At 54.1% G+C, this 349,373-nt stretch carries 280 protein-coding genes, 14 tRNA genes, 1 rRNA gene and 3 pseudogenes; 133 read left to right on the forward strand and 165 right to left on the reverse strand.

The genetic code is table 11. The annotated features are described in order from the left end of the window. Positions 1-523: 523 nt before the first annotated feature. The gene (gene punC, locus KJI95_RS13030; RefSeq protein WP_250885829.1) at positions 524-1,882 is read right to left on the reverse strand and encodes a purine nucleoside transporter PunC; all 1,359 of its coding nucleotides are present in this window, start codon (positions 1,880-1,882) and stop codon (positions 524-526) included. Between the two features lie 136 nt (positions 1,883-2,018). Here punC and punR point away from each other — a divergent pair, with 136 nt between their 5' ends. From punR to KJI95_RS13060, 6 genes are all read left to right on the forward strand, one after another. Beyond that, positions 2,019-2,921 carry a DNA-binding transcriptional activator PunR gene (punR, locus tag KJI95_RS13035; RefSeq protein ID WP_214507651.1) on the forward strand — a complete coding sequence of 301 codons (903 nt, stop codon included), beginning with the start codon at positions 2,019-2,021 and terminating at the stop codon, positions 2,919-2,921. A gap of 101 nt (positions 2,922-3,022) precedes the next feature. Beyond that, on the forward strand, positions 3,023-3,679 hold the full coding sequence (locus tag KJI95_RS13040; protein WP_214507652.1) for a Bax inhibitor-1/YccA family protein: 657 nt from the start codon (positions 3,023-3,025) through the stop codon (positions 3,677-3,679). Between the two features lie 54 nt (positions 3,680-3,733). After that, positions 3,734-4,123: a sulfurtransferase complex subunit TusD gene (gene tusD / locus KJI95_RS13045; protein ID WP_214507653.1), complete on the forward strand. Its 390-nt coding sequence runs from the start codon at positions 3,734-3,736 to the stop codon at positions 4,121-4,123. Between the two features lie 9 nt (positions 4,124-4,132). Then, positions 4,133-4,489, forward strand: coding sequence for a sulfurtransferase complex subunit TusC (gene tusC / locus KJI95_RS13050; protein WP_214507654.1), 357 nt, complete (start codon positions 4,133-4,135; stop codon positions 4,487-4,489). After that, positions 4,489-4,779: a sulfurtransferase complex subunit TusB gene (gene tusB / locus KJI95_RS13055; RefSeq protein WP_214507655.1), complete on the forward strand. Its 291-nt coding sequence runs from the start codon at positions 4,489-4,491 to the stop codon at positions 4,777-4,779. Before tusC ends, tusB begins: the two co-directional genes overlap by 1 nt. Beyond that, positions 4,773-5,111 (forward strand): TusE/DsrC/DsvC family sulfur relay protein, encoded by a 339-nt coding sequence (locus tag KJI95_RS13060; protein ID WP_214507656.1) that lies wholly within the window; start codon positions 4,773-4,775, stop codon positions 5,109-5,111. The genes tusB and KJI95_RS13060 overlap by 7 nt, the downstream gene beginning before the upstream one ends. A gap of 264 nt (positions 5,112-5,375) precedes the next feature. On the opposite strand, the gene serS is transcribed toward KJI95_RS13060, so the two are convergent. The 6 genes from serS to lrp all read right to left on the reverse strand — a co-directional run bounded on the left by serS (position 5,376) and on the right by lrp (position 12,615). Then, on the reverse strand, positions 5,376-6,662 hold the full coding sequence (serS, locus tag KJI95_RS13065; protein ID WP_214507657.1) for a serine--tRNA ligase: 1,287 nt from the start codon (positions 6,660-6,662) through the stop codon (positions 5,376-5,378). Positions 6,663-6,679: 17 nt separating this feature from the next. Beyond that, a complete protein-coding gene (crcB, locus tag KJI95_RS13070; protein WP_214507658.1) occupies positions 6,680-7,054 on the reverse strand; it encodes a fluoride efflux transporter CrcB in 375 nt (124 codons plus the stop codon). Further along, entirely contained in the window at positions 7,047-8,324 is a 1,278-nt protein-coding gene (locus KJI95_RS13075) for a replication-associated recombination protein A (protein WP_214507906.1), read from the reverse strand. Before KJI95_RS13075 ends, crcB begins: the two co-directional genes overlap by 8 nt. A gap of 107 nt (positions 8,325-8,431) precedes the next feature. Beyond that, a complete protein-coding gene (gene lolA, locus KJI95_RS13080) occupies positions 8,432-9,046 on the reverse strand; it encodes an outer membrane lipoprotein periplasmic chaperone LolA (RefSeq protein ID WP_214507659.1) in 615 nt (204 codons plus the stop codon). Positions 9,047-9,067: 21 nt separating this feature from the next. Beyond that, the gene (locus tag KJI95_RS13085) at positions 9,068-11,923 is read right to left on the reverse strand and encodes a DNA translocase FtsK (RefSeq protein ID WP_214507660.1); all 2,856 of its coding nucleotides are present in this window, start codon (positions 11,921-11,923) and stop codon (positions 9,068-9,070) included. A gap of 191 nt (positions 11,924-12,114) precedes the next feature. Further along, on the reverse strand, positions 12,115-12,615 hold the full coding sequence (lrp, locus tag KJI95_RS13090) for a leucine-responsive transcriptional regulator Lrp (protein ID WP_214507661.1): 501 nt from the start codon (positions 12,613-12,615) through the stop codon (positions 12,115-12,117). Positions 12,616-12,794: 179 nt separating this feature from the next. On the opposite strand from lrp, the gene ald reads away from it, so the two are divergent. Next, positions 12,795-13,907 carry an alanine dehydrogenase gene (ald, locus tag KJI95_RS13095; protein WP_214507662.1) on the forward strand — a complete coding sequence of 371 codons (1,113 nt, stop codon included), beginning with the start codon at positions 12,795-12,797 and terminating at the stop codon, positions 13,905-13,907. A gap of 346 nt (positions 13,908-14,253) precedes the next feature. Continuing rightward, a complete protein-coding gene (gene trxB, locus KJI95_RS13100; RefSeq protein ID WP_214507663.1) occupies positions 14,254-15,207 on the forward strand; it encodes a thioredoxin-disulfide reductase in 954 nt (317 codons plus the stop codon). 123 nt (positions 15,208-15,330) lie between these two features. On the opposite strand, the gene rplT is transcribed toward trxB, so the two are convergent. The 4 genes from rplT to thrS form a co-directional block, all read right to left on the reverse strand. Continuing rightward, complete coding sequence (gene rplT, locus KJI95_RS13105; protein WP_214507664.1) at positions 15,331-15,690, reverse strand: 50S ribosomal protein L20; 360 nt, start codon at positions 15,688-15,690, stop codon at positions 15,331-15,333. A gap of 16 nt (positions 15,691-15,706) precedes the next feature. After that, entirely contained in the window at positions 15,707-15,901 is a 195-nt protein-coding gene (gene rpmI, locus KJI95_RS13110; RefSeq protein WP_214507907.1) for a 50S ribosomal protein L35, read from the reverse strand. Positions 15,902-15,988: 87 nt separating this feature from the next. Continuing rightward, positions 15,989-16,528: a translation initiation factor IF-3 gene (gene infC, locus KJI95_RS13115; protein WP_214507908.1), complete on the reverse strand. Its 540-nt coding sequence runs from the start codon at positions 16,526-16,528 to the stop codon at positions 15,989-15,991. Positions 16,529-16,531: 3 nt separating this feature from the next. After that, positions 16,532-18,460, reverse strand: coding sequence for a threonine--tRNA ligase (gene thrS / locus KJI95_RS13120; RefSeq protein ID WP_214507665.1), 1,929 nt, complete (start codon positions 18,458-18,460; stop codon positions 16,532-16,534). 257 nt (positions 18,461-18,717) lie between these two features. Here thrS and KJI95_RS13125 point away from each other — a divergent pair, with 257 nt between their 5' ends. Together KJI95_RS13125 and KJI95_RS13130 are read left to right on the forward strand one after the other, a co-directional pair. Then, entirely contained in the window at positions 18,718-19,521 is an 804-nt protein-coding gene (locus KJI95_RS13125; protein WP_214507666.1) for an SDR family oxidoreductase, read from the forward strand. Between the two features lie 26 nt (positions 19,522-19,547). Next, positions 19,548-19,748: a CPXCG motif-containing cysteine-rich protein gene (locus KJI95_RS13130; protein WP_214507667.1), complete on the forward strand. Its 201-nt coding sequence runs from the start codon at positions 19,548-19,550 to the stop codon at positions 19,746-19,748. 19 nt (positions 19,749-19,767) lie between these two features. On the opposite strand, the gene KJI95_RS13135 is transcribed toward KJI95_RS13130, so the two are convergent. Continuing rightward, the gene (locus KJI95_RS13135) at positions 19,768-20,385 is read right to left on the reverse strand and encodes a riboflavin synthase subunit alpha (protein ID WP_214507668.1); all 618 of its coding nucleotides are present in this window, start codon (positions 20,383-20,385) and stop codon (positions 19,768-19,770) included. 34 nt (positions 20,386-20,419) lie between these two features. On the opposite strand from KJI95_RS13135, the gene KJI95_RS13140 reads away from it, so the two are divergent. The 4 genes from KJI95_RS13140 to KJI95_RS13155 all read left to right on the forward strand — a co-directional run bounded on the left by KJI95_RS13140 (position 20,420) and on the right by KJI95_RS13155 (position 24,966). After that, positions 20,420-21,781, forward strand: coding sequence for an MATE family efflux transporter (locus KJI95_RS13140; protein ID WP_214507669.1), 1,362 nt, complete (start codon positions 20,420-20,422; stop codon positions 21,779-21,781). A 149-nt stretch (positions 21,782-21,930) separates the two neighbouring features. After that, positions 21,931-22,007 (forward strand) — tRNA-Val (locus KJI95_RS13145). A gap of 4 nt (positions 22,008-22,011) precedes the next feature. Beyond that, positions 22,012-22,088, forward strand: a tRNA-Val gene (locus tag KJI95_RS13150). 145 nt (positions 22,089-22,233) lie between these two features. Next, the gene (locus tag KJI95_RS13155; protein ID WP_214507670.1) at positions 22,234-24,966 is read left to right on the forward strand and encodes an acetate--CoA ligase family protein; all 2,733 of its coding nucleotides are present in this window, start codon (positions 22,234-22,236) and stop codon (positions 24,964-24,966) included. Positions 24,967-25,157: 191 nt separating this feature from the next. Here the strand turns inward: KJI95_RS13155 and KJI95_RS13160 are convergent, their stop codons facing one another. From KJI95_RS13160 to KJI95_RS13180, 5 genes are all read right to left on the reverse strand, one after another. Further along, the gene (locus KJI95_RS13160; protein WP_432653801.1) at positions 25,158-26,189 is read right to left on the reverse strand and encodes a GGDEF domain-containing protein; all 1,032 of its coding nucleotides are present in this window, start codon (positions 26,187-26,189) and stop codon (positions 25,158-25,160) included. A gap of 201 nt (positions 26,190-26,390) precedes the next feature. Continuing rightward, positions 26,391-27,989 (reverse strand): phosphoethanolamine transferase, encoded by a 1,599-nt coding sequence (locus KJI95_RS13165; RefSeq protein WP_214507672.1) that lies wholly within the window; start codon positions 27,987-27,989, stop codon positions 26,391-26,393. A gap of 159 nt (positions 27,990-28,148) precedes the next feature. Next, on the reverse strand, positions 28,149-30,242 hold the full coding sequence (locus KJI95_RS13170; RefSeq protein WP_214507673.1) for a prolyl oligopeptidase family serine peptidase: 2,094 nt from the start codon (positions 30,240-30,242) through the stop codon (positions 28,149-28,151). Positions 30,243-30,355: 113 nt separating this feature from the next. Continuing rightward, the gene (locus KJI95_RS13175; RefSeq protein ID WP_250885831.1) at positions 30,356-30,919 is read right to left on the reverse strand and encodes a MarR family winged helix-turn-helix transcriptional regulator; all 564 of its coding nucleotides are present in this window, start codon (positions 30,917-30,919) and stop codon (positions 30,356-30,358) included. Further along, positions 30,912-32,210 (reverse strand): cation diffusion facilitator family transporter, encoded by a 1,299-nt coding sequence (locus KJI95_RS13180; RefSeq protein ID WP_214507674.1) that lies wholly within the window; start codon positions 32,208-32,210, stop codon positions 30,912-30,914. Before KJI95_RS13180 ends, KJI95_RS13175 begins: the two co-directional genes overlap by 8 nt. A gap of 259 nt (positions 32,211-32,469) precedes the next feature. On the opposite strand from KJI95_RS13180, the gene eco reads away from it, so the two are divergent. Further along, positions 32,470-33,000: a serine protease inhibitor ecotin gene (eco, locus tag KJI95_RS13185; RefSeq protein ID WP_214507910.1), complete on the forward strand. Its 531-nt coding sequence runs from the start codon at positions 32,470-32,472 to the stop codon at positions 32,998-33,000. Between the two features lie 110 nt (positions 33,001-33,110). Here eco and KJI95_RS13190 read toward each other — a convergent pair whose 3' ends face one another. Next, a complete protein-coding gene (locus tag KJI95_RS13190) occupies positions 33,111-33,635 on the reverse strand; it encodes an LPXTG cell wall anchor domain-containing protein (protein ID WP_214507675.1) in 525 nt (174 codons plus the stop codon). Positions 33,636-33,770: 135 nt separating this feature from the next. Then, a complete protein-coding gene (locus KJI95_RS13195) occupies positions 33,771-34,490 on the reverse strand; it encodes a class D sortase (protein WP_214507676.1) in 720 nt (239 codons plus the stop codon). Between the two features lie 192 nt (positions 34,491-34,682). Between KJI95_RS13195 and KJI95_RS13200 the strand changes: the two genes are divergently transcribed. From KJI95_RS13200 to KJI95_RS13210, 3 genes are all read left to right on the forward strand, one after another. Further along, positions 34,683-35,378 carry a tRNA/rRNA methyltransferase gene (locus KJI95_RS13200; RefSeq protein ID WP_250885832.1) on the forward strand — a complete coding sequence of 232 codons (696 nt, stop codon included), beginning with the start codon at positions 34,683-34,685 and terminating at the stop codon, positions 35,376-35,378. A gap of 35 nt (positions 35,379-35,413) precedes the next feature. Then, positions 35,414-37,030: a S41 family peptidase gene (locus KJI95_RS13205; RefSeq protein ID WP_214507677.1), complete on the forward strand. Its 1,617-nt coding sequence runs from the start codon at positions 35,414-35,416 to the stop codon at positions 37,028-37,030. 334 nt (positions 37,031-37,364) lie between these two features. Next, positions 37,365-38,564, forward strand: coding sequence for a DUF3080 family protein (locus KJI95_RS13210; RefSeq protein ID WP_214507678.1), 1,200 nt, complete (start codon positions 37,365-37,367; stop codon positions 38,562-38,564). A gap of 201 nt (positions 38,565-38,765) precedes the next feature. Here KJI95_RS13210 and KJI95_RS13215 read toward each other — a convergent pair. Next, a pseudogene (locus KJI95_RS13215) lies at positions 38,766-40,307 on the reverse strand (S8 family peptidase); the annotation flags it as partial. Between the two features lie 572 nt (positions 40,308-40,879). On the opposite strand from KJI95_RS13215, the gene KJI95_RS13220 reads away from it, so the two are divergent. Then, positions 40,880-41,551 carry a chitosanase gene (locus tag KJI95_RS13220; RefSeq protein WP_214507680.1) on the forward strand — a complete coding sequence of 224 codons (672 nt, stop codon included), beginning with the start codon at positions 40,880-40,882 and terminating at the stop codon, positions 41,549-41,551. Between the two features lie 359 nt (positions 41,552-41,910). On the opposite strand, the gene KJI95_RS13225 is transcribed toward KJI95_RS13220, so the two are convergent. Beyond that, the gene (locus tag KJI95_RS13225; protein ID WP_214507681.1) at positions 41,911-42,246 is read right to left on the reverse strand and encodes a hypothetical protein; all 336 of its coding nucleotides are present in this window, start codon (positions 42,244-42,246) and stop codon (positions 41,911-41,913) included. Positions 42,247-42,606: 360 nt separating this feature from the next. Between KJI95_RS13225 and KJI95_RS13230 the strand changes: the two genes are divergently transcribed. Further along, positions 42,607-44,664 carry a PhoX family protein gene (locus tag KJI95_RS13230; protein ID WP_214507682.1) on the forward strand — a complete coding sequence of 686 codons (2,058 nt, stop codon included), beginning with the start codon at positions 42,607-42,609 and terminating at the stop codon, positions 44,662-44,664. Positions 44,665-44,804: 140 nt separating this feature from the next. Continuing rightward, a tRNA-Pro gene (locus tag KJI95_RS13235) sits at positions 44,805-44,881 on the forward strand. Positions 44,882-45,101: 220 nt separating this feature from the next. Here KJI95_RS13235 and KJI95_RS13240 read toward each other — a convergent pair. The 3 genes from KJI95_RS13240 to KJI95_RS13250 form a co-directional block, all read right to left on the reverse strand. Beyond that, the gene (locus KJI95_RS13240) at positions 45,102-45,863 is read right to left on the reverse strand and encodes a tRNA-uridine aminocarboxypropyltransferase (protein ID WP_214507683.1); all 762 of its coding nucleotides are present in this window, start codon (positions 45,861-45,863) and stop codon (positions 45,102-45,104) included. Between the two features lie 328 nt (positions 45,864-46,191). Then, positions 46,192-47,505: a CDP-diacylglycerol--serine O-phosphatidyltransferase gene (gene pssA, locus KJI95_RS13245; RefSeq protein ID WP_214507684.1), complete on the reverse strand. Its 1,314-nt coding sequence runs from the start codon at positions 47,503-47,505 to the stop codon at positions 46,192-46,194. 11 nt (positions 47,506-47,516) lie between these two features. Continuing rightward, positions 47,517-47,843, reverse strand: a complete 327-nt coding sequence (locus tag KJI95_RS13250; RefSeq protein ID WP_214507685.1) for a DUF1904 domain-containing protein — start codon at positions 47,841-47,843, stop codon at positions 47,517-47,519. 321 nt (positions 47,844-48,164) lie between these two features. On the opposite strand from KJI95_RS13250, the gene KJI95_RS13255 reads away from it, so the two are divergent. Together KJI95_RS13255 and dacB are read left to right on the forward strand one after the other, a co-directional pair. Next, positions 48,165-48,350, forward strand: coding sequence for a hypothetical protein (locus KJI95_RS13255; protein WP_214507686.1), 186 nt, complete (start codon positions 48,165-48,167; stop codon positions 48,348-48,350). 9 nt (positions 48,351-48,359) lie between these two features. Next, the gene (gene dacB / locus KJI95_RS13260) at positions 48,360-49,967 is read left to right on the forward strand and encodes a D-alanyl-D-alanine carboxypeptidase/D-alanyl-D-alanine endopeptidase (protein ID WP_214507687.1); all 1,608 of its coding nucleotides are present in this window, start codon (positions 48,360-48,362) and stop codon (positions 49,965-49,967) included. A gap of 191 nt (positions 49,968-50,158) precedes the next feature. Here dacB and KJI95_RS13265 read toward each other — a convergent pair whose 3' ends face one another. From KJI95_RS13265 to aroA, 10 genes are all read right to left on the reverse strand, one after another. Next, complete coding sequence (locus KJI95_RS13265; RefSeq protein ID WP_214507688.1) at positions 50,159-51,895, reverse strand: acyl-CoA dehydrogenase; 1,737 nt, start codon at positions 51,893-51,895, stop codon at positions 50,159-50,161. A gap of 163 nt (positions 51,896-52,058) precedes the next feature. Beyond that, entirely contained in the window at positions 52,059-52,604 is a 546-nt protein-coding gene (locus tag KJI95_RS13270) for a DUF2058 domain-containing protein (RefSeq protein WP_214507689.1), read from the reverse strand. A gap of 77 nt (positions 52,605-52,681) precedes the next feature. After that, entirely contained in the window at positions 52,682-53,494 is an 813-nt protein-coding gene (locus KJI95_RS13275; RefSeq protein WP_432653804.1) for an SDR family oxidoreductase, read from the reverse strand. A 114-nt stretch (positions 53,495-53,608) separates the two neighbouring features. Further along, positions 53,609-54,310 carry an orotidine-5'-phosphate decarboxylase gene (gene pyrF, locus KJI95_RS13280; protein WP_214507691.1) on the reverse strand — a complete coding sequence of 234 codons (702 nt, stop codon included), beginning with the start codon at positions 54,308-54,310 and terminating at the stop codon, positions 53,609-53,611. A gap of 27 nt (positions 54,311-54,337) precedes the next feature. Continuing rightward, positions 54,338-55,498 (reverse strand): lipopolysaccharide assembly protein LapB, encoded by a 1,161-nt coding sequence (gene lapB / locus KJI95_RS13285; RefSeq protein WP_214507692.1) that lies wholly within the window; start codon positions 55,496-55,498, stop codon positions 54,338-54,340. Position 55,499: 1 nt separating this feature from the next. Next, entirely contained in the window at positions 55,500-55,820 is a 321-nt protein-coding gene (locus KJI95_RS13290; protein WP_214507693.1) for a LapA family protein, read from the reverse strand. A gap of 121 nt (positions 55,821-55,941) precedes the next feature. Then, positions 55,942-56,232, reverse strand: a complete 291-nt coding sequence (ihfB, locus tag KJI95_RS13295; RefSeq protein ID WP_214507694.1) for an integration host factor subunit beta — start codon at positions 56,230-56,232, stop codon at positions 55,942-55,944. A gap of 76 nt (positions 56,233-56,308) precedes the next feature. Then, positions 56,309-57,976, reverse strand: coding sequence for a 30S ribosomal protein S1 (gene rpsA / locus KJI95_RS13300; protein WP_214507695.1), 1,668 nt, complete (start codon positions 57,974-57,976; stop codon positions 56,309-56,311). Between the two features lie 103 nt (positions 57,977-58,079). Next, positions 58,080-58,775: a (d)CMP kinase gene (cmk, locus tag KJI95_RS13305; RefSeq protein ID WP_214507696.1), complete on the reverse strand. Its 696-nt coding sequence runs from the start codon at positions 58,773-58,775 to the stop codon at positions 58,080-58,082. Between the two features lie 152 nt (positions 58,776-58,927). Further along, on the reverse strand, positions 58,928-60,214 hold the full coding sequence (aroA, locus tag KJI95_RS13310; RefSeq protein WP_214507697.1) for a 3-phosphoshikimate 1-carboxyvinyltransferase: 1,287 nt from the start codon (positions 60,212-60,214) through the stop codon (positions 58,928-58,930). 416 nt (positions 60,215-60,630) lie between these two features. Here aroA and KJI95_RS13315 point away from each other — a divergent pair, with 416 nt between their 5' ends. Continuing rightward, positions 60,631-61,821 (forward strand): amino acid aminotransferase, encoded by a 1,191-nt coding sequence (locus KJI95_RS13315; RefSeq protein WP_214507698.1) that lies wholly within the window; start codon positions 60,631-60,633, stop codon positions 61,819-61,821. A 113-nt stretch (positions 61,822-61,934) separates the two neighbouring features. Here KJI95_RS13315 and serC read toward each other — a convergent pair whose 3' ends face one another. Further along, positions 61,935-63,029, reverse strand: coding sequence for a 3-phosphoserine/phosphohydroxythreonine transaminase (gene serC, locus KJI95_RS13320; RefSeq protein ID WP_214507699.1), 1,095 nt, complete (start codon positions 63,027-63,029; stop codon positions 61,935-61,937). Between the two features lie 105 nt (positions 63,030-63,134). Continuing rightward, on the reverse strand, positions 63,135-65,828 hold the full coding sequence (gene gyrA / locus KJI95_RS13325; protein ID WP_214507912.1) for a DNA topoisomerase (ATP-hydrolyzing) subunit A: 2,694 nt from the start codon (positions 65,826-65,828) through the stop codon (positions 63,135-63,137). Between the two features lie 464 nt (positions 65,829-66,292). On the opposite strand from gyrA, the gene ubiG reads away from it, so the two are divergent. The 5 genes from ubiG to yfaE all read left to right on the forward strand — a co-directional run bounded on the left by ubiG (position 66,293) and on the right by yfaE (position 72,163). After that, positions 66,293-67,006 carry a bifunctional 2-polyprenyl-6-hydroxyphenol methylase/3-demethylubiquinol 3-O-methyltransferase UbiG gene (ubiG, locus tag KJI95_RS13330; RefSeq protein ID WP_214507700.1) on the forward strand — a complete coding sequence of 238 codons (714 nt, stop codon included), beginning with the start codon at positions 66,293-66,295 and terminating at the stop codon, positions 67,004-67,006. Continuing rightward, positions 66,999-67,703 (forward strand): HAD family hydrolase, encoded by a 705-nt coding sequence (locus KJI95_RS13335; RefSeq protein WP_349356738.1) that lies wholly within the window; start codon positions 66,999-67,001, stop codon positions 67,701-67,703. The genes ubiG and KJI95_RS13335 overlap by 8 nt, the downstream gene beginning before the upstream one ends. Before the next feature lie 642 nt (positions 67,704-68,345). Next, a complete protein-coding gene (nrdA, locus tag KJI95_RS13340) occupies positions 68,346-70,634 on the forward strand; it encodes a class 1a ribonucleoside-diphosphate reductase subunit alpha (RefSeq protein ID WP_214507701.1) in 2,289 nt (762 codons plus the stop codon). Between the two features lie 70 nt (positions 70,635-70,704). Then, positions 70,705-71,835 carry a class Ia ribonucleoside-diphosphate reductase subunit beta gene (gene nrdB / locus KJI95_RS13345; RefSeq protein WP_214507702.1) on the forward strand — a complete coding sequence of 377 codons (1,131 nt, stop codon included), beginning with the start codon at positions 70,705-70,707 and terminating at the stop codon, positions 71,833-71,835. Continuing rightward, entirely contained in the window at positions 71,804-72,163 is a 360-nt protein-coding gene (yfaE, locus tag KJI95_RS13350) for a class I ribonucleotide reductase maintenance protein YfaE (protein ID WP_214507703.1), read from the forward strand. The genes nrdB and yfaE overlap by 32 nt, the downstream gene beginning before the upstream one ends. Before the next feature lie 333 nt (positions 72,164-72,496). Here the strand turns inward: yfaE and KJI95_RS13355 are convergent, their stop codons facing one another. After that, entirely contained in the window at positions 72,497-74,512 is a 2,016-nt protein-coding gene (locus KJI95_RS13355) for an oxidoreductase (protein WP_214507704.1), read from the reverse strand. 162 nt (positions 74,513-74,674) lie between these two features. Here KJI95_RS13355 and sppA point away from each other — a divergent pair, with 162 nt between their 5' ends. Together sppA and ansA are read left to right on the forward strand one after the other, a co-directional pair. Then, on the forward strand, positions 74,675-76,564 hold the full coding sequence (gene sppA / locus KJI95_RS13360; protein WP_214507705.1) for a signal peptide peptidase SppA: 1,890 nt from the start codon (positions 74,675-74,677) through the stop codon (positions 76,562-76,564). A gap of 119 nt (positions 76,565-76,683) precedes the next feature. Next, positions 76,684-77,697: an asparaginase gene (gene ansA, locus KJI95_RS13365; protein ID WP_214507706.1), complete on the forward strand. Its 1,014-nt coding sequence runs from the start codon at positions 76,684-76,686 to the stop codon at positions 77,695-77,697. 300 nt (positions 77,698-77,997) lie between these two features. Here ansA and KJI95_RS13370 read toward each other — a convergent pair whose 3' ends face one another. The 5 genes from KJI95_RS13370 to KJI95_RS13390 all read right to left on the reverse strand — a co-directional run bounded on the left by KJI95_RS13370 (position 77,998) and on the right by KJI95_RS13390 (position 82,550). Continuing rightward, a complete protein-coding gene (locus KJI95_RS13370) occupies positions 77,998-78,291 on the reverse strand; it encodes a YeaC family protein (RefSeq protein WP_214507707.1) in 294 nt (97 codons plus the stop codon). After that, positions 78,288-78,602 carry a zinc ribbon domain-containing protein gene (locus KJI95_RS13375; RefSeq protein ID WP_214507708.1) on the reverse strand — a complete coding sequence of 105 codons (315 nt, stop codon included), beginning with the start codon at positions 78,600-78,602 and terminating at the stop codon, positions 78,288-78,290. Before KJI95_RS13375 ends, KJI95_RS13370 begins: the two co-directional genes overlap by 4 nt. 4 nt (positions 78,603-78,606) lie before the next feature. Beyond that, entirely contained in the window at positions 78,607-79,734 is a 1,128-nt protein-coding gene (locus tag KJI95_RS13380; RefSeq protein WP_214507709.1) for a M14 family metallopeptidase, read from the reverse strand. A 117-nt stretch (positions 79,735-79,851) separates the two neighbouring features. Then, on the reverse strand, positions 79,852-80,514 hold the full coding sequence (locus tag KJI95_RS13385) for a response regulator transcription factor (RefSeq protein ID WP_214507710.1): 663 nt from the start codon (positions 80,512-80,514) through the stop codon (positions 79,852-79,854). Between the two features lie 227 nt (positions 80,515-80,741). Then, a complete protein-coding gene (locus tag KJI95_RS13390) occupies positions 80,742-82,550 on the reverse strand; it encodes a DUF885 domain-containing protein (protein ID WP_214507711.1) in 1,809 nt (602 codons plus the stop codon). Positions 82,551-83,030: 480 nt separating this feature from the next. Between KJI95_RS13390 and KJI95_RS13395 the strand changes: the two genes are divergently transcribed. Together KJI95_RS13395 and KJI95_RS13400 are read left to right on the forward strand one after the other, a co-directional pair. Next, positions 83,031-83,636 (forward strand): hypothetical protein, encoded by a 606-nt coding sequence (locus tag KJI95_RS13395; protein WP_214507712.1) that lies wholly within the window; start codon positions 83,031-83,033, stop codon positions 83,634-83,636. Beyond that, on the forward strand, positions 83,636-86,089 hold the full coding sequence (locus tag KJI95_RS13400; protein WP_214507713.1) for a zinc metalloprotease: 2,454 nt from the start codon (positions 83,636-83,638) through the stop codon (positions 86,087-86,089). The genes KJI95_RS13395 and KJI95_RS13400 overlap by 1 nt, the downstream gene beginning before the upstream one ends. Before the next feature lie 268 nt (positions 86,090-86,357). Here KJI95_RS13400 and KJI95_RS13405 read toward each other — a convergent pair. The 7 genes from KJI95_RS13405 to astE all read right to left on the reverse strand — a co-directional run bounded on the left by KJI95_RS13405 (position 86,358) and on the right by astE (position 95,406). Further along, positions 86,358-86,445: transfer RNA gene (locus tag KJI95_RS13405), tRNA-Ser, on the reverse strand. Positions 86,446-86,828: 383 nt separating this feature from the next. Then, positions 86,829-88,838, reverse strand: coding sequence for a methyl-accepting chemotaxis protein (locus tag KJI95_RS13410; RefSeq protein WP_214507714.1), 2,010 nt, complete (start codon positions 88,836-88,838; stop codon positions 86,829-86,831). A gap of 166 nt (positions 88,839-89,004) precedes the next feature. Next, the gene (nadA, locus tag KJI95_RS13415; protein ID WP_214507715.1) at positions 89,005-90,072 is read right to left on the reverse strand and encodes a quinolinate synthase NadA; all 1,068 of its coding nucleotides are present in this window, start codon (positions 90,070-90,072) and stop codon (positions 89,005-89,007) included. Positions 90,073-90,295: 223 nt separating this feature from the next. Next, positions 90,296-91,981, reverse strand: coding sequence for a dihydrolipoyllysine-residue acetyltransferase (locus tag KJI95_RS13420; protein ID WP_214507716.1), 1,686 nt, complete (start codon positions 91,979-91,981; stop codon positions 90,296-90,298). 8 nt (positions 91,982-91,989) lie between these two features. Further along, positions 91,990-92,967: an alpha-ketoacid dehydrogenase subunit beta gene (locus tag KJI95_RS13425; RefSeq protein WP_214507717.1), complete on the reverse strand. Its 978-nt coding sequence runs from the start codon at positions 92,965-92,967 to the stop codon at positions 91,990-91,992. Between the two features lie 3 nt (positions 92,968-92,970). Further along, positions 92,971-94,149 carry a thiamine pyrophosphate-dependent dehydrogenase E1 component subunit alpha gene (locus tag KJI95_RS13430; RefSeq protein WP_214507718.1) on the reverse strand — a complete coding sequence of 393 codons (1,179 nt, stop codon included), beginning with the start codon at positions 94,147-94,149 and terminating at the stop codon, positions 92,971-92,973. Between the two features lie 150 nt (positions 94,150-94,299). Continuing rightward, positions 94,300-95,406 carry a succinylglutamate desuccinylase gene (astE, locus tag KJI95_RS13435; RefSeq protein WP_432653805.1) on the reverse strand — a complete coding sequence of 369 codons (1,107 nt, stop codon included), beginning with the start codon at positions 95,404-95,406 and terminating at the stop codon, positions 94,300-94,302. A 362-nt stretch (positions 95,407-95,768) separates the two neighbouring features. On the opposite strand from astE, the gene msrA reads away from it, so the two are divergent. Further along, complete coding sequence (msrA, locus tag KJI95_RS13440) at positions 95,769-96,263, forward strand: peptide-methionine (S)-S-oxide reductase MsrA (protein ID WP_214507719.1); 495 nt, start codon at positions 95,769-95,771, stop codon at positions 96,261-96,263. Between the two features lie 234 nt (positions 96,264-96,497). On the opposite strand, the gene KJI95_RS13445 is transcribed toward msrA, so the two are convergent. Then, positions 96,498-97,880 carry a Na+/H+ antiporter NhaC family protein gene (locus tag KJI95_RS13445; RefSeq protein ID WP_214507720.1) on the reverse strand — a complete coding sequence of 461 codons (1,383 nt, stop codon included), beginning with the start codon at positions 97,878-97,880 and terminating at the stop codon, positions 96,498-96,500. Between the two features lie 632 nt (positions 97,881-98,512). On the opposite strand from KJI95_RS13445, the gene KJI95_RS13450 reads away from it, so the two are divergent. The 3 genes from KJI95_RS13450 to KJI95_RS13460 all read left to right on the forward strand — a co-directional run bounded on the left by KJI95_RS13450 (position 98,513) and on the right by KJI95_RS13460 (position 101,901). Next, positions 98,513-99,727 (forward strand): pyridoxal phosphate-dependent aminotransferase, encoded by a 1,215-nt coding sequence (locus tag KJI95_RS13450; protein ID WP_214507721.1) that lies wholly within the window; start codon positions 98,513-98,515, stop codon positions 99,725-99,727. A gap of 248 nt (positions 99,728-99,975) precedes the next feature. Beyond that, complete coding sequence (gene yfbR / locus KJI95_RS13455) at positions 99,976-100,563, forward strand: 5'-deoxynucleotidase (RefSeq protein ID WP_214507722.1); 588 nt, start codon at positions 99,976-99,978, stop codon at positions 100,561-100,563. A gap of 6 nt (positions 100,564-100,569) precedes the next feature. Then, the gene (locus KJI95_RS13460; RefSeq protein WP_214507723.1) at positions 100,570-101,901 is read left to right on the forward strand and encodes an anti-phage deoxyguanosine triphosphatase; all 1,332 of its coding nucleotides are present in this window, start codon (positions 100,570-100,572) and stop codon (positions 101,899-101,901) included. Between the two features lie 175 nt (positions 101,902-102,076). Here the strand turns inward: KJI95_RS13460 and KJI95_RS13465 are convergent, their stop codons facing one another. Further along, positions 102,077-102,709, reverse strand: coding sequence for a YchE family NAAT transporter (locus tag KJI95_RS13465; RefSeq protein ID WP_214507724.1), 633 nt, complete (start codon positions 102,707-102,709; stop codon positions 102,077-102,079). A 334-nt stretch (positions 102,710-103,043) separates the two neighbouring features. Between KJI95_RS13465 and adhE the strand changes: the two genes are divergently transcribed. Further along, positions 103,044-105,650: a bifunctional acetaldehyde-CoA/alcohol dehydrogenase gene (gene adhE / locus KJI95_RS13470; RefSeq protein ID WP_214507725.1), complete on the forward strand. Its 2,607-nt coding sequence runs from the start codon at positions 103,044-103,046 to the stop codon at positions 105,648-105,650. A 369-nt stretch (positions 105,651-106,019) separates the two neighbouring features. Here the strand turns inward: adhE and mdoH are convergent, their stop codons facing one another. The 5 genes from mdoH to KJI95_RS13495 form a co-directional block, all read right to left on the reverse strand. Further along, the gene (mdoH, locus tag KJI95_RS13475; protein ID WP_214507726.1) at positions 106,020-108,203 is read right to left on the reverse strand and encodes a glucans biosynthesis glucosyltransferase MdoH; all 2,184 of its coding nucleotides are present in this window, start codon (positions 108,201-108,203) and stop codon (positions 106,020-106,022) included. Beyond that, a complete protein-coding gene (locus tag KJI95_RS13480) occupies positions 108,203-109,843 on the reverse strand; it encodes a glucan biosynthesis protein G (protein ID WP_432653802.1) in 1,641 nt (546 codons plus the stop codon). Before KJI95_RS13480 ends, mdoH begins: the two co-directional genes overlap by 1 nt. 313 nt (positions 109,844-110,156) lie before the next feature. Further along, entirely contained in the window at positions 110,157-110,807 is a 651-nt protein-coding gene (locus KJI95_RS13485; protein WP_214507727.1) for a hypothetical protein, read from the reverse strand. A 184-nt stretch (positions 110,808-110,991) separates the two neighbouring features. Beyond that, the gene (locus KJI95_RS13490) at positions 110,992-113,043 is read right to left on the reverse strand and encodes a dipeptidyl-peptidase 5 (RefSeq protein WP_214507728.1); all 2,052 of its coding nucleotides are present in this window, start codon (positions 113,041-113,043) and stop codon (positions 110,992-110,994) included. A 227-nt stretch (positions 113,044-113,270) separates the two neighbouring features. After that, positions 113,271-114,806: a fumarate hydratase gene (locus KJI95_RS13495; RefSeq protein ID WP_349356739.1), complete on the reverse strand. Its 1,536-nt coding sequence runs from the start codon at positions 114,804-114,806 to the stop codon at positions 113,271-113,273. Between the two features lie 154 nt (positions 114,807-114,960). Between KJI95_RS13495 and pabB the strand changes: the two genes are divergently transcribed. Both pabB and KJI95_RS13505 read left to right on the forward strand, forming a co-directional pair. Continuing rightward, entirely contained in the window at positions 114,961-116,532 is a 1,572-nt protein-coding gene (pabB, locus tag KJI95_RS13500; RefSeq protein ID WP_214507729.1) for an aminodeoxychorismate synthase component I, read from the forward strand. 44 nt (positions 116,533-116,576) lie between these two features. Then, positions 116,577-117,182, forward strand: coding sequence for an NUDIX hydrolase (locus tag KJI95_RS13505; protein WP_214507917.1), 606 nt, complete (start codon positions 116,577-116,579; stop codon positions 117,180-117,182). A gap of 15 nt (positions 117,183-117,197) precedes the next feature. Here KJI95_RS13505 and KJI95_RS13510 read toward each other — a convergent pair whose 3' ends face one another. Further along, the gene (locus KJI95_RS13510; RefSeq protein ID WP_214507730.1) at positions 117,198-117,533 is read right to left on the reverse strand and encodes a hypothetical protein; all 336 of its coding nucleotides are present in this window, start codon (positions 117,531-117,533) and stop codon (positions 117,198-117,200) included. A 148-nt stretch (positions 117,534-117,681) separates the two neighbouring features. On the opposite strand from KJI95_RS13510, the gene asnS reads away from it, so the two are divergent. Beyond that, positions 117,682-119,082 carry an asparagine--tRNA ligase gene (gene asnS, locus KJI95_RS13515; RefSeq protein WP_214507731.1) on the forward strand — a complete coding sequence of 467 codons (1,401 nt, stop codon included), beginning with the start codon at positions 117,682-117,684 and terminating at the stop codon, positions 119,080-119,082. 88 nt (positions 119,083-119,170) lie between these two features. Here asnS and KJI95_RS13520 read toward each other — a convergent pair whose 3' ends face one another. From KJI95_RS13520 to KJI95_RS13530, 3 genes are read right to left on the reverse strand one after another with little or no spacing between them, the layout of a single operon-like run. Continuing rightward, positions 119,171-119,728 carry a BsuPI-related putative proteinase inhibitor gene (locus KJI95_RS13520; protein ID WP_214507732.1) on the reverse strand — a complete coding sequence of 186 codons (558 nt, stop codon included), beginning with the start codon at positions 119,726-119,728 and terminating at the stop codon, positions 119,171-119,173. Next, positions 119,728-121,554 carry an AsmA family protein gene (locus KJI95_RS13525; protein ID WP_214507733.1) on the reverse strand — a complete coding sequence of 609 codons (1,827 nt, stop codon included), beginning with the start codon at positions 121,552-121,554 and terminating at the stop codon, positions 119,728-119,730. The genes KJI95_RS13520 and KJI95_RS13525 overlap by 1 nt, the downstream gene beginning before the upstream one ends. Before the next feature lie 59 nt (positions 121,555-121,613). After that, complete coding sequence (locus KJI95_RS13530; RefSeq protein WP_214507734.1) at positions 121,614-122,102, reverse strand: putative 4-hydroxy-4-methyl-2-oxoglutarate aldolase; 489 nt, start codon at positions 122,100-122,102, stop codon at positions 121,614-121,616. 193 nt (positions 122,103-122,295) lie between these two features. Here KJI95_RS13530 and KJI95_RS13535 point away from each other — a divergent pair, with 193 nt between their 5' ends. Continuing rightward, positions 122,296-122,619, forward strand: a complete 324-nt coding sequence (locus KJI95_RS13535) for a hypothetical protein (RefSeq protein WP_214507735.1) — start codon at positions 122,296-122,298, stop codon at positions 122,617-122,619. Between the two features lie 40 nt (positions 122,620-122,659). On the opposite strand, the gene KJI95_RS13540 is transcribed toward KJI95_RS13535, so the two are convergent. Then, on the reverse strand, positions 122,660-124,300 hold the full coding sequence (locus KJI95_RS13540; RefSeq protein WP_214507736.1) for a methyl-accepting chemotaxis protein: 1,641 nt from the start codon (positions 124,298-124,300) through the stop codon (positions 122,660-122,662). A 104-nt stretch (positions 124,301-124,404) separates the two neighbouring features. Between KJI95_RS13540 and KJI95_RS13545 the strand changes: the two genes are divergently transcribed. Together KJI95_RS13545 and KJI95_RS13550 are read left to right on the forward strand one after the other, a co-directional pair. Further along, positions 124,405-125,409 (forward strand): ABC transporter substrate-binding protein, encoded by a 1,005-nt coding sequence (locus KJI95_RS13545; RefSeq protein WP_214507737.1) that lies wholly within the window; start codon positions 124,405-124,407, stop codon positions 125,407-125,409. Then, the gene (locus tag KJI95_RS13550; RefSeq protein WP_214507738.1) at positions 125,406-126,692 is read left to right on the forward strand and encodes a GGDEF domain-containing protein; all 1,287 of its coding nucleotides are present in this window, start codon (positions 125,406-125,408) and stop codon (positions 126,690-126,692) included. The genes KJI95_RS13545 and KJI95_RS13550 overlap by 4 nt, the downstream gene beginning before the upstream one ends. Before the next feature lie 103 nt (positions 126,693-126,795). On the opposite strand, the gene msrQ is transcribed toward KJI95_RS13550, so the two are convergent. Both msrQ and msrP read right to left on the reverse strand, forming a co-directional pair. After that, positions 126,796-127,488 (reverse strand): protein-methionine-sulfoxide reductase heme-binding subunit MsrQ, encoded by a 693-nt coding sequence (gene msrQ / locus KJI95_RS13555; protein ID WP_214507739.1) that lies wholly within the window; start codon positions 127,486-127,488, stop codon positions 126,796-126,798. Then, positions 127,488-128,537 (reverse strand): protein-methionine-sulfoxide reductase catalytic subunit MsrP, encoded by a 1,050-nt coding sequence (msrP, locus tag KJI95_RS13560; protein ID WP_214507740.1) that lies wholly within the window; start codon positions 128,535-128,537, stop codon positions 127,488-127,490. Before msrP ends, msrQ begins: the two co-directional genes overlap by 1 nt. A 174-nt stretch (positions 128,538-128,711) precedes the next feature. Here msrP and rmuC point away from each other — a divergent pair, with 174 nt between their 5' ends. The 10 genes from rmuC to KJI95_RS13610 all read left to right on the forward strand — a co-directional run bounded on the left by rmuC (position 128,712) and on the right by KJI95_RS13610 (position 148,469). Beyond that, a complete protein-coding gene (gene rmuC / locus KJI95_RS13565; RefSeq protein WP_214507741.1) occupies positions 128,712-130,316 on the forward strand; it encodes a DNA recombination protein RmuC in 1,605 nt (534 codons plus the stop codon). Next, complete coding sequence (locus KJI95_RS13570) at positions 130,309-132,213, forward strand: transglycosylase SLT domain-containing protein (protein WP_214507742.1); 1,905 nt, start codon at positions 130,309-130,311, stop codon at positions 132,211-132,213. Before rmuC ends, KJI95_RS13570 begins: the two co-directional genes overlap by 8 nt. 300 nt (positions 132,214-132,513) lie before the next feature. Continuing rightward, positions 132,514-133,239 carry an EAL domain-containing protein gene (locus KJI95_RS13575; RefSeq protein WP_214507743.1) on the forward strand — a complete coding sequence of 242 codons (726 nt, stop codon included), beginning with the start codon at positions 132,514-132,516 and terminating at the stop codon, positions 133,237-133,239. Between the two features lie 268 nt (positions 133,240-133,507). Continuing rightward, a complete protein-coding gene (locus tag KJI95_RS13580) occupies positions 133,508-134,491 on the forward strand; it encodes an AAA family ATPase (protein WP_214507744.1) in 984 nt (327 codons plus the stop codon). 22 nt (positions 134,492-134,513) lie between these two features. Then, positions 134,514-135,491: a DUF58 domain-containing protein gene (locus KJI95_RS13585; RefSeq protein WP_214507745.1), complete on the forward strand. Its 978-nt coding sequence runs from the start codon at positions 134,514-134,516 to the stop codon at positions 135,489-135,491. 14 nt (positions 135,492-135,505) lie between these two features. Further along, entirely contained in the window at positions 135,506-137,572 is a 2,067-nt protein-coding gene (locus KJI95_RS13590) for a transglutaminase TgpA family protein (RefSeq protein ID WP_214507746.1), read from the forward strand. 207 nt (positions 137,573-137,779) lie between these two features. After that, complete coding sequence (recC, locus tag KJI95_RS13595; RefSeq protein WP_214507747.1) at positions 137,780-141,442, forward strand: exodeoxyribonuclease V subunit gamma; 3,663 nt, start codon at positions 137,780-137,782, stop codon at positions 141,440-141,442. 1 nt (position 141,443) lies between these two features. Continuing rightward, positions 141,444-145,280: a UvrD-helicase domain-containing protein gene (locus tag KJI95_RS13600; RefSeq protein ID WP_214507748.1), complete on the forward strand. Its 3,837-nt coding sequence runs from the start codon at positions 141,444-141,446 to the stop codon at positions 145,278-145,280. Then, positions 145,277-147,352 (forward strand): exodeoxyribonuclease V subunit alpha, encoded by a 2,076-nt coding sequence (gene recD / locus KJI95_RS13605; protein ID WP_214507749.1) that lies wholly within the window; start codon positions 145,277-145,279, stop codon positions 147,350-147,352. The genes KJI95_RS13600 and recD overlap by 4 nt, the downstream gene beginning before the upstream one ends. A 112-nt stretch (positions 147,353-147,464) precedes the next feature. Beyond that, entirely contained in the window at positions 147,465-148,469 is a 1,005-nt protein-coding gene (locus tag KJI95_RS13610) for a D-alanine--D-alanine ligase (RefSeq protein ID WP_214507750.1), read from the forward strand. A gap of 189 nt (positions 148,470-148,658) precedes the next feature. Here the strand turns inward: KJI95_RS13610 and KJI95_RS13615 are convergent, their stop codons facing one another. From KJI95_RS13615 to dapA, 4 genes are all read right to left on the reverse strand, one after another. Next, positions 148,659-151,760, reverse strand: coding sequence for an efflux RND transporter permease subunit (locus KJI95_RS13615; protein WP_214507751.1), 3,102 nt, complete (start codon positions 151,758-151,760; stop codon positions 148,659-148,661). Continuing rightward, complete coding sequence (locus KJI95_RS13620) at positions 151,757-152,842, reverse strand: efflux RND transporter periplasmic adaptor subunit (RefSeq protein WP_214507752.1); 1,086 nt, start codon at positions 152,840-152,842, stop codon at positions 151,757-151,759. Before KJI95_RS13620 ends, KJI95_RS13615 begins: the two co-directional genes overlap by 4 nt. A gap of 370 nt (positions 152,843-153,212) precedes the next feature. Next, positions 153,213-154,310 carry an NlpB/DapX family lipoprotein gene (gene bamC, locus KJI95_RS13625; RefSeq protein ID WP_214507753.1) on the reverse strand — a complete coding sequence of 366 codons (1,098 nt, stop codon included), beginning with the start codon at positions 154,308-154,310 and terminating at the stop codon, positions 153,213-153,215. A 6-nt stretch (positions 154,311-154,316) separates the two neighbouring features. After that, positions 154,317-155,198: a 4-hydroxy-tetrahydrodipicolinate synthase gene (gene dapA / locus KJI95_RS13630; RefSeq protein WP_214507754.1), complete on the reverse strand. Its 882-nt coding sequence runs from the start codon at positions 155,196-155,198 to the stop codon at positions 154,317-154,319. 172 nt (positions 155,199-155,370) lie between these two features. On the opposite strand from dapA, the gene KJI95_RS13635 reads away from it, so the two are divergent. The 3 genes and pseudogenes from KJI95_RS13635 to KJI95_RS19695 form a co-directional block, all read left to right on the forward strand. Continuing rightward, positions 155,371-155,898 carry a glycine cleavage system transcriptional repressor gene (locus tag KJI95_RS13635; RefSeq protein WP_214507755.1) on the forward strand — a complete coding sequence of 176 codons (528 nt, stop codon included), beginning with the start codon at positions 155,371-155,373 and terminating at the stop codon, positions 155,896-155,898. Between the two features lie 140 nt (positions 155,899-156,038). Beyond that, a complete protein-coding gene (gene bcp / locus KJI95_RS13640; protein ID WP_214507756.1) occupies positions 156,039-156,500 on the forward strand; it encodes a thioredoxin-dependent thiol peroxidase in 462 nt (153 codons plus the stop codon). Positions 156,501-156,657: 157 nt separating this feature from the next. After that, positions 156,658-156,774, forward strand: a pseudogene (locus tag KJI95_RS19695) (hypothetical protein); the annotation flags it as partial. Between the two features lie 35 nt (positions 156,775-156,809). Here the strand turns inward: KJI95_RS19695 and KJI95_RS13650 are convergent. Both KJI95_RS13650 and KJI95_RS13655 read right to left on the reverse strand, forming a co-directional pair. Continuing rightward, positions 156,810-157,919: an AI-2E family transporter gene (locus KJI95_RS13650; RefSeq protein WP_214507757.1), complete on the reverse strand. Its 1,110-nt coding sequence runs from the start codon at positions 157,917-157,919 to the stop codon at positions 156,810-156,812. Positions 157,920-157,987: 68 nt separating this feature from the next. Further along, complete coding sequence (locus KJI95_RS13655) at positions 157,988-158,203, reverse strand: sulfurtransferase TusA family protein (RefSeq protein ID WP_214507758.1); 216 nt, start codon at positions 158,201-158,203, stop codon at positions 157,988-157,990. 112 nt (positions 158,204-158,315) lie between these two features. Between KJI95_RS13655 and bepA the strand changes: the two genes are divergently transcribed. The 3 genes from bepA (at position 158,316) to KJI95_RS13670 (ending at position 160,633) form a co-directional block, all read left to right on the forward strand. Further along, positions 158,316-159,776 (forward strand): beta-barrel assembly-enhancing protease, encoded by a 1,461-nt coding sequence (gene bepA, locus KJI95_RS13660; protein WP_214507918.1) that lies wholly within the window; start codon positions 158,316-158,318, stop codon positions 159,774-159,776. A 105-nt stretch (positions 159,777-159,881) separates the two neighbouring features. Beyond that, positions 159,882-160,232 carry an arsenate reductase (glutaredoxin) gene (gene arsC, locus KJI95_RS13665; protein ID WP_214507759.1) on the forward strand — a complete coding sequence of 117 codons (351 nt, stop codon included), beginning with the start codon at positions 159,882-159,884 and terminating at the stop codon, positions 160,230-160,232. 8 nt (positions 160,233-160,240) lie between these two features. After that, positions 160,241-160,633: a DUF2069 domain-containing protein gene (locus KJI95_RS13670; protein WP_214507760.1), complete on the forward strand. Its 393-nt coding sequence runs from the start codon at positions 160,241-160,243 to the stop codon at positions 160,631-160,633. Positions 160,634-160,805: 172 nt separating this feature from the next. On the opposite strand, the gene hda is transcribed toward KJI95_RS13670, so the two are convergent. Together hda and KJI95_RS13680 are read right to left on the reverse strand one after the other, a co-directional pair. After that, positions 160,806-161,516 (reverse strand): DnaA inactivator Hda, encoded by a 711-nt coding sequence (gene hda, locus KJI95_RS13675; RefSeq protein WP_214507761.1) that lies wholly within the window; start codon positions 161,514-161,516, stop codon positions 160,806-160,808. 87 nt (positions 161,517-161,603) lie between these two features. After that, positions 161,604-162,911 (reverse strand): DUF2066 domain-containing protein, encoded by a 1,308-nt coding sequence (locus tag KJI95_RS13680; protein WP_214507762.1) that lies wholly within the window; start codon positions 162,909-162,911, stop codon positions 161,604-161,606. A 227-nt stretch (positions 162,912-163,138) separates the two neighbouring features. On the opposite strand from KJI95_RS13680, the gene KJI95_RS13685 reads away from it, so the two are divergent. Further along, on the forward strand, positions 163,139-164,368 hold the full coding sequence (locus KJI95_RS13685) for a uracil-xanthine permease family protein (protein WP_214507763.1): 1,230 nt from the start codon (positions 163,139-163,141) through the stop codon (positions 164,366-164,368). Between the two features lie 138 nt (positions 164,369-164,506). On the opposite strand, the gene grxD is transcribed toward KJI95_RS13685, so the two are convergent. Continuing rightward, positions 164,507-164,839 carry a Grx4 family monothiol glutaredoxin gene (grxD, locus tag KJI95_RS13690; protein ID WP_214507764.1) on the reverse strand — a complete coding sequence of 111 codons (333 nt, stop codon included), beginning with the start codon at positions 164,837-164,839 and terminating at the stop codon, positions 164,507-164,509. Between the two features lie 241 nt (positions 164,840-165,080). Between grxD and sodB the strand changes: the two genes are divergently transcribed. The 4 genes from sodB to KJI95_RS13710 all read left to right on the forward strand — a co-directional run bounded on the left by sodB (position 165,081) and on the right by KJI95_RS13710 (position 170,687). Further along, the gene (gene sodB / locus KJI95_RS13695) at positions 165,081-165,665 is read left to right on the forward strand and encodes a superoxide dismutase [Fe] (protein ID WP_214507765.1); all 585 of its coding nucleotides are present in this window, start codon (positions 165,081-165,083) and stop codon (positions 165,663-165,665) included. Between the two features lie 250 nt (positions 165,666-165,915). Continuing rightward, positions 165,916-167,850 (forward strand): PrkA family serine protein kinase, encoded by a 1,935-nt coding sequence (locus KJI95_RS13700; RefSeq protein ID WP_214507766.1) that lies wholly within the window; start codon positions 165,916-165,918, stop codon positions 167,848-167,850. A 50-nt stretch (positions 167,851-167,900) separates the two neighbouring features. After that, positions 167,901-169,172: a YeaH/YhbH family protein gene (locus tag KJI95_RS13705; RefSeq protein ID WP_214507767.1), complete on the forward strand. Its 1,272-nt coding sequence runs from the start codon at positions 167,901-167,903 to the stop codon at positions 169,170-169,172. A gap of 9 nt (positions 169,173-169,181) precedes the next feature. Further along, positions 169,182-170,687 (forward strand): SpoVR family protein, encoded by a 1,506-nt coding sequence (locus KJI95_RS13710; RefSeq protein ID WP_214507768.1) that lies wholly within the window; start codon positions 169,182-169,184, stop codon positions 170,685-170,687. Positions 170,688-170,765: 78 nt separating this feature from the next. On the opposite strand, the gene fadR is transcribed toward KJI95_RS13710, so the two are convergent. After that, positions 170,766-171,488: a fatty acid metabolism transcriptional regulator FadR gene (gene fadR / locus KJI95_RS13715; RefSeq protein ID WP_214507769.1), complete on the reverse strand. Its 723-nt coding sequence runs from the start codon at positions 171,486-171,488 to the stop codon at positions 170,766-170,768. Positions 171,489-171,798: 310 nt separating this feature from the next. On the opposite strand from fadR, the gene nhaB reads away from it, so the two are divergent. Further along, positions 171,799-173,382, forward strand: coding sequence for a sodium/proton antiporter NhaB (gene nhaB, locus KJI95_RS13720; RefSeq protein ID WP_214507770.1), 1,584 nt, complete (start codon positions 171,799-171,801; stop codon positions 173,380-173,382). Positions 173,383-173,491: 109 nt separating this feature from the next. Then, positions 173,492-174,010, forward strand: a complete 519-nt coding sequence (gene dsbB, locus KJI95_RS13725) for a disulfide bond formation protein DsbB (RefSeq protein WP_432653803.1) — start codon at positions 173,492-173,494, stop codon at positions 174,008-174,010. A gap of 153 nt (positions 174,011-174,163) precedes the next feature. On the opposite strand, the gene KJI95_RS13730 is transcribed toward dsbB, so the two are convergent. Genes KJI95_RS13730 through KJI95_RS13740 form a run of 3 tightly spaced genes read right to left on the reverse strand, consistent with a single transcriptional unit; the run spans position 174,164 to position 175,984 of the window. Continuing rightward, positions 174,164-174,607, reverse strand: a complete 444-nt coding sequence (locus KJI95_RS13730; RefSeq protein ID WP_349356740.1) for a YcgN family cysteine cluster protein — start codon at positions 174,605-174,607, stop codon at positions 174,164-174,166. A gap of 47 nt (positions 174,608-174,654) precedes the next feature. Continuing rightward, on the reverse strand, positions 174,655-175,674 hold the full coding sequence (locus tag KJI95_RS13735) for a lytic murein transglycosylase (RefSeq protein ID WP_349356741.1): 1,020 nt from the start codon (positions 175,672-175,674) through the stop codon (positions 174,655-174,657). 31 nt (positions 175,675-175,705) lie between these two features. Continuing rightward, positions 175,706-175,984 (reverse strand): YcgL domain-containing protein, encoded by a 279-nt coding sequence (locus KJI95_RS13740; protein WP_214507921.1) that lies wholly within the window; start codon positions 175,982-175,984, stop codon positions 175,706-175,708. Between the two features lie 122 nt (positions 175,985-176,106). Here KJI95_RS13740 and minC point away from each other — a divergent pair, with 122 nt between their 5' ends. Genes minC through minE form a run of 3 tightly spaced genes read left to right on the forward strand, consistent with a single transcriptional unit; the run spans position 176,107 to position 177,893 of the window. Beyond that, on the forward strand, positions 176,107-176,790 hold the full coding sequence (gene minC / locus KJI95_RS13745; RefSeq protein ID WP_214507772.1) for a septum site-determining protein MinC: 684 nt from the start codon (positions 176,107-176,109) through the stop codon (positions 176,788-176,790). 30 nt (positions 176,791-176,820) lie between these two features. Beyond that, positions 176,821-177,630: a septum site-determining protein MinD gene (minD, locus tag KJI95_RS13750; protein ID WP_214507773.1), complete on the forward strand. Its 810-nt coding sequence runs from the start codon at positions 176,821-176,823 to the stop codon at positions 177,628-177,630. A 2-nt stretch (positions 177,631-177,632) separates the two neighbouring features. Next, entirely contained in the window at positions 177,633-177,893 is a 261-nt protein-coding gene (gene minE / locus KJI95_RS13755; RefSeq protein WP_214507774.1) for a cell division topological specificity factor MinE, read from the forward strand. Positions 177,894-177,990: 97 nt separating this feature from the next. Here the strand turns inward: minE and rnd are convergent, their stop codons facing one another. The 8 genes from rnd to yoaA form a co-directional block, all read right to left on the reverse strand. After that, entirely contained in the window at positions 177,991-179,103 is a 1,113-nt protein-coding gene (gene rnd, locus KJI95_RS13760; RefSeq protein ID WP_214507775.1) for a ribonuclease D, read from the reverse strand. A gap of 61 nt (positions 179,104-179,164) precedes the next feature. Then, the gene (fadD, locus tag KJI95_RS13765; protein WP_214507776.1) at positions 179,165-180,841 is read right to left on the reverse strand and encodes a long-chain-fatty-acid--CoA ligase FadD; all 1,677 of its coding nucleotides are present in this window, start codon (positions 180,839-180,841) and stop codon (positions 179,165-179,167) included. Positions 180,842-181,001: 160 nt separating this feature from the next. Then, complete coding sequence (locus KJI95_RS13770; RefSeq protein ID WP_214507777.1) at positions 181,002-181,877, reverse strand: alpha/beta fold hydrolase; 876 nt, start codon at positions 181,875-181,877, stop codon at positions 181,002-181,004. A 311-nt stretch (positions 181,878-182,188) separates the two neighbouring features. After that, positions 182,189-183,001 (reverse strand): class I SAM-dependent methyltransferase, encoded by an 813-nt coding sequence (locus KJI95_RS13775; protein ID WP_214507778.1) that lies wholly within the window; start codon positions 182,999-183,001, stop codon positions 182,189-182,191. 218 nt (positions 183,002-183,219) lie between these two features. Then, entirely contained in the window at positions 183,220-183,840 is a 621-nt protein-coding gene (locus KJI95_RS13780; RefSeq protein WP_432653806.1) for a M50 family metallopeptidase, read from the reverse strand. 181 nt (positions 183,841-184,021) lie between these two features. Beyond that, entirely contained in the window at positions 184,022-184,510 is a 489-nt protein-coding gene (locus KJI95_RS13785) for a hypothetical protein (protein WP_214507780.1), read from the reverse strand. A 59-nt stretch (positions 184,511-184,569) separates the two neighbouring features. Further along, positions 184,570-185,334 (reverse strand): tRNA (adenosine(37)-N6)-threonylcarbamoyltransferase complex dimerization subunit type 1 TsaB, encoded by a 765-nt coding sequence (tsaB, locus tag KJI95_RS13790; protein ID WP_214507781.1) that lies wholly within the window; start codon positions 185,332-185,334, stop codon positions 184,570-184,572. A 155-nt stretch (positions 185,335-185,489) separates the two neighbouring features. After that, a complete protein-coding gene (gene yoaA / locus KJI95_RS13795; protein ID WP_214507782.1) occupies positions 185,490-187,445 on the reverse strand; it encodes a DNA repair helicase YoaA in 1,956 nt (651 codons plus the stop codon). Positions 187,446-188,212: 767 nt separating this feature from the next. Between yoaA and hisG the strand changes: the two genes are divergently transcribed. From hisG to hisIE, 8 genes are read left to right on the forward strand one after another with little or no spacing between them, the layout of a single operon-like run. Further along, positions 188,213-189,106, forward strand: a complete 894-nt coding sequence (gene hisG, locus KJI95_RS13800) for an ATP phosphoribosyltransferase (RefSeq protein WP_214507783.1) — start codon at positions 188,213-188,215, stop codon at positions 189,104-189,106. Positions 189,107-189,109: 3 nt separating this feature from the next. Beyond that, positions 189,110-190,450 (forward strand): histidinol dehydrogenase, encoded by a 1,341-nt coding sequence (gene hisD, locus KJI95_RS13805; RefSeq protein WP_214507784.1) that lies wholly within the window; start codon positions 189,110-189,112, stop codon positions 190,448-190,450. Beyond that, complete coding sequence (gene hisC, locus KJI95_RS13810; RefSeq protein ID WP_214507785.1) at positions 190,447-191,592, forward strand: histidinol-phosphate transaminase; 1,146 nt, start codon at positions 190,447-190,449, stop codon at positions 191,590-191,592. Before hisD ends, hisC begins: the two co-directional genes overlap by 4 nt. 20 nt (positions 191,593-191,612) lie before the next feature. Beyond that, positions 191,613-192,680 (forward strand): bifunctional histidinol-phosphatase/imidazoleglycerol-phosphate dehydratase HisB, encoded by a 1,068-nt coding sequence (gene hisB / locus KJI95_RS13815; RefSeq protein ID WP_214507786.1) that lies wholly within the window; start codon positions 191,613-191,615, stop codon positions 192,678-192,680. After that, a complete protein-coding gene (gene hisH, locus KJI95_RS13820) occupies positions 192,680-193,357 on the forward strand; it encodes an imidazole glycerol phosphate synthase subunit HisH (protein ID WP_214507787.1) in 678 nt (225 codons plus the stop codon). The genes hisB and hisH overlap by 1 nt, the downstream gene beginning before the upstream one ends. Next, on the forward strand, positions 193,354-194,091 hold the full coding sequence (hisA, locus tag KJI95_RS13825) for a 1-(5-phosphoribosyl)-5-[(5-phosphoribosylamino)methylideneamino]imidazole-4-carboxamide isomerase (protein WP_214507788.1): 738 nt from the start codon (positions 193,354-193,356) through the stop codon (positions 194,089-194,091). The genes hisH and hisA overlap by 4 nt, the downstream gene beginning before the upstream one ends. After that, a complete protein-coding gene (gene hisF, locus KJI95_RS13830) occupies positions 194,073-194,852 on the forward strand; it encodes an imidazole glycerol phosphate synthase subunit HisF (protein WP_214507789.1) in 780 nt (259 codons plus the stop codon). The genes hisA and hisF overlap by 19 nt, the downstream gene beginning before the upstream one ends. A 6-nt stretch (positions 194,853-194,858) precedes the next feature. Then, on the forward strand, positions 194,859-195,485 hold the full coding sequence (hisIE, locus tag KJI95_RS13835; RefSeq protein WP_214507790.1) for a bifunctional phosphoribosyl-AMP cyclohydrolase/phosphoribosyl-ATP diphosphatase HisIE: 627 nt from the start codon (positions 194,859-194,861) through the stop codon (positions 195,483-195,485). 84 nt (positions 195,486-195,569) lie between these two features. Here the strand turns inward: hisIE and KJI95_RS13840 are convergent, their stop codons facing one another. From KJI95_RS13840 to pheS, 5 genes are all read right to left on the reverse strand, one after another. Next, the gene (locus KJI95_RS13840) at positions 195,570-196,553 is read right to left on the reverse strand and encodes a GGDEF domain-containing protein (protein ID WP_214507791.1); all 984 of its coding nucleotides are present in this window, start codon (positions 196,551-196,553) and stop codon (positions 195,570-195,572) included. Positions 196,554-196,612: 59 nt separating this feature from the next. Continuing rightward, positions 196,613-197,539 (reverse strand): lauroyl-Kdo(2)-lipid IV(A) myristoyltransferase, encoded by a 927-nt coding sequence (gene lpxM, locus KJI95_RS13845; protein WP_214507792.1) that lies wholly within the window; start codon positions 197,537-197,539, stop codon positions 196,613-196,615. A gap of 84 nt (positions 197,540-197,623) precedes the next feature. Then, entirely contained in the window at positions 197,624-197,920 is a 297-nt protein-coding gene (gene ihfA / locus KJI95_RS13850) for an integration host factor subunit alpha (protein ID WP_126167093.1), read from the reverse strand. 3 nt (positions 197,921-197,923) lie between these two features. After that, entirely contained in the window at positions 197,924-200,311 is a 2,388-nt protein-coding gene (gene pheT / locus KJI95_RS13855) for a phenylalanine--tRNA ligase subunit beta (RefSeq protein ID WP_214507793.1), read from the reverse strand. A gap of 15 nt (positions 200,312-200,326) precedes the next feature. Then, the gene (gene pheS, locus KJI95_RS13860; RefSeq protein ID WP_214507794.1) at positions 200,327-201,310 is read right to left on the reverse strand and encodes a phenylalanine--tRNA ligase subunit alpha; all 984 of its coding nucleotides are present in this window, start codon (positions 201,308-201,310) and stop codon (positions 200,327-200,329) included. Between the two features lie 419 nt (positions 201,311-201,729). Here pheS and KJI95_RS13865 point away from each other — a divergent pair, with 419 nt between their 5' ends. Beyond that, positions 201,730-203,238 carry a methyl-accepting chemotaxis protein gene (locus KJI95_RS13865; RefSeq protein ID WP_214507795.1) on the forward strand — a complete coding sequence of 503 codons (1,509 nt, stop codon included), beginning with the start codon at positions 201,730-201,732 and terminating at the stop codon, positions 203,236-203,238. A 140-nt stretch (positions 203,239-203,378) separates the two neighbouring features. Next, positions 203,379-205,952, forward strand: coding sequence for a PAS domain-containing protein (locus KJI95_RS13870; RefSeq protein ID WP_214507796.1), 2,574 nt, complete (start codon positions 203,379-203,381; stop codon positions 205,950-205,952). On the opposite strand, the gene KJI95_RS13875 is transcribed toward KJI95_RS13870, so the two are convergent. The 8 genes from KJI95_RS13875 to speE all read right to left on the reverse strand — a co-directional run bounded on the left by KJI95_RS13875 (position 205,928) and on the right by speE (position 213,252). Further along, on the reverse strand, positions 205,928-206,800 hold the full coding sequence (locus KJI95_RS13875; RefSeq protein ID WP_214507797.1) for a putative ATP-dependent zinc protease: 873 nt from the start codon (positions 206,798-206,800) through the stop codon (positions 205,928-205,930). The genes KJI95_RS13870 and KJI95_RS13875 overlap by 25 nt on opposite strands. A 130-nt stretch (positions 206,801-206,930) precedes the next feature. After that, positions 206,931-207,299, reverse strand: coding sequence for a SpoIIAA family protein (locus KJI95_RS13880; RefSeq protein ID WP_214507798.1), 369 nt, complete (start codon positions 207,297-207,299; stop codon positions 206,931-206,933). Positions 207,300-207,336: 37 nt separating this feature from the next. Then, complete coding sequence (locus KJI95_RS13885; RefSeq protein ID WP_214507799.1) at positions 207,337-207,687, reverse strand: DUF3802 family protein; 351 nt, start codon at positions 207,685-207,687, stop codon at positions 207,337-207,339. A 96-nt stretch (positions 207,688-207,783) separates the two neighbouring features. Further along, complete coding sequence (locus KJI95_RS13890) at positions 207,784-208,359, reverse strand: YceI family protein (protein ID WP_214507800.1); 576 nt, start codon at positions 208,357-208,359, stop codon at positions 207,784-207,786. Between the two features lie 122 nt (positions 208,360-208,481). Next, on the reverse strand, positions 208,482-209,126 hold the full coding sequence (gene pdxH / locus KJI95_RS13895; protein WP_214507801.1) for a pyridoxamine 5'-phosphate oxidase: 645 nt from the start codon (positions 209,124-209,126) through the stop codon (positions 208,482-208,484). A 219-nt stretch (positions 209,127-209,345) separates the two neighbouring features. Next, positions 209,346-210,356 (reverse strand): adenosylmethionine decarboxylase, encoded by a 1,011-nt coding sequence (locus KJI95_RS13900; RefSeq protein ID WP_214507802.1) that lies wholly within the window; start codon positions 210,354-210,356, stop codon positions 209,346-209,348. 81 nt (positions 210,357-210,437) lie between these two features. Further along, positions 210,438-212,348, reverse strand: a complete 1,911-nt coding sequence (speA, locus tag KJI95_RS13905) for a biosynthetic arginine decarboxylase (protein WP_214507803.1) — start codon at positions 212,346-212,348, stop codon at positions 210,438-210,440. A 28-nt stretch (positions 212,349-212,376) separates the two neighbouring features. After that, positions 212,377-213,252: a polyamine aminopropyltransferase gene (speE, locus tag KJI95_RS13910; protein WP_214507804.1), complete on the reverse strand. Its 876-nt coding sequence runs from the start codon at positions 213,250-213,252 to the stop codon at positions 212,377-212,379. Between the two features lie 685 nt (positions 213,253-213,937). Between speE and KJI95_RS13915 the strand changes: the two genes are divergently transcribed. From KJI95_RS13915 to KJI95_RS13930, 4 genes are all read left to right on the forward strand, one after another. Continuing rightward, positions 213,938-214,768: a CvfB family protein gene (locus tag KJI95_RS13915; RefSeq protein WP_214507805.1), complete on the forward strand. Its 831-nt coding sequence runs from the start codon at positions 213,938-213,940 to the stop codon at positions 214,766-214,768. A 148-nt stretch (positions 214,769-214,916) separates the two neighbouring features. After that, the gene (locus KJI95_RS13920; protein WP_214507806.1) at positions 214,917-215,612 is read left to right on the forward strand and encodes a YceH family protein; all 696 of its coding nucleotides are present in this window, start codon (positions 214,917-214,919) and stop codon (positions 215,610-215,612) included. A gap of 21 nt (positions 215,613-215,633) precedes the next feature. After that, positions 215,634-216,479, forward strand: coding sequence for an ABC transporter permease subunit (locus KJI95_RS13925; protein ID WP_214507807.1), 846 nt, complete (start codon positions 215,634-215,636; stop codon positions 216,477-216,479). Further along, positions 216,476-217,405: an ABC transporter ATP-binding protein gene (locus KJI95_RS13930; protein WP_214507808.1), complete on the forward strand. Its 930-nt coding sequence runs from the start codon at positions 216,476-216,478 to the stop codon at positions 217,403-217,405. The genes KJI95_RS13925 and KJI95_RS13930 overlap by 4 nt, the downstream gene beginning before the upstream one ends. A 467-nt stretch (positions 217,406-217,872) precedes the next feature. Here the strand turns inward: KJI95_RS13930 and KJI95_RS13935 are convergent, their stop codons facing one another. From KJI95_RS13935 to KJI95_RS13945, 3 genes are all read right to left on the reverse strand, one after another. Further along, complete coding sequence (locus tag KJI95_RS13935) at positions 217,873-218,082, reverse strand: cold-shock protein (protein ID WP_011760083.1); 210 nt, start codon at positions 218,080-218,082, stop codon at positions 217,873-217,875. A gap of 357 nt (positions 218,083-218,439) precedes the next feature. Beyond that, complete coding sequence (locus tag KJI95_RS13940) at positions 218,440-219,378, reverse strand: 23S rRNA (guanine(745)-N(1))-methyltransferase (protein ID WP_214507809.1); 939 nt, start codon at positions 219,376-219,378, stop codon at positions 218,440-218,442. After that, entirely contained in the window at positions 219,378-220,346 is a 969-nt protein-coding gene (locus KJI95_RS13945; RefSeq protein WP_214507810.1) for a hypothetical protein, read from the reverse strand. Before KJI95_RS13945 ends, KJI95_RS13940 begins: the two co-directional genes overlap by 1 nt. A gap of 200 nt (positions 220,347-220,546) precedes the next feature. Between KJI95_RS13945 and sbcB the strand changes: the two genes are divergently transcribed. Next, entirely contained in the window at positions 220,547-221,959 is a 1,413-nt protein-coding gene (gene sbcB, locus KJI95_RS13950; protein ID WP_214507811.1) for an exodeoxyribonuclease I, read from the forward strand. A 154-nt stretch (positions 221,960-222,113) separates the two neighbouring features. Then, complete coding sequence (cdd, locus tag KJI95_RS13955; RefSeq protein ID WP_214507812.1) at positions 222,114-223,004, forward strand: cytidine deaminase; 891 nt, start codon at positions 222,114-222,116, stop codon at positions 223,002-223,004. A 143-nt stretch (positions 223,005-223,147) separates the two neighbouring features. Here the strand turns inward: cdd and KJI95_RS13960 are convergent, their stop codons facing one another. Beyond that, the gene (locus KJI95_RS13960; protein ID WP_214507813.1) at positions 223,148-223,783 is read right to left on the reverse strand and encodes a TetR/AcrR family transcriptional regulator; all 636 of its coding nucleotides are present in this window, start codon (positions 223,781-223,783) and stop codon (positions 223,148-223,150) included. Positions 223,784-224,004: 221 nt separating this feature from the next. On the opposite strand from KJI95_RS13960, the gene KJI95_RS13965 reads away from it, so the two are divergent. Both KJI95_RS13965 and KJI95_RS13970 read left to right on the forward strand, forming a co-directional pair. Next, on the forward strand, positions 224,005-226,080 hold the full coding sequence (locus KJI95_RS13965; protein ID WP_214507814.1) for an amidohydrolase: 2,076 nt from the start codon (positions 224,005-224,007) through the stop codon (positions 226,078-226,080). Beyond that, a complete protein-coding gene (locus KJI95_RS13970; RefSeq protein WP_214507815.1) occupies positions 226,077-226,277 on the forward strand; it encodes a hypothetical protein in 201 nt (66 codons plus the stop codon). The genes KJI95_RS13965 and KJI95_RS13970 overlap by 4 nt, the downstream gene beginning before the upstream one ends. Before the next feature lie 101 nt (positions 226,278-226,378). On the opposite strand, the gene KJI95_RS13975 is transcribed toward KJI95_RS13970, so the two are convergent. From KJI95_RS13975 to yceD, 11 genes are all read right to left on the reverse strand, one after another. Beyond that, positions 226,379-227,254 carry an NAD(P)-dependent oxidoreductase gene (locus KJI95_RS13975; RefSeq protein ID WP_214507816.1) on the reverse strand — a complete coding sequence of 292 codons (876 nt, stop codon included), beginning with the start codon at positions 227,252-227,254 and terminating at the stop codon, positions 226,379-226,381. Positions 227,255-227,263: 9 nt separating this feature from the next. After that, positions 227,264-228,826 (reverse strand): FGGY-family carbohydrate kinase, encoded by a 1,563-nt coding sequence (locus tag KJI95_RS13980; protein ID WP_214507817.1) that lies wholly within the window; start codon positions 228,824-228,826, stop codon positions 227,264-227,266. 33 nt (positions 228,827-228,859) lie between these two features. Beyond that, positions 228,860-229,339: an acyl-CoA thioesterase gene (locus KJI95_RS13985; protein ID WP_214507818.1), complete on the reverse strand. Its 480-nt coding sequence runs from the start codon at positions 229,337-229,339 to the stop codon at positions 228,860-228,862. Positions 229,340-229,479: 140 nt separating this feature from the next. Next, entirely contained in the window at positions 229,480-230,718 is a 1,239-nt protein-coding gene (fabF, locus tag KJI95_RS13990; protein ID WP_214507819.1) for a beta-ketoacyl-ACP synthase II, read from the reverse strand. Between the two features lie 175 nt (positions 230,719-230,893). Beyond that, positions 230,894-231,127 (reverse strand): acyl carrier protein, encoded by a 234-nt coding sequence (acpP, locus tag KJI95_RS13995; protein WP_011760092.1) that lies wholly within the window; start codon positions 231,125-231,127, stop codon positions 230,894-230,896. Positions 231,128-231,289: 162 nt separating this feature from the next. After that, positions 231,290-232,036, reverse strand: coding sequence for a 3-oxoacyl-ACP reductase FabG (gene fabG / locus KJI95_RS14000; protein WP_214507820.1), 747 nt, complete (start codon positions 232,034-232,036; stop codon positions 231,290-231,292). Between the two features lie 10 nt (positions 232,037-232,046). Next, positions 232,047-232,973, reverse strand: a complete 927-nt coding sequence (gene fabD, locus KJI95_RS14005) for an ACP S-malonyltransferase (protein WP_214507821.1) — start codon at positions 232,971-232,973, stop codon at positions 232,047-232,049. Positions 232,974-233,092: 119 nt separating this feature from the next. After that, on the reverse strand, positions 233,093-234,052 hold the full coding sequence (locus tag KJI95_RS14010; protein ID WP_214507822.1) for a beta-ketoacyl-ACP synthase III: 960 nt from the start codon (positions 234,050-234,052) through the stop codon (positions 233,093-233,095). 13 nt (positions 234,053-234,065) lie between these two features. Continuing rightward, on the reverse strand, positions 234,066-235,094 hold the full coding sequence (gene plsX, locus KJI95_RS14015) for a phosphate acyltransferase PlsX (RefSeq protein ID WP_214507823.1): 1,029 nt from the start codon (positions 235,092-235,094) through the stop codon (positions 234,066-234,068). A 14-nt stretch (positions 235,095-235,108) separates the two neighbouring features. After that, complete coding sequence (rpmF, locus tag KJI95_RS14020) at positions 235,109-235,279, reverse strand: 50S ribosomal protein L32 (RefSeq protein ID WP_011760097.1); 171 nt, start codon at positions 235,277-235,279, stop codon at positions 235,109-235,111. 15 nt (positions 235,280-235,294) lie between these two features. Continuing rightward, positions 235,295-235,819 (reverse strand): 23S rRNA accumulation protein YceD, encoded by a 525-nt coding sequence (yceD, locus tag KJI95_RS14025; RefSeq protein WP_214507824.1) that lies wholly within the window; start codon positions 235,817-235,819, stop codon positions 235,295-235,297. A 294-nt stretch (positions 235,820-236,113) separates the two neighbouring features. On the opposite strand from yceD, the gene KJI95_RS14030 reads away from it, so the two are divergent. Then, positions 236,114-236,752 carry a Maf family protein gene (locus KJI95_RS14030; RefSeq protein WP_214507825.1) on the forward strand — a complete coding sequence of 213 codons (639 nt, stop codon included), beginning with the start codon at positions 236,114-236,116 and terminating at the stop codon, positions 236,750-236,752. A gap of 149 nt (positions 236,753-236,901) precedes the next feature. Next, a complete protein-coding gene (locus KJI95_RS14035; RefSeq protein WP_214507826.1) occupies positions 236,902-238,263 on the forward strand; it encodes a sensor domain-containing diguanylate cyclase in 1,362 nt (453 codons plus the stop codon). 47 nt (positions 238,264-238,310) lie between these two features. Here KJI95_RS14035 and KJI95_RS14040 read toward each other — a convergent pair whose 3' ends face one another. Continuing rightward, positions 238,311-238,955: an HAD-IA family hydrolase gene (locus tag KJI95_RS14040; RefSeq protein WP_214507827.1), complete on the reverse strand. Its 645-nt coding sequence runs from the start codon at positions 238,953-238,955 to the stop codon at positions 238,311-238,313. Then, positions 238,952-239,959, reverse strand: a complete 1,008-nt coding sequence (rluC, locus tag KJI95_RS14045) for a 23S rRNA pseudouridine(955/2504/2580) synthase RluC (protein ID WP_214507828.1) — start codon at positions 239,957-239,959, stop codon at positions 238,952-238,954. Before rluC ends, KJI95_RS14040 begins: the two co-directional genes overlap by 4 nt. A 593-nt stretch (positions 239,960-240,552) precedes the next feature. Between rluC and rne the strand changes: the two genes are divergently transcribed. After that, on the forward strand, positions 240,553-243,909 hold the full coding sequence (gene rne / locus KJI95_RS14050) for a ribonuclease E (RefSeq protein WP_214507829.1): 3,357 nt from the start codon (positions 240,553-240,555) through the stop codon (positions 243,907-243,909). Between the two features lie 298 nt (positions 243,910-244,207). After that, on the forward strand, positions 244,208-245,764 hold the full coding sequence (locus KJI95_RS14055) for a SulP family inorganic anion transporter (RefSeq protein ID WP_214507830.1): 1,557 nt from the start codon (positions 244,208-244,210) through the stop codon (positions 245,762-245,764). Between the two features lie 129 nt (positions 245,765-245,893). On the opposite strand, the gene KJI95_RS14060 is transcribed toward KJI95_RS14055, so the two are convergent. Next, the gene (locus KJI95_RS14060; RefSeq protein WP_214507831.1) at positions 245,894-246,802 is read right to left on the reverse strand and encodes a bifunctional methionine sulfoxide reductase B/A protein; all 909 of its coding nucleotides are present in this window, start codon (positions 246,800-246,802) and stop codon (positions 245,894-245,896) included. 525 nt (positions 246,803-247,327) lie between these two features. On the opposite strand from KJI95_RS14060, the gene KJI95_RS14065 reads away from it, so the two are divergent. Together KJI95_RS14065 and ylqF are read left to right on the forward strand one after the other, a co-directional pair. Then, positions 247,328-248,167, forward strand: coding sequence for an isopenicillin N synthase family dioxygenase (locus KJI95_RS14065; protein WP_214507832.1), 840 nt, complete (start codon positions 247,328-247,330; stop codon positions 248,165-248,167). Positions 248,168-248,273: 106 nt separating this feature from the next. Then, entirely contained in the window at positions 248,274-249,218 is a 945-nt protein-coding gene (ylqF, locus tag KJI95_RS14070; protein WP_214507833.1) for a ribosome biogenesis GTPase YlqF, read from the forward strand. Between the two features lie 369 nt (positions 249,219-249,587). Here ylqF and KJI95_RS14075 read toward each other — a convergent pair. From KJI95_RS14075 to KJI95_RS14110, 8 genes are all read right to left on the reverse strand, one after another. Beyond that, positions 249,588-249,674, reverse strand: a tRNA-Leu gene (locus KJI95_RS14075). Between the two features lie 34 nt (positions 249,675-249,708). Continuing rightward, positions 249,709-249,782 (reverse strand) — tRNA-Cys (locus tag KJI95_RS14080). A gap of 30 nt (positions 249,783-249,812) precedes the next feature. Further along, positions 249,813-249,888, reverse strand: a tRNA-Gly gene (locus KJI95_RS14085). Between the two features lie 259 nt (positions 249,889-250,147). After that, positions 250,148-250,696, reverse strand: coding sequence for a CDP-diacylglycerol--glycerol-3-phosphate 3-phosphatidyltransferase (pgsA, locus tag KJI95_RS14090; protein ID WP_214507834.1), 549 nt, complete (start codon positions 250,694-250,696; stop codon positions 250,148-250,150). Between the two features lie 47 nt (positions 250,697-250,743). Further along, a complete protein-coding gene (gene uvrC / locus KJI95_RS14095) occupies positions 250,744-252,564 on the reverse strand; it encodes an excinuclease ABC subunit UvrC (RefSeq protein WP_214507835.1) in 1,821 nt (606 codons plus the stop codon). A gap of 2 nt (positions 252,565-252,566) precedes the next feature. Further along, positions 252,567-253,211: a UvrY/SirA/GacA family response regulator transcription factor gene (uvrY, locus tag KJI95_RS14100; protein WP_214507836.1), complete on the reverse strand. Its 645-nt coding sequence runs from the start codon at positions 253,209-253,211 to the stop codon at positions 252,567-252,569. 338 nt (positions 253,212-253,549) lie between these two features. Next, positions 253,550-253,640 (reverse strand) — tRNA-Ser (locus KJI95_RS14105). Between the two features lie 356 nt (positions 253,641-253,996). After that, positions 253,997-254,087: transfer RNA gene (locus tag KJI95_RS14110), tRNA-Ser, on the reverse strand. 201 nt (positions 254,088-254,288) lie between these two features. Here KJI95_RS14110 and KJI95_RS14115 point away from each other — a divergent pair. Together KJI95_RS14115 and fabA are read left to right on the forward strand one after the other, a co-directional pair. Continuing rightward, positions 254,289-256,019: a S16 family serine protease gene (locus tag KJI95_RS14115; RefSeq protein ID WP_214507837.1), complete on the forward strand. Its 1,731-nt coding sequence runs from the start codon at positions 254,289-254,291 to the stop codon at positions 256,017-256,019. A 78-nt stretch (positions 256,020-256,097) separates the two neighbouring features. Continuing rightward, the gene (gene fabA / locus KJI95_RS14120; RefSeq protein ID WP_214507838.1) at positions 256,098-256,613 is read left to right on the forward strand and encodes a bifunctional 3-hydroxydecanoyl-ACP dehydratase/trans-2-decenoyl-ACP isomerase; all 516 of its coding nucleotides are present in this window, start codon (positions 256,098-256,100) and stop codon (positions 256,611-256,613) included. A 208-nt stretch (positions 256,614-256,821) separates the two neighbouring features. Here fabA and rmf read toward each other — a convergent pair whose 3' ends face one another. From rmf to rlmKL, 5 genes are all read right to left on the reverse strand, one after another. Further along, positions 256,822-256,998, reverse strand: a complete 177-nt coding sequence (rmf, locus tag KJI95_RS14125) for a ribosome modulation factor (RefSeq protein ID WP_214507839.1) — start codon at positions 256,996-256,998, stop codon at positions 256,822-256,824. Between the two features lie 189 nt (positions 256,999-257,187). Further along, a complete protein-coding gene (locus KJI95_RS14130; RefSeq protein ID WP_214507840.1) occupies positions 257,188-259,065 on the reverse strand; it encodes a DUF3466 family protein in 1,878 nt (625 codons plus the stop codon). A 27-nt stretch (positions 259,066-259,092) separates the two neighbouring features. After that, entirely contained in the window at positions 259,093-261,009 is a 1,917-nt protein-coding gene (locus KJI95_RS14135; RefSeq protein WP_214507841.1) for an ABC transporter ATP-binding protein, read from the reverse strand. A 1-nt stretch (position 261,010) separates the two neighbouring features. Continuing rightward, complete coding sequence (locus KJI95_RS14140; protein WP_214507842.1) at positions 261,011-261,238, reverse strand: glutaredoxin family protein; 228 nt, start codon at positions 261,236-261,238, stop codon at positions 261,011-261,013. Next, entirely contained in the window at positions 261,231-263,357 is a 2,127-nt protein-coding gene (gene rlmKL / locus KJI95_RS14145) for a bifunctional 23S rRNA (guanine(2069)-N(7))-methyltransferase RlmK/23S rRNA (guanine(2445)-N(2))-methyltransferase RlmL (protein ID WP_214507843.1), read from the reverse strand. The genes KJI95_RS14140 and rlmKL overlap by 8 nt, the downstream gene beginning before the upstream one ends. Positions 263,358-263,703: 346 nt before the next feature. Between rlmKL and KJI95_RS14150 the strand changes: the two genes are divergently transcribed. The 4 genes from KJI95_RS14150 to KJI95_RS14165 all read left to right on the forward strand — a co-directional run bounded on the left by KJI95_RS14150 (position 263,704) and on the right by KJI95_RS14165 (position 264,267). Beyond that, positions 263,704-263,780, forward strand: a tRNA-Met gene (locus KJI95_RS14150). 41 nt (positions 263,781-263,821) lie between these two features. Further along, positions 263,822-263,898, forward strand: a tRNA-Met gene (locus KJI95_RS14155). A 41-nt stretch (positions 263,899-263,939) separates the two neighbouring features. Beyond that, positions 263,940-264,016: transfer RNA gene (locus tag KJI95_RS14160), tRNA-Met, on the forward strand. A 174-nt stretch (positions 264,017-264,190) separates the two neighbouring features. Continuing rightward, positions 264,191-264,267: transfer RNA gene (locus tag KJI95_RS14165), tRNA-Met, on the forward strand. A 505-nt stretch (positions 264,268-264,772) separates the two neighbouring features. On the opposite strand, the gene KJI95_RS14170 is transcribed toward KJI95_RS14165, so the two are convergent. The 17 genes and pseudogenes from KJI95_RS14170 to KJI95_RS14250 form a co-directional block, all read right to left on the reverse strand. After that, on the reverse strand, positions 264,773-265,342 hold the full coding sequence (locus KJI95_RS14170; protein WP_250885836.1) for a DsrE family protein: 570 nt from the start codon (positions 265,340-265,342) through the stop codon (positions 264,773-264,775). A gap of 566 nt (positions 265,343-265,908) precedes the next feature. Beyond that, positions 265,909-266,664: pseudogene (locus KJI95_RS14175) on the reverse strand (CLCA_X family protein); the annotation flags it as partial. Between the two features lie 150 nt (positions 266,665-266,814). Further along, a complete protein-coding gene (locus KJI95_RS14180) occupies positions 266,815-267,045 on the reverse strand; it encodes a hypothetical protein (RefSeq protein WP_214507844.1) in 231 nt (76 codons plus the stop codon). Between the two features lie 225 nt (positions 267,046-267,270). Further along, a complete protein-coding gene (gene bdpA / locus KJI95_RS14185) occupies positions 267,271-268,764 on the reverse strand; it encodes a BAR domain-like protein A BdpA (RefSeq protein WP_214507845.1) in 1,494 nt (497 codons plus the stop codon). A 171-nt stretch (positions 268,765-268,935) separates the two neighbouring features. Continuing rightward, a complete protein-coding gene (locus KJI95_RS14190) occupies positions 268,936-269,469 on the reverse strand; it encodes a cell division protein ZapC (protein WP_214507846.1) in 534 nt (177 codons plus the stop codon). A gap of 193 nt (positions 269,470-269,662) precedes the next feature. Continuing rightward, positions 269,663-270,682: a quinone-dependent dihydroorotate dehydrogenase gene (gene pyrD / locus KJI95_RS14195; RefSeq protein WP_214507847.1), complete on the reverse strand. Its 1,020-nt coding sequence runs from the start codon at positions 270,680-270,682 to the stop codon at positions 269,663-269,665. 139 nt (positions 270,683-270,821) lie between these two features. Next, a complete protein-coding gene (locus KJI95_RS14200; protein WP_214507848.1) occupies positions 270,822-275,663 on the reverse strand; it encodes an NAD-glutamate dehydrogenase in 4,842 nt (1,613 codons plus the stop codon). Positions 275,664-275,940: 277 nt separating this feature from the next. Beyond that, positions 275,941-278,247, reverse strand: coding sequence for an efflux RND transporter permease subunit (locus KJI95_RS14205; RefSeq protein ID WP_214507849.1), 2,307 nt, complete (start codon positions 278,245-278,247; stop codon positions 275,941-275,943). Between the two features lie 36 nt (positions 278,248-278,283). Then, positions 278,284-279,297: a WD40/YVTN/BNR-like repeat-containing protein gene (locus tag KJI95_RS14210; protein ID WP_214507850.1), complete on the reverse strand. Its 1,014-nt coding sequence runs from the start codon at positions 279,295-279,297 to the stop codon at positions 278,284-278,286. Between the two features lie 65 nt (positions 279,298-279,362). Beyond that, complete coding sequence (locus KJI95_RS14215; protein WP_214507851.1) at positions 279,363-280,727, reverse strand: DUF1329 domain-containing protein; 1,365 nt, start codon at positions 280,725-280,727, stop codon at positions 279,363-279,365. 13 nt (positions 280,728-280,740) lie between these two features. After that, positions 280,741-282,813 (reverse strand): DUF1302 domain-containing protein, encoded by a 2,073-nt coding sequence (locus KJI95_RS14220; protein ID WP_214507852.1) that lies wholly within the window; start codon positions 282,811-282,813, stop codon positions 280,741-280,743. A gap of 308 nt (positions 282,814-283,121) precedes the next feature. Then, a complete protein-coding gene (locus tag KJI95_RS14225; protein WP_214507924.1) occupies positions 283,122-283,340 on the reverse strand; it encodes a DUF2835 domain-containing protein in 219 nt (72 codons plus the stop codon). A 337-nt stretch (positions 283,341-283,677) separates the two neighbouring features. Beyond that, positions 283,678-286,236 carry an aminopeptidase N gene (gene pepN / locus KJI95_RS14230; RefSeq protein WP_214507853.1) on the reverse strand — a complete coding sequence of 853 codons (2,559 nt, stop codon included), beginning with the start codon at positions 286,234-286,236 and terminating at the stop codon, positions 283,678-283,680. 71 nt (positions 286,237-286,307) lie between these two features. Then, on the reverse strand, positions 286,308-288,353 hold the full coding sequence (prc, locus tag KJI95_RS14235; protein ID WP_214507854.1) for a carboxy terminal-processing peptidase: 2,046 nt from the start codon (positions 288,351-288,353) through the stop codon (positions 286,308-286,310). Positions 288,354-288,382: 29 nt separating this feature from the next. Next, positions 288,383-289,084, reverse strand: a complete 702-nt coding sequence (gene proQ, locus KJI95_RS14240) for an RNA chaperone ProQ (RefSeq protein WP_214507855.1) — start codon at positions 289,082-289,084, stop codon at positions 288,383-288,385. A 252-nt stretch (positions 289,085-289,336) separates the two neighbouring features. Beyond that, positions 289,337-289,798: a GAF domain-containing protein gene (locus KJI95_RS14245; protein ID WP_214507856.1), complete on the reverse strand. Its 462-nt coding sequence runs from the start codon at positions 289,796-289,798 to the stop codon at positions 289,337-289,339. 41 nt (positions 289,799-289,839) lie between these two features. Then, complete coding sequence (locus tag KJI95_RS14250) at positions 289,840-290,124, reverse strand: YebG family protein (protein ID WP_214507857.1); 285 nt, start codon at positions 290,122-290,124, stop codon at positions 289,840-289,842. Positions 290,125-290,288: 164 nt separating this feature from the next. On the opposite strand from KJI95_RS14250, the gene KJI95_RS14255 reads away from it, so the two are divergent. From KJI95_RS14255 to KJI95_RS14270, 4 genes are all read left to right on the forward strand, one after another. Further along, on the forward strand, positions 290,289-290,915 hold the full coding sequence (locus KJI95_RS14255; protein WP_214507858.1) for a paraquat-inducible protein A: 627 nt from the start codon (positions 290,289-290,291) through the stop codon (positions 290,913-290,915). Beyond that, positions 290,908-291,537, forward strand: coding sequence for a paraquat-inducible protein A (locus tag KJI95_RS14260; protein ID WP_214507859.1), 630 nt, complete (start codon positions 290,908-290,910; stop codon positions 291,535-291,537). Before KJI95_RS14255 ends, KJI95_RS14260 begins: the two co-directional genes overlap by 8 nt. After that, entirely contained in the window at positions 291,524-294,139 is a 2,616-nt protein-coding gene (locus KJI95_RS14265) for a PqiB family protein (protein ID WP_214507860.1), read from the forward strand. The genes KJI95_RS14260 and KJI95_RS14265 overlap by 14 nt, the downstream gene beginning before the upstream one ends. Before the next feature lie 513 nt (positions 294,140-294,652). Beyond that, positions 294,653-294,826, forward strand: coding sequence for a hypothetical protein (locus tag KJI95_RS14270; RefSeq protein ID WP_214507861.1), 174 nt, complete (start codon positions 294,653-294,655; stop codon positions 294,824-294,826). A 168-nt stretch (positions 294,827-294,994) separates the two neighbouring features. On the opposite strand, the gene KJI95_RS14275 is transcribed toward KJI95_RS14270, so the two are convergent. Next, a complete protein-coding gene (locus KJI95_RS14275; RefSeq protein WP_214507862.1) occupies positions 294,995-296,146 on the reverse strand; it encodes a pyridoxal-phosphate dependent enzyme in 1,152 nt (383 codons plus the stop codon). A 255-nt stretch (positions 296,147-296,401) separates the two neighbouring features. Here KJI95_RS14275 and KJI95_RS14280 point away from each other — a divergent pair, with 255 nt between their 5' ends. After that, positions 296,402-296,809: a YccF domain-containing protein gene (locus tag KJI95_RS14280; RefSeq protein WP_214507863.1), complete on the forward strand. Its 408-nt coding sequence runs from the start codon at positions 296,402-296,404 to the stop codon at positions 296,807-296,809. A 51-nt stretch (positions 296,810-296,860) separates the two neighbouring features. On the opposite strand, the gene KJI95_RS14285 is transcribed toward KJI95_RS14280, so the two are convergent. Together KJI95_RS14285 and KJI95_RS14290 are read right to left on the reverse strand one after the other, a co-directional pair. Further along, positions 296,861-297,616 carry a substrate-binding periplasmic protein gene (locus tag KJI95_RS14285; protein ID WP_214507864.1) on the reverse strand — a complete coding sequence of 252 codons (756 nt, stop codon included), beginning with the start codon at positions 297,614-297,616 and terminating at the stop codon, positions 296,861-296,863. Between the two features lie 251 nt (positions 297,617-297,867). Beyond that, complete coding sequence (locus tag KJI95_RS14290; RefSeq protein ID WP_214507865.1) at positions 297,868-298,242, reverse strand: DUF6508 domain-containing protein; 375 nt, start codon at positions 298,240-298,242, stop codon at positions 297,868-297,870. A gap of 170 nt (positions 298,243-298,412) precedes the next feature. Here KJI95_RS14290 and KJI95_RS14295 point away from each other — a divergent pair, with 170 nt between their 5' ends. Both KJI95_RS14295 and KJI95_RS14300 read left to right on the forward strand, forming a co-directional pair. Continuing rightward, a complete protein-coding gene (locus KJI95_RS14295; protein ID WP_214507866.1) occupies positions 298,413-298,883 on the forward strand; it encodes an EVE domain-containing protein in 471 nt (156 codons plus the stop codon). Continuing rightward, positions 298,880-299,260, forward strand: a complete 381-nt coding sequence (locus KJI95_RS14300) for a hypothetical protein (protein ID WP_214507867.1) — start codon at positions 298,880-298,882, stop codon at positions 299,258-299,260. The genes KJI95_RS14295 and KJI95_RS14300 overlap by 4 nt, the downstream gene beginning before the upstream one ends. A gap of 169 nt (positions 299,261-299,429) precedes the next feature. Here KJI95_RS14300 and KJI95_RS14305 read toward each other — a convergent pair whose 3' ends face one another. Both KJI95_RS14305 and KJI95_RS14310 read right to left on the reverse strand, forming a co-directional pair. Then, the gene (locus KJI95_RS14305) at positions 299,430-300,224 is read right to left on the reverse strand and encodes a TIGR00266 family protein (RefSeq protein WP_214507925.1); all 795 of its coding nucleotides are present in this window, start codon (positions 300,222-300,224) and stop codon (positions 299,430-299,432) included. A gap of 105 nt (positions 300,225-300,329) precedes the next feature. Then, a complete protein-coding gene (locus tag KJI95_RS14310; RefSeq protein WP_214507868.1) occupies positions 300,330-301,244 on the reverse strand; it encodes a LysR family transcriptional regulator in 915 nt (304 codons plus the stop codon). A 188-nt stretch (positions 301,245-301,432) separates the two neighbouring features. On the opposite strand from KJI95_RS14310, the gene KJI95_RS14315 reads away from it, so the two are divergent. The 4 genes from KJI95_RS14315 to ggt all read left to right on the forward strand — a co-directional run bounded on the left by KJI95_RS14315 (position 301,433) and on the right by ggt (position 306,604). Continuing rightward, positions 301,433-302,593, forward strand: a complete 1,161-nt coding sequence (locus KJI95_RS14315) for a homogentisate 1,2-dioxygenase (RefSeq protein WP_214507869.1) — start codon at positions 301,433-301,435, stop codon at positions 302,591-302,593. A gap of 44 nt (positions 302,594-302,637) precedes the next feature. After that, complete coding sequence (gene hppD, locus KJI95_RS14320) at positions 302,638-303,675, forward strand: 4-hydroxyphenylpyruvate dioxygenase (RefSeq protein ID WP_214507870.1); 1,038 nt, start codon at positions 302,638-302,640, stop codon at positions 303,673-303,675. Between the two features lie 276 nt (positions 303,676-303,951). Further along, complete coding sequence (locus tag KJI95_RS14325; RefSeq protein WP_214507871.1) at positions 303,952-304,572, forward strand: LysE family translocator; 621 nt, start codon at positions 303,952-303,954, stop codon at positions 304,570-304,572. A gap of 277 nt (positions 304,573-304,849) precedes the next feature. Further along, positions 304,850-306,604: a gamma-glutamyltransferase gene (gene ggt / locus KJI95_RS14330; protein ID WP_214507872.1), complete on the forward strand. Its 1,755-nt coding sequence runs from the start codon at positions 304,850-304,852 to the stop codon at positions 306,602-306,604. Between the two features lie 198 nt (positions 306,605-306,802). On the opposite strand, the gene KJI95_RS14335 is transcribed toward ggt, so the two are convergent. After that, positions 306,803-308,404: a dipeptidase gene (locus KJI95_RS14335; RefSeq protein WP_250885838.1), complete on the reverse strand. Its 1,602-nt coding sequence runs from the start codon at positions 308,402-308,404 to the stop codon at positions 306,803-306,805. Positions 308,405-308,705: 301 nt separating this feature from the next. Between KJI95_RS14335 and KJI95_RS14340 the strand changes: the two genes are divergently transcribed. The 9 genes from KJI95_RS14340 (at position 308,706) to gloA2 (ending at position 319,695) form a co-directional block, all read left to right on the forward strand. Beyond that, positions 308,706-310,919, forward strand: coding sequence for a M3 family metallopeptidase (locus tag KJI95_RS14340; protein ID WP_214507873.1), 2,214 nt, complete (start codon positions 308,706-308,708; stop codon positions 310,917-310,919). A gap of 307 nt (positions 310,920-311,226) precedes the next feature. Further along, entirely contained in the window at positions 311,227-313,281 is a 2,055-nt protein-coding gene (locus tag KJI95_RS14345; RefSeq protein WP_214507874.1) for a bifunctional 2',3'-cyclic-nucleotide 2'-phosphodiesterase/3'-nucleotidase, read from the forward strand. Between the two features lie 805 nt (positions 313,282-314,086). Further along, on the forward strand, positions 314,087-314,389 hold the full coding sequence (locus tag KJI95_RS14350; protein WP_214507875.1) for a hypothetical protein: 303 nt from the start codon (positions 314,087-314,089) through the stop codon (positions 314,387-314,389). 103 nt (positions 314,390-314,492) lie between these two features. Next, the gene (locus tag KJI95_RS14355) at positions 314,493-315,074 is read left to right on the forward strand and encodes a hypothetical protein (protein WP_214507876.1); all 582 of its coding nucleotides are present in this window, start codon (positions 314,493-314,495) and stop codon (positions 315,072-315,074) included. A 251-nt stretch (positions 315,075-315,325) separates the two neighbouring features. Further along, on the forward strand, positions 315,326-316,315 hold the full coding sequence (locus KJI95_RS14360; protein WP_214507877.1) for a transposase: 990 nt from the start codon (positions 315,326-315,328) through the stop codon (positions 316,313-316,315). Between the two features lie 805 nt (positions 316,316-317,120). Next, entirely contained in the window at positions 317,121-317,453 is a 333-nt protein-coding gene (locus tag KJI95_RS14365) for a YggL 50S ribosome-binding family protein (protein ID WP_214507878.1), read from the forward strand. A gap of 135 nt (positions 317,454-317,588) precedes the next feature. Then, on the forward strand, positions 317,589-318,722 hold the full coding sequence (locus tag KJI95_RS14370) for an alpha/beta hydrolase (protein WP_214507879.1): 1,134 nt from the start codon (positions 317,589-317,591) through the stop codon (positions 318,720-318,722). 128 nt (positions 318,723-318,850) lie between these two features. Next, positions 318,851-319,270, forward strand: a complete 420-nt coding sequence (locus KJI95_RS14375; protein ID WP_214507880.1) for a VOC family protein — start codon at positions 318,851-318,853, stop codon at positions 319,268-319,270. Between the two features lie 41 nt (positions 319,271-319,311). Beyond that, a complete protein-coding gene (gene gloA2 / locus KJI95_RS14380; protein ID WP_214507881.1) occupies positions 319,312-319,695 on the forward strand; it encodes an SMU1112c/YaeR family gloxylase I-like metalloprotein in 384 nt (127 codons plus the stop codon). Positions 319,696-319,918: 223 nt separating this feature from the next. Here the strand turns inward: gloA2 and KJI95_RS14385 are convergent, their stop codons facing one another. Together KJI95_RS14385 and KJI95_RS14390 are read right to left on the reverse strand one after the other, a co-directional pair. Next, positions 319,919-320,764, reverse strand: coding sequence for a M23 family metallopeptidase (locus KJI95_RS14385; RefSeq protein ID WP_214507882.1), 846 nt, complete (start codon positions 320,762-320,764; stop codon positions 319,919-319,921). 141 nt (positions 320,765-320,905) lie between these two features. Continuing rightward, the gene (locus KJI95_RS14390) at positions 320,906-321,790 is read right to left on the reverse strand and encodes a 6-pyruvoyl trahydropterin synthase family protein (RefSeq protein ID WP_214507883.1); all 885 of its coding nucleotides are present in this window, start codon (positions 321,788-321,790) and stop codon (positions 320,906-320,908) included. A 323-nt stretch (positions 321,791-322,113) separates the two neighbouring features. Between KJI95_RS14390 and KJI95_RS14395 the strand changes: the two genes are divergently transcribed. Continuing rightward, complete coding sequence (locus KJI95_RS14395; protein WP_214507884.1) at positions 322,114-322,836, forward strand: DUF4336 domain-containing protein; 723 nt, start codon at positions 322,114-322,116, stop codon at positions 322,834-322,836. 281 nt (positions 322,837-323,117) lie between these two features. On the opposite strand, the gene yejK is transcribed toward KJI95_RS14395, so the two are convergent. Continuing rightward, positions 323,118-324,146: a nucleoid-associated protein YejK gene (gene yejK, locus KJI95_RS14400; RefSeq protein WP_214507885.1), complete on the reverse strand. Its 1,029-nt coding sequence runs from the start codon at positions 324,144-324,146 to the stop codon at positions 323,118-323,120. Between the two features lie 77 nt (positions 324,147-324,223). Between yejK and KJI95_RS14405 the strand changes: the two genes are divergently transcribed. From KJI95_RS14405 to KJI95_RS14420, 4 genes are all read left to right on the forward strand, one after another. Then, positions 324,224-324,442, forward strand: coding sequence for a YejL family protein (locus tag KJI95_RS14405; protein ID WP_214507927.1), 219 nt, complete (start codon positions 324,224-324,226; stop codon positions 324,440-324,442). A gap of 75 nt (positions 324,443-324,517) precedes the next feature. Then, positions 324,518-326,353 carry a DUF3413 domain-containing protein gene (locus KJI95_RS14410; protein WP_214507886.1) on the forward strand — a complete coding sequence of 612 codons (1,836 nt, stop codon included), beginning with the start codon at positions 324,518-324,520 and terminating at the stop codon, positions 326,351-326,353. A gap of 235 nt (positions 326,354-326,588) precedes the next feature. Further along, positions 326,589-326,665: transfer RNA gene (locus KJI95_RS14415), tRNA-Pro, on the forward strand. Positions 326,666-327,446: 781 nt separating this feature from the next. Beyond that, a complete protein-coding gene (locus tag KJI95_RS14420; RefSeq protein ID WP_214507887.1) occupies positions 327,447-329,630 on the forward strand; it encodes a sensor domain-containing diguanylate cyclase in 2,184 nt (727 codons plus the stop codon). Between the two features lie 125 nt (positions 329,631-329,755). Here the strand turns inward: KJI95_RS14420 and KJI95_RS14425 are convergent, their stop codons facing one another. Both KJI95_RS14425 and nadE read right to left on the reverse strand, forming a co-directional pair. After that, the gene (locus tag KJI95_RS14425; RefSeq protein ID WP_214507888.1) at positions 329,756-331,276 is read right to left on the reverse strand and encodes an alpha/beta hydrolase; all 1,521 of its coding nucleotides are present in this window, start codon (positions 331,274-331,276) and stop codon (positions 329,756-329,758) included. 59 nt (positions 331,277-331,335) lie between these two features. Continuing rightward, complete coding sequence (gene nadE, locus KJI95_RS14430) at positions 331,336-332,166, reverse strand: NAD(+) synthase (RefSeq protein WP_214507889.1); 831 nt, start codon at positions 332,164-332,166, stop codon at positions 331,336-331,338. Positions 332,167-332,277: 111 nt separating this feature from the next. Here nadE and KJI95_RS14435 point away from each other — a divergent pair, with 111 nt between their 5' ends. Together KJI95_RS14435 and KJI95_RS14440 are read left to right on the forward strand one after the other, a co-directional pair. Further along, positions 332,278-333,156 carry a helix-turn-helix transcriptional regulator gene (locus tag KJI95_RS14435; RefSeq protein ID WP_214507890.1) on the forward strand — a complete coding sequence of 293 codons (879 nt, stop codon included), beginning with the start codon at positions 332,278-332,280 and terminating at the stop codon, positions 333,154-333,156. Then, positions 333,156-333,881, forward strand: coding sequence for a LysE family translocator (locus tag KJI95_RS14440; RefSeq protein WP_214507891.1), 726 nt, complete (start codon positions 333,156-333,158; stop codon positions 333,879-333,881). Before KJI95_RS14435 ends, KJI95_RS14440 begins: the two co-directional genes overlap by 1 nt. Before the next feature lie 68 nt (positions 333,882-333,949). Here KJI95_RS14440 and KJI95_RS14445 read toward each other — a convergent pair whose 3' ends face one another. Together KJI95_RS14445 and KJI95_RS14450 are read right to left on the reverse strand one after the other, a co-directional pair. After that, positions 333,950-335,284 carry a sigma-54-dependent transcriptional regulator gene (locus KJI95_RS14445; RefSeq protein WP_214507892.1) on the reverse strand — a complete coding sequence of 445 codons (1,335 nt, stop codon included), beginning with the start codon at positions 335,282-335,284 and terminating at the stop codon, positions 333,950-333,952. Further along, the gene (locus KJI95_RS14450) at positions 335,281-337,269 is read right to left on the reverse strand and encodes a sensor histidine kinase (RefSeq protein WP_214507893.1); all 1,989 of its coding nucleotides are present in this window, start codon (positions 337,267-337,269) and stop codon (positions 335,281-335,283) included. The genes KJI95_RS14445 and KJI95_RS14450 overlap by 4 nt, the downstream gene beginning before the upstream one ends. A gap of 406 nt (positions 337,270-337,675) precedes the next feature. On the opposite strand from KJI95_RS14450, the gene KJI95_RS14455 reads away from it, so the two are divergent. Both KJI95_RS14455 and KJI95_RS14460 read left to right on the forward strand, forming a co-directional pair. Then, positions 337,676-338,596, forward strand: coding sequence for a hypothetical protein (locus tag KJI95_RS14455; RefSeq protein WP_214507894.1), 921 nt, complete (start codon positions 337,676-337,678; stop codon positions 338,594-338,596). Between the two features lie 158 nt (positions 338,597-338,754). Further along, positions 338,755-339,093 (forward strand): hypothetical protein, encoded by a 339-nt coding sequence (locus KJI95_RS14460; protein WP_214507895.1) that lies wholly within the window; start codon positions 338,755-338,757, stop codon positions 339,091-339,093. Positions 339,094-339,231: 138 nt separating this feature from the next. On the opposite strand, the gene KJI95_RS14465 is transcribed toward KJI95_RS14460, so the two are convergent. From KJI95_RS14465 to KJI95_RS14475, 3 genes are read right to left on the reverse strand one after another with little or no spacing between them, the layout of a single operon-like run. Beyond that, positions 339,232-340,734, reverse strand: a complete 1,503-nt coding sequence (locus tag KJI95_RS14465; RefSeq protein WP_214507896.1) for a PhnE/PtxC family ABC transporter permease — start codon at positions 340,732-340,734, stop codon at positions 339,232-339,234. After that, entirely contained in the window at positions 340,731-341,459 is a 729-nt protein-coding gene (locus tag KJI95_RS14470; RefSeq protein ID WP_349356744.1) for an ATP-binding cassette domain-containing protein, read from the reverse strand. Before KJI95_RS14470 ends, KJI95_RS14465 begins: the two co-directional genes overlap by 4 nt. Before the next feature lie 7 nt (positions 341,460-341,466). Continuing rightward, positions 341,467-342,321, reverse strand: coding sequence for a putative selenate ABC transporter substrate-binding protein (locus KJI95_RS14475; RefSeq protein ID WP_214507897.1), 855 nt, complete (start codon positions 342,319-342,321; stop codon positions 341,467-341,469). Between the two features lie 178 nt (positions 342,322-342,499). Here KJI95_RS14475 and KJI95_RS14480 point away from each other — a divergent pair, with 178 nt between their 5' ends. Further along, positions 342,500-343,174, forward strand: a complete 675-nt coding sequence (locus KJI95_RS14480) for a response regulator (protein WP_214507898.1) — start codon at positions 342,500-342,502, stop codon at positions 343,172-343,174. Positions 343,175-343,176: 2 nt separating this feature from the next. After that, a complete protein-coding gene (locus tag KJI95_RS14485) occupies positions 343,177-344,526 on the forward strand; it encodes an ATP-binding protein (RefSeq protein ID WP_214507899.1) in 1,350 nt (449 codons plus the stop codon). Positions 344,527-344,699: 173 nt separating this feature from the next. On the opposite strand, the gene KJI95_RS14490 is transcribed toward KJI95_RS14485, so the two are convergent. Continuing rightward, positions 344,700-345,395: a 2OG-Fe(II) oxygenase gene (locus KJI95_RS14490; RefSeq protein ID WP_214507900.1), complete on the reverse strand. Its 696-nt coding sequence runs from the start codon at positions 345,393-345,395 to the stop codon at positions 344,700-344,702. A gap of 112 nt (positions 345,396-345,507) precedes the next feature. On the opposite strand from KJI95_RS14490, the gene KJI95_RS14495 reads away from it, so the two are divergent. Together KJI95_RS14495 and KJI95_RS14500 are read left to right on the forward strand one after the other, a co-directional pair. Beyond that, on the forward strand, positions 345,508-346,767 hold the full coding sequence (locus KJI95_RS14495; protein ID WP_214507901.1) for a cyclic di-GMP phosphodiesterase: 1,260 nt from the start codon (positions 345,508-345,510) through the stop codon (positions 346,765-346,767). 124 nt (positions 346,768-346,891) lie between these two features. Further along, positions 346,892-347,197 carry a DUF3135 domain-containing protein gene (locus KJI95_RS14500; RefSeq protein WP_214507902.1) on the forward strand — a complete coding sequence of 102 codons (306 nt, stop codon included), beginning with the start codon at positions 346,892-346,894 and terminating at the stop codon, positions 347,195-347,197. Position 347,198: 1 nt separating this feature from the next. On the opposite strand, the gene corA is transcribed toward KJI95_RS14500, so the two are convergent. The 3 genes from corA to rrf all read right to left on the reverse strand — a co-directional run bounded on the left by corA (position 347,199) and on the right by rrf (position 349,104). Next, positions 347,199-348,146, reverse strand: coding sequence for a magnesium/cobalt transporter CorA (corA, locus tag KJI95_RS14505; RefSeq protein WP_214507903.1), 948 nt, complete (start codon positions 348,144-348,146; stop codon positions 347,199-347,201). A gap of 100 nt (positions 348,147-348,246) precedes the next feature. Next, positions 348,247-348,600: a hypothetical protein gene (locus KJI95_RS14510; protein WP_214507904.1), complete on the reverse strand. Its 354-nt coding sequence runs from the start codon at positions 348,598-348,600 to the stop codon at positions 348,247-348,249. A gap of 388 nt (positions 348,601-348,988) precedes the next feature. Beyond that, positions 348,989-349,104 (reverse strand): 5S ribosomal RNA (rrf, locus tag KJI95_RS14515). Between the last annotated feature and the right edge of the window lie 269 nt (positions 349,105-349,373).

Raw genomic sequence — 349,373 nt, forward strand, 5'->3', positions numbered from 1 at the left:
GTCGCACACCGATGGCTACATTAATTGATGGAAAACGGGTTTGGGCTGAAAAGAATTTAGCCCAAATCTAATCTGACAACGGCACCCCAAAATCGGGTAACTGTCAGATCAGGTCTGAGCTATTACACCTTTTATCTGCAAACTATGCATCTCGCGTCGCTTTGACCTTTTAAAGCGCTACCTTCAAACGCTATCTTAAGTTGCACTCATCGTGCCGGCCATTTGTTGAAATTGAACCGGCCTTAACTCTCTTCAACAGTTTCAACATCTTCAATAGCCTCAATAGCTTCAACAATAGCCACTCAATTCGAGTGCTTATGCGTCCGTAGCTTTCGTGGAGTACTCTCGGTGCTCTCTATCATTCCAACATGCGCCGGTAACTGTGCCGAATCGTTTCATTTTGCACAGTTACCGCCGCAGGCTTTTCAAGCTTAAGCTCTTACTATGAACTCTTACTATGAGCTCTGAATTATTAGATTAGCTCTGGATCCATGGTTGAATGCAATGAGTCTATGCTGGATTATCACGCTTTATCGTCACGGTTTCCGGCGTCGGACTTAATCAGCTTATTTTGTAGCAGTGCTTCTGTGCTCTGGCCTGCCTCACGCTTACAGGTGTCGCCAACTGTGGCTGTCTTTTCACACATTACAACTTTAAGCGCAATCCGCGCCGGATCCGGCGCGCACCATTCATGCTTCCATTGTGCCCAGTTCATCCACACCCAGGCGCTTAGGGCTATCAGGGCGCAGATAATGATACCGCTGCCAATGGCCTGCTCAACATACGCTGCGTTCAGCGCCACCAGATAGGAGCCGGCGAAGGCCATCGCGAGCTGAATAAAGTTCTGCCAGCCGGCTGCTTTAGCGGCGTTATTGGCAAAGGGCGACAGCGCATCGGTCACCAGCAGGGGGTAAATGGCGCCGTTAATCGCGGCAAGGAGTGCAAAGACCCACAAAATCGCCATCAGCCCTGCCCCCATCATAGACAGTAAAAACAGCACCAGCGACAACACGATAAACCCGACCATCAGGGTGTTTTTTATCCGCTGGGCGCTCATGGTTTTGAGCATCCGACGGCAGATAAACCCGCCAAGCATAAAGGCGATGGTTTGCGGCACAAAACTAAGCCCGATTGAGGCGGCGTCATAACCGTGATGCTGCATCACCGCAGGCCACAGTGTCAGATAACAAAAGAATGCCGCCGAGCAGGCACCAAAGATTATCACGTTACTGATAAAGGTTTTGTTGCCAAGGATGTTGGCAACCTTCATCCGAGACTGTGCATTTTCGGTGCTTGTCGATGAACGCTTGGCTGCCGGGGTGAGATACGGCGTCATCACCGCAAGACAAAGCCCAAGCAGTGCCAGAATGGCAAAAATATGCTGCCAGCTTGCCACTTCAACAATCCATGAGCCCAGCAGTGGCGCCAGCGCCGGTGACAAGGCAACCAGCGGCATGATTGAGGCAAAGAGTTTACGGGCAGCTGCTTCATCAAAGCTTTCGATAACAATGGATTGCCAGATCACGGCAGCGGCGCAGGCGCCAAAGGCCTGTACGACTCTGAGCAATAAAAAGCTCTCGATATTGTCCACCATGGCAAGTAGCACGCTGCTCAGGGTGAAGATAATCAGCCCCACATTCAAGGTGGCACGTTTGCCAAAGCGTTCACACAGGCCGCCGTACACCAACTGCCCAACGGCCAGGCCACCCAAAAAGAGCGTCAGTGACAACGCCACGCTTTCGGCGTCAATGTTCAAAGATGATTCAATTTGATTGAATGCAGGCAAATACATGTCGGTCGCCAGAAAACCAAGCATGCTAAGAATGGCCAAATAGGGAAATAATAAGATAGCTCTGGGCTTTGAGAGCGTAATTGTGGTCAAAACAATCTCCTTTTAACGCTGTTTCATAATCCGGCGGCAGTGTACGGACTTGAATAACGGCTGTGAAACGGTTAATTTTGCACACTGCAAACAAATAATTTGAAGCCAGAAATCGACCAGTGCCAGGAGTTAGCCCATGCTCTCTGAACAATCCCTCGAATTAGTGGACATAGTTGCCCAGGTTGGCAGCTTTACCGCTGCCGCTGCCAAATTGCATAAAGTGCCGTCGGCGGTAAGTTACGCGGTAAAGCAAATTGAAGACGAACTTGGCGTCGTGCTCTTTACCCGCCATCACCGCAGCGTAAGCCTTACTGTGGCGGGCGAGCATTTTGTGCGGGAAGCGCGCGCCATGCTCTCACAAATGAGTGAGCTTAAACGCGGCACCCAGCGTATCGCCAATGGCTGGCAACCGACGCTTTCTATTGCGCTCGACAACATAGTCCGCGCCGACAGGATAAGTGTGTTGATTGCCGATTTTTATCGGCACTTTCAGGATGTTGAGCTCATTATCCGCATCGAGGTGTTTAACGGTGTATGGGAAGCGCTGTCGACCGGCCGCAGCCATATCGCCATCGGCGCGACCACCGCCATTCCGGTGGGCGGCGTGTTTCAGTACCGCGACATGGGCGTTATCGACTGGGCGTTTCTGGTGTCAAAAAACCACCCGCTCGCGGCGGTCGAAGGGCCACTTGAGGATGATATGCTGCGCCCCTATCCCTCTATTTGTCTTGAAGATACGTCGCGGGAAATTCCCAAGCGCACCACCTGGCTTTTGGACAATCAGCGCCGCCTGGTGGTGCCGGACTGGATCCGCGCCATCAACTGTTTTACCAATGGCCTCGGGATTGGCTATATGCCGCGCCATCTGGCGGCGCCGTTTTTAGGTGCCGGGCTGCTGGTCGAGAAAACACTCGCCAGGCCCAAGGTGCCAAGCCCCTGCTGCCTTGCCTGGAACGGTGACGCGCCCTCGCCTGCACTCAATTGGGTGCTCGAGTACCTTGGCGACAGTGACAAACTGCATCGGGAATGGCTGGCTTGATATAAATGCTGACGCGGCTTTCGGCCAGCGGCGCAAACGCTGGCATCAGAGCACAATTCCGGTATGATACGGCTATTGCACTCAGTTAAGGAGACATTGAAATGTCACAGGAAATTCTCGTTTCCAACCGTTCGACATTGGAAGTGAACAAGCTCATTAAAAACACATACATGCTGCTGTCGATGACGTTGGCATTTTCGGCCCTGTGCGCCTGGGTTGCCACCGCTATCGGTATTTCGCCCTGGATGTCCATCGGCCTGTCGCTGGGCAGCCTGGTGCTGCTGTTTTTCACCCTGAAAAAAGCCGACACTGCCGCCGGTATTTTCTGGGTGTTCGCCTTTACCGGTATGCAGGGTGCGTCGCTTGGTTATATCCTCAACCATTACGCCGGCATGGCCAATGGTCCTGAGCTCATCATGCAGGCCTTCGGTCTGACAGCGGCGATTTTTGTGGGTCTGTCCATGTATGCGCTGACCACCAAAAAAGACTTCTCTTTCATGCGCGGTTTTTTGTTTGCCGGTTTGATTATCATCATCGTCGGAGGCCTGATTAATATGTTCGTGGGCAACGGCGTGGCCTACATGCTGCTGTCCTGGGCGACTGCGCTGGTGTTTGCCGGTCTTATCCTTTACGACACAAGCAACATAGTCAACGGCGGTGAAACCAACTACATCCGCGCCACAGTGTCACTGTATCTGGATTTCCTGAACCTGTTCCTCGCCATTTTGCGCATTCTGGGCATGAACAACGACGATTGATCCTACTACGCGTTTTTGAGGTAAAATGGCCCGACTTCAGGGCCATTTTTTATTATGAGCACATTCATTATTCAAGTTTCAGGCGCCGCCTATGGCAGCGCAGCACCCGTGCATGCACTGGCCTTTGCCAAAGCGGCCATTGCCGGCGGACATCAGATCCTGCGGGTCTTTTTCTATCAGGACGGGGTGTTCAACACCTCAAGCCTTGGCACGCCCGCATCCGATGAGTTCAATGTCTATCAGGCATGGCGTGAGTTTTCCCGCGAATACTCGGTGCCTTTGGTTAACTGCATTTCGGCGGCGCTGCGCCGCGGCATGCTGTCCAAAGAAGAAGCCGACATCCACGGTCTGCCCCACTGGAACGTTGATGACATCATAGATAACGGTGGCCTCGGTGAACTCATCACCGGCATCGCCAAGGCCGATCGGCTGATGTGTTTTTAAGGTGATACGATGAAAAAGCTCTGCATCCTTTTTTCCAAAGCACCACACGGCAGCGCATCCGGCCGCGAAGCACTGGATCTTGCCATGCTGTCGGCCAGTTTTGATTTTGAAACCACACTGCTGTTTACCGACGAAGGAGTACTGCATCTGCTTGGCGGTCAGCAGCCCGAACTTATCGGTTGCCGCGATTACATCGCCACCTTCAAGGCGCTCGAATTTTACGACATAGAGCGGCTGTTGGTATGCGAAACGTCCCTTGTCGAGCGCGGCCTTGAGGGGCACCCATTCCCGCTCGAGCTTGAAATCCTGTCACCCGCCCAGATAGCAAATCACCTTAACGAGGTGGATGAGGTCATGGTGTTCTGATGATTTTACATCATATTCAAACAACTCCTTCGCAAAGTGCGGCTCTTACCCTCTCACTGCGATACTTTACGCCGGGTGACGGACTGCTGCTGAGTGGCGATGCAGTGGCATCTGTACTCGATACCCGCCTGCAGCCGAAGCTCACGATGAAGGTGTTGTTGCTCGAGTCAGACGTTATCGCCCGCGGCCTTACGCCGCTTATCTGTGCCCTGCCCGTCAATATCGAGCTTATCGACTATCCGCGCTGGGTTGAACTCTCATTGCATTACAAAAAGGTGATCACGTGGTAGAGGTTATCGCGTTTGCCGGAAATGAAATCCCGGTCGATAAAAATGGTTATCTTCTGTCTGTGGATGACTGGAGCCCTGAGCTTGCACTGGTACTTGCCAGGGGCGAAAACATTGAACTGACCGATGCCCATTGGGAAGTGGTCAACTTTGTGCGCGACTTTTATCTTGAGTACAAAACCAGCCCCGCCATCAGGGCTTTGGTTAAAGCCATGGGACAAAAGCTCGGTGACGAAAAAGGTAACTCCAAATACCTTTACACCCTGTTTCCCATCGGCCCGGCCAAGCAGGCGACCAAGATTGCGGGATTGCCAAAGCCTGCCAAGTGTATCTAGTCTGCTAAACGTCGGCTCGGATCGGCACTACTGCCTAAAAGACGACAATTCAAAACGATAAACAAAAAGCCCCGCGATGCGGGGCTTTTTTTAGTTTACTTTTTTAATGGTACTTGAGGTTTTCAAGGATAACCCAAAAGGCTTTTCCCAGTGTGGCAAACATGATCAGCACAAACACTGTTATCACTGCCATATAGGAGAGCCAACGGAAATTGCGTTGACCTTTATCCATAGTCCTTTGTAATTATTATTAAAATTCTTAAATTAGCCCAGTTTTTCCAAACCGCCCATGTAAGGACGCAATGCTTCAGGCACCGTCACAGTGCCATCGGCGTTCTGGTAGTTTTCGAGAATAGCCACCAGGGTGCGGCCAACCGCGAGACCAGAGCCGTTCAGCGTATGCACCAGCGCCGGCTTATTGTCAGCCTTGTTGCGGTAACGTGCCTGCATACGACGGGCCTGGAAATCCTTCACGTTGGAGCAGGAAGAAATTTCACGGTAGGTGTTCTGCGCTGGCAGCCACACTTCGATGTCGTAGGTTTTGGCAGCGCCAAAGCCCATGTCACCGGTACACAGCACTATGGTGCGGTGCGGCAGGCCGAGCTTTTGCAGTACTTTTTCGGCATGGCCAACCATTTCTTCCAGCGCGTCCATGGAGGTTTCGGGCTTCACAATCTGCACCATCTCCACTTTGTCGAACTGGTGCTGACGGATAAGACCACGGGTGTCTTTACCGTAAGAGCCGGCTTCAGAGCGGAAGCAAGGGGTATGAGCAGTCACCTTGATTGGCAGCTCGTCTTCTTCAACTATGGTATCGCGCACCAGGTTGGTTACCGGTACTTCGGCAGTTGGAATAAGGCTCAGCCCCTGACCTTCTTCGGTGGCAGGCTTGGTGTGGAACAGATCTTCACCAAACTTAGGCAGCTGACCGGTACCCAGCAAGCTTTCAGCGTTAACCAAATAAGGGACATAGGCTTCGGTATAGCCGTGCTCTGTGGTGTGCAAATCGAGCATAAACTGCGCCAGCGCGCGGTGCATGCGGGCGACCTGACCTTTCATCACGATAAAGCGTGAGCCGGTAATTTTTACCGCGCTCTTAAAATCCAGACCATTCAGACCTTCACCCAGGTCGACGTGATCTTTTACGTCAAAATCGAAGCTGCGCGGGGTGCCCCAGCGGCGGATTTCCACGTTGTCGGTTTCATCTTTACCCACAGGCACAGACTCATCCGGCAGGTTAGGCACCGACTGGGCAATGGCGTTGATTTCGTCAAGCAGCGCGGCAAGCTCAACCTTTTTGGCTTCAAGCTCGGCGCCAAGGTTACCCACCTGAGCCATGATAGGCGCCACATCTTCGCCGCGGGACTTGGCCTGGCCGATGGATTTGGAGATGGCGTTGCGACTCGCCTGCAGCTCTTCAGTGGCAACCTGAAGCGACTTGCGCTTTTCTTCCAGCGCTTTGAGTTTATCGACATCCAGCGCAAAGCCACGGGTGGCCAGACGCTCCTTGGTGTAATCCAGTTCACTACGAAGATATTTGGTGTCTAACATACTTGTTTTCTTTTAAGTTATCCGCGGGAATAAATCAGTTGCTGCCCAAGATAAACCATGACAAGGCACAGTACCAGATTGAGCAACACATTCAGGCTCGCCTTCAGCCAGTCGCCCTGCTCCATCAGCAGCAAGGTTTCGTTGGAGAAGGTGGAAAAAGTCGTCAGCGCGCCAAGAAGACCAACGCCAATCAATGCTTTCCATTGAGGGCCAATATGGCTGAGTTCTGCCAGAGCATACACGCATCCCATCAAAAAGGATCCCGCCACATTGACGATGAGTGTACCAAAAGGAAAACCCGCGCCAAAGAGCTGCAATGCCAGAATTGAGATGGAATAGCGTAAAACAGCGCCAACCGCACCGCCAAGCGCCACAAACAGCACATTATTCATAGCGTTTGCTCCGGCTCTGCTGATTGATTATCTCAAGTTGGCTGAGTTTTTCATGGATGCGCTTCTCAAATCCACGTTCGGTCGGCTGATAAAGCCGTGTGTTTGAGAGTGCCTCAGGAAAATAGTTTTCACCGGCGGCAAAGGCGCCCGGCTCATCATGGGCATAACGATAACCATCGCCCACGCCTTGCTGTTTCATTAAGGTGGTGGGCGCATTGCGTAAATGATTGGGCACAGGCTCATGGCCGCTTTCACGGGCAAGCAGCCGGGCCGCTTTAAAAGCAGTGTAAACAGCATTGCTTTTGGGGGCGCTGGCAAGATACAGCACCGCCTGAGCAATAGCGCGCTCGCCTTCTGCCGGCCCCACCCGATGAAAGCAGTCCCAGGCATTGAGGGCGACCGTCATGGCATTGGGATCGGCGTTGCCAATGTCTTCAGAAGCAATCGCGAGCAAGCGGCGGGCAACGTATAAAGGGTCACCGCCGCCTTCCAGAATGCGGCAAAACCAGTAAAGTGCCGCATCCGGCGCCGAGCCGCGCACTGATTTATGCACAGCGCTGATTAAATCGTAAAACTGATCGCCGTTTTTATCGTACAGCGCCGCCTGATGACCCGCGACATCGGTAAGAAGCGATTCGGTGAAGGTGCCGCCGTCCGGCAGTAAATCCGCCATTAGCTCGAGCAGGTTCAGTGCCCGTCTGGCATCGCCATCGCTGATGGCGGCCATGGCACACTTGACCTCAGGCGGCAAATTAAGTCGTCGATGGCCAAGGCCGCGCTCAGGCTCATTCAGCGCGCTGTCGATAATGGCGCCAATTGCCGCCTCATCGAGCTTTTTAATCAAATACACCCGGCAGCGGGACAGCAGCGCATTATTGATTTCAAACGAGGGGTTTTCGGTGGTGGCGCCAATAAAAATCACAGTGCCATCTTCAATAAACGGCAGAAAGGCATCCTGCTGACTTTTATTGAAGCGATGCACCTCATCCACAAACAGCAGGGTACGCTGACCGCGCGATTCTGCCACTTCTTTGGCATGCTCAATGGCAAGACGTATATCTTTAACGCCGGAGGTCACCGCCGAAATGCGCTCCACATGGGCATTGGCGTAGCGGGCAACGAGCTCCGCCAGAGTCGTTTTGCCGGTACCAGGAGGCCCCCACAGCAGCATCGAATGGATTTTGCCACCCAAAAGCGCCTGGCGCAGCGGCTTATCGGCACCTAAGAGATGCTCCTGCCCTATGTATTCATCCACGCTGCGCGGCCGCATCCTGGCGGCCAGTGGGCTAAAATCGGGACTGAAATCAAAACGCAGCGACACGGGGAGACCTTCTACTTATGGCGATTTATGACGATATACGCGAAAACCGGGCGGGCTTATCTGGCCGCGCGCTGATCGTCAACACTGACGCCTTCAGGCACAGTAAACTCAAACAGTTTATCGTCGGCGCCCGTGAGGCTCTTTTGTCCGGACAAGCGGAAGTGGCTTACACTTTTTTGCGCGTCGGTGAGACGGATATCAAGCAGGGTGTCACCCTTAAAGCACACAGAGACAAGTTCAACGGCGGTATCTGTACCGGGGCGGGGGCTGATGTTATAGCAGCCGGCTTGCGCTTTAATATCGTACTTTGACCAGCTGTCGGCATCGCGGTGAACCAGGAGCGCCATCGGCGAGGCTTTCAGGATATCGTCCATGCCGAGGATGGTGACCTCTTCAGCAAACGGGTTGTAAACCCAGACGCTGCTCTTTTGCGCCACAATCAGCGACTCATCGGGCGCTGTCAGGTGCCAGTAAAAACGGTTTGGCTGAGCGAGCGCAAGCTGGCCACTGCCTTCCTGCACCAGCTTGCCATTTTGGTCGGTAACCTTTTGGGTAAAGTCGGCCTTAAGGCCCGCCATTTTATCAAGACGAGCGGCAAGCGCGGCGGAATCGTCGGCCACTGCCGCACTCATAACACCAAAAGACATGAGCACTGTGAGTAACTTCTTCACAATAACACCTCTGAAAAACAATTAATTTCGGGGCGGTGGCGGCGCCAGCACTTCACGGTTGCCGTTATGGCCCTGGGCACTGACCACACCGGCCATTTCCATTTGCTCAATAATACGCGCCGCACGGTTATAACCAATTTTGAACTTACGCTGTACGCTGGAAATCGAGCCGCGGCGTGATTCAGTCACAAAGGCAACGGCTTCATCATACAGGGGATCGTAATCTTCATCCCCTTCTTCCGGTGTTTCACCCGGCAGCAATACCTGCTCGCCATCGCTGGAACCATTGAGAATTTCATCAATATACTGGGGCTTGCCACGGGCATGCCAGTCGGCCACGACGCGGTGTACCTCATGGTCGTCGATAAAGGCGCCGTGCACCCGAATGGGCACGCCGGTACCAGGCGGCAGATAAAGCATGTCACCCATGCCCAGCAGGGTTTCGGCGCCCTGCTGATCGAGAATGGTTCGGGAATCGATACGTGAAGACACCTGGAACGCCATTCGGGTTGGAATGTTGGCCTTAATCAGACCGGTGATCACATCCACAGATGGGCGCTGGGTCGCCAGAATAAGGTGAATACCGGCAGCACGGGCCTTCTGTGCGATACGGGCGATAAGCTCTTCAACCTTTTTACCCACAATCATCATCATGTCGGCAAACTCGTCAACCACCACCACGATAGATGGCAGCTTGTCGAGCATCGGCTGGGTTTCATCAAAGCTTTCGCTTGGGTTCCACATCGGATCAGGAATTGGCTGTCCGGCCAGTTTGGCCTCGGCGATTTTCGCGTTGTAGCCCTTAAGATTACGCACGCCCAGCGCGGACATCAGCTTGTAGCGGCGCTCCATCTCACCCACACACCAACGCAGCGCGTTGGAGGCTTCTTTCATGTCGGTGACCACTTCACACAAAAGGTGCGGAATACCTTCGTAAACCGACAGCTCGAGCATCTTGGGGTCAATCATGATAAAGCGCACATCATCGGGGCCGGATTTGTACAGGAGGCTTGTGATCATCACGTTAACGCCAACAGACTTACCCGAGCCCGTGGTACCGGCAACCAGCAGATGCGGCATCTTGGCAAGGTCAACCACCACGGGCTCGCCGGCGATATCCTGACCGAGCACCATGGCAAGGGTGCTGCCATTGTTTTTAAACTTGTCACAATCGAGTACATCACGCATGTACACGGTTTCGCGGAATTTATTTGGCAGTTCAAGGCCTACATAGGCCTTGCCCGGTATAACCTCAACCACCCTCACCCGCTCGGCAAGCAGTGAACGGGCAAGGTCACTTGCCAGGTTACTGATTTTGGATGCCTTCACGCCGGGCGCAAGCTCAAGCTCAAAGCGGGTGATCACAGGGCCGGGATACACACCGACCACGTTGGCGGTAATGTTGAAATCGGCAAGCTTTGCCTCAACCAAACGCGCCACCTGATCAAGCTCCTCAGGGGTAATGGGGTTTAGCTTACGGTTAGGCACATTTAGCAAATCAATGCTTGGCAACGGATTAATCGGCTTGGGTGGCACCACAGGCTTATCGCCAAGCACCACGATACCGTCAACTATCTTGGCTGCAGATTTTGCAGATTGACCGGCGGGCTGCGCACCTGATGCCTGAGTCAGCTGAGCGCCATTGCTGGCATGAGCTGAATGCGCGCTTGCCACGGCTTGCGACGTTGCAGACGCGGCGGCATGCGCAGCATGAGCGGCGTGGCCATTGGCCTGCTGCAGCTTATGCACTGATGTGCCTGAGGACATTTCAGTATCAAACTTGATGTCATCCCACGGTGGGGTTTCATCATGTGCCTTGATGGCATGGGCTTTAATGGCTGGAGCCGGTTCATCGTCAAGGGCGATGGCTGGGTTAATACCGCCAAAACCGGGCTCTACCCGCTGACGGCCATTGGCAGGCAATGCGGGCTCTTCAAGCTCACTGATTACCGGCTCTGCGTCATCTTCATCGATTGCTGAGAGCCCAGTTGATGCCGGCGTTACACTCGGCTCTTCTCGGCTCTTGCTGAAACGGGATAAAAAGCTTCGTCGGCTTTTCTCTTCTTTTACAGCAGAAACGTCTGTTTGAATTGGCTCGACAAGGGCATCAGGAGCCGAAAAAACCTTAGCAGACGATTCAACTGCTTTTGCTGCACTTTGCGGTTTTTCATCCTGCGCCAGCTCTGGCTCGTTTCGGGCACGCTTGAACTTGGACGCAAGGTCCATAAAACCGCGGGTATCTTCAGTGTCACGGCGCTCGCCGAGGGATGAGAGTTTAGCCGGCAGGTTACCAAGCCCCTTAATCAGCCCGATTATGCCGTTGCCGGTCATTTCGATAAGGGCGATGAGGCTAATCCCGGTCAGCAGGGTAAAGCCAGTCGCTACACTGCACAGCAGCAGCAGCGCGGTTCCTATTTGATTGAAATAAGGCAGCATGGCGCCGGCAATCACATCACCTGTGACGCCGCCTGCGGAAAACTCATAGATATCAGCAGCATTCATGCTGGTCAGCGTCGATACGCCAAGCAGCGTCAACACAAAACCTAACAGGCGCATGGAGACAGAGAAAAAGTCCACCTCAAGCAGGCGGTGGCTTTGCTTGAACAGCAGCCAGCCGGTGCCGGCAATCACAAAGGGCACCAGGTAAGCGGTATAGCCGAAGAAATAAAACAGCACGTCGGCAGTCCACGCACCAACGGCGCCGCCGAGATTTTTAATATCGCCCTGAAACTGACTTTGGCTCCAGCCCGGGTCCTGAGGACTGAAACTGGTGAGAGCCAAAAGCACAAAAAGAGCCAACATGGAGCATACGATGAGGCCACCCTCAAGCAGCCGCTGCAGCCCGCTTAGTGAATGAACGCGATTTCCCTGAGACAAACGAGAGTATCCATAGCAACATTAAAAACAAGTGAAATTAAGATACCAGAATCCTTCGGAAAGTGGAGCGAAATTGCGGATTTTCCCAGCAGTTGGGATGCTTGATGATCAAAATTTAACTCTTTGAGGTACGCCAGACGCAAAAAAGGGAGCTAAGCTCCCTTTTTACTTGATGGACAGTGACTTAAATATCAGTCACAGATGTGATTTACAGACACTTTATTGGTCTGTTTCACTTCTTCCATCACCACATAAGTGCGGGTGTCAGACACTGAAGGCAACTTCAGCAGCGTTTCACCGAGCAACTTACGGTAGGCAGACATGTCGGATACGCGTGTCTTGAGCAGATAGTCAAAATCACCTGAAACCAGATGACATTCCTGAATATCGTCCAGCAGTTGCACCGCTCTGTTAAAGCGGTCAAACACCTCTGGAGTGTCCCGGTTGAGCGTGATTTCCACGAACACCAGGAGTGATGCGCCCAAGTAGTGCGGATTCACCAATGCGGTATAACCATTGATATAACCCTGCTTCTCGAGTCGTTTTACCCTTTCCAAACAGGGAGTTGGGCTAAGCCCTACTCGCTTGGACAGCTCAACATTTGAAATGCGACCATCAATTTGCAGCTCGTTAAGGATATTACGATCGATGCGATCCAAGTCTTTAACTGGATTCTTTTTATTATATGCCATATTTTTGACCTTGTTTTATTGCTAAAACAACATTTAATTTTACGTATGTCGAAAGTTCAGCAGCATAAACTGCCGCGCCAATACTATACTAGATATCCCTGAAATAAGCACGTTCAGGGTGTAACAAAATAACAAATATGCCTGCAAAAAGCGGGTAATTATGCAATTGAGGCTCGAAGATGATAATTGGTGTTCCTAAGGAAATCAAAAACCACGAATATCGCGTTGGCATGGTACCCTCCAGCGTGCGCGAACTGACCCTGCGTGGGCATCAGGTATATGTTGAAACTGCTGCCGGCGGTGGCATTGGCTTTACTGACAAAGATTACTCCGACGCTGGCGCCACCATTCTGGCCACTGCCGCCGAAGTGTTTGCCAAGTCAGACATGATTGTAAAAGTGAAGGAGCCTCAAGCGGTTGAGCGCGCAATGCTGCGCCACGACCAGATCCTGTTCACTTACCTGCACCTGGCTCCGGATCTGCCTCAGACCGAAGAGCTGGTTGCTTCAGGCGCTGTGTGTATCGCCTACGAAACCGTAACCGATGACCGTGGTGGTCTGCCTCTGCTGGCCCCGATGTCTGAAGTTGCCGGTCGTATGTCTATCCAGGCCGGTGCCATGGCACTGGAAAAGTCTGCCGGCGGCCGTGGTATGCTGCTGGGCGGCGTGCCTGGTGTTGAGCCAGCCAAAGTGGTTATCATCGGCGGCGGCATGGTTGGTACCAACGCCGCGCAGATGGCTGTGGGCATGGGCGCCGACGTTGTGGTTCTGGACCGCTCTATCGACGCGCTGCGTCGTCTGAACGTTCAGTTCGGCTCTTCAGTTAAAGCGGTATACTCCACTGCTGATGCGATTGAGCGTCATGTACTGGAAGCCGATCTGGTGATTGGTGGTGTTCTCATCCCAGGCGCGGCTGCACCTAAGCTGGTGACTGCCGATATGGTTAAGCGCATGAAGCCTGGCTCTGCCATCGTTGACGTTGCCATCGACCAGGGCGGCTGTGTGGAAACTTCCCACGCCACTACCCACCAGGACCCAACCTACATAGTTGATGACGTAGTACATTACTGCGTAGCCAACATGCCAGGCGCTGTGGCCCGTACTTCAACCTTCGCGCTGAACAACGCCACCCTGCCCTACATCATCAAGCTTGCCAGCAAAGGCTACAAAGAGGCACTGCTCTCTGATAAGCACCTGCTGAACGGTCTGAACGTGATGCACGGCAAAGTGACCATCAAAGAAGTGGCTGAAGCCCACAACCTGGCCTACGTGCCAGCCACCGAACTGCTGTAAGCACTCGGTTGACCGATTTAAGGGGGAGCTCAATGCTCCCCCTTTTTACTTTAACGGACATTGACTTTAACGGACATTTGCTTTGACTGAATTTGGCTGAATGTTGTTTTAAGGTATTGCTGCATTAGCGCAGCGCTTATTTATCGCAAAAAGTGGTGTACTAAAACAACAGTCAACGGATTAACTGAAGCACAAAACGCCGACATCCGCCTGACGGCAGCGCCGTACTGGAAAGTCTGATAGACAAACTCGATTAAGTTCATCGACACTGTCTATGCATTGTCACTTTACCCAAATCGGCAAATTTCCTACAATCCCAACAATTTGCCAAGGCACGGAGAATAAAATGAGCCAAGCCAAACACAGCCAGCTTTTGATTTTGGGTTCTGGCCCCGCTGGTTATACTGCTGCTGTTTACGCCGCACGCGCCAACCTTAAGCCTGTGATGATCACCGGTATGCAGCAAGGCGGTCAGCTGACCACCACCACCGAAGTGGAAAACTGGCCGGGCGATCCTGAAGGCCTGACAGGTCCGGGTCTGATGGCTCGCATGCAGGAGCACGCAGAAAAGTTTCATACCGAAATTATCTTCGACCATATCCACGAAGTGACCCTGACCGAGCGCCCGTTTCGCCTGAAGGGCGACAATGGCGAGTACACCTGTGATGCGCTCATCATCGCCACCGGCGCCTCCGCCAAGTACCTCGGTCTGCCTTCAGAAGATGCATTCAAAGGCCGCGGCGTGTCTGCCTGTGCGACCTGTGATGGTTTCTTCTATCGCAATCAGAAAGTTGCTGTAATTGGCGGCGGTAACACTGCCGTTGAAGAAGCGCTGTATCTGTCTAACATTGCCTCAGAAGTACACCTTATTCACCGCCGTGACAGCTTCCGCTCCGAGAAGATCCTGATTGACCGTCTGATGGACAAGGTTGCCAACGGCAACATCATCCTGCATCTGGACAAGACGCTCGATGAAGTGGTTGGCGACAACATGGGCGTGACCGGCGTTAAGCTTAAGTCCACCAAGGATGACAGCAGCGAGTCGCTGGATGTGGCCGGCGTGTTTGTGGCCATCGGTCACAGCCCCAACACCGGCATTTTTGAAGGTCAGCTTGAAATGAACAACGGCTACCTCAAGGTGCAGAGCGGTTTGAACGGCAACGCCACCCAAACCAGCATCGAAGGCGTGTTCGCCGCCGGTGACGTAATGGATCAGCACTATCGTCAGGCCATCACCTCTGCCGGTACCGGCTGTATGGCGGCGCTGGATGCCGAGCGTTACCTCGACGCCAAGCACTGATAGTCTGTCTATCTGAAAAAGCCGGCCATGTGCCGGTTTTTTTGTACCCGAAGTTTGGCGATTCACGCGAATTTAAGACACAAAAAAAGGGACCAGATGGTCCCTTTCATTTGCTCAAACCAATTACTTGGCCAGAGCTTCTTTAGCCTTTTCAACCAGAGTTGAGAAAACAACTTTGTCGAATACAGCGATGTCGGCCAGGATCTTACGGTCGATCTCGATAGAAGCCTTCTTCAGACCGTTGATAAAACGGCTGTAAGACAGGCCGTTCTGACGAGAAGCGGCGTTGATACGAGCAATCCACAGTTGACGGAATTGACGTTTTTTCTGGCGACGGTCACGGTAAGCATACTGACCTGCTTTGATCACGGCCTGTACCGCTACGCGGTAAGTACGTGAACGGGCACCGTAGTAACCTTTGGCGAGTTTCAGAATCTTCTTGTGACGAGCACGGGCAGTCACACCACGCTTAACTCTTGGCATCTTTCAATCTCCTCAATTAAGCGTATGGCAGTTGACGCACGATTGCTGGAACGTCGACCTTGGCAACCAGACATTTAGCGCGCAGATGACGCTTACGCTTGGTGCTTTTCTTGGTCAGGATGTGACGCAGGTGGGCTTGCTTGCGCTTGAAACCATTGGCGGTTTTCTTAAAACGCTTCGCAACGCCACGGTCAGTTTTCATTTTTGGCATTACTTCTAACTCCGCATTGGATGTCATTAAAAACGTAAGGCGAACGGCCGCTCTTTGCAGGGCGGCCGTTACTTTCATAGAGCCCTACTATTTCTTTTTGGGTGCCAGCACCATGATGGCTTGACGGCCTTCCATTTTCGGGAAGGACTCGACAACCGCATACTCTTCCAAATCCTCTTTGATACGGTTCATCAGATCCATACCGAGGTTTTGGTGTGCCAGTTCACGACCACGGAAACGCAGCGTCACTTTCGCTTTGTCACCGTCTTCAAGAAAACGTATCAGGTTGCGTAGTTTTACCTGATAGTCGTTTTCATCAGTTCCAGGACGGAATTTGATTTCCTTAACCTGAACCTGTTTTTGCTTCTTCTTCTGTTCTTTTTGCGCTTTGGACTTATCGAACAGGAACTTGCCGTAGTCCATTATACGACATACGGGAGGCTCGGCATTGGGGCTGATCTCTACGAGATCGACTCCGGCTTCATCGGCCAACTCCTGCGCTTCGCGGATACTGACAATACCGATGGCTTCGCCATCAAGGCCAGTCAAACGTACCTGTGAAACACCGGTAATTTCATCATTGATTCTGTTCGGGGCCGATTGACGCCCTGCTTTTTTGATCTTTATGACCTATTCCTCCAACAGTCTTAGACTACGGTGCGAAATTTGCTCTTTTACGCTGGCCACGAAGGCATCGATGGACATCTTGCCCAAATCCTTGCCGTCGCGGGTACGCACCGCGATTTCCCTATTTTCCATCTCCTGGTCACCAACGACCAATAGATAAGGGACACGCCTTAAGGTGTGCTCGCGTATTTTAAAGCCTATTTTCTCATTCCTCAAGTCTTTAGAGGCTCGGATCCCTTGTTCTTTGAATAATTTGACCACTTCTTCAACATAATCAGCCTGTTTGTCGGTGATGTTCATCACAACAGCCTGCACTGGGGCCAGCCATGTTGGGAAGCGACCTGCATACTCTTCGATAAGAATACCGATAAAACGCTCCAAAGAGCCCAAAATCGCACGGTGGATCATCACCGGGGTCTGACGGGCGTTGTCTTCGGCCACATAAGTGGCACCCAGACGTCCGGGCAACGCGTAGTCGAGCTGCACGGTACCACACTGCCAGGCGCGGTCGAGGCAGTCGTGGAGAGTGAATTCAATTTTCGGGCCGTAGAAGGCGCCTTCACCCGGCAGAATTTCAAAGGCAATGCCGTTGGCGTTCAGGGCTTCAATCAGCGCTGACTCAGCGCGATCCCACATGGCATCGTCACCGATACGCTTTTCAGGACGGGTCGACAGCTTCACTACGATGTTTTCGAAACCGAAGGTGGCGTAAGTGTCGTAGACCATCTTGATACAGGCACTAACCTCTTCCTGCACCTGCTCTTCGGTACAGAAAATGTGGGCGTCGTCTTGGGTAAAGCCGCGAACGCGCATCAGGCCGTGCAAAGAGCCCGATGGCTCGTTACGGTGACAGCAGCCGAACTCGGCCATACGCAGTGGCAGATCGCGGTAGGACTTGAGGCCCTGGTTGAAAATCTGCACGTGACCGGGGCAGTTCATCGGCTTGATGGCGTACTCGCGGTTTTCACTGGCGGTGGTGAACATGGCGTCTGAGTACTTGTCCCAGTGACCGGAGCGTTCCCACAGCACGCGGTCCATCATGAACGGACCTTTTACTTCCTGATAGCCATACTGGCCCAGCTTGTGGCGAATAAAGCTCTCAAGCTCGCGGAAAATGCTCCAGCCGTCGTTGTGCCAGAACACCATGCCTGGGGCTTCTTCCTGCATGTGGTACAGGTCAAGTTGCTTACCGATTTTACGGTGATCACGCTTGGCGGCTTCTTCAAGGCGCGCGAGGTGAGTCGCGAGGGCTTTCTTGTCGGCCCAGGCAGTACCGTAAATACGCTGCAGCATCTTGTTGTTGGAGTCGCCGCGCCAGTAGGCACCGGCCACGTTCATCAGTTTGAAATGATGGCAGAAACGCATGTTGGGCACGTGTGGGCCACGGCACATGTCGGTGTATTCTTCGTGATGATACAGCGCAGGAGTCGCATCCTTGCTGATGTTTTCATCCAGAATCGCTATCTTGTAGCTTTCGCCGCGACTGTCAAAGGCGTCACGGGCTTCCTGCCAGCTCACCACGCGTTTCACCACGTCGTAATCTTTCTTGGCAAGCTCTAGCATGCGCGCTTCAAGCGCAGCGATGTCTTCAGCTGTCAGTTTGTGGTCCAGATCCACGTCGTAGTAGAAACCGTTGTCAATCACAGGGCCGATGGCCATGCGGGTCTCTGGCCACAATTGCTTGATGGCATGACCGAGCAAGTGGGCGCAGGAGTGACGCAGGATCTCGAGGCCTTCTTCATCACGGCTGGTGATGATAGACAGGGTCGCATCGTCATGGATAAGGTCGCAGGCGTCTTTAAGCTCGCCATTAACACGACCAGCGATACAGGCCTTGGCAAGACCCGGACCGATGTCGGCGGCGACATCCATAGTGGAAACGGGATTGGCAAACACACGTTGGCTGCCATCAGGAAGCGTAATTACAGGCATGAAATGTCCTTAATCCAGTGGTGACCCACACCAAGGGCCACATGGGCAATGAAAAAGTAACGCGCGGAGGGTAAGACAGTACAGGAGCCTTGTGCCTCATCCGGCGCGGCCAAATAGTGTAAGCCATTGAGAATATCGACACAAGGACGCGGCCCGGATAAGGGGCTTTCCGTCATAGGGCTGGCGCGCTACCCTAAGCGGATAACCGCATGAGCAGAGCACTATGCGGGTAACCACCAAGGAGTTTAGTGCCAACAATGGACCATCACCCCCAAGAAATCTTTCACCTTACCACGACTCCCCCTGCCCGCTGGGCACTGGTGACGGGCGCAGGTAAGCGCATCGGCCGCGCTATCTGTGAGCGGCTGCATCAGGACGGCTGGAACCTGCTTATCCATTGTCATCAATCAAAGGATGATGCCAACGCGCTAGCGCTTAAGCTTAATGCCGCCCGCGCCAATTCGGCCACGGTGATTTGTCTGGATCTCAGTCAAGCAGATGCCGCGCAATCACTCAGGCTAAAGGTGACGGAGCAGCTAACTCTATTCCCTGACACCTTGGGCGCCCTCATCAATAATGCCTCGGTGTTTTTACCCGACGGTGAGGCGCTGGATTTGGACAAGGCCAGCAGCATCATGACGATAAACTGCCTGCAACCCTATCTTATCGCCAAAGCGCTGAGCCCTTTGATGACAAACGGCGGCGCGGTGGTGAACCTATGTGATATTCACGCCAAGCGGCCACTTAAAGGCCATGGGTTATACTCTATGTCTAAGGCAGCGCTTGACATGGCGACGCTGTCACTGGCTCAGGAGCTTGCACCGCGCATTCGCGTCAATGGCGTATCGCCGGGAGCCATTTTGTGGCCCGAGCATCTTGGTACAAATGATGGCGGCAAGATTGACGAGGTGCTGGCACAAATCCCGCTCGGCCGCGCCGGCAATCCGCAGGACATCGCCCAGGCGGTGGCGTTTTTGCTGCAAGCGCCCTATGTCAGCGGGCAAATAATCGCGATTGACGGTGGTCGCAGCGCCTGCGGTTTTCTGGGGGCGGCAGACTAGCGACAACGCATTCACAGGAGGCTGTGATGAAACTTAAGAGCCAAACCATCTGTTGCCCGCACTGCGGGCATCATCAGCGGGTCGAACTCGATGCCAGTGGTGGCGATCAGGACTATTACGACGATTGCCGCATTTGCTGTAACCCCATCCACCTTCGTATTCACGTGGATGAGGGCCGCAAGACCATCACCCTGTATGTGGATGGCGACGACGAGCAGCTTTACTAAGCCGCTCGTTGCCGTTTGTTTACACCTCAAGTCCGCGCGCGGCCAGCACTCGCTCGACCGTGTCGACTATGGTCTGGGTTTGACTGTCGATTTCGATATTAAGCTTTGTTCCGGCGCTGGCGTCCTTTAAATTGGTGAGACGCAGGGTCTCCGGAATAAGGTGCAGCATAAAGCCATCGTCAAACACCTCACCGACCGTCAGGCTACAGCCATTCACCGCCACAAAGCCTTTATAGAGGATGTACTTCATCCACTGGGGCTCAACGCAAAGGCGCAAATCCCACTGCTCACCAACCTTGGCAACACTCACCACCTTCGCCTGGGTGTGAATATGGCCGGACAACAAATGTCCGCCAATTTCCTTACCAAAGGTCAGTGAGCGTTCGATATTGATTTGGCTCCCGATTTCGACGCTGCCCAAGTTGGTCAGCCGCAGGGTTTCTTCCATTACATCAAAAAACACCCTATCATCGGCGATACGGGTCACCGTCAGGCAAACGCCATTATTGGCGACACTGGCGCCCGTGATGAGCCCTTCAGTTAAGTATTCAGGCAGGCTCACGGTCAGGGTATGCATGCCCTGCCGTTTCTCAATGGCCACCAGTTCACAGGTGGCTTGCACGATACCGGTAAACATTCTTTTTCTGCATTCCTCTATAAGGCGTTGTTTTATGCTTAATGCCGGCTTTCAGGCCAAAAAACTCATTCAGCTGGCGGCCCCGGTGCTGATAGCTCAGGTCACCCAAACCATGATGGGCTTTATCGACACCGTTATGGCTGGTCGGGTCAGCGCGGTGGATATGGCCGCCGTTGCCGTGGGCACCAGTTTGTGGTTGCCGGCACTGTTATTTGTGCAGGGGCTTTTGATGGCCTTTACCCCGGTGTTTTCGCAGCTGCACGGCGGCGGCGATGAATCGGCTATCCGGCCGCTCGTGTATCAAGCTGCCTATATTGCCATAATTGGCTCGGTGGCGGTGATGATCTTCCTCGGACTTACGCCGCATATTCTGGACATGATGCAGCTAGAGAGCGACTTAAAGCGCATTTCTGAGCAATACCTGCTCGCCTTTTTGTGGGGCGTACCGGCCTTTATGCTTTATCAGGTGCTGCGTGGCATGAGTGAGGGCATATCCTACACCCTGCCTACCATGGTGATTGGTTTTGTCGGCCTTGCGGTCAACATTCCCGCCAACTACATCTTTATTTACGGGCATTTTGGTATGCCAGCCATGGGCGGCGCTGGTTGCGGCCTTGCCACGGCGCTGGTGTTCTGGGCCATGTTGATTGCGATGCTGATTTATGTGGCGCTGCATAAAAAGTTTGCGGCCATGTCGCCCTTTGGCAAGTTTTTCGCGCCCAAAATCAGCACCATGTGGGAGATGAGTAAGCTTGGTTTTCCCATCGCAATGGCGCTGTTTTTTGAAGTGAGTCTGTTTGCCATTATTGCGCTGCTGCTGGCGCCCCTGGGTGCCAATGTGGTGGCCGGACATCAAATTGCGCTCAATTTTTCATCCATTGTGTTTATGCTGCCGCTGTCTATCGGCATTGCGGTGTCTATCCGCATTGGCTATTACCTTGGTCGCGATCAGCATGATGTCGCCGCTCAGGTCGCCAAAGTGGGGTTGATCATGGCCCTGGGGATTGCCTCGGTCACGGCGGTGCTGACAGTGGTATTTCGCGAGCAGATTGCGCTTTTATACAACTCAAGCCCGGCGGTGGTGACCCTTGCCTCCAGTTTGATGCTGATGGCGGCGCTGTATCAGTTATCGGATTCGGTGCAGGTTGTAGCTGCAGGCGCCCTTCGCGGCTACAAAGACACCCGCAGCGCCTTTTATATTTCGCTGGTGTCGTACTGGGCTATAGGCATGACCCTTGGCTATACCCTCGCCTACACTGACGTTCTGGTGCCGGCCATGGGTGCCCACGGGTTCTGGACCGGGCTTATTGCCGGACTTACAGTCGCTGCGGCACTGTTCGCCATTCGTCTCAAGTACATTCAAAAGCACGGCGCCGGCTTTGAGATGATCCACTGATGGCTAGTTTTCGCCTTCAATGCCAGTCAGTTGCGCAGCAATTCACCATTTGAGGCGAAAACGGCATTTTTTTACTTGCATGGCAGCGTATCGGGCACTTAATATAGCGCTCGTTCGCTGCCTGACCTGTTCAGCAAGCTAACATCAGTGCACCCGTAGCTCAGTTGGTTAGAGCACTACCTTGACATGGTAGGGGTCGGTGGTTCGAGTCCACTCGGGTGTACCAAAATGCGCTCTTAGCTCAGTTGGTTAGAGCACCACCTTGACATGGTGGGGGTCGGTGGTTCGAGTCCACTAGAGCGCACCATTCAAACCTGCATCAAGCAGGTTTTTTTGTACCTGAATTTTGCTCACCAATCTGTATTAAGTTCATCATTTCATGATATTTCGCAAGTGAAGCTCGCCGCCGCTTAGGCTAGACTGTGGTCATTGTTTCAAAGGATGAACCAGTCATGAGCCAGCGTACCCTCCACACCCTGTTCAAACCGAGCTCGATTGCCATTATAGGCGCATCCAATGGTGCCAAACGCGCGGGCAACGTGGTGATGAAAAACCTGCTCTCCGGTGGTTTTGCCGGCCCCATTATGCCGGTAACCCCCAAGTATCAGGCCGTGATGGGTGTGCTTGCCTACCCAAGCATTGAAGCGCTGCCAATCAAACCGGATCTGGCCATTATCTGCACCCGCGCCGCCCGGGTGCCAGGCATAGTTGAAACCCTGGCCCAGTTTGGCTGCAAGGTCGCCATTATCATTTCATCCGGCATGGCCCACGAACTCGACAGTGACGGGCGCAATCTGCTTGAACTGACTCTTGCCAACGCCAAACGTTATGGCATGCGCATTCTTGGCCCCAACAGCTTAGGCATGATGCTGCCCAATATCGGCCTGAACGCAAGCCTTGCCCACACCCAGGCACAGGGCGGCAAGATTGCCTTTGTCAGCCAGTCGGCAGCGGTATGCACCACGGTACTCGACTGGGCCAACAACAAAGGCATTGGCTTTTCCTCGTTTATTTCCCTTGGGGATTCGGGTGATATCGACTTTGACGAGCTGCTCGACTTTCTTGGCCGCGACGGGCGCACCAGCGCCATTATGCTGTACATGGACTCTATCCATGAGAAACGCCACTTCCTCTCGGCAGCAAGGGCGGCATCCCGTAATAAGCCCATTCTGGTGATCAAATCCGGTCGCAGCCGTGAAGGCGCGGGCGCCGCGAGGCTGCACACCGGCGGCGTCAGTGGCAGCGATGCCGTGTACGAGGCGGCCTTTCGGCGCGCAGGTATGCTGAGGGTTAATGATTTGATTGAGCTTTTTGCCGCGCTTGAGAGCCTCAATCATGGCAACGAACTGAAGGGCGAGCGCCTTGGCATTATCAGTAATGGCGGCGGCCCGGCGGTGCTCGCTGTCGATGAACTCATAACCCGCGGCGGCAAATTGGCTGAGCTTTCTCCCGATACAGTCGATAAACTCAATCGGGTATTGCCGCCGACCTGGTCCGGGCAAAACCCTATCGACATCATTGGCGATGCGGGCCCTAAGCGTTACGTCGATGCGCTCAATATTTTGATGGACAGCGGCGATGTGGATGCGATTTTGGTGCTGCACTCGCCATCTGCCCTTGGCGAAAGCGAAGACATCGCCGATGCGCTGAGCGAAGCCATTAAAAAGCATCCGCACCAGAGTAAGCTTAATATTCTCACCAACTGGAGCGGTGAAGACTCGGCATACCGCGCCCGCAAACGTTTTACCAAGGCCGGGGTCTCTACCTACCGCACCCCAGAAGGCGCCGTAGGAGCCTTTATGCACATGGTTGAGTACCGGCGCAACCAAAAACTGCTGCAGGAAGTGCCTCAGTCGGTCACCGATAAGGTGCCGCAGGATGCGGTGCGCGCAAGGCTTGCCATTCAAAGTGCACTCGCCAAAGGCAAAACCGTGCTCGAAACCCACGAAGCCAGTGCCATTTTAAGCGCCTACGGGCTTAATTCCATCGACACCTGGTTTGCCAAAGATGCCGATGATGCGATTACCATTGCGCATAATGTGGGCTTTCCGGTTGCCCTTAAAATTCAGTCACCGGATATTTTGCATAAATCCGACGTGCACGGGGTGATGCTTAACCTCGCCAGTGACGATGAAATCCGCCACGCCGCCCAGGCCATGATGCAGCGGGTGCATCAGTCCAACCCCGAAGCGCGCATCGAAGGCTTGATAGTGCAGCGGATGGCCTTAACAGCCGGCGCGCAGGAGCTCAGGGTCGCAGTAATAAGCGACCCGGTATTTGGCCCTGCTATTTGTTTGGGTGAAGGCGGCTCTGAGTGGAACCCGACCCGGGACGCCGCCGTTGCCCTGCCGCCACTTAACATGGCGCTGGCGCGCTATATGGTCATTCAGGCGCTTAAAACCGGCAAGCTTCGCGACCGCCATCTGCCGGCTGGGCTTGATATGCAGGCGCTATGCTCCATGCTGACCCAGCTGTCGCACCTTGTTATCGACTGCCCACAAATTCAGGCGCTGGATTTGAACCCCGTGCTTGCTGCCGGTGAAAAAATCACTGTGCTTGATATCAACCTGCGCCTGGATCCAGCCAGCACCGACAACAGCAATCGCCTTGCCATCATGCCCTACCCCAAGGAGCTTGAAGAAACCGCGACGCTTCGCAATGGTCTGGAAGTCAAATTAAGGCCCATACTGCCGGAGGACGAGCCCAAGCATCTGGCGTTTGATAACTCACTCTCCGATGAAGACAGGTACAAGCGCTACTTTGGCGCCCGTCAGCGCATGACCCACGAAGAAATGGCCGTATTGACCCAGATTGACTACGCCCGCGAGATGGCTTTTATCGGCACAGCGCTCGATGACAAAGGCGAAGAATATACCCTCGGCGCCGTGCGGGCCTCGATTGACCCGGATAACACCGAGGCCGAGTTTGCCATGGCAGTCAGGAGCGATCATCAGGGGCTGGGGCTGGGTAAACTGCTGCTTGAAAAGCTAATCCGTTACTACCTTGGCAACGAAACCCCGGTGCTCACCGGCTTTACCATGATTGAAAACCGCAACATGGCCAATCTGGCGCGAAGCCTTGGGTTTACTGTTACCTTCGACATGGAAGAGCATCTCATCAAAATGCACATGGATTTGAATGGGATCAGAGAGTCAGGATTGCCGTTTGCGCCGCCAGAAAATTGATGGAGGCCGGTTTAACATCTGGCTGAAAGGACTGGCTGAAACGACTGGCTCCGGCTGTTATCATATTGGGCCGCATCGCATCAGGCTTTGACTTTAACTCTTTGATTTAAGAGCTGTGATTTTAAAGCTCTGATTTCAAAGCTGTGATTTCAAAACTGTGATTTCAAAGCTGTGATTACACAAGGCTTTGCTCAAACGACGCTGCGCACCTGATTGCGGCCGGCGTGCTTGGCGTCATAGAGCGCCCTGTCGGCGCGATCAAACAGCGCTTCTGGGTCTTCCTGCGGCCGGGACTGGGCAACACCAATCGATACTGTGACCGAGCCCACCTCCTGCTGCTCTTTGCCGAGGGTCAGCTTTTTATTGGCAATGCGGCTTCGCAGCGATTCGGCCACCAGCATGGCGTTTTCCAGCAGGGTGTTTTTTAAGATCACCACAAACTCTTCCCCGCCGAAACGGGCGATAAAATCATCGCCCTTGACGCCCATTTTGAGCTGGTGGGCCACGTAAACCAGCACCTTATCACCGGTGCTGTGGCCCCAGCGGTCGTTAAACTGTTTGAAATGGTCGATATCAACCATCAGCAGCGAGCAGCCATAGGTCTCAAGGGATTGTACCTTGGTCAGATTGTCTTCAAAGGCACGGCGGTTATAAAGCCCGGTCAGCTTGTCGGTAATGGACACCACAGATAATTCGTTGATTTCGCTTCGAAGACTGTCGAGCTCATCGTTCATGCTTTTAAGGGAGTCGTTGATGGTGGCGTTCTCGGCAATCACCTTGTCGACTTCCACCAGCACCCCTTCCACCAGCCGGTGCAGGGTGTCAGTATCCTGGGTGATGTGGATTTGATGACCAAATTCTTCCATGCTGTGCTGAAAGTGTGCTGAACCCTTGGACAACTGACTGATTTTATTCAAAAGTCCATTAATCAGCAGCCGGGTTTCCAGCTGTACATTTTCCAGCACTTCCGGCGCGTTGTTTTGAATGAAATTGTTGTAAAGCCCGAGGCACACATCGGCACTGAAGGCCACGCCATTGGCTATCAGCGCATCGATGGCGTTAACAAGGGCTCTGTCGTCCGCCCTGAAATACCCATACCAAACGGCGTAGTTTTGCGGTGTCACCGGTATACCCAGCGCCGTCATCTGAGGCACGGCCTTACGTAAAATGCGTGCCGATTCTTCCATGTATTTGCCCGTCTGTGCTGCCACTGTCGTTGTCACGCTGAAATCTCCCCGGCTCCCCCAAAATTGTTGACGCACGGCGCTCAAAAATCCAGACATCAGCGTAAAAACAACCCATTCTGACTCAACTCCGCAATGACGGCTGCCAATGGCGTTGCCCTCAGCCGAGTTAGGCATCCGAGTTAGGCAGTCGGGTTACGCAGTCGAGTTAGGCCGTCGAATAAGTAAGGTGGCATTTTGTTAACGACGACAGGCGGCAAAAATGTCCTGGGCCTCGCGGTACACTTCTGTCTTTACCTGCATCAGCCCAAGCAAACTGTCGAACAGATTATCGTGGGACAAAGGGCCATTGATGTTTTGTAAACAGTCACTGTTTATGCGGTTTTCATCGGCAAAACTTGCCGACAGCCACACAAGCCAGGGCACACTGATTTGCTCTTTGGGCGCCAGCGCATAAGGCGCGCCGTGCAGGTACAAGCCCTTTTCACCCAGTGACTCGCCGTGATCTGAGATATACATCATGGCCGTGTCGGCTTTGTCATTGATGGCACTCAGTTTTTCAATCACGCTCGCCATAATGTAATCGGTGTAGCGGATGGTGTTGTCATAGGTGTTGACCAGCGCCTCGTTGCTGCAGTTTTGAATATCGCTGCGGGGGCAATCCGGTACATAGGCCTTGTGGGCCTCGGGGTAACGCTCGAAATAGGTCGGGCCATGGCTGCCCATCACGTGCAGCACTATCAGGGTATTTTTCCTGATGGGTTTGGAGAGTATTTCATCGAGACGCGCAAGCAGGATTTCATCAAAGCAGGACGTACCGCTGCAAAGCGCCGGATCGGCATTAAGGTTAATTGTTTCATTGGGGATCCGGTCACAAACCCCTTTACAGCCGCTGTCGTTATCAAGCCAAAGCAGCTCAACACCGGCGTGGGAGAGCACATCCATCACCGAGTCCTGGGCATAGGCGCGGGCCGAGTCGTAATTATCGCGATCCATTCGGGAAAACATGCACGGCAGCGACTGCGCGGTAGCTGTGCCGCAGCTTTCAACGTCTTTTAGCACAATGGGCTGGTAGCCTTTACTGTGGGCATTGGTGTCGCGGCCATAGCCATAATATTCATAATTCATCGAGCGGGCAGTTTCGCCGACGATAAGCACGGTGAAGGTTGGCTTTTGATTGGTGTCGGTAAGCGCCTGTGTAGCATCGAGGCCAAGTTGCTGATATTCAAGCGGGGTTTCAAGGTAGCGCTGATTGACGTACTTGGCCGCGGCGCCGATATAGTAAGTCGGCACTATCAGCTGTTTCATGTCGTCGTTGTTGCGGCCAAAGGACACCAGATCCTGATAATACACCGCCATAATGGCGCCGGCGCCAAGCAGCATCGCCAGCATAAACCCGAGCTTATGCCCAAGCTCCCGCCAAATGCTGCGGTATTCAATATCGGCTTTGTAAATTAACACCGCCGGCAGCCCCCCAAGCAGTGCAAGCCCGATAACCGACTCAAGGTTGAAGTACATCGACGCTTCGGCGCTGTTGGTTTCAAAGATGTTTTCCATCATGGCGCGGTCGAACACTATGCCGTACCTGTACATGGCAAACACCACCGCCGCCGAGATTAACGTCAGCAGCATAAAGAAGGGTTTGACCACATATTTAACTGAAAACAGCGAAAAGATAAGTGCCAGTAAGCACACCAGCAGCACAGGCAAGGCAGCCACAAACAGCCAGTTGATATCACTCAGGGCATCAAAGCCCTGTTTTGCCCTTAAATAGAGTGGAAAGTTGAGCACGAGTCCAAAATAAAGCGCGACAAAAAAAGTAAATTTGTTCAGTGACATGGATTTCAAATCATTTCCCCTGCTGATTAACCATGTAATGGCTGGGCTTATTGTAGTTATGAGATTCGCAAGTCCAACAAAAGTTTCAGCGGCGTAACAAAAAAGCCACCGTACTTCACAATAAAGTGCGGTGGCTTGGCAGGCAATAGCCTGAATGAATTAGGGTTTAAGCTGTTTCAGCAGATATGCATAAGCCAGACTGTTGAGCTCTGCGGTTTGCTTGTTATCCGCAGCGCCCGCATGACCGCCTTCCATATTTTCGAAATACAGCACTTCAATGCCCATGTCTTCCATTTTCGCTACCATCTTACGGGCGTGGCCCGGGTGGACGCGATCGTCACGGGTAGAGGTGGTGAAAAACACCTTGGGATACCGGGTGTCCTTTTTCAGGTTATGGTATGGCGAGAAGGTTTTGATGTATTCCCACTCAGCAGGCACGTCCGGATTACCGTATTCACCCATCCAGCTTGCGCCGGCAAGGAGCTTGTTAAAACGCTTCATGTCCAGCAATGGCACCTGACAGATAACGGCATTGTAGAGATCCGGTCTGCGGGTAAAGGCAGCGCCCATCAGAAGGCCACCGTTACTGCCGCCCTGAATACCGAGATGCTTGGGCGAGGTGATCTTACGCTTAATCAGATCTTCAGCAATGGCCTCAAAGTCCTCATAGGCCTTGTGACGATTTTGCTTCAGTGCCGCCTGGTGCCAGCGCGGGCCATACTCACCGCCGCCGCGGATATTGGCCAGCACGTAAACGCCGCCCTGTTCCAGCCAGTTTTTACCTGTGGTGGCTGAATAGGTTGGGCGCAGTGACACTTCAAAGCCGCCGTAGCCGTACAGCAGAGTCGGGTTTTTGCCATCAAGTTTGATGTCTTTGGCCATCACCGCAAAGTAAGGCACCTGAGTGCCATCTTTGCTGGTGGCAAAGAATTGCTTGGCTTCAAAGCGTGAGGCATCAAACTGCTCTGGCATGGCTTTGAGCTTGTCGCGCTTAAGGGAGCCCGCATCCACCCGGTACAGGGTCGATGGCTCAAGGAAGCTGGTGTAGGTCACGAACAAATCGTCACGGTCGCGGGCGCTGTCAACCACGCTGATGCTGCCGTTGCTCGGGAAATCAATGTTCTGCGCCGTCCAGTTGCCGTTTGCATCTTTTTGATAGCGTACCAGCTTGCTCTTGACGTCTTCGAGCCAGTTCACCAATACCGCCTGACGGGTAAAGGCAACCTGACTGATGGATGAGCGCTCATCGCCTTTGACAAACAAGCGGAAGTCCGGCTTGCCTGCCACCAGGGCATCGGCCTTGGTGGCCACAATCGCACCCTGCGGGAAGGTGGTTTCGCCTACTTTAAGCTCGCTTTTGAGCTCAATGAATACCTCGCCCTGGAAGTAGCCTTTGATTTCGGCATCTTTTGGCAGTGGCAGATCGATAAGTTTGCCATCAACCCAGGCGCGGTAGCTTGCTTCGTAGAAGGTTTCAGCTTCGCTCACCAGCGCCAGCGGGGTTTTATCATCCCACATCACAAAACCGGAGGCGGCCACCGAGGCCTTGTTGCCTTCGTACACAGGCTTGGCTTTGGCAAGCGGCGTGCCGCGCTGCCATACCTTGACTACCCTTGGGTAACCTGAATCGGTCCAGCTGCTGCCTTCGGCAAACTCGGTGCCGACAAACACGGTGTTTTCGTCTATCCAGCTGACGCTGGACTTGGCTTCAGCGAGGAAAAAGCCCTGCTCGCTTGCCGGGATAAATTTAAGGGTGGAGAGATCGAATTCACGCACTTCCACCGCATCGGCGCCGCCGCGGGACAGTGACACCAGGCAGCGCACGTTCTTCGGATACTGGCAATCCATGCCCTTGAATACCCAGTTCACGCCTTCAGCTTTACCGAGCGCGTCGATATCCAGCACAGTTTCCCACTTAGGGCTGTCTTTAAGGTATTCAGCTTCGGTGGTACGGCGGTAAATACCGCGCGGATTGGCTTCGTCTTTCCAGAAGTTGTACAGGTGATCGCCAACGCGGGACGCATAAGGAATGCGCGCCTTGTCGTTTAAGATATCCAGCGCGTTATCAACCAGGGCATTGTAGCCGGGAACGGCCTTAAGCTCCTTCAGCGAGCGCTCGTTCTGCTGGTTTACCCAGGCAAGCGCCTTCTCGCCTTCAACATCTTCGAGCCATAAAAAGGGATCGTCGCTTTCTGCTGCAACGTTAAAGGCCAGCAAAGAGGCTGCGCCAAGGGTGAGTATCCGTTTATTCATTTTGAGTCCTTGTGGTATTGCGGTCTTGCAAGGACTCTAAAGTATCTCAATTGCGGCGCTTGGCAACCACGCCGCCGGATGAAATGTAAAGGTTTGTTTCAAATCAGAACTTGTCAGTCCAGTTGTTCAAACTTTTGATTGATTTGATTGAGGATTTTAATCAGTACGCTGCGCTCTTCCAGGCTCAAAGTTGCCGTCAGGCAGCCGGTAAGCTTAAGGTGCGCGCTGTCGTGTGCTTCAAATAATTGCCGCCCCGCTTCGGTGAGGCTGATAAGGAGTGAGCGGCGATCGTCCGGGTTTGCCACCCGCTCAACCAGCCCATCGCGGCAGAGCTTATCTATCCGCACGGTCAGCGTGCCGGTACTGATGCAAAGCTTTGTCGCCAAGTCCGTCATCCGCTGCGGCCCATACAAGCCCAAAAGCTCCAGGGTGTGCATCATCGGCAGCGCCAGACCACTGCCTTCCACCACATGATGCTCCCAGGCCGAGAAGCGCTCGTAAAACTCGACCAGTGTTTGGTTAAGCTGTTGATTCAGCGCCTGCTCGATGTTCATGCCCTGCTCCTCGATGTTCTTGCCCTGCGCAAGGAGTTCGGCATTCTCAGTCGCCTTTAGCTGCGGCGAGGCAACGAGCGGCAGCTTGGAGTTGAGCGACGGCTTGGCATCTTTTTCAGTCATGACTATGCCCCGACCTGCCCTGATGCTCGTCATCTTGCTGATGCTTGTGATGTTGCTGGTGCTCGTGATCTTCCAGATGCTCAGCGCAATGCCCATGCTCATCATGCTGATGCAGCTGATGTTGCTGTTCATGTCGGTGATGATGGCTGTGAGCATGACTTTTCTCATCGGAATGCTCATGGCTTTCAAGATGAGCATGCTCAGCGGCTATGGCGCACTCACAGCAATGCACCTCAACCGTGACATGGCCAAAACCGAGCTCGTTTTTAAGCCGCGCACTGAAGTACTCAGCGCTTTTGGGAGTATGGCTCACCACCCCCAGGATACAGGCATAATGCTCGGGGCTCAGTTGCCAGATGTGTAAATCGCTTACGCCGTGGTCGGGTACCGTGGATACCAGCGCTTTTACTGCATCGCGACGTTTTTTACTGCTGCCGGCATCGAGCAGCATAGGCGCTGTGTCCCGCACCAGTCCCATGGCCCAGCGGCCGATAATGATGGCGCCAAGAATACCAATCAGCGGGTCGAGCCAATTGAGCCCAAGGAACTTACCCGCAAGCAAGGCGGCAATGGCAAGCACTGAGGTGAGCGCATCGGCGATAACATGCAGATAAGCGGCGCGCAGATTATGATCGTGCCCGTGGCCGTGATCATCGCTGTGCTTATGTTGATGCTGGTGTTGATGCTTATGTTGATGATCGTGCTGATGCTCGTGATCATCCTGGTGTTCATGTTCATGTTCATGTTCATGCGCGTGGCAACTGTGATGCCCGTGCTGATGGTCATGCTCTTCGTCATCATCATGATGGTCGTGGTGATGATGGTGATGATGGTCTTTGAGTAAAAACGCACTCAGCAGGTTAACCGACAGGCCAATCAGCGCCACCAGTATCGCCTCATCAAAGGCAATGGCGTGGGGCGAAATCAGCCGCACCGCCGACTCGATAACCATAATCAGCGCCACCAATCCGAGGGCGATGGCGCTGGCAAAGCCACCGAGCACGCCAACCTTGCCGGTGCCGAAGGTAAACGCCGGATTGTCTTTATGCTTGAGCGCATAACGATAGGCGAACAGGGTTATCAAAAACGCCGCCGCGTGGGTGCCCATATGCCAGCCGTCGGCGAGCAGTGCCATCGAGCCATAAATGGTCCCGGCCACAATCTCGGCCACCATGGTGACCAGCGTAAGCACCAGCACAATTTTGGTGCTGCGCTCACCGGCATGGTTGTGACGGAAGAATTCGTGACTGTGCTGCCAATCGGCGACTGAGTGAAATGGATGTTCTTTCATGGTTTTTATGTTTGTTGTCGGTTATGCCCAAAAAGGTTAGCGTCATTTTAGGGCGAGTTGGATTAGTTTGAATATCAAACTATTTGAACTGTGAACTATATCGCTCTTTTCTATCCTGCGAAAATTTTTTATTGGGATTTAACCCTTTTTCAGATTAGCGTCGTTTACAGGAGTACCGGGCAATCAATATCCCGGCCGATTTGGGGGATTACCCCGCCACAAGGAGTTTTATATGACCAAGCAGATTTCCTTCAAAGCCCTGATGTTGACCGGCCTGTTTTCGTTGGCAACCCTGCCGTTGGCCCATGCCACTTCCCCAGCCCATCCAGAAGGACTGAATCAGAATATGGTAACTGCAACCCACTACACTGCCGCCAACTATCAGCCACAGGAAGCGAGCAAAATGTTCCCCGCTCCGACCGCCGGCATGGTGCAGCATATCCTTACCCTGCCCGCGCTCGATAACGAAGAGAACTACATGATTGAAGTGCAGGTAGGCCAGACCAAGATGGTCGATTGCAACAAGCATGGCCTCAGAGGCGAGCTCAAGGCCGTTAATCTTGAAGGCTGGGGTTATACCTATTACGAGGTGAGCGAGATTGCCGAAGGCCACAGCACCATGATGGCCTGCTTTGATAAAGCCAAGCAGGAAGCCTTCGTGACCATTGGCGGCGATCATAAGCTGCGTTACAACTCCAAGCTGCCGCTGGTGTTTTATATCCCTGAAGGCGCCGAGCTTAAGTATCGCGTCTGGCGCGCTGAGTCGGTGTTCAATACGTCCGGCAAATAAACCGCGAAAGGATTGAGTCTGCAAAAAAGCCGCCCAAGGGCGGCTTTTCCGTATCTAAATTCCTTAGCTAATTTCCTTAGCTAATTTCCTTTGATAATCGGTGCTTGAGCTTATTGCTTGCGGCGGCGACCAAAAAGCTGACCGGCGCCAAGCAGCACCAGACCGAGCAGACCGAGGGCTGGCAGCCAGGACGCGGTTTTTGGCAGTGCAGCAGGCTCTGCTTCAGGTGCCGGCGCGGGCGCTGGCGTGGCCGAAATCACTTCGTCCACTTCAAATCTGTCTTCCGGCACATAAAACTCAAGGTCATAACCGCGCGGCAGCGCATCCCAGCCGACCTGATTGCCGCCGGCATTGATGGTGGCACCCGGTTTTACCGATACTGTCTGGGACACCTTGTTGCCATCCTGTTCAAGCACTTCCAGCTGGATTTTGTGGGGCTCACGGTAGCGAACAAACTCGGCCTTGAGTTTGACGTATTTCTTGCCTTCTTTTTCAATCACTTCCTGACAGGCATTAGCAACACTTGGGTATTGGGCCAGTACGTCCTGATGCCAGGTTACGTCGCTGCAATCGGCTGCCATGGCTGGCGCTGCAAACACAGAAACGAGTAAAGAGGCTGCAAGGGTCTTTTTCATTCGAATTTCCTTATTGTGGTTGAGTTGTAGCGGTATTTGTCCGTTAAACTGAAAGTGGAACTGATTGTTTCTACTGTTTTAATTGCTTAAGCGGTTTTAACTGCATTTACGGGTTTAACTGCATCGCGACCCCATTTACAGCCGTTTGGCACGGACTATGTAGCGCTTCGGCGCGCTGCCAACGAAGTAAAAGGGATAACAGGTAATAAGGGTCAGCACCGGGTCACTCACCTCGGCCATTACCCAGGTATCCGCTGGGGTGACAATCCAGTGCTGGGTCATCTGATAGCGATATTCCCGCCCATCGGCGCCGACGATGCGAATTTCGTCCCCCGCCTTGAGGCTGCCAAGCTTTCTGAAAAAGGAGTCACGGTGGCCGGCAATCACCAGATTGCCATCGCCGCCCAAGGTGCCTGTGCCGTCGACCCGCGCCACACCTTTATTGAGATGAAGCTCCGAGTCGCCATTAAACAGCGCAGCTTCGACATCAAGCGCATCGATGGTGAGTTTGCCAAGCAGCACAGATGGCGCGCCCTCTTCGCGCCAGGCACGTTTGCGCGCATCTGACCAGTCAGACATATCCGGTGAGCTCCGGCTTATAGCCGGCCTGCCAGCAGCTGTATCAGCAGACGTTGCCGCTGAAAAAGCTGCCGCTGGCGCGTCACGCTCGTCTTTGGTTGCTAAGTTGCTATCTGAAGCCTTCAGGTTGTCGCTCGCCCGGGCCGCCAGCTCAGCATCAAGCGCCATCAGCGCCTGCTCGCCCGCTACCACCTGATGCAGCTTCGCCAGTGCAAATACACTTAAACAGGCTATGCCCGCGCATTTGAGCACAAAGGGGAATGAGGGCGACTGCATACAGACTCCGGAGAATGGATAATCACATCCGTTTGATATTTGTTATAAAATTCCACAATTTGCTCACCAATTCCCTCGCATGAAAGGTTGAATTCGCGAAGCCAGATCACAACTTTTTTCTGTCATACGCCACGGCAGTGGGATAAATTTGATGCTGATGGGGCTATACTCGGCGCCATTAACCGGCGAGTTTTGGAGTTTTTTGCTGATATGTTGTCGATAGTGCTGGTCGAGCCTTCACGGGCTGCCAATGTAGGAGCGGCTGCCCGCGCCATGAAAACCATGGGTTTCAACCGCTTGATTGTGGTTGGCAGTGAGGTTCACCGTGAAGAAGAAGCGCGCTGGGTTGCCCATGGCGCCACCGATATTCTGGATGAGGCGCGCACTGTTGCCTCGTTTGATGCGCTGCGGGACGAGTTTGATTTGCTTATCGCCACCACCGCCCGTGAGCGCGGCAGCCCGCGCACGTTTTTAACGCCACCGGCGCTTAAATCAAGCCTTGAGCACAGCGGCGCATCGAGCGCAGCGCTGGTGTTTGGCCGCGAATCGAGCGGTCTTAGCAATCAGGAACTTGAGCTGTGCGACCTTTACAGCTATGTACCGCTGGCCGGTGACTATCCGTCGCTTAATCTGGGTCAGGCGGTGATGGTGTACACCTATGCCCTGTCCGGCCTTGAGACCCAGATTGGGCTTAGGCACGAGCAGGCGGATGAGCGCCAGTTACAGGCCCTTAAACACAAAGTGGCGCAACTGGCCGATTTGCTTGAGCTCAGTGAGCAGGACAAGCTTCGCCCCTGGCTTGCCGACAGCGTTGGCCGCCTGAGCGATAGGGATTGCAAGCTCGCACACCAGCTGATAAAAGATATTGTAACTAAAATAACTAGCTGATTTATATCGGCAATCGAACGAAAAGGAGTTTTCAGATGCCCTACTTTCCCAAACACGCCATCGCCCTGGCGTTAGCCGCATCCCTCACCGCCTGCTCCGGTGGCGGCGGCTCTTCCACCGAGACCAACAGCGGCAGCACAGGCTCGGGCGGTGGCAGTGGTACCAGCGACATCACCTGGGTAAAGGGTCAATTTGCCAGTGAAGGCATTTACAAGGATTTCTGCGCCAATCCGCGCGTCCAGTCCAACGACAAAAAAGGCACCGCGCTTTACGAAAAGATGTGGCTGCGCTCCTGGACCAACAACACCTATCTTTGGTACAGCGAAGTGCCGGATAACGATCCCAATAGTTTTGCAACCGTGTCCGACTACTTTAAGCAGTTAAAGACCACGCAAACCACCGCCAGCGGCGCGCAAAAAGACCGCTTCCACGGCTCAATGTCGAGCGCAGAGTGGGAAGCACTGTCAGGCTCAGGCGAATCCCTTGGCTACGGCATGGAAGTGCAAATTCTTAAAGGCGATGTGCCGCGTAAAGTGGTGGTTGCCTACACTGAGCCCGGCAGCGAAGCCGCGACCAAAGGGATGCTGCGCGGCTCTGAAATCATTGAAATCAACGGCGTAGATGTGGTGAATGCCACAGGCCAAAGCGCGGTGGATGCGCTCAATGCCGGTCTGTTCCCGTCCCAGAAAGGCGCAGTCTCAAGCTTTAAAGTCAAAGCGCCGGACAGCTCTGAGCGCAGTTACAGCTTTACTGCTGCCACCGTGGTGCAGCAGCCGGTACAAAACGTCAAAACCCTCGATACCGCCAGTGGCAAAGTGGGTTATATGCTGTTTAACAGCCACATTGCGACATCAGAAAAGGCGCTGGTGGATGCGGTCAATCAGCTAAAGGCCGCTGGCGTTAACGATTTGGTGCTCGACCTTAGATACAACGGCGGCGGCTTGCTCGCTATCGCAAGTCAGCTTGGCTACATGATTGCCGGCCCAAGCCGCACCACCAACAAGGTGTTTGAGCAAACAAGCTTTAACGACAAGCACACCAGCATTAACCCGGTCACAGGTCAAACCCTGCTGCCGCTGCCGTTTTTAACCACAGGCGTCGGTTTCTCTTATTCAGAAGGCGCGGCGCTGCCAACCTTGAACCTTGGCCGGGTGTTTGTGTTGACCACCTCAGGTACCTGCTCTGCGTCCGAGGCTATCATCAACGGCCTGCGCGGCATCGATTTTGACGTAGTGCAAATCGGTAATCGCACCTGTGGCAAGCCCTATGGCTTTTATCCCACGGATAACTGCGGCACCACCTATTTCACCATTCAGTTCCGCGGTGAAAACAACAAGGGCTTTGGTGACTACGCCGATGGCTTTGAGCCAAGCAATTCGCCGGTACTTGCCGGTGAATCGGTGAAGGGCTGCTACCTGGGTGATGATTTCAGTCATCCCCTTGGCGATACCAACGAAGCCATGCTCTCAGCCGCACTGAGTTACCGTGAAACCGGCAGCTGCCCGGCGCTTGCCTCGGCATCATTTGATATTCCAAGGGTACGCGCCAGGGATATTGAGCAGGCTGATAGCGATACCCTCGCCGATCCGCGGGCCGATGAGGTGTTTCGCAATAACCGCATCCTCACCGAGCTTGACGGACTGCAGCGCTGATAGCCGGTTTCAGCAATACGGCGCTTATCTGAATGCCAGCTAAGCTGGCGTTCAGTTAGTGTTTGCGGAAAGAGATGGGCTTCAGACAAGCGCCACAAAAGATAACAGCGACGAAAACCAAGAGACGAAAAACAAGAAACGAAAAACAAGAAAGGCAGGCTCCCTGCCTTTTTTGTTTTGTGATACAGACGGTTTATCATTCGTTTATGTTTACCCCTGATGAAACGCTGCGAATTATTGGTGATCGCATCGGAAGGCCGAAGCGTAACACTCCCAAGCCGCCTTACACGCCATGCAATCAAAACTGAACAGGTAAATCCAGGCAAGTGAACCCATGATTAAGCGCCGCATCACCGCTTTTTGGATCACACCGCTGCTGGCAAGCCTTATTCTAGGCGGCTGCGGCGATAAAAATGCTGCCCACGCTTTGTGGCAGGACTATGAGCAGCGGCTCGAGCGGGTGCTCGATGCCAAGCTTGATGACGAAGCCAGCGATACTCAAGCCAGCGATACTGAAGTCAGCGAAACTCAAGCCGGCGATACTGAAGCCAGCGAAGAGCCTGTCAAGGAGCGTGGTTTACCCACCAATTTACTCACGAAAACTGATGAATTTCGTTTGACGGAAAAATTTCGTTTGCCGGAAAAGGTATCGCCAACACTCAGGCTTGAGGATGGCTCCGGCAATATCGGTATTCTTGAGCTCAATGCAATTCGCAGCTGCCGCCTTGGCGAGCTGATTGCGGCCCATAACAGCAGCCTGGGTAAGGTGGCGCAGCCTTCGGTGTGGCTTAACTATCAGCTTGATTTTATTCACTCAGCCCCCCAATGCATCGCATCCCTGACTGACGGCGAGCTTAAGGAGAAACTGAGCCTCACCCTGTCAAACAAAAAGGCGCAGGCGCGAGCGTACTTTATCGAATTTCTGAATACTGAACCCGTTATTCGAAAGGCACTGTTTGCCGGGCAGCAAAGCCTTGATGCAGATACGCCGCTTGCGGGTCTCAGCGAGCTAACACTCGCCCTAGAGACGCTGCTTTTTATCAGGCGCACCATAGAGGCAGGCGAGTTTGAGGCGCTGACGCCGGATAAGCTTACCCGCCTTGATGAGGCGCTGCGCACCCTCAGCCGAAACCCCATGCTCGGGCGCTATATTCAGGGGATGAATACCCATCTTACCGCCCTTTCCGATCTCAATGGCTTTCTTGCTAAACAAGATGGGATGCACTGTAAGCCCGGGCATAATCCGGCGCGGCAGGAAATCCTGCTCAACATATTGATGAAATATTTTATCGGCAAAATTCAGCCTTATATTGGCGCTTACAGCGAAACACAGTTCAAAATCGGGCGAGTAGTGATTGAATTATTTGATGGAACAGCATATGAGTCACAGCTTGAGTTTTACTTTGGCGATGACAACGCCATGGCAAAACTTAAACAGCAACTTAAGGAGCATGTCGCCATCTGGCAAACACTGCAGCAAAGCTGCGCCCTTGAAATCAAACCCGGCAGCGCAGGACGCGCGCGAAGCCAGTAGTTAACCGATGAAAGAAGCCAGAAGCTAACCAGAAGAGACCCACCCCACACTGTCAGCGCGGGCGCATCCACAAACTCATCAAGAACCAAAAGAAAAAGCCCGACATGGACGACATACCGGGCTCGTTGTTTTTACCAGGAGCCTAAAAATCAGCGCCTAAGCATTGAAATATGCTTACAACCACGCTTAGAAGTTTGCCTGTAAAGTTACACCCGAGTAACTGGTGTAGCCTCTTAGCATCACATAGTAAAAGCCCGACTGATTGACGCTCAGGCTGCAGCTTTCACTGTTGCCGTTTCGGTAGGGGCGGCAGTCATAGCTTGAGGTGGTTGGCTGCGAGCCTGCCTTCACATAGAGGTCAGCATCGCCGCTGCCACCGCCTATGCTGACATTCAGCACAGTGCCGGCCTGGGCATAAAGTTTGAACTGAGCACTAGAGCCGGACGCCCCCGAAAGCCCGGTCACCGGCACGCCGCTGCTCAGACAGTTGGCATCGGTGCAGCTGCCGCCCGGCGGCGTTGTGGTGGTATCAGCGAGCGAATACAACAGCTTATTGGGCGAACCGGTTTTGGCGTCGGTCACCTTGCTGCTGGTCGCGCGGCTTGCCAGTCGGCTGGTAATTTGCGACGGACTCAGACCGGGGGTTTCAGCCAGATACAGCGCCGCCACACCGGCGACGTGAGGAGATGCCATCGAGGTGCCGCTGATGGTATTCGTCGCTGAATTGGAGGTGTACCAGGCCGACTTAATGCTTGAACCCGGCGCGTATATATCAAGGCACGAGCCGTAGTTCGAGAAGCTCGAGCGCGCATCACTTGACGTGGTTGAACCCACGGTGATGGCGTTTGCCGCCCGCGCCGGTGAATAGTTACAGGCGTTGGCATTATCGTTACCGGCGGCCACCACAAAGGTAATGCCCGCAGCCACCGCACTGTTAACCGCATCGTCAGTGGCCTGCGAGGCGCCGCCGCCCAGACTCATGTTTGCCACGGACGGGCCGAAGGCATTGTTTTTCACCCAGTTGATACCGTTAATCACCCCTGAGTTCGAGCCGGTCCCGGCGCAGCCAAGTACCCTCACCCCTACCAGGTTTACGTTTTTTGCCACCCCGTAGCTGCCGCCGCCGATGGTGCCGGCCACATGGGTGCCGTGGCCATTACAGTCGGTCGCATCGGCATCGTTATCGACAAAGTCCCAGCCGTGGCTGGCGCGGCCGCCAAACTCGTTGTGACTGGTGAGCACGCCGGTATCTATCACATAGGCGGTTACGCCCGAGCCGTCGTAGTCATAGTGATAATTGCCGTTAAGTGGCAGATTGCGCTGATCAATCCTGTCCAGCCCCCAGGTTGCACCGCCCTGATCGCCGCTGGCCGCGACCTGCGGCGACACCGACATCAACTGATCCTGCTCTATGTACTTCACTGAAGGGTCGCGCAGCATCTGTTTGATTTGCGCAGGCGTTGCTGTCACCAACACCCCGTTAAGTGCGCTGCCAAAATGGCTTTTCACTGCGATACCGTAGTTGTTTTCAAGCCCGTGCCCCTGCGCGGTGGCAAAGGATTCAAGCGCATTGCCATCCTGCAGATTAAGCACAGACGGCGTGTTGAACACCACTATGTAGTTATCTTTAATCGCGCGCTCTGCCGGCACCTTGACAAGGTTTGCCTGATACTCGTTAGCTACCGCCCATTGGCTGGTAAAACAGCCTGCGACCAGTACTGCAATTGCATGTTTTTTATAGATTGCCTTATTCATTTAATGTTCTCCTTATGATGTTTGCCTCAGGGGCAAGCATCAAGTTAGAACATTTTTTCACCACAACAAGCGCCTGAGGGTGTTCAAAAAATAAGCTGGCACAACAAGTGTAACAGTTTGATTACACTTTTGAGTGTACCGTGCGGTTTAGTGTTACGGATGGATACTGTGTGCAAAATACAGGCAATTTATCTGTTTCTATGGCGCCATGAATTAGCGATGGCTAATCAAGGATTTATTTTATTGAACGCCTTCACATAAAAAAGCCACTTCGCAAAAACTTGTTTTATCACTCACACTTAGGATGGATTTGCACCGTGGCGTGTTATGCTTCTGCACTAAATTGGCAAAATCGGTGCAAAATTGCCGCGACTGCTCTTAAAAACTTCGCTGAAAACATCGCTGAAAACCACATCTAAGCTGTGCTAAAAGCGCTGGCAAAGGCGAACCAGAGGTAAGGCGCGGCGGTTCCCAACCGGACGCCTTGGGAATAAACGCAGTGACTGTATCGTTCATGTTTTATTGTTCGTGTCTGTGGCAAGGCCACTGAGGGTTTCAGGATGGATATCCCAAAAGACTTCATTATTCGCATTATCAACCAGTTCGAAACCGGCAGCCCCGAGGGCGCCTACGATAAATTGGTGATCCAGGACGACGGGATCAACGGCACCTATCAAATTACCTATGGCCGCAGCCAAACCACAGAGCAAGGCAATCTGCGCTATCTGCTGGAAATGTACGTGGAAGCCCAGGGCGCCTACAGCACAGATCTGTTGCCCTTCCTTGACCGCATTGGTCAGGAGTCGTTGGTGGCTGAAAACGAATTCCACGAGCTGCTGGTGCGCGCCGCTAAGGACGATCCGGTGATGCGCCAGGTGCAGGACAAATTCTTCGATGCCTTCTATTGGGAGCCCGCCATCGAATGGTGCGAAGAATACGGCCTGAAAACCGCCCTCGCCGGGCTGGTAGTGTACGACTCGCAGGTGCATTCCGGCGGCGTGCCGCTGTTTTTACGCAAGCGCTTTTCCGAGCGCCCGCCATCAAAAGGCGGTGATGAAAAACGTTGGCTCGCGGCCTATGTAGACGCGCGCCACCAGTGGCTCAGGTACCACAAGCGCACCCAGCTGCGTGAGTGCGTAAGCCGCACCGAGTGTTTTCGTCAGGAAATGGAGCGCGGCAACTGGGATCTGCAGCTAAGACCGGTCATGGTGAAAGGCGTCGCGATAGAATAGTTAAGCCGGCAGCCCAGACGGACTGACGAATGCGGTGCTGACCAGAGCTTTTCTGACCACAATTTCCCTGAAAAACCTTTTCCTGTAAAAGATCCTCTGAAAAAAAGAGCGCCGAGATTAACACCCCGGCGCTCTTTTCGTTTTGTATCTGTATAGCTGGTTTTTATACACTTTTTATCAGAAACTTACAGGCAATCATCGATAAATGCTGACGTTTATCCGCTCTTCATTAAACAGTGCGGCATCAATCCTGATACAGCGCAATCATTTTACAAAGTCAGTCACAAAGTCCGTTACAACGCCACTCTCAGCGTCTTTCGCAACGCCATTCACCGCCGCCCTTAACATCACAACCGCCCTCAGCGCTTTCTGGCAAGATACATATTGATAAGCTGAGTCAGTTTGCCGTGAAAGCGCTCTTCAAACGCATCAATTTCTTCAGAAAACATTTCAAGGTAGCGGTCAGTCTGCTCCTTGGAGAGCTGCTTGCTGCCTAAAAAATAACTCATTTCAGGCAATGACTTATCAAAGCGTGGCTGCAATTGCCACTGGCAGATGTCGGCAGCGTGGGAGCGCAGCGCTTTCTGGGCAAGCTCACAAAACTGCTCGATATGAAGAGCGCCATCGGGGCCCAAACAGCCCGGCTCCAATCGATGAAGCACAATCAATAGCGGCTCTGTTGTTTCAGTTGTCATGGAGAAACTCCCCGGTGAAGTGAGGTTTACGAGACTGCCCTGCACTTCTTGCTGATGAACACTTGTTGGTGAACTTTTGTTTCTGACCTCTTGCTGTGAACTACGCTTAATGCTGCACCTAAGCGGGCACTTCTTTGAGTATATGCGCTGTCACTGAAGCATCAATCATTTGCCCGCGATGAAATGCCGCCCATGGGCAATTCGTTAACTGGCTAATTCGTTAACTGGGCAATTCGGTAACTGGATAATTGCCAATAGACCCGCCAGTCATTGAACTGTCACAGCAATTACATCCCAGCGTCATCTTAAGACTTTAGCTTACGCACACACCAACGCATAAATCCCGAAATTGGAGTGATGATGAGCAAGGCAACCTTTGACCCGAACTGCTACAACAAGAGTGATAACACCCCCTTTGCCACAGTGCTGGAAAAACATCTTTCTCGCCGCAGCTTTGTAAAAAGCGGCCTCGGCCTTGGCGCCATGACCGCCTTCGCCGGTGTTGGTCTTGTCGGCTGTGGCAGTGACAGCGCCGAAGTGGTCACCCCAACTGTACCGCCCACCCCAACGCCGCCGACCAAGGCCAGTGTTAAGCTTGGCTTTGATTCCATCAAGGGCTCCTTAACTGACTCGGTGGTGGTGCCGAATGGCTATCGCGCGCAGGTACTCGCCCCCTGGGGTACGCCGCTGAATGATAAAGCCGCACCATGGCGCGATGATGGCAGCAACAGCGCCGACGATCAGGCCAATGCCGTGGGCCAGAACCATGATGGTATGCATCTGTTTCCACTCAATGAAGCCGGTGACGATGCGCTGCTTTGCATCAACCATGAATACATTGAGCCCGATGCGCTGCACCCGAGCGGCCCAACCTATGACGAAACCACAGGTCTGCGTACCCTGATTGATGAAGTGCGTAAAGAAATCAACGCCCATGGCGTGACCGTGGTACGCATCAAGCGGGTGAGCGGCGAGTGGCAGGTGGTTCACAATGACGAGCACAACCGCCGCTTTACCGGCGCGACCGTGTTCGATATGGCAGGCCCGGTTGCCTACAGCGACTATCTGGTTACCGCCTTCTCTGCGGATGGCAGCCAGGCGCGCGGCACCCTGAATAACTGCGGCAACGGCTACACGCCGTGGGGAACCTATCTTACCTGCGAAGAAAACTGGCCAGATTATTTTATGAATAACGGCGCCCTCAGCGCCGCCGATGCGCGTATCGGTGTGCCAGCCAAAGCCACCCGCTATGACTGGGATCATATGGCCGGCAACAGCGAAGAGCGCGCCGATGAGTTCCGCCGTTTCGATGTCACCCCCGGCGCACTTGGCGCTTTGTACGACTATCGCAACGAGGCCAACGGCCACGGTTATATCGTTGAAATCGACCCCTACAATCCCCGTACCCGTGGCGTAAAACGCACCGCTCTGGGGCGCTTTCGCCACGAAGGCTGCACCTTCGGCAAACTCGAAGCCGGCAAGCCGCTGGTGTTTTACTCAGGCCACGACTCCCGCTTTGAGTACCTGTACAAGTTTGTCTCAAACGCTGTGTGGGATGAAGCCGATGCCAAGAGCAGCAACCGCATTGCCACCGGCGATAAGTACATGAACGAAGGCACCCTGTACGTGGCCCGCTTTGATGAAGGCGGCAAAGGCGAGTGGCTGCCACTGACGGAGGATGCGGTTGCCAAAGACGGCAAGACCCTGGGCGAGCACCTGGGTTCGCTTGCGGCCATCATAGTCAATACCGCTGGCGCCGCCGATCTGATGGGTGCAACCCCGATGGACCGCCCTGAATGGTGCGCGGTTGACCCCTTTACCGGCAGCGTCTATCTCACCCTGACCAACAACTCCAAGCGTACCGAAGCCAATCCAGCCAACCCAAGGCTTAAAAACAACTTCGGCCACATCATTCGCTGGGATGAAGGCGATAAGCCAACCGAGTTCAGCTGGGATATCTTTGTATTTGGCTCACCGGCAAACGGCAACGCCGAAACCAACCTCTCAGGCCTTGCCGAGCTCAATCAGTTTGCCAGCCCCGATGGTCTGTCGTTCGACAAGCGCGGCATACTGTGGGTACAAACCGATAATGGCGCCAAGGAAGTGACCTCCTACACCAACGATCAGATGCTGGCGGTGGTGCCATCGACCCTGCTCGATGCCAATGGCAAACAGTTACCGCTGCGCGAAGGCAATCAGATGGAGCTGCGCCGTTTCTTCGTTGGCCCCAACGGCTGTGAAGTCACAGGTTTTGCCATCAGCGAGGATTACACCTCAGTGTTTGCCAATATCCAGCATCCGGACAACTGGCCCTACAGTGCAGATGCCAGCGCCGAAACCCCAAGCGGAACCAAGCTGCGCCCACGCGCTGCGACCGTGGTGATTTCCCGCATCGACGGCAAAGAAGTGGGCGTATAAGCTGCGCCTTGATTTACATGGCAGCCAGCCTCAGTGTGCGCAGCTGGTAAAACTGCAGTTTTGACAACAAAAACACCGGCAAATGCCGGTGTTTTTTTCTTGTAAGCGTGAAATTTAATTTGTATGTTTTTATCAGGTTACGGAGTGTAGCTCAGTCCGGTAGAGCACTGCCTTCGGGAGGCAGGGGTCGCAAGTTCGAATCTTGTCACTCCGACCAACCTTTCCCACAAATAAACATTTTACTGCCGCGCCGAGTTGCCGAGTCGGCCATTTCCGCCTGCGTAAGCGTATGCGTGTATAGGCACAGGTATAGTTTTAACCTGTGGCGCTTTTACCAGACTCTACTTATCTAGAACTTACGCAGACCCCTGTCAAAACTTGAGGCAGAACATGAGGCAGCACTTGAGGCAGAACCTGAGGCAGAACATGGGTTCAGCTCAGGCGCCGTTGTCGCCAGCCTGCTGTGCCTGAAACAAGGCTATCAGTCGCTCACGCTCTGCAAGGGTAGTATTGGGCCGTCGGTTACGTCCAAGCAGGGAGGATTCAATAAACAAATCAAACCAGGTGGCAAGGCTTGCGCCGTTGTCAGCCTCGCCCATAGCACCAAGCACCATGCTCGCCACTTCGGCAGTGCCAAACTGAAAATCGCGGGTGCCTTTTCTGAGCGCGTAACGGGCCAGAGTGCCGGCATCAAACGACAGCAGCGGCAGATTGGCAAGGTACGGGCTTTTACGAAACATCTTTATCGCTTCACGCCAGCGGCCATCCAGCATCACAAATAATGGCCGCTTGGAGCCCAGCATCTCGGCGGTAACTTCAGAGCACACAGTTTGATGGGGCTCGGCGTATTCACCCGGAAACACCACAAAGGGCATAAACTGCGGGTCGGCAAGCAGCGCCAGCACCTCATCGTTCACCTCGGTGCGTGACCAAAGGTAGGCCCAGGTGTCCGGCACCAAGTCGGCTATCAGCCGGCCACTGTTGGTGGGTTTCAGCACCTCATCGTCGTACATCAGCAGCAAAAACGCCGAGTTGGTATTTAACTGTGAACGAAATTCACAGGTACAATACTGCTGGCCCAGTAGGCACAGCTCACAGCGCTTAAGGTTTTTACCTCTGGCACCAAATTCTTTGGTCGAAAGAGATTTGCGATATTGGTAAAGCCGGTGCACGGCATGGGGCGAAAGCTTGCTTCCCATCACATCCTCAACAGGCTGACGAACGGCGGCCGCCCGACGTCGGGCAGCGTGCCACTAAAAAGGTGCGCTATCTTACAAGAGCAGAGCGTCGATGCCGAGCAGAATTATCGCAGGCATCGCTTTTAGCATCGCATCGCTTTTAATACCGCAGTACTTTTAACACCGAAGCGCTTTTAACACCGAAGCGCTTGGCGCTGAATAACTCGCCCGAATCACCCGCCTGGATCACGCACGAATGAATAACAAGGACGATTTAGCAAAATGCGCTATGCGTTAACAAACAAAAACGCCGGACAAGTCCGGCGTTAGGCTCAGCTGTTACACTTGGCTAGAGAATGCGTTTGAGCAGAATATCGGCCTTGAGGCGATTTATCCGGCCCATGATTTTTTTCACCGGCGCCGGGTAATGATGCAGGGTATCGACCTGACTGTAGTGATACAGCCGCTGGGTATGGGCCATGATGTGCGTCTGCTCGGCCAAAAACGATTCGCCCCAGACGCCTGTCTCATCCTGCACCAACAGGCCGTTTTCCAGATCCAGCGCCCAGGCGCGGGGATTAAGGTTGGAGCCTGTGATAAGGTGCAGGCGGTTGTCGGCGCTTATGCCTTTAAGGTGAAAACTGTTGTCTTCATCTTTCCACAGGTGAATATTCAAAAGCCCGGCTTCAATCGCCCACTGCTGACGCTTGGCAAACTTACGCAGCGACTGCTCGTACAGATACGGCAAAGCGCCAATGGTGTTGAAATCGCGCTCTGGCGGGATGTAAAAATCGTTGGCGGTTTTATCGCCCACGACTATGTCGATTTTCACGCCCTGACGCAGCTTTTCAACCAGTGCTCGCACCAGCACCCGAGGCGGATTAAAGTAAGGGGTGCAGATAAAGAGCGAGGTTTTGGCGCTCTCAACTGTACCAATCACGGCTTTATTGAGTGCATTGTGCTTGCGGCCAAGGCCAACCAATGGGGTAACCCGGTTACCTTCACGCACTCCGTCAAACTCGTATCTGGCTTCGCCAAGACGCTGCTTGAAGGTACGCACTTCAATTTTTTCGGGCAGAACTTCCTGCGCCGGTGGCTGTGTGAGCAGGCTAACCGCCGGATCGGCAATCAGATGGGTATCAATCATGTCGCGCATGCTCTTGGCGAGCGCTGCGTTATCAATCAGATGATAGCGGTCAAACCGATAACGGGCGTTGTATTGCAGGTAGACATTATTGAGACTCGCGCCGCTGTATATCACCGCATCATCGATGATAAAGCCTTTTAAATGCAGCACCCCGAGAAACTCACGCGCCTTAACCGGCACGCCGTAAATACCAAAGGCGTTGGGATTGTTTTCCATCACCTTTCGGTACATCAGGTAATTGCCGCTGTCGCCTTTATGGCCAATCAAGCCACGGCGGGCGCGGTGAAAATCAACCAGCACCTTTATGTCAAGGGTTGGGTTTTCCGCCTTGGCAGCAAGCAGTGCATCCATGACTTCCCTGCCCGCCTCGTCGTCTTCAAGATACAGGGCGGCCAGATAGATGCTGTGTTTTGCCGTCGCAATACGCTCAAGCAGACATTGCCTGAAGTTGGCTGGCGTCAAAAGCCATTGCAATTCCTCAGGTTTAAGGGCAATGCCTTGCAGCTGTTCAACCAAGGGGATCCTCCTTAGAAGTGCCGGCCATCACGGTAATATCCCCGTTTGTCCAGCGCCAGGAAAACGACCGCAATGCCATTATCGGTTTCGGCGGTCAGATGAGTTCTGATACAGGCTGCCAGCGCATCCTGTGTTGTTTCATTCCGTTGAAACCAAAGTACCTCCACCATTACCAATGGCGTGGCCACTTCTCCCTGTTGGAAAAATTGACTGGGGATCCACTCCAGGGTGTAGCTTGCTTCATCTGACTGGGTAATGGCGGCAAGTTCTGGGATCAGCTGCTTACTGAGGCGCGCGACCGCGTCCATGGCAAGCCCGCGAACACGAAGATGAGGCATAATCCGGTGGATCCGTTATCAATCAAGGGCTAGAAATTACCGATTACCGCGCGCTTCGGCAAGTAGTTTTGAACCGAACTGCGGTCAATTCGGGATGTTACGGCCGCTTTTTCATCAATCTGCGGCCAATTGGTGATCCCGCCGGCAAACAGGGCATAAAGCAGCGTAAATCGCAGACGCATGGCTGAAGCGCTGGTAAGGCTTTGATATAGTCGACTCTCCTGTTATTAAAATCCATGCTGGCGGGCCGGTATTTACCTTCTCTTACCGCAGCCTTTGCTGCCAAAAATTGCCTTAGGCATTGCGCCTCAAAGGATCGTGATGAACACCAACCTTACCCTCATTCTCACTGTGCTGCTGGCCCTTGGCGGCGCCTTTGCACTGTTTCACTTCAAATCTGCCCTTGGGCTGCTGGTATTGCCGCTCTTTATCCTGTTGGTACTCTTTGTTACGCTGCGCCTTTACCGTCTGATGGAAAAAGACGACCCACAGGATCCAAAGGGATAATTGTCATTCATGGGATTGAACGCACTTAACCTCGCCGCCGCCTTTACCAAGGCTTCCAGCGCGTTATCTTTGAGGTTTTCAAAGGCTATACCAAGCAAACCTGAGCGGCGCCAAAGCGCCATGCGCCCGGCATTACTGCTGCTTGCGATTGGCGCAGCGCCGGCGCTGGCAAACACTACCCAGGCTGCGATTGATTCAGCGGTAAACCGTGCCCAGGCAGGCCCTGCTAATCTTGGGAATGCAAGTCAGGGCATCGCGCTCTTTGGCAAGCCGCTTAATGATTTGCTGCCTGACTGGTATCTTGCCGCCCGGCCAAACACCAGCCAAACCGGCGTGATAGTGATGGACATGGGCACAGGGCGGCTGCTGGTTGCCGACAACAGCGAGCGCACCATGCTGCCAGCCAGCGTGCAAAAGCTGTTTTTGGCGACAGCTGCGACTCAGTCACTTGGCAACGACTTCAGGTTCAATACCCGCCTTTACAGCAAAGGCGCGCGCAAGAGCCATCTTGATACCCTGTATCTTGAGATGGAAGGCTCACCACTGCTCTCGAGCCAGGATTTGCAGGCACTGTTTCGCTCAGTAAAAGCCCTCGGTGTCACGAAAGTCGATGAACTTGTGCTTATCAGCGACGATAACGAAGCGCCCCAGGCCCGTGGCTGGGTGTGGGACGACCTTGGCTTTTGTTACGCCGCGCCGGTATCAAACCTGACGCTGGATAAAAACTGTGTCAGCGGCAGCCTTGCCCCCACCAAGGATGGCAAAGCGGTAAAACTAATCCTCAGTAACGATGCCGGGATAAAGGTGGATAACCGGATAGTGTATCGGCCAGAACTTGCCTACAAAGATTGCAAGCCAGAGCTCACGGCCCTTGGCGGCAATGAGTTCCGGCTTTGGGGCTGTTACAGCGGTAAAGATCCGCTGCCGCTCGCGTTTGCCATCAGCGACACCCACGAATGGATGAGCATCAAGGCCCCGCGCCTTGGTAAAGCAGCCGGAATTGATGTGGGCAAGGTGCGGGTGAAACCGTCGCTGCCAAAGGATGTGTCGCTGCTGGCAAGCCACAGCTCAGCGCCCCTGCCTGTGCTGGTAAAAGAGCTTTTAAAAGAGTCTGATAACCTGATTGCCGACAGTCTGCTCAAGCGCCTTGGGCAAAAACACTACGGCAAGGCCGATTTTTATCATGGTGCCAAAGCCATGAAGGACATACTTGGTGCCGAGGGCATAGACTTATCCCGCGCTGTGCTCCTTGATGGCTCGGGCCTTAGCCGTTACAACCTTATCAATCCCCGTCAGCTGATGAACCTGCTGCTGTACATTCACAACACTCCATCGCTGCACGGCCTGATTGAGTCCATGCCGGTTTCGGGTCTTGATGGCACCCTTGCCTATCGGCGATTCTTTAACCGTGAGCCGCTCAAGGGCAAAGTGGTGGCTAAAACCGGCAGCATGGGCGGCGTCGCCAACCTTGCCGGTTTTATCAATGGCAGCAAAACCACCTATGGCTTTGTCATTCTCGAAAATGGTCTGGTGGACAGCCGCGATGAAAACGGCCGCAAAAATGGCCCGGTTTTCAGCGCCGAAGTGTTAAAAGCGCTGCTGCAGGCTCATCCCTGAGGCCTTCTTGTTGACAAAGCGAGTTGGCAAAACGACTAGTCACTTTAACAAAGGCCGCTTAAGCAAAAGCCACATACACAAAAGCCACCGTTCGGTGGCTTTTCATTTAAGACTAACTACTTATAACCGCCTAAGCACGAATTTGCATTCTCAGTTAACCTTACGCGCAGGGATGATGAACGGCGCCGCCGTTAAAGCAGCGACTCATCTATGCCCATCACCACCTCATCCCCGGCCTGAACCTGCGTCAGCAGCGCATCAGCGCGTGGCAACACCTTGGCAAAGTAGAAGTCGCAGAACTGCGCCTTGGCGCTGGCAAGCTCAGGGGCTGCACGCCCGGCAACCTGCGCCATGGTCAGATGGTAAAGGCCATACAGCAAGTATCCAAAGGCATCGAGCATCTCCACCGCCGAGGCATTGATAAGCGACGGATTGGCAAGCTTACGCTCATTAATCCAGCTGGCGACCTCGATAAAACGACTAAAACCGGCTTCGAGTGCGCGCTTTTTACTGCTCTCGCCCTCGAGGGTGGTAAGCTTTTCGGCTACAAAGGCCTTAAGGGTAGCGAGATTATCGCCGCACACCTTGCGGCCGAGGAAGTCGATGGCCTGAATACCGTTGGTGCCTTCGTAAATCTGCGCAATACGGGTATCGCGCACCAGCTGCTCGATGCCGGTTTCACGGATATAGCCATGACCACCGAATACCTGCTGCGCCATGATGGTGATATCCAGGCCGCGGTCGGTCAAAAAGGCCTTGGCAACCGGCGTCAGCAGGCCAACATAACGGCTTGCCTTTTCAATCACGGCCGCATCATCGGAAAACTTGGCCAAATCCAGTTGCTTGCCGGTATCGAGCGCCAGTACCCTGCCCGCATCGGTCAGGGTGCGGATAGTGAGTAGCATCCGGCGCACATCGCCATGGACGATAATGGCATCGCTTGGATTGGCAGAGCCCGGCGCCGTGCCCTGCAAACGCTCTTTGGCGTATTCAGTCGCCATTTGCACCGCCGCCTGAGCACTGCCAAGGCCCTGAATACCAATTGCAAGCCGCTCGTAGTTCATCATAGTGAACATACAAGCAAGGCCCTTGTTTTCGCGGCCAATCAGCCAGCCACGGGCGCTGTCAAAATTCATCACACAGGTGGCAGAGCCCTTAAGGCCCATCTTGTGCTCTATGCTGCCAACCGATACGCCGTTCGACTCGCCTGCATTGCCATCAGTATCCGGCAGGCGCTTTGGCACCAAAAACAGTGACAGACTACTGGCACCGCTGATTTTGGCGAGTACCAGATGCACCACGTTATCTGTCATGTCCTGATCGCCGCCGGTGATAAAAATTTTACTGCCGCTAATCAGATAGCTGCCGTCATCCTGCGGCTCGGCGCGGGTGCGGATATTACGAAGATCGGAGCCTGCCTGCGGCTCGGTCATGTCCATGGCGCCGGCCCACTCGCCGCTGTAAAGCTTGGGCAAATACTGGGCTTTTAGCTCATCGGTGCCATGGGCATTAATGGCAAGGGCAGCGCCGGCAGTCAGCGACGAATAAAGATTAAAGGCGTTACAGGCGCTGTAAGCGATTTCATCAACCAGCACGCCCAGCATCTTGGGCATACCCATACCGCCATATTCAGGATCGCCACAAAGCCCGACCCAGCCGCCTTCCACAAAGGCGTTATAGGCCTCTTTATAGCCGCTTGGCGTCAACACAGCGCCATCTTCAAAGCGCACGCCTTCTTCATCGCCGCTGCGGTTTAATGGATGGACCAGCTCGGCATTAATCCGTGCAGCTTCGTCGAGAATGGCAGTGGCAGTGTCCAAATCAGCAACACCTGCCAGCGCTGGCATCGACTGCCAGGTCGCATCGGCATCGAACACGTGCTCGAGCAGGAATCGCATTTCATTGAGTGGCGCTTGGATAGGGTTCATGGCAGCTCTCAAACAATTAATTAAAACAGTTGTTTCAATCTAGCGAATAACAGTCACAAACTCAATCGCTCAATCAAGAATAGCCATAAAAAAGCCCCGGACTGTTGGCCGGGGCTAAGTATAGAGAAAACAGATAAGCTGTTTGTGGAGCGAGATCAGGCTGTTACCACATGAGATCGTCAGGGATCACATAATCGGCGTACGGATCGTCCTCTTCGCTGGCCGCAGGTGCAGCATCCGTGGCCTGCCAAAGGTAGCCGCACCAGTCCGGCACCAGCAGTGCCACCCGCTCAGCCAGTTTATGGGGCACCAGGAGGCTAGTGTCTTCGTAGCGCACAATACCGAGCAAACCGCCAAGAAGCTGAGTCTGCAGCTTCTCGTTGATATACACCGAATGGATTTTACTGCCGATGGTGTAGTTGAACTTTATCTCGGCGCGCTCAGGCAAGCTGATAGCAAGACGCTTGATTTCAGTGATAAGGCTGCGCACCTGTCCTTTGGCGAGCGCCTCCTGGAAACGCTGCTCGTTAAGGGCTTTATCTTCAGCAGCCTGCCGCGCTTTTTGCTCGGCAATACTCTCTTTGAGCGCCGCTGAGCCATCGTCGATATTGGACTTACGGTCACGGCGCTTTTTGGTGTTTACGTCTTTGAGCTTTTGTTTACTGGCAAGCCCGGCCTTGAGCAGCTGCTGTTGTAATGCGTTTGCCATCGCTATTCCTGTCGATAAATCTATAAAGGTTCAAATTAAAATCTGCGCTGCAGCGGTCCATCCAAACGGCATAAGGCTTATGCCTTTAACTGCCTCGCGGCAATGGCGCCGAGCTCTGTCATGGCGATACTGGCGCCGCCAAGGGACCAGCCACCATCTACCGGCAGTACCACGCCATTGATGTAACTTGCCAGGGGCGATGCCAAAAACAGCGCCGCCGCAGCGATATCATCTACGCTGCCGTTTCGGCCAACAGGCACACTCTGGGCAACGCGCTTTTTAAGCTCTGCACTCGGGGCCAGCCTGTCAAAGCCTTCTGTGTCTTCGATGGGTCCGGGGACGATGGAATTTATCCGGATCCCCTCTTTTGACCACTCAAGCGGCAAGGTACGGGTCAGCATATCCACGCCGGCTTTGGCGGCGCACACGTGCGCCTGCATTGGCATAGGCACAAATGCCTGAGGCGCCGATATTTGCAAAATAACGCCGGGGCGCGCCAGATACGGATAACTTGCCTTAAGCACCTGAAAACTTCCGAGCAAATCGATATCCATTACCGATTTAAAGCCATTGGCACTCATGCCGCTGGCACTGGCAGGAAAATTACCGGCAGCGCCGCTGACCAGCACATCAAGCGTTCCAAAGGCCTCGGCCACCTGAGCAATACCGGAGAGCACGGCGTCATTGTCGCGCACATCAAAGGTCACACCAAAAGGCTGTACTGCGCCATTATCGAGCGTCAGCAGTTTAACGGCCGCATCGACCTTGTCCTGCTTACGGCTCGCCACCGCCACACGGCCGCCGGCGCGGGCAAAGGCGCGGGCAATACCTAAGTTAATGCCGCTGGTACCGCCAACCACCAGAATGTTTTTTCCGTTAAAATCGAACATCTTGCTGATTGCATCGCGCATGGCGCCTCCGGTATATGAGCCTTTAGCTTAAAGCGGTGTTCACCGTCCGTTATTTACAGCCGCGTATTCGTGAGCCGTATTAACAGAAAAAAGTCACAGCCCCTGAATAGAGCGATGGATCTCGGTCAGTGCAGCAAGTGGATCGGCAGCCTTGGTAATGGGACGACCAATCACCAAATAATCTGAGCCGGCTTCGAGAGCCCGCGCTGGCGTCATGATGCGGTGCTGATCGCCAACCTCACTGCCCTCAGGGCGAATGCCCGGGGTGATGAGTTTAAAGTGCTGGCCACACAGGTCTTTGAGCATAGCCGCTTCCTGAGCCGAGCACACCACACCATCAAGACCGGCATCGCGGGTGAGTTTGGCGAGGCGTTTTACGTGCTCAGCCGCCCCCACTTCAATGCCAAGCAGTTTAAGGTCATCATCACTCATGGAGGTGAGAACAGTGACAGCTATCAGCAGCGGCGCGTTATCGCCATAGGGTAAAAGCGCTTTGCGGGCCGCTTCCATCATGGCAAAACCGCCGGAGGCATGCACGTTCACCATCCACACGCCAAGCTCGGCAGCAGCGGCAACGGCTTTAGCCACGGTATTGGGAATGTCATGGAACTTCAGGTCCAAAAACACATCAAAACCACGGTGTTGAATGTCTTTTACCAGTTCAGGCCCAAACAGGGTGAACATTTCCTTGCCGACTTTCAGGCGGCACATGGCCGGATCGAGTTTATCTACCAACTGCAGCGCCGAATGTTTGTTGTCAAAATCAAGGGCAACCAGAATGGGCTTGTCTCTCATGGGATCTCCGATGCAGTGGGATAAAGGTTATTCGCCGTCCAATCCGCGCACCCGCCCTATGCTGCCCCAGGATTTACACGAGGGGCAATGCCAGTAAAGCGAATGAGCGGGAAAGCCGCAGGACTTGCAGCGATAGGCGGGGCGGAATTTTATTTGTTGTTCGACCAATTGTTCAAGCAAAGAAAGACTTTCTTTGGCCTGACCTGCTTCGGCCTGGCGGATATGCAGCTTCATCAGCTCCGAAAAGCCTTTCATGGTGGGCTGGCGATACAGGGTATCGAGCAGGGTCTTTTCAGCAAGTTTAAGCTCGCCCTGCTCTATCATGTCTTCGGCAAGGGCCACCACCACTGAGGCGCCGCCGCCATCGGCAAGGGCTTTGACCAAAAGCTCACGGTACGCCTCGCCTTTACCGAGCTGATGATAAACCTCACGCGCAATTTTGATGCCATCGGCAAACAGCAGCACATCGACATGGCACAGGGTTTCGAGGGCGCTTGCCGCATCCGGCAATTGATTAAGGCTTAAATAGAGTTTTGCCTGGGTCAGCAAGGCACGGCCGCACTGGCTGTCGTGCTTCAGCGCCTGAGCAAGCAGTTTAAGCTTGGCCTGGGGCTCGGCGTTTTCATCGGCAAGCTGGCAGTAAAAGTGTGCGATACAGGTTTTGAGTGCCGCCTGACGTTTACGGGGCAGGCCGCGGGCAATATCAATCGCTTTTTGCCATTCCTTGATGGTTTGATAAATGGCAATCAGCTGATTTTCCGCTTCTTCGCTGTGAAACTCTTCTTTCACCAGCGCAAGGAAAATCTCTTCGGCACGATCGTAAAAACCGGCGGCCATGTAATCTTTACCCAACTCCATCATGGCGGCATCGCGCTGCTCTGTGGTGAGGCTTGGGCGGGCTATCAGGTTTTGATGAATGCGAATGGAGCGGTCTACCTCACCGCGCTTTCGAAACAGCGCGCCAAGGGACATATGGGTGTCGATGGTTTCGTCGTCCACATCGAGCAGGCTGATAAATAAATCAACCGCCTTGTCGGACTCGTTGGAAAGCAGATAGTTAAGGCCGGTGAAATAATCGCGGCTCAGTTTACTTCGATGTTGATGCTGGTTTTGGCGTAAACTGCGCCGACCCATATACCAACCGTAACCGGCGGCGATGGGCAGCAGCAGAAACAGGATTTCCAGCATATCAGGACTTCACTTCACCTGTCTGGGACTCGGTCACCGCCACAGACGTGGTGTCGGTGCGGGGCTTGGCGCCGGATTCCAGCTTTTGCAATCGGCGCTGGGCACGTGACAGGGAATATTTAAGCTTGCCAACGTGGTAGATGGCAAAACACCAACACAGCACAAAGCCGGCAAAAAACACGCTGGCGAGCACCACTGGCAACCTGAACTCACCCTGGGCAACAAAATAATTAATGGTAACCAGCTGCTCATTACGTGAGCCAAGCAGCAAGGCAAGCACAAACAGCAAAGCGATGACCAAGGCGACAACAAATCCTTTCACGTCTCACTCCTTATATCGGTTCAATAAGCTGATTATCCGGGAAATTCCCTTGTCTGACCAGCGTCTTGAGGCGCGATAAACAAAAAAGCCCCCTTTCGGAGGCTTTTTTAATCAGCGTTTATCAGTCAACGTTGACTGCATCAACGCGCTCGCGCAGCTCTTTGCCGGGCTTAAAGTGAGGCACGTATTTGCCATCCAGCTCAACTGAGGTACCAGTTTTTGGATTGCGGCCAACACGCGGCGCACGATAATGCAGAGAGAAGCTGCCAAAGCCGCGGATCTCGATACGTTCACCGCTTTCCAGCGTTGTCGCCATCTGCTCCAGCATCTCCTTGACCGCACTCTCGACGTCCTTCGCCGACAGTTGCGACTGCCTTGTGGCGAGTTTTTCGATCAGTTCGGATTTGGTCATCCTAGCTACCCCTATTATCAAGCCAAACACAGCCGCGATGAGGGAGTGACATTGCCGACTCCCTCATATTTGGCAATTACTTACGAGCGGCCTTGAACGCTTCGGCCATAGCATTACTAATAACAGCGTCTTCAGACTTGTTCAAGTTTGCCATAACTTCTTTTTCGTCAGCTTCGTCTTTCGCACGGATAGACAGGCTCACGTTGCGGTTCTTGCGATCTACGCCCATGAACTTGGCTTCAACGGCATCGCCTACTGCGAACACGGTAGAAGCATCTTCTACGCGCTCACGGCTGATGTCAGCTACACGGATGTAACCTTCAACGCCTTCAGCCAGCTCAACAGTTACACCTTTGGCGTCAACAGCAGTTACGGTGCCGTTAACGATGGCGCCTTTCTTCTTGTCGCCAACATAACCGTTGAATGGATCGTCTTCAGTCTGCTTCACGCCCAGGCTGATGCGCTCGCGCTCTGGGTCAACTGACAGTACAACGGCTTCGATTTCGTCGCCTTTCTTGTACTCGCTAACAGCTTCTTCGCCGTTGGCATTCCAAGAGATGTCAGACAGGTGAACCAGACCGTCGATACCGCCGTCCAGACCGATGAAGATACCGAAGTCAGTGATAGACTTGATCTTACCGGAAACCTTGTCGCCTTTGTTGTAACGGTTAGCGAAGTCTTCCCATGGGTTGGTCTTGCACTGCTTGAGACCCAGAGAAATACGACGACGCTCTTCGTCGATGTCCAGAACCAGAACTTCAACTTCGTCACCCAGGTTAACAACCTTGGATGGGTGGATGTTCTTGTTGGTCCAGTCCATTTCAGACACGTGTACCAGACCTTCAACGCCTTCTTCGATTTCAACGAAGCAGCCGTAGTCAGTCAGGTTGGTTACGCGACCGGTCAGACGAGTGTTTTCTGGGTAGCGCTTGCTGATTTCCAGCCATGGGTCTTCACCCAGTTGCTTCAGACCCAGAGAAACGCGAGTACGCTCACGATCGTACTTCAGAACTTTAACATTGATTTCATCACCAACGTTCACGATCTCAGATGGGTGCTTAACGCGCTTCCAAGCCATGTCAGTGATGTGCAGCAGGCCGTCTACGCCGCCCAGGTCAACGAATGCACCGTAGTCAGTGAGGTTCTTAACGATACCTTTAACGGCTTGACCTTCTTGCAGGTTTTCCAGCAGAGCATCGCGCTCGGCGCTGCTTTCAGACTCGATAACTGCACGACGGGAAACAACAACGTTGTTGCGCTTCTGGTCCAGCTTGATAACTTTGAATTCCAGCTCTTTGTTTTCCAGGTGAGCAGTGTCGCGTACTGGGCGAACGTCAACCAGAGAGCCTGGCAGGAATGCACGGATACCGTTCAGTTCAACGGTGAAGCCGCCTTTAACCTTGCCATTGATGATACCGATAACGGTCTCAGCATCTTCGTAAGCTTTTTCCAGAACGATCCAGGCTTCGTGACGCTTGGCCTTTTCGCGAGACAGTTGAGTCTCACCGAAACCGTCTTCAACAGAGTCCAGAGCTACGTCAACCTGATCGCCAACAGCGATTTCCAGAACGCCTTGGGCATTCTTGAACTGCTCAGCTGGGATTGGGCTTTCGGATTTCAGACCGGCGTCAACCAGTACCAGGCCGTTTTCGATGGCAACTACAGTACCACGAACGATAGAACCTGGACGGAATTCCAGTTGTTGAAGGGATTGTTCAAACAGATCAGCAAAAGATTCAGTCATGTTTAGTTACTTTAAGTAAATTAAACCAGCAACCGTCCTGGTCGTTGGAGTCAGTCGTCATATCCGCCTCATCCGTGAAGCGAATTCCTATACGCTGCCGGCGTTAAAAACCCGCAGCGGATAATCTGTCGTCGATGTGATTGATGCAGCGCGCCAACACATCGTCAATACCAATGCCTGTAGTATCAATGACCAAGGCATCATCAGCCGGTACCAACGGGGCCACGGCGCGGTTCATATCGCGCTCATCCCGCTCTTGGATTTCGGCCAAAAGGCGATCGATGTTAACATCGAAGCCCTTGTCCTGCAACTGATTATAGCGTCTTTGCGCCCGCTCTTCGGCGGAAGCCGTGAGATACAGTTTGGCCGGTGCGGTTTGAAAAACCACAGTGCCCATATCACGACCGTCGGCAATCAGGCCGGGGGCCTTACAGAAGGCGCGCTGGCGGCGCAGCAGTGCTTCACGCACTCTTGGAAAGGCTGCAACCTTGGAGGCGGCGTTGGAACATTCCTGGGTGCGGATAGCCCCGGTCACGTCCTCGCCCTCGAGTACCACCTTAATGGCGTCTTTGTCACTACCGGTCAGAAACTGCACGTCCAGATGTGCAGCCAATAAGGTAATGGCTTCTTCATTATCCAGCTCAACATTGTGATGCAGCGCAGCGAGTGCGAGCACGCGGTAGATGGCGCCGCTGTCGAGCAATTGCCATCCGTAATGCTTCGCGAGCAGGTGGGCAATGGTGCCCTTACCGGCGCCGCTTGGGCCGTCAATAGTGACTACAGGAGCCCTTTCAGACATAAAATCCTCCACAATAGACATTTCATCTTCCATGAATGCTTGGGGTTCACCGAAAATGAGCGGGCGGCATTATACCCCAATGCAGAGTAAAGATCCGTGGAATTTTTAGGCAAAAGAATGGGCTGTACCATGACAGCCCATTTTTACAGCACTCAGTTCTGCGAGGCTAAATTCGCGAAGCGCTTGAAATAATCCGGAAATGTTTTTGATGTACAGCCGGGATCGTTAATGGTCACACCGCAGTCGGCAAATGCCAGCAGCGAGAAACACATGGCCATGCGGTGATCGTTATAGGTGTCAATCTCGGCATGATTGGGCGCTGCAGGCGGCGTGATATGAATGTAATCGTGCCCCTCCTCCACAATGGCGCCGACTTTACGAAGCTCGGTGGCCATGGCCGCAAGACGATCGGTTTCCTTGATGCGCCAGTTATAAATGTTGCTCATCCGGGTTGGCCCCGTGGCAAACAGCGCCGCGGTGGCGATGGTCATGGCCGCATCGGGAATGTGGTTCATGTCCATGTCGATACCGTGAAGCTTGCTGCCGCGAGCGATAATGTAATCATCACTCCACTCGATGTCGGCGCCCATGGCGGCCAGCGCATCGGCGAACTTTACATCACCCTGCACCGCCAGACGCCCTACTCCTGTCACCTTGACTTCGCCGCCGCCAATGGCGCCTGCAGCAAGGAAGTAAGATGCAGACGAGGCATCGCCCTCAACCAGTACTTTACCCGGCGATACATAGCGCTGACCGGCCGCAATCTCAAAGCGCTGATACTTGTCGTTGCTGACCTTAACGCCGAATTTCGCCATCAGATCCAGCGTAATATCGATATAGGGCTTGGAAACCAGCTCGCCTTTTACGGCAATAGTCACTGAGTCCTTGGCGAGGGGTGCCACCATTAACAGCGCCGTCAGGAACTGACTGGACAGGCTGCCATCAATCTCTACCACACCGCCGGCAAGACCGGTGGCCTTGATAGTAAGTGGCGGAAAGCCATCATTTTTAAGATAACGAATGTCGGCGCCAAGCTGGCGCAGCGCGTCGACCAAATCGCCAATGGGGCGCTCTTCCATGCGCGGCTCGCCGGTTAAGGTAAACTCGCCAACGCCAAGGGTGAGCGCCGCGCACAGCGGCCGCATTGCGGTGCCGGCGTTGCCCAGAAAGAGTTCAAATGCCTTGTCTGCGACAATCGGTCCGCCAAGGCCCTGAAGTGTGCACACGGTTTTGTCGTCCGACAAACTGAATTGCACCCCAAGGGCTTTAAGCGACGCCAGCATATGGCGGATATCGTCTGAATCGAGCAGATTAACCAGGGTGGTTTCGCCGCTTGCCAGGGTTGCCAGCAGCAAGGCGCGGTTGGAGATACTTTTGGAGCCGGGGATATTCACTTCCCCGTTGACCCGGGATACGGGCTCAAGACGTAATTTTTCCATTAACTGAACTTCTCGTAATGCGAGTGGAGGCCATAAGCGGCAATTGGCAAGGCAGCAATACAGTGCTGTACGCCCTGCGTTACGTTTGAGGAAAAAACGATCCCTTTTGAGTCTTCGTGGTAATTAAATTACCGAACCCGCGGCCTGATTCAACCGTTTTTTCGAAAAAATCGCTGCAATCACGCTGAAATTTGCTCATTGGCTGCAAAATCTGCAAAAAAACGCCGGTTAAGGTGTCATTTTTGCGCCACATATCTTGTCGGCAGACAGGCAAGCAGCCCAAGGTGGCCCTGCGATTGTCGCAGGGTACTTTCGATTTGCCGCCGTTTCAGGCTATTCTAGGTCAACCTGGGCCCTATGCCTGCCAGAAATACATCTAAAAGCGACAATCAATAAGCGACAAGGTAGAAGGAATTATGTTAGAGCGTCTTACGGCCATGCCTGCCGATCCCATTCTTGGGCTGCTGACCAAATACCGCCAGGATCCCCGCAGCGAAAAGGTCGACCTCGGCGTGGGTGTGTATAAAGATCCCGCCGGTAACACCCCTATTCTGGACTGCGTCAAAGCCGCCGAAAAGCAGCGTACTGCCGACGAAACCACCAAGGTGTACATCGGTCCTACCGGCTCGGCTGCGTTTAACAGCCTCACCAATGAACTGGCCTTTGGCCCTGCCCATCCGGCGCTGCTGGCCAATCGTATCCGTACCATTTCCACCCCGGGCGGCACAGGCGCGCTGCGGGTGGCGGCTGAATTTATCGCCAAATGCAAAGCCGGCACCACCATTTGGGTAAGCGACCCAACCTGGGCCAACCACACAGGCTTGTTTCAGGCCGCCGGTTTAACGGTGAAAACCTACCCCTACTACGACTATGACAACAAGTGCCTGAAATTTGATGAGATGCTCGCCACACTCAAGCAAATTGGCCGCGATGATGTGGTATTGCTGCATGCCTGCTGCCATAACCCGTCCGGTCAGGACTTAAACACAGCCCAGTGGGATGCTGTGGTTGAGGTCGCGAAAACCAACGGCTTCCTGCCCTTTATCGACATGGCCTATCAGGGCTTTGGTGATGGCGTCGATGAAGACGCATACGGCGTGCGTGCCATGGCGGCGGCCGTGGATAACATGGTGCTGGCCTCTTCCTGCTCGAAAAACTTTGGTCTGTACCGCGAGCGGATCGGCGGCTGCTCCATCATCGCCAAAGACAGCGCCCAAGCCGATGTGGCCCAGTCGGTGCTGCTGTATGTGGTGCGCTGCATCTATTCCATGCCGCCAGCCCACGGCGCCGCGATTGTCGAAACTATTCTGGGCTCTGCCGAGCTTAAGGCCCAGTGGCTGGATGAGCTTAAAGTGATGCGCGATCGCATCAACGGCAACCGCGCCATGCTGGTTGAAAGCCTCAAGGCTGCCGGTGTCGAGCAAGACTTTTCCTTTATCGCCCGCCAGAAAGGCATGTTCTCGTTTCTTGGCATCAATGAAGCCCAGGTCAACACCCTGATGAATGACTACGGCATTTACATGGTTGGCTCAAGCCGGATCAGCATCGCGGGAATAAGCGAAGATAACGTTGGTTATCTTGCCAAATCCATCGCCGCGATCCTTTAAGCAACAGCGACAAGGTAAGCCGTTAAAAAGGTAAGCCGTTAACTAAGTTAAGCCGTTAAACAAAAAAGGACTGCAGCAAGCAGTCCTTTTCTTTTAGCGCAGAGGCTGTTGGCTTAACGGCCGTGTTTGGCGGCAAAGCTATTCATAAAGCTTACCAGCGCATCTATGCCTTCAAGCGGCATGGCATTGTAGATACTGGCGCGCATACCACCCACAATACGGTGGCCCTTGAGTGCAACCAGCCCCGCCGCTTCGGCTTCCTGCAAAAAGGCCTTATCGAGCGACTCATCGGCAAGTTGGAAGGTCACGTTCATCTGCGAGCGGTTGGCCTTCACCACGCCGTTTTTGTAAAAACCTGAGTCATCGATACAGGCGTACAAACGGCGCGCCTTTTCGGCGTTGATGGCCGCAATGGCTTTGACACCGCCAATGGATTTCAGCCAATCAAACACCTGCGCTGCGAGATACCAGGCAAAGGTTGGCGGGGTGTTGTACATGGAGTCGTTTTCGGCGGTCAGGCGATAATCCATGATGGAGGATTGAGTGAGCTGAGGCAGCGAAAGCAGATCCTTACGCACAATCACAATCGCAAGCCCCGACGGACCAATGTTTTTCTGCGCGCCGGCATAGATAAGACCAAAGCGGCTGACATCGATTTCACGGGACATGATGTTGGACGACATATCGGCAATAACCGGCCACGGGCAGTCGATATCATCAAAAATTTCGATTCCATCAACCGTCTCATTCGGGCAGTAATGCAGATAGCGATACTGCTCGGCACTGCCGCTGAATACCGGCAGCTCTACCGCGTTCAACCCATTGTCTTTTTTAACGATATTCAGCACATCAATCTGAGCTTCACCTGCAAGCTTCTGCGCTTCTTCCGCCGCCGCTTTTGACCACTGACCACTGACGAGATAGAGCGCACGGCCGTTGTTGCCCAGAAAATTATTCACAACCGCTGAAAACTGACCGCGACCGCCGCCATGCATAAACAGCACATGGTAGTTGTCAGGAATGTTCATGAGTTCACGCAGACAGGCTTCGGAGGACTTCGCCATCTCGATAAAAGGTGCGCCGCGGTGACTCACCTCCATCACAGACACGCCCTGGCCATTCCAATCAAGCAGTTCTTCTTGTGCCTTCTTCATTACGGGTGCAGGCAGCATGGCCGGACCGGCACAGAAATTAAACACGGCGCTCACTCATATTCTCCTTGGTACTTAGATGCTTTTATTAATTGCGGGTACGTAAACAAAAATACTGTGTTCGAAATAAAACGAGCGTCCATAAGACGCCCGTTTTTGTCATTACTCTTCGGTGTTGTCGGCGCCGTCTGCGTCCACAACCTCGTCGTGCACGCCGTCCGGCTCAGCCTCATCCGGATACTCGATGCCATCGTCCTGAATTTCGTCGATGCGCTGCAGGCCAACCACGGTTTCATCGTCGGCTGTACGGATAATGGTCACACCCTGGGTGTTACGGCCGATGATGGATACACCAACGGCTGGGGTACGTACCAGAGTGCCTTTATCGCTGATGAGCATGATTTCATCGTTCTCACCCACCTGCACTGCGCCCACCACAGGACCGTTACGCTCGGTCACCTTGATGGACACCACGCCCTTGGTGGCGCGGCTCTTGGCTGGGTATTCGGCAAGTTCAGTCCGCTTACCAAAGCCGTTGGCAGTAACAGTCAGAATGGCGCTGTCATCTTTTGGCACAATCAGCGACACCACTTTCTGGCCGTCTTCCAGGGCAATACCACGTACACCGGTGGCACCACGGCCCATCGGACGCACGCCTTTGAAGTTGATTTGTGGCTTGCCTTCTTCATCGAGAACCGGGTTGCCGTTTTCATCAACCACAGCCACTTCTTCGCCTTCTTTGAAGCGCACCACTTTACCGGCGTCAGAGAACAGCATGATTTCGCTGTTGCCATCGGTGATATCCACACCAATCAGCTGGTCGCCGTCTTTGAGGTTCACGGCAATGATACCGTTGGAGCGTGGGCGGCTGTACTCGGTCAGTGCGGTCTTCTTCACGGTGCCGTGGGAAGTCGCCATAAGGATGTACTTGCCTTCTTCGTATTCACGCACCGGCAGAATGGCGGTAATGCGCTCACCTTCCTGCAATGGCAGCAGGTTGATGATAGGACGGCCACGGGCCTGACGGCTTGCCAGCGGCAGCTGGTACACCTTGAGCCAGTAGAGCTTACCAAAGTCAGAGAAGCACAAAATGGTGTCGTGGGTGTTGGCAACCAACAGTTTTTCAACGAAATCTTCGTCTTTCACCTTGGTCGCCGCTTTACCCTTACCACCACGGCGCTGGGCCTGGTAGTCGGTCAGTGGCTGATACTTGGCGTAGCCTAAGTGCGACAGAGTCACTACCACGTCTTCTTCGGTTATCAGATCTTCAAGGCTGATATCCACGGCAGACGCGTTGATTTCAGTACGGCGGTTATCGCCAAACTGCTCAAGAATGAGCTCAAGCTCTTCTTTAATCACTTCCATCAAACGCTCTGGGCTTCTGAGGATGTAAAGCAGCGCAGCGATGATGTCCAGCAGCTCTTCGTATTCCTGCAGGATTTTTTCATGCTCAAGACCAGTCAGTTTGTGCAGACGCAGGTCAAGAATCGCCTGAGCCTGTGGCTCAGTCATGAAATAAAGGCCGTCACGGATCCCGTATTCAGGCTCAAGCCACTCTGGACGGGCGGCATCGTCACCGGCCTTTTCCAGCATGGCTTTTACTGTGCCAAGATCCCAGCCTTTGGCAATCAGACCGGCCTTGGCGTCTGCCGGGCTTGCTGATGCCTTGATAAGGGCAATAATGGGGTCGATGTTGGCAAGGGCAACCGCCAGCGCTTCCAGAATGTGGGCACGGTCGCGGGCTTTACGCAGCTCGAAAACGGTACGGCGGGTAACCACTTCGCGGCGGTGCAGAATAAAGGCTTCCAGCATCTCTTTAAGGTTAAAGAGCTTGGGCTGGCCGTTTTGCAGCGCCACCATGTTGATGCCGAAGGAAGACTGCATCTGGGTTTGGGCGTAGAGGTTATTGAGCACCACTTCGCCGGCTTCACCGCGCTTGATTTCAATGACGATGCGCATGCCGTCTTTGTCAGACTCGTCACGCAGACCGCTGATGCCTTCTATCTTCTTGTCTTTAACCAGCTCGGCGATTTTTTCAATCAGACGGGCTTTGTTGACCTGATAGGGGATCTCAGAAACGATAATGCGCTCACGGCCGTTGTCTTCGGTTTCAACTTCGGCGCGGGCACGCATGATGGCCTTGCCACGACCGGTGCGATAGGCTTCTTCAATGCCTTTACGGCCGTTGATGATAGCGGCAGTCGGGAAGTCGGGGCCGGGAATGTATTCCATCAGCTGCTCGATAGAGAGCTCAGGCTCTGCAATCAGCGCCAGACAACCTTTCACCACTTCGGTGAGGTTGTGCGGTGGAATATTGGTGGCCATACCCACGGCGATACCGGACGAACCGTTCACCAGCAGGTTAGGAATTTTGGTCGGCAATACGGCCGGAATTTGTTCGGTGCCGTCGTAGTTGGGCACAAAATCCACGGTTTCTTTTTCCAAATCCGCCAGCAGCTCGTGAGCCAGCTTTTCCATGCGGATTTCGGTGTAACGCATTGCTGCTGCGGCGTCGCCGTCGATAGAACCGAAGTTACCCTGACCGTCAACCAAGGTGTAGCGCAGCGAAAACGGCTGGGCCATACGCACTATGGTGTCATATACGGCGATGTCACCGTGGGGGTGGTACTTACCGATCACGTCGCCCACTACACGGGCAGACTTTTTATACGGCTTGTTCCAGTCGTTCTTGAGTTCACTCATGGCGAACAGCACGCGGCGGTGAACGGGTTTGAGGCCGTCACGCACATCCGGCAGTGCCCGACCTACGATCACGCTCATGGCGTAATCCAGGTACGAATTCTTGAGTTCGTCTTCGATATTAATTGGCGAAATTGATGAAGCCAAATCAGTCATAAACTGCTCGATCCCCTGAAAATTAGCTGACAAGTCGTTTTCCGTGTCATTGTCGAGCCTTCAAACGTGATTTGGCATTCTAACACAGTAATTTAATGTCGAAACCCCCTTAACCGGATCCGCTTAACGGCCATGTGCTGACTGTCAACACTCAGCACAAAGCCATAAGCTATCCTATTGATAAAAAACGACGTTAATCACTACCGGCGAACAGGTTTGTGGTAAAAATAGCGCAACTTTTTTATCCCACGGATTTTGCGGCCGCCTTTTTTGTTGAATTTTTGTACCATTCGCATAAAAAACCGACCAAACCCAAAAAATTCCAGAGGCTTAGCACAAGAGTTACGGCTTTTGGCTTCGCTAAGACTGCGCAAGCGGCTATAATGGCGCCACTTTTGCCTTTTATACCGGTTAACGGGCGCTACCGCCCTGCTGTAACCGGCCAGCGCTTTATGGGGCCCACTATGTCTGAAGCCATGAATGTCGATACCAAGGAAATAGCCAAGTTTGAGAGGATGGCCGCCAGTTGGTGGGATCCGGACGGCGAATTCAAACCCCTGCATCAGCTTAATCCACTTAGATTGAATTACATCGACTCAAGCTGCGGTGGTCTCTTTGGCAAAACCGTACTGGACGTTGGCTGCGGCGGCGGCATCCTGTCTGAAAGCATGGCAAGAATCGGCGCTAAGGTGACCGGCCTTGATATGGGCGCGGAGCCTTTGGATGTGGCGCGCCTGCACGCCCTCGAGGCCGGCGTCAGCATTGACTATATCCAGTGCACCGCCGAGGAGCACAGCGCCAGTCGCCGCGAGCATTATGATGTGGTGACCTGCATGGAAATGCTTGAGCACGTGCCGGACCCGCTCTCAGTCATCAAGGCTTGCTGTGACATGGTAAAGCCGGGCGGCATGGTGTATTTCTCCACCATCAACCGCAATATCCGCTCCTACGTCGAAACCATCCTCGGCGCCGAATATCTTTTGAAGATGCTGCCTGTCGGCACCCACGAGCACAGCAAATTCATCAAACCCTCTGAACTGATTGCCATGGTCGATGAAACCGAGCTTTTCTGTAAGGATGCTGTCGGCGTAACCTACAACCCGCTCACCGGCATTTTCCGCTACACCTCAAGCCTTGAGGTGAACTACATGATTGCCACGGAAAAAGCCCGTGACTGACGCAGCAGCCCACGGCGTACTGTCCGGCGTATTGTTTGATCTTGACGGCACGCTGGTTGATACAGCGCCGGATCTGGTCGCGGCGCTTAATTTATCCCTCCATGAGCACGGTTTTGCCAAGGTGAGCCTCGCGCAGATGCGCCACGTTGCCTCCCATGGCAGTATGGCGCTGGTGCGCGCCGGTGCCCCTGGCATCACTGACGCCGAGGCGCTGATGCTGCAGCAGGCGCTGCTTCGTCACTACCATCAGGTTAACGGCAACCACGCCACGCTGTTTGACGGGGTTGCAGCGCTGCTTGATGGGCTTGCTGCAAAAGGGATCCCCTGGGGCATAGTGACCAATAAAGCCGCCCGCTACGCCCGGCCTTTAATCAATAAGCTTGGGCTTACAAGCGCGCGCACCGTTTCACGCGCTAATAAAGGCAACTATTTCTGCCAAAGCCTTATCAGTGGTGACAGCGTGACCCGGGGTAAACCCGACGCCGCACCGCTGCTGCTGGCTGCAAGCCAGATTGGCTGTATGCCATCACGGATTTTTTATCTTGGGGATGCGCGCCGTGATATGGAATCGGCCCGCGCTGCCGGCATGGTTTCTGTGCTTGCCAGCTGGGGTTATCTTGACGGCGATGAGGTGACCAACTGGCCAGTGGATTTGCGCCTCGAGCGCGCCGATGAGTTGCTGTCACACCTCGCCTGAGACTTAGACTGAGCCTGAGACTGGGACTGACTCTGATTCTGGAGCTGGTGCAGTGCTGGTGCAGCTCCGCCAGCTTTACCGCATTTGAGCAATCAATTGGCACTTTAGCGCTATTTTTACGGGCGCTTGAGCAGCGTTTTGAGTCTTACCTTTGACCAGCGTGTGAGCCACAGTTTTGGTGCCTAACTTTGGGACCCATTTTCGACCGCTTTTTCCGCCCGTCTGCAACCCCGAAATGGGGTATTAGTAACAGTCGAACGGCTTGTCAATCGATCGTCTATCGATCGCTTGCAAGATAAGCGATCGATTCAGGTCCAAGCAGCGTACAAAAAAGCACCTGCGCCCAAGCGGCCTAGTGCAGATTTGAGCTTCAACGTTAGTCATCACTAACGTGGGATTTTTTCCAAAAGATATCCACAAGATCTTAAGAGACTTCCTACTTGCAAATGCGTCCTCACCTCACTATCTTGTATCTTAAATCTTAATAAGCACCATATCTTGTGTATTGGTAGCAATCAGACACACTAGAAACGTCCCTTCCCCACGGGTGGCATCAGACCCCCGACTGTCGTTGGGGAAATAGCGGAACGATTGTTTACATGGATATGTAGCTCAATACCAATCAATAAAGGCCTATCTTCAATGAATAGCAACATGACAGTCACTAAGCGCAGTGGCGAGCGCGAGAACATCGATCTCGACAAAATCCACCGCGTGGTTACCTGGGCAGCCAAAGGCTTAAAGAATGTTTCCGTTTCTGAAGTAGAACTGCGATCGCATCTGCAGTTTTTTGATGGTATCCCCACCGAAGCTATCCATGAGACCATCATCAAGGCAGCGGCGGATCTGATCTCCCCAGAGTCACCGGACTATCAGTTTCTGGCAGCGCGCCTGGCCGTATTCCACCTGCGTAAAAAAGCCTTTGGTCAGTTTGAGCCGCCGAAGCTGTATGACCATGTGGTGAAACTGGTCGAGATGGGCAAATACGACAAGCACATCCTCGAAGACTACACCTGCGAAGAGCTGGACGTGCTCGACAGCTACATCGACCACTGGCGTGACATGAACTTCTCTTATGCTGCCGTTAAGCAGCTTGAGGGTAAGTACCTGGTGCAAAACCGCGTGACCCACGAGGTGTATGAGAGCGCCCAGTTCCTCTACATCCTGGTTGCTGCCTGTCTGTTTGCCAACTATCCGAAAGAGACCCGTCTTAAGTACGTCAAAGACTTCTATGACGCCGTGTCTACTTTCAAAATTTCGCTGCCCACGCCGATTATGTCCGGTGTGCGTACCCCTACCCGTCAGTTCAGCTCCTGCGTACTGATTGAGTGTGGTGACAGCCTGGATTCCATCAACGCTACCGCCTCTTCCATCGTGAAGTACGTGAGTCAGCGTGCCGGCATTGGCGTAAACGCCGGTCGTATCCGTGCCCTTGGCAGCCCAATCCGTGGCGGCGAAGCGTTCCACACCGGCTGTCTGCCGTTTTACAAGTACTTCCAGACCGCGGTGAAGTCCTGCTCTCAGGGCGGCGTTCGCGGCGGTGCTGCTACCCTGTTCTACCCAATCTGGCACCTGGAAGTCGAATCCCTGCTGGTACTGAAGAACAACCGCGGCGTGGAAGATAACCGTATCCGTCACCTGGACTACGGCGTACAGCTTAACAAGCTGATGTATCAGCGCCTCATCAAGGGCGAAAACATCACCCTGTTCAGCCCATCCGATGTACCGGGTCTGTACGACGCCTTCTTTGAAAATCAGGATGAGTTCGAGCGCCTGTACAACCAGTACGAGCAAGACAGCAGCATCCGCAAGAAGACCCTTAAGGCAGTTGAACTCTTTTCACTGATGATGCAGGAGCGCGCCTCTACCGGCCGTATCTACGTGCAGAACGTGGATCACTGCAACACCCACAGTCCGTTCGACCCAAGTGTGGCGCCAATCCGTCAGTCCAACCTGTGTCTGGAAATTGCACTGCCAACCAAGCCTTTGGAGAGCGTGGATGACACCAGCGGCGAAATCGCCCTGTGTACCCTGTCGGCGCTCAACCTGGGTGCGATTGCCAACCTGGAAGAACTCGAAGGTCTGTCAGATCTGGCCGTACGTGCCCTCGACAGCCTGCTGGACTATCAGGACTACCCTATCAAGGCGGCCAAACAGGGCTCCATGAACCGCCGCACTCTGGGTATTGGTGTGATTAACTTCGCCAACTATCTGGCTAAGAACGGTAAGCGCTACTCTGACGGCAGCGCCAACAACCTGACCCACAAAACCTTTGAAGCCATTCAGTTCAACCTGCTGAAAGCCTCAATGAATCTGGCGAAGGAAAAAGGTGCCTGCCCTGCGTTCCACGAGACCACTTATTCTCAGGGTATTTTGCCAATCGACACCTATAAGCGCGATCTGGACAAGATTTGCTCCGAGCCTCTGCACCTTGACTGGGAAGGCCTGCGTGAAGACATCAAGCGTCACGGTCTGCGTAACTCTACCCTGTCAGCGCTGATGCCATCTGAGACCTCATCGCAGATCTCCAACGCCACCAACGGCATTGAGCCACCACGTGGCCTGATTTCCGTCAAGGCGAGTAAAGACGGTCAGCTCAAGCAGGTAGTACCGGATTTTGATGAGCTCAAGTACGCTTACGAGCTGCTGTGGCAGATGCCATCCAACGATGGTTACCTGCAACTTGTTGGTATTATGCAGAAATTCGTCGACCAGGCGATTTCAGCCAACACCAACTACGATCCAGCCCGTTTCGAAGGTCGTAAGGTTCCAATGCAGATCCTGCTTAAAGATCTGCTGACCGCCTATAAACTGGGCCTCAAGACCCTCTACTACCATAACACCCGTGACGGTGCGACCGATCAGCATGATGACATTGCTGTGGTCGAAAAAGAGGATGACGGCTGTGCCGGCGGCGCCTGTAAGATTTAACGCAGGCTACTACAGGGACATTTAGTGTTAACGGGGGGCTTGGCCCCCTTTATACCGGAATAGAGAAATCATGGCTTACAGTACTTTTTGTCAAACACCCAACGATGCCACCCGCGAGCCGATGTTTTTTGGTCAGTCGGTTAACGTTGCCCGTTACGATCAGCAGCGTTATGAAGTATTCGAAAAGCTGATTGAAAAACAGCTGTCGTTCTTCTGGCGCCCGGAAGAAGTCGATGTAAGCCGTGACAAAATCGATTTCGGTAAACTGCCGGATCACGAAAAACACATCTTTATCTCCAACCTCAAGTATCAGACCCTGCTGGACTCGATTCAGGGTCGCAGCCCCAACGTGGCATTTTTGCCGCTGGTGTCACTGCCTGAGCTGGAAACCTGGATTGAAACCTGGTCGTTCTCCGAGACCATTCACTCCCGCTCGTATACCCATATCATCCGTAACATCGTCAACGACCCGTCTGTGGTGTTCGACGATATCGTGGTGAACGAGGAAATCCTCAAGCGCGCCGGCGACATCTCGGCCTACTACGACAAGCTCATCAAGCTGACCCAGATTTATCATCTCCATGGTCAGGGCACCCACACAGTGGACGGCCATCTGGTGGAAGTGACAGTACGTGAGCTTAAAAAAGCGCTCTACCTGTGCATGATGTCGGTGAACGCACTCGAAGCCATCCGCTTTTACGTCAGTTTCGCCTGCTCGTTTGCCTTTGCCGAGCGCAAACTGATGGAAGGCAACGCCAAAATCATCCGCCTTATTGCCCGCGATGAAGCGCTGCACCTGAACTCTACCCAGCACATCATCAACATCATGCAGGGTGGCAAGGACGATGCCGAAATGGCCGAAATCGCCAAAGAGTGCGAGCAGGAAGCCTACGATTTGTTCGTGCGCGCCGCCGAGCAGGAAAAAGCCTGGGCCAAGTATCTGTTTAAAGACGGCTCCATGATTGGCCTGAACGAACAAATTCTGTGTCAGTACGTGGAGTTCATCACCAACCAGCGCATGAAGTCAGTGGGCCTCGCTCAGCCTTATGCCGAGCTCACCAACCCGCTGCCCTGGATGAAAAACTGGCTTGAAAGTGACGCGGTACAGGTGGCTCCTCAGGAAGTGGAAGTCTCGTCCTATCTGGTTGGCCAAATCGACGCCTCTGTCGATGAAAACGAGTTCTCCGACTTTGATCTTTAAAAAGGCACCCATTGTCAGCCTTCACGGCGAGCCAACGCTGCTGTTCAACGGACAGCAGCCGTCGCTGCTCGAAGCACTGGAAATCAAAAAAGTCCGCATCTTCTCCGAATGTCGAAGCGGCTTTTGTGGTGCCTGTAAAACCAAGGTGCTCAGTGGCAAGGTGCGTTACTTTACCGAGCCGCTGGCAGCCCTTGAAGCCGATGAATGCCTGCCCTGCTGCTGCGTGCCAGATTCGGATCTGAACCTCGATTTATCCGCCAAGGGTGCCGACACCCCGGCCCGCGCAGCCCCGCCGACTGTGTTTTCCAAACAGGCTCTGGTCGACTGACTTTTTTGTCCTCGTTTTCCGGCACCTGCCCGCATCCACGCCTTAAATTCAATACATTTCACAGCTGAAGCTTTGCTATTTTTTCCACCAATTCAATAAACTGCACTGACGCATTCAAAAACCAAACGTCATATCTGGCAAATTGAATCTTTTATTTTGATATCAAATCAGCCCTCAATCGGCGCATACGCAGCCATCGGTTCTATTACTGTGGCACTACGGCATCATCAAAGCCGAAAAACTCTATGGGATTAAGAACAGGGGTTTATAAGAAAAAAGCGGCATAAAAAAGCCCGCAGTTGCGGGCTAATTCATACAGGCTGAAATGGATGCTTAAATCCGCATCGCAAGCTCTGCACCCTGGCGAATGGCGCGCTTGGCATCAAGTTCAGCTGCCACATCCACGCCGCCAATGAGATGCACCGGCTTGCCTGTACCTTCCATTTCAGACAGCAGCACGCGGTTGGACTCCTGTCCGGCGCACAGCACCACGGTATCCACATCCAGCACCTGCGCGTCATCACCAACGCGAATATGCAGCCCCTTTTCATCAAAGCGCTCATAACTCACGCCGGTCATCTGCACCACGCCATGCATTTTGGCCACAGCACGGTGGATCCAGCCGGTGGTTTTTCCAAGCCCCTTGCCCATGGGCGTGGTTTTACGCTGCAATAGATAGATGGTGCGCTCGGTAGCCTCTTTCACCGGCGTGGCAAGGCCGCCGCGATTGGCGTAACTCTCGTCTATGCCCCACTGCGCACGCCAGCGCTTGGGATCAAGGGTGGTGGATTGTTTCTCGCCGAGGAAATGCGCCATATCAAAGCCGATACCGCCGGCACCAATCAGCGCCACCTTGTCACCCACTTCGACCTCACCATTGAGTACCTGTTGATAGGTCACAACCTTTGGCGAATCAAAGCCCGGCAAATCCAGAGCGCGGGGCACTACACCCGAGGCGATAACGACTTCATCAAAGTGCTCAGCGCAGAGCACCGAGGCATCCAAGCGGGTATTGAGTCTGAGCTCCACGCCGGTCTGCTGCATTTGCTCATTGAAATAACGGATGGTTTCGTTGAACTCTTCCTTACCCGGGATTTTGCGGGCAAGGTTAAACTGGCCGCCGACTTCGGTTTTGGCTTCAAACAGCACCACCTTGTGGCCACGGCCTGCCGCGTAAACAGAAAACGCCATACCGGCGGGGCCTGCGCCCATCACCGCTATGCGTTTTGGCGATTGCGTCGGGTGGAAGGTGATTTCGGTTTCGTAGCAGGCACGCGGGTTAACAAGACAGGTAGCGCGCTGCATTTTAAAGGTGTGATCAAGGCAAGCCTGATTACAGCCAATGCAGGTGTTAATCAGTGCACTCTGGTTGGCGGCGGCCTTATTGACGAACTCAGGATCGGCCAGAAACGGTCTTGCCATCGACACCATATCGGCCTGACCACTGGAAAGCACCTGCTCTGCAATTTCCGGGGTGTTAATCCGATTGGTGGCAACCAGCGGCACCGACACCTCTTTTTTAAGCCGCTCTGTCACCCAGGCAAAGCCCGCCCGCGGCACACTGGTGGCGATGGTCGGAACCCTGGCCTCATGCCAGCCAATACCGGTATTGATGATGCTGACACCGGCCGTTTCGAGCGCTTTGGCAAGGGCAACCACTTCCTCCCAGCTTGAACCGTCTTCGACCAAATCAATCATGGATAAGCGGAAGATGATAATAAAGTCGCTGCCGACCTCGGCGCGGATGGCGCGCACTATCTCAAGCGGAAAACGGATACGTTTTTCAAAACTGCCGCCCCAGTCGTCGGTGCGCTTGTTGGTGCGCTCGCAGATAAACTGGTTAATCAGATAGCCTTCAGATCCCATGACTTCAACGCCATCGTAACCGGCCTTTTTGGCAAGCTTTGCCGAGCTTGCATAATCCTTGATGGTGCCGCGCACCTGACGGTTGGACATGGCGCCCGGTTTAAACGGCGTAATAGGCGATTTAATCGCGCTGGGAGCCAGTGAAAACGGATGATAACCATAGCGGCCGGCATGGAGAATTTGCATGCAAATCTTACCGCCCGCCTCATGCACGGCGTCAGTCACGATGCGGTGGCGGCCAACCTGCCATGGAAAACTTAACTGGGTTGCATTTGGCGCCAGGCGGCCACGTAAATTCGGTGAAATACCGCCGGTGACAATCAGGCCAACACCGCCGGCAGCGCGCTCGCGATAAAAGGCTGCCAGCTTCTCAAATCCGCCCTTTTCTTCTTCAAGTCCGGTGTGCATCGAGCCCATGAGAACGCGGTTTTTCAGTGTGGTAAAACCCAGATCCAGCGGGGCCAGCAGATGGGGAAACGACATTCAAACATCCTTTTAAAACAGGTGATTCAAGTGAGCATATCCTGTGTTGAGTATAAGCTCAACATGAGCCTGCGCGGATTGTTAAAATCCTTTACAATTGGCTTTCACCGTGGGCTTGCTTTTGCGGTAGGATATGCAAAGAAATTCTGAATGGAGTGCCGAATGGCCAAAAAATCTTCGACAGCCAAAAACATCATGTTGTTTATCTGGAATCTGCTCAACTTTTTCCGCAAATTGGTGCTCAACCTGATATTTTTCCCGCTGCTGTTAGTAGTAATTATTGCGGCCGTGGTGGCCATGGGCAGCGAAGAAGAGCTGAAAATCGACAAGGGCTCGGCATTGGTACTCGATTTGTCCGGCACCTTGGTCGATCAGGCCCGCCGCGTTGATCCGTTTGAGCGCCTGATGCGCCAGGGCGACAATGCCGAAGACGCTGAAATCCTGCTCTCCGACGTTTTGTACGTTATCGAGAATGCCACCGAAGATGAGCGGGTCAGCATGATAGTGCTTGAGCTTTCCGGCATGCAGGCCGGAATAAGCAAACTCTCGGCGGTTGGCGATGCGCTGAAAACCTTCCGTGATGCCGGTAAAAAAGTGGTTGCCGTCGGCGACTGGTATGGCCGCAACGAATATTTCCTCGCAAGCTTTGCCGATGAGATTTATTTAAGCCCCCAGGGCGAGCTTTTTATCGATGGCTACGCCTCCTATAACCTCTATTTCAAGTCGGCGCTCGAAAAGCTTAAGGTGAAAACCCACGTGTTCAGGGTCGGAACTTACAAGTCAGCGGTTGAGCCCTACATACTGGATGGCATGTCAGACGCTGCCCGCGAAGCCAGTCAGGCGCTTATCAACGACCTGTGGGGCAGTTACAGCAGCACTGTTGCCGAAAACCGTGGCATAGCAGTAAACGAGCTGGTGCTTGATGCCGACACTTACATCACCCGCCTGGACGCGCAGGATGGCGATGGCGCCAAGCTTGCACTCGCCCAGCGCTGGGTCGATAAGCTCGCCACGCCGGAGCAATTCCGCGAAACCATGGTTGAGCTTGTTGGCAAATCCAGTGAAGAAGACTCCCACAGCTTCAAGCAGGTCGGTTTTCACGACTACCTGAGCCTGGTCGCGCCGGCGCCGCAGCTGATACCGGTTGACAGCGTCGGGATCATAGTCGCCAAAGGTACTATTCTGAACGGCAGCCAGCCACCCGGCGACATCGGTGGCAAGAGCACCGCCGAGCTTTTCCGCGAGGCGCGCTTTGATGACAAGATTAAAGCGGTTGTGCTCAGGGTCGACAGCCCTGGCGGCAGTGCCTTTGCCTCAGAAGAAATTCGTCAGGAGCTGATTGCCCTTAAATCCGCAGGCAAACCTGTGGTGGTGAGCATGGGCAGCATGGCCGCGTCCGGCGGCTACTGGATCTCCGCCAGCGCCGACCATATCTTCGCAACTCCGACTACCCTCACCGGTTCCATCGGTATTTTTGGCCTGATGACCACCTTTGAAGAGTCGCTCGATGCCATCGGCGTTCATGCCGACGGCGTAGCCACCAGCGAATGGTCGGCCCACTCCCCGTTCAAAAGCCTGTCACCCAAACTGGAAATGGCAATTCAGCGCGGCGTTGAGCGCGGCTACCGTGAGTTTATTGGTCTGGTCGCCAAAGAGCGCAGCATGACCCTCGAGCAGGTAGATGCCATTGCCCAGGGCCGTGTCTGGAGCGGTAAAAAGGCGCTGGAGCTGGGGCTCGTGGACGAGCTTGGTGATATGCCCGAAGCGATTGCCAAAGCAGCCGAGCTTGCCGGAATGGAAACCTTTGATACCCGCGTAATTGAGCAGCCGATGTCGGCCGAAGAAGTGTTTATGCAGGAGCTTTTTGCCACTGTGGGCCAGCTGCTTCCGCTTGAGAGCATCAGCAGCGCGCCGCACAGCACGGCTAACAGCGCGGTTAACAGCACTCTTAAAGTCCTGCTTGGCGCCTGGGATAAAACGCTTAAACAGCTGACAAGCTTTGACGACCCCCGCGCGCTCTATCTTTACTGCGAGTACTGTGAAATTCAGTGATGCAACTTTACGCTGACAAAAAAGCCCGGCAATTGCCGGGCTTTTTCATGGCCCACGGTTTCGCTTGGGCGCCACAATCCTTATAATTCCCTCAAAATCAAAGTTAAAAAGTGGTACCCATGAAAAAGCCTTCCATCTATGTCGCCTACACCGGCGGTACCATAGGCATGCAGAAAACCGACCATGGCTTTGCGCCCGTCGCCGGCTTCCTGACCCAGTGCGTTAAAGCCATGCCCGAGTTCTACCATGAAGAAATGCCGGACTTCGTCATCCACGAATATTCGCCGCTGATTGACTCCTCCAACATGACGCCGGCCCATTGGCAGATGATTGCTGATGATATCCGCGATAATTACGATGTCTATGATGGCTTTGTCATTCTGCACGGCACCGACACCATGGCCTACACCGCCTCGGCGCTGTCATTTATGCTGCAGGGGCTGGGTAAGCCCGTTATCGTCACCGGCTCGCAAATCCCGTTGGCGCAGCTGCGCTCCGACGGCCAGACCAATCTGCTGAATGCGCTTTATATTGCCGCCCGTTATCCGGTGGCCGAAGTATGCCTGTTTTTCAACAACAAGCTGTTTCGTGGCAATCGCACCACCAAGGCCCATGCCGATGGTTTTGATGCCTTTGCTTCGCCCAACTTTCCGCTCTTGATGGAAGCCGGCATCACCATTAATCTCAAGGCCGGCACTATTGCCTCGGGCAAGATTGAGCCGCTGGATGTGATCAGGATTTCACCGCAGCCGGTGGGCGTGGTCACCCTGTACCCCGGTATTTCCACCGACATCTTTATTAACGTGCTGCAGCAGCCGGTGAAGGCGCTTATTCTGCTCACCTTCGGTGTCGGCAATGCGCCGCAGGACCCTGCGCTGCTAAAAACCCTGCGTGACGCTGACGAGCGCGGCATAGTGCTGGTGAATTTGACCCAATGCTTCCAGGGCAAGGTCAATATGGGCGGCTACGCCACAGGTAACGCGCTGGCGCGGGCCGGTGTTATCAGCGGCGCCGATATGACCATTGAGGCCTGCCTAGCCAAACTGCACTACCTGCTTTCCAAAAACCTGACCAGCGATGAGATAAAAGCCGCGATGCAGGCCAATCTGGTGGGCGAGCTGACACCTAACTAAGCTGATATAACTAAGCTGTTAATTGAAAGGCAAAGCCGTTTATTTACTAACGAAAGACTTAAGCTGCGAGCTTGAATCAAGTAAATGCCAAGTAATTGATTTAAATATTTAAGTACATTACAGATGTAAAAAAGCCGGTCAGAAGACCGGCTTTTTGTTTTATCCCGCGATGGCGTTAATTAAAGCGGTCGCTGCTGTCGCGCTTAACTGCAGATGACATCTTGCCCATAACAGCAGATCTTGCGCTTAAGAGCAGATGTCATCTCGCCATTAACAGCAGATAACGGGGACAGCTTCAGATCACAGCTCGTCGTTAGCAAAGGTGGCGATGGTGTCACCGCCAAAATCCTTGGCCATGCGTCGTTTAAGCTCGCTCTTTGACAGCTCGTTGATGGCGCCGCCGCGGCCGATGGTGAAATGCTCGTCCTGATCGAGGCGTCTTGCCTGATACAGCATCACCACCTGCAGCGCATATTCACGCTGCGCCTCGGTCAAGACCGTGCCATCATCCCATTTGCCAAGCTCAGCCGCCGACAGCATCCGCAGATAAGCCTCTTGGGGCAGTTCATCAATCAGCTTTGTAATATCGGTCATACACTCTTTCGCTTATGCAAAACTATCTGAACACGGGTAATGAGATAACCCACAAAACCCAGGGTAAGCAGCACAGCGCCGGCGTTCAGGCGCATGCCTTCAGGCTCTTCGCCGCCCCAGAACATTACCACTACCCCGGCAATAAACAGTGTCATCGCCAGAAAGCTTTGGTTCATAAGCCGCTGTGAGCGCTTAAGATGACCAATGCGAAGCGAAGAGCCGTTATCGTCATTGGCGCTGTTGCAGTGCGGACACTTGCCAGCCTTGCTGGAAATGCGCTTGTTACAAACCGGACATTGCACCAGGGCCATGGACTTACCTCAATCCGTCAACGACCGCCAGCATGGCGATGAGTGAGGCTTCGCCAAGCTGCTGACTGCGCTCAGGGGACCAGCCAACAAAGGGGTCTTGCAGATTGGCGTTGTCTTTAAACGGCATTTCCAAGGTGTTGGATAAGCAGCCAAAGGTTTCGGCCACCCAATTTGACGCTATGGTCAGATTGGCCTTACCCGGCTCATCCTTGGCATAGCCAAATTCGGTCTGAAAATCGGCACTGGCAAGGCACAAAGCCTCGGTAAAGCGCTTTTGCAGCCCCGCCATCCGCTCATCCCAGCGCGGTACGCCTTCGCAGCCGGCGAGGAATACATAGGGCAGACCTTCATCGCCATGGACATCGTAAAACAGATCCACGCCGGTTTCTTTCATCTTGTTGACCACATGGAACACTTCCGGGCTTTTCTCAAGTGATGGCGTCTGCCATTCACGGTTGAGGTTAACGCCCTTGGCGTTGGTGCGCAGATGGCCGCGCACGCTGCCGTCCGGGTTCATGTTGGGCACCACGTAGAAATTGGCCTTGTCGAGCAGCGCTTTGGCGGTGGCGTTTTCACGGTCCAGCAGACGATTAAGCAAGCCTTCCACCAGCCATTCGGCCATGGTTTCGCCGGGATGCTGACGGGCGGTGATCCAGATGTTCTTTTTCGCTTCATCGCCATCACCCACTTTAACCAGTGTGAGATCGCGGCCATCGAGGGTCAGCCCCAGGTGCTCAAGGTCAACCAGCGGGTGCATCTGCACCGCTGAGAGCAAATCCAGATGACGCTCGTAGCTGTAAGGCGCGAAATAGGCAATTTGAATGCTGGAGCAATCGAGGGTGACATCGATAACGAGCTTGCCATCAACAAATTCGGTTGGCAGCCGGAACCAGTTTTGTCTGTCATAGCTGGCAACGGCCTGATAGTCGCTCCAGCCCTTTACGTAGGAAGCTGTGCCGGCGTTGATGATGTTCAAACGGTAATGGTTGCCGACATCGCCTTCCATGCGGAAGTTAAACCATTGATAAAACTCGCCGCCCTCGTCGGGACGGATGGCCAGTTGAATATTGTCGTTATCGTCCTGGCTGACAACCTGAATGTTGCCGCCGTCAAAATTGGCACTGATCCGCATCAAAAATTCCTGCTGTAGGTCTGTGATCCGGGCCCGGCCACCAGCCAGGCCCGCAAGTTGCCATAGAATAAACCAAAAGCGCGGCTACTTGAATGCAAGGCGCCGGATTTCTTGGGATCAGACGGCGAAGCTGTAACCCTGTCCGCGTACGGTATTGATAAGGCTCTTGGGCAGACGGGTCTGGGCCAGTTTGCGGCGGGTATTGCTGATATGCATATCAAGGTTTCGGTCAAAACGCCCAAGCTCTTTATGCAGCACACTGCGCTGCAGCTCGGCCTTGGTGACCACCTGCCCTTTACGCTCAAACAGATAGCGGAATAATTTGAATTCGGTTTGGGTGAGCACCACCTGGCTGTCACCAAACTGCACCGCATAACGGGCTTCATCGAAACAGACATCGGTGCCGGCTTTGCTGTCGGCAGCTGGCTGCAGGCGGCGCGCAAGCACCTGAATACGCACCAAAAGCTCCTTGATGCTGAATGGCTTGGTCAGAAAATCGTCGGCACCGAGCTCATAGCCCTTGATGCGCTCTTCTTCACTGTCGAGTGCAGAAATCACTATCACCGGGGTTCGGTCACTGCGACGGGTGAGCAAATCAAAGCCGTCCATGCCGGGCATCATCAAATCCAGCAAAATGACATCCGGGGTAAACTGCTCAAGCCGCGACAGTGCATCCCTGCCGTTGACGGCACATTGAACCTGAAATCCTTCTCTTTGCAGGGCTTCAGCGAGTAATTCACGAAAGCCGCAGTCATCCTCAACCAACAAAATCGTGTTCATGGCGCCTGTTTACTGACTCACTTGGTAATGCGAACGGTTGTCATTTACGTTATCACACCAAGGCGACGGCTCAAAATGTTTTTGCACAGAGTTGAACAAGAATCACTGCTTCGGCGGCTATTTTTCAGCAAAAGCGACCACAAACCGGACATTGACCGATAAAAAAGGCCGCTTAGCGGCCTTTTTGTCGTATTGCAGCCGGTAATGACTGCTTAATAATGAAAGTGTTACTTGAGCATCAGCTCACGGATGTATTTCACCGGTGCACTGCCAAAACTCAGGAAGCGCTCATGGAAGGCACGCAAATCAAACTGCGCCGGATCCTTGGCCTTAAGCTCTTCGCGGAAATCATAAATCTCACGATAACCGGCATAGTAGCTTGTCAGCTGCACCTGGCTTAAGGTCGCGCGGCGCCACTTGCCCTGTGCTTCGGCCTCCTGCTGGAACGCCTCTTCTGTCATCAGCTTCATCGCCTCGGCTTCGTTCATGCCCTTCACCTGAATGCTGTAATCAAGCATGGTGTTGGCAATCACCCGCAGGTTCCACTTGTAGTACATGAGCCACATTTCCGGCTCAAAGTTACCGTAGCCCTCTTCGAGCATCATGCGCTCGGTGTAAACAGCCCAGCCTTCCACCATGGCGCCGTTACCAAACAGGCTCTTCACCAGGCTTGGGGATTCATTGGAGTAAACGAGCTGGGTGTAATGCCCCGGGATAGCTTCGTGAATATTGAGCACCTGCAAAATCCAGTGGTTGTATTCGCGAAGATAAGACTCGGCTGACTCGTCACTCATGCCATCGAGCGGCGTGACGTTGTAGTAGGTGTTGCCGCCCTTGTCGTAGGGACCGGGGGCGCTGATGGACGCGCCAGCGTAGCCGCGCATGTATTCAGGGGTTTCACGCACGACCAAAGGCTTGGCCGGATCGAGGGTGATAAGTTTTTTCTCGTTAACAAACTTCACCAGCTCAGGGATCTGCGCCCTTACCTCGTCGACAAATTTGTCCCGCGCCACGTGTTTGCTGGACAATTTATCAATCAGCATTCGGGTCGCGAGTTTTTTATCTTCCGGCATAGGCTCTTCAAAATACTTGCCCCACAGCTCGGTGGTGATGCGCGCCATTTCGCCGTGTACCCGCGCCATGTCGGCGCTGGCCTTTTCGTACAGCGCCTTGGCGGTCATGCCGGACTGAATATCGAGGGCAAACTTTTCTTCATACAGGGCTTCGCCAATACGAAAATCCCGCGCACCGTCTTTCTTGAGGGTGGCAACCTGCGCCTCAAGCCAGGTGATATGTTCAGTCACGGCCGCTTTTGCTGCCTCAAAACGGCTGCTGAACAGTGCTTTTTCGGCATCAGTCAGGCCAGAGGCGGCTACTTTGGCGGCAAGCTCATCGTTGAATACTGAAAACGCCCCCTGATTTTGCAGCAGTGCCAGCTCAGTATGTTCAAGCGTCGGATTGGCGATATTGGCGCGAGCCGCCACGTAATAGGCAGGCACCGACTCAAGCCGGGCAATCACAGAGCGCAAGCGCTCATCCAGCGGCGCAAATTCTTCATTGATGATTTGCGCAAAGCCGCCGGAAACGTTGTAGCCGGACGGATCCCACTGCCACGACTTGAAGCGGGTGATCTCCCACTCAAAGTTATTGAGCAGGTTTTCAATCAGGCGGTAATCAATCTGCTCACTGGTGGGCAGGCTCTTTACATCAAAAGCCGTGAGGTTAGCACGCTGCCTGGCAACAAAATCCAGGGTCTTTTGACGGTTGGCGTCGTCCGGCACCTCAAGAATGCCATCGTATTTGTGATAGCCGCTGTACAGTGCCCAGGTCGGGGCGACCTGCCACAGAGACTCGATAAAAGCGGCGCTGAAATCAGCAAATTGGCCGGCCTTCGCCTCGTTAGTGGCTGACGCCGAAGCCTCAGTCGCGGCTGTGGCTTTTGCTGCCGAGTTTGCCTGTGATGCTTCCTTGTCGTTACAACCGCTCAAAAACAGTCCGGCGACGGACAGTGCGAGCGCAATAGCTGACTTTTTCATATTTGTTCCTGCTCTTGTTGGCGCTTGAAGCGACTCCCGCAACATCAGCGCAATACCTGGTGATGAATAAGCATAAGACGCTGAAATTAGCTCGGCGGGAGACGCCGTGATTTTTTGTCGCCCAAGTAAAACATTAAACAGCGCATAAATTAAGTGACTACATCTTTTGTTACTAATTTAAAACCGGCCGCAAGTGCCCGCAGTCGCTGACAAACCGCGTTTAACCTACTCCGCGCCGCCCCCTCATCTGTATCAGTAAAGTACAAAATGCTACGACTTTTAGCGTGCCAAACCCGCCCCGGCTGTGGTGATGTAATTCACGCTGTTAACGCAATGTTTCACCCTGGTTACAGGCAGGCGGGCTAGCTCAATTCTTATGGATAAGGGCCGGCTCAGCAGGCCAAGGTTTGCGAAGGCAGTAAAAAATAAAAGAGTTCAACGGGATTACAACACTAACAACACCCTATTGGAGGGATTCGTATGAAACATGCAAACGTGCTGAGAACCATGGTGCTTTGCGCGGCCATGACCGGCGCCTTGGCACTGGCGCCGGCGGCAATGGCGCAAAAACACCTGAAGCAGAATCTGCAGGCCATGGTGGCAAGCTCTGCCAACATCATCGCCGGCGAAGTGATTTCGGTCACCGACGGCTTTGACGATAAAAACCGCCCCTACACCGAAGTACAAATCAAAGTCGGTCAGGACATTAAAGGCAAATTCGCCGAGGGCAGCACTTACAGCTTCCGCCAGTTTGGCCTGCTGAAACCCAAGTCAATGGGTAATGGCAAGGTGTATCTGGGCGTATCGCCTGAAGGTTTTGCCAAGTGGCACACAGGCGAGCAGGTCATCGCCTTTATGAATCCATCGCTTGGCGGCGGTTTGAACTCCACCGTTGGCCTCGAGCAAGGCAAGTTTGTGGTGCAAAACGGCAAGGTACAAAACCAGCTTGGTAACCTTGGTCTGTTTGAAGACATGAACACCCAGGGCCTTAGCAGCGAAGAACTGAACATGCTCACAGGCTCAGGCGCTGTGGATGCAGCCACCTTTGTGGAATTAGTCGGTAAACTGGCCGGAGGACAACAATAATGAAAGCAGCCAAGATTGCCAGCGCCATTTCACTGGCACTGATTGCCGGCAACGCCCTCGCCGGTGGCCCATTGTACATTCACGAAAAAACCATGCAGCCTTACAAGTGGGATACCAGCAAGGGCGCCATTCCAGTTTACACAGACGGTGGCCCGGTTGTGCCCACCAAAGACGGCGGCACTGCCCAGGCCTTTACCGTGGATTACGACGGCACCGCCTTTTTAACCATTGAGCAGGCCAACAAGGTGACTGCCGATGCAGTTGCCGAGTGGAGCAATGTGCCTACATCGACCTTCTCGATGACAGTTCAGGGCACCATTGAAGAAAAAACCGGCATCGCCGACGTTAACCAGCACAACGTTGAGCAAATCTACAACGCCGAAAACGGTTACGGTTTCTGGGTAAACTACGACACCGACGGCCAGATCCTTGAGCAATACTTCGGTATTCCACGCAATCAGGTGCTGGGTATCGCCTTTCCGGAGTGGGCCAATGAGGAAACGGGTGAAATCACCGAAGCCACCGCGCTGATGAACGGCTGGTTTGTGGATGTGAGCGACACCCAGGGCAAACAGGTGGGCGGCGTATTCACCCACGAATTTGGTCATGCCATCAACATGTCACACTCCCAGGCAAACGGCCATCTCACCTATATGTCTGCCAGCAACAGCCCACAATACGACGGCGTGCCAGGCTGCGCCGGGGTGAACCGCTACACCAGCGCCTCGCAGATCTCCCCTGCCACCATCGAGACCATGTTCCCCTTCATCAACGTGCGCGGTGCCCAGGGCGCCAACCAGCACACGGTCAACGTGCGTGATGACATAGTAAACATCTCCGATCTGTACCCCACCGCCGATTACAAGAGCAGCTATGGCTCCATCAGCGGTACCCTGTACACCAAGGAAGGCATTGAATATTCGGGCGTTAACATGGTTGCCCGTAACCTTGATAACCCGCTGTATGACGTTATCACCCAGCAGTCCGGTAACCTGACTCAGGGCAAAGTGGGCCCCGATGGCAAATTTGTTATCAACGGCCTGACCCCAGGCGGCCGCTACGTGCTGTACACCGAATCCATTAAGGCCGGTGGTTACCCCACCAGACAAACCGCCATCGTTTCAGAAGCCGAATATTGGAACGAAGGTGAAAGCGCCAATCCGGCACTGGATGACGCCTGCGCAGTGACCCCAATCGTGGTTGCCGGCGGCGAAACCAAGGAAGTGAGCCTGTATTTCAACGGTTATACCGATGGTATTCAGTACACCCCGCTGGTGCAGGCGTTTGTGATGGATCATGCCAAAAACGGTAAGCAGGCCATGGGGATCACAGGCTCAGTGCCTTTCCTGTACGACAGCACCAAGAAAGCGGTGTTCCAGCTGCATCCGGCAGGCCCTGCGGTTAAGGGCGGTACTGCCGCCATGAACAAGAACGCCACCAAAGCCACTGTGATGGCCGATTTCAACGGTAACGGCATTGGCGAAGCCGCCATTTGGGATCTCAGCAGCAACAAGCTGACCCCGATTGGAGATCTTAACGGCAATACCTGCGGCGGCGGCGGTACTGCAGGCACCAACGCCTCCTACCCATGGGATATGGACGATTTGGGTAACACAGTCGTTGGCACCGCGTACCGCGACATGGATGGCAACGGTAACTGCCAAACATCAGGCAAGCACGAAGTCGTGCCATTCAAGTGGACCAAAAAGCAAGGTATGGTCCAACTGCCTTACGAACTGCCTGGCTCAGTGCAATGGGTACGTGCTGACCGCGTTTCCGGTAACGGCGAAACCATTACCGGCACCAACTCAGGCTACAAGCAAGTGGCATGGGTGAACGGCCAGTTTGTTGATACCTACAGCCGCTTCGGCGCCCGCGACATCTCTGTTATGTCAGCTGATGGCAAGCGCATCGCCTTTGGCAGCGCCCAGGGCCTGAAGGTTTGGGACACCACCACCGACACAGTGACCGAACTTGGCACACTGCGCTGGTGTGAACAGGTGCCATTCAACCACTTCTTCCTCGGTAACCTCTGTGCCCAGGGCTACACCCACGAGACACTGGTGCCGATGGTAGGCCTGCCACCTATGATTGCGCTGGATGCCACTGAAGATCTGTCAATGATCTCAGTACGCGCCGGCGGCCTCTTCAGCGGTATCGTTGGCGGCCTCTACATCGATGGCATGGGTTGGATTAACCTTAAGCAGTTCTTCGGCAAACAAGGCGTGGTCGAAGCCTCACAAAGCACCATGGACAACCCGTTTGGTCTCAGTGCCAACGGCTCCGAAATGATGGGCGGCCTTGCCGGTGCCACCATCAGCTTTGCGGTGGATCAGAACAAAGCCTTCGTGTGTGACAATGGTCAGGATGTGGAGCTGTCGTTCCCCAAACAGGTCGTTGCCGCAGTGAAAAACGGCGCCGAATTTGGCCGCTGTGCTCACCTGAACGATTAATCGAAGTCATATGCACTATCAGCCCGGCTAACCCCGGGCTTTTTTCATTGTATTTTTTCGGTTAAGCCTTTTGTTTAACCATCTTCGATGAAGCCAGAGCCGATGAAGCGCGCGTAAGTAAAGAAAGAGGCAAAACAAGCAACAGACGCTTGAAGGCTTGAAGGCTTGAAGGCTTGAAGGCTTGAAGGCTTGAACAAAAAGTTAACCGGCGCGAAAAATCCGGAAAGCAAAACGGGGAACTGCTTTCACAGTTCCCCGCTTCTGAATGTGGCGGTGAGGGAGGGAGTCGAACCCTCGATACGTTTCCGTATACACACTTTCCAGGCGTGCTCCTTCGGCCACTCGGACACCTCACCATATTGTATTGTCGCTGGTTACTTGCTTTGCTTTCCCCTGCCGACGGAGCGGTACTTTACGCAAATGCCCTGTCAGGGTCAAGCGCTATGCCGAATTATTTTGTCTGTTTGCATACTTGCTGACCAAGCCGCTGCATTTACAGTCACTTGCGCCCTGCTTTGGCGTTTTTACCGGGGCTTTTAACTCCATCTTGGGCAAGTGCGTCTCTGGGTAAACAACTGCTGGCCCAAACTGCTGCTATAGATTGCTTTACACTTGGGCAACTGCCCCTAAGCGCGTTGTAAAACAAAGAACAACTCACCAAAACAAAGGCCATCGGATGATGGCCCTCAATTGATTATTTGTAATGCGCCTCGGACGGTAATTCTCAGCGCGGCTTACCTCATCTCCTGCCGGAGTCGCTCAAACTGAATTTGGAGACCTGATTGCTCATGGCGTTCACAGCGTCCAGCAGGTCATCATTGACCTTGGCAAGTTCATCGGCCACCTGATGGGTGCTTTGGTAGATTTCGCTTATGCGCAGGGCATTGCGATTCACTTCTTCGGCAACGGCGCTCTGCTCGTGGGTGGCGGTGGCGATTTGCTCGTTCATGCTGTCAATTACCCCCACATAATCAACGATGCGCCTTAACTCTTCACCGGCGCGCTCCACTTCGGTCACACTCGCCTGCGCCTGTACCTGCCCCCGAGCCATGGCATCCACCGCCACCTTGGCACCGGACTTAAGCCGCTCGGTCATATTGCGAATATCGGTGGTCGATGCCTGGGCGCGCTGGGCGAGCGACCGTACTTCGTCGGCGACCACCGCAAAGCCGCGGCCCATTTCACCGGCACGGGCGGCCTCAATCGCGGCATTGAGCGCCAAAAGGTTGGTTTGCTCGGCAATGCTGCTTATCACCTCAAGCACGCTGACAATGCCCTTGATGTCATCATCAAGGCGCATCAAAGCCGAGGCCGCATCGTCGATTTCGCGGGCAAGGTGGGTAATAGTGCTGGTGGTATGCCCTACTTCGTCGTTGCCTGTTTTCGCCTCAAGATTGGCTTTGGTTGAGGCACTTGCGGCTTCTACTGCGTTACTCGCGATTTGACTGACAGTGGCACTCATTTCGGTCATGGCGGAGGCAACCTGCTCGGCCTCCGAGTGGCCTTTTGCGACATCCTGGCGCATTTGCGTTGAATAGCTTTCCATGCGTCTGACCGCTTCGGTGACCGTGTGGCTGTTACGTCGCACCTGCTCGATAACGGCTTCAAAGTCGCCCATCATGCCGTTGAAGGCACGGCCAAGGCGGCCAAACTCATCGTGGCTGTCAAGTTTGATACGGGTTGAGAGGTCAAAGTCTTCTTTGGCGCGGCGCATCTTGGACTCGATGTGGCCAATGGTACGGTAGAGATAGCCCATCACCGAGAGCCCTGTGAACGACACCAGCGCCATAATGGCTATCACTGCCGTAAGCACCATGAAAAACATCGATTGGGCGCGCTCAAGGCGTAAATCGGTGATGGCGTTAAGCTCGCGGCCAAGCGACTTTTCAAAGTCATACAGCAGGTTAATCCGCTCGGTTGAGGCTTTAAACCAGGCCTCGGCCGAGGTTGCGGCAATGGCGCTGTTATCCTGCGACAGCGCAATCTGGCGATAGCGCTCTACCTCGGCGATTTCAGGGCGCTGTTTAAGTGCGGCCCACGACTGCTGCTGTGAAGCCGAGGCAAGCGCGCCGAAACGCTCGGCGTAGCTTTCCTGCTCCGACATGAGTTTCACCGCGCGGTTAAAAACGCCGGGTTTAAAACCTTCATTGCCAAAAGTGGACGATAAGACCGCCCGCTCTATTCCCGCCCGCTCTTTCATCTGCAGGTAGGCGGCAAAAGAGGCCGACGCGACTGAAATCTCTTTATCGGTACCCACCTGCACAATTTCATCAACAATCGCAATCAGCTCGCCAATCATGCCGGTGTAATAGCCAACCGCCTCGGCAACCGGCACACTCAGGCCATCGATATTGCTGCGCATGGCGCTGAGTCGGTTTAAGTCATCTTTGGCGCGGGATACTTTGCCGTTCACGGCATCGGCAAACTCACGGCTGCCTAAATAGCCATTGAGGTCTTTGAGGCGCTCATCGCTCTGGCTGCGCTGCCCCGGCAATTGGCCAGCGAAGTTCTTGCCGCCAGAGCCTAAAAATCCGGCGCTCATACCGCGCTCTTTTTGCAATTCATGCACCAGGGCGCTGGCATTGACCGCAAGTTCGCTGAGTTCTTCCACTTCATTTAAAGAATCCAGCTCTTCCATTTTTTCGGTCAAAAGCACGCCACCAAACGCCAAAAAGCCCAGCAGCGGCGGGATGAACACCAGCAAGAGTTTGGTTTTTAACTTAAGATCGGCAATCCATTTCATATTCATGGCATGTCCCTTAAGAGTTAAGCTCAGTTGCGCTTATGAGTTATCTCATCATAAAAACTTAAGTGTAGACGGCATATACCTATTTGGTCTGTGCCCATGGGGCAATTGTGAAAACAAAAAACCCGCCGAAGCGGGTTTTGTGACACAAATCATTCGCGGATACGGCTCAGGCGTTGCCTTTCACCTGCATATTGAGGGTTTTGGCGAAGTCGAGCATGCGGTCCAGCGGCAGCTTGGCACGCTCGCGCAGGGCTTCATCGACAAAAATTTCATGGGGCGTGGTGTCAGCTGCAGACAGCGCCGCGTCAATGGCTTTAAGGCCATTCATCGCCATCCAGGGACAATGGGCACAGCTTTTACAGGTGGCACCGTTACCGCCGGTGGGCGCTTCAATCAGGGTTTTGCCGGGGGCCGCCTGCTGCATCTTGTAGAAAATGCCCTTGTCGGTGGCCACGATAAAGGTATCGTTCGCCATGGTTTGCGCCGCCTTGATGAGCTGACTGGTCGAGCCTACCGCATCGGCCATTTCCACCACGCTTGCCGGCGACTCCGGATGCACCAGCACCGCAGCATTGGGGTACTGCGCTTTAAGTTCACGCAGCGCCTTGGCCTTGAACTCGTCATGCACAATACACTCGCCCTGCCACAGAAGCATTTCTGCGCCGGTTTGTTTGGCAATGTAGCTGCCAAGGTGTCTGTCCGGTCCCCAGATGATTTTTTTGCCTTCGCTGTCGAGATGCTCAACGATTTCAAGCGCAATGCTGGAGGTCACCACCCAGTCGGCACGGGCCTTGACCGCTGCTGAGGTGTTGGCATACACCACCACGGTATGATCCGGATGGGCGTCACAAAAGGCACTGAAGCTCTCAATCGGGCAACCCAAATCCAGCGAGCAGGTCGCTTCGAGGGTTGGCATCAGCACGGTTTTTTCCGGACTCAGGATTTTGGCGGTTTCACCCATAAACTTCACCCCGGCGACGATAAGCGTCTTGGCGGGATGATCGCGGCCGAACCGGGCCATCTCGAGTGAGTCAGACACACAGCCGCCGGTTTCTTCCGCCAGCGCCTGAATTTCAGGATCTGTGTAATAGTGGGCAACCAGCACCGCGTCACGCGCTTTCAAAAGCGCTTTGATTTTCTCACGGTATTCCAGCTTTTCCATGTCAGAAAGCGGAATGGGCTTGGCAGGGAAAGGATACTGAATAGGTTCCAGAATGGGGGCTTGTTGGCTCATAATTATTCCGACAACACACGACGTTGGCGCATTATACGAAATGACGGGCAAAAGATTAAGGTGTTTCGCCGCCTGCCACCGCGCATCCTGCTTTCGGACCATGGGGCCGTTAAGTGAAAACTGGCGAGCGGCCAGACGGCAAGTTATCCGTTAACAATGCCTGAATGCAAAAAGGCACCCCGAAAGGTGCCTTTGCGTTTGTGTTTTGGCTATTTGCTCAAGCTCAGCGCATCGAGAGCAACATTTCTTCCGGCTGCTCCAGATACTGCTTCCAAAGGTTACAGAAGCGGGCAATGGTGCCACCGTCAATCACGCGGTGATCGCCGCTCCAGCTTACCTGCATGATTTTGCGGGCCTGCACGCTGCCGTCTTCGGCAAAGCGTGGCAGGGTTTGCAGTTTGCCAAGCGCCACAATCGCCACTTCGGGCTTATTGATAATGGGCGTTGCCACAGTGCCGCCAAGGGCGCCAATGTTGGAGATGGAGATAGTGCCACCCTTGAGATCGGCCGGGCTGACGCGGCCGCTGCGGGCAGCATCGGTCAGGCGGGTGATTTCACGGGCGATGTCAAGAATCGACTTGTTTTGCACGTCCTTCACGTTTGGCACCAGCAGACCCACTTTCGAGTCAACCGCCATTCCGATGTTGTGGCTCGCCTTGTAGGTGAGCTCAGTACAATCGGCGTTTACCTGGCTGTTAAGCACCGGGAACTTTTCAATGGCAAGCGACAGTGACTTCATGAAAAATGGCATCATGGTCAGCTTAAGCTCGTCGCTGCTGTAGCGGGTTTTAAGCCGCTCGCGCAGCGCCACCAAATCAGTCAGGTCAATCTCTTCACAATAGGTAAAGTGCGGAATGCTGGACACTGAGTCCATCATCTGGCGTGCCATGGCCGCTTTAACGCCGCGGATTGGCTCGACTGTGTCGGCGCGGGAGCTTGCAGCCGTTACAGAGGACGCCAGCGATGCGGACGAGGCAAGCGATGCAGACGAGGCAACTTGCACTGGCGATGCATTCACTGCAGCTGATGAAGCTTGGGCAGACTGCGCCGCAGAAGACGCGACTGCCTGAACGCCTGCGCCAGCTTTGCCGCCCTTGAGATACAGGTCAATATCTTCTTTGTAAACGCGGCCATGTTTGCCACTGCCTGGCACCAGCGATAAGTCCACATCCAGGCTTCGTGCCATGCGGCGCACCGCAGGGCTTGCCAGCGCCTTACCATTGCCGACCTGAGCTACAGCAGTGTGAGCGGAAGGGACAGTACCGGACACCCCAGATACTGCCGATACAGACTGAGCGGATGGCGCAGCTGACTGCTCGGCCTCGACTTCAATGGCGTACAAAGGCGCATGCACCTTGGCAAGCTGACCCTTGCGGTAATGCAGTGCCACAATTTTACCGGCCTTGAGCGCCGGAATTTGTACCAGTGCCTTGTCGGTCATCACGTCGGCGATGGGCTGATCTTCAACCACAGTATCGCCTTCATTTACCAGCCACTCGACCAGCTCACACTCGACAATACCTTCGCCAATGTCCGGCAGTAAAAACTCTTCCACCTGACGGCCTGCAGCTACAGGCGCTGTGGCGGCGGCAGTAGCTGACTGAGTCTGAGCCTGGATCTGAGCCTGAGCCTGAGCCTGAGCAGCTACACCGCCAACAGGGGCATCTTCGCCATCAATTTTTACTGCGTACAGGGGCGCGTGCACCTTGGCAATTTCACCCTTGGCGTAATAAAGCTTGGTGACTACGCCGGCAAAGGGCGCCGGAATTTGCACCAGCGCCTTGTCGGTCATGACATCGCATATGGGCTGATCTTCAGCGACTGTGTCGCCTTCATTCACCAGCCACTCAACCAGCTCACATTCGACCACGCCTTCACCGATGTCCGGCAAAATAAAATCCTTAATCATACCGGCTCCTAGAAGTTGACACTGGCCTTGATGGCTTCAAAGGTCTTGAGCGCATCGGGCATGTATTCTTTTTCGTGAATGAGCGGATACGGGGTATCAAGACCACAGACACGGGCGATGGGCGATTCAAGGTACAGGAAGCACTCTTCCTGAATGGTGGCGGCGATTTCACCGGCAAAGCCGCCGGTGAGCGGCGCTTCGTGGTTTACCAGCAGGCGACCTGTCTTTTTCACCGACTCGGCAACCGTGCCCACATCCCAGGGGGCCAGAGTGCGAAGGTCGATGATTTCACAGGAAATACCCTCTTTTTCAGCCATGTCGGCCGCTTTTTCGATGATTTCCATCTGCGCACCCCAGGCCACCAAGGTGATGTGCTTACCTTCACGCACCACTTCGGCCTTGCCAAGTGGCAGCTCGTAGTCGCCTTCGGGTACTTCGCCAACGCTGGCGCGGTAAAGGCGCTTGGGCTCAAAAAATACCACCGGGTTTTTATCACGGATAGCGGCCAGCAGCAGGCCCTTGGCCTGATAGGCATTGCGGGGTACCACAACCTTAAGGCCCGGCGTCTGGGTGAAGTAAGCCTCAGGCGACTGAGAGTGATAATGGCCGCCGTTGATGCCGCCGCCATAGGGCGTACGGTACACCAGACCGCCGACATCGAACTCGTTACCGGAGCGATAGCGGAACTTGGCGCTCTCGTTCACTATCTGATCGAACGCCGGAAAAATGTAATCGGCAAACTGAATTTCGGCCACGGCGGTGGTGCCGTTGGACGCGAGACCATTGGCAAAACCGGCAATGCCCTGCTCGGTCAGCGGGGTGTTGAAACAGCGGCCCTTGCCAAAGGTGTCCTGCAGACCAGAGGTGGCGCGAAACACGCCGCCAAAGTGGCCCACATCTTCACCAAACACCAGCATGCTGGGGTCTTTTTCCATCGCAATGCGCAGGGCACTGTTGATGGCTTGCAACATATTCATTTCAGCCACGGCTTACAGTCTCCCTGAGGTCTTTGGATAGGCTTGCGGATATTTGGCCACGTGGGCCTTGAGCGACTCGAGCTGCTTTTTCAGCGCGTCAGTCGGCACGTCGTACACATCCTCAATAATTTCATCCAAACGGGGAGCCGGGACTTTTTCAGCCACTTTCACTGCCGCCAGTACTTCTTCACGGTAGCGCTCGGTCAGGGCGTCATCGTCGGCGACATTGAGCCAGCCTTTATTGATAAGCCACAGTTTGAAGCGTTTGACCGGGTCGTGCTCGCGCCACTTGGCCTCTTCATCCTTGGAGCGATAGCCAGACGGATCGTCAGAGGTTGAGTGAGCGCCAAGGCGGTAGGTCATGGCTTCAATCAGTACCGGTGCATTGTGCTCAAGCGCATAGGCGCGGGCCTGCTGGGTTGCCGCCAGCACCGCCAGCATGTCGTTGCCATCCACCCGGATGGTGTGCATGCCATAGCCCACGCCGCGGCTTGCGATGCCGTTACCGGCAAACTGCTCGGCAGTGGGGGTGGAGATGGCGTAGCCGTTGTTACGGCAGAAGAAAATCACCGGGGCTTTGAGCACAGCCGCCATGTTAAGACCGGCGTGGAAATCGCCTTCGGACGCGGCGCCTTCACCGAAATAACAAATGGCTACGTTACGCTCGCCCTTCATTTTCAGGCTGTAGCCAACACCGGTGGCCTGGGGAATCTGGGTGCCGAGCGGCGATGAAATGGTTTGATAATGCAGCGCAGCCGTGCCGTAGTGAATGGGCATCTGGCGGCCTTTACCGAGATCTTTCTCGTTACTGAACATCTGGTTCATAAACTGCTCAGTGGTAAAGCCGCGATAACGCAGCGCCGCATGCTCACGGTACTGGGCAAGAATAACGTCTTTGTCATCGAGCGCCGCAACGCTGCCGACAATGGCGGCTTCTTCGCCGGTACAGGTCATATAAAAGCTGATCCGGCCCTGGCGCTGGGCGCCGAGCATGCGCTCATCGAGCACCCGGGTAAACACGCAGGTGTCGTAAATGCGCTTGGCGAGGGCTTCGTCGATATGCGGCAGCACCGCCCCTTCATGGGGAGTACCATCCGCCTGGAGAATACGTAAAATCGGGATGTGCAAAGAGTCCTTATTCAGGAAGGAGACCTTATGCACAGTCTCTTGGTTTGTTGATGCGTTGCTCATATTCTGCTCTTGTTATCATTGAGCCGGCTGCAGGCCGGTCTGTATGTAAAACGCGGGATGAACATTACGTTAACGTAAACTACCTGACAACGATTTCCCCCTGTCACCTGCCAAGTTTCACCCGCCGGCATGTATCAATTGCTTTACAGCCTATCGCACATCCGGATCCCGCGCCGGTACCAGCATGATCACGGTGCGCTGACCGATAGGCACCTTGGCGTTGGGAAACACCACTGCTTCGCTGTCGGCTTCAATCAGTATGTCCCTGCCGGCTTCCCGCGCTATCACATGGCCCTTTTCGAAGGCGGTGAAATTGGGCACGTCGCTGCTGAAGGTAAACTCAAAATCGTCGGCCTGTTTGTTAATCACACGGCGCACCTGATAGAGATTGACCTTGGTTTCATCAAATGGGGCAAGGCCAAGCGGCTCGGCGCAGATCAGGCGTTTTAGCATCTCGCGGGTATCGGCAAACTTGCTCATGTCGTTTTGCCCCATGGGGAACACCTTACCCAGCTCAATGGTGAAGGCGTCGGCACGAAAATGCTCAGACGAGAAATAGCTGAAGGTCGTGGTCGGCTCGTGGTGAAACAGCACAGTATCCACACCGGCTGCGGCAAGGAACATAATTTGCTCGCCGCTGAAGGCCCGTCCGGCACGGTAGGGATAAATGGCAAATTTTTCGTGCTTTGAGCCACGGATAGCAGTGTGCAAATCGTAATGAATGCGGTGGCGCCCATCGCTTTTATCGCCGCCCTCGCCGCCTTCATTGAAAAAGCGCGTGACATAGGCTTCCAGTTTTTTAGCGCGAACGCGCTCAGGGTGACAAAGCCCCGGACCACGGCTGTGCTCACCGCTAAAAAGCCGGTTCATGTTTTCATCGACTATGCGGGTGCCATTATTAATAGCGGGCGGATTGCCAATCAAAAAAAGTACCCGCTCGCCTGCGCACAGTGCGCCGCCAAGCAGGTCCTGAATAAGCGAGTTACACATCTCAATCGGCGCAGTTTCGTTACCATGAACGCCGCTGGAAATAACGATGTCTTTGCTGCTGCCAGAAAGTGGTTCAAACACCAGCACGCCTGTATCCCACAGACTCACGCGGGTATGACCACCAAGCTCAAACGGGGCAACAGGGTCAAGCTCAATGGGATGAGTCAGGGTAAGCTCGAGAAAGTCGCGGCAGCCCTGCAGCAGGGATAATACCGGCTCGCTAAACGCAGCCGCATGTTGGCTTGATGCTTGGGATCTTGCTGATATCAGCGATGATGCTGGCGCTTGTGGTGATGCTGGTGATGATTGTGGTGGTGTAGGCACTTGAGGTCTCCTTTAATGCATCTTCGTTAGCCGGGCACTATGGTGAGGACTTGACGCGCTGTGAGTCGTATTGGGGCAATCCTTTGAAACACGCCAGGCAAAGTCCATAACACCTTGTGCAGGTTACGAATGTTTTGCCAATCTTAACACAGCTATTTAAGCCCAAGCGCAATCATTTACGCAAAGGTCAACTACGCAAAGGCAATCCGCGCGGTTGCACTGCGTCCATCCAAAGTGGCAAGCTCTTGCAATTGCGCGGCAAATCTTACAAAATTCGGCCATCCAGACATCTAAACGAGGTTGTTATGTCCACATCTGCTTCTGCCCTTGCCACCTTTGGTGCCGGTTGTTTTTGGGGCGTTGAGTACTTTTTCCGCCAGATCCCAGGCGTACTCAATGCCACCTGCGGTTACATGGGTGGCAACGACAAATATTCCCGCTATGAAGACGTAAAAAAAGGTATCACCGGCCATGCCGAAGTGGTTCAGGTTGAGTTTGACCCAAGCATAGTGAGCTTCAACGATCTTCTCGATGTGTTTTGGAAAAACCATAATCCTACCTCCCTTAACCAGCAAGGCGGCGACATTGGCACCCAGTACCGCAGCACCATTTTTTACCACGACAAGCAGCAAAAAGCCGAAGCCGAAGCCTCGAAACTGGCCTTTGCCCGCTCCGGCAGATGGGGTACCCGCCAATTGGTGACCGAGATAGTGCCTCTGCAGACCTTCCATGTGGCTGAGGAATACCATCAGAATTACCTCGACAAAAACAACCTGCCAAGCTGCCATATCGAGTATTGATGGTCTTTTGGGTCTTGGGCATGAAGGCGGCGGGCTTTCGGACGACCAGTTCAAAGCAGCATTGAGCGCCGCCAGACGGCTCGCAAACAAAGCGGCTTAGAAAAAGATTCTGAAACGTAGACGCTGAAACGACGATTCGGAAACAAAGACGCTGAACACAACTCAGCAATAGGATTCAGAAACAAAAACACCCGCTCAGGCGGGTGTTTTTTATTGGCGAGGATTTTTCCACTATCAGGCGATAATGATAAAACCAACGAAGGCCAGTGCCGCCGCAATCAAGGCGTAAGGCAGCTGAGTTACCGCGTGGCTTACCAGGTTACAACCTGAGCCCTGGGCCGCAAGTACCGTCGAGTCTGAGTAGAAGCACGCCTGGCTGCCAAAGGATGAAGCAGACAGCAGCGCACCAATCACCAGCGCGGTATCGGCGCCAACGGCGTTGGCAAGTGGCATCACAATCGGGATGGTCACCGCAAAAATACCCCAGCTTGAACCGGTGGCAAAGGCCAGCACCGCCATGGCGAGGAACACCACTGCAGGCAACATCTGCGCCGTCATGTACGGGCTTAAGGTGTTAATTACATACTGAGGCAGCAGCAGCTGATCGCACACGTCCTTAAAGATGAACGCCGCGATAACAGTACCGATGGCCGGCAGCATGCTCTTAAAGCCGTCAATCATCTGATCCATCATTTCAGACAATGGCATCAGGCGCTGAACAGCATAATAAGGCAGTGTCACCACCAGAGTCGCCAGCAGGCCTTTCCACACGTCGATGTCGAAGTACACGGTAAAGGCAACCAGCAGACCGAGCGGTACCAGGAAGTTATGCAGTTTGCCCTGCTTGTCGGCGTGCTCAAACTCATCTTCGATGGCTTTAACCGCGTATTCGTCAGAGGTTTGCACGTTGTCCCAGTTCACCTGCTCTTTGGCAGGCTCGCCCTGCGCAGCCGCAAGCTCGGCTTTTTTCATCGGGCCGATGGCAGGTACTATGCCCAAAACAACCAGCAGCACCATAATAACGGCAAGCCAGGCATAGAGCATGTAAGGGATGGCAGACATATACACGCTGATCCCCTGACCTTCTGCGGCCACCCCGTTATCAACCAGCAGGCCGCCAAAGAACACAGCCCAGGTAGACAGCGGCACCAGCACGCACACAGGCGCAGCGGTGGAGTCAACCACATAGGCGAGCATCTCACGGGATACCTTGAACTTATCTGTTACCCGCTTCATGGTTTCACCCACGGTCAGCGCGTTCAGATAGTCGTCGATAAAGATAACCAGACCGAGCACAAAGGTCATAAACAGCGAGGACTTGCGTCCTTTCGCCAGCGTGATGGCCTTATGACCAAACGCCAGCGCACCGCCGGTACGAACCAGAAGCGCAATCAGGGCACCAAAGCTGCCGCACACCAAAATCAACCAACCAATGGTCTCGTCCTGCATCACTTTAAGCGATGCATCGGCAAAGTTCCCCAGCACAGCACTGGGATCCAATAACAACAGACCGGAAATAGCACCCAAAATCAGTGCAAGAATGGGACGGCGCAGCCAAATGGCAAGCGCGAGAACCACCACAGGTGGGATCAGACTTATCGCTGTCGGTTCAGACATGCAATCAGGTCCTCCGTCAGGGCCCAAAATGGGCTAAAGGAAAGTGAATTCGGCAACGCAAATTTCAGGAAAACCTGGCACCGAGATTGCTGCTTTATTATCGGCAAACCGCCAGTCGGTCAGGTTACTGCTGCCGCCGTTGTTTGTGCCTGGCAAAAAACATCGGGCAGAAAATAATGTGCATCGACAGACCAGTCAACCAGAAATTTCATTCAACAGCGATTTTTTTTAACGAATTGGAAAACTATACCTTTTCACCCTTTAACATCAGTTAGTTATCCCCAAGCGAGTAAAAGCTCCACCCCAGTCACAGTGCGAATAACCATGCGCCGGCGCTAAGGCGGAACATCTGAGTAAAAACGCCCTTAAACCGCAACATTCAGCCCTGCCAAACCGGGCGTTTGTTTCCGATTCATCTGCTTAACAGACCGTGACTTTTGGTGCACACAGCCTACAAAGGTACGCCACATAGCATTAACTACTGTTTACGCTATTAACATGGCCGCGTATATAGAATTTTTTACTGAATTATTTTTGAATTTTTTGAATTTGTGCTCTTTTGCGCGTAAGCAAATTTCAGTATTGTGAAGCCTTCGCTTTTGATACAAACAGCCAGGGTCTTGAGGTAAAGGATGCGTCCCATCATTAAATCGAACAAATTAGATACCGTTTGCTACGACATTCGTGGGCCGGTACACAAAGAAGCACGTCGTCTTGAGGACGAAGGGCACCGCATACTCAAGCTCAACATAGGAAACCCCGCCCCCTTTGGTTTTGAGGCGCCGGAAGAAATCGTTCGCGACGTCATACTCAATCTGCCGAGTGCCCAGGGTTACTGCGAGTCCAAGGGCCTCTTTTCAGCCCGTAAGGCGATAGTGCAGCATTATCAGTCCCAGGGCATTTTCGGGGTCGATATTGAAGATGTGTACATCGGCAACGGCGTGTCTGAGCTGATTGTGATGGCAATGCAGGGGCTTTTGAACAGCGACGATGAAATCCTTATCCCCTCGCCCGATTATCCGCTGTGGACGGCGGCGGCAAACCTTGCCGGCGGCAAAGCGGTGCATTATCGCTGCGATGAATCTGCCGACTGGTTTCCCGATCTTAGCGACATCAAGTCCAAAATTTCGCCCCGCACCCGCGGCATTGTGATAATCAATCCCAACAATCCCACCGGCGCCGTCTATTCCCGCGAGCTGCTGCTGGAAATCGTTGAGCTTTGCCGCCAGCACTCACTGATTTTGTTTGCCGATGAGATTTACGACAAAATTCTCTATGACGATGCCAAGCACATCCCTGCTGCCGGTTTGTCGGATGATATTCTCACCGTCACCTTCAACGGCCTGTCGAAAGCCTACCGCGCCGCCGGTTTTCGTGTCGGCTGGATGATGCTCTCAGGTAATCTCAAGGCCGCCAAAAGTTACATCGAAGGCCTGGATATGCTCGCCTCGATGCGCCTTTGCGCCAACGTGCCTAACCAGCACGCGGTGCAAACCGCCCTTGGCGGCTATCAGAGCATCAATGAGCTTATTCTGCCAAGCGGCCGCCTGACGGTGCAGCGCGACACCTGTTATGAGTACCTGAACTCTATCCCCGGTGTCAGCGTGACCAAGCCCAAGGGCGCGCTGTATGCCTTCCCGAAACTCGATGCCAAAAAGTTCAACCTGCGCGACGATGAGCGCCTGGTGCTTGATTTGCTGCGGGATAAAAAAATCCTGTTGGTTCAGGGCAGCGCCTTTAACTGGCCGGAGCCGGATCATCTGCGGGTAGTGTTTTTGCCCCATAAGCAGGATTTGGAAAAAGCCCTGCTGGCCTTTGGCGAGTTTTTGGAAAACTACCGTCAGTAACCGCGCCGTCAGTAGCCAGGCCCCAGTTACCAAATTAGCGCTACCAAATTAGAGTAAATAAACCGCCTTCGGGCGGTTTTTTTACATCCTCCCCGCCAAACTCAATGCCTTTATCAATGAAGATGCTTAAGGGTAAGTTAGCAGGTGCGCAGACAGCTTAAGTTGCTATAAAGTGGCTGTATCTGAAATAAAGAATTGAAAGACGGATTTGGCAGGACAACTTCGCGCCATTGCCAAAGGGAGATCCCATGAGTCATCTGTTTGCCCACCTCGCCCGCCTTAAACTCATACAGCGCTGGCCGCTGATGTATAACGTTCGCAGCGAAAATGTGCAGGAACACTCGCTGCAGGTCGCCATGGTTGCCCACGGGCTTGCGGTCATTGCCAATCGACAGTTTGGCCGCTCGGTCGATGCCAATAAAGTGGTGACCCTTGCGATATTCCATGATGCCTCTGAGGTGCTCACCGGCGATTTACCAACGCCGGTTAAATACTTCAATAAAGACATCGAGGCTGAATACAAAAAAATTGAAGCCATCGCAGAGGCAAGGCTGCTGGAGATGGTGCCGGAAGCCTTTCGCGAAGATTACCGTGAGTTTCTTATCGCCGATGAGGCAGATGCTGAGCTTAAGCAGCTGGTCAAATCCGCCGATACCCTGTGCGCTTACTTAAAGTGCCTTGAAGAAATCAAAGCCGGCAACCGCGAGTTCAACACAGCCAAAGGGCGGCTTGAAGCCATGCTTGATGCCAATCCTCATCCGGCGGTGCGCTACTTCCTCGACTGTTATGTGCCAAGCTTTACCCTGGACCTGGATCAGATTAATCAGATGCTGTGAGAAACATTGATGGACACACCCTGGCAGGAACGCCGACACGGCGAAGATAAACACAGACGAAACGATCACCGCAGCGCGTTTCAGCGCGACCGCGCCCGCATTCTGCACAGCGCCGCCTTTCGACGCCTGCAGGCCAAGACCCAGGTACTTGGCGTCGGCATGAACGACTTTTACCGCACTCGCCTCACCCACTCGCTGGAAGTGTCGCAAATCGGCACCGGCATCGCAGCGCAGCTTAAACGCAAGCATCCGGATAAAGAAGCGCTGATGGATTCGATGAGCCTGATTGAATCCCTCTGCCTTGCCCACGACATAGGGCACCCGCCTTTCGGTCATGGCGGCGAGGTGGCGCTTAACTATATGATGCGCGATCACGGCGGCTTTGAAGGCAACGGCCAGACCTTTCGTATTCTCACCAAGCTTGAGCCCTATACCCCGGGCTTTGGCATGAACCTGTGCCGCCGCACTTTACTGGGAATTTTGAAATACCCGCAGCTTGCCTCCGCACTGCATCAGCTTGCGCCGCGCCCGGCAGTTCCCCACTACCGCCAGCTGCGCCCCGGCGACTGGACCCCGGTCAAAGCGGTGTTTGATGACGACCGTGAGATGCTCGACTGGGTACTTGCGCCGCTCACCAACCCAGACAGAGACAGATTCACCCAGTTCAGCGCACCAAACGAGCGCCATGGCAAGACCCGCTTCAAGTCCCTCGATGCGACCATCATGGAGCTTGCCGACGATATCGCCTATGCCGTGCACGACCTTGAAGATGCGATTGTGATGGGCATTGTCAGCCGTGAGCAGTGGCTTGCCGATGTGGCGCCGGTACTTAATCAAAGCAAGGACAGCTGGATTCAGGCCGAACTTGGAGCAATAGACAACCGGCTTTTTGCCAAAGAGCATCACCTGAGAAAAGATGCCATCGGCACTTTGGTCAATGGCTTTGTAACGGCAATTAATCTAATTGAAGATGAGTCCTTTTCTGAGCCACTTCTTCGCCATAACGCCGTGCTGCAAGCGGACTTTGCCGAGGCTCTGGTGGCACTTAAAGGCTTTGTGTATCGCCATGTCATTCGAAAACCCGAAGTACAGATGCTTGAATACAAAGGGCAGCAGATGGTGATGCAGCTGTTTGAAGCCTTCGCATCGGATCCTGAGCGCCTCTTGCCACTCAATACCCGCACCCGCTGGCAAGAAGCAGCTGAGCTTGGGCAAAATCCGATGCGGATTATCGCCGACTATATTTCCGGCATGACGGACGAATTTGCGGTGCGGATGCATCATCAGCTGTTCAGCCCACGCCTGGGCGGCCTTGGGGATTTGGGCCAGGATTTTTAATTCGCGCTTTTTAACCAGTGCCTTTGCGTTAAGCACATATGAAAAAGCGCCGCTTTGGCGGCGCTTTATGCTTTTACTTCTTGGCACTTACTTCTTGGCTTTTACTTCTTGGTTTTTACGTCTTGGCTTTCATCGTTACTGGTCCTGCCAAGCCTCGTGTTATGCGCGCTCAAGCCTAGCCAAGCAAGTTTGGAAACAGCCCCTTAAGCCCCGCCGCCATCACTTCAATGCCGATAGAAAGCATCAAGAGGCCCATCAAACGGGTAATCACGTTAATGCCGGTTTTACCCAGCACCCGATAAATCACCGATGCCATGCGAAAAAGGCCAAAGCTCAGCAGACCAAAAATCAACACAGTCGAAAACATACCAACCAGATCGAGCATGGTGTTGTGCTCGGCCGCAAACACTATCACCGAGCTGATGGCACCCGGGCCTGCCATCAAGGGCAGTGCCAGCGGCACCACGGCGACCGACTCCATGGCGGACGACTCGCGGTCTTCCTCCTGGTTACGTTTTACTTCACCGAGTTTACCCTGCAGCATCGACAGCGCAATGATGGCAATCAGGGTGCCGCCGGCAATTCGAAACGCCGACAGCGAAATTGAGAACATATTCAGAATGTGCTGACCGGCGACTATGGTCACCAGCAGAATAACCACCACCGCGATGTTGGCGACCTTACCGGTGTGATTGCGCTCAGCCTCGGTTTGGTGACTGGTGAGACTGACAAACACCGGCAGCAGACCAATGGGATTGATGATAGCCACCAATCCAAGAAAAAATTTAATGTAAACCGTAATATCCACTCACGCTCTCCAGTCGGAACTGCTGCCTTTTGCAACGCGAAACCAAGTCCTTGCAACAGCGAATAATCTACCTGATGGCTGACACGCCGAGAAATGAGATTTTCTGTGTCCGGTCACAGTTTTCAGATAAATATGGCTCATGTATGGCGCAACAGCTGTGTCCGGCTACTTTGTCATCAAAGTGTAGCGCTTTCTGTAGTTTTATTTCAGTTGTAGCGGGCTTTGTGCGGACTGTCACAGATAAACACCCCCTGGAGGTGTAATTTTTCAGTCATAGAAAAGAATGTTTAGCTAAATTCAATTTTGCCAAACATTTTTTGACGGGAACTTCATCATGACAGTCACCAATACCCAGGAACTCAACGCCCTCGTTGACCGTGTCGCCAAGGCTCAGGCCCAGTTTGCCAGCTTCTCGCAGGAGCAGGTTGACCGCATTTTTCGCGCTGCCGCCCTCGCCGCCGCCGATGCGCGGATCAAACTTGCCAAAATGGCAGCAGAAGAAACCCGCATGGGGGTGGTCGAAGACAAGGTGATTAAAAACCACTTTGCCTCCGAGTACATTTACAACAAGTACAAGGACGAAAAAACCTGCGGCATCCTTGCCGAGGACACCACCTTTGGCACCATCACCATCGCCGAGCCGGTTGGGATCATCTGCGGCATAGTGCCCACCACCAACCCAACCTCAACCGCGATTTTTAAAGCGCTTATCAGCCTTAAAACCCGTAACGGCATTATCTTTTCGCCTCACCCAAGGGCGAAAAAATCCACCACTACCGCCGCGCGGATTGTGCTGGATGCGGCCATTGCCGCCGGCGCGCCAAGTGACATCATCGGCTGGATAGACGAGCCCTCTGTGGCGCTTTCAAACCAACTGATGACCCACGAGAAGATTAACCTTATTCTTGCCACCGGCGGCCCGGGTATGGTGAAAGCCGCCTACTCCTCCGGCAAACCTGCCATCGGTGTCGGCGCCGGCAACACCCCAATCGTGATTGACGAAACCGCCGACATCAAACGGGCGGTGAGCTCAATCTTAATGTCCAAAACCTTCGATAACGGCGTGGTCTGCGCCTCGGAGCAGGCGGTTGTGGTGGTCGATGCGATTTACGATGCGGTTAAGGAGCGCTTCGCGAGCCACGGCGGTTATCTTTTGAATAAAAAAGAAAATGCCGCACTGCAAAAAGTGATTTTAAAAGACGGTGCCCTCAATGCCGACATCGTTGGCCAAAGCGCGGTTGCCATTGCTGCCATGGCCAATATCAAGGTGCCCGGCCACACCAAGGTGCTGATTGGTGAAGTGAGCGCCATCGACGATAACGAAGCCTTTGCCCACGAAAAGCTTTCGCCACTGCTTGGCATGTACCGCGCCGCCAATTTTGAAGAGGCGCTCGATAAGGCCGAAGCATTGGTAGCCCTTGGCGGCATCGGCCACACCTCAGGTTTGTATACCGATCAGGATACCCAGGATGCACGAGTTCGCGCCTTTGGCTATCGGATGAAGACAGCGCGCATTCTCATCAACACACCCGCCTCCCAAGGCGGCATAGGCGACCTGTACAACTTCAAACTGGCGCCGTCATTAACCCTGGGCTGCGGTTCATGGGGCGGTAACTCGATTTCTGAAAACGTCGGCCCAAGCCACCTTATCAACAAAAAAACCGTCGCCAAGAGGGCCGAGAACATGCTGTGGCACAAGCTTCCATCGTCCATCTACTTTCGCCGCGGCAGTTTGCCAATTGCCCTCGAGGAGCTGTCAGACAAGAAGCGTGCGCTTATTGTTACCGACAAGTTTTTGTTCAATAACGGTTATTGCGACGAAACTATCCGCATTCTGAAATCCCAGGGGCTTGAAACCGAGGTGTTTTACGAGGTAGAAGCCGACCCGACCTTAGCCGTGGTGCGTGCCGGTGCCAGAGTTGCACAAAGCTTCCAGCCCGACGTGATTATCGCCCTCGGCGGCGGCTCGCCAATGGATGCGGCCAAAATCATCTGGGTGATGTACGAGCATCCTGATGTGGACTTTGCTGATCTGGCGCTGCGCTTTATGGATATCCGCAAGCGCATTTACAAGTTCCCCAAACTTGGCCGTAAAGCCAGCATGGTGGCGATTCCGACCACATCCGGCACCGGCTCAGAAGTGACCCCTTTTGCCGTGGTAACCGACGAAGTGACCGGCGCAAAATACCCGATTGCCGACTACGAGCTCACGCCCAATATGGCGATTGTGGACCCCAATCTGGTGATGGACATGCCAAAATCACTGACCGCGTTTGGCGGTATCGATGCCATCACCCACGCGCTTGAAGCTTATGTCAGCGTGATGGCGAACGAGTACAGCGATGGTCAGGCGTTGCAGGCACTGGAGTTACTGTTCAAGTATCTGCCTGAAAGCTACGCCAAAGGCGCACAGGCCCCGCTTGCCCGCGAAAAAGTGCACAATGGCGCCACGATTGCCGGTATCGCCTTTGCCAACGCCTTCCTTGGGATTTGCCACTCCATGGCACACAAGCTTGGCGCCGAGTTCCACCTGCCCCATGGGCTTGCCAACGCGCTGCTTATCAGCAACGTTATTCGCTTTAACGCCACCGACTTGCCCACCAAGCAGGCGGCCTTCAGCCAATACGACAGACCAAAAGCGCTATGCCGTTACGCCGCTATTGCCCGCCACCTTGGCCTTAACGGCAAAACCGATGAAGTCTGTGTCGAGCTGCTGATTAAGAAGATTGACGAGCTTAAACAAACGCTTGGGATCCCCTCGTCCATTAAAGAAGCCGGCGTGAACGAAGCCGACTTTATGGCGAAACTCGATGAGCTTGCCGAAGATGCCTTTGACGATCAGTGCACCGGCGCTAACCCACGCTACCCTCTGATTAAGGAGCTTAAAGAGCTGCTGCTGGCAAGCTTCCACGGCCGCGCCTATGAGGACGAGCGCAGCTAAGCTTCTGCCCAACTAAGTTTTATCGCGACTAAGTTTCAGCGCGACTAAGTTTCAGCCCAGCTAAGTTTCATCGCTGTAATCCAAGCCCGGCATCGCCGGGCTTTGTTTTAAGAAGCCTGCACCGCCTTGCGCGGCACGCACAAATTCCACACTCTCATTTCTGATTATTCCTGATGCACTATTTGCCCTGAGCTGTTTGCCCTGAGTTTTTTAGCCTGAGGTGTTTAGCGAAAGCTTTGCTCCACATCCCCTTAGCGAACGACAGCGCTGCCCTTTGTGACCCAATTCAGGAGCAAAAAAAGCCCGACCATCAAGGCCGGGCTTACATAAGGGCTTTCCATAAAGGCTTTAAATAAAGGCTTTACGCTATCAGCAGATGCTTACCAGATCGTCATCAGCATAAGCTTCAGGCAGATGCTGCATATGTTTCAAAAGCAGCGGATTGCCAAGCACATATGACAGCTCCTGCTTGGACAACAGCGCCAAAAGACTGGTCTGGCACAGCGCTTCCTGCACTTTGACACGGGCAATGGCTTCGAGTGGCTCGATGGGGCTGCCCGGTGCGTGGGTTGGCAGCTTATCCATAATGCTCATATGCAGCGCCATCATCTCAGGGCGATCGAGCAGGAGTTTCATATTCCAGCTCTCTTCAAGCTCAACCACATACTCATCGCGGCGCTGTGATGCAGCGGTCACAATAGCAGGCTCGTTCACCTCTTCCGGTGTGGCGAGGATTTTTCTGTCCTTAAACCACTGGCCGATAGGGCTTGAAGATGTCATCGCCGACAAGGGCACGGCAAACCACAGGCCAATCAGCGCAGGTGACATCCACGCCAGCAGCGTGAGTGAATCAAGCACCGCCGCATAACCAAGCAAGAGACCGGCAATCATGTGCCAGCGATGGCGGTAGATAAGGTCTTTCCACGGCAAACTGCCATCGTCACGGCGCTGGGGCGACCAGCCACTGTCACGACCAAACAGGATTGACATCACCGCGCCGCAGTGGATGAACATCATGATGGGCGCAATCAGCGCCGACAGAATGATTTCCACTATGGTACTGCCGATGACCCGCAGCCGGCCGCCGAGGGCCTTACAGGTTTTGCTGTCAAAAAACAGCAGCAGCAAGCCAAAAATCTTCGGCCCGAACAAGATGCCCATGGTGATATAGAAGAGGCGCAATGCCCTGTCTGAGTCCATCACAGGCCAGGTCGGAAACAGCGAAAACTGATCGGTGAAGTACTCAGGACGGATATAGTGTGCCTGCAACGCGAGCAGCAAACCCGAAAGGATAAGCAGCAGCCAGAATGGCGATGACAAATACGCCATAATGCCGGTCACCAGGTGCATACGGCTAACCCAGTGCAGGCCTTTGGCCGGCAGCACCCGGGTGTGCTGCAGGTTACCCTGACACCAGCGACGGTCACGCACCGCCATGTCGATAATCGACGGCGGACACTCTTCATAGGAGCCGTACAGATCGGCGGCAATCTTCACGCTCCAGCCGGCACGGCGAATAAGCGCCGCTTCGACAAAGTCGTGACTCATGATATGCCCACCAAACGGCGGCTTACCCGAAAGATGTGGCAGACCGGCGGCCTTCATAAAGGCTTCGGTGCGGATAATGGCGTTGTGTCCCCAGAAGTTACCTTCTTTTTGCACCCACCATGACAAACCGGTACCGATTACAGGGCCATAGAAGCGCGCCGCAAACTGCTGCACCCGCGCCATCAGGGTAGTTCCCTTGATAAGTGCAGGAATAGTCTGGATAAGACCTGAGTCAGGGTCGGCTTCCATGCGCCGCGCCAGCGACACTATGGTATGGGTTTCCATCACGCTGTCGGCATCAAGCACCAGCAGGTGATCGTAACTGCTGCCCCAGCGGCGACAAAAGTCCGCCACGTTACCGGCCTTACGGGCAATGTTTTTGCGACGGCGACGGTAATAGATACGCGCCTTGCCAGCAGTGGCTTCACGCAAAATCCAGAACGCATGCTCTTCAGCGAGGGCAATTTGCGGATCTGTGGTGTCACTTAAGATAAACCAGTCAAACGCATCGGCATCACTGGTTTTCGACAGTTCAAGCGCCATGGTTTCTACCGCAGCGAACACCCGATCAGGTGACTCGTTGTAGGTCGGCATCAAAATCGCCGTGCGGGTGGTCAGCGCCTCCACTTCCGGATCGATTTGTTTGCCGCGCTTACGCACGATAGAAATAAGGCCCGCAATACCGGCGCAAAATGCCAGTGCAATCCAGCAGAAGTTCACCACAAACAGCGCCAGTACGGCGTACTCGAGCGGGGTGAGACCACCAACCAGAAACACAGCGCGCATTTCGTGAATGGCAAAACCGGACAACAGCAGCGCCGGGCCAATCACGCTTAAGCGCTTCAGTTTGTTGGATTTTACGCCGCCACGATTGACTTCGGCGCGGGGAAATCCCTCACTGAGGGATTTGAGCGATTGGGTAGGCATGTCCGCCGGACGTTCCGGCGGCATGGCGCTGTCCCCGGCAAGCACCGGGGACGCACGTTCAAGCAAAGGCCCTGTCATCAGAGGGTCCAGCGATACAGCCAGGTTTCGGCAGCAGCCGGCTCGTCAAACTTGAGCTCGGCGCGGAATTCGGCCAGGTTCACTTCACCTGGATCAAATTCGAACGACAGGCGATAACCGTTAGACTTTGGATTGTCACGGATAACGATGTTGCTCACCACACCGGCAGAAGTTTCTACCTTGGCAACCGGCATGTTGGCCGGACGCTTGCCCTTCACTTCGTAGTCAACCACGAACAGACGCTTAGGCGTTGGCTTGGCGATGTCGGCACGGCCGCTGCTGGTACGGGAAACAACAATGCTGTTCTCGACCGGTGCAGGTGATGCGCCCCATGACAGGTGATAGGCAAAACGGAATTCACCACCGGCAGCCAGTGGCTGACGCGGCTTCCAGAAGGCAACGATGTTGTCGTGGATTTCAGACTGAGTCGGGATCTCGGTCAGCACTACCGCGCCCTGACCCCAGTTACCCACTGGCTCAACCCACAGGCTTGGACGACGCTCGTAGTTGGCTTCCAGATCCTGATAGTTGACGTAATCACGCTCGCGCTGCATCAGACCAAAACCCTGTGGAGAGTTGTCCACAAAGGCACTGACCTGCAGATCGCGTGGGTTGGCCAGCGGACGCCACAAACGCTCACCGCGGCCGTTGATCATCAGCAGACCGTCAGAATCGTGTACCGCCGGACGGAAATCGTCAGTGGTGTGACGGCCGTTTGGCGAGTGCATATACATACTGGTGCTTGGCGCGAGACCTACTTTAGAAAGTTCCACACGTGGGAACAGCACGGCTTCCACGTCCATACGGGTGTTTTCGCCCGGACGGATAGAGAAGCGGTAGGCACCGGCAACGCTTGGGCTGTCAAGCAGCGCATGCACCACAATCAGGTTGGTATCAGAAGTTGGCTTTTCGACCCAGAAGGCGCGGAAAATCGGGAACTCTTCACCGGCGGGATCGGCAGTTTTAATCGCAAGACCACGGGCAGACAAGCCGTAGGCATTGCCTTTACCCAGCGCACGGAAATAGCTGGCACCCTGGAATACAAACAGCTCGTCAAAGTATTCAGTGCTGTTCAATGGATAGTGAATGCGCAGACCGCTGTAACCGATATCTTCGGTCGGCAGCTTTTGCTTGAGCACTTCACCGGCGCTGAACAGATCCGGGTCGTAGCTCAGGTGGCGCGACTTATTGCCTTCCACGATCGCGATTTCAATCAGATCCTGGAAGTAAAAACCACGGTGGAACAGCTGCATCTGATACGGCAGGCTCTCTGCCTTCCAAATCGCAGATTCAGGCTGGAAGCGAATATCACGGTATTCGTCGTAGCTGATTTTGGCGAGGCTGGCAGGCAGCGGGTCATTCAGCGCCACGTACGGCTTTTTCGCCAGATTACGGGCGATGCGAACCACGGTATCACTGTCGAAGTTACCTGTTTTGGCAAAACGGATCACCGCTTTGGGATCTTCGGCACGCAGGGGTTTTGCCGCAACCTGAGCAGGCGGCTCGGCTGGGACATCACTGCCCTTCACATCCGAGGCCCATACAGAATTGGCGGAAAATAACGTCAGACCAGCCATCAAAGGGGCAACAGACAAACTTTTCAAAGAACGGGAACGAGCAGAGCTCAAGAAGCGATCCATAACGGAAGTAACTCCAACAGAGTTAGATACAAAAGTGGTTTGGGGTTGTGTGCCAGGACCTTGTTTACCGGACGGTGTGACAGGAAATCCCAGCGCTCGCACAGCGCGAAAGATAGCAGAATGGCAGAAAAAAGCACAACTTAAGTTGCTGTTGCCCTTACTAAAACGAGATTTTGTAATCATATGTATATATCCTTTTGGAATATATGCAGCGGCCCTCTAATCTCTTTCCGTGAGCAAGAGTGTAAGTATTTGACTTGAAAAGTATAAGGATTTATCACTTTATGTTCAAGGCTACATTTTGTCACACTTCTCAACAGTCCCAATCTTTGGGGTCGCGGGTGTTAAAACGGCTGATGCTCTTTTCGCCGTCGCCCTTCAAAAGATAGTATTCAGCGCCATAAATTGCCCAGCGGCATAAATCTATGTGTGTCACCTCAGCGCAGTTAACTGTGCCGGACAATCCGGCCGCTTCAAACCCCGCCGCCACCAATTCAGAGCAGAAGAATTTTGCTGCATCGTCACGGTTGTAACCCGGCCCTTTTAGCTCATCAAACAGGTCAAAGGCCGACTGCAGCGCCTGTGGAATGTCGAAAGTTTTTTTCAGTTTTGCCTGATTAAACAAAAAATCGAAGAAGGCTCGCGGATCAAAATGCCGAGCCCGTAAGCCCGCATTCAGCGGCAGCCACCAGATTTCGCCATCATAATTCAGCCGGTCGCTGAAGCGGTTGATTTGTACGCCGGTAAAGCCATTGAGCTCAGTTGATTCGATGATCTGGTTAAAAAACTGCCCGGAGGTTTCATCCAGCAGCTGCGTTTGCAAAATCACACCAACGTGGGACACGTGGGACTGAGTAACCAACTTGGTCAGTAGCGAGAACGGCGCCCTGCCGCCAAAGGCGATGACATCGCCGGGTTTCATCAGCGCGCGGGCATCGGCATAAGAGAGTGTGCGCATGGTCATGGGTGGCCTCCTTGTTCACCATTTTGTATGACATTGCGGCGATTGTTGCATTTTTTCAGCAGTTTAAAAAAGCCTTGCCAGGGAAATAACAATCAACTCAGGAACCAAATAAAAACGCCGGACCTCAGGGCCCGGCGTTTTCGGCAGAATTGCTGTACTGCTTAGTTAGCAAGCGCGGCTTGCGTTACTTCGCAGTCCACTTGTCCATCCAGCCCAGCACCTTGGCGTACCACTGCTCCAGGTTGTCGGGGTTCAGGATCCAGTGATTTTCATCAGGGAAAATTAACAGCTCAGACGGAATGTTATTGCGCTGCATATAGCTGAAGGCCGCAAGTCCCTGATCGTATGGCACGCGGAAGTCTTTTTCGCCGTGGATAACCAACATAGGCGTCTTCCAGTTCTGCACATAGTTCACCGGGTTGAACTTCTCGTACAGATCGCGGTTTTTCTGATAGCTGCCACCGAACTCATATTCAGGGAACCACAGCTCTTCGGTTACATGGTACATGGAGCGCATGTCAAAAAGACCAGCGTGGTTAACCAGGCACTTGAAGCCGTCGTTCCAGTTACCCTGGATCCAGTTCATCATGTAGCCGCCGTATGAACCACCCAGAGCACAGGCGTTGTTCACGTCAAGCCATTTTTGCTGCTCACCCACGGCCGCCAGACCTTTTTGCAGATCTTCCAGTGGCTTACCGCCCCAATCGGTAGAGATTGAATCGGTAAAGGCCTGACCGTAGCCAGTGGAGCCGTGGAAATCGACCATCACCACACCGTAGCCGGCACCGGCCCACAGCTGGGCGTTCCAGCGGTGGCTGAAGGCGTTACCAAATGAGCCCTGCGGGCCGCCGTGTACCAGATAAGCTACGGGGTACTGTTTGCCTTCCTGATAGTTGGCAGGCTTGATCCAGTAGCCATACACAGTTTCGTTGTTCCAGCCTTTAAAGGAAAACTGCTGGAATTCACCGAATTTGATGTCGGCGAGTTTGGCCTTGTTCACCTCGGTCAGGCGGGTCAGACGGTCACCATCTTTACCCACAGTGTAGATATCACCGGGCTCAACCAGAGTTCGGCGGGTAAACACCAGTTTATCGCCGCTGCTGCCAATCAGGCTATTGGTGCCATCGTTGTAGATAGAGCGCACATCACCAAACTGGGTGTTAACTTCAAATACTGACACCTGACCCAGATCCTGGGCGGTGACATACAGAGTGCGGCTGTCGTCGCCAAACTGGATGGAGGATGGGCTTCTGTCCCACAGCGGCGCCACTTCTTTTTCTTCACCTGAGCGAAGGTCACGCAGCATGATGCCGTAACGATCAGCTTCGAAGCCCGGCTTCTTCATGGCGAGATACGCCATATAGCTGCCATCGGCGCTGAATACCGGCTGGGCATCCCAGGCGATGTTTTTCGAGGTCAGGTTTTCGGCCGCGCCGCCCTTCACGCTTACCTTCCACAGATCGTAGTTGGTGGTCCAGGCCTGATCTTTGCTCGGCGCCTTGGCGCTGTAGACCACATACTGGCTGTCGGCGGTAAAGGCGACTTCTTCCATGCCGGAGAATGGCTTGGGCGGCACTTCGGTATCTAGGCCCTTGGTGATGTTGACAGGCTCGCCGAGGCTGTTGCCATTAAGGCTTGCCACAAACAAATGGTTACGGGCATGGTCATGCCAGGTATCCCAGTGGCGCACCATCAGCTGGCTGTACTCACGGCCGGTGCTCTTGCGCTTACTTTCGGTTTCAAACTTGTCTTTGGAGCACTTGAGCGTGTCGCACTCAGGGTACACCCGCATGGTCATCACCAGACTCTTGCCATCGGGAGACAACTTGATGCCGTTGATATCGAGTGGCAAATCAGAGATTTTTACCGCTTCGCCGCCGCCAAGGGGCAGGCGGTAGATTTGGCTTGAGCCGTCGCGGCTGGCCAGGAACAAAATCGACTGGCCGTCTTTGGCAAACACCACATCGTGCTCAGTGCCCTTGGCGCTGGTGAGTTTAACCGGCGCGGCCTTGGGGTTGGTCAAATCCAGCATAAACAGGTTGGACTCGCTGCTGCCATCGTCAGCAACTTCTTTTACGCCGTACACCAGCTTGTTGCCGTCCGGTGACAGGGTCTCGGAGTGAAGTTTGTTCAGCTTGAGCAGCTGCTGCACTGAAAAAGGTTTGGCTTCGGCAAGGGCTCCGGCCGAAAAGCCTGCCAGTGCCAGCGAAAGGGCTACTGCGTTAAATGTGTTCATAGTGGTTGTCCGCAATGCTATTTGTTATTGGCGTTTCAATTCGCTCAAAATTCGATCTCAATTCGAGTTCAGGCGAAAAGCCGCTTTTTATTGGAAATTCACAGGTCATCGCCTCAGGCCATCCCGGCACACAGTCGGCGAAGATGACACCTTAATCAATGACAAAGGCCCAGACAAGTCTGTCCGGGCCTTTTTGTCAGTGCGTCAGGCTCAAGGCGCTGCCGCCCTTATGCCTTGGCGTTCTGGATGTTGACTTTCCAGATTGCCGGGCCGGTTTCGTGGGCGTTAACACCCTCAGAATCCACCGCCACAGTCACAGGCATGTCCTGTACGTCAAACTCGTAAATGGCTTCCATACCCAGATCTTCGAAGGCCACAACGCGGGACTTCTTGATGGCTTTGGATACGAGATACGCCGCGCCGCCAACGGCCATGAGGTACACGGCCTTGTGTTTGCGGATGGATTCAACAGTGGCAGGACCACGCTCGGCCTTACCAATCATGCCCATCAGGCCGGTTTTATCGAGCATCAGATCGGTGAATTTATCCATACGGGTGGCAGTAGTAGGACCGGCTGGGCCCACCACTTCATCACGCACTGGGTCAACCGGACCGACGTAGTAAATAAACTTGCCGGTAAAGTCCACGCCTTCTGGCAGACCTTCGCCGGATTCAATCAGGGTCTGAATGCGCTTGTGGGCCGCATCACGGCCGGTCAGCATCTTGCCGGACAGCAGCAGAGTGTCGCCGCTCTTCCAGGTTTCGATGTCGGCCTGAGTCACGGTATCCAGGTTTACGCGGCGCACGCTCTCGCCCACTTCCCAGGTGATGTTTGGCCAGTCGGCAAGACTTGGCGGCGCAAGATCAGCAGGACCCGTGCCATCGAGGTGGAAATGTACGTGGCGGGTCGCGGCGCAGTTGGGGATCATCACCACCGGCTTTGACGCAGCGTGGGTCGGCGCGGTTTTGATTTTCACATCCAGCACAGTGGTGAGACCACCCAGGCCCTGGGCGCCAATACCTAAATTGTTGGCACGGTTGAAAATATCAAGACGCAGCTTTTCTTCGCCGGTTTCGGCGCCCTTGGCCATCAGCTCATGGATATCGATGCTTTCCATCAGCGCTTCTTTGGCCATCACCGCCGCTTTTTCAGCGGTGCCGCCAATACCAATGCCCAGCATGCCAGGTGGGCACCAGCCAGCGCCCATAGTTGGCAGTGTCTTTTCAACCCAGGCAGCGATATCGTCGGATGGGTTCAGCATCGCCATCTTGGACTTGTTTTCGCTGCCGCCGCCCTTGGCGGCAATGGCCACTTCCACATGGTTACCGGGCACCATGTCGATGTGAACCACTGAAGGGGTGTTGTCTTTGGTGTTTTTGCGGCTGCCGGCAGGATCGGCAACAATCGAGGCACGCAGCGGGTTATCCGGATTGTTGTAGGCGCGGCGTACGCCCTCATCCACCATCTGCTGCACTGTCATGTCAGTTTTGTCCCACTGCACACCCATGCCCACTTTAACAAAGCAGGTCACGATGCCTGTGTCCTGACACAGAGGGCGCTTGCCTTCGGCCGACATGCGGCTATTGATCAGAATTTGGGCGATGGCGTCTTTGGCGGCCTGGCTTTGCTCACGCTCGTAAGCCTCAGCCATGGCATCGATAAAATCTTTAGGGTGGTAGTAGGAGATGTATTGCAGGGCATCTGCAACACTTTCAATAAAATCGGCCTGCTTGATCACGACCGGCGAGTGATTCTCTGACACTTTCTGCTCCGACTCTTTCAGCTCAATTTGTGAAAAACGTCATCAGCGCCAAGGCGCTGTAACGTTGCGTTTGTTTTGGTTAATCCTTTTTCGGCCAATATGATACTCTGTTGCAAAATTTTGGGCTACATCACAAGTTGAATAAGGTTAATCGATGTTTCCACCCCTGCCCAAGCGCGATTGTGCCGCGCCGCTTGCCACCCGGCAGCTTGACTGGTCGCTGACGACAGAAACCCTCTTCGCCGCCTTTGCCGGCAAACCCTGGTCGCTGCTGCTTGACTCGGCGGCGGCGCCCCACGTCGATGCCGCCCGCGACCTGATTTTTGCAAGCCCCATCGCTACGCTCAAAGTCTATGAAGACCATTCGCTGGTGACCATATGCGGCAGCGAGCCTGCACAAGTTTCAATAACCGAACACCACTGCCCTTTCGCACTGGCAAAAACGCTGCAGCAAAGTCTTTATCCTCACATAAAACAGAGCGCACTGCCCTTTAGCGGCGGCGCTGCAGGCGCCTTTAATTACGACCTTGGCCGCAACATCGAAACCCTGCCCGCCATTGCCAGCGACGACATTGGCCTGCCGTTGGCATCCCTTGGTTTTTATGATTGGGCGCTTATCAAAGAGTATCAAAGCGGCCAATGGACGCTGGTACATTACTTAGGCGAGGCTGCGCTCAATGACACCCTCACCATGCTGCAAAAGCTTATCGATGAATTCAGCGCTAACGGAGTGAGTGATGAAAACGGCACAAATGCCCAGAGCTGCGCTGGTAATCAGTGCGGCGCAGATGAGGCAACCAAAGCTTTGCAAAATAGCGAATTCAGCCTCAAAGCTCCGTTCACGCCGCAGATTGACCGCGCCGCCTACAACGATAAATTTGCGCGGGTGCAGCAGTATTTGCTGAGCGGCGACTGCTATCAGATAAACCTGACCCAGCGGTTCTCGGCGCCATTCAGTGGCGAACCGTGGCACGCCTACCGCACGCTTCGCGCAAGCAACAAAGCGCCCTTCTCTGCCTTTATGCGGCTTGATGAAGGCGCGATTGTATCGATTTCGCCGGAGCGGTTTTTAAAGCTGTCCGGCCGCCACATTGAAACCAAACCCATCAAGGGCACACTGCCGCGCTCAGCGGATCCGCTCACCGATGCCGCCAACGCTGAAGCGCTTAAGCGCTCGCCTAAAGATCAGGCCGAAAACCTGATGATTGTTGATTTGCTTCGCAACGACATAGGAAGGGTCGCAAGCCCGGGTAGCGTGAGCGTACCCAAACTGTTTGATATTGAAAGCTTTCCAGCGGTGCATCATTTAGTGAGTACTGTGACAGGCACACTTGCCGACGGTCTCGATGGCTTTGATTTACTCAAAGCGGCGTTTCCCGGCGGCTCCATCACAGGCGCACCCAAAATTCGCGCCATGGAAATCATCGAAGAGCTTGAACCTTCACGGCGCAGCATTTACTGCGGCTCGATTGGCTACCTAAGCCAGCACGGCGAAATGGATACCAGCATTGCCATTCGAACCCTCGTTGCCAAAGACGGCGTTATTCACTGCTGGGCGGGGGGCGGCGTGGTGGCCGACTCAAATGCCGATGCGGAATATCAGGAAACCTTCGATAAAGTCAGCCGCATTCTGCCGGTGCTGGAGCAGTCTCTGTCTCCGTCTCTGCCACTTACACAGGCACCGGCACTGGCACCTGCACTGCGAAATCAGGGCGAAGAAGCATGAGCCACTTCTTACCGCAGGATGAACTGACTATTAATGAGCTAACGCTGGACCAATTGAGGCTACGCTTTTCGCTGCAGCCCCTTCGCCATCAGCTGGTTTCAGCGCCGCTGCAAACGTCTTTGCGCCGCGCTGCGGTGTTAATCGCGCTCGAAACCTGGCAGGACGAAGTGCATCTGCTGCTCACCACCCGCCCGGCGCATCTTAAAGCCCATCCGGGGCAAATCAGTTTCCCGGGCGGAAAAATTGAGCCGGATGACCTCTCCCCAATCCACACGGCGATGCGTGAAGCTGAGGAAGAAATCGGCCTTGAGCGCAGTAATCTTAAGCTTTGGGGCAAGTTTCCCAACCATAAAACCTTCACCGGATTTGAAATCACCCCGGTCATCGCTGAGGTCAAATCGCCTTTTGCGCTTAAACTCGACCCCGGCGAAGTGGCCGACTGTTTTCGGGTGCCGCTGCGGTTTTTAATGGAAGACAGGCACAGGCATGTGCGCCGTTTTCACCGTCAGGGAGCAGAATACGAGGTGGTGTTTATTCCCTGGCAAGGGCGGCTTATCTGGGGCGCAACTGCGGCGATGATAGACTTGCTCTGCCGCCATCTGCGAGACGGCGGCGCGGTGAATAGCAGCCCCAAAAATTCGAGCCAATGATAAAGGCGATGGCGGTCAGATAAAGAAACTGATGTAAAGCCCGGCAGTCAGGGATGAGAGCAGAAGAAGCGGAATATTAAACCAGTATCCCATGCGGCTGTGATTGGCCACATAGATGTTAAACAGCAGGCTTACCAGACTTATGCCGCACACCCACCAAATCACCTGTTCAAGGCGCAGAGTCAGCGCCGGGTCCCAAAAAAGCCTAACCGCAGCCCCTTTGGAGAGAAAGTAGCCTACGGCCACATCGGGCCTGGCTTTATCAAAAATGACCAGCGCCCACACTGCGAGCGTCCAGCCCAGAATAGATAATCCTGCCAATAACAACTGAAATATTCGCAGCTTGCTCACGGCACACCTCCAAATTTGTTGGCTGGCGTAACAGGAATGTGAATATATTCCACAGCATACCTTTTTCAGCTTGAGAAAAGCCACCGGAAAGGTAATATAATCCTCCTTTTCCATTTTTTGTTACATGTCGTTGGAGATTAGAGCAGCAATGAGCATTGCATCTATCGCATCAGTATTTAAGGGTGAATTCGCCCCGGGCACCGAAATCACGGTGCGTGGCTGGGTTCGTACCCGTCGGGATTCCAAAGCCGGGATCTCCTTCCTCGCCGTTTATGACGGCTCCTGTTTCGATGCCATTCAGGGCGTTGTGCCCAATGCTCTGTCAAATTACAACGACGAAGTACTGAAGCTCACCGCAGGTTGCTCTGTGGTGATGACAGGTAATCTGGTGGAGTCTCCAGGCTCTGGTCAGGCGTTCGAGATGCAGGTAACCGCCGTTGAAGTCACCGGTTGGGTTGAAGATCCGGACACCTACCCGATGGCGGCCAAGCGTCACTCTATCGAACACCTGCGCGACGTGGCTCACCTGCGCCCACGCACTAACATCATCGGTGCCGTTGCCCGCGTGCGTAACTGCCTGTCTCAGGCGATTCACCGCTTCTATCACGAAAACGGTTTTATCTGGGTTTCCACCCCGATTATCACCGCGTCTGACTGTGAAGGCGCCGGTGAGATGTTCCGGGTCTCTACCCTGGATATGGAAAACCTGCCGCGTACCGACGCCGGCAAGGTAGATTACGACCAGGATTTCTTCGGTAAAGAAGCCTTCCTGACCGTATCAGGCCAGCTCAACGGCGAAACCTACGCCTGTGCTCTGTCAAAAATCTACACCTTTGGCCCGACCTTCCGCGCCGAAAACTCCAACACCAGCCGTCACCTGGCGGAATTCTGGATGGTTGAGCCCGAAGTGGCCTTCGCCAACCTGAACGATATCGCCGGTTTGGCCGAAGCCATGCTCAAGTACTGTTTCAAAGCCGTACTGGATGAGCGCATGGACGACATGAAGTTTTTCGCCGAGCGCGTTGAAAGCAGCGTGATTGAGCGCCTGGAAAATTTCGTCAGCAGCGATTTTGCTCAGGTTGATTACACCGACGCGGTGGAAATCCTCAAGACCTGCGGTAAAACCTTCGAGTATCCGGTTGAGTGGGGCGTGGATCTGCAGTCTGAGCACGAGCGTTATCTGGCCGAAGAACACTTCAAGGCGCCTGTGGTTGTGAAGAACTATCCAAAAGATATCAAGGCCTTCTACATGCGTCTTAACGAAGACGGCAAGACAGTTGCCGCGATGGACGTACTGGCTCCGGGCATTGGTGAAATCATCGGTGGCTCACAGCGTGAAGAGCGTCTGGATGTGCTCGATGCGCGTCTGGAAGAAATGAACCTGTCGAAAGAAGACTACTGGTGGTACCGTGACCTTCGCCGTTACGGCACTGTGCCGCACGCCGGTTTTGGTCTTGGTTTCGAGCGTCTGGTGTCTTACGTGACCGGTGTGGGTAACATCCGTGATGTAATTCCATTCCCACGTGCGCCGCGCAGCGCCAGTTTCTAAGCGCTTATCAAACCCGCGCTAAGACAACCAGCGCTAAGAAAACCAGCGTAAACACAAAGCCGCCCTAGGGCGGCTTTGTTATTTGGCGTTATTTAAGCGCCAGTCGCAGCTCAGGCAACAGTGGCGCAGCACTGCTGGATGTGCCCATAAAGCGCGCCATCAAGCTGCAAGGCGTCTTACAGTTAAGCACAGCTTGCTCTGGTACCACAAAATGGTAGTCCTCGGTACTTTTCGCTTCCAGCATCTGATTTCGAAGCGCCTGAGTAAACATCATCTCCTGCGACCAGGCCCACACGCTCTTGCCCGCTGCATCCAGCAAATGCAGATCAGCCCCCATGCCCGAGGTAAAATGCATCACCTGGGGGCCATCTGACACGTTGATAACTTGCAGCAGTACCTGCAAACTGCCATCGCTATTAACCTGATTCACGCTAAGATGCGCCTCAAGGCGCCCTTCTGTCACCTGACTACTCTCGCCCATACCGCTCTCACCGATAGTAAGCTCACCGATAGTAAGCTCACCGATAGTATTCACCCCAGTCACCGGGGCGCTTGCCCCGGCTGGTGCAGCCAACGCTGGCATGGCACAAAGCTCAAGGCCTGCGGCCATGGCAACATAAACAATATGAGAAGCCTTAAGTGCCATCAGTTACCTCCAAGCTTATTAAACAGTGAATCTTTGAGTTTATCTTTAAGCTTGTCGGTTTCCTGCTTAAGCTGGCCCTTCATCAAGGCTTCGGTGTCGAGCGCAAACTTGGGCTCGGTGAAACCGCCGTTAATGATCAGCGGAATTTCGACGCCTGAGAGCGCCGAGCTGCCGCCCTGACCTTCGAGGGAGCCCACCACCTTGGTGGCAAGGCGATAATCCAGGGTTTCATCCAGCAAATACGCATCGCCGCGACCGGAAATACGCAGCAGCGGCGAGAGCATCAACAAGTCGGGGTTATGCACTTTGCCGCCACCAATGACCAGGGTGCCGGTGAGCGCCGAGAAATCGGTCTTTTGCTCCTGGGGCGCTGCGCTGCTCATATCGCCTTTAAGCTTGGCCTGGGCCGAGCGGATCATCTGCGCCACGTTTACGCCATGCAGCGCGCCGTCGGTGATTTCAAATCTGCCGTTGCCGCTGAGCTCCTTTTTAAGCCGCTCAGGCAGCAGCCCCACGCCCTTACCCTGCACACTGAAGGTGGCAAGCCCCTCGAGCATGTCAACTTCGGCAAGTGCCATCAAAAGCGGCCGGATCTGCACGCCCAAAAGCTGTTTATTGAAACTGTAATGAACCGGGCGCTGACGGCCATCAAGGCTTGCACTGGCATCGAGCTTGCCGCCATAAAGGCTTGCGGCAAGTTTACTTACTTTAAGCACACCGCCATTAAGGTCAGCGGCAACTTGCCAGTCGGTGGTGGTCAGGCCCGCCACTTTGACCGACTCGATACTGAGGTCAAGCTTGGCATCCACGGCTTTGAGTGCACTAAGATCGGGCTCCTTAGCAGAAGCCGCGCCTTCGCTGCCTGCGTTGGCGTTGGCTTTGGCTTTAGCGTTGGCATCGGCCGGTTCACTTTCACCGAGCAGCGCAGCCACATCAGTGGCACCCAGCGCGAGCTTGGCGTCAATAAAGGGCACTTTTCTGCCGTAATCGACCGACAACTCACCTTTGGCACCAAGCTCAGCAAGGTTTAGTTTTTCAAGCACCAATTGGGCGGTTTTAGACTCAAGCGCCACCTTGGCAGAGCCTGCCAACGCAAGCGCAAGCTCGCCCTTTGGCAAAGCTTCACCCTTGGCGGTTACATCAAGCGAAAGCCCATCAAGAGATACGGCATCGAGCGCTGAGCTTACCAGCAGCTGAGTATCCCCTTTCCCTGAAAGGCTCATGTCAGCGGACTGCGCCCGAAAAGCAAACTCAAGTTCACTGGCTTTGCCCGGGGTAAAGGCATCCAGAGTCAGTGATTCAAGCACCAGGCTTTGCTTGCTGCCCTTGCCTTCATCGATAAGGTTTATGGCGGTATCGCGGATAATAATGCCGCCGATGGAAAAGCCGCTGAGCGCAGGCGCACCGCCGGATTCCTGACCTGCTTCCTTACCGTTGCCGGTCAAGCCATCAAAACTTGATTTACCCTGTTTAGTGGTCACAAGATTCAGGCTCGCGCCTTCAAGGCGCAGCTCATCAATTTGAATATCACGGCTTAGCAGCGGCATCAGCTTCACTTCGGCGACCGCCACCTTAACCGATGCCATGGTCTTTTCAGTGAAGCCGTCAGGGTTTGACAGACTGACGCCGCCAAGCTTGATGCCGACAGACGGAAAAAACTGCCACGCGAGCGGCTCACTTATCACAAGCTCACGTCCGGTTTGCGTTTTTACCTTTTCCACCAGCAGCGGTTTTAAGTCATCGGCGCTGAAAAACAAGGTCAGATACAGTGCCGGCACCGCCACCAACAGTAAAATGGCAATCACCAGCCATTTGATAAGCTTCATATTGCTCTCCTTAAACAACAGTCCATAAACATCTGCCTTTAAACATCAGTCCTTAAATGTCAGTCCTTTAGTGGCAGCCGAGTGCGGGAAATGGCTACCCCGTTATCGTCGGCATACAGCCAGTTACCGGGGAAAACGTCAACGCCGGCAAGGGTCAAAGGCAGCTCTTTATCACCAACACCGCGCCTTTCAGTTTTAATGGGTACATGGCCAAGGGCCTGCACCCCCAGCGCCAACGTATTAAGCGTAGCAACATCACGCACGGCGCCATAAATAATCACACCGGACCAAGCGTTTTTGACCGCACTGGTCGCAATCAAGTCGCCGAGCAGGGCTTTTTCCAGCGAGCCGCCGCCATCCACCAGCAGCACCCGCCCGTGACCTGGCTCTGCCAACAACTCCTTTACCCGCGAGTTATCTTCAAAACACTTAACCGTGACAACCTCACCACAAAATACCCGCTTTGCTCCATACTGACGCCAGGGCGCGGCCAATAACGTCAGCTCATCAGCGAATTCATCAAACAGATCGGGTAACAAGTCGAGCATCGAAGATCCCTCTTTTTGAGTAATAAATTAATTAAAGTCTCAGTATTTCATTTGGTTTAGACCACTTTAACCCGCTGAATATTCTTGCTCAAGCTAAAGACTGCGGCTTTCACTCCAGAGCGCAATTCTTTATAATGCGACTCCACCGCGGTACTCTTACCCGCGCTATTTCCACAGTGAAAGTGAAACCTTGATGACCAGCGATATTGAATTACAACGGGCAATGGCTGCGCTTGATGAGTATGGCTACGATAAAAAGCTGTCGTCCGATCTCGAGCAAGCCCGAAATAAACAACAAATGCGTAAATACCTCGACGGGCTTGATTACAGCATTCGGCGCATGGAATTGCTGCAGGAAACCGTAAATGAATGGGTTGCAGAGAAAAAAGCTGCGCACGCCCAGCAAGAAAGCATTCAGACCTATAAATCCAAGATTATTAATCTGTCCCGTGAATTAAACATTTCCTACAACGAAGTGTTGGAAATCATGGCCCAGCTTGACAGTAAAAAGCGCTGACACCCCGGGCAGCCAAATGGCTGCCGGGTGTCGTAGTGCGTTAAATTCTGAATACCGAAATTAACGCATTCATCTGTTTTGCATCCGCTTCAATACTGTCGCTGCTTTTGGCAACCGCATCGGTTTTGTGCTGATTGTCGCGGGAAATGTCGTTTATCCGATTGATATTCATATTCAGCTCGCCAATTACCGCATGTTGATCGTCGGTGGCGTGCGCAATATGGTTATTCATTTCATTGATTTGGCTGATGGCGGATTTAATCTGTGCCAGCGCATCCACCACCTCGGCCGCCTCATTGACCGTCTCTTCCGACTGATTTTTTGCCCGGCCAATCGAGGCATTGACCCGCTCAACAGACGAGCGGATGGCCTCAATTATACTATTGATTTGGCGGGTCGAATCTTGCGTGCGGCTCGCGAGTGTCCGCACTTCATCGGCGACCACGGCAAAGCCGCGCCCGGCCTCGCCGGCACGCGCCGCTTCAATGGCAGCATTAAGCGCAAGTAAATTGGTTTGCTCGGCTATACCTACAATCACATCGAGAATTTGGCCAATCTGACCGGAGCTTACCTGCAGCTCACGGGCAACCTCGGCCGTCACCTCAAGCTCACCGGACAATTTTTTAATGTGCGTCATGGCGGTGCCGACCACCTGCTGGGTGCTGTCGGTTTGCTTCTGTGCAAGCACAGCGCCATCGGCGGCGACCTTGGCGTTGGAGGCTACATCGGCGGCGGTGACCGCCATCTGATTGATGGCAGTCGCCACGCTTTCTGTTTCGGATTGCATGTTGCGGGTGATGACGCCCGCCTCATGGGCAATACCAGACAAGCCGCTGGCAAGGCTGCGGCTATGGGCGGCCGAGTCACTGACCGAGCGCACCAGGGTCTGAATTTTTGCGATAAAGAGGTTAAAGAACACCGCAACCTGCGACAGTTCATCACGCCCCTGTTCGCTGAGTCTTAAGGTCAAATCGCCCTCACCCTGGGCAATATTGCGAAATGCATCCATGGTTTGTTTAAGCGGCTCACTGATACTGCGGCCAATCACCAACAAAAGCGCAAGCACAGGTCCCCACACAAGCACAAATACCAGCAGGTATTGCCAGGCAAAGTCTCGCTTCTGTGCAGCGATATCATCGATATAGATGCCAGAGCCAATCACCCAGCCCCAGGGCTCGAAGCGCTTTACGACACTCATTTTCGGGCTTGGGGTGACTGCGTCCGGGCGGTTCCACTGGTAATTGACCAGCGCCGTGTCAGCGCTCTGGGTCAGGCGCAGCATTTCGGCAAAGAGCCTGACGCCATTTGGGTCGCTCATGTTACTGACATTGGTGCCCACCAGCTTTTTGGCAAAAGGATGCTGGATCATCATCCCTTGTCTATCGATGGTGAAGTAATATTCATTGCCGGAATAACGCAGGTTATCGAGCGCCCTGAGCGCCTGTTGCCGGGCGTCGTCGTCACTGAGCTCATTGCGAAGCGCTCTGGCATGGTAATCGGCAACCATGTTCACCGACACGTCCATCAGCGCCCTTAATCTTGCTTCCTTTTCTTTCAGCAGCACATCATCAAGGCTTTTGAGCGCAAACAAAAACATGGCCACAGTGGCGATGATACAAAGTAAAATCATCACCCACATCCGCCGCGAAATCTGATAATTCCTCAGTACATTTCCGAGCATGGTTCCCCCTCCCGGTTGTTATGTAATTCTTTGATATCCATATTAATGCGTCTATCAATTAAACAAACTACACTTTAGTAGGGTTGAAAAAACATCGGTGAGTGATGAACAAACCAGCTCTGTCATTCCTGTCGCTGCTGCTTTTGTCTGCTGCCCTGTGGTTTGCAGGCACCCTGTTGCTGCCCAAATCACCCATCCAACACCCCAGGCTCAGTATTGCCATTTCGGCTACTCCCCTGTCCAGTCCTTTTATTCTGGCAAGCCAGCTTGGCTATTTCAAACAGCATGGTCTCGAGGTTGAAATTAAGACCCTGCTTGGCGGCGTTCGCTGCTTTGAGGCGCTGGTTAATGAGGAAGTGGACCTTGCGACCAGTTCCGAATCCGTGGTGATGTACAACGCCTTTACCCGGGATGATTTCTCGATTATCGCCACCTTTGTTACCTCGGATAATGACGTCAAGCTCATTACCCGCCGCGGTAATGGCATTAAAAACTTTGACGATATTCGCCAGCGCCGGGCCGGTGTGGTGCAGAAAAGTGCCAGTGAGTATTTTCTCGAAACCGCCATGGTGCTGCATGGCATAGAGCGCAATGCCTATAAGATTGATTACCTGCAGCCCGAAACCATCGGTGATGCGCTCAAGTCTGGACGGGTTGACCTGATTTCAGTGTGGGAGCCCTTTGCACACCAGATAAGGCGCCAGCTTGGCGAAGACGCCATCGTTCTGCCAACAAGAGGCCTGTACCGCCTGTCATTCAATTTGCTTGCCAGACGTGACGAGCTGCCAATCAAGCGTGATTTGCACATTAAGCTGTTAAAGGCCCTCGATGATGCGGTGGATTTTGCCATCAGGGAGCCGGAGCGGGCCAAAGCCATCGTTGCCGATGCGCTGCATGTGCCCCGGGATGAAATCGATGCCTTCTGGCCGGACTATCATTTTCATTTAACCCTCGATAAAACCCTGCAGCTCGATTTGTTGACCCAGGCCAAATGGGCCATAGGCTCAGGCTACGTCAATCAGCCAGAGCCTCCTGATTTTGAGAGTTTTATTGATGAAACTGCGCTTAATAGAGCTGACCGCGAAATCAATGCGGAGGAAAAGCCATGACCCTGGCAGGACGCCTTAAGTTATCGGTCAGTTTGTCAGTCATGGTGCTCGGTGTTCTTGGGGTGCTTATCGGTTATCTGTACGAATTAGTGGTGCGCGGATACGAGCAGAGCGATGCCTATCAGCGCATTCAAATCACCCTGTCACAAATGGCCGGCGAGCTTTGGCAAGTGCAGCAACTTAAGTTGCTCGATGCGCGGGAAAACGCGCTGCAACTGTCAAACGAGCTCAATATGCAGCTTAGGGAGCTAAATGCCGTTGGGGTGAATGCGGGCTACCTCGATCATCTTTCGCGCTCCAATGAAAGCCTGCGCCTGTTACTCAATCTCTACCCGGACGAGCTCAAAACGGCCAGCAGCGAGCGGTTAGAACTCCTCAACGCCCGCCTCAACAGCCTGCAGCTGTCGATGCAGGAAGAAGCGACCGAGCTGCGCCACCGGATGGCGCAAACCCGCTACGGATCAATTCAGTCGCTTATCATCTCGGTCAGTGCGCTGGTGCTGCTGACCATGGTGTCAGCCATCATGTTCCACCTGCATACCCTGCAACTTTTCAAAGCGGGGATGGCATCGCTTAAAACCGGGATTATTCGCGCCGCAAGTGGCGACCTTGATTCGCGCATCCTCGAAAAGTCGCCTATTCCCGAGTTTGAAGAGTTAAACCACCAGTTCAATTTAATGAAGCAGGAGCTGCAGGTTCTCACCATCAGCCGCGACGAGCTGCAGCGGGTGGTGGATTCAAAAACTCAGCTACTCAAACAGCAAACCGAAGAGCTGAAATACGAAGCCGAGCATGATGCCCTGACAGGGGTTTACAGCCGCTATGCCTTTAACAGCCTGCTTGAGCAAACCCTGCTGCGGCTTGAGCGCACCGGTGGCACCGGCGCCATGCTGTTTATTGACATAGATAAATTCAAACCCATCAATGACAACTATGGTCACGCCATCGGCGACCATGTGCTCATTACTATCGCCCAGCGGATCTCCCACACCATTCGCAAGTCAGACATGGTCGCCCGCATAGGCGGCGATGAATTTTTGGTGTGGCTCGAGCCGATAGAAGATGCGCTGCAGCTAAATATCGTCATAAGCAAACTGCTGACTCAGCTACATCAGGATATTCTATTTCAAAACATTCATTTGCTGATTGATGTCAGCATTGGCGTCAGCTTTTACCCCAAAGATGGCACCAAAATAGAAGAATTGATGGAGATTGCGGATAAGAATATGTACGCCTGCAAGCGCGGCGAAACCCAAAGCAGCAGCCTTTTGCCGAAGGCTTAAGAAATAGACTTAGTACCTTACGCCAGGTCACTGCCCCCGAGTTTTAAGCCCAGCACTTTCGTTAGCAGCCCGTAAAACCCATGGTCAGCTCACCTCTTACAACCTATACAGCTCTACGAGCCGAAGTCACGATAGCGACCAGCTTGGCACGCCGAATCCAAAGCAGCACCGCCACCGCTGCGCCATAGAGCATAGGTTCAATCAATCCGGACTTCACAGACCATGCATAGTGCAGCACAATCACAGGCGCTGCCAAATAAATGAGATTATGAAGCAGCTGCCAGCCTTTGCCCATGCGCCGGCGAAGCCGGTTAAAAGATGTAACGGCAAGCAGTAAAAGTACGATAAAGGCGAGCATACCCACCACCAGATAGGGCCGTTTTATCACTTCCGAGAAGAGTAAATTAAAGGCAAACAGCAGATCCAGACTGATAAAAATTGCCAGATGCAAGCCTGCGTAAGCAAAACTCCAAAGCCCAATCAGGCGGCGACACTCGAGTAAAAATCCCGCTTGCAGGGCCTTGGCAAGCGGTGACACCAACAAAGTGACAAGCAGGATATTGAGCGCCCCTTTACCGGTAAAATGGATAAGGTATTGCACCGGATCGCCGCCAAGCAGCCCCTGATTAACGCCGTAAATCAGCCACAGCAGCGGCAGCGAAAACACAAGATGCAAGGCGCCCTTAAACCACAGCAGTGCGCGGCGTGAAAGCCGACGCGGCTGGCGCCTTGGTGTTGACCTTGATGCTGGCGTGATTGATGGGCTTGCCGCCACCTTTTCTGGGGCAGCAGACATTAATAAAACCTCTTTAAATCCAGACCTTTGTATAAATGCGCCACTTCGGCCTCATAACCGTTAAAGAGCCTAGTGGGAATGCGACTCGCGCTGAATAGCCCGCCCGGGCCAATACGCCGCTCAGACGCCTGCGACCAGCGCGGGTGATCAACCGCTGGATTAACATTGGCGTAAAAACCGTATTCATCAGGTGCAAGCTTATTCCAGCTGGTTGGCGGCTCTTTATTCACCAAACTTATCCGCACCACTGACTTAATGCTTTTGAAGCCGTACTTCCAGGGCACCACCAGCCGAATTGGCGCGCCGTTTTGTGGCGGCAGGGTTTTACCGTAAAGCCCGACACTTAACAGCGACAGCTCATTCATGGCTTCGGCTACCGTGAGCCCCTCAACATAGGGATAATCCACCCCGCCACCAATAAAGCGATTCTTTTGCCCGGGCATTTGATTGGGGTCGTACAGGGTCTCGAAGGCAACGTGCGTGGCGCTGGATTTCACCCCGGCCTTGGCGAGCAATGCCGCAAGGGGAAAACCAACCCAGGGAATGACCATAGACCAGGCTTCGACGCAGCGCAGGCGGTAAATTCGCTCTTCGAGGGCAAACATTTTAAGCAAATCATCGTGATCCAGCGTCAGCGGCGTATCCACCAGGCCGTCAACCTTAAGCATCCAGGGATTGGTGATAAGGCCCTGGGCATTTTCTGCCGGTGAGGTTTTATCTGTGCCGAACTCATAAAAGTTATTGTGGGTTGTGACTTTATCTTCGCCGGTGAGCGGCTCGGACAGGTCCTGAAACCGCTCAGGGCGGCCAAATTGCAGCGCCTGTGGTATAAACGCCGGCGGCTTTTTCTCGCTGAAGGCATCAAAAAGCCCGGCCTGCGCTGTGCCCGAAAATCCTGCGCCCGTAAGCCCTGCTCCCAGCGCGCCAAGACCCAGCGCTTTGACGATGGCGCGCCGCTCCCTGAACACCGCCTCCGGCGTCACTTCCGCTTCACTGATGGCCCAGCTTGGCTTGGTCACACGCCGGGTAACAAAATCAGACCTTTTCATGGCAGGCACTCCAAAAACTGAGGGGTATAGTGACTATAGACAGGCACCAGGTCGGACTTCTTTCATCCCAACGTCAAAATTATGTCTGTCTGCGCATTTATCGCACGTCAGGCTCTTGATGGGCAAATGGCGCCATGCCAAGCTTAGCGCCAATAACCGGACTCAGGGATAGTCATGTCACCGCTTACGCTTTTTTCCGTTCCTCAGTGGATTGCCATCGCCGCCGTGGCCTTGTTGTTTTTGATGATTGGCGCCTTAATCAACCAAATTCTCACCCGCAGACGCTGGGAAAGTCTGGATGAGATGCGCATCCGGGAGCATCAGCAGCTTGTGGCCAATCTTGAGCAACAGCTCGAAGAAGCCAGACTGCAAATTGATGATCGGGAAGATAAACTCACCTTCCTGCAAACCCGCCTTGAAGATGTCAGCCAGAAATACGGCGAAGCCCGCAGTGAAGCGGCGCGGATCCCAGCCCTTGAGCAATCGGTTAGCGACAATCACCGCGCGCTGATGGAAGCAAAGCTCGACACCGCCAAGGCACTGGCGATGCACCAAAGCCAGCAGGCCCGCTTTGAGGCGGAGCGCACCGCATTTGAAGAAAAACTTAAACTGCTTGAAACCGCCGAGCAGCGCCTGAATCAACAGTTTGAAAATCTTGCCAACAAAATTTTTGAACAAAAGGCCGAGCAGCTAAAAGGCTCTAATTTACTACAGCTTGATTCCGTCATCGGCCCACTCAAGCAGCAAATCGACGGCTTTAGAAAGCAAGTCAGTGAATCCTACTCACTTGAGCAGGCCGAGCGCAGCAGCCTTAAGCATCAGCTCGAGCAACTGGCCGCAGTCAACCTTAAGATGAGCCAGGATGCCATTAACCTGACCAACGCGCTTAAGGGCGATAACAAGGCACAGGGCAACTGGGGCGAAGTGATTCTTGAGCGGGTATTAACTGAAAGCGGCCTGCGCGAAGGCCATGAATACCATACCCAGCAGGAGCTTAAATCCGAGTCAGGCCAAAAGTTCAAGCCCGATGTGGTTGTGCATCTGCCAGGCGACAAGGACGTGGTTATCGATGCCAAAATGTCCCTTACCGCCTATGAGCGTTATTTCAATGCCGACAACGATGCCGATAAGGCCATTGCCCTCAAAGAGCACGTGCAGTCGCTCAGAAGCCATATCAAGCTGTTGTCACAAAAAGACTATCACCGCCTCTATGGCTTAAAGAGCCTGGATTATGTGCTGATGTTTGTGCCGGTGGAGCCTGCATTTTTGCTGGCGCTGGAGCAGGACCCGACACTGGTAAACTATGCCCTTGAGCACAACATCATGCTGGCAAGCCCGACCAACCTGTTGGTGGCGCTGCGTACCATTCACAATATCTGGCGTTATGAGTATCAGGATCAGAACGCAAGACGCATCGCCACCGCCGCCGGGCGGATTTATGACAAGCTGTGCGGCTTTGTTGAAGACATGGACAAGCTTGGCCGTACCCTCGATGGCGCGCAGAAGAGCTTTCAAACGGCCATGGGCAAGTTGTCCACCGGCAAGGGCAACCTAATTCGACAGGCGCATCAGATGCACCAGCTCGGTGTCGATGCAAGCAAACAGCTCGACCGGCAGCTGCTGGATATGGCCATGGATGACAGCCATGACGAAGCAACATCAGAGCCAGAAGCAACCGCATTGCCAAAACCAGCGTCCATTTCATCGCACAGTTCAGGTGCTCATTCCCTTGGTCAGGCCAACGGCTCATCGGGTCGTTCGGAGGATTTACATGCTTAAGAAGTTGTACAGTGGCTGCTTGCTGTCGGCACTGATTTTTTGCTCCCCTGCCCAGGCAGACATCAATAAAGACAGGGATCGTTTTTTAAAAGCCGAAGCCGCCCTTAAAGCCGGCAAGATGGACGAATATCAGCGCCTTAGAAAATCGCTGTCAGACTACCCATTGAGCCTTTACCTTGATTTCAATGCCAGTATCGATGACATACTGCATCAGGATGCGCCATCGGCGCTCGGCTCTATCAAGGCCTTTAAAGACTCGCCGCTTGAGCTCTCGGCCCGCCACCGCTACTTACTCAACGCCGGTAAAAAAGAGCGCTGGAATGATTTTCTCTACCTCACTCCGGAGCTGCCAAAAGATACTGTGCTGCAGTGTTACTACTATCTGGCCAAACTCAAACAGGGTGATAAAAAGCTGGGTCTCGAAGGCGCACGCCGCCTGTGGGTACATGGCAGCTCACGGCCGGAAGAATGCGATCCGCTGTTTGCCGCCTGGATTAAAAGCGGCGGCCGCACCCAGGAGGTGATCTGGAGCCGGATGTTTTTGGCCTATGAAGCAGGCGAAGAGCAGCTCTTGAGTTTCCTTGCCCAAAAGGTGACCAGCCACCCCAAAGAAGCGCAGAAATTCATGACGCTTTACAAAGACCCACGCACAGTACGCCACACCGAGCGCTTTAAAGCCAAGGCACCTGTGGTGGGTGACATGGTGGCGATTGCCCTTAAGGCGCTGGCCCGCAAAGATCTGCTCGAAGCGGTTAAGCTGATGGAAAAGTACGAAAAGGCCGGACGCTTTACCAAGTCGCAGGCATCTTCGTTACATGCATTTATGATCCGTCGAATCCTGTCACGTCAGGAAGAAACCCTGCAAAGCTACGCTGACAAACATCTCGCGTCACTTAAATCAGACGATTTGACCGAGCTTAGACTGCGCTGGGCCATTCGCGATGGCGACAGCGCAAGCTTCGAGCGCTATTTGCCGCTGCTTAGCGCTGAAACCGCAGCCAAGGAGCGCTGGCAATACTGGCAGGCGCGCATCGCCAAAGATAAAGCGAGCGCAGCTGCCATTAATAAAACCCTCGCCGCCGACCGCAACTTTTACGCTTTCCATCTCTCTGATGAGCTTGGGATTAAACCCACACTGAAAGACATTCGCCTTGCTGACAGCTTTGATGAAAAGCAGCTTGCCAAAGACGATGGCTTTAACCGCTTTAAAGAATTACTCGCGCTCGATAGGCCCAATCAGGCCCGCATCGAATGGTTCAACCTGCTGTCGCGTCACGAGCCTGCTGTGCAAACCGCCTATGGCCGCTGGGTCGAAAGCAAAAACATGTATCTCTATGCGGTCGATACCTCCATTCAGGCCAAATTCTGGGACGATTTGTCCATGCGCTTCCCCTTCGCGGAAGAAAAGGGATTCACCAAGGCCGCCCAGAGTCATCAGCTGAATAAAGAAGAGCTGCGCTCCATCGCCCGCCGTGAAAGCGCCTTTAATCCCAAGGTTAAATCACCCGTGGGCGCCCTGGGCTTAATGCAGGTCATGCCCGCCACAGCCAAGCAGACCGCCAAAAACCTTGGCCTTAAATACACAAGTGAAGATGCCCTGCTCGACCCCGCCTTTAATATCCGCATCGGCAGCGCCTATTACGCCGGGCTTCTTAAGCGCTACAACAATAACCGGGTGCTCGCCACCGCCGCATACAACGCCGGTCCATCGCGGGTTAATGCCTGGCTTGCCCGCAGCGGCGGCAAACTGGATGTAATGGCCTTTATCGAGTCCATTCCCTTTAAAGAGACCCGTGAATATGTGCAGGCGGTGCTGAGCTACCGGGTGATTTACGAGCAGCGTCAGGGCATCAACAAGCCGCTGTTTTCAGACGCCGAACGTCACTTCAAATACTGACATTGGCGACAACGGCTGGCCGTAAGATCAGTTAGGTGGCAAGGTCACTTAGGTCGCAACGTCGCTTAAGTGGTAAATTACCTGGGCTATAGCGGCAGCCGGCCTTGTTAATCAGGCAGCATTGACTGAACACCGCCAGACATGAAGCCGTAGTAGCAAAATAACAGGGGGCCAAAAGGCCCCCTGCTCAGTTTTGAACCAGTCAGCACCTTTTACCCCGCCGCCGTTCAAACAAAGGTTGCAGCCGCACAAAAGATGATAATAATTATCAATTCAAAACACCCATACCACTGGTAACCCATGTCCTCCCTGAGCGCGGTGAGTTTAAGCTGCGAATACCAACCCATAGTGTGTCTGCAAACCGGTGCTATTAAGGCCTATGAGGCGCTGGCCCGCTTTTATGACCACGAGCAGCAAGCCATTGCCCCCAATCTGGTGTTTGAAGCGCTGCACCAATGCCCGCACGCCCTGTCGCAAACCGAATACGCCGCCAAGTGCCTGCAGCTTGCCGCCGCGCCGCCCGGGTTTGGGCTTTTCGTCAATCTTGACCCCCACAGCCTTGATAAACCCATGCTGAGCGCGTTACTGCCAAAGCTTGAAGCGCACCCAGCGTTGGTGGTTGAGCTGATTGAGAACACCTGTATCAGCGATGCCATTATGGCCTCAAAGCTTGCCCGCGAGCTTAAGACGCGCCGCATTGCCGTGGCCCTTGATGATTTGGGCGCGCCCCATGCGATGCTGTCGCTTGAGTTACTCGCCGCCGTTGACTGGATTAAATTCGACAGGCATTGGCTAAGCGAGCTTCACGAGCCACATTGCTGCGCACTCCTGCAAGCCCTTATTCAGTTTGCCCGCGCAAGTGGCAAGCCCACGGTGATTGAAGGCATAGAGACCGAGGCGCAGCGCCAGAGTGCGCGGGAGCTTGGTATCGACATGGCGCAGGGATTTTTGTTCAGACCGGCATTTATACACGCAAGCGAGCGCCATGCATTAAGCGCGCGCTCAATTGAGATCCTGAGTAGCTGAAAACTGACCAACTGAGGCCTGAGCAACTGAAGCCCTCGCAACAAGAGCCTTAATGGCTCAAACCCTTTGTTGTAGCGCGCACAGGTGCAGCTTTACGCCGGCCGCTGATGGGTACAAAGTCTCATCACAAGGCCGTACACGTATCACAAGTCCGTACAAGTCCCCGCCGCGCTGGCATAAAGCGGTAAAATTTCGCATAGTAAGCAGAGCCTTAAAATAACAATCACAGGCATGCTTCAACGTGCCGTACCCTGAAAGGAAATCAAGGATGCAGGACAGCTTGATTAAAAACAGCTCGGTTAACAGCAGCGGCGTTTCCGGCAGTTCGGTTAGCGGCAGCGCCCCGGCCAGCAACGACATTGCCAACCTGACCGCCCAGCTTGAGCGGGTACTGCTTGGCAAACCGCAGCAAATCCGCCTCGCCCTCGCCTGTGTGCTCGCCCGCGGCCATTTACTGATTGAAGATCTGCCCGGCATGGGCAAAACCAGCATCAGTCAGGCCATGGCCAAAAGCCTCGGGCTGTCGTACCAACGCATTCAATTTACCAGCGACATGCTGCCCGCCGACATCATAGGCGTTTCCATTTACGATAAATCGCTGAATCAGTTTGTATTTCATCCGGGGCCCTTGTATCACCAAACCATTTTGGCCGATGAAATCAACCGCGCCAGCCCCAAAACCCAAAGCGCGCTGCTGGAAGCCATGGCCGAGGGGCAAATCACAGTTGATGGCCAAACTCACCCGCTGCCACGGCCCTTTTTCGTGATTGCCACCCAAAACCCCACAGAGCAGTCCGGCACCTTCCCGCTGCCCGAATCCCAGCTTGACCGCTTTATGATGCGGATTTCTCTGGGTTATCCCTCCCGCGAGGCGGAGTTGATGATGCTGCAGGGCAAGGGTGACAGCCCAGCCGCCCCACTGCCCCAGTGTATCAGCCCGTCTGAGCTTGCCAGGCTTCAGGCCGAGATAGACAACGTCAGCGCCTCCGATGCGGTGCTTGGCTACCTGCTGGCGCTGGTAGAAGAAACCCGGCTGCTCGGTGAAGGTTACGGCCTGTCGCCGCGTGCATCCAAGGCGCTGCTTGCCGCCGCCCGCGCCTGGGCGTATCTCAGCGGGCGCCGCTTTGTGGTACCGGAAGACATTCAGGCGGTATTTGTCAGCGTGGCGCAGCACAGGTTGCCGGGCAGCAGCCGTCAGCAGGGACAAAGCCTTGCCGAGCGGGTGCTCTCGACCGTCAATCCCATTCGCTGATAACGCCGCTGAGGGCAACGACGTGAGCCGATTCGGCATCAAGCTTGAACCTTTCCTTGCCAAGCGCTTGCCGCCTGCGCGTGAGCAAACCCTTAGCCACAAAGGTATTTTCATCCTGCCCAGCACCTTTGGGTTAGTGTGGTTATTGCTGGTGGCGCTGCTGTTTTTGCTCGCCACCAATTACCAGAACAACCTCATTCTTGGCATAGCGCTGCTGATGAGCAGCCTGTTTGTCACCTGCATTCTGTACAGCTATCGAAACCTCGAGGGCCTGAGTTTGCAGCGCCTGACATTGCCGACTGTGTATGCCGGCAGCACACTGCCGGTGCCGGTGCGTCTGTCGGCCAAACGGGATGTCCACCAGCTGAGCCTTGAATTTGCCGCCATGCCGCCCTGCTCGGCGGCGGTCACGCCCGGACCAACCGATGTATTGATTCCCGTTACCGCGCCCAAGCGGGGCCTCTTTAACCCAGGCAGGCTTAAAGTACAGTCATCCTATCCCCTTGGGCTAATGCGCACCTGGACCTGGGTTGATTTGGATATTTGCCATCCGGTATTTGCAAGCCCCATAGAGGCGCCGCTGCCACTGGTGCGTCTGGATGAGGATAAAGCGCAGCATGACCTGGGAGCCTGGATCCCGGGCGTGGATGAATATCAGGGGCTTAAGAGCTACATTCCCGGCGAGTCACTCAAGCAGGTCGCCTGGAAGCAATTGGCCCAGGGGCGCGGCATGCTGTCAAAAGACTTTGCCGAGCCTCAGGGCGCGCCGCGCTGGCTAAGCCTGCCATCTGACAGTGTAAGTGAAAGAGAGCACGGGCTGTCGGTGCTCTCTTTTTGGGTGGACGAGCTGTCGGCGCGTCAGCAAATCTTTGGCCTGTCGCTGCCGGGGCTAAAGATTGCGCCATCCCTTGGCGAAGCGCACCGCATCGAGTGCCAGATTGCCATCGCCTGCGTTGGCGCCCCACCTGAACTTATCCAGCGCTTCAGCGCGCGCCGCTGACGGGGACTGTAATCATGGCCTTGCTGCAACGACTGAAATGCCTCGTCGGCCCCGCTATCACAGATGAAATCATCAGCCGTCAGACGCTGCTGTGGCTGCTGCTGGTCCACCTTGCGCTGGTGGTGCCGCTTGCCGAAAAAACCACGCCATGGGCGCTTGGGATCAGCGCCATTTGTCTGGTGTGGCGCGCCGGTATTTTCTTTGGCAAGGTGGCGAGGCCGCCAAGGCTTTTGGTGACCGCGCTCGGGCTTGCCTCTGCCATCACCCTGATGCTGGTTGGCCGCGAGATGGGCGTACTCAATGCGCTTATCAATTTGCTTATTCTCGGCTATTCGCTCAAAACCATCGAAATGCTCGGTAAAAGGGATGTGCGGGCGGTGATCCTTGCCGGCTACTTTTTGCTGTCGCTCAATCTGCTCGACAATCAGGGCATAGGCGCCATGGCCTATGCCATCGGCGTGTTTGGCCTCAATACTCTGGCGCTGCTGTCACTCTATCGCCAAAAGGCTGCAGGCTCGGCCATGTTTGCCATTAAGTTGGTGGCGCAAAGCCTGCCGCTGGCGCTGCTGCTGTTTTTGGTGCTGCCAAGGCTTCCGCCTTTGTGGGTGGTGCCTCATCTTAAATCGTCCACCACGGGCCTTAGTGACGAGGTCGGTTTTGGCGATGTGGAAAAGCTCACCCGCTCCGATGCGCTCGCCTTTCGAGCCCGCTTCGATGGCGCTGTGCCTGCCAACGCCAATCTTTATTGGCGCGCGCTGGTGCTGGAAGATTACGACGGCGCCATCTGGCGCCAGAGCGAGTTTATCCGCGAGTATGAAAAGCAGGCCTTCAGCCTTGGCAGTAGCCGCCGCCCATCAGGCGAGCCAACCGACAGCTACGAGGTGATTGCCGAGCCAAGTGGCCAGCGCTGGCTGTTTGGGCTGGATGTGGCCTACTCAGACGCCAAAAGTGTTGTTAACCTGCCGGATCAGCGCCTGCTGGCGTTAAGGCCGCTCGATGGCCGGATGCAATACCGGCTTGGCCGCTACGACGCGCCTATGGATCTGAATTTACCGGCGCTGAGCCGCCGGGTGAATCTCACTCTTCCAGAGGACTCAAACCCGCGTACGCTCGCACTCGCCAAGGAGCTCAAGCAGCAAAACCCGGGCGCCGAGGCCTATCTTGGCGCGCTGATGGCACGCTTTAATCAGGACGCTTACTTCTACACCCTGACACCGCCGCCGGTCGGCAGGCACCAGATTGATGATTTTCTGCTGGATAACAAACGCGGCTTTTGTGTGCACTATGCCTCGGCGCTCACCTTTATGGCCCGCGCAGGTGGCATTCCGGCGCGCATGGTTACAGGTTATCAGGGTGGTGAGTACAACCGCGACGCAGGGTACCTCAGCGTTTATCAGTATATGGCCCACGCCTGGACCGAGGTGTGGCTTGAAGGCAAAGGCTGGGTTCGGCTGGACCCCACCGCGCAAATTGCGCCATCCCGCATTCTCGATGGCTTTGATGCCACCTTTGATGCCAGCGAAGCTTACCTTGATGGCAACTATCTGAGCGCCCATCGGCTAAAGGGCATTCCCTGGCTGAATGAGCTTCGGATGCGCCTTGCCAGTATCGATTATTACTGGAGTCTGTGGGTGCTTGGCTTTGATGATAACCGTCAGGAGCAGCTACTCAAGCGCCTGCTTGGCAGCGTCGGCGATACGCGCTTTATTGTGACTGTGCTTATAGCCGGCTTTGCTTTACTGCTTCTGATTGCCTGGCAGGCGGGCCTTCTAAAGCTTCCGACGCCTTTGCCGCTGCCTATCCGCGCCTTCAACCGGGTCGAGAAAGCCCTTGGCAAGCGCGGTATAGCGCGCGCCATCAGCGAAGGCCCGAGGGATTACCTTAGCCGCGCGGCGAGAAGCCTTCCGGCAATTTCGGCGATGCTGCTTGATTTTGCCGATGCCTTTGAAGCGGCCCGTTATCGGGGCGCAGGCCCTGAGCCTGCCGACCTTATGCGCCAAAGCCGCCGACTTGTTCGCATTATCGGCAATCAGGCCAAAGTCACAGAGCCTGAACCCACAGCAAGCGCCAGTCACGGTTGAATGAGCCAAATCAGTAACATAGAATGACTTTTTTGCCGATCGATTGCCGCTAGATTGCCGCTCGGCCCGGACCTTATCATTGCAAAGACGTGATCATTGCGAAAATCTTATGCGTGCCATGGACCGCGCATGATTTATCACGCTTGGCCTGGCAACGCAGTGGTAAATCAGCGCACCAGCGTCAGCAGTTAACACCCAAGGGATGCCATGTTCACACTCGTTCAGTCCAACCAGATGGAGCGCCTCGCCCGCCGCCTTGCCGCCGAGCTTGCACAAGGGAGCCGCTTTGCCCTCGCCCGTGAACATGTGCTGGTGCAAAGCCCGGGGATGGCAAGCTGGCTTAAGCTTGAAATTGCCCGTCATAACGGCATTGCCGCCGCGCTCGAATTTCCGCTGCCGTCGAACTTTATCTGGTCCCTGTGTTACGCGCTTATTCCGGGCGTCCCCAAGGAAAACGCCTTCACCAAAGAAGCCATGACCTGGAAGCTTTTGGCGCTGCTGCCCGAGGTGATTAACGGCGAGGCCTTTGGACCGCTGAGAGACTACCTCAGCACCGACTCAGCCCTGAAACGCTTCCAGCTTGCCGGCCGCATCGCCGACATTTTTGACCAGTATCTGGTGTACCGCCCCGACTGGATCCTCGCCTGGGAGCAAGGCGAAGACATAGCAGCGCAGCAGCCCTATTTGCCTGAGCTGCCATTCAATGCCACGCCTGTGGATGACAACTGCCGCTGGCAACCCATACTCTGGCGCGCTCTGGTCAGCTATAACCGCGACCGGCTCGGCCTAAGCCACTGGCACCGCGCCAATTTACACCAGGCGCTGATAACTGCACTTAACGACCCGAATACCTCGCTTACGGCCATTCCGTCACGCCTGTTTGTGTTTGGGATTTCGTCACTGCCGCCGCAAACCCTGGATGTGCTGCATGCCCTTGGCGGGCGCATTGAAGTGACCATGTTAAGTCTGAGCCCCTGCCGCCAGTATTGGGGCGATATTCTCGACCCGCGCCAGCGCGCCAAGCTTGCGCTGCGCTACACCCAGGACAAAATGCTACCCGCCCACTGGGAAGAAACCCTCGAGGTAGGTAATCCGCTGCTTGCTGCCAACGGCAAAATGGGCCGCGAGCTGTTGGACTTGGTGCTGACACTGCCGGAACAGCATCTGGACATTGACGACTCAGAATATGCAAGCGTTGCCGCTGATACCCTGCTTGGCACGCTGCAGGCCGATATCCTCGATATGCAGGTGGCAGGCACGCCCCTTTGCGCCACCTTGAGCCGCTATCAGCAGCAGGAAGGCAAATTGCTGCTTCGTGATGATGACCAGAGCCTGGTCATTCACAGCTGCCACAGCGCGCTTAGGGAAGTCGAAACCCTGCACGACCATCTGCTGGCGATGCTGACAGAAAGCGAAGGCGCGCTCTCGCCCCGGGATATCGTAGTGATGCTGCCGGATGTCGCCGCCTACGCGCCCTTTATCGATGCGGTGTTTGCCTCCAAGCGCGGCGAGCATTATATCCCTTATGCCATTGCCGACCGGGGCGCCGCCGACGAATCGCCATTGGTGCATGCCTTTTTGACACTGCTGGACATTGACGACAGCCGCTTTGGTCTGACCGAAATTTTAAGCCTGCTGGAAGTCCCGGCGGTGCTGACACGCTTTAAGCTGACCGAGGAGGAACTTTCGCGCCTCACGGTCTGGCTTGAGCAGTCCGGCGTGCGCTGGGGCCGCGACGCAGACAGCCGTGAGGCCATGGGCCTGCCTGCCTTTGACAAGCACTCCTGGGCATTTGGCATTCGCCGTATTTTACTGGGCTACGCGCTTGGCGATGATGCGGATTTTTATCAGCACACACTGCCGCTTTCCGGTGTTGAAGGCGCGCAGGCGCAGTGCGTCGGCAAGCTGCTTGATTTTATTGAGGTGCTTGATAATTTCAGCCGCAATTTCCGTGAAGCCGAAACCCCGGCTGACAAGTTTGAGCGCCTGTTTGCCCTGCTCGATACCCTGTTTGTCGCCGGTGACGACAGCCTCGATGACCTCACCCATATCCGAGAGCTTCTTACCCAAACCCGCGAGATGTTAAGTACAGCAGGCAGCCTTGATAATCTGCCGCTTGCGGTATTCAAGTCCCATTTAAGTGCCAAACTGACTGAGTCGCGGGTGGGACAGCGCTTCCTTGCCGGCTCAGTTAACTTCTGTACCCTGATGCCGATGCGCTCTATTCCGTTCAGGCTGGTGTGCCTGCTTGGGATGAACGATGGCGTCTATCCGAGGGTGCAGCATCCGGTGGGTTTTGACTTGATGGCGCGCACCGGCGCCCGGCGCGGCGACCGCTCACGGCGACTCGATGACCGCTACCTGTTTTTGGAAGCGCTGCTGTCGGCAAGGCAGCAGCTTTACATCAGCTTTATTGGCCGCAGCGAGCGTGACGACAGCGAGCGGCCTCCCTCTATTCTGGTAAGCGAACTGCTGGATTGCTGCGAACTCAGCGCCTGCTTGCCTGGGCTTGATGAGACAGTCGCTGCCGGAACCGAATCCGAGCGTAATGAAGCCAAACAGAATAAAGCCCAGCAAGGCGAACGCACGCTGCAAAGCAGGCTTATCCGCCAGCAGCCGCTGCAGCCATTTGACCCGAGGCTTTTCAGCCCAAGCGATTCAATCGGGCAAAGCTTTGCCGCCCAGTGGTGTCCGGCTAAGTCTGAGCCAGCGCGTCCCTTTGTCGATGGCGAGCTTGAACCCGTCGAGACCGCCAGCGCCATGGCAGTAAACATGGCCACCGCAAACACAGGCAACAACATAGAAGAGCTTGAGCTTGGCACCCTTATTCGCTTTTTCCGCGAGCCGGCGCGATTTTTCTGCCAGCGGCGATTGCTGCTTGATCTGTCGCTGCGCCTCGATGCCCTCGACGATGCCGAGCCCTTTGAGCTTGACGCACTCGAGCGTTATCAAGTGCAGCTTGAGATGATGAACCGCGCCCTTGGCGCCGATGAAAAGGCTGAGCCCATGGTGCTTGATGCCCTCGGTGAGCGCCTTGGCGGCGAAGGCATATTGCCGATGGCGCCTTTCGATGCACTCACCTACAAGGGCTATTGCCGCGATTTGGCGCCGGTGCTTGAGCGCAGCCGCTTTTTGATGGCAGGACATGAGCCAAAAACCTTAAGGCTTTCCATCCCCCTGCCTGGCGGCGCTGTGATAGTGGGTAAACTTGATAATATTTTCCCCAAAGGGCTGCTGGTTACCCGCCCCGGCACCGCCAAGGCCAAGGACATACTGGCGCTTTATCTTCGCCACCTGTGCCTTTGCGCCTCGGGGCACGGCAGTTACAGCTTCCTTCTGGATGTGGGCCACTTCCATGCCATGGCGCCTGTGCCTGAGCCGACCGCTGTTGCGCTCCTTGCGCATCTTACCGGTATTTACCACCGCGCGCTGAGTCGCCCATCAAGGCTTATTCCGGCCATGGCACTTGGCGTAGCAGAAGCCTATATCGGCGGCGATGCCCATTTGGATGCAGATGGCAGTGTCGCCCCAAATGCCAGTGTCGACCCAAATGCCAGTTTCGACGCAAATGCCAGTCTCGACGCAGATGCAAGCAGCCTCAGCGTGGCAATGAAAGAGGCGCTGTTGCCGCGCCTCGCCGAGCTTTGGGAGGATGGTCAGGGCTTTGGTGAAAGCAACGAACCCCATAACAGCCGACTGTTTGAGTTTCCGGCAGACTTTTTAAACGCAGGCTTTGTCGCCGAGGCCTGCGGGCTATGGCTGCCGCTGCTTGCAATCTGCCACAGTGAAAAACTCGGCAAGCTTGGCGAGTTTATTGAGTCGCCCGCATCCGTCCCGGCACGCTTCCAGACGCCCGGCCATGGAGAATAATATGTCCCTTACTTCATCATCCGCCGCGGCCAATACCCAAAATGCGCCGGTGCCGAGCAGCCCGCTGGATGCGTTTACCCTGCCGATGCACGGCGCGCGCCTGATTGAGGCCAGCGCCGGTACCGGCAAAACCTACACCATTGCCAACCTTTATCTGCGCCTGCTGCTTGGTATTGGCGAGTCCCGTCCTTTCGGCGCCGATGAAATTCTGGTGGTAACCTTTACCAACGCCGCCACCAGTGAGCTCAGGGACAGGATCCGTCGCCGGGTACAGGACGCCTTCAAGGCCGTGCTTGGCGAGCCAAGCAGCGACCCGTTTATGCGATCGCTCCTTGGCGCCATCGACAATACACCGCTGGCGCTGCGCCAACTCGATTTGGCCCTTAAAACCCTCGATGAAGCATCCATCTACACTATCCACGGCTTTTGTCAGCGGATTTTATCGGATCTCGCCTTTGAATCGGCGCTGCTGTTTGAAAGCGAGTTTACCCTCGATGACAGTGAGTATCTGACCCTCGCCGCCGCCGACTTCTGGCGCGCCCACTGCTATGGGCTCAGTAACGAAGTGGCGGCCATCATCCATGCACACTATCCATCGCCCAAGGCGCTTGAGAGTGAGCTTCGCTCACTGATTGGCGCGCGTATGGCAACGCCAAAGCAAAACCCCGGCAATTTCACTGTGCTGGAAAGTGAGCACAGCCAGCGCTTGTCGCGCCTGCGCCTTGCCTGGAAGCAAAGCAGCGGCGAGGTGATTGAAACGCTTAAAGCACTGCCGCTTAACGGCACCAGTTACGGCAAGGCCGCCGACGGTTTTCCCAAACTCATGGCACATTTCGAAGAGATGGATGCCTGGGCCGCCCGAGGCCACGGCGAGCCGCCGCTAAAGGCGCTCACCGCGCTTGCCTACGACAATATCAAGCTCAATAAAGGCGGGGTGCTGCCACAGGCCGACAAACTCGCGCTGCTGGTGCAAATCGGTGAATTTATTACCGCCCACGGGGCGCTTATTCCGGCGTTTTTACTTAAGGCGCGGGATGATATCCGAAGCCGCTTTGCCGCCCTGAAAGCCGAGCGCAATCTGCTGGCGCCTGATGACCTTTTGCTGACCCTCGCCAAAGCGCTGGGCTATGAGCATGGCGCTCATAATGAAAGCAGCCCTGATAGTGAAAACCGCTCTCAAAGTGAAAACAGCGCAGATGCTCATAATAGCCTGGCAGAGCGCCTTGCCGCCGAAGTCGCCAGCCGCTACCCGATTGCGCTCATCGATGAGTTTCAGGACACAGATCCGCTGCAGTTTGCCATTTTCAGCGCCATTTACCGTCAGGCTGGCAAGGCGCGCGGCCTTTTGATGATTGGCGACCCCAAGCAGGCAATTTATGCCTTTCGCGGCGGCGACATTCACACCTACCTCAGTGCCAGAAATGAGGCCTCGGCCCACTATAATCTTGGCACCAATTACCGCTCGTCACGGGCGATGGTCGATGCAGTCAATCGGCTGTTTCAGGCCCGCGAACGGGTCTTTATGAATGACGACATTCCCTTTGAGCCTGTGAATGCTGCCGACAAGGGCCAAAAAGCGCTGCTGATTGATGGCAGGGCGGCAACAGCGCTCGAGTTTGCGTTTTTAGCCGAATCTGATGGCGGCCTTAACAAGCAAACCGCCCGCACCGCCATGGCAAGCGACACGGCGGAGCATATTGCACGCTTACTTAACCTTGCCGGCGAAGGCCGCGCCATCCTGTCTGACAAACAAAGGCCGCTTAAGGCCAAAGACATCGCTGTGTTGGTGCGTGACCGCAACGAAGCCGCCTTCATCAAGGCGGCGCTGGCTGAGCGCAGCATAGGCGCGGTGTTCTTATCCCGTGACAATGTGCTGGCAACCCCTGAGGCGCGGGAGCTGATGCACCTTTTGTATGCCATCGCCCACCCAAGGGATGAGCGGCGGCTTCGCGCCGCCATGGCGACACGGCTTTTGGGTTACACCCAAAGCGACATCGCCCGCATGAATCAGGATGAAGACGTGCGCGCCGCCGCGCTCGAGCGTTTTGAGGGCTGGCATCAACGCTGGCAAAAGCAAGGGGTGATGCCAGCGCTGATGGCGCTTGCCGATGACACTGGGCTGCTGTCACGCCTGCAGGGCGAGAGCGATGCCGAGCGGCGCCTGACGGATTTTCGCCACCTCTGTGAGCTGCTTGAGCATGCCGCGGCAGGGCTTGATGGCATAAGCGCCCTGCTTGGCTGGTACGAGCAGGCGCTCGCCAATCCCTCCGCCGACGAAACCCAGCAAATGCGCCTCGAGAGTGAGCAGAATCTGGTGCAAATTGTCACCATCCACAAATCCAAGGGGCTGGAATATGGCCTGTGTTATATCCCCTTTTTAAGCCTGGCGCGGGACAGCCGCGGCAAACCCTCGCCCATGCTTTACCACAGCGACAACCAACTGGTGTGGGATATAGAGCAAACCGATGAAGGCAACGAGCGCTTTGACGAAGAGCGCCTTGCTGAAGATCTGCGTCTTTTGTATGTGGCGCTCACCCGCCCTGTGTATGCCTGTCGGCTCGGGCTTGCCAATCACAGCCGGATGCTCAAAGGCGGGATAAGCAGTGAAGTGTTCAAAACCGCCCTTGGCTATCTGCTTGGCATCATGGATAAAAACTGTGATGGCGGCATGTTAAAAGCCGCCGCCATGCGGCTTTGCTCCGTTGCCGCCGATGATGTCGCTAACGGTGACGTGGAAACCATCGCCGTTGTGGATGCAATAACCGATAGCCTGACCAGGGTGACAGATGGCGACATCAGCGCCAGTTCGCACCTGAGCCCCCGCCAGCCAAACCGGCACAAAGAAGTGCCCTGGCGGGTTGGCAGCTACTCGGCGCTGGTGGCGGACAGCCATGGCAAGGACGCACACAGCGCGCCAGCTTTGCACGTCGGCGCTCAGCAATCAACAAATGTTCAAAACGCAATTGCTCAAAAAGCGCTTGACCATAAGTTAAGTGATCACCAAATGCCTGAAGGAATAGTGCCAGAGGACCGCGGGCTTAGGAGCGCCTTACCAGGCGCAGGCGATGAATCCTTTTCCGCCCTCGAAATTCTGATGCAGGCACCGGAATCCGACGGTTTAAGCCGCTTCAGTTTTCCCCGCGGCGCCAACGCGGGCAGCTTTATGCACCTGGTGCTTGAGCTCATCCGCTTCGATGCACCGCAGGCAACCTTACCCGCCGCACTTGAGCAGGCAATGGCGCAATTTGGCATTGAGCCCAAGTGGCAGCCTCTTTTGATGGACTGGTATCAGGACATACTGGCAGCCCCCCTTAACGATGGGCAAAGCCAGTTTGCATTAAGTAGCCTCAATGTGGACATGTTGCTGGTGGAGATGGAATTTTTCCTGCCGGTCACCCGGCTTAAAGCCCATGCGCTTGGGGATCTGCTGGCGCTATTTCACTATCGCAGCGACATCGGTTTTGACACCTTAAATGGCATGCTCAAAGGCTTTATCGACCTGATTTTTTGCCACGATGGCCGCTATTACGTCGCCGATTACAAGTCAAATCACCTTGGTGACGAGCTTGGCAGCTACCATCAGCAGGCAATGCAGGAGGCCATTGGCGAGCATCATTACGATTTGCAGTACCTGCTTTACACCCTGGCGCTGCACCGGCTCCTCAGAAGCCGCCTTGCCGACTACGACTATGACCGTCATATCGGCGGCTGCTTTTATCTGTTTTTACGCGGCATGTCGGCAAGCTCGCCGGGCAGCGGGGTGTTTTTTGATAAGCCGCCGAAGCTACTTATCAACGCGCTCGATGCACTCTTTGAAGGAAATGAGGTCAGGATATGATTGAGAGCATGGGCAAAACCTTAAGCAGTGACGAGGTCAAACTGCTGCTCTCGCAATTGGTGCAGCAGGGTGAACTTGGCTCACTCGACCGCCACTTTGCACTGGAAATGGCAAGGCTGCATCAGGACGATTCGCCGCTGATGCTGATTATCTGCGCCCTGGTGTCGCGTCAGTTATCGGCGCAGCACCCCTGCCTTGACCTCGATTCTCTGGTGCTTGCCAATCCCTTTGGCAGCAGCAGAGGCCGCTGCCGCATAAGCCTTGAACGGGACGCCTTATTGGCCGCCATTGCCGCCCTCGATGCGGTTGGGATGCCCGAGCCAGCGCTTACCGATGAGCAAGCGTCAGCGGCGTCTGCTCCTCAGTCCGCTCATCAAATAAGCAGTGCGCCCAATAAGCCGCTGATTCTCGATGGCAAACGCCTGTATCTGCGCCGCTACTATGGTTTTGAAACCGCGGTGGCACGCAGGCTCAGTGCACTTGCGGCCGAGGACATTGCCGGTGCGGACATTGCCGGTGCGGGCATTGCTGATACGGATAGCGCTGATACGGATAGCGCTGTGGCTGGAACGATAAACACAGTGGCGCTCCTCGATGAACTCTTTCCCGCTGGCAATGGCGACATCGACTGGCAAAAAATCGCGGTGGCGCTCGCCTCCGGCAAGCGGCTTGCGGTCATCACAGGCGGCCCGGGCACAGGCAAAACCACCACGGTCACCAAGCTGTTATTGCTCCTGATGAAACAAACGCCGCTGAAAATACGTATGGTGGCGCCCACCGGCAAGGCAGCTGCCAGGCTCAGCGAATCCATCAAGGCAAGTAAGCAGCGCCTTAAAGCCACGCTGGAAACGGGGCTTATCCCCCCCGCCGATGTCGATGCACTGCCGGAGGAGGCATCCACCCTGCACCGGCTGCTTGGGGTCATTCCCGGCAGTAACCGCTTCCGTCATCATAAAGACAACCCACTTGAGCTCGACTTATTGCTGGTGGATGAAGCCTCCATGGTGGATTTGCCCATGATGCACCGCCTGCTCGATGCGCTGCCAAAGGACTGTCGCCTCATTCTGCTTGGGGATCAGGATCAGCTTGCATCAGTCGAAGCCGGTGCAGTGCTCGCCGACATTTGTGAAGGCGCCCGCCAAGGCTACCGCTACAGTGCAAAGCAATGCCAGCGGCTTTATGCACTCACCGGCACGGTGCTTCAAAGCACAGAGGCCGCTGGGCTTGGCGATAACCTTTGCACCCTCACCCACAGCCACCGCTTTCGCGCCGATGCCGGTATTGGCCAGTTGGCGCTGGCGGTTAACGCCGGTGACAAGGCGCGGGTTGGCGAAGTATGGCGCCACGGTTACAGTGAGCTGACCTGGCTCAGTCACGGTGCAGCTAACGCTGGCCAAGGCGACACTCAAAGCAACACTCAAAGCGGAAAAGGTGAAGGCCTCAATGCCCTGATTTCACTCGCCTGCGATGCCTACGGCGATTATCTGCAGGCCATGGCCTCATTCGCCCCGCCGGAAGATATTCTTGAGCGCTACAACCGCTTTCGGGTGCTGTGCGCCACCCGCAGCGGCGAATATGGCGTTGAAGGAATAAACCTTGCCATTATCGCTGCGCTGTCGCGCCGTGGCCTTATTCAGCCAAAGCAGGAGTTTTTTGCCGGTCGCCCCATCATCATTCAAAGCAATGATTATGGCTTGGGGCTCTTTAACGGGGATATCGGCATAGTGCTGCCACGCAGCGCCGAAGACCCGCGCCTGATGGCGCACTTTATCCAAAGTGACGGCAGTATGCTTAAAATCCTGCCGGCGCGCCTGCCAAGCCACGACACCTGCTTTGCCATGACAGTGCACAAGAGTCAGGGCAGTGAATTTTCCAGAGTCGCGCTGTCGCTGCCAGTCAATCCATCGCCGGCGCAGCAAAGTTTGCTTGGGCGGGAATTGATTTACACCGCCATTACCCGCGCCAAGGACAAGTTTATCTGCCTTGGCAACGAAGCCCTGTTTGAAGCAGCAATCGACAGGCGTACCGAGCGCGCCTCGGGCCTTGCCAAGCGGCTATGGCAGGGCAATTAAATCTCGGCCTACTGCCTTGCGCCGCCCGCCGAGGCTCATTACACTGCTGTGCTTAACTTGCTTGCGCCGCCCGGGACAATTCCTTCCGCCGGGCCCGCCTTTTGGAGTGACGATGAAAAAATACAATCTGGTGCTGCTGTGCGGTGGTGGTGGCAGCGAGCACGACATTTCGCTGCTGTCTGCCAAATATTTTGAAGCCTGCCTTAAAGACCATCCAAGGTTCGATACCCTGTGGCTGGAGCTGACCGGCGAAGGCCTGTACCGCACCAAAAGCGGCGAGATTGTGGAGCTGACCAATAGCCGCGAAATCCGCTTTGGCGACGACAAAGCCAGTTGGCCTGTGGATTATGTTATCCCCTGTATCCATGGTTATCCCGGCGAAACCGGCGATATTCAGTCCTGGTTCAACCTTATCCGCCTGCCCTATTTTGGCTGTACCTCGGAAGCCTCAAGCAACTGCTTCAACAAAATCACCGCCAAGATGTGGTTCAGCGCCCTTGGGATCCCAAACACCCCGTATCTGTTCCTGGATGAAGCGTCAGATGACGCCATTCGCTCAGTCGAAGCGGCCTTTGACAACTGGGGCAGCGTGTTTATCAAGGCCGCGAGCCAGGGCTCATCCGTTGGCTGCTTCCCGGCCCATAAGCGGGAAGACATACCTGCACTGGTGAAAAAGGCTTTCGAGTACGCCCCTTACGTGGTGGTCGAAAAAACCATCAAGGCGCGGGAGCTTGAAGTGGCGGTATATCAGTACGATGGCGACATAGTAGCTACCCGTCCGGGCGAAATTGTCTGCGCCGCCAACACCTTCTACAGCTTTGAAGAAAAGTACGATACCAAGAGTAAGGCCATCACCCATGTCGAAGCGCCCAATGTGGACGAAGCGACTGTGGAAGCCATCCGCGCCTATGCCATCAAGGCATTCAAGGGCATGAAGCTTAGACACCTGTCGCGGATTGACTTCTTCCTTACCGAAGACAACGAAATTCTGCTGAATGAAATCAATACCTTCCCAGGTTTAACCCAGATTTCCATGTTCCCGAAAATGCTGGCAAACCACGGCCACGATTTCACCACCTATCTGGAAAAGGCGATTTTGGCAGAGCTCGAAGGCTAAGCTCTAAAGCTAAGGTCTAAAGCTAAGATCTTTCGCTCACACAAAACGTCTTTCGCTAAATAAAAAAGCCCAGCAATTGCCGGGCTTTTTTTTACCTTTTTATACCTTTAATTATAGCTTTAACCTTTGCCTGTAAATCAGTCGGCCAAACTCGCGTTGGCCGACTAACACAGGCTGCGGCGGCGCAGATCAGTGCTTTCTGCCGTTAAGCTGCTTCTCAAGCTCATGGGCCACCGCATCCGGCGAGCCGGAATGACGGGCAAAGAGCGCATAGGCGGTCGGAATAACCGTCAGGGTAAACACAGTTGCCAGCACAATACCGCCAAGCACCACTACACCAATCACGAAGCGGGTTTCGGCGCCTGCACCCTGAGCAATCACCAGCGGCACCGCACCTGCGGCTGTGGTAATACCCGTCATCAAAATAGGCCGTAACCGCTGGGTCGATGCCGTCAGCAGCGCGTCGGTGAACTCAAGCCCGCGATCACGCAGCTGGTTGGCAAATTCCACAATCAAAATGCCGTTTTTGGCGGCAAGACCAATCAGCATGATGATACCAATCTGACTGTAGATGTTGAGCGTCTGACCGGTAAACCACAGCCCAAGCAAGGCGCCGAGAGTCGCAAGCGGCACGGTCAGCATGATAACCATGGGGTGAACATAGCTTTCAAACTGCGCCGCCAGCACCAGGAATACCACCCCGAGGGCCAGCACAAACACAAAGTACATCGAGCTGCCGGACTCCTGATAGTCGAGGGACTGGCCTTTGTAACTTATCACGGCCTCGGCGGGCAGATCGGCCTTCACGATACCGTTCAGGTACTCGAGCGCCTCACTCAAACTGTAACCGTCAGCAAGGTTCGCCTCGATGGTAATGGCCCGCATCCGGTTGTAACGGTTAAGGCTCGTTGCATCGGCAAACTCTTCCACATGCACCAGGTTTGACAGTGGAATAAGCTCGCGGCTCCTGTCGGACCGTACATAGATGTTTTCCATGTCCTGGGCAGTATTTTGCTGGGCGCGATCGCCTTCGATAATGACGTCGTACTCCTCACCGTCACGCATGTAGGTGGTGACCAGACGAGAGCCAAGCATGGACTCAAGGGTACGGCCAATATGGGAAATGGATACCCCCAGATCGGCGGCGCGGTCGCGGTCAATCACAATCCTGAACTGCGGCTTGGTTTCCTTGTAGTCATGGTCGATGGCCAGCAGCTTGGGGTTTTCCGACGCCTTGGCGATAAGAATATCGCGCCAGCGCGCCAGCTCCTCGTAGCTTGGGCCACCAAGCACAAACTGCACCGGCTTGCCCACGCCGCGGCCAAAGCCCTGACGCATCACAGGAAACGCCTGCACGCCGGCAAGATCTGCAAGTCTGGCGCGGATATCATTCATAATTACAAAGGCGCTGCGACGTTGGCCCCAATCTTCCAGCACAATAATCGCCATGCCGTTGGAGAAATCCGCCGAGCGGCCAAATCCACGCGGAGCACGAATAAGCAAACGTTTGATATCGCCGCTGTCTACCAGGGGCATCAGGCGGTTTTCGATTTCATTCATGTACTTTTCGATGTACTCGTAGCTTGCGCCCTGCGGACCGTTGACCATCAGGAACATAGAACCACGATCTTCGGTCGGTGCGTATTCGCGCGGCACCTTGCCGGCCATCCACACGCTGACGCCAAGGGCTATCACCACCACAGCGCTCATGAGTGCAGGTCTGGCAATAGTGCGCTCAAGCAAACGGCGATAACCGTGCTCCAGCCGCTCCATACCCGCATCCACTTTTTTCACCAGCCACGAGCTTTCGCTGGTCGGCTTAAGCAGCTTAGAGCACATCATCGGGCTTAAAGTAAGTGCCACCACGCTTGAGAACATCACCGCCGCGCTCATGGTCACGGCAAACTCTTTAAAGAGCTTACCCAGATCCCCTTCAAGGAAAGTGATCGGCATAAACACCGCCACCAGCACCAAAGTCGTGGCAATAACCGCAAAGGCCACTTCGCGGGCACCAAGGAAAGCGGCGACCAGCGGGGTTTCGCCTTCTTCGATACGGCGGTGGATGTTTTCAAGCATCACAATCGCATCGTCCACCACCATACCGATGGCAAGGATCATCGCAAGCAGCGTCAAAAGGTTGATACTGTAGCCAAGCATGTAAAGCACGATAAAGGTGCCAAGCAGCGACACCGGCACTGTCAGCGCCGGAACCAACATGGCATGCACGCTGCCAAGGAACAGGTAAATCACCAAAATTACCAAAATCATGGCGATAAACAGGGTTTGGTACACCTCGTTAATGGAGGCTTCGATAAACACTGAGCTGTCGTAACTGCGCTTGATTTCCATGCCGGCCGGCAGGGTTGGGTTAAGCTTATCCACCAGCGCATTGACCGCGCGGGCCACTTCCAATGTGTTGGCGGTGGACTGCTTGGTAACGCCAAGACCGATCATCACTTCGCGGTTACCGCGGAACATGATGCGCTCTTCTTCCGATCCAATTTCGACTCGCGCCACATCGCCAAGTTTTACCAGATAGCCATCGTCACCTTCGGTCAGCACCAGATTGGAAAAATCTTCGGCGGTGCGAAAGCTTCGCTCAAGGCGCACGGTAAAGTGGCGGTCCTGCGACTCGATGGAGCCTGCAGGCAGCTCAACGTTTTCGGAGCGAAGTTTGGACTCGACATCCGCCACCGTAAGGCCACGTGCCGCCAGTGCCTGACGGTCAATCCAGACCCTTAGCGCATACACCTTGCCACCACCAAGGCGCAGCATGGCAACCCCGTCCATCGCGGAGAAGCGGTCAACCAAATAGCGGTTGGCGTAATCGGTCAGCTCCAGGGTGTTCATGCTGCTGGACACCAGGTTCAGCCACATGATCACATCATCGCCGCCGCTGGCTTTACGGATCTCCGGCGGATCGGCCTCTTCCGGCAGGTTATTGAGCATGCCGGAAATGCGGTCACGGATATCGTTGGCCGCCGCTTCGATGTCGCGGTTGATGTTAAATTCCAGCGTCACCGACGAGCGGCCGTCACTGGACGATGAGCTGATGTGGCGAATGCCTTCAACACCGCTGACGCGGTCTTCCACCAGCTGGGTAATGCGGCTTTCAACCACAGAGGCACTGGCGCCGCGATAGGTGGTATCAATCGACACCACAGGCGCATCGATGTGCGGGTATTCACGCAGCGGCAATTTATCAAAGGCCACCAGACCGAATGCTATCAGCAGCAAACTCACTACTGAGGCAAAGACCGGCCTTTTAACGGAAAGGTCAGTCAAAATCATGCGGCGCTCTCCCCTTCAGTCGCCACCGCTGCACTGAAACGCTCGTTCATTTCAGGTTTGACTTCATCGCCCGGGCGCACCTTGAGAATACCGTGCACCATGATGGCTTCGCCTTCGCTCAGGCCTTCAACCACTTCGGCCCAGCCGCGCTTACGAAGTCCTATCACCACTTCACGGCGTTCGACCTTATTGTCGCTGCCAACCAGATACACATAATGGCGGTTTTGCAGTGGAATAACCGCCGCTTCCGGGATCATCAAGGCCTCACGGCTGGTTTTGATCAGGCGGATTTTCATCAACATGCCGGGCAGCAGCTTGGCATCTTTGTTGGGAATTTCAGCCCGGACCATCACGGCGCGGGTGGCCGGATTTACGCGGCTGTCGATGGAAATAACTTTGCCCTTAAACACCTGGCCCTGATAGGCCACGGCTTCGGCTTCCACCATCTTGCCGGGGTTAAGCTGGGGGATAAAACGCTCAGGTACTGCAAAATCAAGTTTTACCACCGAGATATCATCCAGGGTGGTGATGGGGGTGCTTGGGGTAACCAGCGCCCCCGGGCTTACCTGACGCAGGCCCAGACGGCCGGCAAAAGGCGCCACCAGTGTGCGGTCGGCAAGCGCAGCCTGCGCCTGCTCAAGTTCAGCGCGGCTGGTGTCGATTTGCGTTTGCAGCCGGTCACGCTCGAGGGCGGCAACGGTTTTATTGGTTACCAGGGTGCGAATACGCTCAAGCTCACGCTCGGCGTCGCCGACTTTGACCTTGGCCACCTGCACCTTAGCACGATGCTCGCTGTCCTGCAGCTGCACCAGCACGGCACCTTTGGCGACCACATCGCCGTCGTCAAAATTCATTTTGGTGACAAGCTCCGTCACCTTGGCTGTGATGGTCAGTGACTCATTGGCGCGGGTAGTGCCAAGGGCCTCGACCTCATCACGTATGGTCTGCACGCCCGCTTTGGTCACGACCACATTGGGAATGGGCTTGACTCTTGGCCCAACAGCTGCGGATTTATCCAGCGAATACCAATACAAGACGCCTGCACCCCCTAAAAGGGCGAGGACTAGAACGATTTTTTTCATGTGACATCCGAACTTCAGGCTGTTTTATCGTTATCATCCGCCAACAGACGGACGCCGGGGGATCCGGTTACTGGCTAGTTTACCGACGCCCCCCACGGCTTCAACACGTTTTACTTTTCCTTACAAAATACGTTTTTACGACACATTTGGATCATTTGTACACCATACGGACTGCATGTGCGCATTTAGCGTATTTCACCGAATAACGTCCCATAACAGCGACAATACACTGCTAAAGTGACAAACCAAGGTCAGCACCCGCTTATGCTGAAAAGCACAATGCCGAAACGCCGGAAACAAAAAAGAGGCCCAAAGGCCTCTTTTAATTTGTGTCTATTGCTGACTCTATTTCTGATCTAGAAGCTTGCTATCAGCGAACCTTGCGGTCTTCTTTCATCAGATCCGACAGGGCGCGGTAAATGGCAGCAACCTGCTCATCTTCCAGCGGCAGATCTTCTTTATCGAGGATCTTAAGTTCGCTGGTGCCATTGCCGCCATCTGTGACCTTGAGCTTGTAGGTGCCCTTGTCCAAATCGAGCTTGGCATCGCCCCACAGGGAGCTCCAGAAACCTGAATCATCGTTGTAGTTCAGGAAGTAAAGGCCCTTGCTGCTGTCCATGTCGGCAATTTCAAAGCCCATTTCCGGCAGCACAATCCGCAGACGGTTCCACACCTGATTAAAGTCACCACGGGCAAGGAAGAAGGCATCTTTTTCGGCTTCGCCATCCACCAGCTCAACACCAATACCCAGGCTTTCACGCAGACGCTTGGCCTTGATAGCCTGCTCGCGTTTCACCGCCATGTAGGCGATTGAGCTGTTCAGCATATCGATGGTGTAGCGGCGCTTGTCTTCGTTGGTCAGCTGACGGTTCAAATCATCGCCGTCATAGTTTTCCTGATGCTCAAGCAGATTGATAATCACAGCACCGGTACGGCCGTGCGGACGCACTTCAACCTGAAACTGATAACGCTGCTTGAGGGTCAGCACCTTGTCAGCGCCCCACAGGCTTGTATCGAGCACTTCTTCGGTTTCAATCCAACCGGTTTCTATGCTGCCCTGGGCGTAATCTTCACGCAGGATCTCGACATTGCGACCGGCCAGGTATTCTTTCAGCAAGCCGTAAATTTCTTGCTTGAGATCCAGACTGTTGTCGAACGACTCTACAATCACCTTGATGTTGTCAGAGCCTTCTTCAACCCGGGTGCCTTCAGCCATTGGCAGCACCTGCAGCGGCGGGCGAATATCCAGCTCCTTGCCCACCATAGCCGAATTGGCCTTGGTGCCGATTGGCGGAATATCGTACTCACGATTGTAGTTAGGTGCCTTGAGCCCGGCGGGGATTTTCAGCTCGGCCTGGGATTCGGCATTCACGTATTCGTCTGAACCGCTTGCCTGACGACGTTCCATCGGCGAGCTGCAACCAGCCGCCAGTGCAACCAGTACAATCGGGGTAATTTGCTTTAACATCAAACCTTAGACCTCCAGTCCGGCTTTATTCATGGCTTCCAGCAGTAGACCATGGCAGGACTCGGAAAGTTCAGTCAATGGCAAACGAATGTAGCCTTCTTTAATGAGTCCCATGCGATGGGCAGCCCACTTCACAGGGATAGGGTTGGCTTCGCAAAAGAGCGTGCTGTAAAGGCCACGCATCGGCTCATCGGCCGCAAGGGAACCCTGCAGATCGCCGCCAAGCGCCAGTGCGCACATTTTCTTGAATTGTGCCGGAACTATGTTGTTGGCAACGGAAATGACCCCGTTACCACCGGCGAGCAGAAATTCCCGCGCAGTGGCGTCATCGCCGCTGTAGAGCAGAAAATCATTTCCGCACAGCTCACGCAGACGCGCTACCCGGCTGACATCGCCTGTGGCTTCCTTGATACCGATGATGTTGGCCACATCACACAGCTCAGCCACGGTTTCAGGCTTCATGTCGACCGCAGTGCGGCCCGGCACGTTGTACAGAATTTGCGGCACCTCGGTAGCAGCAGCCACCGCTTTATAGTGAGCAATCAAACCTTTGGGAGTAGGTTTGTTGTAGTAAGGCGTTACGCCCAGCATAGCGGCTACGCCGGTGCGGGACAGGGCTTCAGTCAGCTCAATCGCTTCGGAAGTGGCATTGGCACCATTACCGCCGATAATCGGAATACGCCCTTTGGCGAACTCCACCGTTGCCGCCACCACACTGATATGTTCTTTCATTGGCAGAGTGGCCGACTCGCCTGTGGTCCCCACGGCCACAATGGCATCGGTGCCATTGGCGATATGAAATTCGACCAAACTCTCAAGACTTGCAAAATCCACTGAGCCATCACTGTTCATGGGCGTGATTAAGGCTACGATGCTTCCGTTTATCATCTGACTTCCCCGAGGTTGCAGGATTCGCTATGGTACTGAGGCCTATGGCGATTGACAAGCCATTTACAGGGGTCTCAAAAGGATTTGTTTGTGGTAGCATTGGCGCGCGTCAAAACCGCTGCCGATGTGGTTAAAAAGACGCCATGACAACGACACAAAAAGAGGAACCTACATGACCAATTACCTGGTCGTCACCGCCATGGGATCCGATCGTCCCGGTATCGTCAGCAAAGTAGCCAGACTTGCCAGCGATTGCGATTGCGACATAGTTGACAGCCGCATGGCATTATTCGGCAATGAATTTACCCTGATCATGATGTTGTCCGGCTCCTGGGCCGCCATTACCAAACTCGAGAGCGCCCTGCCGCCGTTATCGGTGGAGATGGAGCTGCTGACCGTGATGAAGCGCACCTCGCGCCACACCCCGCAAAATTATGTCTCGCGCATCGAAGTCGACTTCCACGGCAAAGATCAGCGCGGCACCATGAAACGCATCACCCAGTTTCTGGCCGACCGCTCGCTGGATTTGGCCGCGGTGCGCTCCAATGCCGAAGAGAAAGATGGCGGCGAGCCTATCCAGCATGTGTATCTAGCTATCAATATTCCGGAAAAAGTTGATCTGGATAAGCTTGAGCAGAGTATCCGTGAACTGTCCGGCGAAATGTCTCTGGAATGCCATATCAAGCGCATGCAAAGCTGACACGCGCGTACAGCCGCAGACGGCAAGATGTTCAGGCTTGTTAGGCTGATTCAATCTGCAGGCTCGGTATATAGACATGGCCGTCTGACTTCGCCCAGTCAAACCGCAACAGTGCTCCGTTAAGGATGGAAGGAACAGTAATGAATACCTTGAAAGTTGGCGATAGCGCCCCACTCTTTACCCTCCCCAATCAACAGGGTGAGCAGGTTTCCCTCGCCGATGCGCTCAAATCCGGCCCCGTGCTGGTGTACTTTTATCCCAAGGCGCTGACTCCGGGCTGTACCGATCAGGCCTGTGGCCTTCGCGACAGCAAAGCTGCGCTCGATGCCAAGGGTGTGACAGTGTTTGGGATCAGCCCCGACCCTGTGGCCAAGCTTAAAAAGTTTGAAGAAAAGCACGGGCTTAATTTCCAGCTGCTGTCGGATGAAGACCATGCCGTTGCCGACGCCTTTGGTGTGTGGGGCGAAAAGAAGTTTATGGGTAAGGTGTATGACGGCATACATCGCCTGAGCTTTATCATAGGCACAGATGGCAAGGTGGCCGAGGTACTGACCAAGTTCAAGACCAAGACCCACCATGAAACTGTGCTTGAGCTGCTGTAACCCTGCTTGCGCTGCGGCTTGAACTTCAGTTGAACTCAAACTGAACTCAAACTGAGCTCAAACAAAAGAAGAAAAGGCCCGAACGGGCCTTTTTTATTACTGGGTTTAATGCTGGGTTTATTACTGCATCAGAAGCAGTGCATCTGAGACACTGCATCTGAGACGAGAGCGCAGCAGCGTTACTTATCGCGCAAAGCTCAGCTATCGCTTAACCCAGTCTCCGTTAACAAGAGCCCAGTTAACAAGAGCCCAGTTAACAAGAGCTCAGTTCACAGGAGCTCAGTTAATCAGCTTTCAGTTAACAAGAGCTCAGTTAATGGCGCCATCACTTAACGCTTTTTGCTCTGCGCCGCCCGGTGTTTCAGCGACCTCATTGCCTGGCCAGGCATTAATCACCGCCTTAACCAGGGATGCCAGCGGAATGGCAAAGAACACGCCCCAAAAACCCCACAGACCGCCAAACACCAGCACAGCCGCGATGATAATCACCGGATGCAAATCCACTGCGTCGGAGAACAAAATTGGCACCAGCACGTTGCCATCAAGCGCCTGAATGATGCCATAGCCAAGCATCAGGTAACCAAACTCTGCCGAAAAGCCCCATTGGAAGAAACCGACCAGTGCAATCGGCAAGGTGACCAGGGTCGCGCCAACATAGGGAATAAGCACCGAAAAGCCGGTCAATACCCCAAGCAGCGCTGAGTATCTCAGCCCCATAAAGGCAAAGAACACGTAACTCACGGCGCCGACAATCACAATTTCAATCACCTTGCCGCGAATGTAGTTAAAGATCTGCTGGTTCATCTCGCCCCACACTTTACGCGCCAACTGGCGATTGGTGGGGAAAAAGCGTTTGCTGCCGCGAATAAGCTCGTCTTTATCTTTCAAAAAGAAAAACACCAGCAGCGGCACCAGAATGGCGTACACCATCAGCACCAACAAAGAAGCCGAAAAGCCTAAAATCTGTTTGCCGATATCAAGAAGATGCTGAGTATCGAGCAGGCGCTTAAGCTCGGCTTCCATCGCCTTGACCTGATCGACACTGACAAACTGCGGGTATTGGCGGGTCAAATCTTCAAGGTACACCAGCCCTTTGTCGAGCATGGTCGGCAGCTCAGTCAGCAGCGCAACCGCCTGTTTCCAGATACTCGGGAGCAGGCCAAATATCATTAACAGCATCAGCCCGGCAAACAACACCAGCATCAGCGACGCGCCCGTGGTGCGGTTAATGCCGATGCGGCACATCTGCGCCACCGGCCATTCAAGCAAAAACGCCAGCACCAGCGCCACCAGCAGCGGAGCAAGCAAACCGCCACCAAAATAGATAAGTGCCCAGAGACTGGCGAGAATGAGCAGCAGGGTTACCGCTTGGGGATCGCTGAACTTTTCTTTGTACCAGCGGCTAACGACTTCGAGCATGGCCTCTCCCTGATGGAAAACACGAACATGAATGGCACAGATACCGGCTGAGCGGGAGCTATGCCCCTTCAGCGGCTGATCCTGAGCCTGAGAACCTTGGGCTCATCCTGAACTTTTTGAACCTGATATCCCTGTTTTTCAACAAAGGCGTGAACATCCCGCCGTGATGCGCTGTCTAACAAGGCAACTTCGAGGGTTTCGCCCACAGGCAATTTTTTGAGTGCCAGCTTAACCTGAACCAGGGGAACAGGACAGCGAAACGCCGTTAAATCGATAAAAATCATAATGAACTTGCCTAAGCCAAACCGGGGCTATTATCCTTGCTTGCACGCCAAAGCTCAAGCGACGCCCAAGCGGCATGGCATTAACACAGGAACTGATATCCTTTTGCGTAACATGACTCTTTCACGCCTGACCAAAACCCTTAAAGCAGCAGGACTTTCCATTCTTTTTACCCTGCCTGCCGCCCACAGTTTTGCCAATAATGACCTGCCAGATCTGGGCACAGCTGCGGTCAACACCTTCAGTCTCGAGAAGGAAATGATTTACGGCGATGCCTATATGCGGGTCATCCGCTCTTCGGCGCCGCTGTTAAACGACCCTGTACTCAGCCAGTATGTGACCGAGCTTGGCAATAAACTGGTGGCCAACGCCACCGGCGTTAAGACTCCGTTTTACTTCTTTTTGCTGCGTAACGATGAAATCAACGCCTTTGCGTTTTTCGGCGGCCACGTCGGGGTGCACACCGGGCTCTTTTTAAACGCCGATACCGAAAGTGAAATAGCCTCGGTGCTGGCGCACGAAGTGACCCACGTGACCCAGCGTCACCTCGCCCGCTCACTCGAAGCGCAGCAAAAGTCCGGCCCCGCCACCATGGCAGGCCTGCTTGGCGCAATTTTGCTGACCATCGCCGCGCCCCAGGCCGGTATGGCGGCGCTTGCGACCACCCAGGCGCTGGCAACTCAGTCCAAAATCAACTACACCCGCCAGCATGAAAAAGAAGCGGACCGCATCGGCATGCAAATTCTGGTGGACGCAGGCTTTGATCCCAATGGCGCGGCGGATTTCTTTGGCAAGATTGCCGGCCGTTACCGCTTTACTTCCAAGCCGCCGCAAATGCTCCTGACTCACCCGCTGCCGGAGTCGCGGATCAGCGAAGCGCGTAACCGCGCCGCCCAATACCCGCACAAATACATTGCCGACAGCCTGAACTTCCATCTTGCCAAGGCGCGTATCCAGGTCCGTTTTTCAAGCTACAGCGAAGAAGCGGCACTAGGGCTTTTTGACAAGCAGCTCGCCCGCCATGCTTACGCCTTTGAAAGCGCGGCACTTTACGGCAAAGCGCTGGCGCTGTTTCGCTTGAAGCGCTTCGATGAGGCAGAGTCCATCATCGACAAGCTGCTGACGCGGGATGATAACAACCTGTTTTACCTCGACACCAAGACCGACTTGCTTGCCGAGCGCAGAGATTACGACAGCGCAATAACGCTTTTGGAAGCCAAACGCAAACTCAAGCCTACCTCGCAGGTGATAAACGCAAACCTGGCCCACATCTATATCGAGGCCGGCAAGTCAGACAAAGCTATTCCGCTGCTTGAAGACATGATTTTCCTTGATAAGCAAAATCCACTGCCCTACCAGCTGATGACTGAGGCGTATCGCAAACAGGGCAACAAGGCGCTTGAGCACTTCGCCACCGCCGAAAGCATGGCCCTTGGTGCCGATTACAAGGGCGCTGTGGATCAGCTTAACTTTGCCTACCGCTTTACCAAGGATGATGCACTGCAACTGGCACGGATCGAGGCCCGCATCCGCCAGTTCAAAGATGCCGACAAGGCGCTGGAAGAGCTCAAGTAATCCGCCGCCGCAATGCCTATAAACTGAAATAGGCCCCGCACTGACGGGGCCGTTTTTTTTTGCTATCATCGGCGGCAAATTTTGACCCCAGTCACAGGTTACCCCATGACCCAAGCTGTCATTCTGCATAATCCCCGCTGCTCAAAGAGCCGCGAAACCCTCGCGCTGCTGACCGATAAAGGCGTTGATGTTAACGTGGTTGAATACCTTAAAGACACGCCGGACACAGCTGAAATCAAGCGCATTCTGTCGCTCCTTGGCATCAGCGCCCGTGAGCTGATGCGCACCAAGGAAGAGGAATACAAGGCCCTTGGCCTTGATAATCCATCGCTTGACGAAGATGCGCTCATCGCAGCCATGGTTGCGACCCCTAAGCTGATTGAGCGCCCGATAGTGCTTGCCAATGGCAAAGCCGCCATCGGTCGTCCACCGGTTAACGTACTTGAGATCCTCTGAGGTAGATTGTGCTTTCCAATACCGCGTTACTGCTTCAAATTAACCGCGCCGGTTACCTCGCGCTGCTGTTTGTGATGGGCTACTGGTTCCTGTTTGGACCAAACAGCCAGGAATACAGCCTGGTGTTTAACCTTTTGTGGCTGGTGCCGTTAATGCTGCCGCTGCCGGGGCTACTCAAGGGCAATCCTTACACCCACGCCTGGGCAAGCTTTGTGCTGTGTTTGTATCTGCTGCACGCACTGACGCTGGTGTATATTGCCGGCGACTGGCTCTGGTTTGCGCTGCTGGAGCTTGGGCTGCTAGCACTGCTTTCGGTCACCTTCCCGTTTTATGCCCGCCACCGCGGCCGTGAACTCGGCCTTGGACTTAAGAAAAAGTCCAAGGAGAAAGACGGCGAATAAGCCGTTTTGGGGTATAAAAAAGCGCGGCCAGGAGCCGCGCTTTTTTGTGAGCTAAATTCATCGAAATATCGCTTTAACTACTGAAAACAGAATTAACTCATTTTATTCAGTAACTTATATATCTATAATTTTCATTCGCTCGCGACAGCTACAACCTCAATTACAGGCGCAACTACAGCCGCAGCATCTCTTTCACAAACGGTATTGTCAACTTACGCTGATGCACCATGGAGGCCTTGTCGAGCCGGTCAAGTACATCGAACAGGGTTCGCAGATCCCGCGCCATCCGGTTTAGCAAAAACCGGCCTACGTCTTCAGGAAGCTGCAAACCGCGCATCGCTGCGCGGCGCTGCAAGGCCGCAAGCTTTTCTTCGTCCATCATCGGCTGCAGCTGATAGGTCAGCCCCCAGTGCATACGGGACACCAGATCAGGCAGCGCAAAGCCTGCATCCATAGGTGAAGCGCTGGCGCTCACCACCAAACTGCCACGCTTATGCTCAACCACCCGGTTGTACAAATCGAAAATGGCCTCTTCCCACAGAGGATGTCCCGCAACCGCATCCACATCGTCGATACAGATAAGGTCGAACTGCTCGAGCCCTTCAAGCAGCGCCGTGGAAATACTGGCGTGAATACCCAGCGGAATATAAAAGCTTCGACGCTCAACTTCGTTGGCGTGGGCACAGGCAGCGTGCATCAGGTGGGTGCGGCCGGACTTGATGGGTCCCCACAGGTAAATGGCATGACTGCCCTCGCCGCCTGCAGCCGCTTTGAGCGAGCCAATCAGCTCGTCGTTGCCCGCTGCCGGATAATAACTGGCGAATGTTTCATCGTCCGGTAAATGTACCGGCAATGACAATTGCAAAGGGGGATGTTGTGTCACTCGGTTACTTCTCAATCAGACTTGTGGCACATAAAACGAAAACGGCGCCAGTGTAACACGGGCGCCGTTAAATGCCGAGGCCGACGCTTACTGTCCGCGCCAGCGATAGCGATTACCGGCAACCGGCGCAGTGGTGCCTGCAGACACATCACCGGGGTTGATGGCATTTGCGAAAGGATCGGCCAGCTGCTCTGACGACGCTGCGCTGCCGTCGGTGGCTATACCAGAGCCTGAATCTGCAATTGCCCCTGAACCAGAGACTGCGCCAACTGTGTCCGGTGCAAGCCGTGGGTCGAGCGCCAAGGTGCGGCGCAGATCCTCTTCACTGCCAAAGAGTTGCACAGCAAAGCGCACCGCATCGCCCTGCATGTTAATCAAGCGGGCAGTTTTAATCATCGACAGTTGACCTAAGTAGGTTTCAATGTCGGCGACGGCTTTAAGTTTGTTGATGCCGGTAAACACAAGTTCTGTGTCGGTAGCAGGACCGGTGGCGGTCACCGCGTACTGGGACACATAAAAGCTGCTCATTGCCGACAATATGCTGTCGATGGCGGCTTTGGCATCAGGCGCGTTGCCGGATACATCATTCAGTGCCTGCAACTGCGCGGCGTCGGTGCCATCAGCGGTTCGCGGGTACAGCGCGACACGGTAATCAAAACCACTGGCGGCCGCATCCAGAGTCACCAGCGCGAAAAAGTCTGACTGGTAGCGTCCGGAGACACCGGCAAGCTCGGCAGGAAAGAATCCGCGCACCGAGTTGACGTTAGCCTGCATCAAATCATCCAGATCCAGCAGCGGGAACAGCAGCGGTACACCGGCCTGATTGCTGGCATCGTTAAAAAGTGCACGCAGCGGCAGATCGGACTCGTCGCCAAGCAGCACTTTTTCGCCGCTTACGCTGGCAGCTGTGCTATTTGCGTCGGTGCCGCTCGACGCCGAAGCATTTGCAACGACGCCATTTGAGACAATAGCACTGCCATCGGCAGCCGCGCCGGACGGGCCATCAGTCGCAAGCCACATCAGCGTCAGCGGCCGCTGTTTACCCCACACCGGCAGCTGGGCGCTTCGCAGCGTAGAGATAACCTTGCCGCTGTCAAAACTTGCGCGCACATAGAGCTGGCCGTCATTTTCAACGTATCCGAACTGACTCAGGATAGATTTGGCATTGGCAATCATCGCCTTCACCGACGGTGATTGCAGTGCATCCTGACTGCCGCTGTTTTTCACGAATACCTTGCCAAGCGCATCCTTGATGGCCTGATCAAGCTCGCCGCTCGCTCGTGACGTGACCGGTACATCGGCCTCGTTGAGGCGGGTCACTTCAACGGCATCCGCCATGACGCTGCACAGCAGCAGGCTGCCAAGCAGCGTCGCTTTGATAAAAGAATTCAACATGGAATGGGGTCTGTCCCTGAAATGGTGAATGCGAGCGAGTGTATCACAACTGCGTGGGGGCAACACAGTCCGACAAAAGATGGTAAACCGGCGTAACACTGGATAAATTGTCCTTTTGCGCCAAGTGCTTCACAAATTCAAAAGCAATCCCCAAGCCCGACGAGGGGATTGCTGGTATGGTCGCAAACTATAACCAGACCCATAACAAAGAGGTAAGGAACTACCCTATGAACAAACTGTTACTTCCGCTGCAGGGCGCACAGATGTTGTTTGTCGCCTTCGGAGCGCTGGTGCTGATGCCGCTGATGACAGGGCTCGACACCAGTGTAGCCCTCTTCACCGCCGGTATCGGCACCTTGCTGTTCCAGCTTTTAACCCGAGGCCAGGTGCCCATCTTCCTCGCCTCCTCCTTTGCCTTTATCGCGCCCATCATGTACTCGGTCAAAACCTGGGGCTTGCCCGCCACCATGGGTGCACTGATGGCCGCAGGCGCTGTGTATCTTATGCTGTCGCTGTTGGTGAAATGGCGCGGCGTCGGCTTTATCCATCGTCTGCTGCCACCTGTGGTGGTGGCGCCGGTGATTATTATCATTGGCCTTGGGCTTGCGCCGGTGGCGGTCAACATGGCGCTGGGTAAATCAGGCGATGGCAGTCAGGTGTTGGTTGAGCAGGATATCGCGCTGGTGATTTCACTTTTGGCGCTTTTTACCACCATTCTGGTTGCAGTATTTGCCAAAGGTTTGCTGAAACTGATGCCTATCCTTGCGGGTATTCTGGTTGGCTACGGGGTGAGCCTGCTGTTTGGGGTGGTGAGCTTCAAGGCCGTTGGCGACGCTCCCTGGTTTGCCCTTCCCGAATTTACCGCTCCGGCATTTCACTGGCAGGCCATTTTATTCATGATCCCGGTCGCGATTGCCCCGGCAGTTGAACACATCGGCGATATCCTCGCGATTTCCAACGTCACCCGCAAAGATTTTATGAAGGAGCCCGGGCTGCATCGCACCCTCGCCGGTGACGGTGTTGCAACCATGGCGGCAGCGGCCTTTGGCGGGCCGCCAAACACCACCTATTCAGAAGTGACAGGTGCCGTGACCCTGACCCGAAATTTTAATCCACGAATAATGACCTGGGCCGCGATAGTCGCGATTTTACTCGCCTTCGTCGGCAAACTCGGCGCGCTGATGCAAACCATTCCTGTGCCTGTGATGGGCGGCATTATGTGTTTGCTGTTTGGCTCGATTGCGGCGGTGGGCCTCAATACCCTTATTCGGAATCAGGTGGATCTGGCCTGCCCGAGAAACCTCGCCATCGTCGGCGTTACCCTGGTATTTGGCATTGGCGGCATGGCCTTTGGTGTCGGCAACTTCAGCCTCACCGGCATCAGCCTGTGCGGCATAGTCGCGATTTTGATGAATGCCTTGCTGCCGGCAACCCGCAGCGAGCCGGAAAGCCCCTGAGTCACTCAGAATCACTCAGAATCACTCAGACTCAATCAGAATCACGCAGAACCACTGAGAGCCAGGCTCGCTGTAAAAAACGTCCAACAAGTCCAACAAAAAGCCCCGCATTGCGGGGCTTTTTCATCACACAGCGGATTATTCTGCAGTCTTATACTTGGCAGCCACTTCTTTGATAAGCGGCTGCAGCTCGCCTTTCTGGAACATTTCGGTGAGGATGTCACAGCCACCAATCAGCTCGCCTTCTACCCACAGCTGTGGGAAAGTTGGCCAGTTGGCATACTTTGGCAACTCAGCACGAATGTCGGGGTGCTGAAGAATGTCGACATAGGCAAACTGCTCGCCGATGTTGATCATCATTTCGGCAACACGGGCAGAGAAACCACAGCTTGGCAGCTTTGGAGAACCCTTCATGTAAACGATGATTGGGTTTTCAGCGATTTGCTGCTTGATTCTTTCTACTGTATCCATTTTGATTCCTGAGTTGGCTCCCTGGGGAGCATTTTTCGTCACACTGGTGGCAACTATTGTACGCCAGCTCAGAGCGGAACAAAATCCCACAAGTTGTAAGGTTATGTCACGATTTGATTTTTCGATTGCTGCTATCATCGCCAAAGGCCAAAGAATGATTCACATCACAGATTTTCCGAGTACAATACTGGCCAGTGAGCAAAACGCGAAACACGTATAATTGTCCATGGAGAGATACTAAATGGCTTTCGAATTACCACCACTGCCTTACGCGAAGAACGCCCTGGAACCCCATGTTTCTCAGGAAACCATCGAATACCATCACGGCAAGCACCACAACACCTACGTGGTTAAGCTGAACGGTCTGATCCCAGGTACCGAGTTCGAAGGCAAGAGCCTGGAAGAAATCGTAAAAACTTCTACCGGCGGTATCTTCAACAACGCAGCCCAGGTTTGGAACCACACCTTCTACTGGCACTGCCTGTCACCAAACGGTGGCGGTGAGCCAACTGGCGCTGTGGCTGATGCCATCAACGCCGCTTTCGGTTCTTTCGAAGAGTTCAAAACCAAGTTCAACGACGCTGCGGTGAACAACTTCGCCAGCTCTTGGACCTGGTTGGTGAAAAAGGCTGACGGCTCAGTCGCCATCGTTAACACCAGCAACGCCGCTACCCCGCTGACCGACGATTCAGTGACGCCAATCCTGACCGTTGACCTGTGGGAACACGCCTACTACATCGACTACCGCAACGTACGTCCTGACTATCTGGCCCACTTCTGGCAGCTGGTTAACTGGGACTTCGTGAACCAGAACTACGCTGGCTAATCGCCTCGCAGTACTGCAAAAGGAGCCTTGATGGCTCCTTTTTTATTGCCGTTTTTCGCCAATATCTTCCTGCCACTGCCAAGTTTTCTTGAAATCAACGCACTTGCAACTGTTGCGTTTGCAACTATTTGTTATTGTTTTTTCAAGATTTTTTTGACACAGCGCAAAAATTTATGTCTAAGATTACAGGTAGGGAGCCGAAATCAGTCGCGCTCCTTGCATCCTACCAGTGGCGTTTCAGGGGGTTATCATGGGCATCTTTGAACATTACCAACAGCGCTATGAAAAGAAACTCGAAGAAGAATACACACTCCAGGAGTTTCTTGAGATTTGTAAGCAGGACAAAAGCGCTTATGCAACCGCGGCCGAACGTCTGCTGATGGCCATCGGCGAGCCGGAAGTGGTCGACACCGCAAAAAATCCGGTGCTGAGCCGCATCTTCTCCAACCGGCTTATTTCCCGCTATCCGGCCTTCCGTGACTTTTTTGGCATGGAAGAATCGATTCAGCAAATCGTCGCCTACCTTAAACACTCGGCCCAGGGGCTCGAGGAAGCCAAGCAAATCCTGTATTTGCTGGGGCCAGTGGGCGGCGGTAAGTCATCCCTTGCCGAAAAATTAAAAGCGCTGATGCAAAAGGTGCCCATTTATGTGCTGAGCGCCGATGGTGTCAGAAGTCCGGTGAACGATCATCCCTTCTGCCTGTTTGACGCCGAAGAAGACGGCAAACTGCTGCAGGAAGAGTACAGCATTCCCTCCCGCTACCTGCGCTCGATTATGTCGCCCTGGGCGGTCAAACGGCTGCACGATTTTGGCGGCGACATCAGCCGTTTCAGGGTTGTGAAAGTCTTCCCGTCGGTACTGGATCAGATTGCCGTTGCCAAAACCGAACCCGGCGATGAAAACAACCAGGACATTTCATCCCTCGTCGGTAAAGTCGACATTCGTCAGCTTGAGCATTTTGCCCAAAACGATGCCGATGCCTATTCCTATTCAGGTGCCCTTTGCCGCGCCAACCAGGGCTTGATGGAATTTGTGGAGATGTTCAAGGCCCCCATCAAGGTACTGCACCCCTTACTGACCGCAACCCAGGAAGGTAACTACAACGGCACCGAGGGCCTCTCAGCCCTGCCCTTTGGCGGGATTATTCTGGCGCACTCCAACGAATCGGAATGGTCAACCTTCCGCAACAACAAAAACAACGAGGCATTCCTTGACCGGGTGTATATCGTCAAGGTGCCTTATTGTCTGCGGGTTTCGGAAGAAATTCAGATTTATAAAAAGCTTATTCAGAACTCTGAGCTGTCGGATGCGCCCTGCGCCCCCGGCACGTTGGAAACCCTGGCTCAGTTCAGTGTGCTTTCGCGCCTGAAAGTACCCGAGAACTCAGCCATTTACTCCAAGATGCGCGTCTATGACGGTGAAAGCCTCAAAGACACGGATCCCAAGGCCAAGTCTTATCAGGAATATCGCGACTATGCCGGGGTGGATGAAGGCATGAACGGGCTCTCTACCCGCTTTGCGTTCAAAATCCTCTCAAGGGTGTTTAACTTCGATCACTCCGAAATCGCCGCCAATCCGGTACACCTCTTCTATGTGCTTGAAAAACAAATCGAGGCCGAGCAGTTCCCCGGCGAAACCGCCGAGCGCTACCTTGAGTTTTTAAAAGGCTACCTCATCCCTAAATATGTGGAGTTTATTGGCAAAGAAATTCAGACGGCTTATCTGGAGTCCTACTCTGAGTACGGTCAGAATATTTTCGACCGATATGTTACCTATGCCGACTTCTGGATCCAGGATCAGGAATACCGCGATCCTGAAACCGGCCAGCTGTTTGACCGCGCCGCCCTCAACGCCGAGCTGGAGAAAATTGAAAAGCCGGCCGGGATCTCCAACCCCAAAGATTTCCGCAATGAAATCGTTAACTTCGTCCTTCGCGCCAGGGCCAACAACGAGGGCAAAAACCCCACCTGGACCAGTTACGAAAAACTCAGAACCGTCATCGAGAAGAAGATGTTCTCCAACACAGAAGATCTGCTGCCGGTGATTTCATTCAACGCCAAAACCTCCACCGACGATCAGCGCAAGCACGATGATTTTGTCAATCGCATGATGGAAAAAGGTTACACCAAGAAGCAGGTGCGCCTGCTGTCCGAGTGGTATCTGCGGGTACGTAAATCGTCTTGATACTGTCCGGCCCCGCCTTCGGGCGGGGTGGCGGAACTTTGGGGGTGCGTATGGCGAATTTTATCGACCGGCGGCTTAACGCCAAGGGCAAGAGCACGGTAAACCGGCAACGGTTTATCAATCGCTATAAAAAACAAATTAAAAAGGCGGTCAGCGACGCCGTAACCCGTCGCAGTGTTACCGATGTGGATAAAGGCGAGCAAATCAGCATTCCGACCCGGGACATTACCGAGCCGATGTTCCATCAGGGACGCGGCGGACAGCGTGAGCGGGTGCATCCCGGCAACGATCAGTTTACCCGAGGCGACAAAATCGACCGTCCGCCGTCAGGCGGCGCAGGCCAGGGCAGCGGCAAGGGTGACGCGTCTGACTCCGGCGATGGCAGCGATGACTTTGTGTTTCAAATCTCCAAAGATGAATACCTTGAACTGCTGTTTGAGGATTTGGAGCTGCCAAACCTTCAGCGAAACCGGCTGAATAAACTCGTTGAATATCAAATCCACCGCGCGGGTTTTACCAACGATGGCGTGCCGGCCAATATCAATATTGTCCGCTCACTGCGCTCATCACTGGCGCGGCGCACCGCCATGACGGCGGCGAAAAAGAAAGCCCTGCGGGCGCTGGAAGCCGAGCTAAGCGAGCTTGAAAACACCCCGGGCGCCAATGCCGAGCGCATTATCGCGCTTCGCGCAGAAATTGAGGCGCTGAAACGTAAAATAGATGCAGTGCCTTTTATCGACACCTTCGATTTGCGCTACAACAACTACGTCAAACGGGAAGTACCCTCCAGCCAGGCGGTGATGTTTTGCCTGATGGACGTGTCAGGGTCGATGGATCAGGCCACCAAAGACATGGCCAAACGCTTTTATATACTCCTGTATCTGTTTTTAACCCGCACCTATAAAAACCTTGAAGTAGTGTATATCCGCCACCACACCCAGGCCAAAGAAGTGGACGAACACGAGTTCTTCTACTCCCAGGAAACCGGCGGCACCATAGTGTCATCGGCGCTTAAGTTAATGGTGGAAATTCAGCGCGAACGTTATCCCGCCGAAGAATGGAATATCTATGCCGCCCAGGCCTCCGATGGCGATAACTGGGCCGATGACTCCCCCACCTGCCGGCAGCTGCTTGAGACCCAGATCTTGCCGCTGGTTCGCTACTTCAGCTACATCGAAATCACCAACCGCGCCCATCAAACCCTGTGGCGCGAATATGAATCCCTAAAGCAAGTGTTTGATAATATGGCCGTTCAACACATACGTCAGGCCGAAGACATTTATCCGGTGTTCCGGGAACTCTTTAAAAAGCAGGCGGTGTAAGGGGGTTTTATGGGGAAACGCACACCACTCAGTGACGGTCCGGACTGGACCTTCGAGCTGCTAGACGCCTACCAAATGGAAATTGAGCGCGTCGCAGCCCACTACCGGCTCAGCACCTATCCCAATCAGATAGAAGTTATCACCGCTGAGCAAATGATGGACGCCTACGCCGGCATAGGTATGCCAATCGGCTATACCCACTGGTCCTTTGGCAAACGCTTTATTCAAACCGAGCAAAGCTACAAGCGCGGCCAAATGGGGCTGGCCTACGAAATTGTGATTAACTCAAGCCCTTGTATCGCTTACCTGATGGAAGAAAACACCATCACCATGCAGGCGCTGGTGATGGCCCATGCCTGCTACGGCCATAACAGCTTTTTCAAAGGCAATTACCTGTTTAAAACCTGGACCGATGCGAGCTCCATCATCGACTATCTGGTCTTTGCCAAAAACTACATCGCCGATTGTGAAGAGCGTTACGGCGTTGACGCGGTAGAAAGTGTGCTCGACTCCTGCCATGCGCTACAAAATTACGGTGTCGATCGCTATAAGCGGCCGTCAGAAATTTCATTTCGCGAAGAAAAAGCGCGCCAGAAGGAGCGTGAAGAGTACCTGCAAAGCCAGGTAAATGATCTGTGGCGCACAATCCCCAGCACAAAAGAGGAAAAAGAAAAGCAGCACAAAAAACGTTTTCCGGCAGAGCCTCAGGAAAACATTTTATATTTCATTGAAAAACATGCGCCGCTGCTGGAGCCATGGCAGCGTGAAGTGGTGCGGATTGTCCGCAAAATGGGCCAGTACTTTTATCCGCAAAAGCAAACTCAGGTGATGAATGAAGGCTGGGCCACGTTCTGGCACTACACCATCCTCAATCACCTTTACGATGACGGCCTGGTGACCGACCGCTTTATGCTGGAGTTTTTGCAAAGCCACACTGCTGTGGTGGCACAGCCGCCCTACAACAGCCGCTACTACTCAGGCATCAACCCCTATGCGCTCGGGTTTGCGATGTTTACCGACATCCGCCGCATGTGCGAAAACCCAACCGAAGAAGACCACACCTGGTTTCCTGAAATTGCCGGCAGCAACTGGCTCGATACGCTGCATTTCGCCATGGAGAATTTCAAGGACGAAAGCTTTATCAGCCAGTACCTGTCACCGGCTATCATCCGCCAGTTCAAGCTGTTTGGCATAGTGGATGATGAGCGCAAAAACTACCTGTCTATTTCGGCCATCCACGATGAGCAGGGTTATCGCGATATCCGCCACAGTTTATCGCAGCAATATAACCTGTCGAATCTGGAGCCCAATATTCAGGTACACAGGGTCGAGGTGATGGGCGACCGCTCGCTAACGCTGCGTTATATTCCCCACAACAATATTCCGCTCGCCGGCGACTTTGGCGAGGTGCTGAAACACATGCACAGGCTGTGGGGCTTTACCGTTATCCTTGAACAGGAAGAGTCTGACGGTACGCTGAAAGAGCTCGGCCGCTGCCCACCGCGTGACGAATAACGGCATAGCGGCATTTAAGCCATAAAAAAACGCAGCTCAGGCTGCGTTTTTATTTCTATTACGGCGACAGTTATCAACTCAGCCCTGAGGGTCCTGATTGATATCCGCAGGCATGGCATCTTTGAGCTTTTGCCACATCTTGCCGCTGTTAATACCGTAGGTGCGCATCAGCGGCGGCACTTCGCCATAGGCGCGGCGCTTGGCCAGTGACTCAAGCTCAAGGTAAAAGTCGCGGGCAAGTTTGCGCGCTTCCTGGCTGGTAAAGTAGTAACGGCCGATGCGGCTGTACAGGCCTTTAAAGCCATTCAGAATAAGCACATACAGCGGATTGCCGGAAGAAAACGCCAACGTGTGGTGCAGCTCGTAATCGAAATCTGCATAGGCTTCAGGGCAATCTTCCATCTGATGGATTTTGCCCAGCACTTCAACGGCGGTTTCAGGGTTATATCTTAACGCGCCGCGAAAATAGATGGCGCTGACATTGGTTCTGGCCGACAGCAGCTGGTCAACCAGCAACGGAAAACCTTCGGGATTGAGATCCGCAATGGTTTCCAGAATATTCAGACCTGAGGTTTCCCAGAAATTGTTAACCCGGGTCGGCTTACCGTGCTGAATGGTCAGCCAGCCGTCGCGGGCCAGACGCTGCAATACTTCACGCAGCGTGGTACGGGTCACACCGATGAGCTCAGACAATTCACGCTCAGCAGGGAGAATGGAACCCGGTGGGAATTTATTTTCCCAAATTGAACGTACTATGTATTTCTCTGCGAAACTCGCAGGACCTTTGGCATTGATAATCATCAGCCACAAATTCCGGTTGTTAAACCCCTGTGTTGGGCACTCATCATACCAGAGCGGGAAAAAATGAAAACTCCTCCTTCAGCCCGAGCCAGGCCTGAAACCGACAGAATTCACATTTGTGTTTAAAAAGACACCGAACAACACCCAGTTAGCGGCAATTTTGCAAGCAGGATCGTTTTTTTGAAACGCGGCACTGCCGGTCTTTGATTACTTTGAGTTAAGGTTTAGGCTAAACTGAACTAAGTGCGTTCAGCGGCTTTCAAAAAATAAAAAAACAGCTTAGATAATCAAGCATATGGGAGAGGGGAACATGACATCGACGCTCGGACAGTCGTTATTTGCCAACTTTCTGGGAAATTCGCCCAGATGGTACAAGCTTGCGATTCTGTCATTTCTTGCCATTAACCCAATACTGTTCTATTTCAACCCCTTTATAGCCGGTTGGGTATTGGTCATTCAGTTTATTTTTACCCTGGCAATGGCGCTTAAATGCTACCCGCTGCAGCCGGGTGGTTTGCTTGCCATTGAAGCAGTTGTCATTGGGATGACGACCCCAAGTCAGGTGCTGCACGAAATCGAGGCAAACCTTGAAGTCTTGCTGCTGCTGGTGTTCATGGTGGCGGGCATCTACTTTATGAAGCAGCTGCTGCTGTACGCCTTTACCAAGATGCTGACCAAGGTTCGCTCCAAAACCGCTGTTTCGTTAATGTTTTGTATCGCATCGGCGTTTTTGTCGGCCTTCTTGGATGCGTTGACGGTTATCGCGGTGATCATCACTGTCGCAGTCGGTTTTTATTCGATTTACCACAAGGTGGCATCGGGTAAGGACTTCAGCTCAGATCACGACCATACCTCTGAGGGCGCCGAGCAGCTTAACCACGATGAGCTTGAGTCCTTCCGCGGCTTTTTGCGAAACCTTTTGATGCACGCCGGTGTCGGTACCGCTCTTGGTGGTGTGTGCACTATGGTGGGCGAGCCGCAAAACCTGATTATCGCCGCCCAGGCAAACTGGCAGTTCGGTGAGTTTGCCCTGCGGATGTCGCCGGTAACTGTGCCGGTGTTTTTTGCAGGGATAATAACCTGCTTCCTGGTCGAGAAATTTCGCATATTCGGTTACGGCGCCAAGCTGCCTGAAGCGGTGCACAAAATTTTATCTGACTATGATGCCCATGAAGATGCCCGCCGTACCCCGCGGGATAAAGTCAAACTCCTGGTGCAGGCGCTGATTGGTGTGTGGCTGATCGTCGGGCTTGCATTCCACCTGGCATCGGTTGGTCTGATTGGCCTGTCGGTCATCATTCTTAACACCGCCTTTAACGGCATTACCGATGAACATGCGCTCGGCAAGGCCTTTGAAGAAGCCCTGCCCTTTACTGCGCTGCTGGCGGTGTTTTTTGCCGTGGTGGGTGTGATTATCGATCAGCAATTGTTTGCGCCGGTGATCCAGTGGGCTTTGAGTTACGAAGGCAACGTGCAGCTGGTAATTTTCTACATCGCCAACGGCTTGCTGTCGATGGTCAGTGACAACGTGTTTGTGGGCACTGTGTACATCAACGAGGTGAAAGCCGCACTGCTCAATGGCCAAATCACCCGCGATCAGTTTGATTTGCTGGCCGTTGCCATCAACACAGGTACCAACCTGCCGTCGGTAGCCACACCAAATGGTCAGGCCGCCTTCCTGTTCCTGTTGACCTCGGCACTGGCGCCGCTTATCCGCCTGTCGTATGGCCGCATGGTGCTGATGGCGCTGCCTTACACCATAGTGCTGTCTGTGGTCGGTATTCTTGCTATCGAATCCGGTCTGCTTGAGAGCATGACCCAGTACTACTACGATGCGCAGCTGATTAATCATCACAGCGCTGCTGAAGCCGCAGGTAAAGCGGCCGGTCATTAATCTGGCGGATTAATACCATGGATTGACTGAACTTATTTGCTTAAGTAAAGTCAGAAATAGCCCGCACCCCAGTGTGCGGGCTTTTTTATGGAACGCAGTCCAAGGAGAAATGACGTTGTCTGCCCTGATATCTTTTGCCCACAGCCGCCTGTCCTGGGCAATTCTGGCCGTAAGCGCCCTCGCCCTCGAATTGGCTGCGCTGTATTTTCAATACGGGATGAAACTCGATCCCTGTGTAATGTGTATTTATCAGCGCCTTGCGGTGTTTGGCCTGCTTGGCGCCGGACTGCTTGGCCTTACGGCGCCGGCAAATAGGCTGGTGCGTGTGGCAGCCGGTACCCTGTGGGGCATCAGCAGCATTTGGGGCCTTAAGCTTGCGCTGGAACTGGTGGATATGCAGAACAACCCGAGCCCCTTCTCGACCTGCTCATTCCTGCCGGAATTTCCAAGCTGGCTTGCACTTCATGAATGGCTGCCACAGGTATTTATGCCCACCGGCATGTGCACCGATGTGCCCTGGCAGTTTGCCGGCGTCACCATGGGCGAATGGATGGTGGTGGCCTTTGCAACCTACCTCGCTGCGCTTGTGGTGTTTTTGATACCGATTTTGAAGTCTTCCCGCGCCTGACTTATCGATTAGGCATTGAACGGCGATTTTAAGCCATCAATAGGATTGGAAAACACCCAATAAAAAACGCCCCGATGGGGCGTTTTTTATTGGGTTTCATTATTTGGGCTTTATGAGTTTGGCGTCTTAAAAGCGGCTTTTATTCAAGAGCCTTCAATCCGCGTCCTTAAGTGGCCACAGCACTATGTGGTCTTCAAGGTAGCGTACCTTGGTTTCGCACACCGCTTTGCCGCGCACCGACATACCGGCGGCGTGCATCGCTTCTTTGGAGCCGGTCAGCAGCGGATGCCAGGAGGGCAAATCGCGGCCCTGAAACAGACGGATATAGGCGCAGCTGTCCGGCAGCCAGGTCAGGCTGGCAATATTGTCCATATTGATGGCGGTGCAGCCTGGTACAAAGGTAAAACGCTCGCTGTAGTGGCGGCAATGGCAGGCATCGCGGTCCAGCAACTTACAGGCCGCATTGGTGTAATACAGCTCGTCTGTATCATCGTCAATCAGCTTGTTTAAACAACATTTTCCGCAGCCATCACAGAGAGACTCCCATTCACGGGCATCCATCTCATCAAGGCGCTTGGTTTTCCAAAACTCTGTCACAACGCTTTCCAACTGTTACTGGGCTCAAAGCTTGGCGACAAACCGCCTCACTGGCCAAGCTTAAATTTAATTCTATCGGACAGATGCACCATGGCGAGGGCAAAATAATCATCATCGCGCCAGCGTTTAATGGCGGCGTAATTATCGTACACCAGATACACCCGCCCTTTGGGGCCGTCGGGCATGACCATGGCAACGTCCATATCGGCGCGTGACGGTAAATCAGCGCCATCAAACCGGCGTACCCCCAGCGCCTGCCACTCGGCAAAGTTCTTGCGGATAGCGCCGCCGGCAAGACTTACATCAAACCCAGCAGGGATCTTTACCTGCCGGCCCCAGGTGGAATCATCCTGCCAGCCAGACTCTTTCAAAAATGAGGCAATAGAGGCAAAGACGTCAGCCGGATTGGAGCCGATATCAATTTTGCCATCGCCGTCGCCATCTTTGGCGTAGGCCAAAAAGCCCGCCGGCAACAACTTTGGCTGACCAAGACGGCCGTCGCTGTCAGAGCGCAAACTCTCAATCGGGACGCCGCTGTCGATAATCTTCAATGCGGCAAAAAACTGCTCACGAAAGAAGGCTTCATCTTCGCCTTTAAAGGCCTTGGATGCCGTGACCGACAGCACGGGAAAATTGCCGGCGTTGCGGCCATAACGCGACTCAAGCCCCCAGAGCGCGATGATAAAGCGCGGCTGAACACCATATTTATCACCAATACGGGTCAGCACCTCGGTATGGCCCTGATATTGGAACTTGGCCTCATCAACCAGTTCATCCGTTAAGGTTGCCGGTAAGTAAGCATCAAGGCTTTTGGCGTCTGCCTTAAGCTCTTTGACGCCACCCGCCGAGCGAAACTCCTTGATGGTGGGAAACACCTTATCGAGGGTTTCGGCGCTGATGTCGTGCTTTTGCTCCGCGTCCTGACGCAGCGCTTTAACATAGTCCGCAAAACTGCCCGCTGGCGCCTGTGCATACACACCGGCAGACATCAGCGCCAGGGCAAGTGTCAGTGGTTTTCGCAGTGGCTTTAACAGTGTCTCAAGGGAAGTACACATAAAAGACGTCACGATTACCCGGCCTCCGACCACATTTCATCCGTTATTCAGTAATACCCAGCGATTTTTTATGTTCGTTGAGTAAATTTTCCTTGGGTGGGGGTAACTGCAGGTAATACCCTTTTTCATCCATCTCGGCGCGCACCCTGGAAATATCGGCCAAGGCCAATTTGTCTTTCTTTTCCAAGGGTAGCAACATAACCAGCTTAGGCGTACCAAACATTTGCATCAAGGGCTCGGGCACCTTGCTGAAATCATCCCGTTTTGGCAGATACAGATAGGTTTCTTCTTTACGACTGCTCTTGTAAACCGCACAGATCATACGCGTGTCAACTTCCGAAAATATCAAACTTGCCAGTAAATGGGGCACACTATAACATGGGTGCTTTAGAAAATAATGTAGATCAGCACGAGACTGATTAATTTCTGGAGTATTACACGGGGATGCCAAAAGCGAGCCTTGAATTAAAAGGATCTTCATTCACGCTTTCTGTTTTGCACATCAATACGTCCAACCTGGACAGCATTGCAAAAGAACTCGATTTGAAGCTGGCACAGGCACCGCAATTTTTTATCGGTGCGCCACTGGTGCTTAATCTTTCCGCACTTGGTGATGGGCCACTGGACCTGTCAGCGCTGCAATCTTTGCTGGTGAGCCGGCAACTAGTGATTGTGGGTGTGACAGCCACCTCGGCAACCTTGTCGGAGCAGGCAAAAGCCATCGGCCTAGCCACAGTAAAGGCCGGTAAAAGTGCGCCAACGCCTGCGCCTCCCCAAGCAGAACCTACCCCCAAGACCACCCGCATCCTGCGCCAGAACGTGCGTTCAGGGCAGCAAATCTACGTCAAAAATGGCGATCTGATTATCATAGGTGCGGTGGGCAATGGCGCTGAAGTCATTGCCGATGGCAGCATTCATATTTACGGCGCCCTGCGGGGTAAAGCCATGGCCGGTGCCAATGGCGACAACGAGGCGGTGATCATTTCCACCTGCCTTGAGCCGGAACTGATTTCTATCGCCGGCCATTACTGGCTGACCGAGAATTTACAAAAACATGGTGTGGCTGCCAAAAGCGGCTGCGTCCGCCTTGAAGGCGATTCATTAACAGTAGAATCACTGCCGATCTGATGGGGCAGAATAAAAAGGATTGAAGCAAACATGGCACAAATTATTGTTGTCACTTCCGGTAAAGGCGGCGTAGGCAAAACCACTTCAAGTGCCGCAATTGCAACGGGGCTGGCCATTCGCGGCCACAAAACCGTGGTAATTGACTTTGATATCGGCCTTCGGAATCTTGACCTTATCATGGGCTGCGAGCGCCGTGTGGTTTACGATTTTGTAAACGTTATCAATGGTGAATCCAATCTCAATCAGGCGCTCATCAAAGACAAGCGCAGCGAAAACCTCTATGTACTGCCAGCGTCGCAAACCCGCGACAAAGACGCCCTCACCCGTGAAGGCGTGGGCAAGGTGCTGGATGAGCTGTCAAAAGACTTCGAATACATCGTCTGCGACTCACCTGCCGGTATCGAAACCGGTGCCCTGATGGCACTCTACTTTGCCGACGTGGCCATTGTGACCACCAACCCGGAAGTGAGCTCGGTTCGCGACTCTGACCGCATTCTTGGCATACTGCAAAGCAAGTCACGCCGCGCCGAGCAAAACCTTGAGCCGATTAAAGAATACCTGCTGCTGACCCGTTACTCCCCTACCCGGGTGAAAAACGGCGAAATGCTGAGCGTCGCTGACGTAGAAGAAATTCTGGCCATCAAACTGCTGGGCGTGATCCCTGAATCTCAAGCGGTACTGCGCGCATCCAACTCTGGCGTTCCTGTGATCATGGATCAGGAAAGCGATGCCGGTCAGGCATACGGCGACACGGTCTCCCGCCTGCTGGGAGAGGAAATTCCCCTTCGCTTCGTTACCGAAGAGAAGAAGGGCCTGTTAAAAAGGATCTTTGGTAGCTGATTATGTCCATACTTGATTACTTCAGAAGCAGCAAAAAAGCCAACACGGCCACGGTAGCGAAAGAGCGACTGCAGATCATCGTCGCTCACCAACGGGGAGAGCGCGGTGCGCCGGATTATTTCCCGCTCATGAAGCAGGAAATCATCGCGGTTATCCGCAAGTATGTGCATATCTCCGAAGAGCAGGTTTCGGTGCAGCTTGAGCAAAACGACGACAACCTGTCGGTGCTTGAACTTAACGTGACCCTGCCCGAGCGCAACTGACGCGCCCACAAAAAAAGCCACCTTCGGGTGGCTTTTTACTTCTTCACGGTTTCTGAAAACGCCAGACTTGGCGAATTTGAAAAACTGTAAGCTAACCTTATTCAAGCTCGAGCACGGCGAGGCGCTCTGCCGCCAGCGCGCCGCGCCAGCCCTGCATCAGGAGTGGCAGCTCGCCGCTGTTACCCTGCCAGCGATATTCCAAGAATTCGTGAATATGGCGCTTGGAGCAAAAGAGCTCAGCCGGAATAGCCAGGTTATCGCAAATCTCAGTCAGCTCAGTTTTCACCGCCTTAAATGCCTGCTTGTAACCGCTTCTCAGGGCAATCACATCCAGCGGCTCAGGCAGATTTTGCAAATCGGCCTTTTGCAGCACCTTGAGAATGTCTTTGCCGTGAATGCGCTTTTCATGCTCAGACAGTTCGGTGATTTTCAGTAGATCACTCATGGACTTGGGCGGCTTCTTCGCAAGCGCAATAAGCGCATGATCTTTGATGACAAAACCAAGGGCCAGATCCCGGTCGAGTGCCCGCTCAAGACGCCATGCCGCCAGCACTTTAAGATAGGCAAGCTGCTTTTGGGTCAGCTGAAACGCGTTTTTCACTTTAAGATACGCCGTGTCAGCACAGGGGCTGTCAAGCCGGCCTTCAGTCAGGCGTACGCCCTCTTCCAGTACCCAGGCCATACGGCCCTGATTGGTCAGTTTTTCAACCAATTGCGGATACAAACGGTAGAGGTAAAACACATCATTGGCGGCGTATTGCAGCTGCGCATCGGTGAGCGGCCGCTTTATCCAGTCGGTGCGCGACTCGCCCTTATCGAGCTGCTCGCCAAGGCACTCTTCCACCAGTTTGGCGTATCCCAAACCATGGCCCATGCCGGCAAGGGCTGCGGCTATCTGGCTGTCAAACAGCGGCGCAGGCTGCACCTTGCCATAGCGGGCAAATACTTCCAGATCTTCCGAGCAGGAATGCACCAGCTTTAAAATCGCCGGATTGGTCAGCAAGGCCCAAAAGGGAGATAAGTCATTAATTTCAAGCGGGTCAATCAGGGCCAGCGTCTTGCCGTCGTAGGCCTGGATGAGGCCAAGCCGTGCGTAATAAGTGCGGGTACGGACAAACTCGGTGTCCAGCACCAGCATGGCACTTTGTTGGTACTGCGCCACCAGCGCCTGCAGCGCTGCATCATCCTTTACGTATTGAAACTCCAACAAACCTGCTCCCCCAGATACAATCCCATGGCATTAAAAAACCGGCTTACGCCGGTTTTTTGTATCACGCCTTGTTGAGCTCTTCGTTTCTAAGCTCACGGCGCAATATTTTACCCACGTTGGTTTTCGGTAATTCATCTCTGAATTCTACCAGCTTGGGAACCTTATAGCCCGTTAAATGCTGCTTGCAATGCTTGATCACGTCTTCTTCGGTCAAAGTTTTATCTTTGGCGACGACAAAGACTTTCACCAGTTCACCGCTGGCGTCATTGGGCACACCGATGGCCGCCACTTCGAGCACCTTGGCATGCATGGCGACCACGTCTTCCACTTCGTTGGGGAATACGTTGAAGCCGGACACCAGGATCATGTCCTTTTTGCGATCAACCAGATAGAAGAAGCCCTGCTCGTCCATATAACCGACGTCACCGGTGGCAAGCCAGCCCTCGGCGTCAATGACCTTGGCGGTCTCTTCCGGACGCTGCCAATAGCCTTTCATCACCTGCGGGCCGCGGGCATAGAGCTCGCCGGTTTCGCCCTGGGGCAACACGCTGCCATCGTCGGCGCGCACCTGAATGTCAGTTGAAGGCGCCGGGAACCCGATAGATCCGTTGTAGCCATTCAGGTTATAGGGGCAGCAGGTCACCAGCGGTGACGCTTCGGTCAGGCCATAACCCTCAAGCAAACGGGTTTTGGTGATAGATTGCCATTTGTCGGCTACAGCGCGCTGCACCGCCATACCGCCGCCAATGGAGAGTTTAAGCCGTGAAAAATCAAGCTGAGAAAACTCGGCGTTATTCACCAGCGCGTTAAACAGGGTGTTTACCCCGGTCAGCGCGGTAAAGGGGTATTTGCGCAAATCGGCCACAAATGCCGGAATATCACGGGGATTGGTGATAAGCAGGTTGTTGGCGCCTTTGTGCAAAAACAGCAGGCAGTTCACCGTGAGCGCAAAAATGTGATACAGCGGCAAGGCGGTAACCACAAACTCTTTGCCATCGGCAAGCGCCGGTGCATAGGCACCATTGGCCTGCAGCACGTTGGCGGTGACGTTGCCGTGGGTCAGCATAGCGCCCTTGGACACACCTGTGGTGCCGCCGGTGTATTGCAAAAACGCCAGATCGTCCGAGGTTAGCTCAGGCTTGACATACTGCAGACGGCGGCCCTTTTGCAGCGCACTTCTGAACGAAATCGCGTGGGGCAAATTGTATTTTGGCACCAGCTTTTTTATGTACTTCACCACGAAGTTCACCAGCGTGCGCTTGGGCGCGCTCAGTAAGTCGCCAAGGCCGGTGATAATCACGCTTTCTACCGGCGTATCATCCACCACTTCTTCGAGGGTGCGGGCAAAGTTGGATACCACGACGATAGTCTTGGCACCCGAGTCAATCAGTTGGTGCTTGAGCTCACGGGGGGTATAGAGGGGGTTAACGTTGACGACCACCAGGCCCGCACGCAGCACACCAAAGAGTGCAATCGGGTACTGCAACAGGTTTGGCATCATCAGCGCGACCCGATCGCCCTTTTTCAGGCCAAGATCGTTTTGCAGATAAGCGGCAAAGGCGCGGCTGCGCTCTTCAAGCTTACGGTAGGTCAGCACTGCGCCCATGTTAATGAAGGCGCTTTGATCAGCATAATTTCTGACCGCATCTTCAAACATGGCAACCAGGCTTGAGTAGCGACCCGCGTCAATCTCGGCGGGTACATCGTGTGGCAAATGATTAATCCAAGGCTTGTCCACAAAAAGTCTCCTGAAACCCCGGGTATCTCTGACCGTAATGTCAATTTTCGGTCATCATACCTTTGTTTTAGCTTGTTATTATTTAGTCCCGCTGAAAATCATACAGGCGTTTAATTTTTGACAATCATCACACAAATATTGGCAAAAGCCCAGCGCCATTTTACGGCGTGGCAACACGCGCCAAAAATGCCCTAATAGCAGCGGCGGCGTCGCTGGCGTGGGTCATGTGCAGGTGATGACAACCGCGCATCGATACCACCTCAAGCTGCCCAAAGAGCGCTTTGGCAGGCTCCGCCGCCTGTTTGAGTTTGTCAAAGCCAGCGTCACCAATCAGCAGCAAACTTGGCAGCGCCAAATCGCGCACAAAGGCTTCGCCATGGCTTGGCGTAAGGCGAAGCGGTGAATCAAGTTTTAGTCTCGGGTCGGTGCGGGCAGTAACCCCGCCTTCAACCTCGATAAAGTTGCGCGCAATAATCTGCATTGCCGCGCCTTTTTCAAGCCCGGTCAAACGATGTCGGGCTTCTACGACTGTGTCAAAGTCGCGGTAAATTTTAGGCTCAGTTGCGGCAAGGGCCAGATGATCGGCAAAACTTTTTACCAGCCGCTCCTTTGCCCGCCCCGGCCGCTCCGTAAGCGGGCCAAGCGCTTCTATCAGCACCAGCGCATCACAGGCATCCGGATGCGACGCAAGATAGGACGATGCCACTATGCCACCAAGTGAGTGCGCAACTATTGCAAACGGCTTATCGCCCCTCGCGATAAGTGTGGTGACCACCCCATGCAAATCATACAGATAATCAATCCAGTGCAGCGGATAACTGCCGTCTCTGCGGTCAGACAGGCCATGCCCCGGCCAGTCGATGGCAAGCAGCCGATAGTCATCAAGCGCATCCGAAAGCGGCGCAAAACTGTTGGCATTATCGAGCCAGCCATGCAGCGCCAGCAGCAAGGGTTTATCGTCTTGGCCGCTTATCCAGCCGCCAAGGCGAATATGGGGCAACTGCAGCGTGATCTCCCGGCGCACAGCTTGCGTCATTGCGTCTGTCCTTTTATTGAAGTTCCTTGCATTGAAGGTCCCTTACTAACGAGGTACTGGGACGAGTTACAAGGTTAGGCCAATTGGGCTTATTCCCTGTTTAAACGAAGCAAAAACCCGGAACGCGAGCAAGAAAAAGCCTGGCAAAGGAAAACCGTTGGCGAGTTAACACCTTATTGAGGGAACGCCAAGGCCCGAAACATTCTCTCACCCACAGTACAACGTCCAAAAAACCAAATGCCGGCACAGCAGCCGGCATTATCCCACGCATTCGCTGACTTTTCCTGAAAAAAGTCAGCGACTTTGTATCATCACTGCTTGGTTGCTGGTTTTACAAACTTCAGCGTCATACGGTCACTCTCACCGATGGCAAGATACTTGTCTTTGTCGGTATCGCCAAGGCGCAGTGACGGCGGCAAGGTCCATACGCCTTCGGCATAGTCCTTGGTGTCCTTGGGGTTGGCGTTAATTTCGCTTTTCTTCTCAAGCTTGAAGCCAGCCGCTTCAGCAAGCTTGATAACGGCACCCTCTTCCATATAGCCAAGCTTCATGTCCATGCCGGGGTTGGCGCGGTGCTCCACCACCCCAAGCACGCCGCCGGGCTTAAGGACATCGAAGGCGGCACTGAACATGGCCTCGGCCTGATTGTTCCAGGCCCAGTTGTGTATGTTGCGAAAGGTCAGCACCACATCGGCGGTGCCAGTTTCACCCAGTTTGGTCTTGGCGGGCGGATCGAAGGTCACAATGGTTGCCTTGCCCACTTTGGCGGCGTTGACACTGAGCCAATCTTCAAAGGCCTTACCAAGCTTGGCACGGTATTGATTGCCCTTGGTGTCTTCTTTCGGGCTGGTTTCAAAATTGGCTGCCACGTATTGGCCATTTCTTGCAAGGTACGGCGCCAGAATTTCCGCATACCAACCACTGCCGGGCCACAGCTCAATAACAGTCATTGAATCTTTCACGCCAAAAAACGCAAGGGTTTCAGCCGGATGGCGATATTTATCCCTTTCATGACTCACGGGCTGGCGCAGGTCATTGCTAAGCGCCTCCTGCAGCGTCATTGCAGAGGCAACGCCGGTGGTGCCAAGAAATGCCACAACGGCGGCGGCAATCAGCTTTTTCATCCTGTTCTCCTTGTTATTGATGGCAATACAGATTTAAGCAAAAGGCTTAAGTGCCAACGAAGCTAGCAAGCCCAGGGGCAAATGCCAAGCCGGGATCATATTTTGTTGCAATTACACCTAAGGCTAAGGGCAAAGTTAAGGCGAGAAGTTAAGAACAAGTGCGAAGTAAAGAATAAGTAAGAAGTTAAGGCCAGTGCGAGGTTAAGGCCAGCGCGAAGTTAAGAATAAGTGCGAAGCGATATGCGCCAGCAGCACCACAGGCAGGCCGATGCTATGGCGAGCCAAAGCCCAATCCACACAAAGGCCGGCACCCAGATTAAGCCGGACAGAAGCTCCGCATCCCCTTGTCCATCGAGGCCCCAGAGGTAGGTAGGGCTTTTGATGGCATTTAACAGCACTATCATGGCCATAAAACGCAGCAGCGCTGTCAGCCAGGGCGCAGCGGCAAGTTTCAGCGGCAGAAAGAAAAGCCCGCCAAGCACCAGAAGAATGGCAATGGTGAGCATGTCTCTGGCAAAAAACAGCAGCGCCAGCATCACCAGTACGCCAAGCAAGGCAAAAGACAGCCTGATCCCCTTTGCCGATGAGGCCATCATGTACAGCAAAAGCCCCCAAAGCGCCGCGCCGCTGTAACCGGCAAATCCAATCAATACCGGACTGCCGCCTGCGGAATAACACAGGCCGGCGCCATTTGGAAAAAGCGCAATATGGCTGACCACGCCGCCACTGATGAGGGTGGCAAGCGCATGGGAAAGTTCATGAAAAAAGCTCTCAAGCCATTTGAACGGCACGCCAAGATACGGAATATAAGTGACGACGGCCGCAAGCACGAACGAGATTAAAAACGCCGCGGGGCCATTCGCTGGGCCCTTAGCTGAGCCACTAGCTAAGGCATTAGTTGAGCCATGAGCAGAACCATTAACTGAACCACGACGTGCTAAAAACGATTGATGGGCTGGGCCTTGGCCATCGTTTGCCCCATGGGTTTTAGCAGTATGCTGCAGGTCGCGATGTGGCCGCTCAGGCATAGAGATCCACACCCACCATGGCGCGGATTTCGTCCCGCCGCTGGGCATGTTGATTTAAAAGATATTCACTGATGGCGGCACGGCTTTGCGTTGGCTTATCGTAATCAACGCTATTTTTCTCACCTTGCTGCTTTGAAAGATATTCACTGAAAAGTGATGATGCCGAGACGCCGCGGGCGCTTGGCAGTTTTGCTGCAAGCTCAGTCGAGGAAAGCTGTGGCGAAAGCCCCGAGCTGTACGCCGCAGCACTGATGCCGTTGCTGCTGGCGGATGAGCCAGGGCCAGCCGCGGTAAGGGCTGCCTGCGCCTCTGCACTTGCCGAAGCCTGAGCTACTGAAGCCTGCGCTGCAGACCCGTTGGCTAAAGGTTCATTCGCTGAGGAAAAAATACCGGGCGCTGGAGAAGACGCAGAAAAAGCAGCCGCTGGAGAAAGGTTTCCCCTCGTCTGCCAAATACTCTGCTGCGCCGGATGCAGTTGCACCTTGGTGTCTCCTCAGTCAGCGATGGTTTTTAAACACACATCGCTTAAATCCTATCCGGTCATTCGCGTCCGGGCAATTTTTTCCAGGCAACTGTGTCACGCAGATACACAGGCGCAAGCTCGTCCACCGAGGTGTGCAGCCCCTGCGCTATACCTGCGCGGGCAAGGGTGAGCATAGCGCGGGCCGAAGGAAACTTGACCTTGTCACTTAATCTTAAGCCGCTATGCTCTTGCGCTTGGCCCTGTTCTTTCTGGCCCTGTTCCTTCTGGCCCAGAGCAAGGAGCTCAGGATACGCATCAAAACCGGTCCCGCAGGCAAGGCTTACGCCATCAGAGACTGTCACTGCGCCAGGCGCCATCACGGCCTCAACACCCACCAAGGTCGCAATGCCGTCCTTAAGCTGATATTCACCCACATAAACCTCGGCCATGCGCGCATCAATGGCGCACAGCACCCGTGACTCGCCGCTTTGCTCCATCGCCTCCTGCGCCATCGCCGCCAGAGTCGAAATGCCAATCACTGGCAGCTCGCGGCCAAGGGCAAGTCCCTGGGTCATGCTGGTACAGATACGAATACCGGTAAAGCTGCCGGGGCCACGGCCGTAGGCGATAATATCCACATCGGCAAAGGTCAGACTTGCCTGCGCAAGCAACTCATCCACCATGGGCAGCAGTCTCTGGCTGTGCTCACGGGGCGCATCCAGCATTTGACTGAAGGTCTTGCCATGGGCAAAGAGCGCTGCGGAGCAAGCTTCGGTGCAGGTATCGAGGGCAAGGATCACCGGCTCTGGCGGCAATGACGGGGCAGTTTTTGACTCTGACATGGGACTATGCATTCCACTTACGGGGCAGCTTGGCAAGCCGCCTTCAATCACGAATTGCTGCAAAGTGTACCCGATAACCGATGCCGCTCAAAACCACATCCTCGTTAGCTGCAGCATATTCCACCACGGGCGGCCAATTTCACCTGTAAGCGCCGTCAATCAATGGCTTCCAGAAACTCGCACGCAGCTTCAAGGCTGCGGGTGCGGCGCATCGGCGGCAAGGATTGTAAAAACGCCTGCCCGTAGGGGCGGTTTACCAGTCGGTTATCGCAAATCACCAACACGCCACGGTCGGTTTCATCGCGAATAAGCCGGCCGGCGCCCTGTTTAAGGGCAATCACCGCCTGGGGCAGCGAGATCTGCAAAAATGGATCGCCGCCACGCGCCTGCACAGCGCTGGCCCGGGCACGGTAGAGACTGTCATCGGGCGAGGCAAAGGGCAGTTTATCTATGATGACGCAGGAGAGCAGCTTGCCGCGCACGTCCACCCCTTCCCAAAAACTGCCGGTGCCAAGCAGCACAGCCTCGCCAAGCTGACGAAATTTGGATAACAGCTGCTGCTTGCTGCCCTGCCCCTGTACCAGCAGCGGATAGTGGCAGCGGGAGACCAGCGCGCGGGCAACGGCTTCCATCATTCTGTGACTGGTAAAAAGGATAAAAGTGCGGCCCTTGGCGGCCCTGATAAGCTTAAGGCACACCTCGGTAAGGCGCTGCACCATGGCTTCCTGATTGGTCACGCTGCCAAGACGGCGCGGCACACACAAAAGCGACTGATTGGGATAATCAAAGGGGCTGTCGAGCAGCACTTCGCGGCTGCTCTCAATGCCCAATTCCCGGGTAAAAAAGCCAAGACTGCGCTCAACCTGCAGGGTTGCCGAAGTAAACACCCAGGCGGTATCGGGACCAAACAGCGCGGCGCAGGCTTTGGCGATATCTATGGGTGAAATTCGAAGCAAAAAATGACGCTCGCCCATATCCATGCCATAGGCCGAGCCCGGATCGTCACAGGCAAAAAACCGGCTGAGTTTCTGGCGGGTTTCGGCAAGTTTTACGGCAATATCGTCAAGGGTTTCGTCGCGGCCAAGATGGGCAAATACCAAGGCTTCAAGGGCTGCAAGCTCTCGCATAAGCTCACCGGCCGCCACTGCGGCACTTTTAACCTTTAACAGCTCACGAAAATCGCTGCTGCCGATGCGGCGCACCTCCTGCTGCCAGTTTTCCAAACTTAACCCCACGCGGGCAGGCAAGAGTTTCAGCCCTTCGGTGTCGCCAAGCTCGCCCTTGGCAAGGCGGCTTATGTTATCAAGCAGCTTTTGCAGCGACCTTGTTGAGAGCTGGCTGCCAAAATAGCCAATGGCGATATCGGGCAAAAGATGCGCCTCATCAAATATCACCGCGTCGACATCGGGCAAAAGCTCAGCAAAACCTGTGTCTTTAAGCACCCGATCAGCAAAAAACAAATGGTGATTCACCACGATAAGCCGCGCGTTCATCGCCCGCTGCCGCGCTTTACGGGTAAAGCAGGCTTCATAAAAGGCGCAGCGCTGACCGGTGCAACTGTCCTGACTGCTGGCGACCATGGCAATGGCGGGAGAGTCTTCGGCAACGCCGGTAAGGTTGCCCAAATCACCATCTTCGGTGAGCGACGCAAACTGGTTAAGCTTAAGCAGATCATCCAGCAAGCGCTCATCCCGGCTGAAGGCCGCCTCCATCTGGGATTGCATCAACAGCTGACAGAGATAGTTACTGCGACCTTTAAGAATGCTGACAGGTACATCGAGACGCAGCATCTCCAAAAGGAGTGGCAAGTCTTTGTAAAACAGCTGCTCCTGCAAATTTTTACTGCCGGTGCTCACTATCACCTGCTTACCGCTTAACAGCGCAGGCACCAGATAGGCAAAGGTTTTACCCACACCGGTACCGGCTTCCAGCACCAGTTTTCCCTTGCTGCTTAGGGTGTCAGCCACATGGCCTGCCATTTCCTGCTGCACTGCACGCTGGCGGTAACCGCGCACATAGCGCGATAGCAGTCCGTCTTTGGCAAACACAGTAGCCACCTTGTCGGCGAGCCTGGACACAGCGCGGTTTGATGACACCAAGGACTCCAGCATTAAAAATCAGATAATTAGCGGCGGCTTGGCACAAAACACGCCGCCGATAGCGTGGTTAACCCAAAGTAAAAAAAACAAGGGGCAGATAACCTAACGCAAGCAGCATTATCGCCATCTGGACAAGGTTAACAAGTGCGCCGGCGTCAGCAACTGCCCTGGTAGCAGCTAAGGCACCAGCCCATGCAACAGTTCAGTTCAGGTCAGGTCAGGCAACTGCCCAGACAGCTACCAATACAGCAACCAAGACAATCACACAAACGATTGCCCCCGATTGATAATCGTGATGACAGCGTACAGGCCAGCATGAATATTCATGCAAATGTGAACTTTTTTAATATTGGCCAAAAACCCGCTTGCAAAGCACACTGAAAGCCATTAGTGTAAAAAGCGTCCGGTAAAAAGCCGATGACGATTTGAAACAGATAAACCAGTAAAAATATGCCTGAAGCGCTGATGCTTCAAAAAATTCAACGCAGTGTGGCAAGTTTAATAAGCCTGAGAAAGCACTTGAGATTGTACCTGAGATACGACTCAAAGCGCCGCACCGCAAAAGATAACAGGATTAACGACATGTTCCAGCTTTCGACTGCCAAGCACCACCATCACCATCATAAGCGGTAGCCTTCGGAAGCTCACTGCCGAAGGTCTATTCCTTCTGGCGGTCGGGATCTAAAGTTCGAAGATAACCCCCGGAAGGAATTCCGGGGGTTTTTCTTTGCAGTAAATTTTTGAATTTAATACAACTTTAGATAACAGGATATTTCGCCATGACCGCCAGACTCAGAATTGCCATTCAAAAATCAGGACGCCTGTCCACCGAATCCCAGCAACTGTTAAAGAGCTGCGGCGTTAAATTCAATGTGAACGAGCAACGCCTTATCGCCCACGCCGATAATATGCCCATCGATCTGTTGCGGGTGCGCGATGACGATATCCCAGGTCTGGTGATGGATGGCGTAGTGGATTTGGGCATAGTCGGCGAAAACGTGCTCGAAGAAGAGCAGCTCGAGCGCGAGTGCCTGGGTAAGACCGCCGAGGTGCTCAAGCTGCGTCAGCTCGATTTTGGATCCTGCAGGCTGTCGCTCGCCGTGCCGACTGAATTTATTTACGGCGATGCCAGCTCCCTCGAAGGGCTTCGTATCGCCACGTCTTACCCAAATCTTCTTCGCCGTTTTATGCAAAATAAAGGCATATCCTATCAGGATTGCCAACTTAAGGGCTCGGTGGAAGTTGCGCCGCGCGCAGGTCTTGCCGATGGGATCTGCGATCTGGTGTCCACCGGCGCTACCCTTGAAGCCAACGGCCTGTACGAAACCGAAGTGATTTTCCGCTCCATGGCCTGCGTTATTCAGTCCACTACGGCACAAAGCGATGCCAAACAGGCGCTTATCAACAAAATCATGTCCCGGGTCAATGGCGTTATCCGTGCCCGTGAAAGCAAGTACATTTTGCTGCACGCCCCCACCGAAACGCTGGAGCAGATCGTTGCCCTGCTGCCCGGCGCCGAGAACCCCACTGTGCTGCCGCTTAACGATGAGACCAACCGCGTCGCCATCCACGCGGTCAGCACCGAGGATCTGTTCTGGGACACCATGGAAGAGCTTACCGCCCTCGGCGCCAGCTCGATTCTGGTGATGCCAATCGAAAAGATGATGGGGTAAGCCATGGATACAGTGCTTTGGTCCGCGTTATCCGCCGATGAGCAGCGCGCCGTGCTGAAACGCTCGCCCATGGTTGGCGACGTGAGTCTCGGTGAGACGGTAAAAGATATTCTCGATAAAGTCAGAAGCCGCGGCGATGTGGCGCTGCTGGACTTTTCGGCCCGCTTTGACAAGGTAGAAGTCTCGTCACTGCGTCTTGATGACGCCGAGATCCGCGCCGCCTGCGCCCGGGTGGATGAAAGCCTTAAAGCCGCCATCAGGGATGCCCGCGCCAATATCGCGACGTTTCACTCCGCGCAAAAAATGGCCGATATCAGCCTTGAAACCCTGCCCGGGGTGCGCTGCGAGCTTAAGAGTGAAGCCATCGACAAGGTTGGTTTATATATTCCCGGTGGCAGCGCGCCGCTTATCAGCACTGTGCTGATGCTGGCCGTGCCTGCCGAGCTTGCCGGTTGCAACCAGCGGGTGCTGGTAAGCCCACCGCCCATAGATGATGCGATTGTTTACGCAGCAAGCCTTTGCGGCATCAGTGAGATTTTTCAGGTTGGCGGCGCGCAGGCCATTGCGGCCCTCGCCTACGGCACCGACAGCATTCCGGCGGTCGATAAAATTTTTGGTCCCGGCAACCGCTTTGTAACCGAGGCCAAGGCACAGGTTGCCCGCGACAGCCGTGCTGCCGTCACCATCGACATGCCGGCTGGCCCGTCGGAAGTGCTTATTATTGCCGATGAATTTGCCAACCCTGAGTTTGTCGCCGCCGATCTGCTCTCACAAGCTGAGCACGGCAGCGATTCGCAGGTGATCCTGGTCACAGACTCAAGTGAGCTTGCAGCAGGGGTTAGCGCCGCCCTTTCGCGCCAACTGAGCGCCCTGCCGCGAAAAGAGACCGCCGAAACAGCGCTGTCATCAAGCCGCATCATCATTACCGACAATCTGACCGACGCTGCGGGGGTGTCCAATCGCTACGCCCCGGAGCACCTGATAATCCAAACCCAAGCGCCTAGGGAGCTTCTTAAGTACATTCGCGCCGCAGGCTCAGTGTTTCTTGGCGCTTATACGCCGGAATCCGTGGGCGACTATGCCTCAGGCACCAACCACGTTTTACCGACCTATGGTTACAGCAAGTCGGTCTCAAGCCTGTCGCTTGCCGATTTCAGCCGCCGCTTTACCGTGCAGGAGCTCACCGCCGAAGGATTGTCGCGCCTTGGCAATACCGTGATGCCCCTTGCTGGCGCTGAGTCGCTGGATGCGCACAAAAATGCCGTCAAAATTCGGCTGGATGCATTAAACGCCGCGAATGAACTGAATAGCAGTAAGTCCTTGGATGCAGGAGATAAGCAATGAACCAAGCGCCGTTTGAATTAAACCCAAACTGCCTTGCAGCACGACTTGCGCGCCCAGAGCTGTTAACTCTCGTGCCGTACCAGAGCGCACGGCGCATTGGCGGCAGCGGTGAGATTTGGGTCAATGCCAATGAGTCACCCTTTAACCGCAGCGGCATCGAAGGCGCAAACCGCTACCCTGAATGCCAGCCACCCGGCCTAATTACCGCCTACGCCGCTTACGCCGGTGTCGATGTCAACGAGCTGGTGTGCGGCCGCGGAGCAGATGAAGCAATTGAGCTGCTTATCCGCACCTTTTGTGTGCCGGGCAAAGACAGCATCGGCATATTCAACCCCACCTACGGCATGTATGCCATCAGCGCCGCCACCTTTAATGTGGCAGTGAAAAGCTTGCCTCTGGGTGACGATTTCACCCTGCCGCTCAAAGAGGAATCTGACGGTAATTCCGATGGTAAATCCGATAACAGTGACGATTTAAGTGCCTTCGATGGCTGCAAGTTGGTGTTTGTCTGTAACCCGAATAACCCCACCGGCACTGTGCTGCCCCTTGGTGATATTGCCACTCTCGCCCGCCGCTTCCCGAATGCGCTGCTTGTGGTAGATGAAGCCTATATTGAATTTGCCCGCACCGAGGATGGCAAGCCGCTCGTAAGTGCCACCAGTCTGATGCAGGAATTTTCAAATCTGGTGGTACTTCGCACCCTCTCCAAGGCCTTTGGTCTTGCCGGCGCACGCTGCGGCTTTTTGCTGGCAAACCGCGAGGTGTGTGAACTCGTCATGCGGGTCATTGCCCCCTATCCGGTGCCGGTACCTGTATCACGCCTGGGTGAAGCGGCGTTATCCGAGCAAGGCATAGCGCAGATGCGCGCCGATGTGAACGAGCTTATCGAACAGGGAAAACGGATAATTGCAGCGCTCAATGCGAGCGGTCTGACTACCGCGCCAAGTGGCGGCAACTATGTACTTGCCTTCAGCGATAAGGTCGATGCGCTCGCCAAGGCCCTTGCCAGCGCAGGCATAGTGGCGCGCCGTTACGCCCACCCGCGCCTGGCACAGGCGATACGGATAAGTTTTTCAGATAAGCGCGACACAGATGCCATCATCGCCGCCATTAAAGCTTTTGGCGCCCAAGGCGCAAAATAAATAATAAGGACATCACTTCCATGCCCCAAAAAATTCTTTTTATCGACCGCGACGGCACCCTGATTGAAGAGCCTGCCATCGACAAACAGGTCGACAGTGTCAGTAAGCTCGTGTTCGAGCCTGAGTGTATTCCGGCGTTGCTTAAGCTGATGAAAGCCGGGTTTCGGCTGCTGATGGTCAGCAACCAGGACGGCCTCGGTACGCCATCGTTTCCAAAAGATACCTTCGATGCGCCCCACAACCTGATGATGCAGGTGTTCGAGAGTCAGGGCGTAAAGTTTGATGATGTGCTGATCTGCCCGCATTTTAACGATGAAAACTGCAGTTGCCGTAAACCCAAACTCGGGCTGGTGAAGTCGTATCTGACCGAAGGACGGGTGGACTTTACGGCCTCGGCTGTGATTGGCGATCGCGACACCGACGTTGAGCTTGGCAATGCCATGGGCATTAAAAGCTTTAAATATCAGCGTCAAAGCCTCGGCTGGGCAGCCATTGCCGATGCGCTGTTATCCAAAGGCCGCGTGGCCACTGTGGTGCGCACCACCCGCGAAACTGACATTAAGGTCACGGTGGATTTGGATAAACCGGGCAGCAATCAAATCCACACCGGCATCGGCTTTTTTGACCACATGCTCGACCAAATCGCGACCCACGGCAATTTCAGCCTGTGCCTCAAGGTTGACGGCGACCTTGAAATCGACGATCACCACAGCGTCGAAGACACGGCACTCGCCCTTGGCGATGCCATACGTCAGGCCCTGGGCGATAAACGCGGTATTGGCCGTTTCGGATTTGCCCTGCCGATGGATGAAGCCTCGGGCCAGTGTCTGATGGACATCTCCGGCCGCCCCTTTATCAAGTTTGATGCCAGCTTCAGCCGCGATAAAGTAGGCGAAATGGCCACTGAAATGGTGCCGCACTTCTTCCGCTCCTTCGCCGACGGACTGCGCTGCACCCTGCACATTGGCTGCGAGGGCGATAATGACCACCACAAGGTCGAAGCGCTGTTCAAGGTGCTTGGCCGCACGCTACGGCAGGCCATCGCCATCGAAGGCGACGCACTGCCCTCATCCAAAGGGGTGCTTTAATGGCAGATGAGATACAAACGCCGGCCGATGTGGTCATCATAGACACGGGCTGCGCCAATTTAAGCTCAGTGCGCTTTGCCTTTGAGCGCCTTGGCGCCAGGGTTGAGATTAGCCTTGATGAAGCAACGCTTCGCGCCGCGCCACGGCTGGTCCTGCCCGGCGTCGGCACCGCGGCTGCGGCGATGGCTTCGTTAAAGGCGCGCGGCCTTGATAAGCTGATCCCGACCTTTACCCAGCCAGTGCTTGGGGTGTGCCTTGGCATGCAGCTGCTGATGACAAGCTCGAAAGAGCGCGGCGCTGAAAACACCGATATCCCCTGTCTTGGCATCATCCCAGGTGAAATCCGCGAGTTACGCTCAAACGGCTTACCCTTGCCGCACATGGGCTGGAACCGCCTTAACACGTCAGCCCACCCGCTTTTTAATGGCCTGAGCACCGCCGATTGGGTCTACTTTGTGCACTCGTTTTGTGCGCCCGAATCAAGCTACACCATCGCCAGCTGCGAGTATGGTGAAGCCTTCAGCGCAGCAGTGGCGCGGGGCAACTTTATGGGGGTGCAGTTTCACCCGGAAAAAAGCGCCGCTGCTGGCGCAAAAATCCTTAAAAATTTCCTTGGGTTAACCCTTGCAGATCTGCCAAAGTGCGCGTTGCAACAAGGGAGCGTGGAGCCAGTATGATAATTCCAGCAATCGATCTTATCGACGGTCAGGTAGTGCGCCTGTTTCAGGGCGACTATGGCCAGAAAACGGCGTTTGATCTCGACCCGCTCACCCAGCTCCTGGGTTACGAGGCCGATGGCGCGGCGCTCCTGCATCTGGTTGATTTAAGCGGCGCGAAAGATCCAAGCAAGCGTCAGACGGCCCTTATCGAGCGGATAGCCGCAAATCTTACCACCCCGCTGCAGGTGGGCGGCGGCATCAGAAGCAGCGCGGATGTGGATGCGCTCCTTGGCGCCGGCGTTAAACGTGTGGTGATTGGCTCGCTCGCGGTGAAATCGCCGGAGTTGGTACTTGAACTTTTTGATAAATATGGCGGCGATGCCATTTGCCTTGCGCTGGATGTCAATATCGACGAGCAAGGCAACAAAATGGTGGCAGTACACGGCTGGCAGCAAGGCGGCGGCAAGTCGCTGGAATCTCTGGTGGATACCTTTTTACCCGCCGGTCTTAAACACGCGCTGGTTACCGACATCAGCCGCGATGGCACCCTCGCAGGCGCCAATACCGCCCTTTACACCGAGCTTGCCGCGAGGTTTGACAGCATCCGCTGGCAGGCAAGCGGCGGCGTGGCAAGTCTTGACGATGTAAAAGCGGTTAAGGCATCCGGCGCCAGCGGCATAATCATCGGCAAAGCCCTGCTGACCGGGCTTTTCAGTGCCAGGGAGGCAATCCAATGCTGGCCAAACGCATAGTGCCCTGTCTTGATGTAAAAGACGGTAAAGTCGTGAAAGGCGTACAGTTTCGCAATCACGAAATTGTCGGCGACATAGTGCCGCTCGCGGCGCGCTACGCCGAAGAAGGTGCCGATGAACTGGTGTTTTACGATATCAGCGCCAGCGCCCGCGATGCGGTGGTGGACAAATCCTGGGTTAGCCGGATTGCCGAGCGCATCGATATCCCCTTTTGTGTCGCCGGCGGCATCAAAACGGCGGCGCAGGCGCGGGAAATTCTTGCCTTCGGCGCCGATAAGATTTCAATCAACTCACCGGCATTGACTGATCCCAGTCTTATTCGCCGCCTGCACGACGAATTTGGCCGTCAGTGCGTGGTGGTGGGGATAGACAGTTTTTTTGATGCCCAAAGCGGCGACTACACAGTCAAGCAGTTTACCGGCGATGAGGCGGCAACCCGCAGCACCCGCTGGCACACCCTTGACTGGGTTGAAGAGGTGCAGCGCCAGGGCTGCGGCGAAATCGTGCTCAATGTGATGAATCAGGACGGCGTGCGTCAGGGCTACGACCTTACCCAGCTGTCCAAAGTGCGCGCTGTCTGTGATGTACCGCTGATAGCCTCCGGCGGCGCCGGCACCATGGCGCATTTTGCTGAGGTATTCAGTGAGGCGCGGGTCGATGCTGCCCTCGCAGCCAGTGTGTTTCACAAGGGCATTATCAACATTGGTGAGCTTAAACAGTTTCTCGCATCCCAGGGGATTGCAGTCAGGTTAACGGAGTAAATGCAAATGGCTGAAACATCATTGTTATCGAGCCTTGATTGGGACAAACAGGCGGGCTTAATTCCGGCGATTGTGCAGGATCACCTGAGTGGTAAGGTGCTGATGCAGGGTTATATGAATGAAGCCGCGCTCAAGCAAACCCTTGAGACTGGCAAAGTCACCTTTTTCAGCCGCAGTAAGGCGCGGCTGTGGACCAAGGGCGAAAGTTCGGGCAACTTCCTTGAACTTGTCGCGATAAGCAGCGACTGCGACAACGACAGCCTGCTTATCCAGGCGCTGCCCAAGGGCCCAACCTGTCATCGTGGCACAGAATCCTGCTGGGATGATGGCGGCCACAGCTTTTTACACGGCCTAGAGAGCCTGATTGCCGAGCGTAAACAGGCCTGTCGCCAAGGCGAAGGCGGCAACAGTTACACTGCGAGTCTGTTTGAGCGCGGCACCAAGCGCATCGCCCAGAAAGTCGGCGAAGAAGGACTGGAAACCGCATTGGCGGCGGCCACAAACGATAAAAAAGAGTTGGTGGATGAAGCCTCTGATCTGCTGTTTCACCTGATGGTGCTCCTTGAAGATCAGGAACTTAAACTGAGCGACGTGGTGGAAAATCTGTACCAGCGTCACCAGAAGCGGCGCTGACTTCACAATATCCAGCCTTTAAAATAAAAGAGGCGTCTGTATTAACAGGCGCCTCTTTTTTGCCGATATTGATCTCAATTGCCTTTACCCGGAGTTTCCCGGCGCCGCCTGGCGGCGGGCATTTTTATCGCGAAACATATGGGCATCGGCTTCTTTTAACAGCTCATCAAGGGTCTGCGGCTGCTCTGGATTAAAGCGCGCCGTGCCTGTGCTGTAGGCCAACTGATAACCAACCGGATTAAGGTTTTCGCGCCCAAGGCTCAGGTGCAGGCGGCCTAAAATACCCACCGCAGGGCTTTGATTGTGTTCATGGCTCACCAATGCGGCAAACTCATCGCCGCCAATCCGCGCCACCACATCGTATTCACGAAACGCTTCTTTGAGCACAGTGGCAAAACGCCGCAGCGCCTCATTGCCCTCGGGATGCCCGAAGCGGTCATTGATGTCCTTGAAATGATCCAAATCGAAAAAAAACAGGGTGGCGTCACGGGATTCCCGCACGCATTTGGCAAGGGTTTGCCGTGCAAGCATCTCAAAGCCGCGAAGGTTAGAAAGCCCCGTTAACACATCGAGGGTGGCGGTCTGCACTGATTCAAGCTCACTGACCACAAGCTTACCGAGATCTTCAAGGTCTTTGAGGTCATCTGCGCTTAACTGCCGCGGCCTGCGGTCAATCACACACAAGGTGCCAACGCGATAACCACTGCTTAAGGTCAAAGGGTAGCCGGCATAAAAACGGATATTGGGATCACCAACCACCAGCGGATTATCGCAAAAGCGCTCATCGGCGAGCGCATCTTCAACCACGAAAATCTCAGGCTGCATAATGGCATGGCCACAAAAGGAGATGTCCCTGCGGGTCTCGCTGGCAGACAGGCCAAGGCATGACTTGAACCACTGGCGCTCTGCATCAACCAAACTGACCAGACAGATAGGCACATCCAGAAGCCGTCGCGCCAGACGGGTGATCCGGTCAAAGCGCTCTTCAGCTTCTGTGTCGAGGATATTCAGCCCCCGAAGTGCATCCAGCCGTGCCAGTTCATCGACAGGTATGGGTGCAGGAAACATAAACTCTCCCAAATTACAGTTGAAGGAATGCACAGGCATCCCTTCAATCTACTGCAGATTTAATCGTAAATCGACGGCTCTCCGGGCGGACGGGTTTTAAGCAGCTTCAAAAACCACATGTACTGCTCGGGGTAGGCGCTTATCACCTGCTCTACCGCCTTGTTAAGCGCCAGCGCCTCGTTTTCTTTACCCACCATGCTGGCCTCATCCAAAGCTGGCAATACCGTCAAACTGAAGGTGTGGCTCTTATCATCATAGCCTATGGTAACCGGCACGACCCGCGCATTACCGGCGTTGGCAAGCCGGCCGACCACAGGCAAGGTGGCCTTGGTGGTGGCAAACAGCGGCGCAAACACACTTTGCTCGGGCCCTAAATCTTCATCGGGCAGATAGAAGAAGCTGTTGCCCTGGCGCATCTCGCTGATAAGCACCCTAAGGCCCGCCTCGCGCATGTACACATGGCCGCCAAGGCGGCTGCGAATGCGGTTGGAAAACCAGTTAAAGAGCTCGTTGCGGTGAGCCTTGGCCATGGTGACCATCGGCAAATCCAGATTCAGCCTGAGCCCCGCGTAATCTATGCCCCACACGTGCGGCATAACAAAAATCACCGGCTGACCGGCATCCCGCGCGGCCTGCACATGCTCAAAGCCCTGAAGCTTAACCCGGCGGCGCAGGTGTTCGTGGCTGCCAAACAACAGCTCCGCCTGGCCAATCAGGATCATCACAAATTGCGCCACGTTCTCGCGCACAAGTGCCTCAACCTCGGCATCGGTTTTAGCCGGAAAGCAGGCGCGGATATTGGCCTTTGCCACTGCAATTGGTTTTTTGGCTACTATCATCACCAGCGCCGATAAAGCGCGGGCGAACGGATCGCGAACCCAGGCGGGCAAAGCCCCCAGTAGCAGTAAAAAGCCAATGGCAATCCAGGTGCCCCACAGCTTCGGGTGCAACAAGCCCCAATAGAAGCGTCTGTCAAAATAACGCATGAGTGTGCTTAAAACCTCTTTTAACTCACAGCACAAACACAAAAGCCACTCGGATGAGTGGCTTTCGCGGGGTGTATTCCGGTGTTACTTCTCTGAATTGGCCGTTTCTACGCGGCTTTTCAGTTTCTGACCGGGGCGGAATGTCACCACACGACGGGCAGAAATCGGGATGTCTTCACCGGTTTTTGGATTGCGGCCCGGTCTTTGGTTTTTGTCCCGCAGGTCAAAATTACCAAAACCAGACAGCTTGACCTGCTCACCACTTTCGAGGGCGGTTCGTATCTCTTCGAAAAACGCCTCTACCATCTCTTTCGCGACCCGCTTGTTAATGCCAAGCGTTTCAAAAAGATGCTCTGCCATTTCGGCTTTGGTAAGTGCCATACTTTAATCCCTCAACGATGCGTTGAACTCGGACTTGAGGGCTGAAACCACAGTGTCTACCACTTCTGCAATCTCTTTCTCTTCAAGTGTGCGAGTGTTGTCTTGTAACGTCAGTGCAATTGCCAGGCTCTTTTTACCGGGCTCAACACCTTTACCCTGGTATACATCGAACAAGTTTACGCCAACCAACTGATTTCCGCCAACTTTTCTTATAATTTTTATTAATTCGGCTGACGCCACAGCGTCATCAACCACTACAGCGATATCGCGTCGGTTAGCCGGGAACCTAGAGATGGCCTGAGCTTGCGGCAATTTTGCATGCAGAAGCGCATCCAGTTCCAGTTCAAAGACTATGGTTTTACCATTGAGCCCAAAAGGCTTCTCAAGGGTTGGATGAACGGCACCAATATAGCCAATGACTCGATCATTTCTCAGAATTTCAGCACATTGCCCTGGGTGAAGCGCACTGTGGCTGGCTCTTCTAAAGCTAAATTCTGAAGTGGAAACTGTCAAGCCAATAATGGCCTCCAAATCGCCCTTAAGATCGAAGAAATCAACGGTTTTGCTATCCATCGACCAATGTTCGTCGAATTGAGGGCCGGCAATCACGGCGCCGAGCATGGCTTGCTGCCTTACGCCGGATTCTGCATTGGCATCAGGCACAAAGCGCAAACCAGTCTCAAACAGGCGTACACGGCCCTGTTGACGGGCCTGGTTATAGCCAACTGCGTTCAGCAAACCGGTAAACATCGACAAACGCATGGCTGACATTTCGCTGGAAATCGGGTTTGGCAGGACCATGGCTTCCTGACCCGGATGCACCAGCTGCTGCAGCTTGGGATCAACGAAGCTGTAGGTCACCGCTTCCTGAAAACCACGTGCAACCAAGAGGCTACGCACTTTTTTCAGGCTGATGGCGGCTTCATGGTGATCGGACATCTTAAGCGCAGCAATCGGCGCTTTATTGGGAATGTTGTTGTAACCGTAGATGCGGGCGATTTCTTCAATCAGATCTTCTTCGATCGCCATGTCAAAACGGTAAGTTGCCGTGGTCACCTGCCACTCGCCGGCGCTGCCTTCAACGGCAAAACCAAGGCGGGTCAGGATTTCAACTACATCGGCATCGGGAATCACATGCCCGAGGATCTTATCCAGCTTGCTGCGACGCAGTTTGATGACCTTGGCCTTTGGCAGGTGGGCATCGGACTTGGCTTCGCACACAGGGCCGGCGTCGCCGCCGCAGATGTCGAGCACCAGACGGGTGGCTCTGTCCATCACCTTGTGCTGCAGCTCTGGGTCAACGCCACGCTCAAAGCGGTGTGACGAATCAGTATGCAGGCCAAGACGACGGGCTTTGCCCATAATCGCCAGCGGCGCAAAGAAGGCACATTCCAGCAGAATGTCGCGGGTGTCGGCACTCACGCCGGAATACTCGCCGCCAAACACACCGGCAAGCGCCAGCGGCTGTTTGCTGTCGGCAATCACCAGAGTGTCGGCAGGCACTGTGATTTCGCTGCCATCAAGGAGAATCAGCTTCTCATCGCCCTTGCCAAGACGCACCTGAATGTCGCCATCGATTTTTGCCAAATCAAAGGCGTGCATTGGCTGACCAAATTCCACCAGCACAAAGTTGGTGATATCGACAATCGGGTCGATTGAGCGAATGCCGCTGCGGCGCAGCTTTTCTTTCATCCACTCAGGGGTTTGCGCGGCCACATTCACGTTACGGACCACACGGCCAAGGTAGCGTGGGCACGCATCAGCGGCATCAAGCTTGATATTAATGCTGTCGCTGATGCTCGGGCTTACCGCATCCCAGCGTGGCTCAGACACTTCGGCGCGGTTAAGCACGCCCACTTCGCGGGCAAGACCGGCCATGCCGAGACAGTCGGCGCGGTTTGAAGTCAAATCCACGTCGATGACGGCATCGTTCAAATCCAGATATTCACGGATATCGGTGCCGATTGGCGCGTCGGCAGGCAGCTCGATGATGCCGTCGCTTTCAATATCGATACCAAGCTCGCTGAATGAACACAGCATGCCTTCAGAAGGCTGGCCGCGCAGCTTCGCTTTTTTGATTTTAAAGTCGCCGGGCAGCACGGCGCCCACAGTGGCCACAGCCACTTTAAGGCCGAGGCGGCAGTTGGCAGCACCGCAGACGATGTCAAGCAGCGCTTCGCCGCCCACATTGACTTTGGTTACCCGCAGTTTGTCGGCGTCTGGATGCTGAGCGCACTCAACGACTTCGCCAACCACCACACCATTGAACTCGGCGGCAACAGCGTCGATGCCGTCCACTTCCAAACCGGCCATGGTGATCTGATGGCTTAACTGGTCACGGCTGATGGCTGGGTTTACCCATTCACGAAGCCAGGATTCACTGAATTTCATTACGTATTTGCTCCGTTATTTGAATTGCTTGAGGAAACGCAGGTCGTTTTCGAAGAATGCCCGCAGGTCATTCACGCCGTAGCGCAGCATGGTCAGACGCTCAACGCCCATGCCGAAAGCAAAACCGGAGTATTTTTCAGGGTCGATACCGACGCTGCGAAGCACGTTGGGGTGCACCATGCCGCAGCCCAGTACTTCAAGCCATTTGCCGTTCTTACCCATCACATCCACCTCAGCCGACGGCTCAGTGAAGGGGAAGTAAGACGGACGGAAACGCACCTGCAGATCTTCTTCAAAGAAGTTACGCAGGAAGTCATGCAGAATGCCTTTAAGCTCGGCAAAGTTCACATGCTCGTCCACCAGCAGGCCTTCCACCTGATGGAACATCGGCGTGTGAGTCATGTCGTAGTCGTTACGGTACACACGGCCCGGAGAGATGATCCGCAGCGGCGGCTTTTCAGTCTCCATGGTGCGAATTTGCACGCCGGAGGTCTGGGTGCGCAGCATCACCTTGGGATTGAAATAAAAGGTGTCGTGATCGGCACGGGCTGGATGGTGCTCAGAGATGTTCAGCGCATCAAAGTTGTGGAAATCATCTTCGATTTCAGGGCCATGCTTAACGGTAAAGCCAAGTTCACCGAAAAAGGACTCGATCCGCTCAATGGTGCGGGTCACAGGATGCAGACCACCGTTTTCCAGGGTACGCCCCGGCAGGGTCACGTCGATTTGCTCGGCTGCGAGCTTGGATTCCAATTCACGGGCCTTGAACAGTTCCATCTGATCGCCAAGCTTGCTCTGGACCGCTTGTTTGGCATCGTTCACCGCCTGGCCAAACTTTGGCTTTTCTTCGGCGCTCAGGGTGCCCATAAGCTTCATCATGTCGGTGATCCGGCCTTTTTTGCCCAGATAATCGACCCGGATATCATCCAGAACCTTGAGGTCGGTCGCCTGTTCAATGGCGGCCAGAGCCTGTTCCACAATCTCTGTTAATTGCTGCATTTTCTCTTCCAGTGCATTTTTTACCCCCGTTAACCAACCCCGGGGAAGTCACGACATTTAGACCCACTGCCGCGTTAACATGCCAAAACAAATAAAAGGAGCAAATTTTACGGCAGTCGCAGAAATTTGACTAGGCATAATTCGACGCTGGTGTAGAAAATTCCCATATTTTTCGATGGCTTTTATTTCACCACTGCCGTTAATTAGACCATCTGATCGCATTTCCCCTGCCCCGACTGGCGATGATTGTAGCGCGGATGTAAACTTCAGCCAGAGTGTCACCCTGCCGGATTGGCGCTTTACAACACGTTGATTAAAAAGCAATCAAACACAAGCAACGCCCGGCTGCGACAATAAAGTTCGGTCATTCAAGGCCGATAGTTTCAGGGTCAAGCGCAGCCTGCCCGTAGAGGTAATCAATGAAAGAAGTTAAGTTTCGCTGGATAGATCAATATCTTATCCACATGACGCTAAAAACAAAGTTTGCCATTCTCGCCATAGTACCGGTGCTGCTGTTGATAGCCCTGGCCTGGGTGCTGAATATGAGAGCCCAGGAAACCTTACAAAGCAGCCAGCTTGCGCTGCTAAGCCAGCAGGTGCAGCAGGTTAACCAAATGGCGACCTCAGCGCTTGCGGTTATCCCTGAAGCGCAGCAGAGCCAGTTTATTCAAAGTACCAGCTCAGATTACCGGATTATGCCGGCAAGCCAGCTTGATGGTAACGCCTCCCGCCTCGCCCGCAGTGGCGGCGGTATCCACGAACAGAATGGCCGCTTTACCGTGGTAAGCGCCGTTGGTCAGGGCGATTGGGTGACCGTTACCGAAACCTCACAGCAGACCCTTGCCAAATCCGAGCGGGACGACTCCTGGTTTGTCATCGGCGCGGTGGCGCTGGTGCTTGGTGTGATTTTTCTTTTCAGCTACTACATCTCGACCTTCGTTGGCGGCGCCCTGTACACCACAGTGATGGCGCTCAAACGCGCCGCCGATGGCGATTTGACCGGAAGACTTAACTTCTTTCAGGTCAAGGACGAGTTCAGTATTCTTGCCATCAGCATCGACTCTTTGGTCGAGCGCCAGCACAATCTGGTGAAGAACATCAGTGCCGCCACCAGCCAAATCCGCACTGTGGTGGAGTCATTCAGAAGCAACGCCCGCAGCGGCCAGTCGCTTGCAGCTACACAGCGCGCTCATCTCGACTCCCTCGCGACCGCCATGGAAGAAATGACCGCTGCCGTGAGAGAAGTCGCCGGCAACGCCGAGCGTTCATCACAGGAAACTCAGGAAGCCAATCAACAGGTTGCAGCGGGCTCCGCCGATATCGCCGCCACAGTGACCGCCATAGGTACCCTGTCCAATGAGATTGCCCGCGCCTCTGACGCCGTGTCGGTTCTCAATGAAAACGCAAGCCGCATCGATGAGGTGGTGACAACCATCAACGCCATCTCTGAGCAAACCAACCTGCTGGCACTGAACGCCGCCATTGAAGCGGCCCGCGCCGGTGAACAGGGCCGCGGCTTTGCGGTGGTGGCAGATGAAGTGCGTACCCTGGCAGGTCGTACCCAGGCCGCCACGGTTGAAATCAAATCCATGATTGAATCGCTGCAGGCCGGCACCCGTAACCTGACTCAGGTGATGGCGCGAACTGTGGATCAAGCCGATGAAGGCAAACGCCATGTGATTAAAACCGGTGAAGATCTCGACAGCATCGCCCACCACAGCGCCAGAGTGTTCGATATGAGCGTGCTCATCGCAACCTCCGCCGAAGAGCAGTCGGCGGTTGCCAACGAAATTGCCGGCAACCTGATGGAGATCCGTAACCAATCCCACGATGTCGAACAATCGGCAAACCAGTCGGTGTCAGGCTGTGATGAATTGCACGCCACCGCCGAGCAGCTCGACAAACTGTTGGTCGGCCTCAGGATCTGACAGGCAGTTTCTGAGCAATCAGCGCAAACATGAAAAAGCACCTTCGGGTGCTTTTTTATTTAAGCTAATGGCAAATAAGGTATTATCCGGTAAACTGAACAATCTTACCGCCGACTTTCGATTCAGGGTACGCTCAGTCCATGGCTCAATCCGCAGGCAGCATCAGCAAGCAATCCCAGTCAAAATGGCGCCGCAGTCTGCCTTTTCGCGTCGGGCTTTTGCAGGCGCTGGTCGCGGCTGTGCTGCTGTTGGTGTCGCTGTGGATCATTTTCGGGGTTCAGGAGCAGGAGCGGCGTGAGCAGGAGCTAAGCCTTAATCTGTCGCAAGGTCAATTGATGCTGGCCAAGTTGCAGCATATGACGGCACAGCTTAATACCCTCGCCATCGCCATCGCCGACGTTGCCGCCAATCCGCACCATACAGTGGATATTATTGAGCATACTCTGCCAAGCCTCCTGTCTCTACCGCCGCAGCAGGATTTGATTGCCAGCGGCGGCGTCTGGCCCGAGCCCGGGTTTCCCCTTGGCCGTGACGGTAAAGCCCACAGCCTGTTCTGGGTTCGCGACATGCTGGGCGAGCTTAATATCAACGATGGTTATAACGACGAGCGCGGCTATCTTGAAGAGGACTGGTACAAACCTGTGCGGCTGTTTCCCGCCGGGCGGGTGTACTGGTCACCCTCTTATACCGATCCGCACACCCGTGAGTCCATGGTGTCGGCGGCGGCGCCGATTTGGAAAGACCATCAATATCAGGGCACAGCGACTCTCGATGTGAGCCTCACCTCCCTCAATAAATTTACCGTGAATGCCGGTAAAGAGCTGCACGGCTACGCCATGATATTCGATCAGTTCAACCGAATTCTGGCAGCGCCCGCCATATCGCTCACAAGTGACCCAGGCGCCGACGCAGCCGTGGGGCCGGTGGACATAGACACGCTGGTGCAGCAGCACAGTCCGTTTGAAGCCTTAAGCACCCTCCTTAAAAAGGCCGATAATGCATTTATCCTCCACGCACGGGAAAATCCGGTCATCACCCAGGAGCAGTTACTTGCCACCACAGGCGAGGTCTATCCTGCCCATAAAGCCATGTATCAGGCGCTGGTGAACAACAGCGTCCGTGGCGCGCCGCAATCGGCGCAGCTGCTTGGCACAGTGGAGATGACGAGGGATCCTGTGCTTGGTGAAAGCACCCTCGTATCGGTTTATCTGATGCCGGAAACCTTTTGGAAGGTTGTGACTGTTACACCCAAGTTGTCACTCAAGCGTGAAGCGCTGCTGCTTGCCGAGCGCGCCGGGCTTTATTTGTTGCTGGCGCAGAGCCTCGCGCTGCTGCTGATGTACCTTATCCAGAAAGACCAGTTTATCCGCCCCATTGCCCGTATGGTGCGGGCCCTTAAATCCAATAATGCCGCCTATCTTGAACTCGACGCCGCCGGGCGCGAAGATGAAATCGGCATTCTTGCCAAAGCCTTTGTGGCGCGCACCCAGCAGCTGGAAGTCGCTAAGGCAAGTCTTGATGCCTCAAATCTGGCGCTGGAGCAACAATTGGCGGTGCAGGCCGAAGCGCAGCAGGATTTACAAAGCCATCGTGAACATCTGCTGGCGCTGCTCAAGTCCTCCCCCAACCTGATTTACATTAAGGACACCAATGGCCGTTACATTCTGGTGAATGACAAATTCTGCGAAACCATCGGCCTTGACCGACACCGGGTGCTAGGCGCCACCGATCAGCAGCTGTTTTCCTCCGATCTGGCACTCAGCTACAGCGACAGCGACCGGCGGGTGTTGGCACAGGATTCGCCGCTGCAGGTTGAAGACACCCTGCCCACCCGCATGGGCGAGCAGCGTTTTCAATTCACCAAGTTCACCATCCGCGATGAAGATGACAATCTTAAGGGCCTTGGCGCCATTGCCTTCGATATTCAAAACCGTAAACGCCACGATGAGGCGCAGCAGGCCAAACTTCAGTCACTTGAAAACTCGCTTTCAGAGCTGACACAGCTAAAGGTGCGACAGGAGCTGCGGCTGCAGCAGCTTGAGCAGCAATTGGCTGAGCAAAGTGCCAGAGTCACCCTTGATGATGCCAAAGACAGGGCCTGGCAAACCGAGCGGCGCTTACTGCGAAGCTGGCAACGCAGCTGGCTTGATTCCCTGATGCACGAACATGACCGGCTGCTGGCGCTTGCCTGTCAGCGCGGTGAAGATGAGCTTGAGTCTATTCGCGCTGAGCTCATGCAAAGCAGTCACAGGCTTCGCCTTGCGGACAATCTCATCAGTAAACATCGCAGTAATCAGGTTGCACAGCCGCTGTCGCTCCTGCAGGAACTGAAATCCATGCTGGAGCCCGAGCTTTTGCGTCAGGGGATAACTGTTAGTATTGACGGAGATCCAAGGTGCGCAGCCGCGCCGGAGGTGTGGCAACTCACCTTGCTGTTTTTCCAGCTGCTGCGCCAGATTGCAAGCCTTGAGGCCTTTGATACCTCAGCGGCCCATATTGATATTCACGTGGAGAAAACCGACAGCGCCTGCGTGGTGCGCTTTGACAGGCAAGGCGTAAGCACCACCCTGATTGACGATGATATTGGGCCGCTTAATCAATGGCTTAGTGAGCAATGCGGCGCGTCGCTTACCAAGCGGCCAAGCCTTGGCAGTGCGCTTATCCTTGAGTGCACCCTGCCGCTTGCGTCTCAGCGGCTTACATCCACCACATAATTGCCTTTAAGCCAGTTACGGCCAATCAGCAGTTTCTGGCTCATACCGGTTCTATCTTTCAGATTAACCCGGGTTTTGTATTCTTTGCCGCGCTCGCCAATGGTCAAATCCACCAGATAGCGCCCTTCCATGCCCTGAGCCGAGCGCACCAGGCTCACATCCACAATCCGTGCGCTCAGGCGCTGCTTTTTGCCCTTTTCGTTGGCGGTGGTAAAGCTCAGCATTTTGCCGATGTTGGCGCTCATATTGGTGGCATCGCCGCCTTCAACTTCAAGCTCAATCGCATGCAGGCTGCTTTCATCGGCGCCGGTATCGATGCGGGTATCAAACAGCAGTCCCGTTTCCACCACATGAATGGCGGCGCGCTCGCCAATCACCTGCTTTTCGGCCACATCCACCAGATAACGGCCACTGAGCCAGTTACGGCCGAGCAATAACTTGTATTCCATATCGCTGCGGTCGCGCAGGTTAAGCCTTACGGTGCGCGCATCCTTGCCATAATTCAGCGCAAGTTCCACCGTGTAGCGGCTTTCGGCGCCCAAGGCGTTGGAAACCGTGCCGACTTTTACTATCCGGGCTTCGAGGCGCTTACGTTCACCAAGGCGATTTTCAGTGGTAAAGCGCACTTTTTTGCCCACATCATCCTGAATATTTTTGGCCGCGCCGCCTATGACCTCAATATCCAGCGCATGGATGGAGCTGATGGTTGCGCCGCTGTCGATGCGCGCTTTCATGCTAAACCCAGCCGCCGGCAGTTTGATGTCGAGGGTTTCACCCACCACTTCTTTCTGGGCCAGCGTCGGCAGGGACAAACACAAGAGCAACAGCACAATCACAGCACGCAACATGAGGCAAATCCTGAAATCAAAACGTTCAGCGCAGGGCTTAAAAACCAGGCGCAGGGTCAAAACCAGGCCGCGGCTGCGGCTGGCTGCAACACCTTAACGGATTTTACCGATGAATGCCACGCAGGAAGGCTCAGCGCCCGTCTGAGAGCCAGGCCCTTGCGTTTGCATCATCCTTGGAGGAAAAAACACGCACAGGACAAGGCATCAGCAGCGCAATAAAATCGCCAATGCGGGAGAAGTGACTCTTGTCAGTAATGATAGCGACCCGCTGAAAGTCGCTGAGATGAAAAAGACCAATCAAAAAATCCTGCCACAGGGCGGACAGGCGCATACCACGGCACTCGGGATCTATCTCGTACCACAGCCGTACCGAGGCGTGATCTTTAAGCCGAAGCTCGAGCTCAGGCAGCAACACGTCGGAAAAATCTTCTGGCACAATCAGCCCTGACGCCTTCACGGCCAGGGTGTCATGCTCAAACCCGGTCTGTACACTTATCATGGCCCCTCCGATAAATAAGAGGCCACGGGGCAAGCCATCAGGCGATATGCTTGACGATTTCCTGATCAAACAAGTTTTTGATTAATCCCGAAAAGTCAGCAATAAAATGGGTTTGCTCCGGCGTGGCCTTTTTCTTGCCCACATGGGCGAGGATTTCTTCCAAGTCGTAAACGATGGCATCGACTTCGCGGATGATCATGTTGCGCTGCGCAAAACTTAGTTCGGGATTCTGGCCACAGACCATGATTATCTGAGCAGACAACTGCTCTTCAAAAAGCTCCATCACTGTCTCATCAGACAGGCCTCTACCTTCGGGAGCTTCAAATATCCCAAGGTTTTCAGTCAGGTACTGTATGAGATGTGTGTAACCGTCTTTATCTGTGACCATGTCAAATCCCGTAATGCATGTCTTTGCGGGCAACACACCCGACAAAAAGAGTATGGAACAAAAACCGGGCTTCGTCCTTAAAGCAAACAGATCCTTTTACTTTTCAAGCACCAAATTGAACGACACCGGCACCGCTTTGCTGATGGCAGACAAACCGGCCACTTCGCGCAGTTTTTCAATGCCATCGGTCAGGCCAAAACTGGAGGCATTGATGATAACCATGCCCACACTGCTCACCATCAGGCGGTTATCGGCAAGGCGGGCGACGGCCACGTCTATATTAACCTTGTCGGTTTTGCCATGCAGAGTGATTTCTGCCTGGGTTTCAAGCTGCATCACACTCCCGACGGCAAGCGCACTGACTTTGGCGGCATCAACCTGAGCACTGAGAGCCAAAGACGGAAACTGCTCGACGTTGAACAGCATGGTCTTCATCCGCTCGTCACGGATTTCGATGCCACTGTCGATGGAGGCAAGCGGAATAGTCAGGTAAAATTTGCCGTCATCGGCAAAGCTGCCTGACACCTGCTTAAAGCGGTGCACCTCGGCAACATCCCCCTTTTTTACTGAAACAAAACTGACGTTGGAATTGTCGCTGTTAACGCTCCAGTTCGCGGCAGCGCAAAAGGACAGAGAAAGTAAAGCGGCAGTAATCAATGAAGTTTTAATCATCACTGTATTCCTTGTGTTGGTCGGCGGTCAAAGCGCCTATCTTGGGCCTCAAATGCCAATATTAGCAAGACTTTATCTAATGCCAAGCTGATATTGGCCAATCCTTGAGCATAGCGTACGGATTAAGGTGCCAGCCGGTCAATTTCCCAGCCGCCGGAGTCATCGCTGCGGGTATAAATAAACCTGTCATGGAGGCGATGCTCACCACCCTGCCAGAACTCAATACTGGAAGGCTTTACCAGATAGCCGCCCCAAAATGACGGCAGTGGTACTTCGCCATTGGCAAACTTTTGCTTCATTTCCATAAATTTGGCTTCAAGCACCTGGCGCGCGCTCAACTTGGACGACTGGGCCGATACCCAGGCCGCAATTTGGCTGTCTTTGGGGCGGGTCGCAAAATACTTGATAACATCGGCGGTGGAAAGCGGCTCGGCGATGCCGGTTACCGCAACCTGCCGCTCGAGGGGATGCCAGGGAAACAACAAACTGATGTGGGCATTGTGCTTAAGCTGCGTCGCCTTACGGCTGCCAAGGTTGGTAAAAAACACAAAACCCTGCTCATCAAAACGCTTAAGAAGCACAATCCGTTGATAAGGCTGGCCGGTTTCATCCACAGTCGCCACGCACATGGCGGTCGGATCGGAAAGCTGCGCCTCTTTCGCCTGCTCCATCCAGCGCTCAAACAAGGCCATTGGAGACTCTGGCAAGTCGTGTCGACGTAAACCGCCCTTGGTGTATTCGCGGCGGATATCACTGAGATCTGTCATGGTTCATCCTGTTACTGCGTGTTCCTTGATTGACGCATTCTAGCCGCTCATCCGTCAACAAAAAAGCCAGCATTCAGGCAGACTTGAGTAATTTACCGGTACTGATGAAATAAGAAGCGCCACGCCGCATTTGACCCAGCAGCAGAAGGCATTGCGCAGCCGATAACCGCCGCTGACATCAAAGCTCTTTCTTACAGTAAAAAGTGCGCCGCACGCGCCTTACATGGGCTCAGGCATAAGCTCTTCATGGCAAAGCTGCTGATAGTGACAGAAGGACACCCGATAGCCCGGTGTGAGGTTAAGCTCACAGCTGCCAAGGCACAGGTGCGCCGGGTAATGCTCGGTGTGGGACGCTGAATTAAAGCCAATTTCATCCCAACTGCCCGGGTTTAGAATCGAGAGTAACTTTGAAAACAGCAGCCGATGCTCGCCCCGTGCAGGCAGGTTGGTTTCAAAGCTTACGTAGGAGCTATTTTCCTGCGGCGTGATATGGATAGTCATGTAGTAATCATCGCAAAGCCCGTTTATCGAGTAACCAAAAGGGCTAAAGAGATGATCGTCAAACTCAAAACCCGGCAGCAGTGTATCGAGCCTGAGCAGCGCACGAACTGTCGCCGCGCTTTGCGTGGATGAGCGCAGATACTCAGCCGCATCACCGCGGATGTGGTACATCAGCAGCTCACGGGTTTCATCCATTGGCGACGCTAAAAACGGCTTGCTGCTGGTGTAAAGGTAATGATGGTGCGAATCAAGATGGCCAATCCGGAATGCATCGCCTGCCAGCCTTTCGCGAATGGCCTTCAGATCCTCAGCAAAGGTGCTTTGCTGCAGGTGGGACAGGTATTCGTTTTTGCGCTGATAACTGACAAAAGCGATGTTTTGCTCGCCAAACGCGTCGATAAGATAACAGGCCGCGTCGGCAAGCCTTGTGTTGCCGCAGGTCAGCATCAGGGCGCGGTTGTTCCACACAAACAGACTGGATTCACTCAGGAGGTAGGCGTCGCAATAGCCATTACTGAGAGTAGAGAGGATGTCGGCATTGGCCCGCCGGACCACAGTTTGCCAAAATTCACGCCCCAGCTGTCGCAGTGAGCCTTTTTCGCCGTTCTTGCCCTTTTTGGCATTGTCGCCGGACTGGCCAAACTGGGCTGACTCTGCAAACTGGCCGGACTGTAAAAACCGGGGCGTGACTATCAGTTCTAACTTTTTTTCTGAACCTTCAAAAAACATCTTTTGCCTGAGGGCCGGGAGAGGAAAATCCCCGACTCCCGGCCGCTGTGCTCCTTGCTGGCGCGCATGAAGCGCTACAGGTTAAAAGTCTTCGAGGTAGGTGTAACCCTTAAGACCGGCCTGCAGCTCTTCAAGCAGCATGGCGCGTTCATCTTCTGCGATGTGGCTGTTTACCAGTTCCTCGTAGGTACGCATAAAGTCAACCGCATCGAGGTTTACATAGCGCAGCACGTCGGCCACAGTGTCACCGGCCAGCACAGACTCGATGTTGGTCTCGCCGTTGTCATCGATACGCACCACAGCTGAGTTGGTGTCACCGAAAAGGTTATGCAGGTCACCGAGGATTTCCTGATAGGCGCCCACCAGGAAGAAGCCAATCAGGTATGGATCGGCAGCAGACCAGGCCGGTACCGGCAGTGTGGTTTCGATGCCCTGCCCGTCCACGTACTGATCGACAATACCGTCAGAGTCACAGGTGATATCGAGCATCACGGCGCGGCGCTCCGGCACCTTATCCAGGCCAGACAGCGGCAACACAGGGAATACCTGATCGATACCCCAGGCATCCGGCAGCGACTGGAACAGTGAGAAGTTGACAAAGAACTTGTCGGCCAGCTTCTCGTTCAGTTCATCGATGATCGGGCGCTGATAACGGTTACGGGCATTCATCAGCCCCTGCAGCTCGTGACATACGGCGAGGTTACACTGCTCGGCCCAGGCACGGTCTTCAAGGCTTAACTGACCCAGCGCGAACAGCGACTGAGCTTCGGCCAAATCCGACTGAGTGTCGTGGAAAATTTCAATCAGGGCGCGCTGATCCAGACGCGAGCTGATTTCGTTCCAGCTTTGCCACATGTTGTGCAACAGCTGCGGCGATTCTTCGGTCGGTGCCGGAATGTCTTCCGGACTGTAGGCCTCAGTGCCAATCACGTCGGTGATAAGCACAGCGTGGTGGGCAGTGAGGTAACGGCCAGACTCGGAGATGATCCGCGGCATTGGCTGCTCGTTCTGGTTACACACGTCGGTCAGCACAGACACGATGTTGTTGGCGTATTCCGCCAGCGCATAGTTCATCGAGTTGTTTGACTGGCTGCGGGTACCGTCATAGTCAACCGCCAGACCGCCGCCCACGTCGAAGTTATCGACCTTGGCACCGAGCTTACGCAGTTCACAGTAGAAGCGCGCAGCTTCACCCACGCCGTGGCGGATGTCACGGATGTTGGCGATTTGCGAGCCCAGGTGGAAGTGCAAAAGCTGCAGCGAATCGAGCATGTTTTCCTGTTTCAGGTGGTCAACCACCTTCAGGATTTGCGCAGCTGACAGACCGAACTTGGACTTCTCGCCGCCGCTTGCCTGCCACTTGCCCTTGCCCTGGAACGCCAGACGCGCACGCAGACCCAGACGTGGCTTAACGCCAAGCTTACGGGACTCTTCAAGCACCATCTGCAGCTCAGACATTTTCTCGAGCACAATGTACACGCTGTGGCCGAGCTTCTCACCGATGAGCGCGAGACGAATATATTCTTTGTCCTTGTAACCGTTACACACGATCACTGAACTGGCCTTTTGCGCCATGGCGAGTACCGCCATCAGCTCAGGCTTACTGCCGGCCTCAAGGCCAAGCTGAGGCACGGTTTTGCTGACCTGGCTTGCGAGGATTTCCTCAACCACAGTCTGCTGCTGGTTCACCTTAATGGGGTAAACCAACAGGTAATCCGCTTCGTAGCTGTACTTCTGAATGGCCTGGTTGAACATCTGGCACAGGTGATCTACGCGGTAGTGCAGGATCTGCGGAAAACGCACCAGCACCGGCAGATTGACCCCGGCTTTGACCATGTCTTTGGCCAAGGTATTCAAACCAATCTTGTAAGATGGGTTACGGGGATCGGGACATACGGTCACTTCACCTTCGTCACTGATGCCATAAAAGCCCTGGCTCCAGTGGGCTACGTTGTACCCGGCGCGGGCGTCGTCAATTGACCATTCATTCATCTCAATTGTGCCTATAAAAAGAGAGATATTAAGCGCTCTCGGTCATGGCAGACCGGATCGCCTGTTCGACGTAGTGTGGCAAGGCAAAGCTTGCCTGATGCAAAGCCGGCGTGTAGTAACGGGTACTGATCCCAGCCTCGTTGAAACGCGCCTCGAGGGTTGCAAGTGACAGCCTGCGCACCTCGATGTCATCGGTGGCCCACGCAAACGCCATGCTGCCGCCGATGTAAGTGGGAACGGCTGCGGTAAAAAACCAGCATTCCCGGGTGTAACTGCTCATGCGCCGTACCGTGTCCTGCAGCGATTCAAGCTGCATAAAAGGTACGCCATTCTGAGCAACAAAAATGCCATCCTGTGTCAGGCAACGTTTGCAGCCAGCGTAAAAATCCGAGCTGAACAGCACTTCGCCAGGCCCGACCGGATCGGTACAGTCTGAAATAATCACATCAAACTGCTCGCTGCAATTTGCGATAAACGCCATGCCATCGGCAATCACCAGCTCAACTCGCGGGTCATCAAAGGCGCCGGCGCTGTGATTGGGAAACCAGGTTTGGCACAGCGATACCACCTGCGGGTCGATTTCCACCATCACAATACGCTCAAGGGCGCGATGTTTAACCACTTCGCGCAGCATAGCGCCATCACCGCCACCGATGATCAGCACCTTTTTGGCGCTTGCATGGGCAAGCAGCGGCACATGGGTCAGCATTTCGTGATAGACAAACTCATCCCGCTCTGTGGTTTGAATGGCGCCATTCAGTGCCATCACCCGCCCAAAGCGGCGATTTTCAAAAATCGACAGCGTCCAGCTGTCGGTTTGCTGCTCATAGAGCATCTTGTCTATCTCGAAATATTGACCGTAGCCTGGGTGCAATGTTTCAAAATATAGCGTTTTATCCTGCATTTATCCGGGTTCCGCTCAGGTCGGTGTCAAATGTGGGGAAAGCTGTCTGCCAGCGCCGAGGGCACAGGACAAACATTACCGAAGCGCTGCAAAAGCATGGGCGCAAAATCAGATGAGCAGCGGACTGTTGGCCTCTTCACGGCCGGAATTGATGCGAATGAGGGTGAGGTGTTTTACGCCAGAGTCAACATTGACCAGGGACTGGGCCAGGCAGGATGCCAGTTTAAGGCAGTGTGCTGTAAGCAAATGAGAATACATTAGCCAAACCCTCTTAACCAAACGACCGGTATGCACCCGGACTTCCGAGGTTACATACAGACAAGTCGCCGTTAACGACCCATGAAAACACCTTCATAACGACATGACCTGAAAACAGGCGAAAATGCTTTCGGTACCAGCCCGAAAACGGCGCAATTAAACCTTGCTAACCACAAGAATGCAAGCAGGAATTTTCATTTTTCCGCCCCTTCAAGAATATGCTACAAACACCTGTAAGCTGCGGGTTGTAAAAGCAATTTTTCTTATTATTTTTTAATACCTTGATTGTTAGCGGCGCGTGAGGGTGTTCAATATTTTTTAATACTTGTAACCATCGATTTGCGGAAACAAAAACAGTTCAAGACCTGCTTGGGTGCATGGGATATAATTGTCGGCGTTTACAGTCTTTTTATTGTTTGGGTAATCCATGATCCAGTTAGGAAAAACCTGCCGCCTTGCGGTGGTCAAGCAAGTCAGTTTTGGTGTCTATCTCAATGCCGGCGATTACGGTCAGGTGCTGCTGCCCAATAAATTCGTGCCGGCGGGCACCGAGGTTGGCCAGGAGCTCACGGTGTTTTTGTATCTGGACTCGGAAGATACCCCTATCGCAACCACCCAGAAACCCCTTGCCGAAGTGGGCGAATTCGCAAGCCTTAAAGTCGTGTCGATCAGCGGCGTTGGCGCCTTCCTCGACTGGGGCCTCGACAAAGATTTGCTGCTGCCCTTTGCCGAGCAAAAACGCCCGGCCGAAGAAGGCAAATATCAGCTGGTGTATGTGCACATCAACCGCGCCGATGAGCGCATTGTCGCATCCGGTAAGCTTGACAAGTTTTTGGATAAAACCCCCGCGCGCTACCGTCAGGGCGATGAAGTGTCACTGGTCATAGGTGGCCGCACCGAGCTTGGCTACAAGGCAATCGTCAACAACAGCCATTGGGGCCTTATTCACCACAGCGACGTGTTTAAACCGCTGCGTACCGGCCTAAAACTTAAGGGCTTTATCAAGCAGTTGCGCCACGATGGCAAAATTGACCTGGTACTGAATAAAGGCACCAAGGATGAACTCGATGCCCATGCCATTCACATCCTCAAAAAGCTGAATGCCGCAGGCGGTTTTTTGCCCCTGTGTGACAAAACCGATGCGGACGTGATTTACGCTGAGCTTGGCATGAGTAAAAAAGCCTTTAAAAAGAGCATCGGCGGCCTGTTCAAGCAGGGCAAACTGCGCATTGAAGACGATGGCCTCTATTTAAGCTGAGGTTTAACTCATCCCGACATCAAGCGGTGGCTCTGCCACCGCTTTTTTTACGTCCTTTTACAATCCATCAGCACAGAGCCGTGATGGCGCTATAGGCTTATCCGGCACTCTTTGATATAAGAGATTATGGATTTTAAAGGAGTTTTTCATGCAGCTTACCGCTATAGAAGCCAGGATCATCGGCTGTCTTCTGGAAAAAGAAGTCACCACCCCGGATCAATACCCTCTGTCACTCAACGCCCTCACCCTCGCCTGCAACCAAAAAACCAGCCGTGAGCCGGTGATGGAGCTATCGGAAACCGAGGTGCAGGCAGGCATAGATGATTTGGCCAAAAAGCGCCTTATCTCCGATCAATCCGGCTTTGGCAGCCGGGTGGTTAAATATCGCCATCGCTTCTGCAACACCGAGTTTTCGGATTTTCAGTTTTCCAAAGCCGAGGTTGCCATCGTCAGCCTGCTGCTGCTTCGCGGTCCACAAACCGCAGGCGAGCTAAGAAGCCGCGCCGGACGGCAATACGAGTTCAGCGACATCAGCGAAGTGGAAAAATGCTTAGCCAAGCTGGCCGAGCGTGATAAACCTCTGGTAACCCAGCTTGCCCGCGAACCCGGCAAGCGCGAAAGCCGCTTTGCGCTGCTGATTGTGGATGGCGCAGCGCAGCTTCAATCGGGCAATTCAGGTGCCCATGCTTCAGGCAGCAACGCAGATTTCAATGCTGACAATGGCTCAGATAACAGCAAAATCGCCGAACTTGAGCACAGAATCGCCGAACTTGAGCAAAAGCTTGCCAGATTCCAACTGCGCTTCGACGATGCCTTTGGTCCGCAGCTTGACGCTGAGCAGTAATAGCCACCAAGGGAGCTGTCGATGAACAGTCAAACAATCACACAAGGCGCGCCGCAGGCACTGCATCACACCTGGCTTATCGCCCGTCAGGAAGTGATCAAGGGCTTTTTTAACCGCCGCGGTATTATCGCCCTGCTCGCCTTTGTGCTGGTGTGGGGGCTTATTCTGTTTTACCCGATTAAGCAGGCGGCAAGTTACCTTGCCGATCCGGCTATTCGCGAGGGCCTTGCCAGTCTCTCGGCGGTGGCTAGCCCGCGCAAACTGCTCAGCTGGGAAATTCCGGAGCTGGCACTTTTCTGGGTGATTAGCCTTTACTGGTTTCCACTGTTTGCAATTTTAAGCAGCGCCGATCAGTTTGCCACAGACAAAAGCCGCAAGACGTTTCGTTTTTTGGTTCAGCGCACCGGACGCGAGCCGCTGTTTTTCGGACGAGTGCTCGGCCAGATGCTGCTGCAATCGAGCTACATTCTGGTGGCCGGCGCGGCGACCTTGTTGCTTATTTTGTTTCGGGACCCGGCTTTGATCCCGGCGGCTCTGCGGGACTGCGTGTTGGTGCTTCTGAATCTCTTTATCGTCATCACGCCTTATATCGCGCTGATGGCGGTGCTGTCGCTTTACGCCAGCAGCGCACGCCAGGCAACTATGCTTGCTGTGCTTGTCTGGTGTGTTATCAGCATAGTGTCGGCCCTGCTTGGCTACTATCAACCCACGCTGCCATCGCTCGATTGGTTACTGCCGGGCAGTCAGATTGACCTTCTGGTCGATAACACCCCCAGCGGCGCCCTGATCCATGCCCCGCTGCCGGTGGTGCAATCAGCGGTGTTGCTGCTGGCAGGCTTGTTTTATATGAAGAGGATAGCGCTGTGAATCTGATTGAAACAGACAAGCTGACCAAGCGTTACGGCAGTAAACTCGCGCTCGATGGGGTGTCTCTTGAGCTTAAACCCGGCCGCCCCGTGGCCCTTGTAGGCCCGAACGGTGCCGGTAAAACCACCCTGATGAGCCTGCTGTGCGGTTATATCCGCCAAGACTCCGGGGAAATGCGCATTCTTGGCCATACGCCCGGGCATGCAGCGCTCCTTGGCAAGGTCTCCGCCCTGCCCCAGGATGCGCTGCTTGACCCCAACTTTACTGTAATTGAGCAGCTTGGCTTTTTTGCCCGCCTGCAGGGATTTGGCCCGAAAGATGCGCAGCATGAAGCACTCAGGGTACTTGAGCTGGTCGACTTAAAAGACAGTGCCAAATCCAAACCCGGCGCCCTGAGTCACGGTATGGCCAAACGGGTTGCCATTGCCCAGTCCCTTATCGGCACACCAAAACTGGTGCTGCTTGATGAGCCAACAGCGGGGCTCGACCCGGCAAACGCCCGCGCAATACGCGACCTCATTGCCAGCACGAGTGGTGACACCACCTTTATGATCTCCTCCCATAACCTGGAGGAGCTCGAGCGGCTATGCGACACAGTGCTGTACCTGGATAAGGGCAAACTCAGTCAGTCACTGTCGTTAAGCAGTCTTGATGCCAAACGCAGTGTCGCAGAAGCCCACCTTACCTTGAGCCTGCACAGCGAAGCCCGGGCAGACTTGCAGCCACGGCTGTCGTCATTGCCGGGCGTCACCCACGTAAAAGCTCAGGCCAGCGGGCGGGAATTTATTCTCTCCTACGCGCCAAAGCCCACGGGCCATGACACCTATGAGCTGGAGCTTGCGCTTTTTCGACTCCTGGCGCAGGAAGGGATCAGCTACCGTCAGGTTCTTAACGGTAAGAGCCTTGAAGATAAGCTCTTCTCCTGAAACCCCCATCAAAGCACCCTTCTGGGTGCTTTTTTATTGGCGTGCGGCGCTATCAATTCGTTTTTTTATGGAATATTTATGACCTAGCTAGCTGGCGACTGAAAAGATAGCCTGCCAGTGAAAAGATTGGCCTTAGCGTTGCCGCAGCTTTTGCCTCAGTAGACAAAATGGCACAGAAGCAGGGATAAATAGGTATCATCGACTGGATGAGGGAGGGTTACCACAAAGGAATGAAAGGCTTCAGCGCCGACCCCTAATAGCGCGATAGAGGAATGATACAGTGGAAGTTAAGTCGATGAACATCCGCGCCGCCGCGTCAGCCGCCACATCCGCCCCATCCGCCCCATCACATCAACAGAAAGGCTTAAAGCAATACAGCTTTAAGCAAAACAGCGTTAAGCAACACAAAGAACACAAACAAAAAAGCCGCGGCAAATGCCACGGCTTTATTACATCTCTTTGGAGAATTAACCGATTACGGTTACGTTCTCAGCCTGAGGACCTTTCTGACCCTGGGTCACGGTGAAAGACACCTTCTGACCTTCGTCCAGAGTCTTGAAACCGTCAGTGTTGATGGCGCGGAAGTGAACAAACACATCTGGGCCAGCTTCCTGAGCGATAAAACCAAAGCCTTTATCAGCGTTGAACCACTTTACTACACCAGTCACTTGAGACATATGCAAATCCTGTAACATTAAATATTTAACAATTGCCATTATTTGGCGATGGAGCGGGAAAAGCCGGTATTACTTAATGTTTACAGGACAAAACTGGTCGTGCGGAACACAAAATAAATCCAACCTTCAAGCCTGATCGACTATAACCTATTCAGGGTATAAGTCAACAAGCCTTTGCATCAGTCTTTCGCATTTTTTTACTTACATTTCCTAAATTTGAGTGTTGTCATGTTCGTCATCGTTCAGAGTTTGGCACTTTTATACCGGCAAGCTGTTCTATTTACAGCAGGTTTTAAATTATTGCCGCACAAAAAATCGCCTAACGAGCGCGTTTTTTAACCGATGCTGCAACTGCAATCAGCCAAGTCGGCGCTGCAGATTTATCCGAAAATCGAGCTCACAACTGAGCGGCTCAAGTGATAGCTCCTGCCTGGCTTCCTCGGAAAACTTCCACGCGTAGGGCGTCATTTCCAAAAAAGCGAGAATATGCTGCGGCTCGCTGAGCTTAAGTTGCCATTGCAACCGCTCTGTGTGCACCGGCTCAAACCCGTCAAGCCACTCGTCTTTGTCTTCGTGGAGTCTGGGCGTGTCGTAAATGCGCTGCTTGATGGCAAAATGATGCATTGGGCCTGCCGATACCGTCAGCAAATAACCACCCGCGGTAATGACTCTGGCAAGCTCTGCGGCTTTTGACGGCGCGTAAATGCGAAGCAGCAAATCAAAAAATCCATCGGCAAAGGGCGTATCAAAGCTGCTCGCAACACAAAAGCGGATATTTTTGTACCGTTTGGCTGCGTACTTGAGCGCCGCCTTGGAAATATCCAATCCATATACATCGCATGGCGAGGCCAGAACATTACGTGGCGAAGCATGCAAATTGTTTGGCGAAGGATCCGCATCCCCCGACGCGAAGTTACCGCTGTCACTGGTGCGAGCAGCATTGAGCGCGTCGGCAAGCCTTGCGGTGTAATAACCTTCGCCGCAGCCAAGGTCGAGCATACGCGCAGGCCTGATAGAAAATTGCCGGATAATCTCACTTAACCTGTCAGACAAGGGCTGGTAAAAGCCAGCCTCAAGAAACAGCCTGCGGGCCTGCATCATCTCTTTGTTATCGCCGGGATCCAGCGAGCGTTTTTTCTGCACCGGCAACAGGTTGGTGTACCCTTCTTTGGCGGTATCAAATCTGTGTCCGCCCGGACACACCACACCATTAACTGCTGTGGACAGGGGCTGGCGGCACAGCGGGCAAACAAATCCGCTCAGCAGTCCTTGATGAAAAACTCCCAGGCTCGACATCAGTTTTCCTCGGCGATGGAGTGCACCATGGCGTTGATATCCGGCGGGCACAAGAGCTCATAACATTTGATGAGCCGCTGCAGCTGCTCGGTGTCGGTCAGGCGTTCATTGGCGCTGTAACTTAGCTGCACACGCTCCTGACTTTGGGCATATTGGCGCAAAAGCCACTGCCGGCGCTGGGCAAGCATTGGCTCAAGCCTTAGCGCCTCTGAGGCAAGCCCCGGGTGCTTATCGGCGCCGCTCAGGTACTCGTGTAATTCGCGTCTTGCCTGTTCAAGCTCAGTGATAAGCAGCGCGAGCGCTGCGGCAGACGCATCGTATTCGGGCGCGCGTGACAGCACAGATTTCGCGTTTTGCAGCACGGCTGGGTCTTCAGACAGGCGCAAGTCCGCTTCGAGGGCGACCAGTTCAAATCCGCCTGCGCCTGCATGACCTGCGCCCGCATGACCTGTGCCCTCAAGATTAAGCACAAGCGGCCCGCTCTTGGCAAAACTCACTGAAAAACGCAATCCGCGGCGCAAGGTTTCAATCAGTTTGGTTGGCTTATGTCCACCGGCTGCATACAAACGCGCGCCCTGACCAAGGGTACGAGTAAGACCCGAGCCGCTTCTGTCTGCCTTATTGCTGTAAGCGTTCTCTGCAGTACTTTCGGCGCTGCTCTCGTCAATATTCGAAAATGAATCTGGCGCAGCCGGCTTGCAGTCAAACATCGAAAGCTGAAACCCCGCCTGCAAGCGCACCAGCAGCTCACAACTTGCCTGGCAAGCCGAGTGCGATTTGGCCGGGGCTTTTGGCTCCGCATTGGATGCGACGTTTGGCATCATTTTCGCTACCACAAGCTCCAAAAGCGGCGCGCGCAGAGCCTGCATCAGCGTATAGTCGCTGACATCTTCACTCAGACTGATGGTGAATTGAGCATCCTGGGTCACTTCCACGAGCTCGGGGAGGCGATAATACTGATTGAACATGAACAAATCCTTTCGCTGATTGGGTATTTTACCCCCGAACCTTCGATATGGTCATCCGTATTTTGTACTTCGTGCGCCAAAACCGGCTCTGTGGCGTATATTTACCCACAAAGCAGCCCGCGATATTGGCAAGGGATGCATCATCCGGCGCAAGTGTTAAGATAGGCTCCCGCAATCAGCTACGGACAGAGAACCTCCCGATGGAGCACTACATCCAGCCCTCGATTTTTTTTCACGACTATGAAACCTTCGGCGCAAGTCCGGCGAAGGACAGACCGGCCCAGTTTGCCGGGATCAGAACCGACATGGATCTGAATATCATCGAGGAGCCCATCAGCTTCTACTGCCGTCAAAGCCCCGATTACCTGCCCTCGCCCGAGGCAATTCTGATCACCGGCATCACGCCGCAGCTTGCCAATCTCAAAGGCATGCCCGAGACCGAGTTTATGGGGCGGATAAACGCCATTTTCAGTCACCCCAATACCTGTGTTGCCGGTTATAACTCGTTGAGATTTGACGATGAAGTCAGCCGCTATGGCTTTTATCGTAACTTTATCGACCCCTATGCACGTGAATGGCAACAGGGCAACAGCCGCTGGGACATTATCGATTTGGTGCGCGCCTGCTATGCATTACGCCCGGACGGCATAGAGTGGCCAACCAAGGAAGACGGCTCACCGAGTTTCAAGCTTGAGCATCTCACCGTTGCCAACGGCATTGGCCACGACAAGGCCCACGATGCGCTCTCCGATGTGTACGCCACCATAGCCCTGGCCCGGCTTATCAAGGAAAAGCAGCCCAAGCTGTTCGAATATTACTTCCGTTTACGCCGCAAACAGGCGGTGGCCGAACATATCGACGTGCTGGCCATGCAGCCTTTGGTGCATATCAGCTCTAAAATCCCGGCGACTCAGGGCTGCGCCACGCTGATTGCGCCGGTCGCGCACCATATGCGCAACAAAAATGCGGTGATTTGCGTTAACCTAGCGATGGACATTCGCCCCCTGATTGAATTGGATGTCGAGGCGATAAGAGCGCGGCTTTACACCCGCCGTGAGGACTTGGCCCCCGACGAACTGCCAATTGGCGTGAAGCAAATTCATCTCAACAAATGCCCATTTATCGCTAATGCCAAGACACTTGATGACGCCAACGCCGAGCGTCTTGGCATAGATAAAGCCTTTGCCCGTGAACAATATCGATTGCTGAAAGAAAACCCGCAGATCCGTGAAAAGCTCACGGCACTGTTTGAGGATGAACCTCAGGGCACGGCGACTGATCCCGATGTCATGCTTTACAGCGGCGGCTTTTTCAGCCCGGCCGACCGGGCAAAAATGGAAATCATCCGCGCCACTGCCCCGGAAAATCTCGCGGCGCTTGAACTGCAATTTGACGACCCACGCCTGCCGGAGATGCTGTTCCGTTACCGCGCCCGCAACTATCCTTTAACCTTGTCCCACGATGAAAGTCTGCGCTGGCGCAATTTCTGTCAGGGACGGCTTGCCGATCAGGATTACGTTATCCGCCTTGAAAACCTGATAGAGCAAACGGCAACGGATGAGAAAAAGCAAAAGCTGCTCGGCGCACTTTGCCAGTACCTGCAGTCACTTTAAGTGGCTTACTAATACGGCAACTCAGGCGCGGTAACACGGGCCGCGGCAACACAGAACGCGCGACACAGGCTGAAACTGGGAGTCCACTCCCATTTTCAGTGTAAGGGAATGACTAAACTGTCAGTCAATAACGTTAACAATCAAGGAATCGGCCATGCAAGACAGATTTGTCCGCCGGATTAATGAACTGCCAAAAGCCCTGGCAGATGCGCTTATCCCCATGCTCGGAGAGCAGTTTTCCGGCCATCTCGACGCCCAGCAAGTCGCCCAGCTCAGTAAAGCCAGCGGCCTTGAGTCCCATTCGCTTGGGCTTGCGCTGCTGCCAATCGCAGCCGCCCTCGCGAGGCCCCCGGTCAGTGAGTTTTACGTTGGCGCCATCGCCATCGGCAGTGGCGGCGATTTTTACATGGGTGCCAACCTCGAGCTTGAGGGTGAGGCGCTGTTTCACTCGGTCCATGCCGAGCAAAGTGCCATCAGCCACGCCTGGCTCTCGGGTGAAACCCAGATAGGCGACATCATAGTCAACGCCAGCCCCTGCGGCCATTGCCGCCAGTTTATGAACGAGCTGGTCGACGGTCAGGCTATTCGTATTCATCTGCCGTCCCAGCCGACTGCCCCCCTGGCACACTACCTGCCCTACGCATTCGGCCCGTCCGATCTCAATGTCAGTACACCACTACTTTCAAAGCAGCAGATTGAACTTGAGCTTGAAAGCGACGACCCGCTCTTGATTGAAGCGCTCGACCACGCTGGCCTTTCATACGCCCCCTACAGCCAGTGTCATGCCGCTGTAGTGCTCGAAACCTTTGATGGCCAGAGTTTCTGCGGCCGCTACGCCGAAAACGCCGCCTTCAACCCGTCGATGTTGCCGATGCAGATGGCACTCTCAAGCCTGGTACGCCACAATCGCCAGTTCAGTGATATCAAGCGCGCCGTGCTGCTTGAATCATCCAAAGGCAAGATTTCCCTGGTCGGCGCCGCCATGGACGCGCTGCACGCCGTCGCTGCGGTGGAGCTTGAGCACATAGTGGTTGACCCGGTGTGATGTATTAACGGTGATTCCCGCTAAGGTCTGGTGCCTTAGAAACTGAAAAAACGGCCCTTAACGGGCCGTTTTTATCACTTTAAGAAACGTCGAGTTAACTAAACTCTATCGGGATTAACGATTTACCGTTAATAGTCTCTGCCTTACTCAGGCAAGATCTGCTGTAAATGAAAACACAGCGTATCGTACTGCAGCGCCCAAAGTGACTTGTGCTGCGCCGCCGAAAGCCCAGCCAGATTGGCGCCAATCCCATCTTCAAGGGCCAATAAAAACGTACAGATTGCTTTTTGCCTCGCCAGCGGTGCTTTGCAGCCAAAGCGTTTAAAGTGGCGCAAATAAAACTTCATCAGGAACTGCTGATGGAACTCATCAAGCCTTGAAAACGGCGGCAGCAAGTCCCAAAGCCCATGCAACGAGATAAAGTTGTCTGCATAGGATGACTCGGTAATCACTGACTGATGTACGTGCAAAAAGAATTCCCGCCACGGTTTATCCAAATGCTCTGGCTCATCAAAGGACTGACACTTTCGCCGGAGCGCCAGCAACCACTGATCTGCCAGCCGATACAGGATGGCCTCTTTATTCGGAAAAAACTCGTACAGGGACTTCACGTCTATCCCTGCTTTCTGAGCAATGCTGTTGGTGTTAACGGACTGATAGCCCTGCTCGCGCACCAGCGTAGCGGTGCAGACAAGGATCTGCTCCAGCAGCGCATGGGTGCGTTTTTGCTTTGGCTCTTTACGCAGCTGCAGGTTATCGGGTACAGGCAATTCAATCACGGCGAAACTCCTCCCGCAGCGATAGTAACATGCATTCACGTTCCCAGCTAAATATAAATTAATGCTTATATACATAGACTTACAGTAAGAACACATCATAAACAACATATCTCTCGCCATCAAATACCAGTTAATACTGAAATTTAGTTTGCAAACATTGCAGCTGTCGATATAAGTTATTTCAGTAATAACTGAAAATAATCATCCAAAAAAGGACACCTATGAAAAGGACAGCGCTTATTTTGGCGATGCTTTGCACACTGCCTGGCTGCAAAAACGACAATGATACCCCCGAAGCCGAGCTCATTTTTGTAAACGGCTACGTCTATACCTCAGACAAACAGAAATCCATTGCCAGCTCAGTGGCTATTAAGGATGGCGAAATCCTCTATGTCGGCAGCGATGATGAAGCCAGGCGATACAGCGGTGACACGACCCGCGTAGTCGACCTTGCCGGTAAGATGATGCTGCCCGGGCTGCACGACGTTCACATTCATCCCACCGGCATTGTGGATGTGGACATGTGCGATTTGGGCATGGAACCAAGGGATTTGGACGCGCTGGTCGCCGCACTGGAACAGTGCAAACAAACCTATCAATACGACGATGAGGAGCTCATATTGGCATTGAGCTGGAACTCATACGAAGGTAATGATGCCACCGACACTTACCCAAGCCTGGTTGCAGCGCTTGATGCCGTCTCTGACAAACAACCGGTTTACCTTCAGGGACCGGATGGCCACAGCGGCGCCGCCAACAGTTACGCCCTTGCCCGGGTGAAAAACGCTGCCGGAGAGGTGGTGGGGATCAACAAGACGACGCTCGCGGGGGAATTCAAAGCCTACGCGCCCTTTGTCGGAGTCGATGCCGATGGCAACCCCAATGGCAACTTAACCGAATCGGCGTTACATCTTGCAGGTGTTCCGGACTTCCTCTATCCGCTTCGCACCAATCCGCAGGAGTTGCCTAAAATTGCCGAGAAGCTTAATAAATATGGCATCACCTCGGTTCAGGATGCCTGGAGCGGTAAGGAGCAGCTGGCGCTTTATAAAACCCTTGCCGACAACGGCGATATGACGTTCCGACTTACTACGGCGCAGGCCTTTGATATCACGGACTTTGCCCATAATAACCGCATTGATTACTCTGGCTTGATTGCCAACCTGAAAGCCACTGAGGCAAGTTTGGATGCATACCCCTACATCAAGGCCGACAGCGTTAAAATCATGGTTGATGGGGTTCAGGAAGGAAATCTGTTTGAAAATCCGCCGACATTACCAACCTCAGTGATGCTAACCCCCTTTAAGCAGCCATTGCTTGACTGGGACCAACTGGAACAAGGAGAGCTAAATCTCAAAGGCTATGTGAACACCGCTTCAGAAGAGTGTGTCGCGGTGCGCGCCAATCCCAATAACTTCAGCAGTGATGAAGCCAAAGCAAGCTTCCATTCACAACATGGCTTCTACCCATTGCAATGCGCCGAGGAGCGGGGCGAGCTTTTGGGAGCCGACCGCAACAGTTTTAGCATTAAGGCGCAGGGCGTCAGCACCGGCGATTTTCTGGTTCGGTTTGTGACTGAACTTGATAAAGCAGGGCTGACTGTTCACATGCATGCCGTCGGCGATGGTGCTACCCACGCCGCAATCGATGCGATTGAAACAGCCAAAGTAGCCAATCCAGCAAGCACCCTTCCCCACGCCATCGCCCATATGCAACTTGTGCATCCAGACGACCAGCAGCGCCTCGGCAAGCTTGGGATTTATCTTGCTTTTACCTATGGCTGGGCCATTCCGGGTTACGACTACGATTTAAGCGTGATCCCGTTCGTGGATAAACTCGATTCACTCGCCGCTGAGTCACTTTACCAGCCGGACAATTATTACATGCAGGCCGTTTATCCGACCAAATCCGCCAAGGATGCCGGTGCGGTGCTGGTTGCAGGCAGCGATGCCCCAGTGGATACACGTGAACCAGTGCCCTTCGTCCATATGGCAACCGGGATCAGCCGCAGTGATTTTGTTGGCGATGAGCTGATTACCCTCAATGCTGATCAGCAGTTGACCATTCACGACATGCTAGCCGCCTACACCATTAACGGCGCGAGGGCGCTCAATCAGGACGCACTGGTTGGCTCGATTGAAGTCGGAAAACGGGCTGATTTGATAGTAATTGACAGAAACGTGGTCAAACTTGCCGAAAGTGACGACCCGATGGCTGTGTATGACATTGCTGAAACCCAGGTACTCACAACCCTGTTCGACGGCAAGGTTGTGTACAACGCAGCAAAAGCGCAATGAAGCGGCTTGGAATTGCGGCCATGGTGACAGTCACTTTAGGTCTGCTTCTAAACACGGCAGCAGAGAAATCAGCCGCAACACAACCAATGCAGCTGCATGAACTTGAAAAAGATATCGTCAGGGCGCCGGTGCCAATAAGCGGTAAAGTAACAGGATTACAACCGCCCAAGCTTGGCGAGCACTCGCATCATCACTAAGACTTGTAAGCTTTCGCCAGTGCGAAAACATACGCCAGTCATATTGTCCTGACTGGCGTATTCATTGGTAGGTGCTGGTTGCAGCGGGCAAAACGGCAGCTTTACTTACGGCTTTTTTCGAGGCGGGCGAGCAGGCTTGAGGTGTCCCAGCGGTTGCCGCCCATGGACTGCACTTCGGAGTAGAACTGATCCACCAGCGCCGTCAGCGGAAGATGCGAGCCATTGCGGCGCGCTTCGTCGAGTGCGATACCAAGATCTTTACGCATCCAATCGATGGCAAAACCAAAGTCATACTTACCGGCCCACATGCTCTTGTAGCGGTTTTCCATCTGCCAGCTTTGGGCGGCGCCCTTGCTGATGACTTCAACGACTTTTTCGCCATCAAGCCCGGCGCTGCGGGCAAAGTGCAGCGCTTCGGCAAGGCCCTGTACCACACCGGCGATACAAATCTGGTTAACCATCTTGGTGAGCTGACCTGAGCCCACGTCACCCAAAAGCTCGGCGCAGCGGGCGTAGCTCATGATGACCTCTTTAACCTGGTTAAATACGGTTTCATCGCCACCGGCCATTACGGTCAGCACACCATTTTCGGCGCCCGCCTGACCGCCGGACACAGGCGCATCGATAAAGCCAAAACCGCGTGCACTCAGTTCCGCGGCGATTTCGCGGGCGATATCGGCCGAGGCAGTAGTGTGATCAACCAGAACAGCGCCCGCTTTAAGACCGTGAATTACGCCATCGTCACCGAGCACCACCTGATGCAAATCCTGATCGTTACCCACGCAGGTAAAGACTATGTCCTGATCCTTGGCTGCAAGCTTGGGAGTCAGCGCCATCTTACCGCCAAACTGCGTTACCCAGGCTTCGGCCTTGGCGGTGGTACGGTTATATACAGTGACCTCGTGCCCTGCCTTTACCAGGTGTCCTGCCATGGGATAACCCATAACACCCAATCCTAAAAATGCCACTTTAGCCATTGTATTTCCTCAGTTTGATGGTCGCATCACGCGATCTTTGAATAGTGTTTTCAGCGCCGGGTACAGCTTTGCATGCCGCCTTGACAGCGCGCGGTAATATTGCGCCTGCTCGGGCTGCGGCTCAAAACGGCGTCCGGATTTTGCCATATTCTGCCGTGCCTGCGGAAGGCTTTCGTACTCGCCCATCGCCACAGCGGCGCACATGGCAGCGCCAAGGCTCGAGGCTTCACGCTCAGAAAGCCGCTCAGCGGGCAGATTAAAAATATCCGCGGCCAGTTGCATGACCACATCCGACTCGCTGCCGCCGCCGCTGACTCTGAGCACCTTGATTTGGCCTGACGTTTTACCCGCCTTTTTGATAAGCGCCGCCGCGCCTCTGGCGAGGGTCAGTAAAATCCCTTCCACCAACGCCCTGTACAGATGCGCGCGGCTATGCTCGGGGCTGAAGCCGGCAATTATCCCACGCGCCTCAGGCCCGGGGTAAATCACCCCCTGCGCCCAGTAGGGGCACAGCATCAAACCGTCAGCACCCGGCGGCACTTTGGTAATACTTTGCATGACATAGGCTTCAGGGCTTATCCCAAGCTGTTTTGCCGCTTCGACATCGGCGGTGCCAAATTGCTCGAGCGCCCAGCTAAGCAGCCAAAAGCCGCGCTCAAGCTGGATTTCGGCAAGATATTGGCCCTGTTGCAGTGACGGAAACGCCGGCAGATAGCGAAAAACTTCAAGGTAATCGGCCAAGCCAAGGCTCACGGTGGCCGCGCTGCCAAGGCTTAGACTGAGCACTCCATCGTCCCCGGCGCCGCTGGCAAAGGCTTCACAGGCTTTATCGGCGCCGCCTGCTACCAGAGGCAAACCTGTCGCGAGCCCGGTAAGGGCCGCAAACCCCGGGCTAAGCTCACCGCAAATATCGGTAGCCTTGCAAAGGCTTACCATTTGCGATGGCCTGCAGCCAAGGGCCTGCCAGCGCCAGCTGCGCGCATTTGCAAATTCAAGACGGCGATAATCAAAAGGAAGATACGCAACCTGGGAGGCTACGCTGTCGATAAGGCGGCCGCCGAGCCTCGCGTTAAGGTAACCACTTAACAGCCCAATCTTTGGCGCCTTATCCACCGCGCCCGGCATCAGCTCGCGGATAAGATTGATGTTGGCCGCGCGGCGCAGGTAAGCAATTCGCTCGCCCATGCCAATCAGCGAAAATCCAAGCCTATACCACCAGTCCATTGGCTCAAGCGCCTTTGCAAGCCGCCGCTCGGACCAAAAGAAAATATCCGACAGCGCCTTGCCGGACTCATCCATCAGCACAGTGCTGGCGCGTTGGGTGGTGAGGGTGACGGCGCAGATTTGCGCAGCCAACAGCGGATGCTCAGCAAAGAGCTTTTGGCAGGCGAATACCAGCTGATTAAAGCAGTAATCGCCGCTTTGCACACTGGCGCCCTCGCCTTCACCCTCGCGGCAATGGCGATTGGGGATAGCAGCGCGCGCAATCAGGCTTCCCGCGCAGTCAAACACCAGCGCGCGGGTACTTTGGGTACCGTAATCAAGGGCAAGAAAATAAGCGGCTTTGGACATAAATAAAACGCCCCGAAACCGGGGCGCCAATAATCAGGGAGTGACGTGGGCGGCCATCTCGGCGCCAATCTTTTTGCGCATCTCCATCAAGCGGATTGCAGAGTCACGCAGCGCCTTATCGGCGTCGGTTTGCGGCACCCACTCAGGCACGGGCGTTGGGTTGCCGGCGTCATCCACCGCCACCATGATAACGATGCAGTGGGTGGTGAGCTGGCGCTCAGACACTTTCGGATCGCCCGCACGCACGTCAATACCGATGTGCATCGAGCTGTTGCCGGTGTAAATCACCTTGGCGCTGACTTCAACTATGCTGCCCACCTGAATCGGCTTTACAAAGCGAATACCGCCCGCATAGGCCGTAATACAGTATTTGCCGCTCCAACCGGCGGCGCAGGCGTAAGCCGCGAGGTCAATCCACTTCATCACAGCGCCGCCGTGTACCTTGCCACCGAAATTCACATCGGCAGGCTCTGCAAGAAAACGCAGGGTCAGGTGTCTGTCTTGTCCGGCCATGATAAATCCTTAATCTATTGAAGTTTAATAAGCTTACGCCAAAACCCGGGCGGCGGGAATCTGCCGTGCTGCGCGTTTTGTCACGCCTCAAACAAAAAGGCGCCATTGGCGCCTTTTGATAGCATAAGCTGCCTTGAAAATTACACTTTTTTCAGCAGCAGTGAACCGTTGGTACCACCAAAGCCAAACGAGTTACACAGGGCATACTCAAAGCTGGTCTGACGCGCCTCATGGGGCACAAAGTCAAGATCGCAGCCTTCGTCCGGATTATCCAGGTTGATGGTAGGCGGCACAGCGCCATCTTTCAGCGCCAGAATGGTGAAAATGGCTTCGACCGCGCCAGCTGCACCAAGCAAGTGGCCGGTCATTGACTTGGTTGAGCTCACCATCAGCTTGTAGGCGTGATCGCCAAACACTGACTTCACCGCAGCCGCTTCGGCTTTATCACCGGCTGGGGTCGAGGTGCCGTGGGCGTTGATGTAACCGATAGACTCAAGGGCAAGACCGCTGTCTTTGAGGGCATTGGTCATCGCCAGCGCCGCACCGGCGCCGTCTTCCGGCGGTGAGGTCATATGGAAGGCATCACCACTCATACCAAAGCCAACCAGCTCGGCGTAAATCTTGGCGCCGCGCGCCTTGGCATGCTCGTACTCTTCCATCACCAGCACACCGGCGCCGTCGCCGATAACAAAACCGTCACGGTCGCGATCCCAGGGGCGGCTCGCGGCCTGTGGATTGTCGTTACGGGTGGAGAGTGCCTTGGCGGCGTTAAAGCCACCTACGCCCAGCGGGCAGGTCACATCTTCGGCGCCACCGGCAATCATCACATCCGCATCGCCGTATGCGATGGTACGCGCGGCAAAACCGATATTGTGCACGCCTGTGGTACAGGCGGTGGTCACGGCGAAGTTAGGGCCGCGCATGCCGTACATGATAGACAGATGGCCGGCAATCATGTTGATGATGGTGCTTGGCACAAAAAATGGTGAAATCTTACGTGGGCCGCCAGCCATCAGCGCCGAGTGACCGGCTTCAATCAGCGGCATGCCGCCCATACCGGCGCCAATGGCGGTACCGACACGGGTAGGATCTTCCTTGTCCATCTCAAGGCCTGAATCACGGATAGCCTGAATACCGGCTGCCATGCCGTACTGGATAAACAAATCCATTTTACGGGCGTCCTTTTTGGACAGGTATTGTTCAACGTCAAAGTCTTTGACCGATGCGCTGAACCGGGTGGCAAATTCACTGGCATCAAATTTGGTGATGGGCGCAACGCCACTCTGACCGGCCAGCAGCGCCTTCCAGGTGGAATCGACATCATTACCCACAGGGGTTACCAGTCCAAGACCGGTTATCACTACGCGACGTTTGGTCACTATGTCACCTCAGTGTTTGAAGTTGCGGATTGCTCATGGCCGCAAGGGCCTGCTTCGCGCCAAAAATCACCAAAAGAAGGGGCTGATACAGCTTTCTGGTACAACCAGCGGAAATTTTCGGCGCACAAACAAAAACAGGCGGCCTTTTCAGCCGCCTGTTTTCTGGAATTCAGTATTACTGATTCTTGGAAACGTAATCGATCGCTGCCTGAACGGTAGTGATCTTTTCAGCTTCTTCATCAGGGATCTCGGTGTCAAACTCTTCTTCCAGAGCCATTACCAACTCAACCGTGTCCAGAGAATCGGCACCCAGATCGTCTACGAAAGAGGCAGATGGCTTAACGTCTTCTTCTTTAACGCCCAGTTGCTCAACGATGATTTTCTTTACACGTTCTTCGATGTTGCTCATTAGTTTTCTTTCCTATTCAAATTACGCACTTGCGTAAGATTGCGAGTAGTTTATTCGATCTGGCCGACATTGCAAGCCCAGAAATTGTGGTCTAACCACGATTTAGACAACTGCATGCAGCCAGTTACTACCCAAAACTCGACAGTTCCCTGCCATTCGCCCTTAAACCATGTACATCCCGCCGTTTACATGCAGGGTTTCACCCGTAATGTAAGCGGCAGCGTCCGATGACAAGAACAGGACAGCGTTGGCAATTTCTTGCGCCTGACCCAATCTTTCCATCGGAACCTGAGACATGATGCCTTGCTGCTGCTCAGGCGTCAGCTCGTCGGTCATGTCAGTCTGGATAAATCCAGGAGCAATAGCATTAACCGTAATTTGACGAGATGCAACCTCTCTGGCGAGAGATTTTGTAAATCCGATCAAACCGGCCTTGGCGGCTGAGTAGTTAACCTGACCTGCGTTACCCATGGTACCGACCACAGAGCCGATGTTGATGATGCGGCCGAAGCGCTTTTTCATCATGGTACGCATAACTGGTTTTGACAGGCGGAACAGCGACGTGAGGTTGGTGTCGATGATTTCTTCCCACTCGTCGTCTTTCATGCGCATCAGCAGGTTGTCACGGGTGATCCCGGCATTGTTGACCAGAATATCAACATCACCGGCTTTTTCTTTGATCGCGGTAAACATTTCAGCAACTGAGTCGTTGCAGGTAACGTTAAGCACCAGACCAAAACCCTTGGCACCCAGATAATCAGAAATGGCAGCAGCGCCCTTTTCACTGGTGGCAGTACCCACAACGGTGGCGCCGGCTTCGGCCAGTGTCAGTGCAATCGCTTTACCAATGCCGCGGCTTGCGCCGGTAACCAGCGCAACTTTGCCGGTCAAATCCAAAGTAACAGCCATGAAAAACTCCTTATTCGGTCAGCGCGGCAAAGCTTGCCACGTCGTTAACGGCCTGGGCAGAAACGGCCTTATTGATGCGTTTTGCCAAACCAGTCAATACCTTACCTGGGCCACATTCAACCAGATGAGTAATACCGTCGGCCGCCATGGCTTCAACTGTCTCGGTCCAGCGCACCGGGCAGTAAAGCTGACGTACCAGCGCATCGCGAATAGCAGCCACATCGCTTGGTGCTGCAACGTCGACGTTATTGATAACCGGAATGGCCGGAGTGCTGAACTCGATGGCAGCAAGTGCCTCTGCGAGTTTATCCGCAGCACCTTTCATCAAACTGCAGTGGGAAGGCACGCTTACCGGCAGCGCCACCGCCATTTTGGCGCCGGCGGCTTTACAGGCAGCGGCGGCACGCTCAACAGCGTCTTTCTGACCGGCAATCACTACCTGGCCTGGGCTGTTGAAGTTAACCGGACTGACTACTTCACCCTCGGCAGCTTCAGCGCAGGCAGCGGCGATGGCATCGTTATCCAGACCAATGATGGCGTACATGGCACCAGAGCCTTCCGGCACGGCGGCCTGCATCAGCTGGCCACGCAGCTCAACCAGTTTCACCGCATCGGCAAATTTAATCACACCGGCACACACCAGCGCCGAGTATTCGCCCAGGCTGTGACCGGCGAGTACTGAAGGCTGTGGCTTGCCGCTCGCCTGATAGGCGCGCCAGATGGCGACGCTGGCAGTAAGCAGCGCTGGCTGGGTCTTTTCGGTCTGGTTCAGACGCTCGGCAGGACCATCCTGCACCAGTGACCAGAGATCGTAGCCAAGGGCTTCGCTCGCTTCAGCGAAAGTCGTGGCAATAACCGGATGCTCTGTGGCCAGGTCGGCCAGCATGCCCACGGCCTGTGAGCCCTGCCCCGGAAATACAAAGGCAAATTTATCCATTATTATTAAACCTTTATTATTGAAACTTGTTGATTTGACTCTTTATTACACTGGGTAATCTAGCCGGAAATGTTTCGGTTCGTTTAAAAGCGTATCTTTAATTAAATACGTTTCTTTAATTAGAAACGCACCAAGGCACTGCCCCAGGCGAAACCGGCACCAAAGGCCTCAAGCAGCAGCAGTTGTCCACGCTTGATGCGGCCATCGCGTACGGCTTCATCCAGTGCGATCGGCACAGAAGCGGCGGAGGTGTTACCGTGCTTGGCCAGGGTCAACACCACTTTATCCAGGCTCATATCAAGCTTTTTGGCGGTGGCGTTGATGATACGGAAATTGGCCTGATGGGGAACCAGCCAGTCAATCTCTGACTTGTCGACATTGTTCAGGCGCAGGGTTTCTTCTACCACGTGGCTAAGCTGAGTCACTGCAACCTTAAACACATCGTTGCCCTTCATCTGCATAAAGCCTACGGCTTCGGAGGATTCTCCCAAACGTGGCGGGAACGCACACTTGAGCAGGTCGCCCTGACGGCCATCGGCATAAATATGGGTGTTGATGATGCCGGGCTCTTCGCTGGCACCAACAACCGCGGCGCCGGCGCCATCACCAAAGAGAATAATGGTGGTGCGGTCTTCAGGCTCACACAGACGCGAGAGCACATCAGCGCCAATCACCAGCACCTTTTTGGCAGCGCCGGTTTTGACGAACTGATCGGCTACCGACAAGGCATACACGAAGCCCGAGCAAGCGGCGGCAACATCGAACGCCGGAATGTTCGGTACGCCGAGCAGCGCCTGAATTTCACAGGCCGCCGCAGGAAACGCATTTGCCGCACTGGTGGTGCCGCAGATGATCATGTCCAGCTCTTCGGCATGAATACCCGCCATTTCAATGGCTTTTAACGCTGCCTGATGACCCATGGTGGATACTGTCTCGTCCATGGCAGCAATGCGACGCTCTGAAATACCCGTGCGTTCAACAATCCACTGGTCACTGGTTTCCACCATTTTTTCCAGATCTTGATTGCTACGCACCTGAGCCGGCAGGTAGCTGCCGGTTCCAAGAATTTTTGTATGCATAGTTAAGGAGAAATCAGCTATTGATATCTAAAAGAATCGACGCGAGACGATCGTTTATCATCTCGGGCAGTCGACGTTTGGCCTCGGTGTAGGCAAGACTGATTGCCTGTACATAGGCCTGTTCATCTGCATTGCCGTGGCTCTTTACCACTATCCCGCGCAATCCTAACAGACTTGCACCGTTATAGTGGTCGGGGTTCATCTGACTGAGTACATTCTGGATACGCGGGGCCAGCATCCGGGCCAGTAAACGCACCATAAAGCCTTGAGTCAGCCCTTGTTTTAATTGATGAACCAGCAGTCTGGCAATGCCTTCTGAGGTTTTGAGTGTGATATTACCCACAAAGCCGTCGCAAACGATAACATCCACCTTTCCGGTGTAGATTTCATCGCCTTCAACAAAGCCGGTGTAATTGATTTGAGGAGTGTGCATCAGCAGCTGCGCAGCCTGCTGCACATCGCTGTTGCCTTTGAATTCTTCAATGCCGACGTTAAGCAGCGCCACCTTGGGGCGGGATTTCTTTTCCACCGCTTCGCAAAGCACTGTGCCCATCACGGCAAACTGAAACAAGGTGTCGTAATCGCACTGAACGTTGGCACCAAGGTCCAATAAATACACAGGTTTACCTGTGACGGCGGGCAGACAACTGACTAAAGCGGGCCGGTCAACCCCGGGTAGGGTTTTAAGGATAACCTTGGCCATCGCCATCAGGGCGCCGGTATTGCCGGCACTGACGCAGGCGTCAGCCTTGCTGTCCCGCACCAGTTCAATGGCAAGTCGCATGGAGCTGTTCTTGGCTTTACGCAGTGCTGTAACCGGTTTGTCATCCATGCGCACCACTTCGGTGGTATGAATAACCGACAGCCTTGACTGAAATTCAGCAGGTAAATTAGCCAGATAAGGAGAGATTTGCGACTCGTCACCGACGAGAATGAGGTCTAGCAGAGGGTGTAGTCGAAGTGCCTGCACAGCCGCAGGCACCGTGACTTGGGGGCCGTAATCGCCCCCCATCGCATCTAACGCAAGCGTCAGATTCGTCATAGGAAGGTCAACAATTACTTGTTGATAACCTTCTTACCACGGTAGTAGCCATCGGCAGTCACGTTGTGACGCAGATGCAGTTCGCCGCTGGTAGCGTCTACAGACAGCTGAGCAGTGCTCAGAGCGTCATGTGAACGGCGCATGCCACGCTTGGAACGAGATTTTTTATTCTGTTGTACAGCCATTGTCTGTCTCCTGGATTACTTGCTCTTCAGTTTTTCTAACACTGCAAACGGATTTGGACGCTCCTCTTGAGCGGCTTCAATCTCGCCTACGACTATGTCCTGGGTACCCAGATTGCAATCATTATTCTGATGCGCCGGGATCAGGGGCATTGCCAAAATCAACTCGTCTTCGACCAGTTGATGCAGACGTATTTCGCCAATTTCATCGCACTCAATAGGGTCATACGCATCCGGGAGCTCATCGATTTCTGCCTCGGTCCTGCAAGGACTGAAACAAAAGTCGACCGTAACCTCAGTGGTAAAAAGTGCCATGCAACGCTGACATAACAGAGTGAGCTCCGTCACAGCCTTCCCTTTCAGGTAGACTATCCCCTGTAAATCAACACCACATTCCAACGACACAGCCACATCGGAACAGTCGCCGGCTGTCAATTCTCTCAATCGTTTTAACACCTTGCCGGGCACAATCCCCTGAAAAGTCAGGCGATTTGTCGCGGATCGGATCGGATCGATAGAAACCGGTATCTTTACTGTTTGCATAAGGCGCGCATATTATAGCTTCAACACGCCGGAGTCAAAGGAATTTTTGGCAAAGCTCCGCTGTGGGACCCTGCGCTGATTCCTGAACCGGCTATGAAATTGACCGAGGCAAAATTCTACCCAAGGCCCCGCGGCTGTACAAGCACCGGTCGCATAAAATAGAAGCGTTTGCAGCCTGTCATCGTCGGCTTTGCGTAAATCGCGCCATCAGAGGCGCTTAAGGATTGCATGCAAAGGCGCGGCTGACGACAATGACCACTCCATTGTAGACCCTCAAGCGACATAACCAGCAACATGACAGCAAATCGCCCGCTTATTCTTGCCTCCTCCTCCCCTTTTCGTCAGGCACTGCTCGCCAAATTCGGTCTGCCGTTTGAAGCCTGCTCGCCCGACGTGGATGAATCGCCGCTGCCCGGCGAAACGGCCATCGCACTGACCGAGCGCCTTGCCATCGCCAAAGCCAAAGCATTGGCAGGCAGTGCAGCGCCAGATGCGCTGATTATCGGCTCAGATCAGGTGGCACTGGTTGATGGCAATATTGTTGGAAAACCCCATACCGAAGCCGCTGCTATCGCCCAACTTAAGGCGCAGCGCGGAAAAGCCATTACCTTTTATACCGGCCTTGCCCTGTTTGACGTAAAAAGCGGTACCTGCCAATCCCTGGTGGAGCCCTTCACTGTCCATTTTCGGGTATTGAGTGATTCGGAAATTCACGCCTACGTAAAAACGGAGCAGCCGCTTTACTGCGCCGGCAGTTTTAAGTCCGAAGGGCTTGGCATTTGCTTGTTCGACCGCCTCGAGGGACGCGATCCCAATACCCTGATTGGTCTGCCTCTGATTGCCCTTAATGAGCTGCTCGCACGCGCCGGCGTCAATGTACTTACATCACAACCGACTAGTGATGATGCAGGTATTACTACCAAAGAAATATAGAACGTAAGAATTTACAGCCATTATATTGAGATTATGCAGGCAATTATTTGTTAACCTAGTGTTGTCACATGCCAAACTTTTGGGCAACATTAACTTAACACACAGAAGTGATTTTGGCGGCATGGAGGCCTTGACGGAAAAGGAGCACCATGACGGACATCGAAGAAGCCTTGGCATTACTGGCAGCTCCCTGTACAGATGACCGTTTCTTTCAGCGAGCGCTCAAAGCCCTGGCATTGGTGACCCAGTGCCGCTGGACCGCGTTTGCCCGACTCAGCAGTGACAAAACCGAAGTCGAACTTCTCTGGTTTTGCGACAACAAGCAACTGCTGCCGGGTTTCAGCTTTCCGATGCAGCACAGCCCCTGCGAAAAACTCTACCGCCAGCGCGATGTCAGCCACATTCTCTACCCTCGGGATCTGCAAAAAGCCTTTCCCGACTTTGCCCTTATCCGCACCCTGGGCGCCCAGAGCTATCAGGGTGAGCTCATCCTCGGTGATGGCGGCGAGCCCCTTGGCCATATTCTGGTGATGGACCCGCTGCCACAGGAAGAAAACACCAAATCGCGGGAATTCTTTCGCCTGCTTGCCCAGCGCATCGGCGTGGAGTACCGCCGTTTATTGGTGGCAAGGCAGCTTAACCTACATAAAGAAATGATTAAAGCGACCCGGCATATGATGTCGTTTATCGACAGAAACTACCATTACCGGGTCGTGTCCAAGGGTTATGAGCTTACCTTCAATCGCCCCGCGTCTGAGATTGAAGGCAAGCAGGTTGCCGAGCTCCACGGCGAAGCCACCTTCAGCGCCAACATCAAACCGCTAATCGACAAAGCGTTTAGCGGAGAAACACTCCACACCCAGCACTGGATCCACCCACCACCGCCCAATCCGCCAATCTATGTGAGCGTCCATCACAATCCCTACATAGATGAAAACGGCAATATCAGCGGCGTGATAGTGTCGGCCCACGATATCACCGCTATTCATCAGGCAGAAAAGCAGCAGGCGTACCTGAGTAGCCACGATGCGCTGACCGGCGCCCACAATAGAGAAGCACTGATGCTGGCGATGCGCGAGCTTAAAAGCTCACAGCTGCCCTTTGGTCTTGTCTATCTTGATTTGTGCGATTTCAGCAGCATCAACGAAAAGCTTGGCCGCAGTGGCGGCGACGATGTGCTTGCCATCACCAGCAAACGGCTGCAGGGGAACATTAATAACCATGATCTGGTGGCACGAATTGCCGGCGATGAATTTGTGGTGTTGGTGCGCTTTGACAAAGAAGCTGAGCTGCTTGGTTTGCCAGCGCAGCTTATCAGGCTGGAGTCGCGGCTGATCACCCGCCTGTCATCGGCTATTCATGTCGGTTCGGAGCGCGTGCAACTATCGGCAAGAACCGTATCACGGCTGTGTATCAATCCGTTAGACAGCGCCGAAAGTGAACTCGCCATGTTAGAAAAAGCGATGGCCAGCGGGATGGCGCAGCGCGACGGCACCCATGATGCCCGCTGATGTCAACCGCCAGTGGTGACAGCTGCCAATAGCGACAATAGATGCGCTTAGAGGTGCTGCAGCAGTTCAAGCGGATGTGATACGACCGTCAAGGGCGACACCGCAAGCAGTGTGTCGCGGTCGTGGGTGCCATAATCCACCCCGATAGCGGCGATGCCGGCGTTATGGGCCATTTTAAGGTCAAACGCCGAGTCACCAATCATTACGGCCCGGCTCGGGCATACGCCAAGCTCAGCCAAAAGCTCATGCAGCATCTGTGGGTGCGGCTTGCTGCGGGTTTCATCGGCGCAGCGGCTGGCATGAAACTTAGGCCCAAGTCCGGTCTGGCTTAAAATGGCATCAAGCCCCGGACGGCCCTTGCCGGTGGCAATCGCGAGTTTCTTTTGCTTCTGCGCGAGGCCATCAAGCAGCTCATGTACCCCGTCAAACAGCGGGCTTGGGGTGGCATTGAGTACCTGATAATGCACCTTGTAGCGATTTATCCAGCTCTGGCGGGTCGCTTCTGTTTCAGCCGGAAACAGCGCGCGCATGGCTTCAGGCATAGAGAGACCAATCACATCCCGTACCACTTTTTCGCTCGGAATGGCTATTTCAAGCTCCTGAGCCAAAGCCTGCATGCAGTGCACAATTTTGCTGATGGAATCCATCAGGGTACCGTCCCAGTCGAAAATCACCAGCTCAAATTGCTTCATGCCTTGCCGCCCGCCTTAACGTTATCCTTTGCTTTGGTTGGCGCTGCATTGCCTGCAAGCACCTCAAGCACCCGTGCCAGCTCCTCATCGAGCGGCGCCTGCACTGTCATTTCAGTCTCAGTGTCGGGATGAGTAAAAGTGAGCTGCGCTGCATGCAAAAACAAACGGCTTAAGCCTTTTTCACGCATGCTGTTGTCAAAGCCCTGCTCGCTGTATTTTTCATCGCAGGCAATCGGATGGCCCTGATATTGGCAGTGCACCCGAATTTGATGGGTGCGGCCAGTCACAGGGCTTGCTTCCACCAGGGTGGCCTCATCGAAACGGCGCAGCACTTTAAAATAGGTTTCCGAAGGTTTGCCCTCGGCATTCACCCGCACAATCCGCTCGCCGGACTTGAGGGTGATTTTCAAAAGCGGTGCCCGTACCACGCGGTCGTGTTCCTGCCACTTGCCGCGCACCAACGCCTGATACACCTTCTGCATCTGCTTGTGCCGTAATTGGTCATGCAGATGCCGCAGTGCCATACGCTTTTTGGCAATCAGCAGCACGCCGCTGGTATCGCGATCAAGCCGGTGCACCAGCTCCAGAAACTTACAGGTAGGGCGCAGGGTTCGCAGTGATTCAATCACCCCGTAGTCCACCCCACTGCCGCCATGTACTGCAATACCGGCAGGCTTGTTCAGCACAATAATATGTTTGTCTTCAAACAGAATTCTGTCTTCAAGCTGAGCCACGCGATTAAGGTTCGCTGAGGGCGCAGTGCGGTAATCCTTTTCGGCCACCCGTACCGGCGGCACCCGTACCTCATCACCCGCCTCAAGTTTGTATTCGGGTTTGACGCGCTTTTTATTGACCCGAACCTCGCCCTTACGGACGATGCGATAAATCATGCTCTTGGGCACACCTTTGAGGCGGGCAAGCAAAAAGTTATCAATGCGCTGGCCGGCACCGTCTTCGTCGATGCCGATAAACTGAACCTGGGTGGGGGAAGTGTCTTTATTCATGGTAAACCGTCTGTCTGAAACGCAGCGCATTGTACATCAAAGTCACAGGCTGTGTGGCTTTACATTGCCGAATTTTTTGAATGTTGCTATATTCCATTCGCGGCTAAGGATTAGCAGTGGATAAAGTGTTCACAAATCCAGCAGCCGCACCGTGTTCCCGCCGGAGTAAAACAGCAGGTTGAAGGATCGCAATTCATTGAATTGCAAACTCTCGTCAGAGTTTGAGCCGATAACGTGGCCAACCGGACAAGTTAAATCCAATACGCCGCCATTTTCGTATGGTTTCCTGTGGAAAACACCCCCTGAATCGAATTATTGACTAAAACCAGTCACCGGAAGAATTGAATCGGTTTGGGCATTCACGGATGTTTTTAAAAGAATTTATGGGGTTGGTTGATGTTTTACAACGAATTCCTTGTTTTTGTAATCATTAAAAAATAAGCCATAAATCGGAAGCGACACGCAGCGATTGCGTTTTACAGTAATGCGCTTCCCCCAGCCTGATAACCTGCCGTGAGGCAATGTGCATAAGATCAGGCCCGGAATGCACCGAAAAAGCTCCGGTGACCCATTTATAGAAGAATGACGTCACCATGAAACGTATGCTTATCAACGCAACTCAATCGGAAGAGTTGCGCGTTGCCCTTGTCGATGGGCAGCAACTCTATGATCTGGACATCGAAAGCCCAGGCCACGAACAGAAAAAAGCCAACATTTACAAGGGTAAAATCACCCGCGTAGAACCCTCTCTTGAAGCTGCATTCGTAGACTATGGCGCTGAGCGTCATGGTTTTTTGCCGCTTAAAGAAATCGCCCGCGAATACTTCCCTAAAGGTTACTCCTTCCAGGGTCGCCCCAACATCAAGGAAGTGGTAAGCGAAGGTCAGGAAGTCATTGTTCAGATTGATAAAGAAGAGCGTGGCAACAAGGGCGCAGCCCTGACCACCTTTATCAGCCTGGCCGGTTCTTATCTGGTGCTGATGCCAAACAACCCACGCGCCGGTGGTATTTCCCGCCGTATCGAAGGCGACGAGCGCACTGAGCTTAAAGAAGCCATGGAGCACCTCGAAGTGCCTAACGGCATGGGCCTGATTGTGCGTACCGCCGGTGTTGGCAAAGAAGCCAGTGAGCTGCAGTGGGACCTTAAAGTGCTGCTGCGTCACTGGGATGCCATCAAAGAAGCCTCTGAGTCGCACCCTGCCCCGCTGCTTATCCATCAGGAAAGCAACGTGATTGTGCGCGCCATCCGCGACTACCTGCGCCGTGATGTGGGCGAAATTCTGATTGACCACCCACGCATTTATGAAGACGCCAAGCAGCATATCGCGCTGGTGCGTCCTGACTTTGTTGAGCGTGTGAAGCTTTACAAGGCCGAAGTGCCACTGTTCACTCACTATCAGATTGAATCTCAAATTGAATCTGCCTTCCAGCGTGAAGTGCGTCTGCCTTCCGGCGGCTCGATTGTCATCGACCCAACCGAAGCCATGACTTCTATCGACATCAACTCTGCCCGCGCCACCAAGGGCGGCGATATCGAAGAAACCGCACTCAACACCAACCTGGAAGCGGCCGATGAAATCGCCCGTCAGCTGCGTCTGCGCGACCTTGGCGGTTTGATTGTTATCGACTTTATCGACATGACCCCGGTTCGCCACCAGCGCGAAGTGGAAAACCGTCTGCGTGATGCCGTGCATCAGGACCGCGCCCGTGTGCAACTTGGTCGTATCAGCCGCTTTGGTCTGATGGAAATGTCCCGTCAGCGTCTGCGTCCGTCACTGGAAGAATCTGCCGCCCACATCTGCCCACGCTGTCATGGTCAGGGCACCATCCGTGGCACCGAGTCGCTGGCACTGTCTATCCTGCGTCTGATGGAAGAAGAAGCCATTAAGGACAACACCTCTCAGGTTGAAGCCATTGTGCCTGTGGATGTGGCCGCCTTCCTGCTGAACGAAAAGCGTAAAGCCATTCGCATCATCGAACAGCGCCACGAGGTTGAAGTGTACGTGATCCCGGATCCGCACATGATGACCCCGGAGTACAAGGTTATTCGTCATCGCAAAGACGATGAAATCGAAGAAGCCAGCTACAAGCGCGTAGAAAAACCAGAAGCCAAACTGTACGAGCCCCGTAAGCTTGAGCGTGCTCAGGCCCCTGAGCCAGTACTGAAAGGCTTTGGTGGTCCAATGGAGCCTCCTGCTGCCAAACCGGCTGAAAAAGTCGAAGCCAAACCTGCAGCCAAGCAGGAAGAAAAGCCTGGCTTCTTCACTCGCCTGTTTGCCGCCATCGGCTCACTCTTTGGCAGCGAAGAAAAAGAAGCGCCAAAAGAAGAGAAGAAAGCGACTTCCGGCAAAGGCCGTGAGCAAAACAACCGTGGCCGTAACCGCCGCAACGATCGTGGTGACGAGCGCCGTAACGAACGTCGTGATGACCGTCGCAACGACCGTCAGGAAGCCCGCAGCGATGAGCGCCGTGAAGACGGTGACAAACGCCGCGCCGAGGCCAAGGAGCGCCGTGAGCGCACCAAGCCAGAGCAGCTCGATGCCGACAAGCCAGCACGCGAAAAGCGCGAAGAAAAGCCACGTCGTGAGCGTGCGCCCAAGCGTGAAAAACCAGAAGCGGTTGAAGCTGTTGAACTGAACGACGATGTTGAATCCAAACAGGAAGTCGTGCGTGAGCGTCGCCAGCGCCGCAACATGCGCCGCAAAGTGCGTATTGAAGATGGCAGCGAAGCACCAGCTGCAATCGAGGTGAGTGACGAGCTGGAACTGGTTCAGGCCATCGATAGCGATGCTGACACAGCGCCAGCAGTTCCCGGTGAAGACAAGCCTTCCCGCAGCCGCCGTGGCAACCGTAAGCCACGCACTGAAAAGGCCGATGACGTAAGCGCCGAGTCAGCAGCTACTGAGTCTGCCGAGCGCGAGCAAACCATCGAACAAGCTGCGCCAGCCATCGTTACTGCCGCCGAAGAAGTTGCTCAGGGTTCACTGGCATTTGACAGCGACAATGGCGACGAAGCCGACGACCAGGACGGTGATGACAAGCCACGCCGTGACGGTCGTGACGGTCAGCGCCGCAGCCGCCGCAGCCCTCGTCATCTGCGCGCCGCCGGTCAGCGTCGTCGCCGCGATGAGCAGGAGCAAAATGGTACTGAAGAAGGCACTGCTGCCGACGCAGCACCAGCCGTTGCTGCCGTAACTGAGGTTGTGGCTGCTGAAGTTGTGACAGCTGAAGTTGTGACAGCTGAAGTACAGAGCGCCGACGTGGTAGCCGAGGTTATTAAGGCCGACGCTATCACTCAGGCCGATGCTATCACTCAGGCCGACGCAATCACTCAAGAGAGCGTGCTGCAAACCGCCTCCGACATGGCCGACATCGTTGTGGTGAATGAAGCCGTGAAGGAAGCGCCGGTTGCTGAGACTGCCGCTCCAGCACCTGTCGCTGTAGCACCTGCCGCTGAGGTAGCTCCTGCTGCACAAGCCGTTGCAACGCCAATCGCCGAGGTGAAAACTGAAGCTGCCCCGGTAGCAGAAACCGCTCAGGTCGAAGCTAAAGTCGAAGCCAAAGTTGAAGCTGCCGCTGAAACTGTGGTTGTAAGCTCGGTTGAAACTGCCGTTGAAACCAAAGCCGAAGCCAAAACCGAAGCCAAGGCCGCAGAAAAAGCCATCGCCGCAGCGCCAATGGCCAAACCTGCCGCCATCGCGCCAGCTCGCGTTGCCGTGGCACCAAAAGCCGCCGAAGCGCCAGCGCAGGTTTCAGCTCCAGCCAGCCGCCCAGCCGGCAGCCGTTTCGGCTCCATGGTCAGCTCTGAAATGACCAAGCCAAGCGTCGACGCGCCTGAGCAGGTTGCCACGCCAAAAGGCCGTGCCTACGAGGCGTCCGCCGCCGAGGTGAGCGCGCCTAAGGTCAAGACCAGCAACAGCGCTGGCTCTGATATGGCAAGACCACAGTAAGGGTTCATCCCGCTCAACAAAGCCGCGCTGATGCGCGGCTTTTTTATTCGCGCGACTTTTTATCGGCACTTTCCTTTGAATGGCACTCTCTTTTGAACTCCTGAATAGCACTCTCTTTTTCACTCTCTTTTTAAAGGTTTTGTCGTTCTTATTTCTGAGCGATTATTGAGGGGCCACACCACACTATCTTGGCTTTTGGGGACCTTGCTTGGCTTTTTGGGTACCCCGGCAGTGCAAACTTTGTTAGACTTCGCGGCTTTATTTGTTACTTACATCACAAATCCAGCCAAGAGGTTTTATGTTTGAGCTGCTGCGCCACCACTCTGCCACCCACAGGGCGGACATACTTTCCGGCCTTACGGTCGCCCTCGCTCTGGTTCCCGAAGCCGTTGCTTTTGCTTTTGTCGCCGGCGTCGAGCCCATGGTCGGCCTTTATGCCGCGTTTATCATGGGGCTTATCACTGCCGTGATTGGCGGTCGACCCGGGATGATCTCCGGCGCCACCGGTGCCATGGCGGTTGTGATGGTGGCACTGGTTACCAGCCACGGGGTGCAATATCTGTTTGCTGCTGTGGTATTGGCGGGGCTTATCCAAGTGGCGGCGGGGATTTTCAAGCTCGGCAAGTTTATCCGCATCGTGCCTTACCCTGTGATGATTGGCTTTGTGAATGGTCTGGCGATTGTGATTTTTCTGGCCCAGCTCGGTCAGTTCAAGGTAATGGGTGACAATGGCGAGCTCACCTGGCTCAGTGGTGATGGCCTTTACCTGATGCTCGCTCTGGTGGCGCTTACCATGGCCATCATTCACTTTCTGCCCAAACTCACTACGGCTGTTCCGTCGTCATTGGCTGCAATCCTTACGGTCACGGGTCTGGTAGTGTTTTTTGAGCTCGACACCCGCACTGTGCTCGATTTCCTTAAAACCATGAGCGGCAATGACAATGCCACCATCGCAGGCTCGCTGCCAAGTTTTGCCATTCCCGCCGTGCCCTTTAGCTGGGAAACCTTGGAAATCATCCTGCCCTACTCGGTTATTCTGGCGGCGGTTGGCCTGATTGAATCACTGCTGACACTGACGGTACTGGATGAGATGACCGGCACCCGTGGCCGCGGCAATAAAGAGTGCGTCGGGCAGGGTGTGGGTAACATCACCAGCGGCATTTTTGGTGCCATGGGTGGCTGCGCCATGATTGGTCAGTCGATGATTAACATTAACTCCGGTGGCCGTGGCCGCTTGTCGGGGATCACTGCCGCGCTGGCGCTACTCGCCTTTATTCTGTTTGGTGCTGCCTTTATCGAAATCATTCCGCTGGCGGCGCTGGTCGGGGTGATGTTTATGGTGGTGCTCGGCACCTTTGAGTGGGCGAGCTTTAAAGTGATGCGCAAGGTGCCGCGCCACGATGCCTTTGTGATTGTGCTGGTAACCGTAGTGACTGTGTTTACCGATCTGGCGGTCGCAGTCTTTGTTGGCGTGATTGTCTCTGCGCTGGTGTTTGCCTGGGAGCATGCCAAGCACATCAGTGCCAGCACTGAGTTCACTGCCGATGGCAGCAAACTTTACCGGGTATCCGGCCCGCTGTTTTTTGGCTCGGCGTCGCATTTTCTGGCGCTGTTTGATGCCGAAAACGACCCTGCCGAGGTCATCGTTGACTTTGGTCAGTCGCGGGTTGCCGATCACTCGGCGCTCGATGCCATCGACACCCTGGCCGAGCGTTACAGTGCCAAGGGCAAGACCCTGCATCTGGTACACCTCAGCGAGGACTGTAAGGCGCTGCTTGCCAGAGCCGGCGATCTGGTTGAAGTGAATGTGTTGACCGACCCGCATTACCGGGTTGCAGATGATAAACTCGATTAAAGCAAACTGGACTAAAACAAGCTGGATTAAAGCAAACCGGATCGAAACAAACAGGATTAAAAAAGCGGCCCTTCGGCCGCTTTTTCATTCTTAACTTCAACGTGTTATATAAAATCCGCTTTGACAGACTCAGGCTTTGAGCCTGTCGGCAAACACCTTTTTAAACTTCTCTACCTTGGGTTTTATCACCATGGCGCAGTAACCCTGCTCCGGGTTATTGGCAAAATAGTTATGATGATAGTTTTCAGCCGGATAAAAGCCCTGATAAGCCACCACTTCTGTGACTATCGGCTTTGGCCAGGCGCCGGAGGCATTGAGCGCCGAAATCACCGCCGATGCGGCTTCACCCTGCGCCTCATCGTGGGCAAAAATCACCGAACGATACTGCGGCCCCACATCGTTACCCTGGCGGTTTAAGGTCGTGGGATCGTGGCTTAAGAAAAACGCTTTCAGCAAGGTATCAAAGTCGATTACCGCCGGATTGTAAGTGATTTGCACCACTTCGGCGTGGGCAGTGTTCCCCGAGCACACCTTTTTGTAATTTGCATCGTCGGCATTGCCACCGGCGTAGCCCGGCGCCACGTTCACCACTCCGTCAAGGGCGCTGAATACCGCCTCAACGCACCAAAAACATCCCGCGCCAAAGGTTGCCTCGGCCAGTGTGGTTTCATCAGCGGCTGGCTGCGCTTTGGGTTTAAACACCATAGATACCGAATTTACGCAGTGGCGCAGGTTTTTGGGTGTCAGATATTCCCCTTCAAACACATGCCCAAGGTGACCGCCGCAATTTGCGCAGACAATTTCGACCCTGCGGCCATCGGCGTCCATATGGCGCGCCACAGCGCCGGCAATCTCATCATCAAAGGCAGGCCAGCCGCAGTGGGCCTGAAACTTATGCTCCGACAGGTACAAAGGCGCATCACAGCGCTTGCAGCAATACACACCTTCGGCTTTGTGCAGATTGTACTCGCCGGAATAGGGCCGCTCAGTGCCTTTGTGCTCAATGACGTATTGTTCAAACTCTGTCAGTGTTCTCATGATTACTCCCAAGGTGCGCCCGGCGCCTGATGATGACGCTAACAATGCACGGCGTTTGCTGCTCTCGTCTGGCTTATGCTGCGATGGCTCGGCTTATGCTGTGAAAACTTAGCTTTGCTAAAGACCGGCCAAGGGCGGATTGTATTACATCGATGCGAGCTCAGATGAGTAGCAGCTGCGATAAACAGTAACGCCGCACCAGCGCTCAAATTAGCGCCCCAATAAATGTCCAAATAGACGCTGATTGTATTGCGGCTCTCCAGTTTATGCGACCACCTTTGTGTGAGCACATTTGTCCAAGCGAACTTGTGGCAGTGAGCTTCTTTGAGTGCGTTTGTGCAAGGATCTTGTGCAAGTGAGTGTACGCGGGCACGCCAGCCACTTTTATCCCCTAGCCTGCCCAATAGCCGCTACCCAAAACAGAAAAACAATAAAGACCGGCAAAGCATAGAGTATTTGCACTCCTTCCCGGTCACGACTAGACTCTCGGCCGGGGTCAAACCAACTACAAAAAGAAAACATATTATGAAACTGGAAACTATCGATTACCGCGCCGATGATGCGGCGGCGCAATTTGTTCAATCACTGCGGGAAACCGGCTTTGGGGTGCTGTCAAATCACCCAATCAATCAGGCGTTGGTAGAAAGCATCTACCGCGACTGGTACGCCTTTTTCCAAAGTGACGACAAACACAATTACCGTTTCAACCCAAGCACCCAGGACGGATTTTTTCCGGCCGACGTGTCCGAAACCGCCAAAGGCCATCAGGTAAAAGACATCAAAGAATACTTTCATGTTTATCCCTGGGGCCAAATTCCTGCGACGCTCAAAGAAAACATCCTCACCTATTACCGTGAAGCCAATGCCCTCGCCGCCGAGCTGCTGTCCTGGGTTGAAGCGCACAGTCCGGTCGAGGTTAAAAAGGGCTTCAACGAGCCGCTGCCAAACATGATTGATGGCAGCCAAAAGACCCTGCTGCGGGTGCTGCACTACCCGCCGATGACAGGTGAAGAAGAGCCGGGCGCTATCCGCGCCGCCGCCCACGAAGACATTAACCTGCTGACAGTGCTGCCGGCCGCCAACGAGCCGGGGCTGCAGGTAAAAGCCAAAGATGGCAGCTGGCTTGATGTGCCTTCCGATTTTGGCAACCTTATCATCAACATCGGCGATATGCTGCAGGAAGCCTCCGGCGGTTACTTCCCGTCCACCTCCCACCGGGTGATTAACCCTGAGGGCATGGACAAGACCAAGTCACGGATTTCGCTGCCGCTGTTTTTGCACCCGCGCCCCGATGTGGTGCTGTCTGAGCGCTACACCGCCGACAGCTACCTGATGGAGCGCCTGCGCGAGCTTGGGGTGATTTAATCGCCAAGCGCTGAACTTAAAGCGTCCTTCGGGACGCTTTTTTTGTGCCTTGGCGCCAAAAACGCTAGAATATGCGCCCCAACTTGGCGACAACAGGAAAGAAACAATGGCGATTCAATGGTATCCCGGACACATGCACAAGGCACAAAAAGAGATTGCCGAAGCCATGCCACAGGTGGATCTCGTCATTGAGGTGCTGGATGCGCGCATCCCCTATTCCAGCGAAAACCCCATGGTTGCCAAACTTCGGGGCGATAAGCCCTGTATCAAGCTGTTGAATAAATGCGACTTGGCCGATCCGGACATTACCGCCGCCTGGATTGCTCACCTCGAGAAAGAGCAAGGGGTAAAGGCGATGGCCGTTACCACCCTGGAGCCCGGGCATCTTAAAACCGTAATTCCTGAGCTGGTGCGTAAACTGGTGCCCGAGCGCGACACCGCCGCCAAAGACATACGCACCATGATAATGGGCATTCCCAACGTCGGAAAATCCACCATTATCAATACCCTCGCCGGCCGCGTCATCGCCAAAACCGGTAACGAGCCCGCCGTCACCAAGGCGCAGCAGCGCATCAATCTTAAAAACGGCATAGTGCTGTCGGACACCCCCGGCATCCTGTGGCCCAAGGTGGACAACGAAGCGAGCAGCTATCGTCTGGCCGTCACCGGCGCCATCAAGGATACCGCCATGGAATACGACGAAGTGGCACTGTTTGCGGTCGCCTTTTTCCGTGAGGCATACCCTGCCGAGCTTAAAGAGCGCTACAAGCTTGAAGAGCTGTCGGAAGATGACGTAGCGCTGCTGGAAGACATAGGCCGCAAGCGCGGCGCGCTCAGAAGCGGTGGTTACATTGATCTTCACAAGGCCTCTGAACTGCTGTTACACGAATTCAGAAGCGGTAAAATCGGCCTGCTGAGCCTGGAAACGCCGGAAATGGCCGAGCGTGAAAAAGAAGAAGTCGCCCGCATTCTTGCTGAAAAGGCCGCCATCAAGCAGGCCAAACTCGAAGAAGAAAAACTGCGCCGCTCAGGTAAACGCCACAATAACTGAGCGCCAAGCTAATTATTGGCCAGCCTGAATACAAAAAACCGCCAGCTCGAACTGGCGGTTTTTTTATGCCGCACGTTTTATCAAAGAGATCCTCAGCATCAGGCGCCACTTACTTGAATCAACATCGACAAATGAGAGCCAAATAAAGATCGCGGCCAACGAAGCAACTTATGACCAACTAAGCAACTTATGACCATCGAAATAATCTATGTGAACAAGGAAGAATGGCGAACGAAGAAGCATGGCGAACAGAGAACAATGGCGAACACAGCAGAATAAATAGCGAGAGTAAAGGCTAAAGCGAAAATACTGTGACAGGAATTTTTTTGGGATTCGAACTTTGATCGTGGGCGTAAAGCTTTATTTGAATGGTACCCGAGGACGGACTTGAACCGTCACGGCGTTACCGCCGAGGGATTTTAAATCCCTTGTGTCTACCGATTCCACCACTCGGGCCAAGTGTCGAAGCTTTTTGGAAGCTTTCGAAAAGTGGAGGCGCGACCCGGAGTCGAACCGAGATCGACGGATTTGCAATCCGCAGCATAGCCATTCTGCCATCGCGCCATCTTGTACCAAGCTTCCGGGGAGGAAGTTTGGAGCGACATATCGGGTTCGAACCGATGACCTATACCTTGGCAAGGTATCGCTCTACCAACTGAGCTAATGTCGCGTTTTTTGCTTCGTTAACTTCAATCAAGGCGGAGGTATCGCTACTTCCTATCTGACTGAGCTAATGTCGCGTTTTTTGCCTTTAACTACTTTCTGAGAACAAAGCGTGTTTAAAGCGTTTACACTCAAAGTTTCCCCTGACTGCGGATTGGCATTCTACCGATTTAACCTCGGGTGTCAAACGCTTATTTTCACTCACAAACTCGTATGCACACTAAATAAACGACCTGCATCAGAAACATGCAGCATCGGGATAAAACTTATTCAGCGGTCAGATCTTTCCAGGCGGCGCTGATGTAACTCATCATCGACCAGAAGGTCAGAATGGCGGCGACATAGAAAAGACCGTAAGCCGCGAGCACCACCCAGTCATTGGGTTTCCAGATAAGGCCGATAATGGCCACCATCTGTGCGGCTGTCTTATATTTGCCAATCCATGACACGGCAACCGCGCCGCGTTTGCCGATTTCGGCCATCCATTCACGCAGCGCCGAAATCACGATTTCGCGGCCAATCATAAACAGCGCCGGCAAGGTGAGCCAGGGCGAGTCGTAATCAGCAACCAGCAGCACCAGCGCGGTAACTACCATCACTTTGTCGGCAACGGGGTCCAAAAAGGCACCGAAACGGGTTAACTGCCCTAGTTTACGGGCGGCGTAACCATCAAGGGCATCGGTAATGGCGGCAAGCCAGAACACAAACGCGGCCGCAAAGGGTGTCCAGGCGTAAGGAAGATAGAAGATCACCACGAAGACCGGCAGCAAAAACAACCGGAAAAAGGTCAAGGCGATGGGTAAGTTAAACGGCATGGGAGCCCCTGGAGTTCAAAAGCAGCGCCAATCTTGCCTGATTTTTGTTACCCTCGCAATGCGTCATGGATAGTTTGCGCCATTTCTGCGCTGATCCCGGGAACCTTGGCAAGTTCGGCCACGCTGGCATTTTTAACCTGCTGTAATCCACCGAGATATTGCAGCAGCGCCTTGCGTCTTTTCGGGCCTATGCCGGGGATGGATTCAAGGGATGAGGTATTGCGGGTCTGCTGCCGCTTGGCCCGGTGGCCGGTGATGGCAAACCGGTGCGACTCATCGCGGATGTGCTGAATAAGGTGCAGCGCCGGATTGTCAGACTCGAGCGAAAACTCCGCTTCGCTGCCGCCAAAAATCAGCGTCTCGAGCCCGGGTTTACGACTCTCGCCCTTGGCAACGCCTACCAGCAAGGGGCGGCGATCCATATCGGCAAATTTGTCATCCACAATCGCCATGGCGGCGCGAAGCTGCCCAAGGCCGCCATCAATAAACAGCACATCCGGCACCTTACCGGTACGCTCGATTTTATCAAAGCGGCGGGTCAGCGCCTGCGCCATGGCGGCGTAGTCATCGCCGCCTGTGATGCCACTGATGTTGTAGCGGCGGTACTCGGCTTTGTGCGGCCCTTCACGGTTAAACACCACGCAGGAGGCGACCGTGCTCTCGCCCATGGTGTGGCTGATATCAAAGCACTCCATACGCTCAATGGGCGTTGGCAGCCCAAGCACCTCTTCAAGGAGTTCCATTCGCTGCTCGACCGTGCTCTTGTGTGCAAGCTTGCTTGCGACCGCGTTGGCAGCATTGGTACTGGCAAGACGCAAAAAGGCGGCGCGCTCGCCGCGAATGCGGCATTTAATCTCGATTTTTTTGCCAAGGCTGTCCTGAATAGCGGCCTCAAGCTCATGTAAATCGTCAAACTCTTCATCAAGCAGCACTTCGCGCGGGATGCTGCGTGACGACTCATTGCCAAGGTAAAACTGCAGCATAAAGGCACGCAGCACCTCACCAAGCTCGGTGGCGTCCGGCACCGCCGGAAAATAGCTGCGGCTGCCAAAAATCTTGCCGTCGCGAATAAACAGAATATGGAAGCAGGCAATGCCGGAGGCAAAGTTTACCCCTATCACGTCCATATCGCCCTGCTGACCGGACACATTCTGCTGCTCGGCCACTTTACGAAGCGCCTGAATTTGGTCGCGAAAACGCGCCGCGGCTTCGTATTCCATCGCCTCAGCCGCCGCCGACATTTTATCGACCAAGGCTACAATAACCTGCTGATCCTTACCACGCAGAAAAAGACTCGCAAGCCGCACCTGCTCGGCATAATCGGTATCACTGATTTTGCCCACACAGGGCGCCGAGCAGCGGCCTATCTGGTATTGCAGGCACGGCCTTGAGCGGGCCCGGTAATAGGCATCTTCACACTGGCGGATAGGAAACAGCTTTTGCATCAGATTAAGGCTTTCGCGCACCGCCCCGCCGTTGGGATAAGGGCCAAAATACTCGCCCTTTTCGCGCTTGGCACCGCGATGATACGCAAGGCGCGGGTGGCGATGGCCGCTCAGCAGAATATAAGGATAGGATTTGTCATCACGCAGCAGCACGTTGTACTTGGGCATGTACTGCTTGATGTAATCATTTTCAAGAATAAGGGCTTCGGTTTCACTGTGGGTAACAGTGACATCGATATTGGCGATGTTGCTGACCAGCGCCTGGGTCTTGATGCTCGGCAGATTGGCGCGAAAGTAAGAAGACAGGCGCTTCTTTAAATCTTTGGCCTTGCCGACATAAATCACTTCGCCGGCGGTGTCGTACATGCGATAGACGCCGCTAGCGGTGGAAACGGTTTTTAGAAATGCCTTGCTGTCGAACACGCTTAAAACTTGCCGGGGTCGATGATTTTGTGACGGATTGCGAGGCGGGTGAGCTCCACATCGCTGCCAATGCCAAGTTTGGCAAACAGGCGGTAACGGTAACTGTTAACCGTTTTCGGGCTTAAGTTCAGCTGCTCGGCAATATCGCTGACCTTCATGCTGTTGATGATCATCATCGCGATTTGCAACTCACGCTCTGACAGCTGTTTGAAGGGGTTTTCATCGGTTTGGGTAAGCTGGCTCAGTGCCATTTGCTGAGCAATCTCAGGCGCCAGATAACGCTGACCGCAGGCAACCTGGCGGATGGCCTGCACGACTTCAGGCGGTCTGGCACTCTTACTCAAAAAGCCAAAGGCGCCGGCCTGCATAACCTTGGTCGGGAACGGATCTTCAGTGTGCATCGACAACATGATGATGCGGGCGTGGGGCTGATAGCGCAAAATCTTGCGGGTCGCTTCGATACCGCCGATGCCGGGCATGCTCATGTCCATCAGCACCACATCGGCTTCGTTTTGTTTCGACCAGGTCACGGCAGTTTCACCGTCCGGGGCCTCACCCACTACCTTAATACCGCGCTCGTCTTCCAGGATCCGGCGGATCCCGGTGCGAACCAATTCGTGATCGTCGACCAAATAGACAGAAATCAACTTAGCACCACCCTGTTTATCGTTATTGTAGAAACCGACAACGCATTCCCTGCGCCCAGCAGCGATAATTTATCCCAACTGACCGGCGCTGGCAAAGCTTTCCGTCCGGCTTGTCATCGCCACTAACCCTTGGTTATCAATCTGAAATACCGCACCTTTTACGCTACTATTCATGCGACTATTTAAGCTTTTTTGTGCCGCTTTTTAACCTTAGTTGCGCTAGCCAAAGCGCAGCGGTGCGGAATAATCGCCGCAGCCTACAGCAAAACCCCTGCAGCAAAACCTTCACGGCCAGAAAGCAAAAAGCCCGCTGATTTCTCAGCGGGCTTTTCAGAATTTGGCGGAGGAGCAGGGATTTGAACCCTGGGTGGGCTATAAACCCACGCCGGTTTTCAAGACCGGTGCATTAAACCACTCTGCCACCCCTCCGAACGAGACGCATAATATCCATGGAGAACCTCGCTGTAAAGCCCGAATTGTAAAATATCGCGCGTTTGCTCATTTGCGCGCCAATTCGGCATAATAACGGGCATTTTTCAACCTAAGGCGATGTTTTTTAGCTGTTTACTGCCAGTCTCTGGTGCCTAGTTTACTGCTGCGGAGTTTTATGGCGGTAGCTTTATAGCGCCGTTTTTATCAAAGCTGCATCAAGCTGGATATGTAAGGCTGGATGAGACGTGAATGAAACGAGGAGCTGCTGTAAGGACAACAAACTCTGTCGTCGGGCCAAATGTAACAGCATAAAGCAAAAAGCCCGCTGATTTCTCAGCGGGCTTTTCAGAATTTGGCGGAGGAGCAGGGATTTGAACCCTGGGTGGGCTATAAACCCACGCCGGTTTTCAAGACCGGTGCATTAAACCACTCTGCCACCCCTCCGAATGAGACGCATAATAGCCTTGCTCCCCGGCGCTGTAAACTCCTTTTTTCAAAGACGCAATTGATTGCTTAGAGTTTGCCCAATGCGATCTGTTTTTAACCAAGCCGGGCAACTGTCTGTTTCATTTAGCCTTCAAAGGACAGCTTACAGTGGCAAAGGATATGCTAAAATCGCCCCATCAATGATTTTCAAAGACTCCTATGCATCCTTCTTGTGTTTCGGCCGGGCAACTGGCTCCGGTATTTAAACTGCCAACCAACCTGACTGACAATCCCGGCATCGGCCATTTGCTGCTTTGTCAGGACAGGTTGTGCGATGCCTTTAGCCTGGCAAGTCAAATCCAGAGCCAGCATATGTATCTGGCTGATTTCGCCGGCGTGCACCGGCCGTCACTGTTTAAGGCGCTTGCGCAGTCAGCAGTAAAACCCCTTAAAGAGCTGGTTGCCAAACGTCAGGACGACAATACAGAGCTTAACTGGCAAGAGATTCGCCAAGGCGAACATGGCACTGTCGCCACCGAGCGCGGCCTTTATACCATCCTTGGACAGAAACTTAGCCGCCAGGACCTGTTTGGCAGCCTGCAAACCGACGCCAAGGGCAAGCTCAGTTATCAGCAAGGCGCCCTCGCCTCTTATCCTTATGTGTTTATCTGCGTCGAGTCGATTTACCGCCGCGAAGGCCTGTGGCAACTGCTGATGGCCGCCCTTGAGCACGGCAGTTACCGGGTTGGCAAAGAGATGACAATTCCGCTGCAATCCACTGTCATTTTGGTTGGCAGTGCCCTGCAATACAGTGAGCTTCGCGCCCATGACCATGAATTTGTGCGCCACTTCCCGCTGCTGGGTGAAGTTGCCCATGAGCTTGATTTAACCAGTAAAACGGAGCAGGACTACGGCCTGTGGCTTAAGGCGCTCGCCGCCAGTGAAGGCTACAGCCTCGAAGACAGCGCCCTGATGCCGCTGTTTCTCTTTTCGGCCCGTGACTGTGAGCATCAACAGCGCCTCTCGTTGGGCGCACAGGACATGGTACAGCTGTTCGCCCAAGCCGCCGTGTATGGCCGCTCAACCAGTTTGGCAGGCACTGCCATCGACAAGGCAATCCGCCAGCTTAAACGCCGCCACAACAGCTCTGAGCGCTTCTCGGCCCAGAGTTTTGATGACAGCTTTATCAACCTGCCCACCAGCGGCGAAATGGTTGGCCAGATTAATGGCCTGACCGTAATCGACAGCATTGACTACAGCTACGGTGAGCCTGCGCGCATCACCGCCACCGTCCACTACGGTGACGGCGAAGTGGCGGACATCGAGCGCAAATCTGAGCTTGGCGGCAATATCCACGCCAAGGGCATGATGATCCTTTCAGCCTGTCTGTACCGGATCTTCGGCCGCGATGCACCGCTGCACCTCAATGCCAACATAGTATTCGAGCAGTCCTATCAGGAAATCGATGGCGACAGTGCCTCCTTGGCCGAGTATTGCTGTTTGATGTCCGCTATCAGTGAGCAGCCAATTAATCAATCACTTGCGGTAACGGGTGCCCTTGACCAATTCGGCAATGTGCAGGCCATCGGCGGTGTGAATGAAAAAATTGAAGGCTTCTTTAACCTTTGTGAACGCCGTGGTCTGTCAGGCGAGCAAGGGGTGATAATTCCCCATGCCAACCTGCTGCAGCTCAATCTTGATCCCAAGGTGATTGATGCAGTGCGCCGGGAGGAGTTCCATATTTTTGCCGTTGAGCACATGGACGAAGCAGTCGAGCTGTTAATGTCACTGCCGGCCGGCAAAGCCGATGAAGAGCACAATTTCCCCGAAAACACCCTCTATGGTTTGGTGCAGGCACGGCTTGATCGCCTCGCCGGCGACGATCTTGAGGACGAGCCCAACGGCTTACTTGCCAGATTGCTCGCAAAATGGCCGTTTTCCCGGGGCTAAAAAGGTGGTTGGACTTGTCTGGCGTACAGGTGTTCGCTAATCTTGGCCACTCTTATTGATGGAGTGGTAACTATTACAATGACTAAAGCAAACAGCTACACCAAGGAAGACCTTATTGCCTGCGGCCATGGCGAACTTCTTGGTAAAAACTCTCCCCGCCTGCCTGTCAGCAACATGCTGATGATTGACCGTGTGGTCACCATCAATGACAACGGCGGCGCGTTCGGCAAAGGGGAAATCGTAGCCGAGCTGGATATCAATCCAGATCTGTGGTTCTTTGGTTGCCACTTCGTGGAAGATCCTGTGATGCCGGGCTGTCTGGGCCTTGACGCCATGTGGCAGTTGGTGGGCTTCTTCCTGGCGTGGGAAGGTGCACAGGGCAAGGGGCGTGCGCTCGGCGTTGGTGAAGTGAAATTCACCGGCCAGGTGCTGCCGGGCACCAAAAAGGTGACCTACAAGCTTAACATCAAGCGCACTATTCACCGTAAGCTGGTGATGGGCATTGCCGATGCGACTCTGGAAGTGGATGGCCGTGAGATTTACAGCGCCACCGATCTGAAAGTAGGCGTGTTCAGCGACACCTCTACCTTCTGATCTGCTGCCAAGGCAACCTCGCAGCTTAACAGCGACAGACTCAAGGCCGAAAGTGCCTAAAGTCGCGAGCTACAAGCCCTGAGCTACAAGCCCTGAGCGACAAGTCCTGAAACGATCAACACCGGCCATGGCCGGTGTTGTTGTTTATGGCACCAACGCAGTGCCGATAAAAATGCCCCCGTCTCAAGAGGGCAAAGTATGCGTTGCATTACTTGGAAAAGAGCCCCTGTATTCGCCCGTCAACTCCTTCGCGCCAGCCTCCCAGCCATTGTGAACGCGAATCAAGGTTACTATACGGGCACATTTCTTTGGAGCGGCCACCAACACCGGCCTGAAACCCTTTGGAAAAAGCCCTGTCCATACGATCTCGTTTTTGTCTCTTCATGCAAGCGTCCTCTGTTCTACAAAACAAGAAGCAACAGCTTCACCCCTAGAAATAGAACTTTTTGCCGTCGAGATCAATCAAAAAAACCGCCGATCTTAGCGCACAAATATTAAGCTATTGAGACAATGCAGAAAAAAAATCGGGGCCATTTTCGGCCCCGATTTCAGTCATACGCTTTTATGTCCGCCGTTAGTTTACTCGGCGACGCAGCCACACCAGTGGCAGCAGCAGAAGACCAAACAGGGTCGCAGCGCCCTGGCGCTCGTACTTCTCGCCACCGGTGTTTTCATCCACCGCGGTGCACGCTGTGCCGGTTGCCGATGGCTCAAGCACCACAGCGCGCGGCAGGTAAGAGGTCACAGGGTTACCGTTGCCATCGAGCTCAAACACGTACTTACCGTTTTCTACCACTGGCAGGCCTTTGTCATCTACCTTATAAACCGGTTTGCGGATAAAGGCAGTACCCACGATAACGCCAGCCTCGTTGATGCTGTTGGCTTCAACGATTTGGATATCAGAGTTGTAGGTCAGCGTCTTGCCGGTGGCGTCAACCACTTCGACCTTGTGACGCTGCCAGTTGCCGTTGGCGGCCTTTTCAAAACCCTTGGACTCACAGGTCAGCAGGTTATTGAGATTGGAGAACTCACCGCCCTCTTTGGCATTCTTATCAAACAGGAAGCCAGCTTTTGGACGTGGCTTTTCTTTATCATGGGTGGTTTCGATATAGCCGACCACCTGATCCAGATTGTTGATGTCACGCGGGCGGCTCGACAGATCGGAGGCCACCGGATAGAAATCGTTCGGTACAACCACAGCAGGCGTAGCCGCCTTGGTGTCGAAGTAGAAGAACTTATCCCGTGGATAACCACCTATGTAAGAGCGGTACGAGCCAACCAGAATGCCATTGTCGTTGATGCCGTAGGCAATCGAGCTTTGCACTTCATCCACGTTGACCACAGGCACCCAGTTGTACTGGTAACTGCCGTCTTCTTTACGGGTCCAGTAGGCGGCATCCATTCGGAAGTAATCGCCGTTGTCGTTACGGTTAACGTGCGAGCGACCGACTACAGTGCCGTCGGCATTGATACCAAGGCCCTGAGCAACATAAGTGAAGTTTGAATCAGATGGAGGGGTTAAGCCCAGCGGCAATTCGGTGCCGGTCACAGTCTCAGCGCCGAGCTGCCATACGTAAGCGCGGGTCTGATACTGAATGTTGCGGCTGCCGGAGGCATTGGGATACTGCTCCTGCTGAATACAGATATCCAGCGGCAAGGCGTTTTCGGTGCCGACGCTGTCCAAACAGGCCTGAGCGCGCTCGGCGCCAAACTTGGACAGGCCGGTACTGGCATAACCTGTCACCCGCTCGCCATTGATGGCAGAGGCGGATGAACTGCCGCCAAGATAGGCTTTCTTGTTGGTTTCACCGGCCTTGGTGCTGGTGTATTCCACATAAGGTGGTGGCAGCGCGATTTCGGTGCCATCGGCCTTTTTCACCACGGCGCGCAGTTCAAAGTCACGGTAGTACCAGTATTTTTGGTCGGTAATGGTACCGACATAGGTCACCTTTTTCTCAGGTGCCGTCATCGAGCCAACTTTGGTGCCATCTTCGCCGATGCCGTAAAAGTAGGCGTCAATTGAGTTGATGGACTCAGGCACACTCGGATCTGTGTCTTTCGGATCTGTGCTGCCATTGACGCTTTCAAAGGTTGGCAACCAGGCTCCGGCTGCGCCATTGGCGGCAGCGGAAAACGGGAAGTTGTTGGCCACAATCGGGCTTAAGATGGAGTAAGTGATCTTCTCTTCATCGGCAATGCCGTCGTCCGGATCAATAAGACCGCCTTCCACGTCTTCAGTCGACAGTTTTTTACGGCCCTTGGAGATCCCCACCATTTCATTGGCACTGTTCACGCCCATGGCGTAACCGTTACGGGTACCTTCGAGGTTACCCTTCAGATCGTAGTCCTGAAGGTTTTTGATTTCGTAAACCGGCGCGGCATGAGCACTTCCCAGTACTCCAATCACACCGACTGCTACCAGGGACAAAGCCTTTTCCAACTGTAACTTCATTAATAACTTCCCATATTTAACATTGGTTTACTTCATTGACTCGAGTTCTTCCCAACGCTCGAAGTAAACTTCCAATTGTTGTTCTTTCTCGCCCAGCACCTTAAGCCGTGCGTTTACTGTATCCTGCGCCTGGGCATAAAAATCCGGCTGATTGACTTCCTGCTGCAGCGCCTCGATTTCGGCTTCAAGCTGCTCCATCAGTTCCGGCAGTGTATCCAGTTCGCGCTGCAATTTGTAAGTCAGCTTCTTTGCTGGTTTTACATCAGCTTGCTGTTTTACCACAGGTGCCTGAGCTTGGACACTCTTTTGACCTTCAGGTTCCGCGGCCGCGCTGTAGAATCTTGCGCCCTGCTCCACGGCATCCTGATAGCCGCCGACGTATTCGGCCCAGCGGCCATTACCGGCGTACCACCAGCTGCTGGTCACGGTATTGTCGATAAAGGCCCGGTCGTGGCTGACAATAAGCAAGGTACCATCGTAATCGGTGAGCATCGACTCAAGCAGCTCCAGGGTCTCGATGTCCAAATCGTTGGTTGGCTCGTCGAGGATGATGAGGTTTGCCGGACGCAGCAGCAAGCGCGCCAGCAGCAGGCGGTTTTTCTCGCCACCTGAGAGCGCCTTCACCGGCGTGCGTGCGCGGGCAGGCGAAAACAAAAAGTCCTGCAGGTAACTAAGAATATGGCGGTCGCGGCCATTAACAGTAACCATCTGCTTACCCTCGCCGACGTTATCTTCCACCGTCTTTTCTTCATCGAGGGTTTCGCGGTACTGGTCAAAATAGGCCACTTCCAGCTTGGTGCCGGCTTTAACCACTCCGGACTGGGGCTCGAGCTGACCGATAAGCAGCTTTATCAGGGTCGACTTACCGCAGCCGTTGGGGCCGATAAGGGCGATGCGGTCACCGCGCATCACGTTAACCGAGAAACCGCGCACCAGATCTTTGTCGGCCAGGTTGTAATCGAGCGCCTTCACATCAAACACCAGCTTGCCGCTGCGCTCGCCTTCGGACACCGCCATGCTGACGTTGCCCTGCCGGTTAAGCCGCTCCTTGCGCTCCATACGCAGCGCTTTGAGGGCGCGGACCCGACCTTCGTTACGGGTGCGGCGCGCCTTGACGCCCTGACGGATCCACACTTCTTCTTCGGCCAGTTTTTTATCAAACTGGTTGTTGGCCTCAGCTTCAAGACGCAGCCATTCGGCCTTGCCTTCAAGATATGTCTGATAGGAACCTGGCCAGGAGGTGACCACACCGCGGTCAAGGTCAAGAATGCGGGTCGCCATCCGGTTGATAAAGCCGCGGTCGTGACTGATAAACACAATCGCGCCCTTGTAGCTCAGCAAAAATTGCTCGAGCCACTCAATGGTGTCGATATCGAGGTGGTTGGTCGGTTCATCCAGAAGCAGCAGATCCGGCTCACTCACCAGCGCCCTTGCCAGCGCCACTTTGCGCTGCCAGCCGCCGGAGAGTTCGTTGAGCGGATGATCCGGGTCAAGCCCGAGGCGTTTGCAGTGGGCCTGGATTTTGGTGTCGAGCTGCCAGGCATTGAGGTGATCAAGCTTGGCCTGCAGCACTTCCATTTCTTTCAGCATCCGCTCCTGCATCACCGCATCGGCGGTGGCAAGGTCATGCGACAGCGTATGGTAGCGCTCGAGGGTTTCGCCGGCATCTTTCAGACCCTGGGCGATATAACGATAAATGCTGCCCGACTCGCCCTTTGGCGGGTCTTGCTGCAGGCGGCTGATGCGCACATCGGTGGCGATATTGAGTTCGCCATCGTCCATATGCACTTCGCCATCAAGAATTTTCAGCAGGCTGGATTTGCCTGCGCCGTTACGGCCAACAATACACACCCGTTCGCCGGCTTCGATACTGATATCGGCATTTTTTAACAGAGGGGTGTAACCATAGGCCAACGAGCCATTGGTGATACGAACCAGACTCACATCAGACTCCTTTGAAAACCATCACGTCATCGAGGCCAAACGGCCAGCCAAGCTCGGCGCCATCCGCAGTGCGATACAGCACCGGGATCCTGACACCGTAGCGCTCGGCCAGCGCCTCATCATCACAAATATCCACCGGGGTAAAAGCAACGCCTGCTTCATTCAGCACGGCCTCGGCCAAATGGCACAAATGGCAGCCCTCGGTGTGATACAACACAAACTCAGCCATGGGTCACCAGCCAGCAGTTATGGATCTGCGGGTTACGGGCATAGTCCATCGGCAACACTTTATCGTCGATGTTGACTGCTACCAGGCCTGCGGCTGCCAGTGCGTCTTTGTCCATTTTGAACTTGCGCTTGTTGTTGGAGAAAATAATCTCGCCGCCGTCACGCAACAGCGCCTTGAGCGACAACAGCAAATCCACGTGATCGCGCTGCACGTCGAACGAATCTTCCATCCGCTTGGAGTTGGAGAAGGTCGGCGGGTCGATAAAAATCAAATCGAACTTATCGTTGCAGTCGCGGATCCACTGCAGGCAGTCGGCCTGCTCAAACTTGTACTGGCGACCAACAAGACCATTGAGCACAAAGTTATCCTTGGCCCAGTTAAGGTAAGTGTTGGACATGTCGACCGTGGTCACAGAAGAAGCGCCACCCTTGGCAGCGTGCACCGATGCCGTGCCAGTGTAGGCAAAGAGGTTCAGCACATCACGGCCCTTGGATTTTTCGCCAACGAGCTTACGGGTCAGGCGATGGTCAAGGAAGAGGCCGGTGTCGAGGTAATCGGTCAGGTTAAGCTTAAAGCGGCAGCCATACTCTGTGGTGATAAGCTCAAGCTTCTCGCCATCGAGTTTCTGGTACTGATTGGTGCCCTTCTGACGCTCACGGGTCTTGAGCACGATATTTTCAGGGTCGATATCAAGCGCACGTGGCAGCGCCAGCAGCACGTCGGTCATCCGCCGTTTGGTCACAGACTCAGGGATAGCGGAAGGCGCGGCGTATTCCTGCACCACAATATGGTCAAGGTAGCGGTCAACCGCCACGTTGTATTCCGGAATATCCGCATCGTACAAACGGTAACTGTCGATACCTTCACGCTTGGCCCACTTTTCGAGCTGCTTCACGTTCTTTTTCAGACGGTTGGCAAAAGGCGCGCCGATTTCGCCGCCCTGACCTGCCTGGTCAATAGGAATATCACGGCGGGTACTGGTGGCGTGCAGGGTGTACAGGTTAAAGGCACACTCCAGCGCGCCGTTGTACATCTTCATCTGCTTGTCGGCTTTAAGCTTAAGGGACGAGACCAGCTCCATATCGCTGCATAACAGACCCAGTTTCCAGCCACCGAAGCTTTGCTTGAACTTTTCGCCAATCTGGAAGTAGAGCTGCAGCAGACTGGTGACGTTGCCCAGACGCTCACCGTATGGCGGGTTGGTCAGCACCATGCCTTCGGCCTCGGGCGGCTCGATATTGAGCACGTTAACCACTTTAAAATCGATAAACTCAAACACGCCGGCGGCGTTGGCGTTACGTTTGGCAAGCGCCACCACGCGGGAATCGATGTCCGAGCCGTAAAACTTAAGGGTGCAGCGGCTCTTGCCCAGGGAGGCACGGGCCTTGGCTTCTTCAATAATTTGCTGCCACAGCGCCTTGTTATGGCTGTTCCAATGCTCAAAGCCAAAACGCTCGCGTAAAAGGCCTGGCGCCATATCACAGGCCATCATGGCCGCTTCAATCAGCACAGTGCCGCTGCCACAGAAAGGGTCGAGCAGTGCCACTGGCGACTCGGCCCAGCCACTGCGGTACAGCATGTTGGCGGCAAGGTTTTCTTTCAGAGGCGCTTCGCCTGTGTTACCGCGATAACCGCGCTGATGCAGAGCTGCACCGGAGAAGTTAATGCCGATGGTGATTTTGCTGCGGCCGTAGTGGGCGTCGATACGAAAATCCGGATTACCCTTCACCACGTCAGGACGATTCAGGTCATCGTCGCGGAAACGGTCGACCACCGCATCCTTGATTTTCAGCGCGCCAAACTGGCTGTTATTGATAAAACCGCCGGTGCCGTGAAAATCGATACTGAAGGTCGAGCGATTGGAAAAGTGCGATGGCCAATCAATAGTGTAAGCTGCGTTGTACAGCTGCTCGGCGCTCTGGCACTCAGTATTGACCAGAATAAGCACGATACGGCTTGCCAGCCGTGTCCACAGGGTAATACGGTAGCCCTGCTCCAGACTGGCACTGAAATAAACGCCGGCGACGCTTTCGCGAATGTCATAGGCGCCCAGCGTGTCAAGCTCTCGGGCCAGTGCGTATTCAAAGCCCTTCGGGGCTGCAGCAAAAAAATTGAACATCGATGGAATGCCTGCAGAAAATCAAAGGGCACATTATACCTGCTACCCCCCTTAAAAGATAAGTAATCTTGATTGGTGCAGCGCTTTGGAGCACGTTAGTAACCAAGAAGCATCTACCTGCAGGGGGCGAAGCAGCGCCCTAACCCATACCGCCACTGCGCAATTTGGCACAAACCAGTCAATTTTGGGTAAATATGCCGCATATCGCGGTGTATTTGGTCAGTCACACGCAAAAGCGACAAATTCCCTTGTAATTGAGTTTCAGGATGGTTATAGTTCGCCCCGCTTCGACGCTGATGGCTGAAACAGACCTGAAGTGACAAAGCAAAAAGCAGTAAAAATCGGACGCGGGATGGAGCAGCATGGTAGCTCGTCGGGCTCATAACCCGAAGGTCGTCGGTTCAAATCCGGCTCCCGCAACCACTTCCTTTATTACGAAGTAAAACTGATAAACACAATTCGGACGCGGGATGGAGCAGCATGGTAGCTCGTCGGGCTCATAACCCGAAGGTCGTCGGTTCAAATCCGGCTCCCGCAACCACTTCCTTTATTACGAAGTAAAACTGATAAATACAATTCGGACGCGGGATGGAGCAGCATGGTAGCTCGTCGGGCTCATAACCCGAAGGTCGTCGGTTCAAATCCGGCTCCCGCAACCAACTTTCTGGCTGACAGAAAGACTCAAAATAAACAGCAGACAATTCGGACGCGGTTAAAGCAGCATGGTAGCTCGTCGGGCTCACTCTCTAAAAAAGAGTCGAGGGTCGTCGGTTCAAATCCGGATCCCGCAACCACTTCACATCGAGAAGCAAAAACGATAGTCACAATTCGGACGCGGGATGGAGCAGCATGGTAGCTCGTCGGGCTCATAACCCGAAGGTCGTCGGTTCAAATCCGGCTCCCGCAACCACTTTCAAATTCTTTCCGCTTATTTCCGCTAACTAAAAAACTTCCTGAGAGCACAGTGCTTTCATGACCTCATTTGGTTGTCGCCTATTTCCGAAGAAGGTCGTCGGCGTGTGACGCCCAGTTCAAATCCGGCTCCCGCAACCAACTTTCAGATTCTTTCCGCTCATTTCCCCTAACTAAAAAACTTACTGAAGGCACAGCGCTTTCATTACCTCATTTGGCTGTCGTCTATTTCTCAAGAAGGTCGTCGGCGTGTGACGCCCAGTTCAAATCCGGCTCCCGCAACCACTTTCTCATGCTGATCCACTTCCCTGCTCTATCTCAGCCTGCCAGTTCACTCGGCATAATAACCTGCGTTGCCCAATTCTTTTCTGATATGCCAGTTATCATGATGTGATGCAGGCAGAGCAATAAAAAGCACACAGGCAAAACTGTGTGCTTTTATGCGAAGCTTCAACGTCTTTTTAAAGCGCTACTTTCTCATACTCTGCCATCAGACTCCGCCGTTAAAACGGATTCAGGCTGTAGCCTTGCTGCGAAAGAATCGCGTGGGCCGTCATGGCCGACAGTGACATCTCAACGCCGTCGTACAGGAGATTGTTGTCGATGCCAAAATGCGCAGCGGTTTGGCCACATACCATCACCCGCACGCCATTTTTCATCAGCGCTTTCAGCAGCGACGCATTGGCATTGCCACGGGCAAGCTTTTTGAAATGGGCTTCGTCGGAGAGCACATCAAATACCGCTTTGCCGTGCACGACCAATGCCAGGCGAATATTTTTCGGGTCAACACCCGCAGCAACATGCATGTTAAGAAAACGCGCCATGCTGTCGAGGGTACGATTCACCTCACCGGCCTCGCTCTGTGCGGCGACATCAAATACCACTTTGAACTGCTGATCCCGTGGCACAGGAAAGGTTTGCTTTACCCGTGACGCCACTTCGCCGTAGCCTTCAATCACGGGGCCCGAGCTGAAATCTGCCGCCCCAGCCGGCACTGTTATACCGCCAATAAGCACCGACAGCAGCATGGAACCCAGTGCAATTAAACGCCTTCCCATCTTTGGCAGTTTCATGGAACCTCCATCAATTGAGTTGTTAAATATTTGTAATTGCGACTTGAGTTTGACATAACCAAGGGCTCGGCTCAAGTCAGGATTACCATAAACATCAGACACATGCCGTAACGTAACGACACGTCTGCAATGTCAATCGGAATGAAAATCCCGGCCGATGCCGGGTTGTACCGCGCTAGCTCTGGCGGATAGTGCTGCTGTTAGCTATGGCATTAACACTGCCGCTGCTTGATGCCATCAGCCGCCTGGCAGCCAGACAGCCAAGCCACAATGCAAAGAGGGATCCGCAAGGCACTATGCAAAGAGGGATCATCAAGGCCCTATGTCTTAGCGAATTTTCGCTCGAGTGCCGTACCAAGCAGACTGAAGTAACCAAAAAGATACGTCGCTATCTCATCAAGATGCCACGCGTCAGGAAACGCGCCGTGGGGCATTTCGCCCCAGGAAGGTTTGCCCGAGCCTGAAACGCCAGAACCTGAAGTATCAGCGTCGAAAGTGCCAGAGTCGTACGCGTAATTGCCAAAAGCGTCGGCCACACTGTGATGGCTTTGCAGCAAGCCTGCGCCCGCCGACAGCAGTTCTTTTGATATCGCCTCGTTGGGAGCGGCGCCGCACACCAAAAAAGGACTAATCAGCCTGGATGGCAGGATTTCACCACTGTCCCGGTCAATCTCGTCATACGTGCCGTGGCGCTGGATAGTCGCTTCAAAGGCACGCGCCATCAGCTCCGACGGATGGGCGAAATAGAGCCGGCCAAACTGGCTGTCCAGCGCAATGGCACGGCGCACATAAGGATGTGACTCTTCACCATCGGCCGACAAAAAAACCTGTGCAAACAGCCGTTCAAGACATTGATTGAGCGGGTGCGGCTTAAGCTTTATATCCTTAAGCCAGCGCTCTGTGGCAAAGAGTGCCCTGGATGATGATTGCTGCTCATCGGCAAAGGCAACATCGGCCAGATGATGATCGAGCGCGTGCCAGTATTCATGGGCAAGTGCACCGGCGCCGGCATGTTTGGCAAGGGCAAGCGTGCGCTCCATAGGGGCATAATGGGCCATCACCCCTTCCCGCCCGCCATGGCCATAAGCAAGATTAAGCCGTTCAGACAGACCTATGACCGCAGGCGACAGCTTGAGCACCAGCGCTAAATCCGCCAGCGCATCAAACATCAGATTGGCGGCGATGAGCGACTCTTCGCTGCTGACCCAGCGGCCAACCCGCACGTGCCCAAGGCCAAAGTGCTGCTTTACATCCAAAAACGTGACCTGCTCGCCGCCGCGGTGATCCGGCCCGCGCCGGGAAAACTGAAGCTGCTTTGCCATTCGCTCAAGCTGCATCGGGACCTTCCTGCCGAAAAACGTCGCAAAGATGCATCGACTTAATCCAAATCAACAACTTCACCGAATACCTAAGCAAAAACATAAACGGAGTCGACATCAGCTGCGCGCTTAAGCACGTGCTTACGGCAGGTGTTATGCACGGTTGATATCACGTTTAACCTCAAATCCTTCGTCTGTGACCAAGGTCTCCAGCACCTCAATACGGCCCTTAAGCTCAGCAATCTCGGCACGCAGCGCGCTGACCGTCTTATCCTGCTGCGCGCTTAATTCGCGGTGGCTTTGGCGGATATCACTCAGTTTCACTATCATGCCGGCAACAATAGCGATGGTTGGAATAAGCAAAGCAAGCATGGCAATGTTCATAAAGGCTCCTGACAGGGCTGCGCCTTGAAATTGGTTTACAGGCCTTGGTCAATTAAGACCGTATCGACGAGCCCATTATGGCGCAGACGAAGCCTCAGGCCAAAAAACAAAGCGCGCCACCTTGGCGCGCTTTGGTAACAAGCTGTGTTGAGGAGCAAAGCAGACTTATCTCGTTACCACAGCACATTACAACCACATCACATCTGCTGCAATACCGCGTGAGCCTTACATGTAGGCACGCTGGAACGAATCGCGCGACTCTTTAATGTAGGCTCTTGCCTTGACCGCGTGCTGCTCCCACAGTTTACGGTCATCCGCTTCGCTGAACGGATTCATCTCGGGTGACACAGAGCGCTCGAAGCGGTCGAAGAAAGTCAGTACCTGAGCCGTTATCTGATTAAAGCGCTCTTTATAGCCCTGGGTATTTTCAAGGTAGGATGAGGTGCGCAGCATATACTGCACCAAATCGGTTTGACGGCGTGCTTCTACCAGCGAATCGGCACGGCGTTTAATGTTATCGCGCACCCGTGAAATCACATTGCGGCGCGCCGCTTCATCTTTACTCATCAGCGCCGCGTAAATCTCCTGATTCTGCCCAAGGCCGCCGTATTTCAGGGTCTCGGCCATAAAAAGCTCAAGGTCATTACGGAATGAATCCGTACTCTTTAAAATCACCTGCAGCTCGTTATCAAGCGCCGTGGTTCTGGCAAGCTCGCGCTCAAGCTCCGCCATAAATTTCTCGGCTTTTTGATAAATGGCGAGGCCATTTTCGCGGGCAAACTTTTTATCGTTGCGGCTCAAATCACCGTTTTCGATATTGGAGTTATCGAAAGTGGCCGCCAGAAAGGATTTGAATGGCTCGGCAAAGGCCGTGTACGTGCCGGCGCTGACCACGTTTAACGTGGCGCCAACCAAGTCACCAAAGGGTTTCACCATCGAGCTTAAGCGCACCTGCTGCAGCGGCGAGGCAACCCGTTTGGTGTCGCTGAGGATACTTTTGAAGGTGTTATACACCAGCGGGTTTGCCATCTTGTTGCGCTCGGAAGTGGCAAGCACAAAGGTAATGGTCGAGTAAATACCGTTGGCATACTCAAGGTACTGACGCTGGGTATCGAGCTGATTGGCAAAGCCGTTTGACAGGGTATCAATCGAGTCAGACTGCAGCTGATAATCCTGATCTTCTTTGATTTTCTCCAAAATGCCGGAGAGGATTTTCTGCTCGTTCTTCTGCAGCGCGGCATTCAGCTGAATTTTGCTGATGCTGACATCATCTATGCTGACTGAGCCGTTCTGGGTATCGACATCAAGGCGCAGATAGCGGCTCGCTGCTTCATCGATGGCAATGCGTCTTGCCTGAAAGCTGCCATCGCCCCCTTCCTGCTCGATTACCGCCACCGGATTCCAGATACTGTCGAGGCGGCCACCGTCGGAGCTGTACAAGCTTATCCGATATCGGGTCTGGGGCGATTCAGGGCGGATCCACAGCTCAAGTACCCCGGCTTCTGACACAGGCTGGCCGCTAATCATCACACTGGTGCCGGGGCCACAGCGCAGCGCCGCTTCGCCAGTGCGCGGGGTGGCATCTTTTCGGTCGCAGCCGTAAACGAACGACCACTGCGGCGCGGTACCTGTTTCAAAATCACTGGAAAACACCGCTTCCACCCCATGGGCACTCGCCACAGAGCCAAGCATACAAAGCGCCAGTACGTGAGTTTTCATCTGTTAATTCGCCTGCATCATTGCCATTGGCCCCGAGGGCCGGATCATCAGGCGCAAATCTAGCAAATTCACATCGAAAACAAAATGCTGCTTTACCGTTTGGCGCGCATAAAAGCAAAAAGACGCACAGGGCGTCTTTTCTGAGGGAATTTGAGGTGCGCTAAGCTACGCTCAGGCCGCCGCAATCTGGCGATGACGGGTCAGCTCATGCAGGCGGTTATGCATCACCTTGATGATGTCAAACTGGGACAATATTTTACCGTCACCCAGTTCGCACTGTTTGCCAAGCACAATCACCATGGCAGCCTGCAAACCGTTTTCAACCACCATCACCAAATGCCGCTCACCCTGGCATTTAAGTTCGAATACTTTACCCACATCGGCAAATACACACACATCACTGGCATCAAAATACCAGGATTTGGGCATTTGAGGTTTCAGCATAAAGGATGCGGCAGTTGCATTGAGTGCTATTTGTACAGCAGCGGCATCGGTAATTTTCAGGCGCTTTTGCATACGGTCGAGCAGGTCTATATAGAACTTGGCGTGCTCGACGCTAAATTCCATATTATCCAACGCATCCGGAATAAGGAGCTTGGCTTTGTAAGGAGTCAGAAATTCCATTTCCGAACCTAACGACACGCTTAGAACACCGTAAGCATCGTTATATCTCCATTGCCAATCCGTTTGTGGCATTAATAACATAACGTATACCTGTAATTAAGTTTACCAAAGGCATCATAGTAGATTATTTATCCAATATCAAAACCTTTTTCCTTGCAATATGACTGGGTTAACAATGTGTTATCTGGATCTTTTGATCCTGTTTTGCGATCGTTTCAGATCGCCAAAAACAAAAAAGGATCGCAAACGCGATCCCTTTGATTAATATTTATGCTTATTTTGAACTGTAAGCATCCACTATATCTTTAATTAACTTCGGCCCCTGATAAATAAAGCCAGAATAGATCTGAACCAGAGTTGCACCCGCGTCTAATTTTGCCACAGCATCCTGCGCAGAATTGATCCCGCCCACCCCAATAATTGGGATCTGGCCTTTAAGCTCGGTGGCGAGCTGTTTAATTACCTTGGTCGACAATTCAGTCAATGGTTTACCGGAAAGACCACCAGTTTCATTGGCATTGGCAAGACCACTTACGCCGTCACGGCTTAAAGTGGTGTTGGTGGCAATCGCCGCATCAAAGTTATTTTTAATCAGTGATTGAGCGATGCTGGCAATTTCATCTTCTGTCAGATCAGGCGCAATTTTGAGTGCAATCGGCACATATTTACCGTGCTGTTTGGCAAGCTCAGTTTGCTTGGCCTTCAGGGATGAGAGCAGATCGTCCAGCAGATCGCCATACTGCAGGGTGCGCAGGCCCGGGGTATTTGGCGAGGAGATATTTACCGCGATGTAAGCCGCATGGGCATACACTTTGTCCATGCAGATCAGGTAATCGTTTTTACCCTCTTCTACCGGCGTGTCTTTGTTTTTGCCAATATTCACCCCAACCAGAATGTCGGTCTGTTTCGCTTTGAGGTTTGCCACCAGATTATCAACGCCTTTGTTGTTGAAACCCATGCGATTGATGATGCCCTTAGCTGGCTTTAAGCGGAACAGGCGCGGCAAGTCGTTGCCTGGCTGAGGACGCGGGGTCACGGTGCCCACTTCCACATGGCCAAAGCCCATGGCGTGGAATGCATCGATGGCTTCGCCGTCTTTATCAAGCCCCGCCGCCAAACCTACCGGATTGGGAAAGGTGATCCCCATGCAGGTAACAGGTTTGTTTGGGATCTGCTGGGCGTAAAACGCCGTCATCGGAGTATTGGCGGTGCGTTTAAGGCTGCCTATGGCCAGGTTGTGGGCTCGCTCAGGATCCATCTGGAACATGATTGACTGCGCGATTTTGTAAAACATTGGATCTCCTTGGATTTTAATGTTTGTTACTTAAGAGGCCAGGCTGCCTGCAGGGTAAGGCGCACAGTGTACAGCAGCACTGTGTTTTTGGCCAAAAAAAGCCCCGGCATCTGCCAGGGCTTGATTGGGCTAAGCGAGCTTACTTCTGACCTTCGCAGTGAAGGATCAGCAGGTTCAGCTCACGCAGAGCGACCGAGAACTTGGCAAATTCATGACTTTGCGTCGTCTTGAAGTCAGCCAGCATGTGGAACCAACGCTCCAGCAGTGCACGGTTGGCGTCGATCCAGCCTTCAATGATGGCATCGGCGCTGCAGGTTTCACTGCAGGTACGCAGTACGGCCGAGCTCAGGGCACGCTGCTGCCAATCCAACTCTTCGCGGAAGGCGGCGCGGGCCAGAGCCTGCCAGTGGTTGGCCACAGGCTGGGCGCTGATCTGCTCAAGGAACCAGTGCAGCTCAACCTTGGCACCGAGCTTGAAGTAAGTCTCGGCCACCAGCGATACCGGCTTGTTCTCACTCTGGGCGATTTGCGCAATGTCCAGCGACGAGAACAGGGTGCTCATGTTGGCAATCACATGGGCCACATCGTGAGATACCTGCTCTTTTTCAAGGGCATGGATTTCAGCTTTGATGGCTTCCACTTCTTCGGCAACCATGTACTGATGTACGTTGGCCTTGAGTTCATCAAACACTGGCTTGAAGAAGGCCACAGTTTGCTCGATACCGAGGTTACGGTTGCGATGACGCAGGAACCAGCGACAGGCACGGCGCACGTTACGACGCAGCTGGTGCAGCATTTCCATTTGCACCACCGCAGGTACCACACCACTCTGGCTGGTGATGGCCTTGGTAAGATCAGCCAAACCAAAGACTTCGCGAGCCATAGTGTAACAAATGGCCGCCTCGGCCACTGTGGCACCGGTCTCATCCTGCATGCGCTGAACAAAATTCAGGCCCATGTCGTTCACCAGTTCGTTGGCGAGTGACGTGGCAATGATTTCACCGCGCAGCGGGTGGCTCGTCATCTTGTCGGCATACAAACCCTGCAGCTTTTTCGGGAAGTAGCTGATAAGAAGCTTCGACAGGAAACCGTCTTCGGTGATTTCTGGCGTCAGCAGCTGCTCTTTCAGCACCATCTTGGCGTAGGCAACCAGTACCGACAGCTCAGGACGGGTCAGCGGCTTGCCGGCGGCCAAACGCTCTGCCAGTTCGTCGTCAGATGGCAGGAACTCGAGCGCGCGGTCAAGTTTACCTTCTTTCTCAAGGTAATGAATGAAGCGGATTTGCTCTTTGAGCTGCTCAGCGCCGCGTACCTGAGTCACAGAGATGGTACGAGTCTGATCTTTACAGTCCTGAATAACGATGTCGCTGACTTCGTCGGTCATCTCTTCGAGCAGGCGGTTACGCTGCTTCAAAGTCATTTCGCCCTCGGCCACCATGGCGTTCAGCAAAATCTTGATGTTCACTTCGTTGTCAGAGCAGTCCACGCCGCCTACGTTATCCACGAAGTCGGTGTTCAGACGACCGCCGTTCATGGCGTATTCGATACGGCCAAGCTGGGTACAACCAAGGTTACCGCCTTCGCCGATGATCTTGGCGCGTACATCACGGCCGTTAACACGCAGACCGTCGTTGGCGCGATCGCCCACTTCGGCGTTGGATTCGCGCGATGACTTGATGTAGGTACCGATACCGCCGTTCCAGATGAGATCCACTTCCATTTTCAGAAGCTCTTTCATCAGCTCGGTTGGGTTCATGCTGGCCTTGTCGGTACCCAGCATGGCCTTGATTTCAGGCGTCAGGGTGATGGACTTGGCGCTGCGCAGGAAAATACCGCCGCCCTTGGAGATAAGGTCGCGGTTGTAATCATCCCAGCTGGAACGTGGCAGGTTGAACAGGCGCTCACGCTCTTTAAAGGTTGCAGCTGCATCCGGCGTCGGGTCGATAAAGATGTGCATGTGGTTGAACGCAGCAACCAGACAAGTGTGCTCAGACAAGAGCATACCGTTACCGAATACGTCACCGGCCATGTCACCAATACCCAAACAGGTAAAGTCGGTGGTCTGGCAATCCACACCGATTTCGCGGAAGTGGCGCTTGACCGATTCCCAACCACCTTTGGCGGTGATACCCATCTTCTTGTGATCGTAACCGTTAGAGCCGCCTGACGCGAAGGCGTCACCCAGCCAGTGGTTGTACTCGATGGAGATGGCGTTGGCGATGTCAGAGAAGGTGGCGGTGCCCTTGTCGGCGGCCACTACCAGATAGGCATCGTCTTCATCGTGGCGAACTACGTCGGCAGGCGGCACGATTTCACCGTTGATGATGTTGTCGGTGATGTCCAAAAGACCGCGGATAAAGATGCGATAGCATTCCTGACCCTCGGTGAAGATGGCTTCACGGCCGCCGTCAACCGGTGCCTGTTTACACACGAAACCACCCTTGGCGCCCACAGGCACAATCACGGTGTTTTTCACGTTCTGTGCTTTTACCAGACCCAGCACTTCGGTGCGGAAGTCTTCGCGGCGATCGGACCAGCGCAGACCACCACGGGCCACTTTACCGCCGCGCAGGTGCACGCCTTCAACCCGTGGGCTGTAAACGAAGATTTCGAATGCAGGCAGCGGCTTTGGCATCTCGGGGATCATCTTGGGGATGAACTTGAAGGAGATGTAATCCTTGTTGTCGCCATCGGCCTTGGTCTGATAGAAGTTGGTCCGCACTGTGGCGTTAATCAGATCCAGATAGCGGCGGATAATGCGGTCATCATCCAGGCTCGCCACGTCATCCAGACGCAGGTTCAGTTGCTCTTTGAACTTGGTCAGGGTGCGGGTCTTGAGTTTTGGATTGAACTTGCGGATGAACATCTTCACCAGCAGATCGGCAATCTCAGGGTAACGGGCAAAGGTCTGCTCGATATAGGCCTGGCTGAAGGTGGCGTCAATCTGGCGCATGTACTTGGCGTAGGCGCGCAGGATAGACACTTCACGGCCGGCAAGACCGGTCGACAGCACCAGACGGTTAAAGCCGTCGTCTTCAAGCTTTTTGTTCCACACCTGATACAGGGCGTTCTGGAAGCGGTCCTGGCTATCGGCGAGGTTTTCGGTGTTGCCACCGGTTACCATCATCAGGAAGTCCAAAATCCAGAAGGTGGCGCCATCGGGAGTTTTCACTTCGTACGGACGCTCGTTGATCACGCGCAGGCCGAAGTTTTCCAGCATCGGCAGCACGTCTGACAGGTGGATTGGCTCGTCTTTGTGGAACAGCTTCAGGCGTACCTTGTTGCTGTTGATGGCGGCTTCCTGTGGCTGGTAGAACAGCATGCCAAGCTTGTGCTCTTCATCCAGAGACTCAAGCTGGGCAATGTCCACCACGGCGGCATTGGGCAGCACGTCTTCTTTGTAAGAGCGCGGGAAGGCTGTCAGGTAGCGCTTGGACAAGCGGTTACCCTTCTCTTCACCCTTGGTGTGGTTGAGCGCGGTGTACAGCTTGTCTTCCCAGCTGCGGGCGGCTTCAATCAGATTGTTTTCAATGGCTGCCACATCTACATCCATATTATTGTTATCGACTTTTACTATGTAGTGGGTTCTGGCCAGAATGGACTCAGAGAAGTAAGTGGTGAATTCCACTTCTTCTTTGCTCTGGAAGTGCTGGGCCAGAATGCGCTGGGTGTCCTGACGCAGCTTGGTGTTGTATCTGTCTTTGGACACGTACACCAGGCATGACAGGAAACGGCCAAAACCGTCTTTGCGCACAAACAGCTTAAGCTTGTCGCGCTCCTGCATTTCCAGCACGCCATGAGCCACGTGGGCCAGCTCCTCGTCGCTCGACTGGATGATTTCATCCCGTGGCAGGTTTTCGAGGATGTTCACCAGCGCCTTGTAGTCGTGTGAACGCGGCACCAGGCCGGAGTTATCCAGCACGCGCTGTACTTTTTGCGCCAGCAGCGGGATTTCACGCGGGCTGCGGTTATACAGGTTTGAGGCGTACAGACCGATAAATCTGTCTTCACCCACCACGTTGCCTTTCTTGTCAAAGCGCTTGATGCCGATGTAATCGACATAGGCCGGACGGTGCACGCGGCTCTTGGTGCTGCTCTTGGTCAGGATAAGCGGCGAGCTGTCGAGGGCTTCTTTACGGGCGCTGTCAGACAGGCTGGACAGCAGCAGCGACTCGACCTTGTGCTTACCGGGCTTGTTCATCAGACCGAGACCCGATTCGGTGTTGGCGACCAGCTCCATGTCACCTTCAACACGCTTAAGGTCGTACTGACGATAGCCAAGCAGGGTGAAGTGATGGTTGTTCAGGTAAGTCAGGAAGGCGATGGCCTGATCCAGATCGTCTTTGCTGCCGGGGTACGGGCGCTTTGGCAGCTCTTCGATGGTGGCTTTCAGCTTATCAGACATCACCTGCCAGTCGTTTACGGCCGCGCGCACGTCAGACAGTACAGACTGGATTTCATTCAGCAGAGTTTTCAGATCGTCTTCTGAGCTCTGACGGTCAATTTCCACCAGGAACACGGCAACCTTATCGGCGCTGTCCGGGCTGTCTTTGACAAAGCCAACGTTGTCGATACCGGCTTCGGAGCGGCATACCGCCAGTGGCGTGTGCAGCATCATGTGGGCAGTCACGCCCAGACGATTGAGCGCCATACCGAGGGAGTCGGTCAAAAACGGCATGTCTGCCTGCATGACTTCAATAATGGTGTGCGATGACTGCCAGCCGTGTTTGGCCTGGCTTGGGTTGTACACACGCACATGGGTTTCGCCGCTCTTGAGCTTGGACAGGGCATTCCACAGACTCAGTACGGCACCGTAGAGGTCGCTGTCGGTGCGTGCCTGCAAATCGTCTTTCGACATGTGGGCGTAGAGGCAGGTGGCGAATTGTTCAACTTGCTTTGCTTGTGAATTGGGGACTTTGGAATGGATCAGACTGACGACGTTCTCGAGCAGTACTGAAGGCATTGCATCTTTCAAGGCCATGTTGCTGTTTCCTTAAGCGTCTATGGCAGCGCTTTATTCATTTTATGGATGCTTCCGACATATGACCCCGGGCGAGGTTTTGTGACCAAGGTCATGGCGCGAAGTTTATTACTAAACCATGCGATTTTCGAGGAAAATTTTAGTGGTAGATCCTGTGGAAATCCAGTAACGACGGGACTTTAACGGAATGTTAAGAACAAGGATTCACAACAAAAGATTAACTATGCAGTCTGCTGTTTAAAACAATCGGGGAGCAAATGCTCCCCGATGTCAGCCTTTATCGGCGCTTTGGCCAGAACAGTGCCGTTAATGCCGGCAAAATAATTATCGCCCCAAGCATATTTACCAAAAACATGAATGTGAGCAAAATTCCCATATCCATCTGGAACTTGAGCGCCGAGAAGAACCAGGTACTGACCCCGATGGCGAGGGTTAAACCGGTGAAGATCACCGCACTGCCCCGCTCCTGCAGCGCCTCGAGGTACGCCTGCTGTACTGCCATGCCATCACGCAGTTTTACCGCCATGGTCGACAGAATATAAATGCCATAATCCACACCGATGCCGACGCCGAGTGCAATCACCGGCAAGGTGCTGACCGCCAGACCAATTTCCAGCTTGGCCATCAGCGCCTGCGCCAGGGTCGACACCACATACAGCGGCAAAATCACCGCAACCGTGGCCCTAAGCGAACGGAAACTTAACAAACACAGCACAAATACCGCGCCGTACACGTACAGCATCATCGGGGTTTGGGCTTCAGCCACCGCTTCGTTGGTGGCGGCCATCACCCCAACAGGCCCCGAGGCAAGCTTAAATTGCACCTTGTCGGTATTAAGTTTCTCGGCCACCGCCTTGGATTTGGCAATCACGTGCTCGATGGTTTCGGCCTTGTGATCTTTCAGGAAAAAGTACACCGGCATCACAGAGCAGTCGGCATTCAAAAGCCCGGAGGTAGTTGGAATTTGCCCCACCGCCTGCACCAGACTTGCAGTGTTTCGCGGCAGCACTTCCCACTTGGGATTGCCTTCGTTAAAGCCGGCGTTCACCTTACGGGCAACCGAGGCTAAGCTCGCAGTCGACTCCACCCCGACGGTATTGCCCACCTGCCATTCAAATTCGCCGATTCGCTCAAGCACATCATGGTAGGTACAGGCCTCAGGGAAGGCTTCCACAATCACAGTCATCACGTCGGTGGTGATGGAGAAATGGTCGGTGATGAAAAAGGTATCCTGGTTATAGCGACTGTCGGCATGTAACGCCGGCGCCCCGCCCTGCAGATCGCCGATTTTCATATCCGCAGCGCCCTTAAGACCCAGGCCGTACAGGCCCAGAGTCGCAAGCACCACCACCACGGCAACCTTGAGGTTGGCGAACACCGAAAAGGGCTTCCAAAATGCCTGAGCGCGCTCAGCCCGGCCAGCGTCTTCTTTGGTTTTGATATCAAAGAAAGAAATCACCACCGGCAGCAAAATCAGATTGGTGAAAATAATCACCGCCACCCCAAGGGATGCTGAAATAGCCAGCTCACGGATAATGCCGATATCAATGGCAAGCAGAGTAATAAAGCCAACGGTATCAGACAGCAGCGCCACGCCACCGGGTACCAGCAGGCTACGGAATGCTGATGCAGCGGCGGCCTTGGTCGCTTGACCATCCAGCACCCGCTGGCGCACGGCGTTGATGATTTGCACGCCGTGGCTTACGCCAATGGCAAACACCAGAAACGGCACCAGAATCGACATGGGGTCAAGCCCAAAGCCCACCACGGTAAGCAGCCCAAGCTGCCACACCACCGCGATAAGGCTGCAGGCAAGCGGCAGCAGAGTTAGCACCAGCGAGCGACTGAACAAAAACACCATCACCGCTGTAATGGCTATCGCGATAAGGAAAAACAGCACCACGCCCTTGGCGCCATCGGCCACATCGCCAGCCATTTTGGCAAAACCTATGATGTGTACCTTGATGGTATCAGTCTCAAACTTACCACGCAGCTCACTCTCTAGCTTGGCGGCAAAGGCGATGGTATCGAGGGGTGCGTTGGTTTGCGGGTCAAAATCCATCAGCTGCGCCGACACCATGGCGGCGCTGTAATCCTCGGCGATAAGGCGGCCGACAATGCCCGCCTTTTCGATATTATCGCGAACGATTTCAAGCCCCTGGGCATCATTCACAAACTCAGAGGGAATGACTGGCCCGCCGGCAAAGCCGTCTTCCACCACTTCGGTAAAGCGGGTTGAGGGCGAGTAGATGGATTTCACCTGGGCACGGTCGACCCCGGGTATAAAAAACAGCTGATCGTGCACATTCTTCAGTGCATCAAAAAATTCGGGATTAAAGATATTGCCGCGGGTATCTTCCACCGCCACCATGATGGAGTTGGCGCCGCCAAAGTCCTTCTGGTGCTTAAGGTAGGTTTGCATGTAGCTGTGGTTGAGCGGGATGTTTTTCACAAACGCCGCATCCATTTTCAGCTGACTTGCCTGATAACCCAAAAATACCGTCAGCAGGGCAAACAGGGTGATGACCCAGCCCCGGTGGCGGAATAAGAAGGATTCGAAGCCATTGACCAGTTTTTCCAACATCGCTCAGGTCCTGTGGTTATTGTTATAAAAGCGAATTTATTTCGTTTGTGCGCTGTCGAGGGCAAACACCCCCTTGGCACCGACAAGCCAGATCCGGCCCTGTTTATCTTCAGCGCCCGCAAGCAGATTTTCGCCCTGACGACGGGCAACAAGCTCAGCCTCGGCGTTGTCATTCACCGCAAGCACCACGCCAGCGTTGCCGACCAGATAAAGCCCACCTTTACTCGATACCAGCGCGCCGTTGATGCTGGACTCCACCGGCAAGCTAAGCTGCTGCCAGTCATCGAGCCCTAAACCTGCAGCAAAGGCATGGCCGCGAAGGCCCATCACGAACACCTTGCCGTGTGCCTCGATGGCATTGAACATGGAGCCATCATAGTCAAAGTTGACCCGGCTAAAACGTGCGCCGCCATCACTGGACACAGCCACCAGGCCAAGCTCGCCTACCATCAGCAGCCGACCGTCATCAAGGCGGATAATGCGGTTGAAGTGTGGCAGTAATGAGGCTTTTTCGAGGGCATACCCCTCAGGATCGGTTTCTTTGAGCTCATTGAGGTAAGCGGCGTCTTCTTCACCAAGCAGTTCATCATGAAATGCTTCCTGCCAATTTTTGCCACCATCATTGGTGGTAAAAAACAGCCCATAGGCACCAATAGCCATGCCGTCGCTTGCTGATGTAAACAGCACATCCATAAAGGGGCGCTCACGGCTCGGTGCTTCGAATTGTTTTACCCAGCTTAAGCCGCCGTCATCGGTGTGCAAAATGGTGGCATCATGCCCGACTGCCCAGCCAAGTTTATCGTCTAAAAAGAATACCTTGGTCAGCTGTGAGGCGCTTGGCGTAGCAACTTGTTGCCATATGGCATCTTTGCCGATAAGCACATGGCCGCGCTCACCAACCGCCACCAATGCATCACCGGCGCGGGTGATATCAAGCAGCAGGCTTTGGGGCGCGTTTGGCTGAAGCTGGTCGCGGGCGGGCTCGTCAGCAAGCGCCACCGAACCTAACAGGGGAATACATGCCAGAGGCAAAAACTTTCGCAGCAACATAACTACATCCTAATGCTGAAAAATCGGGGCGCAAATTTGCGCCCCAAAACTCACGGTCACAGAGATTAACGCACGCCTTCGCGGCGCAGTGCGTCCGGCGTGAAGTCAGCGCTCGACAGCTTAGCGTCGAAGTTGTACATGCTGCCTTCGTTATCCAGACCAATGGCCAGATAGCGGCGTGACTGCAGGTCGTGGAACACTTCGAGGGTACTCCAGTGGGTCGGTACCTCGTAATAGTTCAGACCATGGGCAAAGGCAACGCGGTACAGCTCATCGCGGTTGTCGTACATGTCGGTGGCCGATACCTGCCAGGAGTCTTCATCCAGATAGAACACCCGGGTCTTGTAGATGTGACGCATACCGTCTTTGAGGGTTGCCTTCACTTCCCAGACGCGGTGTTTCTCCCAGCGCACCAGATCAGGGTTGATATGGCCCGGGGTCAGGATCTGATCGTACTTCACCGCATCTGAGTGCAACTTGTAGTCGTTGTAAGGGATAAGGATTTCCTTCTTGCCGACCAGCTCCCAGTTGTAACGGCTTGGCGAGCCGTTGAACATGTCGTAATCGTCGGTGGTACGCAGACCGTCCGATACCGTACCCGGGGTGTCAAAGGCCACGTTTGGCGCCTTGCGCACACGGCGCTGACCTGTGTTGTAGGTCCAGGCCTGACGCGGCAGCGCTTCCTGATCCAGGGTTTCTTTCACGAGCAGCGCAGTACCGGCAAGACGCGCAGGCTGAGTCACCACCTGCTTGAACAATGCAAGGGTGTTGGCCTCTTTAAGCTTTTCCGGTGTCATGTCAGGCTGTGAGTATTCAAAGCGCAGCTGCTCAGACAACTCTACCAGGGTGTAACCGCCGCCCTTGGCAGGAGCCGCCTGGTTGCGCTGGGTTTCGATATCGACACCACGAAAACGCAGCACGTGGTTCCAGATGGCCTCAAGACCATTTTGCGGGATGGGGAACGGAATGCCGACAGCGGCACCAATCACCCCGTTACCGCCCTGCACCAGCTCAGCGCGGCTGGCGTTGGCCTTGGTGGCATCGTATACCCACTGCGGCACCGAGGCTGAGCGGCGGGTTTGATAAACGTTCATCTTGAAGGTATCGGGGTAGAGTTCGAACAGTTTGATTTGACCGGGGGTCAACAGGCTCTTGTACTGATCCAGATTCGCCTTGGTCACTGTGTACTCAATCTTGTCGCCGGCAAAGGGATCAGGATGGTGATCGCCCTTTTTGTAGCCAGAAGGCGCCGAGGTGATACCGCCATTCCACGCAGGAATGGAGCCATCCGCGTTAGCCGCCATTTCTGCGCCGAGGGGTGTCAGACTGGTACCGAGTTTGGCCGCATCGGCCTCAGAAACTTTCGCCACCACAGCGCCGCTGCCCAGGGCAAGCATGACGGCTGCAGACAATATCGCAAGCTGCTTCATTGTTATTGTCCTTTTAAATCGAATACTTGATGTTGAACGACACATAATCGCGGTCGCTCATGGCGTTGGTGGTGCCTACGCCACCAAAGAAGTTGTTGTACGACAAATCGGCGCCCCAGCGGCTTTGGTAATCAAAGTTGATGCCCACCGCCACCGACTTACGGCCCTCGGTAAACAGGAACATAGGATCCGGCGTGATACCATCGACATCGTGAGCCCAAATCACCCGTGGCGACACGTTGATGCCGGCAATCAGGTTGTTGTAGTCCGCTTTGGCAACCAAACGATAGCCCCAAGCAAAGTCGGTTGGGAATGGGTTAGTTTCAGGGCCGTTGTGCAGCACCTGAATAATGGCTTCGTAACCTTCTTTGCCACCGCTGCGTGCAGTGCCCGGGCCATTGAGACGCAGTTCATCTGTGCCAGGCATATCGTGGATCCACACGCCGCCGACTTCCGCCAGCATGGTCAGGTTGTCGCTGCCAAGGGTCGGCCCAAAGAGGTGAGTCAGCGTCATCTGCGCCTGAGTGGTATCGGCGCGGATAAAGCCTTCGGCGTAGTCACCTGGGTTCACGTCTTTATTAAAGTAAGAGGTGTACTGAGATACGCCATCCAGATAGCTGTAATCAGCGCCTACCACGTTGGAGTTGGCCAGCTGCTGTGGCATGGCTGCAAACAGCAGCTCCACGTCATCGATTTGCAGTGGCTCGTCCTGACGGTGAGCGATTTCACCGGCAACCGAGGTATCACCAATCAGGGTGTTGAAGCTCACGCCATAAAGCTTGATGTCTTCAGGGTAAACAATTTGCGCCTTGGAGAAACTGTCGAGGCTGAGGAAAGTCTCCCGGTCAAGATTACCCGCGTTCATGCCAATCGTGGTCATGTCGGTCAGCAGCGGTACCAAATCGAAGTTGGCGGCAGTACCGCTGATAAGCGGACGGCGGCTGTGGTAGTTCATGAAATAGAAGCCAAACTCAGTTTCACCAAGCTCTGGCGCATAGTAACCAAGCTTAATACCGTACTGACCATCATCCTTCGGCGTCAGCTCATCCTCTACCAGGGTAACCTTGGTGGGATAAGCCAGTGCGGCGCGGATAAGGCCTGCGGTGTCATTGGCAAAGGCACCGGCGCGGATCATCTGTGCCAGCTTCTCGTACTCAGCCATCAGGAAATCAAGATTGATGTCTGGGTTGGCGTTAAAGCCAAGCTGGGCATTTTGCTGATAGCCGCCGAAACCGGCGAAATCGTTGGTCGCGAAGATTGAGCCCGGGGTTGGTACCCAAATCGGCTCCCAATCATACTGATAGAAGGCTTCGATGGTGAAGTTTTCAGTGGCACCCAACGATGCCCACACCATGCCCTGAGGGCGGAACGCTTCTTTAAGCTCAGCGCCGGGGGCATTGAGAATGTTCAGGTCAACCGGGTTGATTTCACCGATGCCGTGGGCGATAAGGGTGCTCTCACCCCAGGACACCACCTGATTACCAACGCGAATAGCCAGCGGATTCTGGCCATCGTTAAAGTCAAAGTTGGCGTATACGAAGGCATCCAGCAGGCGGATATCTTTACACTGCACTTCTTTGGCGCGTTTGTCGGCGCAGGGGTCATAGGCCTTGCCGGTAATAGGGTCGGAATAGCCAAAATTACCGTCGTTCAGCTTACGGTCGTAAAAATACATACCGCGGGCGAACAGGCCGTAGTTTTCATAGCTTAACGATAATTCGTGCAGACCTTTGAAAATCTCAGAGGTGGTATCACCCTGAGAATACAGCAGGTTACTTAAGTCGTTGTTACTGGAGTAGGAACCGGGCTGGGCCCAGATCTCGGCAGAGGTGTACTTGGTGTTGTTGAATGCGCTGTAGTTGGACCAATCGAATCTGGGATGATTGACCTTACCAATTTGGCCGTCCCAGTCGCGCTTATCTACACGCCAGCTGGCACCGAGAGTAAAGGTTGAGTCGAATGAACCCTTTACATCTCCCCAATCGAAAGATACAGCCTGAGCCACGGGAATACTTCCCAGACTCAAGGCGGACGCTACCCCCAAAGCAAGCGCCGACTTGTTAAAACCGTTTTTAACAATCTTCATGTTAGCTTTTCTCCGTAACCTGCTGGATTTTTTTATAGGTATGACAACCAACAAATGGTTAGCCTACAGGTAACACCATTGTTACAGCAATTAACAGCTGACAGCAAGGCGCGTTCAGAGAAAATTTTCTAAAGAATTGAGTACTTAGGATGAATTAATGGGGCGAGTTCAGCGGCAGAATTTGAATTTTATCTGCCGAATGGGAAAAATTACGTTCTTGCTCGAAATTATCAATATTTTTTCAATAAGTTATAAACGATAAGCCGTGCTAAATAAGCTTTTACAAATCAATCAAACGTTTAAAGTTATTACTCTATTTTGACCAGCGACACCAGTTTACCGTCCTTATCCAGCGTCATCTTGAACAGTCCCTTAACGCCATCGCGGGTCACAAAGGGGCGAAAATGCCGACCGTTGATCCACAGGATCTTGCCGTGGATATCCTTCACTTCAACCATCGTTGCAGCGCCTTGATAATAAGGCAGAAAGTCATCAAAACTGACCCGAAAGCGAAACAAAAACTCCAACATTCACTCCCAAAAATCTGAAACCTAGCCAAGTATTGGGGCAGCTACGTCTGCCCCACCTGTACTAGCGCTGTTTACCAAGCTTGGCAATTTGGCCGGGCTATTTGAGGATGCTATTTGGCCATACCGTTCGACATCGCAATTCCGCTACAAGCCTTGCACAATGCGCTCTTCACCGGAACCCAAGCCTGCGCCGCAGTGAATACGACGCAGACTCGCGCGACTGACCGGCGTCCTCTGCCGAGCATCTACTGTTTCAATACGGCTTCTTCAAGACGGCCTCTTCAATATGGCCTCAGCAGTACGGCATCTTATGAATCGTATTTTGAAACTGCGTTTATTGTGCCAACGCCTTTGACACCTTTTCAAACAGATCCCGCGACAGCTCAGGCAGGGTCAGCAGCTCATTCAGGCAAGCCTTCATCATCCCCTGACGCTTGGCATCAAACTTGGCGAACTGAATAAGCGGCGTCACGATGCGCGCGGCAACCTGCGGATTGAGTCCGTTCAGTTTGATAAGGTACTCGGTGAGAAGCTTATAGCCTTCACCGTCGGCGCGGTGAAACTGCACTGGGTTGGCAGCGGCAAACGCGCCAATCAGCGAGCGCACCCGATTGGGGTTTTGCAGACTGAAAGCCGGATGATGGCTAAGAGCGCGGATCCTGGATGGGGTGTCGTTATCCTGACGGCCGGATTGCAGCACAAACCATTTGTCCATTACCAGCGGCGTGTCTTTCCAGCGCGCTTCAAAGCGGCCAAGCAGCTCATCGGCAATGTCCATCTCACCTGCCACCGCGCCGGCAAGCGCGGCGAGGGAGTCGGTCATATTCAGGCTTTGCTCAAACTGGCTCTGCACCAAAGCCTCCGGGCACAAACCGGCGCGGCAAAGCATCGCAAGGCAGGCGTTTTTAAGTGCGCGCGCCTCTGGCGAATCTATGCCCACAAGCTCACGGTACTTGGAGAGCAGCTCATCCTCAAGATTGGCGGCAAGCTCTTCAAGAACGTAATGACGTGCATGAACGAGATGGTCAAAACTGACGCTGGCCACCTGCTCTATCAAGGCATTGATGGAAGGAATACTGATAATGCGGGCCGCAAGCGCCGGGTCGAGTTCTTCATCGAGTAGGGTCGCTCTGAACGCATCGGCAACCCGGCCATCAAGCACCATGGCTTCGCCCGCGCCGAGCGCATCATGATTTGCCCAAATGGCGCGGCTGATAAGATTCACCGACGCTTCCCAGCGGGCAACTTCGGAGCTTGCATGGCGCATCAGGGTAATCAGCTGCGAGGTGCCAAAGTCATATTCAAGCTTCACCGGCGCTGAAAAGTCCTGCAGCAATGAGGCCACGGGTTTGGCATCAAAGCCTGTAAATTCAAAACGCTGCTCAGCAAGTTTTACATCCAGCACCTGGCTTGACAGCGACTTACCGTCAGCGCTGAGCAGCTCAAGTGCAAAAGGAATGTGCATGGGCTTTGCGCCCTCACCTGCCTGCGCTGGCAACTGCTGACTGATCGACAGCGAATAGCGGCCGCTGTCGGCATCAAAGTCGTCAACAATCTTAAGTGTCGGAGTGCCGGCCTGATTGTACCAAAGGCGGAACTGACTGAGGTCGATGCCGCTGGCATCTTCCATCGCCGCGACAAAGTCATCGCAGGTAACCGCCTGACCATCGTGGCGCGCGAAATAAAGCTTCATACCGGCCTGAAATTTTTCTTCCCCAAGCAGGGTGTGCATCATACGAATAACCTCGGCGCCCTTGTTGTACACGGTCACGGTATAAAAGTTATTCATTTCAATCACGCTTTGCGGCCGAATGGGGTGAGCCATAGGGCCTGAATCTTCTGCAAACTGCTGATTTTTGATGACTTCAATCGCCTGAATGCGGTTTACCGCCCGCGAGCCCACATCGGAGCTGAATTCCTGATCGCGGAACACGGTCAGGCCTTCTTTAAGGCTTAACTGGAACCAGTCGCGGCAGGTCACCCGGTTGCCGGTCCAGTTGTGGAAATACTCGTGGCCGACCACAGACTCGATGCCGTGGAAGTCATCGTCGGTGGCGGTTTCAACATCGGCAAGCACGTACTTGGTGTTGAAGATATTCAGGCCCTTGTTCTCCATGGCGCCCATGTTGAAAAAGTCCACCGCCACTATCATGTAGATATCAAGGTCGTACTCAAGCCCAAAGCGGCGCTCATCCCACTCCATCGATTTTTTAAGGCTCACCATGGCGTGGTGTGCCTTATGAAGATTGCCTTTATCGACAAACACCTGCAGCGCAACGTTGCGGCCAGATGCGGTGGTGAAACTGTCTTCGAGCAGATCAAAGTCGCCGGCCACCAGTGCAAACAGGTAGCACGGCTTGGGGAACGGGTCATCCCACACCACAAAGTGACGCTCGCCGGGCAGCTCACCGCTGTCGACCTTGTTGCCGTTACTCAAAAGATAGGGAAAGCCAGCCTTGGGGGCTTCGACGCGCACCCGATAGGTGGCAAGCACGTCCGGGCGGTCGAGAAAATAGGTGATACGGCGAAAGCCTTCTGCCTCGCACTGGGTGCAATAGGCGCCGTCCGACATGTACAGACCTTCGAGACTGGTGTTACCAAGCGGGTCAATTTCGGTCTCGATTTCAAGGCTGAAGTGCGCAGGCAGGTTAACCAGTTTCAGCTGGCCGGGCAAAAGCTCATACGCATAGGGCTTGCCGTCCACTTTCACCGAAATCAGTTTCAGACCATCGCCATCGAGCAGCAAGGGCTCGCCTTGGCGCTCGGTATTGAACTCACTTGTTGCGATTACCCGGGTGGCATTGGGAAACAGGTTTACATCCAACGCCAGGGTGCTGATGGTAAATGCCGGCGCCAGATAGTCTTTAAGGTGCTTTGCTTGTAATTCGGACATAATGATCCCTTGTCGTCTTTGCTGAAAAAAAACGCGCCGGAGCGCGTTTTAGTCAGAGGTTACCGCCTTGGTTACTGCGCGGGATTTTTCGCGAGCTTGCCAGCATCGACCAAATCGAGGGTGATGTAGGCGGTCTCATCGAGGAATGGATCCGGCGCTTCCATATCTTTCTCAATATCATCGAGCTTGGCGACCTTTTCAAGGCCGGCGCGTACACGGCGCTCGTTGGTACGGTCAAGCTGCTTCTTATCGTCGGCTTCACGCTCGGCGACACGCTCGCTTTCAACCAAGGACACGGATTTTTCGTTGTGATGCTTTTTGTATTCGGCAATATCCTGATAGATATAGCCAAACTCTACGTCGCTCTTGATACGGGCCTGATGTTTGGCATCAAGCTCAGCTACCAGCGGCGCACTTATCACATCCACAGTGTTGTACTGGGCAACCGGCACTTTATCCCATGGCAGTGCGTTATCTTCTTCCGCTTCACCGTATTCACCGGGCTCAAGCGCACTCGGGAACGGGATATCCGGCGTCACACCTTTAAGCTGCGTACTGCCGCCGTTGATGCGATAGAACTTCTGAATAGTGTACTGCACATGGCCAATCGGCTTTTCGTACAGATCGTAAATCCGCGCCAGCCCCTTGTGCTGCTGCACTGTGCCTTTACCGAAGGTGGATTCACCAACGATAAGCGCACGATGATAATCCTGCAGCGCGGCGGCAAAAATCTCAGATGCTGATGCGCTGTAACGGTCAACCATCACGGTCAGCGGGCCGGAATAGCTCACCTTGCCGTCGTTGTCGCGGTGCTGTGACACCTTGCCGTTGGCATCGCGCACCTGCACCACAGGCCCCATGTCGATAAAGAGGCCGGTCAGCAGTACAGCTTCGGTGAGTGCACCACCGCCGTTGCCGCGAAGGTCAATCACCACCCCTTCCACTTTCGCTTCATTCAGGGTTTGCAGCTCTTTTTCCACATCCTGAGACAGGTTCATGTAGAAACCGGGAATTTGGATAACACCGACCTTACGATTGGCGTATGGGCCTTCTTTGGGTTCAATCACCTTGGAGGTCGCGGCGCGATCTTCCAGACGAATTTTATCCCGCACCAGTACCACTTCGACCGGCTTGGCGTTGGAGCCGCCTTTCTTGGGCAGAATTTGCAAGGTCACTTTGCTGCCCTTGGGGCCCTTGATAAGGTCAACCACGTCATCAAGACGCCAGCCAATCACATCAACAACAGGCGCTCCTTCCTGACCGACACCTATGATGCGATCGTCAGGAGACAGCTTTTCGCTGCTGGCGGCCGGGCCTCCGGCAACCATGCTCTTGATAACGGTATAGTCATCGTCCATCTGCAGCACAGCGCCAATGCCTTCGAGGCTTAGGTTCATTTCCATCTGGAAACGCTCGGCGTTGCGTGGCGACAGATAGCTGGTGTGCGGCTCGATGCTGCGTGAGAACGCATTCATCACGGTCTGGAACACATCTTCGCTCTGGGACTGGCCCAAACGCTTGATGGCGTTGTTGTAGCGCTTTTGCAGCACATCAACAATTTCAGGCCAGGTTTTGCCGGTGAGCTTTAAGTTAAGCGCATCGTATTTAACCCGCTGACGCCACAGCTCCTGAATTTCAGCTTCGTTCTTGGCCCAGGGCGCATCTTCGCGGTCAAACTGGTACTTGTCACCGGCCTGGGTAAAGTCCATCTCTTTATCGAGCAGACTCAAGGCATAGACAAAACCTTCGTAGCGGCGTTTCTGCGCTTGATCGAACATGGCGTAAGCTGCGGTCAAATCACCGCTTTTCAGCATGTCGTCAAACTGGGTGCGATATTTGGCAAAGCCGTCGATGTCGGCCTGGGTCATCACATTGCGGCGATAATCCAGTTGCTCAAGGAAGCGGTCATAGATTTGGCCTGAAAACGCATCGTCCAGGCTGAATCTGTGGTAGTGAGAGCGGGTGAAGAGGTCAGCAACCCGCTTGGCAGCGGCTTTGTGCTGCGGCTCTTGCACCAAGGAGGGCAGCTCATCGATTTGAATCGCAGGGGTAACGGCCCACACTGCTGAGCCCCACAGGGCTCCGGTTATGGATACCGCCAGGGATATTTTTCGCATCAACAAGCTACTCCTTGAACTTCAATGAATTACAGCAGTATATACTCGGCGCGGACTTTCACTGTCAAGCCAGAATCCAGCTGTACGTGCACATCAGCTTTATTGATGTCCACAATTGAACCGGCCACAGGTGACTGACCCAATTTTACGTTAACGCGTTGGGAGACTTTCAGCTCTTCAAGCTTGGCTGGCACCAGGTTAACCTGAGGTGCGGGCGCCTTGGCAGGCTCCTGACGACGTGGCTTGTCTTTGGCAGGTTTGTTGTCGCGGTTGTCACGGTTATCGCGACGGGCTTCAACTTTGCGGCCTTCTGGCTTACGACCTTCAGGACGTGGGCGTGCCTTACGCGGGGCAGCCTCTTCGCCTTCGGCAGGCTTGGCACGCTCGGCGCGTTTGGCCTTGGCCTTATCCTGACTTTCTTTCAGTGTAGCCTGTGCATGGTCGATATGTTCCTGCTCAAGCTCGCCGCAAGGGTTGCCATCGAGGTCCACACGTACGGCGCCGAGTTTGATGCATTTAAGATAACGCCAGCTGCTGGTATAACGGCGAAGCGCTACGCGCAGTTGGGTTTTACTGACTTTAGAATCATCAGCCAACCTGTCAGCCAAATCTTGAAACAGACCAATCTTCAGTGGCTTGGCATCGCCCTCGGCCACGAAGCACAAAGGGAATGTTTCACATAAATACGCGAGGATCGCGTTGGTGTCGGTCAACTTTTCTGTTGATTCCATCATTACTTCCACAGTTACTAGGTATACATGCCCTGCGTGCAACTGATTGCAGGACATAGGTTATTCTTTACTCGCTGACCGGATTGGCCAACACACAAATTATCATCTTCCCCGCGCTTGCCAAAGCGTTAATAACCATTGCTAACAATTTTTATCATTCGCTGCAAAAATATGCCGCAGGCAAACGCGCAAGCAGCCTATTATAGTGACCGCTTGGGCGAATGCGACTGGGATTTGTCGAAAACTGGCGACTTATTGAGCAAACAAGGCCTTTTCGAAGCAGCGCACCAGGGCTTCGAGCCCTGTCTGATCTTCTTCATCGAAGCGATTGAAGCTTGGACTGTCGATATCGAGCACCGCAACCACCTCGCCATCACGGCGCACCGGCACCACAATTTCGGAGTTTGAGGCAGCGTCACAGGCGATATGACCATCAAACTGATGCACGTCCATCACCCGCTGAGTGGTATCGGTGGCAGCGGCAGTACCGCACACGCCCTTACCCCATGGGATGCGGGTACAGGCAACCTTGCCCTGGAATGGCCCCAGCACCAGCACATCACCACGGCGGACATAAAAGCCCACCCAGTTAAGGTCTTCCAGGTTCTGATTCAGCAGCGCCGAAAAGTTGGCCATCGCGGCAACCAAATCATCTTCTCCAGCCAGTAAGGCCTCGGCCTGACGGCACAGGGAGTCGTAAAACGCGTGTTTCATGCTATTTCCTGCCACTTCTATATTGCTGTTGCTTGTATGAATTATTGTGGCTCTGCCTTTTTGGCCGCCTTTTTCACTGGCTCTGCCGCTTTTTCGGTGGCATTGCCTTTGAGCAGCGATGATAGATCATCTTTTCGGGTGGCAAAATAGAATGCCAGCTTTTCGATGGTCGCTTCGTCCAGACCGCACTCGGCCTGTTCAATAAAAGGGATAAGGCTGTCGGCGATGTCCAGCATCTTATCGTAGGCATCAGCCTCCTTTTTCGATGTAAAAGTCATCTTCTCCACCCCATCTCTGACCACCACATACTGTGTGATTACCGCCATGATAGCCCTCGCACTGTTTATTTATACAGTAAGCGAGTTTCACAGCTTTTATCCAAAGATGCAAGTAGTTAACAGGATCTGATACACTCGTACGCTCAAATACGCTTGGAAGAGGTGGATACCTCTGCCAAAGCCTGAACCTGAAGGAATTGCTGCTCACCGTTATGCAAGACGATGATATCGACAATTCGGTGACTCTCTGCCGCGCCTGCGATCTGGCGGTGCGGCGCAGGGCCCTGCCAAGTAACGTGCGCGCACTGTGCCCGCGCTGCCACACTGCCCTCTACGATACGCCGTACTGTTCTATCAACGGTATGTTGGCGCTGTGCATTTCCGCGCTGGCGCTGTTTATTCCAGCCAACGTGTTTCCGGTGCTGGAGCTGCATTTCCTCGGTTCAGTACGTACCGCTACCGTGTTCGACGGCGCGATGGCGGTGATGGATCTTGGCTATTGGATTGTGGGTATTGCGGTGCTGGTTGCCGCTGTGCTTGGCCCGGGGATTTTGCTGCTGTCGATTTTTGCCCAGTTGCTGCTGGTAAAATCCGGACTTACCACGTCCTGGCAGCGTAGCCTTTATACCCGGCTTTTAAAGCAGCAGGGGCTGCTGAGTCAGCTCACCATGCTTGAAATCTATGTCATTAGCTTTTTGGTGTCGGCGTTTCAGCTTTCTGATTTTTCGGATATTTATTTTGGCGTTGGCACCTTTTCCTTCACCATGCTGTTTTTGGTTACGCTGTTTTTGCAGCGCGAATACAGCATCGAGCATATGTGGAGCTACCTGAATGACTGACAGGCACCAATCCACAGGTAAACACATCGGCCTTTGCCACTGCAGCGTGTGCCATCAGACCAACCCGATTGAGCTAAGCCATTGCAGCCGCTGCGGCGCAGAAAATAAACCACGGGATTACAGCAGCCTGCATAAAAGCTGGGCGCTGCTTATCACAGCGGCCATTTTGCTTATCCCGGCCAACATCTACCCTATCACCACCCTGGTGAATCAGGGCAAGGTGACCCACGACACGATTTTCAGCGGCATCACCCATCTGGTGCACTCGGACATGCTGCCGATTGCCATCATAGTATTTACCGCCAGTATTCTGGTGCCCTGGCTTAAGATTATCGGACTCGCCACTTACCTTATTGCCATCAGCTTTGATTTGCCGGTGTCCAAGCGCAAGCTGATGGCCGGATTTCATTTCATCGAATGGATCGGTCGCTGGTCGATGCTCGATTTGTTCGTGATTTCATTAACCGTTGCCCTGGTGAACATGGGTCAGCTGCTGGATGCCAAACCGGCACCGGCTGCCACCGCATTTGCGCTGGTGATTTTGCTGACCCAACTGGCCGCCAAGGTACTGGATACTCGTTTACTCTGGGATCGACTGGACGTTAAAAATGACAAACATTGAAGCCCCAAAGGTGGTCAAGAAAAAACTCTTCTCCCCGGTGTGGCTGCTGCCTCTGGTAGCAATGGCCCTTGCGGCCTGGCTAGGGATTAAAAGCATTCGCGAATCTGGGGTGGAAATTCAAATCCACTTCCCGAGCGCCACCGGTATAGACGTGGGTAAAACCCTGGTGAAGTATCAGGGTCTTACTGTGGGCAAAGTCACCGACATCACCATGGATGAAGATCTGAAAGGGGTGAATGTCACCGTGATGATGGATTACCGCGCCGGGCCATACCTTCGCGAGCATTCACTGTTTTGGTTGGTGTCGCCCAAGGCAAGCATCACCGGGGTATCGGGCCTCGATGCGCTCTTTTCCGGTAACTATATTGCGGTGCAGCCCGGCGATGGCGACAGTGTCACCCAATTTGAAGCCCTGCGTGAAGCGCCGCCGCTGGCGCCGGGTAATGAAGGTTTGCTGGTAGAACTCAGCACCGACAAACTTGGCTCCCTCGATGTTGGCTCGGCAGTGTATTTCCGGCAGATTCCGGTGGGTAACCTTGTCAGTTACCGCCTCGAAGGCAACAAGCGCATTGTGCTTGGCGCCTTTATTCAGCAGCAATACGCCCATTTGGTAAAGCGCGACAGCCGGTTCTGGAACGTCTCAGGCCTGAGTGTTGATGCAAGCCTGAAGGGCATTAAAGTGGAAAGTGAAAGCCTCGCGGCGCTGCTTGCCGGCGGCATTAGCTTCAGTACGTCCGACAAAGGCGAAAATGCCACCCACGGCGCCAGCTTTATGCTCCACAGCAGTGAAACCGACGCCCTTGGCGGATACAGCATCACCCTGCTTGCTGACAATGCCGACGGCATTGGTACCGGCACCGCCATCATCTATCGCGGCATTGAAGTAGGCAAAATCACCAAAACCGAGCTGACTGACAAAGGCGTGCGCTTAAGCGCCTTTATCAATCACGATCAGGGCCAGCTCCTTGGCGCTGACACCCAGTTCTGGCGAGAAGGCGCTGATATTTCCCTGAGCGGTGTTAAGCATGCGGCGCGCCTTGTCACCGGTGATGTGATTGCCATCAGCCCGGGTCAGGGGCAGATGAAAGACACCTACTCGCTTGGCTCCAAAGCGCCGGACGTGATGCAGGCGAATAAAGCCAAAATCACCATCCGCTCTGACGTCAGCACCGGCGCGGCCGCCGGCACCGAAATCCGGTACCGCAACCTGCCAATCGGTCAAATCACCGCGGTGCGCCTTGCCAGCGATTTGGCAAGCGTTGAGTACACAGGAGAAATCCAGCCTGAATTCAAACGTCTGCTGCTAAGCGGCAGCTATGTGGTGCCTGAGTCGGCGCTGAGTGTTGATGCCTCCCTCGACGGCTTGAAGGTGGCCGTGGGCGACACAGCAACCCTTATCAAAGGTGCCCTCACGCTGGTACCCGGCGAAGGCGCGCCCCTGGGTGCCAATCCTGAGCTACAGCTGCACCCTTCACAGGATGCACAACACCGCAGCCAGGTTGCCGCCAAGCGCACCAATATCATTCTTCAAAGCAGCGAGGGCGCCGACCTTACCCCAGGCAGCCCCGTGTATTACAAGAAAATGCAAATCGGTGAAGTGACCGATGTGCGCTGGCAAAGCAAAGATGACAGCTTCAGCATCAAGCTTGCCATCGACAACACCTTTATCAGCCTGATTGGACCGCGGACACTGTACTGGAAGCAATCAGCGGTCTCGGTAGATGCGTCGCTCAAGGGCCTTAAACTCGATGTGGCCACCCTGCCCGGTCTGGTGCGCGGCGGTATTGCCATTGGTCTTCTGGACGAAGGCACGGTCAAGGCACAAAAGCATTTATACGGCAGCGAGGAGCTGGCAAAAGCACAGGCGCACCCCATCAGCCTGAAACTACCTGCCGATGCGCGCATCAAGGCCGGCGCGGCTATCCGCTATCAGGGGCATCAGGTCGGTGAAGTGACCGAAGTGCACCTGCAAGCCAATTTAGGCGCGCTGCAGGCCCATGGTTATCTTTACGGTGAATACGCGGATAACTTCAGCCGCAGTGACAGCCGCTACGTGCTGACCGATGCCGAAATATCTTTAAGCGGCGTGAAAGCACCGGAAGCCCTGCTTGAAGGCGCGTTTTTGTCGGTACTGCCGGGTAAATCCCCAAGCCACAGCAGCAGCTTTGAGGTAGCCGCGCAGCAGGAGCATTACGCTGCGCTTCCAACCGATGCGCTTAAAATCACCCTCGAGCGCAGCACCCTTGGCTCCATCAAGGCAGGTAGTCAGATATTCTTCCGTGGCATCCCCATCGGCGCCGTGGATGGATTTGCCCTCGCGCCGTCGGGTAACAAGGTGGAGCTCTACGCCCATATCGCGCCTGAGTATCGCCATCTGGTTAACGCCAGCAGCCGCTTTTTTGACCTCTCCGGCGTCAATCTGGAATTTGGCCTGTTCTCGGGAGCCAAAGTACAAACCGGCTCGCTTGAAACCATACTCGCCGGCGGCATTGGTGTGGCAACCGAAAAACCAACCTCGGTGCAAAACCGTTTGGGCGACGGGCGGGTGTTTGAACTCTTCCCTGAGGCGGACAAAGCCTGGCTTGAGTGGACCTTGCAATAAGGCGAGCCTTTACTCATCAATTCTGTGATGGGTTTTACTTCAACAAAACGGGCCGCTTTAAGCGGCCCTTCTTTTTGTCAAAGGCCGCGGCCTACGGCCTTTGACATTGGGCGGCTTACAATCCGCCTTTGCCACCATGGTAAAAAATACAATTCCGATGACGCAAATCCAAAAGTACGAAACTCACGTATGTCATCAGGCTGTCATCTCTCCCTGTTGAACTTATCCCAATCTGTAAAGGCCAACGCTGTTGCCAGGCGATGCTCTTGGCAGATGAGATTGCAGCGACTTATTGCGCGAATTATTCCGCAAATAATTGCGCGAATGATTGCTCGGGATAAGCCGATGTGATGGCAGCACGCAACACCGGCAAGGCAGGCAAAGGTTGCAAAGTCAGTGGTATTTGGGTAGTCTCATGAGTCCTCACAACTGCCTTTTGCAAATTTTGCTAAGGATTATTTATAGTTAGATTAATTCGCCCCTTAAGGCGATCAGAATTAAGGAGTGTGGCACATGTCATACAAATTTGATGGCCATGAAATCAGCGTGGCATTCCCGGTAAATTCCATTTCGCTCAACAAGAGCTCCATCGCCTTCACCGACAAGCGCGGCAGCAAGCGCCAAACCTTTAAAAAGCGCACCGAAGCCCTGAAGTTTATGCAGTGGTTGTTAAGCAGCAACAAATAATCCCCTGATCCCGGAACTCCCCTATCCTCTCACTTAGTTTTTAAGTTGAGCTCCGATGTGGATGGCGGCCTCGGCTGGAAATACGATTTCACAGGTATCTTCCGGCCAAGGCACACAACGCACCCAAGCCAAGTCTCGGATCCCTCGGTTCACCTTATGGGCAAGTCGCTAATCAGCTACCTGGCACTTCCGCGACCAGACACTTCCGTCACCTGGCACTTCAGCTACCTGAAACTCATTCTCCGAAAGGTGAAAAAACTCCGGATATTTACGCCGGTAGCGCGGCAGCATCGACACATTGCCCCTAAGACCGCCCTGATGCACATAAAGCCAGGGGCCGGGCTCTGAATCCATCAACGCCTTTAACACCAAGAGGCCGCAGGGGTCGTACAGTAGCTCAAACTCAATGCCTTGCTGCTTCATTTTTGCCCATATTTCAAGCTCTTCACGGCGAAGTTTGGCATAGTGATGCCGTGCGCCCACCACCTTGGGATAAATAGACTCATCCATCGAAAGCTCTGCAAACTGCTCTTGCAGGTAAGCCGCGTCGCCCACGACAGGACAAGTGACAACCTGAAAAGACGGCTGTGGATACGGCGTATCAACAGATGGCGGCTTTGTGAATAACGGCTCAGAAAAGACAGTTTGCTGACAACGAAGCGCCTCCTGACCAAAAAATTCGGACAAATACAGCGCCGTACTGCCGGTGCCGGACGGCAAAAAGACATTCAGCGACGACAGCCTTTGCTCGCGGGCAAAATCAACTATTTCCCGCCCTAATTGATGAACCCCGGCGCGGGCCAGACTACAGCGCCCACCTTCGGGAATGTAAAGCAGCTGTTGGCGGTCTGGCCTGTTAAGACGCTCAGTCTCAATGTACGAGCGCGCCGACATTCCCTTTAAGGGCACTTCAAGCACCTTGGCTCCCATAGCGATGGCACCGCCAAAGTTACCGGTTTCGCCGCGAAATAAACTCCCGGCAATATGGTCGACATAAAACTCAAGCTGCCAGCCGCGCCTTTGGGCAAGGGCTGCCATTGAATAAAGCGAGTTGGATTGGGGCGAGCCATAACTTATCAGGGTGGTTACGGCGGGGAAATCGCCACTTAGCAAACTGGCAAACTTACGCCCCTTGTTACCGCTGAAGGGCTCAGGCAGTAAATCGTCCCGCTTAAGCCACAGCGGTTTACCATAAAAATCAATCAGGTCGACCGAACTTGGATGACTGGCACGGCTTTTATCATTTGCCGGGCTTTCATGATTAGCTTGGATTTGATGAGTCGCAGTGCATTGATTAGTCGAGGAGCTTGGATGAGTCATGGGCCCTGAACGCAAAATGAATTGAATGGCTTGCATTAAGTGTACCTGCATCAGCGCAGCTTGTGCAGCTCGTGCTTCCTGTGCGGCCACTGCGACGGGCAAAATCTATGGTCATTTTCGCCGTTTATCGATTAAAAAGCTCATTCACAGCCAAACCATCACCACTAAACCTTTGAATTTACGCGACATAAATGATGGCATACATATTGCTTTTGTTAATTCAAGCTGAATTGAGTATTGCATACAGGAGCTGTGATGAGCGTACTTCGTCTGATCTTCAATATCGCCTGGTTTATCATGGGCGGCTTTGTGATGGGCCTTGCCTGGTGGCTTGCGGGCATTTTGTGTTTTATCAGTATTATCGGCATACCCTTTGGCCGCGCCTGCTTTGTGATTGGCGAGCTTGCGTTTTGGCCCTTTGGTCAGGAACATGTGTCACGCCGCGAGCTGACCGGTCTTGAAGACTTGGGCACAGGTACCCTGGGGATGGTTGGAAATATCGTGTGGTTTTTGCTGTTCGGGATTTGGCTTGCGATTGGCCACCTGACCCACGCCCTTGCCTGCTTTGTAACTATTATCGGTATTCCTTTTGGTATTCAGCACCTTAAGCTTGCGCTTCTGAGCCTGACCCCCATAGGCCGCACCGTAGTCGCCCGCGCCTGAGTTCATTTGCCCATTGAGTGACATAAGCGCCAGCCAAGTGATACGGGCCAATTAATCCAGCGCTTCTGGCAAATGATTGGCCATAATTTCCGCCACATCTATCCGCTGCAGGCCTTGATTGAAGATGGCCTGCCAGCGCCGCCCTTCCGGTGTATTTTTAAAGGCAACATACAGGTGCTTATTGGCCAGCAAGGTGCGGTTAAGCTGCAGCTTGTCGGTCAATGGCTCGAATTTGGCCTGACGTAACAGATAGCGCATCACATACACGTCTATTACCGCTGCATCGATGCGCCCCGCCGCCACTTTTTTAAGATTATGCTCATCAGAGGTCACCGCTTCTGCAGCCTGCAAATCATCGGCAATGGCACGGTCAAGCTCTTCAATGTTGACATAGCCCTGTACCACCCCAAGCCGATACTGACGTAAATCCTGCACCGAACTCCAACTGATGGGGTTCTGGCGCTGCTCTACCAGTCCAAGCGGGCTCATGCCCATCGGCTCAGAAAACACAAAATGGACGGTATCTGAGTAATATTCAGGAAAATAGCCGATATAGGGCGAGCTTTGCTGCTGCGCCAGCTTAACCGAGCGGCTCCAGGGGTAAAAATCGATTTCAAGCTGATGCCCCATTGCCGCAAAGGCCGCCTTGGCGACGGCAGCGCAGGCACCCTGGGCTGCCAAATCGTGCCCCGCATAGGGCGGCCAGTGCAGTGACGTCAGCCGTACCACCTCAGCCTTTAGCGGCGCCGGACAACCAAGGCTTAAGATAAGCAGGGCCAGCAGTGGCAGCTGCCGGGTAATATTCATGGCCAAAAATCCATCATAGCAAGCCTTGAAGTCCAGTATAGCAAGCTGCAGGGATGAACATGACGAGCATCTTGTCCGATATTAAGCTAGGCAAGCCTTAACCGCCGGACATACATAGGTACAAACATTGATACAAATATCGCGACAAACATCGCGACAAGCTTTGGGACAAGCCTTCGCGGCTGCATTCTGCTTGATGCAGCCGCATTGGGTGCTCTTTGTGAGTTCAGGGGTTTCGGGGACTTTCGCCGCTACGCTGCGCCCTTGATATGGGACGCCTCAGGTTGCAGCAGGGTATCCAAACGCGCCATCAGGGCACAGAGTACGCCCTGGCGGCGCAGGTTTTCCACCACGCCGGGGCTGAAACGCTCAAGGCGCAACATGGCGCTGATAATCACCCGGCAATCAAGCAGGCTCGCCTGTGCCAGATAATCCGGTTTATCCACCAGGTGCGTGCGGTCGTACCAGGCCTTCCAATCAAAATCGTCAAGCTCAAGCTTTGCGCGCCGTAACTGGTCGATAAAAGCCTTGGTGTCGCCGCTTGCCTGCTGGTGCTCGCCGGCGGCAAGCCAGGCAAGATAAGGTTGATAGAGTCCAAACCCATCGGTTGATGATTGACTGTGCATACATCCTCCTGAAAGCTGTGACCATCTGCCATCAAGTTAAAGCATCATCCGTACCAAGGTCAGCATGGGTCAGGCCCACTGAACGCAGGCTGAATAACCCAAAAGTGCTTTGGCCGTGAACGGTGGCAACGTACACTGAGCTGACCCTTTGTTTAGTAATTGGAAATCAGATGAATTATTGGCTGATGAAATCTGAACCCGACGAGTTCAGCATCGACGATTTGGCCCGCAGACCCAATCAGACCGAGGGTTGGCACGGCATTCGAAACTATCAGGCGCGCAATTTTATGCGTGATGCGATGCAAATTGGTGACCGAGTGCTGTTTTACCATTCGAGTTGCAAAGTGCCTGCCGTGGTAGGCATTGCCGAAATTGTCAGCGACATCTACCCCGATGCCAGCGCCTGGGATCCCGAGTCTCCTTATTTCGACCCCAAATCACCACAGGACTCGCCACGTTGGTTACAGCGTGATATACGTTTTATCAAACGTTTTACCCGACCCGTAACCTTAAGCGCCATCAAAGCCCATCCCGGCCTTGCCGACATGCTGCTGGTGCAAAAAGGTTCGCGGCTGAGTATTCAGCCGGTGAGCGAAGCACACTGGCAGCTCATCCATCACATGGCAGGAGAGTCTTTATGAAAAACAAGTGGATGTTATTGGTGTTAACCGCCGTGCTGGCGGGCGGTGTCAGCGTTGGTGCCAGCGCCAAGGACGATAAAGATCATAAGGGTCATAAAGAGAGCAAGGATCACAAGTCCTACAAAGACGACCGATACGACAGTTACGGCAAGGATCTCCCGCCGGGGCTTGAGAAGAAAGTCGCCAAGGGTGAGCCGCTGCCACCGGGCTGGCAGAAAAAATATCGCCGTGGCGACATTATGGATCTGGATATTTTCGACCGCGGCGTGCAGGTCGGTCCGATTGGTATTGGCGGTGAAATCACTATCCGCATCGACGATCAGCTGTTTAAGGTGCACGACAAAACCCGGCGGATCATCGACATCATCACCGAATAAACATCGGATGATAAAAAGAAGGGAGCCAGCGGCTCCCTTTTCTGTTTCTACGTCTGTTGCTGCGTCTGTTTCGATGCTTGTCTGTTTCTGCGCCTCTCTGTTTGGACTTCCGCGCCTCTTTTCCCATAAACCGCAATCAGGCCAGCGTGAGCGCTGATATCAAAGCCTATTAATCACCATCCAGCATGCGGCCAAGGCCGCCAAGCACCGAGCCTTCACCGCGGCTTGAACCACCCGCCGATGGCGCATGGGCAATAATTCGGTCGGCCATGCGCGAAAACGGCAGGCTTTGCAGCCACACTGTGCCATGGCCTCTGAGGGTCGCCAAAAACAGCCCCTCACCGCCAAACACCATGGATTTAAGCGAGCCTGCGCGCTGAATGTCGTAATCGATGCCGGGGGTAAAGCCCACCAGACAGCCGGTATCCACCCGCAGCGTCTCACCTCTGAGCTCCTTTTTAATCAAGGTGCCACCGGCGTGCACAAAGGCCATACCGTCACCTTCGAGTTTTTGCATGATAAAGCCTTCACCGCCAAAAAAGCCGCTGCCAAGGCGCCTGTTAAAGGTGATACTGATTTTGGTGCCAAGGGCTGCTGCCAAAAAGCTGTCTTTTTGCAGAATAAGCTCGCCGCCAAGGCTCGCCATATCCAGCGCCAGCAGAGTGCCTGGATACGGCGCGGCAAAGGCAACCCGGCGCTTGCCGTGCCCCTGATTGGTAAAGTGGGTCATAAACAGGCTCTCGCCGGTGAGCACTCGCTTGCCCGCGCCCATCAGGGCTCCGAAAAAGCCGGACTCGGGCTCTGAGCCATCGCCCATGCGGGCCTCAAACTGAATGCCCTCTTCCATGTAGGTCATGGCGCCGGCCTCGGCAATCACGGTTTCACCGGGATCAAGCTCCACTTCCACCAACTGCATGCTTTCGCCGCGAATTTCATAGTCCACTTCGTGACAACGTCTCATTATGTAGTCCCCATCTGACCTTTGACTGATGCGACTCAACATAAGACATAATATGTCAGTTGTCAGCGAGGAAATGTAAACATCTGTGTATTCAGCCGTTGCAAACTGTTAACCAAGCCCCTCGGGCATCCCCGCCGGCGCTCTGGCAAACTCCTCCAGAATCAGCTCGGTAAACAGCCTGCCGGCGCGGCCCAGTGGGCGCTCCAGGGTTGAAACCAGCTGCGGAATAAAGGTAAAGCGACTGCCGCCAACAAAATCCAGCTCCATCAGCTGACCGTTTTTAAGCTCATCACGAATAAGAAAGTCCGGCATCCAGCCAAAGCCAAGCCCCTTCAGCAGCGCGTTCTTTTTCATGATAAAGCCGGAAAGATAAAACACTTTATCGCCGCCAAATTGCAGCTCATCGCGATAGGTTTTCACCGGCGATGAGTCTTCGATGGTCAGCTCTACGTGTTGCTGAAGCTCGGTCAAGGTCAATGCTGTTCGGCCCACCAGCGGATGATAGGGCGCAGTGACCAGCACACTGGTGATGGCAGGCAGCGGCTTGGCGGAATAATAGGGGCCGGTGCGATAGTCTTTTACCAGCATCAAGTCGGCATTGTCGCGCTCAAATCTGTGCTGCACGCCGCCCAGAAACTCCATATTGAGCTGAATTTTCGTAGGAATTTGATGCTCTGCCATGCGCTTGAGCGCAGTCATAATTGGCTCCATCGGCAAGGCGCCATCAATCACCAGCTCAAGCTTGGGCTCCCAGCCCTCACTGAAACGGCTCGCCAGATGCTCGATATTGGCAAGATGAGACAACAGCCGCTGGCCCTCGGCCAAGATTACCCGCCCTTCGGCGGTCAGCTCGGCCCGGTACTGCTCGCGGGACAAGAGCGTGACACCAAGGTGCTGCTCCAGCTTTTTAATCTGATAACTCACCGCCGACTGGGCCTTGTGCAGCCGCTCCGCCGCCTTGGCAAAACTGCCCTCTTCCACCAGCACTTCCAATACCTTAAAGGCATCCACGTCGATGCGCATCTGGCCCAACCTCGCTCAATCAATGACCTAAATCGTAACGCCAAGTTTACCATCTAATTTTTAGATGGAGATTCCCGATTAATTATTCTTTTTTTTGTACAAGTCGGCAACTAAATTGATACCCAGATCACATATAGCGCCCATGCGGCCGTGAGCGGGCAAAAAAGCCCCATTGAGGATAAAAACAAATGCCATTCTATGTGAAACAAGGTCAAATCCCGCACAAACGCCATATCGCGTTTGCCAAGGAAAACGGCGAGCTTTACCGCGAAGAGCTGTTCTCAACCCACGGGTTTTCGAACATCTATTCCAACAAGTACCACCACAATATGCCCACCAAGGCGCTGGAAGTGGCCCCGATGTCACTGTCCCACGGCGCAACCTGGGTCGATTCACTGGTACAGAATTACAAACTCGACTCCCGTCTGGCCGATGGCGAAGGCAATTTCTTCTCTGCCCGCAACAAGATTTTCTTTAACTCAGACGTAGCGCTCTACACCGCCAAGGTAACTGCTGATACCAACGAGTTTTACCGTAACGCCTATGCCGATGAAGTGGTATTTGTCCACGAGGGTAACGGCGTGCTGCTGTCGGAATATGGCGAGCTTGAAGTGAAAAAGTGGGACTATCTGGTTATCCCGCGCGGCACCACTTATCAGCTTAAGTTCAACGATTACAGCAATGTACGTCTGTTCGTGATTGAATCTTTCACCATGGTGGAAATTCCAAAGCATTTTCGTAACGAATACGGCCAGCTGCTGGAATCCGCCCCTTATTGCGAGCGCGATATCCGCGTGCCTGAGCTTAAGGACGCCGTGGTTGAGCGTGGAAACTTCCCGCTGGTGTGCAAGTTTGGCGATAAGTATCAGCTGACACAGCTCGAGTGGCACCCCTTTGACCTGGTCGGCTGGGACGGCTTTGTCTATCCCTGGGCCTTCAACATCACCGAATACGCGCCGCGAGTAGGCAAAATCCACCTGCCGCCGTCAGACCATTTGCTGTTTGTGGCCAGAAACTTCGTTATCTGTAACTTTGTGCCGCGCCCTTACGATTTCCACCCGCAGGCAATTCCGGCCCCGTACTACCATAACAACATCGACAGCGACGAAGTGCTCTACTACGTCGACGGTGATTTTATGAGCCGCACCGGCATTGAAGCCGGTTACATCACCCTGCACCAGAAAGGCGTGGCCCACGGCCCGCAGCCTGGCCGCACCGAGGCGTCCATCGGTAAGAAGGACACCTACGAATACGCGGTGATGGTAGATACCTTTGCGCCACTGCAGCTGACCGAACACGTGAAAAACTGCATGGCACCCGATTACAACCGCTCCTGGCTCGAAGACTAATCACAACAATTCCAGGCAGCAATCCATTGAAAGAGGACAAGACAATGGCAAGCGAAACCAATCCACTGGGCCTGCTCGGCATCGAATTTACCGAGTTTGCAACGCCCGATAACGATTTCATGCACAAGGTGTTTCTGGACTTTGGTTTTTCCATGCTGAAAAAGCACAAGGAAAAGGACATCTACTATTACCAGCAAAACGACATCAACTTTTTGATGAACCGCGACCGCGCCGGTTTCTCGGCCGGTTTTGCCAAGTCACACGGCCCGGCCATCACCTCCATGGGCTGGCGTGTGGAAGATGCAGAGTATGCTTACAAGCACGCGGTTGAGCGTGGCGCCAAGGCCGCACCAGATAGCGTGAAAGACTTGCCCTACCCAGCCATTTACGGCATCGGTGACAGCCTTATCTACTTCATCGACCGTTTCGGCGCTGACAACATCTACGCCACCGACTTTGTCGATTTGGATGAGCCTGTGATTGTTCAGGAAAAAGGCTTTATGGAAGTCGACCACCTGACCAACAACGTCTACAAGGGCACCATGGAGCAATGGTCAAACTTCTACAAAGACGTGTTTGGCTTTACCGAAGTGCGTTACTTCGACATCAAGGGGTCGCAGACTGCGCTGATCTCCTACGCGCTGCGCTCACCTGACGGCAGCTTCTGTATCCCGATCAACGAAGGTAAAGGCGACGATCGTAACCAGATTGACGAATACCTGCGTGAATACAATGGCCCGGGCGTACAGCACCTGGCATTCCGCAGCCGCGATATCGTGGCCTCGCTGGATGCGATGGAAGGCTCATCTATTGCTACGCTGGACATCATCCCCGAATACTACGACACCATTTTCGAGAAGTTGCCGCAGGTCACTGAAGACAGAGAGCGCATCAAGCATCACCAGATCCTGGTGGATGGCGATGAGTCCGGCTATTTGCTGCAGATTTTCACCAAAAACCTGTTTGGCCCCATCTTTATCGAAATCATCCAGCGTAAGAACAACTTAGGCTTCGGTGAAGGTAACTTTAAGGCGCTGTTCGAGTCTATCGAGCGCGATCAGATGCGCCGCGGCGTACTCTAAGCCCCATGCGGCTTTAGATCTGACCTAAAGCCGCTGCAAGCGTTTTCAAAAAGCTGCCAACATTTTCAAAAAGCTGCCTCACGGCAGCTTTTTACTTTGAGTGCAGCGCTTTTACTTTAAGTGCGGCTCTGGGACAATTCCCTGCTGTTGTTAAAACTCCTGCCCTTGTGAAAACTACCGCCTTTGTTAAAACTCCCGCCCTTGTGAAAACAAGCGTGTACCGATTACACTGCTCGCCACTCAATTCGGACCTTTGCCAAACAAGAGCATAGCTATATGCCTGATTTAACGTTACTTGCGGTGTTTATACCCACCTTTCTGTTTGTGTCCATCACCCCCGGCATGTGTATGACCCTGGCCATGACCCTTGGCATGAGTATTGGCGTGCGCAAAAGCCTGTGGATGATGGCAGGCGAGCTTGTGGGCGTGGGCCTGGTGGCACTCGCCGCCGTGCTAGGGGTCGCAACCCTGATGCTCAATTACCCCTCGGTTTTTGCGGTATTCAAATACCTTGGCGGCGCCTACCTTGTGTACCTTGGCGTTAACCTGTGGCGCTCCCGCGGCAAGTTTGCGATTAAAGCGGAAGCCGGGCCATCGCCACATCCGCTTGCCCTGATCACCCAGGGGTTTGTCACGGCAGTCTCCAATCCCAAGGGCTGGGCCTTTATGGTGTCGCTGCTGCCCCCCTTTATCAATGTCGAGCGGCCGCTGGCGCCGCAGTTGCTGGCGCTGCTGTCGATTATTCTTGTCACCGAGTTTGGCTGTTTGCTGCTGTACGCAAGCGGCGGTAAAACCCTTAAAGCGCTGCTGAGCCGGGGCGATAACCTCACGCTGCTTAACCGCATTGCCGGCAGTTTGATGCTGTTTGTCGGCCTGTGGCTCGCCTTTGGCGACTGAGCACCAGGCTGCGCTCCTGCCTCGCATCAACGAACTAATAAGCGAATAAGCAGCTAAGTCATGCACGATAAGTGGCTAATTCATTAATAAAAACACTGCGCGCTTTACCGCTGGCCGCCCGAGCATTACGCCGAAGCCAACAGATGCCATCACAAGCCATCGCACTCAGCAATAAGTGTGAGCCGGCGCTTGCCAAGCCAAAGCCGAGCAGGCACAGTAAGCACTGGCTTTACTAAACAGATTGTAAAATATAAAAAACATATTTCAGGGGAAGAATATGCACTCTCGCCTTAATGCCCTCAGCAAGCGCGCGCTGGTACTGGCACTTGCGGTGGCCATGCCATTTGCAGCCAGCCTGCCGGCTCAGGCCACCATGAACGACATGGCCATTTTCAGCGAAATGGCCACCGCCCAACCTGTGTTTGGCAAACACGGCATGGTATCAAGCCAGGAAGCGCTCGCCACCCGCATCGGTGTCGATATTCTCAAACAAGGCGGCAACGCCGTGGATGCGGCCGTGGCTGTGGGCTTTGCTCTGGCAGTCACCCTGCCCCAGGCCGGTAACCTCGGCGGCGGCGGTTTTATGCTGGTGCATCTGGCGAAAGACAACAAAACCATCGCCATCGACTATCGCGAGACAGCGCCCAAGGCCTCAAAGCGCGACATGTTTCTGGATGAACAGGGCAACGCGGTGGATGAACTGAGCCGCAGCCACGGCCTCGCGGTCGGCGTGCCCGGCACCGTGATGGGCATGGAGCTTGCCCTTAAAAAGTACGGCACTTTGAGCCTGCAGCAAGTTATAGCCCCCGCCATCAAACTGGCCGAAGACGGCGTGGATGTCACCGCGGCGTTGGCAAGCGAGCTTGCAGGCCTCGATGACTGGATGTCGAAATGGCCATCCTCGGCAGAAATCTTTTATCCCCACGATGGCAAAAGCCTTAATGTGGGCGAGCGGCTGGTGCAAAAAGATCTGGCACAAAGCCTAAAACGCATCAGCAAGCAGGGCAGTAAAGGCTTTTACGAAGGCGAAACCGCCGAAAAACTGGTGGCAGCCATCCGCGCTGCCGGCGGCGTAATGAGCCTTGATGACTTAAAAAATTACCGGGTTGCCGAGCGTGAGCCGGTACGCGGCCATTACCGCGGCCTTGAAGTGGTGTCGATGCCGCCCCCAAGCTCAGGCGGCATCCACATCATTCAGATGCTCAACGTGCTTGAGCACTTCCCCATCGGCGAGCTGGGTCATAACAGCGCCCAGACCATCCACTTTATGGCCGAAACCATGAAGCGCGCCTACGCCGACCGCAGCGAATATCTGGGCGATCCTGACTTTGTGAAGGTGCCCGCTGCCGCGCTGATGAGTAAGGGCTACGCCGATGCCATCGCCAAAAGTATCGCCGCCAACAAAGCCACGCCATCGGATGACATAAAGCCCGGCAAGCTCGCGCCGTACGAGAGCGACCAGACCACCCACTATTCGGTGGTCGATAAGTGGGGCAATGCGGTATCCAACACCTATACCCTCAACTTCAGCTACGGCTCAGGTTTAGTTGCCAAGGGCACAGGCATTTTGCTCAATAACGAAATGGATGATTTTTCCGCCAAACCAGGCAGCCCCAACGGCTATGGCCTGCTCGGCGGCGACGCCAACGCAGTGGAGCCACAAAAGCGGCCGCTGTCATCCATGAGCCCGACCATAGTGATGAAAGATGGCAAACCCTTTATTGTGACCGGCAGCCCCGGCGGCGCCCGCATCATCAATACCGTGCTGCAAATCATCATGAACGTGGTCGACCATCAGATGAATATTGCCGAAGCAAGCATTGCGCCGCGCATTCATCATCAATGGTATCCGGATGAAATCCGCACCGAGCGCAGCCTGAATCTCGACACCCGTAGCCTGTTGGAAGCCAAGGGCCATAAAATCACCATCAAACACGCCATGGGTTCAACCCAGTCGATTGTGGTGATGCCTGAAGGCATGTACGGCGCATCCGATCCGCGCCAGAGCGCCAGCGAAACCCTGGGGTATTGAGTTATTCTCGATCAGGTTCAGCAACGGCTCCAATCTATGAGCTCAACAAAAAGCGCCCGAAGGCGCTTTTTTATTTGCTGCTGCGACAAGCGCTGAGCGCTTTGATTTGCGGGCGCTGAGCCCTTTGATTTACGGGCACGAAGCGCATGGCTTAACCGGCGCGAAGCGCATTTAACGGGCAAGCGTTACGGGCAAGCTTTACGGGCGCTGGGCCAGCTCCACCAGCGCGGCGGTGTACATTTGAAGATTCAGTTTAAGCTGAGCTTTGGTAATAAATTCAAGCTCACTGTGACCTGTGTATTCCACCCCCGGCATCGCCGGACCAAAGCTTAAGGCGTTGGGGAAGAGTTTGGCATTGGTCGAGCCGCCAATGGCAACCGGTTTTGGATTGACCGTGTGGGTAAAATGCCCATAAACCCCAAGCAGAGTATCAAGGTGCGGCGCATCCTTTACCAGCATTGGCGTGCCCCAGTAAGTTTCGATGTTTGTTACCTGCATGCCCTTCGCCTGCTGCCACGCCTCAATTGCCGCGTGGGCAAGCGTGTCTAGCTCTTCCGGCGTCCTGCCAACGGGGCGGCGCAGGTTAAGGGTCAGCTCGGCGCCATCAGCGCCGTAGGTTATCAGCGTCGGTGCCAGTGTCATCGGCCCCATAAATTCATCGCGATAACCAAGCTTGCCAAACTTCTCACCATAAAGCCCATCGCCCACCAGCGAATTTAGAAAATCCACCGTTACGGCCGCCGTGGTCATCGGCCAGTCGGGAATGGCACCCTCGGCAGCAGGCGCAAGGAGCGATGCAAGGTACGCCACCGCGTTGATGCCATCTTCCGGCGTCGAGGAGTGCGCCGCCTTGCCGGTGGCCTCAATGACGAGCCCGTCGCTTGCCTGAGTAAAATCAGCCTTGATGGGCAAGGAGGAGGCGCGCGCCTTAAGCGCTGCAATCAGCGCGGGCGTCGGATGCTTGATAACTGCCCTTGCCTGCTGCGGAATTTGGCTTGCAAAGCTTCCGCCTTCAAACAGCGTCAGCACAGGCGTACCTTCGGCCACCTTTGCCATCACTTTCGGCACAGTCAGCTTGATTTGGCTCCAGCCCTTTTCGCCGGTCACCACAGGGTATTCGGCATCCAGCGTGATATTAATGTCGGCCGCATCATAAGTTTTCAAAAAGGCTTCCAGCGGCTCCCAGTCCGACTCTTCAGCCATATACACCACAAGCTCGATGCGCCGCTTAAGGGGAATTGCGCTGTCTTTTATCGCCTTCATCGCATAAAGGGCGGTGGCGATGGGCCCCTTGTCGTCCTCAGCGCCTCGGCCGACCAGCCTGCCATCGGAGGTTTCGGTAAGCTCATAGGGGCTTTGGGGCCACAAACCTGCATCGGCGGGCTGCACATCACCGTGGGTGATCACCCCAACCTTTTTGGTACTGGCAGAGGCGCCCTCGGGTGACAGGCTTATCAGCATCACATAGCCATGGTCTTCCACCTCAAGCCCAAGCATGCGCGCCTTAACCCCAAGCGCACGCTTAAAGTCGGCAAACACCGGGTCTGTCTCAGGCGTCAGCCCATCACGGGCGCGGGTGTCATAACTGACCAGGGTTTTCAGGGTATCGATTTGCGCGGTTTCAAAATGGGTCACCGCATAGTGCGCTGCGGCAAGGGCAGCCTCTGATGGTGCGTTTAACTTTGGATTTTGTTGCAGATCGGCCCCGCTGGCGACGCTCATTTGGCTGAGCATCAGTGACAACAGCAGGCTTAACACGCCCACAGGGGCAAGAGCGCGGCGTTTGTTATTTTTATTCATGTCGGGTTCTGAACTTATCGTAAGAATGGGCAGGGTAAGCTGCCATTTAACCTGCGAGATAACAGCCTGACAACCAATCAGCCAACTTTTGTTACAACAAAATCCCGCTTGGCCTTGGATAGCCAGCCTGAGCATGTTAAACAAGGCTGTCACCAAGGCGGCAGCAAATCTATTAGTACATTCGACCGCCGGATGTTCGCTGGGATGTTTATGTGAATGCTCATGCAACTTCTCATGCAAGTACGCACGTAAATGCGCCTGCGAATGCACACGCACCACTTTTTACAGGAAAAATAATCATATGACTAAGGGACAAACCCTCAAACCGCTGGTTGTCGCCATGGCACTGGCGTTCGGCCTCAGTGCCTGCGGCAATGACGAGAACAAAGACACCGCCGCTGCGGTTGACGCGAAGGCCAGCACTGCCTCTCAAGCTGCCACTCAGACCGTCGCTCAAGCTGCCGAGCCAGCACCGGCGGCCGCAGTGAATCCTTTCTTTGAACCCTACAACACCTATCAGGACATTCCGGCCTTCGACAAAATCGACGAAGCTCACTATCTGCCTGCCTATCAGGAAGGGATTAAGCGCCAGAAGGCTGAAATTCAGGCAATTATCGACAACGGCGAAGCACCCTCTTTTGCCAACACCATCGAAGCCATGGAAAAAAGCGGCGCGCTGCTAAGCCGGGTTTCGGCGGTGTTTTACAACCTGACCTCGGCCGATACCACGCCGGGCCTGCAGGCGATTTCCAAAGAAGTGTCGCCCATGCTCTCCTCAGCCCGCGACGATATTTTCCTGAACGATAAACTGTTCGCCAAAGTCAAAGCGGTATACGACCAGCGTGATAGCCTCGGGCTGAATACCGCTCAGGCTCGCCTGCTGGAAGATACTTACAAGGGCTTTAGCCGCGGCGGCGCCAACCTCGATGAAGCAGGCAAGGCCAAACTGCGTGAGCTCAATGAAAAGATTGGCAAACTCGGACTCGAGTTTGGTGATAACGTGCTTGCCGAAACCAACAGCTTTGAGCTTATCGTCGACGACAAGGCCAAACTCGCAGGCCTGCCACAGAGCGTAATTGATGTTGCCGCCGAAACCGCCAAGAGCCGAGGCAAAGAAGGCAAATGGGTGTTTACCACCTCGCGTCCGTCCATTACCCCGTTTTTGACCTACGCCGACAACCGCGAGCTGCGCCAGCAGCTTTATACCGCCTATGTTGAGCGCGCCAACCATAACGACGCCAAAGACAACAAAAAAATCCTGGCTGAGATTGCTGCCCTTCGCGCCGAGCGTGCCAAGCTTTTGGGCTACAAAACCCACGCCCATTACGTGCTGGAAGAAAACACCGCCAAAAATCCCGACAACGTCTATGCGCTGCTGGATAAGGTGTGGCCTGCGGCTATCAATCAGGCCAAGGCTGAAGTGGCCGAGATGCAAAAACTGATTGACGCCGAAGGCGGCAACTTCAAGCTCGCCCCCTGGGACTGGGACTACTACGCCGATAAAATCCGCGTCGCCAAGTACAGCTTTAACGAGCAGGACACCCGCCCTTACTTCTCGCTCGATGCCACCATCGAAGGCGTGTTCTACACAGCCAACCGCTTGTTTGGCCTGACATTCAAAGAGCGCACCGATCTGCCCAAGTACCACCCCGACGTGCGCACCTGGGAAGTATTCGACAATGACGGCAAACTGCTGGCCATCTTTATGGGCGACTACTATGTGCGCGACTCCAAGCGTGGCGGCGCCTGGATGAACGCTTACCGCTCACAGAGCGGCCTTGGCGATAAGCGTGTGGTGCCGATTATCGTTAACGTGCTCAACTACCCGCGCCCAACCGCGACCGAGCCTTCGCTGCTGACCTTCGATGAAGCCAGCACCCTGTTCCACGAGTTCGGCCATGCGCTGCACGGCATGCTGTCGAACGTTGAGTACGAAGCCCAGTCCGGCACCTCAGTGCCGCGCGACTACGTGGAGTTCCCATCCCAGGTGACCGAAAACTGGATGACCCAGCCCGAAGTGCTGTCGCAGTTTGCCAAGCACTACAAGACCGGCGAAGTCATTCCCGATGAGCTGGTGAAAAAAATCCAGGCCGCCAGCAAGTTCAATCAGGGCTTTGCCACGGTTGAGTACCTTGCCGCCACCAAGCTTGACCTTGACTGGCACACCCTTGAGAGCAGCGAAGTGCAGGACGCTGCCGCGTTTGAAGCCGCGAGCCTCAAGAAAATGGGCCTGATTGACGAGATTGCGCCGCGCTACCGCTCAACCTACTTCAGCCACATCTTCTCCGGCGGCTACTCGGCCGGTTACTACGGTTACATCTGGGCCGACATTCTCGGCGCCGATGCCTTTGACGCCTTCCGCGAAAAAGGCATTTTCAACCCGGATACCGCCAAGGCGTTCCGTGCGACGGTATTGTCTCAGGGCGGCAGTGAAGACCCCATGCTGCTGTACCGCGAGTTCCGTGGTAAAGACGCCGACATCGAGCCATTGCTGAAAAGCCGCGGCCTGCTGTAATAACGCTGTAACTGCATAAAAGCTTATATAAAAGCGCCCAATGGGCGCTTTTTGTTGGTCAGAAAAGCACCACAAACCGCTAAAGTCGCCCACAAAAGCACCAGCCGTGAGTAAAGACACAATTTGATACTCAGTTTCAACCCTCAGGTCACATTTCTGCAGCCATTAGAGCTGATACTCTTCACGCGCCCAATTGCGCTTAAGCACTGGGCTGGATGATGGAGCGCGCCCACAGAGGTGCGCCCGGGGTAAGGAAGGGACGAATATGTGTTCGCGCCTTCCATAAATAAAATCAAGAGATATGGATATGAATCAAAAACATCTGTTGGCGGTAACCATTGCCGCTGCACTGGGCGTCAGCGCCTGCGGCTCCGACAATGACAAAGTAGAAAAAGAGGTGTTGGTGGATCTGCGGGTGATGGAAACCACAGATCTGCACACCAACATCATGGATTTCAACTACTACAGCGGCAAACAGGACCCGACCATCGGCCTGGCGCGCACCGCGAGCCTTATCAAGGCCGCCGCCAAAGAAGCCCCCAACCATGTGTTGGTGGATAACGGCGACCTGCTGCAGGGCAGCCCCATGGGTGACTATATGGCCAAAATCGGCATCGCCGATGGCGCCGTGCACCCGGCCTACAAGGCCATGAATCTGCTGGGATACAGCGTGGGCAACATAGGCAACCACGAATTCAACTATGGTTTGGATTTTCTTGAAAAATCCATCGCCGGTGCCGAATTCCCTTACATCAATGCCAACGTCTACTGCGCCGACGATAACGGCTGCTGGAAGGGCATCAAAAAGGGCGAGCACCTGTTCACGCCCTACCTGATTGAAGAAAAAGAAGTTATCGACCAAAACGGCGATAAACACATCCTCAAAATCGGCTACATCGGCTTTGTACCGCCGCAAATCATGCTGTGGGACAAGCAAAACCTCACCGGCAAGGTTGAGCCCGCCGACATAGTGGAAACCGCCAAAAAATACGTGCCCGAAATGAAAGCCAAGGGCGCCGATATCATTATCGCGATTCCCCACTCTGGCATTGGCTCGGTTGAAAACCCGGGCGACCCCATGGCCGAAAACGCCACCTACGCCCTCACCCGGGTTGAAGGCATCAATGCCATCATGTTCGGCCACAGCCACTCTATCTTCCCGGATGCACGTTACAGCGACCTGCCAAATACCAACGTGGAAAAAGGCCTGCTCAATGGCGTAGCCGCTGTGATGCCCGGCCGCTGGGGTGATAACCTCGGCGTGGTCGACTTTAAACTTGCCCGCAAAGACGGCAAGTGGAGTGTGCTCGACGTGACAACCCAGGCCCGCCCCATTTACGATGGCGCCAACAAAGCGCCACTGGTAGAGGCCGACAAAGACATCCACGATGCCGTTGAACTTGAACATCAGGGCACCCTCGCCTTTGTGGACGAGCCTATCGGTGTGGCCGCAGCCGACATGTACAGCTTCTTAACCCTGGTGCAGGACGACCCAACGGTGCAAATCGTCTCCGACGCCCAAATTGCCAACGTCAAAGCCAAGCTGCCAGCATCGCTTGCGCACCTGCCGGTGATATCGGCTTCCGCTCCCTTCAAGGCAGGAGGCCGCCACGGCACCACCTCGGATGCAGATCAGTACGTGCAGGTGAGCGCAGGCGAGCTGACCTTTAAAAACGCCGCCGACCTTTATCTCTACCCCAACACCATGGTGGCGGTAAAAGCGACCGGCGCCGAGCTTAAAGACTGGCTCGAGTGCTCAGCCAATCAGTTCAACCGGATTGACCCAAGCAAGAGCGAGCCGCAGTTCCTTATCAACTGGGCTGGCCATCCCACCTATAACTTCGATGTGCTCGACGGCATGACCTACAAGATTGACGTCACTCAGCCAAGTAAATTCGACCGTGACTGTAAGGTAGTGAATGAAAACGCCAACCGCATCGTGGATTTGTCCTTTAAAGACGCCACCGGCAAGGTGTACAGCGGCGAAGAGCTGCTCACCAAAGAGTTTATTGTCGCCTCCAACAACTACCGCGCCTTCGGTGGCAAGTTTGCCGGTACCGGCAGCGACCATGTGGTACTGGAGCTGCCCGACACCAACCGCGAGGCGCTCGCGGCCTATATCACCGCCGAGTCGAAGTACAACGAAACCACCGGCAAATATGAAGGCATGGTTAACCCCACCGCCGACTACAACTGGGACTTTGTGACCATCAACAGCGCAGTGACACTGGATATACGCTTCGAAACCCAGGACAGCGCCAAGGCCGATGCCTTTATCGAGCAAAACAAACAGCGCGCCATGACCAAGGTCGGCAAAGACGAACTGGGTTATGCCGTGTATCGCATCGACTTGAGCAAATAAGCCGCTTGCTTGCCACTGACTCAAAAGCGCCTGCGGGCGCTTTTTTTTCGCTAAACACACAGTCCATAGCAACATCTTGTTGCATACAGGGCAGCATCTGGTCAGCAGCAAAGCACTATTTACCTTGCCATTACACTTGCTCTCAATTAGCTTAACAGCCAGCCCGTTTAAGGAAGAAAAACGTGATTAATCAGTATGAAGCCTGGTTAAAACCACTGTTCATCGGGCACATATAGCATGGAAACGCGGCAATCTGGTGGCCTAAGCCCGTGCGGTAGCCTGCCCGGCAGAATCCCATAAGAAGCAGATAGCCCCATGGCCGGTAAAGGCCTGCAGCAATACCCAACGAACAGCAGTCACATCGACAACTACTGCTTCTGGGGTGAGCATCCCACACGCTTCCTTAGCTAATCGCCTTAGCCTGAGCAACGGGTAGTCGCAACCTGTAGCCCTGTTTTATAACTAAAACATGCAGTGGGGATTCATTCAGCCGCTGCAATCTGCCCAACACTGTATACCCACACAGTATGATTTTAAAACAGCCTACTTTTAGGCTAAAAGCCGTGCTTTCTTTGCGCACTATTTCTGCCACATTTTTTATAACTTTCGCAAATTCATAAGCTTAAAAATGGCGCACGAAACAAAGCGAGCGCAAATCATGCGCAAGCGCACTTTCCACCCAAGATGATTTTTGATAAGTTGAAAATCAAATTTAAAAACAGCGCGTTGCGTGAAATCTTACAAAGTGGTCCGATGGGAGATTATGCGCATGCGCACGATACAAATGTTAAGTGTCTAATCGAGTATGGAAGATAGAATCGAAGAAATAGGCATTGATGAAGAAGAGAGGCTCTACGTGAAGCCCTCAAATGCAACCTTTCCTATGATTTATCGCGAGGCAATGGAGGTTCACTGGAATAGTGAGCGTTGCTATCTTTACGGTGCTAAGCCAAGGAAGTGGGGTTACCTTGAATGGTTCCAACAAATAATCAGGGCCGCATCAGAGCAAGGCTGCAAACTCAAGGTTACGCAAAGTGTTTCTTGGGTTAATGTTCCGGGTGAATTGCAAAAACAAATAATAGGGGCGCATTGTGCCAACAACACTTAACAAGTTGCTGTTGTCGCCGCTGCGCGGCTGGGACAGCCTACACGCCGCTTCGCTCTGCTCCGGCTGCCCCAAAGCAAGGCGTTAGCTGCCTCAAGGAGATCGTGTGTCATTCGATTATGCAAAAGCATTTGAAGCCATAGCAACACATAAAGACGTTTCTGATGTCTCGGCATTTATGACGGAGATTCTTGACGCATGCAAGGCGATCGAGCCAAGTGAAGGTTGGGATAAGTTTGCTGGACTTGATTATCAAAACGAATCAGAAAGCCTTTCAAATCACGTAGTTTCTGTTTTACAGAAAGAGCCTGCAAAATTTGACGAAAAAGGGTTTTGGTTCGGTATCAACAACCCTGTCCTCGAAAGCGGGGAAACGATAGCGGGCCTCTATTTTAGTGTGTCATCTTCATTTGATCCTGAAAATGAGGATGCTGATTGGGCTTGCAATGCTGAGCATTACCCAGAAGCAGGTTATTTCAATTCTGGTATTATGGCTAATCTATACCGATTGGCTTACTCGGAATCAGGGCTTGGAAATAAGGCGGAGTACACGCTCTGCTTGGCCTATGCACTTAGGGTCGCAGAGAAAGCAATGAAGCAATACATCAAGTCATTCCCTGACAAACAAGTTGGTTATGCTGTTGGTTTTGATTCCGGCGATTTCATTAACATGGGCTGGGCTAGCTAATGTCAGCAGCTAACAAGTGGCAGCAATCGGACTCGGCAAAAGCTGTCACAAAATTTGCTGGCGCAAATTTAGCGCCAGTTTTACCTCGCCGTTGTGCCAGGCGTTAACTCTCTCAATGGAATCCGAGTATGAGTCATGATTTAGGTTTCTTTTCTCTCAAGCGAAAACACCGGACAGCCAGACCTTTTTGAGGTTTCGCCGACCCTCGACTAGGCTTTGAAGAACCTCCTTTGAACCTGTTGAGGGTCGCCATGACTACCGCTCGACGCCAGTTGATTGATCCCGAGAGTACGCCCTTCTACCACGTGATTAATCGTTGTGTCAGACGGGCATTTTTGTGTGGCGAGGATGCGCTATCAGGCCGTAGCTATGAGCATCGCCGTGGCTGGATAGTTGATAAAATCAGGCAGTTGTCGTCAATATTCTGTATTGATGTCTGCGCCTATGCGGTGATGTCGAATCACTATCATTTGGTGCTGAAAATTGATGTCTCAGCTCAAAAGGCGCTGTCGCCATTTGACGTGATTGAACGCTGGACACAGCTCTTTTGCGGCAATCCCGTCGCGGCAAAATTCCTCAAGGGCGAAAACCTGTCAGAGGGCGAGCGCATTCTGTTGGATAGGCTAATTAGCGACTGGCAGGAGCGACTTGGCAGTATCAGTTGGTTTATGCGCTGTTTAAACGAAGAAATTGCCCGCAAAGCCAATCGGGAAGATGGCTGTAAGGGCGTATTTTGGGAAGGGCGATTTAAATCGCAGGCGCTACTCGATGAACAGGCGCTGCTCGCCTGCATGATGTACGTAGACTTAAACCCCATTCGGGCTGGCATTGCTGACTCGCTGCAAGCATCTGATTACACATCTATTCAGGAACGAATTGCAGACCTTGCAGAGCCTGCGCCACTAACCGCCTCGTTAAAGCCGTTACTGCAATTCGATGGCGCTGCCATTAACGCCGAGCAATCCGGCATCCCCTTTCACTTTGCTGATTATCTGGAACTTATTGACTGGACTGGCCGAGCAGTGCGTGACGACAAACGCGGCTTTATTGCCTCTACCAGACCAAAGCTTTTGCACGAACTTGGCATCGGTGATGATGCCTGGATAACCTCAGCGAAAGAATTTCGTCGCCAATACAGTGGCATCAGCGGCCGATGGGATGCGATGTGCGCCATGAAAGCCAAGTGCGGTGGCAAGTGGTGCCGAGGTAAGCGACAAAGCGAAGCGATACATCCCCATTAACGTCAATCTCGCATTCAGGGGTTAACTTAAACAGGCCTAAGCCTGATGCCGGCAAGTCTGTAAATCACACTTTTGCTGTGGTTTTCAATGTTCCCGAGCAAAGATGCTGAAGGACCACGACGGTAGTCAGTGTCACAATCGGGGCACGCTTCATGCGTTTCGGTCTAACGAGTTTTTAGGCTGTCCCATATCCCTCGCTTTTTGCAGCATTTTCATGGCAAGCTTTAATGACGGTTTGACGCTTTCTCCGGAAGCATTGCTTGCCCTTGGGGCGCGCGGAATAAAGCTAAATCTGGATATATACGATGCCTCAAAATAAGTCCGTGCACTTCCCTAACAAATGGTTCAAGTCGCTCGCTTCGCTCACTCGGGACCGGCTAAAGCCGGCCCCTTAACCAAACGTTATGTATCAATTGGAAATTTGCACTACCTTGTTTGATTTCAAAAAGAAAGGAGACATAAATGCAAAAAGTAGTTCTCTTCAAAAAATTGTCATTCTGGAGCAGTCAGCCAAATATTAATGAGTTAAATTCGAAGATCGTATCATTGAATAATGAGGGATGGTCAGTTGTTTCTATTACACCTAGTTATTCAATTATAGGCTTGGTGCGTTCATATACTTTACTGCTAGAAAATCAAGGTAAGAACACCTAAATAGTTTAGGCAGCAATCGCGTACAAACAATACGTGCGCCAGGACGCCCAACACTCAGCTTACTTTGTGTTGTCGCTTCGCTCAGCGTCAACATAAAGCAAACTACGCGTTAGGCGCCGCTGCTAAAGGCGTCATATACCTGAGAATATACATGGCCAGTATTAAAAAACGTAGATTACGAAAGAAACTGTATTTAGAGGAATTTGCTGTTTATGGCTTCGAGTTTTCGTGCGATTTAAATCTAAATACAGAGTGTGAACTAGACTCGTTTTTCGATCAATTACTGGATTTGGTCGAAAATCGCGAGCTTTGCATGGGTGGCTGGGGTACTACAAAGACCTTCGAAGCTTTCATCTGTTCAAATAGTCGCTACAGTTCAGCAACTAATGATGACAGAGAAGCCATTAAAGATTTTCTTCACTCAAAAAACTTTATTTCAAATGTTGTTGTTGGCCAGTTGGTTGATGCAAACTATGGCATATAAAAAGTTGCTCAGCCGGATTAGAATCAAAAACCTATACATCGAGTTAAGCCCATCCTTTTTAAAGTGTTAACAAACGCATTTATTAAAGCCCCCCTCCTGACTGAAAGATAGCATTCTCAAATTTAAGGACGAATTGTGAATAAAATAGTTTATGGATTACTGCTGCTCATCATTGGAGGCCTGTGTAAAACCTGGGCAGCGCCGAGCGTTCCTGCATTTCAAGAGCGGGTGATAGAGAGTGCTGTGCTTGGCGAAAAGCGTAACATATTGATTTACCTTCCGGCAGGCTACCAAGATAGTCAGGAACGTTATCCGGTGTTGTACCTGACCGATGGCGACATTCAGGGGCCTCATACGGCCGGAACAGTCGACTATTTAGCCAAATTTGAGCAAATGCCGCCGATGATCGTGGTCGGTATTACTAATCCGCGTGAAACACGGGAAAGAGACCTGACGTTAACGCCGACAGGCAAGCAAAACCCCAATCAACCGGAAAATGCAGACCGATTTTTAGGTTTTTTGGAAAAGGAGGCAATTCCTTTTGTAAAACAACAATACCGGACTCTGGACTATCAGGTGCTGTCCGGTACCTCCCACGGTGGACAGTTTGCAATCAATGCATTGGTGAAACGACCTGGCTTGTTTCAGGGGGTGATCGCCATCAGCCCGTCTTTATATTGGAACGACGAACAATTGTTCGGACTAGCTGAGCCGGCGTTAAAAGAGCAGCGCCTGCAAGGCCGCCTGTTCGTCTCGATTGCCAATGAAGAACCAACCATGACCGCGCCTTATCAGCGATTTGTCGATTTACTTACGCGAACTCCATCGCCAAAATTGGTCGTTTCTAGCCAGACGTTTGGCAGCGAAACTCACAATACCACGGTATTGCAAGGCCAATATGCTGGGCTCAAACATATATTCGCAGATTGGCCTATCCCTGAAGGCGAGCCTAAAACGTTGGCAGATTTACAGCAAAAATTTGCCAGTCGCTCGACACTGCTAAACACCGATATCATGATCCCGGAAGATAAAGCCAATGGTTATGCGGGGTGGCTGCAATACTTAAATCGGCAAGATGATGCGCTGGCACTGCTCAAGTGGAATCGGACAAATTATCCGCACTCTTTAACTGCGCACACAGCCTTAATTAAGGCCTACTTACATTTCAACTTGCCGGATAATGCCAAAGCGGCCCTCAAAGAGGCATTAAACACATTAAGTGAGCTAACACCTGATGAAAAAGCACAGCTTGAGGCGTTGTTTATTTAAGTGAAAACAGCAAAAAAGACGGCTATGCATACCAGCGTACTTTATTACTTTGCTCTGTCCACCTGCTCTTTCCAAATCCATGCTCAACTGGTGTAGGATCTCAGTTTTGCAAAAGCTTGGGAGGCTATATGTCAAAGCCCGTTCGCCAGCACATAGGTAGTGTCGCACTGGTCGTTGCAGACTATGATGAAGCGATTGAGTTTTATACAAAAAAGCTGCTGTTCAACTTGGTTGAGGATACCGATTTGGGCGGCGGAAAACGCTGGGTACTGGTTTCACCGCCAAACTCAAACGGGACTAATCTCTTGCTGGCAAAGGCAAGCGGCGAAACACAGGCGCGATATGTGGGCGATCAGACCGGTGGCCGTGTGTTCCTGTTTTTGCATACCAATGATTTCTGGCGTGATTATGAGCAGATGAAAAGCGTTGGTGTGGTATTCAATGAAGCGCCGCGGGCCGAGGAATATGGCACTGTCGTGGTGTTTCAGGATCTATACGGCAATAAATGGGACTTGCTGCAACTTAAACAACCACCGCAGGATAAGTGAAAAACGCCGCCCACCATACAAAGCCGAAGGAGAACCTGGCAATGTTAAGCGCCATTCACCATGTGGCCATTATCTGCTCCGATTATGGCCGCTCAAAAGCCTTTTACACTGAAGTGCTTGGCCTTGAAATCATCGCCGAGCATTACCGCGAAGCGCGCGACTCCTATAAGCTTGATCTTCGTCTGCCAAACGGCAGTCAGCTGGAGCTCTTCTCCTTCCCCGCGCCGCCCGCACGGCCAACCGGTCCAGAGGCCTGCGGCCTTCGCCATCTGGCGTTTGTGGTCGAGTCGGTTGAGGAGGCCAAAAACATCCTGACCGCCAAGGGCATTGAAGTAGAGCCGGTGCGAGTGGATGAATTTACCGGCAAACCTTTTACCTTTTTCCGTGACCCGGACGGTTTACCGCTGGAGCTGTATCAAGCCTAGGCTGCGGCTTTCCTCAGAACTCAGAAGCACAGTAACTCAGCAACGCAGCAGCACAGCGCTCAAGCACTGAACTGCTTTCACAAAAACGCTTGTTCGCTCGACTCTTGTTAAGTGATGCCCGCCCAAAAAGTAAAACGCCGACCTGCTCAGGTCGGCGTTTTGCTTTTCTCTTTTTGGCCTTTTTGGCTTTTTGGCCTTTTTGTACAGGCAGTGGCGGTGACGCTCATTGCTTGGGCGCATTGGCCTTTTGCGTGGCAAGCACCTCAGACATGGGCGGCACCAGGGTTGCCGGGTCGAGGCGCATGTCATACCAATTGAGACGCCAATCGAGGTGTGGACCACTGGCACGGCCGGTGGCGCCCACTTCGGCTATTTTGTCGCCCTGTTTTACGCTATCACCCACCTTTAAATAAAGCTTTGATAGATGGAGGAAACTGGAGCTTACGCCATAGCCGTGATCAATAATCAGCGTGCCGCCTGAATAAAACATGTCGGGCACGGCAAGGGTCACCACCCCGTCGGCGGGCGATACCACCACAGTGCCGGTTTTACGGGCCACGTCTACGCCAAAGTGCGGGTTACCGGGCACGCCGTTATACACCCGCTGACTGCCATACACGCCGGAAATGCGGCCGGTCAAAGGCCAGATAAACGCCGAGGTAAAAGCGGTTAAATCCGAATCTGTGGCCCGCGCCGCCTTGGTCATGGCGCTGTCTTTGGCGGCGCGCTCAAGCGCCTTCGGGTCGGGCTCCATGATTTTCTTATCGATACCATTCACCCGGGAGATTTGATATTCGCGTTTGGCGATTTTAAGCGGCTTGATTTCGCTGAAACCATCGGCATAAATCACCTTAAGCTCCTGGGTAAGCGCGCCTTCACGCTCGATACCGAAGGCGAAGTCCCCCGCGGGGGTCACTCGCAGTGGTTTGCCGTTCAGACTGACATTGCTGCCTGCAGGCACCTTGCCACGGATAAGCGATCCCTGCTCCATCTTGCCACTGAGTTCAATCTGCGCCACCGCGCTGGTGCTGAGAGTCAGTAACAGGGCGGCAATCCAGGGCTTTATCATCAAAAAATGTCCTTTCAGATAGCAAGTTGTCAGTGCTGGTTCGAGCGTTTATTAAGCTGCTCACTCAAGCGATTAGCAAAGCGCTGAGCGAAGCGCTGAGTTAATCGCTGAGTTAAGTGAGCTAAGCGCTGAGTTAAGTGTTCAGTCCGCGGCCTTTTCAGCAGAGGAAATCGCGCCCTTACCTATGCCTTCGTAGGCAATCACTTTGAAGTGGCTGCCCGGCGCCTTTTCGGCGAGGGTGGTGGCCATAAACTCGGCCAGCAGTTCAACCGTGGTGTCGTGGGGCAAAATATCGCAGCAAGGGCGCGGCATGGCGAGCTGGAAGTCGCCCTGGGGCGCCTCGTAACGAAAACCGTAATGGCTGGTGTCCGAGATGCGGGTCTGGGCCGACAGCTCAAGCTCGCTTACCGGCACCACGTCTTCTTCGGTGCCAAGGTAAATGTCCTGCCAGCGCTCGGCCCAGTATTGGTTCCAATGAAGCGCGGCCTCACCATTTTCAAATACCTGCACCGGGCTGCGATGGCCATGGGCGATACGCTGGCAGTTGCCGTCATGCTTTTTAAGGCCGTGGCTATAATGGTAAAACGGGCTGTCGAGCGCTTCGATGCGAAGGGTAAGATGAATGCCGTCAACATTCTGTGGCAGCGCTTCACGCAGTGCCTTGCGTAAAAAGGCATTCACCGACTCAAAATCGACCTGCTCGGCCGGAATAAGGGCAAACGCCTGGCTTGGACACGCCAGATGAATGCTGCCAACCTGACTGTCGAAGTCCATCCATACCCGCTCGCCCTGCTGCTGCCAGCGAACCTGAGAAGAGGCGGTTGGAATAAGCAGGCGGTGATCGGCCACCCTGTCTATGGTGTCTTTGATGGTGCGTTTTACCTTGGCAAAATCCAGCACCATGTTTTGATGGTCAAGGCCACCTTCAAGCACCACATCCACGATCCAGCTTTCCCCTACCATGCCGCGCTTGGCGCAAAGGTAAGAAAAATCAAGTACAGTCAAATCTTTAACAAAAAGTTGCATAACACTCCCGGGCAGAGAAACAGTCTGCCTTAAGCCACAGAAACGGCGGGCCTGCGCCAAACTGTCCGACGGACCTGAGCCGACCGACAGTCAATAAGAACTCAATTCTAAACAATTCAACTGCCACGGGCGAGCCTGATGCAGCCCCAAGCGGGCAAATTTACGTCGTTTTGGTGCAATTGGTCAGAAAGTACGGCCAGCAGCCACCACAAGCCAACCTTTGGCCAATGCCGCCACTGTGCTGAGGCGGTAAGATCCAAAACACGCTGAATGCCAGCTGCGTTAAAAAATCAGCTGCGTTAAAAATAGCGAGGAGCCAAAACATGGAGTGGGCAAAGGATATTTATGTGTTTGACGGCCCGGCGGTGCCCTTTTTTGGCCTGCCCTACACGACGCGCATGACCATAGTCAGGCTTGCAAACGGCAAGCTGTGGGTGCACTCACCGATTGAACTCACCGACATGTTGATCCGCAAAGTGATGCCCCTTGGCGAGGTCGCCTATCTGATTGCGCCCAATAAATTACATCACCTTTTTATCGGCAGGTGGCAGGCGCGCTGGCCAGACGCACAAGCCTTTGCTGCGCCCGGCGTGGCCGCCAAATGCGCTCACCTGCACTTTGATGCCGACTTAAGCGACACAGCCCCGCCACAGTGGCGCGCCGAGATAGAAAACTGCATCGTCAAAGGCTCAAAAGTGATGCAAGAAGCGGTGTTTTTCCATAAGGCGTCGCGCACCTTAATCCTGACCGATTTGATTGAGAACTTTGCTCCCGAACACTTCAGCGCCTGGCAAAGGCCGCTTGCACGCATCACCGGCATACTCGCGCCCAACGGCAAAACGCCGCTCGACTGGCGCTTATCCTTTATGGGCGGCAAGGCGCAGGCGCGCATGGCAATAAATCAGTTTCGCCGCTGGCAGCCGGAGCATATCATTCTCGCCCACGGCCATTGTATCCGTAGCAATGCACTGCCCTTTATCGAGCGCTCATTCAGTTGGGTGGGAGAGCCAAGGCCCGCAGCAAAACCAGAGCGAGCACGGGGTTAACGTCAGTGGCAGGTTTGGGAAATATTGTGAAAAGCCCTGATTGAAAGAGCGAATCAAACGCGGTTGACGGTTGACGGTTGACGGGACAAAAAGCAAAAAGCCGTGCTGAGCGCAATTCGTACAGTCTGGAAAAGACATACTAAAAAAAGCGCCAGTCCAAAAAATCCAGTCAATGAAAAATCCAGCCAGAGAAAACCGAGCCAAAGAAAAAGGCGACCTGAGTCGCCTTTTACATTTTCGCCAGCCGCGGCCATTTTTCAGGGCCGATTTGGGCGGCGCTGTTATTCGCCCTTGAGGCGACGATGCAGCTGATCTTTAAGGTTCGCCGGCACACCTTTAATCACCAGGGTGTCGGAAATCGGATCGTAAATCACCCGCTCGCCAAGGTGGTGGCCATCAAAGCTGATGCTGACGCCGCCGCCGGTGCCGGAGAACTTTTTAAGCTGGCGCAGGGTCGATTTGTCCACCGGAAACTCTTCTTCGAGGCCATAGTCGCCTGTGGTGGCAAAATCGTAAAAAGAGTCCATGCCCGAATCGGCAAGCTCGTCGGCCAAGTCCTTGATATCAAGCTCGGCGCCTGCATCAAAGCGCTCGGCGCAAAACTCAAATACCTTGTCTCGGCAAGCCTGGCGCTCGTCTTTGGTCAGCTCACTGCCGGCGACAAAGTCCTCCACGGCAATCATCAGGCTCTTGTTCTGCGCCTTGGGGTTAATCCCTTCAACGCAGCCCATAAAGTCGAGGAAGAAGTCCGCCACCTTGCGACCGGCGCGGCCGCGGATAAAGGAGATGTACTTGCGACTTTCTTTATCGGCCTGCCATTCGGAGGTATCGATGCGGGCTGCGAGCTGAATGTTGCCCAAATCCAGATGGTTAACCTGGGTCAGCTCCATGTCATCGAGTACTGTCATCGATGACTTGGCACTGAGCAGCGCCACAAACAGGTAGTCGCTCGCCATGTGGCTGTAGCAGGCCAACAGCAAAAAGCCGCCCTGACTGAAATCGTATTTGCCAAGCTCGTCCTGCAAAAGCTTACTGGCAAGGCCGGTAAATTCCACAAAGCCCAGCGAGCCATCCAGATACTGTTTCAGGCCGTCGGCAAAGGCCGGATTGGCCTCACCATCGTCGCCGTGGGTCCCAAAAAAGCCAAACCCTTTACCGGCTTTGCTGGTGTAAGACTGATGCAGCTCTTCGAGCATCAGCTCCACCGCCTGACTGTTCAGCAGCGGCTGAGGACGCAGACGACAGCTGAGCTGCCCTTCGTGATTCTGGGCAATTTCATGAATAATGGCCTGTTCTACTTTAATCGTCATAGCCTTGGATAGTGATAGCCGTGGAAATCCGGTATTATATGCCGCTAACCCAAACCTTTGTGAATCATTTTTTGACTATGGCTATTCAATCCAAATACACCAATACCCAAGTAGAAACCCTGCTCGCCGAAGTGCTGGCGGTACTGGAAAAACATCAGGCGCCAACCGATCTGGGGCTGATGGTACTGGGCAACTGTGTCAGCCACCTGCTGGAAACCAAGGTGCCAGCCGCAAGCCGCGCCGCCGTGGCCGAACAATTTGCCAAAGCTTTGAGTCAATCTGTCTCCAAGGCCTGATAAAACTGGTAGCTGCACAAAAAAAGTGCTTAAGATACCAAGATGTTAACCGACCGCGAGAACAAAAGAGCGCCCATGGTGGAAAGGAAACAACAGCTGGTACGGGATAAAGTCTCCAGGCTCGTTAACTGGGGGCACTGGTTTGCCCTGTTCAATGGCTTTCTGGCACTGATAGTCGGCAGCCGTTATCTCGACACCGTTGGCCTGCCGGAATCGGCGCTCGGCTGGGGTTACCTGCTGCTGGCGAGTATCGGCCAGTTCGCCTTTCTGGCGTTTTTGGTCTATCTGCTGACCCTGTTTCCGCTTACCCTGCTGCTGCCCTACGCCAAAATTCTGCGCGGTCTTGGCGCGGCGGTTGCCACCCTTGGCCTGTGCGTGCTCCTGTACGACACCATCATTTACGATGATTACGGCGTGCACCTGTCGCCCTTTGCCTTTGATGTGGCCTGGGCCGACTTGCATGCGCTGCTGCGCGGCACCTCTTATATCGTCACGCCGGTGGCGATCCTTGCGCTTGAGCTCACCGCCGCCAACTTTTTGTGGAAGCGGATGGCCAAGCTCGAGCGGCTCGGGATTGGCAGTAAGGTGGCAACCCTGGTGGGCAGCTTTTTTATCGCAAGCCACCTTATCCACATTTGGGGCGACGCCTCGGCGGTAAAAGACATCACCCGCTACGACGATGCTTACCCGCTGTTTTATCCCGCCACCGCCCGAAGCTTTATGGAGTCCCATGGCCTCGACAGTGGCCGTGACGTCCCGGCCGAAATGCCTGAGCAGGTCATCAACTACCCGCTCGCGCCCTTAAGCTGCAGCCGCGATACAAACACCGCTGCAGTAAATAGCCAGCCGAATACGCAGCGCCAGCCAAATGTGCTGATAGTCGCCATCGACGGGCTTCGCGCCGACATGGTCAACGCGCAAACCATGCCCTTTTTGGCCAGTTTCTCGCAAAACAGCCAGCGCTTTGAAAAACACCTAAGTGGCGGCAATCAATTCTACAGCGGCATGTTTTCACTGATGTATGGCCTGCAGGGCAGCTACATCGGCAGCAATGATTTTAAAAACATTTCGCCTGTGCTCGGTCAAAGCTTTAAGGCGGCGGGTTATCAACTCAAGCGGTTTGGCCCGAAATCCAATGAAGCAAGCCCACGGCCCCTTGCCACCTTCAAGGATTTTGACAGCAGCCTGATGGATGACTCGGTCTCAAGAGCGCTTGCGGATATTCAAAGCCGCGAAGCATTTGAGCGCTGGCGCGCTGGCCAAACCGGCCCCTGGTTTACCGTGCTGAATCTTGGCGCCCCCGACACCTACGACACGCCGGTTGGCTTTGTCGGCATTGAAACCATTCTGGCCCCGGCCGGCATGGCACCTGCCGAGCGCGTGCTGTTTAACCAGTATCGCCAGTCGCTGAATTTTATTGATGGCGAGCTTCAAAAGCTGCTCGGAAACCATGGCAGCGAGGCGATGGCCGATACGCTCATCATAGTGACCGGCGTCAGCGGCAAAGCCTTTACCAGCAGTAGCAGTGAAGCAAGCCGCGATCTATCGCCGCAAACCGTGCGGGTGCCACTGTTTATCCATTGGCCCAATGGCGATAAAGGCAGCGTAAACTACAGCACCAGCCATCACGGCATCGCCCCAACCCTGATGACCAAAGTGCTTGGCTGCACCAATCCTATTACCGATTACAGCGCCGGACGGCAGCTGTTACTGCCAAGCGAGCAGCCTTGGGTATATGTGGGTGACAACCGCTTTTTCGCGATTTATCAGGAAGATGAAATCACCCTGATTGACCGTCACGGCAAATATGATGTGTATGACGCAAGCTTTGAGCACAGGCTCGACAAAAAGCTGAGTGCGCCGGATCTGATTCAGGTGATGCGTGAAGGCCGCCGTTTGTACCGGCACTGACAGATGCGAGTTTAGTGCAAGGCATCTGGGTTTAAGGGCTCAGGTTAAGGGCTTAGATTAAGAGCGTGGCTTAAGAGCTTGGTTTAAGGGCCTGGCTTAAGGGCTTCGGATACAAACTAAGCAATCAAACCAAATAGTTGTTATCAAGGCTTGCGCTGCCCCGCCCGTCTTGATAAAGTTCGCTGCGTTGAGACGGCACAGGCTCTATGCCACCCGCGCAGCCACTCAATTACATCGGTATGTAGCGCAGCCCGGTAGCGCACTGTCATGGGGTGTCAGGGGTCGGAGGTTCGAATCCTCTCATACCGACCACATTCAACAAAAAAGCTCAACAGCAATGTTGGGCTTTTTTGTTTTATCTCGCCGTCATATTGAAGCAAAACCCGAAAGCGGATGGGGTGTCAGGGGCCATCGGCCGAGTGTCGGACCATCGCCTCCTCTCATACCGACCACATTCAACGAAAAAGCTCAACAGCAATGTTGGGCTTTTTTGTTTTGCAGCGTTTTCAAGCGTTTATTGTTAGCTAACTTGAGAAAAGCGGATGGGGTGTCAGGGGCCATCGGCCGAGTGTCGGACCATCGCCTCCTCTCATACCGACCACATTCAACAAAAAAGCTCAACAGCAATGTTGGGCTTTTTTGTTTTATCTCGCCGTCATATTTAAGCAAAACCCGAAAGCGGATGGGGTGTCAGGGGCCATCGGCCGAGTGTCGGACCATCGCCTCCTCTTATACCGGCCAAATTCAACAAAAAAACTCAGCAGCATTGCTGGGCTTTTTTGTTTTTCGACTTATCGAGCTGGATGACCTCGGAGTGAATGCGACTCAGATTGACTTCGAGCTGCAAGAAAAGCGGATGGGGTGTCAGGGGCCATAGGCCGAGTGTCGGACCATCGCCTTCTCCCATGCCTCCTCTCATACCGGCCAAATTCAACGAAAAAGCTCAGCAGTATTGCTGGGCTTTTTTGTTTTTTTCATCCGATTGAACAGCAAGTGGCGGAACTTTATCCAACGGTGGCGCAGGCAGTTGTTACCGGCAGGTTAAAGCTCTACAGTATCACCTAAGACTTTCTTTTTTACGGGCACTTATACGTTGTCTGCGCTTTTAAAAACGTCACGGTTTCGCCTTGGTCTCGTGCTGGCGGTAGCGGGTTTTTTACTGAACCTCTACCCTTTGCCCTTGTTTGCCAACGTGCAGCTCATCCTCGGCAACGCCACCTATGTGATTGCGGCGATAGTGCTGGGGCCGCGCTATGCGCTCGTGGTGTCGTTAAGCTGCGCGGCGGCGCTTTACAGCATTTGGGATACTGGCCATGTGTGGCTGCTGTTTCCCTTAGAGGCGCTGGCACTGGCCTTTGCGCGGCGAAGGGGCATTTATTCCCTTTATGCCGGGGTAATGTTTTGGCTGTTGATTGGCATGCCACTGTTTTACCTTTATGGCACCCAGTTTTCCAGCCTGCCGGAGGCGCATGTGCCCTTTGTGGCCTTTAAGCAGGCCATTAACGGGCTCTTTTATATCAGCCTTGGCGCAATTTTGCTGATCCCGGCCGGCAAGTTATTTAAAGGCCTTATCAATGACAGTGCCGCCTCAGGCCGTTTTGCTGACAAGTTAACCTATAGCTTTAGCCTGTTCATTTCCTTTGGCCTGCTGATTTCGGCCTTGATGTTCAATCAGTTTTTTATCGAAAAACAGCAAATCCTGCTTAAGGTAAACCTTGATGACAACGCCATTCACCTGGGCCAGGCCACCTTTAATTACCTGAGTGAACACCAGCGTGCCGTGTCGCAATCAGCCATCTGGTTATCGATGCAGAACGAGAGCCCAAATCTCAGGCAAGAATGGCTCAGTAAATTCAATCAGGGCTATCCTGCATTTCTGACCATGTTGATTGCCGACAGGGATGGTCATATAGTCGCAGCCAGTCCCGCGTCGCGGATGAATGATGAGGCAATAGTCAAAGGCGATTACAGCGTTGCCGACCGCCCCTACTTTCAGGAAGCCTTTTATAATCAAAAAACCTTTGTATCGCCTGTGTTTAAGGGGCGTGGTTTTGGCAACGACCCCATCATCGCCATCAGCGCGCCGCTTTACAGTAAGCAGCATTCGTCTCAGCCGGTTGGCATTCTTGAAGGCTCGCTGGATTTAACCCGCTTTGTGATGATTGACCGGCAAAACCGTCAGCACAGCGACCAGTTTTTGCTGTTGGTCGATGAAAACGAAATGGTGGTCTATTCCTCCAAGGGCCTGGATATTGCGCCGCTGACCGAGCTTCGCTCCGCGCCGGGCGGCAGGCTGTATCGCACTGAGCTGCAACTGCTTAACCTGCACGACCTCAATAACCCCAATCCCGAATATATGTATGCCCGAGAGCTGCTGCCAAACGGCTGGCAACTCTACGTGCTGCAGCCGTTTGCGCCGCTGATGCAACTGGCCGAAACCCAGTTTTTGCGCACCTGTTTGCTGATCATCGCCGGTATGCTTATCACCTTTTATCTGTCACACATGCTGAGCCGGATGCTGACAGGCTCTCTGGAAGCGATTGCCGAGCAATTTGCCGCCAAGGATGGCAGATTGGATCCACTGCCCGATGATGCGCCGACCGAAGTGCAGAATCTGTATGCGCACCTCAGTGAAAGCAAACGGGAGCTTAGGAGCTATCAGCTTGAGCTGGAAGAAAAAGTCGCGACCCGCACGCTGGAGCTTGAGCGCGCCAACGCCCAGCTGCTAACCCTCGCCGAGCGCGACCATCTCACCGGCCTGTACAATCGACGTTACGCCGTGAATGCCTTTACCAGGCTCTGCGCCATGTGTGAGCGGGGGGAAGAAGCCATAGCGGTTGTGCTGCTCGACCTTGATTTTTTCAAAAAAATCAACGACACACACGGCCATTTAACCGGTGATGAATGCCTGCGGCAGCTGGCATCCTTGCTGCAGCAGACCTTTAAGCGCGAGTGTGATTTGGCGGTACGCTTTGGTGGAGAGGAGTTTTTATTGCTGCTGCCGATGACCAATGCCCTCAACATCGAGCGCCATCTCGACAATTTCCGCGAGCGTTTGTCTCACCACCCCGTGACAGCACCCCAAAGTCAGGAAATCATTCACCTGTCGGTATCCATCGGCGCTTTGGTCGCCAACGCCAGCTTTTCGCCGTCGCTGGAGGCCTGGCTTAAAGTCGCCGATGAGAACCTGTACCGCGCTAAAGCAGAGGGCCGTAACCGGGTGGTTTGTACGATTTTGTCAGGTTCGGCTGAGCCACCTACGGCCGACCATCGCTGAAACCTTGCTATTAAGCGGCCGGGCTAAGTCATCGCCCGGCGCTTATGAATAGCCTGCGCTAATGATTAGCGGTCGCTGCGAATGATTAGCCGGCGCTGCGAACGATTAGCCTGCGCTGCAAATGATTAGCCAGCGCTGACAGCTTGCGGCGATTTTCCGGCGGGCTCTGCCGGCTTTATCAAAGCATCCTTGCCGGATAGCGGCGTCTCAAACCAGGCTTCGATTTCGCTTTGCTGGAAGTGATAGAAAGGGTTCCACTTCTGGCGCAGCATTTCATCGGCAGGCACGCCAAAAATGCCGCGCTCGCCGCGGGAGGCTGCTGCGCCAATCTGGATCCGGTTGCTGTTTGGAATTTGCCCAAGGCCATAGAGACTGTCGTCCTTAGAAAACGGCAATGCTACGTGGGACAGAGAATAGATGTTTTCAGGCCAGGCCAATCCCAGTGGCCTTGCGGGCGCATCGAGGCTCGCTTCTGTTGCTAAGGTCAGCAGCGCCACCGAGGCCTGCTGCGCTTCGTTTTCAACGAGAGTAATGGTTGCCATCGCTGCTGCCGCGCGCAGCGATGGCTCGAGCGTTGCACGTGGATCGGTTTGCATCAAACGCAGATTAACCGGCGTGCGGTTCACATCAAACAGCACCAGTTTGTGGCGCGTATTGCCAAGTTGCAGATACAAATCCTCAATCACGGCGCGGGTCGATACCGTATCATCCACCACCGACTGAAACGACAGAATTGATGGCAAACGCGCCTTGGCATCAGCGGATAACTGACTTAATGTCAGGCGGTTACGCTCGGCAAGCTGATACACCACATCACCGGCATTGACCGCAAACGACACATATTTGAACGGATCATACTCGATACCGACATAATTCCACGCCAGTTTTTCCAGTCCAAGCCACTCCCCAAGGCGCGCCTGCCAGCGGGCACCGGCCGCCACAGGCGCAAGGCCAATGGCGGGCGAAAGAAACACCATGCCGCTGCTTGCTGACGCCTCACCGGCCGCCACCCGCTCGAGCTCATGATTGAGCGCCAGCGCCGCGCCGGTTGAAAAACCGATGATATACAATGGCCTGTCGCCAAGGCGCTGTTTCATATGATTTATGGCGACTGTCACCGACGCCGACAGATCGCGCCAATCCAGGGTCGTCAGCCCCGATGGCAAGGTGCCGTGACCGGGGAGCCTGAGCCCGAGAACATGGGCGTTGTCCCGCAAATCCCGGGCAATGCTCGACATCGAATAGGGCGAATCGGACATGCCATGAATAAGCAGCACACCGTATTTGGCCTCCTCATTGGGCCACTCGAAACTCCAGTTCCAGTCACGTACCCAATGCCTTGGGTCCGACAGACTGCCGCGCACATAGCGGTTTACCTGCGCCGTGGCGGCATCGGCACCTTTGAAAATTTTATGTTCAAGTTCAGCTTTAAGTGCCTTTTCAAGCGCAAGATACCCTTCAAAATCAGTGACTTTTGATTTGTGGGTAAAGCGGTTTTCAAGCACTGTGGTGTGCCAGGCGTTCAAATCCGGTTTGGCATTGAGAAACCAAATGCCAAAGCCAAGTGCCGTCACCACAACCCCGAGGGAGGCGTACACAGCCGCGATCAGCAGATGTTTGCTGGTGCGGATAAGCAGCGTCTTCATCGCAAATAAGCCTTTGATAAATTGTAAAACGCCGGCATTGGCCGGCGTTTTAAGCAGAATTAATCGTAGATGGTCGGAATGGGCTGACGCTTATGCTGCGTTGCCTTGTAGATGCCAATCAGCTTGTCTTCCACCGCTTTCGGCACTTCTTTTCCTTCAAGGAAATCATCGATTTGCTCGTAGGTGAGACCAAGCGCGGCTTCATCCTCAAGCCCCGGACGGTCGCATTCCAAATCCGCCGTCGGCGCCTTGGTCACCAGCTGTTCGGGCGCGCCGAGGTAGCGGGCAATCTGGCGAACCTGTCGTTTATTCAAGCCAAACAAAGGCGCCAGATCGCAGGCACCATCACCCCACTTGGTGTAAAAGCCGGTGATGTTTTCAGCGCTGTGATCGGTACCGACCACCAGCCCGCCGGTAAGACCGGCGATATCGTACTGGGCAATCATCCGCATCCGCGCCTTGACGTTGCCTTTGACAAAATCCACCCGCGATGCCTCAGGCAGCGCAAGGCCGGCATTTTCCATCCCAATCAGGGTTTCACTGTGCACGCCGTCGCTGCCGCTGCCCACGTTGATAGTTACCAGTTTGGTCGGCTGAATAAACTGGCAGGCGAGCTGGGCTTCCTGCTCATCTTTTTGCACATGATAAGGCAAACGCACGGCAATAAAGCGGTAGTCACTGCCGCCATGCTCGGCGTTAAGTTCATCCACGGCCAGCTGACACAGGCGTCCGGCGGTGGTGGAATCCACGCCGCCGCTGATGCCAAGCACCAGCGTCTTACTGTGGGCATCACGCAATTTGGCCTTGATAAAGGCGACTCGACGCGCCACTTCAAAATCAGGGGTGATGGCCTTAAGCACCCGCATTTCACGTAAAATCTGTCCTTTCACACCGCGCTCCGCTGTCAGTTGATACTTAAGCCCCGAGGCTGCAATATTGTTCTAGCCCGAGGTCGGGACCGGCCCGTAAACTGGGCTAAATTGTTTCACATCAGGTGACAGATGCAACAGGAAAGTGTTGAATTCAGACAAAGTCGTGCCCTGGTTGGGGCGGAGCTGTGCCACGCCCGCTATCAGGCCTTTGATTTTGGCAAACATGTCCACGAAGACCTGCACATAAGCGCGGTGTTAAGGGGCGCCCAGCGCTTCAGCCATCGCGGCAGCAGTTATCTGCTTAGCCGCGGCACCCTCTCAACTTTAAGCCCCGATGAGTGCCACGATGGCATCAGCGCCGACAAAGGCGCCTACGAGGTGCGGGTGCTGTCGATGCCTGAGCCTTTGTTTGCGGACATTTGCCGTGAACTTAAACGCCCTGTGGGCGGCTTTCGCTCGCCGCTGCTGGAGAGTCCGGCGCTTTTTAATCAGTTTATCAGGCTGCACCACAGCCTGTGCGATGGCGTATCTGAGCTTGAGGCCGAAACTGCGCTGCTGGATTTTTGCCGCCAGCTCCTTAATGACGCCGCCCCTGCGCCTCCTCCGCGTGCCCTCTGCCCCGACATAGCGCTCCTTAAAGCCATGCTGTCGGATCACAATGAGCCGCTGACGCTGACGTCCCTCGCCGATGCCTCCGGCCTTGGCCGCTTTTCCCTGCTGCGCCGCTTTCGCGAGCAAACCGGCCTGAGTCCCCATCAGTGGCAGCTGAGAGTCAGGCTTGAGCGCGCCAAAAAGTCGCTGGCACAGGAGACACACTTGAGTATCGCCGAGGTGGCCCATCAATATGGATTCAGTGATGCCAGCCACTTTAACCGACATTTCCGTCAGGCATTTTTGATGACGCCGGGGGACTATCGGCTCTCGATGAATGGGCAGCCAATGAATAGACTCTCAATGAATGGCCAAACTTTAATTCAACAGACCAGGGTTCAACAGGGGCGCGGATAATGCTGGATTGGAACTTACTGGCCAGCATAGCACTGGTGCATCTGGTCGCGCTGGCAAGCCCGGGGCCTGACTTTGCCATTATGCTCAAGGTAACCCGCGAGCAAACCCGCACGGCGGCGCTGATGACGGCACTCGGTATTGCCCTTGCGATTCTGCTGCACACGCTGGCGAGCCTGACCGGGCTTAGTTTGCTTATTCACACCACGCCCTGGCTTTTTATCGCGGTGCAGGCCCTTGGCGCCCTGTATCTGGGCTACATGGGGGTTGGCGCTCTGATGGCCGTGAAACAACATTTTGCAGCGCGCAGCGCGGCAAGCGCAGAGCTTGTATCAGAAAGCGGGGTTGAGGGCGCAACTGACCCCGATGAGCGCGAGGCGAAGTCACTCTCCACGATTAAGGCGCATTCAACAATAAAAGTGCTGTCCCCAATCAACGCACTAAAGCTTGGGCTTTACACCAATTTGTTAAACCCCAAAGCGCTGGTGTTTTTTCTGACCCTGTTTTCGGCGCTCGTCGGCCCAGAGGTGAATATTGAGACCCGCAGTGCCCTGCTGTTTTTGATGTTTGCCCTATCGTTTGGCTGGTTTGGGCTGCTCGCCATGGTGCTGACCGCATCCAAGGCGCAGCAGCTGATGACCCGCATTGGCCCGGCCATCGACCTGTTGGTAGGCGTGCTTTTTGTCACTGTGAGCATCGCCATTTTGCAAAGCCTGCTCCTTGGCTGATGCCTGTCTACCAAAAGCTTGCTGATGGCTGTTTAAGAAAAAGCCTGGACTAAGCCAGGCTTTCGCAGTTACACCAGATGGTGCTTATCCAGCCTATATAAAAACGCCTTGTAGTTCATGCCAAGCCACTTGGCCGCTTTGGTGCGATTACCATCAAAGCGCGCCATGGCCTCGGCAAGGCAGCGAGCTTCAAACGCTTCCCACTCTATGCCCTCGGCCGGCAGTTGCCACCCTGTGTCTTGCTGTAGCGCACCGCTGTCCTGGGTCAGCTCCTGCTCATCGCCAAGCAGCACAAAACGCTCGATGCGGTTGGAAAGCTCCCGCACGTTGCCCGGCCAGCGGTAGTCGAGCAAAAAGCGCATGCCTTCCTGGCTGATTTTCGGCACATCAAAACCATATTGGCGGGCGTGGAGCTTCAGAAAATGCTCAATCAGGCGGCCAATGTCTTCGCGCCGCTCCCTAAGTGGCGGCATTATCACAGGCACCACATTGAGGCGGTAAAACAGGTCCTCCCGAAAGCGGCCCTCGGCGACTTCAAGGCGCAGATCCCTGTGGGTGGCGGCGATAACCCGCACATCGAGTTTAAGCTCCTTTTGCGCGCCAAGACGGGTGACAACGCCTTCCTGTAAAAACCGCAGCAACTTGGTTTGCTGCAGCAGCGGCAACTCACCTATTTCATCCAAAAACACGGTGCCGCCGTCGGCCGCCTCAAGCTTACCAACCTTTAAACTGGTGGCGCCGGTAAAGGCGCCCTTTTCGGCGCCAAAAAGCTCGGCCTCAGCAAGGTTTTCGGGAATCGCGCCGCAGTTAATGGCGATAAATGCCTTGGATGCGCGGCGCGACAACTGATGCAGCGCCCGCGCCGCAAGCTCTTTACCTGTGCCACTTTCACCGCCAATCAGCACTGTGGCGTCGGTGCCGCTTATCCGGTTCAGGCGGTCAAACACCTTTTGCATGCAGGGCGCCTTGCCCACCAGCCCGACAAGGGATTGCTGCTCGGACAATGCTGAGCTTAGCGCCTTATTTTCTTTCTTCAGTGCCTGAGAGCGCGCCACTTTGGAGATAGCGAGCAGCAGCGCCTGGCGCTGATAGGGCTTGGAGAGATAATCATCGGCGCCGGCCTGAATCGCATCCACCGCATGGGTGATGGTGCCGTAGGCCGTTGCCATAATAAAGCCAACCTCGGGGTACTCGCGCTTGACGTACAGCAGCAAATCCATGCCGCTGAGGCTGCCAAGTTTCCAGTCAGAAAACACCAGCTCCGGCGGCGCTTCTTTAATGGCAACAATGGCGCTTTCAACCGAATCGGCTTCCCGAATTTGATAGCCTTCTGCGCGCAGCATACCAGCGATAAGCTGGCGCTGCCCCGCTTCATCCTCGACGATTAAAATGGTCAGACTCATGGACGAGGCTCCGCTGTGTTATTCATACCAAACAATACCTTAACCCGGGTACCACCCTCGGGGCGATTGATAAAAACCAATTTGCCATGGTAGTGGCTCGCAAGCAGCCGTGAGGCGATATAAAGCCCCATGCCAGTGCCCTCGGCCTTGGTGGTGATATGGGGCTGACCGAGCTTATCGAGTAGCGCAGCATCTATGCCGGGGCCCTTGTCACTTACCTGCACACACAACCCGTCGTCATTACGGTTAAGCTCTATTCCAAGCCAAGGCACGGCAGCGCCGCTTTGGGCCTCCATGGCGTTAATGATGACCGCATGCAAAATGCTTCGCACCTCCGACTCTATGCCCGTGATGGCATGGTCATCGTCAAGACCGGTCAGCGACAGCGACGGGGTCACGCCCGCCACCGACAGTTCAAGCAAAATATCCCGCACCACAGCGCTGACCGGCACAGGCCGGCTGCGGTCAACCTCGGAAGATGCCAGAGTCAGAAGTGATTGTATGCTCTTGTCCATCATGGCAATTTTTTGCTGAATGGCGCCAAGCATCTCAGAGCGTGAGTGTTCATCATCAAGCTGGCTTTGAGACTCAGCCAATAGCCCCAGCGTATGCAGCGGGTTTCGCAGACTGTGGGCGATGCCGCGGGTGATTTCACCAAGCTCCGCCAAATGTTTTTTATCCGCCACCTGCTGCTCGCGGGCACTTAACTCGGCCAGTTTCTGGCTCATGGCATTAAAGCCATCGAGCATGCTGCGGATTTCTTCAATCCCGCGGGGGTGAACCTGATAACCAAGCTCGCCCGCGCCAAGCTTGCGATGGCCGGTGGCAAGCTCAGACAAAGGCTCACTGACGCGGCGGCTCAGCCAATACACAAACACCAGCGCCAGCAGGCTGCTTGAAAGAATAAGCAGCGCCATCCACTCCCGAAAGCGGGTCAAAGCACCAGAGAGGTTATCCTGCTTAAACTCGAGCTGATTGCGCTCGATGCGGCCATCTTCGAGGGTGCGGATCACCAGCAAATCACTGTTATTGTTACCCTCACGGCGGGTAATCGTCATGGTTTGCAGCGATTCGTGCAGCGCTTCCTGATAGCTTCGGGTGAGCGATGCCTGCAGGCGGTGCAACTTTTCAAGCTCCCGTTTGATGATGTCGTTGGCCGCCATCACCTCTTCATTCATCTCGCTGCTTTGCATGGCTTCGCGCTGATGTTCGGCAAGGGTCGCATCCAAATCGGCGATGGCGCGGCCTATTTCCCGCTGCTGCAGCTCAATGATTTCGGTCTTGGTGGGAATTTGCAGCGCCATGGCCTCAAGCTCGGCCTGGCTTGCCCGCGCGGCTTCATCATCGGCCCGAATGTCATCGGGAACACCCCGGCCACGCAGCGCCTCAAGCTCAGGATTGAGATGAGCACGGAGGTCCGTTACCGCGCGCTCGCTCAAGGCCTTTTCGCTCATCGCCCTTTCGCTTGCCATTCTGGCAGCAGCGCTGGCTGCGGCAGACCGCGCCTGCTCATCAGCCCTCGCCGCGGCCTGGGCCGCCTGTTTGTGGGCCGCCTGTTCGTGGCGAGCATGGGTTTGGGGAGCATGGGGCGGAACCTGCGGTCGCTGCTCAGGGATTTGCACTACTCGCTCAGCAAGCTGCAGCGGCTGAGTGCGCTCAATCACAGCGCCCTTTTCAGTAGAATCAACGGACTGCACTGAATCCACGGACTGCATAGAATCCACGGGCTGCAGAGAGTCCACAGCCTCAGGGGGCGCTATCGGCTCAGTCCAGGTGACGGCATCCGCCGGTAGCGGTGCAATTCTGAGATTTTCACCCAAATCGTCCACCAGTATGTCCACCAGCTGGCGCGACAGGGCCACCGAATTGGCCTTAAGATCTTCATCCAGCTGGCGTTTGAGCGCCTCGCCAATCAGCAGCTGACTTAAACCCAGCAGCAAAATCAGTCCGCCAAAGAGTGCAAAAAGATACTGTTTAATCGACATCCGTCGTCCCCAACCACGTAAGCACAGGTACCATACCAACGCTATTTAAGGCTGTATATCAAAAAGAGTGCCAGCCTTGCAGCGCGAAGCCCTCGGATGGAAATAAAAAATCCCGTTATAAATCAATCGATAATTTACCAACAAACTTATCAGTCTTGCCAGCGTGAAGGCAACGTCTCCCCGCGCTGCGCCGACTTTCCCCATTTGGGGAAATCCGCTTCCTCAAATCAGGCCGATGCGGCCTGGGCCAAACCACGTTAACAAAACATATCATATTGATTTTTAGTACTTTTAAATTCATGGCACGAAACTCGCGTTACTACGGACTCAAGTTGCTCTGCCAGCGCTGCTGAGCTTCTACACATTCAGCGCCAGACCATTTATATCCTACAGGGAGAAAACATCCATGAAACACGTTAGCCGCCGCCATTCAGGCTCATTCACAGGCTTACTTGCCGCCTTGCTATCGGTCCAACTGATGGCTGCGCCCACCAGCCTGCCGCTGGACGCAGAGGTCACCACAGCACCGGCCAAACCCACTGAGCCCATCAGCGATACCAGTAAGTTACCGACACAGGCAGCGTCAGAAACGCCAGCATCAGAAACTCCAGCGCCGCCAGCCACCTCTCTCAGTGGACAGGCGCCGGGAGAACCTGCTGCGGCCGCAACGCCTGCGCCAAGCAAGCCTGCAGCGGCCGTAACGTCCCCAAATCCCGCAAATCCCGCAAATCCCGCAACGCCCGAACCAAACAAGGCGATAGAGAAGTCAGTCAAACAAACCGTGATAGTGAATAAAAACGGCCCGGCGCGGGTCGAAGTCATGGTCAATAACAACGGTGAAGAGCAGCAATTTAGCTTCAGCGGTGATGAGCTGAAAGATAAAGCGCTTATCGACAAGCGTCTCTCGGCCCTTGATAACGACAGCCGCACCGCCATTCTCAGCGCCATTGACGATATCAACAGCGGCAAATTGCGGCTACTTAAAAAAGGCGAGCTTGAAGAGCTGCATACGCTCGAGCGTGAAATGGCTTCAAAACAGGAAGTGATGCAAAAACAAGGGGATGAACTCGCCCGCCGCGGTGAAGAGATGGCACGCTTGGGTGAATCCATAGAGCGGATAATGGAAGCAAGCCTGCAGCACCGCGAACTCGACGGCGAAGGTAAGCGCATGATTACCATCCACCAACTGCACGAAGGCGAAGTGTCGGTCCAGTTGCACAGCATAGATGAAGACAAGATGCGCTTTGATATGGTCAAAAGCATGCTGGGCGACGCCAAACTCAGCGACGAGCAAAAGGCAGAGCTCAAGGCCTTGCTGGCAAAATGACAAGTCGCAACTGAACACGATTGCACGCCATTGCCGAGTTGCCGAGTCGCTGGTTGCAAATTGCATCAATTCATGGATATGTGATGCAGCTTAAAGACCCCGGTATGTCATAGGGTTAAGCTGCGGCCATAATCCAGACTGAATTGATAAGGTATGTTATGTGGTGGAGAATCTTACTGGTCGTGCTTGCCTGCCTGCTGACCGGCGCCCACTTTTTACGTTATGGCAATTTGCTTGGGGCGCTGGCGTTTGCGGCGGCGCCGCTGCTGTGTTTCGGTAACGCCTATTTGCTGCGGGCGCTGCAACTGCTGCTCCTTGGCGCTGTGATAATGGTCTGGGGCGTGGCAACCTTCGACTATGTCAGCATTCGTCTGGCAAGCGGCGCGCCGTGGCTCAGGTTAATCCTTATCATGTCCGGCGTGATGGCATTTGTGGCCACTGCCGCCTGGGCGGTCGAAGGGTTACTGGCGAAAAAGCGCCTGCAAACCGCAAGCTGAAGGCCGCAGGCATTAACAGTACAGACAGATCCGAAAGCTGCAGCTTTAACAGTACAGACAGAGCAAAAGGCCGAAGCCTTTAACTGAACTGAGCTGCAGTCGTTAAATTCAATACCTGCAGTCACATATGCAATCTCGTCAGCAGCGTTGCGGCTGACGAAGTTGCTCGCCCATCACCCGCCTGGCAATGGCATCCACCGCCACGTTCAGCATGGCGGTAACGCCCATCAGTAACAGCGCGCCCGAGAAGCGGATTTCGGAAAAATTGCTGTCAATGTAAAACCCGAGTGTCGCGACCCCGAGCATCCCAAGGATCGCGGTTTCACGCAAAATCACCTCAAAGCGGTAAAACAGCAGCGCCATCATGCCGGGATAGATCCGTGGCAGCACCTGATAGCCAAAGCCATCCAAGCCACGGCAGCCCTCGGTTTCAAGCCCGCTGTCTTTGATATTTTTACCGCTAAGAAACGCAATCAAACCGGCATTGTGCACCCCAAGCGCCAGTATCGCAGGCAACATGGAAGGCCCAAAGAGCAGCATAAAGACAAAGGCAAGAATGTACTCAGGCACCGAGCGCGCAAGCAGCAAGCCAAAACGCTGCGCGCCAGCGCCAATCCGCCCGATAAGGGCTGTATAGCCAAGGGGTAACAGCAGGCACACCAACAAATGAGTAAGGCCAAGCGCAGCAAAGGCCAGCACCAGAGTAGCGCCAATCCCCTCAAGCGCCTGGGTTTGCAGCAGCTCAAAAGCCCAGCTGGCGCTTTGCCCCAAGGCCGCAGCAAGCCCGAGCTCCCCAAGCTGCCAGTCGCGAATAGCCTGCGGCCAGATATCTTCACTGACAAAACGCCAGATAAGCTGGGAGTCGATATTGGCAACCGGCGGCAAGAACCACAGCGCAGCGATAAAGTAGAGCGGCAACAAGGCCTTTTTGCACCAATAAGGCAAGGTACCGATAAGCGCAATAAAAAGAATCAGCAGCGCCGCACCCTCGCTGTAGTGCCCTTGCTTGAAGGCACTTTCGAGATGAAACCCGAGCGTCGGCATGCCCACAAAGCCAAGCACGGCACTGGAGCGCAGCGCACATTCAAAGCGGTAACGCACATAGGCAAGGAGCTGCGGCAACACATGGGCAACCTTGCCATAAAGCCAGCGGCTGACGGCATCGCTGCCATAGGGCAAGCTTGCGTAGGTCACTTTGGGCGCCTGACACAAAATATCGTGAAATACCCGCGCAAAGGTGGTGCCGTAGGGCAGCGCGAGCGCGAGAATTCCGGTAACGGGCGAGAGGCCAAAAAGCTGCAAAAACAGCAGTGCCCAAAAAATCTCATGTATGGCGCGGATAAAGGCGCACAGGGCGGCAACGATGGGATGATGGTAAACGAGCGACAAGGGCACGCCGATAATAAGCCCAAGCCCGACACCAAGAAGAGCAAAACTCACGGTTTGCCACAGCGCATCGATAAGCTGCTCGGTGGCAAAAAAGTCCGGCGTCAGCACGCCCGACAGCATGCGCCCCAGCTCATTCCAGGGCTCAAGGGCGATGATTTCCGTATCGGCAAGGATAAACGCCAGCAGGCAAAGCGCCCACAGCGACAGCGTCAGGCGCTGCCAGCGGCCAATAAAGCGAAGCCGGTTTGTCACGCGCCATCGCCCCTGACGTTGCTCGGAAGATCGCCCGCGACATAGCCACTGACGTCGACCTGATCTGGTGAAGCCTGGGCATAAAACTCATCAAGCTCGGCAAGGCTTAGCTTATTTGCGGGGCTATCGAGGGTAAGGCGACCATCGGCAATCCCTAGGATACGGTCAAAATGCGCCAGTGCCTGCGCCCGGTTATGCAGCACCATAATCACGGTTTCGTGCCGTGCAATGATGAGCTCAAGTACCCTATCGGCCATGGCCGGATCGAGTGCCGAAACGGGTTCATCACCGAGAAACAACGGCTTTTGCTGGTACAAAGCGCGGCCGATGGCGACCCGCTGGCGCTGCCCGCCGGAGAGGCGGCTCACCAACTGGCTTGGCGGCATATCAAGCTCCAGCGCATCACACAGGGCGCTGACTTCCGCAAGCCTTGATGTAAACGGGGTGATGAGATTGGCGATGTTGTACAGGGCATTGTGGCGTGCCAACGCGCCCATGTAGATGTTGTGGTAGAGACTGAGGCTCTCGACCAAGCCCTGTGACTGGGCACAGAGCGCCGACACCGACGCCAACTGCCCATGGATATGGTTCAGCAGCGTGGATTTACCGGCGCCTGATACTCCGAGAATGGCGACCTTTTCCCCAGCCTTAAACGACACCGAGAGATCATGAATGATCTCCCGGTCTGCGTAACCCAGGGTCAGATGCTGAAGTTGAAGCAGCATTCGCGACTCAGTCAATCAGTCCGATGGCTTTGGCCACGTCTTCAACCGGCTTGAAATCTTCGTTGTCGGCAGGGATAAATGACTGACGCGGGAAAGACGCAAGCAAATCAGGATCTTTCATCTCAAGCAGCGCCGCAGTGAGCTTGGCCTTAAACCCTGCGCCAAATTTGGCATCCAGATCGCCGCGCACCGACCATTGGTAGTCAGGGTACGCCGGGCTTTCCCACACCACCGACACCTTGGCGGTATCTACCTTGCCTTCGGCAACCATGGAGTCCCACACCTTGTAGTTTACTGCGCCCACCTGATACACACCGGCCTCAACCTGGGCCACGGTGCGGCTGTGATCGCCTGAGAAACCTACGCGCTTGAAGAGGTCGTCCGGACGCTTGCCAAGGTTACGCTCGATAAAAAACTGTGGCATCAAGCGGCCTGAGGTGGAATCTTTTGAGCCAAAGGTAAAGGTGTAACCGCCAATGGCCGGAAAACTCTCCTGCTTGGTTAACCCAGTGCTGTGGTGGGCGATAAAGTAGCTTTTGAAAAACTGATCTTCATAACCCTGGGCAATGGCTTCAGAGCCGGGCACCAGACGGCGCGCCTGAACGCCGGACAAACCGCCAAACCAGGCAAGCTGCACCTGATTGTTACGAAACGCCGTCACCGCCGCTGAGTAGGATTTTACCGGCACATACTGCACATCCACACCCAGTTTGGTTTCGAGATAATCGGCCACCTTGTCAAAGCGGCTGCGCAGCTTGGTTTCATCTTCATCCGGAATAGCGGTAAAGGTAAAAGTGGCAGCGTGGGCACCGGCAGATATGCCAATCATCATCACGGTCAGTAACTTGGCAAAAGCGTTCATCTTGAGTTCCTTAGGGCAAATTCGATGGCGGATTGTAGCCTATCCCGAAAGCCATACAAAGGCTTTGCGCCGCCAAGTCAGCGTTCATTAAGATATTTCGTCATACAATTCGGGGAATATTTTTACACTCAAGTCGTTAGCGCGTACACTGGCCGAAACTTGCATGGGAAGTTTGTTAATGAGAATCCTCGTTGTTGAAGATGATCCTTTGCTGTCACATCACCTGAAAGTGCAATTAAGCGAGCTTGGCAATCAGGTTCAGGTTGCCCACACCGCCCAGGAAGGTTTCTTTCAGGCCACCAATTACCCGATTGACGTAGCCATAGTGGATTTGGGCTTGCCGGATCAGGATGGTATCGAGCTTATCACCCGCCTTCGCGACGCCGAGCTCAAGGCACCCATTTTGATCCTCACCGCCCGGGTTAACTGGCAGGACAAGGTCGAAGGCCTTAATGCCGGCGCCGATGACTATCTGGTCAAACCCTTTCAAAAAGAAGAGCTGGTCGCCCGCCTCGATGCGCTGGTGCGCCGCAGCGCCGGTTTTGTCAAACCCAAAATCAGCTCAGGCTCGCTGGTGCTGGACCTTGCCGCCAAACAGGTGACCCTCGATGACGACATACTCGAAATCACCGCCTTTGAATACCTGATCCTCGAGTATCTGATGCGCCACAGTCACGAAGTGGTGGCCAAGCAGCGCCTGCTGGATGTGATTTATGGCGATAAAGAAGGCGACCCAAACACCATCGAGGTGATGGTCAGCCGCCTGCGTAAAAAGCTCACCCGCGACGGCATGGATAACCCGATTGTGACTATCCGCGGTCAGGGCTACAAATTCAACCTGCCCTGTAATTGACAATGCGCTTCCAGCTCAAACCCAAACGCCGCCTGCTGACAAGGATGTACCTGACATCCCTGTCCATCATTACCCTGGTCGGCTTTGGGCTGGCGTGGATGGTTAACATTCTCCACGCCCAAAACTCCTACAACGAAGAAACCGCGCAGCTGATTGCCGAAATTCCACAGGTAGCGGCAGAGCTTCGCGAGCACGACCTCATCCCCGACACCAGTGCCTGGCTTGAAGAAAACCGCAAGACCCAGCGCTATGTGATGGCGAGCTGCGATGACAGATTCAAGCAGGTGTGGACCTCTTCCATGGCGGTTGACCGCGGCTTGTTTGATACCTGCGAGCGCTTTGCCGAAATCAAAGGCGAGTCACCGCCCTATTACCTGACCCTCTCGGATAACCGCGGCTACTACATCTACATGCTTTCGGTGGATATTGCCAAGGTGCACTACAACCTGCTGGTGATGAAAGACGCCGAAAAGCTTGAGCAGGAATACAGTAAATTCAGCCGCCGTACCTACTTCAGGCTGGCATTGGTGCTGGTGCTGGCGTTGGTGCTGCTGGTCAGCGCCGCCTATTGGGGAATGCGGCCACTGGTCAGGATGCAGGAAGAGCTTAAATCCATCGCCGATGGCCGCGCCAAGTCGTTGTCGGGCGGTTATCCGGTGGAGCTTGAGGGCGTGACCCAGGCGCTCAACCAACTGCTGCAGCAATCTGCTGCGCAGCAGGAGCGATATCAAAACGCCATGAATGACCTTGCCCACAGCCTTAAAACCCGCCTCGCGGCGGTGCATGCGATTTTGGATGATAAAGCGCTGGCACAGCAGGAGGCTGGCGAAAAAGTCATGGAGCAGGTGAGCCAGATGGATCATCTGGTGAAATACCAGTTAAAGCGCGCCATGCTGGGTCGTAAGGGTCTCAAGCAGGAGCAAACCAGCCTGCTGCCACTGGTCACCCAACTGTCGCAGATGCTGTTTAAAATCTACCGCGACAAAGACGTGCAGTTTTCAAGCCGTATTCCGCCCATGTTGCTGTTTCCCGGCGACAAGGGCGACATTATGGAGCTGTGCGGCAACCTGATGGAAAATGCCTTCAGGCTCTGTATCAGCGTGGTCAGGGTAAGCGCCGAGATAAACAGCCGCGGCGAGTTTGAACTCAGGGTCGAAGATGACGGCCCGGGCGTGGCCGACAGCCTCAAGCAAAAAATCCTGGAGCGCGGCGTACGCGCCGACACCCAAAGCCCCGGCCAGGGCATCGGGCTTGCTGTGTGCCATGAAATCGTTTCAAGCTACAACGGCACCCTCACCATCGAAGAGTCTGTGCTCGAAGGGGCGCTGTTTAGGATCCGTATTCCGCTGTGATCCTGCGCTTTATTTTCCGTGAAAAGGCAGCTCTGCGGCCTTTTTCAATCTGGGTTATGTGGCGGCTAATGTGCTGGCTTAGGTACCGGGTTAGGTGCGCCGCTTCGCCAAGCTCATCCACATAAAACAAGCCCATCAAACAAGCTCATCAAACACGCACTTCAACAAGCACTTCAGCCGAGCTGGGCGTAAAGCTGCTCGGCGCGGTTAAACATCACCCAGGAAGTGGCAATGTATTTGTCTGAACTTTGCGGCACATTGCCCCTGTGGGTATGGGTAAAGCCCGCCGGCGCTATCACCATGGTGCCCCGTGTCGGCTTAATCTTGCGTTGTTGGTAAAAAAACTCGGTTTCGCCGCCCTCTTCCACATCATTGAGGTAAAACATGTACAGCACCACCCGGTGCAGCGCCTCGTTGTGGCCGTGCTGCGGAAACTGCTCCGAATGCCAGTGGGGATAGCCGCCCTTGCCCTGGGGATACTTCTGGATATTTATGGTGCCGCTGCGGTAAAGGTATTTCACCAGCGCATCGGCGCGTGGATGTCCGAGCGTGGGGTAATTGTCCGGCGTCAGTGTCACCGGCTGGCTTTTTTCATCCGCCACCTGCACAGCCACCGCGCCCATCAGCGCCATGGCATATTTGTCAAAATAGCTGACGGCGCCTTTGAGTGCATAACCGAGCAGCTCGTTACGGATGGGGGTTAAATCATCAAAGGCATCGAGGGTAATGTCGCGGCTCAGCTTTTTCGTTTTATCGACACCGTTGCCGGTTCGGCCATCCGTTACCCCACTGTGGCTGTCGAGTATGGCGATTAATCGCTCACATAGTTCGTCCGGAATCGCATTGGGGTATACTTCGATGAAATCCATGTCACACTCAGGAAAAATACTTAGGGTGTATCATGCTGACACGATGGTTAAGTGATTGTAAAGTATTACCATTGAGCAAAGATGCACACTTCAGGTAATTGACCCGCACTCTATGTCTAAAACCTTTAAGGTAAACGTCAACCAGCTACAGGTTGGAAATTTTGTCCGTCTGCCGGTAGCGTGGAAGGATCATCCGTTTCTGTTCAACAGCTTCCGCCTCAAACAGGATGACCAAATTCAGCTCATTCGAAGCCTGGGTATCGAACATGTGTTTGTCGATATGGATAAAAGTGACGTGCCGCCGCTGCCGGCAACCGAGGCCGAAACCACTAACACCGAAACCAATCTCTCGCCGCTGCGTGAATCACTGAACGAAAAGAAGCAGGAGCAAATAGAGCAGCTAAAGAAAATGCGCCGAGAGCTTGGCAAAACAGAGCAGGAATTCGACCGCTCCCTCGCCAAGATGCGTAACCTTATCAGTAAGCTAAGGAACCGGCCGCTCAATGCGGTACAGGAAGCCGAGGAGCTTATTCAGGATATCGCCACGCAGCTCTTTTCCAGTGACAATCTGGTGCTGCACCTGATGGGCGATGCCAAAAAAGATGAAGGTATTTACTACCACTCTTTGAACGTCTCTGTGCTGTGTATGCTGCTTGCCAAGGAGCTTGGATGGGACAAACAGGACGTGGAAACCATTGGCCTTGGCGCCCTGTTTCACGATGTGGGGAAATTGCGGGTACCGGCGCAAATCCTTAAAAAAGCCCCGCCACTGACCCCACCTGAGCTTAATTTTATCAAGCAGCATCCAAACTTTGGTGCCGATCTCTTGCGGCTTGCCGAAAGCTTTCCCGAGCGTGCGATGGCGGTCATCATCAATCACCATGAGTTTCTGGATGGCAGCGGCTATCCCAAGGGGCTAAAACAGCACGAGCTATGCAATCTGTCGCAGCTCATTGGGGTGATAAACGAGTATGACAACCTTTGCCATCCCGATCACAACGGTGCCAAGGCGCGCACGCCCTACGCGGCGCTGGCGTACCTGTTCAAACACTACAAGGGTAAACTCAATCAGGAGTTTATCGGTAAGCTTGTCCGCATGCTTGGGATCTATCCACCGGGCTCCATCGTGGAGCTCTCCAGCGGCCAATTTGGCATAGTGATGGCGGTAAACCTCAGTAAATTGCTGCTACCGCGGATCATGGTGTATGACGCACTGGTACCCAAAGATCAGGCGCCCATCATCGATTTGGAGTCAGAAGGCCTGAGCATAGTCCGCTGCCTGCCTCCGGCGGCGCTGCCAGAGAAAATATTCAACTACCTCAACCCCCGCGAGCGGGTGACCTATTTCTTTGGTCAGGAAGGAAAAAGCTGAAACCTTTATAACCATGGCAAGCGTTACACTTAAGATATAGATACAAGTCGTCTTGCCGCCCTCGCCCCCTTTGTCTAGTGTGATTAGATAACCACGATCACCAGACGTGATATGAGGGGGCGCCATGACACCCTTGCCAGACTTCGATACCTTAAGATGGATGGCCGACAATGAGCCGGAGAAGCTTGAAACACTTCGCAGCCGCCTGACCCGCGAAGCCATCGACAATTCAGAAGGCAACAAAGCCCAGCTTGAGAGCCTGGTGTTTAACCTAGAGCAGCAGCTCGCCCGTTGCAGCAATCCCTATCACAGGTGCGTGGTTGCCATGAGCATGATGCGAAGCAAACTCAGTACCCTGCAATCTGTTATCAACGAGCCGGACTTTTTGGAGCGCTCCAGCGCCGAAGTCATTCCGCTGTTTAAGGCGTGAATTACAACCAGCGCTTGCGCTTAAAGAAGAAATAGGTCCCGGCAGCACTCGCGAGCATCATGGCAATGGCCATCGGATAACCATACTGCCACTCAAGCTCAGGCATGCTGGCAAAGTTCATCCCGTAACTGGATGCAATCAGCGTCGGCGGCAGAAACACCACCGCAGCAACCGAGAAGATCTTGATGATTTTGTTCTGCTGCAAACTGGTAAAACCCATGGCAGCATCGAGCAGGAAGTTAAGCTTGTCGAAGATAAACTGGCTGTGGGGCATCAAAGACTCGATATCCGACAGCATCTCCCGCAAGTCCTTCATGTCGTCATCGGACAATTGACCACGGTAATAGCGCTGCATATACCGCAGAGTGCGCTGGGTATCGAGCAAACTTAAACGGATTTTACCGTTGGCATCTTCCTGAATGGTGATGAGCTTGAACACATCATCAAGCTCCTGACTGTCGAACACTTCTTCGCCGACATTTTCGAGCACCGTATAAACGTCCTCAATCAAGTCAGACAGATAGTCCACTTTAAGATTGAAAAGCTCGATAAAGAGCTCCTGCGGCGTCGACACTTCAAGCCGGCCCAGGCGCAAATAGTTACGCAGCAAGCGGATAAGACCGACATCTTCTTCGCGGATAGTCAGCAGAAAATTGGTTCTGAGGTTAAAAGAGACGTTGACGCCGCGTACGTCCTGACCAACCCGCTGCGGAAACAATGAGTTAATATGCAGGCCGTCGCTGTTCTGATAAAAACGCGCCGAAGCTTCAATCTCGTTGGCGTCTTCCTCATCGGGCAACTCTTCCACCGAAATTCGCGCCAGCCAATCACGCTCTTCATCTTCCGGTTTATACAAATCCAGCCACAGGGTGGCCGGCGGGAGACTGTCCTCAATGCCAAGTTCAAGAATGGTCAATTGACGATTTTCGTAAACATATGCAGTGATCATAAGTCCCCCAATACCCAAGCGCTCACAGCAATCAAATCGCGGCTAGTTTACCTGATAACCATATAATGAAAAGCACAGAGACAAGAATTAAGCCATTGATTTACGGCTGGTCAGAGCTGGCGATGGTCACACGTTCACGATTTGACAGCCGAATAACAAGACCATCGACTGTCACCAGGCTCGATTCGCCGATATCACGCTTTCGCACCTGATAGCTGCTTTGCGTAGCGCCCTCTTCCGCGCTGATGGTAACCTGCATGATTTGATTGCCATCAAACCAGCGCCAGCCAAGCCACACCGCCGTCAGCAGCACAGAGGTCAGCAGCAGTCCCATCGAGAGATAACGCACAAGCAAACCATTGGCACTGACAGCAGGCGTCAGAGGCCGGCGGCGCCGTGACAGCATTAGCACGGCAGCCAAAATGGCAATGGTTGTCAAAATCTTAAGCAGCATCGCGGCACCTGCGCTCAAATCCGTTAAATCAAATCAGTTCAATCAAATTAGTTCAATCAAACTAGCTCGATAAAACTAGCTCGATAAAATATTGTCCATCATAGCCGCTATACCCAGGCACTACTGTTACCAAACGCAGGTTCGCTGCACTTTTTCTGTAAAGGGAACAGGATTGCTGCTGAACTGACCTTCCCCCCGAATTTAAAACCACAACGCTAATTGAGGATAGCGCTGAGTAAGGGTAGCGCTAAGGGAGAACAGCGCTGTGTGGCGTATATGACGCGGGCAGAATGGCCACAGTCAGAACAGGCAGAACCAAACAGGGAATTGAATGGCACATCAAAGCAAAAAGGCCACCCTGTTGGGTGGCCTTTTTGTTGTATTTGGCGCCTGGCGATGACCTACTCTCACATGGGGAGGCCCCACACTACCATCGGCGTGACTGCGTTTCACTTCTGAGTTCGGAATGGGATCAGGTGGGACCACAGCACTAATGTCACCAGGCAAATTGGTTTGACTTGTCTCTTGAACGTCTGACGGCATTGTTTCTTCGCTCGAATGCTCACATAGCGCTGCTATGCTGTGCTTCTCACTCATCACGGCTTTGTCAGCCGCTCAATATCCTGCGTCAAGCAAGTCGTAATCTGGAAAGCTGTATTGAGTCAATCACTTCAATCAAGTCTGGTATCTTCAAGACTTATCTACTAACCATCTATCGAAACCCATCTGGGTTGTATGGTTAAGCCGCACGAGTCATTAGTACAGGTTAGCTC

It is taken from the genome of Shewanella jiangmenensis, from assembly GCF_018596335.1.
Lineage (GTDB): Bacteria > Pseudomonadota > Gammaproteobacteria > Enterobacterales > Shewanellaceae > Shewanella > Shewanella jiangmenensis.

Coding starts and splice junctions, on each gene's coding strand:
- yfbR (WP_214507722.1), top strand. CDS start 99,976: ATGAGTCATCTGTTTGCCCACCTCGCCCGCCTTAAACTCATACAGCGC.
- KJI95_RS13125 (WP_214507666.1), top strand. CDS start 18,718: ATGGACCATCACCCCCAAGAAATCTTTCACCTTACCACGACTCCCCCT.
- cmk (WP_214507696.1), bottom strand. CDS start 58,775: ATGTCTGAAAGGGCTCCTGTAGTCACTATTGACGGCCCAAGCGGCGCC.
- KJI95_RS13870 (WP_214507796.1), top strand. CDS start 203,379: ATGGCTCAATCCGCAGGCAGCATCAGCAAGCAATCCCAGTCAAAATGG.
- KJI95_RS13135 (WP_214507668.1), bottom strand. CDS start 20,385: ATGTTTACCGGTATCGTGCAAGCCACCTGTGAACTGGTGGCCATTGAG.
- KJI95_RS13395 (WP_214507712.1), top strand. CDS start 83,031: ATGAAACATGCAAACGTGCTGAGAACCATGGTGCTTTGCGCGGCCATG.
- hisG (WP_214507783.1), top strand. CDS start 188,213: ATGACCGCCAGACTCAGAATTGCCATTCAAAAATCAGGACGCCTGTCC.
- fabG (WP_214507820.1), bottom strand. CDS start 232,036: ATGGCTGTTACTTTGGATTTGACCGGCAAAGTTGCGCTGGTTACCGGC.
- KJI95_RS13220 (WP_214507680.1), top strand. CDS start 40,880: ATGGATATCCCAAAAGACTTCATTATTCGCATTATCAACCAGTTCGAA.
- KJI95_RS13140 (WP_214507669.1), top strand. CDS start 20,420: ATGCTTAATGCCGGCTTTCAGGCCAAAAAACTCATTCAGCTGGCGGCC.
- pgsA (WP_214507834.1), bottom strand. CDS start 250,696: ATGCCGTTTAACTTACCCATCGCCTTGACCTTTTTCCGGTTGTTTTTG.
- yejK (WP_214507885.1), bottom strand. CDS start 324,146: ATGACGATTAAAGTAGAACAGGCCATTATTCATGAAATTGCCCAGAAT.
- KJI95_RS14325 (WP_214507871.1), top strand. CDS start 303,952: ATGCCTGATTTAACGTTACTTGCGGTGTTTATACCCACCTTTCTGTTT.
- serS (WP_214507657.1), bottom strand. CDS start 6,662: ATGTTAGACACCAAATATCTTCGTAGTGAACTGGATTACACCAAGGAG.
- fadR (WP_214507769.1), bottom strand. CDS start 171,488: ATGATTATCAATGCCAAAGGTCCTGCGAGTTTCGCAGAGAAATACATA.
- sodB (WP_214507765.1), top strand. CDS start 165,081: ATGGCTTTCGAATTACCACCACTGCCTTACGCGAAGAACGCCCTGGAA.
- bcp (WP_214507756.1), top strand. CDS start 156,039: ATGAATACCTTGAAAGTTGGCGATAGCGCCCCACTCTTTACCCTCCCC.
- KJI95_RS14295 (WP_214507866.1), top strand. CDS start 298,413: ATGAATTATTGGCTGATGAAATCTGAACCCGACGAGTTCAGCATCGAC.
- KJI95_RS13875 (WP_214507797.1), bottom strand. CDS start 206,800: ATGTTGCGTGCTGTGATTGTGCTGTTGCTCTTGTGTTTGTCCCTGCCG.
- KJI95_RS13225 (WP_214507681.1), bottom strand. CDS start 42,246: ATGACAACTGAAACAACAGAGCCGCTATTGATTGTGCTTCATCGATTG.
- KJI95_RS14060 (WP_214507831.1), bottom strand. CDS start 246,802: ATGAGAACACTGACAGAGTTTGAACAATACGTCATTGAGCACAAAGGC.
- msrA (WP_214507719.1), top strand. CDS start 95,769: ATGTCCACATCTGCTTCTGCCCTTGCCACCTTTGGTGCCGGTTGTTTT.
- KJI95_RS13885 (WP_214507799.1), bottom strand. CDS start 207,687: ATGGTCACAGATAAAGACGGTTACACACATCTCATACAGTACCTGACT.
- hisA (WP_214507788.1), top strand. CDS start 193,354: ATGATAATTCCAGCAATCGATCTTATCGACGGTCAGGTAGTGCGCCTG.
- KJI95_RS13400 (WP_214507713.1), top strand. CDS start 83,636: ATGAAAGCAGCCAAGATTGCCAGCGCCATTTCACTGGCACTGATTGCC.
- KJI95_RS14335 (WP_250885838.1), bottom strand. CDS start 308,404: ATGAATAAAAATAACAAACGCCGCGCTCTTGCCCCTGTGGGCGTGTTA.
- KJI95_RS13710 (WP_214507768.1), top strand. CDS start 169,182: ATGGGGAAACGCACACCACTCAGTGACGGTCCGGACTGGACCTTCGAG.
- KJI95_RS14290 (WP_214507865.1), bottom strand. CDS start 298,242: ATGCACAGTCAATCATCAACCGATGGGTTTGGACTCTATCAACCTTAT.
- rluC (WP_214507828.1), bottom strand. CDS start 239,959: ATGAATAAAGACACTTCCCCCACCCAGGTTCAGTTTATCGGCATCGAC.
- KJI95_RS13610 (WP_214507750.1), top strand. CDS start 147,465: ATGAAAAAATACAATCTGGTGCTGCTGTGCGGTGGTGGTGGCAGCGAG.
- KJI95_RS13390 (WP_214507711.1), bottom strand. CDS start 82,550: ATGAAAAAGTCAGCTATTGCGCTCGCACTGTCCGTCGCCGGACTGTTT.
- minE (WP_214507774.1), top strand. CDS start 177,633: ATGTCCATACTTGATTACTTCAGAAGCAGCAAAAAAGCCAACACGGCC.
- lrp (WP_214507661.1), bottom strand. CDS start 12,615: ATGGCATATAATAAAAAGAATCCAGTTAAAGACTTGGATCGCATCGAT.
- KJI95_RS13590 (WP_214507746.1), top strand. CDS start 135,506: ATGGCCTTGCTGCAACGACTGAAATGCCTCGTCGGCCCCGCTATCACA.
- pheS (WP_214507794.1), bottom strand. CDS start 201,310: ATGCAGCAATTAACAGAGATTGTGGAACAGGCTCTGGCCGCCATTGAA.
- nrdA (WP_214507701.1), top strand. CDS start 68,346: ATGAATAGCAACATGACAGTCACTAAGCGCAGTGGCGAGCGCGAGAAC.
- KJI95_RS14390 (WP_214507883.1), bottom strand. CDS start 321,790: ATGCAACTTTTTGTTAAAGATTTGACTGTACTTGATTTTTCTTACCTT.
- nadA (WP_214507715.1), bottom strand. CDS start 90,072: ATGAGCCAACAAGCCCCCATTCTGGAACCTATTCAGTATCCTTTCCCT.
- KJI95_RS14445 (WP_214507892.1), bottom strand. CDS start 335,284: ATGAGTCTGACCATTTTAATCGTCGAGGATGAAGCGGGGCAGCGCCAG.
- minC (WP_214507772.1), top strand. CDS start 176,107: ATGCCAAAAGCGAGCCTTGAATTAAAAGGATCTTCATTCACGCTTTCT.
- KJI95_RS14265 (WP_214507860.1), top strand. CDS start 291,524: ATGACAAACATTGAAGCCCCAAAGGTGGTCAAGAAAAAACTCTTCTCC.
- fabA (WP_214507838.1), top strand. CDS start 256,098: ATGACTAAAGCAAACAGCTACACCAAGGAAGACCTTATTGCCTGCGGC.
- ihfA (WP_126167093.1), bottom strand. CDS start 197,920: ATGGCACTTACCAAAGCCGAAATGGCAGAGCATCTTTTTGAAACGCTT.
- KJI95_RS13925 (WP_214507807.1), top strand. CDS start 215,634: ATGAACAGTCAAACAATCACACAAGGCGCGCCGCAGGCACTGCATCAC.
- pepN (WP_214507853.1), bottom strand. CDS start 286,236: ATGTCCGAATTACAAGCAAAGCACCTTAAAGACTATCTGGCGCCGGCA.
- KJI95_RS14300 (WP_214507867.1), top strand. CDS start 298,880: ATGAAAAACAAGTGGATGTTATTGGTGTTAACCGCCGTGCTGGCGGGC.
- hisC (WP_214507785.1), top strand. CDS start 190,447: ATGAACCAAGCGCCGTTTGAATTAAACCCAAACTGCCTTGCAGCACGA.
- KJI95_RS13535 (WP_214507735.1), top strand. CDS start 122,296: ATGACCAGCGATATTGAATTACAACGGGCAATGGCTGCGCTTGATGAG.
- KJI95_RS13255 (WP_214507686.1), top strand. CDS start 48,165: ATGAACACCAACCTTACCCTCATTCTCACTGTGCTGCTGGCCCTTGGC.
- KJI95_RS13635 (WP_214507755.1), top strand. CDS start 155,371: ATGACCAATTACCTGGTCGTCACCGCCATGGGATCCGATCGTCCCGGT.
- KJI95_RS13900 (WP_214507802.1), bottom strand. CDS start 210,356: ATGTTTTTTGAAGGTTCAGAAAAAAAGTTAGAACTGATAGTCACGCCC.
- KJI95_RS14180 (WP_214507844.1), bottom strand. CDS start 267,045: ATGAACATTGCCATGCTTGCTTTGCTTATTCCAACCATCGCTATTGTT.
- recD (WP_214507749.1), top strand. CDS start 145,277: ATGATTGAGAGCATGGGCAAAACCTTAAGCAGTGACGAGGTCAAACTG.
- pheT (WP_214507793.1), bottom strand. CDS start 200,311: ATGAAATTCAGTGAATCCTGGCTTCGTGAATGGGTAAACCCAGCCATC.
- hisIE (WP_214507790.1), top strand. CDS start 194,859: ATGGCTGAAACATCATTGTTATCGAGCCTTGATTGGGACAAACAGGCG.
- KJI95_RS14485 (WP_214507899.1), top strand. CDS start 343,177: ATGCGCTTCCAGCTCAAACCCAAACGCCGCCTGCTGACAAGGATGTAC.
- KJI95_RS13545 (WP_214507737.1), top strand. CDS start 124,405: ATGAACAAACCAGCTCTGTCATTCCTGTCGCTGCTGCTTTTGTCTGCT.
- asnS (WP_214507731.1), top strand. CDS start 117,682: ATGAGCATTGCATCTATCGCATCAGTATTTAAGGGTGAATTCGCCCCG.
- KJI95_RS13680 (WP_214507762.1), bottom strand. CDS start 162,911: ATGTTGAATTCTTTTATCAAAGCGACGCTGCTTGGCAGCCTGCTGCTG.
- hisD (WP_214507784.1), top strand. CDS start 189,110: ATGGATACAGTGCTTTGGTCCGCGTTATCCGCCGATGAGCAGCGCGCC.
- KJI95_RS14425 (WP_214507888.1), bottom strand. CDS start 331,276: ATGAAGACGCTGCTTATCCGCACCAGCAAACATCTGCTGATCGCGGCT.
- ubiG (WP_214507700.1), top strand. CDS start 66,293: ATGTCTGAAGCCATGAATGTCGATACCAAGGAAATAGCCAAGTTTGAG.
- KJI95_RS13370 (WP_214507707.1), bottom strand. CDS start 78,291: ATGACCGATATTACAAAGCTGATTGATGAACTGCCCCAAGAGGCTTAT.
- tusD (WP_214507653.1), top strand. CDS start 3,734: ATGAGCACATTCATTATTCAAGTTTCAGGCGCCGCCTATGGCAGCGCA.
- KJI95_RS14450 (WP_214507893.1), bottom strand. CDS start 337,269: ATGTCGATTAAACAGTATCTTTTTGCACTCTTTGGCGGACTGATTTTG.
- bamC (WP_214507753.1), bottom strand. CDS start 154,310: ATGTTAAAGCAAATTACCCCGATTGTACTGGTTGCACTGGCGGCTGGT.
- KJI95_RS14360 (WP_214507877.1), top strand. CDS start 315,326: ATGACTACCGCTCGACGCCAGTTGATTGATCCCGAGAGTACGCCCTTC.
- sbcB (WP_214507811.1), top strand. CDS start 220,547: ATGGAGCACTACATCCAGCCCTCGATTTTTTTTCACGACTATGAAACC.
- cdd (WP_214507812.1), top strand. CDS start 222,114: ATGCAAGACAGATTTGTCCGCCGGATTAATGAACTGCCAAAAGCCCTG.
- thrS (WP_214507665.1), bottom strand. CDS start 18,460: ATGCCTGTAATTACGCTTCCTGATGGCAGCCAACGTGTGTTTGCCAAT.
- lpxM (WP_214507792.1), bottom strand. CDS start 197,539: ATGCGTTATTTTGACAGACGCTTCTATTGGGGCTTGTTGCACCCGAAG.
- KJI95_RS13205 (WP_214507677.1), top strand. CDS start 35,414: ATGCCCTACTTTCCCAAACACGCCATCGCCCTGGCGTTAGCCGCATCC.
- pabB (WP_214507729.1), top strand. CDS start 114,961: ATGTTTCCACCCCTGCCCAAGCGCGATTGTGCCGCGCCGCTTGCCACC.
- KJI95_RS13620 (WP_214507752.1), bottom strand. CDS start 152,842: ATGAAAAAAATCGTTCTAGTCCTCGCCCTTTTAGGGGGTGCAGGCGTC.
- KJI95_RS14055 (WP_214507830.1), top strand. CDS start 244,208: ATGTTTGAGCTGCTGCGCCACCACTCTGCCACCCACAGGGCGGACATA.
- KJI95_RS13975 (WP_214507816.1), bottom strand. CDS start 227,254: ATGGCTAAAGTGGCATTTTTAGGATTGGGTGTTATGGGTTATCCCATG.
- KJI95_RS13890 (WP_214507800.1), bottom strand. CDS start 208,359: ATGATTAAAACTTCATTGATTACTGCCGCTTTACTTTCTCTGTCCTTT.
- KJI95_RS13410 (WP_214507714.1), bottom strand. CDS start 88,838: ATGAATATGAAATGGATTGCCGATCTTAAGTTAAAAACCAAACTCTTG.
- yfaE (WP_214507703.1), top strand. CDS start 71,804: ATGAAAACGAGTTCTCCGACTTTGATCTTTAAAAAGGCACCCATTGTC.
- KJI95_RS13865 (WP_214507795.1), top strand. CDS start 201,730: ATGAAAGAAGTTAAGTTTCGCTGGATAGATCAATATCTTATCCACATG.
- plsX (WP_214507823.1), bottom strand. CDS start 235,094: ATGACGAATCTGACGCTTGCGTTAGATGCGATGGGGGGCGATTACGGC.
- msrP (WP_214507740.1), bottom strand. CDS start 128,537: ATGAAAAGGTCTGATTTTGTTACCCGGCGTGTGACCAAGCCAAGCTGG.
- KJI95_RS14500 (WP_214507902.1), top strand. CDS start 346,892: ATGACACCCTTGCCAGACTTCGATACCTTAAGATGGATGGCCGACAAT.
- nrdB (WP_214507702.1), top strand. CDS start 70,705: ATGGCTTACAGTACTTTTTGTCAAACACCCAACGATGCCACCCGCGAG.
- fabD (WP_214507821.1), bottom strand. CDS start 232,973: ATGGATAAATTTGCCTTTGTATTTCCGGGGCAGGGCTCACAGGCCGTG.
- KJI95_RS14480 (WP_214507898.1), top strand. CDS start 342,500: ATGAGAATCCTCGTTGTTGAAGATGATCCTTTGCTGTCACATCACCTG.
- KJI95_RS13420 (WP_214507716.1), bottom strand. CDS start 91,981: ATGATTAAGGATTTTATTTTGCCGGACATCGGTGAAGGCGTGGTCGAA.
- KJI95_RS13250 (WP_214507685.1), bottom strand. CDS start 47,843: ATGCCTCATCTTCGTGTTCGCGGGCTTGCCATGGACGCGGTCGCGCGC.
- rpmI (WP_214507907.1), bottom strand. CDS start 15,901: ATGCCAAAAATGAAAACTGACCGTGGCGTTGCGAAGCGTTTTAAGAAA.
- rlmKL (WP_214507843.1), bottom strand. CDS start 263,357: ATGTTCAATTTTTTTGCTGCAGCCCCGAAGGGCTTTGAATACGCACTG.
- KJI95_RS13935 (WP_011760083.1), bottom strand. CDS start 218,082: ATGTCTCAAGTGACTGGTGTAGTAAAGTGGTTCAACGCTGATAAAGGC.
- KJI95_RS13840 (WP_214507791.1), bottom strand. CDS start 196,553: ATGTTTCCTGCACCCATACCTGTCGATGAACTGGCACGGCTGGATGCA.
- KJI95_RS13525 (WP_214507733.1), bottom strand. CDS start 121,554: ATGAAGCTTATCAAATGGCTGGTGATTGCCATTTTACTGTTGGTGGCG.
- KJI95_RS14345 (WP_214507874.1), top strand. CDS start 311,227: ATGAATCAAAAACATCTGTTGGCGGTAACCATTGCCGCTGCACTGGGC.
- acpP (WP_011760092.1), bottom strand. CDS start 231,127: ATGAGCAACATCGAAGAACGTGTAAAGAAAATCATCGTTGAGCAACTG.
- sppA (WP_214507705.1), top strand. CDS start 74,675: ATGGCCAAAAAATCTTCGACAGCCAAAAACATCATGTTGTTTATCTGG.
- trxB (WP_214507663.1), top strand. CDS start 14,254: ATGAGCCAAGCCAAACACAGCCAGCTTTTGATTTTGGGTTCTGGCCCC.
- KJI95_RS14260 (WP_214507859.1), top strand. CDS start 290,908: ATGACTGACAGGCACCAATCCACAGGTAAACACATCGGCCTTTGCCAC.
- KJI95_RS13355 (WP_214507704.1), bottom strand. CDS start 74,512: ATGTCGTTTCCCCATCTGCTGGCCCCGCTGGATCTGGGTTTTACCACA.
- punR (WP_214507651.1), top strand. CDS start 2,019: ATGCTCTCTGAACAATCCCTCGAATTAGTGGACATAGTTGCCCAGGTT.
- ansA (WP_214507706.1), top strand. CDS start 76,684: ATGAAAAAGCCTTCCATCTATGTCGCCTACACCGGCGGTACCATAGGC.
- KJI95_RS14365 (WP_214507878.1), top strand. CDS start 317,121: ATGGCCAGTATTAAAAAACGTAGATTACGAAAGAAACTGTATTTAGAG.
- hisB (WP_214507786.1), top strand. CDS start 191,613: ATGCCCCAAAAAATTCTTTTTATCGACCGCGACGGCACCCTGATTGAA.
- KJI95_RS14280 (WP_214507863.1), top strand. CDS start 296,402: ATGAGCGTACTTCGTCTGATCTTCAATATCGCCTGGTTTATCATGGGC.
- KJI95_RS13175 (WP_250885831.1), bottom strand. CDS start 30,919: ATGACTGAAAAAGATGCCAAGCCGTCGCTCAACTCCAAGCTGCCGCTC.
- KJI95_RS14215 (WP_214507851.1), bottom strand. CDS start 280,727: ATGAAGCAGCTTGCGATATTGTCTGCAGCCGTCATGCTTGCCCTGGGC.
- KJI95_RS13550 (WP_214507738.1), top strand. CDS start 125,406: ATGACCCTGGCAGGACGCCTTAAGTTATCGGTCAGTTTGTCAGTCATG.
- KJI95_RS13980 (WP_214507817.1), bottom strand. CDS start 228,826: ATGTCCAAAGCCGCTTATTTTCTTGCCCTTGATTACGGTACCCAAAGT.
- KJI95_RS14405 (WP_214507927.1), top strand. CDS start 324,224: ATGGCTATTCAATCCAAATACACCAATACCCAAGTAGAAACCCTGCTC.
- KJI95_RS14010 (WP_214507822.1), bottom strand. CDS start 234,052: ATGCATACAAAAATTCTTGGAACCGGCAGCTACCTGCCGGCTCAGGTG.
- KJI95_RS13530 (WP_214507734.1), bottom strand. CDS start 122,102: ATGCTCGACTTGTTACCCGATCTGTTTGATGAATTCGCTGATGAGCTG.
- KJI95_RS13915 (WP_214507805.1), top strand. CDS start 213,938: ATGATCCAGTTAGGAAAAACCTGCCGCCTTGCGGTGGTCAAGCAAGTC.
- KJI95_RS14395 (WP_214507884.1), top strand. CDS start 322,114: ATGGAGTGGGCAAAGGATATTTATGTGTTTGACGGCCCGGCGGTGCCC.
- rmuC (WP_214507741.1), top strand. CDS start 128,712: ATGTCACCGCTTACGCTTTTTTCCGTTCCTCAGTGGATTGCCATCGCC.
- KJI95_RS14250 (WP_214507857.1), bottom strand. CDS start 290,124: ATGGCGGTAATCACACAGTATGTGGTGGTCAGAGATGGGGTGGAGAAG.
- tusB (WP_214507655.1), top strand. CDS start 4,489: ATGATTTTACATCATATTCAAACAACTCCTTCGCAAAGTGCGGCTCTT.
- KJI95_RS13485 (WP_214507727.1), bottom strand. CDS start 110,807: ATGACCATGCGCACACTCTCTTATGCCGATGCCCGCGCGCTGATGAAA.
- KJI95_RS14475 (WP_214507897.1), bottom strand. CDS start 342,321: ATGAACGCTTTTGCCAAGTTACTGACCGTGATGATGATTGGCATATCT.
- bepA (WP_214507918.1), top strand. CDS start 158,316: ATGACTCTTTCACGCCTGACCAAAACCCTTAAAGCAGCAGGACTTTCC.
- KJI95_RS13970 (WP_214507815.1), top strand. CDS start 226,077: ATGAAGCGGCTTGGAATTGCGGCCATGGTGACAGTCACTTTAGGTCTG.
- KJI95_RS13575 (WP_214507743.1), top strand. CDS start 132,514: ATGTCCTCCCTGAGCGCGGTGAGTTTAAGCTGCGAATACCAACCCATA.
- lapB (WP_214507692.1), bottom strand. CDS start 55,498: ATGCTGGAAATCCTGTTTCTGCTGCTGCCCATCGCCGCCGGTTACGGT.
- KJI95_RS14385 (WP_214507882.1), bottom strand. CDS start 320,764: ATGATAAAGCCCTGGATTGCCGCCCTGTTACTGACTCTCAGCACCAGC.
- adhE (WP_214507725.1), top strand. CDS start 103,044: ATGACAGTCACCAATACCCAGGAACTCAACGCCCTCGTTGACCGTGTC.
- KJI95_RS13570 (WP_214507742.1), top strand. CDS start 130,309: ATGCTTAAGAAGTTGTACAGTGGCTGCTTGCTGTCGGCACTGATTTTT.
- pdxH (WP_214507801.1), bottom strand. CDS start 209,126: ATGACAGATCTCAGTGATATCCGCCGCGAATACACCAAGGGCGGTTTA.
- KJI95_RS13540 (WP_214507736.1), bottom strand. CDS start 124,300: ATGCTCGGAAATGTACTGAGGAATTATCAGATTTCGCGGCGGATGTGG.
- KJI95_RS13155 (WP_214507670.1), top strand. CDS start 22,234: ATGAGCCAGCGTACCCTCCACACCCTGTTCAAACCGAGCTCGATTGCC.
- nhaB (WP_214507770.1), top strand. CDS start 171,799: ATGACATCGACGCTCGGACAGTCGTTATTTGCCAACTTTCTGGGAAAT.
- KJI95_RS13685 (WP_214507763.1), top strand. CDS start 163,139: ATGAACAAACTGTTACTTCCGCTGCAGGGCGCACAGATGTTGTTTGTC.
- KJI95_RS13650 (WP_214507757.1), bottom strand. CDS start 157,919: ATGCTCGAAGTCGTTAGCCGCTGGTACAAAGAAAAGTTCAGCGATCCC.
- KJI95_RS13770 (WP_214507777.1), bottom strand. CDS start 181,877: ATGACGCAAGCTGTGCGCCGGGAGATCACGCTGCAGTTGCCCCATATT.
- KJI95_RS14220 (WP_214507852.1), bottom strand. CDS start 282,813: ATGAAGATTGTTAAAAACGGTTTTAACAAGTCGGCGCTTGCTTTGGGG.
- KJI95_RS14460 (WP_214507895.1), top strand. CDS start 338,755: ATGTGGTGGAGAATCTTACTGGTCGTGCTTGCCTGCCTGCTGACCGGC.
- KJI95_RS14030 (WP_214507825.1), top strand. CDS start 236,114: ATGACAGCAAATCGCCCGCTTATTCTTGCCTCCTCCTCCCCTTTTCGT.
- ihfB (WP_214507694.1), bottom strand. CDS start 56,232: ATGACCAAATCCGAACTGATCGAAAAACTCGCCACAAGGCAGTCGCAA.
- tsaB (WP_214507781.1), bottom strand. CDS start 185,334: ATGTCAGAGTCAAAAACTGCCCCGTCATTGCCGCCAGAGCCGGTGATC.
- KJI95_RS13275 (WP_432653804.1), bottom strand. CDS start 53,494: ATGTTCGATTTTAACGGAAAAAACATTCTGGTGGTTGGCGGTACCAGC.
- KJI95_RS14455 (WP_214507894.1), top strand. CDS start 337,676: ATGAAACACGTTAGCCGCCGCCATTCAGGCTCATTCACAGGCTTACTT.
- KJI95_RS13040 (WP_214507652.1), top strand. CDS start 3,023: ATGTCACAGGAAATTCTCGTTTCCAACCGTTCGACATTGGAAGTGAAC.
- grxD (WP_214507764.1), bottom strand. CDS start 164,839: ATGGATACAGTAGAAAGAATCAAGCAGCAAATCGCTGAAAACCCAATC.
- hisF (WP_214507789.1), top strand. CDS start 194,073: ATGCTGGCCAAACGCATAGTGCCCTGTCTTGATGTAAAAGACGGTAAA.
- rplT (WP_214507664.1), bottom strand. CDS start 15,690: ATGCCAAGAGTTAAGCGTGGTGTGACTGCCCGTGCTCGTCACAAGAAG.
- KJI95_RS13655 (WP_214507758.1), bottom strand. CDS start 158,203: ATGATTTTTATCGATTTAACGGCGTTTCGCTGTCCTGTTCCCCTGGTT.
- KJI95_RS13375 (WP_214507708.1), bottom strand. CDS start 78,602: ATGGCCCTGGTGCAATGTCCGGTTTGTAACAAGCGCATTTCCAGCAAG.
- KJI95_RS14350 (WP_214507875.1), top strand. CDS start 314,087: ATGGAAGATAGAATCGAAGAAATAGGCATTGATGAAGAAGAGAGGCTC.
- ylqF (WP_214507833.1), top strand. CDS start 248,274: ATGGCGATTCAATGGTATCCCGGACACATGCACAAGGCACAAAAAGAG.
- KJI95_RS14310 (WP_214507868.1), bottom strand. CDS start 301,244: ATGCGCATCGACGTGGATGCCTTTAAGGTATTGGAAGTGCTGGTGGAA.
- rpsA (WP_214507695.1), bottom strand. CDS start 57,976: ATGACTGAATCTTTTGCTGATCTGTTTGAACAATCCCTTCAACAACTG.
- yoaA (WP_214507782.1), bottom strand. CDS start 187,445: ATGCTGGAGTCCTTGGTGTCATCAAACCGCGCTGTGTCCAGGCTCGCC.
- KJI95_RS13615 (WP_214507751.1), bottom strand. CDS start 151,760: ATGATTTTGACTGACCTTTCCGTTAAAAGGCCGGTCTTTGCCTCAGTA.
- KJI95_RS14065 (WP_214507832.1), top strand. CDS start 247,328: ATGAAACTGGAAACTATCGATTACCGCGCCGATGATGCGGCGGCGCAA.
- rpmF (WP_011760097.1), bottom strand. CDS start 235,279: ATGGCTGTACAACAGAATAAAAAATCTCGTTCCAAGCGTGGCATGCGC.
- KJI95_RS13985 (WP_214507818.1), bottom strand. CDS start 229,339: ATGGCCGGACAAGACAGACACCTGACCCTGCGTTTTCTTGCAGAGCCT.
- KJI95_RS13430 (WP_214507718.1), bottom strand. CDS start 94,149: ATGAGCAACGCATCAACAAACCAAGAGACTGTGCATAAGGTCTCCTTC.
- KJI95_RS14440 (WP_214507891.1), top strand. CDS start 333,156: ATGCTGGATTGGAACTTACTGGCCAGCATAGCACTGGTGCATCTGGTC.
- KJI95_RS13740 (WP_214507921.1), bottom strand. CDS start 175,984: ATGATCTGTGCGGTTTACAAGAGCAGTCGTAAAGAAGAAACCTATCTG.
- gyrA (WP_214507912.1), bottom strand. CDS start 65,828: ATGACTGATTTGGCTTCATCAATTTCGCCAATTAATATCGAAGACGAA.
- crcB (WP_214507658.1), bottom strand. CDS start 7,054: ATGAATAATGTGCTGTTTGTGGCGCTTGGCGGTGCGGTTGGCGCTGTT.
- KJI95_RS14315 (WP_214507869.1), top strand. CDS start 301,433: ATGCCATTCTATGTGAAACAAGGTCAAATCCCGCACAAACGCCATATC.
- tusC (WP_214507654.1), top strand. CDS start 4,133: ATGAAAAAGCTCTGCATCCTTTTTTCCAAAGCACCACACGGCAGCGCA.
- KJI95_RS13385 (WP_214507710.1), bottom strand. CDS start 80,514: ATGAACACGATTTTGTTGGTTGAGGATGACTGCGGCTTTCGTGAATTA.
- KJI95_RS13490 (WP_214507728.1), bottom strand. CDS start 113,043: ATGAACACATTTAACGCAGTAGCCCTTTCGCTGGCACTGGCAGGCTTT.
- KJI95_RS14035 (WP_214507826.1), top strand. CDS start 236,902: ATGACGGACATCGAAGAAGCCTTGGCATTACTGGCAGCTCCCTGTACA.
- KJI95_RS14495 (WP_214507901.1), top strand. CDS start 345,508: ATGTCTAAAACCTTTAAGGTAAACGTCAACCAGCTACAGGTTGGAAAT.
- KJI95_RS13165 (WP_214507672.1), bottom strand. CDS start 27,989: ATGTCACTGAACAAATTTACTTTTTTTGTCGCGCTTTATTTTGGACTC.
- prc (WP_214507854.1), bottom strand. CDS start 288,353: ATGCGAAAAATATCCCTGGCGGTATCCATAACCGGAGCCCTGTGGGGC.
- KJI95_RS13270 (WP_214507689.1), bottom strand. CDS start 52,604: ATGGCAAACGCATTACAACAGCAGCTGCTCAAGGCCGGGCTTGCCAGT.
- KJI95_RS14140 (WP_214507842.1), bottom strand. CDS start 261,238: ATGGCTGAGTTTGTGTTGTATCACACCGAGGGCTGCCATTTGTGCCAT.
- recC (WP_214507747.1), top strand. CDS start 137,780: ATGTTCACACTCGTTCAGTCCAACCAGATGGAGCGCCTCGCCCGCCGC.
- KJI95_RS13265 (WP_214507688.1), bottom strand. CDS start 51,895: ATGAACCCTATCCAAGCGCCACTCAATGAAATGCGATTCCTGCTCGAG.
- KJI95_RS14040 (WP_214507827.1), bottom strand. CDS start 238,955: ATGAAGCAATTTGAGCTGGTGATTTTCGACTGGGACGGTACCCTGATG.
- KJI95_RS13170 (WP_214507673.1), bottom strand. CDS start 30,242: ATGAATAAACGGATACTCACCCTTGGCGCAGCCTCTTTGCTGGCCTTT.
- proQ (WP_214507855.1), bottom strand. CDS start 289,084: ATGGAATCAACAGAAAAGTTGACCGACACCAACGCGATCCTCGCGTAT.
- KJI95_RS13940 (WP_214507809.1), bottom strand. CDS start 219,378: ATGTCGAGCCTGGGAGTTTTTCATCAAGGACTGCTGAGCGGATTTGTT.
- KJI95_RS13705 (WP_214507767.1), top strand. CDS start 167,901: ATGGCGAATTTTATCGACCGGCGGCTTAACGCCAAGGGCAAGAGCACG.
- KJI95_RS13195 (WP_214507676.1), bottom strand. CDS start 34,490: ATGCAGTCGCCCTCATTCCCCTTTGTGCTCAAATGCGCGGGCATAGCC.
- dacB (WP_214507687.1), top strand. CDS start 48,360: ATGGGATTGAACGCACTTAACCTCGCCGCCGCCTTTACCAAGGCTTCC.
- aroA (WP_214507697.1), bottom strand. CDS start 60,214: ATGGAAAAATTACGTCTTGAGCCCGTATCCCGGGTCAACGGGGAAGTG.
- KJI95_RS14285 (WP_214507864.1), bottom strand. CDS start 297,616: ATGAATATTACCCGGCAGCTGCCACTGCTGGCCCTGCTTATCTTAAGC.
- KJI95_RS13240 (WP_214507683.1), bottom strand. CDS start 45,863: ATGGGAAGCAAGCTTTCGCCCCATGCCGTGCACCGGCTTTACCAATAT.
- KJI95_RS14490 (WP_214507900.1), bottom strand. CDS start 345,395: ATGGATTTCATCGAAGTATACCCCAATGCGATTCCGGACGAACTATGT.
- KJI95_RS14270 (WP_214507861.1), top strand. CDS start 294,653: ATGTCATACAAATTTGATGGCCATGAAATCAGCGTGGCATTCCCGGTA.
- speE (WP_214507804.1), bottom strand. CDS start 213,252: ATGCAGGATAAAACGCTATATTTTGAAACATTGCACCCAGGCTACGGT.
- KJI95_RS13445 (WP_214507720.1), bottom strand. CDS start 97,880: ATGTCTGAACCGACAGCGATAAGTCTGATCCCACCTGTGGTGGTTCTC.
- KJI95_RS13880 (WP_214507798.1), bottom strand. CDS start 207,299: ATGATAAGTGTACAGACCGGGTTTGAGCATGACACCCTGGCCGTGAAG.
- KJI95_RS13945 (WP_214507810.1), bottom strand. CDS start 220,346: ATGTTCAATCAGTATTATCGCCTCCCCGAGCTCGTGGAAGTGACCCAG.
- bdpA (WP_214507845.1), bottom strand. CDS start 268,764: ATGAAAACTCACGTACTGGCGCTTTGTATGCTTGGCTCTGTGGCGAGT.
- KJI95_RS14340 (WP_214507873.1), top strand. CDS start 308,706: ATGACTAAGGGACAAACCCTCAAACCGCTGGTTGTCGCCATGGCACTG.
- hisH (WP_214507787.1), top strand. CDS start 192,680: ATGGCAGATGAGATACAAACGCCGGCCGATGTGGTCATCATAGACACG.
- ald (WP_214507662.1), top strand. CDS start 12,795: ATGATAATTGGTGTTCCTAAGGAAATCAAAAACCACGAATATCGCGTT.
- minD (WP_214507773.1), top strand. CDS start 176,821: ATGGCACAAATTATTGTTGTCACTTCCGGTAAAGGCGGCGTAGGCAAA.
- corA (WP_214507903.1), bottom strand. CDS start 348,146: ATGATCACTGCATATGTTTACGAAAATCGTCAATTGACCATTCTTGAA.
- gloA2 (WP_214507881.1), top strand. CDS start 319,312: ATGTTAAGCGCCATTCACCATGTGGCCATTATCTGCTCCGATTATGGC.
- KJI95_RS13075 (WP_214507906.1), bottom strand. CDS start 8,324: ATGCGGCCGCGCAGCGTGGATGAATACATAGGGCAGGAGCATCTCTTA.
- KJI95_RS13180 (WP_214507674.1), bottom strand. CDS start 32,210: ATGAAAGAACATCCATTTCACTCAGTCGCCGATTGGCAGCACAGTCAC.
- speA (WP_214507803.1), bottom strand. CDS start 212,348: ATGAATGAATGGTCAATTGACGACGCCCGCGCCGGGTACAACGTAGCC.
- KJI95_RS13130 (WP_214507667.1), top strand. CDS start 19,548: ATGAAACTTAAGAGCCAAACCATCTGTTGCCCGCACTGCGGGCATCAT.
- KJI95_RS14170 (WP_250885836.1), bottom strand. CDS start 265,342: ATGAAACTGCCAAAGATGGGAAGGCGTTTAATTGCACTGGGTTCCATG.
- KJI95_RS13450 (WP_214507721.1), top strand. CDS start 98,513: ATGCGTCCCATCATTAAATCGAACAAATTAGATACCGTTTGCTACGAC.
- yceD (WP_214507824.1), bottom strand. CDS start 235,819: ATGCAAACAGTAAAGATACCGGTTTCTATCGATCCGATCCGATCCGCG.
- KJI95_RS13380 (WP_214507709.1), bottom strand. CDS start 79,734: ATGCGGATCAGTGCCAATTTTGACGGCGGCAACATTCAGGTTGTCAGC.
- KJI95_RS13210 (WP_214507678.1), top strand. CDS start 37,365: ATGATTAAGCGCCGCATCACCGCTTTTTGGATCACACCGCTGCTGGCA.
- KJI95_RS14275 (WP_214507862.1), bottom strand. CDS start 296,146: ATGACTCATCCAAGCTCCTCGACTAATCAATGCACTGCGACTCATCAA.
- KJI95_RS14130 (WP_214507840.1), bottom strand. CDS start 259,065: ATGAAGTTACAGTTGGAAAAGGCTTTGTCCCTGGTAGCAGTCGGTGTG.
- KJI95_RS14375 (WP_214507880.1), top strand. CDS start 318,851: ATGTCAAAGCCCGTTCGCCAGCACATAGGTAGTGTCGCACTGGTCGTT.
- mdoH (WP_214507726.1), bottom strand. CDS start 108,203: ATGACAGGGCCTTTGCTTGAACGTGCGTCCCCGGTGCTTGCCGGGGAC.
- KJI95_RS13965 (WP_214507814.1), top strand. CDS start 224,005: ATGAAAAGGACAGCGCTTATTTTGGCGATGCTTTGCACACTGCCTGGC.
- KJI95_RS14410 (WP_214507886.1), top strand. CDS start 324,518: ATGGTGGAAAGGAAACAACAGCTGGTACGGGATAAAGTCTCCAGGCTC.
- ggt (WP_214507872.1), top strand. CDS start 304,850: ATGCACTCTCGCCTTAATGCCCTCAGCAAGCGCGCGCTGGTACTGGCA.
- KJI95_RS13600 (WP_214507748.1), top strand. CDS start 141,444: ATGTCCCTTACTTCATCATCCGCCGCGGCCAATACCCAAAATGCGCCG.
- KJI95_RS13520 (WP_214507732.1), bottom strand. CDS start 119,728: ATGGCACTTAAGGCTTCTCATATTGTTTATGTTGCCATGGCCGCAGGC.
- KJI95_RS13920 (WP_214507806.1), top strand. CDS start 214,917: ATGCAGCTTACCGCTATAGAAGCCAGGATCATCGGCTGTCTTCTGGAA.
- KJI95_RS14255 (WP_214507858.1), top strand. CDS start 290,289: ATGCAAGACGATGATATCGACAATTCGGTGACTCTCTGCCGCGCCTGC.
- KJI95_RS13480 (WP_432653802.1), bottom strand. CDS start 109,843: ATGGATCGCTTCTTGAGCTCTGCTCGTTCCCGTTCTTTGAAAAGTTTG.
- dsbB (WP_432653803.1), top strand. CDS start 173,492: ATGACGTTGTCTGCCCTGATATCTTTTGCCCACAGCCGCCTGTCCTGG.
- msrQ (WP_214507739.1), bottom strand. CDS start 127,488: ATGTCTGCTGCCCCAGAAAAGGTGGCGGCAAGCCCATCAATCACGCCA.
- arsC (WP_214507759.1), top strand. CDS start 159,882: ATGACCCAAGCTGTCATTCTGCATAATCCCCGCTGCTCAAAGAGCCGC.
- KJI95_RS14115 (WP_214507837.1), top strand. CDS start 254,289: ATGCATCCTTCTTGTGTTTCGGCCGGGCAACTGGCTCCGGTATTTAAA.
- pyrD (WP_214507847.1), bottom strand. CDS start 270,682: ATGTTTTACAAAATCGCGCAGTCAATCATGTTCCAGATGGATCCTGAG.
- KJI95_RS13230 (WP_214507682.1), top strand. CDS start 42,607: ATGAGCAAGGCAACCTTTGACCCGAACTGCTACAACAAGAGTGATAAC.
- KJI95_RS14435 (WP_214507890.1), top strand. CDS start 332,278: ATGCAACAGGAAAGTGTTGAATTCAGACAAAGTCGTGCCCTGGTTGGG.
- KJI95_RS13315 (WP_214507698.1), top strand. CDS start 60,631: ATGTTAGAGCGTCTTACGGCCATGCCTGCCGATCCCATTCTTGGGCTG.
- KJI95_RS13580 (WP_214507744.1), top strand. CDS start 133,508: ATGCAGGACAGCTTGATTAAAAACAGCTCGGTTAACAGCAGCGGCGTT.
- KJI95_RS14190 (WP_214507846.1), bottom strand. CDS start 269,469: ATGTTATTAATGCCACAAACGGATTGGCAATGGAGATATAACGATGCT.
- pyrF (WP_214507691.1), bottom strand. CDS start 54,310: ATGAGAGACAAGCCCATTCTGGTTGCCCTTGATTTTGACAACAAACAT.
- KJI95_RS13775 (WP_214507778.1), bottom strand. CDS start 183,001: ATGAAAAAGCTGATTGCCGCCGCCGTTGTGGCATTTCTTGGCACCACC.
- KJI95_RS14200 (WP_214507848.1), bottom strand. CDS start 275,663: ATGGCCTTGAAAGATGCAATGCCTTCAGTACTGCTCGAGAACGTCGTC.
- KJI95_RS14510 (WP_214507904.1), bottom strand. CDS start 348,600: ATGCTGCTTAAGATTTTGACAACCATTGCCATTTTGGCTGCCGTGCTA.
- rmf (WP_214507839.1), bottom strand. CDS start 256,998: ATGAAGAGACAAAAACGAGATCGTATGGACAGGGCTTTTTCCAAAGGG.
- KJI95_RS13700 (WP_214507766.1), top strand. CDS start 165,916: ATGGGCATCTTTGAACATTACCAACAGCGCTATGAAAAGAAACTCGAA.
- rne (WP_214507829.1), top strand. CDS start 240,553: ATGAAACGTATGCTTATCAACGCAACTCAATCGGAAGAGTTGCGCGTT.
- hppD (WP_214507870.1), top strand. CDS start 302,638: ATGGCAAGCGAAACCAATCCACTGGGCCTGCTCGGCATCGAATTTACC.
- dapA (WP_214507754.1), bottom strand. CDS start 155,198: ATGATAAACGGAAGCATCGTAGCCTTAATCACGCCCATGAACAGTGAT.
- KJI95_RS14245 (WP_214507856.1), bottom strand. CDS start 289,798: ATGAAACACGCGTTTTACGACTCCCTGTGCCGTCAGGCCGAGGCCTTA.
- KJI95_RS14205 (WP_214507849.1), bottom strand. CDS start 278,247: ATGTTGGAAAAACTGGTCAATGGCTTCGAATCCTTCTTATTCCGCCAC.
- KJI95_RS14470 (WP_349356744.1), bottom strand. CDS start 341,459: ATGCTGCTTCAACTTCAGCATCTGACCCTGGGTTACGCAGACCGGGAG.
- KJI95_RS13190 (WP_214507675.1), bottom strand. CDS start 33,635: ATGAAAAAGACCCTTGCAGCCTCTTTACTCGTTTCTGTGTTTGCAGCG.
- KJI95_RS14210 (WP_214507850.1), bottom strand. CDS start 279,297: ATGTTGCTGCGAAAGTTTTTGCCTCTGGCATGTATTCCCCTGTTAGGT.